Genomic DNA, 461373 nt, shown 5'->3' on the forward strand with positions numbered 1-461373 from the left:
TATTCTGCAAAGGCAGAAGCTAAGGCAAAGGCGAATGATGCGGGCGAAGAAACAAAGCCCTGGATCAGGCGGTTCGGACGATTTGGCTATATGGCAAAAGGACTCGTCTATTTTCTTATCGGCGTTCTTGCGCTGCTTGCAGCTCTTGGACTGGGAGGGAAAATGACCGGAACGAGCGGCATGTTTGAAACCGTGGCAGGAAAGCCTTTCGGAGAGATTTTGCTGTGGGTGATCGGCATCGGACTGATTGGTTATGTCTTATGGGAACTTATAAAAGCTTTTCTTGATCCGGAGAGAAAAGGAAAAAAGACAAAAGGCATCCTGGTGAGAACCGGCTATGCAGTTAGTGCAGTCGTCTATGGAGCCATCGCTTATAAAGCAATAACAATTGCAATGCACGCAAGCTCAGGCGGAGGCGGATCTGAAAAAACAATCTCAGCCAAGCTGCTCCAGCAGCCCTTTGGCCAATGGATCATTGGACTGGTTGGAGCCATCATTATCGGATATGGTCTGTATGAACTCTATAACGGCTATACTGAACGATTCATGAACAAGTTCAGAGTAAGCGAAATGAATGAACACGAACGCAAGGTTGCAAGAAAGTCTGGAAAATCAGGCTTAATTGCAAGGGGAATCGTGCTTGCGATGATCGGGTATTTCTTTATTCAAACAGCCATTACAGCAAACCCGGAGCAGTCTAAAGGAATTGACGGCGCCTTGGCTGAGCTGGCCTCTAAACCATACGGCGGGTGGATGCTGGGCCTTGCTGCTGCAGGTCTGATGCTTTACGGCATTTATGAGATGATCCGCGGCCGGTATGAGCATATGAGCTTTGGGCGTTAGAAAAAAGGAGAGAGCTCTCCTTTTTTTTGTGCGGAAAAACCGTGAATGTCCCCTGATAAACTGGATAAATACACAATCAAATCACCTTTATGCGGAATAGGTTGCCATAAGGGAGTGATTTGGGTGTCTAAAAAAAATAATCATGACACAAAGGTAAAAGTGAAAGTGATTTTTCTGGATGAAAGTGAAACCGATTCACTTAGCGGAGAACTGGCAGAAGGAAATCTTTCGGATAGTCTTGAAGGCGAGTCAGCAGTAATGGAATTTACGCAAAGTTTGGCTGGTGTAATAGGAGAGGCTGTGGAAGAATCTGTCGAAGCGGCAACAAAACATGTTTCCTGTGAAAATAATAATAAGAAGTACTTTAAGGAAAAATACAAGCACAAATATAAGAGAAAGTACAAAAAGTGCTGTAAAAAACAGAACATTTCTATTGCCTATGGATCTCTTTACAATTTTGAACTTGGCAGTTTTGCGTTGGATGGAGATCCTGTCAATTTCACAATTGCAGGACCGCTTCGCCATGTAGGTGGAATTCTTGCTGATAATAGCCTGAAAATAAAAAAATCAGGTGTTTACGAAATCAATTTCCTGGCAGATGTCATGGCAAATCCAGTAATTGCTAACTTTGCGTTCTTTAGAAATAACACAATGATTGACTTGTCCAGGTTTTCACTAATGGTGACAGACACAATCCAAACAACAATCGGAAAAACAGTGCACTTGGAACTGGAAAGCGATGATGAAATTACTGTCAGAACGCTGGATTTAACTTCTCCAAACGTAGAATACGTAACACCTGCAGTCCAGATTCTAAATGCAGCGCTGACGGTCAAACTGCTCGATCAACGGTAAATCTGGTCTCCGTCATCTCATATTTTCCAAAAAACAAGGCACCTTAAGAATGTCTTGTTTTTTTATGTTCCTGAAAAAAATTAGAGAGGAGGTCTGGTCATGTTCACTTTTTTTAAGAAAAAGCCGCCGCAGAGAACGTCATCTGGCCAAAAACAGGACAGCAGCATGGAAGGCCTGCTGAAAAAGTGCAAGCTTTCTTCAGATTTCACCTCGTACCGCTATTCAGAGGAATGCCCTTACTATATTCATTACTATAAGACGCTTGTTGATGGAAAAGTGCTGCATGATCACGTTCTTCCTCATATTATCGAAGGGGAAAAAGGCGCAACGCTGTTTGATTTGCAAAAAACGGTTCCAATTGATGATTCAGAGATTATAAATGATGCAGAAAAAGCTCAAAGCAAGCTTTTGGCTGGGAATATCGGCATTCAATGTACGTCAAACATGAATGAACTGCTATTAATTCCTGCGATTACCCTTGAGAAAAGGGCAGTCAGTCTGCCTGAAGTGGAATACAGTGTTGTCGGCCCTAAAGAAGCGTTTGTAGAGTCCCTTGATGCCAATTTAAATCTGATTCGAAAGCGGCTTCCAATCCCCGAATTAATTGCTGAAGAAATTAAGGTGGGGAGACTTTCAAAAACGAGAGTGGCTGTTCTTTACATAAAAGATATTGCGGATGAGACAAACGTTCAGACCATAGTCCAGAGAATCAGTGATATTGACTATGACAATATACTGGACAGCTCGGTTATTGCCCAGATTATTTCAGATAACCATCATTCTGTCTTTCCGCAGCTGATTGATACGGAAAGGCCTGACCGGGTGGCAGGTGTTCTCACTGAGGGGAAAATTACGATCCTTGTCGACGGGTCTCCGCATGCGCTGACAGGTCCGACAACGCTGATTGAATTTTTCTCGGCATTTGAGGACTATTTCTTATCCTATCCGATTGCTTCTGTCTTCAGGCTGGTGCGGCTGTTTGCCGTTTTTTTCTCGGTTATTTCAACAGCCATGTATGTTGGTGTGCTGACCTATCACTATGAAATGATTCCGCAAAATCTGCTGAATCCACTTGTCGCTTCAAGAAGCGGCGTGCCGTTTCCACCTATTTGGGAAGCCATTATTCTTGAACTGACCATTGAGCTGCTGAGGGAAGCGGGAGCAAGGCTGCCGACGAAAATCGGCCAGACCATCGGTATCGTAGGCGGGATCGTTATTGGTACTGCAGCTGTTCAGGCAGGTCTGACAAGCAATGTGCTGCTCATTATTGTTGCGCTTGCCGCGCTTGCCTCCTTTACCACACCTGTTTATCAAATGGGCAACGTCATCCGTTTGATCCGTTTTCCATTCATCTTTTCAGCGCAGCTGTTTGGCCTGATGGGAATCGCCTTTTGCTTCGCCTATTTTCTGGGCCACCTGCTGAAGCTTTCTTCTCTTGGGCGTCCTTACCTTGCACCTGTTTATCCGCTCAGAATGAAGGATTTGAAAGATTCCCTCTTCAGGCTGCCGATTTATATGCAGACTACAAGGCCGCTGCAGATGAGGACAGCTTCACCTGTGCGGTTTGAAACGAAAAAACATAAGGAAAAAAAGCCCGACATTGAAGATTAAGGAGGTGCTGTGATGTTTCCGCTGCCGAAAGAGGAAAAAAAAGTCTCAAACTACTTTGTCTTTTATTTAATTCATGCCATGCAGGTGGGGGTTGGAATATTAGGCTTTGAACGCTACATTGCAAAGTCAGCGGGTCACAGCTCCTGGCTTGCCATTATCTTGTCGGGTGTCACAATTCTCGCACTCATCTGGATTTCCTATCAGATCCTGAACAGGGGGAAAAATGATATAACCGCCATCCATCATGATCTCTTCGGTAAATGGATCGGAGGGTTGTTCAGCCTTTATTTTGTTGCCTATTATACGATGTTTGTCATTGTGCTGATCCGTACATACGTGGAGGTCATTCAAGTCTGGGTGTTTCCGGATGTTTATCACTGGGTCTTTGCCGGAATTATTATATTGATTGCCTATTCGTACGTGACAGGAGGATTCCGGATTGTAACAGGCATTGCCTTTCTCGGCGTTATTTATGGATTTCCTTTGCTTTTTGTGAAGTATTTCCCGATTCGGGAAGCTTACTGGGGGAGCCTGCTGCCGGTCATTGATTTATCGTTTAAGGAACTTCTTAGCGCCACGAAAACGATGACACTGAATTTCCTTGGCTTTGAGGTCCTGTTTATGTTTTATCCCTTTTTAAAAGATCCTCCCAAGTCTCAAAAATGGGCCCATTTTGGCGTCCTGTTCAGCATTTTCATTTATTTGGTCACTGCTCTGGTATCTTTCGCTTATTTCGATCAGGATCAGCTTAAAACAACGATTTGGGCTACATTGACTCTTTGGAAAATAGTCGATTTGACTGTCATTGAACGGTTTGAATACGTGGGAATTTCCATTTGGTTCTTTATTGTCCTTCCGAATATATGCATCGGACTCTGGAGTGCAAGCAGAGGGATGAACCGTGTATTGCCTTTCGTCAAACAAAGATCTGCCCTGATTTTCATTTGCGCTTTAGTGTTTGCTGCCTCCTATTTCCTGAAAGACAGAGGCCAGATCGACTGGCTGAATAACAAGATGTCCCAGTTTGGATTTTACACCATATATGGTTACATACCGATTCTCTTTATTCTGCAGTTGATCATCATGAAAGTGAGGAAGCAAATTTGAATGCATTAAAAGCGGCAGGCCTTGTTTTTCTCATACTCATCACCGGGGGCTGCGTGCCTGCTTCAAAAGTGCTCGAGGACGTGCAGCTTATACAGGCGGTAGGGTACGATTATATCGGTGAAGATGAATTTCAGGTAACAGACGGTGCAACCTATACTCCGCCTGGCGTTCAGTCAGAGCCCGAAAATGTTGTCCTTACCGCGGTTGGGAAAACAAGCAAAAGCATCAGGCAGAAAATCCAGGCCCAGTCCACAAGGCCGGTGGAAGTCGGACGGGTGGGCATCATTATTTTTAATCAGGAAATAACGAAATACGGAATTGGACCTATTGTTGATAACCTTCAGCGCGATCCGAATATCGGCAGAGACATCAGTCTTTGTGTTTCTGAAGGCAAGGCATTTGAGATTCTTTCTTCCGATATCCAGCAGGAAGAATCTGTATCTCAATACGTGACAGATATTGTCTCGCAGAATATGGACCGCACCATCCCGAGCATGAACCTGCATCATTTCCTTTTTCAATACAGGGGAGATGGCTTCGATCCTTTCCTGCCGTTAATAAAAAATAAAAACCAGGCCGTAGAGGTAATTGGAGTCGCGCTTTTAAAGGATGACAAGTTCGCAGGCACACTGGATCTGCAGGAAAGCTATATGATGAAAATCCTATATGAGAAAGCAAACAAGGGAATTATCGAAGTCGATTCACAGAAAAAGAACCCGGTCAGCATTCAGAATCTCTCTTCAAAAGCTAAGTTTCATCCGCGAAAAGAGCTGACTGGATACACGATGTCCGTGTCAGTCAAAATGGACGGCCGGGTGATGGAAGCCGGAGGGCTTGATTTAACAAGACAGCCAAACATAAAAAAACTTGAAAAGAAAACGGAAAAAATGCTGGAGGAAGAAATGCTTTCTCTGCTAAAAAAACTGCAGGAGCTTGATGTCGACCCTCTTGGAATAAAAGAACAGTTTCGCCAGGAGGGGTACAGGGACTGGAAGAAGCTTGGGCAAAAGGTTCAATTTGACGTGCATGCAGACGTGCGGCTGATCCAGGCAGGAATCATGGAATGAGCGAATAGAATCTATTTCCCGATAGAGAATAGAAAGGTAAAAAAAAGGAGGACGAAACATGACTCAGCAAATAAATGGAGATCCAAACGAAAATATGCAGACAGGCATGGTGCCGCCGCAGCAAAACCACGGCGGACATGAAATGTTTGATGTATCAGAAATATTGTCGGGAGCGGTGAATGCTTTAAATCTTTATGCCCTTTTAAAACCGCATGTTAAAGACCCGGAATTGCTTGATTTGATGAACAGGCAGGAGCAATTTATGATGACTGAATATAACACGATTGTAGAATGCTTTCAGACGGGAGTTAAGCCTTCTGTTTCGACACAAGTCTATAACATGAAACAGGGCAATGACTTTGTTTACGGCCTGAAACAAACTCCCCCAGTGAAGCCAATCGGGATGCCGGGTGAAATTACGGATCAGGTAATTACAAGTTTATTGCTGAACATGGTGAAATCAAATGCTTCTCTTAAAGGAATGGCGACTACAGAAGTAACCAATCCGACAGTAAGACGTGTACTTGCAGATACCATTCCAAACTGTATTGAGATGGCCTATGAAATTTCGATCTATCAGAACAAGCATCACTATTACCAGGTGCCGCAGCTACCGGAAGGGGACATGCAGCAGATGGTAAATGCATATGCTCCTGTTCAGATGAAACAGCATTAAAAATGGATGTAGGCAAAGATTGTTTAGAACCATTAAGGGGCAAGAAGAGGATGCTTGAGGGTACTTATCGGCTAAATTAGAACCACCAAGGAATGGAAGAAGCATGCTTAAGGGTACTTATCGGCTTGATTAGAACCACCAAGGAAAGGAAGAAGCATGCTTGAGGGTACTTATCGGCTTTATTAGAACCATCAAGGAAAGGAAGAAGCATGCTTGAGGGAACTTATCGGCTTGATTAGAACCACCAAGGGACAGGAGGAGCATGCTTGGGGGTATTTATCTGCTTGATTAGAACCACCAAGGAAAGGAAGAAGCTTCTTGAGGGTACTTATCTGCTTGATTAGAACCACCAAGGGACAGGAGGAGCATGCTTGGGGGTACTTATCGGCTTGATTAGAACCATCAAGGAAAGGAAGAAGCAAGCTTGAAGGTACTTATCGGCTAAATTAGAACCACCAAGGAAGCGAAGAAGCATGCTTAAGGGTATTTATCGGCTTTATTAGAACCATCAAGGAAAAAAAGGAGAATGCTTGAGGGAACTTATCCGCTGGATTAAAACCTTCAAGGGCTAGAAGAGGCTTGGTAGAGGGTAACTATCCGTAAGAACTCAATCGCACAATAAAAGGGTGAATGTGACCGTGCTCACATTCACCCTTTTTGCTGTATGCTTAAGGCTTCAATACAACCTTCACACACTCATCTTCATGATCATTAAAGATTTTATAAGCTTCACTGGCTTTGCTTAAAGGCACTTTGTGTGAAACGATTTCTGCCGGGTCAAGCTTTCCTGAGGCAATCATATCAAAAAGCATTGGCATGTAATGGATAACCGGTGCCTGTCCCATTTTTAGATTGATATTGCGTTCAAAGATATTTCCCAGAGGGAACATGTTGTATTTTGATCCATAAACACCGGTAAGCTGAATGGTGCCGAACTTTCTGACGGCATTCATGGCAATTTCAAACGGACTAAGCGTTCCTCCCTGAAGCTTCAGTTTTTGGCCGATTTCTTCAAGGGCTGACTTTTTGCCGTCCATTCCGACACAGTCAATCACAGCATCTGCGCCTCCGCTTGTCAGTTCTTTTATGTGGGAGCCCGTGTCTTTAAAATCATCAAAATTAAGTATTTCAACATTGTTCATTCGTTTTGCCTTCTCAAGCCTGTACGGCAGATTATCTACAGCAATAACCCGTTTGGCGCCTTTCATCCAGGCAAACTTCTGTGCCATTAGTCCAACCGGGCCGCATCCGAGGACAACAACCGTATCGTCAGCTTTCACGCCGGCATTTTCGATGCTCCAGTAGGCTGTAGGAAGGACATCAGACATAAACAGGAGAGCTTCATCCTCAAGTTCAACCGATTCAGGAATAACAAACGGCATAAAATTTCCGAAAGGAACTCTCAAATACTCCGCCTGACCTCCGGGATGATTTCCATAACGTTCGGTAAATCCAAAATACCCGCCTGTATCAATTTCAGGATTTTCATTGGAATTATCACACTGGCTCTCGAGATCATGTTTACAGTAGTAGCATTCTCCGCAGGAAATGTTAAAAGGGATAACCACGCGGTCACCCTTTTTAACTTTTGTTACTTCTGGTCCGACCTCTTCGACAATTCCCATCGGCTCATGCCCGACCACATAGTCTTTTTCAGCAGGCAGTGCCCCCTGGTAGATATGCAGATCGGAGCCGCAGATGGCAGTCGATGTAATGCGGACAATGATATCATCATTTTTCTGAAGCACCGCATCCGGGACCTCTTTCACTTCCATGTCTTTTGCACCCTGAAACGTCACAGCTTTCATCATTACAGCCTCCCAAATTGTGATAGTGGTGTTATACCCTTCTTTCCTCTAAATAATGGACTTATTGGAAAAATGAGACTTTGGTAGGGGGCGCTTTTGTATGAAAAACATAAATAACCCGGTGGACTTAAAATCCACCGGGTTTAATCCTGTCGTTATTGTTTTACATCAAATCGGTCAGCATCCATTACTTTTACCCAAGCAGCAACAAAGTCATTTACAAATTTCTCTTTGTTGTCGTCTTGTGCATACACTTCCGCAAGTGCACGGAGAATGGAGTTGGAGCCGAAGACAAGGTCAAAGCGGGAGGCGGTGCGCACCACTTCGCCTGTTTTGCGGTCACGGCCTTCATATTGGTTAAAGCCGGCCGGTTTCCATTCGATGCCCATGTCTAAAAGATTGACGAAGAAGTCATTAGTTAATTGACCGACGCGGTCTGTGAACACGCCATGCTTTGTGCCGCCATGGTTTGTCCCAAGAACACGCATGCCGCCAAGAAGAACGGTCATCTCCGGTGCTGTCAGACCAAGAAGCTGTGCTTTATCAACAAGCATTTCTTCAGGGCTGATGGAGTATTCCGCTTTTTGATAGTTGCGGAATCCATCCGATACCGGCTCGAGCACTTCAAAACCTTCAACGTCTGTTTGTTCTGCAGTGGCATCTCCGCGGCCAGGTGTAAACGGAACGACCACATCAAAGCCTGCATCCTTCGCTGCCTTTTCAATGGCGGCACTTCCGCCAAGAACAATCAGGTCGGCAAGGCTGACTTTTTTGTCAAGCTGGCTTTGGAGGCTTTCATAGGCATCAAGAGCTCTTGCCAGTTCGGCAGGCTCATTTGCTTCCCAGTCTTTTTGAGGAGCGAGGCGCACGCGGGCACCATTTGCTCCGCCGCGCATATCGGAACCGCGGTATGTGCTGGCAGAAGCCCAAGCCGTTTTAATAAGCTCACTCACGGAAAGACCGGAGTCTAAGATTTTTTCTTTTAAGTCTAGAATTTCAGCGTCAGACAATGTGTAATCAGCTGCCGGAACCGGATCCTGCCAAATAAGATCTTCCTGCGGCACTTCAGGACCCCAGTAGCGAACTTTTGGTCCCATGTCACGGTGAAGCAGCTTGAACCATGCACGTGAAAATGCATCTTCAAACTCTGCCGGATTTTCATAAAAACGGCGTGAAATTTTCTCGTAGTCCGGATCAGTACGGAGTGCCATATCTGCTGTTGTCATCATCGTTTTCACTTTGATGGATGCATCTTCCGCATCAGGTGCCATGTGATCTTCTGGAAGGTCCACTGCCTCCCACTGATAGGCACCGGCTGGGCTCTTGGTCAGCTTCCACTCATAGCCTAGCAGCTGCTCGAAATAACCGTTGTCCCATTTCGTCGGATTAGCTGTCCAGGCGCCTTCAACTCCGCTTGAAATTGTATCGCGGCCTTTTCCTTTGCCGTGTTCACTCAGCCAGCCGAGGCCTTGCGTTTCAAGTGTTGCTGCTTCAGGATCATCTCCGACAAGAGACGGATCACCTGCGCCGTGAGCTTTACCGAATGTATGACCGCCGGCAATCAGGGCGACGGTTTCTTCGTCATTCATACCCATGCGGTAGAATGTATCGCGGATGTCACGGGCACTTCCCTGTGGATCCGGCTTGCCGTTCGGGCCTTCAGGGTTTACATAGATAAGTCCCATCTGAACGGCTGCAAGAGGATTTTCCAGCTCCCGGTCTCCTGAATAGCGGTTATCTGCGAGCCATTCCTTTTCATTTCCCCAGTATACGTCTTCTTCAGGATGCCAGATGTCCTCACGGCCGGCACCAAATCCAAAGGTTTTCAGTCCCATAGACTCAAGGGCTACGTTTCCAGTCAGAACAAGCAGATCTGCCCAGGAAATTTTGTTCCCGTACTTCTGTTTAATTGGCCACAGAAGGCGGCGGGCTTTGTCCAGGTTTACGTTATCAGGCCAGCTGTTCAGCGGTGCGAAACGCTGGGAGCCGAAAGCACCGCCTCCGCGGCCGTCAGCTGTCCGGTATGTACCGGCTGCATGCCAGGACATGCGGATGAAGAAAGGACCGTAGTGACCGTAATCAGCCGGCCACCAGTCCTGGCTGTCTGTCATCAGATTATGAAGATCTTGCTTTAAAGCATCATAGTCGAGTTTCGAGTACTCTTCTTTATAATTAAAGTCCTCTCCGAACGGATTAGATTTTTTATCATGCTGGCGAAGGATGCCAAGGTTCAGCATATTCGGCCACCAGTCTTTGTTTGTTGTACCGTGCGGACTTCTCGAAGTCGTGATCGCACTGTCTGCGTGACCTCCCTGAGCACCAGTGAAAGGGCACTGGCCTGCAGCTGTGTGGCTTTTTTGATCCTGGCTGTTGTTTGTTTCCATTTACATTTCCCTCCCGATAAAGTCATTTAAAAGTACTTACTTTTAATGATTGTGACTATTCAGATGAATATAATCATTATCAGTTTATAATTATACTAAATAAAAAAATAATAAGAAAGCAATATGACTCTAAAGAAGCGAACTATTTTTCATTCAAATGGATAAGACGTTGCTTTTTTAATTTTAAGAATTAATTGACAATTATCTTTCCTGCTATGTTAATATAAAAATGGTAATATTACAAATTTATGACAAATAGAGGGGGAGAGAAAGGCATGAAAAAATATTTGCTCGTTGTTATGATGCTTGCCGTTGCTATGGTTGCAGCTGCCTGCGGAGGAAGTGAGGGTACCAGCGGATCGGGAGGGTCAGGAGATTCAAAACCTAAAACACTCCGTATTTTGACCGGGGGAACAGGCGGTACATATTATCCTCTCGGCGGATCTTTCGGTGATATTATCTCTGACAGCACAGACTACAAAGCTACGGTTCAATCTTCCGGGGCTTCTGTTGAAAACATGCAGACATTAAAAAGCGGCGACGCTGAAATGGCATTCTCTCAAACGGACATTGCCACTTATGCTCTAACAGGCGAAAGCATGTTCAAAGACAACAAAATTGACAACGTTCTTGGCATTGGAACACTTTACAATGAGACAGTTCAGCTGATCACAACAGATAAAAGCGGTATCAAATCTGTTGAAGATTTAAAAGGCAAAAAAGTTTCAGTAGGAGCAATCGGATCTGGAGCTTATCTTAACGCCGTTCAAATTCTTGAAGTACACGGCTTGACGGTAGAGGATATTCAGGCGCAGAACCTCTCATTTGATGAGTCTACTGAAGGCATTCAGGGCGGAAGCATCGATGCGGCGTTCGTTACGGCAGGAACTCCGACTGCTGCAGTTGAAACCCTTTCAGCTCAAAACAAAGTAGTCGTTGTACCGCTTGAAGAAGATAAAGTGAAAGCGCTGATCGAAAAATATCCTTTCTACTCTGAGGATGTTGTTCCAAGCGGCACATATAAAATTGGTGAAGACGTGAACACAGTAGCTGTCAAGGCGATGCTTGTTGTACAGGATGAGCTTGATGAGGAGCTCGTTTACGAGATCACAAAATCCATTTTTGAGAACACAGACAAAATTGCCCATGCAAAAGGAACGCTGATCAAAGCAGAAACAGCGCTTGACGGTATTGGCGATTTGAAACTGCATCCTGGTGCAGAGAAATACTTTAAAGAAAAAGGCGTATCGAAATAAGAGGATGTGAGATAGGCCGCAGATTTCTGCGGTCTATCACTTCATTATGGAGGAATAAGGGATGAAAAGAGTGCTTATATCCGTCCTGGTCTCAATCATCGTGCTCATTTTCATCAGCTTGTTTCCTTTTTTTAAGGCCGTTGTCTTTCAATATGAAGATACTGGCCGTCTGCTCGCATATCTTATGATGGAAGATGAGGATCACTTTCAGATGAAATACACCCATTCTATTCATCTGACCGATGTTATTGAGACTTACAAAGTATCTGAAGGGGAAATCAGACAAACTGAACTTTCCTATGAAACGTTTGCGGTCGGCATGCCCTCAGGACCAGAAGGCAATGAAACATTCGAGAGAAAAGACGGAAAATACATTCTGTCAAATATGGACAGAAGGTTTCCGTTCATCGATCTTGCCACAGGACAAGTTGTCGCAAACCACAGAGTCATCCTGAATGGGAAGGAATATGAACTGAACGATTACATAAGACCGGGAACATGGGTCAGAATCAGCTGCAGCAAAATGAGTCTTTTTCAGCTTTTGAAAGGAGTGAAAATCAATGAGTGAGGAAAACAAAACGTTATCAGCAGAAGAACAGCAGGCGATTCTGGAAAAGTATGACCCGGAATCTGCGACCAGAAAGCTCACAGGCATCGTAGCCTGGATTGTCTTTTTTGGGCTGCTTGCTTTTTCACTCTTCCAGCTATACACAGCCATTGTTTCTGTCTTTACCGCGCAAATCCAGCGCTCTGTTCATTTAGGCTTTGCTTTATCACTAATTTTTCTCTTATTCCCGATGACGAAATCTAAAAAAAGAACGGGAAGGTGGCAGGTCAGTCCCCTTGATATTGTTCTTTCGCTCCTGAGCATTGCGGTCGGTGCGTATTGGCCATTATTTATGGGGGATATCGCCATGAGGGTCGGCATCCTGACATCTACCGATTTTGCCATCGGCCTGATCGCCATTCTGCTCGTCCTTGAAGCGACAAGACGTGCTGTTGGACTGCCGATTACGATCATTGCCGTCATTTTTATGCTTTACGGATTGTTCGGACAGTATATGCCGGGTTTCTTGCAGCATGGGGGACTGAGCCTTGAGCGCCTTGTGCAGACCATGTTTTTTACAACCGAAGGGATTCTTGGAACGCCACTTGGTGTGTCTGCCACCTTTATCTTCTTATTTCTTCTGTTTGGTTCATTTTTAATCCAGACAGGTGTCGGCCAGTATTTTAACGATTTATCTGCAGCAATTGCAGGCAAGCGCGTAGGCGGACCTGCGAAAGTGGCGATTTTCTCAAGCGCCCTGCAGGGGACGATCAGCGGAAGTTCTGTTGCGAACGTTGTAACATCGGGTTCATTTACTATTCCGATGATGAAAAAGCTTGGCTACAAAAAAGAGTTTGCCGGAGCAGTTGAAGCCGCCGCATCTACTGGCGGACAGCTGATGCCGCCAATTATGGGAGCAGCTGCGTTCCTGATGGTCGAATTTATCGGCAACGGTATTACTTACTGGGACATTGCAAAAGCGGCAGCCATACCAGCAGTTCTTTACTTCACCGGCGTCTGGATCATGACCCACTTTGAAGCGAAAAGACTCGGTCTTAGAGGATTAAAAGACGAGGAAATGCCAAACCGGAAGGAAGTCGCAAAGAAAATCTACCTGTTGCTTCCGATCGTGGCCATCATTGTTTTCTTAATGATTGGAGTACCCGTTATGCATGCGGCGCTTTATTCCATTCTCATAGCTATTGCAGCAGGGATGTTCAACAAAGATACCCGAATGGGACCAAAAGCGATTGTGCTGGCACTTGTAGATGGAGCAAGATCTGCGCTTTCTGTTGCCGCTGCAACTGCTGCAGCAGGAATTATCGTCGGGATCGTCACGAAAACGGGACTTGGACTAACACTTGCCAACGGCCTCATTGATTTGGCAGGCGGCGCTATTATTCCAACCCTTTTCCTGACGATGATTGCAGCCCTTATACTTGGGATGGGTTCACCAACAACAGCAAACTATGTCATCACATCAACGATTGCGGCCCCGGCTATTATCTTCCTGGGCTATCCGGACCTGTCAGCTCATCTATTTGTATTCTACTTCGGAATCATTGCTGATATTACGCCGCCGGTTGCACTAGCTGCAATCGCTGCAGCAGGAGTATCAGGGGGAGAACCGATTCGTACCGGAGTACAATCTGCAAAACTGGCCATCGCAGCATTCATCATTCCGTACATTTTCGTTCTCCAGCCGCAGATGCTGCTAATTGATACAACGCTACCTGAAATTGCGTGGGTAGTCTTCACGGCTGTATCAGGAATGATCGCGATCGGAGCCGGGATGATCGGTTTCTGGATGAGAAAACTGCACTGGATTGAAAGACTGCTTGCAATTGCAGCAGGTCTGCTTCTGATTTATCCGGAAGGTGTGTCTGATACAATCGGATTAATTATTTTTGGCGGATTGTTTGCTGTGCAGATGTTTTATAAGAAAGACAAGGATCAGAGTATAGCAGGGCAAGCGTAAATGAATTAGATATTAGATTGGTTCTAAAAAAAGGACATAGAGCAATAATAGGTGGTGCTATCTTGAACTGGTTTCTTCCAATCGGCTTATCTATCGGAACTTTCATAGGGCTGTATTTATCAACTCAATCGTTTCTACCCTCCCTAACCGGAGCACTGGCAGCATGGGCAGCCGGCTTCATCCTTTCTCTGATTTTAAGAAAACAGAAGGGTGCAGGGAAGTAATAGGGAAAATTTCTCACACTGACTGCAGCGCCACCGACCATTAAAACATACAGATTTGCAGTTGGTCATGTAAATTATTGTCTGGGAAATAAGTCGAAAGATGGAAGAGGAAAGCTAAGAGATAATATGAGGATACAAGATAAAAGAATGATATAAGACTGAGCTTCTGCCATCAATCTCATAAACGAGGAGCGTGCGCAAAAAAATATTGACTTTGCGCTCGTATCCTCATATAATAAAACTTGTCAGCAACACTTACATACTGCGACTTGTTAGCTCAGTGGGAGAGCACTTCCTTGACAGGGAAGGGGTCGGGGGTTCAAGTCCCTCACAGGTCATAACGTTTGAAAGAGTTTTAAGCACTTGAAAAATGCCTTCATGGTTTCCAAATGGTTTCCCCGGTTTCTAGGGATTAAATTTGAAAAATGAAGGCATTTACCTTTTCTTTATTTTTATTCACCCAATTGTATATTAATTAATTTCCCTATTGGCACCAAAAAGCATGTCCCCAAACAGCTTTGCGGTGTCTTTTTGTATATTTGGAAGTAAATGTGAGTATATATCCAAAGTAGTTCTTGTGTTGGCATGGCCTAATCGCTCGGCTATAATTTTAGGATTAACATTAGACTTTAAGAGTAAAGAAACGTGAGTGTGTCTTTGATCATGGAATCGAATAGGCTTAACTCCAGCTTCTTTTATTAATCGGTTAAATATTTTTCTTATGTTGCCGAATAGGTAAGGTGTTCCTGTTGATGTTGGACAAACTAAGTTCATGTTAGTGTAGTGAGTTGAGTGCAATTGTTCAGAAGCAATTAATTTCCTTTGCTCTTTCAATGCTTGCACATCATTTTCATTAATGGATATACTTCTTTTACTGGATTTAGTCTTAAGAGTAGTAAACTCCCTTGTATTTCGCTCTAATTGTTTCTTCACATAAATCGTACCGTTTTTTAAGTCTACATTGTCCCAGGTGAGTCCAAGGATCTCACTTTGCCTCATTCCGCAAGTTATTGCCAAATAGAATACCATGTAGCTGCGATCTTTCTTAGCTGTATCTAAAAATTTTACAACTTCATCTACATCCCATATCTGTAAGTCTTTTTTTGTAGCAGTGGGACGATCTACAAAATCACACACATTTGAAGCGATTAGACCGAGTTTAACTGCTCTTCCCAGTGAATCTTTAATCATTGTATAGATTTTCTGTACACTTTCACTGGCTAGTCTACCGGACTTGGTTAAATCTCTAAGGAAATAATCCACTTCAAATTGATTTAATTCAGAAATTTTCCTATTTCCGAGTCCAGGTATAATGTGTACCCTTGTAAGCCTTGTATAGGCGTCTAGAGTGGTCTTCTTAACATTTGCAGTATGTTCTTTATAATCTAACCAATCCTCCATAAACGTCCCATACAGCATCTGAGAAGGCTCTACATATCTTCCTGTATTGATTTCATTAATAATGATATTCATCGCTGTTTCAGCTTCTTTTTTAGTTTTAAATCCCCTCTTCTTCTTTATTTTTCTCTTACCATCCAAATCTTTTCCCATGTCTATGGCATAATACCATGACTTTCCTTCTTTTCTTACATGCGCCAATAAAAAAGCCTCCTTTTCAAGTTTTCTTAATTCTGTTACTATCTAATTAGTAAATTAAATTAAGATATTTATAATGATAAATTAAATTAGTCCAAAAAGGAAGAAAAAGATGCAAATTGACAAATTTTATAACTCTGAATTGAAAAATAAGTTCCTTATGAATTTCCCAACTGACACTAAATCAACTTACTCAACAGTATTTAGGAAAACGGCTAAACACGAGGGATTCGTAGAAAAAGACCTTAATCAATTTTCATTAATGCAGCTTGAAAAACTTATGCAAATGTTGAACTTTAACACAATCAATGGTGCAAAAACTTATGGTCGTGTTATTTCTTCTTATTTAAACTGGTCGATTGATGAAGGATTAAGGACGGAAGTTAATCCACTGAAGGAAGTGGGTGGTGAATGGTTTGAGAAGTTCGTTAATGAGATAACTCCTTTTTTATCTGAAGAGGATATTATCCAAATTGAAAATGATCTTGTTAATTATCAAGATAAAGCAATCGTTAGACTTCTTTTTGAAGGTATTAATGGATATGAACACTCCGAGATACTTAATCTTAGATCAGGGGATATAAATAAAAACACGATGCATCTAAACGATAATAAGTTTACTAAAAGGAGCATCCAAGTTTCTGATAGAGCAATTGATATTGCACTAAAAGCAGCTAAAGAAGAAATTTATTTAAACAGAAATGGGCAAAGTAGTGGAAGAAGATCAGAAGCTCCATTAGTTAGTAATGATTATGTTATTAAGTCTACATTAAGCAGAGGTACAATAAATACTAACGCTGCGAACAAGCACTTAATCTATAGAAGAATATCAACAATTAGTGAACTTTTTGAACTGCCTTACTTGTCTCCAAAGAACATTGAAAAGTCTGGAAGAATTAAGATGGCAAATGATCTACTACTTTCTGAAGGTAACCTCGACAAACCACAACTTGATAAAATTATAGAACAGTTTGCCATTACTTCAACTATCCTTAACGGCAAGGAATATCACATGTATAGCGCACTTACAACTTATATAAACACTGAAAACATACAATTACTCTACCCTAAATAAGGTGGAGTTTTTTTATGGATAAATTTAATTAAAAAATTGTTGACTCTTTGGAAACATGGCAATATAATGAAATTAACCCTTAGGATATCAGAGGGGATTAAAAACGGTAAACGGATAAATTAAATTAGTCTTAATCCTTTTTTTATGGTTAATGAGTAAATTTAATTAACTCGTTTCTAAAAACTCTTAATGAGTAAATTTAATTAAGTTAGGGGGTGGGATGATGAATGAACTGTTAAACAAACCGGTACTCGATGTTGAAGATATTCAAGCTATTCTTGATTGTGGTAAGCGTCAAACATATGAGTTAGTACACTCTGGAGTATTTCCACATGTCAGAGTAGGTAGACGTATTAAAGTTTCGACACCAGTATTCCTGAAATGGTTAAACGGCGACATGTAATACATACAAACTTATTAACTACTAACATACATACCTATCAATTTAAGGGAGGCTTCACTAAATGAATGCAGCATCAACAGACATCGAGAAGCAAATCTTAATGAATCAGATGCAAATACTCATTCGCACAGAATACATCCTCAGAACGAACCAGGAAGACTTGTATGCAGAGTTTCTTGTCAATTTAGTTAATGAACCTGAATTTATGGAATTTACACATGTAATTAAGGAAGACATTAAAGCTTTTGGTATCTCAGATGAGGAAATTCAACATGAAATCGCAGCTATGGTGCCAGCAATATAACCAATAGAGGAGAATGTGAAATGAATAAGGTTGTCAATTTAATGAGTGTTAAAGCTGAGAAAGAACAAGGTGTAAAAGAGTTACAAAGTTTTATTCAGGCTGCAGTTGAAATGAATTTGGATCAAGTTACTTTTACTATTGCGAAAGATAAAAAATCATCGGATCAAATTATCAACACTTATACTGACTTCCTTATTTCACAAGCATTCTCAAATTACAGTCAACAAGAACTAGTTTTATTGATTAGTAGTGGGGTACTGTTTCAGGCAAGAGAGCAACTGAAGGATGCATTTATAGAAGGATTAACGAAGCAAGCAGTAATTTAATTAAATAAAACATACAAAGGGAGATTTTATAATGACAAAAATTCATGATTACAAAAAGGCAATTGAGCAAAAACAGAAGCGTCTTAAAACTAAGGAAAAACACAGTATTACTGCACTGGAGAAAAAGTTAAATAAAGCATTGCAAAATTATGGTACGACAGAAAAAGTAATCAAGGGTGTTAATGAATTTATGGATAACTATAAAGAACTGTCAAATGCATATGTTCAGTTGAAAAATGAATTTGAAGCGTTGGCGGAAATTACAATTGAATCACAAAAAACTTTAATTAGAAACAGCAACCTGAAAGCTCTTACTGAGCACTTTATTTTGAAGAATGAACTAGAAGATGAATACATTGAATTTCTGAGAAATGTAAGTGATAAAGAAACAGACGAAGGACTTAAAGAAGCAGCAGCTAATCAAGTTGACTTTTACCGAATTGAGCATAGCGGAGAAGTAGATTTTTTTATCGATGATGAGTATGGACTGATGTTAGAAGAACGTGAATCGGAGGAATGTGAATGAGTCAATTAGTTTTTATCGAAAATGGAAATGCAGTAACGGATAGTTTGACGATAGCTGAGGTATTCGGAAAAGAACACGATAAAGTTATGAGAGACATTGTCACGCAGATTAACAAATTGATTGAAGCTGGAGAATTAGATTTTTCAACCGCCAACTTTGTCGGCTCAACTTACATATCCAGAGGAAAGAATTATGAAAAGTTCAACCTGAGTGAAGATGCTTTTACATTAATTGCAATGTCATATACAACTGTTGAAGCAATGAAATTTAAAGTTAAGTTCATCCAAGAGTTCAAAAGAATGAGGGAAACAATTAAAACTGTTAGTACACCATCATACATGATTGATGATCCCATTAGTCGTGCCCAAAAATGGATACAGGAATTAAAGGAGAAACAAGCTGTTGAACAACAATTGCAACTTGCAGCTCCAATGATAGAAAAGTATCAGCAATTTCTCAATTCTGACGGATTAATGGATATGAAGAATGTAGCTAAAATTGTGGGGTGGGGAAGAAACAATCTGTTCTCATTCTTACGGGAAGAGAAAGTGTTTATGAAAGATAATACACCTTACCAGACATACATGAATAGAGAATATTTCAAACTTAAAGCTAAACCAACTCCAGTAGGATGTAAGCAAGTAACATTGGTTACTCCGAAAGGGGCAGATTACATAGCAGGATTGGTAAATAAAATGAACCAGTGTTCCTAGGCACCGGCTCATAAAAACATATGTAAAACATTCAATTACATAATAACATATCAGGGGGATGTAAGTGAGTTCCCCTTTTCCAAAGTAAATTAAATAACTCTATAAAATAACAGTTTTATACAGATTTACAAACACAAATTATACACAGGAAGGTGTGGATAAATGATGACAAAAGAAGATTTATTTTTCTGTTACGACTTTTCATTAAAGAACAAAATGAGGGATAAAGGTATCAAATACATAACTACAGCAATTTCGAATGACCAACGTAGATTCTGGTTATATTTCAGAACAGAACAGGTTACACAAACAATTAAAGAACACGTTAATCAGTAATAACTAATTAAACAGTTAAACAAAGGGGAATGATTATGGCAACAAAAGACTTTAAGATACAGATACCAACACAGCTTGTCAGAAGTGACAAATTTACTGCAGCAGAATTTATATTAACAGCAAAATTACTACAGGCTTATTACTCGCAGCCTGGAAAAGATAAGCCTTTAGAATTTGCAATAGATCACAAAGCGTTCATGCACTACTTGTTCTTCAAGGGTAATAACACGTTCAAGAAAGCGCTAAATGGATTACATAATAAGAAGATAATTGAAAATAAAATTGAAGTTCTCCCGAGAAAGGGCGGCCTTTACATTAAGCTAAACAAAGTGGTAATTCCTGAATTTAATAAACAAAGAGGATATTTTACTCAGCTACCTTACTATGTATTGAGTAGAGAGGTCATTGAAGCCGTAGGACACGTTGGAGTGAGGTTGCTTTATTACTACAAAAGCTACATTAACGCTAAAGAACCTTTAAAACAATTTTGTTTTGTTGCAGAAGCTACTGCAGCAGGTCACTTAAACATAACTGAAAAGACTGTAATAAAATACAACAAGTATTTAAAAACAAGAAAGTTTATAAAAGTTGAACAACACAAATTGAAAGAAAATGAATGTGAATACGACTCCAACGGTAAATTGGTCTTTACAAAATTTAATAATCATTATTTTTTGAGGCTGGATAAGATAAAGGAATATTGTGAAGAACAAAGTTCATCTTTAGTTCAAATCAACTAGGTGTAAAATTTCAGAGATAATTGGAAAAATTTCAGAGATACATAGGAAAAAATTCAGAGATAATTTACCCTCAATTCAGAGATAATTAGAAAATTATCTGAGATAAATTACACACTAATAAGAGTAACAATAATATTCAATATCATATACATAATCAGATTCAATTTAATATACATAATCAGATTCAGTATTTACAAATCGCAAAACAAGTTTGCAATTTGGTAAGTGGATAATCAGCAATTTACGAATTTAAAAGTTGTAAATGTGAAGGTTTTTTTATTTTACTTTAAAAAGGTAAATAAACGAACACTATATTATATTTTATTCAATATAGTGTTCGTATTTAAGCAGTTAAACAAATATAAAAGGGGAAATGTTAATGTTAAATTTATCAAAGCAAGTGTACATACAGTCAATTGAAGCTGCAGATATTTATAGTCACATGGTCAGAGGTAGTAAAGTTAAAAGCGAATATGATGGGATGATCCCCATGTCTTTAGAGTTAATAAAACTAAAGAAACAAGGACTGATTTTTAAGAGTGGTAAGAAAGAAGAAAAGCAGCTTACTGATGATTTAATTAACGTTAAATTTAAACAAAAAGTCCTGTCTGGTAAGCAATTTATAAAGAAACTAAGTAATAAAGTGGCAGAGCTAGAAGATGGAGATTATAAAGATAAGTTGTCCTCGTTTATTCAGACGATTAAATCAGAATGTCAATCTGAAAATGGTAAGTGTAAATGGCAAGAAGTGAAAAGTGATGCTTTAAGGCTAGAGCTATATACAAAAGGATTTACAATTACGAAGGTTGATGAAGAAACTGGAGAAATTCTTTCTCAAATTGATTATGTGGTATATAAGCGAAGCAGTAGCAAATCAAGAAAAGGTGAATGCCTATTCATCAGAAAAGGTCTATACGATGGGATGATTAACTGGAGCCGGATGGGATTAGATTTCAAAGCTAATATGGAAATTGATTTTGCTTCACTACTTGCATACGAATCCTTAGTAGGTTCAAGCTTAGAGAAAACAGTCAAGATCAATCCAAAGAATATTCTCATTGTAAAAGATGTTGAAAGTGTCTTCTACAGATTAGCTAATGTAGTTGAAACTAAGGGTAAGTTTTTGGACAGTGTCACTAAGCAGACTAAAATTGTTAATTCATTATTTGATGGAGAATCACTTTTACAAGCTGATTATTTTGATGAAGGACAGTCAATGATGCTTCTTAGAAATCACATGTTTAAGAGTGCAGCATTCAGTTGCGACATTCAAAAATACCTTCAGGATTATGCTGAGAATAACAATATCAACTTCAATACCTGGAGAATTGACAGCATGTTCGAAGGCGAGAAAATACTGGCCAAGAATGTACATCTAATCTGTACACCCAGTAGCCTCAAAGCACTCAAATTTAGTCATGTGTTTGAAGGAGACCATAAGGAAAGGCAAATGTTTAACCATTGGAAAAATGCTGTTAAAGCGGATAATTGTGTTTTTGGGGTTTGTAAACATGAAAAGAAATCTAAGAGAGGATTAGACGAAGAAGGAAAAGTCCTTCAACAAACCTCATATCAAATGATTAACTCATTGAAAATGTACAAATCCAATATCTTTGAGTTAGCTAAGTTTGAGTTAGATTACATAGAAAAATTAAAGAACAATGATGAAGCTTTTATTAACCACCTTATAGCTGAAGCGAATGATATGAACAGCAATATGATGTTTGTGGACTTATACAAGCAAAACAAACTAATTGTTAATACTAAGATATTCAGAGACTTCAGAACCAAGGAAATTAATAATCATTTAACTCACATTAAAAAAGGTAAACTTCGGTTAAGGGGTGACTATTGTGTCATGCTTGGTAACCCACTGGAGTTTTTAAAACACAGCATTGGTCAGTTTGATGAAACGGATCTAAAATCACTATCATTAAAAGGAAACGAAATTTATACATCATTATTCGAGTTTGATAAAGAAGTTGTTGGCTTCCGAAATCCGCATACTTCCCCATCAAATGTGTTAGTGGCTAAGAATACATACCTTAAAGACATTGAAACTTATTTTAACCTTACTGATAACATTGTTTGTGTAAATGCGGTTGAATTTGAACTTCAGGACATTTTATCTGGATGCGACTACGACTCTGATACACTTGTCCTGTTTGACAATGAAAAATTGTTAGAAGTAGCTAAAAGATGTTTCGGTAAATATCCAGTATGTATCAATAATGTAAAAGGCAAAAAGAAAGAATACAAATTGAACAAGGAACATATGAGTGAAATCGACTCTGCATTGAGTTTAAGCACAAAGTACATAGGTCGTGTGGTTAACTTGGGGCAAGAATCAATGTCATATTATTGGGATCAATGGAGCAATGGTAAGAAGGAACATGAATTAAAAGGTCTCATGAAAAAAGTGTCAGTTATGACGATACTTTCAGGGATTGCTATAGACATGTCTAAAAAATTCTTTGACATTAATATTGACGAAGAAATACGAAATGTTGAAAAGTACATTAAACAGTATTCAAAAATGATTGATAAGACAGATGAGGAAACGGCAATCAGCAAAAATGTGGCAGCAAAACCTTTATTTTGGAAGTACATTAGTCAAAGTGAAAACATTAAGGATAAAGTGACATTCTATAATACTCCAATGGACTATTTGTACAAAGCAATGAAAACGGATTATGCAAATCATCGTGAAAATGTGGAGTTTGTAAGTTTGTTAAATAAAAAAGATATATCGAATGGAAATAGGTCTCAAGAAGGCAAGATTTTAACTTATGTTAAAGAGATGAGTACGAAAATTAAGAAAGCATTTGCGGAACAACCTAAAGAGGAAAGAATTACATACATTGACAACCAGATCAAGTATTACAACTATAAGGTACAAAAATTAACCGTTAAAGAAGATACAATGTATGCAATGTTGGTACATATGATTAAGAATAAAGATAAGCAAGCTATAAAACTCATGAACATTTTGTATGCAACTCAAAGAGAAACATTCTTAAAATCTTTTAAAAAAGTGCAATAAAGTAACAAAGTTAAATACAAATAATCCCACAACCGTTGATAATACTAGGTTTGTGGGATTGTGTAAAGATTCCCTTATAGTAGGGGAGTTACAGTGCAGAGGATATCCAATTTGTTGCCGCAGGAAAGCCTATAGGGTGAGTAATGCTAACTCTCTTGCTATTATTATGAATCTTACTAATATGTATTGTGGGATTACTCTAAATGGGTAATCCTTATTTTTATTTAAAAAAAACAATAGATAATATAATGATACGTTAGTTGAATACAGAAGTCAATAATTAATTTTGAGGTGAGGACATGAAAAAGAAGAAAAGTCGCATTGAATATAAAGTTAAAGACGGGATTGTGTATGATCTAAAGAGAGTTTTTTATTAATTTTTTAAAAATATACATAGTTACTCAATTTTAATTATAAGTCAATGAAAGAAATTTGTAAAGTGAAGTTTATTTGCTGTGTTGGGTTTCATCCACCCTTTGTTAGTAGTGCGGACTGTAGTTAGGGGTAACTGCAGTCTTTTTTTATTGCTAACAACGATGGAATCGAACAGAGTACATAAGCGATTATGTGCTACTAACAAAAGAAAAGGATGAGTATGATGAGAAAGGCGGATAAGAAAAACGAGTTCAGGATTGATGGTGGATTAGTTTACATTAAACTTTTTGGTAAGTATGAAGGAAGGGAAGCAATAACTGATATTAAGTCCTTCATGAAATACAACCTGGGAGATTATTTATGGAGAAGTGACAAAAAGGGATATGTATACAGTTTCAAAGATGGAAAAGTAATTGCAATGCATAGGTTAATAACGGAGAACGAAAGTAAGCTACATACTGACCATATTAATAATACAGATGACCCGGTTGCAGACAAGTTGGACAATCGAGCATGTAACCTTAGGATAGCCAGTAACAGAGAAAATCAATGTAACTCTAGACTTCACTCGAAAAATTCAACTGGATATAAAGGGATAAGTTTAGACAAGGGTCTCTATAAGGCTCAGACTAAGTTTCAGGGGCACAAATATTATTTTGGTGGATTCAAGTCTGAAAAGTATGAAAAGGCATTGGAAATGGCAGCATACGCTTATGATATTGCAACTGAATGGATCAATGGAGAGTTTGCAAGTCATAATAATGTATTGGAAAGAGAATTGTTATCTGAGGAAGAAAAGAAGATAGTTGAAGATATAGCTTACAGTTACATACAGAAACATAAGTTATCTAGGTATCAAAAAGAAAACGAGACTGCATCTATTGGCGTAGATACAATCTCTGAACAAATTATTTAACCAAATTAATTTTAGCATTTATGAAGATGATTAACAACTGAGCATTTATTGATTAAAAGTGTAGAGAAAAAAAGAAGGAAAATAGTCACCTTTTGTCGTATTGTATATAAGTGTTAAATATGACAAAAGGTGGAGAATTATAGTGGGTAAATTTTCTGTAAGGTATTTTTTTGATCATGAGTTAAGTGTTAAAGAAATTGTTGAAGGTGAAAATGAGCAGTCAGTAATTGAGGATATCCCTACTGATGGAAATATGATGTTTGCAACTGGTTTAGAAACTTATAAATTTAATATGAGTGACGTAAAATTAATTAGAGTGACAGCCGTTAAAGATTCTGTTCCTACATCTAAGAACTACTATTCAAGGTAAGTGTCGAAAAGAAAATATTTACAAACTGGAATTTTATGTTAGAATCTCTAGTGATCTTAGGGTAGGGAGGAAGATAAAATGGTTTGTAAATGTGGGGAAACAATGAAAAGGCTTGAAAAAGTCCCTGATGGTGGAGCATATGTACAGCATTCTTATTGTAGTTGTGGATCAATGCATGAATTGAAAACAGCACAAGGAACAGTGATCTCAAGTAAATGGATTAAAACAGGTACATCAGAAGCAGCTCCTAAATAAGGGGCTGTTTTTTATTGGAGGGATATTAATGACTGATGATAAGGTTCAACACGAAGTTGATGAAATAATTAAAGAGGCAAACAGAACTAGTTTATTTTCGATCATCGTCAGTGGGATCTCAATTTTACTCGCAACGTTAGAAATATTAGCTTTGTAAATTATGTAGTATGTAGAGGAGTTGGAGAAATGAATGTAATTAGAGAACTGTATGCTGCAATTGAGGATAGTGCGGTTATAAAAGAAACACCAGAGCGAATTAGAAATGTTATTCGTTATTTGGAGCAACAGCAAATTGAAGATTTAAAGAAGCGTGTGGACAGGTTGGAAGCATTATATGGGAAGGGTGAAGAGTAATTGTTCAAGCGTAATGAGGATCTTAAGCAATCAATGATTAGATTGAAGAAGATAAATAATGAAGTGGTGGAAGCATTAGGAAAATTAAATGAACAGATTGAGGTTATGGACGGAGTGGTTTCTAAATTGAATATAAGTCCTGGGAATGTGAAAAAAGGATCTCATGAAGTTGCTTTAGATGTATATCGTGGGATAGAGCGTGGTAATTATTACGAAGCAATTTTCACTGATGATTTTGCAGCGCTAAATAGTAAAGATCAGGAATTGGTAATTGGTATGGTACTTGATGATTTCAAAATTAATTTTAAGGAATTGGTTGATAATTGCGTGAAGGAGATGGGGAGTAAATGAGTAAAAATGTAGATATTCATGAAAAACGTACAGTTGTTGAGGTAAAGAAGTCGGATAAGAAGGCTATTTTTTACTATAGTAATGGTGAAACTGAAGAATTTCAATTATTGACTGAGGATTTCTTTGATCAAGAGAAGGTCGCAATTATTAATTCAGATGAGCGTGGAGAAAAATATATTAAAGGTTATATAAAACTAAATTAAATGACAAAAAGGGATGGAAAGGGTGAATGAGATGAGTGATAAACAAGTTGAAAGTACAACTGATAAGCCTCAGAGTGACACAAAAGTAATTCTGAAACCTGAACAGTTGCGTATGGCCAACTTATTAGCAGATCCAAGTGAAACAGGAACTATTGTTGAACTTTGTAAGAAAGCTGATGTGCCAAGACGAACGTTTTATCGATGGATGGAAAAGAAATACTTTACTGATTATGTTGATAGCTTGATTGAAGTACATACTGATGCAGAGTTAGGCTCTGTATGGAAAGCATTGTCCAGGGAAGCGGTTAAGGGGAATATTCACGCAATCAAACTATTCTTCGAAATGAAGCAGCGATATAAACATACAGCTGAAGTTAATCATACATTTGATAATTTAACAGATGAAGAACGTGAAAACAGATTGAAGGAATTGTTAGAGAAAGCTAAATCTCTATAAAAGCTTTCTTTTATCGTGAATGTACTAAATTGTATATTTTCGTACATACAAAACATTGTATTTATTGGTTAATCATGGTATTATCTTACTAAGATGATAAAAACGTACATTCAATGTATGAAAAACTTAGTGAGGTGTATCGTGATGAATGAGAAAAATGTGCAGCCATTAAGAACAATTGAAGAAATTGAAGACATGAAACAGGCATTAAGACGGTTTTGTAGTGAACGTGATCGTTTCCTATTCGTTTTCGGCATCAATACTGGCTTAAGGGTGAGTGATATTCTCCCTTTAAAAGTGATCAATGTAAAAGATAAGTCTCATGTAATCATTAAAGAGAAGAAAACTAAGAAAATTAAACGATTCTTGATACCTAGCTCACTACAGAACGAAATAAACGCTTATATTAAAGGTATGAATGATGAGGATCTGCTATTTCCTAGTCGTAAAGGTGATAAGCCTATATCTACAACTCAAGCTTACAGGGCATTTGTTAAAGCTGCTGAAATGATTGATAAAGATGATGTAGGTACTCATACAATGCGTAAGACATTTGGATATCATTATTACAGAAGAACTAAGGATATAGCCTTTCTGCAAGAAATATTCAATCATTCAGCACCTTCTATAACTAAACGGTATATAGGAATTACACAAGATGAAATTGATCTAACGTTAAAGGATTTCTCACTTTGAGAGGTCTTTTTTTATGTCCAAAAGTAGGTGGAAATGGTGAATGGACTATCCAAGGAAGAACAAATTGAATTAAATCGGCTATTAGAGCTGAAATACATTAATAAAGTTAAGTCTGATTATGCTGAGTATGTTGAATATGTACATGATGGACTTTATGAACATGCTAGACATACCAGGTATTTATGTAGTGTTATTCAAAAAGCGATTGATAATAAGAAACGAATGATCTCTGGTGATATACCAATGAGAAATCAATACATAGCACTTTCGATTCCTCCCCGGCATGGAAAATCCATGACAATTACTGAGACTGTTCCATCATTTTACCTCGGTCAATTCCCTCATCATAGGGTAATCATTGGTGGTTATAATACTGAATTCGCTGCAACATTTGGTAAAAAGAACAGAGAGAAAGTTGAAATGTTTGGTGACAAGATATTCGGAAGAGGTATTAAAAAAGGATCATCATCTGCTACTGATTGGGACATAGAAGGTCATAGAGGTGGAGTAATTTCTAGAGGTATCTTATCAGGTGTAACTGGTCAAGGTGCTGATTTAATGGTTATAGATGATCCAATCAAGACTCGTGAAGAAGCAGACAGTCAAGTTGCACGTAATAAGATTTGGGGAGAGTGGATTGATTCCTTTTCTTCTCGTTTACACCCTGGTGCTATTGTAATTGTTATCATGACAAGGTGGCATGAAGATGATTTGATTGGAAGGTTTCTAAATGAAGAATACGGTGAGCCTTTACCTTGGCATGTTATCAACTTACCACTTGAAGCAGAGGATAATAATGATGTACTGGGTAGAGAAATAGGTGAACCATTATGGCCTGAAAGATATGGTCATGATTTTATTAAAATTCGTAAACAAATGTCCTCATCTTCATTTAATTCACTGTATCAAGGTAGACCTACATCACAAGAAGGTAACATGATCAAACGTGAATGGTGGCAAAAATACACTACACTACCTTTGATACAACATAAAATAATGTCTGTTGATGCTGCATTTAAAGACAGTGAAACATCTGATTATGTATCTATACAAGTATGGGGTAAAAGTGAAGTCAATGCTTATCTTATTGATAAGAATAAAGCACGAATGGATTTCCCAACCACCTTAAAGAACATCATGGATATGAAAGCTAAACATCCTGATATAAGTGGAATATTCATTGAGGATAAAGCAAATGGATCAGCAATTATTAGTATGCTTCGTAATAAAATAGGTGGAATTATTCCCGTTAATCCCCAAGGTGGTAAAGTAGCCAGGGTAAATGCAATAGCTGATTACATAAGAGCAGGAAACGTTTGGATTCCTAAAGATAAACCTTGGATTGATGAATTTATTGAAGAGTTTGCTGCATTCCCAAGAGGTAAACATGATGATGATGTGGACAGTGCCAGTCAAGCTCTAAACCGTCTATTTTATTACTCAGCTGATTTACCTGTAGCACCAAAAAGAAATGATCTTTGGATGTTTGAAAGCAATAACGATGAGTCGGGAGGCTACATGGATTGGTAACTATTTTAATAGCAATTATTATCCCTGTTACAGCATTTGTAACGGGTTATTTTACGTTAAAAGGGGTTCAGTTAGGACTTAACAACCCTTCAAATATACAGCCTTCTGATAAAGAATTAACTGTTGAGAATTACCATGAACCACATGATGAAGAAGTAAATCCTATTCAGGCAATATTTCAGGATAAACCGAAGGAAGAACAAGATAACATCATAAACGAATGGTTTCATGGTGTAGAGAAGTAGGTGATAAATAAATATGTCCAAGAAAACATACAACATGCTAGAACAAGCTGACTTTGTAGAGAAGCAATATAAAGAAGGATTAGCTTATAAGAAGGAAATGGGATTCTTCACTAAATGGAGTGAACATGAACGTTTCAAAGCTGGAGATCAATGGCCAGCAGTTACAGAGAAGACTAAGAATCTACCTCGTCCTGTACTAAATATCATTAAACAGGTAATCAATCACAAGGTAGCTTCTGTTATGACTGAAAATATTAAAATGGTGTTTTCTGCATCTGATACTGAAGAAGGTTCAAATGAATACGAAGGAGCAGAATTGTTTACTCGATATTCAGAAACTACATGGGAAAAAGTAAAACAAGATCAATTAAATGAAGTTGCATTGGAAAGTGGAGCTACAACTGGCCCTTGTATTTGGCATTATTATTGGGACACATCTAAATCAGGTGGTAATCGTCTTAAATATGTCGGGGAGATTCAAGGTGAAATCATTGATGCGGTCAACTTCTTCCCTGGAAATCCACAGTGTACAAATATTCAGGATCAACCATTTATCAATATTACGAGTCGTGATTTAGTTTCAAATGTACGTAAAATAGCAGAATCAAATGGATTGTCTAAGGAGTTTATCAGCCTAATTAAAGCTGATAGTGATACTGAAGACCAAGCATATGACTTTGCTAAGAAGGAAATGACTGAGGACTCTAAAGTAACTGTCATCACTAAGTATTGGAAAGAAAATGGTACTGTTTATTTTCAAAAAGTTGCAAGTGGTGTAGTAGTTAAACCTAAGACTAATATGAGATTTAAACTATATCCAATTGCTCTTATGCAATGGGAAAGACGTAAAAGTACAATCTTTGGTATCTCTGAAGTTGAAGGTATCATTCCGAACCAAAAAGCAATCAATTACCTTTTGGCTATGCAATTACTATCCATCCAATTGACAAGTTGGCCTAAATTGTTGGTTGATAAAAGTTTTGTGAAACAACAAATTACAAACACTCCTGGTGAAGTAATTAACGTTACAGGTACAAATGGTTCATTGAATAATGCTATTGCTTACATGAATCCTGGACAAACTTCCAATCAAGCTGCTAATTTGCTTGATTCATTCCTGAATTATACTCGTGATGTTGCAGGGGCTAATGAGAATGCATTAGGTGAACAGTCTAGTTCTCAACTCAATGCTACTGCAGTTATGTTATTGCAACAGGCTTCAGGAGTACCACTCGAATCCATTAAAAGACGTTTTTATCAAGCAATGGAAGATGTCGGCTTGATTTGGTCTGAGTTTTGGCGTGTTTATTATAATACTGATCGTGTTGTTAATCTCAAAGATGAAGACGGTGAAGAATACACTGATGTATTTAATGGTGAGCAATACAAAGATGTTGATATGAATCTGAAAATTGATATTGGCCCTTCATCATCTTACTCAGAAACACTGATGATGACTTCACTTGATAAATTATTTGATACAGACAAAATCACAATTGAAGACTATCTGCAATTTGCTCCTAAAAATGTCATTCCGTTTAAGGATCGTTTACTTAAAAAGGTACAAGAACGACAGGAACAAGAACAAATGATGATGGCTCAAGAACAAGAGCAACAGTCTATGATGCAACAACAGCAACAAGATGAACAAATTGCTCAACAAAGCCTTGAACAGCAGCAAGCAATGGAACAGGAAGAAGCTAATGCACCTCATCCATTTGATCAATTTTTATCAACTTTACCAAAACATAAGCAAGATAACTTTCGTAAATTATCCCCAGAAGAACAAGAACAAATTATGCAACAAACCATGACATCTATTAACTAGGTGTTTTTATTTTGTCCTGTCATAAGACATTAAACTGGGCATCGGGTAAACCAGCCGAAGGAGGAAACAAAATGTCAGAAGAACTAATGCAAGATCAGAGTGCTACATACCAGAGCACTGAAGCAACACCAGATGTAAACAATGAACAACCAATACAGCAAGAACTTACTCAAGAAGATCCACCTGCTACCACACAGGACGATAACTTTTTTGAAGTAAAGTACAACAAGGAAGCTGTTCGTGTGTCTTATGATGAAGCTCCTGATTACATTCAAAAAGGAATGAATTATGAGAAAGTACAGAGTAAGGCAAACGAATTTGAACAGCATTTACAAACAGTAGCACAATTGGCTGGCTATGGTTCTCATGAAGAATTATTACAAGCTCTTCAGCTAGAACAACAACAACGTGAACAACAAAAGTATTATGATGCTGGAATTGATCCTGAAACATTTAACTCTCTATTGGAGCAACATCCGGATATCCAATACGCAAGAGAAATGAAACAACAGGAAGAAGAAAAACAAAAGTTTAATGAGGAAGCTCAAGAGTTTTTTGCAGAGTTTCCGGAAGTCCAAGAAGTACCACCTGAAGTATGGAAACTTAAAGAAGAAAAGGGTTTATCACTGTTAGATTCTTATCTTCGTATTAATTACAAGTCACTCGGTCAACAGAAAGAACAAGAAGCAATACAAAAATTACAAACGAACGCCTTAAGTTCACCTGGTGCTCTTGGAGATGGTGCAGAACATAAAGTTGGATACTCCAATTTATCGTCCGCAGACAAGAAGGCTCTGAGAGAACGTGTACTTAGAGGGGAGAACGTTCAATTCTAGGAGGAAAATTAAATGCCAACAAATGTACAAGGTTATAACGCAACAGCAGGAGTAAACGGATTAACAGCAGAACAAGCAGAATTTTATCAGGACACAATGCTAGATAGACTATTACCTGAACTTTTCTTCATGAAATATGGTGAAAAGAAAGTAATGCCTAAAAACGCAGGTGCCACAACTTCTTTCAGACGTTTGAATTCACTTGCAGTTTCAACAAATGCTATTACTGAAGGTGTTACACCTGATGGAGTAGACCTAAATATCACTAAACTAAACGCTACTGTTTCGACTTACGGTAACTACACTAAGATTTCTGAGTTCATCAATCTTACTGGACTAGATCCATTACTGACTGAAACTGCTGGTCTAATGGGAGAAAATGCCGGAGAGTCAATGGATGTAATTGTTCGTGATATCGTTGCTGCTGGTACGAATGTAGTTTCTGCAGGAGCTAAAGCACGTAATGCAATCCTTGCTACTGACAAAATCAATGCATTGGATATTCTACGTGTAAGACGTACTCTGAAACGTAATAAAGTTAAACAAATTGAAGTTCCTGGTGGAGGTAAAGGTTACCTTGCTTTCATTCATACAGATGTAGCAACTGACCTTATGCAAACACAAGAGTGGAAAGATCAAAATACATATGTAGATACTAAGAATCGTGCTGAAGGTATTCTTGGTAAAATGTATGGAATTTACTTCTTAGAGGCTGACAATGCAGTTAAATTTGCTGGTGCAGGTTCAGCAGGAGCAGATGTTTACGGTACTATCTTCATCGGTAAAGGTGCTTATGGTGTTCCTGATGTAGCTGGTTCATCTAAACCAGAAATCATTGTCCACAAAGCCGGTTCATCAGGTACTGCTGATCCAATGAATCAATTTAATACTGTTGCGTGGAAGTCTGTCTTCACTGCACTTCGTCTGAATGAGCTTTGTATCGTACGTTACGAGTCTGGAGCTACAGTTTAATTATTGAGGGGGCAACCCCTCTTTTTTTATTTTAATTTCTAGGAGGCTATTAATATGGCAGAGAAAAAACAAAGTTTAAATGTTGAAGAACTGAAAGCACAAATTGAAGCAGAAGTTAGAGCTAAGATTGAGGCAGAAGCAGAAGCGAAAGTTAAAGGAGCAGAAAAAGCTAAAGCATTAGCTGAAGAAGAATTACAGAAACTTGAAAAGAATCTTGAAGCACAGGTTAAAAAAGATGAAAAGGATACTCTTCAAAAGTTAAAAGCAATGAAAAAAGTATCAATTGAAATTCCAGAAGATCCCAATAACCCTGATGATGTTGTTCCGGTTGGATGGCAAGGTGTCATCTACTCAATTCCAAGAGGGCAGCAATTTGAAGTTCCTGAAGTGATTTATCAAATTTGGAAAGAATCTCATGAAAAAACTAAAGAGATAAATAAACGTATCCGTGACAGCATCAAAAGAGAAATTAAAATCAACTAATCCATTTGAGGTGAAGTAATGAACCTTCAAGATATTATAACTGAAGTTGAAAGGGACTTAGACACTGCGGTTCCATCTGAGAAAATAATCGGATGGGCAAATAGAGCCTTAGATGATCTAACACCTATCGCTAAATTACAAAGTAAGAAAACATTAATACATTCAACCGATAACAATTACATTCTTCCCGAAGACTTATTTGAGATTGCTCATTTAACTGTAGATGGAATTCCGCACGATGAAGTCACGATGAAGGATGTAAATTCAAGAGGCTATAAAGTTTGGGGGAATATTCTTTCCCTTAATCCAAATAATTCGGATAGCCTAATTGAATTGTATTACTACAAAAAGTTAAATCATTTGAATAACTTTAGTGACATTCCTGAAATTCCTTCACAGTTTCACGATTTAATTGTCCTTTATGTAATTGGGCATGAACTATTTTCTGATGAGGAATTCGAAAGTCAAGAAGATGCATTAAGACGGTACAATCAGCGAAAATCAGAATTTGAAATGTACACAATGAAAAAAGAAGATATTAATTATCAGATTATTGATGTCTACAGATTCTAAATAAGGAGTGTTTTATATGGCAAGACAAAATACACGTCCCAGATCCTCTTTAAAAAGCATGGAAGCCTACTCCGACTTCTCAGGGGGATTAAATACAATGTCAGACCAAACGAAGATGGCTGATACAGAAGTGGCCTTGTTAATAAACATGGATATATCTCCAAGAGGAACATTGGTGAGAAGAACCGGCATGGTTAATCACAAACGAGGCGCTATTTGGGGTGATATTAAGGGGAAAACATGGGCGCAGTTAAATGAGGAGGTATAACTTTGTTCATTATTAGTTGCAAAGTTTTAAACGAGCCTAAGTTGTGTGGATTTGATACACAATTGAAAGCTACAGAATTTGTACAAACAGCAAAAGGTGACACTGTTATTGGAAAGATTTTTAAAGTTGACGGAGAAGGACATGTAGTATTTTATGAAGTTTCCTTTGATGGACAGGTAAGCCTGAAACCGAAAGAGGTGCAGTGATGGCAGCTCAATATACACCAAATTTAAATTTACTGAAACCTGGAACGGATGACAATATTGGTATTGAATCAAGTTTGAGTCAAAACTTTCAAAATGTTGATGACAAACTTGGGAATGCTTTAAAGGATCATAAAAATAAAACATGGGATTCATTAGGTGAAAGGTTAAAAACTGAAGCTGAGGCACAAGAGGAATTGGTTTCCAAAGTAAGTGTATTGGAGAATAAGCTTCCCAATGCTGTTTTAGATGATGGATTTATCCGTGCAATTGTTAACCGTGGAGCATCTTCACAGGCTCCAGAGAACACTTTACCTGCGTTCAGATGGGCTATTGATATGGGATTCTGGGGGATATATACCAGTGTTCAAATGACTTCAACAGGGGCATGGGTATGCATTCATGATACAACTGTTGATCGCACATCTAATGGCACTGGTGCTGTATCTTCCAAAACTCTTGGTGATTTAAATGCTTTAGATTTTGGAGAATGGTTTAACATTAGATACAAAGATACGAAGGTTTGTACAGTTCAATTATTCTTGCAAACATGCAGACTTGGTGGGGTTGTCCCTTACATTGAAATCAAAGGCGGTAACTATACAGATGTTCAGATTGAAGGATTGCTTAACATTATTAAGTCGTATGGCTTTGCAAATGGTTGTGCGGTTACTTCTTATAACCTGGACTATCTGAAAAAGGTTCGTCTTTATGATAAACAAATCGCACTTTGTCTGATGACTAACGAGTTTACTCAAACGGATGTAAATGAAGTTAAAGCGTTAGGGAATGCGTTCATCAGTGCTGCTAAATCTAAAATCAATGCTGCTACAATGTCTATGGCTAAAGGGTTGAGAGTTGAAGCCTTCACTGTTAACTCAAATAATGATCTTAGAGATTTAATTAAATTGGGAGTTCGTGGAGCAATGACAACAAGAATTCCATTTGGAAGGGGGTATTAGGATGATTCCAAATGCAATAGTAACTAAACAATATAGATTCGGTGATTTGACAGAACTTTATAGAAGTTCGATTGTTACAGGCTCTTCAGAATTGACTATTGAGAATGATGCAATCCGTTTTCACCGAGGAGCAGTCACAGATAAATGCTACTCTTATTGGCCGGTTTATGCACCCACAGGCAGTATTGTTGAAGTTTCTTTTGAAGCTAGGACAATAAACCTTAGTTCTAAAGGAAGTGTTTCATTTGAACAATATTCAGGGCCAGAGGTTGTTATTGGTCAATCAGGCACACCGGTTGAAAACTTTGAGATTGATGATATTTACTGGAAACCATACACCGTGACATGGGATGGCTCAACTATTCGTCCATATATGGGAATTGTCATGGGAATGAGAGATGTTGTAGGAAGCGTTTATTTTCGAAACATTATTATTACTGTCTATAACACAAACAATTACTCACCTGAAGTGAAAATGTGTATGTTGAAATACACTAAGTCCTCAAACACATGGATCATTGATGATGCACCTGGACGATTTAGTAATACAGGCTGCATTGAAGTACGTAAAGTTGGAACAGAAGATGCATTAGAAGTTAAATTCTCTCCAGTTGAATCGTGGCAAAGACCTATTGGAAACGCACATATGGAATACAATCCAGATACTGCACGGTACATTGCAAAATGTAGTTCAGTTACTCGAAATCGTACTTTTATCAATATCATAGATATGAATACAGGACAATCAGTTAAACTCAATTCACTTCCAGGTGACGCATATATCGCAGTAAATGTGATGTCTCAGTGAGGGAGGTTTATTATGGCAACGTGGGGGAGTTTAAAAAAAGAATCCGCAATACCTGAGAACCTTTATGGTAACGGGCAAGGATATTTCCGTTATTACAATGATAATAATCAATACCATACAATTGTGGCTGTAAATGGAAAGTTGCTTAAGGATGGCGGGGAAATAGTCATCCAGGGACTTGAATCGGGATTTCAGACAGATCGAATGATTGAAGCAGTACAATTTAAAGACAAGATGTTTATCGCTACGGGTACAAAACTTGTTGAGTATGATGGAACAATTGCTAAAGTTGTAGAAGCTTATAAGCCAAAACCGTTAGAAGCTCTGTATATCGGCACGAATGGACTTGCCGAGAATCCTGACTCTTATTTAGAAGATGGTACAGAGGCTTTTTTACGTTTAGAAGGTGTTGCGCCATCTTTAAATAAAGGAATTGCTAATACTCCAACAACCTTTACTGCCTTTGTATCAAAGGTAAATGCTTTGGATGTAATTGAGTATAAATTTGAATATATGGGAGAAGGATTTGACACTTTTAAGCCAGGTAAGAATTGGTCAACAGATAAAACGTGGACATTCACTCCTAAAACAGCTGGTACTTATAAGATCCAAGTCCATGCTAGAAAACAAGGCTCCACGTCAGATCCTACAGAAGACTCTCCACAAGTGTTCCAAATGCCATATACAGTAACAGCAATTGATGAAAATAAGAAAGTGGACACGTCTCAAATGCACAGTTGCAATCGAATCCTGCTGCATTGGGAACGGTTGATTGTATATGGAGACAAAAAGAATAAAGGAACAATATACATATCAGAGCTTGGTAATCCAAGATATTTTCCTGTTTTAAATACATTGGAGTTTCAAAATAATGAGCAAGAGTCCTTAACAAAATTAGTTCAATATCGTGATTTTATCGTAGCTTTTATGCCTAGCAGTATCCAGGCATTATATGGTAAGGCTCCAATTGGAAATGATCCATTTAGAAGAATGGTATTACATACAGGTATAGGTTGTATAGCTCCTGAAACAGCAAGAGTAATGGGGAATAATATTGCCTTTTTATCAAGACAAGGCATACATGTGCTGCAAAGTATGGGTATTACAGAAGACAAGATGAATGTGGCGAAAATTGATTCTGCTATTGAGAATGAGATCCCGATGGATACAGATGCATGTGCAATTGTTTTTCGTAATCAATACCATATCTGTTTTCCTCGATTAAATACAAGGTACAGACTCTATTATGAACGAGGAATGTGGACTAAAGATATATCACCACTGATGGATTTTTCACGCTTGTTTGAATGGAATGGTGAGCTTGTTGGACAGTCCCAAACAACAGGGAAAACATATAAATTCGATGATTCAGTTTATACGGATGCTGGACATGTTTACGAAGACAGAGTTGTAACAAAATCTTATAACTTTGGTGAGCCTCACAATCCCAAGAAAATGAAGGAGTTTCAATTAATCCTAGCTCGTTACAATACTGACGTTAACTTATCAGTGATTGTGAATGTAGACAACAATCCTGTATTAAATACGTTGCAATCGAAAGCGGAAGTTGTAAATGATTCTATACGGTGGATTGAAGAACATGTACCTAACGTCAGTGTTGATGCAGGTACGGTCTTTGATGTATGGAAGCTCGGGATCAGTGCTTTTGATAATGCCCAGCAGAAGAAAGTTTCAATTCCTATAACAGGTAAAGGACATACAGTAAATGTAGATATACGGCACCAAGAAGATGGGCCGAACGCTTTATTGAGCGCGGGATTCATCTTTAAAACGAAAAAGCCTTAAGGGGTGATTACATGGCAAAAATTGAACAAGGAATATTGAAACAATATCGTGCTGGAGACCGAATGTCAGCCGAAGATTATAAAAGAGATCAAGAGATTTTTAGATTGGCAGTTAATGATTTAGAAGATAAGTACCAGGTATTGAAACCAAATGAATCGTTCAAGTCAGAGGTTGAAAGTACGCTAATTTCACTTTCCACTTCCGTAAACGGAACGCTTGCTGAACTTGAGCAATTGAAGATAGATCTTGAATCAATCAAGCAAGCTACAACAACTGAAGACGATACATGGGAGGTAAGTGATCCTAACGATCCTTTAACACAACTGCAATCCTTAACAATGGCAGTAACAAACGAAAACGATTCATGGGAGGTATAAATAATGGCAGATTTAATGTTAAGAATGGCAGGACGTTCTGAATCAGGAGTAGCAAAACCAATAAAAACGGATGAAGATGGAAAAATACAAGTAGGTGGGGAACTTAAACTCTCTGGGAGTAGTCTTAAAGAAAGCTCCAAGACACAGGCTGATGCAGTTGCCGGAACTTTAACGTTCGGTGCTGCAATCAGTCACGTTGAAATCTACAACGCTGACCCAACAAACATTGGAACTTTTAACGTGAATGGGTTTAACATCAAAGTCCCTCCTGCGACTCCGTGGGAAGGTAAAGTAGAAGGCACTCCAAGAAATACGGTTACGGTGACAGGCTCAACGTCTTATATCGTTAACCGTGTAGGGTAGGTGCTGATATGGGATATGGAAAGAAAAATAGTAACCCCATCATTGTTGATATTAGTGAGGCAGTCAGTACGCAATTAGCTGAAAAACCTTCAAAAGCAGATTTTTTAAGCTATCAAACGATTCCTTACAATCCAATGCCACCCAAACAAGGATTGAAAACATCCAACCCTAAAATCGTCCGAAAAACAGACAACAATGAATTTGTCGTTATCCAAAAAACCAACAAAGGCTACCTGTTGTATACTCTTAACACAAAAAACGGGGATACTGGTGTAACTTCGGTTGGAGTTAATTGGGACTTGATAAGGCTAAAAAAGGTAGAATATTCAAGTCTATCGTATGTGTGGTGGGATGCTAATCCAACTATAGGAACATTCGCTTCAACATTTTCTGCTGCCGGCATTAATACAAGTCAAGAACAGGGCTACTTTGGTTCTGCATTGACATCAGGCAGTGCTATCTCAGACGATGGAACAGGAAATGGCTTTAGTGTAAAAACGTTAGGCGCTTCTTCAAGTGTCACATTTACAATTGAGTCTAGTTATGAAGCATTGACAAACATCCTGTTTATGGGTTCGAGCGGTTCTAGCAACAGTGTGGACATTTTGGTGAATGGCGTAGTTGTTAAGAATTTCAACCCTCAATCTTACAGACTGCCAGATCAAGGGAATTATGCTGTGCTTAATTTCGATTTGCCAAGAGCAAATTTCAGCACTGAAAAAAATCTCACTGTGGAAATAAGAAACAACGACGCAACAAGAGTGTTTTATTTCTGCTGTTTTAACTTTAACGAATTGAAGAATTACAATGGTGGCAGAGTAAATAAATTCAAAGCATTCCAGTCAGGTAAGCATTTTATTAACGGTGCCGGAGCCAACGATTACGCTATTTATGATAGTGATTTAGGGAAATGGGTGGGGTCTTTCCACGGTGGAGAGACAAGTGAATACGCAAAAGTGCCATGGAAAAACTTAGTTGATGGGTACGAGGAGACTCAAACTTTAACAGATGTAGCCACTGTACCATTAAGTTCCTGGTGTGTTTTAAATGAATTTCACCTTATGCAAAAGACTAACCTAAACAATAAAGGCAACATGACATCTGTATTTGATTTCAGCACAGATGGCAGCATGGAGATGAAGTTCGGGCTATCGAATTGCACAATTAACACCGTTAATTTTTACACAGCACTAACATGTACTCATAAGGATTTTTTACATGTGGTATTCCCTGAAATTGCATCCATAACAACTAATGCAAATAATTATTTCCGTCAAGCTATGGGTGAGATAACACAAAGAAATTCAGCAGAATTGCTTGATCTAAACATAAGATACACTACTTTTAATCGTTACAGAGGGGATTCAAGAATCAATCCATATGTGACTCAAAATGTGGATTATAGCAAGTTTTATTATGGAGTGGTTGCAGGCGATGCAAGCCCGATAAACATTCAGAGCCTAACATTCGCTAAAGGGCTTGATTTCTCGGTAAGAAAATAGACTGTAATCTTAAACTCTCGGAATTCTAGAGCTGAACTCACAAAAAGTAAGTAGTAACCAAAAGAGCCTGTAAAAAGGCTCTTATTTTTATTTAAGGAGGTTTTTAAATGATACCAGTCTACAAAAAGACAGCATCGACTTCACGTGTAGCTATGGGAAAACCTGCTGTCAAAAAACCAGTAACTCCTAAACCACCTTCCCCAACTACAGCAATTGATATTGAAAAATATCGAACGAATAATACTCAGTTAACCGACTTAAAGAAACAGTATGGCCTTGATTATTCAAGAAATTTTGCTCAACAACAAGCTCAAGCAATGGCAGATGCAAAACGCACAGGATTAAATACTCAGATGAAGCAAGTTAATGAGAATGTAAATGGTGCCAATGATGCTCTTTCTCGAAACAATTTCCAACAATACATGAATCAAGCACAAAGCCAAGTAGGAGCAGGAATTAATGGTGGTATGCAAGCTGATCAAAATATGAGGCTTGCTATGTCTAGACAAGCAGCTATGGGGAACATTTACAGGGATGCAGCTACTCAAAAATCAAATATTTCTGCAAACATGGCTAATGTTGGGAAAGAACAAGTTGCTGAAGAAAACAGGATTTACAATGAACGATTACAGGAAGCATTCCAAAATGCAATGGCTGATACTCAAGCTAGACGAAGCGAAAACATGAACTTATTAGGTGCTGCTCAACAACAACGTTCGCAAAACATCAATATGGATCAATGGCAAAAACAATTTGCTGAACAACAGAAGAACACTAAATGGAGTCAAGACTTCAGTCAGAAGAACACTGCATTTGATCAGAAGATGGCTCTTGATCAGTTTAATGAACAGAAAAAGAACGTATCATGGGATCAGAGTTTCCAACAAACACAATATGCTGACAATAAGCAGTGGCGTGAATTCCAATATAACAATATGAGTGCATCAGAAAAAGCACAGCTTGAATGGGCGAAACAACAGTATGGTGAAGATGCAGCATGGAGAGATTACGAACTGAAATACAATGGTGAACTTATGAAAGGTCAGTATCAGGCAGAACTTGATGCTTATTCAGGTTCAGCTTTGGATTTTCTGCCGTAAACGGAGGAGGGGGATCGGTAGCAAATTATTATTTAAACAACTTCAGAGTATCATCAGAATTTGGAGAAAAACGTTCAACTGGTACACATTATGCAGTTGACTTTGCTGGAAAATCTCCTGGTGGTGCTATGGGTGCTAAAATTCCATCACTTTCATCAGGTGTAGTTTCACAAGTATTTATTAACAATGAAACAGCAGGACATGGCGTAATTGTTAAAGGTGCAGATGGTTATACATATCGTTACATTCACATGAAAGATGCTCCTGCTTTGAAAGTAGGAGACAAAATATCAACGGGGCAAAATTTAGGTTTGGTAGGTAATTCAGGTCGTTCAAGTGGGCCTCATTTAGACTTGAAAATAACGGATTCTAAAGGTAATCCTGTAGACCCAATGAAGATTATTAATGGAATGTCAAAGTCACAACCTTCAGCTCCACCAGGGAAAATGAGGGGAATTTATGGTGAATCTGCTTCGGTTCCTAAAGGTGGTTCATCATATACGAATACATGGAAATTAAATAAAGAAGCATTGAAAGCACCAGGGTATCAAACGTACAAAGGACACCTCGCTCAAGCGCTTCAGACGGGACAAATACCTGACAGTTGGGTGGTCGCTTTAACTGAACTAATTGGACGTGAATCAACTTGGAATCCAAGCGTAGGGAACAAAAAGAGTTCTGCTTGGGGATATGGACAATTTTTAAGTTCCACACGTTCACAGTATGAAAAGAAAATGGGAATTAGCTACAGCAATCCAGTAAATCAAATTCTCATGACTGCTCAATATGTCAAAGATAGGTACGGCTCACCTGAAAAAGCACTTCAATTCTGGGACAAAAACAATTGGTATTAGGATGGTGAATGAATGGCTTACAATTCAGATAAATACAAGAAAATATTTGAAGATAGATATGGGAAAGGCTCGTATGATGCGGGTCTTTCTTCAGCTCGTGAAATTGGCAGGTTAAAGACACAAGGAGAATTTGCAAAAACAAAATATATTGCTGCAATGAAGAAGTCACAAAAAGAAGCTGAGAAACGAGCTGAAGAAGAAGAGTTATATGGTGGACAAAGTAAAAAATCATATGATGCAAAGTTAAAGGAAATTGGCAAAATTACTGAGAAGCAAGAGAAAGCACAAAAACAGGGTCGTGGTGGACACATGCCTGATGAAAAACAAATTAAGAAAGAACGTGACATTCAAGCGGAGTATAAACGAACAGGTGTATTTCCTTCTAATATTCAAAAGATGCTTGATAACCTTGATTTCAGTGAAGCTGATAAGAAAAATGCTGAGTATAATGCTCAATTAAAAAAGGACAAAGAGAAAAAAAAAGAAGAGACTAGTCTTATAGATTTTATTGCTAACTTGGGCAAAGACAATGATTCCAAGTCAAAAAAAAAGAAAAACTCCGTCTGGGATGACATCGCAACTCCTTTAAAGAACTTTGGAAAAGGTGTCGGGTACATGTTTGACGGAGACAAGAAAACCAATATGTACACAGCTATGGACGAAAACATCAAAGATGCTGCTAACACAGAAAGAAGCACAATCACGAAAGAATCAGGTCGTGCTTTATCTCGTATTGCCAATACAGGAACGTTGGGAGCCTTGAAAGAAGGTTCTAAACGTTTGACCGGAGAAGATAACCAAGCATTTAAGAAACGTGAGAATGAGTCGACTGCAGGTAAAGTTGCTGACTTCGCTTATGATGCTGCAGGTTATCTTATTCCTGGTTTAGGTGCATACGGTGCTGTTAGAGGTGCGGGATTAGGAGTGAAGGCGGGATCTAAAGGTTTACAGAAAGCTGGACAACTAGCAAAAGAAGGAGCAATTGTTGGGGCAGGTCTTTCTACTGGTGAAGTCGGTATCCGTGAAGCTATTAACCCACAAGATTATAACTGGAAAGATAACGCTGCGTTAATTGGGATTGGTACTGCTGCCGGAGCGATTGCAGATCCTGCTCTATACGGTGCAGGGAAAGCACTACAAGCTGGAATCGGTAAAACTTTAAAGGGAAACGTTCCAGAGTACACAGGTAAACCGAGTGAATCTACACTCAATAAATTGGCACCTCAGCCAACCGCAAGAAATGAGTTTCAATCTGATGATTTATATAATAGGCTTAGTGCTATTCGTAAACCTGAACAACCAACTCAGATGATTAATGAAACAGCAGCATCTCAAGCTCCAAGTACACCAAGACAATACGAAAACATTTCTGCAGGTAGTGGACGTGATCCTGGTCTTCGGTTGATTAATCCAGATATTGAAGGCCCGAATGCGATACCTGTAGATTTAGATAACCCTGCATCACTAGTTAGACAGCAGATTGACACGACTTCACAAGCACCTAAGAAAAAGACTTCATTCGATAAAATTATGACAGCTGTAGTTGATGACTTACGACCACTCGACAAGGCAGTCAGGGATTTAGGTGGAAAGAACATTCCGGCTAATAAAAACCCATATATTAAGGCAAGATTGGCTCGTGGTGTAGCTGGGAAAGCAGAGACTTATCTCAAAGGTGGAATTTACTCTACTGATGGACAAAAAGTTGGGGCTTCATTAGAGGAAATCATAAAACCATTTGAAAACAGCATGGATACATTTCTTCCTTATCTAACAGCCAAGCGTGCTTTAGATTATGACGCTAAAGGATTAACTGCTGGAATTAAGCCAAAGAGTTTAGAAAACGTATCTGATCGTCAATTAGCTGATGCTACAATTAAACAACTTGAAACTCCTGAGTTCGCAGGAGCGCAGCAAGAACTTGTGAAATACAGCAGAAGCCTTCTGAATGAATTAAAGGAATCCGGATATTACACTGATGAAGCCATTGAGCAGATATTTAAAGAAAATCCTAACTATGTACCAATGAACCGTGTGCAAGATCCTAGTGTAAGAGGTTTTAAACCCCTAAGTGCCTCAAATAAATTGGCCAGTCTTGCAAATCCGACTAAAAAACGAACAGGTTCTCAAAAGCAGATTGTTAATCCGATTGAAAGCATGATTAAGAATACATACATTATCAACAATATTGCAGAGCGTAATAAAGTAGGTGTATCTTTACTTGAATTGATTGAAACTGCTCCTGAGAATAATATGTGGGGACGTGTTATTGGAAAAGGAAAGCAAGACAATTCAATTGATGGATTATCAAGTGTTCTAGATGAAGCAACAGTTCAAAGTAATGATGGGCGTGCGGATGCAATTGATAATTTATTCAAAGGTGAAGGTAATAAGGTTTATGTGTATCGGAACGGTGAAAAAGTTGAAATGGAATTGCAGGAAGATTTGTATAAAGCAATGCTTACGCTAGATAACAATCAAATACATCCATTCCTTAAAATCATTTCACATCCTACGTCTTGGCTTAGACAAGGAGCAGTTTTATCTCCTGACTTTGGCCCTGTTAACATCTTTCGAGATCAATTCTCCGCTTTTGTTAACTCAAAGTACGGATTTATACCATTTGTAGACATGTTTAATGGAATGGGAAACGTTCTTAAGAAAGATGATGTTTATTGGAAATGGAAAAATGCTGGTGGAGCTAATTCAATTTTAGCAACTCTTGACCGTGAATATTTACAGAAAGATATTCGTAGTATGATTAAGCGACCGATGACTCAGAAAATTAAAGACTTCTCTAAGAAGCCAATAAGCAATACAATAAACGCTGGTCTAACTCCGCTAAGAAAAATTTCTGAAATTACTGAGGAATCAACTAGGCTTGGAGAGTTTAAAAAAGGTCTAAAAAAGGGAGCATCTACAGAAGAAGCTGCATTCTATTCTAGAGATTTAATTGACTTTAACCGTGCTGGTAATCTAGGAAGACACTACAATCAGATAACTGCATTTTTCAATGCGGCTGTACAATCATTAGATAAAACTGCCAGGACATTTAAGTCTAATCCGGTGGGAGCTACTGTTCGTGCTACTCAATTAATTACTCTTCCTTCTATTGTAGCCTACATGTATAATAAGGATGAAGAATGGTACCAAGATTTACCACAAAGAGATAAGGATTTGTATTGGCACTTTAAAACTGGAGACACCATCGTAAAACTTCCAAAGCCTTTTGAAATTGGAGTTATGTTTGGTACTGTTCCGGAAAGAGTGCTGGATTTCTTACAGACAAATGATCCTGAAGCATTCAAAGAACTTGATGTAACAATTAGAAATGCATTCACTCCGCCTTGGCTACCTACAGCATTCGCTCCTTGGATTGAAATTGCAAGAAACTCTAACTCATTTAATAAAGCACCTATTGTCCCAAGAAGAGAAGAAGGTCTACTTCCTGAAGACCAATATGGCCCTTATCAAAGTGAATTAAGTAAACGACTCGGATCTGCAATTGGTAAATCACCAAGGCAAATTGAACATGCTTTTAGGGGATATACCGGGGGATTAGGTGGTTATTTCTTACAGGGAACTGATGCAATAGCACAAGCTAGTGGGGTAGAAAAAGCTCCTAAACCAGATCGCGGAGTTGCAGATTTGCCTATCGTTAATCGCTTCATTGTGAAAAATCTTGAAGGAAATAATCAAAGTGTGAATGATTTCTACAAGATGTATGATCAGTTAAACCGTGAGAACAAATCTGCTAAGAAGAATAAGGAAATTAATCCTAATGCTGATGTATCCAGACTCTTTAATCAATTACAAGGAAATATTAGTGATCTACAATCACAGAAGCGTGAAATTATTGAATCTAAAGAAATGAATGGAAAAGAAAAGACGGAAAAAATCAAAGAATTAGACACTCTAATTACTCGACTTGCTAAGAATGGTCTGCTTAAAGCCAAAGAATGAAAGCGGTGGAATCCACTTGATGAAGAACATTAAATTGGGTCTATGGGGTATATTAGGTTTTCCAATTGGATTGGTAATTTATTTTATTTACATTCATGTTGTATCTTTAATAGATCCTATACTAACAATTTGGTTTGGAGGAGCTGTATTACTCGCTTTAATTTTTGCAGTATTTCTTATTATAAAAAACGTATCATATGTCATTTACACCATGTTTAAAAAAGATCGTGGTGTAGATGAAAAAGGATTTAAAAATTTCTAGGGAGCCTTCGGGTTCCTTTTTATTTTGTCAGAAAGGGGGCGTTATAAGTAATGGATGATTTACAGTTTATACATAATTATTTATTTGGCGGAGTGAAATTTTTAGATTTACTTATGCTTTTAATGCTTGTAGATATTATTACAGGCATCATGAGAGCTATTAAAGAGAAACGATTAAGAAGTAGAAAGGCAATGTATGGATATGCTCGAAAGGTGGGCGTATTTGCCTTGATAATTGTTGCAAACATTATCGATACAATTTTAGGACTGAATGGTCTTGTAGCTTATGGAACGGTAATGTTTTATCTGCTAAATGAAATTTTATCTATAGTAGAGAATCTTTCACAAATTGGAATGAAGATTCCTGCCATAATAACAGACAAATTACATGTTCTTCAGGATGAAAATAAAGAAGCTGCTCCGTTGATTGTCACTGAGAAGATCGAAGTAATTCAAGAAGAAAAAAAATAAGCTGCCTTCGGGTGGCTTTTTATTATGGGAGGAATTGAAATGACAAAATTAATCGCAATTGATGATGGTCATGGACTGAGCACTCCAGGAAAAGAAACAGATATTATTCCTGAGCTTGAAAGGAAAGTAAAAGAGAACGAATTTAATAAAGAGTTTGCAAAGTATCTTGAAATTGAATTGAAACGATGTGGCTTCAGAACATTTCAACTTGCTCCAACAGATTATGATGTACCGCTTAAAGCTCGTACTGACTTAGCTAACAGAGTGAAAGCAGATTTATTGATAAGCGGACATTTTAATGCAATTACAGGTAAATTTGCAACGTCTAAAGCTGAAGGATTCTCTGCTCATGTACATAGTAAAACAGGTAACGCTGCTAAATTTGCTAATATTGCACTTAAACATTTATCTGGTGGAACTCCGCAGAAGAATCGTGGATTAGTTCAACAAAACCTACATATGACTCGTGAATCACATATGCCAGCTGTTCTTTTTGAATTTGGCTTTATGGATAATCTGAGAGAGGCACGTCTAATGCTGAATGTAGCCTTTCAAAAGGAATGTGCTCAAGAAGTTGCTAAAGCTGTATGTGAGTATTTTAGTGTAGTTTACGTACATGAAACTAAGCAAGAAGCGGTCAAACCTGCAGCTAAACCAGCACCAAAGAAAGAGGAATCTGTTCGTATCCTCACAGGTGGTCTAAGTCCTGCAATGGTCGAGGAGATATCAATTTACTTTAAAGAAAAAGGTTGGTATGCCCAAGTGAAATTCACCACTGACGGTGAGAATCCTCGTGCGCTTACTGGTGGATTAAAAAGTAAAGCTCGTGCAGAGTTCGAATCTTGGCTTAAAGCTAAAAAGTGGTACTATGAAATCGTACAGAAGTGAACTTAAGGTTTAACTATTAGGTCACTTCTGTTTACATTTAACAAGCTACATAATTGATCGACTTGTTTTAAATTAATATGTTTTTTATCTCTCTCAACAGCCATCAATGCGCTTACAGACATATCTAAATAATCTGCAATGAAACCTAATGATATTCCTTTTTGTTCTCGGATTTTTCTAAGTTTGGAACCAACAATCATTTTAATCATCCTTTAACTTGGGTCTCAATTAAATAATCGGATTGTTGGATAAAAATTTCAACTTGTAATGCTCTTGATTTCATTTGATCAGGAGCATTACTTTTTTTATTACTTCAATTTTCTTGATACTATCAAGCTTAATTTGTTTAAACCATTCAGCAGATATCCTCACTGTAATCGTACAAGTCCTCAACCGTGACACCAAGAAGCCTGGATAGTTTAAATGCATCCTCTAAATTTGGTCTAGACTTTCCGGAGCACCACAATGAAATGGTGTTATTAGACACACCCATTTGCTTTCTAATCTCTTCGCGTGTATAGGGTGATAATTCTATATATGGCTTTATTTTACTTATCAACATTTTATATCCTCCATAGAGCATTTACCACTAATTTCTACATTTCTATAAATAAACCTTTCACCATAATTTTTTAATTAATCATAAATTTTTTGTGATAGCCGGTTATTAGACAATCCATAAACTTAATAACTTAAATTACGTCCCTTTATTCGGAACTAAATTCGCTAAACTGGCCTCCATGATCTGAACAATAATGTACCGACAGCACAAATCAATCTTCGTATTAGTTTTCGCAGGGTGAAATCATAAACGAACCAATAAAGTATGATTTTACTGCAGCTAAAGCCTATTATTCAGTTCGTTTTCCAAGGGACTATCTTACAGATATTAAGATAAAGAGGTGGTGCTCATGTTTATAGAAATTGCATCGAGTGCAGCGATGGGTTCATTCTTACTTTACTTAAAATTTAAAAATGAAAATGCAAATAATGATGCAGAAAAATTCCAAAGAATTGCTGCAAATTCCGGTTTGAAGATTAAGGAAGGAACACAAACAAGAACTATACAATTGCTCAGAAAAACTAAAAAAGCTTGGGGAACAGAATTGGCCTACAGAATACCGTTAGGTTTGTCCTTAGATGATTTTGAAAAGGAAAAGTCTCGTTTTCAGGATGGATTAAATAACAAACGTGGAGAGCTGGAGTTTAATTTTAAGAAATTGAAGAATTTAAAACTTGATCGGACAATTATAAGCCAGTTGAAGAAAATCCTTAGTAAAAACAAAGGCGCAAGAAAAGAAATCGAGTTTTCTTATGATGGAGTTTTATTAGTTAAAATCTACAATGAGCCATTAACAAACAAGTTTTTATACAGTGACGTTGACAGGTGTATAGGATGGGAAGTTCCTGTAGGAATAAGTAGGAATGGTCAAATTAAACATGATTTTGATAAAAAGGCACACATCATCGTTGCAGGCACCACCGATTTCGGCAAATCAAATTGGGTAAATAATGCTATTGCAACACTGATTAAAAACAATCCAAGCGAGGTAGAATTTACACTCATTGATCTAAAGGGCGGTTTGGAATTCAGTCCCTATAACTCGTTAAAACAGTTAAAGACACCGGTAGCCACGAATGAAGATGAGGCTCTAGAAGCACTGCAATCAGCTGTTGATCAGATGGAGATAACAATGGAAAAGTTGAAGAAAAAAGGTTTTAAAAATGTAAAGGATGCTGGATTTAAGAAGAGACATTTTGTGATTATTGATGAAGCTGCAGACATTGCTGACAATAAAGAATGTCAAGAGTTGTTGAAAGATATAGCACGGAAAGGTAGAGCTGCAGGCCTCAGACTCATTTACACAACCCAATATCCTACAACTGAGACAATTAGCTCTCAAGTGAAGAGAAACTGCATAGGACGATTGTGCTTCGTTTTAGATACTTCAACTGCAAGTGGAGTTGTATTAGACCAAGGAGGCGCTGAGAAACTGCCTCTAATTCAAGGAAGAGCATTATACAAAGATGTTAAGTTAATTGAAGTTCAAACTCCATTTATCAGTGATGAAGAGATAAGGGAGGTAATTAGGCCTCAAATTAACATACGAGCTAGAAAGGGTGTCAGGGTTGAAGAAAATGCTATTAAAGGAGACACGGGAAACAGCGATACTCTTGTCATTGAGCAAGCTTGATTATTTAAACAGATCACAATTGCAAATACTTCATAATCTCGGTGGAGATAGGAATGCCCAAAAAATACTGAAGGACATGAATGATAAAATAAGTAGCTTTCGTGATGGGGAAAGTGTTTATTATTTAAATGCTAAAGGGAGATCAATTGTAGGTGGTAAGGCAAGGAATAAAACGTTACAGGCACGTCATTATTTGATGAGAAATTACATTTACATTGCGTTCGATAAGCCGGATTCCTGGAAGTCGGAACAAAGATTGAAAACGCAAAAAACTAAAATTGCTGTAGTAGCTGATGCAATTTTTTATGAGGAACAAAGAATGCATATAGTTGAGGCTGACCATATTCAAAAGATGATAAAGAATGAGAGGAAGATTGAAAAGTATCGAAAGCTAATTGAATTGAATGTTTTCGGTCATGTGCCTAAGTTTGTTTGGATAACTACCACAGAGTACAGAAGAGAAAAATTAAAGAGGCTATGTGAAGGATTGGATGCTTTAATATTTACCGTTTCAGAATTCAGTTAACAGGAGAGGATTGATTAAAATGGCCAAAACACAATCAATGTCTGTAAAAGAGTTCATGTCAGGTGAATGGAAGGTGAGCAAAAAAGAAAAGATAGCATTTGCTTCATTAGCAAGTATGTCTCTTTATCCCTTGTTCATATCTAAGCCAGCTTCAGCAGGTGCAATTAGTGGAGTTATTACTGAAAAGACGGTAAATGCATTTGATCCAATTGTTGATTTAGTTCAAGGCTTATCTTATCCCATTGGAATAATTGTAATGATGTGTGGGGGGATCATTTGGATGATTGGGAATAAAGAAAAAGGTTTAAGCTTAATTACTAATGCTGGTATGGGCTACATTATTGTGCAGATGGTTCCACTGGGGATGAAATTATTAGTTGAAGTAGCAAAAACTTTTTAGCCACCTTAGGGTGGTTTTTTACTTTTTGAAGCCAAAAAAACCTACCGAAGATTAAATATCGGTAGGTTTATCCGTGTCTTCAACTAATTCAATTACTTCTTCAATTTTACAATCTAAGTATTCACATATTTGAATAATTACGTTTAATGATACCAATTCGCCTTTAGTCATTTTGGCTAGAGTAGCAGAGGAAATCTTAAGATCTCTTTTTAAATCGACTTTCATTTTGTCACGTTTAATTAATGTGATTTCCATTGGTTTAAAGCTTGGCTTGAATTTTATTTTTAACACCTGCCCTTAAATATTGTATAAGTTTATTTTACCACAGATAAACAAGAAGTTTAACAATCTAAATTTTTTATTTAATTATGTTGACAATTAGTTTTGTTTATCATATTATAAGTTTAGAAAGTTAAATGAAAAGTTTAGAAAGTGGTGATGGAGATGAAGCAAGTCAAAATTCAGATCGAACTTGCTGGCCAATTTGAAGAAGTAAATGCTTACCTAGTCGATGATCAAAACGCTGTATATTACTCAGACGATACAGTATGGCTAGTAGGTGTTAGTAAGCAAGGATACACTTACAAGCAAAATACGGCTCATGTGCAGCTTGCTAAAGGTCAATTTTCAGATCCTGATTTGGTTATTCGATTCATCATTAACTTCTGTAAAAATTGTACCTTGTGGAATTTTATCTTGAACCATCACGACAGACAAGAAGATGTTGCTTACGATATTACAAATTATCAGTGAGGTTAGGTTCAAGATGAACCTTGCAAAATTACAAAACAAAGGGAGAGATTTTATAATGAAAACTCAAACAAAAGTAAACTACATAGGCGCTGCTGAAATTACGGCTGATTTTGATTTTAAATTTGAACTACCTGCAAATATATCTGAGCAAGATGCAGTTAACATGACGATGGATTATACAAGTAAGCTACAACTTTCTTTAGAGTTAGGGATTGAAAACTACATTAGAGAAAACTTTCCACAAGTGGTGTTGCCGAATGGAATCAGCGTGAGGGCAGAGAATATTGAGGAAGACGAGGACATGTGAAAACATGTCTTTTTTAAAAGCCTTAAAAATTTGTTCTACTATTAAGAGCTGTAGAGTATATTGTATAAGGTATGCATAAAATTTTTAACTGATTTTTGGTTTCGTGGTTTCACAAATGGTTTCCCAATAGCGATAAATAGAAAATTATACAGGTTATTAGAGGTAAAATACAAAGTCCAAGATCCTTGATATATAAGGGATTGAGGCTAATAGTTATACTTGCAGGATACTGAAGGATAATTATAAAACTTCCTTGACAGGGAAGGGGTCGGGGGTTCAAGTCCCTCACAGGTCATTACTTTTAAAGGGTTTCCCGGAATGGGGAGCTCTTTTTTGTTAATAACAATACGAAAAAGCACCCGGCATTAATAGAATGCATCGGGTGCTTTTTACTGTAAAGAATACACATAGAGATAAATATATAAAGCATGCAAGTACGATCCGACTTTCGAACCGCCAAACCGCCTATTGGAAATTTTTTCTGATAAGGGGTGTAAAAGTCATGAAGAAGGGTAATAGATGGATGGTTCATTTTTACTGATTTTGTTCCATTTTCTATTTATTTTCCATTTCATCTTTTTTCCCATTTTCATCAAAGGTATAATTTAAAAGTCTTTCTAAAGACCTGGAATTATTCCTTAATGATAGAAAAAATTGATAGGAGAGTGATAAATATGAAGAGTACTAAGAGGACTTGTCTTATGCTGCTTTCAGCTCTTTTCGTCTTTTTTGCGCTTGCAGCATGCGGAGGCGGGGAACAGGCTTCCGGCGGAGAAGATAAGAAAGAGAATGCTAAAAAAGAAGAAGCGGCTACTGAGAAAGAAAAAGAGGATGAAGTTGAAATAGCCGGCAGCCTTGAGGATATTGTAAAAGAAGAACCTGGAAAATATTCAGGGAATGCTTACAATAAAGCGGTTATACATAAAGCTTTAGATGAAAAGTCGTTTGCAGATAAAGACAGCTTTCAAATCTATGGGGAGCTGCTCAATCTAGTGAACGAAGGGGAAAACTACAAACCTTATTATGATTTTTATGAAGAATTCAATCCGAGCATAGAGACCTCTTTAAGCAATATGCCTGGAGGAATGACGCTTGAAAACGGTGAGATTGGACTTAATACGAATATCTCAATCCTGCTTGATGCAAGCGGCAGTATGGCCCAGAAAATTGGCGGCCAAACGAAAATGGATCTGGCAAAAAAAGCTGTAAATGACTTTGTTGCTTCCATGCCTGAAGGAGCAAACGTGTCACTCAGAGTTTATGGTCAGGAAGGCAGCAACAGCGACAGTGATAAGAAGCTTTCGTGCGACAGCACAGAAGTGGTCTATGATTTGAAGCCTTATAATGAAGCAGAATTTAAAGATTCACTTGGAAAGTTCAAGCCAACGGGCTGGACGCCAATCGCTAAAGCCATTTCAGAATCTAAAGCAGACTTTGAGAAATCAGATAAGCAGGGACAAAATATTATTTATGTAGTAAGCGACGGGATTGAAACATGTGACGGAGATCCTGCCAAAGAAGCAAAAGAGCTGCATGATTCAAACATTGAAGCCGTTGTAAATATCATTGGTTTCGATGTAGACAGCAACGGTCAAAAACAGCTCATGTCTGTAGCTCAGGCAGGCGGCGGACAGTATGAAACGGTTGATACGGCTGAAGATTTCCAGGAGTTATGGGAAGATGAACGCCAGCGTCTGTGGAACGAATGGTGGGACTGGGGCAACAAAAACTGGAATAAAGTATGGGAAGAGCAAAGCGAAAAACAAAATGAGCTCTATGAGAAAAAAAGAGATTTGACGAACATGATTTACGAGGAGAAAACAAGGCTGAATGAAGCAGCTTTCTACCTTCAGGAAAAAGAGCAAATTGAATATGACGTTCGCCAGGAGGTCACGAGCTTAGTCGACCAGCGCCATGAAATCCTGAAAGACTACGCTGAAGATACGCACGAAACAATGCTTGATACAGTTAAGACCGAAGGCGAAGACCTGAAGGATTCCATTCAGGAGAAAAAAGAGGAAATGACGGATAAATACAAGAAAAATTAGGATTTTCTTTTCAAAAATTTGTGCAAAATCAGACAGGGTGATATATAGCCTTGTCTTTTTTTTCTTCTTATATAGAAAAGCGCTGCAAAGCAGTACCTCAAAAGGCCACTATTAAAGCACGAGGCATGCCTACAGTCCGAACGGTGAGTTTAACAATCTAAATTCACGGTCTAACAATCCAAATCAAGCATCTAACAGTCCAACCAAGCTTTTTAACAATCCAAACCAAAAATCGTTTTCAAATGCTTTACAAATACTTATCACGTTTTCCCTGGTAACACCCGCTTACTGGAAATATAATAGATGTATGCTTCCTACTAACCAATTGCGAGGGGATATTCGTGGAAAACAGGGAACTTCTGCTGGCCATTACAGAATTAAAATCCAGTATGGACAAACGGTTTGATGCACTTGAAAAACAAGTAGATTCTAGACTTGATAAGGCAGAGGAACAGCTGTACAAGCTTTCAAGGGCCATACATTCTGGCGGAGATGACCACGAAGAGGATATTCATAAACTTGGTGAAGAAGTAAGAGATTTGAGATTGTCAGCAAAGTATTTGCTGTCTAAGATCAGTGAACATGACGTTGAACTATACAAAGCGATGAATATGCTGAAAAACACCTCTGATGAGTAGTCGGAGGTGTTTTTTTTTGCGGCGGACCATGCAGGCAACTCAGGATTATTGAATGATTCTTTTCAAACAGCACTAATTGGCCTGACATTTTCTTAAAAATGGTGTTTCCAACTATGTCAAAAAATGGCGAAAATGCATTAAATATAGGATGAATTTAAAGGATTTACTGGTGAAAGGGGCTGTGTTTATTAAATGGCTACAATCAACTGTAAGGGAATCAAGAAAGAAGCAAAGAAAATCAGGGTAACGAAATTTGAAGAAAAAGATGTGGAGGTTAAAAACAAATCAGATTTAAGCATGATTGGTAAAGGAAGGCAAGGCGCGGTTTTTCGTATAAATGACCAGATGTGCATGAAGGTGTACGGAGAAATGGAGGACTGTGAGAGAGAGTTTTATGCTTTGTCCCTTGGAAAAAACACCAGTCTTCTTCCGAAGGTTTACTGTAAAGGTGATAACTTTGTCGTCATGGAAATGGTTTATGGTGTGGATTTAAGAGAATACCTTCAAGTGAATCCGCTTACAAGAGAGCTTTCTCATAAGCTGATTGATATGCTTTCCGTTTTTAAGGAAATTGGATACGAACGCATAGACCATCATAAAAGGCAGATTTATCTTCAAGAGGATGGGAGCCTGAAAGTGATTGATGTGGGAAGAACGGTCTGGAGGAATCGAACATATCCGTATCCGAGAAAGCTATTGCTGAGTCTCGGTGAAGAGTATAAAAACACCTTCCTCTCGCATGTACAGGAAGATGCTCCGGAGCTTTATCACGAATGGAACCATTACATGGAAATGGAGCAGCTTTCAAGAAAACTGTATGAAGTCATTTCTTCTGAAAAATCGCCGGACTCAAAATCACTGAAAAAGAAAGTGAAAAAGCTGTTGACCACACGGGATGCAGAGCTGCATGCTGCTAAACTTGAGAGTCTTGTCAGAAAAGTGGTCAAAGAAGAAAGAGACAGGGAGCTTTTAAAGGAACAGGAGAGAACGCAGGATAGAAAATACTCCTTATAGCAATGGAAAGGAGCAGGCTATGAAAATATTGGTGATATGGAGACTGCTCACTGTAGGCGGCGTAAACGCCGGCTGGAGAAACCGGGCGATCTATTTTAAAAAGTACGGAATTGAGACGGATTTTCTTTACAGCAAAGACCTTGGCGGCATGCATATGGTTCAAGATGTTGCAAAAGTATATTTGACCAATGATAAAAAGGAAATTAACCATATTCTTACACAAAATCAGTACGATGTTGTGATTGTTGTGGATACAAGCAAAGCATATACGTGGCTTAAGGATGCAAAGTACAAGGGTCCTGTCATTATTGAAGCAAGAACACCGGAATTAACAAAGCTCTCAAGAAATCTCAGCGGAAGCAATCAAATAACTCCATCTTTCTATATCGTGCCTTCACATTATCAAAAACGGGTCCTTTCGACACTTATTGATCCTGAAGCTCGAATTGAAGTCATATACAACGGGCTCGACCCGAATGTATTCGTTCCTGCACAGCCTGAAATTCCAACTGGAGTCCCCGGCATATGCAGGGGGAAAAAAATTATTGCCTATATAGGCCGGCTTGATGTGAGGAAAAATTGGAGACTCATGCTCAAAATTGCGAAAGTAATCAGTAAAGAGCGGGATGACCTTGAATTTTGGGTGATAGGAGGCGACAAAAGTGTGGACCGGGAGTTATTTGCCGAAGAATTAAAGAAGCAGAAATTAGAAGATGCGGTAAAGTGGCACCCTGTTATTCCCTATCATCAAATGCCTGTAATGTATGCAAAAATTAAGGAATCCGGGGGATGTACCCTGGCGACTACCCTATCAGAATCATTCGGGAATACCTTTATTGAATCAATGGCCTGCGGGGTACCTGCAGTTGCTCCAAGAACAGCCTCCATTCCTGAAATCGTGTTGCACGGAAAATCAGGCTATCTCTACAGGGAAAATCATGTAAGAGGTGCAATAAACATGATTTATCGGGTAGTTGATGAAAAAGATAACTACCAGCACTTGTCCGATTTTGCGGTTAAAAGGGTAATGGAGCATTTTCAACTTAGCCATTGCGCAGAGCGGTATATTGAATTGTTTCAAGAAATAAAGAGGGATGAAGGACCATGAGCGTCTATAAAAAATTATTCGAAAGCAAGACAGAGAACGCTCACCTTATCCAGCTAGAAAACGGTCATGATTATGTGGTCAAGTTCTATAAGCCAACTGAAAATAAAGCACTCATCAACGAGTGGATCGGTTATTGTCTTGCACGATTTATGGGTCTTCCTGTACCTAAAGCAGAACAAATTCAGTTACCGGAAACATTTTTTAATCAGCTTCCAAACCGGAAAGGGATTATTTATACCCCGCATCAATTTGCTGTCCACTATGTTCCGGACTGTGTAAATGGACATGAAACTACTGTGGGAAAAATAGTCAATGGGGAAGACCTTGCAAAAATCATTTTGTTTGATTATTGGCTTTGCAATCTTGACAGGACACGGAAAAACATTCTTCTGAAAGAAAAAAGTGACAGAGTCTTTTTCTTATATAGTATTGACCAGGCAGAGATCTTCGGTTCAAATGCCTGGACGTGTGACAGCCTGCAAACCCTCCCTGATACTCTTCTCAAAAGTGCTACTCATAAAATAATGGCATCCTTTATTCCGAATGAACAAACGTTTAAAGAGCAGCTGGAAATCATCCAGACCATTCCGACACAGTTTCTTGAAGAATTGTTCTCATTCATACCGGCAGATTGGCCGCTGACTGAGCTTGAAAAGGAAGCAGCTCTGCAGGTTCTGAATATCAGGCGGTTTCAAGTTTTGCCTAAATTGATTCCATTATTCATAAAAAACATTTACAGAAATGCCAAGTAATGCACTTCTGCTTTGTATCTCCTGTATGAACTTGAACAATATTTATAGAGAAGGGAACAGTATGAAAATGTGACCTTCAAATCTTTGAGCCTCGCTGAGCGGGGCTTTTATTATTCTGTCTGAAGAAGAGAAATTTTAAGAGGGTTATTTCCCCAATCCAAAATTCTGATACCTTATATGAAATTTTCTAACTTATGCAGGAGGGCACTTTTTCTTACAATGAGGACAGATAGAAAACATCATAGAAATCGGGGTGGTGAGCAGATGGAAGCGAAGATTGTACGGGCAGAGGAGCAAGTGATTGCGCCCAGTACAAAAAAAGGAAGATTAAAACGGGATCTAAAGAGGATGAATTCCCAAAAATATTTGCAGATTATGGCACTGCTCGGTATGGTTTGGATGTTCATTTTCAACTACGTGCCGATGTATGGACTGATTATAGCTTTTAAGGAGTTCAGCATTATCAGCACAATCAGAGAGGCACCGTGGGTTGGACTTAGGCAGTTTAAAGAATTTCTGCAGGATGAGAATTTCTGGACTGTACTTAAGAACACTCTTGGCATCAGCTTGATTAAGCTGCTTATCGGATTTCCGCTGCCGATCATTTTTGCCTTGATGCTGAATGAATTGACTTCACTGAAGTTTAAGAAAATGGTTCAGACGATAACGTATTTGCCTCATTTTCTTTCATGGGTTGTTCTCGGCGGTATTTTAACAACATGGTTATCTGATATCGGCATTATTAATGACATTTTACTTAATCTCGGAATTATCAATGAACGCATCAGCTTTCTTGCTGAACCGCAGTACTTCTGGGGCATTGTGATTATCTCGGATATCTGGAAAGAAATCGGCTGGTCTGCAATCATCTATCTTGCAGCAATAGCGGGCGTATCTACTGAACTCTATGAGTCTTCAACAATTGATGGAGCAAATCGTTTTCAGAAAATGTGGCATGTCACACTGCCTTCGATCCGTCCAACGATTACAATTCTTTTCATCCTGGCAGTCAGCGGTGTGCTGAATTCAAACTTTGACCAGATCTTGGTTCTCCGTAATGCATTAAATGAAAGCGCTAGCAACGTTATTGATATCTATGTGTATCAAATGGGTGTTCAAAATGCGCGATATTCTTATGCAACGGCAGTCGGTCTTTTAAAAGCAATTATTGCCTTTATTCTGCTTTACACGGCTAACAGAATTACGAAAAAGCTTGACGGCACTTCATTATTCTAAGGAGGGGAGATCACGTGCTGAAACTGTTTAAATTAAACCGCAGAACAAAAAGTGAATACATCTTCGATAACATCAACATCATTATTATGTTCTTGATCTGCGGAATAACGCTTTACCCAATCTGGTATGTTATCGTCAACTCCCTGAATGAAGGTGCAGATGCAGCTAATGGCGGCATTTACTGGTGGCCTAGGGAGTTTACGCTTCAAAACTATGAAGCTGTTTTTGCCAACTCAGGTATTCTGACATCATTCGGAGTCACGATTGCGAAAACGGTTATTGGAACCATCACACACGTTTTCTTCACAGCGATGGTAGCTTATGCGATTTCAAGAAGAGATTTATATGGAAGAAAACTGTACATGATGATTGGTATTGTCACAATGTTTTTCAGCGGGGGACTGATTCCTTACTTCCTTCTGATTCGTGACCTGGGCTTATTTGATAACTTCCTGGTTTATATCATTCCGACCATGTTTAACTTTTTCCATCTTATTATCTTTGTATCGTTCTTCAGAGAGCTGCCGCCATCATTGGAAGAGGCAGCAAAAATTGACGGAGCCAATGACTTTATGATTTTTATCAAGATTATTGTGCCGCTGTCGATGCCGGTTATTGCTACAATCGCTTTATTCCAGGGTGTTTATCAATGGAATGATTATTTCGCAGGGGTCATCTTCGTCAATAACCCTGATCTTCAGCCGATACAAACCTATTTGTATAAGGTTGTTGCAGAATCCAGTTCCAACCAGATGATGATGAATGCTCCAGGCAGCATCACGACAAAAACGGTAACGTCACAATCGATCAAGCTTGCAACCATGGTCATCACGACACTGCCGATTGTTCTTGTGTACCCGTTCCTTCAGAAGTACTTTGTAAAAGGGATGCTTATCGGCTCTGTAAAGGGCTGATGCATATAGAAAGAAAGTCTATTATAATTAGGTACTAGAGAGGGGTTTACTATGAAAAAGTTTAAGAGTCTGTCCATTTTCCTTATAGCGGTTCTTCTTCTTTCCATGCTAGCTGCATGTAATAATGAAACCGCTTCATCAGGGGAGAAAGAAAACAAAAAGCCTGTTTCAGCAGATGAGCCTGCATGGAAAGCAGATACATCGCCGATTACATTTGACTGGTATGTCAACTTTTCCTGGTTCGCATCAAAATGGGGAGAGGACGCCGTTTCAAAGTATGTAACAGATAAAACAGGCGTTTCAATCAACTACATTTCTCCTGCCGGAAACGAAGCAGAGAAAATGAATACAATGATTGCTTCAGGCAAGCTTCCTGATTTTATCACCCTTGGCTGGTGGGAAGATGCTGTTAAGAAAATGCAGGAAGGCGAACTTGTTCTTCCACTAAATGAACTTGCTGAAGAATATGATCCATACTTCTTTAAAGTAGCAGATAACGCAAAGCTTGAGTGGTACAAACAGGAGAACGGAAATGTATACGCTTACCCGAATGCATCATCTTCTCCAAAGGATTTTGAGAAATACAAAGACTTAAAGCCTTCTAACCAAACATTCTTAGTAAGAAAAGATATGTACGAAGCACTTGGAAGTCCTGATATGAGCACACCTGAAGGGTTTGTTTCAGCTCTTCAAGCTGCAAAAGAAAAATTCCCTGAAGTAAACGGCGCACCGCTTATTCCGCTTGGCCTTCATGAATTTACAGATGTAGGTAATACATCACTTGAAGCTTATCTTCAAAACTTCCTTGCCATTCCAATGGAAAAAGACGGCAAGCTGTATGACCGCACAGAAGATAAAGAATATGTAAAATGGCTGAAAACATTCAGAGAAGCTAATGAAGAAGGATTGCTTGCAAAAGATATTTTTGTAGACAAACGTCCGCAAATGGAAGAGAAAATTGCTCAAGGCCGCTACTTCGCTATGCTCTATCAGCGCAGTGACATGGCTGCTCAGCAGCAGGCTCTTTATGCGAAAGATCCAAATTCTGTCTATATTGCTGTTGATGGTCCTGCCAACGCTGCAGGTGATCAACCGACACTTGCAGGGGACAGCATTTCCGGCTGGACAGTTACTCTTATCTCCAAAGATGTAAAAGACAAAGACCGTGCAATTGCTTTCATGAGCTACCTGATCAGTGAAGAAGGACAAAAAGATTTCTTCTTCGGTGAGAAAGGCGTGACGTACGATGAGACAGACGGAAAACCTCAGTTCAAACCGGAAGTTCTTGACCTTCTAACAAAGGACAGAACAGCTTTCGACCAGCAATACGGCGCTTCTTATAAACACTGGATGCTGATGGATACGAATATGAGTCTTCCTTGGAACCCGCCTACTGCGGAGCCGTTCAAGCAATTGGAAGACTGGACAAAAGGCAAAACAGTCAGCTTTGCAGCTTATGACGGCCTGAATCCGACAGGTACTTCTGCAGAAGCCATTGCAAGTACGAAAATCAGCCAGGAATGGGGAAAAACACTTCCGAAGCTGCTTCTTGCAAAATCAGACAAAGAGTTTGATAAGGTGATGAAAGCTTACTTGAAAAAACGTGAAGATTACGGCTATGACAAAGTAGAAGAGTACCAGAAGAAAATGTTTGAAAAGAATAATGAAAAACTGAATGCTGGAGAAAAGTAAGAAAAAGGGCTGCTTCGGCAGCCTTTTTTTTCCCTATTATCCGGGGAAGAAATCCCTTATACTAAAAAGAACGTCAAAAGAACAGCAGGTGTCACCATGGCAGGAAATATAAAAACAAAGATCTTCGAAATGTTCCTCAAACTCTCATTGCAGCAAAAATTCATCGCCTTATATATTTTCATCATTATGATTCCAGTCGTTGCATTTACCCTGATTTATACGAGGCAAGTGGATGAAAGTGCGATAAAGGACATTACAACAAAAAATGAATATCTCCTTGAAGTAGAAAAAGTTCATATCGAAAACAATATCGAATCGATGAGGAGAACGGCACAGATGGTCGTCTCTGATAATGAATTTATTGATTTTGTGAAATCAAGAGATGAAACAAATGTGGACGAACTGCTGAACTTTAAAATGAATGCGTTCTCAAATGTATCAAGGCTTCAGGTGAATAATCCAACCATTGAAAACATTCACCTTTACACAAACAATCCCTTCGTAAACGAAATGTGGCCGATCCTTTTCAGTGAGGAGCGGATTGCCGATAAGCCATGGAAGCAGGAAGCCATCGACCGAAACGGCATGGAAATGTGGTGGTATGAACAGCAGGATTACGATATCCTCGGACGCTATCCATACCGGGCGAATGCCAAGATTTCAGTCTTGCGGGAGCTGGATTACCCGAAGGATGAACATTTGGGCATCATTGAAATCAGCATGCTTCAAAAGAACTTTTTCCCGAAAATGTTCAGTACGGTTGACGCAGGTGATTCTGCGATGATGGTCATTGACCAGAACAGCAATTATATTGTCAATCCTGAAAACCGCTTTTTAAAAGAAAATGAGATTCGTATAGATACACTTACAAGCCACTTTGAAAAGGAAAAGAAGAAAGAATCCTTCTCTTTTTACTATGAAGACCAAGGGCTTCCGATTCTTGCTGGAGCTGTCTATATTGAAGCGATCGATTCCTATATGCTGAGCCTGGTCTCTCTTGAAACCATTTTTGCAGATACAGAAAACACCGGGAATCTCGTCCTTGGGGGCATTGTGTTCCTCGTGCTGATTCTCTCGTTTTTAACATACAAAATGATCTCGTATTTGCTGAAAGAGATGTACAGGCTGATGAGCACGATGAAAAAAGCTGAAGCGGGTGACTTCGGTGTGAAAGTTGAAGTGGATGAATACAGCGAAATCGGACAGCTTGCCTACCATTTCAGAAGCATGCTGGCAAAAATTAACCGCCTGATTGCTGAAGCTGTGCATAAAAATGCCGTAACAAAAGAAGCAGAGCTTAAAGCTCTTAAGACACAAATCGATTCTCATTTTCTATTTAATACACTTGAAAACATCAAGATGATGGCGGAAATAAAAGGAGATTACGAGACGTCCGATGCCGTAACCTCCCTCGGTTCCATGATGCGCTACAATCTTAAATGGAAAAATGATTTTGTGCTGCTTCAGGAAGAACTGACGCATATCAAACATTATATTGACATTATGAATCTGCGGCTTGAGAACAGACTGACGCTCAAAGTCGATGTGCCGGACAAGCTTCTGGCATCAGAAGTGCTGAAGATGTCTCTTCAGCCAATCGTAGAAAATTCAGTCAAGCATGGTCTGATTCCATTGCTTGCTGAAAAGCAGGGCGTTATCAAATTAAGTGCAGAAAGAACGGACAGCGGAATATTGATCGAGATAGAAGATAACGGGACCGGGATGAATGATAGAGAGAAAGACGGCCTGTCTGAAAAAATTACAGCAGGACAGCATACCGAAACGCTTCACGGGTCTGGAATCGGGCTTGTAAACGTAAATGAGCGGCTGCTCCTGCATTATGGAACGGATTATGGACTTCAAATAGAAAGCGAAGAGGGAGCTTTTACAAAAGTTTCATTCCTAGTACCAGACTTGCAGACAAAGGGGGACTTACAGCATGTACAATCTGTTAATAGCGGATGATGAATCAAATATCAGGCTTGGCATTAAAGCCATGATTGAACGGGAATTCCCGGGCGAAATGAATATTTTCCTAGCGGGAGACGGGCTTATGGCACTGGATATCATGAACAGGGAACAAATCGATCTTCTCATCACAGATATAAAAATGCCCCGCATGAACGGAATTGAACTGATCCGCACCCTGCAGGACGCGGACGAAAAACCGATCCTGATCATTTTAAGCGGTTATGATGATTTTGAATATACAAAGGCAGCTATTAAATGCAAAGTAAAGGATTACCTTTTAAAACCAGTGAACAGAAACGAGCTGTTCCAGACCGTCCGCAGTTCAATGGAAGATCTGGAAAAGACAAAAACACTCGTTCAGCAGGAACTTGAAGAGGAACAGCTAAGACAAATTCAGTACATCCTGCTGAATCCGCTTCTGTCAAAAGAACGAATTAAAGAAATTTGCGGGGAATCAAAGCTTGAAGCTAAAAGCGGTCACTATTTCATTGCCGTTATGAATCAGGGGAGAAACCTCTTCGAAAAAGCAGAGCAGGTATTGAAAAAAGAAATCCTGTTCCTGGACCAGAAAGACCGGACCGTCATTCTGACAGAAGATCAAACTGTTCTCGATTTGCTTAAACAGCACATCCCTGAAGCAGAAATAGGCTGCAGCGTGCAGAAAACCGATTTTTCTGAAATCAGAGAGGCCTATCTGGAAGCTGCTGAGGCAAGTAAATATTCGTTTGTCCACCCGAGACACTCATTTATCGATTACAAGACGGTTACATCTAAACCTGCAGCAGACATGCTTCCCATTGAGGAAATCAAGAAAATCAAAAACATGCTCGGAACAATCAGAGAACAGGAAATTAAGTCTCTGCTGCTTAAAGTACTTGATCATGAAAGAATCACAGCCTATTCGATCGACTATCTCGAAAGCATCCATCATGAAATAAACAGAATCATCTATGAACCTTTTTTTGAGCGGTTTGGAGAAGAATCAAAAGCCGCATTTAAGAAGCTTTCCCATATGGAGGATCTCTACAGCTTCCGCGATTTCTATCATTACTTTCATGAAACACAGGAACTGATCCTGAGGCTACATGAATATATGAAGCAGCTGAAGTCGATCTCAACTGAACAGACCTATATGGAACAGGCACTTGCATTTATCGGCGAAAACTATCAAAAAGACCTGAATCTTGCCGTTGTTTCCAATCACATATCCCTGAACTACTCCTATTTCAGCCATGTGTTCAAGGAAAATACCGGTCAAAATTTTGTCGATTACCTGAAAAAGGTCCGCATTGAAAACAGCAAGAGACTGCTTCAAGATCCTGACTTGAAAATCTTTGAAGTCAGTGACAGGGTCGGCTACAAAAACCCGAAGCAATTTGCCCGCGTATTCCGTGAGCTTGAAGGCATATCACCGAAGGAATTCAGGGAGGCGGCCGGCATTTCAGCCGCGAAGGAACAGACATAATCTTATTTTCCAGGAAATCATCGGGAGGCAGATAAAATGATTACATATCCATTGTTAAAATCAAATGCCGTAATAGGAGTAACCGCCCCGTCGTCTGGTGTTCCGCAGGAATTGCACGGACTGCTGAAGCAGGCCTCTGAAAAAATGGAATCCAGGGGATATACCATTATTACAGGTGAAACAGCCTGGACGCAGGAAAAAGCAAAATCCGCACACGCAGCAAAACGATCAGAGGAATTAAATCAAATGATGCAGGATGATCGAATTGACTTCATTCTCCCTCCTTGGGGCGGCGAGCTTGCGATGGAAATGCTGGAAGGTGTCGATTACGATGCCATAAAGGAAAAATGGATTTTGGGATACTCCGATGTCAGCGTACTTACACTTGCTATTACTCTTAAAACGGGGATGGCAACAGCTCACGGAACGAACCTGATTGATTTAAGAGGTGAATCGTCCGACCCAACCTCTGCCATGTGGGAAACCGTCCTGAAAACAGAAAGAGGAGGGAAAGTGACTCAAATCTCCTCAGAAAAGTACCAAGAAAAGTGGCAGCACGAGAACCCGACACCCCATGTGTATCATCTGACAGAACCAACTGTCTGGAAAACAGTGTCCGGTCAAGATGAACAGGTCAAGGGACGCCTGCTCGGAGGCTGCATTGATGTGATTAAACATCTGGCAGGCACACCGCTTGGGGATGTTGAGGCTTTTTCCAAAAAGCATATCGCCGGCGATCCGATCATCTGGTATTTTGAAAACTGCGCGCTTTCTGCAACGGATTTGCGCATATCGCTTGTCCAGCTGAAAATGGCCGGCTGGTTTGAAAATTGCTCAGGAATCCTTTTTGGAAGAAGCCCGGCCAACCATCCGGTAGAGGGGTATACGGCAGAGGATGTCTATGAGGATCTCGCATCTGAACTTGGAGTACCTGTCATCTACGATATTGACTGCGGACACCAGCCTCCGCAGCTGACCCTGATAAACGGTGCTTTTGCGGACGTGACAGTGGAGAATGGAAAAGGGATTGTTGTTCAGGAGTTTAGATGATGGAAGTAAACGTTTTTTACGAAACCATTAAAAACGAAATCCTCGCTATTTACGGGGGAAGTTATAAAAACCTGAGAAACAAGACGATGCTCTTAGGGGAACTTGACGAGGGAAGATGGCACACTGCTCTGCAGCCTCCCCTTACTGTCAGTGAAATCGCCCGTTTCGAGGAGCAAATGCAGACTGTCTTTCCATTTCAGTACAAAGAATGTTTATTCTTCACAAACGGCTGCTGGTTCTTTGACCTTTTGAGAATTGCAGGTAAAGCGCCTGACACTTACCGGGGAATGAGTGAGGAAGAAGAGTCTTTTTCACCTTTCCCTCTGGAAGATTTGCAGCAGCTTTATAAACGAAAACGGACCCCTCCAGACCACTTTATCTTTGCCGACTCGTTTGTCAAGCAGGCTTATTACGCAATTGACAGCACCGGAGATGTGCATGAGGTGTCTTACAAAACGAAAAGAACGATTCGAAGCTTTTATTCGCTTGAACAATTGCTCCGATCCGTTGTGGAAGAAGGAAAAGAGCAGATTGAGAATGATCTTTACTATGAATTTACTTGATTCTTTTATTGGGAGAAAAGCACACCTTTAGGGGGTGTGCTTTTTTTACAGAAGCGAAAGCCTCTTCAAAAAATAAGCTGCCTTATTCGGCAGCTTTAAAAACTTCTATTTTTTCACCTTTTTTCACTAGGATCACAGATTCTTCCTCTTTGGCACGGTAAAGGACTGTCCCTTTATCGAGGTAATTCGATAAGAAATTCTGCGATGGTTTAACACTCGCATCCACTTTATTTGAAATCCTCCCAAGCTCTTTTCCAAGCGAATACTCTTCAGACAAACCCTCTGCATGATAATCTTTCCCATCTGCCATAAGCAGAGCTGCGTAGGACTGTTTGTTCTCCTGCTGGCTGCACCCGGCAAGTACAATACAAATACATGCGGCAAAAAGAATCTTCTTCATTTTTTCCTCCTTCTGGAAACGGTGTTGCTGAAGTAGACGGAGAAAAATGCGTTTCGTTTCACATGTCACACAAAAAAAGAGCATCAGCTTTCTTGATGCTCTTTTCAGGTCTTAATAAATTTCTTTAATTCCCGCCAGCCTGATTGAAAAGACATTCTTATCTTCGTCTTCAAGTGACAGGGTCTGATCGCTCAGGTCGAGATTGCGGACGCGGCCTTTCAGTGTCTGAACGGCACCGTCGATGTAGTAGTTAACAGTTACAAGTTTATTGCGCCTCAATGCTTTTAAAATCATGTGAATGTCTCCTTCCGTTTTCGTGTTTATTTAAAGGGATTAATTTAAAATGTAATCGTTTTCTATGAATATATTCCTATTATACTACAGGTTTTTGAAAGCGATTACATAAAGTTTGAACACTTTGTGAAAAAAAACACATTGAACAGGTTCTCTGCACGTGATACCTTTAATTAAAAGACTCCAGAAAAGGGGACGCACAGCATGGGAAGAGGTTTGGAAGGCAAAAAAGTTGTCATTGCAGGATCTAGAAAAACAGACGAAATCAGTACGCTGATTGAAAAACAGGGGGGCACTCCGCTTGTCCGCTCTCTGCAGGGAACCGTTTTTCTGGCTGAAGAGCAGGTGGAACCGGATTTGCGCAAGTACATAAATGAGGGAGCGGACTGGACCATCCTGACGACAGGGATTGGAACAGAAACTCTGGTGAAGCTGTCCCGTCAGCTGGGGGAGGAAGAAGCATTCTTAAAACAGCTCCGTGAGTCGAACATTGCTTCCAGAGGATACAAAACCTTTGCGTCGCTTAAAAAGCTTGGATTGGCTCCATTAAAAAAGGATGATGACGGAACAACCAGAGGCCTTATCCGCGCTTTGGAAAAGGAAGACTTTTCCGGAAAAAGAGTCATGGTGCAGCTGCACGGTGAGACAGCACCTGCACTCATAAGGTTTCTTGAAGAAAAAGGCGCATCTGTCCACCAGGTGCTCCCGTACCGCCACATTTCACCTGATGAAAAAGCAGTCAGCCTGCTATGCGATGAACTGAAAGCAGGAGAAATTGATGCGGTATGCTTTACCGCTGCCATCCAGGTTCGCGAGTTTTTCCAATATGTGAAAAAGCATGATTTAACGGCGGATGTACTTGAAGCGTTCAAAACGCGTACACTTCCAGTAGCCGTCGGGAAAATTACAGCTGAAGCCCTCACAGAAGAGGGGGTAGATAATCCTCTTGCTCCTGATCTTGAACGAATGGGTGCAATGATCATCGAACTTGCCAATTATTATGAAAAAAACAATTGACATAAGCCTTCCGACTGCGCATAATATATAAAAATCAATGAACGCTGAAGCGGGACTAGTATGCGGGACTTTGTGCAAAAGAGAGCGGGGTTTATAAGCTGAGAGACCCCGCAGCAGCAAAGCCGCAGAACCTGCCTGCCGAGTCCTGTGCCAAACACACAGGCGCCATCAGCCTGGCGTTATCAGGCAAAGCGGGATGCCACGTGCATCCAACCAAGGTGGTACCACGGAGAGCAAAGCCCTTTTCGTCCTTATTTTACAGGACGGGGAGGGCTTTTTTTATTCCAAGGTTTTTGTTCTTAGCATCATAAAATTTCTTTCAGGCAGTTGATAAAGTGTCATAATGCGGCGTGATATAACCCTTTGTACAAAGAGGGAGTAGCTGAAGGGGTCATAAGCCGTTGAGAAATGACCCTTCGTACAAAGAGGGAGTAGCTGAAGGGGTCATAAGCCGTTGAGAAATGACCCTTCGTACAAAGAGGGAGTAGCTAAAGGGTTATAAGCCGTTGAGGAATGACCCTTCGTACAAAGAGGGAATAGCTGAAAGGTCATAAGCCGTTGAGAAATGACCCTTCGTACAAAGAGGGAGTAGCTAAAAGGTCATAAGCCAGGGAGATATAACCCTTCGTACCAAAAAGAAGGTGCTGAAAGGTCATAAGCCAGGGAGATATAACCCTTCGTACCAAAAAGAAGGAGCTGAAAGGTCATAAGCCAGGGAGATATAACCCTTCGTACCAAAAAGAAGGAGCTGAAAGGTCATAAGCCAGGGAGATATAACCCTTCATACAAAAAAGCGGCAGCTAAAAGGTCGTAACCCGGCGGCACTTTTGCCCAAAAAAATCTTCCATCCATCTACTAAACTAAAGGAGGCCAACCCTCATGAAAAAACGGATTGTTGTTAAAATCGGGAGCAGTTCTCTTACGAACAGGAAAGGAGAAATCGATCAGGAAAAGTTCACCGATCATATTGCAGCGCTTGCGCGGCTGAGACAAGCAGGGCATGAAGTGCTGCTCGTTTCATCGGGTGCTGTTGCGGCAGGTTTCCGCAAGCTTGGTTATCCGGCCAGACCCCTTACGCTTAAAGGCAGGCAGGCCGCGGCTGCTGTCGGCCAGAGCCTGCTGATTCAGGCGTATATGGTTCAGCTTGGGGCATATGGCTTTGTTCCTGCCCAGATCTTGCTGACCCGGACGGATTTTTCATCAAAAGAGCGTTACAGAAATGCTTTTGCAACAATTCGCGAACTGCTAGACAGAGGCATCATCCCGATTATCAATGAAAATGATACGGTTTCTGTTGAGGAGCTGACGTTTGGTGATAATGACATGCTGTCTGCACTTGTCAGCGGGCTTGTTCAGGCCGATGAGCTCGTTATTTTAACGGATATCAACGGACTGTATGACAAAAATCCGCGCGATCACACAGATGCGAAAAGGTATGACCGTTTGACCGGCATTACGGATGAAATGATGCTTGGAGCAGAAGGAGCGGGGTCTTCAGTCGGAACCGGCGGGATGAAATCCAAGCTTTCTGCGGCGAAAACTGCCATTGAGCTTGGGGTATCTGTTTTTATCGGAACGGGAAGAGGCGACGATAAGTTCATTCGCATTCTAAGTGGTGAAGGCGATGGAACCTACATAGAAGCCCGCTCTTTCCTTAAAAGCAGCAAACAGTGGATTGCCCTTCATTCTTTAGTCAAAGGGAAAATTTTTATTGATGAAGGAGCAGAGTCTGCTCTCATTATGAAGGGGAAAAGTTTATTGCCTGCAGGTGTTTGCGACATTTCGGGAACATTTGAATCCGGTGACGTTGTGGAAGTTCACGGGCCGAACGGAGTGCTTGGAAAAGGAGAGGTTTACTGTTCCTCTGAAACATTAAAGCAGGTAATGGGAAAACGGACAAAAGAAGCAGGAGCTGTGCTTGCATCCATCGAAGTGATACACCGCGACCGATGGGTCAAAGCGTGAAACGGAGGGATAACCATGAGTGAGGTTATGAGGAAAGGGAAAGTTGCCAAGGCGGTCAGCTATGACATGATGCAGGTGCCGACAGAAGAAAAAAACCGTGCACTGGAACAAATAGCAGGGCAGCTTGAAGCAGAGCGTGATTTTTTAATAAAAGAGAATCAAAAAGATATTGAGGCCGGAAAAAAGGCGGGCATGACAGATTCCATCCTTGACCGCATGCTGCTGACTGAACAAAGAATCGATGATATGGCTATTGCGATTCGCCAGTTAATCAGTCTGGAGGATCCTGTAGGAGAGGTCCTCGAGACGATCCAAAAAGAAAATGGGCTGCTTATCCAGAAAAAACGCGTGCCGCTCGGCGTAATCGGAATGATTTATGAAGCGCGGCCAAATGTGACGATTGACGCTGCAACTCTGTCGCTGAAAACAGGAAATGCCGTCATTTTAAGGGGAAGCTCTTCGTCCATCCATTCAAATAAAGCGCTCGTCAGCGTGATCCACCGCGCACTTGAGCAGTCATCGATCCCTCATGAAGCGGTTCAGCTGATTGAAGACACGAGCAGAGAAACCGCCAAACAGCTTTTCACGTTAAATGAATACTTGGATGTACTGATTCCGCGGGGCGGAAAAAACCTGATAGATACTGTAGTCAGAGAGTCAACCGTTCCAGTACTGGAAACTGGTGCAGGAAACTGCCATATTTATATTGATGAATCTGCTGATCCTCAGATGGCAGAGAAAATTGTGATCAATGCTAAAACACAGCGTCCATCTGTCTGTAACGCAGCGGAATCACTGTTGATTCATGAAAAGTGGCTTCATCAATACGGAGCAGATTTACTCAGCAAATTGAATGAGCTGTCTGTAAAGATTGTGGGAGATGAAAAAATCTGTTCTCATTTACGTGATGCCGAACTTGCGTTAGAAGAAGACTGGGCTGCAGAATACCTTTCATTAAAAGTAAGTATAAAATCAGTAGAGAGTACTGATGAAGCAATTCAGCACATAAACCGTTATGGAACAAAGCATTCAGAGGCTATTGTTACCGAAAATAAAAATGATGCATTGAAATTTCAGAATCTGGTCGATGCTGCAGCAGTCTATCATAATGCATCCACTCGTTTTACTGACGGCTTCGAATTCGGATACGGTGCCGAAATCGGCATCAGTACGCAAAAATTGCATGCAAGAGGACCTATGGGGCTTAGTGCCCTTTCCACAATAAAATATATTATTACAGGTAGGGGTCAGATTAGAGAATAAGAAAAAAGGAAGCTGCAAACCGGCGCAGCCTCCTTTTATATGCTTTAAAGAAAATCTTCAGCTTTTTACTAGAAAAAGAGGGTAGTTGACGGAGGGAAGAAGTTTCTCAAAAAGCCTGAACCTTCGAGTGATTGAAGGAATGCTTCGAAGTCATCACTGTTAAGGGATGATAAATCACTGATTACTTCTATTTCCGGAACGGAGATAGTTGCAGGAAATAGACCAGGAGCACTTGGTGCAAGTCTCACGATACAGCCTTCATCTTCAAACGCAAGCTGACCTGCAAATGTACCTCCAGATGTAATAATTGTAACATTCTGACCGTCTAATCTTTCCAGCTCATCTTCCCAAAATTTACATGGCTTATTATCTTTTGACAATTTTAACTCTCCTTTGCATTGAAAAATAATTTATAAAATGGGTTAAAAATAAAACGGGTAACCTCATTTCGTTCTTACAATATATACATTTTTAATCATTTAGGAACGGCAAACGACCAAAAAACTCCTCAGAGACCTGGACAATTACCGGTAATTGTTCAGTTCTTCTGCTGCCACAAATGCCACGTATTCATTAATGGACAGTGAGGAGAGATCAGTAACATTTTCAATTTCTCTTAGAGATATTGCTGAAGGAAGCAAACCTGGGGCATTGGGGGCTAAGCGAATAATTTCACGATTTTGCGTGAATGTTAATGAACCAGCAAATGTACCACCAGAGGTAACAATGGCTACATTTCTGTTCCGCAATCTAAGCAGTTCACTTCTTAAACCTTTTCTGCTTTCGTCTTTAGACAATAAAAGCACACTCCTTTACATAAAGAATATAAAAAGAAAAGAAAAGGTATAAATGTAAAATAATACCTTTTTCCTTTTGCTATATTATATAGAATCAGACAAGATCAGTTACGGTCAATCGCCTGTTGTTGAAAAAACAGTGAAAATGCTGATAGACTGCTGTTTAGCATGGTATTAAAGGGAGTATGTTCTTAAAGTGAGGGATATGACTCTAAGGAAATGGGTACCGTTAATGTCATCTTTGCCTCAAGAAACATACATATGTGATGAAGGTTAAAATCAGCGGTTTAAAGGCGGTATGTATCTATGAAGGGAGTCATACTTGCAGGCGGATCAGGGTCTCGATTGGACCCATTTACAAAAGTCATGAATAAACACCTGCTGCCAGTAGGAAGGTACCCAATGATTTATTGGACTATAAAAAAGCTGAGCAATGCAGGTATAAAAGACATTATGATTGTCACAAATAAGGAGCACATCGGTTCTTTTAAGAGCATGCTCGGCAATGGAGATATATTAAATGTTTCTCTTCAGTATGAAGTTCAGAAAAAGGATGGAGGCGGTGCAGCTGATGCTCTCCTGTGCTCCTGCCGCTTTGTTCAAAATGAAAAGTTTGTCGTGCTGCTGGGAGATAATATTTTCGAAGATTCGTTAGTTTCTTTTGTAAACGAATATAAAAAACAGTCATCAGGGGCTAGAGTTTTTCTGAAAAAAGTCAAGGATCCGGAACGTTATGGTGTAGCGGTTCTGAATCAGGATGGCAGTCAAATAGAATCTATCCATGAAAAACCGCAATGCGCGCTATCTCCCTATTGTGTAACCGGAATTTATATGTATGATTCTCTTGTTTTCAACTATATTAAAAAACTGCGTCCCTCTGATCGCAATGAACTTGAAATTACCGACGTCAACAAGATGTATCTAGCAAACAGCCGGCTTTATTTTGATATATTAGAAGGATGGTGGGTTGACGCAGGCACGCATGAATCCCTTTTTCAGGCAAACCAGCTTGTAAATGGCATGACAGATTGGGAGGCTGATCTATGACAAAGCATGTCTTGATTTCAGGGGGCGCGGGCTTTATCGGGGCGAACTTCATCACCTATCTCTTAAAAAATAGCGATTATTCAATTACAAATGCAGATTTTCTGACGTATGCCGCCAGTTCAAAGAATATTCATTCCTTTAACGCCTCAGGACGCTATCGATTTATTCAATATGATATTAGCAGCCTGGAAAAGGAATCTCTGATCTTTGATCAAAAATATGATGCCATCATTAATTTTGCTGCAGAAACACATGTAGATCGAAGTATTTCGGATGCGTCTCCTTTTATTTCTACAAATATTAACGGAACATTTCATCTCCTTCAGGCTGTCCTGACCGGAAAAGCAAATAAAATGATCCAAATTTCTACGGATGAAGTCTATGGCTCTCTTTCCCGCAGTGAACCTCCTTTCACAGAGCAGTCCGCTCTTTTACCCAATAATCCCTATTCAGCAACTAAAGCAAGTGCCGATCTGCTTGTCCGCTCCTACTATCAAACTCACAGCCTGCCAGTGATTATAACTAGATGCAGCAACAATTACGGCCCTATGCAGCACCTTGAAAAGTTTATTCCCAAAGTTATTACGCATGCCCTAACGGATAAAAAAATTCCTCTGTACGGCGATGGACTAAATATCCGTGACTGGATCTATGTGGAGGACCACTGCAGGGCTATTTACTCGGTGCTTGAAAAAGGAATATCGGGAGAAGTCTACAATATTGGCGGAAATACCGAAAAAACAAATAGAGAAGTCATAGAAGAAATATTAAAACAGACTGGCAAAGACATTAACCTGATTGAGTATGTCGAGGACCGTAAAGGCCATGATCGCAGATACGCCATAGATTCATCTAAAATAGAAAAAGATCTTGGATGGTCACCTTCAATTTCCTTTCATGAAGGTATCAAAAGAACAATAGAATGGTATAGACAAAGGCTCGGTTGAAAGCAGGTGATGTCTTGAATGTACTGATAACAGGTGCAGGCGGTCAATTGGGAAGAGAGCTCTCAAGACAGCTGCAGCAAAACCAGCAGGTAACAGCTCTTACAAAAAGTGATTTAGACGTAGCAAATAAAGAGGAAGTCCAGAAAGTCATCGGTCAAAAAAACCTGAAATGATTATACACGCAGCGGCATTTACGGATGTTGACCAGTGTGAAGCAAATCGCAGAAAAGCCTTTGAGGTAAACTGGCGGGGGACTGCAGCCGTAGCCAGAGCTGCAGAAGCTGTCCAGGCACGATTGATTTATATCAGCACAGATTATGTATTCGACGGCAAAAAAAAAGCTCCTTATACAGAAGCTGATACTCCTTTTCCGCTTTCAGTTTATGGTTTGAGCAAGCTGTATGGGGAGAAGTGTGTTCTTGACTATAAAAGAGGCACAGTTATTCGTACATCTTGGCTATTTGGTCATAAGGGAAAAAACTTCTTAAAAGCCATTCTCAGGCAGGCCAAAGGAGGTAATGTTCTCAGAGTCGTAGAGGATCAAATAGGCTCTCCAACCTATGTAAAAGATCTGGCGGAAATCATCTTGAAACTGGATCAGAAGACGACCGGCATCTATCACGTTTCAAATACAGGTGCCTGCTCCTGGTATGAATTCGCCAAAGCCATTGTTCGCGAAGCAGGCCTCAATTCCGGGAAGGTGTTTCCGGTTTCAACAGATCTTTATGGATCGATTGCCAAAAGGCCTGCATATTCAGTCATGGCTCATCATGCACTGGAAAGAGCAGGGTTTGCCCCGCTGCGTCCCTGGCAAGAAGCTCTAAAAGACTTTTTTAATAAGGAGAATTCGGATGATTGACGGGGTGAAAACAAAGAAACTCGTAAAGCACCTGGATGACCGGGGATTTTTTGCCGAGCTCATAAGAGAAGATGAACCGGAATTTCTTTCAAAGTTCGGGCAGGCATCTTGGTCAATGAGCTATCCTTCTGTGATTAAAGCCTATCATTATCATGAGAAACAAGATGATCTGTGGTTTTTTCCTTCAGGCAATGCGCAAGTTGTTCTATATGATCTCAGGGAGCACTCCCCGACTAAAGGACAAACGGATGTCTATTATATGGGCGAAAACAATCCGATTATGCTCCTGATTCCAAAAAGTGTTGCCCACGGCTACAGGGTTCTTGGAGAGAAACCGGCCGTCATCATTTATTTTACAACTGAACCCTACAATCCCCTTGAACCCGATGAAAAACGAATTCCGTGGAATGATCCTGTTATTGGGTTTAACTGGGAAACAGAGAACAGATAAAGAGCCTTTTAAAATGGAACGTAATGACGTTCCGGATTAAAAGGCTTTTCTCTATCCGCAGTTCGTGCGATTTTGCTGAGATCCTGGATATTCCACTTCTCTTTAAATTGCTTTTCGCTGTTTTTTACTGTTTTTATCTGAAGTGTCCGGTTTGTTTTAAAGCTGCTGTTTCCGTAATGATGAATGAATACATCATTAGCCACCCAGAGTTTTTTTCCATAAATTCTCGCCCTAAGTGAAAAATCTGTATCTTCAAAATACCCTGGGGAAAAACGTTCGTCAAATCCTCCGATCGCCTCTACTAATGAGTGTTTGAAAATCATGCAGAGGCCGCTTAAATGACTGGCCTGAAATCCTTGCTGGTTGTTTTTTTGAGAGAACTCGTTTGCGAAATTGTGCATTTGCTCCATTGAATGATAGGGGACTTGCCGGACGGCTTGATGAGGCAGGACCAAATTCGATCTTGGTCCTGCAATACCTGCTTGAGGCTGATGATCTAAACACCATTTCAAGCGTTTTAGCCATTCCTTTGTCACGACAGTATCATTGTTTAAAAGGACGATATATTCCCCTGCCGCTTTATTCAATCCTTGATTGCAGCCTGCAGGAAATCCTTTGTTTTCATTATTTTTAATCAAAATAATGCCAGAAAGGGATTCCAGATAAGCAATGGTCCCGTCTGAAGAAGCATTGTCAACTACAATGATCTCGATTTTCTCAGGTGTATGTTCCATCAGACTGGCAAGACACTTTTTCGTGTAAGAAAGGCCGTTGTGAGTGAGAATGATAATGGATGTTAATCCTGAGTTATTCATTCGGATTCCCCTCACTGTCGGTATTTATTTTTTTAATGACTCGGGCAGGAGCTCCATAGACAAGACTGTGGTCCGGTATATCCCGGACCACAACTGATCCTGCTCCTATAATGCATCCGGTTCCAATTGTTATTCCAGGTATGATGCTGACACCGGTCCCAATATCTGTACGACTGCCTACTGTCACAGTTCCTGCAAGGTTAGAACCGGGGCCGATATTTACAAAATCTCTGATTTTGCAGTCATGATCAACACTAGCCAATGTGTTGATAATACAGCCTTTTCCAATACTAGCATCTGCATTAATGACAGCCCCTGCATTAATAAAACTCCCTTCACCTATTAAAGAAGAAGGACTGATAATCGAACGGTCATGGATGATGACAGGCAATTTCCTGAGATGATTAATCAGCTCCTGCATCTTTTTTTCCCGGATGAAAACATCCCCAATAGCTGCATGCCACGAATCAATTTTAAGATCAAATGCAGCTCTTGTAGCTTCTTCATCTTTTAATACTTTGTAGGAAGTGAAAAATGGTGAGTCAGGAAAAAATTTTGTGAAAAAAGTGACCGAGGAAAAAGTACTTTTACTCATAAGTGCTTCAAGCACTGTTTTACTGTGGCCGCCCGTTCCGATGATTCCCCATCTCATGCTTTCAAATCCTTGAATATTTGCATCATTTCCATGTGACTGATTGTTTTGACTTTGTCAGAACGATAATCAGTAAGACTTGTTTTTTTAAATGCCCCGTTTTTAGGCAGGATATGAGAAATGGCAAACATTTCGTCATTTTCATAGACATTCTGCAACTCATGTTCAGAAGCCAGTTCTTCATAAAGCTTTTCGCCTTTTCTTGCTCCGATAATGGCGATTTCCGGTTCAGTGATCTGATGATCTTTTGCATATTGTTTCAGACCGACAACTAAATCAGACAGCTTCAGTGCTTTCATCTTCAGAATATAGGTTTCTCCGCCATCAGAATATGCGCATGCTTTAATCGTAAGCTGCACTGCTTCTTGAATGGACATAAAAAACCGAGTCATGCCAAGGTCTGTTATGGTCAATGGCTGGCTGTTCATCAGCTGATCAAATAAGAGCGGGATAACGGAACCTCGAGAACCGAGAACATTTCCAAACCTTACTGAGCTGAAAGTTGTTCCATGGTTGTTAAGTTTCATATTTGCCTGATGAAACAGCTTTTCAGACAGAAGCTTTGTTGCCCCCATCGTATTTGTAGGGTTAACCGCTTTATCTGTACTAATATTGATAACTTTTTTAACATGGTTTTTTAAAGCAGCTTCTATGAGATTTATGCAGCCTAAAAGATTGGTCTTGATCGCCTCATCTGGATTATCTTCACAGGCAGGCACCTGCTTTAACGCAGCAGTATGAAAGATAAAATCAACATCCGTGCATATATATTCCACCCGGCGGTAATCACGAATGTCGCCGATTAGGTAATAAATATTTGAATAATCTCTTAATGCTTGTTTCATCAAATATTGTTTACTGTCGTCTTTGCTGAAAACAATAATTTTCGCTGGAGAATAGTTTACTAGTTCCCTGACAATCTGGCTGCCGATTGAACCTGTACCTCCGGTAACGAGGATCACTTTATCTTTATAGAAGGTGTGCAGATTTGAATGAACAGTTGAAGGGTGATTCTGGTTAATATTAAAAACCTCCTTTATAAAGAAATTGAATTAGGTACGTCAGTAGTATCATATGTTTTCCGGTTCAAAATGGAGTTAGGAAATGCATACATTTTTCCATCCGAAATCTATTAGTCTGTCCCTATTGATAGGACAGAATTGCAATGATAGACGGCAAGAATCATTCCATCTGTCCGTATTAGGTCAAGACAAATTCTTCCGGGACAAGCCCGGAAAACATGACAGAAAAGCGATCAAATCTGGAAATGGCATCTGATTTTTAAAAAGGACTGGCCTATTTTTACTCTTTTCTTCTGATGCTTGCAAATAGGAATATACTGGTATTAGAAAAAGGTTTGAGGATGCATCACCTATTTTTCATTGAGTAGGCTCTTGGTACAGGCGAAAAGAAGGTTGGAAAATATGATAAAAGAGACGGAAAAGAAGCTTTTATTACAAGATTGCCTTACTTAAAAAAGGAGAATGCAGGAATGATTCCTTTATCGAAGCCCGATATTACATCTTTAGAAAAGAAATACGTGATGGATGTGTTGGATTCAGGAAAATTGAGCTTGGGAGATAAAGTCAAAGAATTTGAAGGCAAGTTTAAGGATCTGCTGAACGTTTCTTTTGCTGTGGCTATGAACAGCGGTACAAGTGCGTTACATGCAGCAGTAAAAGCGCTTGGGCTTACTGAAGGAGATGAGGTCATTACTTCCCCTTACAGTTTTATAGCATCAAGCAATTGTTTACTGTACGAAGGTGTAATGCCTGTGTTTGTTGACGTACATCCAGATACAGCCGTTATGAATGAAAAGCTGATTGAAGCAGCTGTGACGGAGAAAACGAAAGCAATCCTTGTTGTTCATATTTTTGGGCATCCGTGCAATATGGATAAGATTATGGAAATCGCTTTGAAGTATGACTTAAAAGTGATTGAAGATGCCTGCGAAGCCCTGGGTGCGACTTGGAAAGGCAAGCTTGCCGGAACGTTTGGGGATGCTGGCATATTTGCTTTTTATCCAAATAAACAGATCACAACTGCAGAGGGCGGAATGCTTGTTACACAAAAGAAAGATTTGTATGAGGTTTGTGCAAGTCTTCGCAATCAGGGGAGAAACATCAGTAATGAGTGGCTTATTCACGAGAGGCTTGGCTACAATTACAGGCTGTCAGATGTACATGCGGCTATTGGAATTGGCCAGATGGAAAGACTTCAGGAAATCTTAGCGAAAAGAAAGAAAGCTGCTGACCATTACCGCAGCTTAATTGATCATCATCAAGTGCCTGTTGCTTATCTCACTGAGCATCCTGACGCTGAAATCAGCTGGTTTGTGTACCCGGTTCTTGTCCCTGAGACAGCTGACCGTGATGAGGTAATGAAAGAGCTTTTGGAAAAAGGTATCCAGACTAAGCCTTATTTCCCTTCCATCCACTTGCAGGCTTTTTATAAATCTCTCTTTCAAACAAAAGAAGGAGACTTTCCATGCGCTGAAATGCTTGGAAAGCGCTCTTTGGCTTTGCCGTTTTTTAATGATTTAAAAGAAGAGGAACAAGAATTTGTTATCGCTGCTCTTAAGGAGCTTCTAACGAAGGAGCAAGGATAATGCTGAATCTGCAAAATGGAGCATTTATTATTGCGGAAATTGGGGTTAATCATAACGGATCTTTGGATATGGCGAAAAAACTGGTGGATGAAGCTGTCCGTGCAGGGGCAGATGCTGTGAAATTTCAAATGTTTCAGGCAGACGAATTGACAACAAGAACCGCCGGACTAGCAGACTATCAAAAAAAGACAATGGAAGCAACTCAGCATGAAATGCTCAAAAAACTGGAGCTTTCTTACGCAGATTTTATTGAACTGAAGAAATACTGCGACAATAAAAATGTTTTTTTCATGGCAACACCGTTTGACGTGAAAAGCGTGGATATATTGGACGAAATCGGAATGAAGGTTTTCAAAGTAGGGAGCGGAGACCTGACTAATTTCCCCCTGCTGAAGCAAATCTCCAAAAAGAAGAAACCGATTATTCTTTCAACTGGCATGGCTCTGCTGGAGGAAATCGACAGAACCATCAGCTACCTGCAATCTCTGAATGAAAAACAGGAAATCTGTATTCTTCACTGTACGTCAAGCTATCCGGCACCTGAAGAAGAGCTCAATTTGCATGTGATTAAAGACTATATTAACCGCTATCCATTTACAATTGGCTATTCGGATCATTCATCCGGCATCCATATACCTGTAGCTGCTATAGCGCTTGGAGCAAAAATTATTGAAAAACACCTTACTCTGGATCAGACACTGCCGGGACCGGATCATGCTGCTTCAATGCCGGCAGAAGAGTTCAAAGAGATGGTGCGGCAGATACGGTTAACAGAGACGGCCCTCGGATCTCCACACAAGCAATTGACAAACCTTGAAACACAAGTTAAACCTCTTGTCAGAAGAGGTCTTTATCTGAAGTGTGACCTGCCGGCCGGTACTGTGGTGACTGAACTGGATCTGGTTGCCCTGCGTCCATTGGAAGGCATAGAAGCTAATGAGTACGAGAATGTTTTAGGCAAAATTTTAAAGACTTTTAAAAAACAGCATCAGCCGTTATCCTGGGATGATTTTTTATGAATAAAAAACATATTGTCTGTCTGACAGGAACCCGTGCAGACTATGGAATCTATCGGAACCTTCTTCTTTCTCTCGATAAAAGCGAAGATTTTTCCTTATCGCTTATCGTAACGGGCATGCATGTCATCCAAGAATATGGAAATACCATTGAGGCTATTAAACAAGATAACCTTCAAATTGCAGCTTCACCTGCCATTTTATTAAAAGGTGACAGCGAACTTGCCATGTCTCAATCTTTAGGTCTCGGCATCCTTTATTTTTCAACTATCTTAGATGAAATAAGACCGGATTATCTGCTCGTTTTGGGTGATCGGGGTGAAATGCTTGCGGGTGCAATATCCGCTCATTATTTAAACATCCCCATCGTTCACTTTCATGGAGGGGAGTTCAGCGGTTCAGCCGATGACTCTATTCGCCATGCTATATCAAAGCTTGCACATCTTCATTTTGTTTCATCTGATAAATCCCGCACCAACCTATTGAACCTCGGAGAAGAAAAATGGAGGATACAAGTGATTGGAAGCTTGAGAAAGACTGAAATTAATGAAGTGAAAAACATGAATAAGTCACAGATGCAGGAGCTCAAAAAGAAATATTCTATTGATTCTAAAAGTAAGCTTTTCTTAGTAGTTTTCCATCCGGATTCAAGGGATTCAGTGCCAGTAGCCATACAAATTGACACGCTGATTTCTTCGCTTGATTCGTTCAAACATCAGCAAATGATTTTCATTGGAGCAAACAGTGATGCAGGCGGAGAATTGTTCAATCAGAAATTCCGGCAATTCTGCAGTCAGCATGCGGAACAGTCAGCCTTCTTTTCGTCCGTTCCTCAAAAAGACTATTTGTTCTTACTAAGCCAAGCGGATGTATTAATAGGAAATTCAAGCAGCGGGTTAATAGAAGCGCCTTTTTTTCACCTTCCTTTCGTATTGCTTGGAAATCGGCAGAATGGGAGAGAGAAAGGAAGCAACGTAATCGAAATCCCCTATGATGAAAAAGCAGTGGTGAATGCTGTCAGCAGCCTGCTGCATTCAAAGAAAATCGAATCCAGCAACCCATATGACGTGACAAACTGCCCGGAATCTCATGTACTTGCCGTGTTAAATAAATCAATAGATCAGTGGCGGCTTTTGAATAAGAAGGCAGGTGAATAAAGGATGTATAAAAATAAACGAATCTTAGCCTTGATACCTGCAAGGGGAGGAAGCAAAGGAATTCCCTATAAAAATATTAAAATACTTTGTAAAAAACCGCTTATCTCCTGGACAATCGGTTTGCTTAAAGAAATTCCCGAAATTGACAAAGCGGTTGTCTCTACCGATGACTTGAATATTTCAATCGTTTCTCAATTTTTCGGAGCAGATGTGATAGAGCGTCCGGGAGATATTTCGGCTGACTATTCACAGCCGGTTGATGCAGTCTTGCATACATTAACTGTTTTAAAAGAACGAAATGAAACCTATGATATTATTCTTTATCTTCAGCCGACATCTCCCCTTAGATCGAAAGAAGATATTTATGCTTGCCTGGATCTTCTTATAGATAATAAAGAAAGGTATACGTCGGCTGCAACCTTCACAGAAGCAGATACCAACCCGGTTCAGGCATGGAAAATGGAAGGCTCCACCCCAACAACCTATTTAGAGGGCGCGAATCCGTTTCTCCCACGCCAAAAGCTGCCTAGAGCCTATCAGCTCGCAGGTTCAGTCTATGCATTTTTTACGGATACCCTCAAGGATAAGAGCGTACACTTTTTAGGTGATCGTCCAGGAGGGATCATCATTCCGAACGAAAGAGCAGTGGATATTGATGATGAGGCGGATTTTTGTGTGGCAGAGCACTTATTGGAACGGAGAATATTTGGAAGTGATTTGTAAAACGTATAAGGTGAAAGCTCTGGGAGGTAATATCAGATGTTCGGAGAACTGGAAGTAAATGATTACCACATTATTAAATATTCTATGCTTTATGAGTTTTTTGATTATTTTTCTTCAATTAAACTATTAGGATTGCCGCTTGCACAATGTTTATCCAGGCTTTATCTTTTGCCTCATCTTCAGCCATTTGTTGATGAAAATGTAAAAAATTTTAAACTGATTGAAGCATTCCGCAAACAGCATGATTTTAAATCAATGGGAGAAATCAATCAAAAGCTGCTCTCCTTTGAAAAGATTGCTCCGGTCAAACTGGCTAAAAATAAAACATCTATCCTGCTGGCAGATGATTATTTCCTTTTTGCTGCTGATCAATTAAGCGAATATGATATTACACTTTACGGAGTCCACGAAACAGAGTTCCCAAAGCCAGCACCTAAAAAGTTTCAACGCTGTATTTTTCGAAATGAATTGCTTAATATCAGCAAGCAAACTGTAGCCAGACATCAGACTGCTTTAAAAAAGCAAGTAGATGCAAAACTGAAACAGCGTCCGAATCATTTTTATTTCAGCACACCGGCATTTCAGAAGTGGATTGGAAATGCGTGCATTACAATTATTAAATGGACAGTGATATTAGATCAGCTCATCCTGAAAGCGAAGCCAGCTGTCATCATAAACCCATCTGAAGCCAGCATTTTCGGAACCATTCTTGGGCTGCTGTCCAAAAAGTATCAAATTCCATTTGTTAACATGCCCCTTACCACGATTGGCGATCTTAACTTTATCCCTTCAAGAGCTGATTATTATTTTGCCTGGGGAAAGGATCAAAAAGAATGGTTTATTAAAAGGCTGGTGCCTGAAGAACATGTTTTTGACACAGGCAACGTAAAATTCTTTTATGACAGAAAGGACATGGCGGGTTCTAAAGAAACGTTCATGAATGACAGAAAGATTCCCAATCAATTTCTTTTAGTGGGTTATACGACTCAGCCGTATCTTAATACAAATGAACAAGTCGAGCAATGGATTTCCTCTGCAGCAAACCAAACTGCAATGAAAATCATCGTAAAAAAACACCGGAATGATAAATATGATTATCCCTTGTTGAAAAAGCAAAAGAATGTATTGATTCTTGAAGAGGGATATCCGTTATATGAATTTCTCCACCATATAGATATTTTAATGACGATTGCTTCCACAACAGCGTTTGAGGGAGCACTGTTGGATAAACCTCTGCTGATTCTGCAGCCTAAAATGCCCTATCATTATGTTCTGAATCATAACAGAAATGTAGCATATTTTTCTGAAAAGCTGGCAGGAGAAACCATTAAAAATGAAATGGATTTCTTAAGTGCACTCAATAAAATAAATACTGATCCAGGATATTTGCCGGTCTTGAAAAAACGGGCAGGTGCTTTTAAACAGAATACTCTTGTTGATCCAAAAACGACCCCTGCGGCAGTGAAAAAGAAACTTGCAGAAATTATGAACAAACACAATGGATAGAGGAGAGGCGATGACGGGTAATGTTTGGCGAAAACGAAGTAAATGATTATCACTTGCTGAAATATTCCTTATTGGATGATTTTTTTAAGTATTTCTCTTCCATTATTATTTTTGGTGTACCTCTATCTCATTGCTTAGCAGGCCAGTTCTTGCTTCCTCATCTTCAGCCATTTGTTGATTCAAATTTATCTAACCGCAATCTACTCGCCATTCTGCGAAAACAAAACCGGTTTTTGGAAATGAGTGATATTCATCAAAAGCTGGGTAAAAACGCTAATGTGAACACTGTAAACTTAAAAACCAACAGAAAGGCCATTTTGCTATCAGATGAATACAGTTCTTTTGCTTATGAGCAGCTGCGTGAATACGATGTGACCCTTTATGGAGTTATTTCTAAGCCGCTGCCGGCAGAAAAACCTCCTAACTTCAAGCATTACTATTTTAGAAATGTCTTAATGAAAGTGAATAATCAAGTACTAAATAAGCAGCAGAGACTGCTTGGAAGTCAGATTGAAGAGGCTCTGAAGCTTCTGCCCGCTCACTATTATTTAAGCAGTCAGCACTTTAGACAGTGGTTGTTAAAAGCATATAAAGGGGTTATAAAATGGGTCTACATGCTTGACCAGCTTATCCTTAAAACAAAACCCTCCGTTATTATTTGTCCATCCGAAGCGAGTATTTTTGGAACAATTCTTGGTCTGTTAGCCAAAAAATACACGATTCCATTTATAAATATGCCGCTGCTTTTAATAGGAGATCAGCCGCTTATTCCATCTAGAGCAGACTATTATTTTGTATGGGGGGATAACCAGAAGAAATTTTTACAAAGCAGGAATATCAGTGAAACCAAAATTATTAAAACAGGAAACGTTAAATTTTATTATGAAAGAAAGCCTGCCGATCTTACAAAAGAAGAATTCATGAATACATGGGAAATACCAGAGAATCACAAGATTATTGGCTTTACTACTCAGCCTTTTCCAAATACAAATGACCAGATTGAGCGATGGATAGACAGTGTGCCCAAAAGCTTTCCTGTATCTTTCATTGTCAAAAAGCACAGGGCTGATCAGCATGAGTATTCAATCATTCAAAATAATGAAAATGTAAAATTTGTTCCTGCAGATTATCCGCTTTATGAATTTCTGCATCATCTGGACGCATTAATGACCATTTCGTCTAATACAGCTGTTGAGGCTGCACTTCTGAACAAACCTTTGCTCATTCTTCAGCCCAATATTCCATACCATTATAAACTTAGTCATAATAAGCTCAATTCACATTTAGTGCATGCAGAAGCAGGCGAAATCGTCAATGACGAAAATTCGCTCAAGGAGAATCTTTACCAATTGGCATCTGACCCTGAGTTTACATTGAACCTGCAGAAGAAACTGCAAGTCTTTTTGAGTCATTCCCTGTCAGCTTTCGAGGACTCACCTGCCATAGTAAAATCTAAACTGCAAGAAATCATTTCAACTTCATCCTTGTGAGAAGGAGATCTTAATCATGTTTAATGTGCTGATAGTTGGCGGCGGAAATATTGGATTCAGACATTTTGAAGGACTGCTTTCAGCAGGTTTACCACTGAATATCTATGTGATTGATCCAGACCCAGAGGCATTAAATCGAATAAAAAATAAATTTCATCAAGCTGCTGTGAATCATATATCATGTCACTCGGCAGAGTCCTTAATCGCCATTCCTGACAAGATTGATTTGTGTATCATCGCAACCAATTCCAAAGTCAGATTAGAAGCAGTCGAGCAGGTCTTAAAGAAAACTTCTGTTGCCTACCTTATATTAGAAAAGGTTTTATTTCAAAAGAAGAAGGATTATGAAATCATGTCACAGCTGCTTAAAGATTTTCATGTCCGGGGCTGCTGGGTGAACTGTCCTTTAAGAACTCTTCCAATTTATCAAGAAATAAAAAAGAAGATAACGGCAAAGGTTAACATATCTGTCGACTACAAGCATTTTGGAATCGGCTGCAACAGCATTCATCAACTTGATTTACTATCTTATCTGACAAATTCACAAGACATTATTGTGACAACAGAACAACTTGAGAGCGTTGTTGAAAGTAAGCGCAAAGGATACCTGGAAGTGACGGGCACCTTAAAAGCAAGTACGAAACATGGATCTATTCTAACCATTGCTGCCAACAGCCAATCGCCAGAAGAATACTGCATCACATTCGACTTTGGTCATGAAAGATGGACGGTGTTTCCTTTGAAGGAAACCTGCAAGGTTGAGTTAATTCATACGAATACCCATTATGAAAAAGCCATTCAATATCCAAAGCAAAGCTGCCTCACATCATTATTTGCAAAAGCTATCCTAGTATCGGGTGTGTGTTTGCTTCCGGACTATGAAACGTCCAAACAGCTGCACTTAGCACTGCTTGCTCCGTTGAATGATTTTTTTTCGAAAGCACTTGGATATGAGGTGGAAGAATGTCCAATCACATAAGTCACATCCTGCTGATTGGCTGCGGGGAAATGGGAGTGGAATATGCAAAAGTACTAAAGGAGATGAAGCAGCCATTTTATCCATATACTAGATCGGATAAGACTGCAGCCAGATTTAAAGAACAAACGGGTTATGCAGCATCCTCAGGAGAATTTGCAGCATTTTTAGCAAACCACTCACAGCAGAAAGCCATTGTGGCTGTACCAGTCCATCAATTAAAATCTACGGCTATGCTGCTGTTGAAAAGTGGAGTAAAAGAATTACTTCTGGAGAAGCCCGGTGCTTCGAGCCTTAAAGAATTGAACGAAATTGCATTTGCGGCCGCTAACTTTCATGCCAGGGTTTACATTGGCTACAACAGGCGGTTTTATGAATCTGTACAAAAACTGCAGTCCATGGTAACGGAAGAAAATCCGATCCGCTCGATTCACTTTGACTTTACAGAGATGTCCAAAAAAATCGAAGGCAGTGCTATTTCAGGAGAATTAAAAACGATTTGGCTCCTTGCAAATTCTTCGCATGTCATTGATCTGGCTTTTTTTCTGGCAGGAAGGCCGAAGTCCATAAAAGGATTTGTTTCAGGTCACTTAGCCTGGCATCCTGATGGAGCCATTTTTACAGGTGCGGGAGAAACAGATCAAAACATTCTTTTTAGTTACCATGCCAACTGGATGGCGCCAGGCAGATGGGGAATCGAAGTTAGAACAGTTGACAGCACCTATATTCTTCAGCCTCTTGAAAAGTTATATAGTATGAAACATGGGTCTTTTTTGAAAAAAGAAGTTCCTATTGCCTATCAGTACGATGAGACCTTAAAACCCGGCTTATATAGACAAGTGGAATCGTTTCTGACAGACAAGTCAAATCTGGTCAGTCTGGAAGAACAGTGCCGGAATGTAAAAGAGATCTATCTCTATTTGCTGAATAAGAAATAACACGAAATCTAAAATGCTTAATGTATGAGGTGCTGATATGACTGAAAAAGAGCATTCAACGCCAAAGAAAAACCACTATCCAGCGATTATTCAGGACAATCTTGAACCGCTTTACAGGCATGAAATTCTTGATCCAGTCAAGCATAAGCCTTCATTTGATAATGGAGGGGAAATGAAAGACTTTGACGCGGATGTTTTTAATAATAATGGATGGTATTCGGGAGATCTTTTATTTATGTTTGGGTGCTACCGCAAAGATTATGAACATCTTTTATTTCCTATTGCCAATGCTCTCGCTGAAAAAGGTTTCCGGATTCACCTGATCGTGTATGAGAAATCTTCTCCCAATTTAGCCATGCTCTCCAAAAAAATCAATAAAATTTATTACAATACTTTTGTAAAGGAACACAACCTTTATAAACGTGCTGCTTCATATTTTTCCGGATTCTATGAAAAAGAGCTGGCATCGTTTACAGCGATTTCAAAGTTAACGATTTCCCAAAAAAATAAACTGTATGCTTTTTACAAAAGATATGCATTTGATAAACTGCTTACGGACCAATTGATTGCTTTAATTAAGCCAAAATGTATTGCCGGAATTCATTTTATATTAACGCCTGGCTGCGTGGAATCTATTAAATCTGCATCATCTCCGATTTTCCTTTTATTATTGCAGCATGGGTTAATTTCGGCACACAAGGATAAGCCGCACGATTTTTGGGGAGCAGATCTAGTTGTACTATGGGGTCATTTTTTTCAGGAATTACTAAATAGAAAAAAAGAGATTCCAAGTTCAGTTATTCTCGGAAATCCTAAATTGGAGCATGTCCTGACAACAGTCAAAGCAAAAAAAAACAACAGGAAAGACAGCTTTCAAATTCTTTATATTTTTACAGGCTCTCCTAAAGAAGAATTCAATATAAGTAATGTGTCTCTCTTTTTAAAAAGTATCAGGCCCTTAAAGCATTTGAAGGTGCTGTATAAACTGCATCCAAACTCTAAAAAGTCAGATTGCAGGTTTTTAATTCAAAAAGGTCTTATTAAAGAGAGAGAAATTATTACACATACAGATTTATATGAACTGATTGTTCAATCTGACCTCATAATCGGGGATTATTCTACTGCAATCTTTGAGGCAGCAGCTTTAAACAGACCTGTTATTCAAATCTATCAAAATAATTATCCGGAAGAGTACGTAAGGTTTCCGTCCGTTCACTCAGCTTCAGAACTAACGTCAATCATTACGAAGATGCAAACAAACCCGCAATTCTATCAGCAATGGGTCGAAAGGAATAAAAAGCAGATCCTTGAGCTGTTTCATCAGATTGAAGGTTCAATCGATCGGATTTCAGCTTATTTGGCACAATTACTGACTGGAAATTCAAAACTTTTCTAGCAGAATTAAAAAGGAATATTAAACTTCTCCATATACCAATCATCATCATACTTCCTTTTTTTCTCATAAAGAGCCCGTTTCAGATCAATATCGCTTTTTTCAAGCATAGCCATCAGTTTATCTTCCTGGCTGAATTTGACCAATTTCCTGCATTTTTCAATCCGTTCTTTACTGAAGTGGAGATGTGCCATACGCAGAAGGTTGTAATTTACATGATTCCAGCTCAGCTTGAATGGCGGTGAGCTCTGTCTGAATACATGCAGAACTTTTACTGAAGGGACAATATAACAGCGATAGCCGAAAAGCCAGAGTTTGAGGGATATCTCTTCATCCTCCCGTCCCCAAACTTGAAATCCCCGTTCAAATCCATCAATATCTTCAAACGCAGCACGAGTGACAGCTAAGCATCCTCCTGCAAGCAAAGGAGAAGGAAATGGTCCATCTTTTCCTTCCTTTCTCCATTCAATGTCAAGTTGTTTATTCCAAGTAATGCCATAGCCTACACGTGCTGGCCGTTTTGAATCACCAATCCCGGGATTAACGGCATCCGCTGTTCCCAGCAAAAGGGGCTCAATCAGTTTTTCAAGCCAGTCATGTTCAAAGAAAACATGCGCATCGCAAAAAATAAAAATTTCCCCATTCGCAGCATCAGCTCCGGCATTACGGGCATTGGCTGCCCCGAGCCCGGAGGTCCGCACCAATTTTATGCGAGATTCTCTGGATTGACCCAGAAAGGAGCAGCATCCATCGTCTGAAAGATCATCAACGACAATGATTTCAAACGGGCAGTTTGTTTTGCTGTTTAAAGCAGATTCAATGGTGTTCTTAATATGAATTCCTTCATTTTTAACTGGCATAATAATGGAAACCAGAGGTTTTTCCAATATACTTCACACCCTTTTGGTTAGGAGAATATCTTTTTTAACCTATGCAGGAATTTCATATCGGTTCATTTAATTAGAGTTTGGCCATTTTTCTGCATGCTATTGTGTGGATAAAACCCTTATAATTTAAAAGAAGCACGAGAATAGTAAGAAAGAGTGTAAGTGGAAGGAGCTGTCAGTTGTGAATACAATAATTAAATGGAATGGAAACATGAGCTTTTCAGGAACATCGCCATCTGGACATGCAGTAAAAATGGATGGTCCAACAGAAGCGGGAGGAGAAAACTCTGCACCAAGACCAACAGAGCTATTACTTCATGCTGTTGCCGGCTGTACAGGAATTGATATCATCAGCATCCTGCAGAAAATGCGCCTCAATCCGTCGGCATTTGAAATGGACCTCACCGGCACAAGGGCAGAGGACCATCCAAAACGGTTCACAGCCATCCATATTCATTACAAACTGGAAGGCGATCTTCCTGAAGAAAAAGTGATCAGGGCCATTCAGCTTTCCAAAGATAAATACTGTTCCGTCTCCCAATCCCTCAATGCTGAAATCACAGCTGAGTACTCGATTAACGGAGTAAAGGGCAGCAAGACCATGTAAAAAAGCGAAATCCTGAAAAATGGATTTCGCTTTTTATTTTTCTTATTTTGGGCTTGGCCCGTACTTGTTAGCTCCAGGCTCGCTGTCCAAACAGTTGAAAACAAGCAGAACAATTCCGCCGACAACCGGGATAAGGCTGATAAGCAGCCACCATCCGGTTTTGCCGACATCATGAAGTCTGCGCACAGCAACACCAAGTGAAGGCAAAAGAACAATAAGAGAATAAATAATAACTAAAACAGACGGGAGTCCGATCATAAGTTCAACCATTGTTAAAAGCATGGTTACGATAAAATTGAATAAAAAGAACATCCAGTATTCCTTACGTCTTGCACGGCCTTGAAACACCGCATATTTCTTAATAACATCCAGATACCAATGCATGTGATTTCCTCCTTTCTCAGAAAAATGAACGACTTATTAAATATACCATTTTCTTCTGACATTTGAAGAAAAAAATAGCGAAATTCCACAATGGAATTCCGCTTATTTATTCAAAATGCTTTCTTCAAGCACCGCTGATTTATCACCGTATACCTTCGTAATGTGATTTTCTCCCCAGGCGCAAAGGGAATCCAGAATGCTTTGCAGGCTCCAGCCATATTCACTCAATTCATACTCGACTTTCGGCGGTACTTCCGGATGGACAATCCGGTTAATCACGCCGTCGTCTTCAAGCTCGCGCAGCTGCTGTGTGAGCATTTTTTGCGTAATGTTCGGCATCAGCTTTTTCAGCTCATTTGTCCGTCTCTTGCCGTGGGTCAAGTGACAGAGAATGACGCATTTCCACTTGCCGCCGATAATCTCAAGCGTTGCTTCAACGGGAATGTTGTATTTCTTCTCCATATAAATCCTCCTATCTAATAGGCACCAAAAAGTGCCTACCTAACTTTTTAGTTCCTACAGCACTTGAAAGTACGTACTTTTCTTTATGTTCGATATATCTCATAATAACATTTGCCGGCTGATCTTTACCATACACGTTTTAAAATAAATATCAATTACCAGGAGGAGAAATACATGAGCTTAGATAAAAAAAGAAGTATGTGGGCGCTGCTAGCTCTTGCAGTCAGTGCATTTGCTATTGGAACAACGGAGTTTATCAGTGTCGGCCTGCTGCCGATGATTGCAGAGGATTTAAATATCCCGGTCACAACCGCAGGTTTGACCGTCACCCTTTATGCGGTAGGAGTTATGTTCGGGGCACCGGTTTTAACATCATTAACCTCGAATATGTCACGTAAGACGCTGCTCCTTTGGATTATGATTGTCTTTATTCTTGGAAACAGTCTTTCAGCCGGAGCTTCAAGCATTGAAATGCTTCTTGCCGGACGCGTGATTGCGGCGCTGTCTCATGGTGTGTTCATGTCAATCGGTTCAACGATTGCAGCGGACCTAGTTCCTGAAGACCGACGTGCAAGTGCAATTTCTATCATGTTTACAGGTCTTACCGTCGCTACCGTAACAGGCGTTCCATTCGGAACCTTTATTGGCCAGCAGTTTGGATGGAGACTTGCGTTTATCGTCATTATTCTTATTGGTATACTTGCTCTCATTGCAAACAGCATTCTTGTTCCATCTAACTTAAAAAAAGGCAACCGCACAACCTTTGGCGATCAGCTGAAGCTTGTGAAAAACGGACGTCTGCTGCTTGTCTTTTTAATAACAGCCCTTGGATACGGCGGAACCTTTGTCGTCTTCACGTATCTTTCACCGCTTCTTGTTGAAGTGACTGGTTTTAAAGAAGGGACCGTTGCCGTTATTCTGCTTGTATACGGAATTGCCATTGCCATCGGAAACATGATCGGCGGAAAGCTTTCCAATAAAAATCCGATCAAAGCCCTTTTCTATATGTTTATCGCACAGGCTATTGTTCTATTTGTCCTGACACTTACAGCACCATTTAAAATTGCAGGTTTGATCACCATTTTAGTTATGGGACTGTTCGCCTTCATGAACGTTCCAGGTCTTCAGGTTTACGTCGTAATGCTTGCAGAACGCTTCGTGCCAAGCGCCGTGGACGTAGCATCGGCAATCAACATTGCTGCATTTAACGCAGGAATTGCCATCGGCGCCTTCCTCGGAGGCATCATTACAGACTCCATCGGCCTGATTCACACAGCATGGATCGGCGGTGTAATGGTCGCCGGAGCTGTCATCCTTACTGGATGGAGCCGTGCTCTTGAAAAGAAAGACCAAAACGTTCAAAGCCAAAAGATGGCTGGATAAGCAATGACGCTCAGGGCATAGGCCCTGGGCGTTTTTTAAGTAAAAAAGCACCCATTCATAAGTTGAAAGGAATATAATGGAATGGGAGGTGTTTGTATGCTGAAAGGATTGCTTTTTTTTGCAGGCGTCATCCTCATTGGAACGCTGTCAGAGAGCTTGTTAAGAAAGAAATTGGAAATTCCAAAATCAAAGGGATTCATTTACAGAGGTGTCAGCTCGGCGCACCGGTGGACAGAAAGAATCCTGCTGCTGATCTATATAATCTGTTTAATGATTTTTGATTTTTCTATTGGACTGTTTTTAGCATTTATTATTCCATTCTTTGCTTTTAGAACGTTCATGGAATGGAAGTATGAAAAAGAGAGAAAAGAGTATCTGATCACACTGCATTTTGTTACAGTCTTTCCTTTGCTTATTGCAGGAGGGTATCTGGTGAATATCCTTTAAAACGGTGGACAAGAAGAAAGTTCTTCATAATAATTGCGTTGCTACAGCGGATACCACAATTATTCCTCACGATGCATGATCTCCCGTGAACGCAATTTCATGATACTTCACTTTCTGCAGAAACAAACTGTAATTCGCTGTAAAGTGTTTGTCTTTTAATAAGGAGACACTCTCTCCGTCTTTGAATTCAATTTCAATAACAGAGGGTTCTCCTTTTTCCTTGGACAAATGAAAAACAGCGCTCTCCACTTCATCCCATGTGTATTGGTGCTGTTCGATTCCTCTGCTGAAGGAAATTCCTTCATCACTGAGCTGTTTATGCTGAATGGCTCCGATTGTAAACGGCACAATGCTGAGAAAAATAATAATCAAACCTGATATAAGGAAAGTGCGGTCTGCTTTCCTGAAAGCAGCAATTAAAGCAGCAATTGCCCACATCAGAAATCCGGCTCCATACAAAAAGTACGTTCCATTAGAAAGCTGGATAAACCACGTCAGATTTGTCGCATAAAGCACATCGGCGACCATAAATGGGAAGAGGATTGAAGAGTAAGGAATCAGGATGAGAATGAGAAAACCAATTACTCCGAATACATGTTTCTTTTCATAATTTTTGTAGTTCATAGTCACGCCCTCCTTGTCTTAAATAAGTATACGCATAAGAATCGGCATAAGTTTCAGAATATTTAAATAGAAGGAGTTTGTTATGAAAAGAACAATTCTGCTTCTGCTTTGCCTGCTGCTGACAGGCTGTTCTAATTCTGAAGAAGATGGATATAAGGAAGTAAGAAAAGCAGGATGGAACTTCATCAAACAGAATAAATGGGAAAACAGGGTAAGCGGGGACTGGGAACAGGCAAAAGTGGAAGCGTACACGGTGGATAAGGGGCAAGCACAATTTATGGACGAACAGTACATAGGCGACGAAGTCTTAAGAGTAGAGTTTGAAGACCGTGCGAATACGGCTGCAGGTGCGCCTGTTATTCTGGTTGATCAAGAAACGAAAAGAGTGATTGGGTATCTACCTGGAGAATAATAGAGGTATTCAAGGAAAAATAAAATCTGAAAATTAATATGGTGTATTAGGAAAAGACTTTTTGACAATTTTGCGAAGTCTGTTCCTTTTGGTTGTAATCATAAACTGTCACACATATAATAAAACCATCACGTTACGGTTGGGGGGGATTGACTTGGGGCTGAGAAACTGAAAATTGGAGAATTGGCTGAAATTACCGGAGTAACTAAGCGGACAATTGACTATTATACGACACTGGGATTACTTAAAGCGGAACGTTCTCCTTCAAATTACAGGTACTATGATCATTCCTCTATAGAACGAATTGCTTTTATTGAAAAATGCAAAGCAGAAGGGCATTCTCTTGAAGAGATTAAGAAAATGGTTATCAGCCGTTTTTCGGAGGAAGTGGATGTGCTTGAGCTCCGCCTTAAAATACAGGGGCTGGAACAGGATGTCACAAAAGCACTCGAACAGCTGAAAGAGTCAGATCCTGAAAAGTATGAGAGTCTCAAAAAGAATATTTCAAGTGAAAGCTTATCCTTAATTCAGTCATTGCTTCTGCTGCTGCATTAAATTTTTCAAAAAAAGAAGTTGGTATTAAAAAAGTGCTTAATGCAGATCCTTTTAGCGGTGAAACAAAAACTATTATTGGAGGTGTAGGTCTTACCCCGTGTAAGACTGCTCGTTGACAACCATAAATCTTTTATTAATTGCATTATTGATTGCACTGACTGCATTTTTCGTTGCGACGGAATTTGCCATTGTTAAGGTCCGAAGTTCAAGAATTGACCAGCTGATTGCAGAGGGCAAAAAAGGCTCGCTTGCAGCAAAAAAAGTCACAACACACCTTGATGAATACTTGTCTGCCTGTCAGCTTGGAATCACCATAACAGCACTCGGGCTTGGGTGGCTTGGAGAGCCGACAGTTGAGAAACTCCTGCACCCATTGTTTGAACGATTTGATATAAACGAAACGATGACCCATATTCTTTCGTTCGGTATTGCATTTGCGATTGTCACGTTTCTTCACGTCGTTATCGGCGAGCTTGCTCCGAAAACGGTAGCGATTCAAAAAGCCGAAGCGGTAACACTTGTATTTGCGACTCCAATCATCTGGTTTTACCGTCTCATGTTCCCATTTATCTGGTTCCTGAACGGTTCTGCAAGAATTCTGGTTGGCCTGTTCGGTTTGAAGCCTGCTTCTGAGCATGAAGAAGCGCACTCTGAAGAGGAGCTTAGAATTCTCCTATCAGAGAGCTATAAAAGCGGAGAAATCAATAAGAACGAACTGAAATATATGAATAATATCTTTGCGTTTGATGAAAGAGTCGCAAAAGAAATCATGGTTCCAAGAACGGACATTGTATCTATTTCAATAGATGACTCTTTTGAAAACATTTTTGAGATTGTCAAAAATGAAAACTACACACGTTATCCGGTTGTTGACGGGGACAAGGATAACATTAAGGGCTTTATTAATATCAAAGAACTGCTTACAGCTGCAGTCATGACCAAGCAGGAACCGCACACTTTAAAAATCGCCGACTACATTAATCCTGTCATTAATGTAATTGAAACCATCGCAATCCACGATCTTCTTGTAAAAATGCAGAAAGAGCGTACACACATGGCCGTGCTGATTGACGAATACGGAGGTACTTCAGGGCTTGTGACAGCTGAAGATATCTTAGAAGAAATCGTCGGGGAAATCAGAGATGAATTTGATGAAGATGAGGTTCCCGAGATCCGCAAGCTGAATGAAGGACACTACATCCTGGATTCGAAACTGCTGATTGAAGATGTCAATACATTGCTTGGAACAACCTTTAATACGGAAGAGTTAGATGTCGATACAATCGGCGGATGGTTCCTCACTCATCATCTTGATGCTGAAACCGGAACCGAAATCGAAGCAGAGGGCAATTTGTTTAAAGTCTTTGAGAAAGACGGAAATCAGCTTCGCTACTTGGAAGTAATTAAATCTTAATCAAAAGAACCAGTCCATTCCATTGGACTGGTTCTTTAATGTCTGGATTTATTAAAAAATATGAATTGTGCAAATTCATTCCTTTTGCCATAATTTTAGTAACAAAACGTTTAAACAGACAGGAGATTAACATGAACCCATTTAATCACGAACGATAACAACGCTTTGCATTAATCAGAGGTCCTCCTCAAATCATTGGATAAGCCATAAAAATGACAAGGAGGAAACAGAATGAAATTTGAAGAGTATATGAAAGAAGTGGAAAGACCCTTCACAGGATGGGACTTTTCCTTCATCACAGAAACCGGAAGAATGCAGAGCGGTCTGCTCTCATGGTCTTACGGCAGCATGGCGCAATCCCTTATTTCTGATTCAGCATCGATGCTTGACATGGGTACAGGAGGCGGTGAAATTTTATCAAAACTGCAGCCGTTCCCTGCATCTGTTTTTGCAACAGAAGGATATGAACCGAACATTTCGGTCGCCAAAAACAAACTTGAGCCATTGGGCGTGACCGTTGTTCCCGTTGATAACGATGCAGAACTTCCTTTTCCTGACGGGACATTTGATTTGATCCTGAACCAGCATGAATCCTTTGCCCCTGAAGAAGTCAGCCGCATCTTAAAAGAGGGAGGACTCTTCCTGACTCAGCAGGTTGGCGGTCTGGATTGTCTTAGAATAAATGAGGCTCTTGGTGTGAAGCCAAATGAGGAATATCTTCAGTGGAATCTTTCAAATGCTTTGCATGGACTAGAAGAAGCCGGATTTACTATTCTGTTTGCAAAAGAGGAGCATCCTTCTCAGCGTTTTTATGACATTGGGGCTCTCATCTATTATTTAAAGGCGATTCCTTGGCAGGTTCCGGATTTTGCCCCTGATCTTTTCAAAGAGCGGTTACTCATGATTCATAATGAGATTGCAGAAAAAGGCTATTTCGAAGTGAAGCAGCACAGGTTTGTGGTTAAAGCGGGAAAATGATCCGTCGTTGTGAAAAAATTGATGTTCATTTTTCTGGTTTTTGTTTCGTTTCCTTTTGATAAGATACTAGTACGAATAGTCTTTATAAAGGAGAAAAACCAAATGATCCACGATCAAAAAATGATTGATCACTACTACAGCATGCTGGTTGAGAAAAATTCATCGTACGAGGGGACGTTCTTTGTCGGGGTAAAAACAACGGGCATCTTTTGCAGGCCGACATGTCATGCGAAAAAGCCTTTAAAAGAAAACTGCGAGTTTTTCAAAACAGCTCAGGAAGCAGCGCTTGCCTCTTACAGGCCATGCAAAAGATGTCATCCTCTTAGTACCCCGAGCACGCTGTCGCCGGAAGTGAAAAAACTCGTGGCTGCCATTGAGGAAAATCCTCAGCGAAAGTGGACAGACAAAGATTTTGATGAGCTGTCTATTACTGCGCACACAGCCAGAAGGCAATTTAAGAAACAGTTCGGCATGACCTTCATCGAATACGCGCGTTCAAGACGCCTCGGGATGGCTTTTCAGCACATTCGAAACGGAAAACCGTTGATTTACACACAGCTGGACAGCGGCTATGAGTCAGGAAACGGCTTCCGCGATGCCTTTGCCAAAACAATGGGTGCGGTCCCTAAGAAAAATAGGGACATCCGGCTGTTTACGGCAAAATGGATCGAAACCAAGCTTGGTCCAATGGTTGCTGTTGCGGATGAAGATGTGCTGTATCTTCTTGAATTTGTCGACCGCAGGGGATTGGAAAAAGAACTTGAGAACATTAGGGCCAAACATGCTGCCGCTATCGTTCCGGGCAATAATTCGGTTCTTCAACAGATCGAACGTGAGCTGAACGATTACTTTGAGGGAAAATGTCTCACGTTTGAAACTCCTGTCTATTCTGAAGCGGGCTCTGAATTTCAGCGAAACGTTTGGAGATTGCTGAGAGAGATTCCCCCAGGCGAAACGATCAGCTACAAGGAGCTAGCCGTTCAGGCGGGCAATCCGAAAGCTTACAGAGCCGTCGCGCGGGCGAACGGCGCTAACCAGCTTTGCATTCTGATTCCATGCCATAGAGTCATTGCTTCTGACGGCGGACTTGGCGGTTACGGAGGCGGAATTCAGAGAAAAGCATGGCTTCTTGAATGGGAGAGGAAGCATTCGGGAGTTAGGTAATATTTCATTAAAGAAGCTGCATGGGCAGCTTCTTTTTTGCCGCCTGAATCTGGCTGGTTAAGTTGTAATTAGGAGGCGACTGGAAGATTTCAAGTAAAGGCAGCAATTCGGCAAGTAAAGGTGGTGCTTTTTCAAGAAAAAGAGGTATTCATTCAAGTAAAGCGGCTTAGATGGCAAGTAATCGAGAATATGCATCATAGGATGGCATGCAGCAAATGAAAACAGTATGTATTAGATGCCCAAAGGCGAATAGCAAGGCCTTATTTCTAAGAGAACACAGGATGGAAGATCAGAATTTAGGAGGTGCCTGGAAATTTTCAAATGAAGGCAGCAATTCGGCAAGTAAAGAATATCCTTTTTCAACTAAAAGAATCATTTACTCAAGTTAAACATTGAAAAGTGCAAGTAATTGACGTTGACTTCTCCCCTGTATAGCCTTAGCTTATAATTATGGAAGAAATTAACGAAACTATAATCGAAGAGAGGGCTGTGCAAGTGAACTTATCAATGAAATATGTCATTTTGTATGTAACTGATTTCGAAAAATCAATGAAATTCTACCGTGATCAACTTGGTTTGAAGGTGAAAATGCAGCAGGGAACATATGTTGAATTTGACACCGGGGCGACGACTTTATCCATGAATACACGTGAGTCTGTGCAGGAACTGATTGGACTGGACATGCCTCAGACCGATGCTCCCCAAAGCTTTGAAGTTGGATTTACCGTTGAGAATGTTGAATCAACTATTGAAAAGCTGCGAAGCGCCGGCGTGCCTGTTGTAAAGGAACCGACAGTCAAACCATGGGGACAAACCGTCGCCTATGTAACGGATCCGGACGGTCATTATATTGAAATTTGCACGGCTATGTAACAAAAAGAGCGGTCACTGACAATTCAGCGGCCGCTCTTTTTGTTCTATACCCGAGTGATTTTCCAGGGATAGGAAAGATTAAACCTATCAATCCTGTGAGGAGAAACGGTATGCTCAATGACTTTATCATCTGGTCGTCGTTTATTGTTCCATGGCTGTCACTGTTTTTCTTGGACAAGCAAACCATCAAACGGTTCATGCCGGTCGCCATCTTTGCATCGCTCCTTGTAACGGTGCAGAATGAGCTCGCCTATACATACAAGTGGTGGGTGGTCAAAGAAACCATTTTGCCGCAGATTATTACCTATTTTCCGTTCGTTTACGGAGCATTTTTGGTCGGAACGATCTGGATTCTTTATTTCACCTTTGGAAACTTTAAGCTGTATTTGCTGATCAACCTTGCAATCGATGCTTTGTTTGCTTTTCCCTTGAATGAGTGGTTTGAGAGCCTTGGCCTGTATAAGCTTGTGAACTATACAAACTGGGAGATCTATTTGACCTTTACGCTCATGGCAGTGCTGATCTATCTCTATCAGCTCTGGCAGCAGGAAGTACTGAAGGGAGGACCGGAATAGTTCTCCCTTTAGAACGTACAAATGGATTTCAAATGATACTCGAGCGCATCCATCATCTTCTGCTGCGGAAAAGAAACGGGATGCAGCAAATGATGCACGGCAAGACCATCGACTAATACATGCAGCCTGACCGCTTCTTCATCCGGATTACACTCTTCTTTCAGCAGGCCAAGATTGACGAGCAGCTGAATGATCGCGCTGATCCCTTCTTTCATTTCCACATAAACATCTTCGCTTAAAGCACGCAGCTTTTCTTCTACAAGTGTTTTGACGGAGAAAACGAGCCACACCTCCATTTCCAGTCTTCTCTCATCATCAATCGGAAGCAGTTCCGACAGGGCATCTTTCACAAGGTCGAATGGATCCCCTTGATACGTTTTGGACATTGTCCGTTCTTTCACCCGTTCAGAAACTAGGTTCATGGAATATAAAAGCAGCTCAGACTGTGTGGAAAAGTAGTGCCTCAGGGCTCCCGCAGACAGTCCGGTCGCCTTTGCAATTTTCCGAACCGTCGCCTGCTCGATGCCTTCCTCGGCAATCACTTTCCATGTGGCTTCGGCTATTTGCTGTTTTCGTTTGTCATGATCGATTATTTTTGGCATGTCTTTATTATAACACAGTTGTATTATAAAAAACATTCTGCTACTATGAAATCATACACTTGTGTTAAATAAGGGGGAGCTTACTTGATTGGCTGGCTGATTATTGCATGTGAAATTGGATTTTGGGTCTTTGTATTAGCGGGTTTGGCTGCAAGGTATCTTTTGAAAAAGAAGAAACTTGGCGCATTTTTACTGATTTGTACGCCGGTTGTTGACTTAGTGCTGCTTGCAGCAACTGTTCTTGATTTGAAAAATGGCGCAACCGCCACCATGGTGCATGGGATTGCGGCGATTTATATAGGAGTAAGCATCGCATTTGGGCACAGCATGATTAAATGGGCGGACCGGCATTTTGCCTACAGATTTGCCAATGGAGAAAAACCGCCGAAAAAAGCAAAGTACGGATCAGAACATGCAAAGCGTGAACGGGAAGGCTGGCTGCGGCATCTCCTGGCATGGGCAATCGGAGCGTTTTTCCTTGGAGCAATCATTTTCTACATTAACAACGGGCAGCAAACCGAACAGCTGTTTAGAACGTTGCAGATTTGGACGCTGGTTCTCGGTGTCGATTTTCTCATCAGCTTCAGCTACACACTTTTTCCGAAAAAGATGGAGACGAAGGGAAGAGAGATGTAAATATAATTGGCGCACATTCTTCCTTGAATGGCGCCTTTTTTGCATGATACAAATTGTCGCCGGCATAGGCATAATTAAAAGCTTTAAAAAGGGCTGATCAACTTGAAGCGAAATCCATATATTCCGCTCATTGCCGGACTGAGCCTGATTTTCTTCGTTTACGTGATCGTCACGACCATCAAGCATGTGAAAGTGTATCTTGTCTACAGTTCGGGTCTCGGGCCGTTTATTCTTGGAGGGTTAATACTTGCGGTAATATTGGTTCTAATTGTGAAGGGGAGCGGGTACCGGTAGTCTCTATATATGAAACTTTTTCTTACCGGAAACGTATATTCATTATACTTATTTCCGGAAAGGAGACTGCTCTATGGCAAACACAGGGGACATAATTTTTCAGCTTTTTACCTTTGCTATGGTATTCGGCATCCTGTCGCTTATTTTTAAATCTAGAAACACAACCAAGAAACGGATCGATAAACTTGAAAAAGAGATCATCGAGCTAAAGTCAGATAAGCTCAATGAAACAAAACGATGATTTTTTCAAAACACCTGCCCCTCGCAACAGGTGTTTTGTTCATTTCACGGAGAAAAAGAAGATGAAATTGCGGTCCAGCTTTGCGGATTCCGATAAAAAACTGCGGTGTTTTTGGTAAGTCCATCACGTTAAGTGTTTGGGAGATAGGCAGTAAGACTCATTAAAAAATGTGTCGAATTCTCAAACTGGGACTAATAGCTAATAGTTACGTTTGGTAAATAGTGTTAAAATTTTGAGAGGAAAATCTATACAGGAGGTGCAAACCTTTGTCTTTATCAGCCCAAAACGTAAAGCTGCGTGACTTGGAAGAGAAGCTTCAGCGGCTGCGCACATGCAGCAGTCAATTGTCAGATCATCAGTATGACTTTTTCAGCAGCCGGCATTTGGCGGCCGAACCGGAATTAACGTCTAATACGTGGTACGGTGAGCTGTCCAATGAGTTTAATAGAGTTCGGGAAAACGATATACAGCCGGCACATGAGGAGATTCACATGTCTCAATTTCGTGATGTATTCCAGGTGCTGGATCAAAAAATCCAGCAGATTATGACGGAGATTAACCATGTAAAAGCAGCCATTGCCTCACTTGAAGCTGAAGAGCGAAGAGAAGCATTGCTTTCGGAAAAAACCCGGTAAAGGGAGAGGAACGGATTGGGAACGGAAATAAAAATCCATTACGGTGAAATAGAAGAAGCACTGGCTGCCATGAAATCAGCTATCCATGCTCTTCAGACCGATTTTCCGGCAGGAATCGGTGCGGGAAATGAACTGGAAGCGATAAAAAAGCTGAACGAGGTAAATGAAGCCTGTCAAAAAGCGATGGAAACTTATAAAGAATTGCTGATTCTTAACGCAGACGCAACCCGGCAATCGGTCGATCAGATGAAAAAAGCAGACGAACATCTTTCCGCTGCGATCGCCGGAGGAAGGTGAGGAACGGATGACACATGTACTTGATGCTGATGCCTTTCACTCGGCCATTGAAAAAACGAAAGAAAAAATAACGTCACAGACAGCGCAAATCAAGCAGCTTGAAACAGCGATAAAGGGAATCATTGATCTCGAAGATGCCTTCAAAGGCGAAGGCGGGGAAGCGATCCGTTATTTCTATGAGAAACATCACCTCCCTGTCATGTCGAGCTACTCTGCCTTTCTCGCACACTATCAAACGGGGCTTGACAGCATGAAAAAATCGCTCCATAACCTTGAGCCATCCCGCTCAGGTTATATCCGCAGGAGTTTTCTTGACCAGCAGGTCGAACAGGACTTAACCAGAGCCAGAGAGCGGACAAACCAGCTGACGAACGAAACGAACTCCACAATTAGCAGAGTCTCGGACATTGTGAACCTGCCGAAAATAGACGACCGCTTCTTCGCAGAAATGGTAGAGAAGGCAAGAAGGCAAAAAAATGAAACGAGCGAACAGCTCTCAGAATTCGATCATCGCCAGGCTTCCCTCCTGACAAACCTTGAGAATGAACTGCAGACCGTCGTAAAAAAAGTAAACGACTTGCAAAATCTCTTCCAGCCGGCTACTGTAAAAACAGATGGACAAGTCCAGGGCGCCAGCTGTGAAAAACCGGCCAACACGAAAGTGAAAGAGGATAAAAACCTCCTCCAAATCATCGGAGATGTCTTTGTCGGAATTGCCGAAGGGATCTACCAGTTTGTCAAAGATCTTGTCGTAGGCCTCTTTGACCTGATCATCGCCATTTTCACAGATTTCCCTGGACTGGTCACGGGCATCATAAACGCCGTCATCAACATCGACGAAACCATCGGCGCCATGATAGGGGCCCTTGAAGCAGCATGGGAACGCGACGTCATCAACGGCGACGCCCGCAGCAGATCCCGGTTCTTCACCTATGGCACCCTTTCCATCGCCGCCACCTTCTTCACAGGCGGCCTCGACAAAGTCAGCAAAGCCGGCAAACTGAGCAAACTCGGAAAACTGGCTGAGGCAGAAAAACCAAAAAGCATTCCCTTCAACGTCATGGACACTGCAAAACTCAAAGACTACATGAAGGAAAACGTCATAAAAGAAGCCCACCGCTACAAAAAACAGATCAACGACTTTGTCCAGTCCAACCTGTTCAAAACCATCGTCAACATGAAAGCCCTCAGCAACCAGGCAGCGGATATCTACAGGAAAGCCAAGCATGTATTGAACCCTGAGAAAATCAATGTCCTATTGAAGAAGACCTATGAGGATGTTGTGAAGGGGCCGCTGGTTCGGACGAAGATGGGTATGGGGCGGATGGTGGATGGGTTTTTGGATACCAAAATGGGTGAAGTGTTAGATGCCAGCGGTATGCCTATTCCTTTTATGATGCGCGATATAGTTGAAAATTCCCGAGAGTCATTCGTAAAAGCTAAGGATACGATTGTTAATGCTACTGAGAGTGTTGGGAAGGTTGTAGGAGATGTAAGTGGTAAGATTGGTGAAGTATTTAAGACATCGAATAATATAAATACAAAAAAAATTGATGAATTTATTGAAGGTACTATACCTTTTGATAATGTTGTTGATGATTTTGCAAGACTTTACAGCGAAAAGATTCAAACAAATAAAACTTGGTCATGGAATAAGTCATTTCATGGCGGTGAGCATTTAACAGCTCGTCAAAAAAAGTTGATCAAAGAAAAGGCTATCGCAGATGGTCTAATTCCCAATGTTAACATTATTAAAGCAGATGGGATGAGGTATGGATACGCTGATTTTAAAAATGCTGGACTTGTCGTAGAAACGAAAATTTTACCAGAAAAACTATGGTTGAAATCTGACGATGAACAATTTGAGTGGCTTGACAATGCAATTGGTGGAAGACCAGAAGGTATGACATGGCATCACACTGAAGTTCCTGGTACAATGGAACTGGTCCCTTTTGGAATACACAATATAACTATTCATAATGGCGGCAGATCAACAGGGTTGTGGGCAGATGCCCCGAGATAGTTCACTCTAAAGTAAGGAGATAAACTATGAAAATTAAACATAACACTATAGTAAAACCTTTGCCAACTGATGAATTGATAAAAAAGCATGAGAAGTTCTGGCGGCTTAAACTTCCAGAGTCCTTTTTGAGATTTATAAAAGAGAATAATGGAGCAGAGATTGATGATGGAACATTCGAGTATAGTAACCGCGGTTATGCAGTTGAAAGGTTTTTATGTATGTTAGATGATATTGAGGATAATGCAAATGGAATTTACGACATAGATGTTGTTTTCACTCAAATTGGTGAAAGGTTAACTGATAACGAAGACTTATTAGGGGCGGAAGTATTGCCAATAGCTAGTATATTTGCTGGGGATTTTGTCTGCTTGGATTATAGAGCAGATAAGAATAATCCTAGTGTATGTATTTGGTCTCATGAAGAATCCGGTGAATTTGATCCTGTAACATATAAGGTGGCAGATAGCTTTTCTGAATTTTTGAATATCCTTGAATGAGACTAGAAACATATAAAACATTGAATATAATTATTGATTGAGCTTTCAGATATATAATTATTTTTCAGACCAATATGAAAAATTAAATTAGTAGATGACTTCTTTCCGAGGTCATCTATTTTTTTATTTCAATGTGAATTTTGTAAGTATTTTAGGGAAGCAGGGAGATGGTTCTAACGCTTCCTTAGAATATATGGACAAGCAGGCATCCAAGGCGTCTCCTGTCAAAACCGGCCAACACAGATGTGAAAGAGGATAAAAATCTCCTCCAAATCATCGGAGATGTCTTAGACCCAAAAAGGATCCAGGTGCTGTCATTCATATTATTCTTTTGAACTTTTTTCATCGTTCTGCTGTTTCGTGCCCTTACTTGTATAAGGCTTAAAACTCTTCTTTTTATTGGCGCTAGCCTGCCAGCGATTCCAGCCCTTTTTGCCTGTTCCTCCGCCTGTCCCGCCTTTGCTGCTCTTTGTTTTTGCTTTAGCTTTACCCATACGATCACTCCATTATAATTGAACGCTGACTTGCAGCGTGTTTATTTAATAGGCTGTTTTCGCTTAAATTGTTGTTAAATGTTGCCGTTCCTTCCGCTGCAATCTACATTAGGCTTTTAACATTCATTAGCAACAATATTTTCGAAAATAGCCAAGAAATCATTAAATCATGCGAATCGTTATCTTGTTCAATCGCCAAAGGCCTCGGCCAGAACAGATCCGCTCTTCTTATAAGCATAATAGTACTACACTACCACAAACACCTAGCCTTATGTAAAAACCAAAAATAGTTCCAATATTCGGTTTAAGTCTTACGATTCAACGCTTCAATCATTTTATCCGCATTTTCCCATGATTCAATCGAGGCACTTGAAGCAAAAAATTGCCCTCCGCCGCCAAACCTCCGGGCAGTGTCATCAATCGGGATGTTCCTTGAACGAATCCTAATGCGAATTTCATTCGGATATTCAATAAAGAAGACCAGATTCTAACCCGTGCCATCGAAGACAGGACATTTACAAGATTTGCCTCCTCCGCATGATCCAGCCCCATAAGCAGCCAGTTTCTCCTCTGTTAAATATATATAGGCTAACCCTTGCTAAATCAATGGATAGTGTATTCTTGTTAAAAACAAAATCTCAAGGTTAAGCGTTTGCAAAAATAAATATTCATGTTAATATACTTGTATACAAGTATACTTGTCTATCAAATGAGGTGGCATTATGGAGAACAACACAGAATATATGTATCCGGAAAAATGGATTTTAAAGGGTTCCATCGGGGATCGCATCACATCGGAGCTTAGGATGCGTATTATTTCAGGGTTAATTGAAAGCGGAACCATTCTCTCTGAAAATAAGATAGCGGCTGATTTTTCTGTAAGCCGTTCACCAGTCCGCGATGCAATGAAGACGCTTGCATCGGAAAATATGATTCGGCTGGAACGGATGGGAGCGGTAGTTGTCGGACTGTCTGAAAAGGAAATTCAGGAGATATACGATGTGCGTCTGCTGATTGAAACGTTCGTGTTCGAAAGGCTTGTTAAAGAAGATACAAAGGAGCTGGAGAGAGAGCTTCATAAAATTGTAGAAATGATGAAGGTCGCAATCAAATATCAGGATGCAGATGAATTCTCTTTTCAGGATGTCCTCTTCCACGAAACCATCATTAGGGCTTCAGGTCATTCCTATATCATGATGATTTGGAACAATTTAAAGCCTGTTATGGAAAGCTTGATTCTGCTTTCAATGCGGGCAAGGTTCAGGGAAAAATACGAAGATTTCGAAAGGATCCTCAATAATCACGAACTTTATATCAATGCGATTACAACAAAGGACCGTGAGCTCATGAAAATGTCGCTGCATCAAAACTTCGATGATGTACAGGACAAAGTGGATGACCTTTGGATGTCTCAGGAACTGCTCAATAAAGGTGTTGGAGACAGAAAAGAGTAGAATGTGTACAACATAGATATCGGTACCTCGAGTACCAGACACTAGGAGGAAGTAAGACATGCCTTTAATTATAGTAGGAATTGGAATAATAGCCTTATTGGTGCTGATCATGGGCTTAAAACTGAATACGTTTGTTTCTTTAATCATCGTATCATTCGGTGTTGCACTTGCACTTGGAATGCCTCTTGAAACGATCGTCAAAACGATTGAAGCAGGTTTAGGCGGAACACTTGGTCATCTTGCGCTTATCTTCGGTCTTGGTGCAATGCTCGGTAAATTAATCGCTGATTCGGGTGGAGCTCAGCGTATTGCTATGACTCTAGTAAACAAATTCGGTGTGAAGAATATCCAGTGGGCTGTTGTCGCTGCATCATTCATCATCGGAATAGCTCTTTTCTTTGAGGTTGGACTTGTCCTTTTAATTCCTATCGTTTTCGCCATTGCACGACAGCTGCGAGTTTCCATTCTTTATCTCGGTATTCCAATGACAGCCGCTCTGTCTGTAACCCACGGCTTCTTGCCTCCGCATCCGGGTCCGACTGTTATATCTGGTGAATACGGGGCGGATATTGGCCAGGTTCTTCTTTACGGAATCATTATTTCCATTCCAACAGTTCTTCTGGCAGGCCCTGTTTTTACAAAAATTGCGCAGAAGATTGTTCCTGAATCATTTACGAAGACCGGAAGCATTGCCTCTTTGGGAGAACAAAAAACGTTTAAGCTTGAGGATACACCAGGCTTTGGCATTAGTGTATTTACTGCTTTGCTTCCAGTAATCCTAATGTCAATTGCAACCATTATTACTCTGGTACAAAATACAGTTGGGCTTGATGACAATAGCTTCCTTGCAGCCATTCGGTTCATTGGTGAAGCTGGAACGGCCATGCTGATTTCCTTATTATTTGCCATCTATTCAATGGGAATTGCCCGCAACATTCCAATGAAACAGGTAATGGATTCTTGTACGACCGCCATTACTCACATTGGGATGATGCTTCTGATCATAGGAGGCGGCGGTGCTTTCAAACAAGTATTGATTGACGGTGGTGTCGGAACCTACGTAGCCGATCTTTTTGAAGGCACTTCCATGTCACCTATCCTGCTTGCCTGGATTATTGCAGCAATCCTTCGCATCTCGCTTGGATCAGCGACAGTGGCTGCACTAACAACAGCCGGTCTCGTTATCCCGATGCTTGGCACGACTGACGTAAACCTGGCTTTGGTTGTCCTTGCAACTGGCGCAGGAAGTCTGATTGCCTCCCATGTTAATGATGCAGGTTTCTGGATGTTCAAAGAGTACTTCGGCCTGAGCATGAAAGAAACGTTTGCTACTTGGACCTTGCTTGAAACCATTATTTCAGTAGCAGGACTTCTGTTTATTCTGTTGCTTAGCCTGTTTGTTTAATTATTTGTGTAAACGCAGTAGGAACTAAAACAAGTCAGCAAACACTTAAAGGCAGAGGGATCTTAATCCTCTGCCTTTAAGTATTTGCAATAACGCGTTATACAAGAGGAGTGGTATTGCTAAGGTAATGTGCCAAACATGTTATCGAACTGCGTTCTCTAGTCATACGCTAGCCCACAGATTTGACAAGCATTCCCGTTTACTTATTTCCTCCAAAAAGTCGTACAATTTTCCTTGTCGCGAATATTAAATTCAATCATTTTCTCAAGTAGTGAGTAATCAACTGGTTTTTTCCAAGGAATTCGAATGATCTCCTTGGTATAGTCGTATCCAGCCTTTACAATATCGTCCTCAACATGAGTAATTGTAACACTTTCAGGTGCGACAGCTAAATGCTTTTTAGACACGCTGAATCCAATTATAAAGGTGCCATGATCAGTAAACATAGGCTGGTTCCATTTCATTTCTATGTTTAAATTTGGATATTTTTTTTGTATCCAGCTAAAAACTTCTTCTGTCCTTTCCCGGTGAAAAGGATCATCAATACCTGCCGAAAAATCTTCCATATTATCCCTCCTAAAATAAAGATAATTCATTTTGAAAACACTGTTAACTGAAATTTCTCCGGCTAACTATAAATATCCTTCTGAGTTTAGACTCCATCCTGAAAATTCAGATTATCGCACCGTGCGAAAATAGACTAAAAATCACGGGTTTACCTCATTCTTTTCTCCCCCAAATCCTCAACCACCTGGTCCGCTTCCTCCCACGACGAAAGCAAGGCCCCCGCTGCCAGCTTGTGACCGCCCCCGCCGAACTTCTTCGCAATTTCGTTTACAGGGGCCGTTTTTGAACGGATTCGGACTCTGATTTTACCGTCCTCCTCTATAAAAAGAACCCAAATGCGTGCTGGTTTATACGCGACAAGGGCATGAATAAGTGGTGCTGCCTCATAGGAATCGAGACCAAGGTTCTCAAGCATTTCCTTTGTGACTCGAAGGCTCGCGATTCCCTGTTCAGTTACCTGTGCACGATAAGCAACAAGTTGTTTCCATTTAGATAAGTCAGTGCCGTTTTTCTTCATCAGACGATGAATGCGCTCAGGTTTAAATGAGAATTTTTTTATCTGTGAAACAACCCTCATCGTCCGTTCACCGGCCATTCCATTCTTAAGCATGCCTGTATCTCCCATTATCCCCGCGTATAATGCAGCAGCTGCCTCAATTGTCAGATTAAATGACTCCGGATAGGAAAAAAACAGATCTGCCAGCATCTCGCACACAGAACTATAAGAAGGGTCAACACAGGTCAAATCCCCATAGTTTTCTCCATCGGAATGATGATCGATTTTTACGAGTGTTGCACCCAACTGGAAGCGCTGGTCACTAATCCGTTTCATTTCAGCAGTATCACAAACGATGACAAGAGCATCCCTATATTCATGGTCTTGTATCACATCCATGCTGCCGATCCATTCAAGGTTCTCTGCGTCGCAGCCGACAGCAAAGATGTTCTTTTCGGGAAACGACTGCTGCAGCGTTTTTTTTAGAGCAATCTGTGAACAGACGGCGTCAAAGTCAGGGTGGATGTGACGGTGGATGATGATGGTGGGGTGAGTGGCGATGGCTTGGAGGATATCACTTTTAATACAATTCATTTTAATATCACATCACTTCCCGGTCTTATTTGTAAAAAATAGTTTGATGATAAATATTTAATTTTACTGTTATTTATTTTATACTAGAATTTTACTAGAATCTAATACGGTAAAATAAATCATTATTTGAAAAGATATGGTATAATATCAAAAAAGAACATACGTTCGCTTTAACTGTATTGGGAGATGTGTTAACTATGAGTTCATATTCAAAAATAAAGATTATTGATCTTTTTGCAGGAGCAGGAGGTTTAAGCAATGGATTTGAACAAACTGGCCGTTTTGAAGTAGCTGGAGCCATTGAGATTAACGAAGCTGCGGCAAAGACATATATTAATAACCACAAAAATGGCAAGGATATTATCATTAGGGATCCAGAAACCGGAAAAAGTGATATCAGCAAGATAGATTTTGCTAAATTAATTGCTGATAGAAAATTAGACATAAATAATTTAGTTGTTATTGGCGGGCCCCCGTGTCAAGGTTTCTCCAATGCGAACAGACAGAAAAACTATTTGATTTCTGGCAATAATCAACTGATTAAAGAATATGTTAGAGCTATTAAAGAAATTAGGCCTAAGGCATTTTTGATGGAGAATGTTAAAACTATAAATTCTAAAACACACAAATTTTTTGTAACTGAGCATATCGAAAATTCTATTTTCGAGTTCAGTTCAGAAAAACACTTAAGTGAGATATCATCTGGACACTGCCTCTGGGAATCAGACGTAATTGATATTCTCGAGACTGAACATTCCTGCTTGCTCTCTCAATTTGAACGTGTAAATTCTAAGAAAGAAATTACTCCATTTATTTCTCAAACAACCGCATTGTCCAGAATGAAAAAGATTTTGAAGAGAAGCAAATCTTCCCAATCAATTTTTCTTATTAACATTAAAGAAAAAAAGGATACGGAACTATTGCTGGATATGCTCGAAAATAGAGTCAATGAGGTTATAATACCAAGTTCTATAAAAGAAAATGCTATTTCGGCCCTGACTGGATTATTAAGAGGACCAGTGCAAGGTTCTATATTTGCATCTAATCTAGAACCTTTGATAGATCTGAATACGTATCTATTCCATATGAAAGAATTAAGAGAAGAAAAAATTGTGATAGAAGAAATACGCTGTGATTCTTCTAAAGCAGGAAAATTAATAATGAGGGCACATGTAAAATCTTATAATATTGTAGATTACCTCGTGAATACTTTTAGATATTTGGGATACAGCATAGATAAAGGAATATTGACAGCTACACATTTTGGAGTTCCCCAAAAGCGTAATAGGTTTATGATGCTTGGAGTTAAGAAAGCATTTTTAGAGAGTGATAAAGTCTTTCTTCCTGAAAAGATAGATACTGTCGACAATGCGTTTAATACTAGGGACGCTATATACGATTTGGAAGATATAGCACCAAATTATGAAGTAAGTGATGAACCAATTATTTATAATCCAAAGCCTAATAAAATGAGTGCTTTGCAGAAATATTACAGATCTACACATAATTCAAATCTATACAATCATGTTAATACTAAAAGCAGGGATTTGAGTATAAAAAGATTTGAGGCAATAAAACAATCAAATGGTAAAAACTTTCATAATTTAACGGATGAAATGAAAACGACTTACGCGAATACAGATCGAACTCAAAATACCATTTATTTGAGATTGAACTATGATGAACCTTCACCAACAGTTGTCAATGTTAGGAAGTCAATGTGGAATCATCCTAAAAATGCTGTATCTATAAGTATCAGAGAAGCTGCAAGGCTGCAATCCTTTAAAGATGATTTTGTTTTTATGGGTTCAAAAGACCAGCAGTACCAACAGGTAGGAAATGCGGTTCCTCCGCTCATGGCAAGAGCTGTTGCTGAAACAATGCTTTTGCAAATGAACGATTATCCAGTTATGTCAATTAATGATGAATTTAACAAACATTTAATAAATGTTGAAAAAGAGCTACTAAAGTCGTAGCTCTTTTTTGTTAAATACTAATGTGTAATTTGTAAATTTTTTGATATAATGACAACATACTTTATTGATAATAAGCGGGGTTTTTATTGAAATGAATGTTGTTATTACACAGCCATCTGCAGCACCGGTCATTCAGGCATTAAGATCAATAGGCTATAATCCGAATACAGCCATAGCAGATTTAGTAGACAATTCTCTTGATGCAAACGCTTCCAGTATAAAGGTGGATTTTAAATACAATCAAGCAGATTCATTGATTACTATCACCGATGACGGGCAAGGCATGAATGAAGAAATGCTTCAGCAAGCAATGAATATAGGTTCAAAAGATCCCAGAAACAAAAGGGATGCTAAAGAGCTGGGCCGCTTTGGCATGGGCTTAAAAACAGCTTCATTTTCATTGGGGAAAAGACTGAGCGTTCTCACGAAATATGAAGGGAATTATTATGAGCGATGCTGGGATCTTGACCATGTCTCAAGTACAAATGAATGGGAGCTTTTTACTGAAATTCCTCAAGACATTAAAAATCTTTTAGGCGAAATAGAAGGGGATAATGGGACAATTGTCTGCATAGATAAACTAGATCGATTTATGGGACATGGCAAATCTATTATAAAAGAGAATACATTCTATACTAAAATAGAGAGAATTAACAGGCATCTGGAATTTGTTTTTCATTCTATACTGGAAAACAGCAATGTTGCAGTTAGTTTAAACGGAAAGAAAATTACACCCTGGAATCCGTTCATGATTCAGCATGAATCGACGATTGAAGGGGAACTTCAGGTAATCAGAATTAATGATAACCGGATAAAAGTTAAATATTATATTCTTCCGCATGCTTCAAACCTCAGCGAACCTGAATATAAAAAGGCTGGCGGTTATAAAGGGTGGCGTGACCACCAAGGATTATACATTTATCGGGAAAACAGACTTCTTTATTTTGGAGATTGGATGGGCCTTTTTCCAAAAGATGCAGCTTCTCAGCTGGCGCGCATAAGGATTGATATCCCAAATTCAGCCGATGCTGAATGGCAGGTAGATATTAAAAAGTCAGGAATTAACCTGCCTGAAGAAGCAAAGAGAAGGTTAGCCGCAATCGCAGGCATCGCAAGAAAAGTTTCAAGAGATATATTTTATTTCAGGACTCAATCTTCTGGTAATGGGGGAAACTCTCTTGCAAAAGGAAGCCTTAATACATGGGAACAGTCAGGACGAGAGGATGGACCTCAATTTATCTTAAATAGAAACAATCCGCTCCTGTCTGAAATCTTAAAAAACATAGATGAGAAGAATGCAAAGCTTTTAAATTTATATTTAAAGTTCGTGCAGCTGGGTTCCCCAAGCAATATTATTGATTCTCCAAAAGCATCTGAAGAAATGCTTCAGGAAGTTTCGGATGGGGACAGGGAGTTAGTTGTGCAGCTGGCATCTACCATGTTGTCCATAGGTATTGCCAATAATGAGGAGCAACTCTTAACTACTATTATTACTCAGCCTGCTTTTGATTCTATAAACAGAATGACAGTTAAAAATATACTTTTGGAGGCTGGGTTAATTGAAAGAGCTTAACAGCAAAAGTTTGTTTGATCAAACATTCAGTACGAATTATCACCTAATGAAGAGTTTTTATTCCGATGAGAATGAGGCTGCAGAACAGGCACTGGAATTTGCGAAAAAAGCTGTTAAAGCCAAATTCAATCAAGAAGAGCACGAATTTGAAAAATGGTCATTTGAGATGCTTATAAAATATAAAGTTGGGGCAGTTATTATAAAACCTCCAGTTTTTCGTTCAGAACCTGTTGAAGGCTGGTTTCAAGGCAGTATGGTAGCAAGCTCATTTTTCTGGACTAGATACCGTGAATACTTAACCAAGATCAAGAACTGGCCAATTGAAGCCGTGCAAGCTATTGACACTACTACTAACGAAATTATGAGTTCTCTTGGCAACCCTCTATCTTCAGAATCGTTTGATAAACGAGGCTTGGTCTTAGGATACGTTCAATCAGGAAAGACTGCTAACTTTACCGGTCTCATTAATAAGGCCTACGATGTTGGATATAAATTAATTATAGTTCTTTCTGGTATTCATAATGACCTGAGAGCTCAAACTCAAATCAGACTGGATGAAGAAGTGATTGGCAGCAGATCTGATAAGTCTGGGAATCCAATTGGTGTAGCACAAATATATAAAAATACACCAGAACATATTATATCCTCTTGGACAGATGCAGAAAGAGATATAAACTCAACTTTTACTGGTGTTAGAAATCTTAATCAGCCTACATTAATGGTGGTAAAGAAAAATAAAAATGTTTTGGAGTCCCTAAGAGACCTTCTCATTTACCATAAAAATCTTCATAGCTTAGATATCCCTGTTCTAATTATTGATGATGAAGCTGATCAAGCATCAGTGGATACTTCCAATCAGGATAAAAACGAAGATCCAAAAACAATTAACAGGTTAATACGCCAAATTATTGAAGTTTTTAATCGTAAAGCTTATGTGGGTTACACAGCTACGCCTTTTGCGAACCTATTAATAGGCATGGATCAAAAAACCGCGGATGAAGGGTACGATCTTTATCCAAAGGATTTTCTTGTGGGTCTTCCAAAACCTGAAGAATACTGCGGACCTGAAGAGTTTTTTAACGTTTATGAAAACCCTGATGATTCCAGACCAAGTTTGATTCGAATTTTAGGTACAGAAGACATTGAAGCGTTCAGTGCCTTGAAAAAGAAATCAGACGCGGATAAATTCGAAGAAGTGCCTGCCCAGATGCGTGAGGCTATCATGATGTTCCTGCTTGTAATAGCCGTCCGAAACCTTAGAGGTCAGAGAAATAAACATAATTCAATGCTCATTCATACTTCCCGATTCAAAGATGTTCAATCAACAGTAAAAGAAGAAGTATCGCAAACTTTTCAAAACATCTCAAAACAGATTCAATATAACCCTGACAGCAAATTAATAGGCGAAATGAGAGAACTCTATGAAAAGGACATCTTGAAAACAAGCAGAGAATGGTCATCTGATTTAAATGAATTCACTTGGGATGAAGTTTATAATGAGCTGCGCGGAACTATTGAGTTCGTTCAGATTTTTGAGATAAATGGAAACAGCAAAGATGCTTTAGACTATCATCAATATAAAGAAGAAGGTCTGCATGTAATAGCAGTAGGCGGTGATAAGCTGTCGCGAGGACTTACATTAGAAGGGTTAAGTATTACCTATTACTTCAGAAATACTCTTATGTATGACACTTTGATGCAGATGGGAAGATGGTTTGGCTATAGAAAAGGATACATGGATTTATGCAGAATATATACATCTGACGAAATAGCATCTAACTTCGAGCATTTAGCTATTGCAATGATTGAACTTAGGAAGGAATTTGACAGACTTGCGAAGCAAGGGAAAACTCCTGCAGAGTATGCTGTAAAAATGCTTGCACATCCATTTATGACATTAACAAGCCCTTTAAAGATGAGAAATGCTCAACTTTCAACCTATATTTATGGGGGAACACTGCAGCAGACAAGATTATTCGATACAAATGCAAACTTCTATAAGAATAATATGGAAGCTACAGAAAAGCTGATTAACAACCTATCTTTAGAGGAAAAAAGATATGGTTCCGGCAGAACTAATTACTATGTTGCTTCAGGTGTTTCTTCTGATACAGTAAAAGAATACTTGGCTTCTTACAAAACATCCGCAGATGCTGAGAAGGTTGACACTGCGAAAATCTATAATTATATCGATTTAGCAAACGAAAAATCTGAACTTATTAATTGGACTGTAGCCGTTGTAGAAGGTGATCCAGCTGATAGAACAAAAGCCGGTAAATATCCTGTTAAGCTTGGCAAGCTTGAACTGGATTCAGCTGTTGCTCGCGGAGTCAAAGTTAAACCGGTAAAGAATGCTGATAAAATAGATATAAAAGCCATTGTAACACCAAGTCATGAATTCATTGATCTTGATCATCCAGAAATGAAAGAAATTAAAGACCGGGATGAAAAAAGAAGACTTCGCCCTAAACAAAATGGACTCATGCTGATTTATCCGCTAAATCCTGAAGTGGAAGTCTTCAAAAGTCTTAACGTTCCGTTCTCTGAATCGCTGGTTCCTTTGGGAATAGCATTTTCTTTTCCAGGAACAGACATTGACGATAAAGAAGTTTACCAAACAAATAAGACTGTAAAAGGAGAATAATTTGTGGTAAGCCTTAAAAATGAATTTGAACAAATGACTATGGAATTCACCAATAAAGATCAGAACGACATTTATAAACTTAAAGTTATTACTGCTGAAAAGCCATTTATATTTGCCGGAATGGACTCATCTAACTTAGGAAGACAGCTCTATATAGATCTGGGTGAAGAGCCCTGGGAAAACGATCAAGTGAATTCTCTTCCAAAGTGGAGAGGACTATCAATCGAAGTAGAGTACTTCGAGAAATTATTTTTGTTAAAAAAGCACTATTTCCTAGTTTTAAAGCAAGAAGATGAAAATGGCACTGAAATTTTTGAAGTAGTCCTGCAAAACCTTGTTGATCATCTTATGCAAGAAAACAAGGAAAGCAAACCTTTATTTTCTTCGATATATTCAGTTCTAGACAGGTGGAGGACTTTCTTTCAGCGAGGCGGATTTAAAAAACTTTCTGATGAACAGCAGCGCGGATTGTTTGGAGAGCTGTGGTTTATCAACGAATGGCTTGAAAACAATCCTGGTCAGCCGCCATTGGTTATTGAACAATGGGAAGGGCCGACCAAAGGAAGAATTGATTTTAAAAATTCAAAATGCGGTGTAGAGATTAAAACGACATTTGATAAGATTGCAAGCACGATTAAAATATCCAGTGAAAATCAGCTGAAAATATCTGAATTTAACTCAACTCTGTTTTTGTATGTTTGTTTTATTGAACAAAGCAAGACACATGGTATTTCCCTTAGAGATTTAGCTTCTGAACTCAGAGAAAAGGTAGTCAGCAGATCAGATAGAATTGGACTCATATTCAATGACTTTTTAATGGATCTGGGTTTCAGAGATGACGAGTATGGGGACAAATTCTTCTTTGTAGAGAAAACAGAAGTTTACGAGGCTTCAGAGGGCTTTCCTCGCTTATTGAAAGAAGATTTGCCGGTAGGAATTTCTAATGTGAGCTATTATGTAGATTTATCTCATTGCGGAGAATTTAAACGGGACAAGGATGAAATTGATAAATATCTTAGAGTGGATGGTTAGTAATGATTGAAAACAGACTTAGAAGTGAATTTCTTAGAGAATTTATTGAGGATATAGAAGAAAAAGCTGCCAAAACGGGCAGTTATCAAATACCCTTTCTAGAAAAAATGATTTCTTTTATGGATAGAGATGATGAACCTGAGATTTTAGTTCCTCCATTTACAGACTCTATAAAAAATATTGCTGTAAATGCGTATTCTTATAATGAAGAAAACAGCTCGCTTGATTTATTTGTAGCAGAATACAGTTTTGAACAAAATGAGGATGAACTTTTAAGCATAAATAGAAGTGCATTGACTGATATAGCAAATAAAGCGAAACGTTTCTTTACTAATGCAAAGACTTTGCTGAATTCTATAGATCAATCTATGGAAGCGTATGACTTAGCTAAACTTATTGAAAATGACAAAACACAAATTAATGAAGTAAATATATTTGTAGTAACTAATATGTACTATACGGCAAATAAAGCAGTTGAAATCACAATTCCAGCAGTAGATTCTGTTAATGTACAGATCTGGGACATAGACCGAGTTCAGCAGCTTATAACAGCTGAACAGGGTATACAATCTGATTACATTGACTTTGAAAACGAGCTTGGAGAAACATTTGAAATGATGTTTGTACCTGATCCAATTCAAGGCGGGACCAAAAACTTTGATTGCTATGTTGGGTATCTTTCTGCAGAGCTGCTCGCAAAGGCTTATGAAGCATGGGGACCGAAATTGGTAGAGCGAAATGTTAGATCGTTTCTTCAAGCAAGGGGCGGAACCAACAAAGGAATCAGAAATACTTTAAAAGATCCTATTCAGCGAAAAATGTTTGTTGCATACAACAATGGCATTTCTACTGTAGCCAAAGGAGGAACATTTGAGCAGATTGGAAATGGAATGAATGTCTACAAATTTAAGGGGCTTCATGGATGGCAAATAGTTAACGGCGGGCAAACAACAGCATCTATACATCAAGCATATAAAGATGGGATTGACCTGAAAGATGTTTATGTACAAGCGAAGTTAACAATTTTACAGGTGAATGAAAATAGGACAGCTGACCAGCATTTGCTTGAAGACGAAATGGTATCTAAAATCTCTGAATATGCTAATACCCAAAATAAAATTAATAAATCTGACCTGCTTGCAAACACAAGATTTATGGCAGAACTTGAGAAATTCTCAAGAAATATCTGGATTCCAATGTATGATGGAAGAAAGCCTGAGAGCAAGTGGTATTTCGAAAGAGCTAGAGGTCAGTACATGGTAGACATTAACCGCAGAAAACGCGGAAAAGAACAAAGTGACTTTAAAAAGCAATATCCTAAGGATAAAGTATTGGCAAAAGTAGATATAGCCAAGCATTTTATGTCATGGGAAGGATATCCGCATGTGTCAAGTAAGGGCGGAGAAGAAGCCTTTAACAAGTTTATGGAGTTCAATAAGAGTTTTTGGAAAACAGAGAGCGGGGTTCAAGCTAAGATGACTCTTTCTGTCTATCAAAAACTCATAGCTAAAACAATCATTAACAAGCATGTTACCCAAATTGTTGAAGAGATGAAATTAAAAGGGTATAAGGCTAATGTTATTTATTATTCTGCATCAATGCTCAGCTATCTCTATGGTGATCAGATAGATCTGGTAAATGTTTGGGAAGAGCAGGCACTATCAGATAAATGGGACGATATAATAAGGACGATTGCAGATAAGACGCTATTCTATTTGAAAGAATCAGCTGGAGAGAGAAATGTTACACAGTGGGCCAAGCAAGAAGCTTGCTGGGTTCAATATAAAGAAAGCTGTTCAAAAGAGCTTGGAGCATTAATTTAAAAAGTATTTGAACACTCTTCATTCATTGGGGAGTGTTTTTTTATACTTTCTTGAACAAATTTTTCTATGATATCGATTGTATCTACAAAGCTGTTCTTTATGTCGTGCTCCCAAACCCTCAAAATATTCCAATTATTATCTTTGTAATACTCGTTTACTTCCAAATCCCTTTCCATATTTCGTTTAAGCTTTTTGTCCCAATACTTCTTATTCGATTTTGGTTTATTCCCGTGCAGCGGACAGCAATGCCAGAAACATGAATCAATAAATATTACTATTTTATATTTTTTTATAGAAATGTCAGGTTTGCCAAATAATTTTGCATTTTTTCTGAATCTGATGCCCCTATTCCAGAGTGCTTTTGACACTTTATTTTCAAGTTTTGATTGTGATTTAATAGCTTTCATATTATTTGAACGCTGTTCTTTTGTAATTCTTTCAGACATACTACCACGCCTTTTATATTTTGAAAGTAAATATACCCTGTTTTTATACAGGGTACACCATAAATCAATTTGCAAAAACGGCTTAATCTTCTAATTCTCAGTTACTCTTACAGAACTCATTACAAAAATATTAAACAGCCTTATTTTGACTTTTATAAATTAATCCTCAATCCCTCTAGTATCCCTTTTAATATAAATCGCTGCGGCAATCCAAGAGGTAATCGGAATGACAATGGCAACTCCTATTCCAGCACACATAATGGTGATGATTTCGGCACTGAAGACTTTTGAATTGACGATGTCACCTAAAGAATAAGATAAATCTTTAAACCAGATCAGGAGTCCGAGGTAGCTGCCAAAAAAGGCGAAAAACAGTGTGTTTGTGTTTGTGCCCAGAATGTCTCTTCCGATGGATAAACCTGATGTGAATAATTCTTTTCTTTTGATGTCCGGATGATGCTTCACTATTTCATGCATCGGGGATGTAATCGAGATGGCAATGTCAGTAATGGCGCCGATTGTACTCATGATAATTACAGAAGCTCCAATTTTGACAAAGTCGATTCCAATGAAAAGGGAAAACATGCTTAATTCTTCTACTTCTTCTTCTCCAAAACCTTGGATCATGAACTTATCGGTCAGAATGACAATGAGAAAAAAGAGCATAGCGAGCGTAATCATTGTTGAAATAAAAGCTGCGGCTGTTTTTTGATTCACTTCATTTATGAAGAACAAGTTTACGCAGCTGATAATAGCAGATGCAGCAAGTGTTAAAAGAATTGGATCAAGATTCGGATCAGCCATGAAAAGGATGGCAAGAAAGAGGATGACAAAATTCAGGAATAAAGCCGCAAATGATCTTGCCCCTTTTCTGCCTCCAATCATAATCATTAACAGAAACAAGATGGCAGCAAAACATACTAATGTATTCATATTCTTGCCTTCTTTCTGTTAATAAAATAGAGGGAGGTATATAGACCAATTGGAATTGTGAGCACAATTCCAATCCCACCTGCCATGGCCCGGGCTAATTCCAATGATAGATTCATGGACAGTGTATATCCAAGCGGCGATGCATTTTTAAAATACAAAATCAGCATGGGAATGGATCCGCTTATGTAGGCAAAAAACAGAATATTGGTCATAGGCCCCATAATATCTTTTCCGATTTCCAGACCTGATGCTTTAAGTGCTTTTATGGATATTTGAGTGTTTTTTTCGTAAAGGCCAAAGATAGAGGAGGACATGGTGATTGCTACATCCATGACGGCTCCAAGGGATCCGACCAGTACCCCAGCAATAAACACGACCTTCGGTGGGCGTGTTAAAAACTGCATTTCTTCATATCTAAGTCCATTACCAGATGTGAGCTTTAAAACGATCATGGCTATAAACAAAGAAATAAACGTCCCTAAAAGGGTCGCAGTAATGGCTGCATATGTTTTTCCGTTAAAGCCGTTGACGAGCAGCAAAGAAATCACGGTAAACAAAATGGCGCTTATGCTGCAGACGGTCAGCAAGCCTAACCCATTTTTATTCAGGTAAACGTCTAATGCATAGGACAAGAGCAGTCCATTGACAGCGAGGCTGATGACAGAGAAAAATCCTTGTTTTTTCCCTACAAGCAGCAATGTGAAAATAAACAGCCATGATGCGATCATGATATATTTATCACGCTTTACATCTTTCACCGTACCTGTTAGGGATTTGCCAGTACTGCTGTCAATTGCAACAAACAGTTCATGTCCTGCGTGATATTTTTGATCGAAGGCCCCGGACAAGGAATATTCATTTGTCAGAGTGATCAATTTTCCTTTATCTTTTCCATTTTTCAGCTTTGCTGTAAGCTGCTGTGTGTACAGCCGGTCTTTATTATTATGCATGTCAGTCTCTTCAGATGAACCTGTCTGAGATGTCTTTATGACTTCTGCAATGGGCCGGTCATAGAATGAATGGTTATGATGCACGAACAAAAGGGAAGCTGCACAGCAAAATAGTAGTACAGTCGCCATCAACCATTTGTTAGAAAATAATCCGAGTAATCTTCTTGTAACTTTCAATACAAAACCTCCAGCCATCTCCCAAACATATTGAGAGGTGCCTCTAATCTACTGAGACACTATCCGATATTCCTCTGCAAAAAAACGGGACATGCAGAATACACGGCATGTCCCGTTTACAATGGATTAAGAATAACAGTGCAGGTTTTGTTTCGTCAATGAGAGCTTTAAAAATCAGAAAATAAGCTGAAAGCAGAGGCTTCAGCCTTGCTCTCCCTCAGAGTCTTCAGGATTCAAAACCGCCAGCATCACATGATCCTCCCACTTCCCGTTGATCAGGACGTTCTGCTTTGCCAGTCCTTCTTTATGAAAGCCGGCTTTTTCAAGGACGCGGATGGAGCCGAGGTTGTGTGGCATGACGCCTGCTTCAATACGGTGGAGTTTTAGATTGTTAAAAGCATAGTCCAAAACGAGTTTGACGGCTTCTGTTGTATAGCCCCTGCCGTTGTGCTCCTTGTCGAGAAAGTAGCCGAGGACTGCGCTTTGGAGGGAGTGGCGCATGACCTGGAAAAGGCTGATGGTACCGAGCAGCTGATTGGTTTCGTTCAGGTAGATGCCAAATTGATATTCGGCGTCTTTTTTTGCTTGGTGTTCGTAATCTTCTATCATTTTTTGCTGGGTTTCGAGTGTGTAGAAATCTTCTGCGCGAATCATGGAGTATTGCTCAAAAAAAGAACGGTTTTTTAGCTGCAGCTTCAGTCTGTCTTCCGCATCCTGTTTTGTAAAAGGTCTTATGTGAATCCGGTTGCTCCTGAGCATATGTACGTCATCTCCTTCACTCTGTATTTTAGCGCAATCAGCGTAAATAAAGAATGATTCTTGAGTATATACTATACGTGAAATTTTAAAATCGGGAGGAACCTCACTGTGACGAAGCAGCTCGCCTCATCTGAAATCGGAAACCTTTGGATGACCTATCAGCAGAAAACGATGTTTGCACGGATGCTTGAGCATTTTTTACATACGCAGGAAAATGAAAAAATTAAGCAGCAGCTCCAAAACTATTACGATCAGGAGACTGCTTTTATCCAGGAGATCAGCGGGATTTTTCAGGCTGAGAAAATCGTGATGCCTGTTGGGTATAATGAAAGCGATGTGAAGCCTGATACGCCTAGGCTGTATGATGAGTATTTTGATATTCTTTTCTTGAGAATCATGATGAAAGTGACGATTGGGCTGAATGCGCTCCACCTCAGCATGACCTACCGGAGCGACATGTCTGACCTGTTTATGAGGATGTCACAAACCTCTCAGCAGACCTATACGGATGCGACTCAGTTCTTGCTTGATGAAGGCATTTTGACGAGGCCGCCGATGATTCCTATGCCTGATAAGGTTGAGTTTGTCAAAGAGAAGAAGTACATGGCAGGATTTGATGCGTTCAGTGAGAAACGTCCGCTGAATGCGATTGAACTCTCGCTGCTCTATCAGGGAGTTGAAACCAACATTCTTGGGTTTCAGCTTTTGAAAGGTTTTGAACAGGCTTCTGATGACAAAGAGCTGAGACAATATTTTAAAGAGGGAAAAGATCTCGCTAAACAAATCATTGAATCGTTCAGTGAGACATTGCTGAAAAGCGATATTCAGCCTCCAGCTGTTGCCTGGGGAAATCCGACATTTTCACAGACGTCCCCTTACTCGGAGAAGATGATGATGTATCTGACCAATTTACTGAGCAGCTTTGGTCTGACGAGCAATGCCCTTGGCACTTCATTCAGCCTGCGGTCTGATTTGCCGGCGAAAATGACCATTATTGCAAAAGACATTTTCACCTATGCCAAAAAGGGCGGTAAGCTCATGATTAAAAATGGATGGATGGAAGAGCCTCCGCAGACTTCAAGGCAGAGCTGAATGCATGAAAAATAAAAGCACTGCAAATCGCAGTGCTTTTAACATGTCTATACTTGTTTCAGCTTACTCAAATACCTGACGCAACTCAATCTGGCCTTCCCCGTGTCCTTGCGGGTCGGGCATTCTTAAGGCCCATTTGACGGCTTCTTCCCTTGACTCCACATCAATTAAAATAAAGCCGGCCACTAAATCATTTGATTCTGTAAACGGCCCTTCTGAAATGACGGGGTTTTCTCCCGGTACCGGAAACGAAATGCGGAGGCCGTTTGAACTTGGATGCAGACCTTTAGCCGCCACCCTTACCCCTGCTTTTACTAATTCCTCGTTATATGCCGTCATGGCTTCCATGAGTTCTGAGCTTGGGAGATTTCCGGCTTCTGAATTTTTTGAGGCTTTGACAATCAGCATGAACAACATAACCTTTCCTCCTGCCATTATCCTTATGCCTTTTAGATTCGTTGAAGCTGCAGCGAATCCTTTTATAAAAATGAAGCATCTTCTTTCAAAATGAAAAAACTGCTCAGCATCCATCACACTGAGCAGTTTTTTCTGATTGTATATAGTTTTTGGAAAGTTGAAATTGATCATCTGTCATGACGTATTTATGGCTTTGTTCAAGCGCGGCGTTAGCATCATCTGTCAAAGATGAATCACGGTAGGCACAGACAGACAGGATGTTTTCATTCAGTATAAATTCGTCAGATGAGATTTCAAAGCTTTTCAGCAGGGCTGCATCAGACATGTCAGACATCCACTCCACATGTGCCCACGTGCGCAGCCGGACATTTTTATCTGAAAGACTTCTTAAGTCTCTGTCAAAATAAGCGAGAATGGAAGCGATATTGAATTTGGAACTTCCTGAATAGTAATCAAAGTTATTCACTAATCTGATCGAATTCTGTTCTTCTTCTGAAAAATGATCCTCTATATAACGACTCACTTTGTCCGAAAATTTCATGCTTTCAATCAGCAGAATCTGATCTTTATTTTTAAGGCCGGCATGAATATATGAAGCTACCTTCTGCAAGTAGATTTCTTCATCCTTAAAGTGGTAATATACATGTCCTTTGTTCAAGTCAGTCAAGGTAACGGGTCTATAAAATGTGTTCATGTTTTCACCCCTGTTCCAGTTAAGCGTAACACACTTGGCGGAAATTAGCGAACGCACGGTCGCGTCATTCTCTTTCTTTAACGAATCTTAACAAGGAAATTGCAGGTGTATGAAGAATATAGGGTGTGGGAGAAACCAGCTGAACGGAGGAATAAAATGAACCAGCCAAAAGCGTACGGGACGTTTTATAAAAACCGGAATTTAACTTTCCGGGAGTCGGCATATTTGCAGTTTGGAAGCAGTGAAACCTCGATTGGAAGTTTTCTAATGCTCAACCCGGGAGGTGCAAGCTGTGAAGATGTCAGAAACCTGCTTCATGGCGAGCGTATTTTTACGGAAATGGCACTTGATCCGACGATGCACCAGATTGTCAGGCTCATGGAAGCATTTAAACCGCTTGAACCGCTGAACGGAAGGGTGCATCTTTTCAATTTGTTTACTCTTCAGAACACAAAGGATAAAGAGGCAATTTCTCATATCGAGTACCTGGGCGGAAGGAGAATTGTGACAATTGAAGATATGGTCGCATCAATGGAAGAGTTGAAACGCCACCCCTGGATCTGCATCGGCTGGGGCGTAGGGGCGTCGGATTCACATACATTTTTAAAGCAGCTGAAAGGCAAGTGGCTTGAGCAGATTGAGCAGGCAGGAATTCCTCTCTTTGGAAAAAAGAATCCTTTTGGCGATTATTATCATCTGTGCCCGCATCTTGCTTCAAAGAAGAATTTGCTGGCAGAGGAACTGAGGGAGATGTATGTTCAAAAAGTGAAATCAGCGGCATTTACTGAAGTGACAGAATTCACCTCATCAGCCGTTAAGCCAAACCTTTATTGCGGGTATGAGATGGATTTGCATGAACCCATAAACGGGTGGAGTGTTTCAAGTCAAAATCCAGAACGGATTGTGAAAAGCTTTTCAGGACTTGCCATTCAGAAAGGGTATAAACTCAGGGCCTATTCATACAAGGCTGAAGGCCAATCATCTTCTGCTGTTTATGCCATTCCCCAGGATAAGGAGCTGACGATGCCTGCGAATATCATTGAAAAGGGTGAAATACCGATCCCCCAATGCCAGTCTGATCATTTTATGTTTGCAGTAGACGGCGACCGTACTCCGCTTTCCTATCTCCAGGCAGCGGTCGTTTATCATGAGCTCGGGGAGTTCGGAATCAGCCGTCAAACCAGCTACTGGAGTGCAGACGATATTCTGCCGCTTAATGAAAAACTATATGAACAGGCAGACAGTGTTGTGGATTATTTGTACACTCTTGGCGACTGGAATGAATTTAAAACGATTCCGCCAACGCTGAGACCGATATTTTATTATGAAAATGATCACCCAACTGTCGTCTTCTACACCAAAAACGATGTGGGAATGATCAAGCTCAGCCGCTACACCCATACTTTTGAAAAAGACAGCTATAAACAAAAGGTACATTGCGAAGAACTCGCTTTTGCGGGAATTGGGATTTTGTTTTAGGCGGCGGTAAGCAGACATATAGCACAGGAGGCGGACAACATAGCTGAAACCGTATTGGGCACAGGCAATACAGCCAAGGTCATCGCGCGTGAAGGCGGGACAGTGGCAAAAGTGTTTTACAGACACATCGCAAGTGACTTTATTGAATACGAATTTGCGATTTATGAAGAAATTGCAAAGACTCCATTACAGGTGCCAAGACTTTTTTCTTTTGAAAAGGAGGAGCATGCCCTGATCTTTGAACGCATCTACGGAGCTTCCCTGATGGCTGAAATGAAGCGCAGTCCGCTTTTTATGCCCTATCACATTAGACTGCTGGCAAAATGTCACACTGACATTCACAATTGCCGGGATCTGTTGCTGCCTGTTCTCAGAGACAGGCTTGCATTGCGAATCAGTCAAAGCAATCACTTGAACGAGAGGGAAAAAGAGAAAATACTCTCTCATTTGGACGGACTGCCTGATCATGAAAGAGTCTTATGCCACGGTGATTTTCATCCCGACAACGTTCTGATTACTAAAGAAGGACACGTCATTATCGACTGGGCGGATGCAGCCGCCGGAAGCCGGCTGGCGGACATTGCGCGGTCTTTTCTTCTTATTAACTATGGCGGTCTGACTTCGAGCCGGGTTCAAGGGGTTTTTCGCCGTATATTGGCCGGATATTATGTAAGGTGCTATAGAAAAACAGAGCCATTTGCTAAGTCAGAGCTTCAGAAATGGATTCTGCCTGTAGCAGCGGCAAGACTTTCTGAGAGTATTGGTGAGAGGGAGAAAGAAGTGCTTTTGAAGCTGATTCATGCAAGGATGAATGAATAAAAGGAGAATGGCATGGCGTACAAGATCGTGTTTTTTGACGTCGATGGAACGATTACCCATCACGAGAACGGAACTATTTCTGAACCGACAAAAAAAGCTGTAAAGATGTTGCTTAATAAGGGGATTACAGTGGTCGCAGCCACGGGCAGACCCCTGTCAATGTGCGGTGAACTTATGGAAATGGGGATCGAAACCTTTATCACGGCAAACGGCGGGTATGTGAAGCATAAAGATGAGGTCATCCATAAGGTCCCTCTGGACAAAACGATTGTGAAGGAAGTAGCGGCATTTGCAGAAAAAGAGAAGCATGCTCTTTCTTTTTATACGGAAGATTTCAAGATGAACGGCATACAAAATGCGTCCATTTTGAGTTCGTTGAAGGAAACGCTTTCGCTGACTGAATACCCAGGCGTTTTCCCTGATCCTTGTCTTGAAGAGGTGTTTTTACTGTGTTTATTTGCGGAGGAAACAGAAGCGGATCTTTATAGAGAAGCTTTTCCGCATCTGACTTTTAAGAGGTGGCATCCGTATGTGCTGAATGTCCTGGATCAGGATGTTTCAAAATCTCTTGCTATTTTAAAAACGCTGGAATACTTTGGGTGTGAGCCGGCTGATGCCGCTGCCTTCGGTGACGGTGACAATGATATCGATATGATTGAACTTGCAGGCCTCGGCATTGCAATGGGAAACGGAAGCGAAGGTGTGAAGAAAGCGGCGGATTTTGTTACAAAAAGATCTGGGGACGATGGCGTCGTTTTTGCCCTGAAGAAATTCGGGATCATTTAATATAGAAAGGCGTGGCCAATAATGTCCGCAGGAGATTTAAAGCTTTTACGCTGTGCGCTATTAAACTCATGGTCTTTGAAGTCAAGCTCCAAATGGACTCCTGAAAATCCGGCAAAAGGGCAGTGCGGAGTGACGGCTCTTGTGGTTCATGATCTTTTAGGCGGAGAAATTAGGAAAACCTGTGCAGCAGAGGGATGGCATTTCTATAACGAGATAGACTCTGCCAGAGTTGATTTCACAGCCTCTCAATTTGAGGGTGACGTGCAGTACGACGATCTCCCATCAAGCAGGGAAGAGGCGTTTGCGGATACGAATCAGCTGCAATATGATGATTTGAAGAAGAAGGTAGTGGATGAATTGGGGCGGATGGAATCGTATCCTATAATATTGGAAAACAAATTTACAGGGTAAGGAAAAGTCAGAATCGTACCCTGTAAAACTGAGAAACGAATTTATAGGGTAAGCAAACCCATTAATCGTACATCATAAAACGAATTTATAGGGTAATGAAATTTCAACTAAAACAAGAAAGGCGAAAGACAATGACCTACCACATGAGAGTAAGGGCAGGCGGCTTAATCATTGAAGATGACTCCATTCTCCTTGTTGAATTTGACGATGAAAACGGACTGCATTACAATCTGCCTGCCGGCGGGGTTGATCCCGGTGAGTCGGTAAAGGATGCTGTACGACGAGAAGTAAAAGAAGAAACGTCTGCTGATGCTGAAGTCGGGCCGCTTGCTTTTGTCTATGAGTATGCCCCGCATCTGAATGAAAATAAGTACGGGGAAACTCATTCCATCGCACTCATGTTTGAGTGCAGGCTGAAAGAAGGTTCTGTTCCGGCGATGCCAGCAAACCCTGATCCAAATCAGACGGGTGTCAGGTGGGTGAAGCTTGCTGATCTAGAAAAGGTGGTGCTCTATCCAAACCTTTGCGGACATATCAGATCCTATTTGGAAAGCAAGAGAAGTATAGAGTTGATAGAGGAGCAGTCACTGGAGGACTATGATTCTGCGATTATGACATGAAAAAAGGAGTACATACAGCGTGAAAACAGATCTACACATACGATTGGCTGAACCTGATGAGAGCAGTCACATTATAAAATTGTTAAGAGATACAGCTCATTGGATTCAAGAACAGGGAATCAATCAATGGAGCTATCTTTCGGACGGCGGAGAGGATGAAGAAATCGTCCGATGTATAGAAAACAATCAAACGTATGTCGTCGAGAAAAATGGCGAGCTTACCGCAACTTTCACTCTTTATCCTTCACAAAATGAATGGGATCAGGAGATATGGGGGCATCAAGAGGAAAACGCGGTATATCTTCACAGGCTTGCAGTTAATTCAGCCTGTATGAAACAAGGAATCGGAAATGTCATCCTGTCATGGATTCCGAAGGCTGTCAGAGCTGACTTGATCAGGCTTGATTGTGTAGCCGACAATGAAAAATTAAATGCTTTTTACAAAGAAAATGGGTTTGAGCTGACTGGAGTAACAAAAGGGCACAGCAAATTTCAAAAGCAAGTACATAAAAAGTCTCCTTTGTTATAATAGGCGATATGGATGGAAGGGAGTGCTCCTATGCTCTACATATGGACGATTGAAAAAATTATTGAATCAGAGTTAAAAGAATTAAAGATTTATATCGACTATGAATTTGACAATCAGCTGCCTGCCCCTATGAGCTACAACATTTCAACCAGGACGCTTAAATTTAATTACCTGCAGATAAACGGATACAGAGGAAAGATACGAGTAAGAGAAACCGATGAGGACTTTGTCAGACTAATTCTTTATCATACTGTCGGGTACTATCTTGATTATCAGAAAAACAAGCATGACATCCGGACGCTCGTTTATGGCGGGGATGAGGAAAAGCAGGAGCTCTTGTCCCAAATTGAGAGAAATGCCTGGGAGTATGGCAGAAGCCTTGTGCCTGAGCGTTTGCTCGACTCTTACGATAAGATGCGGGAGCTTGACAGTTTGCTTGTTAAATAAGGAGAAACGGCCATTCCTTTTGGGATGGCCGTTTCTGTTTTTAAAGCTTTAGTTTCTGTTTCTGCAGCAGTTCCTTTTCTTTCTCTCTTGAGATTCCTGCTTTCAGGTCGGAAGGTTCCCGGTTCTTTTGCCAGTGATATACATCGCGGATGGTCTCAGCAAGTGATCTGAACGTGAGACCGGCCCCGACAGCTTTTTCTATGCTGATCTCAAACGTTCCTTTCCATGGTTCCTTTTCACCTTCAAGTGGAAAGTGTTCAGGTATCCATAAAGGCATGTCTGTCCAAGGTTTTATGTTGTTTTCAAGCAGGAATGCTTCGTCGGCCCATACGAAGTCCGTCGTGCTGGATGAGACTGATTTGCAGGTTTCGAGGATCTCTGCCATCGTCTCTTTTTGACCAGTGGCGTTGTAGGTGCCTGCCCTTCCCTGAAGAATCATATTGAAGACCCACGCAGCAAGATCTCTCACATCAATCATCTGCACGGGACGGTCCGGACGGCCGGGAACGATGGCCTGCCCTCCCTGTGACACCCTCTGAACCCAATATGGAAGCCTGTCTGTGTAATCGAACGGCCCGACAAGCTGTCCGGCTCTTACATTCAGTACCCGTCCTGGCCAGTGCTTCTCAGCCTCCTCTTCACTCAGTGCCTTCAGCGCCCCATAATGTTCATACGGGGAAAGCGTACCTTTCTCACTTTCCGCAAGCTTTTCATCCGAAATCGTCTGCAGCGGATAATCTTCTTGAATACCGGCGGGAATCCAGTCCCTGTATACAGATATGCTTGAAATAAAGGTGTAATGACCGATATCTCCAAGGACCTCTGCCGTTTTTCTGTTATGATGCGGAGCAAAACCTGACGTGTCAATTACAGCATCCCACTTTCGATTTTTAAGTGCCGTCATATCTCCATTTCTGTCTCCGGTCAGCTCTTCCAGCCCGGGAAAAAGGCCTTTGTTTGTCCCGCGGTTAAACAAGGTAACCCTATAACCCCTTTTTAAAGCCTCTTCTGTAAAAGCTCTTCCGAGAAAACGTGTCCCGCCTAAAATCAAAATGTTCATTAGATTCCCTCCCGTCATGTTCATACCATTCTCTGTTTATAACGATTACCCCTTTTAAAAAGATACGGGTAAATCAAATAAAGGAATTTATGGTTTTTACAAGAAAGTATAAAAGGTTATTCTCTTACAGAAGAGGGAGGTACAGCTAATGCGTGACAGTCAATTGTTAAAAGGATTTACTGCGGACCTTCAACATTATCCTGACCATAAACTAAGTGAAATTCCATCTAACGGAAGCTGGTCACTTGGACAGATGTATCAGCACCTTATTGAGGTTTCCCTTGAGTATTTAGAGAACGCGGAAGAGTGTAAAAAAGCTGCACCCGATCCTGATTTAGAAAAGTCTGATGGAGGCAAAGCTCTGTTTGAGAGAGGCGGTTTTCCTGCCATTAAAATAAAGCTGCCTGATCTGCCTGGAAATACGCCGAGCAATAGCCGCACAAAACAGGAGCTTTTGCAGGGGCTTCTTGAAGTGGAGAAAAGAATGGAGCAGCAGGGAAAGTGTGCAGCGGAAACGAACCCTGCCTGCAAACAGCGTCATGGCGGGTTTGGCTGGCTGAATGCGGAGGAGTGGTATGAGCTTGTTGACATGCACCTTCGCCATCATCTGAGGCAGAAAAAAGAGATTGAACAGAAAATTGGACTTTAATTATTGGATTAAGGTTTACCTTCAACGCAAAAAGGACTGATACGAAGGCAGTCCTTTTTCATGGCTAACGAAGTTATGAAGAATAATAGGCTGCGGATACCATAACAAAGTTGTCCTCATCCAGCTCCAGCGCCTAAATCCTCTGTCAGAACAAATCCGACAAAAAAGTCAAAAACGGACTTTCTTGTCGGATTCTTATCTGCCTATCGGATCTGAACAAGGCGCTTCCGCTTTTGGCACTAGTACTCGATTTCGTCATAATCCTTCGGCTGCGGGACAGGCTGTCCGTTTTCAACGCGGGTAATGTCCTTTACCGTTTCCATTTCTTCCTGTGATTGCGGCTGGTTATTCTTGTTTTCTTTTTTCATAAGAGGCTCCTTTCTAGAAATAATCAATCTGTATTTACTGTTTCTTTAGGTTTGAAAAATATGCAGGGTTTATTGTTGTATTTGTCACTGAGTAACAGGAAGAGGTGTACACATGTCATCTGTAGTAACTAAGGAATTGGCCGTCATTCTTGAAGAGTCGGAAATGAAGGCACTGGAATCAAGGCTTACAGCGATACGGAATATGGAAGGCAATCCAATGGATGTTGTGATAGAAAAGGCTGGAGGCACTGCAGCATTCTCTGTAAAAAATATTCCCGGACCATCCTATAACACTGTGAGAGGTGCTTCGGTCGAAACGCTGGATGACATTCTGCGTTTTTATGAAGAACGGGAAATTTCTCCAAGGTTTGAGGTAACTCCTGCTCAGTCTTCACCAGAGCTATTCAGAAGCCTTTCAGCCAGAGGCTTTTTTCAAAGCGGTTTTCATACAGTGCTGTATGGGGAAGCAAAGATTCTTTCAACCAGACCGGTATCGGATATAAGTGTGCGCCCTCTTGAAGCCAGCGAATTTGATTTGTTCGGGGAGATTTATACAAAAGGCTTTGGCATGCCTGAATTTTTAAAGCAGCCTGTAGCACAGAACAATCTGGTTCTTCATGGTCATGAGGACTGGCGGTTTTATCTGGCAAGTATGGATGGAAAAGCTGCCGGAATCGGTGTGCTTTTTATGAAAAAACGCATCGGTACGATGGCAGCCTCAGCTGTCCTGCCTGAATTCAGGAACCGCGGAGTGCACCGTGCATTGCTTGATGCAAGGATAGATGAAGCGAAACAGCATGGCTGCTCCATCATAGCCGGACAGGCTTCATTTGGAAGCGGAAGCCAGCGCAATATGGAACGTGCAGGCATGAAGATTGCTTATACGAAAGCACTTTGGGATCAAGTGGCTGGCGTATAAAAAATAGGCATTCACACACCTTCCTCCAGCTGAATATATTGCTGGCATGACGAAATTCTGCTGCATGCAGGGAGGTTAAAATAGGTATGTTTTATCCGTATCAACAAGGACCATACGAATATTCCTATTCAGATTTCACAAGTGAAGGGTATTATGATGACAGACAGGCACCGACTTTTCCGCCGCCGTCGCAGTTCGCCCAGCAGGTGCCGCAAACCTTTTTTTCATCGTTTCTATCGACAAATCAGATTCGCTCGGCGATGTGCGGGTGTATTGGAAGATGGGGTCTGCTCGGCCTGAGATTTCAAAGTCCGTTTGGCAGGGACTTATGGTTCTTTCCAACGGAAATCAGACAAAATAGTGTTTCAGGCTACACATGGCAGGGCGGCGTAAGTCAGAGAGCGCGTTATGAGTATTCGCAAATTAGAAACTTTATTTGTACGGTTTAATCGATCAGGAGCGTTGTTCCTAAAAAAGGGATGGCGCTTTTTTTGTTGAAGTCTTAACAAACGTGATGACATCATAATAGGGAGGCATCTTATATGAAACCGGCACTGCTCTTATTCGACCTTGACGGCACACTTTCTGACCCTGGCGAAGGCATAACCAAGTCTGTTCAATACGCCCTTTTAAAGATGGGAATCAGTGAGCCGGATTTAAAAAAGCTGGAGGGATTTGTGGGACCGCCTCTGCAGAATTCATTTGTTGAGCGTTATTCATTTTCAGAACAGGAGGTTGAAAGAGCGGTCTCTTACTATAGGGAGCGCTTTATAGAAAAAGGCATGTTTGAAAACAAGGTATATGACGGCATTCCAGAACTTTTGAGCGGGCTGAAAAAAGAAGGGTATAAATTAGCCGTTGCCACTTCTAAGCCTTCTGTATTTGCTGAAGAAATTTTGAAATTCTTTCAGATTGACCGCTTCTTTGATTTTGTTGCAGGAAGCAGCCTTGACGGTAAAGGAGCTTCGAAAACCGAAATCATCCTTTCTGTCATGAATCATTTTCAAGGAGTACATAAGGAAGAAATGGTGATGATTGGGGATAGAAAGCATGACATCATCGGTGCTGTTAACACCGGTATTCGTTCGATTGGCGTGACGTACGGATATGGATCCATGGAGGAGCTTGAGGAAGCGTGCCCAAGCGTTTTGGTTTCATCTGTAGAGGAGCTTAAGAGGCTTCTTTTGAAGAATACTGTACAGTTATGAAAAGGATTAAATAATCTTTATCTATTCATGTAATATAAAAAAGCAGCAAACGTTAAATGTTCGCTGCTTTCTTCTTTCATTAAGCTCCCGCCCATACATCCTTTGCATAGCGGCCGTCTTTTTCCATTGATTCAAGCCATGAGGAAGCTTCTTCTTCCGTCGTTTGATAAAAATACATGTAGCACTCGATTAATGTTTGCTCCACATCCGGTGCCATTTTGCTTCCATCTCCGCAAATATATAAACGTCCACCATCTTTCAGCAGAGGAAGGATGACGTCTGCGTTTTCCGCCAGTCTGTGCTGCACGTATACTTTCTCACTGCCGGAATTTCTTGAAAAGGCAGTGTGAAGGGTGACAAGACCGTCTTGTTCTGCTTTTTCCAGCTCTTCTTGATATAAGAAATCATGTTCAGGGGTGCGGCATCCGAAGAAAAGGTGAGCCGCTCCAAGTGTTTCGCCGCTTTCTTTGAGACTGCGGCGGGCCTGGATAAAGCCTCTGAACGGTGCGATTCCCGTGCCGGGTCCAACCATAACGATCGGGGTGCCCGTTTGTTCAGGAAGCTGGAAATTTGATTTAGGTGTTGAGATAAAGCAGGCAATTTTATCTCCTTCTGATCGTGCTGCTAAATAGTTTGATGCGATTCCCTTGAATTCTCCATTTCCGCTCCGTGCGTCGCCTCTGACGACACTGACCGTAATGCTTGCTTCTCCTTTTCTGTAAAGGGGAGAGCTTGAAATGGAGTAGTATCTTGCCTTCAGTGCAGGTAGAAGAAGAAGGAATACTTCAAATGGAATTTCACATGCAAGGTACTTTTCCGCAAGTTCAAGCATAGTGATTCGTTTGGAGAGTATTTCTGTTTTGTATATCTCGTCCTCAAGCAGTTTTTCAAGCTCAATCACATGGGGAGGACATACAGTATGGGCAGCTAGAGCCCGGATTTGTGAACGTGTAGCCGGCTCCTGGAACTCTGAAAAATGAGAAATCAGCTCCCTGAGTTTTACAGGTACTCCGGCAGGCAGGTGAACGGCTTTTCCAAGGTCGCCTGTCAGTTTCACATAGTCTTCACCGTTCAGGCGGAATCGGCTGAGCACACGTTCAACAAGAGCATCCTGATTGACAGGGAGGACACCTAGATGGTCTCCCTCTTTATAGGTGATCCCCTCTGGCAGGCGCAACTCGATGTGTCTAGTGTTTCTTCCGCTTTCCAGATGCTGGAGTTCCCGGTTTTTGCTCACTTCCGCTGTAAAAGCATGATGGGTGCGGGCGAGCGGGGTATCGCTGACATTACTGACGACCTGCAGGGTAAGTGAACTGCTGTCCTGTTCATTTTGATTCAGTTCAATGGCCAGCCCTTTTGCCAGGTTTGGCCAGAGAACTCCGATCCATTTTTCGTAATCTCCTTCAAAATCTTCACTTGCATCGCCATGACCAGTTTCCGAAAGACGGCTGGCACCTTTTTGTTGAAGCTGCTCGTCAATAAAGTCAGGAATGCGCTGGTACGTAGTTGCCCAGTTGTGGTCTCCGCATCCGAAAACAGCATAGCTGACGCCGTTCAGAGTATCTTCCCCTGTTTCGTGCAGCCAGGTAACAAACTCATCTGCATTGTCAGGAGGATTGCCGTTATAAGACGCGGAGACAATGAGAACGGCTCCTTCTGCAGGAAGACCGCCGGCATATTCATTTAACGGTGCCGTTTTGGCATCAAAACCATGCTTGCGTCCTGTTTCAGAAAGGTCGCGGGCAATTCCTTCAGCTGTTCCCATGTTTGATCCATACAGTACAAGCAGGGGAGTACCATGAGTGAGAACAGCAGCCTGTTCGGTTTCTTTTTGAACAGGTTTTGCTTCTTCCACGGCTGACGCCGTAAAAGTCATACCCGGTTTACGGGGAGCAACTCGAATGGTGAGCCCGTCCGGTTTAAGGGTAAGGGTTTCTTTGACGTCCAGCTGATACCCCTTGTGATCGATAAAATCAAAGTGCTGCAGAATCATTCCGAGCACCAGAGTTGCTTCGTGAAGGGCAAACTGCTGCCCGATGCATGCACGCTGTCCATTTCCGAAAGGTTTAAAAGCGTGATACGGAATAGAAGACGCATCCTCGAACCGCTCAGGTTTGAAATGTTCGGCATCATCCCCCCAAACAGAAGAATCCCTGTGGAGTTCCGGAACTAAAAGAGTAAAGACGTCATCTTTTTTTACAGGGTATTTCCCGCTCAGGGTTGTATCCTGCTTTGCAAAAACGGAAAAAGCAGGTGCAGTGGGCCACAGGCGCAGCGATTCATTGAGAACCATGCGGACATATTTTAATTTTTTCACCTGTTTGTAGTCCGGAATATCGCTCCCCAGCACTTCATCTACTTCCTGCTGCGCTTTCTTTAATACATCCGGGTGGTTCATAAGAAAGTAAACGGTGAATGAGAGAAGACCGCTTGTCGTTTCATGACCCGCAATTAAAAACGTAATGATCTGATATCGGATATTTTCGTCATCCAGTGTTTCTCCGGTTTCAGGGTCAGTTCCTTTCAGCATATGGGATAGCAGATCATCCTCGCCCTGATCGCCGTTTCGTCTGCGTTCCGCAATTAAGTCATCAACCAGACCAAACATGTACTGAATGTCTTCATTGAATTGCTTTTTAGATTTAACCATCAGTTTATCCTGGATTCCGAGACGCTGCGTCTGATTCATGGCTTCGTCCAGTGCCCGCACCATGCTGTCAACAAATGGGTGGGCGTTTTCCCGGTAAAAGCTGTTAAAGCGGTAATTAAATCCGCAAAGACCAATCGTATCAAGGGTTAAGCGAGTCATATCTTCAGGAACATCTATTTCCTCCGCCGGATTTAAACGTGCCCATTTTTGAATAAGCTGAGTGGCGATGTCAATCATTTTGGCATGATAGCCTTTCATCGCCTGCTGGCTGAAGCTCGGAAGCAGGATATTGTGCGCTTTTTTCCAATTCGGTTCGGCCGTTTCGCTTGTAAACAGGCCGTCTCCTCCGAATGCTCTGACTTTTTGAAGGGCGGGGCCCACTTTTTTGTCAAAACGTGTCTCGTCGCAAATCTCTTCTGCCAGAGCTGCACTTGAAACAAATGTGCTTATGCGTCCCGGAAATTGAAATTGAAAGATCGGGCCAAGCTCTTTCGCAAGCTTCATATAGGACTGAAGCGGTTTTTCTTTTTTTATAACCGGCAGACTGCCGAGAGGTCCATAAGTCTTTGGCTGCGGAAGTTGAGCTGAGTTTGTCATTTACTAGCACCTCTTATTTAAAATTTGATAACGGAATGAACGTTCATTCCGTTTGTTGTATGAGAAACAGATCGTTTCTCATGCATGTAGTCGTACAGCGTCCCAAATACTTTCTTCAATGTCTCTTACAAGCTTTGTTTCCGGTTCAAGTTCCCCGATTCGCACCAGCCGCTGAAGTTCAAGAAAAGCTCCGTAAACAATGGCAATCAGAGCAGACGAAGGAATCTCCTTGATTTCTTTTTTTCTTTTCCTGAATCAAAGAAGGTTTTCAGAATGTCCAGAAGGCCATGAAAACACTCATGACTTGCATCGTCCAGAAAGTGAGCATTGCTGTGTGTTTTAATAAAATAGAGAGCATGTACTTCCTTTGTTGTAAATCGGATCATTGATTGGAAAATATGGTGAAATTGGTTTCTGACCGTCTCTTCGTAAGGAAATTCATGCTGAAGAGTCTCGGTAAAGATTCCAACATACTCCTGAAAAAGGCTGTTCCCAAGCACTTCTTTATTTTCAAAGTAACGGTAGATGGTGCCGGCTCCAACTCCTGCCGACGCTGCTATCATCGGAACAGTAGTAGCATCAAAGCCCCGTTCGGCAAAAAGAGCCAATGCGCCGGATAGGATGCTGTCCCGTTTTGTACCTGCAGTTGCCATAATTGATTCAGCCTTTCATGGATGAAATAAGGGAATGAATATTCATTCCACTAAAGTGTATACCCGGCAAAAAACAATCTCAATCACACGATTGACCTAATATCTGTGAAGGTTTTGTTCATATTTTTGCGGAAAAATTCGGCTGAAAGAAAGATTATGATCAAAAAAAGCGAAAACGTAAGCAGAAAGAATTGGAACGAAATGGTTAAAGGTGCTCAATTAAATAAAATACATTTTAAAATCTGGTATAAATGGCTCGTATTAATAACTTTTATGATGAAAAGTGAAAAGAATTGAGAGGAAAGAGTCACTCATTAGCGGACTGATTCTTTTTGTATGGTACAAAATGGCTTATCTAAAAAACCAGCAGTTAAAAAGATTGATGGTTTCTGTTTACCAAAATTTGATAGAAACGTATAATTTAAAGAGTAAGCGCTTTATAGATTATTGGAGGACATTAATGAACAACGTGAAAAGAAGAACAAAAACGATCGTTTTATCCATCATTATTTCACTGCTTGTTTTTCCTATTGTGCTTGGATTTGAAAGCAGAGGAAACCTGCTGATGCAGTATGGGAGAAACTTTGTCTTTTGCACCGTGTTCGGAGGACCATTCCTGCTGATAGCTGGTGTGCCTGTTCACCTGCTTGCAGGATTTATTGTGGAAAAGAGTAAGAGATTCAAACTCACTGTCAGTTTTCTGATTCATATTCTTCCGGCTGCCGCTATTGGGTTTGCTTTGTTTGGAGAAGCTGCATTTCTAATTGGAATTCCGGTCATCTCCGCAGCTGTCTTTTTCGCGGTGGACGCTCTAATCTATCGCAGAGTGAACCACCCTATCAAGATCGCAGGTGTGGTCCTTTTACCAGCGTTGATTTACGTTCTAATGTGTATTCCTCAGCTCATTCAAAAGGCAGAATTTCGAGAAATTAAAAACGAGCCTAGGCCTATGGCAGAGCTGACAGTTAATGAGCAGACAAGCTCTATCAGGCTTGGTTCGTGCTGGGACAGTGACGACAGCAGCGGGTGTCCGATTGACCGGGAACCTTATCTTCTCCCGACAGATGATGTGGGAGTGGCAGAATTTCAGGTGAATGGAGAGGCCTTTGCTGAGCTGAACTTTTTAAATACAGACCGGTCTTTTACATTAGAAGTCTATTACCTTACGGACTATGGCGTGGAGAAAATCAAGACAGATCAAAATGGATTTACACTGCCGGATGGGATAAAAGAGCAAGTGATTAAAGGCACGGCTACGATGGACAATTCTCAGAAAGTATCGTTTTCGGTTGGAATCAGGAGCGGGAACAGGTAAAGAAATATAGTAGTGATGGGGAGATTCAAATGAATCCAAGTGTATATACAAAGCGTGACGTGAACTACGTAATCCGGGCTGCAGAACCTGAAGACGCAAAAGAATTATCAGAAGTGCGGTGGAAAATTGACGGCGAAACTGAGAACCTTGACCGGGTTCAAGGGGAAGCCCATCTGAATGAGCACCGCTTCCGGCAGCTTATAATGGATGATTCGGAAAAAGCGTGCAACCTCTTTTTGGTAGCTGAAGCGGAAGGTAAAATAGCCGGCTTTTCAAGATGCGAGGGAAGCTCTCTGCAGCGGCTGGCTCACCAGGCTGAGTTTGGTGTTGGCGTCTTACAGGAGTACTGGGGGCTCGGTATTGGAAAAAACCTTCTGAAAGAATCGATTGCCTGGGCTGAAGAAGCGGGACTGAAGAAAATGACTCTAAAGGTGCTTCAAACAAATGAAAAAGCCATTAAGCTTTATGAGTCATGCGGATTTGAAGTGGAGGGTGTTTTGAGAAATGATAAATTTCTCTCAGACGGCAAATTTTATCATACGGTTGTGATGGGAAAGGTTTGGTAGCACTTACTGAAAATAAAACGGATAGACCGAAGGGGATAGGGCCGTGGACTACAGAATCGAACATCTTGATTTTGAATTAAGACTCGCAGGGAAAAGCAAGCCGGTAAAAACGAGCCGTGCATTTAAAACCATCCCGGGCTTATGGAGTGCTGCAAAAAAGGACGGATTCATGCAGCAGCTGAAGGACATGGCATGGGAGGAGCCAAAATGCACGCTGGGAAGCCTGCTTGGCGTCTGCGGAAAAGAGGCAGCCATTATGGACGACGAATTTGACTATTTTATGAGCGTCAGATATGACGGTCAAGCACCGGAAGGAACGGAGATTCTGACGATTCCGCCGAGCTCGTGGGCGGTCTTTCCGAATATTCCTGATGCCTGGAAACGTTTGTATACAGAATGGATGCCAACCTCAGGCTATGAACTTGCCAGTCTTCCATGTATTGAGTGCTATTATGGTCCGGGGCATAAGCCGAGGCATGAACTATGGGTCCCGATTGTTGTAAATGATAGACAGGGGGAATGAGCACTTTGATTAAAAGAGTAGGCACGACCTATCTTCCGGTAGGAGATCCAAAAACAGCTTCCGGGTGGTATCAGGAAAAATTGGGTGCCGTGGAGAAGTACCTCGACAATGAAAAGGCCATTTTGGATTTTGCAGGGCAAAGTTTTTTTCTTGTAAAGGCCATTCCGGGTGAGCGAACGGGATTCAATGCCTCTGACGGTCACAGGCATTTTTCAATGACCTTTGAAGTAGATGGCCTTGAAGCATTGGAAGCTTTGCGGAAAGACCTGTTATTGAAAGGGGCAGAGGCTGGCGAAATTGAAAATAGAGGACATGCAGGCCGCAATTTTATCTTTCATGATTCGGACGGAAATGCATTTGATGTTTGGAGTGAGCTGAGTCCGAGCTATAGGGGTGTATAAAATGCCTGTTATAAGAAATATTCAGCTCTATGTACCAAACCGGGAATGGAACTGGACCTTTGTAACCCAGACAAGGTGCATGGCGTTTCTGTACAGCCGCCTTTTGCCGAAGCTGAAAACGGAAGACTATAAAGGAATCCAGATTTTTTGCCTGGAAAATATGGAAGAGAAGCAGAAGATGGACGTATATGAACATCTCATGTTTGACTATTTTCCGGTATTTTTAGTGACAGACGTTCGGAGATTTTTTGAATTGAGCGATGAAGACAAAAAGCGAGAAGCGGCAGCTATTGTCCATGAGGGTATGAAGATTGCAGCAGAAACATTGGATTGGGATGGAGCGGTTTTTGATGAGATTTTCCAGCAGATCAAAGACATGAATTACCAGAATATCTATCCCCTGATGAAAAAAAGCAGTCCAAACCGGAAATATGTCTGCAGAATCATGTGTCATCATGAAGTGCACGAAATCGGCGTATACATGGAGCTTGCCAAAAGGAATGGAAGAGTGATCAAAAGTGAGAAGCTTTTTTCGTCAGACTACACGGATGAACAGTTTCTCCTGCAGGCAGAATGGTCCCTATTATGGAGGTTGAATCATAAAATTGAATTCGCTAATGATACACACGAGAAAATATGGCGGCTGACATTTCTCGAAAAAGAAAAATCTGAAGAGCTGGTTTGGAGGATGCAGCGGGAGGAGCAGTCTCAGCAATAACAGTTAAAAAATACATGCTGAAAATGAAAGGGAGTCATGAAATGAACAGCCCAATTCATAACAAAATAAATACTGTTTTTGTTCATGTCAGTGATTTGAAGAATTCCGTTGAATGGTATACCCAATTGCTTGGCCAGACGTATGACTCAGAAAAAATTGAGGACCCGGTTTACACGATACAACTTTCAGAGTATACCGGACTGACTCTTGATGCCGGACCTGCAGGCGTTACAAAAAATGATTGTTCCACAGAGCATCCCCTTTTTAATTTCCATACGGATGATATAGAAAAATCATTTGCATATGTAAAAAAGCTAGGGTACAGCATTGAAACAGAGATAGTCAGCTTTAAGGACTTTTCATTCTTTACAATCAGCGATCCGGATCAGCATATCATTATGATATGCACAGGTTAATAGAGAAATAGGAGCTGTTTCAAATGTCAAAGAAATCCCGTTCACTTCTTTCCGGTTTTTGTTTTGTGATTGCCGTTTTGCCGCTTCTGGCAGGCTTAACAAAGTGGGGAAACTCTCTATATACAGGGGTTCTTGAGATAAGCGTCTTTCTTCCGCTTCTTTTTGCCTCAGCTGGACTGCTTTTTGCCCTTATTGGAGCAGGAGGAAGGTTAAAAGGCATTCTAGTTAGTTTGAACGCTGCCGGTGTTTCTCTTGCTGCTTTTTTGGTTTTTATCGCACTGTTCGGGTTTCAGCAGCCATAAAACTATGTCTAAAACTGAAGGACAGATGAGGGGAGCGGCTCAAGCTTCTTCTTAATGAAAGGATCTTTATTGAAATGGCCAAAAAGACAAAACACCATAATGATACGGTGCTTTGTCTTTTTTTACATAAGTACAACCAATAACACGGTTACCGCATTAACAATCCCATGAATAATAACTCCAGGCCAGATAGAATGTGTCTTCTCATAAGACCATGCAAAAACGATTCCGTCAAGAAAATTGACCGGCATCGCATTTGTCACAGGGTAGTGGGCAGCGGTAAAAATCAGCGAAGAAAGCAGGATACCCGCTACGGCCCCAAGCCTTGTGCGGAGCCATCTGTATAAGAATCCCCGATAAAAAATTTCTTCGTACACAGGAGAAATGACTGCAGCGCTCACAAGCGCGAGCAGGATGGCAGAAGGCGCAATTTCTCCAGTAAGGGTATCTGTTTTACTGTTCTCATAGCTGACGCCGAAAAAACTGACGGCAGCCATTACAGCTGCACCTGCAACAAGTAAGAAGAGCACGCACAAGATAATGATTCCCCAGTCTTTTTTGCGGAAAGAACGCACTCCCACTGCAAGCCAAGTTTTATTATGTGGCCTAAGCGCTAAAAAATAGACTCCTGCTAATAGAATGAGAGCAATTGTCGCACCGGTCAGCGTACCCGCGTATAAAGAATTGCCCAGACATTGATTATATAATGACTGCAGATGGCCTTTTACAAGAATCATAACCAAACCAAATTCAAGCAGCATCAGAAGCAGAAATGTCTTTGCATCCCAAGGGTCCTTTCTCTTCCAATCTGCGTTTTTTCCATTTTCCATATTCATCTGTCTCCTTCTTAACTGTGATATACTTCCAGTATAAAAGGTGACGCTGCGTCACAATCAAGAGGTTTCGGAGGAAATAATGAAACGATGGACAACCGGTGAGGTTTCAAAAGAACATGCTGTATCTGTAAGAACTCTCCGCTATTACGATCAAATCGGCCTATTAAAGCCGAGCTGCAAGCAGGATAATGGCAGAAGGCATTATTCAGAAGAGGATCTTTTGACGCTCGAGAAGATTCTGCTCTTAAAATCGCTGGCACTGTCGCTTGATGACATCAGACTGATGATCGACAGGCTGTCGTTTCGGGATATTCTGATTGCGCATCATCAGCACCTGCAGGATCAATTGGCCACACTTGAGACAAGCATTCAAAATACGTCTTCTTTGATTAACATGTATGACCTTGAAGGCAGCCTTTCCTGGGAGCGCGTCTCAAAGCTTGTAAACTCCTCTAAGGCAGTGAAAAAAAAGTGGGTTGATTATTTTGCTGAAGATGAAAAGCAGTTCCTGAAAAAGAATCTCCCGGATCTTGGAGGCAGCGGCAAACAAACACAACTCTATCTATCCCTTTTGCGAAGGATGGAATGGTGCATCAGCAGGGGCATTCCTCCTGAAAGCGATGCAGGAATGGAAATTGGACTTCAGCTGCTGGAAGCAGCGCGGGAAACGTTTGGAGAAGATGAAGAACTTATGGAGAAATTCTGGGAGGTGCGGAAAAAGCCTTCAAAAGAGTCAGGCCTTTATCCTGTCTCAGAAGATGTGCTCCTGTTTGCAGAAAAGTGCATGGAATATGCGGCAGTCAGTGATGTAAACTCCGGGCGATGAGCGCAGAAAACACTTATCGTCCGGGTTCTTTTTACTTTCTGGCGATCAATTCGGCGATTGTCATGTTGAAAATCCCGGATATAATAGAAAGTTGATCTCTTGTGAGCTGTTTTTTCCCTCTTTCAATTGCAACAAGGGCGCTGATGGAAATACCGAGAGCGTGGGCGAGATAGCCTATCGGAATCCCTTTTTCCTCTCTCAGCTTCCTCAAAATCGATCCTTTTACCATAAATATCATTCCTTTGTACCATCCTCTCTCTATATCATCGGTCCCGAATGCTCTAATTTAAAGTTTTAATGTGTTTAGTTGATTGAAGGGCGGTCTGATTATTTTTATTTAATATCTATGAAAAGGAGATTGAAAAAATGAAAGCGAAACTAAGCTATGACAGTGAAGCAGATATGGGATATATTTATCTGAATGCAAACAAGGAAATTAGTATAGATTTAACGGAAGAGCTAGAAGTTAATGCTTTCATTTCTATTGATATAGACAAGAAAAAAACGATAGAGGGAATTGAATTATCCGCAGATGAAGCAGCGGGTTTAAGGGATCTGCTTTATAAGGGAGAAACTTATACGAAAACAGATCACCCTTATTTAAAAACTGGTCACGGATTTTCACTGCGGATCAGCGAAAAAGCAGTCAAGAGCAGGTATCGTGCTTCTGAAGTTGCGTTTTGTTTTGCGGAAGACGAGTATAAAGGGTTTATTGGAATTGATTTAGATATTCCTGAAGAGTTATCTTAAAAAATGATTTTTCATTTTAAGCACATTAAAAAAGCCGCCTGATAAGTCCGAAGATCGACTTAACAGGCGGCTGTCACTTTATTTACAGCTTATTGAATTACGGACGCTCAAGCACTCTTACAAGCATTTCATGCACAACCTCATGATCACGCACATCATGCAGCCGGTATTCCTCACCAGGAAGAGTGTACCATTCCGCAGCCCCGGCGTATGTAATAGCGAGATTCAGGACCCCGTCTTCATCGCAGGCAGTGACAAGTTCAAGCTCGCCGCTGATGACGCCGACTTCAGTCGTCATGACACCGTGGGTTGCTGTAAAAACAGTTGATTTCTTCTCCATGCTGTCACCTCCGTCATTTGTATAGATTATAGCATAAACGAGCAGCCGCTTTTGGCTGCCCGTTTTTTCAGTTAAGCATTAGTAAGAACAGCTATTCAGCATGCCCTGTAGCGCGGTTTTTTCTGAAGACTGAAGGCTCAAGCCCCATTTGTATTTCGTGCTGATCCACCATTTTGAGTATCCGCAGGCTGCACCGGCGCGGGGAGGTTGCCACGTAGATGGGTCCTGGTCACCTTTGGAGCGGTTGGTGCTGGCGCTTACAGCAATCAGCTGAGGTCCGCTTAAGTCGTTTGCAAAGTCTTCGCGTTTGTCTGTTGTCCAGCTGCTTGCACCTGAACGCCAAGCTTCTGCAAGAGGGACGATATGGTCGATATCAAGGTCTGATGGATCATAAAACGTTACACCGTCGTAGTAGCTGTACCACTTTCCTGAAGTTACAGGGCAAGTGCCGCTGTAGTAGTCAGCGTCACGCTTAAGCACAACCTGACGGGTGTCACAGCCGCTTCCTTGGCTAATCCAATGGGGAAATAAATCACGCGAGTATCCGGTCATGGAACCTTCTGTCTTGACTGTCAAAGCATTAAGCTGGGTTTGTGCCGTGGACTTTGACGGAGTGCCCGGTGGCGTAGCATGTGTTTCCGGCAAAAATAAAGTGAATGAGAGCAGCAGTGCAAAAGCAGATAATGAAGCTTTTTTCAGCATGTAAATGCCTCCTGTATGAAATTTTTATATCAATCTCATAACTTATAGTCAGTGAGATTAATAGACAGAACGAAGGGAGAAAGAGATGGGAATTTGTTTCTTTATTAGAAATCATAGTATGAAAAGAGAGATTTATACAAGTTAAGGAAATGTAAACCTCTTAACTTTTATGTTCGGATTTGCGCTGATTTTAAGTCCAAAAGGAAGAGGATGAATAGAGGTATTTATGAGATTGAGGCCATATGTCATGAAACATTTTTAATATAGGTAAGGAAAAGGCATCAAAACTCTTTAGTATGATGATTTACAATGGAAAATAAAAATGAGTCCATCGAAGCAGGTTTGTATTGAGGTTTTTGCAAATTTTGGATGGGGAGGAGGTGTCCTCTGTTTTTAAAATGTGGTTTGCATCCCTATAAAACGATGCGGCAGAAATATGGGGTACCAAACTGGAAGAATGCATCCCTGTAAAACAGCGCGGTAGAAATATAGGGTACCAAACTGAAAGAATGCAACCCTGTAAAACGGTGCGGCAGAAATATGGGATACCTAAAAGGGAAAATGCATCCCTATAAAAAAAAGAACTCCGCATCTGGAGTTCCTTTTTCGTCTTCAGCCTTCAACCGCTTCAAGCAGCAGATCAGCAATGTGTACAGCCCTGACTTTATCCGATAACCCTTCACGTTCGATGCCAAGTTTCATTTGGAGCAGGCAGCCGGGGTTGGCGGTAACGATGGTTACTGCACCTGTTGCTTTGGCGTTCTTCATTTTCGTGTCCAGGATCTGCATCGACATCTCTGACTCGACTATGTTGTAGATGCCGGCCGACCCGCAGCAGCTGTCGGCGTTTTTCATTTCGCGGTAGTCGATGTCTTTGATGGCTTTCAGCAGCCTGCGCGGTTCGCTTGATGTTTTCATAACATTCCGCAAGTGGCACGAATCCTGATAGGTGACGACCTGATGCGGCAGCTTCAGTTTCATTTTGTGAAATTCAAGTTCGGCCAGAATGCTTGTAAAGTCCTTCAGTTTGCCTGAAAAGTCTTTTGCGCGTTCTGACCATTCTGCGTCGTCCTTCAGCAGGTGGTCATAGTCGATTAAAAAGGCGCCGCAGCCTCCTGCATTTGTGATGATGTAGTCAACTTGCAGGTCTTCGAAGGCTTTGATATTCCGCTTGGCAAGGTCTTTGGCCGAGTCTTTTTCTCCGCTGTGGCCGTGCAGGGCGCCGCAGCAGGCCTGATTTTCCGGGATGACAATTTCACAGCCCGAGAGCTGGAGCAGTTTCATGGTGGCATCATTTGTTTTCATAAACATCGTGTCCATGAGACAGCCTGAGAAAAAGGCGACGCGCTTTCGTTTCTCCGGTTTAGCGGGAAGATACGAGGGACGGTTTTTCATTTCTTTTCGTGTCGGTATGTCCGGAAGCACTTTTTCCATTGATGACAGACTGTCTGGTAAAAGCTTCATCATTCCAGTGGAACGGACGGCTTTCTGAAGGCCTGATCGCTGATAAAATCCGATGAGTCCTGTCAGTGTCCGCATCCGCTCCTGATGAGGGAACAGTCCGTCAAATACCGCTTTTCGGACCGTCCGCACAGGCAGCGAGTGTTTTTTATTCTGGTTGATAATGTCCCTGGCTTCTTCAAGCAAGTGGCCGTAATTGACTCCTGACGGGCAGACCGGCTCGCATGCTCTGCACCCGAGGCACATGTTCAATGATTTTTCAACGTCTTCATCAGGCTCTATCAGGCCATCCACTACGGCTTTCATCAGGGCAATGCGTCCCCTTGGGGAATGGGATTCCTGAAAGCCGGACTCAATATAGGTCGGACAGCTCGGCAGGCAGAATCCGCAGCGCATGCAGTTCAGAAGCTCATCCTCGTTCATCCGCTCCTTAAACTGTTCCTGAATGGTTTCACGCTCTTTAACTGTTGTCATTTTGAAACCACCACCCGTTTTCTGGAGTCTTTTGCAAACATTTTACCCGGATTCATGATGTTGTTTGGATCGAAGGAATTCTTAATGGCTTTCATCGCGGCAATCCCTTCTTTACCGGCCTTCAGTTCAAGGTAAGGGGCTTTCATGACCCCGACTCCGTGTTCTCCTGTAATTGTTCCGCCGAGTTCAATTGCTTTGATGAAAATTTCTTCAAACGCTTTTTCCACACGTTCGATTTCTTCATGATCCCTTACATCGGTTAAGCAGGTGGGATGAAGGTTCCCGTCACCGGCATGGCCGAATGTACATATGTTTAAGCTGTATTTTTCAGCAATTTCGTTTGTGGCCACGACCATTTTGGCGATCTCAGAGCGGGGGACGGTTGCATCCTCGAGGATCGTTGTCGGCTTTAGCCGTGCAAGAGCGGAAAGGGCTGAGCGGCGGGCTGTCCGGAGTCCGTCTGCTTCTTCTTCAGATTCCGCGACTCTTACAGATACCGCATGTTCCTCTTCGCAAATGGCAGCCATTTTCAGCATATCTCTTTTCACGACATCAGTCGGACCGTCCTGCTCGATTAAAAGGACGGCTTTTACGTCAGTAGGCAGTCCGATTTTCGCAAAATCCTCCACCACTCTTAAGGTTGGCTGATCAAGGAATTCGAGTGTAGTCGGAATGATTTTGCCGGCGATGATCTTGGACACCGATTTCGCAGCTGCTTCCAAGTCCTGATAGAGGGCGAGCATCGTCATTTTATCCTCAGGCATCGGAATGAGCTTGAGAATGGCTTTTGTGACAATGCCAAGCGTTCCTTCCGAGCCGACGAAGAGACGGGTCAAATCATAGCCCGCCACATCTTTTGCAAGCTTTCCTCCTGTTTTGATGATATCTCCATTTGCAAGAACGACTTCAAGTCCCATCACATAATCGCGTGTGACGCCATACTTGAGGCCGCGGAGGCCGCCTGAGTTTTCATTGATATTTCCGCCGATGGTCGAAATTTTCATCGAGCTTGGGTCAGGCGGATAGAACAGTCCCTTTTCCTCAACGGCATGAATCAGATCAAGGGTGATGACACCGGGCTCTACAGTAGCAGTAAGGTTTTCTTCGTCGATTTCAAGAATACGGTTCATATGTTTAAATAGAAGGACAATTCCCCCTTCTGTCGGGCACGTTCCAGCACAAAGGTTGGTTCCTGAGCCTCTAGGGACAATCGGAATGCCGTGTTCATTGCATAGTTTTAAGATTTCAGCCGTTTCCAGAGCAGTTCTTGGAGCGATTACAGCGTCAGGAAGGGATTGAAACTGGGGGGTGGCATCGTAGGAATAGACGAGTCTGCCTGCACGGCTGTCATCATAGTTTTCTGCACCTGTAATGGCCTGAAGCTTTGCTTTTAATTGTTCGGATATCATAAAACAGTCCTCCTCTTTAAATGAACGAATAAGTACCTTTATCATAAAAAAGAGAAAGAGGATTAACTATGGTTAATCCTCCAAATATTTGCTGCTTTTTTATTCTTTTTTTGGCTGTTCATCTAAAAAGAGAAGAGAGAGATATAAGATTGTCATGTCATGTGTATGGCGGGGATTCAATCCCGTAAGTTCCTCGATCCGTTTCATCCTGTAGTGAAGGGTATTGATGTGAATATGAAGAACGTCTGCTGCAGCCTTAAAGGATTGATTTTGCAGGATGAATGTTTGAAGGGTATCGACAAGCTCTCTCTCATGTTCCATTGAACGGATTGTTCTGCTGACAAACTCCATTTTTGTTTCCTTTTTGATCTCCTTCAGCAGCATTTCCAGGCGCAGGTCATCATCAAACACAATCCCTTTTGTTTTTTTCGCCGTGTTTAAAGCCCGTTCTGCCTGCTGAAATGAAAGGGGAACGTGCTGTGGGGAAGCTGGCTGACCTATTCCAATTGACAAATCAAGCCCGTACCGGTTTTCGAGGTAATCACGTATTTGTCCGGCGAAGTGGTGTGTCCGTTCTTTTTTCTTATGACCGGCCATAAGAATGACGAACCGGTCGTTTCCCCAGCGGACAAAGACGTCAGCTGTTTCATTTGTGAAGGACTGCATCAGGTCAAGCAGCGTTTGATGGCTGATCAGTTCTTCTTTTTCGCTTGAACAGTGACCGATAAGAACCTGTCTTTCAAGCTTCAGATCGACCCCGAGCAATTCCCCCTGACTGATAAATTCCTCTGTCCAGTCTGACTTTTGAACCCAGTCAAAGACGAAAGCTTCAAGTGCACGCGCACGCCATTCAACCTGCTCGGAATAATAGCGTTCATTCATTAAAAGCTCCGTCATTCTCCTCAGGATTTCACCGTATGAGGATACTCGTTTAGGATCACCAGTAATCCCGATGACTCCTGCAATCTGGTGCTGGAAAAAGACAGGAAGATTTATGCCTGCTTTCACGCCTTCTAAGGTTGTTTGGTCTTCAGCTGTAATAATCCTTGTGGATTTCTCGCGTATGCAAATAAGTGCCCCTTCATGAAAAGTCCCAACTCTGCTTTTATCCGTGCTGGCAATGATTGTACCGGATGTATCGGCAACGATTAATTCCTCGTCAATTAAGTGATTCATTTCTGAAATGATGCTGTTAGCGAGAGCGGGTTTGATCATTAGGGTTCCTCCGGATATAAACTGGTATTAAAAAGAACAAGCAGCCGCTATTTGTGTACACAAAGCGGCATAATAAGAATCAAGTAAAGGTGAGGAGTATTTTACTCCCCGCCTCAAGTAAAAGATACAGAGTGCTGATGCTGAATGCAGCAGAGATGTAGCGGGTACTGAGCCACTCATTTTTCTAATACTTTAACATTCTTTCTTTCTTAATTCTATGCACAGCTTTACTTTGGATTTATTGGATTTTAGTTCAGTCTTTCTTTTTTCTTTTTTGTAGCCTTTTGCTTTCACTTTTAATTTATAGATTCCTTCCTTTAGATGTTTAAATTGAAAATGTCCTTCTTTGTTCGTCTTCACAGAAGCGATGCAGTCGCCTTCTGAATTGTACAGCTTCACTTTAGCCTTGCAGATAGCTTCCCCGGCTTCTTTCGTTACCTCTCCGTATATGCTTCCTTTTGGTTTCTTTACAGGAGAAAGCTTAAAGTTAAGGATTACGGACTCTCCAGAATTGAGAGAGATTGTCTTTGATTTTTTACGGTATCCTTTTGCAGATGCTGTAACTTTATACGTTCCCTGCAATACAATAAGATTTTCGTATTTGCCATCCCGATCAGTTATGGCCGCTGCAGCTAGCTTTCCATTTGGATAAAAAACGAGTACCTTGGCATGTTTTATTGGTTTCCCGGATTTTTTATCTGTGATCGTTCCTTCTAAGCGGGCAAAACTGATTGAGAGAAGGATTGTTACATCTGTCACCTCATCTGGAAGGATGACCGCTTCAACTGAACCTGTTAAATACAAGTCTGCAGAAGCTGTAATGGTGTACCTGCCGGGAACAAGGCCGTCTGCGGAAAAAGTACCGGCGGCATTCGTTAATACCGTTTTTACAACGATTCCCTGCGCATTGATAATATCCACTCTTGCCCCTGATATTGGCCTGCTGGAGATGGCGTTGAGCACAGTGCCAGTCAATGCTCCGGTTCCAGGTATTTTGTCTAATAAGAAATTTGCGTCGAGCACGCTTTCGTCATTTCCAAGCGATACTGTAATCCGTGATGAACTGAATCCTTCTTTTTCTGCAGTAAGGGTATATTCATTCGGCGATAAATTCTCAAAGAAGTAAACACCGTCTGGATTTGAAAAAGCAATGCCAATAAACTGCCCGCTGCTTGTAAAAAGTTCAATTCTTGCGCCGGGTATTGGAACTTGCGTTTCTGCATCAAGAACGTAACCTGCAATTGCACCTGTGCTCGCAGGGGTTTTACTCAGTTCAAAGTCAATTTCAGTTATGCTTCCCAGCACAATTTCCGCAGATTTTATTACGCTGATATATCCCGCTGCAGCAGCCCTGACAGAGTAATTCCCTTGAGGAAGCCCTTCTATTAAATATCTGCCGTTTTGATCAGTAAGACCTTCAGCAATTGCCGTATTTTCTGAATTTACCACTTCAATAAGCGCACCAGGTATAGGTAATCCTGTATTTTTATCCCTGACAGCGCCAATTAGAGAACCAGGATTCGATTCCAGTTCAAAATTTACGATGCGCACATCTCCAGGCTGAAGCACTGCTGATTTGCTCTCAGCTTGATAGTTGATATTCAGTGCTACAACCTGGTATGTTCCCGGGGCTAAATTTGGTACAAGGTAAGCACCGTCCTTATCTGTCTGAGTTGTTGCTGCAATAGCAGATGTTGAACTAATAATATTGATTCGCGTATTGCTGAGCGGTTCGCCGGTGGAGTTCGCAGTGACAAGCCCCTTGATGGCAGCTGTTTGCTGTTCAAGGAGAAAATCCGCCGCGACTGTTTGATTAGGGAAAATGACTGCGTTCAAAACTTGAGTCCCATATCCTCCTGCAGCTGCTGTAATAGAAATTTGCCCTTCTGTCACCCCTCCAATTTCATAAAATCCGTTTGCATCAGTTATTATAGTTGCAAAGATTGGCCCTGATGGACCTTGATATCTTAGTGTAACCGCAGCACCCTGAATGGGTGATCTTGTTTGAGCATTTAAAACTGTGCCGTTTACCGTTCCGAATGCCCCGTTCAGCTGAACGTTCAGCTGTGTCGTCTGACCGGCTGCAATAACAGCACCGGCAGCCAATCGTTCAAAGCCTGCTGCGGTGAAGACAGCCCTGTACGTTCCAGGTGTCAGACCATCAATCCGGTAAGACCCTGTGTTATCTGTCAATACACTTGCGACAAGACCATTTGTAATATCGAAAATTTGAACGGCAGCTCCCGGAATCGGCAGCGAACTCCGGTCGCTCACAACACCAGTCAAAAAGCCCGGATTCGCACTGAGCGAAAGAGTTGTTTGTGCAGTTGTATTAGCCACGAGAATGACAGATTTAGAATCAGTGCCAAAATTAGTAGCGGTCGCTGTCAGGATAACGGTGCCAGGCTGCAGGTTAGAGATGGTGAATGAACCGTCAGCAGCACTTGTTGAAATAGCCAGCACCTGGCCGTCAACGGTTGTTGCCGTTACAATAGCACCTTGAATCGGATCACCTGTTGCGGCATTAGTGACAAATCCTGCAATTGAAGCAGGTCCGGTCTGCAACAGCAGCGTAACATTTGACGTTTGATCCGGGATGACAACTGCACCAATAATTCCTGTTACAAATCCGCTGGCAGATGCCGTAATAACATAGTTGCCTGGTGCCACCTGCGGGAATGTGAAGCTTCCATTTGAGTGCGCATTCGTTGTGAAAATGAGGATGCCATTCTCATCAAACAGGGACACTGCAACAGAAGCAGTCGTAATCGGCTGAGCAAGGTTATTCAGGACAACTCCTGTTATAGAACCAAAAATGCCTGTAAGTGCAACGTTTGTTGTAGTAGTAGTATCTGACTGGACAATCGCTCCAACCTTTCGCGTTTCAAATCCTTGAGCTGTAACCGTTACAGTATAGGAGCCCGGCGGAAGGCTTCCGGCCGTGTAATTTCCGTCAGAATCGGTAACTACTGTGGCTACAACCACACCTCCGGCTCCGATAATTCGGACAGTCACAACTGCTCCTGTAATTGGATTTCCAAATGCATCTGTAACTCTGCCGGAAATGCTGCCGGGATTAGCGAAAAGAGAAAAGTTAACATTTGTCCGCTGCTCTCCCGCTGAGAGACTAATTCCAGAAAGCGCGGTCTGATAGCCTTCAGCTGAAACGACGAGTTTAAAGCTGCCTGCCGGGATGTTTCCAATCGCATACGTCCCGTCAGCTCCGGTTACGGCAAATCCAACAAGTGTCTCATTTTGGTCAAGAATTCGCACAGATGCATTGTTAATCGGTGATCCAAAGGCATCTGTCACCTGACCGGAAATGGAAGCAGGGTTTGGCTGAAGCAGAATATTTGCCTGAACCTGCTGATTTGCAGCGACTGTGGCCCCAATTGATGAACTCGCGTAATTAAATTCCGAAGCTGTAACCAGATAGTTGCCTGGCTGGATCCCGCTAAAGGTATAGGAGCCCTGCTGATCCGTGACAGTAAACGCGATCGGGGTCAGACTTTGACTTTGGAAGAGCTGCACAATGGCTCCGGGAACCGGCTGAGTGGTAACAGCATCCCTTACAAAACCCGTAATTGACCCGGGACTTGCCTGCAGGATGAAGTTCACGGTCGCGGTCTGACCAGGCAGTACATCAAATCCAGCTGATGATGACTGGAAGTTTTGCTGAAGAACAGACAGCGTGTAGCTTCCCGCTGTAAATCCAGTAATAGAGTAATTGCCGTCTGTATCTGTTTGAACTCTTCTGAGCAACCCTCCCTGAAGGCTGAATAGCTGAACAAGAGCACCTGAGATCCCTAAGCCTGCCTCATCGGTCACTCGACCTTGTACTGTACCTGGCTGAGGGGACAGCACGGCACTGACGAATTCCGTTTCACCAGGGTCAATCACAACACTTGCAATTTCAGAGCCAAAAGACGGAGCACCGCTGAAGATCACACTGTAAGCACCTGGTGCAAGACCTGTGACCTGATAAAATCCATTGCTGTCGGTCAGTGTTGTCGCAATGATTGGACCGGCAGGACCGAGAGCGCGAACGATTACACTTACACTCGGTATGGCAGCGCCGCCCGCAGCATTTGTGGCAAACCCCTGAATGATGCCGGGGTTCGGTGTCAGGTCAATGGCAAGAACGGTATCTGCGCCTGCCGTAATGGTGAAGCCTCTGAACTCACTGCCAAAATCCTGCGCGTTTATAACGGCTGTATACTGGCCCGGGGAAAGGGCAGGAACTGTGAAATTCCCCCGTGCGTCGGACACGACTGTCAAAATGAGTGTACGGTTTTCATCAAATAACTGGATGACAGCTCCTGCAATCGGTGCCAGGTCTTGTGCACTTGTTACTTGCCCTAAAAGACGTCCAGTAAGCTGGGATAATGCAAGCGAAGCAGTTGTCGTTTCCCCCGCCGTCAGGATGATGGACGTTGTGGCGTTTCCATATCCCGGGGCCTGTGCTGTCAGGAGGAAAGTACCTGCAGGCAGATTCGGGAACGTAAATACCCCTTGATCTCCGCTGAATCCTGTCGCTAGAATGACGCCATTTGATCTTGAGATAATGATCGATGCACCTGAAATGCCAAGTCCCGTGCCGCTGTCAGAAATAACTCCAGTTACTGTGGCAGGCAAATTTGTCAGTGTAACGGACGTTGAAGTCACCCCATTGGCAAAAACGATGGAGCTGACCGTATTTGAACCGAATCCCGGAGCGGAAGCATTGACCAGGTATGTTCCCGGAATCAAGTTGAATACAGAGAATGTTCCATCAGCTTGAGCAGTCAGCGCCTCGACTAATACAAGGTTTTCATTGAAGATTTTCACAAGAATATTCTGGCCTGTGACCGAATTTCCCTGTTGATCTACTACTGCTCCGTTTATGCTGCCTGTTAGTGCAGCGAGGGATGCGTTAAGCTGAACGGCTGTATCTGAAATAATCTGTGCGCCAATAACAGCTGTTCCAAAGCCTTCCGCCGTAAATACAGCGCTGTAAACACCCGGTGCAAGATTCTGAATCGTGTACCTGCCGTCTGTATTTGTAAAGCCAGAAGCGATAATGACACCGGAACTGTTGCGGACGATAATGCTTGCTCCGGCTAATCCGGATCTGGTTGCTGCGTTTGTCACAATTCCTGTAAGCGAACCAGGATTTGCCGAGAGGGCAAAATCAATGCCGGACTGGATTTCACCCGGAGTAAGTGTAAGGGCAGCTGTCGAAGAACTGAACCCTCCAGCTGAAACAATGATGTTGAATGTTCCAGGCGGCAGACCGGAAATCGTATACGTTCCGTCTCCTCCGGTAATGCCAGTGCCGATGACGGTTTCGTTCCCGTTTAATAACCGCACGGTAGCATTGCCAATCGGATTACCCTCTAAATCTCTCACCGTACCTGAAACAGCTGCCGGATTAGGAGACAGGGCAAGATTTGCCGTTGATTCCGTATTTGATGAGACCGTAACCCCGACAATGGCCCTTGCAAAATTCACGGCATCCGCTGTTACGGAATAGGTTCCTGGCTTAATGCCGGCAAACGAGTACCTGCCTAGTGAATCGGTAACAGCACTTGCAAGAGGCTGCAGTCCCTGAGAAGGAAAGAGCTGGACAAAAGCTCCTGAAAGCGGCGTTCCTGAAGCAGCATTTGTAACAATGCCTGTAATGGAACCAGGATCAGGCTGCAGCTCAATATCAAGCGTTGCTGTCTGTCCGGATACAATCGTTGTGCCGATAGTCTGCTGCTGAAAATTCGTATTGATGGCTGTTACGGTATAAGAGCCTGGCGGCAGATTTTGAATACTGTACCTTCCATTTGAATCCGTTTGGCCAACAGCCGTGAGCACACCGTTTACATCTACAATCCGTATCAGTGTATTGACTAATGGAAATCCTGAACCAGCCTCTGTTACAAACCCTTGAACGGAACCCGGATTCGGCGGAAGGGAGAGCTGTACAGAAGATGTCTGCCCCGATTCAACAACCGTTGATCCAGCTTGCGTTCCGAAACCTGGAAGTGTACCGAGAACTGTGTAGGAACCAGGAGCTAGGTTTGGAATTGTAAAGGATCCATTGGCATCTGTTGCTGAGCTTGCGACGACCGGACCGGTAGGAGAGAACTGTCTTACTACGATGCTCACTCCGCTTAGCGGCAGTCCTGTCACCTGATTAAGCACGGTTCCCTGAATGGTGCCGGGATCTGCAGGTAAATTAAAATCCAGAACCGTTTGAGCATTTGCAGAAATCTCCGTTTCCTGAACCACTGTTCCAAAATTAGCGGATGAAGCTGTAACTCTGACGATTCCCGGGATCAGGTTATTTACTAAATATTTACCGTTTTGATCCGTAACCACCGTTGCAACAAGTGCTCTTGTAGAATCAAAGACCTGAACCGAAGCACCCGGTACCGGGTTTTGAGTCTGTGCATCCCTGACTGTACCCGTAAGCGAACCCGAAACTGGAGGCAGGGAAAGGGTGACATTATTTACTGCACCAGGTCCAAGCTGAACAGATACCGAAGCAGAGCCGAATCCCGGCTGCGTTGAAGAAGCAGAGACGTTCAGTGTATTAGGCGGCAGATTTTGAATCGTAAATTGACCATTTTGATCACTGACCGCGTTGCCGACAATCAGTCCGTTTAAGTCTGTGACCGTTACAATAACGCCGGATAAAGGATCTAATGTTACGGCATTGATGACCTGCCCTGTTACAGTTGCGGGATTTGGTGAAAGAATGACAGGCAAAACCGCAGTCTCATTTGCAGCAACGACGGCACTTGCGACAGCAGTCGCATAATTCGGTGCTGTGATTTGAACAAGGTACGTGCCTGGTGCAAGATCCATGATTGTAAACGTTCCATCTGAATCTGCAAGCAGAGTTTTTACAAGAATTCCGTTGATATCAAACACCTGAACAGCGATGTTTGACCCGGTGACAGCCATTCCGGCCGTGTCTGTCAGTGAGCCGGAAATCATGCCTGTATCCGGCGGAAGGGCAATATTTGCTGTGGTCAGAGCATTAGCCTGAACGATTGCGCCTACAGTAATCGAGCCAAAACCTGCTGCTGTACCCACTACCGAGTAAGAACCTGGTGAAAGTCCTTCCAGCAAGTAATTGCCGTTTACGTCAGTTGTATCTGCTGCAATGATGACGCTTGTTCCGCCGACTGTCCTTACAACTGCAATGGCCCCAACAATCGGGTCACCTGTCGCTGCATTTGTAATTTGGCCGCTGATGGTTCCAAACAGCGAACTGAGAGAAATGTTTACATCAGTCAAAATCTGGCCTGGCGTTACGGTAACAGCTGTCAGATTTGCAGCAAAATCAGGCGCAGATGCGAGTACTGTTAAGGTTCCCTGAGGCAGGTTGCTGACAGAGTAATTTCCAAACTCATCTGTGATTGCCGTACCGAGAACCGTTTCATTCTGATCAAGAATTCTGACCGTTGCATTTGTTACAGGTGTTCCTCCGGTATCTGTGACAGACCCAGAAATCGTCGCAGGATTTGGAGAAAGCTGTATAGTGACATCTGTTGTCTGTCCTGCAAAAATAACGGCTCCGGTTCCCCGTCTGGCATAATTTGATGCTGAAGCGACGATATTGTACTCTCCAGGTGCAAGACCTGGAACGGAAAACTGCCCGTTTTGGTCAGTGGTTTCTTGTGCAATAGGAATGATCCCCTGTGAAGGAAAGACCAGGACAACAGCCCCTGCAATTGCACCGCCTGAGAACAGGTCTGTTACAGTGCCTGTCAATACTCCTGGATTTGCTGCAAGGAATACATTGACCGTTGTCGTCTGTCCCGGCAGAATCGTAAAGCCGACAGACTGATTCTGAAATGCCGGACTTGAGACGACAAGCGTATACGAATCAGCCGGGAGCCCTTCAACCGCGTAGAATCCAGCTCCATCTGTACTGACTTCATCTACAAGAGTGCCGTCACGGCGTATGACTTGGACTGCAGCTCCTGAAATCGGATCGTTTGTATCTGAACGTCGGACTGTTCCCTGAACCGTTCCCGGAGCTTGCGTGAGGCCGATTGTCACATTGGAAACTTCATTTGCAAAAACGGCGACAGATGCCGACTGTGTGCCAAAACCGGCGGATTGGGCAATGACCGTGTAGGATCCGGGTTCAAGATTCGCTGAAAGGAATGTCCCTCCAGCATCTGTAACTGCAGTCGCAATGACAGGTCCGGCCGGTGAAAATTGACGGATGGTAATGATGGCACCTGCAATCGGATCAGATGTCAGCTGATTGATAACCGTTCCTGAAATGGACCCGAGCAGCGGACTTAAAGATACGGTTACTTGCTCTGTTTCACCCGGATCAAGTATGACTGCTTGAACGTTGTCAGCAAATCCTGCCTGAGAAACAGTAAGCGTAATTGTGCCGGCAGGAAGATTCGTGAGCTGGAAGTTCCCTGATGCATCCGTTACAGCGGAAGCAATCACCTGGCCAGCGACACTGGCTGTGACCGCAGCCCCTTGGAGCGGCGTATTTGTACCCTGGCTTAATACCTGCCCGGTGATTGATGCAGGCAGCGGCGCCAGCTGAAGATCAAGAGCTGTTGTCTGATTGGCAACTACTGCTGCAGCGGCAGATGATGCCGCAAAACCAGGCGCTTGTGCAACGACTGTATAATTCCCCGGTGCAAGATCAATAATGGAGTAAGTTCCATCTGGTTCAGCGGTGATCGATTTTACGAGAAGACCATTCCCATCAAAAACTCGGACAAAGATATTGCTGCCGGTAATTGGATCACCGTTGCCGTCCCGAATAGTACCCGAAATATTCCCGGTTTCAGCAATCAGAGCAAAATTCGCTGTTGCTGTCTGGTTGCTTGAGACAAGTGCAGTTTGTGTTTGAGAAGCAAATCCAGATGCGCTGGCTGTGACCGAATAAGAACCCGGTGCCAGACCTTGAGCAAGATAATTTCCGGCTTCATCTGTATTGACTGTTTGCACAACTACATTGCTGTCGCTCTGAAGCGTTCGGATTGTCACAATGGCTCCGGCCAATGGGTCCGCTGTGGCACTATTTGTCACTGTTCCTGAGATGGATCCGGGATTTGCCGTGAGCGCAAGGTTCACTCCTGTCAGCGTCTGGCCGGCTGCAACGGAAACACCCTGGAGGCCCGTTCCGTAATTAGGGGCAGAAGCACTTACTGTATACGTTCCCGGTGCAAGATTTCCAACGGAGTAATTTCCGTTCAGATCTGTTGCGCCGGTTCCGACAACGTTCTGATTTTGGTCAAGAATGCGAATGACAGCATTCGGCAATGGATTCCCGGACTGATCTGTGATTTGTCCCGATACTGCTGCCGGAAGCGGAGAAAGAGACAGGACCACAGCTGTTGCTGCTCCAGCTGAAACTAGTGCCCCGACTGAAACGGTTCCGAAATTGGATGCAGCAGCTGTAACCGTGTATTGCCCCGGCTGAAGACTTCCGACTGTGAAGCTGCCATTTTGATCGGTGACTGTTTCAAAGACAGGAATAAAGCTGCCTGATGGATATATCTGAATCGATGCTCCGGCAATTGGCGCTGCTGTTTGAGTGCTTACCGCTGTTCCCGTAATGCTTCCCGGATTTGGATTCAACGCGGCGTTTAACGTGACGGTTTGATCAGATATGGCCGTAAATCCAAGTGACTGGTTCTGGAAATCGGCGTTTACAGCAACCAGTGAATAGCTGCCGGGAGCAAGGCTGTCAACCCTGTAAACCCCGTTTAAATCTGTTTGGGAAACGGCGACCAGCACGCCCCCTGAATCAATGATTCTAATGAGTGTATCCGTAAGAGGGGTTGCGGTCTGCGCATTGGTAATCGTCCCCTGAACAGAACCCGGATTCGGCGGAAGATTCAGCTGCACAACAGAGATTTCATTTGACTCGACAGACGCTGAAGCTGTCTGTGTGCCGAAACTCTGCTGAGATGCGATTACCGTATAGCTTCCGGGCGCAAGGTTGTATACGGCAAATTCTCCTTGGGCGTTCGTTGCTGTTGTTGCTACTGCAGGACCGGCTGCGGAAAATTGCCTGATGACCAAACTTGCATTCTGAATAGGCGCACCGGTCTGCCCGTTATAAACGGTCCCCGTAATGCTTCCCGGATTTGGCTGAAGCTGGAACAACAGTGTCGTCACAGCGTTTGATGCAATGGCTGCATCCTGAGCGGCAGAGCCGAAATTTGCTGCTGAGGCTATAACACGGTACGTTCCTGGAGCCAAATTTTGAACCTGGTAAAAACCGTTATCATTTGTCAGTACTGTAGCGGTGAGAGCACCTGTAAAATCGAACACTTGCAGTACAGCGCCGGGAATTGGCTGGTTATCCAGTGCATTTACGACCGAACCCGTCAAAGTACCGGGATTTGGCGTAAGAGACAGAGTGGTTGTTCCAATTTGGCCAGGTGAAAGCATAACAGCTTTAGAGTCTGCGCCAAAGTCCTGTGCAACAGCGGATATAATCAGAGTGGCAGGAGGGAGGTTCTGGATTGTAAAACTTCCATCGATTCCGCTTGCTGCAGATGCCAGGACAAGGCCGTTTAAATCTGTTACGGTAACCAGCGCTCCGTTAATTGCATCTCCTGTGCCTGCATTCAATACCTGCCCTGTGATTGCCGCAGGGTTTGGAGTCAGTGCGATATTTGCCTGAGTTGTCTGGTCAGAAACAACAATCGCTCCGATAACAGCAGCGGCAAAATTCGGTGCAGTGATGACAAGTGTATAGCTGCCAGGGAGCAAATCCAGAATGGAATAGGAGCCATCCGAGCCGGCCAACAAGGTTTTTACGAGTGATCCGCTTTGATCATAGACCGCAACTTGTGTTCCCATTCCAAAAATTGGACTTCCTTGCAGGTCTGTGATGATCCCTGAAATCGCTCCTGTGTTAGGGCTCAGCTGCAGGTTTGCTGAAGTTACCGTATTGCTGAACACAACAGCACCTACAGAAGCTGTTCCAAAACCTGTCTTTGAAGCAGTAACTGTATACGTTCCAGGCGCTAGACCGGCTACGGAATAGAACCCGTCTGAGTCCGTTACGTCATTAGCTACGACTACTCCCGTTCCTCCTGTAAGACGGATGATGGATATGGCGCCTGCAATCGGAACACCTGTCTGGGCATTGTTTACAAAACCTTCGATGGTTCCAGGGTTGGGAGTCAGGACAAAGTTAACATTTTCAATGAAATCTCCCGGTGCAAGAGTCACTCCGCTGATCTGACCTGCGAACGTCTCTGACGTCACAATCACGGTTTGAGAACCTGGCGGGAGGCCGCTGATGACATAATTGCCGTTCTGGTCGGTCAGTGCGCTGCCAAGCACCGTCTCATTTTGATCGAGTACTCTGACGCTAGCATTTGGGACTGGCTGCCCACCTGTACTTGTGAGCGTTCCGCTGATTGCAGCGGGATTCGGCATAAGCTCAAGATTGGCAATTGTTGTCTGATCTGCCGTTACAATGGCACCGACAGCTCTGCGTGCATAATTAGAAATATCCGCAGCGGCAATATACTCACCAGGAGCAAGGCCGATGACCGTGTAGTTTCCATTTTGGTCTGTAAGAGCATTCGCAATCGGAAAGAGACCTTGAACAGGGAAAATCTGAACCGAGGCGCCTTCAAGAGCTCTGCCTGTCTGCTGATCTGTCACTCTTCCAGAAATGGAACCAGGATTTGGATCCAGTGCTAAATTGACAATCGTTGTTGCATTTGAAGCAACATTGAATCCGACTGATGCACGCTGGAACGTCTGGGCTATGCCGGTAAGCGAGTAGTTTCCGGGTGCGAGGCCGTCAACTCTGTAGACGCCGTCACTGTCTGTTTGAACCTCCCGAACAATCGCACCATTGCTGTTTTGAATTCTGAGAAGAGCTCCGGCTATTGGTGTGCCCGTCTGAGAGTCTGTAAGCGTACCTTGAACAGATCCAGGGTTAGGAATAAGTGCAAGATTAATAGTTGAAACAGCATTTGACGAAACGAATACGGAACCTGCCTGTGTGCCGAAGTTTTCAGCAGAAGCAACAACAGTGTAAGCTCCAGGAGCCAAATTATTCACGGCAAACTCGCCGTTTTGATTCGTAAAGACAGAATCTACAGCAGGGCCTGTCGGTGAAAACTGTCTGATAACAACAGCAGCGCCTAATATCGGTTCACCTGTCTGCTGATTAACGACGGTACCTTGAATGGAACCAGGGTTTGGAGGCAGTAAAAAATTGAGAGCGGTTTGCTGATTGGCAATAACGGTTGCTTCTTGAACGGTTGAGCCAAAATTGTCTGCTGATGCAATGACGCGGTATACACCCGCAGAGAGATTTTGAACTTGATAGTTTCCAAACGCATCTGTCGCGACAGTTGCAATTAAGCCTCTAGTAAAATCAAACACTTCAACCGTTGCACCCGCAATAGGTGCAGATGTGCCTGCATTTGACACGCTTCCTGACAGGGTGCCATTCTGTGCCGCTAAAGAGACGGCTGTATTTAAAGTCTGGCCCGGTGACAGATTAACAGCCTGCGAGAAACTTGAAAAATTCTCTGCTGCAACAGACAGGTTAAGAGACTGGGGAGGCAAACTTCCAATTGATGCAAATCCGTTTGCATCCGTAACCCCAATCCCGACAACTGTTCCGTTTGGCAGTGTAATTGTGACAATGGCTCCTGATATCGGATCGCCTGATTCAGTGCTCGTGACAGTTACATTCACTGCTGCAGGGTTTGGCTGAAGGACAGGGTTTAAAGCAGTAGTTTGTTCAGAAACAACGGTGCTGCTGAATGTTCCCGTCGCATAGTTTGGTGCTGTTACGACAACCTGATACGTTCCCGGTGCAAGGCCGTTTACGATGAAAGTACCGTCAGAACCTGCAAGAACCGTTTTAACGAGCTGGCCATTCTGATTAAAGACTTGGATTTGCAGATTGTTTCCGGTAATCGGATTGCCTTGCGGATCTGTAATTGTGCCCGCAATCGTCCCAGATAACGGCGTCAGGACTATTGGAGCGTTCGCTGTGGCGTCACTGACAACCGTTGCACCTGTTGTCGCTGCCCCGTACCCATTTCGGACAGCTGTAATTGTATACGTTCCGGGTGCAAGACCGGAGACAAGGTAAGACCCGTCTGTCCCTGACGTCGAATTTGCAACAACAATTGGTGCAGCGCCAGTCCGTCTGACGACAAGATCGGCGCCGGCAATTGGCAGTCCAGTCTGCTGGTCTGTAACGGTTCCTCTGATGGAGCCTGCATTCGGCGTTAGCTGTGCGTTCAGCGTCGTTGTCTGGCCAGGGCTTAACGTGACACCTGTCAGCAGTGTTCCAAATCCTGAAGCAGAAATGACGGCCGTTTGTGTTCCTTGAGGAAGATTGCCAATTGTATAGTTCCCGTTTTGATCCGTAATACCTGTACCAAGGACGGTTTCATTCTGATCAAGAATGCGGACTGTTGCACCGCCTACTGGTGTACCGCCGTTTTGGATGATGGTTCCAACAACGGCTGCCGGATTTGGAGTCAGACCCAGGTTCACGGTTGCCTGTGCATTAGGAAACACAGTTGCCCCAGCAGTTCCACGCGCGTAATTTTCTGCACTTGCAGCGACGATATACTCTCCAGGCTCAATTCCGGCAAACGAGTACCGCCCGTTTTGATCAGTAGCTGCATTTGCAATTGGTATCAAGCTTTGAGAAGGGAAAAGCTGAACAATGGCTCCTTGCAGCGGATTTCCGCTTACAGCATCTGAAATAATGCCTGTAATAGTTCCCGGATTCGGAGCGAGAGCAGCATTTACGGTAACAGTCTCTCCTGCACCGATAATTGCCCCTATCGTTCTGCTTTGAAAATCTGCATTTATCAGGACGATTGTGTAGGTGCCCGGCGTCAGTCCCTGCCCAAGGTATACACCATTTAAATCCGTCTGCACTACGGCAGCTAAAATGCCGTTATCATTTAAAACGCGCACTTGCGTATTAGCAAGCGGATCTCCTGTCTGAGCAGATGTCACCGTGCCGGTAACTGCGCCAGGGTTTGGAGGCAGGGCAAGAGCAGTGTTCGTGACAGCATTTGATTGGACAAGGACCGTTGCCGTCTGTGTGCCAAAATTTGTGTTTGAGGCTGTAATGGCATACGTTCCCGGCTGGAGGTTCAGTACAGTGAATTGCCCGCTGCTGTCTGTCGCAGTTGACTGCACAATAGGCCCTGAAGGTGAAAATTGACGGATGACAATGGCGGCTCCAGTTATAAACGCTCCCGTCTGCTGATTAACAACCGTCCCGAAAATAGACCCAGGATTCGGAGCTAATGCGAAATCTGCGCTTGTTGTCTGATTGGATAAAACCGTTACATCCTGAACATCAGTGCCAAAATTAAAGGCTGAAGCTATTATTCTGTACTGGCCTGGTGAAAGGTTAGCAAATTGATAGAATCCGGCAGCATCAGTCGTAAGCGTGCCAACGATGGCCAATGTGCTGTCAACCACTTGAAGAACAGCTCCTGAGAGCGGATCTCCGGATTGTCCGTTCGTTACAAAACCGCTGATGGTACCAGGATTCGGCGTTAAGCTCAGAATCGATGCAGCCGTGCCTCCCGGCGTTAAAATAATGGAACGCGAGTCAGATCCGAAATCAGGTGCAACAGCTGAAATCACAAGTGATCCCGTCGGCAAATTAGGAATAATAAAGTTTCCGCCGCTGTCTGTTACTGTGCTCCCGATCGGCAAACCATTGGTGTCTGTAACCGAAACGATTGCTCCTGGTATCGGCGTACCAGTTTGAGCGCTCAGAACCTGGCCTGTAGCTGTACCTGGATTTGGCGTAAGAGATACAGATAGAGTTGTCGTTTCATTGGCTGTAACAGATGCTCCAACCATCATTGCAGCATAGTTTTCTGCCAGAATTGTCAGCTGATAGGAACCAGGAGGCAAGTTTGTGATGAGAAATGTTCCGTCTGATTGGGCAGCAAGTGTCTGCAAAAGAATGCCGCTTTGATCAAAGACCCGTATTTGAATAGGAACGTTGAGCAGGGCATTTCCCTGAATATCTGTAACCGTTCCTGAAATCGAGCCGACAAGACGGGGCAGACTGATATCCGCCTGAGTTGTCTGATCACTGACGACAATGGCTCCTACAACTGAAATGCCAAATCCGGATGCAGAACCTGTAACGGTATAGGACCCCGGCTGAAGATCCGGAACAAAGTAGTTTCCATTTTCATCAGTAGAAGTAGATGCAACTACAACAGGTACGCCTGCAATTGTCCTTACAACGGCTATGGCTCCTGTTATTGGCTGGCCGGTATCAGAAGCCGTAATGAGCCCTGCTATGCTTCCGGTATTCGCAGTTAATACAAAGTTAACATTTTCAGTCATCTGTCCCGGTGTTAAAATAACTCCTCCGAGCTGCGTGGCAAATCCAGGTGCTGAGACAATGATCTGCTGGTTGCCTTGAGGCAGATTGGTAATGCTATATTGTCCGAGTTCATTCGTAACGGCTGTAGCAAGAACTGTTTCATTTTGATCAAGGATCCGGACAGTGGCATTGATAATTGGCTGGCCAAACTCGGATGTAACCGTACCAGAGATAGAAGAAGGATTGGGTGTTAAAACAATATCCGAGCTGGAAACGGCATTGGAACGTACGGTGATTCCTGTTGAAGACGTTGCATAGTTCGTGAATGAGCCAACAAGAATATACGATCCCGGCGGCAGACTGTTAAGGGTATAACGGCCGGTTCCATCTGTGACAAGAGACGCGATCGGGTTAATGCCTATAGCCGGATAGACAAGGACGGAAGCACCTGCAAGCGGAGTAAATGTCTGGCCGTCAAAAACCTGGCCTGTTATGCCTCCTGGGTCTGCAATCAGTGCTGCGTTAATAACAGATGTCTGGTTTGGCTGGGCTGTGAAGCTGAACGATTGTGACTGAAAATCGGGATTTGTAAAGGTATTTGTATAATTTCCCGCAGCAAATCCGTTTATCTGATAGAAACCATTAATATCCGTCTGAGTTTGTGTGACTAAAATGCCCGTATCATCAAATAGGCTCACTAACGTATTAATTAAAGGCTGGCCGGTATCTGCATCTGTGATGGTACCTTGCACAGTTGACGGAAGCTGCTGCAGGGCAAAGTTGACATCTTCTGTTTCACTGGGTTCAAGTACAACAGTTGAAGCCTGGGAACTGAACGACGGGTCAAGAACGATGACAGTAAACGTTCCCTGAGGCAGATTTGGTGCTGAATAAAAACCAAATGAATCGGTTGCCGTTGAAGTGATAATTGGGCCAGTTGACGTAAACTGGCGGATAATGACACTGGCTCCCGCGACAGCATCTCCTGTTCCCGCATTCGTTACTGTTCCACGGATTTGGGAAGGATTCGGCTCAAGAGCAAAGCTTGCAGTCGACTGAGTATCTGAAAAAACGATAAAGCTGATGGTCTGACTTGTGAAACCCTGGACAGCGGCAATAGCCGTGTAATTTCCAGGAGCCAGACTTGCCGCCGTAAATTGGCCCTGAGCGTTGGTGACAACGGATACGACAGGCGCCCCGGTCTGATCAAAAATCTGAATACTTGCACCAGGAAGGGCATCTCCGTTTTCTCTGTTAACGACAGTACCTGCAGCACTTCCCGGATTTGGAGTGAGGGAAAGGAGTGTATTTGCAGTCTGTCCTGCCGTTAAAATAACAGCGACAGATGCCGTGCCAAAGTTTTGTGCATCGGCACTTGCAAGAAACGAGCCGGCAGGAAGATTTCCAATGGTAAATGTGCCGTCCTGATTTGTTGTGCCGCTGCCGATGAGAATACCTGTATTCGGATTGGTTACGGATACTATAGCTCCTTCAATTCCTGCCAAAGTCTGCTGGTTAAGAACCTGGCCTGTTAAAACAGCTGGAGATGGTAGCAGGGTGACGATGGCTTGTGTTTCCTGGTCAGCTGCCACTTGCACTCCAATAGAAGCTGCCTGAAATCCAGCGGCAGAAGCATTCAGAATATAGCTGCCCGGCAGGATGTCAAGAAAGACAAACGTTCCGTCCGGCTGCGCCACAAGCGTTTGAATGAGTACACCGTTTAAATCCAGAAGCCTTACCTGAAGATTTTCGCCCGTAATAGGATTGCCGTCCGAATCGCGAAGCTGCCCGCTGATTGAACCTCTTAACTGAACAAGAGAAATATTTGCCGTTGTCACTGTGCTGCTTACTACAGTAGCTCCCGTCGTTCCTGTTCCAAAGCCAGATAGAGAGGCAGTGACTGTATAGCTACCCGGTGCAAGACCCTGAACAAGGAAGTTTCCGTCAGAACCCGACGTGACTGTTGCGGCAATAACGCCCGAACCAGTAGCCTGGCGGACTACAACCGTTGCTCCCGGAAGCGGAGCGCCATTTGCCCCATTGGAAACAAGCCCGCTTAAAGAGCCTGGATTTGGTGTTAAGGTAAAATTGACGTTCGGCACGTTTCCGCCCGGCTGCAGGGTAATACCTGTCAGAGCGGAACCGAAATCAGGTGCCGAAGCAATGACAGTGAATGAACCTGGAGGCAGGTTTCCAATTGTATATGAGCCGTTTGCATCTGTTCCAGCCAGGCCGAGAAGTGTTTCATTTGCATCAACTACACGCACAACCGCATTAGAAACAGGTGTGCCAATAGGATCAAGCACAGTACCGCTGATTGAAGCCGGGTTTGGGTTAATGGTGATATTAACACTTGTTGCAGCGTTTGAGACAACTACAGCTCCGGCTGATTCTGTCGTATAATCCGGAGCAGACGCCGTCACGATATAATTTCCCGGAGCCAGGTTTAAAAACTGATAACTTCCGCTGTTATCCGCAAGAGTACTCTGGATAAAAACGCCCTGACCTGAATACAGCTGGACGATCGTGTTTTGAACGACTGGAGATATGGTTCCAGTAATGGACCCTGGATTTGGCACCAAATTCACATTGACTACAGTTGTTGCATCCGCAGTAACAATAGCTCCAGTAATAGACGACTGAAAATTTTGAGCGTTAACGACGACATTGTAGTTTCCGGGGGGCAGACCGGAGACCGTATAATTCCCCTGACTGTCTGTAAGGACGGACTGAATTTGCACGTTGTTTTGATCCACAACTCCGACAGAAGCTCCGGCAACAGGATTTCCGCCGCTTGAAACGGTTCCTGTGATAAAACCGGGATTTGGCGCAAGAGCAATCGTTAGATTTGCCTGACCGCCAGGAGGGATAGAAACAGACGAAATGTCTGTTTGAAAGCCTGAAGCTCCGGCTACAACTGTGTAAGTGCCGGGTGCGAGCTGCTGCACCTGGAACATGCCTTGCAAATCAGTGAAAAGTGTTGCTACAACAGCCCCATTGGCATCAAGAATCCTAACCTGTATTTGAGCACCTGAAATCGGCTGGCCAGTTTGCTGATTGGTGACTGTCCCCATAATCGTGACCGGATTTGGTGAAAGAGTAAAATTAAGAGCAGTTGTCTGATTGGATTGAATGGCAGCACCCTGACTCTGAATTTGAAAGTCCTGTGCAGCTGCTGATACAAAATAAGTACCCGGTGCAAGGTTTGCAACAAGGTAAATTCCATTCTGATTTGTAACAGTTGTTGCAACGACAGCACCACTTGCAGATGTTCTAACATTAATGACAGCTCCTGGTACCGGTGTCCCCCCGTTTGCTGTCACAGCGCCTGTTAAAGATCCCGGATCTGGAGAAAGGGAAAAATTCACAAGAGATGTCTGGAAACCAATAACTTGAACTCCCTGCACCCCTGTTTGGAAATTCTGGCCTGAAGCAGAAACCGTATAATTGCCAGGTGCGAGGTTTGGGATGGTATAGGTGCCATTACCATTCGTGTTGACTGATGCAATCAAACTATTATTTAAAAAGACATTGACGGTGGCATTGGAAATAGCCCCGCCCTGATTGTCGGTCACGGTTCCGCTGATTGCGCCGACAATTCTGCTTAGTGATGCATTTAAAGTCGTTGTCGCATTTGGCTTGATAACGGCTCCGATTGTCTGACTTGCATATCCTGAGTTGCCAAACGTGACAGAGTATGTGCCCGGCGCGAGGTTTGAGACCGTGTACTGCCCCTGTGCATTCGTTAGAACAGAAGCGACAGTGGCACCGCTTTGATTGACAACAGTCACAGATGTTCCTGAAAGAACCGCTCCGTTAGCTGCATCTGTGACTGTGCCGCTCAGCGTTCCAGGTGAAGGCTGCAGCACCACATTCTGAGTCGTTGTCTGACCTGCCCCAACCGTAAAACCAAGAATACCGGTCTGGAAATTTGCAGCTGTAACGCGCAGCTGATACGTTCCCGGCGACAGCTGGCTTACCGTGTATTGTGCGCTGGCGTTTGTCACGGTCTGGGCGATGACATTGTTTGCTGAATCAAGAACCTCTACGAGCGCACCCTGAACAGGCGTGCCGCCATTTGCCGTTACAGTCCCAGTGACGGTACCCGGAGACGGAGCAAGCGTAAAGTTTTCTGTCGTGGTCTGGCCGGAAACAATGGTCGTCCCGCGCGTTTGGGACTGGAAGTTTGGAGCGCTTGCCGAAAGTGTATATTGACCTGGTGTAATGCCGGTAACCGTATACTGACCGCTTGCATTTGTCGTGACGGTCGCAATCACGGCATTAAACTGATCAGTCAATCTGACAGTTGCTCCTGCAATTGGGGCTCCGCCTTGAGCTGTAACAGTTCCTGTAAGAGTTCCTGGAACCGGCTGAAGAATGACATTGACCACTTGTGTCTGCCCTGCCGCAACTGTCGCAGATTGCGAGAGGGTCGTAAATCCCGCTTGTATAAAGGTTAGGGAATAAGTGCCGGGAGAAAGCTGAGTGAAGCTGTAATTTCCCTGTGCATTAGTTGTCGCTGTGCCGACAAGCACGTTATTTGAATTGCGAAGCTGAACGGTCACGTTTGTAAGAGGCAATCCTGTCTGCCCTGAAGTTACCTGACCTGTAATGGAGGCTGCCGCTGTAACAGTAATGTCGTTAAAGGCAACAGCGTTAGTAAGCTGGGCACCTGTCTGATCATCAATACCTGACGCTGTGACCGTATTCAGCCTTCTCGTACCAGCTGAAGTGAAGGTACCCGTAACGCTGTAGGTTAACGTAACAGACTGGCCTGCAGCCAAATTCCCAATGTTCCAGGACAAGGTTCGGTTTGAGCTGTTAAAAACAGCAGAGCCTGCTGAAGCTGTTATATTTGTGACAGACGAAAGCTGGTCGATGTTAAAAACATCGGCCATTGTGACAGACCTTGCGAGAGCACGGCCGGTATTTGTAACCGTAACTGTTTGATTCCATGTTGCAATGCTGCCTGTTACAACAGATGCCGGACCAAATGTAATAACTTTTGAAGCTGCAAGCTTCGCGCGAATATCCACATCATTTGGTGTAACAGGATCTGTTAATGCATTTATAAACTGAAATCCTTCAGATGTCCGCAGTGAGTCTTTATTGTAGTTATTTGCATTCGCGGAAGAGAAAATAATAAATTGCAGTGCTGAATTTGCCGTAATGCCTAGAGTTTGAAAAAATTGTGAGGCCGTAAACTGATAATCTATAAAATAATCAGGATTTCCTCCAAAATTAGATCCATCGTTCGTAAGCGTGACTCTTGCCACATCGAAATTCACAATCGGAATCCTGACGTTTGGCGCACCGCGGCCGTTCGTTCCTTCCGCCGGATCGTTCCAAGAGTTGAAAACCTGCTGTGTGTTTTGAACTAAATTAATTGAGTTATCCTGGCCATTAACGTTACTCAGCCAGTTATAGATCCCTGGTGTACCTGATGTGTTAACCAAAAATCCCCATGAGAAATTAGCAAACCCCGTGTTCTGAGAATTTCTCGGATCTCCGTTTACGCGAATCCTGAAATAAATGGTTGTACCGTCATATGCGACATACGCAGCCGGAAATGTCGTGTTGCCCACGATATCCGTCGAAATTGGCGACTCATCACCAACCACATCAAAAATTGGCTGTCCATTAAGAATAATCGGCTGAAACTGTGTATTCGATGGAAATGCCATTCCATTGCTCCCCTCAAAAAATAATCACCTATACTACCTTATCGGGCAGACAAAATGTCTATACCCCTAAAAATGATAACGATTTATTCTATTCCCTTATTTGAACAAGGGTGACAGGCTGATGGCTTAAGTTGAAGAAGATGGATTAAGGAGTAATTATAAGTCAGACAAAACACGGGCTAAATAGCATGAAAATTCAAAAAAACATTGACACAATGAGACAAATTCCTTTTAATTAGAAATGTAAACGCTTTATGAAAACGTTTGCGCATCGTTGGAAGTTTACAGTCATCCAAGGGATATCGATTAATAACGGGGGTTGAGACATGACAAAATGGGTAAAGAGCATGTTGATTTTTGTTTTATTGCTGGGAGCGGTGTTTCCGGCGCTGAATCTGCCGGCAGCAAAAGCTGCTGAAAAGGATCCGGATCTCCCGGAGAACACAGTACGAATCCATTATGTTAAGGATGACAAAAACTATAAGGATCTTGGACTGTGGCTATGGGAAGACGTAGCCGAAGCACCGAAGGAATGGCCGAAAGATGCTGTCCCATTTACGGATGAGCAGTCTGATGAACACGGCCGCTACATAGATGTAAAGGTGAAAGAAGGCGCAAAGAAGCTCGGCTTTCTTGTTGTAAACCGTGTGACGGGTGAGAAAACCGGCGGCGACAAAGTGTTTACGATGCTTGAAGACTATAATCATCTTTGGATCAAAAACGCAGATGATACGGTTTACACATCATCCCAGTGGGAAAATCCAGTGGCGATTATAAGTGCTGAAATCACTTCGAGCCAAAAACTGCTTCTTGGTTTAACAAGAACGGAAGGATTAACGGAAGAAGATCTTCTTTCTTTTCTAAAAATACAAGATGAAGCAGGGGCAGAAGTACCTGTTCAAAGTGCGAAAATCACGTCTGCTTCTACAGTTGAAGTAACCGTTGGCAGTGAGCTGAATGGCGATGCCTACACGGTCACATACGGAACAAAATCCGTAACGGCCACAAGAGGCTGGAGAATGATTGATGAGCTTTATTCCTATGAAGGCGATGATCTTGGTGCATCATACAGCGGCGGACAAGCTGTTTTGAAGCTTTGGGCTCCAAAAGCAAGCAAAGTGACAGCTGTTTTTTACGATAAAAACGATGCATCTAAAGAAATCGGCAAACTCGATTTATCGATGGGCGATAAAGGGGTCTGGTCTGTTGAAGCCAAACCGGGCGACCTTGGAGTCAGCGATTTAAAAGGATACTACTATCAGTATGAGGTAACAAACGGCGGCGAAATGAAGAAAGTTCTTGATCCGTACGCAAAATCAATGGCCCCTTTTACGGTTAACACGAAAGGTGAAGCAGGACCGGACGGGGATCTTATCGGTAAAGCGGCCATCGTTGACCTTGCAGGCACAGATCCTGCGGGACTTGATTTTGCAAAGATTGACGGCTATGAAAAGAAAGAAGATGCCGTCATCTGGGAAGTTCATGTCAGAGATTTCACATCTGATCCTTCAATAGAAGGCGATTTGACGTCAGAGTGGGGAACGTATGACGCGTTTAAAGACAAGCTGGATTACATTAAATCACTTGGTGTAACGCACGTTCAGCTTCTCCCTGTCATGGCTTGGTATTACGGTGATGAAACGAACATGAGACAGCGGGAAATGGAGTATTCTGCTGCAAATAATGAGTATAACTGGGGTTATGATCCGCATAGCTATTTCTCACCGGACGGAGCTTATTCAAAAAATGCGGCAGATCCGGAGCTTAGAATTAAAGAACTGAAAGGCTTGATTGATGCCGTTCATGATGCGGGCATGGGTGTAGTGCTCGATGTTGTTTACACGCACATGGCTAAAGCAAGCATGCTGAATGATATTGTTCCAAATTACTACGCGTTCCAGGATGCAAACGGCAATTTCATCGGCGGGTTTGGCAACAACCTGGCGACAAACCATTACATGGCTGAAAAATTGATGATTGATTCAGTTAAATACTGGTTTGAAGAGTATAAGATTGACGGCATGCGTTTTGACATGATGGGGGATGCCACTTATGATTCCATCCAAAATGCGTACAATGCAGCTGCCGATATCAATAAGGATGCCCTTTTCATCGGAGAAGGCTGGAGAACATTCGGAGGACAGCTTTCAGATCCTGCGCTTGCCGATAAAGGTGCCGATCAGGACTGGATGAACAAAACGAATGATGTCGGCGTTTTCTCTGATGAGATCCGAAATGAGCTGAAATCGGGATTCGGTTCTGAAGGTGAACCGCGATTCCTAACAGGCGGCGCGAGAAGCATTGACCTCATATTGAAAAACATCAAAGGCCAGCCAACGAATACTCCGGCTGACGATCCTGGCGACATGGTTCAGTATATTGAAGCGCATGACAATCTTCCATTGTATGACGTTATCGCGCAATCCATCAAAAAAGACCCTGCAGTTCCTGAGAACAACCAGGAAATTCATGACCGTATCCGCCTTGGAAACGCGATGATCCTGACTTCGCAGGGAACAGCCTTCCTGCATGCGGGACAGGAGTATGGAAGGACAAAACAGTGGCTTGGCGAGGGAATGCCCCAGCAGAAGTTCCATGAACTCAAAGACGAGAACGGAAAATCGTTCGGCTATTTCATTCATGATTCCTACGACTCGTCTGATGCCATTAACAAATTTGACTGGACAAAAGCAACAGATGCAGGTGCGTATCCGATTAACAATACAACACGCGAATACACAGCAGGTCTCATTGAACTGAGAAAATCAACTGACGCCTTCAGGCTCGGCAGCAAAGAGCTTGTTGATTCTAACGTTACGATGATTGAAGCTCCTGAGATACAGGCATCTGATTTGATGATCGGATACAAAGCTGTCTCTTCGGACAAAAAAGAAGAGTACTCTGTGTTTGTCAATGCAGACTCAAAAGAAAGAACCCTGACCCTTTCTGAAGATCTTCGAAAAGGAACAGTTGTCGCGGATAACGACGAGGCAGGAGCAGAAAAGGTGAAGAAAGAAACTGGCTTTAAGCTGAAAAAAGATACAATCACAATCGAGCCTCTGACTGCAGTTGTTATTAAAGTAAGCGATAAAAAGACAAATGGCCCTAAAGATCCGACACCGCCGGCTCCAAAGCCAAACAAACCGGAAAAGCCTGAAGTGAAACCGGCTGAACCGAAAAAGAACGAACCAAAAAAACCTTCCGCTCCAGAGAAAACGGAAGATGAGCAGGAAGCAGCAGTTCCAGCCAAGTCTGATCATCATTCAGGCGGGAGCTCACTGCCGGCGACTGCGACCAATCACTATATGCTGATTCTGATTGGAGCTGCAGCGATTGCTGCTGGAGCAGGATCGTATTTCCTTATTCGCAGAAGAGCAGTTGCAGCATGATAAAAGACCAGACGGAAGTTCCGTCTGGTTTTATTTTTTACTGTCTTCCTGATCAATTGTACCTTCGTAGTAATCATCGCTGACCTGTTCGTGCGTCTCTGCAAGGCCTTTTTCAAGCTGGGATTTTCCTTCATAGTCAGAAACCTCAAACTGTCGTCCTGCAAGCTCTTCTGATGGCTGTTTTTTCATAGTTGACACCTCCGCATCGTTCGTTCGATATTAGATTGCTCCAGGATGGGACAAACCATTCACAGCACATAATTCACCATCAAAAGGAAACACTAATACAGTCATTTTAAAAAGCATTTTGCAGCGTATATTCTGATATGAGGTGCGGCTATGGCTGAACAATGTAAGAAGGTAAGTATTTGGTGCTTAATCAGCATGGCTTCCATCCCTTTGGTCATGACCCTTGGAAATTCCATGCTGATCCCCGTTCTTCCGGTTTTTGAAAAAGAGGTTGGCATTACCTCTTTTCAGTCAAGTATGGTCATCACAAGCTATTCCATTGCTTCCATAATCCTCATTCCGATTGCAGGGTATCTTTCAGACCGGGCAGGGAGAAAAGCAGTGATCATACCAAGTTTGATCATTGCCATGATTGGAGGACTGATTGCAGGATTTGCCTCCTGGAAACTGCCGGATCCCTACATGCTGATTATTGTCGGCAGGGTACTGCAGGGCATTGGGGCAGCGGGTGCGTCGCCAATCATTTTGCCGCTTGTCGGTGACTTGTATAAAAATGATGACGAAAAGACAAGTTCATGTCTTGGAATTATTGAAACATCAAATACATTCGGCAAAGTGCTGAGTCCGATCATCGGGTCATTTTTTGCATCCATTCTGTGGTTTGTCCCATTCTTTTCAATCTCTTTTTTCAGCCTGATTTCCATCGTTTTGGTCTTTTTTTTCGTGAAGGTGCCAAAAAAGACAGAAACACCGCCTGCTTTCAGCGAGTTCCTGTCAAAAACGAGAAAGACGTTTAAAAAAGAAGGGAAATGGCTGTATCTGGTTTTTCTGCTCGGTGCTTTTATCATGCTGATTCTGTTTTCCATCTTGTACTTTTTGTCCGATTATCTGGAAAAGGAGTACGGTGTTACCGGCATCAAAAAAGGATTCATGCTGGCTATTCCGCTGCTTGTCCTTTGCATCTCAGCGTATGTTACAGGGAAAACCATTAAAGGAAATGTAAAAGTGATGAGGACAATCACGATGCTCTGCCTGGTCATTTTATCGGTCAGTACCGCATTTGTAGGCTTTGTGAAGGATGAATGGTTTTTGCTGTTTCTCGTGACAAGCATCGCTGGCCTCGCGATTGGCGCCATGCTGCCAACCCTGGATGCGATGGTGACAGAAAACATTGAAAAAGAAGAGAGAGGAACGATTTCTTCTTTTTACAGCTCAGCAAGGTTTATAGGAGTAGCAGCCGGCCCGCCGATCATGACGGCTGTTATGAAAAATTACTTAACGATTTCCTTTATCGCAGCAGGCTGTGCAGGTATTCTGCTTTTGATCTTTGTGTTTAAAAATTTTAAAGCCAAGCCTAAACCGCTGAAACCAAAGTTTTTTTAAAAAGCATCCTTTATCAGGGTGCTTTTTCTCATGAAAAAAGAGGCTGGGAAAGGGGTTCAATTATGGCACCACTACGCTGAATGACGCCACAAATGAACATCCATCTCTGATAAAAGTGGCGCCACTAGGGTGAATGACGCCACAAATGAACATCCATCTCTGATAAAAGTGGCGCCACTAGGGTGAATGACGCCAAAATGAACATCCATTTCTGATAAAAGTGGCGCCACTACGTTGAATGACGCCAAAATGAACATCCATTTCTGATAAAAGTGGCGCCACTAGGGTGAATGACGCCACAAATGAACATCCATCTCTGATAAAAGTGGCGCCACTAGTGTGAATGACGCCACAAATGAACATCCATCCCTGCTAAAAATTACGCCACTAAGGTAAATGACGCCACAAATGAGCACCCATTCCTATTAAAACCGGCGAATCGCTCCTACTAATAGGAATTTATTATAGTCCTTTAACAAAAAAACCGAACTGGCTGCTATACCCTAGTCCGGTTTTTTCATGGCTAAAATAGTGACGTCCCAGCCTCAGATTAATGAATCAAATGAAAAAGCATCAACAGAAGAAACTTTCCCGCGCCACCAAGCCGGATGGACCGCTTGTGTCTGCTGATATTTTGCATTTTTAAGGTGGATATAAGCAGGAGGTTCCTGTTCGTCTGCTTTTTTATCGCCCTGTTCTTGTTTTTGCTTCACATATTCGTCTTTTAAATCTTCAAACCGCTTCCCGATAATGCGCGACATCGTATCATCCCGGAGATCATGGGCTGACTCTGTGATTCCGTCGTAATAAGCCCGGGAGCCGATCAACACCCCTGAGACCAGGGTGCCCTGCACATTCAGCGTGACATTCATTTCAATACCGTCATTCTCTGCAAGCGAGAGGAACATCAGCAGGACCGCATCCTCGGTTGTTGCCTGATCTTTTTTGGCATTTGCCATGTTTCGCACCTTCCTTAAAAATATTTAGGGGCAGTCTTTTTCACTTTCCATTTTTTCTTCATAAACAGACAGACAAGGGCTATGATCATCACAAAAAGCAGGCTTACATAAAATCCCGGTCTTACTTCATGATCAAGCAGGGTGCCGCTGACAGCAAACACAATCAGCACAAGGCCGGTCCAGGAGGCAATCTTCATGAGGACAGATTGCTTCAGCAGCTTAAGCGACGAGATCACAATGAAGAACCAGTTGTATAAAAGCAGAATGCCTGCTGCCGTTGTAATATACTCATAAATTTTCCCGGGCAATAGCAGTGCCGTAATAATAGAAGCAATCAGACCGATGACAGCGAGTCCAAGCGAAGGCAGGGGCAGATCTTTTAGTTTCCTGCTCTTTTTGGAAAAAAAGGCCGGTGCGTCGCCATCATCTGCCAGAATGACAAGAAGATTGGTTACGCCGAACAAAGATGCCGTCATGGCTGAAAAGCCTGCAATAATAATAGCCCCGTTAAAAACATGCGGGAAAAAGGGCAGATTATAAGCTGAAAGGGCAGTGACAAAAGGACTTTCATTTTCGTGAAACACATCTGCAGAAACGATGAGAACGGCAAGCACAAGAGATGCAACATAAACGGCCGCAAGACAGATGAGCATCACTGTTCCGGATTTTGGAGCATCTTCTTTCTTTTTCAGCTGCATGGCCATAAGTCCAATGACTTCAATTCCTCCATATGCATAAAATGCGTAGGTTAGGGAGGCCCAAAAACCCGAGATTCCTCCAGTGAAAAGAGGAGGGAGTCCGCTCCGGACAACAGGTTCCTTTGAACTTGACAGTATTCCTGCCAGTGCCGCCACAGCAAGCACGATGAACATGAGGATGGCCGCAAACTTAATCACGGCAAACAGGTTTTCCGTCTTATCAAACCCTTTTGTTCCGGTCAGCACGACAAGGATGGACAAGATAGCATAACCGGTCGCAAAGATCCAGAGAGGGATATGCGGAAACCAGAACTGCGAAAGGATCGAAAGGGCGGTGAGCTGACTGCCCATAATCAGGATGTTTGAAGCCCAGTAATTCCAGCCGCAGCTGAAGGCCGCCCACTTGCCGAACGCTTTTCCTGCATAGTAGCAGAAACTGCCTGTCTGGGGGTCGGCTGCTGTCATTTTTGCCAGTACGTTAAAAACGATGTATGTACCGAGTGCTGCCAAAAGAAAAGAAAGAACAATTGACGGCCCGGTGATTTTAACTCCGATGCCGGACCCGAGGAAATACCCTGTGCCGATCGTGCAGCCGATGCCGATCAGGGATAATTGCCACCATGCAAGATCACCTTTAGCCGGGCTTTTGTTTTTGCCTGCTGGTGTACAGCTGCTCATACAATCCCTCCTATACAGTGGTATTGTTCGAATATGGGGGGACAATTATGTATGAGGTGAAAAAACAGGAGGGGGCAATTTTAAACATTCATACATACCATGGAGTCGTGAATACATTTAAGCAGGAAGGTGATCTCTTGCTGGATATGATAATCGGCAGTTCCATCTCTGCGTTTGCCACTGCTCTCGGTGCTCTGCCCATATTGCTTTTTAACCGTCTGTCGCATAAGTTCAGGGATATGCTGCTTGCCTTCACTGCAGGCATCATGGTGACCGCGTGCAGCTTCAGTCTGATACCGGAAGCGCTTGTCAAGTCAAATGTATGGGTTGTTTTAACAGGCCTTTTGATTGGGACATTTGTGCTTGACCGCATGGAAAAATACATCCCGCACAGCCATCCCGAACGTGAAAATCTCAGTTATATGCCTAACCTTGATAAAAAGACGTTTTTAATTGTTTCCGCCCTTACGCTTCACAATATTCCGGAGGGACTTTCTGTTGGAGTGAGCTATGCCGGTGATTCCGGAGAGCTTGGAGGAATCATTGCGCTTGCAATCGGCCTGCAGAATGCCCCGGAAGGTCTGCTTGTTGCCCTGTATCTTGTGAATCAGAACATGTCTAAACTAAAAGCCTTTTTATTTGCTGCTTTAACAGGAAGCATCGAAATTGCAGCAGCGCTCCTCGGCTACTCGCTGACAAACTATATTGCTGATTTAATTCCCTACGGTTTATCGTTTGCAGCAGGTGCCATGCTCTTTATTGTCTATAAGGAACTGATTCCTGAAAGCCACGGGGATGGAAATGAACGGTATTCGACCTATGCGTTTATAGGCGGACTTGGGATGATGCTTGCGATCATCAGCATTTTCACATGAAAAAGCCAGGGATTTCCCCTGGCTTTTCCTCATGCTTCGGATTTCCTGCTTAAAGGCATTGTACAGCACCTGAATGACCCGCCCGATTTTATAATTTCACTGAAATCAACTTCAATCACGTCATATCCCCGTTTTTTCAGTTCGCCATTGACCCCTTTATTCTGAGGAAGACTGATGACTTTTTTATGGCCGATGGAAAGGACGTTTGCCCCCATAGCAAACTGCTCTTCCTCTGATACTTCAATCAGGTCAAAATGTGATTTGAGCAGCTCGTATTCTGCTTCTTCCATCCCTGCTTTATGGATAAGGGCTTCGGTAGGGGACAGGATGTTGAAAATGCAGTCCAAATGCAGGATTTCCTGCTTTATTGGGATCGGGATGATTGTATAATCAGGAATGCCTGCCTGAATATGTTCGATGGCATGCTCGGTTGTCCGTTCGCTGATGCCTATGTAAACGGTCTTTTGATGAATAATGACATCTCCGCCCTCGGTCTGGTCTTCTGTCAGATCAATATAAGAAATATCATGGTTTTTCAGCCAGTCCTTCAGAATCTGCTCTTCTCCCTGCCTGACCGGCATGCTCATGGCTGAGATGAAAATGGTATCCCCGATTGTAAAACCAATGTCTCTGGTGAAAACCTGTTCCGGGAATTCTTTTTCAGGAGGCAAATGGTGCACTTCAATGCCATTTTCCTTCAGGACATTCATAAACGCCGTATGCTGGGCAATCGCCGTTTCTACATTAATATTTTCCTTATGGTAGCGACGCTGTGTTTCATTGATCACATGATGGATTCTCATAAATTGGGGTTTGCACAGCACGACGCTTTCCATCACATCGTATTCAGTATGACAGCTTATTTTAGACGGATTCATAGATTCAGGGCTCCTTAGAAAGAATTCGTGCTTTGTAGGGCAGTCAGCGTTTCGTTTAAATGCATCAAATGCTCGCTCGCATGAAGCAGGGCAGGCGTCTCTTCCTCATGTGCCCTGGCAGCGTTCACATGCTCTTTTGCCAGAGTCAGTGCTTTAAACGCTTTTTGATATTCTTCTGGATTAAAATTCATCTGAGCGTGAATGACTGCTTCACGTGCCTGCTTGACCAATTCCTGCATCTGATTCATTTCAGATTGTTCCATGACCATTCCTCCTGCTGATTTGCTCTTTCTAGTCTGTACAGGCAAAAGAAGCCTCATACAAAAACTCAGAAAAACAGCACAATCAGAGCATGCCATCCAAAATAGAGGCCAAAGCCGATCATCGATACAGAAGACAGGATGGAAATGAGAATGAGCAGCTTAGAATGGAGAAAACGCCTCGCAAAGCTTGAAGCGAGGGCCATGGCGAAATCCCAGAGCAAAATGCCGAGGATAATCGCTGCACTATAGCCGATTAAATCCTGCACGCTTGATTCCGAAGCCGTTTTTGCAAGAACAGACCCGAAAATTCCGAGCCAGAACATCACCGTAAGCGGATTTGAAATGGACATAATAAAACCGGAAGAAAAAGAGCCAAAAAGGGAGTCTCCTGCATCTTTCCGGTTATCAATATGTATTTCCCCGGCGCCTTTTAGACCTTCAAATCCTGAATACATAAGGACAAAAAAACCAAATAACCAAAGAAACACCTGCATGAAAGAATTTTCAATCAGCTGAGACACACCTAAAAAAACAAGGAGCATGTACAAAATATCAGCTGATAAAGCTCCTATTCCAAACACCCACGCATGAAAAAATCCTTTTTTAATTCCGCGGTTCAGCTGGGCAGCATTCACGGGGCCAACAGGTGCCGCAAGCGAAACTCCAAGAAGGATGTACGTCAGAAAAACGGTCATTTAACAGCCTCCTAAACACTCTCTATATGTCATCCTATTCTTGAAAAAGTGCCTGTACGACATATTTTTAGGACAACTCAAAAAGGCCGCGAGGCGGCCCCCTGAAATCTTTCTATAAGAAGCAAGGATCATTAAAATAAACAATTTCAGATAAGAATTTGCACCCCTTTAACTGTTTATACGCATCCCTGGCTTCTTCTTCTGTACTGAATTCATACATTTTGACCGATTCTTTCAAAAAAAGGGTGATCACCCACATGAAAGATCCCTCCTGTTTGATGTCCTTATTACAAGCTATTGCATGTTCCGCCAATTATGCATGCATAGAAAAAAGGCCGCTGCTTATATTGAGTGGCCTTCCTGTTTTACCGTTTTATTTTTTTTCATACTCTGCCTTTTTTTCATCGACTTTGTTAAGTAACCGCCTTTAAAAGAACGGATTTCATAAGACATCATAAAGGCTGAAGGCTCCCTCAAGTGGATGATTTCCTGAAGCTCATCTTCACGTGATCTCTTGGATACAATGTCAAGACGATAGCGGACAGAATTCATTCCCTGTCCTTCAAAAACCGTCACGCCAAAACCGGCATTTCTTAAGTCACTGACCAGCTCCGTGTTTTTTTCGGGTATGTTTACCTGATACGTGATGTAGCCGATCGCAAGCTTCTTTTCAAGCATGCCGCCGAGCAAGAGTCCAATGCTGAACCCGAGTACATAGGCTATGATGTTATAGAAGTTTGATAGATCCTGAAAAACAATTCCCAGACTGATGATGTAGATGATCGCTTCAAGCAATCCTACGCCGGCGGCTGATTTCGTTTGATTTTTCACCAAAAGGATGGTCCTCATCGTCAAAACCGGTACGAAAATCAGCTGCAGAATAAAGATAAGCAGCGCCTGCAGCAGCATACAAAAACTCCCTCTCCTGAAGATACGGCAAGCTTACCATAATTCTCTGCCCATTTCATGTCATATCAGACATTCTTGAAATTACCAATTTTACTGTCTCTGGTCATATCAGCTGGCAATTGTATAAAATAAAAAGAATCATACCCGTATCTTTTTACCCGTCTTCATCCGTTTATAAAGCAGAGAGGCAAAAAGGAGTGAGAGCATGCAAGGCAACAGGCTGTCAACGAATCAGGAAAAGAAGCAGGAACATCCCGATATGAAGGAGCTGTACCGGAAGCTGCAGCAATACTGCCGGTTTTTGACCCAGGATAAATATGACGGTGAGGATGCAGCCCAGGAAGTGATGCTGAAGGCGTACTTGACCTATGATCAGAATGCCTTAAGCTCTGCATTGTTGAATAAAATGGCTTATCATCACTGGATAGATGTGGTCAGAAAGCGCAAGAAAGAGACTCCGTGCGAGATTCCTGAAATGAGCGGTGCGGATCATGCGGATCAGATGATTGAACGGCGGAGCTTGCTTGAGCATCTTCTGTCAAAGTGCACGCCAAAGCAGGCGGTTGTCTTTTTGCTGAAAGAAGTCTTTCACTATCAGGCGAATGAACTCGCGGAGCTTCTTGGAACATCAGAGACGTCTGTCAAATCAGCTTTATTCAGAGCGAAAAAGCGGTTATCCAAAGAAAAGGGTGAAACAGATTCGTATTGGGATGAGGTGGAGAAGGAATTGCTGGCTGATTTGATGTATACGTCACTGCAGTTTCAGGATCCTGCACCGCTACTGAAGGCATTGCCTGATATCCTCACCTTTGAAAGCACTGACAGCCCTGCACTTGTGTACATTCCGTTCAGACAGTCTTCGTCTGCTTCTCTGAAAATGGCTGTATAGCCTTATGAAGGAGGAAAAAGGATGAGTACGATCCCTTACGTTATTGAAAGTTCAGGCCGCGGAGAGCGTTCCTATGATATTTATTCCCGTCTGCTGAAAGACAGGATCATTATGATTGGGGATGAAATTAATGATCACACGGCAAACGTGACAGTGGCTCAGCTGTTATTTCTGGCAGCAGAAGACCCTGAGAAGGATATATCCATTTACATCAACAGCCCAGGAGGATCGATTACAGCAGGCTTTTCCATTTTTGATACAATGCAGTATATCAAACCTGATGTCAGAACGATCTGTACAGGTATGGCCGCATCTTTCGGGGCCTTGCTGCTTTTGGCGGGGACAAAAGGAAAACGGTTTGCTCTTCCAAACAGTGAAATCATGATCCACCAGCCGCTTGGCGGGGCAAGGGGCCAGGCGGCAGAAATTGAAATTTCAGCTCGCCGCATATTAAAGCTTCGCGAGCACATCAATAAAATCATTGCTGAACGGACAGGACAGCCGATTGAAAAAGTAGCCCGCGATTCCGACCGCGATTACTATTTGAGTGCAGCGGAAGCAAAGGAATACGGCATTATTGATGAGATTATTGGGGGGAAGTAGATCAAAAACATGTCGGCTTTTAAGCTGACATGTTTTTTCTTCTTGTAATTGTCCTTCTGTTGCCTGAAAATAGAAAGTATTCTAATTTCCGGGGTGGAACATGACAATGAAACTAGTTAAAACAAATGGCCGCAATGATGATTTTCTAAGCCTCGTTAAGCTGCTTGATCAGGATCTGCATGAACGGTACGGGGATCTGCAAAAGGAATACACTCCCCATAATCAGCTGGATGATATTCACGATGTGGTTTTGATTTATAAAGATGGCGTGGCAGCAGCCTGCGGAGCCTTTAAGGAATTCGACAGCAGCACGATTGAACTGAAGCGGATTTTTGTTGAAAAAGCGTTTCGCGGACAGGGGCTGTCAAAGGAGATTGTGCGTCAGCTCGAACAGACAGGAGCAGAAAAAGGGTATGTTGATGCAGTTCTTGAAACAGGCACAAAGCAGCACGAAGCTATTAACCTTTATAAAAGGGCTGGATACAGCGCTATACCAAACTATGGACCCTATATCGGCAAATCCGCAAGTTTGTGCATGAAAAAGTCCCTGACAAATAAGGAGAATTAATATGAAATTTGTTTTGCTTTTTGGCCCGCAGGCTGTCGGAAAAATGACGGTGGGACAGCAGCTTGAAAAAATAACGGATTTGAAGCTTTTTCATAATCATATGACGATTGACCTTGTAAGTCCTTTTTTTGATTACGGGACAGAGAAGGGGAGAAAATTAGTAGGCGAATTCAGGAAGAGAATCTTCGAGGAAGTGGCAGGGAGTGATTTGCCCGGTTTGATTTTTACATATGTATGGGCGTTTGATCAACAAGGTGATTGGGACTATGTGGAAGAGGTCTGCGCTGTTTTTGAGTCAAAAGGTGCGGACATATACTTTGCAGAACTTGAAGCGGATACTGATGCAAGACTCCTCCGCAACAAAAGTGAACACCGCCTTGCACATAAACCAACTAAGCGCAATCTTGATTGGTCAGAAAATGATTTGCTGTCAAGCATGGAAATCTACAGACTGAACTCGGACGAAGGAGAAATAAAAAGAACAAATTATACGAGGATTAATAATACGAATCTGGCGGCTGAAGAAACAGCTCTCCGAATTAAAAGCACGTTCAATCTATGATTTCTTAAATCTTCTTTAAAAAATCTTAAGAAAAAGTTTCCTTTAACGCCCCGTGCTGCTGGCTTATAATCAAACAGGAAGAGAGAAAACAGAATATGAGAAAGATGGGTGAGTGTCTGATGCCCCCAGCAGCACTGGTGTATGAAAAGCCGTCATTTAACGAAATCTACCAAATTTACTATACCGCGATTTACAGAATTGCTTTGAGAATGACAAGAGACCCGCACATGGCGGAGGATATTGTCCAGGAAACCTTTATTAAGGCATTCTTGAAGCTTGATACCATTTTTGAAAAAGAAAAACTGAAAAACTGGCTGTCCTCGATTGCCAGAAGAACGGCGATCGATCTGTTTATCAGGAAAAAGAGAAATGAGACTTCCCTCGAAGACCTTGTTCTTGCGGATGGAAGAGAGTGCGTGGAGGATACCGCTGATTATGCGTTTTTGAAAGAAAAAGCAAAAGAGGCGCTGAATGAGCTGAAAGCAGAAGAACGCGAAATTATGATGATGAAGCTGTTTCTTGGCATGAAGGATCAGGAAATAGCCGAACAGCTTTCCCTGAAACTTCCGACTGTTAAAACGAAAATACATAGAGCGAGAAAGCAGCTGAAGACTGCTCTTGCATCATGACAAAAAGGGCTTCCTATTGGATAAGCCTTTTTTGTGTTGTATGCTTTTATTTATTTTTTACAAAGCCTCAACATTTCTTTACAGAATCTTAACCGTAAACGACACCTATTTTCCGCTACTCTTAAAGTAGGTTTTTAAATGGACAGGAGGAATGAAATTGAAACGTTCAAGTCTGTATTGTAAATTAGGTGCTTTGTCATTAGCAGGTGTGATCCTATCAGCGGGATTTTTGGGCAATGTTCCTGCAGAAGCCAAATGGAAAGGAGATTCTTCAGCTGACACTCGCTTTACGGACAGCCTTCAGCTTGAGAAGATTGGAAACTTCAGTACCGGAATGACAGATAAAGACGGTGGAGTCGCTGAGATTGTTAAATACAATTCTGACAACAGAAAATTCTATGTGATTAACGGAAAGCAGCAGACAATCGATATAGTAAGCCTTGCAAAACTTGCTTCAGGGAAAAAGCAGGAGCTTAAAAAAGAGAAATCTTTGGATATGGCAGGTGCTGTAAACTCAACCACCTTTCAGTATGGAGATGTAACAAGCATTGACATCCATACGAAAAAGAACATCATTGCTGTTGCCATTCAGGAAGCGGACTACACAAAGCGGGGAAAAATTGCCGTATTGGACTATGAAGGGAATTTGCTTAAAATATTTGATGCCGGCGTTCAGCCTGATATGGTCAAAATCTCGGAAAACGGCCGCTACATCGTATCGGCTGATGAAGGCGAGCCGCGCGAAGGACTGGAAAAGGGGATTGATCCTGAGGGTTCTGTAACAATTGCAGATCTTAAATCTGGAAGTGTAAAACGGACACTATTTCATGACAAGAATGTTATTGAGGATAACGTTCATATCCGAAATCATGGAACAAAAGCAGATGCTGTAAGGGATTTTGAACCTGAATACATCGCCCTTGATGAAAATGGAAGCACTGCTTATGTGACCCTGCAGGAAAACAATGCGATTGCAGCAGTTGATCTGAAGGATGGGAGGGTCAAATATGTTAAATCACTCGGTTATAAAGACCATTCCCTGCCTGGAAACGAGCTTGATGTAGCGCGGAATGACAAAATTGAGCTTGAACGGCTTCCGGTTCTCGGGGCGTATATGCCTGACAGCGTCGCTTATATGAAGATCAAGGGTAAGGAGTATCTTGTTACCGCAAACGAAGGAGATGCTACCGAGTGGGAAGAGTTTGAAAACATCTCTGATTTCAAGGATGTAAAAAACAGCATTTCCCTCGACTCATCGCTTTTTAAAGGAATGTCAGAAGCAAAAGCAGAAGAAACATTTCAGTATATGAAGAAATCAGGCAAGTTCGACAAGCTTGAGATACTGACAGACCGCGGGACGGATGCCGTCTATACTCTTGGAGGAAGATCTTTCTCTGTCCGGAAGGCTGACACGATGGAGCTCGTTTATGACAGCGGCAGCGACTTTGAGACCGTGACCTCAGAGCGCTATCCGGATGTCTTTAACTGGTCAAATGATGATACCGCCTTTGAAAAGCGCAGTGCGAAAAAAGGACCTGAACCTGAGGATGTAAAAATCGGAAAAATCGGGAAAGACATGTATGCTTTTATCGGACTTGAGCGGATTGGGGGCGTTATGGCTTATAACGTCTCGAATCCTGCCTCTCCGGAGTTTGCCAATTACTTTAACACACGGGATTTTTCAGCAGCCATCGCGGGGGATGTTTCACCGGAAGGACTTGAGTTCATTTCGGCAAAGAACAGCCCGACAGGCAAAGCAATGGTCTTAGTTGGGATTGAAGTCAGCGGGACAGTTTCAGTGAATGAGATATGGAAAGTGAAAAATAAAAAGAATGAATAAAAACAAAAGGCTCAGGAGCGGATGCTCCTGAGCCTTTTGCCTATTTATTTTTATGCAGGAGTCTCAACTTTCTTCTTCTGCTTTTTAACAGGAACTTGTGTCATTCCCAGTTCTTTTGCTTCTTTTGATAACGATTTGATTAAGCTTATGGTCATCAGCGTCATAATGACTGAGAACGGAAGAGCAGCAATAATCATCGTGTTCTGCAGGGCCTGCAGTCCGCCGGAATAAAGAAGGACAAGGGCAATGGCAGCAAGGAAAATTCCCCAGACCACTTTGACACTGTTGCTCGGGTTTTGCGAGCCGTTTGTTGTCATCATGCCGAGCACGAATGTTCCGGAGTCAGCAGATGTGATAAAGAATGTTCCAACAAGCAGCATGGCGATAATGGAAAGAACAGTTCCCATCGGATAGTTTTCAAAGACACCGAAAAGAGATTCTTCTGTGGCAAGTGCAGAAATTTTTGCAATTCCTTCATGCTCAAGCAAAATAGCCGAACCGCCAAACGTTGAAAACCAGAGGAATCCGATTAGTGATGGAATGAGCAAGACGAACACAACGAATTCCCTGATGGTTCTTCCTTTTGAGACGCGGGCAATAAAGATGCCGACAAAAGGTGACCAAGCGATCCACCATGCCCAATAGAAAATAGTCCAGCCGTTGATCCAGCTGCGGTTTTCTTCGTCAAGGGGCGAGATGCGGAAGCTCATGTTCAGCAGGTTCTGAAGATAGGTTCCGATTGTATCTGTAAATAAATTAAGTGTAAAGAGCGTTGGTCCAAAAACAAACATTAGAATAAAAAGGGCAAATGCCAGCACCATATTGGCGTTGCTCAGAATCTTGATTCCTTTTCCAAGTCCGCTCAAGGCAGAAAGGATGAAAAGGATGGTGAAAACAGCGACAATAGCGAATTGCACCCAAATAGTAGTAGGAACACCGTATAAGAATGAAAGTCCGCCGTTTATTTGAACGGCACCAAAGCCAAGGGTCGTCGCTACTCCGATGACAGTGGCGATAACGGCAATCACATCAACGGCCTTCCCGATAGGACCGTCTGCATGGCGGCCGATTAATGGCCTCAAAGTTGCGCTTATGAGTCCGCGCTCGCCTTTGCGGAAGGTGAAATAAGCGAGTACGAGCGCAACGATTCCGTATATAGCCCAGGCGTGAACGCCCCAATGGAAAAATGTAAACCGCATTGAATTGCGGATTGCCTGATCTGTGCCTGTCTCTCCTGTAGGCGAGCTGATTGCATAATGGCTGATAGGTTCAGCTGCTCCCCAGAAAACAAGGCCTATTCCCATTCCTGCACTGAACAGCATGGCAAGCCAGGTTGGACGTGAAAACTCAGGCTTATCCTCCTGTTTCCCAAGTTTAATCCGGCCAATCGGACTTACGAGCAAATATAAACATACAAACACAAACGCGGTCACGACAATCAAATAATACCATCCAAATTTATCTGTAATCATTCCTTGCAGACTTCCAGTCACGCTCTCAAGTGTTTTAGGTGCAGCGACACCCGCAAGCACAAGAAGAGAGAGAATGGCAGTCGATACGTAAAATACTGCTGAAACTTTTTTCATATTCAATTAAAAACTCCCATCTTTGATAGATTCGCAGAGGGTTTACTTCAATTGGAAAACACAAAAACATGCAAAACCAACAATTCTCTTTTTTCATTTCTATGAAGCAATAGTAACTAACCCTTAAAGATTGCGTTAAAAAAATGCATTAACCAAATCATTTTCACTTAGCTATTATTTGCTCATGAACACTAAGCTGCCTGCATTTGCAGGCAAAAATACTGGATGGATGATTGCGCCGTGCGCGCCTGTAAACATGATGTCCGCTGCAGGAAGGGGCAAAAAAGGCACTCCAACAGTATAACGCATCTTTCCGGACTTGTCTCATTGTGACTGAAAAGTGATAAAAAGCGAGATAGATTTTTTGCATGTTTTTGTGTTTTTGAAGCAGACCTCTGAGTACAATTCCCTATGTCGGAGGGCTCTAAACCTGTTTCTTTTGAAAGACTGCCCGAAAAACCTAGATGATTCTTCCAGTGAAGATAGCTATAATAAATACTAGAATTTCTTTTGAAAGGAGAGCGGGTATGAAAAAAAGCAGTGACTGGCGATTTAAAATTGCCCACAGGGAAGCGAAAATCGGACTTGTTCTTGTTATTTTTAATTTTATCTGGTGGTTTGGCTTTGCGTACGGCCTCGGTTCGGGCGATCCTGAATCCTACAAATACGTGCTCGGTTTGCCGGAGTGGTTTTTCTACAGCTGTGTGCTTGGATTTATTGTGATGCTTGTCCTTGTTGTGCTTGTTGTTCGCTTCTTTTTTAAAGAAGTGCCGTTTGATGATGCAGAAGAGGGGGATTCGAATTGAACTGGTCTGTTATTTTTCCTCTTTTGCTGTTTTTGGTTCTGATTTTTTTCATTGGATTCTGGGCAAACCGTCATGTGAAGTCCGCTGATTCGTTCCTGCAGGAATATTTTCTTGGAGGGAGACAGCTCGGGGGATTTGTTCTTGCGATGACCATGATTGCTACATACGGAAGTGCAAGCTCCTTCATTGGCGGTCCGGGTGTTGCTTACACGAAAGGCCTCGGATGGGTGCTTTTGTCAATGGCACAGCTTGCGACAGGTTATTTTGTTCTGATGGTGCTCGGCAAAAAATTCGCCATCATGGCAAGAAAATATAAAGCGATCACGCTGATCGATTTTCTGAAAGAACGGTATAAGAGTCATGCTGTTGTCATGCTTTCTGCGGTAAGCATCATCGTCTTTTTATTTTCAGCGATGGCGGCCCAATGGGTTGGAGGGGCGCGATTGATCGAATCTCTCACGGGATTGTCCTATACGTCAGCCTTATTTATTTTCGCGGTGGCCGTGCTTGTTTACGTCATCATCGGCGGTTTCAGGGCAGTTGCGCTCACAGATGCTGTCCAGGGAGTCATCATGTTTATCGGAACGCTTGTGCTTTTGATTGCCGTGATCATAGCCGGTGGAGGTATTCCTGCTATCATGGCAGATCTAGTGGCTGAAAATCCAGATTTTGTGTCCCCGTTCGGTGCTGAGCGGGACTTGACGCCGCTTTATGTGTCCTCCTTCTGGATTCTTGTCGGGGTTGGAGTAGTGGGCCTCCCGCAAATTACGGTCCGTGCGATGTCTTACAGGGATTCAAGGTCGATGCACAAGGCCATCATTATTGGGACGGGCGTCATCGGCTTCATTATGCTCGGCATGCATCTGATTGGCGTTTTTGCACGTTCCGTTCTTCCCGGAATTGAAGTAGGAGATCAGGTAATGCCGATGCTGACGCTCGAAGTGCTTCCGCCGCTGCTTGCAGGTCTTGTACTGGCAGCGCCGATGGCAGCCATCATGTCAACGGTTGACTCCCTGCTGATTCTTGTCAGCTCGGCTGTTGTGAAAGATATTTACCTGAATTACATCAAGCCTGATGCGAGTGAAAAACAAGTGAAAACAGCGAGCTTCTGGGTGACGACTATTATAGGAGTATCTGTTGTGCTGTTTGCCCTGAGTCCTCCGGATTTGCTGATCTGGCTGAACCTGTTTTCTTTTGGAGGTCTGCAGTCTGTCTTTATCTGGCCTGTGATTTTCGGGTTGTACTGGACCCTTGGAAACAAATACGGAGCGCTTGCATCGATGATTTTCGGAATGGGGTCCTACATTCTGTTTGACAGGCTGTATCCGAATGCGCTCGGCATGCACACAGTCGTTCTGCCTATCCTCATTTCACTCTGTGCTTATGTCCTTGCGAGCTTGTTTACACAGCGGGCATCTGAGAATTAATCATATGGAAATTTGAAACCAATCAGCCCCATCATTCGTACCTATATGGAGGTTCAAGTACTTTCTGGGAATACATAAAGAATGGAACGGCAGTCAGAGTACCTGAACGGAATGATTTTTTCAGGGGGAAGTACATATGTCATTAGATGCAAAAGCGTATTCGTGCAACGGGAGAAGTGCATGGGAAGAAAATGCCCGTACAGAAAATGAAGGTTATCAGTGGATCATCAGCAAGTCGGATAAAGGCTTTGTCCGGTCCGGCGGTATCATCTGCGGAGTCGTCCTCAGCAATACCGTGATTGATTTCAGCCATGCGTATCTTGCCAAGAACGGTTATTCGGGCAACAAGTCCGCCTATGTCGCCGCCATTCAGAGGACGCTCTCCTGTCTCGGCTATTCGCCGGGTGCTGCTGACGGAATTTTCGGAAGTATGACTGAACGTGCCGTGAAGGCATTTCAGGCTGGTAAAGGTCTGTCATCTGACGGCATTGTCGGGAAAGATACGTATTACTGTCTTTCAACTGCAAGGGGTTAAGTTTGACCGCATCCGATTCATTCGTGTAAAATACAGACAATTGAAAATTTATGCTAATTTGTAAATGAATGGCCTCATGTACGGCAATGTCAAGCTGTATGGAGGCTTTTCTTTTACCGGGAAAGGATGAGAAAAGATGAGTTATATCGTGTCAATATCAGGAAGTCCCTCAGCAGAATCAAGATCTGCCGTATTATCTAGTTTCCTTCGGAAGGAAGCTGAACAAAAAGGAACAGAGGTAAAAGAGTTTTCTGTTCTTGATTTTGATCCTGCTGTATTGATTCACGGAAAATATGACGATCCTTCTATTGTACATATTGGGGAAGTATTGCGCGGGGCAAGCGGTGTTATTATTGTGTCTCCTGTTTACAAGGCTGCCTACACAGGTGCTCTGAAGGCGCTCCTCGATCTTCTTCCTCAGGATGCCTTTAAAGATAAACCTGTCTTTCCGTTAATGGTGGGAGGAAGCTTTGCTCACCTGCTTGCGATTGATTATTCGTTAAAACCTCTTTTAGCTGCTCTCAGTGCACAGACCATTCTTAAAGGCGTTTATGTACTTGATAAATTTGTTGATAAATCGGACTTGAACAATCCGGTAAAAGATGAAGAAGTTCAATCTAAGATTGAAGGACAATTAGGACAATTCCTTGAAATTGCACTGGGAATGAGCAGTGAAGCAGAATTAGGGTGAAACTAAATAAAAAACAGGGCGTCCTGACGGGCACCCTGTTTTTTTATTCTTCCAGTTCAAGTATCCTCATAGGATCAAATTCAATTTCTTTTGCTCCCTCTGGAGGTACGGCATCGAAAAGGTCATGGTCCTTCTCTGCTTCAATCACTTTGAATTCAACAAGCTTGGGCATATCATCGTTCGGCAGTTTTATCCCTTCCTCATATCTGAACTCATTGAGTATCCAGTCTGTTTCCTGATCGAACCAGTATTCAACCTTCATGCCGTCATCAAAGGTAATTTCGTACATATCTGCTTTTCTTCCGGCATATGTGGTTTCTCCCAGTTTTTTTATTTGGTCGGAATCCAGTCCATTAAAGATATCCTGTGTCATTTGGGAGATGGAGTTATCAAGTTTTTCAGATGTGTAGACATGGTCATCTTTATAATAAGTAAGGCGTGTGGTTCCATCTGAGACTTCGTAATTTCCGTTTTCGTACTCCTGCCTGTTTTTTCGGCCTGACATATAGGAAATTGTCTTTTTTCCTTCGGGTGATACTTTAACTGTATAGATGACAGGCACAGTCTCTTTTTCTTTCTCTTTGTCACTTTCTTTGTGCTCAAGAGGTTTGTCCATTTCAAGGAATTTGTCCCCAATCAGCTCGTTCAGCGTTTTTTCGATGGCTGCTTTTACCGGAGGGGTATTCCAGGCTGCAAGGCAAAGGATGAAAAGGGATGCGCATATGAGAGCTGCACGTTTGAAATAGGTGTATGGCTTCTTTTTCTTCCTGGCTGAAATCATGACAGCTTCATCTTGTAAAACGAGATCAAGGGCTTCTTCAAGCTGCAGATATTCCTCAAAAGCCTGAGAACATCCGTCACACTCTCCAATGTGTTCAAGCAAGGCATCCTGTTCTGCTTCAGAAAGCTGGTCGAATAGGAGAATCCGGTCCCGGCACGTTTCGCAGTTCATTTAGAGCACCCCCTTACTTTTAAGTGCTTCCAATAGTTTCTTGCGTCCCCTGAATACCCTTGTTTTGACCTTTGCTAGAGTAATATTGAGCAGAGAGGCGATTTCATCATACGAATGGCCCTGGTTTCGCAGAATCAGAATGTTTTTCGTTTCTTGATCAAGTGATTGAAAAACTTCTTTTACTTCGAGCATCATTTCTTTTGAGAGAAAAGCACGTTCAGGAGTTTCGCTGTCCATGGAGCCATGGCGTTTCAATTCTTCGCTTGCGTGCGAAACAGCATCCTGAGTGCGTTTAAGTTTCCGCAAGTGATCATAGGCTGTATTTTTAGAGAGGATGGTAATCCAGGCTTCCATGTTTTCAGGGAGTGTTCTCGTTGAATCCGAGAAATACCGGAAAATCTTGATGGAAGCATCCTGGATAATATCATCGGCCAGAGAGGGATTTTTTATGATTTTTCTGATCGTTCTCTCCATTCTGGGCCGGTGCGTTTCTATCAGCTTTTCAACATTCACGTTCTTCTTCCCACCCTTTTGCCTTACTGACATGACGTATTTCGTTTCATATTGTTTCGGTTATATGTAAAGAATGCAGGAAATTTATCAAACATCTGTCATTATAGCAGAGGAAAACGCCTTTATTGGTTCTTTTTTCTATAAAAAATTCAATTTTTAGGTTTAAGGTGATAGAAAACAGGGAAATTAAAATATTGCCCAATTTATTGGAGTTATTTGGCATGCCTTACAAAATCATTCATTTGGCGCTTTTTTCAAGATTGAAGTAAAATAAGAGAAGGAAATGAGCTAGAAGCAGGAGGAGAAACATCGTGCACAGAAACCAGAAATTCTACACCTATTTGCAGCAGCGTGCTCCGCAGTTAACAGAGGAATGGTATGAATCCATTGACCGGTCAGATACTGGAGGGGTTTATACATCCAATGATCCGGAAGTCATTAAAGCGCTTAAAGCGCAAAATCAGGAATTTCACCAGCGGTTTATTCAAGTCTTCTCAGAAGAAGATGTGGACTTTATGGAATTGTTCGAGGAGTGGATTGTACGCATTGCAAAGGACGGCGAGCATTTAAGCACACCGATTCAATTTGTGATCAAAGAGTTTATGCGTACACGAAGCCAGTATTTAAAAGAGGTCGCAGCATTTATTCGAATGTATCCAAATGAGTATACAAGCGAGAAAATAGAGGCAATAAAAGATCTGATCGTAAGAGCTCATGACAGAGTGATTTATCATTTTGTCGTTGAAACACAAAGAACGTCAGAACTGCAGCTTAAAGCCCAGCAGGAAATGATTTATGAACTGAGTTCACCCGTGATTAAATTGAAAGGTGAAACGGCGCTTCTTCCTCTAGTAGGAGATATAGATACAGCACGTGCAAAAATGATACTCGAAAATACACTGAAGCAGTGCACAGAAAAAGGTGTCGCTCATTTATTCATCGATCTGTCAGGAGTAGTGATGATCGATACAATGGTTGCCCACCAAATCTTCCAGCTGATTGATGCTCTGAATTTAATTGGCATTAAATCCACGCTCTCAGGCATCCGTCCGGAAATTGCCCTTACGTCGATGCAGCTTGGACTTACGTTTGAAAACGTTTCGATCAAATCAACCTTGTCAAAAGCGCTTGAAGAAGAAAATAAATAAAATGAGAGCGGACACGTCGTCCGCTCTCATTTTATTTTCTCAAGAACTGCAGCTTCAATTTTATGCAAAACCGTCGTCATTTTCCCGTCTATATCCTTTTCCGTTACACCGACTACTTTCCAGCCCTGTTTCCGTAGATAATTCCTTTTGCCGAGATCTTCTATTTTTTCTGCATCCATCAGGCAGCGGAGAGCAACTCTGTAATAGGGAAGAACCAAATCAAGCGTGTAAGGCCCGCACTTTTCTTTGACCCTGACATAGTAGCCATTGTTCCGGAGAGCTGTGTAGAGGCGCTTTTGCACCCTGTTTTCAAAGGTGATTGCCTCTTTGTTTAAATGGGGATCAGGGTTTTTGTGAAAACGGAACAGGACAATAAATAACGGCATCCATATTAAAATAAGAAAGATAAGGGTAATCTGTGTCAAACCTGTCACCTCTGTCTATACGTTCTTTTAACAGGATGTGCCCTGTATTCCGCTGTTATTCGTGGTAAAATAATGAAGATCATGCCGTTCATCATTTTAGTCTGTCAGTGTGTTTAAGCAACTCAACTCACATTAGAAAGAAGTGGAAGGATTGAAACTAAGTATACTCGATCAGTCCCCGATTTCATCCGGATCCTCAGCGGGAACAGCTCTGAGGGAATCAGCCCGTCTTGCCAGGGCAGCTGAAAAAATGGGCTATCACCGCTACTGGATAGCAGAGCATCATGACATGCCCGGTCTTGCCTGTCCTGCTCCTGAAATTATGCTGAGTTATATCGGAGCAGAAACAGAAAAAATCCGCATAGGTGCCGGTGCTGTTTTGCTCCCGCATTATAAGCCCTATAAAGTCGCAGAAACCTTTCATATGCTCTCTGTGCTTTTCCCGGGAAGGATAGATCTTGGCATCGGCAGGGCACCAGGGGGATCGGCAGAAGCAACAATGGCGTTATCAGACAATTTCCTGGAAAATGTCCGGACAATGCCGCACAAATTTAAAGAGCTGCTTCATTTTATTCACGGTGATTTTCCTGAAGAAAATTTCTATTCCAGTCTGAAAGCAGCACCGGTGCCTGCGGTCCCGCCTGAAGTGTGGCTTCTTGGGACAAGCATAAAGAGCGGAAGGCTTGCTGCGCAGACGGGAACAGCCTATGCATTTGGAGAGTTTATGAGTGACAAAGACGGGGTTGACATGCTAAAAGAATACAAAACCCGCTTTCAGCCAAAATATGAGCTGAAACAGCCGAAATCACTGCTTACTGTGAGTGCTGTATGCGCTGATTCCACTGAAAAAGCAAAAGAGCTGGCCGGGAGTCTCAGACTTTGGCGAATTCAGCAGCTGAAGGGCATCACCGGTGGCATTCCGTCGGTTGAAGAAGCAAAATCCTATACATACAGCCGGGAAGAACGTGAGATGCTGCAGAGCTCAGAAGGCAAATTAATCGCAGGCAATCCCGCAGAAGTGAAAAGGAAGCTGATTGGCATGGCGGGAAAATACGGCGTGAACGAAATCATGATTGTTACGATTACACACAGCTATGAGGACAGGCTGAGATCGTATGAACTGATTGCAAATGAAATGGGAGAGATGATGACATGAAAAAGACGGCAGTACTCATCATGGCCATGCTTTTGCTCATCCTGACAGCATGCGGAAACAAAGATCAGGAGCAAAGCGCTGACAAGCCAGTTAAAAAAGTAGATAAAAATCCAATTGTCACCATTACAATGGAAAATGACAAGCAAATCAAAGTAGAGCTGTATCCGGAAGTCGCGCCAAATACGGTTGCAAACTTTATTTCACTGATTAACGATAAGTTTTATGACGGACTGATTTTTCACCGTGTGATTCCTGAGTTTATGATTCAGGGAGGAGACCCTGACGGAAATGGAACAGGCGGTCCAGGCTATTCGATTAAAGGAGAGTTCAGTTCAAATGGCTTTGAAAACAGCCTGAAACACGAACGTGGCGTTATCTCAATGGCGCGCTCACAGCAGCCTGACAGCGGAGGTTCGCAGTTTTTTATTATGGTGGCTGACTATCCAAGCCTTGACGGCGAGTACGCCTCTTTCGGGAAAGTAACGGAAGGTATGGATGTGGTCGATGAAATTGTTTCAGTTGAAACGGAGAACGATAAGCCGCTTGAAGACCAGAAAATGAAATCTGTTACTGTTGAAACATTCGGCGAGAAATACAGCGAGCCGGAAAAAGCAAAATAAAAAGTTTACCCCCTGCCATGATGGCAGGGGGTTTTATGGCCGTATGATAAAGCTCGTGCTGCCGCCCAGTCTGTTTTTTAAGATATCTACTCCCTCAGGACTGAGGACAACTTTTCCGTCGCAGCAAACAAAATTGTCCGGATCGATTTTCCCTGTAATGAAGCATTTTTTCTGTGGCTCAAATTTTCTGATCGTGATGGAATGGTGGTCTGCAAATATTTCAACATGATCATAGCGTTTAATGCCTAAATACTTTCTCCATTTTTGAGGCAATGTGACTCTGCCTTCTGAATCCATTTTTCTTAGCACGGTCTGTGTTCTCATTGTATTCCATCCTAATATGTATTTGCACATGCCTTAAGCGCTTTCTTTCTCCATGTACGGCTCCAATGAAAATTTTATTTCATGACCATTAAACCATGCTGAATGAAACCTTAAAGTTTGCTTAAATATGTGACATACTGCCCGGAATTGATATGAAATAAAGGAAACTGGGGCTTTTGGAGCTGAAGGGGGGATGAACATGCATGAAAAAACTGATTTACCACCAGGTGAAATCAGTTTCAGATGGAACCATTTTCGTGATAAATGCAAGATCTTCTTCCGAAAGACCGTAGACGGCAATTTCAGTCCCCCAGTGACCGGAATGCAGAACAGTTTCACCGCCGCTGATCAAGTTCAGCGTAAACCATTTCAGGCGGCCGTTCGTTACGTGGCTCTCTATGAGAAAATCAGAAAGAGCAGGTGTTTTCTTTTCGGTGAAAATGCAGAGGTCCCCGTCACCTTTCATAACAGTTTTTCCTTCAAAATGCATGAGTTCATTGATTGCAGCTTTCTCATCTTTCCAGCAATGAATCTCAACCGTATCTGCCTTTGTGAGAAAATAAGATATGATTTTTTTCCAATAGGTATATGTTTCTCCGACGGGACACTGAAAGCCTGAATCATCAGGCGAATAGGAAGGAATTGCAAGCAGTACATTTCGGTTCATTTTTTTGCTCCTGTTCATTCATTTTAATCAGGGAAAGAAGGAACAGATTCCTTATTTTCTCTCCTCGTATTCTTCATATCTTGCTTCATGTTTGCTTTCATTTAAGGGAATTTCATTCTGATAGTTTCGGACGAGGCCGTTGTCAATATCATTCATAGGTGTGTACTCATTGTTAGGCAGCCTGCGGTTTTTTCTAAGCAGATTAAAAAGGAAAAACCCGACGGCAGCAACGACGCAAATCAGATAAACAGTTTCCAAGCACAGCACCTCCAAATGTTTGTGAGTTATTAGTTCTTGTTATGTGTACGTGAATCCTGCATGATTTGTAACAGACTTCAAAATTAAAGAAATTATACCAATATTTTCTTGAATAATAGTTACACCTGTCATATAATTATTACATATGAAAAAACAAATGAATGGAGACAGTTTACTTAAGGTTCTGGATGCTCTCTCCAATCCTTACCGGCTGAAAATTATAGCAGTCCTTCATAAGGACCGGCAATACGTCAGCCAGATGGCAAGGGAGCTTGGCATCAGCCGCCCGCTATTATATTTGCATCTCAAGAAGCTTGAAGAAGCGGGACTGATACAGGGAGAGCATGAAATTTCAAACGATGGGAAAGCAATGAAGTATTTTGAGCTTCTTCCCTTCAGTGTTCCGCTCGATGCCGGAATCATTGCAGAAGCATCAGAAAGCATATCTGATAAAAAGAAAGAATAATTGTGCAGAACGAAAAGGAGATATTTTATGGGGGATATTATTACTTTAGTAGGGCCATTGTTATTCTTGATCATCTTCATCATTCTTCCTTTAATCTTTATCATCCGCTATTTCAAACGGATGGAAGCAAGAGCCGAAGAGAGACTGAAACTGGAGAGAGATCACGTGGCTTTTCAGCAGAAGCAAGTAAAAGTAAACGAAGAGTTAAACCAAAGACTGACTTCCATTGAAAAAATGCTGAAGGAAGTGGAATGAAAAGGAGAGGAGCGCAATGGCTGAAAATAGCAGCATCTGGCAGGGGGAGCTTGTCAGACTCAGGCCTGTTCAGCCGTCTGACTGGGTGAAGTTTCACAAGGACGGGATGGATTCAGAGATAGCTAGACTCAATGATGCTGTCTATGGCCCAAGATCTGAAGCGGGAACAAGACGATGGACAGAAGCTGAGGCGGAAAAGGGCTGGAACGGGGATTCGGTCAGACTTTCAATTGAGAATACAGCGGGGGAATTTGCAGGCAGCATCAGCACGGATAAGTGCGATCCCCGAAACGGCACATTCAGCTATGGCATCAGTATATTCAGAGAGCACTGGAGAAAGGGATATGCGGGAGATGCCATCAGGATTGTGCTTCGGTATTTCTTTGAAGAACTGCGCTATCAAAAAGCAAATGCCCATGTATACAGTTATAATGAGGCTTCGATCAGCCTTCACAGAAATCTTGGCTTTCAAGAGGAAGGCAGAATGCGTAATATGATTTATACGCAAGGGAGCTATCATGACTTGCTGCTCTTTGGAATGACTGGAGAAGAATATAAAAAAATCTCAGAGCCGCCGGGGCTCTGAGATTTTTTATTGATTTAAGAATTTTACGCATACCGGATAAGGCACATGAACATCTGACTGCAGAAGAGACAGTTTGCCTGTTTCACGGTTTCTTTCAAACAGGATCAGGCTGCTGGTTTCCTGGTTGGATGCAATCAGGAAGTTTTCAGTTGGATCCAGTGCAAAGTCACGCGGCCAGTTTCCTTCAGTGGACGTGCGTTCAACGAATGTCAGTTTACCCGTGTCGCTGTCAGTTTTGAAAACGGCGATGCTGTCATGCCCGCGGTTGCCGGCATACACGAATTGTCCGTCAGATGAAATGTGAATCGCAGAACCCTGGCTGTTTTCTGTGAAATCCTCCGGAAGAGTCGAGATATACTCAATCTCTGTGAAGCTGCCGTCTTCGTTATAGTCAAGAACAACCACTTCATTGCTGAGCTCTGTCAGCAGATAAGCAATCTTCCCGTTCGGATGGAAAGTCAGATGTCTCGGGCCGCTTCCTCTCTTTAAGTGAAGGCTGTGAACTTCATAAAGTTCACCGTCATTTAATTCATACGTATAAAGTTTGTCAGTGCCAAGATCAATGGCAGCGACGTATTTTTCGTCCGGCGTGAAGCCGGCATAGTGGGCGTGGGGAGCGTCCTGTCTTTCTTCATTAGGCCCTGAACCTTCATGCTTGCGGATGGAAAGGGCGGATGAAAGGGTTCCGCTGATCACATCCATCTCATGTGATTCAATCGTTCCGTTATGGTAATTGGCTGATACGACAAACCGGTTGCTTGAATCGACACTTACGTGGCAAGGTGATGCTCCTTCGCGAAGCTGTCTGTTAAGCTCCGTCAGTTCCCCTGTTTTCTCATTTCTTGAGTAGGCAACCAAGCCTCCTGCTTCGCCGTCTTTTCCAATCGCATAAACGAAACGGTTATCTTTGCTTAAATTCAAGTATGTAGGACTACCGATCTCAGCTGCAACGACCGGTTCACTCAATTTCTTTGCATCTGTATCCAGTGTAAAGGAATAAATCCCTTTGCTGTCTCCCTTTGTATATGTACCAATATACCCGCTGTATTTCATCTTTTATCCTCCTCTAATTGGTATGTCCTTATTTTAGCATAAATCCCGCCAAATCAAGCTATTAACCGTATACCCATATCCTTGTCTGCTGAAAACGTCTGTTTTTGTCGAAAGGGGCGGGGGCTAACGAATCAAATAGTGTAACCTCTGAGACAAACTCTTACTAAGATATAAAGTACTGCACTGCTTTTAGAAAGGAGCAATGAATTTGGATCTATTCAGCTTGAAAAATAAAACGGCAATAGTTACCGGCGGAGGAAAGGGGCTCGGCGCACAAATGGCAAGAGTGCTTGCACTTGCGGGAGCTAATGTTGTCGTATGTTCAAGGGATTTGGAGGCATGCGAAAAGGTCAGTGGCGAACTGGTTTCTCTCGGCGCCCAGTCCCTTGCGATTGCCTGTGATGTAACAAGCCAAAAGGATATCCAGAATGTCATCGACCAGACGGTAGCTCACTTTGGAACAATTGATATCTTAATCAACAACAGCGGTACGTCATGGATGGCGCCTGCGCTTGAACTCCCCGCCGATAAATGGGACAAAGTCATGAATATCAATGTCAGGGGGGTCTTCTTATTCAGCCAGGCTGCTGCAAAAGTAATGAAACGCCAGGGCTCGGGCAAGATCATTAATATCGCCTCAGTGACTGGAATGGGGGGGACTCCCGCAGAGCTTATGGATACGATTGCCTACAGCACAAGCAAAGGCGCTGTCATCAGCTTCACGAAGGACCTTGCAGTAAAACTGGCTCCTGACAATATTCAGGTTAATGCAATTGCACCCGGATTTTTCCCGACGAAAATGACAAAAACGATTTTAGAAAAAGAAAATGCGTCCATTTTAAAAGGGGTGCCTGCCCGCCGCTTTGGTGCAGAGGGCGACCTTGACGGTGTTATTCTGCTGCTCTCGGGAAAAGCATCTGATTATATTGTGGGCCAGGTTTTAGTTGTGGACGGCGGAATAACGGCACTGGTTTAACCAAGGAGCAAGGCGCGTGCTTGAGTATTCAGGTGTATCTGACCTTAGACTGCCCGGCTTTCCACTCGGTCTAATCCAGTAAAATGAAGGGAGGAACTGTATGCTTTTTGATTTTGAACTTGTCCTGCAAAGAACAGCTCCGGTTATAGAGTATTTGGGGTTTGGAGGAATTGTTTTTCAATCCGTTTTTATTGAATGCTGATCTAGGATGCCGCATGTTCATCTCTGGTGAGTGGTGCCACAAATTAGGATTCATCGCGGAGAAAAGTGGCAGTACTCTGGTGAGTGGTGCCACAAATAAGGGTTCATCGCAGAGAAAAGTGGCACCACTCCGGGTTATAACACAAAACAGAAAAAATCCGAACTGATGAAATCTCAGTTCGGATTTTAATGTATATAAGCTTCTTTTATTGTCGTCTAAATCCAAGGTCATACAAAGCTTTTCGCATGTTAAACTTTGTTTCGATATGATTAAAATCAAGGCCGAGACTCATGATGGTCTGTGCGATTTCAGGACGAAGGCCTGTAAGCACAGTATGGATGCCGCTGATTTTGAGTGCACTGACGATTTTGAAAATCTGGTCTGCCACCATAGTATCAATAATGGGAACTCCGGATACATCCAGGATGACTTCTTCAAGATTCAGGCGTGCGCCTTCTCTAAGGGAAACTTCCATGATCAGTGCGGCCCTTCTTGTGTCAACAGCTCCAACAAGAGGAATGACGGCGATTCCTTCTGCTACAGGTACAACGGGAACAGACAGCTCTTCCAATGCTGAATAAGCCACTTCCATTAACTCATTGCTATGGTTTTCATACACACTGCCGGTCACACTGCACGCTCTGTCAATCAGCGGATCAATCATTTTGGAAACATCCAGCATGGTAATTGCATAAAAATTGTTTTTATGAAGCTCTTCTGTCAAAGTGTCCCAAACAGCCGTCCTGTATGCCCCGATTGCACGGAGACACTGGGCCAGCGGGACGTCATAATGGATGGCTCTCTTTGCTATTTTCATGCTCCACTGGTCTACTTTTCCCTCAACTTTCACATCACACAGAGCCTGTCCCAAATAACCGATCAGTTCTTCCCGGTAGGCAATTCGCTCTTCTAATGGGAATCCCGAATTCTCCAGCTGCTTAGTATGCTTGGCATCCTGCACATTCGGAATATTTAAAGTAATTTCACGTGCGTTTTCCTGAATCTTATTGCCTATATAATGCAGTTCGTCTTTCATGAAAGTTCCCCTTTTAACCGATTGAATAGATTAAGTATATAGGATTGAAAGGGAAATAGACAGGTGAGGGGGAGAGAAAATTTAATCGTGCAACCTAGCGGGAGTTATGACTCCCCTTTCTTTGAAATTCTCTCAATAATTGCTCCCAGCTCGTCAGGACGGTGAAATTCAATAGGAGATACCCCTTTTTCAAATTGAATGCTGTCCGCTTCTACGAGGAGGACATATCTACCGTTGATTTTTCCTAAATGAATGTTTTCCCCGTAGTCTGCAAGGAGTCCTTTAATAGAAGTTTCCCCAAGCTTCATCTTCAGCTCAGCTTCGGGGGTATGCTCCACAATTTGCGCAGCCGCTTCAATGACCTGATGGGTATCCAGACGCTCCTGAATCTCCCGCTTCTCGCTTGCTTCCCAGATTTCCATGTCCTGTTCGAACTGCTGGCGTTCCTGGCTGTTCTCTTCATAGGTCTCAAGGACATGCTCCTGGACCATGCTCATGACTTGAGTTTTCATAATCTCAGGCATGGATTCGCCGTATTCGACAAACTTCAGAAAGTCTTCAAAGTACCGGGCATGAGAAGCCTGATGAATTTTAAGCTCGCCGGGCTCTGTCATTCCTTCTTCAGGCATGTGGGGGTATTGGATGGATTTCATATTTTTCGTCGTGATTGCCATCTGCACATTGCGGATCAGGGTTGATTCATCCGAAATGGAAGCCACTTTAGGTTCAAAATCACATTTTAAAATAAACACAAATGAATCCTCAAAATACTTCTCAGGTGTTGCCGACAAAACAAGGAATGCTCCGCCCCTGACGGCGCTTGCATCGAGATAGGCAGATACGAACTTTTCGCCGGCTTCTTTAAAAGCTTCCTTTGTTTCCGCTGTCAGTGCACGGTGAAAGAGATTATAGTTTGGGTTAGAATCGAGTTCATAACCGGGTTCGACTACGAAGTGTCCGAGTTTTGTAGGGACCTGTTCGCTCCGGGGATGTTTCTCGACCTTCCGTTTTACTATTTTTTTCAGCTCACCGTCTAAAAAATCCTTCAGGGCGTTCTGCTCATATTCTTCCGCCGTTAATGTTTGAAAGTGCTTGTACTGTTTATTGGCATTCTCGTCTTTTCCGTCCACCTGGATCAAATAGAATGAGAGATAATTAATCTTGAATTCCACTGGAATCACCTGCTTCTTTTTTCAGTTCTTCAAGTGTAAAAGATTGGCCATGGGGAGTCAATCGGCAGGATGGAAAATGGAGAAGCGGAAGTCTGATAGAATGCAAATGTAAAGAATTTTCAAAAAAAGGTTGCCTGTTTTCGGAATACTGGATATACTTCTAATAACTAATCGCATTTCACGCCTATGGAATTAGCCTTCCTGTGATCCGTGATGACGGTTAGCACCAGTGAACATATGATTAATTCTTATTGCTGTTTTGTCTATGGAAGAGATTTCTTAACGTTGACAAAAGCCGGCTGCCTTTTTGCGCAGCCGGCTTTTTTATATCTACTAAAAGGGGATGAAGCAAATGATGAATTTTAACTTGTCTGAAGAACAGAACGCTGTAAGAAAAATGGTCCGTGATTTCGTTGATAAAGAGATTAACCCGTACATTGCCGAGTGGGATGCGGAAGGTCATTTTGAACCGTCTATTTTGAAAAAACTTGCAGATCTTGGATTGATGGGAATCTGCGTGCCGGAGCAATACGGCGGCAGTGCCATGGATTATAACACTCTAGCGATTGTGTGCGAAGAGCTTGAACGCGGGGATACAGCCTACCGTACTGCCGTTTCCGTTCACACAGGTTTAAACAGCCTGACGCTGCTGCAGTGGGGAAATGAAGAACAGAAGCAGAAATACCTTACTCCGCAGGCAAAAGGGGAAAAAGTCGGAGCGTTCGGCTTAACAGAACCAAATGCAGGGTCGGACGTTGCGGCTTTGCAGACTTCAGCTGTTTTGGAAGGCGATCATTACATACTGACTGGTCAGAAGACGTGGATTTCTCTTTGCGACTATGCTGATCACTTTCTTGTATTCGCTTACACAGATAAAAGCAAAAAGCACCACGGGATTTCGGCGTTTATCGTGGAGCGCACGATGCCTGGTTTTTCGTCCAAAGCCATTAAAGGCAAGCTTGGCATTCGCGCAGGGAACACAGGTGAAATCTTTTTTGACAACATCCGTGTGCCGAAAGAAAACCTTCTTGGACAGGAAGGAGACGGCTTTAAAATTGCCATGTCCGCTCTTGATAATGGACGGTTTACCGTTGCGGCCGGCGCCTGCGGACTCATTCAGGCGTGTATTGAACAGAGCGTCAATTACTGCCATGAGCGGAAAACATTCGGAAAAGAGATTGGCAAACACCAGCTTGTTCAGCAGATGATTGCCAAAATGGAAGCCGGGTATCATATGTCCCGCCTGCTTGTCTTCAGAGCAGGATGTCTTAAAAACGAAGGGAAACGAAACACAAGGGAAACGTCCCTCGCCAAGTGGCAATCCTGTGATTTCGCAAACGAAGCGGCGAACGATGCGGTACAGATCCACGGTGCGTACGGTTACTCCAATGAATATCCGGTTGAACGATTCCTGAGAAACTCTAAAGCACCTGTTATTTACGAGGGAACAAGAGAAATTCATACCGTGATGCAGGCGGAGTATGTGTTAGGGTACAGAGAAGATAAAACGCTTAGCCATATGCTGCCGAGCTGGCCGTTTGAGGAAGAGAGGGAGAAGGTTAATAACTGAATAATACTCTTTCAGGTAAAAGAAGCAGGCTAAAACGTTCAGCCTGCTTCTTTTTCTATTATGTTTGAATTAATCCTTTTTCTCTATCAAGATCTGAACCTCAGTTAAAATGTTCTCTACAATTTGATCGGGCTGAAGGCTGATCATGTCAGTGTGCAGCAAATCAATCAGCGGACCTGCAGCTCTGTAGTTGTTTTCAATCAGCCATTTCTGAATACGCGAATAAATGTCAATGAACGTATCTTTTCCTGCCATTCCTTTTGTAATCATCGATAAGTACATTCCTTCAGGTATTTCACTTAAAAAGGGAGAATCCTGGAGCTGTCCTGCCGGCATACCGACCTCAATATCTTTCATCAAACTCTGAAATTCCTTCTGTTTGAACAGTTGATTCACATTAATATGATGATGAATTAACAGAAGGTTTCCTGATGGAATCATCTTTTCTTTTTTCGCCAGTTCAATCAGTTCATTAAAATAATGGACATACACACTTAAATTAGCACGCTCCGTCTGCTTCCTTAAAGAAAGAATCTTCCTTGCAGGCTGCCATGCAGTCGTAATAATGGAATCAGAGGCAGAATCAGAATGGATGATTGTTAATTCCTTTTCCATATTTTCAATTCGCTGATTGATGGATGCAGCTGTTTTCTTTAATTCGTATATTTCATCCTCAATTTCATCACGCTTCTTTTTCATGACAGTCAGCTGATTTGATAGGCTGTCTTCCTCAAGCATTTTGCTTATGTCCCCAATGGAAAAATTCAGCTCTCTCAAATTTTGGATGATTCTGATCTTGGCAATATCCTTAAAGGTATAGTAGCGGTAGTTTGTCATCTTGTTCAGCCCTGCTGGTTTTAGCAGGCTGATTTGGTCGTAATAGCGTAATGTTGAAGCAACTGTGCCGCATAACCTGGCAGCCTCGCCGATTGTGTAGTAGTCTTTTTCAACCATTTTGACACCTCTTGTCTTCTCTTGCGCCTGAGAAAAGTATAACAAATCATCCTATTTTTAAAAAAGAGGTTGACCTTAAAGCTGCTTTAAGGCTGATAATCATGGTTATCAATCAACAAGGAGAAGATTTTACAGTGAAGAAAACAGCCATAATACTAGCAGCAGTTCTATTTTTTAGCACAGCAGGAGCTGCCGGTTATTTATCCATTCCATTTACAATTTCAAAAAACAATCAATTTCATAAGGAGCTGAATCAGTCTGATTATGACAGTCAGAATACAATGAACAGGTTAACTGAAATCATGGACAAAAATGAGGCGGACTCGTTGTTTATTATGGAAGGCCAGAACGTGCTTGCCGAATACGGAGAGAGTGATCAAATTTCAAATGTTGCCTCCGTCAGAAAAAGCCTCATTAGTGCTCTTTTTGGAATTGCCGAGTCAAAAGGATTAATAAATGTAGATCGAACACTGGAGGAGCTGGGGATTGATGACACGAAAAATCCGCTTTCTGAAAAGGAGAAACAAGCGACAGTAGAAGATTTGCTGAAAGCACGTTCCGGTATTTACATTACATCCTTGGGCGAATCAAAAGATATGAAAGAAAAAAGACCTGAGAGAGGCACCTACAGCCATAACGAGCACTACTACTATAACAACTGGGATTTTAATACTCTAGGCGTCATTTTTGAACAGGAGACAGGCACATCCCTAGGCGAAGCTTTCTACGAATGGATTGCCAAACCAACAGAGATGAAGAAATTCCAGCCGTCAAATGTGGTTTATCAGGAGTCAGAAGAAACTTCCATGCCAATGTACAGATTCTACATGTGCGCAGAAGACCTTACGAGGTTCGGCTCGCTTTATGCCAATAACGGGAAGTGGAGAGATAAGCAAATCATTCCTGAAAATTGGATTGATGCCAGTTTTGAAGCGTACTCTGAAATAACCGATGTCGACAGATTTACGGGGTACGGCTATTTATGGTGGCTGGAAAAGCAAAAGGATCAAATGCTGCAATGGGCGGTTGGCGCAGGGGGACAGTATGTGGTTGTAGATAGAGAAAGCAAGATCTCTCTTGCGATGATGAACAACACGGGGACGTCTCCATTGGGAGTGTTCTGGTACCGCACATTTGATGGAGGGGAAGAACCTTATTCAGATGTCAGGGACGTTTTTGAGCTCGCTAAAAACAGTATAATGAAAAGACAAAAGTAAACTGCTGCCCCTTATGCTTATGCTGAGGGGCATTTTTTATGAGATGCTGTTTTTTCAGAAGGTAACGACTGTACGTTTTTGATACAAAAGGAAGGAGATTCGCGGATTGTAAAGAAGTAAGGTTAGAGAAGCGAAATCATTTACTGAAAGAGAGGGACCTCACCATGCATTCACAGACGATGTTTATTGCGGGACATGCGCGCCTGCCTGCAGGAATGGCGGCGAAGAACGTATACGATATGCTGACCATTACGGTTGAAATTGATAAAAGATATGCGGTGATTCTTGAAGCCTCCTGCACCCTTGCAACGGAGCACGGAAGAGATTTTGTCGGACGCCTTCTCCGGGGCTACAGCCTTCAGAACGGGGTGGATGAAGTCACTGAGCATGTCAGGGAACATTACTGCGGAAAAGCCATCCATGCCATCATCGCTGCGCTGTCTGATCTGCATTTTCAATATCAGCAGCTGAAGATTGAACGGTGAGGACATGAAAACAGAAACGCTGATGAATATCCCTTTTCCGTGCATGATGACTACGGACGAGCAGGTGATTGTACAGGCCAATGCCTCTTTAAAGAAGCTGAGTGGCGGTATGGAAACTGATGGACGCCATATCAATCAAGTATTTGACGTGTGGGATGAGCTTGGCGGCGGGAAGCTGATTCAGGCTGCATGCGGCAACACCAGCTGTATTTTCATAAAAACGTCCATACAGGATTCAGCGGACTGCCTTTATATTGGCACGATTTCGACTGAGCTTGTTTCATTGATTGATGAACTGAAGGAATCAAAGCGGATTAACCGGGAACTGGATGCGATTATTGATAATTCCTATGACGGCATTTACATAACAGATAAAGATGGGGTCACTCTCAGGACGAACCGTGCCATCGAGCGGATTACAGGCATACCAAAGGAATATTACACAGGGAAAAATGTAAACGCTCTTATTGAGCGCGGGATTCTTGAAAATTCAGTGACCCATAAAGTGATGGAAAAAAGAAGAAGCGTGTCAGTGGTGCAGCTCAACCGGACAGGAAAAGAAACGCTGCTGACAGGAAACCCTGTCTTTAATGACAATGGTGAAATTGAGAGCATCGTTACAAATATCAGAGATTTATCCGAGCTGAACGATTTGCAGAACGCTCTCAGGAAAGCAACGAAACTCAATGACAGCTATAAAAAAGAAATTGAACGTCTTAAAAGAAAAAACAGCAGCGGTGACGTTATTATCGAGAGCGAAGAGCTTGCAGCCATTTATGAAACGGCTGACAGAATCGTCAACGTGGAAGCGACCGTTCTCATTCTGGGTGAGACAGGCGTCGGAAAGGATGTGCTTGCCCGCTACATTTACAGCAGAAGCGGGCGCTCAGATAGAGGGAGGTTTATTAAAGTGAACTGCGGGGCCATCCCCCCTGATCTTCTGGAATCTGAATTGTTTGGCTATGAGGGCGGAGCCTTTACTGGCGCAAATAAACAAGGGAAACCGGGTATGTTTGAACTTGCAGACGGAGGCGTCCTGTTTTTGGATGAGGTGGGCGAGCTTCCGCTGAATCTGCAGGTTAAGCTGCTTCGCGTGATTCAGGAGAAAGAGTTTCAGCGGGTCGGTGCAACGGTTTCTAAAAAAGCAGATGTCCGAATTCTTGCTGCGACAAATAAGGACTTGAAAGAAATGGTTCAAAACGGAGAGTTCCGCGAAGATTTATTTTACCGTCTCAATGTTGTTCCAATTTTCATTCCTCCTCTCAGGAACCGGAAAAACGACATACTGCCGATTGTTACTTTCTTTTTGGAAAAAGCCAATCTTAAGTACGGCAAGAGCAAACGGATGGATGCAGCGCTGAAAGATTTCTTTTACACCTACAGCTGGCCGGGAAATGTCCGGGAGCTTGCCAATTTGGTTGAGAGGCTTGTGCTGATCAGTGAAGAGGATGTGCTGACACATGAGAATCTGCCGGCCGAGTACAAAGGGGAAGGGCCGATTAAGCTATCTGAAATTGTCACGTTAAAAGAAGCTGCTGAACTCGCGGAAGAAAAAATCCTGACTCTTGCTGTCCAAAAATACCGGACAACCTATGAAATGGCAGAAGCTCTGGACAGCAGCCAGCCGACGATTGTCCGAAAACTGAAGAAGTACGGACTTGCTGTCAGGCAGCCTGTCCACTAATTTGCCTGAGGAACGGCCTGTCGCCGGCACATCCTTCATACAATTGTCGAATATTCTGCGCTCTCCCCGTGGTACAATAAAGCATATTGAAACACAAGGAGAGAATTTTATGGAACAGACACATCGCTCAGGCAAGAATTACACGGCGATTATCGTAACCCTTTCCCTTGTCGTCAATGCCATCATCCTAGGCTTGTTCTTTTTGCCGATCGGATACGGCGGCGAGGTTACATTCGATATTCATATTTTTCCGCGGATCAATGCCGTACTGAACAGCTTCACCTTTGTCTTTTTAGTCATTGCGCTCGTATCGATTATTAAGAAAAACGTCAAGCTTCATAAAGGCTTCATACTGGCAGCCTTTACGACAACTCTGCTTTTCTGCGTGTCGTATTTGACCTATCATTACCTTTCAGTTGAAACGACCCGGTTCGGCGGAGAAGGAATCATCCGCAGCGTGTACTTCTTTATTTTAATTACACACAGCTTCCTCGCAGCCATCATTGTGCCGCTTGCGCTTTTCTCACTCGTGTGGGGATGGACTGGCCAGCTTGACAAGCACCGCAAAATTGTCCGCTGGAGCATGCCGATCTGGCTTTATGTAAGCTTTACAGGTGTTGTTGTGTATTTGATGATTTCCCCGTACTATTAAGGAGCTCAGCTTTTGCTGGGCTTTTTTTGTGTTTTCAAAAGACGGAACTATTTTTAAAAGTATAATGATTTTAATAGAACTTTTTTGAAACTTTTCCAGCATGTGTTTCCTCTAACAGCTGAAAGGAGAGGAAGAAGTGGACATACATACTGTAAAAAAAGCGATGAAAGGCAATGAAAAAGCCTTTGAAAAACTGATCAAACAGGAAAGTACAAAGCTGTATAAAACCGCGTTTATATATGTGAGAAACAAAGAAGACGCACTGGATGTTCTCCAGGACACGGTCTGCAAAGCGTTTATCTCGATTGGAACGTTAAAGCAGCCCGAATATTTCAGTACGTGGCTGATGAAGATTTTAATCAGAACAGCCTTTGAGCTGCTGAGAAAGAAGAAGAAAGCCGTTGCCATGGAAAGTGCGTTCCTTGAGAACGTTTCTTTTGTGCAAAAGGAAAATGACCTGGATCTTGTCCGTGCGATAAGCGGACTTAGTGAAAACTACCAGACCGTTATTCTCTTGTTTTATTATCACGATTTACCAATCCGGACAATTTCAGACATGATGGAAAAACCCGAAAACACAGTGAAAACCTATTTGCGCAGAGCTAAAGCTGAGCTGAAAGCAGCCCTTGAAGGAGGAAAAGACCATGAACAAAAGCTGGTTTGACAGTCAGATCGATCAAATTGCCGTACCGGAAGACGACATTATGGCCGCCGTGTCCCGCGGAATACATGAAGGCAAAAAACAAAAAAAGAAGAAAATGTTCGCTTCTGCCGGAGTTTTGTCAGGATCTGCAGCTGCCATCATTCTTGGAACAGGGTTTTTCTTTGCGCCAGTCAATGGGGTGCTCGCGAGTGTTCCACTGATTGGATCACTCTATGAACCGTTCTCTTCCTTTACGATAGGAAAAGAACTTGCTTCAGCAGGACTCGTCAAGGAACTGAACGAGAAGGCTGAAAGCGGCGGAATAAGTATTACGCTGACAAGTGCTTATTATGAAGGAAATGTTGTCGGAATCACGTTTAAAGCCGAAGGGGAAAACCTGCCGGAGAAATGGAAAGAAGGCCCGAATGATCCCGCTTCCGGCTACAGCCTGTCATTATTTGACGGCAAAGAATCCAGTCAGCTGGCGGGCAGTCATTCACTCGTTGAAACAGAAAATGGATACATTGGAACGGCTGAGTATTACTTGGATGAAAAGAAGCTTCCCTCGGACTTTACTCTTCCGTTGACATTCACTTCAATTGCCGGAGAAAAAGGTGACTGGAAATTTGAAGTACCTTTAAAGCGGATTGAACCTAAGGTACTTGCCGTAAACGGAGTGTCGAAATCAGGAAGCGAATCGGTAACTATTCAAACTGTCGCAAAAGGGAAAACGACGACAGTGATTGAATACAAAACGATTCTTTCAAACGAATATGACCAACTCTCTTTTAAGATAAAGGATGCAGGAGGCAAAGAACAGTTTCCAGTGAGCAGCCAGGTGATCCGTTCTGAGAAAAAAGCTGGAATGATCGTCACAGACTGGCGCGTGTTATATACAGATGATCTTTTAAAAAATGAAGATGTGTTAACAGTTCTTCCTGTTATTGAAAGGGATGAGTCTCCGACAATGGCTAAACTGTCACCAGCGCTTGTCGTTGAAAGCAGCCGGTTTGGCTATCAGCTGCGAGTGGAACAGGTGAAAAGAGATGGAGATCAGCTCATTGTTGATTATCATCTTTCAAATGCTTCTGATGAGGAATTCAAAAAGGGCGTATTTCAGAACTTTGCAGAAGGAGTTTCCATTAAAAACAAAGAGACTCTCATGAACGGCAAAATAAGTATAGCTGCTGATAATAAGGAACTTCGCTTTCAGTCGGTCTATGCCATTCCCTCTGAAACCGATATGAAAGATTTAACACTGTCTGTGCCGTTTGGTGTACTTAGCATGAACCGGCCTTCTGAAAAAATGGAGCCGATTAAAATAGAGTTGGAATAGGACGGTTTGTACCTGATATAAAATGATGCTCCTAACATATAGTTGGGGGCATTTTTTATGGGGGCTGCTGATGGTTTATAGAGTTGGAATCGTGACTTTTAATTTGTGCTGCTAGCTCATGTTTAGAACACTCTCGGCGGGGCTTCGTACTGAGTATGTGTTGCTAAATCATTTATAGAGCATTTTTGCGAGGCCCCGTACTGAGTTAGTGTTGCTAAAACATTTATAGAACACTTTTGGCGGAGCTCCGGGTAGAATTTGTGTTGCTAACTCATGTTTAGAGCACTTTCGGAAGGGCCCAGCACTGAGTTAGTGTTGCTAACTCATGTTTAGAGCACTTTCGGAAGGGCCCAGCACTGAGTTAGTGTTGCTAACTCATGTTTAGAACACTTTAGACGGAGTGCCAAACCTTGTGACCAGGATCCACGCGCCAAGCTAAAAAAGAGGTCATCTCAGAGTCTCCAAACGAGCTTACAGTCCGAATCCAGTGTCTAACAATCCGAATCGCACCTCTAACCAGCGCGGTACCCGGTCTGACGATCCAAATTAGGCTTCTAACAGTCCAACGCAACGCCAAATACAGTCCAAATCTCAATAAAAACAGCAATCAGCCGCAGCCAAAAAAGAGCGAAGATGCCTCTTTTCTAGAAACCTTGTGACCAGGATACCTGTTCCATTAAAAAAAGAGGTCATCTCAGAGTCTCTAAACGAGCTAACAGTCCGAATCCAGTGTCTAACGATCCGAATTGCACCTCTAACAAGCGCGATACCCGGTCTAACGATCCAACTAGGCTTATAACAGTCCAACGCCAAATCCATGCCGCACCGAGTTTGTGCTGCTAACTCAAGATTAGAACACTATCGGCTGGGCCTCGCACCGAGTTTGTGCTGCTAACTCATTTATACAACACTTTCGGGCTGGCCCCGCACTGAGTTTGTGCTTCTAAATCATGTATAGAACACTTTCGGTGGGGCTCCGCACTGAGTTTGTGTTGCTAAATGATTTATAGAACACTTTCGGCGGGGCTCCGCACTGAGTTTGTGCTGGTAAATCATGTATAGAACACTTTCGGCCGAGCCCCGCACCGAGTTTGTGCTGCTAACTCAAGTTTAGAACACTATCGGCTGGGCTTCGCACTGAGTTTGTGCAGCTAACTCATGCATAGAGCACTTTCGGCTTGGCCCCGCACTGAGATTGTGCTGCTAATTCATAATAGTCTAAAGCCAGCACCAATCAGCCCTTGATGCTCCCGAAGGTTTGGCACAGCACCCTCCATCATTCATTCCTGAATCCTCTGATTCAAAAATGAATCGCAAATACCCCGTAATCTCGACAAATTCAATTCAAAAATGAATCACCTCATTCTTTAAATCCTTTAAGATTCCCGTTTTACATCTTGGCACACTTCTTGCATCTATATAAGCAACAACAAAAAAGGGGGATTTAAGGATGCAGGCAACCGTCACACCGGAAATTGAACAAATGAGGAAAATGGTTAGGAGTTTTGTTGATCAGGAGGTTGAACCGTACGCTCAGCAGATTGAGGATGAGGACAGGATTCCGGATCATCTTGTGGAGCAGGCGAAGGATCTGGGACTGTTTGGGATCAGCATTCCTGAGGAGTACGGCGGTATTGGGCTGAATGCGGTCGGAAAGGCGGTCGTGCTTGAACAGCTCGGTCATACCCACAATGGGTTTGTCAGTCTGATCAGCGCTCACACTGGCATCGGAAGCACAGGACTGGTGAAGCTCGCATCAGAGCACTTAAAACAAAAATATTTGCCGGAAATGGCAGCGGGGAAAAAGATTGCTGCTTTTGCATTATCTGAGCCGGGTGCGGGATCTGATGCGACGAATCTTTCAACTCGTGCAGAAAAAAGAGGCAATCAGTGGATCTTGAACGGAACGAAGCATTTCATTACGAATGCGCCAGTTGCGGATGTGTTCACTGTTTTTGCTCTGACGGACAAGGATAAGGGAGCAAAAGGCGGAATCACCGCGTTTTTAATCGAAAAGGATTTTCCGGGATTTTCTCTTGGAAAAAAAGATAAAAAAATGGGTCTTCGCGGGTCTCATACGGCACAGCTGATTTTTGAGGACTGTATCGTTCCTGAGGAAAATGTGATTGGTGAGGTCGGGATGGGATACATGTCGGCACTGAAAATTCTCAGTGAAGGCAGGGTTGGCCTTGCTGCTAGGGCTGTCGGGTCATGCGACAAACTGATAGCGCTTTCAGCATCTTACGCAAAAGAAAGGGTACAATTCGGAAAACCGATTGCCGACAATCAGGCGATCCAATGGATGCTTGCGGATATGGCAACCGAAACAGAGGCAGCACGGACTTTGACTTACATGGCAGCATCTATGATTGACGAAGGGAAAAAAGTAATCAAAGAAGCATCGATGGCTAAGCTTTTTGCATCCGACGTTTTTAACCGCGTTGCGGACAAAGCGGTACAGATTCACGGCGGGATGGGCTATGTTTCCGACTATCCGGTTGAGCGCTTTTACCGTGATGCGCGAATTACTAAGATTTATGAAGGAACGAACGAAATTCAGCGTCTGATCATTGCAAGACGCGTGCTTGAAGAAAATTAGGCGACTGGGGGGAATCAACATGCGCTGGACTGTGCTTGTACTGCTGTTTTTCGGAATGTTCATTAACTTTGCTGATAAATCCATTACTGGACTTGCGGCTGTGCCGATTATGAAGGAATTTAATCTTTCCTATGCCGACTGGGGTCTTGTGGGAAGCAGCTATTACTGGCTGTATCCGGTGACGGGTATTTTCGGGGCTGCCTGGGCAGACAGAGTCGGAGCGAAGAAGGTTCTCGGTTTTCTGATGCTTACGTGGGCTGTGCTGCAGATTGGCGTATTGGCCATTGCAGGTCTTCCGCTTCTTTTGCTTTACCGGTTTTTGCTCGGGGCATTTGAAGGTCCGTTCAGTCCGATTGCCTATAATCACGCCAATACGTGGTTTCCGCCGAAGCTTCGAGGCCTGGCAAATTCCGTTGTTGTTTCAGGAGCAACACTTGGAGCAATGGTCGCAGCTCCGATTTTAGTCGCCCTCATCCACATGTTCGGCTGGAGGGTTGCGTTCGCAGTTCTTGGTCTGGCAAGCATTGTGTGGTTTGTGGCGATTCAGTTTACTAGAGATGTTCCTCGTGCAGATGAGCTTGAAGAAGAGGAAAAGCCAAAAGTGAAAAAACTCGAAAAACTTGATTTGAAAGCATTTATGCTGATGCTGTCAAAACCTTCCGCCCTTTTTACGACGCTTGCTTATTTTTCAACCTATCTTCTTGTCGTCTGGTTTGCCGTCTGGCTGCCTGTTTACCTTGTGAAGGTTGTCAATATGAGCAGCATGGAGATGGGGTATGCCGTATCTGGCATCGGTCTGGTTTCAGTCGGTGTTTATATCGGAGTATCTGTTTTATCAGACAGAATGTTTAAGAAAAACAAAGATTGGAAGACCTCGCGCGTATATGTTGTCGGTTACGCCATGATTATCGGGGCAGTGCTTCTAGCTTCTACCGCTCTTGTCACAAACGCTGTCTGGGTCATCATCGCTATGTGCCTTGCTAAAGGTCTTACATACGCTATCCTGACGATAGGACCGACAATTATGATTCAGCTGCTGCCTGACAGAGGAAATCTTATGACGAGTATTCTGACGTCTTCAGGGAACCTTGCAGGAATTGTAGGTCCGCTTATTACAGGGTATATCGTTGCTGCCGGCGGAGAAAACAGTGCAGCAGGGTTTGACTGGTCCATCTTGTTTATGGCCGGACTGATCGTTTTGTTCGGAGTCTTATTTACTGCATTTGTAAGACCGCAGCAGAAAATCGATTTTGCGCCCGAGCAGCAGGCCGCAATTGGCAAGTAGGGGGTATGCATTGTGAAAAAAGGAATAGAACGGCCCTGGAACTCTTTTTACCAGCACAGGGATGTCCATCTGCCTGAGCAATCTCTCTACATGATGCTGCAGAATACAGCAGAGAGATACGGAAATCAGACGGCCATTTTGTTTGAAGGAGAAGAGACGTCCTATTTGGAGCTTAAGGACCGGGTTGACAGGCTGGCAGGAGCCTGGAGGGAACTGGGCCTTGTAAAAGGGAACCGTATTGGCCTGATGCTAGCCAATCACCCTGATTATGTTGTTTCGTACTATGCCGCACATGCACTTGGTCTTGTTGTGGTTCAGATTAATCCGATGTATACGGCCCGGGAGCTTCTTCAGATTGTGATGGACGCGGAAGTGACCGCTATCGTCGCAGATAAAGCGGGAAGAGAAACCATCAGGAAAATCAGTGATATCTTCACTTTCTCTTATACATTTGGTTCTCAGCCGGACGGGCAGGACGATTCATTTTCCAGTCTTGATCACTTGATTGAATCCGGGAAGCCTCTCCATCAGCCGGAAGAAATTGATGCAGCGGAAGATGTGGCGGTGATTCAGTACACAGGCGGGACAACCGGAAAAATGAAAGGCGCCATGCTCACTCACTACAACCTGACCGCAAATGTCTATCAAAGCTACCTGATGTATGGCGACTCTATGATTCAAGGAGAGGAAACCGTACTCATTGCAACGCCTCTCTACCATGTTTACGCGATGACAAGCGGGATGAATCTTGGCATTTTCATAGGCGGAAGGCTTCTGCTTTTCCGAAAATTTGAGATTGATGATGTTCTGGAAAAAATCAAAGTGTACAGACCGACTTTTTTTCCCGGTGTTCCAAAGATGTACATTGCGTTTGTCAATCATCCCCAAATTGAGGAAGCGAAGCTCCATTGCTTAAAGTTGTGTTCCTCAGGGTCTGCACCGCTTCCGGTGGAAATCATTCAGCGCTTTGAAAAGCTGACAGGTACAAGAATCGGAGAAGGGTTCGGTCTTTCCGAAGCTTCACCTTCCACCCACCGCAATCCGCCTTTTGGAAAACGGAAAATAGGGAGCATCGGCATTCCTGTTCCCCTGACAGACTGCATGATTGTAGATGAAGACAACAGGGAGCTCGGTCCAAAAAGCGTGGGGGAACTGCTGATTAAGGGACCCCAGATTATGAAGGGCTACTGGAAAAATGAAAGCGAAACGCATGCAGCACTTCAAAACGGCTGGCTGTATACGGGAGATCTCGCGACGATGGATGAAGAAGGCTATTTTTACATCGTCGGGCGGAAAAAGGAAATGATCATTCTTGGCGGATTCAATGTTTATCCTCAGGAAATTGAGGGTGTCCTTTATGAGCATCCGGATGTAAAAGAAGCTGCTGTAGTAGGGCTGCCTGATGAAGAACACGGGGAGAGAGTCAAAGCTTACGTTGTTCCTAAAGATGGAAGACTAATAGATGCAGAGGAATTAAAAGGATACTGCTATACAAAGCTGACGCCTTATAAAGTGCCGAAGCAGTTTGAAGTCAGGGAGAGCCTCCCGAGAAACACAGTGGGAAAACTGCTGAAGCGGCTGCTGATTAAAGAAGAGAGTTTGAAAGGGGAGAATGGAAATGAAGATTCATGAGATTGCTGTTATTGGTTCAGGAACAATGGGGTCGCAGATTGCCATGGTGTGTGCACTTTCAGGCTATCCTGTAACGCTTCAGGATGTGAGCGGAGAAAGTCTGGCAAAAGCAAAGGATTTTCTTCATCAGCAGATGGATAAGCGGGTGAAAAAGGGGAGGTATACAGCTGAAGAAACGGATGCTGCATTCAGCAGAATTTTATTTACCTCAAACCTGGCGGATGTAAGAGATGCCGACCTTGTCATTGAGGCCATTGTTGAAAAGCTGGATGTAAAAAGAGAACTGTTCAGGCAGCTGGATAAAATCACGCAGCCGCATGCCATTTTGGCTACAAACAGCTCAACGATCGTAAGCTCGAAACTTGCTGATGCGACCAGCCACCCTGAAAAAGTCTGCAACATTCACTTCTTTAACCCAGCCCTTGTCATGGAGCTTGTAGAAGTCGTGAAAGGACCGCACACGTCAGAAGAAACAGCTAATACAGCCATGGAATTTGTTAAAACGATTAAAAAGACTCCTGTTTTGTTGAAAAAAGAGATTTCAGGTTTTATAGCCAACCGCATATTAGGCAAGCTCATGGATGAAGCTGTCTTTCTGCTTGAAAACGGCTATGCCTCTCACGAAGAAATTGATCTGGTGTGTACGAAAGCGCTGAATCATCCGATTGGTCCTTTTGCCCTGATGGACCTGACCGGTATTGACGTCAATTACTTTGTCCGCATGCAGCGCTATGAAGAGAGCGGGGACGAACGGGACATGCCTGCAAAAATAGTCCGTGAAAAAGTGCAGAACGGAGAACTCGGCCGGAAGACCGGAAAAGGCTTCTATACGTATGAAAAGGCCGCTGTGGAGGGATAGGGTGAAAAAAATCAGTGTGATCGGTGCAGGAACAATGGGGCGGGGAATTGCTTATGCATGTGCTGCTGCAGGCTATGAAGTGACCATCCAGGACATATCAGAACAATCTTTGGAAACGGCGCGCTCATACATCAGCAAGCAAGCCGCAAAAGCCGGAATAAGCATAGAAAACGCAAACCTTGAATTTACGACTGACCTGAAATCAGCTGCAACGGACGCCGACTTAATCATAGAAGCCGTTCTTGAATTAATGGATCTTAAAATCAGCGTGTTTAAAGAGCTTGACCGATATGCAAAGCCTTCAGCCATTCTTGCGACGAATACATCAACCATGAGCCCGACTGAAATTGCCGCGCAGACAGGCAGACCGAATCAGTGTATTGCCCTTCATTTTTTCAACCCTGTCCCTAAAATGAAGCTGATTGAAGTCATATGCGGTCTCGAAACATCAGATGAAACGGTTGAAAGCTGCTTTCATTTCGGCGAAAAGCTTGGAAAAGAATGCGTGAGAATCAATGAATACCCGGGTTTTGCGGTCAGCCGGATGAATTGCCTGATCGGAAATGAGGCGATGACGATGCTTATGGAGGGTGTCGGATCTGCAGAAGACATCGATAAAGCCATGAAGCTTGGATTAAATCACCCTATGGGTCCTTTGGAATTAGCCGATCTAGTGGGACTTGATACAAGGCTTCGCAACATGGAATATCTGCACCGGACACTCGGTGAAAAATTCCGCCCCTGTCCGATTCTTGTGAAATACGTGAAAGCCGGATGGCTCGGAAAGAAAAGCGGACGCGGTTTTTATACTTACAGCTAGGAGGCCATGCATATGAATTTTCAATTGGATGAGGATATTCTGCTGTTAAAGCGGGGTGTCCGCGACTTTGTTCAAACAGAGGTTGAAGCGGCTGCAATGGAAATTGAAGAATCGAATGCAATCCCTGAACGGATTATTGCCATGTCAAAAGAGCTCGGACTATTTGGTTTAAGTATTCCCGAAGAATACGGCGGCCTTGGCATCGGAATGGTTGGAAAGTGTGCTCTGTACGAAGAAATCGGAGCTACACATAACGGGTACACTACGCTGATTGGCGCTCATACAGGAATCGGTACCGTTGGTATTGTGGAAATGGGAAATGAAGGGCAGAAACAAAAATATCTCCCGCAAATGGCTGCCGGAGAGCAAATCGGAGCATTTGCACTGACTGAGCCGAGCGCAGGATCCAATGCGACCAATCTGAAATCAACAGCTGTAAAAAGAGGTGATAAATACATCCTGAACGGGACGAAGCATTACATTACAAACGCGACGGAAGCAGGTGTTTTTACTGTAATGGCTGTGACGGATCCCGCCAAAGGTCCGAAGGGAATCACCTCCTTTATTGTGGAAAAAGATTTTCCCGGCTTCCAAGTAGGAGCTGTTGAAAAGAAAATGGGCCTTCGCGGGTCTCATTCGGCTGAAATCATCATGGAGGATTGCGAGGTTCCAGCAGAAAACGTTCTCGGTGAGGAAGGGCAGGGGTATGTGAATGCCCTGAAGATTCTGGCCAACGGAAGAGCGGGGCTTGCTGCAAGGAATCTTGGTTCATGTCAAAAACTGCTCGATCTTTCCATGCTTTATGCAAAGGACAGAGTGCAATTTGATGTTCCAATCTTTGAGCATCAGGCAGTTTCCCACATGATTGCGGAGATGGCCATGGAAATTGAAGCATTGCGTTCTTTTACCTACAGGGTCGCCTGGATGGTTGATGAAGGCATGAAAGTTATAAAAGAAGCAGCCATGCTGAAGCTGTTCGGGTCAGAGGTGTACAACAGAATTGCAGACAAGGCGGTTCAAGTGCACGGCGGGATCGGGTACATTGCGGATTATCCGATTGAACGTTTTTTCCGTGATGCAAGAATCACAAGAATTTATGAAGGCACGTCCGAAATTCAGAAGAACATCATTGCAGGTCAGCTGAAAAAGCAGTATCAGCAGCAATAGAAAGGGTGAGGGTATGGATTCAATTATTATTGCAAGTGCTGTCCGGACAGCGATTGGGCGCTACGGGGGAACGCTTAAGGACGTTGAGGCAAGCATGCTCGCAGCAAGGGTCATTCAGGAATCCGTTGTCCGCGCTGGGATTACGCCCGAACAGGTGGACGAAGTCATTTTAGGCGAAGTCAGGCAAACGACAATGGCTTCGAATGTTGCAAGGGTTGCAGCGCTCCGTGCGGGTATTCCTGAAACTTCACCCGCCTTTTCCATCAACCGCCTCTGCGCATCCGGCATGCAGGCCATCGCATCAGGAGTTCAGCAGATCATGTCAGGCCAAGCCGAGATTGTTATTGCCGGAGGAACCGAAAACATGAGCCAGGCTCCCATTTATTTAAGGGGATCACGCTTTGGCGGAGATGCAGCTGTACTTGTTGATTCGAACAAAGAAAATGGCCAGCAGCCTAAAGAGATCTATGGAGAGCACCTGGGCATGGGAATAACAGCTGAAAATGTAGCCGAAAAGTATGGCATTACAAGGGAAGATCAGGATGCATTTGCAATCGAAAGCCAGCAGAGAACAGCGAGAGCGGTTCATCAGCAACTTTTTGAAGAGGAGATTGCACCTGTTGAAGTGCCGACTAAAAAAGGCCCGGTTACATTCAAGACAGATGAACACCCCCGTCCGGAATCAACCTATGAAAAGCTGTCAAAGCTAAAGCCCGCTTTCCGCAAATCAGGCACGGTCACGGCAGGGAATGCGTGCGGCAGAAATGACGGGGCTTCAGCCGTTGTCCTGATGAGGGAGAGTAAAGCCAAAGAGCTTGGAATTACGCCAATGGCAAGAATCACGGATTGGGCAGCGGCAGGAGTTTCCCCGGAAATTATGGGAATCGGACCCGTCCCTGCCGTAAGAAAACTGCTCGAGAGAACGGGGAAATCCATAGAAGACATCGATTTATTCGAAGTGAATGAAGCCTTTGCTTCCCAGGCTCTGGCCGTCATAAGAGAGCTTGGACTCGATTCTTCGAAAGTGAATGTAAACGGGGGAGCGATAGCACTCGGTCATCCGCTTGGGGCTACTGGTGCAAGAATAACGGTCTCTCTGCTGCATGAAATGAAGCGTTCCGGCAAAAAGACCGGAATTTCAACACTCTGCATCGGCGGCGGACAGGGAATGGCACTGATGCTGGAGCTCGTTTAAATGAAAGCTCCGGACATGGTGCATTCCTCGTTTTTCAGCCATTTATCAATGAAAAGAGAAGAGAATCAAGGAGACGCTGTTGTTATTTCGGTTGAGACGTGCAGGGAGCATCTGCTTGATGAGGATACGGTTGGGACCGGTGTGTTTTACACACTGCTTGATATTGCAATGGGGACTGCAGCATCACTCGCAGGAGCAGCTCCCACTGCAACTATCGTTCTGAGTTCAACGATCATAGACCCGACACCTGCTCCATTTTTCACTTGTACAGCTAAGGTTATCTGCTCCAGGGACGGGATAGCATCTGCAGAAGGCTGGGTATACAGATCAGATCAGACATTGGCAGCTATTGGACACGGAGATTTTAAATTGCTGAAAACAAGGGGCTGAAATAGATGAATGCTTTTGCAAATATTGAAGTGAAAAAATCAGGGCAGTTTGCCTATTTGATCATTAACCGTCCTGAACGCAGAAATGCATTAAATAAAGAAACACTTGATGAAATGACCGAGGCTCTTCAGGAACTGGCAAAAGACGATGAAACAGGCTGCATCATCTTTACGGGGAGCGGCGAGAAATCATTTGCCGCCGGAGCTGATATTGGCCAGCTGAAAACACGGACTGCTCTGGATGTCTTTAATCCCGGGGGGATGCAGCAGGTATACGACTACATAGAGACATATGAAAAGCCGACGATTGCCATGGTCAATGGATTTGCATTAGGAGGAGGCTGCGAGCTTGCTATGGCTTGTGACATCCGCATAGCCTCTGAACAGGCAAAGTTCGGATTGCCGGAACTGAATCTCTCCATTATCCCAAGTGCCGGCGGGACGCAGCGGCTTGCAAGACTGATTGGAAAAGGGCCCGCGATGAACATGATTCTGAGAGGGAAAATCATTGATGCAAACGAAGCCTATCGCATCGGCTTAGTGTCTGAGGTGGCAGAAAGCGGACAGCTGCAGGCTAGAACAGAAGAAGCGGCAAAGGAAATTTTATCGAAAGGGCCGCTTGCTGTAAAGCTTGCCAAACTTGCTGTACATGCAGGATTTGATGCCGATCAGAGAACGGGTCTTCTGATTGAGAAGCTCGCACAGGCCGTCCTGTTTTCCACAGAGGACAAAAATGAGGGAACGGCAGCTTTCCTAGAAAAAAGAAAGCCGCAGTTTACGTCCAGATAGAAGGGGTGGCTTTTAATGGCAACGGCAATGGATGTGAAAGAAATAAGGCGGAGCTTTGAGGAAAGTCCTTTTTTTCAGCACATGGGAATCGAAATCGTGCACTTTGAGGAAAATGAAGTGAAAATTAAGCTCCAGATGAAAGAGTATGTCCTGAATGCAAACGGCACACTGCACGGCGGCGTACATGCCACCATGCTTGATTATGTACAGGGGATGCTTCTCAGATCTGTGTCCAAAACAAGGTGTGCCACCATCAATTCCAGCATCCAGTACCTGGCACCGAGCACGGGAGGAGAAATCTATGCGGAAGGAAAGATTCTTCAGCTCGGATATAAGACTGCTTTTATGGAAGGTGAAATAAGAGATTCAGAGGGAAAGCTGCTTGCAAAAGGCTCTGGAACGTTCAAGCTGATCAGGGACGGGGAAGATCATTAGGCAGCCGAAATTTATGCAAAGAAAACAGCCGGGGAGTCTAAATGACTGTTTTTCGGCTGCCGAAACAATAAGCTGATAATCCAAAGTAAGCTGATGGGAAAAAGGGAAAGAGCCGTCTTGAAAACAAATGCCAATCCTGTGAAAAAGAGAAAGAGCTCCTTTATTATCAAGGATTCTTTCTCTTTTTTTGAACATTATTGTTTTTTGATACAGCTCTTAAACTCATTCTTTTACTCTATCAAAGAGGAGAGGAAATAGAATGGTATTCATGTTTGAATATAGTAAAACAGGAATAAATTAGGTCTTATTAACTATGGGAGAACAAGGAAGTTCATTCGTATTTATGCATGTTTATGTAAATGTTATTGTAAAGTAATGATTTTTAATTTATAATTTTAAGAAAATTAGAAATAAAAACAGGGGGAATACAGGTGAAGGTATATGTCTCAGTTGACATGGAAGGAATCACTGGACTCGCTGATGAGACACATGTGAATTCATCTAAGCTCAACTATGAAAGAGGCCGGAAAATCATGACAGAGGAAGCGAATGCTGTCATAGAAGCGGCGTTTGAAGCGGGGGCGAATGAAGTCGTTGTTAATGACAGCCACTCGAAAATGAACAACCTCCTGATTGAAAACCTGCATCCTGATACACAGCTGATCACGGGTGATGTAAAGCCGTACAGCATGGTTCAGGGCCTCGACGGCAGTTTCAGCGGAGCTGTTTTCACAGGCTATCATGCACGTGCTTCAAAAAAAGGGGTCATGTCACATACAATGATTTTCGGTGTGAGAGAAATCTGGATCAATGATGTGGCCGTCGGTGAACTGGGATTTAACGCCTATGTTGCAGGCTATCACGGAGTTCCGGTCATTATGGTTGCAGGAGATGACCAGGCAGCTATGGAAGCGGAGGCTCTTATCCCAAACGTCACGACTGCCGTCGTAAAGGAGACGATTTCACGATCAGTCGTTAAATCTCTTACTCCTTCAAAAGCACAGCAGCTGATAAAAGAGAAGACGGCACTTGCCATTAAGAATAAAGAACATGTAAAACCGCTCACTCCTCCAGACCGACCGCTCATGGCCATTGAATTTGCCAACTATGGACAGGCTGAATGGGCAGCGCTCATGCCGGGAACAGAGCACAAAGAAAACACCACGATTGTCACGTTCCAGGCAAGGGACATTCTCGAAGCCTACCGCGCGATGCTTGTGATGACGGAACTGGCTATGAGAACGACATTCTGTTAGGAAGTGGGATAGCATGAATACATACTTTATAAAACGCCTGATTTCTATGATTTTGACAATCTGGCTGATTATTACTCTGACGTTTGTTCTGATGCACACAATCCCGGGTTCTCCTTTTAACGAAGAGAGAGGGACGAGCGAAGCTGTCCAGCGTAATCTTGAAGCTTTCTATCATCTTGATGAACCGCTTCCGGTTCAATATGCGATGTACATGAAGTCGCTTGTCACATTTGATTTTGGTCCTTCGATCAAAAAGTCGTCACAGACAGTTAACGAGCTTCTTGGGCGCGGTTTTCCGGTGTCGTTTGAGCTTGGAATTGTCACCTTGACAGTTGCCGTATTTTCAGGAATTGCTCTTGGCGTGATTGCTGCATTGCGGCATAACGGATTTATTGATTATCTTGCCATGACCATAGCGGTGCTTGGAATTTCTGTTCCAAACTTCATTATGGCCACACTGCTTATTCAAAACTTTGCGGTCAACTGGAACATCCTTCCTGCTGCTACGTGGTCAAGCCCGCTGCATATGATTTTGCCGACCCTTGCGCTTGCAACTGGACCAATGGCGATTATTGCCCGTCTGACGCGCTCAAGCATGCTTGAAGTGCTCACTCAGGACTACATAAGAACAGCTCGGGCCAAAGGGCTTTCACCAGTGAAAATTGTTTTCAAGCATGCCTTGAGAAATGCGCTTTTGCCGGTTGTAACTGTCCTTGGAACGCTCGCAGCAAGCATTTTGACAGGAACATTCGTTATTGAAAAAATCTTTGCGATACCGGGTATGGGAAAATATTTCATTGAAAGCATCGGAACGAGAGACTATCCCGTTATTATGGGAACGACAGTCTTTTACAGCACCATCTTGATCGTGATGCTGTTTTTAGTAGACATTGCGTACGGAATTCTTGATCCGAGAATTCAAGTGTCAAAACGGGAGGGACGATAATGGAACTGAACAAACAGCACGATCCGCATCTGTCCCGGGATATTCCTGATGCGTGGTTTGCCCCTAAAGGCAAAGACAGCAAAGCAGCAGAAGCGGTTGTAAGACCGAGTCTCTCCTACTGGCACGATGCCTGGAGAAGGCTCCGGAAAAATAAACTGGCAATGACAGGCCTTATCTTTTTAATTTTTATCACATTAATGGCGATTTTCGGCCCATTGATTTCACCTCACTCCGTCAGAACCCAGGTGCTGACAGATCAAAACCTGCCTCCGTCTGCGAAATACTGGTTCGGTACAGACGAGCTTGGCCGCGATGTTTTTACAAGAACGTGGTACGGGGCAAGAATCTCCCTTTTTGTAGCGGCCATTGCTGCTCTGATTGATTTTGCAATCGGTGTTCTGTACGGCGGGATTGCAGGCTACAAAGGCGGAAAAACAGATCATTACATGATGCGCGTGGTCGAAGTTCTGTACGGGCTTCCGTACCTTCTTGTCGTCATTCTCCTGATGGTTGTGATGGGCCCGGGTCTTTTCACCATCATCGTGGCGCTTACAGTGACAGGATGGATCGGCATGGCACGGATCGTGCGCGGACAGGTCCTGCAAATCAAAAACTATGAGTTTGTCCATGCTTCAAAATCGTTCGGCACAAAAACAAGCAGGATCATCAGGAAAAACCTGCTTCCGAATACGATGGGTCCAATCATCGTTCAAATCACGCTTACTGTCCCGTCTGCCATTTTCGCAGAAGCATTTTTAAGCTTTCTCGGTCTCGGCATTCAGGCTCCGTTTGCGAGCTGGGGCGTTATGGCAAGTGATGCCCTCTCGACAATTTTAACTGGACATTGGTGGCGCCTCTTTTTTCCTGCCCTGTGCATCTCCCTGACGATGTTTGCGTTTAACGTGCTTGGAGACGGACTGCAGGATGCGCTTGATCCAAAGCTAAGGAGGTAGCAGCATGACGAAAGTACTTGAAGTTAATGATCTCCATGTTTCGTTCCAGACGTATGGAGGCACTGTAAAAGCTGTCCGCGGAGTAACATTTGACCTCCGCAAAGGAGAGACGCTTGCCATCGTCGGAGAATCAGGCTGCGGAAAAAGCGTGACATCCCAAAGCATTATGCGCCTGATTCCCGAACCCCCAGGCAGCATTGATTCAGGCTCCATTCTCTTTAAGGGAAAGGATCTGACAAAGCTGAAGGAAAAAGACCTCAGGAAAATCAGGGGCGCAGATATCTCCATGATTTTTCAGGATCCGATGACAGCACTGAATCCCACCCTGACAATCGGCGATCAGATTATGGAAGGAATCATGCAGCATGAGAGCATGTCTAAGAGCGAAGCGAAGAAAAAAGCGCTTGAGATGATGAACCTCGTCGGCATTCCAAGTCCTGAAAGCCGTCTGAAGCAATATCCTCATCAGTTCAGCGGAGGGATGAGACAGCGGATCGTCATTGCGATGGCTCTTGTGTGCGAACCTGAGGTTCTGATTGCCGACGAGCCGACAACAGCCCTTGATGTCACCATCCAGGCCCAAATCCTCGATCTGTTCAGGGGCATTCAGAAAAAAACGGGTGTCTCCATTATCCTGATCACGCATGACTTAGGGGTTGTTGCCCAAGTCGCTGACAGAGTAGCAGTCATGTATGCAGGTAAAGTGGTGGAAGCAGGCTCAAGAAGAGAAATCTTCTATCAGCCGCAGCACCCTTACACAAAAGGGCTTCTCCGCTCGATACCGAGACTTGATATCGAAGGGGAAGAGCTAATCCCGATTGCGGGTTCGCCTCCTGATCTGTTTTCGCCTCCGCAGGGATGCCCGTTTTCCGCAAGATGCGAGCATGCAATGGAGGTTTGCGACAGGGTTTATCCATATACTTCAGCCCTGAGCAAAGAGCACCACGTAGACTGCTGGCTGCAGGACAGCCGGGCTTTAGCCGCAGCATCAATGAAATAACATATAAATCAAACAATAAGAGGGGGAAGATTATGAAAAAGTGGTTGGCAATGTTCCTGACGGCCATGCTTGTATTTGTGCTTGCAGCATGTACAGCTAATGAGAGTGCAGGAAAAGAAACAGGCAAAAAAGAAAAAGACGAAGAGAAGATTTTGCATTTAAACAACGGGGCTGAACCTACATCCTTTGATCCGGTCATCGGATTTGATGCGGTTTCCTGGAATGCTCTGAACAACCTTATGGAAGGTCTTACCCGTCTTGGCAAAGACCACGAGCCTGAAGCGGCAATTGCTGAGAAATGGGATGTGTCGGAAGATGGCAAAACATACACATTCCACATTCGCGAAGACGCTAAATGGTCAAATGGCGACGATTTGACAGCAAACGATTTCGTTTTTGCCTGGAAGCGTCTATTAAACCCTGAAACTGGATCTGGTGCAGCTTTCCTCGGTTACTTCATTGAAGGCGGAGAAGCTTATAACAGCGGAACTGGATCAGCAGATGATGTAAAAGTAAAAGCAGTTGACGAGAAGAAATTTGAAGTGACATTAATCAGCCCGCAGGCTTATTTCCTTAGCGTGATTGCAAATCCTGCCTTTTTCCCGGTAAACGAGAAAGTGGCAACAGAAAATCCTGAGTGGTTTGCAGAAGCCGATTCATTTGTAAGCAACGGACCTTTCACACTTGAGTCATGGGAGCATGATAAAGAATTTGTCATGAAGAAAAACGATCAGTACTGGGATGCAAAAAACGTGAAGCTTGACGGCGTTCACTGGGCAATTGTAGAAGATACAAACACAGAATTCCAGCTTTACCAAACTGGTGAGCTAGATACGTCTGACGTGCCTGCTGACCTTGCGGATACTCTTTTTGAAGAAGGAAAAGCAAATGTTGAAGAGCAGGCGGGAGATTACTTCTACCGCATGAACGTTACACTTGAGCCGTTCCAAAACAAAAACATCCGCAAAGCTTTTGCTATGGCGGTTGACCAAAAGCAAATCGTTGATTTTGTAACGAAGAACCAGGAAACAGCAGCTTACGGCTTTGTATCTCCTGGATTTAAAGATCCTTCAGGAAAAGATTTTCGTGAAGTCAGCGGCGACCTTGTCAAAACGGACGCAGCTGAGGCAAAAGCACTTTTAGAAAAAGGCATGAAGGAAGAAGGCTATGAAACACTTCCTGAAGTAACACTTACGTACAGCACAGATGACACACACAAAAAGATTGCAGAAGCTCTGCAGCAAATGTTCAAAGAAAATCTTGGCGTGGACGTGAAGCTTGCAAATCTTGAAGCAAACGTATTTGCAACAGACCAAAAAGCACTTAAATTCCAATTGTCACGCAGTTCGTTCCTTGCTGACTATGCAGATCCTGTGAACTTCCTTGAGAACTTCCAGACTGGCCACAGCATGAACCGCACAGGCTGGACAAACGCTGAGTACGATAAACTTATCAAGGACTCGAAAAATGAATCAGATGAAACAAAACGCTTTGAAATGCTTTACAAAGCAGAAAAGATCTTATTTGATGAGGCACCGATCATTCCAATTCATTTCTACAACCAAGTGTACCTTCAAAATGAAGATGTATCAGGCATCGTCCGTCACCCTGTCGGATACCTTGAACTGAAATGGGCAGATAAGAAGTAAGCTGTGCAAAAGGGGTGTTCACACGAACACCCCTTTTGTCTATAAAGGAGAATGAACCATGATCAAAGCTCAAGCGTTAAAAAAAGGAGACACGGTCGGAATTATTTCCCCGGCAAGTCCCCCGAATAAAGAAAACCTGAAACGCTCTCTCTCATTTCTTGAAAAAAACGGACTGTCGTACCGGTTTGGAAAGCACGCTCAGGACGAGTACGGCTATCTTGCAGGAAGAGATGAAGACAGGGCAGCAGACGTGAACAGCATGTTTGCAGATGAAAGCATCCAAGGGATCATTTGTGCATGCGGCGGATTTGGAACGGCGAGAATGGCATCTCTTCTAGACTATGAGGGTATAAAGAAGAATCCTAAAATCTTCTGGGGATACAGTGATATTACATTTTTACATACAGCCATCAGGCAAAATACCGGCCTTGTCACCTTCCACGGACCAATGCTGAGTTCTGATTTTGGAGAAGAAAAAGGCGTTTTGCCGCTGACAGAATCCTATTTTCAGCAGCTGTTTGACGGCAGCAGCATCACATATGACGAATCAATTTCTCCTCTTGAGATCATGACAGAAGGGGAGGCCGACGGTGAGCTTGTGGGAGGCAATCTTTCCCTGCTTGCAAGCTCACTTGGAACACCATTTGAGATTGATGCTGCCGGAAAACTGCTTTTGATCGAAGATATTGATGAAGAGCCTTATGCGATTGACCGGATGATGAACCAGCTTTATTCAGCGGGCAAACTGACAGAGGCAGCAGGCATTGTCGTGGCAGACTTTCATAATTGCGTTCCTCAAAAACGAAAACGCTCCATTCCGCTTGACGAAGTGGTGGCTCACTATGTTGCTCTATCAGGCAAACCTGCCATAAAAGGGTTCAAAATCGGACACTGCAGTCCCAATATTGCTGTGCCGCTCGGAACAAAAGCTGTCATGAATACGAAAACAAAAACGTTAACCATCCAAAGCGGAATCTCAGGAGTCTGATGATGATGAAAATTGAAAGAATCGAAACATTCAAAGCAGCGGTGCCTCTTATCAAGCCTTTTAAAACGGCGCTCAGAACGGTTGTCACTGCTGAAACCGTTCTTGTGAAAATTACTTGTTCAGAAGGCATAACCGGGTGGGGAGAAGCACCCCCTACCCATGTCATTACAGGGGACAGCACAAGCAGTATTGAAGGCGCCATCCATCACGTTCTCAAACCATTTTTAATCGGAAAAAATCTCGTAAACTATGAAGGTATTTTCCAGGGAATTCAAACAGTTCTTGCAGGTAATTCCAGTGCAAAAGCGGCAGTGGATATCGCTGTTCATGACTGTCTAGCAAAATACAGCAAGCTTCCTCTCTATCAATATCTCGGCGGATACAGGCAGGAGCTTGAAACCGATTTTACAGTGAGTGTAAATGATGTCCAGGAAATGGGCGAGGATGCCGTGTCGTACGTCCAAAAGGGCTTCAACGTTCTGAAAATTAAAGTGGGTCTCGGAGACAGCAGTCTCGATATTTCAAGAGTGAAGGAAATTCGCAGCAGGGTCGGCCAGGGTATTAAGATCCGCCTTGATGCCAACCAGGGATGGAAGCCGAAGGAAGCTGTGAAGGTTATACGGAAAATGGAGGATATGGGTCTTGATATTGAACTTGTGGAGCAGCCGGTTAAAGCACATGATATCGAAGGTCTTAAACAAGTGACAGATGCCGTGGAAACACCGATCATGGCGGATGAAAGCGTGTTTACTCCAAAACAGGCATTTGACGTGCTGAAAACGCGAAGTGCGGACATGATCAACATCAAGCTTATGAAAGCAGGCGGAATCTATCAGGCATCAATGATCAGCCGATTTGCAGAAGTATGCGGGGTGGAATGCATGGCCGGCAGCATGATCGAAACGAAAGTCGGCATAACCGCTGCTGCTCATTTTGCGGCAGCAAAGAAAAACATTACCCGTTTTGATTTTGACGCTCCTCTGATGCTTGCAAAAGAAATCGTAGAAGGCGGAGTCAAATATGACGGCAGACACATGACATTTTCAAAAGGAAATGGACTTGGCATTACAGATGTATGGATAAATGACGGGGAGGCCCTCTCGATATGACAGGAAAAAAAGGAAGAGTAACAGTTGCAGCAGCAACCATCTGGACAGATAAGAACTCACCGAGGGAACTGGATGAAAAAGCCGTGTCAAATCCGGCCGACCTTGATGGCTGGCTGAACGAGCTGACGCATGAAACAAGACTTGCGCTATGTGATGAAAACCGGATTCAGACGCAGGCACTTTTTGGAGAAGAGGTTCTGATCCTTGAAGAAGAAGATGGCTTCGCGCACGTCATCGTGCCGAGTCAGGCTTCTTCAAAAGATGACCGCGGATATCCGGGATGGATGCCGCTCGCCCAAATTGCCGCAGGGGAAGAGGAGAGCACCGGACCGATCGCCGTTGTGCAAAGCAAGAAGACGATGCTGTTCTCTAAAGAAAAATCCCCTTTATTTGAGCTGAGCTTCCAGACGATTCTGCCGGTTGAAAAGGAAGACACTGATTGGATCAGTGTCAATACGCCACTTGGCACCTGCCTGCTGAAAGCAGAAGATGTATCCATTTCCGGTTCGTTTGATGAGATCCCTAAAGGAAACGGTGCAGATATTGTAAAAGATGGCGAGCGATTTCTCGGCCTTCCATATCTTTGGGGGGGAATGAGCAGTTTTGGGTTTGACTGTTCAGGATTCAGCTATACGATGTGCAAAGCAAACGGGTATATCATTCCCCGCGATGCCCATGATCAGGCAGCATCAGGAGAGAAGGTTGAACTCCATCAGCTTGAGCCCGGGGATTTGCTGTTTTTTGCCTATGAAGAAGGAAAAGGCAGCCTGCATCATGTCGGGATCTATTATGGAGATGGAAAACTTCTGCACTCTCCTAACACAGGAAAAACAATAGAGATACTTGAAATGGCAGGAACGATTTACGAGAAAGAACTATGTGCAGCCAGACGCTACTTTCAGAAGACGGAGGGATAACAGTGGAGAATTTGCTTGAAGTGCGCAATCTGAAAAAACATTTTCATCTTGGCAAAGGGGCAACGCTGAAAGCGGTAGACGGAATTACCTTTTCAGTGAAAAAAGGAGAAACATTCGGGATCGTAGGTGAGTCAGGGTGCGGCAAATCAACAGCCGGAAGAACTATTCTCGGACTTTACGATCAAACAGATGGAGAAGTTATTTTTAACGGAAAAAACATCCATCAGCTCAAAGGAAAAGAGAAGTTTTCCTTTTACCGCCAAATGCAAATGATTTTTCAGGATCCGTATGCATCTCTGAATCCAAGGTCCACCGTTCTTGAGATTATTTCTGAACCGATGGAAGTTCACGGGATGTACGGCAGCAAAAAAGGGCGAACAGAAAAAGTGTATCAGCTCCTCGAGGATGTTGGCCTGAACCGGGATCATGCCAACCGCTATCCGCACGAATTCAGCGGAGGCCAACGACAGCGGATCGGAATCGCGAGAGCCCTCGCCCTTGATCCCCAGCTGATCATTGCGGACGAGCCGATTTCAGCACTGGATGTTTCCGTCCAGGCTCAAGTCGTCAATTTGATGAAACGCCTGCAAAAGGAAAAAGGACTGACATATGTATTCATCGCGCATGATTTGTCCATGGTGAAACAAATCAGCGACCGCATTGGGGTAATGTATCTTGGGCAGATGGTCGAGCTTACGGAAAGCAGCAGCCTTTATAAAAAGCCGCTTCATCCATATACACAGGCACTCCTGACGGCTATCCCGATACCGGACCCTGATGTTGAAGATAAGCGGGAGAGGATTATTCTTCAGGGAGAACTGCCGAGTCCAATGAATCCTCCAAGCGGATGTGTCTTCAGAACACGCTGCGCCTATGCGATGGAAGCATGTTCTGTCAAAAAACCGGAGTTTCGGGAAGTGGAAGAAAATCACTACGTTGCCTGCCATTTATATGATGCCGGCATAGTCGGCAGCAGCGGCTCAGAGCAGATTGCAGCTGCAAAAAAATGAACGATTTCGTAAAGAATGCAGCTGACATTTTATCGAGTTGTCCTGGACGGGCGGGTGCATGTTTCTCGTGGAACGGTGAATGGCTCGAAGCCGGAAGCAGTGATGTTTTCTCATCTGCAAGCCTGATTAAGCTGCCGATTCTTCTCACAGCATTCAGGCTGGCTGAAAAGGGAAATCTGGATTTGAATGAAAAGGTGAAGCTGCGTGATGTTGAAAAAACCGGCGGTGCCGGTGTCCTTCAGGCTTTATCAGAGGATGCCGTCTTATCAGTACAGGATCTTTTAACACTTATGATCACTGTTTCTGACAATGCCGCGACCAATTGGGTGATTGAAAAAATCGGCATGACTAAAATCAATGAAACTATTGAGGGTCTCGGCCTTGTCGATACGAAGCTTAACCGGAAAATGATGGACCTTGATGCCATCCAATCTGGAATGGATAATTTCACATCACCGGCAGATATGGTGAGATGCCTTCAGGCTATTAACGAGGGTGATTTTGTCTCTGAAGATAGCAGACAGAAGATGCTTGCCATCCTGCAAAAACAGCAGTTTACTGATAAACTTCCTTATAACATGGATAAAGACCTGATTTACGCAGGTAACAAAACAGGCGAACTCCCCGGAATTGAGCACGACTGCGCGATCATAAAGTACAGAGATACAACGGTGTATGCTGCTGTAATGATTGATCAGCTCGAACAGAAAGAATGGGGAAGAAAAACAATTAGTGAAGTTGGAAAGCTGATTTATGAGAAGCTGCTGGTCGGGAAGGGCTGATGAGTTCTGATAGGAACCGTCAAGCGGTGTGAAAATCTGATTTGATGGGACTTATCGGTGAGATTGGAACCATCAAGCGGCGGAGAATCTGATTTGATGTCACTTATCCGTGAGATAGGAACCATCAAACGGCGGGAAATCTGATTTGATGTCACTTATCGGTGAGATAGGAACCATCAAACGGCGGAGAATCTGATTTGATGGCACTTATCGGTGAGATAGGAACCATCAAGCGGCGGGAAATCTGGTTTGATGGCACTTATCGGTGAGATAGGAACCATCAAACGCAGGGAAATCTGATTTGATAGCACTTATCACGGAGTTTGGAACCATCAAGGGGTGGAAAACCTGGTTTGATGGCACTTATCGTTAGAGCACGGTACCATGATTGACTGAACTATACCAAATGAATGGTACCGGTATTGACACTATCAGTAATCAAAATGATCCCAAACAAAAAACAACCGGCAGCTGTTACCCAGCTGCCGGTTGTTTTTTATGATGAGAACTTGCCTGTCACCAAAGGAAATTCCATATAGAAAACCGTTCCGTTTTCATCACTTTCTGCTGACATTGTTCCCTTATGATTCTCAATGATTTTTTTCGAAACGGACAGTCCAAGGCCTGTGCCGCTGTCTTTTGTAGAGAAGAAAGGATCGAAAATATGGCAGATCGCAGACGGGATGATGCCGCTGCCGTTATCCTTGAAAGCAACCTGCAGACGGTCGCCGGTCACAGCCGCAGTTAGTTGTATGATGAGCGGGTCTTTCTTTTTAGCCTGAAACGAGTTTTGAAACAGGTTGAGAAAAACTTGAAGCAGTTCATCTTTATTTCCGAGTATTGCGGCTTCTCTTGCCTGTGGATCAATGACAATTTCAACATCAACCCCATACAATAGAGCTTCACTTTTTAAAATTCTACCGAGGTGAACTTCGAGAAAGTCAGTTATTTTAAACGTTTCAGACCTGATCTCTGCAGGCTTTGCGATACTTAGAAAATCGGTAATGATCTTATTGGCGCGGTCGATTTCTGGAATTAGCACAGACTGAAAAAGCGCTTTTGTATCGGGGTCGGCAGATTCCTTCAGCACCTGCAAGAATCCCCGCACCGTTGTAAGGGGGTTGCGGATTTCATGGGCAATGCCGGCTGCAATCCTTCCTGCGATTGCCTGCTTTTCTGCTTCTTTAATGGCATTCAAAAAGTAAAAGGTGCCTATGACGCGCATAATCGTTCCATCTGAGTCCCGAAGAATGCGCGTGTTCAAAATGCCGTAATTTTTATCAAGCACTTCCCGGTCTACGAACTCAATGCCAGTACGGGCAGTTTCCAGGGTCAGCAGCTGCTCATCAGGGATCTGGACGAGCTCGCGCAAATGTTTTCCTATGATTGTATCTCTGTCAACGCCGTGATCTTTGGCTGCCTGAAGATTGCATAATGTAATGATGCCCGATCCGTCGATGAAGACGATATGATGGGCAACGAGGTCAAAAATATCGGATAAGAATTCTTCTGTCTGCAAAAAAGAACCGGATTCAGATGCAGATAAATAGATTCGCTGGTTAGTGTGAGCCTGCTTCTCTTCATATGTAAGCGCCCGGATTACGGGATGGCCATCCTTCTGTGTCTTGCTGACTGAAAGTTCGTGCTCAGGATTCACATACGTAAAGGCGGCGGGCCATTCGGCAAGAAGTTCTCTTAACATCTGATTTTCTTTTTTCAGAGCTTCCATTTCATTTTCTGGTTTCATGTACCTTCCTCATTAGGAAAAAATTAGTTTAACCTATAAGACTATATAACATATTGGGTTGGTTGACAATTCCTAACAGTCCAGTTTGCGAAAATAGGCGTAAGATTTTATAACAAGGTAGTTTAATATTTTGCAGGAATAGGGAATAATCTCATAAAAGCATACTTTTTATGGGGGAATTCATTTGACAGCCATCAGAAAACCGGAAGAAACATTAGCTTGCTTCAGTGAATATGATTCTTTAAAGAGGGTGCTGGTTTGTGAACCTCACTATATGAGGATTACTGAAGTCATTAACGAAACACAAAGGCATTATGCCAATGAAAATATTAACGGGAAGCTTGCAGCAGAGCAGCACCGCCAATTTGTCCGTGTTTTGACTGAAAACGGAGCAGAAGTGATAAAGCTTCAGCCTGATGAGCGATATCCAGAGCAGGTTTTTACTAGAGATATAGGCTTTACTATCGGAAAGACGGTCTTTGTTTCCGAAATGGGCCAGGATATCAGAAAAGGTGAGGAGACGGTGCTCAGAGAATGGCTGGATGTTCAGGGATATCCAATGGTCAGCCTTAATGACCACCGGATTGAAGGCGGTGATGTGATCATAGACTGCACAACCATTTTCGCAGGGGTAAGCGGCAGAACGTGCATGAGTGCCATCGAAAAACTCCAGGCGGAAGCGCCGGCGTTCCAGGTGATACCGGTGCCTTTTAAAGAAAAATATCTCCATCTTGACTGTGTGTTTAATGTTCTTTCAGAAAAAGAGGCGCTCGTATACAAACCGGCTTTTGAAGAGAAAGAACTTGCCATGCTTAAGAAAAGATACACGCTGATCGAAATAAATGAATCCGAACAATTTACAATGGGAACAAATGTCCTTTCTATCGGAAACAGAACCGTTATCAGCCTTCCAGTCAACAAGGAAGTAAACAGCAAGCTGAGGGAAAAGGGTTTTAATGTCATCGAAGTGGACATCTCAGAAATCATAAAATCGGGCGGTTCGTTCAGATGCTGTACAATGCCCATCTTAAGAACGGTATAGTTGAAACAGCTGCTTCACGCAGCTGTTATTTTTTTTGAATTTATAGGAAAATAGTCAGTTTTAATAATGGTAAAAAAGGGTAAAAGATTTCCAGATTCAAGAAAATAAACATGAAAGAGGATTGATTTTATGAATGAACAAAGACCTGCAGGATTTTGGATACGGTTTGCCGCCGCAACGATCGATGGGCTGATAACGAACAGCGTGTTAATTTTGCCTAGTATTTTTTTATTGGTATCGGGAGTAAGAGAGGGACTCATTCCTGGAATTTTAGGGTTTCTAACCCTTGCACTATTAATAGGTACAATCCTGTATTTTGGAATGATGCCTGCAACCTCTTTTCAGGGAACACTTGGAAAAAAGATGCTGGGTCTGAAAGTCGTTAACGATACCGGCGGAAAAATTTCCATGGGTCAATCGTGGATCAGATACCTCGGATACATAGTAAGCAGTATTTTTTATATTGGCTACATCATGGCTGCATTTACGGACAGAAAACGGGCCCTGCACGATATGATGGCAGATACATATGTGGTTAAAGCGGAACCGGATTTACAGGCAGCTTCTGAAAAAAGACTTCAGGCATAATGGTCAAAAGCCGGCTGCACTCCAGCCGGTTTTTGTCGCAAAGGAAGATCAGCTGGACATTGCTTAAATGATGCTTTATAATTAACTTAAACGATTAAGTGAAAATGGTGAAACAATGAAAAAAGCAACAATGAAAGATATTGCTGCAGAAGCTGGTGTATCTGTTGCGACGGTCAGTTATGTACTAAACGGCGCGCAAAATCAGACCATTCCGTCAGAAACGAAGGAACGGGTGCTTGAAATTGCCAAAAAACTGAACTATGTCCCAAATCTTGCGGCAAGATCGCTCGTGAAACAAAAAACAGGCCTTGTCGGCATTCTATTGAACAGGGGAGCTGATGAAGGGGTATGGAAACGGTCCCATCAGGCAGAATTTCTCTTTGAACTGGAAAAACTTCTGACTAAACAAGGGTATCATGTTCTGCTTTCAAGTATCGATGTTGAAAAGCCGAATCTTGAAATTATTGCGGAACGGAAACTTGACGGGGTTATTCTTGTTGATGTAAAAGAGGACTTCTTCTACAGCATCTCAACCACCGTTCCATCAGGGGTTCCGCTGGTAATAGTCGACAGCGTCATTGATGATGATCTCTTTTATAAAGTCATCTTTGATTATCAGGATGCATTTCAGGCTGCGAGAAAGAAATCACCTGAACCTGCCGTTTTAATTATGGAAGCCTATCACAATGCAGGAATCACGGAAAGAATAATGAAGGATTCGGGTTTTCACAAGGATGATATTCATATTACTTCCGGTGAGAAAGATCTTCTTGCGTTCTTGGACAAAAAGAAGGGCCAGCCTGCAGTCATTCTCAATGAATTTCTTGCTTCTTCAATAAGCAGGCACAGAAACATAGAGAAGGACACTGTCATATGCACATCCGGCTGTCCTTCCATTCTGCCGGCAGGAGTGAACTGCGTCGAATTTAAAGAAACGAAGGCAGCCGCCGCGTTCAACGTTCTGTCCGATTTGATGAAAGACAACCGCGGTCTCCATCTGGAAAAATATACGTCTATTCAAGCAGAGTAAAATCTGCTCTTTTTCACTAAACTTAAACGTTTAAGTTATTTACTGGGGGAATCTACAATGATAACTAAAGAAGCAGTCTATCACCGTCCAAAAAACAATTTTGCTTATGCTTACGATAAAGACACTTTGCATATCCGCTTGCAGGTTAAGAAAAACGAGGCAGAAAGTGTGCGCCTTATATGGGGAGATCCATTTACATGGGACCAGGACAAAAACGGCGTGTGGAAATGGAAATCAGAAGAGCACGAAGAAATGACGCTGCTCGGAAAGACAGAACTGTTCGATATTTGGACAATTGCTTTAAAGCCTCCGCACAAACGGCTGAAATACGGATTTGAAATTATTGCAGGCGGCGAAAAGCTGATTTATACAGAGCAGGGTTTCATTGAAAAGAAACCTGAACATACCGGCGGCTACTTTACTTTCCCTTATATTAACGAAGAAGACATTTTTACTGCTCCTTCATGGGTTAAAGATACTGTATGGTATCAAATTTTTCCTGAACGGTTTGCAAATGGAGACGAAGCGCTTAATCCTGAAGGAGCTCTGCCTTGGGGGTAGCACGGAGCCGACTGCAAATAACACGTTTGGCGGAGATTTTGAAGGAGTCATTCAGAACATTGATTATCTCGTTAAGCTTGGCGTGACGGGCATCTATTTTACACCTATTTTTAAAGCCTTCTCAAATCACAAATATGACACGATTGATTATATGGAGATTGATCCGCAGTTTGGAGATAAAGAAACGTTTAAGCGCCTTGTTGACATCTGTCATGAAAATGGAATTAAAGTCATGCTTGATGCAGTATTCAATCATTGCGGCTATGAATTCCCGCCTTTTCAGGATGTTTTTGTAAATGGAGAGCATTCCAAGTATAAGGACTGGTTCCACATTAACAGCTTTCCTCTGAAAAAAGATGGAAAGGGTGCAATATGAAACGTTCGGTTTCTCTGAAAATATGCCGAAACTGAGAACGGGCAATCCGGAAGTAAGAGAATACCTTCTTGAAGTTGGCCGGTACTGGGTGAAGGAATTTGGCATCGACGGGTGGAGACTTGATGTTGCAAATGAAGTGTCCCATGATTTCTGGAGAGAATTCAGAAAAGAGATCAAGGCCATTGATCCAGAGGTCTATATCCTTGGTGAAGTTTGGCATGACGCCATGCCGTGGCTTCAGGGAGATCAGTTTGATGCGGTCATGAACTATCCTTATACAAGTGTTGCGATTGAATATTTCGCTGAAGGGAAAGTAACGGCAAGCGAGTTTATCAACCGTACATCTGAAGCTTTGCTCATGTATCCTGAGCAAATATCAGCAGTTGCCTTTAACCTGCTCGGCAGCCATGATACGCCGCGCATCGCGACCGTCTGCGGAGAGAGCACGGACAAAGTGAAGCAGCTCTTTACGTTTCTTTTATCTTCACCGGGAGCACCGTGCATCTACTACGGAGATGAAATCGGCCTGACGGGAGCAATGGATCCGGGCTGCAGAAAATGCATGGTCTGGGACGATGAGGAGCAGGATACAGATTTGCTAAGCTTTATTACGCAGCTGATTTCGCTCCGGAAAACGAATCCTGCATTCGGAAACAGAGGGCGGATTCAGTTCATGGAAGCGGCAGCAGAGGACGAGGTTGTCATGTATACAAAATCACATGAAGATCAAACCATTTTGTTTGTTCTAAATGGAACAGACCGCGATGCAGAAGCGGAGCTGCCTGAGAACGCTGCAGGCGGAAAATGTGTGCTGACAGGTGAAAAAGTGAATGGACCATCCGTTAAGCTGAAGCCGCACGGAATTGCTATGATTTCATACGCAACACAAATTTAAACGGCATAGAAAAACCGATGTTCCGTGCAGAATATCGGTTTTTTCTATATAAAGGATAAAAGAAACTGCTATACTTGAAAAAAAGACAAAAGAGGTGTCTGCGGTGAAAGATACAATGCAGCTTATAAAAGAACTCGTCTCCATACCGAGTCCGTCTGGAAATACGAATGAAGTGATTACATATGTTGAGAACTATTTATCCGCCTGCGGCATAGAAACAAGACGCAACCGCAAAGGCGGCCTGATTGCAACCATACCAGGCAAAGATCAGAGCCGTCACCGGATGCTTACTGCTCATGTCGATACACTTGGCGCTATTGTAAAAGAGATAAAAGGCAGCGGAAGACTGACAATCGACCTGATTGGCGGATTTACATACAATTCCATCGAAGGCGAATGCTGCAAAATTGAGACTTCCTCAGGAAAAATGTTCACGGGTACGATTTTAATGCATCAGACATCTGTACATGTGTATAAAGATGCCGGCAAAGCTGAACGCAATCAGGCGAATATGGAAATACGCCTTGACGAAAAAGTGAAGAATGCTGATGATGTCAGGGAGCTTGGGATAGAAGTCGGGGACTTTGTTTCATTTGACCCGCGGGTTGAAATCACAGACGGCGGTTTCATCAAATCAAGGCACTTAGACGATAAAGCGAGTGTGGCCCTGCTTTTAGAACTGATGAAAAAAGTAAAAGAAGAGCAGACCGAGCTTCCCTTTACAACCCATTTTTTAATTTCAAACAACGAGGAAATCGGGTATGGCGGCAACTCAAATATCACACCGGAGACGGTAGAATACTTGGCTGTCGATATGGGAGCCATGGGTGACGGCCAGTCAACAGATGAGTATACCGTATCCATTTGCGTGAAGGATGCAAGCGGGCCATATCATTACGGACTTAGAAAGCACTTAACGAATCTGGCTCAAAAGAACGGGATCGGCTATAAGCTTGATATCTACCCGTACTACGGCTCCGATGCCTCTGCTGCCATCCGTTCAGGCCATGACATCGTCCACGGACTAGTGGGGCCGGGCATTGACTCTTCCCATGCATATGAAAGAACTCATAAGGATTCACTTGAAAATACGGCTAAGCTTCTATACCATTACGTCCTATCTGAAATGGTTCTTTAATCCTGCTAAGACCCGGAGCTCATCCGGGTCTTTTGTCAATCCTTTTTACAATATTAAATCTTCCTTAAAAAAGTAGAAAAGTTTTCCATATTATAAATTTCTGTGATTTAATAGATTTGTATTAGCAATGAATCTAGTAACGGAGGTAGTTAAATGAAAAGAACCATCAGCAGCTTCATGGCATTTGTCATGATTTTTTCCCTGTTTTTCAGCCAGGCCGCAGGTGCAGCCGGGGCTGATGTTCCTAAAGAAGAAGCCCTTCTCAAAGCAGGAACACCTGTTGAAGGACAGTTTGAAGAAGGCGAAAATGTAAAATGGTATACTGTGGATCCTTCTGCAGCAGAAGTTAAGGATTTCACTCATCTCAGAGTGAAATTTCAATCAGAGCTTGAGATGAACATCACCGTTTATTCAAGTCTTGAAAACGCCGTTGATAACCGCGCGTTTGACAGATATATGGGATATTCCTATGCGAATGAACCGGTACAGCTTGATTTCCCGGTAGCATGGGCAGGCCCTTTCTATGTGAAAGTAGAGCATTATCCGTATGAAGAAGAGTACATAGAAGGAGAAGAAGCACCGGAAGCACCGGCTGCAGCCTATACTCTTTCTTATGACGGGGTAACACTTCCTCCTTCAGAATACATGAGTTCTGACGAGTGTCCGGCTGAGCTGAGCACGAAGGAAAGAGAAAACGGCAAGGCGATTTTGAAAGACCTTAGATCAATCCGTGAAGATGTGCTTGCAAAAACGGAAAACGGCAAGGAACTTTCCGCTATGTATTATAAAATCGCGCCATTTTTGAGCACGAAAATGGTTTTCAGCAAAACGATCCGCGATCAGGTCTACCAAGATCTTGTTCAGCTTAAAGGTCTATTTGCCGAAGTTGCTGAAAAAGGAAGCAGCAGCACGTATAAAGTGACTAAAGAGGATCAGGATGCCATTAACCGCCTCTACTCGACAGCACTTGATTCAGTTCCATCGTTCCTTCAGGATTCTATTAAGAAAACCGGCAATGCTGTCGGCATCAGCAGTTTAACAAACAAGACGGTATCATCCATTCTTCAAAAGGGGGGCTATAGTGTCCCTTCAGCAGGAAGTACTGAACACCGTGTCATCGTTAAACTCAAAGAAGGCAAAAAGCTGAGCAGCATTCAATCGAAAACAAAAGCATTCGGCATTCAGTCTGCAGCACCTTTAAAAGCAGACAAATCCATCATTCCAGATACGTATGTCATGGAAGTTGAAGGCAGCACAGGAGGCTTTAAAGCTTCTTCAAGCAGTCTGAAATCTGCAGTAAGCAGTCTTTCAAAACTGCCTGAAGTAGAATATGCAGAGCCTGTTCAGCGCTATCAGTCATTTACAGCCGACGCCCAATATCCTTACCAGTGGTCACTTAAAAACGAAGGCCGCGACGGAGGAATTCAAGGTGCAGACATCAAGTTTGAACAGCTTCAGGAATTGCTGAAAGGCAAAGACCTGAAAGATACAGTCATTGCCGTTGCCGACACAGGAGTTGATCACACGCTTGCTGATTTAAGCGGTCAAGTTCTGACAGACAAAGGCTACAATTTTATTTCTAAAAATACAGATGCCATGGATGACAACGGTCACGGTACACATGTATCCGGCATCATTGCCGCTAAAGCGGGCAACGACTATTCTATGGCCGGGATTAACGCGCATGCAAAAATCCTTCCGGTAAAAGTCCTTGACGCAGCAGGAAGCGGTGACACAGAAGGAATCGCTTTTGGCATCAGATATGCGGTAGATCAGGGAGCGCAGGTTATTAACCTGAGCCTTGGCGGAGGATACAGCCGCGTGATTGAGAGTTCGTTAAAGTATGCATATGATCGCGGGGTAACAGTAGTTGCTGCAAGCGGTAATGACGGCATGGAGGAGCTTTCTTATCCGGCTTCATCTAAATATGTTATTTCTGTCGGCGGAACAAACAGAATCGACCTGGTTTCAGACTACTCCAACTATGGAAAAGGCCTGGACCTTGTAGCACCTGGCACAGACATTCCGAGCTTAATGCCCGACGGAAACGTTACAAACATGACCGGTACGTCTATGGCAACACCGCATGTTGCAGCGGTTGCAGGTCTGCTTCTTTCACACAAGCAGGATCTGACTCCTGCTGAGATTGAAAAAATTCTCACGAAGACCGCTCAGGATATCGCTTTTGATGAGCAGGATAATCCATGGGAAAACTATGAAGAGTACCCTTATGAGGAAGAAATCCCTTACGAGGAAGAAGAAGTTATTCCTGGATATGACAGAGTATCCGGATGGGGCCGCCTTGATGCTCCTGCAGCAATCAACGGAATCGGAAAGAACTTTACTGAATGGACGCGCATCGCGGGTGAAAACCGCTTTGAAACAGCGGTAAAGCTTTCTGAAGAGGGCTTTGAAACGGCAGAGACTGCAATTATAGCAACAGGCCGCAATTTCCCGGATGCCCTGAGTGCAACACCTTTGGCGTATAAAAACGATGCACCGCTTCTTTTGACAGATACAAATCAGCTTCCAGTCATCGTGCAGGATGAATTAGTAAGACTGGAAACGGAAACGGTTATTCTTGTCGGAGGAAAAACAGCTATTTCTGCAAATGTAGAAAAACAGCTGAAAAATCTTGGCGTGAAGAAAATCAAACGCATCAGCGGCGCTGACAGATATGCCACTTCTGTCAAGATTGCAGAAGAGCTGGATGAGCCTTTCTTCGCAGCAGTTGCAACAGGAGAAAGCTTTGCAGATGCCCTTTCTATTGCACCTGTAGCTGCATCTTTGGAAATGCCGATCCTTCTTACTAAGAAGAACAGTGTGCCGTCCGTTGTCAGAAACTTTGTCGATGAGAGCGGAATTGAACTTTCTTATATTATCGGGGGAACAGGCGTGATTTCTGACAAAACGGCAAAATCATTCCCGGAGCCTGACAGAATCGGCGGTTCTGACAGATACGTGACGAACAGCAGAATCATCTCTTACTTCAGCGACACGCTGAATATGTCGGCGCCATATATCGCTACAGGAATGAACTACCCGGATGCCCTTGCAGGATCTGCCCTTGCAGCAATGAGCGGAAGTCCTGTCATCCTTACAAGCCCGTCGGGAGCCAAGCAAACGACGAAAGATACACTAGCTGATTATGCTGACACAGCTTCCATGTATTATATCATCGGCGGAGAAACAGCTTTACCTGAAGATTCTATTCTTTCATTATTTGAATAAGAGTTTATGAATCAGGCCCCGGCATTTGCCGGGGTTTCTTTATGTCAAAAAAAGTCGAAAAAAATCAGCTGAAATAATAGATTGTACCTATTACATTCAGCACTGATAGAATGTATAATCTAGTAGATTTGATACATAGGAATAGGGGGATATTATGAAAAAGGAAATATTGCTGGCCTGCGGGCTAATGCTCGCCTTGCCTGGCGCACAGGGATTTGCGGCAGAAAAAACGACAGAGAAATGGTCTGCAGCGCAGGTTCAGGCAGGCCAAATGAAGGCTTTTGGATTTGATGAAGAAGAGGGAGTGTATTATGAGGAAGAGCCTAACGATATTTTGACTAAGGCTAATCCTGTTGAGACTGGCTATTCAATCTTCGGCAAAACAGTCAATCAAGCTTCTAACAATGGAAAAGATCTCGATTATTATAAGTTTACAGTAGATGGCGAGGCGCATTATAACCTCATTGGATTCACTGAAAACGGCAAAGAAAGCACACTAAAGATCCGCTTGCTTTCGTCAGATGGAAAAGAATCAGCTAAAAGCACATTCTATGATGAAGATGAAGGATTGAGTTTTCAAAGCATTGAAGCTCAAATTCCAGCGGGAACTTACTATTTAGAAGTGTCTAATTCAAGTGCTGTCAGCCTAAACGAACAGTATTCACTTTACCAGGATGCAATGGAGAAATATCAGAGAATTTCTGGGGAAGACCGCTACGAAACAGCTGTAAATATCTCTAAGGAAGACTGGTTTGAAGGCGAAACAGATACGGCCGTTCTTGCAACCGGTACAAGCTTTCCGGATGCATTAAGTGCTACACCGCTTGCATACAGTGAAAATGCTCCGTTGCTGCTTACTAGACCGGGAGCACTTCCGGGCGCTGTTAAAAAAGAGTTAACCCGCCTGGATGTCACAAAAGTCATCATTGTCGGAGGAACAGGAGCGGTTTCTGCTAATGTTGAAAAAGAATTAAAAGGCATGGGACTGAGAGTTTCAAGAATCAGCGGTTCTGACCGCTATGCAACATCTGCTAAAATTGCAGAGAAAATCGGCACGTACGGTCCGGTCACTCTAGCAACAGGCTTAAGCTTTGCTGACGCTCTGTCAATCGCGCCAATTGCGGCACAGATGGAGATGCCGATTCTTCTGACAAGAAAAGATTCAGTGCCTGGAGCTGTTTCAACGTTTATAAAAAACTGGGAAGTTGACCGGACATATATTATCGGAGGACCCGGCGCAATTACAGACGCTTCTGTAAAAGCATTGCCTGGCAAAAAACGCATCAGCGGTGCAGACCGTTATGCAACGAACAACAAAATTATTGATACATTTATTGACGATATTGACGTTTCTATGATGTATTTTGCAACAGGTGCAGACTACCCGGATGCCCTTGCAGGTTCTGCTCTTGCTGCTAAATATTTTAGTCCTGTTGTTCTTGTAAATCCAGTAAAGTTCAACTCATCTACTTATGAGACAGTTCAAACTTACAAGGAACAAACATTTATTAACTACATCCTCGGCGGAGAGAAAGCTCTTCCTCAAAAAGCAATCGACCAGCTTTTTGAATAAAGCCATAGCATGAGAAAGACCGGTGAGCATTAGCTGCACCGGTCTTTTCCATTTAGAAGTGATTTAAAACCTCTTTATATTCATCATAACATCCTTCAGCACATCCACTGAACCTACCGGATCCTCTGAATCTTCCAGACTGTGGTCAGCCCCGTTTATGAGGACACGCTCAAGAAATGGATTTTCAGAAAGCTTCTCAAAGCGCTCCTGGTCATAGCAGGGGTCTGAATCGCCGATGATGCATAAACCTCTCTTTTTGCTTGTGTACATGCCCTCAAATACATCATCCCTTTTCAGCAAAGGCGTGAGCCAGACAATTTTCGCATCGAGGAATGCCGTTCTCCCAAGTTCAGCAGCAAGTGCGATCGTGCCGAGTGATTTTCCTATCAAATAAAAGTGTTCATAGGAGTGCGCGCTTAATACGGTATCAATGACATGCCGGACATCTCTTTTTAACGCATCATCAAGCTCTTTATCTGAAAATGATTCATAAAAAGGCGACTGGTAGGAGTAGTTAAGATGCAGGACATCCTCACCGCGGTTCAGGAAAATTCCTGTTGAATAGTGAAACAGCGGGCCCTGCGCTGTATATCCGTAGCCCGGAAACATAACAGCAAGTGTTTTTCCTTGAGAGGCTTTTCTGAGCAGGGAATAGGAAACAGTGCCGTCTTTGTAGCCTGTGATGGAATCTTTCTGGATTTGAACCATTGGATTTTATCCTCTCTTTTTTAGTATGATACTACTAATTCCACTAATTGGGTGCAGATTCCTTTCTTGAGTAAAAAAGAAGCTTATCTTTCGCCGGGAGAGGGTAATACATTTGGTGGCGCTATGATAACACTATAGAAAAAAGGTGAGCAGATGATCCGGTTTGAGAATGTGACAAAGGTATACAAAGACGGTACGAAGGCAGTAAACGCCCTGGACTTAACAATAGAAAAAGGCGAGTTTTTTGTCTTTATCGGGCCTTCCGGCTGCGGCAAGACGACGACGATGAAAATGATCAACAGGCTGATTGATGCCACAGACGGCACTGTCAGCATAGATGGCAAAAATGTTCATGATTATGACATTCACGAGCTGCGGTGGAATATAGGGTATGTTCTCCAGCAAATTGCGCTTTTTCCTCATATGACGATTGAAGAAAACATCGCGATTGTTCCTGAACTGAGGGGATGGAATGCAGAGAAAATACGGAAACGCACAGATGAACTTCTGGAAATGGTATGGCTTGATCCGGATACATACAGAACAAGAAAACCGAATGAGCTGTCCGGCGGTCAGCAGCAGAGAATCGGGGTCATCAGAGCTCTTGCTGCAGACCCGGATATTATTTTGATGGATGAGCCTTTCAGTGCACTAGACCCGATCAGCAGGGAAAAACTCCAGCAGGATATCATTGACCTGCAAAAGCGCATTCATAAGACGATTGTATTTGTGACTCATGATATGCAGGAGGCCCTTGCTCTCGGTGACCGGATTTGTGTGATGAAAGACGGGGAAGCTGTGCAAATTGACACGCCTGAAGCGCTCGTCAGACGTCCCGCCAGCGATTTTGTCAAAGAATTTATCGGAAACAGAGGACAGGCTGCTGTTTTGGAAGGATCCATTGAACCGTGGATCAGGCCTCTGCAGGAAACAGATCCGCTCAAAAAACCGATATCCTTTACGGCAGACCGGAAGGAAGCCCTCCAGAGACTGGTGACAGAAGACATGATACCTGTTGAGCGGAACGGACAGATTGTCGGGACCATAACGAGAGAGTCCGCGGTACAGTTTTTAGCCAGCCGTGCGGAAGAAAGAGGGAGAATATGACGGCATTTATTGATGTATTTAAAGAACGGCAAAGCGAGCTTTTAGCTGCTTTGCTTGAGCATATCCAGATCTCCTTTATTGCTTTGCTGCTCGCGGTCGCCATTTCCATTCCGCTGGGCATTTATCTGACAAGAAAATCAGGAGCCGCAGAAGGAGTGATTGGTGTTTCTGCCGTCCTGCAGACCATTCCGTCCCTTGCCCTTCTCGGACTGCTGATTCCTCTTGTCGGCATTGGAGTAGTGCCTGCCATTATTGCACTGGTCATCTATGCACTGCTTCCGATTCTGAGAAATACGTACACCGGCATTAAAGAAGTGGATTCTTCCTTAATTGAAGCGGCCCGTGCGATGGGGATGAACAGCATGAAACGGCTGTATAAAGTAGAACTGCCCCTTGCCATGCCGGTCATCATGGCTGGTATCCGCACGGCGATGGTACTGATCGTTGGAACCACCACACTGGCTGCCCTTATTGGTGCAGGAGGACTCGGAAAACTCATTCTGCTTGGAATCGACAGAAATGACAACATGCTGATTCTGCTCGGAGCGATTCCCGCAGCCCTGCTTGCTATTTTCTTTGATGCTGTTCTGCGGGGCGTTGAAAAAGCGGCATCGAGGCGATCAATGAAAGTCATCGGCATTGCAGGATTAATTGCCATACTGGCTGTTGCTGTGCCCCTTGCGTTTGGTGCCGGCAAGAAAGACATTGTCATTGCAGGAAAACTGGGGGCTGAACCGGAAATTCTGATCAATATGTACAAACTGCTGATCGAGCAGGAGACGGATCTTGAGGTTGAATTAAAGCCCGGTCTTGGAAAAACGACATTCGTCTTTAACGCTCTAAAATCAGGAGACATTGATATTTACCCTGAATTTACAGGAACAGCAATTACGACCTTTTTAAAAGAAGAGGCCGTCAGCACTGACCGGAAAGAAGTATACGAGCAGGCAAAAGCAGGTATGCTCAAGAAGTTTGACATGGCATATCTTGAGCCGATGTCATTCAACAATACGTATACACTCGCTGTGCCTAAAGAAGCTGCAGAACAGTACGGCCTTGAAAAAATGTCAGATCTTAAACCGGCTGCAGGGAATATAAAAGCAGGGTTCACTCTTGAGTTTTCGGACAGGGAGGATGGCTACAAAGGTATACAGAAAGTTTACGGCACCACCTTTGCGAACTTAAAAACAATGGAGCCTAAGCTCAGGTATGAAGCCATTCAGACAGGCGAAATCAATTTAATTGATGCTTATTCAACAGACAGTGAACTGAAACAATATAATCTCTTAGTCCTTGAAGACGATAAAAATCTGTTTCCTCCCTATCAGGGAGCACCGCTGCTTAGAAAAGAAACGCTCGATGAGCATCCAGAACTCGAGGAAGCCCTGAATCAATTGTCAGTAAAAATAACGGATGACGAAATGAGAGAAATGAACTATCAGGTAAATGTTGAAGGGAAAACGGCTGCAGAAGTTGCTGAGCAGTACTTAAGTAATGAAGGTTTGTTAGGGAAGTAAGGAGCAAGAGGGAGAATGTCATGATTCTCCCTCTTTTTCTGATGGATGTGTTAGACAAAAAGGATTTCTGACAGAAAAACAAGAATAAAGAAAGAAGATCATTCCGGAGGTGAAGCACAAATGAAAGCTGACGGAGTATTTGAAGGCGGAGGAGTCCGGGGCATTGCGTTTACAGGTGCTATTCAGGCAATGGAGGAAGAAAAAATTGAATGGGAGCGCCTTGCAGGGACATCTGCGGGTGCAGTCATTGCCGCCCTTTTGGCAGCAGGCTATAAAAGCTATGAAATCAGGGAGCATCTCATAGAGCTTGATTTTACAAAATTCAGGGGCAGAACCTTTTTGAATTACATCCCCATCATCGGCGGACTGCTTCAGCTCATGATTCATCTCGGTTTTTACAAAAACAGCTATCTGGAAGAATGGATAGACGGTCTCCTTTCGGCAAAAGGGATTCGCACATTTGCAGACCTGCCCCAAGATAAGCTGAAAATCATTGCCTCAGACGTATCCAATGGCGAAATACTTATCCTGCCTGATGATCTGCCCAAATACAAGATGAAACCCACCGATCTGAAAGTCTCTAAAGCGGTTATGATGAGCGCATCTATTCCCTTTTTCTTCAGGCCGGTAAAATGGAAATCATCTTCCCAGTTCACTTCCTATATATTAGATGGCGGATTGCTGAGCAATTTTCCGATCTGGCTGTTTGATTCGAAAGAAGAACCTCGCTTTCCAACCTTCGGCTTCCGTTTTATTAAAGAAGAAATCAAGGCGGGGGCTGTTATACCGACACCCGTTCATCTTTTCAAAAATATGTTCAAAACGATGCTGCAGGCACACGATCTTAGACATTTGACTGAAGAAACAAAAGGACGCACAGTCCAAATTCCTACAGGAGGAATAACAGCAACTGATTTTAATTTGAATAAAGACGAAATCGAGTTTTTGTATCAATCAGGGTATTCTTCCGCACAGCAGTTTCTGAAGAGCTTTGATTTTGAGAAATATAAAGAAATACGAAAGAAAACCAAAACCGCTGCGGGTCTGTAACTGGCCCGCTTATTTGCAGTTTATGCTGGTATCCTATTCAAATTTGACTATAATAGATGATGAAGATTCATCAACTTAACTATTAAGGAAGTGAAGGAAATGGACGCATCTCAACAACATACCCGGCTGGTTGTCGCAGGTCTTCTCCTCGGTATTTTTATGGCTGCAATTGATAATACCATTGTTGCAACTGCCCTGGGATCGATTGTCAGTGATCTTGGAGGACTTGATCAATTCGTGTGGGTGACGTCTGCCTATATGGTGACGGTGCTTGCGGGTATGCCGATTTTTGGAAAGCTTTCTGATATGTACGGACGAAAACGGTTTTTCATCATTGGACTTATCATTTTTCTTGCAGGATCTGCCCTGTGCGGGATTGCACAGAACATTACTCAGCTGAGCATCTTCAGGGCTATACAGGGAGTTGGCGGCGGTGCGCTTCTGCCAATTGCATTCACCATTGTTTTTGATATTTTCCCGCCTGAAAAACGCGGGAAAATGACAGGACTTTTAGGTGCAGTGTTCGGATCTGCATCTGTTTTCGGCCCGCTGATCGGAGCTTATTTAACAGAATACATCAGCTGGCACTGGGTTTTTTATGTGAACATTCCGATCGGCCTTTTATCTGTCATTCTTGTCGGAAAGTTTTATCATGAAAAAGCAAAGCTTGAAAGCCAGAAAATTGACTGGGCCGGTGCCCTCACGCTTGTAGCCGGCGTTGTCAGTCTTATGTTTGCTCTTGAGCTTGGAGGAAAAGAGTTTTCCTGGACTTCATGGCAGTCCTATTCCTTGTTCGGCTCTTTCGTCTTATTTTTGATTTTATTTTTAGTGGCAGAAACAAAAGCAAAAGATCCAATCATTTCCTTCTGGATGTTTAAAAGCAGGCTGTTTGCAAGTTCACAGATCCTTGCCTTTTTGTACGGGGGGTCATTTATTATTCTTACGATCTTCATTCCGATTTTCGTTCAGGCAGTATACGGAGGATCAGCAACAAGTGCCGGTTACATTCTTATGCCTCTTATGCTTGGGTCTGTTGTCGGCAGCGGGCTTGCGGGTGCTTTTATGACTAAAACAAGCTACCGCAGCATTATGTTTGTTTCCATCAGTTCCTTTATAGCCGGAATGGGGCTGCTCAGCACGATGACGCCGGACACGGGAAGGCTTCTGCTGACGCTGTTTATGATACTTTCAGGATTTGGCGTCGGATTTTCCTTTTCGCTCCTTCCAAATGCGTCCATTCATAATCTGGACCCTCGTTTCAGAGGTTCAGCGAACGCAACGAATGCCTTTTTCAGATCGCTAGGCATGACAATCGGAGTGACAATCTTCGGAGCTATTCAAACAAAAATCTTTATAAGAGAGCTTGAAAATGCCGGTTCTGCCGGCAACGGTTTTGATATGGGCAATCCTCAGGGAATTTTTCAGCCGGAAGTACGGGAGCAGATTCCTCCCGGGGTGCTTGAACCGGTTGTAAATGCGATGTCAGATTCAATTACCGCCATGTTCCTGTTTGCCCTTATTCCGCTTGGAGCTGCCCTGATCACCGTCTTTTTCATGGGTAAAACAAGACTGATCACCGGGAAGAAAGAAGAAGTATCCGCCAATTAAAAAAAGAGCTTAAATGAAGCGTGCTGCTTTGTTTAGGCTCTTTTTTATTATGGAAGGTTTTTAAAAAATTGAGCCAAAAGGCGGTCTTATCAGACATACTTCCGTATACTGAGAGTATTTATTCGCTATTATAAGGAGAATCAGAACCTGTCCATGTTCCTGTTTTGAATGGGATTGAACATACCATAGGAAGACATAGGAAAATAAAACTAGTTTGAATTTTTTGATAATATACTCTTTTTCCTCTATGATTGTAAGCAAATGACAAGAGGAGTTGGGAAAATTTGAAGAAAAAGGCGATTCCTGTTTTGCTGACAGCGAGCTTCCTTCTTGCCCCTGCAGTCAGCGCAGAAACACCATACTATGGAAAAACGTATACACAGCCCGAACAAGTAAGGCCGCTTTTTCCCGATGTTGCATTAACTGATGAAACACCGGCTTTTACTAAAGGTGAAGAAGCCTTTACCACCCAGGAGGAAATGCTTGCTTACATAGAAGAACTCAAAAAAAAATCTCCATACGTATCAGTAAAAGAGATTGGCAGATCGCAAAACGGAATGGCGATTCCTGCGCTTTACTTTACAAAGGACGGGAGCATAAAACCGAGCTACGCATCGCGTAAGCCGACGGTCTGGATTCAGAGCCAGATTCACGGAAATGAGCCTGCAAGCGGTGAATCCATTCTCGCCATCGCAAATCGTCTGACTGGCGAGCTTGGGAAAGAGCTGCTCGATGATATCAATATTATTATTGTTCCACGTGTAAATCCGGATGGTTCTTACAATTTTAAACGACAGCTTCAAAATGGCCTTGACGGCAACCGTGACCACGTCAAGCTTGAATCGCCGGAAGTGCAGGCGATTCATAGAGAATATAATAAGTACACGCCAGAAGTTGTCATTGATGCCCATGAATATACGCCATACACCCGTTCGTTCGACCGGTTTGGGGATGAGGGTCTTCTGAAGTATCATGATATCCTGCTGCTGTCAGGCAGAAATTTAAACATTCCTGAAAAAATCAGAACCATGTCAGACAGCCTCTATGTCGAACCGACGTTTGATGCACTTGAAGATCAAGGGTTTTCAGCTGACCGTTATTATACATCGGCTGTGACAAATGGTGAAATCGATATTTTAGAAGGAGGGACAGAACCGCGCATCGGAAGAAACTCCTTTGGACTGCAGCCTGCTTTTTCGTTCCTTGTGGAAAGCAGGGGCATTGATATTGGGAGAGAGGACTTCGGGCGCAGGGTTGCAGCACAGATTGCGACACATGAAAACATCTTAAGACAAACAGCAGAAAATGCCCGAAAAGTGAAAGTGATCGTTGCAGCTGAACGGGCAAAGCTAGTTAAAAAAGGCCTGCTTCCAAAAGACAATGATCCTGTTTATGTGAACAGTGAGGCATTGGAAATAGATGGACAAACTCTTGAAATGGTTGATATTGCAAGCGGAACCGTTCAGGATGTGCCTGTTAACTACTTCAGTGCAACAGAAGCTGTTCCGACATTGACACGCGAGCGTCCGACCGCATATGTCCTGCAGCCTGATCAGGGTGATGCTGCAGCAAGGCTGATGAATCAGGGGGTAAAAGGATTTAAGCTTCCGAAACAAATGAAACTCCCTGTTGAAGCCTATCAGATTACAAGCAAAGAAGAGACGGAACAGTACGAAGGAAAGCAGCTGGTCGAAGTAGAGACAGAGCTCACTAAAAAAGAGGTCGTTTTCCCGAAAGGCTCATATATCTTCCTGTCTGCTCAGCCGCAAAATAATCTGCTGTCTCTCTCCCTTGAGCCCGAGTCGATTGACAGCTATGTCACATTCGGCTATATACCGTCAGAGATTGGAGAGGAATTGCCGGTTTACCGGTTTATGTTTGATGGAAAAAAGCTGAAGTAAGGTAATAAAAAAAACAGATCCCGCTAAATAGCGGGATCTGTTTTTTATTGTTAAGCAGGAAATTATAAAGAATAAAAGGCTGTGAATAACATAACAAATTTATCCTCGTCCAGCTCCAGCGCCTAGATCCTCTGTCAGAACAAATCCGTCAAAAAAGTCAAACCCGGACTTTTCCGTCGGATTCTTATCTGCCTATCGGATCTGACCAAGGCGCTTGCGCTTTTGTTCTTATAGTACGATACTTACAATAATCGCTGACAGGATACTCACAAGTGTAGCACCGTAAAGCAGCTTCAAACCGAAACGTGCAACTACGTTTCCTTGTTTTTCATGCAGACCCTTCACCGCACCGGCAATAATTCCGATGGAAGAGAAGTTGGCAAAAGATACAAGGAACACAGAGATAATACCAAGTGTACGCTCACTGAACGTATCTGCAACATTTGCAAGGTCCATCATGGCTACAAATTCGTTTGTCACAAGCTTTGTTGCCATGATTCCGCCCGCAGCTACTGCTTCATTCATAGGAACACCCATGATAAAGGCGAATGGGGCAAAGATGTAACCGAGAATACCCTGGAATGTAATGCCGAAGACCATATCAAAAATGTTGTTGACCGCTGCAATCAGTGCAACGAAACCGATCAGCATGGCACCGACAATAACTGCTACTTTGAAGCCGTCCATGATGTATTCGCCAAGCATTTCAAAGAATGACTGCTTTTCTTCTTCCTGAATGACGAGAATATCTTCTTCATCTGAAACAGTGTAAGGATTGATGATTGAAGCAATGATAAATCCGCCGAACAGGTTGATGACGATTGCCGTTACAACATACTTTGGCTCGATCATTGTCATGTATGCTCCAACAATGGACATGGATACAGTTGACATGGCAGATGCGCAAAGCGTGTAAAGACGCTGTGATGTCAGCTGTCCAAGCTGTTTTTTAACGGTGATGAAAACTTCTGATTGACCAACGATGGCAGATGCGACAGCGTTGTAAGACTCAAGTTTTCCCATTCCGTTAACTTTGCTCAGTACAAAACCTATGCCCTTCATGACAAAAGGCAAAATCTTAAAGTACTGGAAGATCCCAATCAATGCTGAAATAAAGACGATTGGAAGAAGAACATTCAGGAAGAACGGAGCTTGTCCATCGTTCGCGAGTCCTCCAAAGACAAACATAATTCCTTCATTTGCATATTCGAGCAGCTTTCCGAAACCGTCGGCAATAGCTGTAATTAAAATGAGTCCGAATTTGGTATTCAGTAATAGGAACGTTAAAGCGATTTGAATAACAATCATTAATGCAACTGGTTTAAACTTAATCTTCTTTCTGTCGCTGCTTGCAACCCAGGCAAGACCCAGAACAATCGCAAGTCCAAGAAGGGCAATCAGGTATTTCATTTCGTTCACCTCTATGATGGAATAGTAATCGTTTTTTGAAAGAATACTGTATACGCTTTCATCAACTTTGAAAAAGAGAGTCAGCGTCATCTGATGTCTGACCTCTGACGTATTCAACTATAATAGATTTATAGGAACAAAGCAATAACAAATTTTTAATTATTTATAGGATAATCTGCTGCTCATACGCAGCAGCAATCCCTCAAACTTCGGATGGAAATATTGAACAACAAACCCAAGCGTCAGTGTTACAGCAAATGTGCCGATGCCGATTGCTCCCTGAAAAGCAAAAGCGAGAAGCAGCGCAAAGGTTTCGCTGATGATCCTTGAATTTCTTAAATTAAGACCGAAACGGGTATGGATGGCAACCATCAGTGTATCCATCGGACTTGCAGGGAACTTTGCCTGAAGATAAACCGCAACGCCAATGCCCATTGTCAAAATCCCGGCAATTAAAGCAGATGCCTGGAAGAATAATCCTGAAGGGGAATAATGTTTTAAAACGACAAGAAGCCAGAAGTCAATTAATGCACCAATTAAGAGAATGCTTCCTGCTGCCAGCAGTTCAGGTTTCTTTTTCATCAAAAATGAGTTAATAAAGATCAGCACGATGCCATTTATAAAAATACAGGTACCGACTGTGAGCCCAAATAAATTGGATTCTCCTACTGCAAGGGCGTCCCATGAGGATGCGCCGAGACCTGATTTGATAATCAGCGCCACACCGAGCGTAAGGGCCAGTAAGCCTGTGATAAAAAATAGTGTTCTTTCTTTCATGGAGTTTCCCCTCTCAAGTGGAGTTGTTTAAATAGTGGTTAGTCGTCAGACCTCTTGAATTCGTTTTCATCATATCCAATAATCTTCCCTTTGGCAAGAGAAAATGAGGTGGAAGAAGAATCCACAGGTTCGGGGGGAAATGAAAAAGCCGCAGAAACCATGTTCTGCGGCTTTTCTTCAGCTTAGCTGAGTCGTTCTTAAAAACTCTTTTGTACGCTCTTCTTTAGGATTTGAGAAGAACTCCTCCGGGTGTCCGATTTCAACAATTCTGCCTTCGTTCATATATACGATCCAGTCGGCAACCTCTCTCGCAAACTGCATCTCATGTGTGACGACAACCATAGTCATTCCTTCTTCTGCAAGCTCCTTCATCGTTGCGAGCACCTCTCCGACAAGTTCCGGATCAAGAGCGGATGTAGGTTCGTCAAACAGCATGATTTCAGGCTTCATGGCGAGTGCACAGGCAATGGCAACCCGCTGCTTTTGTCCCCCTGACAATTTGTTCGGATAGACATCTGCTTTGTCGGAAAGGCCAACTTTTTCAAGGAGAGCCCGTGCTTCCGCTTCAGCCTGGTTCTTTTTCATTTTCTTTACCATCAGCGGTGCTTCCATAATGTTTTCAATCACTGTTTTATGAGGGAACAGCTGAAAATGCTGGAACACCATGCCGACTTTCTGGCGGACTTCGTTGATGTCATGTGTGCCCTGTGTGACTTCTTCGCCGTTTATGATGATTTTTCCGTTATCTTTTTTCTCAAGAAAGTTAAGGCACCTGAGAAGGGTACTTTTACCGGATCCGCTTGATCCGATTAAACAAACAACATCGCTTTCACCAACCTTCATATCAATATCTTTTAGGACATGCAGGTCGCCGAATGATTTATTCAGCTTTTCCACTTTGATCATTTCTTTTGATTCCAAAAAGATTCCCTCCTTTAGCGGTCACTGATGGACATTTTCTTTTCAAGTCCGTTTACAACGAGTGTCAGAATTGCAACCAGTATTAAGTAGTAAACGGCAACAATCAGCAGGAATGTCATTTCATCGAAATTGTTTGAACCGAGTGTGGTCGCCACGTTAAATAATTCATTGATGGAGATAAATGCTGCCAGAGAAGAATCCTTTAAACCGATAATCATCTGGTTTCCAAGAGGAGGAAGCGCACGTCTGAACGCCTGAGGCATGATGATGCGCCTCATTGTGAGACCTCTTGTCATGCCGAGGGAACGGCCCGCTTCCATTTGACCTTTGTCGATGGACTGGATGGTGCCCCTGAAAATTTCAGCAATATAGGCACCATTGTGGAAGGCGAGAGCAAGGGATGCAGCCCAGAAATCAGGGATTAGAAACAATCCGCTGAAACCGAAGTACAGAATGAAAATCTGAACGATTAATGGTGTACCGCGGACAAGGTAAATATAAGCATCCGAGATCCAGCCGAGCACTTTCAGTTTGGATATTTTCAGCAATGCGAAAAAGAGGCCGATGACAATCCCGATTAAAATGGACACTACTGTCAACTGGAGAGTGACAAGCATCGCATCGAAAAATACGCCTCTGCTTGCTATGAGAGAATCAAAAAAATGAGAAAAGCTAGGCAATATAAACAACATCCTTTCTGTACAGGCAGTGATTATTCCGGTTTAGTTGTAATGTCTTCTCCAAAATACTCAATGCTGATTTTCTTCAGTGTTCCGTCTTTGCGCAGGTTTTCGAGTGCTTCGTTAACACGCTTTAAGAGTTCGGGGTTGTCCTGCGGAATAACAACAGCCTGTTCACTTCGTTCAATCAGCTGCTGTCCGGTAATGTCAAATCCGCCTTTTGCTGCACTTTTTCCTGTTACAAAATCGGTGATCACCGCGTCATGGCGGCCTGTACTAAGCGCTTTAAGAGCAGTGATATCGCTGTCGTACATCTTTATGTTGTCTGTATATTTCTCTGCGGTTGCAGCATATGTAGAGCCTTTGGCTACAGCGACTTCTTTTCCTTTGAGATCTTCAACTGTTTTGATGCTGCTGTCAGGACGCGTGAAAATTTGAGGTCCTGAATAGTAGTAGGGTGTGGAAAATGACACGTGCTTTGCCCGCTGGTCATTGATGGTGTGGCTTGCCACAGCGGCGTCGGCCCGGCCGGTTTTGACACCTTCAACAATCCCTTTGAATTTAATCCGTTTCTGAACGGGCTTAAGTCCAAGCTCCTTCGCAATTGCTTCTCCGACGGCAACATCAAATCCGGTCATCGTCATATCGTCCTTCACGTAGCTGAATGGTTTGAATTCACCTGATGCAGCAAATACAAATTCATCCTTGTCAATCAATTCTGTTCCGTCTGATAATTTTTCTTTCTCAGCACAGGCTGATAAAAAAACACCTGTCATCAGAAGCAGGATCATAAGATATACTTGTTTTTTCATAAGTTGCTCCAAGTCTCCTTTCTGTATGGTATGAGTGATTATGGTAAACAGGAAAAAATGCGCTAGTTGTACATACCCTTATCTTACTTACTGTAATCGCATTTTTTAGAATTTTTCAGAAAAAGAAAATGTAAACTTGCATAAAAAAAGAAGCAGCTTTATAGCTGCTTCTACTGCATAGCATTCCATTCAATTTCTCCTGCCTGCTCTTCGTAATCAATGCTTACTTTAAAGTCATGCTTTTCGTAAAAGTGCACAAGACGGTCGACGTGATCCCAGTCTCTTTTGGCGATATCCCCGGTTATAGATGGAATGTTCTGGTCTTTAGCGATTTCTTTTAAATAATTCATGCAAATTGATCCGTAGCCTTTGTTTGCAGGGCCTTTAATGTCGCCAATATGAATGGCCTGATCGTCTGAATAGGTGGCATGAATGGAAAAATCCCATTTCCCCCGATAGGCTGTTTCACAATCATTAAGCATCACTTTGCATGAATCACCGTCATTTTGTGCATAAACAACGACCCATTTGTCTTCTTTTGTCTGATCAATTCCGACAACTTTCCACCTCTTGGCGATTTCCTTGAGATTATCCTGCATTCTATAAAGCTGAAACTGCAGTTCTTCCGCGTCCACAGGTGCCTGATTTCCGCCAGTCAGTACAGATTGATACATAAATATCTCCTTCCTTTATGGTAGTCCGTACGTAAAACACAGTTATCTATTGTACTGGACTGGAGCAAAAGCATCAACCGTTTTGCTCAAATTGGAAGGAGTTGCTTAATAAAAAAACGGCGCCAGTACAGGCGCCGGATGCTAGTCTTCATGACTGTCATAAATACAGTGGTCAAAACTGTCATTGTGGATTTGATTCAGTTCCTTTACCCCGTAAATTAAAAACTGGTGGTCGTCGCCATACAAGTCAAGCTTGTTTGCTTTTTTATACTGCTCTAAAGCTGTGCGTGCTTTATCTTCTTCTGTAAAGACACCAACTACGTTTGAAGCCTCTCCACAGTCTGAGCAGCCTATATCAACTACAACATAGTACATGAAATCACCCTTTATGCTTTCATTCGTCCCTTATTTTCTCACGATGGCCGGGTGAAAACAAGGAATTGGCATAAGCGGATCAGACATCCAGTGTCTGAGGTGTTTTCTGTCCGCTGTTCATCAGGCGGATCTTGTTCGGTTTAATGGCAAGAACAATATAGTCCGGGTCATCAGGACCCTTGAACCAATTTTTCATATGCTCATTCCAGATACGGTCTTTCAGTTCCTGGTCTGTGCTGATTTCCGCTGTTCCTTCAAACTCTACATAGGAATCACCATATCCCTCACCTTCATAGCCAAGCAGGATATGTACGTTCGGATTTTTTTCAATTTCATCTGCTTTGTGCGTGTGAACATTAGTCGGGGTATAGAGCATGAGTTCATCATTGGAAAAGGTCATATAGCGGGAGTGGGGTTTATCGTCCACGACGGTGGACAATGTGCCGACTTTGTGTTTCTCAAGAACGTCCAGAACTTCTTTGTTCAGTGTCTGCTTATTCATACATACATCTCCTTTAAACGTGATAGTGTATGTATTCCTTCCTTTCCTTTATCTAAAACCTGAAAGTGAAAAGGGATGCTTTATATTGGAGTGGAAATACCCGGATTAATCATCGTCAGCTCCCTGAAGAAACGTTTTTCATCTTTTGGCAGCGAAACAAGCGCAAATTTTGAATAGGCAGGGCGGCTTGATGAAAAAGAACCTGTGTACACAATTTTCAGGCGCTTGAATGTCCAGGCCGGTGAAGATAGTGGATTCATTGAATAGTGCACTTCTTTCATGTCTCTAATAAAAATTTCTTTTCTGATGAGTCCGAATACAATTTTCAGTTTCTGATCTGCAATGACAAAATAGGAGTTAAAAAGAGCATGTGCAAGAAAGGCTGCAATTAAAAAAGGAAAAACAAGAGGTGCCGCGGGTTCACCCTGATACAGGAGAAAAAACGGGAAAAGAATTAAAAACACGATGATACATACAAGAATTGGGTTTCGCTTTACTTTAAACTTCATGACAGACCTCCTCTCATTTATTTTAGCATATTTTTCCTGGAGTTATGACGGACAAATGTCGTTCTAAGTTTCTTTTAACGGAAGTTGGAGTAAGGCGGATGCGCGGAAGGAGGCCAGGGTAAGTTAAGGGAAATGAATGAAATATAAACTGGTATAGACAACTAGTTGAATAGATGTTATAGTATGTGTGAAAACGGATGCAAGGAGCTGTAATGATGGCACAAATATGCTTATTGAACGCTGAAATTTATACTGGCGAATCCATTATTGAGAGTGGGTACGTTTTAATAGAAGATGAAAAAATAAAAGAAGTCGGGATGATGGAGGATTATCAGGAGCAGAGCGGATTTGAGCGCGTAATTGATTTAAAGCACGCTGCAAAGGCCGTGCCGGGGTTTATTGATCTCCACATCCACGGCGCACATGGCGCGGATGTGATGGATGCTACTGAAGAAGCGCTGCAAACAATGACTTCAAAGCTTCCATTTGAAGGAACAACAAGTTTTCTGGCAACTACAATGACTTCAAGTAAAGAACAAATTTCTAAAGCGCTTGTTAATACAGCCGGATACTTAAAAGAAAAAAATCAAACCGGTGCAGAGATCCTTGGCATTCACCTTGAAGGTCCATTTTTAAATCCGAAACGCGCAGGAGCTCAGGCACCCGGAAATATTATTGAACCCTCAGTTGAACTTTTTGACAGGTGGCATGAAGAGTCAGGCGGAAGTATCAAACTTGTGACACTGGCAGCGGAACGCGAAGGCGGGTATGAGCTTGCGAGCCATTTAAAGAGTTTGTCAATCGTCCCGTCAATCGGCCACAGTGATGCTGTTTATCAGGAAGTGGAGACGGCGGTTGCAAGCGGAGTTCATCATGCAACACATCTTTTCAACGGGATGAGAGGCATTCATCATCGCGATGCAGGCACTGCCGGCGCTGTTCTGATGAAGGATGAAGTGATGACGGAAATGATTGTGGACGGCATTCATATTGCACCTGAAATGGTCAAGTTTGCTTATAGAATGAAAGGCAGTGAAAGGGCCATTCTCATAACAGATGCCATGCGTGCTAAAGGGCTCGGTCCAGGCACATACGATCTTGGCGGACAGGAAGTAACAGTTGACGGGGAGCGGGCGACACTCGCCGATGGAACACTGGCGGGAAGTATTCTTACATTTAGAGATGCAGCGGTCAACATGATGTCATTCACGGGATGCTCTCTTTTGGATGCTGTCACGATGTCATCTGTTAATCCTGCTAAACAAATTGGGGTCTACGACAGAAAAGGGAGCCTTGAGAAGGGAAAAGATGCAGACATTGCCGTGCTCGATGACGAGTTAAATGTGATGATGACGATCTGCAGAGGAACGATATCTTTTACAGGGAGTGCTGACAAATGAAGCTGATTGAAGCGAAGGATTACAAGGAAATGAGCATACTTGCTTCAAGAATAATCTCAGAGCAGGTCCGGTCCAAAAAAGACTCAGTGCTTGGGCTTGCAACGGGAGGAACGGTTTTAGGCACCTATCAGCAGCTGATCCTTGACCATCAGGATAACGGAACAGACTACTCTGAAGTTAGAACTTTTAATCTGGATGAGTATGCAGGTCTCCATAAAGATGATGAAAACAGCTATCATACGTACATGAAGAAGCATTTTTTTGACAGCGTCAATGTCTCTGCTGCCAATACACATCTTCCTGACGGAGAAGCATCCGACTTAGAGAAAGAGTGCGGGGATTACGACAGGCTGATCAGCGAAAGCGGCGGCATTGACCTGCAGCTTCTGGGAATAGGTCAGAACGGGCACATTGGATTTAATGAACCGGGCAGCTCATTTGATTCAAACACCCATCTTGTGAAGCTTGCACAATCGACCCGCGAAGCGAATGCAAGGTATTTCGACAGAATCGAAGATGTACCGAAACATGCGGTTACCATGGGAATCGCTTCAATCATGAGAAGCAAAAAAATTCTTCTTCTTGCATCAGGTGTTCAAAAAGCAGCTATATTAAATGATCTTTTTCATGCGGATGTATCTGAAGATATTCCGGCGACTGTCCTTAGAAACCACCCGAATGCAGTGATTATTGCAGACCGGGAAGCCCTGTCAAAGCTTCAGCCGGATGAAAGGAAGATGTTTGCAAGATGATTCAAAAGAACTCACCCCTGCCAATCTACTATCAGCTCGAAGAAGCCATCAAAGAAGCAATTCAAAATCAGGAGCTGACACCAGGCCGGATGATTCCATCTGAGAGAGAATACGCGGAAAAGTACGGAATCAGCAGAATGACTGTCAGACAAGCTCTTTCTAACCTTGTAAATGATGGCTTTCTTTACAGACAGAGAGGGAAGGGAACGTTTGTCGCCCACCAGAAAATTGAACAGCCGCTTCAGGGGCTGACCAGTTTTTCTGAGGATATGAGGTCGCGGGGCCTTGAACCAAGTACGCGGGTCATCAGCTTCAAGGTAGTGCCTGCAAGTCATGACCTTGCTTCCGAGCTTGAGGTGGAAGCGGGAACATCCCTTTTTGAATTAAAACGGATCCGGCTTGCAGACCAGCTGCCGATGGCCTATGAAATGCTGTACATTTCAAAAGAAGTGGCACCCGATCTGACCGAAGAAATCGCTCAATCTTCTATCTATGAGTACGTGGAAAATAAACTGGGACTGAAGATTCAGCATGGACGCCAAGTTCTTGAGGCCTCTATTGCCAGAAGGACAGAAGCGGAAATGCTCCAGGTCGAAGAAGGTGCCCCGGTCCTGATGATCGAGCGGAGAAGCACGCTTGAATCAAATAAACCCCTTGAAGTCGTTAAATCTGTTTACCGGGCTGACCGCTATAAATTCACCATTGATATGGAGCGATTCTCATGAATAAACGCGCAACAGAAGAAAAAAACATCCGAACGTCTGCCATTGATGAAATGACTTCCTATGAGATGGTTAAACTTATGCACCAGGAGGACGCGGCAATATCTGCTGCAGTGGAGAAAGCACTTCCCAAAATTGCTGAAGCAGCCGATGAAATTGTAGCGCGATGGAACAAAGGCGGAAGAGTGTTTGTCATTGGAGCAGGAACCAGCGGAAGAGTGGGCATGCTTGATGCAGTGGAGCTCGGACCGACTTTTTCTGTAGAGGAAGACAGGTGGACGGCCATTGTATCTGGAGGAAATGAAGCGATGTGGATGCCGCTTGAGGAGACTGAAGACGATGAACACGCCATCAGGGAGGAATTGAAATCCCATTCACTGGCTGAGCAGGACTGTGTCATCGGCATCACAGCCAGCGGTTCAACTCCGTTTGCTGTAAGCGGCCTTGACTATGCGAAACAGGCGGGTGCCTGTGCAATATCGATCAGCAACAATGAACATTCCGTCATATCCAAGATAGCTGATGTTGCCATAGAACTTACAACTGGACCTGAAGTCATACGGGGGTCAACAAGATTAAAAGCGGGGACTTCTCAGAAAATCGCTCTGAACATGATCTCAACAAGTGTCATGATTCAGCTTGGGAAAGTATACGGAAATGAGATGGCCGACATGAAACTGATCAACCGCAAACTGAAAAAGAGGGCAGAGATGATTTTGGCGGAAACGACGGGCATTGATGAGGAAACAGCAGGACTAACCATGGAAAAAACGCAGTACAATCTTAAAGAAGCCATTTTCATGACAGTCACACATGCATCACGGGAAGAAGCAGGCCTCTATATTCATGAGGCTCAAGGGAGATTGAAACAAGCGATTCATCGCTTTTTCGATAATAAAAACAAGTAAGGGGGAATTATTATGTTGGGGTTTTTACAGAAAATAGGGAAATCACTGCAGCTGCCGATCGCCGTACTTCCGGCTGCCGGGCTTATGCTGCGCCTTGGACAGGATGACCTGCTCGGCATTCCGTTATTGGCGCAGACAGGCGATTTCATTTTTGCAAATCTGGCTCTTATCTTTGCCATTGGGGTTGCAATCGGCTTATCGAAGGATGGGCATGGTTCGGCCGCGCTTGCAGGTACAATTGGCTACCTGGTTTTAACGAAAGGGATTGAAGTCATCAATCCGGATATTAAGCTGTCCGTTCTTGGGGGGATTATAGCAGGTATTATAGCCGGTCTCTTATATAACCGTTTTTCAGAGATAAAATTGCCTGAATGGCTCGCATTCTTTGGGGGGCGCAGGTTTGTTCCCATCATTACGGCTGCCGTTATGCTTATTCTCTCTCTTGCATTCGGCTATCTTTGGGGTCCTGTGCAGGAAGGGATCAACAACGTGGGTGTCTGGTTAACCGAGGCTGGTGCCGCAGGTGTAGCCATATATGGATTCTTAAACCGAATCTTAATTCCAGTAGGACTTCATCAGTTTATTAATAGTTTGGTATGGTTTGTATTCGGCGAATATAACGGAGCGACAGGTGATCTTAACCGATTCTTCGCCGGTGATCCAAGTGCAGGATTTTTCATGTCAGGCATGTTCCCGATCATGATGTTCGGCCTTCCTGCAGCTGCAGCTGCCATGATTATGGCTGCTAAAAAAGAGCGCCGCAAAGCTGTATCAGGTTTGCTGATCGGTGTTGCGTTTACATCATTTTTAACAGGTATTACAGAACCGATCGAGTTTATGTTCATGTTCTTATCGCCATTGCTGTATGTTATCCACGCTGTCTTAACCGGTGCGTCGATGGCAATAGCACAGCTGCTTGATATTCACCTTGGCTTTACATTCTCTGCTGGAGCCATTGATTATGTATTGAACTTTAACGCTCCGGCTGCGAAAAATGCATGGCTGCTCCTTGTCATGGGAGCTGTGTATGCTGCAATCTATTTCTTCCTGTTCTACTTCCTGATCAAGAAGCTTGATCTGAAAACGCCTGGCCGCGAGGATGAGACAGATGAGGAAGCAATCAGCGAACCTGCTGCGGGCGGAGACAAATATGCTGCAATGGCAGCAAAATATATGGCCGGTCTTGGCGGCAGCGACAATCTGACAGAGATTGATAACTGTGTGACGCGCCTTCGCCTTAAAGTGAAGGACGCAGGTGCAATTGATGAAAAAGCACTCAAGCAAGCTGGTGCAAGAGGCGTAATCAAGCTGACGAAAACAGATGTACAGGTGATCGTCGGAACAGACGTTGAGTTTGTATCCAATGAGCTGAAAAAACTGAAATAAAGAAGAATGCCTGAATCATCTCCTGATTCAGGCATTTTTTATGCGGACAGAAAAACGGTCTGCTTCTGTCTTTACTATAAATGAGACAGCATGATGATTGAATCTGTCAGGCTGATCAATATTGCAGACGTGACCTGAATCAGCTATGTACACGGCCTGTACATCCTTATTTTCCGAGGCAATCTCTTTTACCGGCTTTAAAAATAAATGGTCTTGTTCTCCCATTAAAAACAGGACAGGAATTTTGTGGAAGTCTTTTTGAAGCTCTATCAAGTACGGATTCACGAAACGCGTCAGTGAAAACCATTGAATAAACTCTTTTTGGCACATCTTCTTTGCCTGGCTGATGAACATCGTGCGGGATTCTTTATGAGTTGCATAGGGCATTATGATCCAGGCAAACAAAGAGTAAAGCCACATATACGGGAGAATTCTTTTGCCGAGGTTGCCAACAACAAGCAGCATTCTCGTAAAGACGTTCAGTTTTGTGATGGCCCCGCCGAGAACCATGGAAGAAAGAAGCCTTGGCCTGATCTTCGCGATGGTTTGAATAACAATCGTGCCAAGTGAAATCCCGACAAAATGAGAAGAGGATATTTTCAGCCGGTCATGAACATCGATAACTTCTTCAGCAATGTCTGAAAAATCATCGCCCTCTTTCCACATCCCCTTTGCGGATCTTCCATGTCCGCGCAGATCAATGAGCAAGATGTTAAAATGTTTTTTAAATTCCCTTATTTGCTTGTACCAAATTGACGAGCTTCCGCCTGCACCATGTATAAAGGTAACCCACGGCTTTTTCTCGTGAAGTTTCAGGGTTCTGTAATATAAAATGTGTAACACCTGCCATCTGGTAAGATTATAGGTTCATAGGAACTTATATCTTAATATGAGCAGGGAACAAATAGTAGAAAAAGAGGTCAATTGTAAGAAAAGTGTCACAATTGAGAGGCAGGCTCATGTCGTGGAAGAACGCTGCGCGTGTTCTGCCATAATATGCACACAGACAAGTAGATTCCTACTTTAAAAAGATCTTAGAAACGGTTGCGGGTCCTTTAGGCTTTTGTTATAATGAAGTTACTTATTTTTGTTCGTAATATGATTAAAAAGGCACTCGTCTTGAAGAATATTATTTAGAGCAGGGATAGTAATACAATTGTGCGCTTGGCGCACGAGGAGGATACACACATGTTACAAGGTAAAGTTAAATGGTTTAACGCAGAAAAAGGTTTCGGTTTCATCGAAGCAGAAGGTCAAGAAGACGTATTCGTACATTTCTCTGCTATTCAAGGCGAAGGCTTCAAATCTCTAGAAGAAGGCCAAGAAGTTACTTTCGAAATCGTTGAAGGCGCTCGTGGACCACAAGCTGCTAACGTTCAAAAGTAATGACTGAAAAAGACTCCTGTTAAGGAGTCTTTTTTTGTCTGCACAATTAAAACACGGCAAGCGTGTGAATCCTACCCTCGGAAACCGTAAAACGATCTGGGAGGGTAAGCAAATGCTGGAATCGTACCCTCGGAAACCGTAAAACGATCTGGGAGGGTAAGCAAATGCTGGAATCGTACCCTCGGAAACCGTAAAACGATCTGGGAGGGTAAGCAAATGCTGGAATCGTACCCTCGGAAACCGTAAAACGCTATTGGATGGTAAGCAAGCGCCCGAATCGTACCCCGCGAACCGGTAAAAACGTTATTGAAGGGTAAGCAAGCGCCCGAATCGTACCCAGCAACACGGTAAAACGTTAATGGAGGGTAAGCAACAGGCAGAATCGTACCCAGCAACCCGGTAAAAACGCTATTGGATGGTAAGCAAGCGCCCGAATCGTACCCCGTGAACCGGTAAAAACGTTGATGGAGGGTAAGCAAAAGGCAGAATGATACCCAGTAAACCGGTAAAAACGTTAATGGAGGGTAAGTAAAGCCCCAAGGTCTCCCCCCTGCAAAACTTACTCTTCCTTTATCATTTTCAGCGGCTTATCAGCCGGCCCTTCTATCACATCACCCTTATAAGAAAACCTCGACCCGTGACACGGGCAGTCCCAAGAGCGGTCTCCGCTGTTCCATTCCACTTCGCAGCCGAGATGGGTGCAGGTCATGTCCACAAGGTGAAGCACTCCATGTTCGTCTTTATAGCCCCCTGCTTTTTTCCCGTTCACCATCACCGCACAGCCTTCATCAGCATGAAGATCATCAGGTGTCTTTGATGGACGCTTGATTTTACCTGCTATTAGGTGCTTTGCTACATCGGCATTTGCTTTCAGAAATTCTTTTACACCAGGGTCAGAGTGAAAGCGGCTCGGAGTGAAAAGGTCAAAATAGCGTGATTCTTTCTTCACAATTAAATCCCTGAGCATATGTGCAGCAAACGTGCCGTTTGTCATGCCCCATTTATGAAACCCCGTGGCTGCGTAGATATTGGGATTGCTTGATGTGAGGGGGCCAATGTACGGGATTTTATCCAATGTAAACAAGTCCTGTGCGGACCACCTGTGTGTAATCTCCTCCAAGCCAAAAATCTCTTCTCCAAAACCTTCGAGCTTTTCATAAAGTTTGTGGGTATCTTTCTCCTGGCCTGCTTTATGTCCTTCGCCTCCGATCAAGACGACATCCTGACCGCTGGAGGATGCGGATCTTAGCGAACGCTTAGGTTCATCGACACTTAGATACATGCCGCCGGGATACGGTTTTGACGTTTTTGCACTGATGACGTATGAACGATCAGCATACATTCTGGCAAAATAAAAGCCGTTTCCGTCATAAAAAGGAAAATGAGTCGCTGCAATGACATGTTCACAAGTGACCTCAAAACCTTCATTTGAAAGCAGAACAGGCTCTTCTTTTGTGCCTTTCACGTCAATTAACGCTGTGTTTTCATAAATCTGTACACCAGACTGCAGCATTTCTTCAAGAAGGGCGTGCAAATAGTTCAGCGGGTGAAACTGAGCCTGGTTTTTTACAACCAGGGCGCCTTTAATGTCTATATTCAACGAGAGCTTTTCAATAAACTCATAAGGAATGCCAATAGCATCATAAGCATCTTTTTCCTTAAGGAGTTTGTCCAGCGATTCATCTGAAACTGCATATAGAACGGCATCCTGATTGCTGAAATCACACGGGATGTTTTTTTCTTTAACGGTATTCCTTATAAAATCCAGACCTGCCTGGTTCGCTTCATAATAGTGTTTGGCCCCATCTGTGCCTGCATGCTGAATCAGCTCGTGATAAATAAGATCATGCTGAATGGTAACTTTAGCAGTCGTATGGCCGGTCGTGCCATTGAGCAGACAATCAGAATCAATCAGTGCGACCTTAAGTCCTTCTTTCGCAAGAAGATATGCTGAAGTGATGCCGGTAATGCCCCCTCCGACTACAGCAGCATCAACAGTTATGTGCTTTGAAAGCTTGGGAAAAGCGGGAAGGTTTGACGTGTCTCTCCAGTAAGGTTCAGGAAACCGGGGCAGTTTCGAGTTCGTATTTTTCATATGTAATCCTCCTCCTGAGTCATCATTAGAATATCCTCATGGTAAAAATACATGTATTTGGAAGAATGGATTGATAATTCTGAAAGCGGCAGGTTATAATAGTAGTACTTTAAGGAACGGAGGTGGATGAGAGATGAACAGTTTGAATGTGCTGCACGGTAAAGAATTATCATACCTTTATTTGTGTCGTGCTATTTTTCATGCATTTGCTGCTGACGGGATACGTCTGTCCTTTTTCAGCAACTGCATAAACACATTCAAACGTTAAGAAGATTCTCTTATCCACAAGTGATGCGGAGGGCTTATTAGCTCTCCGTTTTTTGTTTTGGCGCGTTCAGATAAACTCGCTGAAGAACCAGGATAAGCAGGAAACTGCTTATTCTGTTTTTTTTTATATTTGAAAGGGGTTCCTACTAATGACGATATGTTCGGTTCAGGGATTAACAAAATCATACGGTAGCCAGCTGATTTTTGAAAAGCTGAGCTTTGAAATAAACGAAGGCGAAAAGATTGGGTTTACAGGCAGAAATGGTACAGGGAAAACGACGATTTTTAAATGTTTGTCAGGAATTGAGCAGCCGGACGAAGGCACAATTGCTATTAAAAAAGGAAAAAAGATCGGCTATCTGGCGCAAATCCCTGTTTTCCCTGAAGGTACGACTGTGGAAGATGTGCTGAGAGAGGGGTTCTCTGAACTGACAGAGCTGTCAGCTGAGATAGCTGAACTTGAGATGAGAATGGCTGAGGAAAAAGATCCCCATCTAATAGAACGGGTGATGGAGCGTTACGGCAGCTGCAGGCAGCAATTTGAATTGCTCGGGGGCTACGAAATGGATGCGAAGGTGCAGGCTGTTGCCAGCGGACTGAAGCTTCAGGAACTCCTGAATAATGAGTTCCAGGCCATAAGCGGAGGAGAAAAAACGAAAGTTTCAATTGGCATGATCCTTTTAAAGCAGCCGGATATTCTGCTGCTTGATGAACCGACCAACCATTTGGATATTGCAGCTGTAGAATGGCTGGAGGGCTATCTCAAAGAATATAAAGGTACCGTTGTTGTAATATCGCATGACCGGGCGTTTCTGGATGAGACGGCTGGAAAAATCCTTGATCTTGAAGGCGGGGAAGTGACTGTCTACCACACTAATTATTCAGGTTTTATCGCCCAGAAACAGAAAAGGCTGCTGGCGGAATTTCAGGCCTATCAGGATCAGCAGAAAAAAATCAAAAAAATGAAAGAGGCGATTAAAAGATTGAAAGAGTGGGCAAATCAGGCTAATCCCCCGAATGAGGGCCTTCATAAGCGGGCAAGAAATATGGAGCGCGCGCTCATGAGAATGGAGAAACTGAAACGGCCTGTCCTGCAGCATAAAAAAATGAATTTGTCCTTTGAAGAGACGGACAGAAGCGGAAAAAGAGTATTGTGTCTTGAAGGCGCTTCAAAATCATTTGGAAATCGGACGATTTTAGAAGAGATTTCACTGGATATTCAGTATAAAGACAGAACCGCTATAGTCGGGGAGAATGGGTCGGGCAAATCCACTTTGCTGAAAATGATCATGGGCCAGGTCGAACCTGAAAGCGGGGCTGTGAAAATTGGCAGCAGTGTAAAGGTCGGTTACCTTTCCCAGCAGTTTGCGCTTGAGGACACCGATGCTGCAATTATTGATTTTTTCAGGGAAGATGTGCATGCATCTGAGGAAGAAGCCCGTCACATTCTTGCAGGGTTCATGTTTTACGGACCAGCCGTTTTTAAAAAAATGAAGCATACAAGCGGCGGCGAACGGATGAGAATTCAGCTTGCAAAGCTTATGCAGCAGGATTTGAACGTGCTTATTTTAGATGAGCCGACAAATCATCTGGATATAGATTCCAGGGAGGTGCTTGAAGATGCGATTGAGCAGTTTGAGGGAACAATCCTGGCCGTTTCCCATGACCGTTTTTTCCTCAACAAGCTTTTTACAAAGACATGCTGGATCCATCAGCAAAAGCTCTACTCCTTTGATGGGAACTATGCCTGGGCCCGTGAAAAAATGGAGCCAGTGATGAATCAGTCTCCAAAAGGCATTAAAGAAAGTCAGCCTTCAATTCTTAAAACGAAACAACCGCAAATAAGAATGCGGGAAAATGTTGAGGACGTACTGAACCAAATTGAACAGCTTGAACATGAGGTGTATGAGATTGAACTGAATATGAATAAACAAAGTGAACTAAATGAGCTGATCCTGCTTAACAGCCGGAAAGAAGAAATAGAAGGAGAAATTAAATGTCTGTATGAAAGACTTTAGAATGAAAAAAGATCCGCTGCCTGTGCAGCGGATCTTTTTTATTGTTGAGTAACATCAAGCGGTTACTTGAAATTTTCCACATGTTCCGGGTTATCCGAATGATTGTCTTTCAAAATGCCATTTTCTTCGATATGGCGTTTGGCTTCTTCGTCCCCAAGTAAATAAATCATCCCGTAAATTTTTCTCATCGAATCGTCATAGGCTTTGTTTTCTGCATCATGATGATATTCGCGGAATGGAACCTGCGCACGCTGAAAGGTTTGAAAGTCAGCCGAGCTGTTTTCGCTGTAATAGGACTTCAGCTGATCAATTTCAGCCGGAGTGGCATACAGTTTGAAGCTTGGACTTGATTCTGCAGGATTCTGAAGAATTTCTCCGCTTGCCACGTCAATATAGTAGGTTTGTTTTTCCTGATTCATCCAACCCATCTCCTTTTAGTGATTTGTCTTTCTTTACCACTAATCGGAGAAATGTAACCCTCTATTAACTCAGCATGACCTTGTCTGACAGTGAGCTTCCGCTTTTTATTTTTGAAAATTCGTTCAGAAGGGAGGCTACGGTCAGTTTTTTCTTTTGATCTCCCTCTGCCTGAAAGATTATTCGTCCGCCGTCCATCATGACAAGGCGATTGCCAAGGTCGACTGCCTGCTGCATATTGTGGGTGATCATCAGAGTCGTTAACTGACCTTCTGAAACGAGCTTTTCTGTCAGGTTTGTAATGAGATCGGCCCGGGAAGGATCAAGTGCAGCTGTATGCTCATCGAGCAAGAGTATTCCCGGATTCGTGAACGTGGCCATTAAAAGGGAAAGCGCCTGCCGTTCGCCTCCTGAAAGAAGCCCGACTTTTGCAGAGAGTCTGTCTTCGAGTCCAAGGCCGAGCGTCGTCAGCTTTTCCTTGAAAAATGCTTTTCTCCTCGCTGTAACGCCGGGTCTCAGTGTGCGTTTATGGACACGTGCATAAGCGATGGCGAGATTCTCTTCTATCGTGAGCGCAGGTGATGTTCCGGCCATCGGATCCTGAAAAACGCGGCCTAGGTATTTGGCGCGCTTGTGCTCGCGCAGGTTTGTCATCGATTTTTCTTCGATCAGCACGTCCCCGTAATCAGGAAAAAGCCTGCCAGATATAACGTTCAGCAAGGTGGATTTACCTGCTCCATTGCTGCCGATTACGGTTACGAAATCTCCTTTTTTAAGAGAAAGGGAAAGCCCGTTCAAAGCTTTTTTCTCATCGGGAGAACCTTCATTAAACACTTTTTCAATCTGCTTCAGCTCAAGCAATATGAACATCTCCCTTTCTCCTGAGAAGTTTTTTCCTTTTTTCTTTCTGTTTTGCCAGCAGCTGCGGCACGACGAGGGCCGCTATGACGATCGCTGCTGTGATCATCTTCATATCGCCTGTCTCAAGGAAGTCTGCTCTAAGCGCAAGCGCAATAATAATGCGGTAGAGTATGGCTCCAATGATGACAGCGAGAGTTGCCCGGATGATTGTTTTTGTTCCGACAAGGGCTTCCCCGATAATGACAGATGCAAGACCAATGATGATCATGCCGATTCCCATGCCAATATCGCTGAATCCTGAAAATTGAGCGATGAAAGCACCAGAAAAGGCAACAAGTGCATTGGATATGCCGAGACCGATAATTTTCAGAAGATCCGTATTGGCTGAAAAGCTTGAGATCATTTTTTCATTATCACCGACAGCGCGGATGGCAATGCCGATTTCTGTTTTCAGGAAATAATCGAGTGAAAGCTTTATAAGCACAATAATGGCGCACATGGCTGCGAGAACTGACCATGTTTTCGGGATAAATGCTTCAAGACCTGCTGATACAAATACAGACTGTATAAATGCGTCGATTCCAAGCTGATTCCAGCCATCAAGCAAAACAGAAAAGACCGTGCTTTCCTGAAGCAAAGGGACGTTTGATTGTCCCATGATCCGCAGATTTATCGAATATAAGGCAATCATCATCAGGATCCCCGAAAGCAGGGGATTGATTTTCCCTTTCGTGTGAAGAATTCCCGTAAGGCACCCTGCAACAAATCCGGCGACAAGGGCCGCCAGAGTTGCGATAAAAGGGTTAACGCCATTTACAATCAATGCAGCACATACCGCGGCACCTGTGACAAAGCTGCCGTCAACGGTGAGATCGGGAAAATCGAGAATCCTGAAGGAAAGATACACACCAAGAGCCATGATGGCGTAGATCAGTCCGGATTCAACAGAAGAGAATAGGGCAGTAAACATGGTGTATCCTCCTTAATCGATTAATTCAGCGTCTTTAAAGTCTTTTATGTCAACATTCATCGCTTCAGCCGCTTTTTTGCTGACCTGCAGTTTTAATTTCTGAGGGTAATCAACAGGGATATCTCCCGCTTTTTTTTCTCCTTTTAGGATATCAGCTGCCTTTAAGCCCGCTTCATATCCAATGTCCCCGTAGTCAAATCCATAAGCAGCAAAACCGCCTCTGGCTACTGAATCAAGCTCTCCGACAAACAGGGGAATGTCTTCGTCGCCTGCAACAGAAATAACAGACTCTAAAGCGGATACGACCGTATTATCAGTAATAATATAGAAAGAATCTACTTTTCCGACTAAGCTTTCAGCGGCCTGCTTGACTTCAGCTGAGGTTGAAACAGATGCTTCAACAATTTCAATATCTGTTCCCTTAGCTGCTTTTTTAACAAGATCAATTTGAGCCGCCGAGTTTTGCTCACCTGAGTTATAGATCATCCCGACCTTATTTCCGTCCACATTTTCATCTATGAATTTGACCGTATTCGGAATGGCATCAGGGTGAGTATCTGTCGTTCCGGTAATGTTTGCACCCGGTTTTTCAAAGCTTTCGACTAGGCCTGCCCCTATTGGATCCGTGACTGAAGTGAAAACAATCGGAATATCTTTAGTAGCATTGAGTGCGCTCAGAGCACTTGGTGTGGAGTTGGCGAAGATCAAGTCAACGCCATCGCCGACAAAATTGCTTGCAATGGTCTGATTATTATTCTGATCGCCGCCTGCAATCTGCACGTCATAGTCAACCTTTAGACCTTCATCTTTCAGTGCTTTTTGAAATCCTTTTAAAGCAGCATCAAGAGAAGGATGCTCGACAATTTGAGTGACACCCACCTGATAGGTCTTTTCGCCGCTGCCTCCCGACGTTTCTTTGCTTCCGCAGCCGGCAGCGATCATCATGCTTGACAGTGCGATTCCCATTCCAAGGTTTTTCCAGTTCATTTGACATACCCCCGTTTTATTTGCTTTTACGCTTTTATGCTTTTATTCATTAAATTATACCGCAATATTTAGTTTCGACAATCATTATTTTCTGATTTGAGTGAAATTTCAGCTATTTTTTCTGTTTAAAAGAAGAGATAATGAGGGAAATTACATGTATGTCAAATACATCCAGGAGGATTCCATGTCAGACACCCGGAAAATTGCCGAAGAAGTCATCTGGGCACTTGGAGGCCGTGAAAATATCACATCTGTGTCGCACTGTGCGACAAGGCTTCGCGTAATGGTGAAAAGGAAAGAAGACATTGATCAGAAAAAAGCGGAGTCCATTGATAAAGTAAAGGGAGCCTTTTTTCATTCAGGGCAATATCAGCTGATTTTCGGAACAGGGACGGTGAACCGCATTTATGAAGAGGTCATTGCGCTAGGTGTTACCGGGTCTGCAAAGGATGAACAGAAAGAGGCAGCAGCAAAAAGCGGCAATTTGTTTCAAAGATCCGTCCGTGCGTTTGGGGATGTTTTTGTTCCAATCATTCCGATTCTCGTTGCTACCGGGCTTTTTATGGGGATTAGGGGCCTTATCCTCCAGGAGCAGGTGCTTGCTTTTTTCGGCATGACACCTGAACAGATCCCGCAAAATGTCATTACGTTTTCAGAGGTGCTGACGGATACAGCCTTTGCTTTTCTTCCCGCGCTTGTTGCATGGTCTGCGTTCAGGGTTTTCGGGGGAAATCCCGTCATTGGAATGGTGCTCGGCTTAATGCTTGTAAGTCCTGCCCTTCCAAATGCCTACGATGTGGCGGCAGATAAAGCCGAGGCGCTGACATTTTTCGGTTTTATTCCGGTTCTTGGCTATCAGGGGTCGGTCCTCCCTGCATTTATCGCGGGGCTAATAGGAGCAAAACTTGAGCGTTCAATCAGGAAACATACAAGAGAATCGCTTGATTTGATTTTGACACCATTTTTAACGCTTTTATTCATGATCATTCTTTCTCTCTTTATCATAGGACCAGTTTTTCATACAGTTGAGGAATTTATCCTGAACAGCACAGTAGCCATATTAAACTGGCCGTTTGGCATAAGCGGTCTCATCATAGGTTCATTAAATCAGCTGATTGTTGTAACCGGCGTCCATCATGTGTTTAACCTGCTTGAGATCCAGCTGCTCGAGCGCTTCGGATACAATCAGTACAATGCGATCATTACGTGTTCTGTCGTTGCACAGGGGGGAGCGGCGCTTGCTGTGGGCCTGAAAACCAAGTCGAAAAAACTGAAGGCCATTGCGCTGCCATCTTCTTTTTCTGCTTTGCTCGGAATCACAGAGCCCGCGATTTTCGGCGTGAACCTCCGCTATATCAAACCGTTCGTCATGGCTCTGATTGGCGGCGGCATCGGCGGATTTGCTGCCTCTCTTGCAGGCCTTAAAGCAACAGGAATGGCGATAACGGCAATTCCGGGAGTTCTGCTGTACTTAAATGGACAGATCATCATGTATCTCGCTGTGAACTTTCTCGCAGTCGCAACGGCATTTGTCCTGACGTGGCTGTTCGGTTTTTCAGATAAGATGATTGATTTAGACGATGAAAAGGATTAAACTCCTAAAAATTCACAGATATATAACAAACGGGTAAAAACTATATTACAAAATGATGATATGAAACATTGGCCCTAAGACAATATGTATACTGATTTGTAACAGATTGGATTAGGTGGCATAGAAATGAACATAAATGAGAGAGCATTGGTACATCTATCAGGCATCTATTCAAAGCTTCTAGGGTATTTGCTGGTTCATCGAGATGCTGACGGAAATGTCGCATATGACATCAGCGAGCTGTCGGATGAACTGGGATTGTCAAAGAGGACCGCTATTCTCAGAATGCAGCAGCTTGAGCAGTTTGGCGCCATTCAGACAGAAAAGCAGGGGGTGTGCAGAATCATCACCACCCGCATTGAAAAAACACCGATAAGCCTTTGCTATCAGGCATTGCATGCTTTGAAAAGAAAACCCGGCCTGGCAGAAGATCCTTTGAAGCTGGCTGATGAAATGAATGTGGATGAAAAAGATGCAGAAATGATCCTGCACGTTCTTTCAAAATAATGAAGTGAATACCTCCGGGCTCCCGGGGGTATTTCTGCTGCCGAAAAATATTCTGTTTGAACTCGGGGCCAATCAATTGGGCATGCCGTTATAATAGGTTTATAGAGATGCTTTGACACAGGGGGATGACGCAGCATGCTGGAAGGAAAAATAATTAAATTTTACCGTGAATTCTACAACATAAAGCAAAGGGACCTTGGTGAGGCGATTTGTTCGGCCACGCACATCAGTAAAATAGAACGCGGGCTGACAGAAGTATCGAAGGAAACCATTCAATTGCTGTGCGAGCGGCTTGGAATCAGCATCGATTCAGAAATTGAAAACTACTATAAGATTAAAAAACTTCTTAATGAATGGCACGAAGCCATCATACACAAAAGCCATTCAAAAACCGAAGCTGTCAAAGAGCAGCTTGAAAACAGCCGCCTGCTTCAGATTCAGGACTTTCACCGTACATATACGCTTATTTTAACCAGGTATTATCTATCATCTTCTAAAAATGAAGAAGCAGAAGCTCTTTTAAACGAGATGCGCCTGTGGACCGGTCTGTCCCCATATGAACAAAATCTTTTGCTGCATATCCAGGGGAATTATCATTTGAGAGCCCGGCATGATTACTTTAAAGCAATTGCCGTATTAAAAGAAATTAATCTTGCAGAATATTCTAACCGTGAATATTATTACGATCTGGCGCTTGCTTACCATTCGATTCATTCAAATGTCCTTGCTTACTTTTATGCGGGCAAAGCCCTCCAGTTCTTTACAGAAAACAGAAGCCTGTCACGAATCATTGAAACGGAAATGCTTATGCTGATTCAGCTGGAGCAATCGGATGATGCTGTTTTTCAAAACAAAGAATATGAGCGCCTCATAGAGATGGCAGGAGATTACGGACTGTCTCATCAGCAGGCGCTGCTGCACCACAATTTCGGATATCATCAGCTCAGGCAGGGGGAATTTACAGCTGCAGCAGAATACTATAAAAAATCTGCCGATAAACGGCAGCCCGGAGATCCCAATTACCTTGGTTCTTTTGAAGGATATGTGAATGCTCTCTCAAAAGAGGGCCTGACAAAGAAGGAAGACCTGGCAGCCCTTGCCCAAAAGGGTCTGTCACTCGCCGAAAAAGACGACAATAAGACTTTTATTCATTTTTTTACGATGCACCTATTAAAAATAAACGGGGAAGTCGAATCCTACTATCAGTACATAGAAAACCATGCTTATCCGCACTTTAAAGAACTTGGATATGTTCTTCCGGCACAGCATTACGGTTTATTGCTGTTTGATTATTACATGGAAAAAGGCGATTTGAAAAAGGCCAATGACTTCGCTAAAGGGCTGATGGAGAAGTTCAGGAGGAACAATCAGTTTGTTTAAGCGGATTTTTTCAGGTGACTACTTGAGATCATACAAAAAGAGCCATCATCTTATGCGGATGATGGCTCTTTATTATTCTTCTGAATCTCCTTCGGCAGCATCCCGGAGCAGATCAGGCGCTGTCAAGTAGAGCAGCCCATTGCCTTCGAGCGTCTTTGGATTGCCATTTGGAACCGTGCGCTTAATCAGCTGAGCGTATACTTCAGCTTCAGTCAGCGTCCTGTCAAATTCTTTTTCTTCAAGCTCTTTAATTAAAGCAAGTGCACCTGAAACGTGTGGTGTGGCCATAGAGGTTCCGCTGAACGCAGCATATTCCCCTCCGGGTATCGTTGAAACAATCCGTTCGCCCGGTGCAACTAAATCCAGTTCGTTATTTGAATTGGAAAAGGGGGAAGACGCCCTGTTAAATCCAATTGAGCCAACCGAAATTACTTCATTGTATGAGCCGGGATAAGAATACTCGGAAGTGCCTCCGTCCTGATCTCCTTCATTTCCCGCAGCACAAACGACGGATATCTGATTTGCAACGGCTTTTTTTACAGCCTTGCGCAGCTCAGAATGATCAGACGGTCCTCCAAGTGACATGGAAATAACATCAACTTTCTGTTCTATGGCGTAAAGAATGCCTTTCACGATCCAGTCGTACTCACCGCTTCCTGTGTCTCCTGCGAGTACTTTTACAACAAGGATTTTTGCCTGCGGGGCAACTCCCACATTTTTTGATGCGGCTATTGTTCCCGCAACGTGAGTGCCGTGGCCATGGTAATCGGTCACCCGGTTTTGGTCCCCGTTGTCATCGGTCGTAAAATTACGCCCTCCTGCTATATTGCCGCGCAGATCAGGGTGGTTGATGTCACAGCCGGTATCAAGCACTGCAATGGTGATGCCCCTCCCGCGGATTCCCTTTGCCCAAAGCTCTGGGGCTTGAATCATTACCACACCTTCAGAATTGGTTTTCACATTTTTAACGATCGGGCCATATTTATGGGGGAGCAGCCTTACTTGTCCTTTCATCTCTCCCTCTCCTTTACTCGTAATGCTTTAGATATATGATGACGTGAGTAAAAGCATGATGAATGACGAGAAGAAACTCATGACTCGTTCAAAATTCCCAAATGTGCTCTGCTTATTTTAATTTGACTAATTAAGGGTATGAAAAAAAGACAGGCAAAATACACTAATTGTGAAAAGGAGGAGGTCATCATGAAGAGATTTTCCGGTTTTGCCCTTCTGAATGCGGCGGGATATGTTCTCGTCATTGTTGTTAACTATCTGGCAAATGCCCTGCCGCTCAATGGACAGACATCAGCTGAGGTGTCTGACAGTATCCCGGTTTTGTTCACGCCTGCAGGCTATGCATTTTCCATCTGGGGACTGATTTACCTGCTGCTTGGAATTTGGACGGCAAGACAATTTTTTGTGAATGAAGAAGAACGCATGAACTATGCAAAGATTGGCATTTGGTTTTTCCTGAGCTGTATCTTTAACAGCCTATGGCTTTTTGCTTTCCATTATGAACTGTTTCCGGTCTCGCTGCTTGTCATGCTGGGACTGCTGATTTCCCTGATTATCGTGTATACGCGCATTCAGCGTTTACCAGAACGGAAATGGCTCATGAGAACACCGTTTTCGATTTATCTAGGCTGGATTTCAGTTGCAACAATCGTAAACTTTTTCATTTTCTTTTATACGGCAGGCATTGAATCATTCCTTGGCTTGAATGAGCTCGCCTGGGCAGTTATTATGCTGATTGTCGGAGCCGTGCTTGCCGTCTGGTTTACATTCAAAAATGATGATGTCTATTATCCGCTTGTCTTCATCTGGGCGTATATTGCCATTTATGTTATGCAGGATCCGGCTGCCATCAAAAGAACAGTCGTTATTTCCGTAATCGTCATTGCAGCGGCTGTCCTTATAAAACTTATTCAAAAGCTTCGGAAATAAAGAAAGTGACGCTGGCACATAACGGTTTCAGCCATAAAAAAACACCGAACCAGGGTTTAGCCGGTTCGGTGTTTTTTCATATTAAAGGATTAGAAAAGGAACCTCACTTGTGGCGTCACTCGCGCTGGTGCTGCCACTTTCATCAGAAGAGGAACCTCATTTGTGGCGTCACTCTCGTTAGTGCTGCCACTTTTATCAGAAGAGGAACCTCATTTGTGGCGTCACTCTCGTTAGTGCTGACACTTTTAACAGAAGAGGAACCTCATTTGTGGCGTCACTCGCGTTAATGCTGCCACTTTTAACAGAAGAGGAACCTCATTTGTGGCGTCATTCGCGATAGTGCTGCCACTTTTATCAGAAAAGGAACCTCATTTGTGTAGTCATACCCTGAAACAGCATCAATTTTAAGAATATTTTCAAGTGAACTACCGACATGTTTTCTCCCAGCCCCTAGGATGATTCTTTTTTAAAACTTCCTTCCAGTACCTTCTGATAGCCGTAAATCAAAGCTGCATAGGAAACCGAAAGTGCAAAGAGGCAGTGCTTATTTAATTTCTTCAGCTTATATAAACCTGTTTTTTCGAAAACGTAGGTGAGAGGATAGGCCAATAGGAAATCCATGGCCGCATTAAGCAGCATAAACCTCCAAAATTTTCCGTATGTAAGGTGGAATATCCAGAGGGTTCCTGAAATGAACGGGCCGAATATAAAGCTCAGATCTCCCCATAAGCGGTTTTTCTTTCCTCCTTTAATCGTCCAAAGCTGATAAGGCCCTGCGATCATTGTTTCAACCGCCAACAACAATGAGACAAGAAAAGAGGCAGGCGAAAAGCGAAGGATGGAAGCGGGCTTTAATAAGAACAGGCTTCCCCAGGAAAGAATAAGAATGATGATTCTGATCGGTTTTGAATAGGTCACAAAAAATCCCTCCTGTTATTCATCATGCTCGAATGGGGGAGGAATTATGAAAAAACGTCCAGACAAATGCCTGAACGTTTTTTTGTTATGCTTTTTTGTCGTCATACTGCATGTAAACGGCGTGTGTGACAGTGAAGTCTTCAATCCCGTGTTTGCCGTCTGCTCCGCCAAGCCCTGATTTACGCAGGCCGGCATGATAGCCTTGAATGGCTTCGAAATTTTCACGGTTAATGAAGGTCTCGCCGAACTTCAGTTCATTTGCTGCACGCATGGCTTCGTGGACATTATCTGTATAGATGGACGATGAGAGGCCATAATCAGAATCATTTGCAAGCTCGATTGCTTCATCAAGCGTGCTGTACGTCATAATCGGAAGCACGGGTCCAAAAATTTCTTCCTGGATGATTTCTGAATCCTGGCTGACATTTGTTATGACGGTAGGTTCATAAAAGAATCCTCCGTTTATGTCAGCGCGTTTTCCGCCTGTAAGAATTTTTGCCCCGCTGTCAACAGCATTATGAACCATCTTTTCAACCGTTTCCAGGCGGTCCTTGCTGACGAGCGGTCCCATTTCAGACTCTCTGTCTGCAGGCATTCCAACCTTTGTATCTTTCATAGCTACTGTCATTTTCTCGATAAATTCTTCAGCAACATCCTCATGCACATACACACGTTCCGCATTTGTACAAGCCTGACCGGAATTTGTGATTCTCGACTGTTTGATGCTCTTAACGGCAGTCTCGAGATTTGCATGCTTCGTCACGATGGCAGGTGCCTTACCGCCAAGCTCCAGGTTCACCTTCGTGATGTTTTGGGCAGCTGCTTCCATAACCTTTGTTCCTGCTTTCACGCTGCCGGTCATGGTAATGATGCCAACCTTAGGGTGAGAGGCCATCACGTTTCCGATTGTCGAACCTTTTCCGGTAATGAAATTGTAAACGCCGGGAGGAATATCTTTCATTTCATCAATGATTTTTGTGAACTCAGCTGCGGTATTTGGTGTTTGCTGGCTTGGTTTGAGAACAATGGTGCAGCCTGTAATAAGAGCGGTTGCGACTTTCCTTGCCAAGATGAAAACAGGAAAGTTCCATGGGACGATTCCCGCAACAACGCCTATCGGCTTCCTGAACATCAGGATGTTTTCATTCGGACGGTCACTCGGAATGATTTCCCCTTCAATCCTGCGTGCCCACTCGGACATGTAGTAAAAGTAGTCAATTGCCGTATCAACCTCACCGCTTGCCTGCTGATATGGCTTTCCCTGTTCCTCCATCAGTAGTTCAATAAAGGTTTCACGCCGTTCCTTCAGCCTGTCCCCAAGAGCTCTGACGATTTTTCCTCTATCTGCTGAGGGGACTTTTTCCCATTGCTTCTGAGCTTTGAATGCCGCTTCAATCGCTTTGTTTGCATCTTCTTCTGTACCTGCAAAAATGGCTGAAATGACTTCCTCTGTCGCCGGATTTACGACTTCAATTGTTTCATCTGAAGTTGAATCCATGTATTCACCGTTAGTATATAATTTATGCCGTTTCATAGTGATCCTCCTTCAATTTCAATCTAGTAGACTGTTCCACTCATGGTTATCCCTTAAACATGAGAATCTTTTTGAATGTGCAGCGAAAAATTGGAAATTGAAACTTTTTTGTGCTAGATTCGTAGTACAATAGAAGCAGACTTCCTTTAATGGAAAATATTTTTAGGGGTGATCAACTTGTCAATTTCATTATCAAAAGGACAGCGCATTGATCTTACGAAAACAAATCCGGGTTTAACAAAAGTGATTATCGGTCTTGGGTGGGATACGAATAAATATTCAGGCGGCAGAGATTTTGATTTGGATGCGTCGGCATTTCTTGCAGATGGAAATGGAAATGTACAGAACGATCTTGATTTTATCTTTTATAACAATTTAAAGAGTCCAAATGGGGCAGTTGAACATACAGGGGATAACCGCACAGGTGAAGGAGACGGGGACGATGAACAGATGATCATTGATTTTTCCCTGATGCCTTCTCACGTTGAGAAAATCGGCATTACCGTTACCATTCATGATGCAGAAGCCCGAAGCCAGAACTTCGGCCAGGTTTCCAATGCCTTCGTGCGCGTTGTAAATGCAGACAACTCTGAAGAAGTGCTGCGCTATGACCTCGGTGAAGACTTCTCAGTCGAAACAGCAGTAGTTGTATGCGAATTGTACAAGCACGGCCAGGACTGGAAGTTTAATGCAATCGGCAGCGGCTTCTCAGGAGGACTCGCTGCATTATGCCGAAACTACGGACTTGATGTCTGATAGGAGGCTGTGAACATGAGCACAATCAATTTGATGAAAAAAACGGCCGGTATCGTTCTTGAGAAAAAAAAGCTTACAGGTGTCGTCGCAAGAGTAGGTCTTGTTCTTGATATTTCCGGTTCAATGCGGAGCCTCTACAAGGATGGAACCGTGCAAAAGGTGGTTGAGAGAATTCTTGCAGTGGCAAGCCAGTTTGATGATGACGGAATGCTTGACGTCTGGGTATACGACAATGAATTTACAAGACTTCCATCAGTCACAGAACGAGATTTCGAAAACTATGTAAACAGAGAGATTCTTTTTAACGATTCTATACATAAATTCGGGCGCAACGATGAACCGCCGGTCATGTTTGATGTCATGACAAAATATTTAAAGGAAGAGCCGAGCAGTGATCCTGCGTTTGTCGTGTTTATAAACGACGGAGGCTGTAAAAGCACAATTAAAAAACCGGTTGTGTCATCTTCTGATAAGCCGCTTTTCTGGCAGTTTGTCGGGATTGGAGATTCCAATTTTAAAGTGCTTGAAAATCTGGACACAATGGAAGGCAGGTTCATCGACAACGCAAACTTCTTCCATGTGCAGAACATCGATGCAATGACAGATGAAGAGCTTTATGACCGTTTACTGAATGAGTTTCCGGACTGGATCAGAGAAGCAAAGGACAAACGAGTATTGTGATTTTGAGGCCACAGGGCATAATCCTGTGGTCTTTTTTTTCTGTTCTGATTGAAAAATCATTCCTTTTTCCTGTTTGCTTATGTGAATCTGCATACAAACCAATCTTTTTTCATGCCCCGCTCACAAAAAACGAATCAAAAGACCCGTAAAATTGTGGGCATTTACATAATTTACAATTGAGAAAACAGGTCGGCACCTCTTGCCGTCTAGTCATAAAAGCGCTATCATGGACGTATAATCTGAAATGTAATTTCAAAAAAGTTAAGTTTAAATTGAAATTATGTTTAGATTAAAATATACTGAATAGTAAGAATTTTGTTAGGGGGCAACATCCTTTTATGGAAAAACAGCTGCGTTCATTAACGACAGAATTGAGAAATGAACAAACAATGAAGATCGACAGCGCAAGCACGCTTGAAATCCTCTCGATCATGAATAACGAGGATATGAAAATAGCGGCGGCAGTACAAGAAGTTCTTCCTGAAGTGAAGGCGGCCGTAGAGTTTGCCTATGAATCTCTTAAAAAGGGAGGCAGGATCATTTATATTGGTGCAGGCACAAGCGGCAGGCTCGGAGTCCTCGACGCTGTCGAATGCCCGCCGACCTTCAGTACATCACCGGATACAGTCATCGGGCTGATTGCCGGTGGGGAACGAGCTTTTGTTAAAGCGGTAGAAGGAGCAGAAGACAGAGAAGATTTTGGAGTAAATGATTTAAAATCCATCCAGCTCACAGCTAATGATACGGTAGTAGGCATTGCCGCAAGCGGAAGAACGCCTTATGTTTACGGAGGCCTTCAATATGCAAAAAGCATCGGGGCTAAAACAGTCGCTCTTTCATGCAACAAAGAAGCGAAAATTTCTGAAGCGGCGGAAGTCGGTATAGAAGTGATTGTTGGGCCTGAAGTTGTAACGGGTTCAACAAGAATGAAAGCGGCTACTGCCCACAAGATGGTTTTAAACATGATCTCAACAGCATCCATGATCAAAATCGGAAAAGTGTATGAAAATCTGATGGTTGATGTGAATGTGAGCAACTACAAGCTCAAAGAACGGGCCGTCAGCATCATCCAGACGTTAACTGGATCAGATTATGAAACGGCAAAAGAGACTCTTGAAAAAGCGGAGCTGAAAGTGAAGCCGTCCATTGTCATGATTAAAGCGGGAGTCGCGTATGACGAAGCATCTGATTTATTGCTTCGCGCAGACGGAGATGTCCGAAAAGCCATCTCACTTCATGAAGGGTAAGGAGCGAAAGCTATGACAACCGGTGCTCTCTCCATTATCCAAACGATGCTTTCCAAGCTGCCGCAATCTGAACAAAAGCTTGCCGAATATATTCTCAAACATCCGCACGAAGTGGTAAACAGCACCGTAAGCGAGCTCAGCACATCGGCAAAGACAAGCGGGGCAGCTGTTGTCAGGCTCTGCAAATCACTTGGACTCAGAGGGTTTCAGGATCTGAAAATGAGAATTGCCGGCGACTTGATGAAGTCTGTTGAACAAGGCTACCGTGATATTGAGCCTGGTGAATCTCTTTACAGAGTTGTTGAGAAAACGACAAGCAATACGATTCAGATTATAAGAGATACAGCGGAGATTATTGATCATGACAATCTGAAAATGGCAATCAGCATGCTCATGAAGGCGAAAAACGTTCACTTCTGCGGGGTAGGCGCATCAAACATAGTCGCGCAGGATGCCCAGCAAAAGCTGATCCGCATCAACAAAGGAGCAACTGCCTTTACAGATATGCATCTTGTTGCAACATTAATAGCAAATGCACAGCCGGACGATGTGCTTTTCGCCATTTCGTTTTCGGGTGAAACGAAGGAAATCGTCAATGTGATGAAACTTGCAAGAGAAAGAGGAGTGAAAACGATTGGGCTTACCCATTTCGGGCAGACGACTGTTTCCTCACTCAGCGATGTCTCGCTTCATACTTCTTTCTCAAATGAAGCTCCATTCAGGAGCGCCGCGACGTCATCACGGCTTGCGCAGCTTTATATGATTGATATTTTATTCCTCGGAATGGCGACCGAGCAGTATGATGAGACCGTTCGATATATTGACAATACAAGAGCGGCGATCAAATCAATGACAGAAAAAATGAAATAGGCACAACAAAAGGGGGATTACAGAATGGCTAAGGGGAATAACAGAAACTTACTCATTGCCGAGCAGCTGCTTGAGCATCTTGGAGGAGCAGAAAACGTCAGTGCTTCTACACACTGCATGACTAGGCTTAGAGTTTCTCCGTATGACAAATCAAAAGTAAATATGGATGCCATTAAAAAAACAGACGGTGTTCTCGGGGTTGTAGAGGAAGAGACGATTCAGATCATTCTTGGACCTGGAGCTGTCAACAAGGTTTCGGCCGAGTTTGAAAAGCTGCTTGCTTCAGCGGACGGATTCGACTTAAAGGATGCCGCATCGAAAAACAAGTCGGAAATCGATAAAAAGAATGCAAAGCCTTTTAAACTGTTCCTCAGAAGAATTGCAAGCATCTTTATTCCACTGATTCCGGCACTTGTCGCATCCGGGTTGATTACCGGTATTACAAAAGCAGTTGTCCAGGCAGAGTGGCTTGCAGCCGATTCACAGCTGGCCATTATTTTAACTGTTATAGGTTCAGGATTATTCGCTTACCTAGGAATATTAGTCGGTACAAACGCGGCAAAAGAATTTGGCGGTTCGCCGGCGCTTGGCGCACTCGCAGGTATTCTGGTCATTAACCCCGCAGTGGGCGATATTGCCCTGTTCGGCGAAAATCTTCTTCCTGGACGCGGCGGCTTAATCGGAGTCCTTTTCGCTGCTATCTTTATTGCTTTCGTTGAAAAGCAGGTGCGCAAATTTGTTCCGCAGTCTCTTGATATTATCATTACACCTACCATTGCACTTTTAATTACAGGGATCGTAACCTATATCGTATTCATGCCAGTTGGAGGGTTTGTATCTGATACGATCACAAAAGGACTTCTGAGCGTGCTTGATCTTGGAGGAGTAGTTGCCGGTTTTGTCCTTGGAGCTACGTTCCTTCCGCTTGTTGTAACAGGTCTTCATCAGGGTCTGACACCTGTACATCTTGAGCTGATTAATTCAATCGGCGATGATCCGCTTCTTCCGATTCTTGCTATGGGAGGCGCAGGTCAGGTAGGGGCAGCCTTTGCCATCTACTTCAAAACAAAGAAGAAAAGCCTGAAGCGCGCCATTGGCGGCGGTCTTCCATCAGGCATGCTCGGCATCGGCGAACCGCTGATCTTTGGTGTCACACTGCCTCTGGGCCGTCCTTTCCTGACAGCATGTCTTGGAGCAGGAGTAGGGGGAGCCTTCCAGGCGCACTTTGATATTGCGACAATTGCAGTCGGTGTATCCGGCCTTCCGCTGACATTCCTGGTTCACACAAACCAGATCCTTCTTTACCTTGCAGGACTCGCCATCTCTTATGCTGCAGGTTTCATCTTTACGTATCTATTCGGATTTAAAGACGAAATGGCAGCTGAGTTCAAGTGATCGGCATATCATTTTATCTTCAGGACCCGCATGCAGAACAGCAGATTCTGCATGCGGCAGCATCAGGCGTGAAGCGGGCGTTTACCTCGCTTCACATTCCTGAAGAAAAGGGAAATCTGAAGCAGAGGGCGGCAGAGCTTCTGGCACTTGCAGAAAACCATGACATTGAGATCCATGCCGACGTATCACCTTCCACACTAAAGCATCTTGACATACATAATTTTGAAGAGCTTTCTGCATTTGGTATCAGGGGAATCAGACTTGATGACGGATTCGATGAAGCTGCGATACAGTCACTGTCTGCCGTTTTTGCCCTTTCTATTAATGCGAGCACGATAACCGGGCCCGAGCTTGCATCTTTGCTGAAAAAAGGCTTGGAACCTCAAAAGACGATAGCATGGCACAATTTCTATCCGAGGAGAGAAACCGGTTTAGACGAAGAATTCTTTCATTCTCAAAATGAGCTGTTCAGAAAATACGGCATTGAGACAGCAGCCTTCATCCCCGGTACAGGGACAAAAAGAGGACCGCTGTATGATGGACTGCCAACTTTAGAGAAACATAGAAACATATCCTCCTATGCAGCCGGTGTTGAACTGCTTCAAAAGGTCGATCACGTCTATATAGGCGACCCGGGTACAGAAGACGGCCTGATAGAAAAATTGTCTCTTTATAAAAGACGGAATATTCTAACTCTAAGGGTTCATTCAGACCAGTTTACAGGCGGCTTTTATCAGTTTCGGCCAGATGCATCAAGAGATGTTTTCAGACTAAAAGATACGCGATTGGCTGAAGAGGTAAAACCATGCAATACGATTGAACGGCAAATAGGAATGATTACGATGGATAACAGCGGGTACGGCCGCTACAGGGGAGAAGTCCAGATTTGCAGGCGGGTCTTAAAAGCAGATGAAAGAGTGAATGTCATCGGAAAAGTGATAGATGAGGATTTGCCGCTTTTGAACCTTGCCCTGCCCGGACAAAAAGTGAAGATCGACGCGGTTTAAAAAAATACGGAAAACAAAGGGGAAACACATGAAAAAATGGACAGCCAGCGCACTTAGTTCGGTTCTTGCTCTATCGCTTATCGCACCATCTGCATCGTTTGCAGAAATCAAAGCCTCGCCTAAAGCTAAAACAGAGTACTCTGTTCTGTCGAAAGCAAAAAAACCTGAAGAAGCCGGTTTCTCTTCTGAAAAACTTGAAAAAGTAGACCAGCTGATTGAAAAAGAAGTCGCAGCCGGTTTTCCGGGAGCCGCTCTGATTGTCATAAAAGACGGCAAAATCGTAAAAAATGAAAGCTACGGCTACAAACAAAAATTTGACGGTCATACACCGCTTAAGAAATTTTTGAAGATGGAGAACGATACGCTGTTTGACCTCGCCTCCAATACAAAAATGTATGCTGCAAACTTTGCTCTGCAAAAACTGGCAAGCGAAGGAAAACTGGATGTTTACGACAAAGTTCAAACGTACATTCCGGAATTTAAGGATTCAGAGTCTGATGTGATCAAGGGCAAAGACACGATGCGCATTATTGATGTCCTGCATCACACAGCAGGATTTAAGCCTGACCCGCAATATCATAACCCTGCAGTATCAAAGGAACTGTATTCGCAGGAGCGGGAAAAAACAATTGCAAATATCAACAAGACGCCTCTTACATATGAACCGGGAACACAGAATATTTACAGCGATGTAGATTATATGCTTCTTGGCACGATCGTTGAAAAAATTACTGGACAAAAGCTTGATCAATACGTTGAAAACGAATTGTACAAGCCTTTGAAATTGAAGGATACAGTCTTTAATCCGCTGCAAAAAGGGTTTAAACCGAAGGAAATCTCAGCAACAGAACTTATGGGCAATACCCGCGACGGCGTCATCAGCTTCCCGAACATCAGAACATATACACTTCAGGGGGAAGTTCATGATGAAAAAGCCTTCTATTCAATGGAAGGTGTATCTGGACACGCAGGTCTGTTTTCAACAACACAGGACCTTGCCGTTCTTCTTCAAGTGATGCTGAATGGAGGAGGCTACGGAAACGAGAAGCTTTTTGACAGAGAGGTTATCGAAGAATTCGTAGAGCCTTCTGACATGAATGGCACGTACGGCCTCGGCTGGAGATTAAATGGAAACGACAGCATGGACTGGATGTTCAGCAAGTATGCAAGCGACAGCGCGTATGGTCATACAGGCTGGACAGGCACTGTCACGATTATTGATCCTGAGTATGATCTTGGCATCGTTCTTTTAACAAATAAAAAGCACTCTCCGCTCGTGAATCCGGCAGCAAACTCTAATCAATTCTTCGGAGATCTGTTTACAACAGGCAGCTATGGAAGTGTTGTAACCGCTGTTTATGAAGCTATGGAAACCAAATAAAAAATAAGGGGATGGGTAACATGGGGAAAAAGAAATGGATATCCGCCGCTCTTGCAGCGGTCCTGTCAGTATCAGCTTTAGCCGGAATCAAGCCGGCTAAAGCATCGGCAGAAACAGATGTGAAAGCCATTGTAGAAAACATGTCCGTTGATGAAAAAATCGGACAGATGCTGATGCCTGATTTCCGCAACTGGAAAAAAGAAGGGGAAAGCACTGCGACAGGCTTCACGGTTATGAACGATGAAGTCGGCGGCATTATTCAGAAATATCACCTTGGGGGAGTCATTCTTTTCGCAGAAAACGTTGTCGGGACCGAACAGACAGCACGTTTAACGGACGGCCTTCAGCAGGCAAGCCCTGGTATTCCGCTCTTCATTACAATTGATCAGGAAGGCGGGATTGTCACGCGTCTTCAGACAGGGACAAACCTTCCAGGCAATATGGCACTCGGTGCTGCAAGAAGTGAAAAATATGCCTATCAGACAGGTGAAATTGTCGGCAAAGAGCTTTCCTCTCTCGGAGTGAACGTTAACTTTGGTCCGTCGGTTGATGTGAACAATAACCCGGGGAATCCGGTAATCGGCGTCCGTTCGTTCAGTTCCAATCCGGAACTTGTTTCAAAGCTTGGCATCCAGACAATCAAAGGACTTCAAAGCCAGAACATGGCTGCAACAACAAAGCATTTCCCGGGACATGGCGATACAGCGACAGACAGCCATTATGGGCTTCCTATCGTGACGCATGACAAAGAAAGACTTCGTGCTGTGGAACTCGCTCCTTTCCAAAAAGCCATTGATGAAGGCGTTGACATGGTCATGACGGCTCATGTTCAATTCCCGGCATTTGACGATACGACGTACATCAGCAAAAAAGACGGACAGGAAATTCTTGTTCCGGCTACGCTTTCCAAGAAAGTTCTGACTGGACTGCTTCGCGAAGAAATGGGCTTTAACGGTGTCATCATTACGGATGCCCTGAATATGAAAGCCATCGCCGACAACTTCGGCCAGGAAGAAGCTGTTGTTCTTGCACTGAAATCCGGTGTGGATATCGCATTAATGCCTGCACAGGTAAATTCACTTGATATGGAGCAAAATCTTGCATCTGTCTTCAATGCTGTGAAAGAAGCGATCTCAGAAGGGGAGCTTCCGATTGAGCAGGTGAATGCATCCGTTGAGCGCATTCTTACACTGAAGGAAAAACGCGGCATCTTAACACCTGATTCAACTCCTATTGAGGAAAAAGTAGAAAATGCACTTGAAGTAGTCGGAAACAAAGATCACCTGAAAAAAGAAAAGAAAATGGCAGAAGATGCTGTCACCCTTTTGAAAAACGAAGATAAAACACTTCCTTTCAAGCCGAAAAAAGGCGAAAAAGTATTGGTGCTTGCACCATTTGCGGATCAAGTAGAAGCGATGACACGCAGTATTAAAGAATTAAAAGGCAAGAAAAAAGACGTTGAAGTCTCCGGATATGCTTTCTCCGGAAAAACATTCGGTCCTGAAACAGCAGCGATGATTGATGGGGCTGATTATGTCATTACCGGTTCCTATGTGGTGAAAAACGACCCGGCTGTAAACGACGGCGTCATTGACGACTCAGTACAGGATTCAAGCAAATGGGCAACGGCCTTCCCGAGAGCAGTCATGAAAGATGCACAGTCAAAAGGCAAAGATTTTGTCCTTATGAGCATGCGCAATCCGTATGACGCAGCAAATTTTGAAGAAGCAAAAGCTGTCATGGCCGTTTACGGCTTCAAAGGCTATTCAAACGGCGCATACAGACAGCCAAACATCCCGGCCGGAATCAGAACGATCTTCGGAGAGTCAAATCCAAAAGGCAAGCTTCCAGTCGACATTCCATCCGTCACAAATCCAGAAGAAACGCTGTATCCGTTCGGATATGGACTGGACATCCGCTCAGGCAAACAGCTTAAATAATCTGATCTAAGGGAGAGGCTGAAATGAAACGAATACTTGTGCTCATAACGGTACTGATGCTTGCAATCAGTGCATGGCCGGCTGATAAAGATGTTTCTGCCCATAAAGAGAAAAAGAAAAACAAAGTCACACCGGGTGTTGAAGTACTGCTGAAGAATGAGAAAGAACTTCTCAAGGGGAAAAAAGTCGGGCTGATTACAAATCCGACGGGAATTGATTCAAACCTGAACAGTATCGTTGACCAGCTCCATAACGATCCGGAGATTGAACTGACGGCCCTTTTCGGTCCTGAGCACGGCGTCCGCGGAGATGCTCAGGCCGGCTCGTACGTCGAGTTTTACATCGACGAAAAAACTGGACTTCCTGTATACAGCCTGTACGGTGCAACAAAAAAACCGACGCCTGAAATGCTTGAGAACGTAGAGATTCTTCTTTTTGACATCCAGGATGTCGGAACGCGCTACTACACATACATTTACACAATGGCTTATGCCATGGAAGCAGCGAAAGAAAACAACATTCCGATTGTCGTGCTCGACCGCCCGAATCCGCAGGGAGGGGACAGTGTCGACGGACCTGTCCTTGAACCGGAAGCAGCGTCCTTTATCGGACTTTATCCGATTCCGACTAAGCACGGCATGACGGTTGGAGAGCTTGCTTCTCTCTTTAATGAAGAATTCAACATCGGAGCCGATCTCACAGTCGTGAAAATGAAAGGCTGGAAACGCTCCATGGATTACGATGACACAGGACTTCCGTTTGTTCTGCCTTCTCCAAACATGCCGACTGTGTCGACAGCATTTGTCTATCCTGCAACTGGTCTGATTGAGGGAACGAACCTTTCAGAAGGACGGGGTACAACAAAACCGTTTGAACTGATTGGAGCACCGTTCATCAACAGCACAGACCTTGCTGCGGAGCTGAACGCACTCAGCCTGCCGGGCGTGAAGTTCCGGGCTGCATCATTTACACCGATGTTCTCTAAACATGCAGGCAAACTCAGCCATGGTGTAGAAGTTTATGTGACGGACAGAGAAGAATTTGATGCCGTGCCGACAGGCCTGCATATCGTCAAAACCGTCCATGACATGTATCCGGAAGACTTCGAGTTCTTATCAAACAACTTCTTCGACAAGCTGATCGGCAACACATGGACAAGACCGATGATCCTTGAAGGAGCAGCAGTCTCTGACATAACAGACAAATACAAAAAAGACCTTGATGCATTCAAAAAAGTACGAAAAGAATATTTGATCTATAAGTAAACGCAAAAAGGATGGAATCTTCGGATTTCATCTTTTTTGTTGCCCTCCAGCACTGTAAAACGGTTTGGGAGGGTAAGTAAGAGCCGGAATCGTACCCTCGGAAACCGTAAAACGATTTGCGAAGGTAAGCAAACAGGAGAAACGTACCCTCGAAAACCGTAAAACGATTTGCGGGGGTAAGCAAACAGGAGAAACGTACCCTCGAAAACCGTAAAACGATTTGCGAGGGTAAGCAAACAGGAGAAACGTACCCTCGAAAACCGTAAAACGATTTGCGGGGGTAAGCAAACTCGGAGACCGTACAACTAAAAGCATGATCATCCAATCTGGCTGCAATCCAAATAAATAACCACAGGTTGCAGGATATATATGGAATACAGAGAATGTTTTAGTTAAGTAAACAGAATTCCTTTTCAACGTTGCTGTAAAGGGAGCATTTTATGAGAAAACAGGTAAATATGAGGGCAGTGCAGCAATCATATCGCGAAAGAGAGAAAAAGAAGGCAGCAGAAAATAAGGAAATGCTCGGGGGCAGCCGCGGTTCTTTCCATCTTCTTGCTTTTTGCTTTTTTATATTTCATCAGTATCTCGTGTGGTAGCAAGAATAAAATGGAAAAGCGGTGGACATGTTGATTGAAACGAAGAGGTGTCAGGCGTCCCGGATCCGAATAGCAGACATAGAAGAAGTAAAACAGCTCTATTTAAACCCGGAAGTGCGCAAATATCTGGGAGGAGTTCGTGATGAAGAGTCGCTTGCGCCTATGATTGAAGCTGTAAAGGTCGCTGAAGGCCAGCTGCCTTATTGGGTTGTAAGGGAAAAAATGACTCAGCAGTTCATGGGTACTGTTTCTCTTGATGTGCACCATGAAGGCGTGCATACGGAAATCTCCTATCAGTTCCTGCCAAAATGGTGGGGAGCGGGGTATGCTTCTGAAATTGTCCGTGCCGTAATAACATATGCTTTTGAAGAGATGAATCTTCCGGTTATCCTTGCCGAAACGCAGACAGCCAATCTGGCATCATGCAAAATGCTTGAGAAGATTGGCATGAAGCTGGAACGTAACCTGGTGCGCTTTGGGGCACAGCAGTCGCTGTATGCTTTGGAGTCATGCAGCCAGAAAGAGAATCCGAGGATATTGTATAAATAGAGGAAGACTGCACCTGTTCCAATCATATATTAATGTATCCTTTGAGCGGAGGGGTTCGATGGATAAGAATGATGATAAGACAAAGGTGAGGGAAGATGCCTGGAACCGGACGGTTTACGGGAGTCCGACAATAGGGGGATTCATAGTCTTCGGAAGTATTGCTGCAGTTATTATTTATCAGTGGCTGTTTGGATGAAAACAAAAAGGAACCGGATTAAAACCCGGTTCCTTTTTGTTTTTTCAGGCTGTTGCCGAAACGCTGTTTTCTTCAGTTTCAGCATGGCCGCTTTCACGCTCGAGCGGAGCTTTTTTATGGTATCTTCCGAGAATTGCCGTCATGACGAAGATGGCAATGGCCGAGTAGATAATTTGCAGGGGACCGAATACAAGCAGTGCTGATCCGACAATCATCAGGTCGGTGATAAGCATGGTTCTGCCTGGGTTGAATCCGAATTTCTTCTCGAGAAAAATACAAAGAATGTTCATGCCGCCAAGTGACGATCCGTTTCTGAATAAGAAGATGAGACCGATTCCAATGGAGATTCCTCCAAGTATGGCTGCGATGACAGGATGCGGAAAATGGACAATGAATGTTTGCTGCAGAAATTCTGAGGTGATGGACAAGATGCTGACGCTGATGAACGTCCTTAGGGTAAATGCGATGCCCAGCTGTGTGACGGCAAGTGCATAAAAAGGCAAGTTAATGACAAAAAAAAGAGTTCCGAATGAGTAGGCTGAAAGGTGCTGTGCTACAATTCCCATTCCTGCCGTTCCGCCGATGACAAGCTCTGAGGATGATAGCAGATGAACGCCGAGCGACACGGCAAAACAGCCTGTGATGATGCTGATCCAGCGAATAACAATGTGCATGCTTTCCGTACGACTCCTTCTATAGATGATAAAACTCATTATACATGAAGATTCCAGGAAACCTTTTGTTATTGAAAAATGGAAATGTTATGAAAATTAATGGAGGCTGAATACGCTGAAATTCCTGTCACACAGATTTATTGTGTTTCATTTTTCATCATAATGGGTATTAGTGCTAGGTTCTTAGAACGAGAAAGATCAACGATGAAGTTCAGAAGGGCTGGTGAACAGAAGTGACAGACACGCTATTAGGTTTGAGCAAGCCGATAAAGAAATATTCAAATTTTGATGAAGCTTCTGAAAGCATACTTCAAATGATGAGCAAGTTCATTGAAATTAACACCTTGTTCATTGCGAAAAATGATCGGCAGCGTAATGAAATTGTGAAAGTTTTTAATAAGGATTCAGTACTCCTCGAGGAAGGCTCTGAGCTCCCATTCAGGGAAACATTCTGCAAGCTGAGCGTCGATCGGGGAAGAGAGGTTCTGATTATTCCGGATTTGGCAGGCAGCGGCTTGACGAAGGATCTGGATGTGACGAAAAATTTAGGCGGAGGATGTTTTATCGGCATTCCGATTTACTATGAAAACGGAGAGAATTACGGAACAATATGCGGACTGGATACAAATTCTCTTCCTTTTACAGATAAGCATGTTGAGCTATTTGAAACGATGGCAACCCTCCTTTCTTATGTACTTGAGCTTGACCGGGCGAACAAAGAAATTATTCACTTGTCAGCTCCGATTGTCCCAATCACTAAAGGAGTGGCTATTCTTCCGATCATTGGTGATATCAGCGAATACCGTGCAGAAAAGATCATACATACGGCACTTACCTCGAGTACAGATTTGTCATTAAACTACCTGATCATCGACTTATCGGGGATTCTTCAAATAAATGACGATGTGAGCGTTCATTTGCTTAACCTCGTCAGAATGCTTGAGCTGATCGGGGTGACACCTGCCCTTACAGGAATACGTCCTGATTTGGCGATGAAGGCTGTTCAGCTGAATCTTGATTTGGATAATATCCTGATTGGAGGAGATGTCGAGGGGGTTTTAAGTCATATCGGCTTTTCTCTGAACCGCAAATGAGTGTAACTTTAAAAGCATGAAGCCGCGGCTTCATGCTTTTGCTGGTTTTATATAATCAGGAAAATCGGTCGTAATGCCGTCCAAATCAAGCTGAAGAAACGCATTTGCAGATCTTCTGTCACGGATGGTGTAGGGAATGATTTTCATGTCATGTGCGTGAATGAGGGAAATCAGCTTTTTTGTCACCAGCCGTTTGTTTGGATTTACGTAGTTTGCATATTTTTTGAACTCTTCCAGCTGGGCATTTGAGATTCCCTTTGGTGTGAATTTTACGAGTACGCCAATTGGGACAGTCGGAGCGATATTATGAAACAGCTTCATTGAATTCGTATCAAACGACTGAACAATGATTTTGGGTTCACGGTTTTCAATGAGCCCCCTGCCTGCAAGCGCGTCATAGACTTTCTGCTCAATTCCGGGATAAAGGGCAGGGCTTTTGAGTTCGATCAGCAATCCGCATTTTTGAGGATACCGGTCGAGAACTTCATCAAACGTCGGGATGCGCTCCCCTGCAAAAACGGGATCAAACCAGCTGCCTGCATCTAAGGCCTGAAGTTCGCGGCTGGTCAAGTCACGTACATTGCCTTTGCCGTTTGTTGTCCGCTCGACAGAATCGTCGTGGATCACCATCAGTTTTCCGTCTTTGCTCAGCTGGAGGTCAATTTCGATAAAGTCGGCTTTCATGTCCATTGCCTTGTCAAAGGATGCCAGGGTGTTCTCTGGTGCATATCCCGAAGCTCCCCTGTGGGCAATTGTCAGCATGGATTTTGCTTGCCCGCGGTTTGAAGTCTTTTTTATGAAATAAATAACTGCCAGTATAATGACTGCAGCAGCAATCACAATCGTTTCCATAAATCTGTCCCTCCCGTTCAAGCTTGTCTTTTTATAGTACCCCAGTTCAGGAATGTTTGCCAGCTGGATGGTAAGAGTTCTCATGGAACTGTGATATACTGCAAGTAAAAAAACACAGGGGAGTTCGTATGGAAAAAATTCTGGTCGTGGAAGATGAAGTGAAAATTGCGCGTGTTCTGAAGCTTGAGCTGGAATTTGAAGGGTACAGCGTCCATTCTGTACATGACGGCCTTGAAGCGCTCGAGGAAATCCGTTCTTCTTCATGGGACTGCATCCTTCTTGATGTCATGCTGCCCGGGGTTACTGGTTTGGAAGTGCTGAGACGGCTCAGGGCACAGGATGACCAAACACCGGTTATTCTTTTGACAGCCCGTGATACCCTGCCGGATAAAGTGAGCGGACTTGATCAGGGAGCAAATGATTATATAACTAAGCCTTTTCAGATTGAAGAACTTCTTGCAAGGATCAGAGTATGCCTTCGTTCAGCGAAGCCTGCTCATGTTCAGAAAGAAGCAGAAATTCTAAAGGCGGGAAATCTTATAGTGAACATAAAAACAAGGGACGTAACACGAGGAGATGACTCAATTGAATTAACTCCGCGTGAATTTGATCTTCTTGTGTATTTGCTTTCGCATAAAAATCAGGTTTTAAACAGGGAGCAGATTCTAAACGCAGTGTGGGGGTTTGATTACTGCGGAGACACAAATGTTGTTGATGTGTACATACGGTACTTGAGAAAGAAAATTGACAGCGGCGATAATCAGCCCCTCATCCACACTTCTAGAGGGGTCGGGTATTCTATCAAGGAGCCAGCAGAATGAAAATCAGCCATAAAATCCAGCTGTTTTCAACGGTATGGATGCTGATTATTGTCCTTGGCATTCATGCGGCCATTTATTTTCTTTTTTTAACAGTCACTCTTGATCGCGAGGTTGAACGAACGGAGAAGCAGGCACATGCCGTTGCAGCAGCATTAAAGGAAGAAGACGGCAGAACGATGAATACAACGAATCTTTTAAGGGCTTATTTACCTGCAGATGGAATGATCCGAATCATTGACGAGTCGTCAAGGCAGCTTGCCACTGTTTCTAAAAAAGGAGAGTACCGTTCAGATTTTGATCCGGATTACTCAGCTTCTGAAAGTAGCGGCACTGTCAAATCTGATGGTGTCACCTTCTCAAGGGCTGCCATTCCTCTCATCTGGACGGACGGTGGAGTTGTCCAGCTTGAGGTGACAGAAAACCTTTCGCATGTTGATGAGGATATGGACCGGCTGAAGGTCGTCCTAGCCCTGGCTTCTCTTTTTGTGCTGCTGCCGATCTTTGCAGCGGGCAGCACATTAAGCAGAATCATCCTGAAACCCATTCACACGCTAATACAAACGATGGAAGAAATTCAAAAGAAAGACGTTCAAAAAAATAGAGACAAACAGCGGTTCAAAAAAAGATGAACTTCATCAAATGACCGAAACATTCAATAAAATGATCGGGCTGATTCAGACGAATTTTGAAAAACAGCAGCAGTTTGTGTCTGATGCAAGTCATGAACTGAAGACTCCTCTGACGGTCATTGAAAGCTATGCTAAACTGCTGAAACGATGGGGCACAAAAAAGCCTGAGATTATGGAAGAAGCGGTTGAAGCCATCTATTCTGAAGCAGTAAGAATGAAAGAAATGACAGCCCAGCTCCTCCTGCTTGCAGAAAATGATGCACACATGCAGGCTGAAACGAAAAGAACAGATGCAGCAGCTCTATGCAGGCAAACAGGGAAAAGCCTGGAACAGGTATATCAAAGAAGCGTGGTCTATCACTTTTTCAAGCAGGAAGTGATGGTGTCTGCAGATGAGTTAAAGCTTAAACAGCTGCTCTTTATCTTACTTGATAATGCCTTTAAATACAGCGAAGAAGAAATTGAATGCACAATCGATCAAAAGGGGGACATGATTCATTTTTGCATCAGAGACCGCGGGATCGGCATCCCCCAAAAAGATCTCCCCTTTGTTTTTGAGCGGTTTTTCAGAGTGGATAAAGCACGTGCCAGGGGAACTGGAGGAACGGGCCTTGGCCTGTCGATTGCCCGGAAAATTGTCGCTGCACATGACGGCGAGATTCGGATTGACAGTTCAGAAGGGACGGGGACAGAAGTTCATGTGTATCTCCCTGCTTTCTCATGAAATTTTAATGTTTGCGGGTTATTCTGAACATATAGGCACATAAGGGGGGAGTTCATGCCAAACAAGTGGACGGTGCTGATAACTTTCATTCTTTTAGCATGTGCAGCATCACTGGCTGTTTTGGTTTTTTTCAAGGATGAGCCTCTCACTGAAGCAGAGGCGAGATCACTTGTTAACAGCCAGTACTCTGGAACAATCACTGCACTCGAAGAGACACGGGCAGACGGAGAACATCTTTTCATTGCTGAACTTGAGGAAAAGGGAGCCCTGTACTCGGTGTCCGTCGATGCTGATGCCGGTAAAATTAAAGAACTGAAAAAAATAAAAGACGTTTATGAGAAAAGAAGTCTTCCTGTTACAACGGCAGAAGCGAAGGAAATTGCTGAGGAGCAATATCAAGGAAAGGTAGAATCATTGTCCTACGATGAACCTGAACAGGCTTACAGCATCCGGCTTGTAGCCGGCAAGGATGAAATTTCGCTGAAGATGGATGCGTCAAGCGGGAAGATACTATCTGAAGACCGGAAGACAATAGGGTCAAACAATCCGAAGGTGAAGCTGACAGAAGAACAGGCGATTGAAATTGCAAGGAAAGAAGCAAAGGGTGAGGTTGGTGATCTTGACCTTGAAGAGGAGGACGGCCGGCTTTATTACGAGGTTGAAATTGAAAATGGCGAGAATGAGACAACCGTTCAAGTTGATGCTTTTACAGGAACTGTCCTTTCCGTTTCTGTTGAAGATTAAAAGTGAACCTTTTGCCATCAAAAGGTTCTTTTTTATCGTTTACACCAGAAACTAATCAATTTCTCATCAAATTCTAATCTTTCTCTCTCTTGTTTATCATTTTTCAGAGGTAGGATAAATGTATACAAACCAAGGAGGAATTCAGATGAAAAAAACAGCAGCTATTTTAACCGGAGCATTAATTGTCGGAGGAATCGGGGTAGGTTCACAGTTTATCACGCCTGGAGATAAAGCGCAGGCAGAAAAAACAGCAGAAAAACAAAATTTGAAAATCAGCTATGAAAAAGCAAAAGAAATCGTTCTGAAGGAGAAAAAGGGCAGTATATCAGAAATGGAGCTTGAGCAGGAGGCTGACGGCTGGGTTTATGAAGCCGAAGTGAAGTCAAAAGGAATAGAATACGATTTTACCATTAACGCCGATACCGGCGAAGTGACAAAAATGCATGAGGACGACGACAGCAGCGATGACGGCAGTGTAAATCAGGATGAGGTTAAAGTGACAATGGAAGAGGCCAAAAAGGCTGCTTTAAAAGAAGTGAAAGGCAAGGTCACTGAAGCGGAGCTTGAAAGTGATGACGGCCAGGCTGTCTACAAGTTTAAGATCGTGGCAGAAGACGGCAGAGAAGCTGAAGTTGAAATTTCCGCTGAAAGCGGAGAAACGGTCAAAACGGAATGGGAAGATAAAGACTGATATAAGTATCCCTCAGGGTGCCCTCAGGGCGTTTGAGGGATTTTCTCAAATCTCCACTCTTGTCCTATATCAATCTCTATCATTCTACATATTTTGATAAGGAAAGTGAATAAGAGGTGAAATGGAGGAAGAGACATGTCAGGTGGATACGAAAACGGCTTCGCGCTTGTAGTTGTATTGTTTATTCTTTTAATCATTGTAGGAGCGTCATTCTTCAACTAAGTATAACATGACAAAGAGAAGCTGCTGATGAGTAAGATCAGCAGCTTCTTTTTATGTTTCTTGAAAGGCTGTAGCTTCGGTGCGGGGCGTATAAAGGCAATTGCTGATTTTTGGCGGAATTTGTTAAAAATGGACAAATTCCACATAGCAATCTCCTGTACGCTGAATAGGATATGCTATGAGAAAATAATTTTTCTCATAAGCCTCATGTTTGTAAGACACCTCTTCCTGCTTGCGCATGCTGACACCGGCATGCGCTTTTTTTGAGGCAATTATTCAGCTTGATCTGTATCTTTTTGTCTTGATGAAAGCTGATCGATGCTTTGTCTGATATTCCCTTTGCCGGAGTAGTTTTCGATCAGTTCTTTCATATCAATGCCGGATGATGCCTTCAGTGTTTCCTGCAGGGAGCTCATGAGATTGGTGGCATAGCCTGTGATTTTATTCGCCCCGCTGTTTTCTCCGCCGCCTCCAGTGTCCACGACAGTAATTTTGTCAATGTTGGACAGGGGCGCAGCTACTTGCTTGGCATATTCAGGAAGCATCTTCACAATCATATCGAGTACGGCTGCCTTGCCGTATTGTTCAAAGGCTTCTGCAATTTTTTCCTTAGCTTCAGCTTCTGCAAGTCCTTTGAGACGGATGATTTCAGCTTCTGTTTCCCCTTGAGCACGCTCGGCTTCAGCCTTTGCGAGACCGTCCATGCGGATTCGTTCAGCTTCTGCTCTTGCAAGTGCCTCGATGCGGTATTGATTCGCGTCGGCATCTGCAAGCTGTTTCGCTTTTTCTGCTGCAGCGGCTTGTTCTACTGAATAACGGTCAGCGTCTGCTTTTTTCTTTACTTCAGAATCGTATTGAAGCTCGCGGCGCAGGATTTCTCTTTCTTCAAGCTCGATCTGCTTCTGGCGTTCAATGATTTTGACCTGCATTTCCTGTTCAGTGACCTTCTGCCGTGCTTTTGCCGCTTCAAGGTCATAGGCTTGGTCAGCGTTTGCTTTAGCCGTATCCTGGTCTCTTCTGTACTCTGCCATTTTCAGCTGATTCATTTTTTCAGCTTCTGCAATTTCTGTTGCCCTCTCAAGCTCTGATTTTTTTGCTTCTTTTGCTGCCTCAGCACGTTTAATGCGCGTTTCTTTCTCGGCTTCCGCTGTTGCAATATCTGCGTCCCGCTTCACCTGAGCGATACGGGGCTTTCCAAGTGAATCGAGATATCCGTTTTTGTCGCGGACATCTTTAATGGTAAAGGAGACGATGACAAGACCCATTTTTGCCAGGTCCTGAGAAGCGACCCGCTGTACTTCCTGTGAAAACTTCTCCCTGTTTTTGTAGATTTCCTCTACAGTCATAGAGCCAAGAATGGAGCGCAGGTGCCCTTCGAGGACTTCACGTGCCTCCTGCTCTCTGTCTGTTTTTGATTTCCCGAGAAATTGTTCGGCAGCGGTTGCGATCTCGCCTATAGAACCTCCGATTTTAATAATCGCGGTGCCGTCCGCCATGACCGGAACCCCTTGTTCTGTATACACTTCCGGAGTTGATACATCAAGCTTGCTTGACAGGAGGCTCAGCGGTTCAGCCTGCTGAAAGACAGGCAGCACGAACGTTCCTCCTCCGCGTACAATTTTAATTTTATTGCTGTTTTCATCCATGTGGACATTTTTGCTGCCCAGATAGCTTCCCGTAACAATCAATGCTTCATCAGGTCCTGCAGTACGGTACTTGGCTACAAAAACGGCAAGCAGAGCGATTAGGACAAAAAGAGCAATTCCAGCAATGATAATAATAGTGGTTAACATAAAATACCTCCTAAAGAGTTTCTTCGAATGGCTGATAGGGTGCTACATAGACGATGCTGTTTTTGCTTTCAATCACCAGTATTTTCGTGCCTCCGGCAATTGGTGTATGATCAAAGCTTGAGGCCGTTTTTGAAATGGACCCCACACTGCTTGTAAGCAGCACTTCTCCAAAGCCGTCTGCAGGAATAGATGTAATGACCTGTCCTGTTCGTCCTTTTAAATCCGATTCATGATAAGAAAGAGACTCTTCTGCAGATGACAAAGGGACAAGGACGAAAAAATGAAGAAGAGCAACAAGGACACCGGATGCCATAACGGAAAGAAAAGCAGATAATATGGTAGAGAAGATGCCGGTTACTTCAAAGATGTATCCGCCCGCACAGAAGAATGTGATAAAAGCGAGAACAAGAGTGGGACTGAAAAAAGGGACGGCTTCGCTCATTCCTTCAAAGATGTCTCCGATAAAGACGAAGAGAAGAGTCAGAACACCGGCAATAATGAGTCCTGCAAGGTAAATGCCCTCAATAGTATGAACTGAAATGCTGATCACCCCCTGACCGTTTTAAACTGCGGAAGAAAAGGAATAGGCCTTCAATCAGTAATACGCTCAATTTTACAGAAAGTTTCATTAATTCTAAATAATGGAGCTGTGGTAAGATAAATCAAAAATCAGCAGGTGAAAAACAATGAATGAAAAACTCGCAAAAGAAATCGTATCAAGAACAATGTCCATCATTCCATATAACATAAATGTCATGGACAAAGACGGCACAATCATTGGCTCAGGAGATAAGAAAAGGCTTGGAGACATTCATACGGGTGCAATAAGTGTCATTCAAACCGGGAAAAAAGCCGTTGTATCAGAAGAAGACGGCAAAAAACGGATGAAAAAAGGAGTCAACCTCCCAATCTATTTTCATCACGAATTAATTGGAGTCATTGGCATTACAGGAGATCCGGATGTGGTCGGGCCGCTCGGAGAACTTGTGAAAATGGCGGCAGAACTGACCGTTGAGCAGGCATATTTGTCCGATCAAATACGGTGGAATGAAACGTTGAGGCAGGAAACACTGATTCAGCTGATAAAAGGAGAAATAACGGACAGGAGAGAATTTGCAGAACGGGCGCAAAGGCTGCGGATTAATCTGGACATTGAAAGGCAGGCTATTGTCTTTATTTTAAAAGAGGATATGAACTTAAAGAAACGGAACATGTTCTTAAAACAGCTTGAAGCCGCTGCAGATGAAGATGGCTTGATTGTCATTCCGGGTGCTGGTGAAATTGTGCTTCTTAAAGACAGCCGCTCTAGTCAAAGCCCCGCATTTTTACTGAAAATGGCGGAATTCTCGCAGCAATATTCGCTTAGAGGGGCAGCGGGCTACGTTTATAAGGGATTTAACGGCCCTGCCCTTTCGTATGAAAGTGCAAAGGAGGCCCTTGCTTCAGGAGGAGGGGGAGAAGGTTCATTTATCGACTATAAAGAAATGGCACTGCCTGTATTGATTCGAAGAGGATATGACAGGCAAAAAGATGCTTACTTGCAGGATATTAAGAACACTTTTGAAGAAATGGACAAAAATGGAGAGCTTTTTGACACCCTGCGATTATTTTTCAATCAGAACGGAGATATGAACCATACAGCAGAAGAGCTGTTTATTCATCGAAATACACTAAGATACAGGCTGGATAAAATAGAAGAATCGACCTCTTTGAACCCGCGGAAAATGAAAGATTTACTGACGCTTTATACGGCTGTGCTGGTTGTCTGATTGTGCAAATGCACAAGAAAGAGGCAATTGCAGGCCGTCTTTTTTTGTCTGTACGGACAATGAATTCATAAAAGTAAGCGATTACAATTAAGGGAGTGAAAAGAGAGAAGGAGGAAATCACGATGGAGATTCAAGTAAGCGCTTTCGGGGCGTTATGCGCACTCATTGCAGCCATTTTTCTAATTCTGAAAAAAGTTCCTCCCGCTTATGGAATGATGGCAGGAGCTCTTATTGGGGGGCTTCTGGGCGGAGTAAATCTGACAGGAACCGTTGAGCTGATGATCGCGGGAGCAAAAGATATTACCCCCGCGGTTCTTAGAATCCTCGCAGCGGGAGTCCTGGCAGGAGTACTGATTGAATCAGGATCTGCTTCGGTGATTGCAGATACGATTATAAAAAAAATTGGAGAAAAGCGTTCACTTCTTGCCCTGGTCTTATCGACCATGCTTCTTACTATGGTCGGCGTGTTCGTGGATGTGGCCGTCATAACAGTGGCGCCGATTGCCCTGGCCATTGCATATAAAGCGAAGCTTTCAAAGCCTGCGATACTCCTTGCCATGATCGGTGGAGGAAAAGCTGGAAATATTATGTCGCCAAATCCGAATACGATAGCAGCTTCTGATGCGTTTAATGTTCCTTTAACATCGGTCATGGCGGCAGGCGCCATTCCTGCCATTTTCGGTGTGGCCGTCACGTATGTGCTTGCTAAGAGAATGGTGAGAAAAGGCGAGCAGATCAAGTCGGAAGAAATCATTTCAAAGGATGGGAGCACCCTTCCATCATTTGCGGCAGCTGTCAGCGGTCCGGCTGCAGCAATTCTGCTTCTTTCCCTGCGGCCTGTCTTTGATATAGCAATAGACCCGATTATTGCATTGCCTGCAGGGGGGCTGATCGGTGCAGTTGCTACAAGAAATATGATGCGTTTAACAGAGTTTGCGGCATCCGGTCTGCTGAAGATGTCAGGTGTTGCGATCATGCTGATTGGAACCGGTACACTTGCAGGCATCATCGCAAATTCAGGGCTGAAAGATGTCATTGTTGCTGGACTTAATGCATCCGGTCTGCCTGCCTATATTCTGGCGCCGGCCTCCGGGATTTTAATGTCAGCAGCAACAGCCTCTACAACAGCGGGCACAGCTGTTGCAAGCAGTGTGTTTGCTCCGGCAATCATGGAGATTGGAATTCCTGCACTTGCAGGTGCGGCTATGGTTCATGCAGGTGCAACCGTTCTTGATCACCTTCCGCACGGAAGCTTCTTCCATGCAACAGGAGGCAGTGTATTTATGGGGATGAAGGAGCGAATGAAGCTTATTCCATATGAATCACTTGTCGGGCTGACGCTTGCAGTGATTTCTACCCTGATCTTTGGTGTATTTAAACTGTTTGGATAGGAGATGTTCGAGATGAAAATTGTCATCGCACCTGATTCTTTTAAAGAAAGCATGACGGCCCTTGAAGTATGCGAAGCAGCTGAAAGAGGTCTTAAAAAGACGTTTCCCGGTGCGGAAATTGTAAAAGTGCCTGTTGCAGACGGCGGAGAGGGGACGGTGCAGGCTCTTGTTGATGCCACACGCGGCAGGATGACAAAACTTTCGGTTACAGGTCCGCTCGGTCATCCGGCAGATGCGGAGTACGGCTGGCTGGGTGATGGAAAAACAGCTGTTATCGAAATGGCATCTGCCTCGGGACTGCATTTAGTGCCGCCGGAACGGAGAAACCCTCTAATAACGACAACGGCCGGAACTGGAGAGCTGATCAGGGATGCGGTCGAAAAGGGAGCAGAGCATATCATCATCGGCATCGGCGGCAGTGCAACAAATGACGGCGGAATGGGGATGGCAAGAGCCCTCGGAGCTCTCTTTCTGGATGATCAGAAAAAGGAAATCGGACATGGCGGGGGAGCATTGGCGGAGCTTGCGGAAATTGATGTTTCCGGCTTAATGCCAGAACTTTCAAAAGTGAAAATAGAAGTAGCGTGCGATGTGGACAATCCTTTAACAGGGCCAAATGGTGCATCTGCCATATTCGGCCCGCAAAAGGGGGCAACGGCTGAATCGGCTGCCATTCTTGACCGCAATCTTGCCCATTTCGCATCCCTTTTAAAACAGACAACCGGGGCAGATGTGGCGCAAACAAAGGGAGCCGGTGCTGCCGGAGGGCTGGGAGCGGGACTGATGGCCTTCTTAAACGCTGAACTGAAGAGTGGAGTGGACATTGTATTAAATACAGTGAATCTTAAACAGCACATGTCAGATGCAGACCTTGTCATAACAGGGGAAGGCAGAATTGACGGCCAGACCATCCATGGCAAGACTCCTGCAGGCGTATCAAAGCTTGCGAAGGAACATGGAATTCCAGTCATTGCTCTTGCCGGTTCAATTGGAGAAGGATATGAATCTGTTTATGAAGCGGGGATTGGAGCTGTATTTTCCATTGTGCCGGGCATAGTCACACTCGAAGAAGCACTGAGAAAAGGTCCCCAGTATGTAGAACAAACCATCGCGAATATCGGTTACCTATTAAAAAGGGATATAATGAAGATTAAACGCAATGAGAACAGCAGATGTTGATATGCTGTTCTTTTTTTTGAATTCTTTTCCCAGAACAAGAGATTCAGCAGAAGATTTTCATATTAAGAGATCATTACGATATAATGAAACTATCAAGATGCGTTCACTGTGAAACTTTTTTCGCAGCTGTCCGTATTACTAGTGAAAGAAAAAGGGAGTTGATCTTATGAGAACATCGAATCCTGCATTGAGAGCTTTTGCCAAACGGGAAGGTTCTTATTCCAGCCAGCCCATGACGCTGATGGGTGCTATTAATAAATCGTTTCTGCTGCTGTTTATTTTAATTACGGCCGCAGGAGCTGCCTGGTATTACAGTGCACAGGGGCAGGACGTATCTGCCATCATGATCGGAGGGGCGATCGGCGGATTTGTGATTGCACTGATTGTAAGCTTTGTTCCGAAAACAGCGCCGGTGCTCGCGCCCGTGTATGCGGTCCTTGAAGGAATGTTTGTAGGAGGCATCTCAGCCTATTACGCATCCCTCTACGAAGGAATCGTGATGCAGGCGGTCCTTCTGACAGCAAGCGTGTTTTTGGCCTTGCTGCTTGCCTATCGCTTCAGGCTCATTAAAGTGACACGCAACTTCAGACTGGGTGTCTTTGCCGCAACCTTTGGCATTTTAATCATGTATTTGCTGTCGTTTATTCTTGGGTTTTTCGGTGTAGCCATTCCGTTTTTGCATGATGCAAGCCCGGTTGGAATCCTCATTTCAGTTGCGATTGTGATAGTCGCATCGCTTAACCTTGTTTTGGATTTTGATTTTATTGAAAACGGGTCGAATGCAGGGCTTCCTAAGCACATGGAATGGTATGCAGGCTTTGCTCTTCTTGTGACGCTTGTCTGGCTGTACCTTGAGATCCTGCGCCTGCTTGCAAAGCTGCGACGCAACTAAACAGGAATGCCCGCTCATCTGAGCGGGCATTTTTTATTTGATTTTGATTTTTGTTTTTTCCTTTATAAAGCCTGGATAGTCGATGAACTTCATGGTCAGGGGGCCGCTGCCTGCTTTCCGGCGGTCAAATCGAACAGAGAAGCGTTTTTTGCCGTCTCCAAAGTCCTCATTGGAAGAATGGACATAGACGCTTTTTCCATTAGCATCAGTCACGTCATTAATCAGCATGCTGGACATTTCTCTGTCTTCGGTATAGGTGAACCCAACTTCATTTTCTGATACTTCTATAAGGCTGAAAAAATTGTCTTTTGGCTTTTTAACAACTTTCATTTTGACAGGATCAATGATGACCTCTGCATCATCTTTACTGACTCCCCGTATTCTGCTGAATTCCAGATACAGTTCTTTAGGTGTTTCAAAGTAATTGCTCTCCAGATAAATCACATCTTCTGTGTCGCTGACTTCTGTTCCCACCAATCCATTATGGAAAAGTGACCATGGCTCGCCTTTTTCATCTGTAAGCCTGATATCATCGAAGGCGAATAGCTCCATCGTATTCTCTTTATCGTATTCTACGTAAAGGGCTGCAGAGAGAGGAGTGATTTCAAGTTTTCTGAATGTAATCTTCTGGTTTTCTACTGAAACGGTTTTATTCATCTCAATCTCTCTCATCTTTTCCTTCACTAAATCCTGATCCAGTTTAAAATCGAATTGAAACGTATCTTCTTGAGCCATTGACAGAGGTCTTTGTGTCTTCACAACAATGTTCAGCTTGAAATCCTCATGATTCATTGGATCTGCAAAGTCATAATCAATCGACGAATGTTCGCTCTCATTATGAGAGAGCGTTTCATCGGTATGTCCGAAGCTGATCATCGCATTTTCGTTAAGATTGTTTGTTCCTGATGTTAGTTGGACATTCTTTAATCCAGCTTCGGCTTTTTCTGCCTTGTTTTGAACGGTATAAAAAATACGGAGCTTTCTCTGGTCGACAATAGCTGAGTTCAGGGTGATTTCTATGCCGCTTTTCTCATCGGACAAGCCAATTTCCTGTACAAAATCATTTTCTGCGGCGGACATTAACCCTTTATTGTACCTGATGATTTCAACCACTTGTTCCATGCCCGGGATGCTGCTGACATAGGAAGCAAACGCCGGAGAAACTCTGACTAACGTGATAAAAATAAAAATGAACAGGGAAGCGGCCAATGCGGCCCATCTTAAAGGATAAGGCCTTTTTTTCTTTTTTGCTTTTTGAAATCCGGCCGTGATGGCATCATCAAGCTCATCAAATGGAACGGAAATCATATCTGTTTTCGTCTTCATCTTTTCCAGCAGAGCCTCTTCCTTTTCAAACATGACCTTCACCCCCATTGTCTTCAAAATGTTTTCTAAGCAGGGAAAGCGCTTTTTTCAGTCTTGTTTTTACCGTGCTTTCCGGACAGTTTAACTGATCGGCTATTTCTTTTATTTTCAGATCCTGAAAATATTTCATGACGATGACATCCTGATATTTTTCACTGAGGCTGCATAGCGCCTCCTGAATTTCCACCGAATGCAGGGAATCTGCAGCCGTACCGGATGAGGCTAGCTTTTCGTCAAGCTTCACTTTCTTTTGACGCTTAAGCTGATCATGGCAGTAGTTCATCATGATTCGGATCAGATACGTTGTAAAATAAGACGGCTCCTTCACTTTTTTGAGTGATTTATACGCACGGTACGTCACTTCCTGAACAGCTTCAATCGCATCGTTTTCATTTTTAAAATACAAATAGGCGGTCCGGTAAAGCTGTTCTTTATGCTGTTTCATGACAAGCAGAAAGGCCCGGTCATCGCCCCTGATCGCTGCCTTTGCGAGAGTGGGGTCTGTCAATGGTGATTCCTCCTTGATGGGATCATATATCCTGATAATAAAAAACAAGTTTCAGCTTTATGAGAAAGCATTTGCCTCTTTACTCATTAGACTTCAAACGTCTGAAAAAGTTTTCCGTTTTCATCCTTTTTTTAAGCTTACAAGAAAAAGAATCTCAGAGATAAATATTTTTTTATTTTTTGTTTGATTAAAAGCGCTTTCATGTTAAAATGAGTTTGTCGAAACGTTTCACATTGATTTTCAAGAACAGGAATAAGGGATTTATACATATTTGCCCCATATCTTGTGAAACGTTTCAAATCACGTATAAATACGGCAGCGGCTTAAGCACGCTTCCAGAACGGGTCCTGACAATGGGCCGGAATGAACCCGGAGGTGGACAATGAGTACGATTGTTCGAGTTGGAATTATCGGGTGCGGAGGAATTGCAACCGGCAAGCATATGCCTGCTCTCGCACGCCTGAAGAATGTTCAGATGGTGGCATTCTTTGATCTTGTGGAAGAAAGAGCCATCGAAGCAAAAATGCAGTTTGGTTCAGAGATGGCTGAACACTACACAGATTATGAGGAATTGCTTGCAAATCCGGGTATTGATGTCGTTCATGTCTGCACACCGAATGATTCCCATTCAGATATTTCAATTGCAGCCCTTGAGGCAGGCAAGCATGTTATGTGTGAAAAGCCGATGGCAACTTCAGCTGCCGAAGCGAAAAGAATGCTTGAAACAGCGAGGCGCACAGGCAAAAAGCTTTCTGTTGCTTATCAGAACCGCTACCGCGCAGACAGCCTGCACCTGAAAAATCTCTGCGAAGAAGGGGAGCTTGGCGATATTTATTTTGCGAAGGCCCATGCAGTCAGAAGACGTGCAGTGCCGACATGGGGAGTGTTCCTAGATAAGGAGAAACAGGGAGGCGGACCGCTAATTGACATCGGCACCCATGCCCTGGATCTGACACTTTGGATGATGGATAATTACGAGCCGAAAATGGTTGTCGGAACAGCTTTTCATAAGCTCGGACCTAAGGAACATGCAGCAAATCTCTGGGGACCCTGGGATCCTGAAAAGTTTCAGGTGGAAGATTCGGCTTTTGCCTATATTACGATGCAAAATGGCGCCACCATCTTTCTTGAGTCAAGCTGGGCACTGAATACCGTCAATATCGGAGAAAGTAAATGCACGCTGATGGGAACAGAAGGCGGAGCGGATATGGACAGCGGCCTACGCATTAATGGGGAACGCCGCGGGAAGCTTTATACGACAAATGTCGATCTTGATGAATCCGGGGCTTCTGTTGTGGACGGAAAGCCTGAAAGTGAAGCTGATATTGAAGCAAGACTGTGGATTGAAGCCATTGTCGAAGACAAAGATCCAGTTGTAAAGCCTGAACAGGCCCTGATTGTAACGGAAATTTTGGAAGCGATTTATAAATCGTCCGAAACCGGCGAACCAGTATACTTTGAGAAAAAATAAGAGATTTCTGCAGCAGGAATCGATTTCATCTTTTTAACTACTAGGAGGAAGAGAAACATGAAAACGTTAAAAATCGGTATTATCGGATGCGGAAGCATTTCAAAACACAGACATCTGCCTGAGTGGGCTGGAAACAAATTTGCTGAGATCGTTGCTGTCTGCGACATTAACGAAGACCGTGCAAACCTTACTGCACAGCAGTACAATGCAAAAGCATTTACAGATTACAGAGAGCTTCTTGCCCTTGAAGAGATTGACGCTGTAAGCGTTTGTACTCCAAATGCCCTTCATGCGCCAATGTCAATTGATGCGCTGAATGCAGGCAAGCATGTTCTTTGCGAAAAGCCGATGGCCACTTCAAAAGAAGAAGCAGAAGCAATGATTCAAGCCGCTGAAAAAAACAACCGCAAGCTTATGATCGGACACAACCAGCGTTTTGTGCCTTCTCATGAGAAAGCAAGAGAGCTGATCAAAAACGGAGATATCGGAAAAGTGTTTTCTTTCCGCACGGCATTTGGCCACGGCGGTCCGGAAGGCTGGAGTGCTGATGGACGCGACAGCTGGTTCTTCAAAAAAGAGGATGCATTTATCGGCGCTATGGGAGACCTTGGTGTTCATAAAGCTGATTTAATGCGCTACATTCTTGGCGAAGAAGTAACAGAAGTAGCTGCTTTTGTAGATACAGTTGCTAAAGAGGGAGCGGACGTTGATGATAACGCTGTCTGCGTGGTTAAAACAGAAAGCGGCATCATGGGAACGCTTGCAGCAAGCTGGTCATACAGCAAGGAAGATAATGCGACGGTAATCTACGGTGAAAAAGGAGTGCTTCGTTTAGAAGATCACCCTCAATTCTCTTTAATCGCACAATATACGACTGGCGAAGTAGTAAACTATGAGCTTGGCAAAATTCAGTCAAATGATGAAGGCGGACAATCCTCATCTAAAGTGATCGATAAATTTGTCGACAGCATCATCGGCAATACAGAGCCTGCCGTTTCAGGGGAAGAAGGCTACAAATCTCTGAAGATCGTACTTGGCGCATTAGAGTCAAACGAAACAAAAACAATCGTAAAACTTTAATCATAAGGGGGATTATCTCATGACGAAAAAAGGGCTTCAGCTCTATACAATCAGAACGCTGCTCGAAAAGGATTTTTTCGGCACATTAAAAGAAGTTGCCGGATACGGGTATGAAGGGGTACAGTTTGCAGGCTATTACGACACGCCGGCAGACCGTCTGAAAGAGGCATTGAACGAGTATGGACTGAAGGCAGCGGGGAGTCATGTGCCTTATGAACAAGTGACAGGGGACGGGCTCAGCCAAGTCATTTCCTACAATAAAGAAATCGGCAACGATTTAATTATTGTTCCTTATTTAACAGAAGAGCAGCGCACGGACCTTGATGCATATAAACGCGTTGCGCAGGAGTTGAACAAAGCAGGGGAAGTGATTAAGCAGCAGGGACTTCAGCTTGCGTACCATAACCACGATTTTGAATTTCAATCATTTGGAGATCAGACGCCATTTGACGTCCTGCTTCAGGAAACAGACCGCAATCTGGTCAAGTTTGAGCTTGACTGCTACTGGGTTACTTATGCCGGCTATGATCCGCTTTCACTGATTAAAGAACAGCGGGACCGTGTTGCGAGTCTCCATATTAAAGATATGAAAGAAACAAACGGTGTTAAGCACAGCACAGTCATAGGCGAAGGAACCCTTGATATGAAAGGGCTGCTGACTCTTGGAAAAGACCTGGAACTGCCATGGTTCATTGCTGAGCAGGAGCACTTTGAAGGCGAGTTAATGGAAGCTGTTGCGCTTAATTCGAAAAAAATGGACGAACTATTAAAAGCATAGAAAGGAAGATCACGATGAAACTAGGAGTATTCACGGTTTTATTTTCAGATAAAAACCTCGATGAAATGCTGGATTATGTGAAAGAATCAGGTGTGGAAGCTGTTGAGATTGGAACAGGCTGCTATCCTGGAAATGCACATTGTTCTTTAGAGGAGCTTCTTGGCAACAAGGAAAAGCAAAATGAGTATTTGGAGAAAGTTACTTCACGCGGACTGACAATCAGCGCATTCAGCTGCCACGGCAATCCGATTTCACCTGACTCGGCTTTTGCTGCTGAGTCTCATGAAACACTTGTTAAAACGATCAAGCTTGCAAACGAAATGAACGTTCCGGTTGTCAACTGCTTCTCCGGTACTGCAGGTGACCACGAAAATGCTAAATATCCAAACTGGCCGGTTGCCCCTTGGCCAAACGAATATGGCGACATTCTGAAGTGGCAATGGGAGCAAAAGCTGATTCCTTACTGGAAAGAAGTCGGCGAGTTTGCTCAAAGCCTGAACGTGAAAATCGGATTAGAACTTCACGGAGGGTTCCTGGTTCACACTCCATACACGCTGCTGAAATTGCGTGAGGAAACATGTGAAGCTATTGGTGCCAACCTTGATCCAAGTCACTTGTGGTGGCAGGGAATTGATCCTGTTGGAGCGATTAAAATCCTTGGAAAAGAGGGAGCGATTCATCATTTCCACGCTAAAGATACGTATCTTGACCAGGACAACATCAATATGTATGGGCTGACAGACATGCAGCCATACGGAGAAATTCAGTCAAGAGCATGGAATTTCCGTTCAGTCGGCTGCGGACACAGCATGCAGGAGTGGTCAGATATGATCAGTGCCCTTAGAACATACGGCTATGACTATGTTGTAAGCATTGAACATGAAGATCCGATCATGTCGATTGAAGAAGGCTTCCAGCGTGCAGTATCAAACTTAAAGAGCGTACTGATTAAAGAACAGCCTGCAAATATGTGGTGGGCATAAGAATTTCTATATGGGATACACCGTACAGGCGGGTTTGACACCTGCTTGTACGGGTTATTTCCAAAAAAACCTTTCCTCTCTTTATTCACCCCAAGCACCCCGCGCAAAACTCTGTTCAAGTAATTCAGAAGAAGCCATGAAAGTAAGGTGGAGAAGAATGGCCACAATCAAAGATGTTGCAAAATTGGCCGGTGTTGCTGTTTCCACAGCATCCTATGCATTAAACAATAATTCAAGAGTCAATTCAGAAACGGCAAAACGCGTTCTGGAAGCTGCCAAAACCCTGAATTATCAGAAAAACGGGATAGCCAGGGATTTAAAGCGCAGCAAAACAGAAACAATCGGCATCATTGTCCAGGACCTGTCAGGACCTTTTTATTCAGAATTGATGAGAGGCGCACAGGATACCCTTCTCACTCACAAATACGGGCTGATTGCCTGCAGCGCCATCGGCGGAAATGTATCCACTGCGACAAAATTTTTAAGAGAACGAAGAGTAGACGGGGTCATCATTCTTGCTGAAAGCCTTCCGGATGAGCTGATTCTGCAGTCCGTCAGAGAAGATTTTCCGATTATCGTTCTTGACCGCAAGCTCGACAGTGACAGCATCATTCATGTCCTCGTCGATAATTTTTCAGGCGGATATCAGGCAACGCAGCATCTCATCGATCTTGGCCATAAAGAGCTTGCCTATATTGGGGGACCGTCGCATAACCGCGACAATCAGCTCCGTTTTGAAGGCTATAAGCAGGCTCTGAAAGACTCGGGAATTCATCTCCATCCAAGCTGGATTCTTCAGGGCCAGTATACACGCGAAGGAGGGTACTCTGCGGGCAAAATTCTCATGATGCAGGGGAACGCCCCGTCTGCTGTTTTCTGCGCAAATGACGAAATGGCGGTAGGTGCGATTAAAGCCTTTAAGGAAGCGGGTTTAAAAATACCGCATGAACTCTCTATCATTGGATTTGACGACATAGAAATCTCGCAGTATATCTCTCCGCCGCTGTCAACCGTTAAGCAGTCTAACTACGAAATTGGGTCTCTCGCGGCCCACTTGATTTACCAGGCTCTGAATGAAGGGATAGAAGGCAGGGATTATCTGCTGCCGACCGAACTTGTTCTGAGAAGCTCAACAGCCAGGAAGCAGCTTTAACAGCATAGCCGGGAGGAGAAATGATGCTCTTTTTATGATATAATTGAAGGCATCTTAAAAAGGAATGGAGTGAGATCGTTGAAAAAAGGCCCATTTTTCGTGAAAATTTGGTCAAATGGTCAAGTGCTGATTCCTTCCTATATACGAAAAAAACTAAACATACAGTCAGGTGAGCGTGTCATTGTACGAACAGACGGCAGAACGATACAGCTGATGAAAAATGACAGCAGCACATTTGAAAACGAAACCATTATAAGCAGCAAAGGAACCGTGACCATACCAAGCGAAATAAGAAATCTCTGTGATATTGATGTTGGCGAGAAGCTGAAAATAGACTGGAACGAAGCGATGCAGAAAATAACGTTCAGCCTGCCGGATCACATGTCTACATTATCAAGCTGACGCAGAAGACGTGTCTTTTGCAGAGCGCAGGAGGACTTTAGTGAAAAAAGTTACACTCTTTCTCATGACAGCCTTATTTGCATTTCTTCTGTCAGGCTGCAGGGACGAAGACGAAGGAAGAGACCGGAGGCTTGTTGCAGCAGAAGATATGTTAGAGGCAATTTTAGAAGAAGATGAAAGGGAGATGAAAGACCTTTACCTCAAAGGGGCTTATCATACACCCGAAGAATTGATTTCCCTCAAGAAAAAATGGGGAATTGACAATCTGGAACTAAAGGATTTTGATTTTCAGGAAGAAAGCTTTTACGTTTACCGCGCCTATTATGACCAGGATGACCAGACGGAGAGAAAAGCGATTGTCCTGCGCGTCAGGGAAACGGAAGATGACCGGATCATTGTTGATTTTGTTGATCAGATTACGGAAAAAAAATAAGAGTGATCTGAATAGAAACGGCGTTGAAACGGTATTAATGAAAAACCAGGCTCAGATTTTGAGCCTGGTTTTTTATATGGATATCAGCGGAACACTAACTTTTCAATCAAGCTGATAATCTCCTGACCATCCCTTGGTTCAATAGAAACGAGCTTTGTGTTGTTCAGGATATCTTCTGTATCTTTTTGAAGTTCTTTTTCATCAGTACCGGGAGGGGGAGCTTCCCAGCGCATCGGGGTCGCATACACATGAATGGTTCCGTCGCCATTTCCTCTGTAAGTAACCGATCCATCAACTAAACGGGAGCCGGATAACTGAATGACGCCTTCCGGATAGACTGCACTGTTGTCTATATTGGGATTGACAGGTTCTCCCGGGGGAATATGCCTGATATTGAGCTCATCAATCTCCTGATTCGGACCAAGCTGAGCCCACACTCTTGCGTATTCAATTTCTTCGGTGGAGTAGCTGTTCAGTGAGTCTGTCTGCCTGGAGCTGTCATCATCAGCCCCGCTCTTTTCAATGTCTTTTGGATCGCCGCTTTTTACAGAGGAGGAATCTGCTTCTTTAGGAGCAGATTCCTTCTTCTCATTTATAGGTTCATCTATAACCGCTTCCGCGTCATCATCAATGTTCGCACCTGAACCTGAAGATGAGCTGTTTTTTGTAGAGGCAGGTTCTTTGGCTATGTTTTCAGTGCACCCTCCAAGCAGCACCAGCAGTCCGAGAAATAAAAAAAGCATCGCCGTTTTTTGCATTCGTAAAATGTCTCCTTTCCATTTACAAGTTCCGGCCGCAACTATTAACTACTTAGGACTGAAGCCGGTAAAGCTGGAAGTCCATCCTCTATTATGACATAAGTTTCCTTTTAAGTTCATGTAAAACTTCAAAAATATTCCAATATTATATATTCTTGCCGAATCCAGCAAATGAACAGAAAAAAGCCGGGTGATACCTGATTGGTTTCACCCGGCTTTATATATGATTTCAATTAGAAGCATCCTGGATTCTGCTGCCAATGTTTAAGAGGCGGTCCAGCTGCTGGCTTGCCCTGACTGTGGAAGCGGAACTCAGCCCTTCACGTTTAGCGCTCTCTACCATTTTCTTCCGATATTTTTCGATTAACATGTCCATTCGGTTCAACATACCACCGCTCCTCTGCATGCGTTATTAATCTATATATCGTCCATTTTTTCCTTTTTTAAACATTTGTATTGATAGACGTCAGCTTTTTCAGTAAATTTCTGAACTCAAGGTTTAATCGTTCAAAATCTTCCTGATTGAGTCCGCTCGCTGAAAGCATATATTCTGGAACGCGGTATGCTTCTGTTTGAAGTTTTCTGCCGCGCTCTGTCAAACAGATATTTACTTTGCGTTCATCTTTTTTTGAGCGGTTGCGCTGAACAAAACCGGCTTCTTCCAGTCTTTTCAGCAGCGGTGTAAGAGTGCCGGAGTCAAGGAACAGTTCCTTTCCAAGTGCTTTTACACTGATTTCTTCCTGTTCCCAGAGAACGAGCATGACAAGGTATTGAGGATAGGTCAGCCCCAGTTCCTGCAGGATAGGTCTGTACAGTTTTGTCATTTCTCTTGAACAGGCATAGATGGAAAAGCAAAGCTGCTGCTCCAGGCTGAGAGAGTTTTCTGATGCCATGATGAATGATTCTCCTGACATTTCATATTTGACAAGAACAGTATACCCTTGTTATATTAGTTTTGCAAAAATAAATTGTGCACAATTAAATTATACAAAATCAAAGGAGAGATTCACATGCAAAAGCTATACACTGCAACAGCATCAGCCATTGGCGGCAGGGAAGGACGGGTGCAGACCTCTGACAATTTCCTGGATCTTGCAATTGAGATGCCGAAAGCGCTGGGAGGACGCGGCGGAGAAGGAACGAACCCGGAACAGCTGTTTGCCGCAGGGTATGCAGCATGTTTTGACAGTGCGCTGAACCTGGTTGCCCGTACTGAGCGTGAGAAAATTGGCCAGACAAAAGTCACTTCCCACGTTTCGATCGGCAAAGATGACTCCGGCTTTGGACTGTCGGTTGTACTTGAAGTTCATATTCCAGAGGTCTCAGAAGAACGCGCGATGGAGCTTGTTCAAAAAGCTCACGGCGTATGCCCGTATTCAAAAGCGGTCAAAGGTAATATTGAAGTGGAATTGAAAATTGTTTAAAGATAGAAAAGAGCTCACGCAGGACGTGAGCTCTTTTGCTTTATTGAATGGCGGCCTGGACATTAATCAATCCCGCACCATAATAAAATGGGTCGCCCAAAGGCAGAGCAGTGCTTTTCAGCCTGCTTCGGACTTCTGTATTAGACATGGATGGATATTTTGACAAAATAAGGGCTGCAGCACCAGCTACATGAGGCGAAGCCATTGAAGTTCCATTAAATGATGCATACTTATTTCCAGGAACCGAACTTAAAATATTTACACCCGGAGCCATCACTTCAAGTTCGCTGCCGACACTTGAAAATGAAGCTCTGGCATTTGCTGAATCAACGGCTCCAACAGCAATGGCAGAACTGTATTTGGCAGGATAGCCAATCGTATTCCGTTTGCCCTTTGCTCCGCTGTTTCCTGCAGCAGCAACAACGACTACTCCTCTGCTGTAAGCGAGGTCTACGGCCTGTTTAAGAGCTGTTGAATCCTGACTGCCGCCGAGGCTCATGTTAATAACATCCATACCATTAGCAACAGCCCACTCAATTCCCTGTGCGATTCCACTGTAGCTGCCGCTACCTGTCGAATCAAGAACCTTTACAGCATAAAGAGAAACGTCCGGTGCAGTACCAAGCACTCCAACTGTATTATTTAATGCTGCCACAGTACCTGCTACATGAGTCCCGTGACTGTCTCCATCAACAAATGGATCGGGCTCATTTGGGATAAAGCTTGCTCCGCCAGAAACATTCAGATCTTCATGGGAAGCGTCAATTCCGGAATCGAGAATGGCAACTTTTACACCGCTTCCTTTCACCCCTGACGCCTGAACAGCGTCTGCTTTAATTTGTGAGATTCCGTAAGGCACTGATTGTCCAATGGCTTTTGCTTGGAAATCCTCTTCAACAAACAGTACGTTCGGGTTTTTCTCGAGTGCTGCCGCTGCCTGATCCGGCAGGGTGGCATGAACAACATTCATATATTTATATTGATGCTTGACCTTGCCACCGAAACCGGAGATGATAGATGCCTTCATTTTAGAATCTTTAACAGTTGGTTTCATCCCGATGAGGTAATCTTTTTTTACTGTCTCCGCTCCTGCCGGCTGGATGGAAAATGCCATTGTGAAAGCTAGAATAGCAGCAAGAAGCAGACTGAAAATCTTTTTCTTTTTCATCAAATTCCCCCCTAGAATAAATAACTGAATAGATTGACTATTCTATTAATTATGCTACCATTTTAATAGAAGGTCTTGTATTGGGAAAAATGAGCCTTTTTTCACCGCTTAGTGCAGAAAAGCAGAGGGGTGTTTCCTCACAACTTTTAATATTGGGAAATAAGGTCGTATTTTTTCGATTAATTTCGGAAAATTAAGTCTATTTTCCCAATACGAAACGACAAGGAATCGTCATAATAAAGAGAGAATGACATATACAGATTAGTAGATGAGGTGCTGCCCATGGAAATCGGAAGTCGGATAAGGTTCTATCGCATACAGCAGAATATGACCCAGGAGGAACTGTCTAGAGGCATCATTTCCACTTCATACTTATCGAAAATTGAAAATAACCAGACCACAGCAAGCATCGAGGTGTTGGATTTCCTCTGCAGCAGACTTACAATCAACCTCATCGAAGAAGAAGAAATTCCGCTCATGAAGTCCCTGTTTGACTGGTACCATGATATCGTTCACCGCAGGCAGGATACTCTCAAAAAAAGATACGAAGAGCTCCGGGAGAAAATCCATTCCACAAGCGACACAACAGCCATGCTGTATTTTGTTCTTTTTGAGTTCAGATACTTGCTCACAGAAAGAGATTTTGCAGAAGCAGAAGCAAAGCTTGAGAAAATCAGCCTCTATAAAGATATCTTTGAAGAAAAAATGACGTACTATTACGAGAAATTCGTCGGGCTTCATCACTACCTTCAGAGCAAATATTCCTCAGCCCTCATGCATCTTAAAGGAGCTGAACGGTTTTTAACGAAGCATCTCCCCTTTGAAAAATGGGAAGAAGCGGATCTCTATTATTCAATCGCCCTTACCCTCAGCCAGCTGCGAAAGGCAGCCCTGGTCATTCAATATACTCACTTCGCATTAAATATCTACCAGTCAAGATATGATTTAATGAGGTGTGCTGAATGCCAGATCCTGCTTGGGATTAATTATTTGAGGTGTGAGGAGTACAGCAGGTCAGAGGAAAGCTATCAGCTTGCCCGAAAAATAGCCGAACAGCTGAATGATAAAAGTTTACTGGGCATGATCTGCCATAACATGGGGTATTTAAGTTCTATCACCAAAAAATACGAGCAGGCAATTATTCATTACAACGAGGCCTTGAAGTACAAAAATAAACATGAGGCGTTAAGCACAATTTTCTCCATTCTCTACGCGTATTACCAGCTGGACAAGAAAGAGGAGGCCGAAAAGTGGATTCTTGAAGGCCAAACCATTTTAAAGCAGAATCCTAATCAGGAATATGCTTATCATTTTAAAGTCTATGATTCTCTGCTAAAAGGCAACCTTTCAGCTGAATTTGAATTCTTTATGCTGGAAGTGGTAATTCCATACTTTATTGAACATGAAAAGCAGCAATATATTATCGAATACTCGGAGCTCATGGCCTCTTACTTCGAAGAGCGCCACAAATATAAATCAGCGGCACACTACTATCAAATCGTATGTCATGCTTTAAAAAGAGCTTATTCAAATTAGGAAAAGAGGAGAATGATTCATGAAGAAACTATTAGTTGGATTAACCACTGGCGTATTCTCTCTGGCATTTGCAGCGGGAGTTGGACTTTTCTCAGAACCGGACCATCCGAAAATTGTTTCTGAACCTGATCACCCGAAGATTGTTTCGGAGCCGGATCATCCAAAAATTGTTTAATCTTTAAACATAGGCTGTGACCAGCGAGTTTGGCTCGATACTATTTTTAGTCAAAAAAAACCGAACTAGGGTGCTAGTTTGGTTTTTTTATGTTTAAAGTCTATGAATGGATTCGTGTTTGTGTGTTTTTATACTAGTGTTGCCGCTTTTATCGGAGAAGGGTCTTAGTTTGTGGCGTCATTCGCTGTAGTGGTGCCACTTTTATCGTAGAAGGATCCTAGTATGTGGCATCATTCACTGTAGTGGTGCCACTTTTACCGGGAGTGAATCCTAGTTTGTGGCGTCATTCCATGTAGTGGTGCCACTTTTATGGTAGAAGGATCCTAGTTTGTGGCGTCATTCGCTGTAGTGGTGCCACTTTTAACTGGAGTGAAACCTAGTTTGTGGGGGCATTCGTTGGAGTGCTGCGTGGATCATTCTCTACTAACAACACTTTCCCTCATCAATTGAACCAAGTAAGTGTTCTATACCGTGAATAGCAACACTTTCCCTCATCAATTGAACCAAGTAAGTGTTCTATACCGTCAATAGCAACACTTTCCCTCATCAATTGAACCAAGTAAGTGTTCTATACCGTGAATAGCAACACTTTCCCTCATCAATCAAACCAAGTAAGTGTTCTATACCGCCAATTGCAACATTTTCCCTTAACCATTGAACCAAGTAAGTGTTCTAAACCGCTAGTAGCAACACTTTCCCTCATCAATTGAACCAAGTAAGTGTTCTATACCGTCAATAGCAGCACTTTCCCTCATCAATTGAACCAAGTAAGTGTTCTAAACCGTCAATAGCAACACTTTCCCCCATCAATTGCTCCATTCATTCTTTTGACCTGCCGATTTGCTAAATATTCTGCCAAAATGGCCGATGTATGGTGTATAAGTCTTTTTGCACACATACATACTAGGCAGATTTGGTTAAAAGGGAGGTCTGGAAATGAAGAAGTTAAAATTATGGAATGTAAAGAAGAGGTCAAACCTCACATTGAAGGGCAAGCTGCTGGGGAGTTTTTCGATTATCATGGTGCTCAGCCTGCTGATGGCTGGGTTTACGATTGCCGGTTTCACGATGGTCAACAGCCAGACGAAGAAAATTGTGCAGGAGGATATGCAGTCGCTGCTTGCTGAAGGGAAGCTGAGGGACAAAATCACGCAGCGGGTTTCTTTGATCAGGGCATACTTCATTTATGGAAAAGATGAATACAAAGATCAGTATTATGAATTGACGGAAGAAAGCAAATCTCTTCAGAAAAACCTGCTTGAACGAAGTGTGAATCCTAAAAGCAGAGAGCTTATGGAAAAGAGTTCCGAGTGGGAGAAGATGGTTGAGGAAGATGTGATTAAAAGCTTTGATTCCGGAATGAGAGTGACAGCCAATCAGACGTTGAGAGGCGATGTTCAGAATCTTGCGGATGAGCTTACAAAGGGTTTTGACGCCCTGGCTGCAGAGCGCGAAAAATCGATTGTAAGAGATGGTGACGCCATCATCAGTCAGGGAAGATTGATTAATATCCTTGGAATTGTTTTGTCACTGCTAATTATCGGAGCGGGTATTTTTCTTTCTGTCCGGATTTCAAATGCCTTGACGAAACCAATTCATTCCATCGCCAAAAGGATGGAGGATATTTCAAAAGGGCAGCTGAATCATGAGCCTATGTCCCTTGATTCGAAAGATGAAATCGGCAGTCTTGTTGCATCTGTAAATGAAATGAATGTGCAGCTGAGCGGAATTGTCCGGGACATTTCGGAAGCATCAGTTGTTGTTTCAGCGCAAAGCGGTCAGCTGCAGGCTTCTTCAAAAGAGTTAAAAGCAGGAAGCGAACAAATTGCGTCAACGATGCAGGAGCTTTCATCGGGAGCTGAAACGCAGGCATCTTCCGCTTCGGATCTTTCTGAAACGATGGGTGAACTGATGGAATCCATTTACGTAGCGAATCAGAGCGGGGAGGCTGTTGCAAAGGCATCAGCTGAAGTCCTCACTCATTCGTATGCGGGGTATGAACTTATGAATGAATCTGTGAATCAGATGAACCGCATTAATGGACTCATGGAAACAACTGTTGAAAAAGTAGAGCATCTGGATGAGCAGTCAGAGAAAATATCCACTTTGGTGGATGTCATTCAGAGCATCGCAGATCAGACAAATCTTCTTGCTCTAAACGCAGCGATTGAAGCTGCCAGAGCGGGGGATCACGGCAGAGGGTTTGCGGTTGTCGCAGATGAGGTCAGAAAACTTGCTGAACAGGTATCAAGCTCGGTTGTTGATATTAACAAGATAGTCAGCAATGTCCGTAAAGAAACGGAAGAGGTGGCTGAAAACCTGAAGGATGGATATAAGCAAATTGTCAAAGGGTCTGCATCCATCAGTCAGACAGGGGAAAGTTTTTCCGAGATAAAAGAGTACATTGAAGAGATGTCGGGAAGAATCACGACCATTCAAAAGGATTTAAACCGTATTATGAAAAGCAGCGAAGTCATGAATGATTCCATTTCGAGCATTGCATCTGTATCGGAGGAGGCTGCGGCAGGGATTGAGCAGACTGCTGCTTCTGCAGAACAGTCAAGCCAGTCCATGGAAGAGATATCAGGACATGCTGATTCACTGGCTGCCGTCTCATCAAGACTTACACAGCTTGTAAACCGGTTTAAACTATAAAAAAATGAGGTGCCGCACGGCGCCTCATTTTTTATTGCGGAAGTGGAACTGTGCGTTCAGCTGGCCTTCAAGCATTTTTTTGCGGTAATCAGGGTTAGAACGCATTTCCTTCTTGCGCATTTCTTTCAGAATTTCATTCGTCTGCACGCCGTCTTCTCGTTTGTTGGCAATGTCCATTAATCGTTCTACATCCGAAAAAGAATACTTTCGTGTGCCTCTTGAGGTCCGCTGCGGAGAAATCAGATGCCTCTCCTCGTAATAGCGGATCTGGCGCAGGGATAACCCGGTAAGCTCGCTTACAATCCCGATTGAAATCACTTTTTTATCTTTATATGAGTGGTCTTGCTGTTCCATTTTTCCACCCCGCACTTTCATTTCTTTTTCCAATTATACCTTATGGAAATGAGTTGAAGTGCACTTTTGTCAGAAAATCTAACATGAATTGTCAGGTTTATGAAAAACATTGTGAGTTTATTTAACAACAATGATGATTTATGAATCTTTTCTCATTACACTTGAATTAACAGATTGAAGGAGGAGACACCATGGATTTGAAGAAGGCAGCTGAAATTGCCAGGATGATTGTAGAACTGGATGTAAGGAGGGATGAAATGCTTGAGGATCTGCAGAATGAAATCGGAAAGGATGCGCATGAATTTCTGAGGTACATGCAAAACTCATGCCTGAAAAAGTCATCCTGATCTTCTGGCCATTCGGGAAGGAAGAAAATTCGTTAAAAAATGACTGAGCTCAAAAAGATAGTCTTCTGTAAACATAGAAGTTACATCGCTGAAGCGGTCATATCTGTGTTCATAGGCATATAAAAGCAGCAGTATCCCGGATTTGAATTCAGCAATATACAGCTGTTCGTTTTTCGGTTCAAGTGTATTCAGAAAATAGATTTGATGCCGTTCGTCACGTGTACGATAAGCAATCGGGCGGATATGCTTCATCGTCAAGCCTCCTCCATGTAAGATCCTGAGACTAGTCTTGACCGTTTACGGCTTTTTAACACATTCAGCTGAACTTTTACACTGGCTTAACCGTGGACTTACAATCAGCGGGTAAAGTGATAACTAGACAGTTTGAAAGGAGAAGTGAAAAATGAGCAAATTGTTCAGGAAAGCTCTTGAAGATCAAAGGGTTTTTTACAGCAGGAAATTGAACTCGCTCGGCATATACGACCAAGAGGTGCTTAGCAGCATGACGCTGTCTGAATTAAAAAAGGAATATCAGCATTTTTACAGCAGTGTGCCTTTTATGAAACTCACCCATAAAAAACCTGTGCAGCCGTAGAATACGGGTTTATGCTCTTCAGAGCGGGCGAAATTTGCAAAATTGATGCCATTCTTCTAATCAGCTTTCCTCATGAAATCCCCGCCAAAAGCCGAGAGGTTCTCCGGCTTTTTTTGCTGTCTGGAAAACTCGCGGTGCAGGAACAGAGGGAAAAAGAGAAGATAGCCTCGGGACACGAAATTGTGGTAAGATGATAAAAAGAAGTTACCGGAGGCATTTATGACAGTTGCAGGTATTGTACTGGCCGGCGGAATGTCGCGGCGCTTTCAGTCTGACAAGGCATGTGAACCATACAAAAACGGCACATTCCTCTCGCATTCATATACGGAATTGAAAGCGGTATCAGATACTGCGGCAGTCTCCGGGCGCAAATGGAAAGATCCCGGGATCACAAGTTTTGAAGACTGTCCTCCTTTTAAAGGACTTGGACCGCTTGCCGGAATTTACTCGGCTATGAAAATAGTAAAATCTGAATGGTACCTGGTCCTTGCTTGTGACATGCCGCTTATTGACCGGCAGACTCTCTCTGTCTTTACGGGGTTGAAAACGGCTGGACATTCAGCTGTTGTACCTGTTATAAACGGAAAAGTTCATCCGCTTTGTGCGATGTACCATTGCTCGCTGCTTCCTGTACTGCAGAAACAGCTTGAGGACAGGGAACTGAAAATGATGTCACTGCTGCATGCCGCAGAGCCGCTTATGCTCGATCAATCGCATTTTGACCGGCCTGACCAATTTGCAAATATCAATAAAAAAGAGGATCTCGTCTTACTGAATGAGTCAAAGTTCCAGCATGAAAGAAGCCTTTAAAAAACAGTGTTTTCATAGTAAAATAATCCATATGGTTTTTTGAATTTTTAGATATCTTCACAATGTTAAGGTAAGAGGGCGATGAGAATGAAGTCTTATACAAATGAAGAACTTGAACTTGCACTGAATCTTTTTAAAACGTTTGCGAGAGCATTTAAGAGTGTTTCTGAACATTCAATCCGTGACAGCAAGGAACACAGGTTTAACCCGACAGAGTTTTCAGTGCTTGAACTTCTTTATACGAAAGGACCGCAGAAGCTTCAGCAAATTGGCTCGCGTCTTTTGCTTGTCAGCGGGAATGTTACGTATGTGATTGATAAGCTGGAAAAGAATGAATTTATATACAGGGAGCAGGATCCAAAAGACAAGCGTTCTGTTTATGCCAATCTTACTGAAAAAGGAAGAACCTACCTGGATGAGATCTATCCGGTACATACATTGCGGATGGCCCGGGCTTTCTCCGGCCTGTCCATCGACGAACAGCAGCAGCTGATGGCTTTGCTGAAAAAAGCAGGCGTTCACAGTCAGCATTTGCTTTTCAGATAAAAAATCCCGAATCCGGGATTTTTTATTTTTAATCAGCGTGAAGTTTGACAGCATCCTGTGTCCATTTCCACATCAGGCAGCTCACTGCGATAAAGAACAGATGGAGCGCTGTGAACGAGGCGAAGCCGGTGTGATAAGTAATTAATCCATTTTCCAGCAGGCAATAGTGAGTGATGAGAAGGATAAGAAAAAGCAGCAGTTTAATGGCTCTGCGGCGGATTAGGACGATCAGTGTGTAAAAAAAGCAGGCAATGCTGAAAAAGACCGAGTTTGCTGCAAGATGATCACGGACGGGATTTTCAAACCATCCCGGCTGAAACAAATACATGGTAAGCGGAACGGTTGCTGCCCATGTGATTGTTAAGGATATGCTCAAATTCATAAAGTAAAGGCCGAGTTTGGCAGCGGGCTGATTGTCCTTTTTCAGCAGCCTGTACCACCAGGATGAAATGAGAAAGGCAACAGGCAGCAGCAAAGTTGTATAGTAAACTTTCCACCAGTGATGCTCATAAATCCCCAAATGCAGAAAGAACAATTCTACAGCTGACATGCCAAAACTGATCAGCAGCATCACCGGAAAGGTGAGCCTGTAAAATGCAGCTGTGACTCCAATCATCGGGACAATCATGAGCTGGCTGAAAATAGAGCCAAATGAGCTGTCTGAGAAAGGGTCACTGAAAACTTCCGGTTTATATGTATAAGAATGAAAGAAAACAAAGATGACTACTTCAAAAATAATCGCAAGCCCCGCATTTAACAGCCACAGAGGAACGAGCATGAGACGGTCTTTTCGAGCAGCTGCATAAGCAAGCGCTGCGGTTGCTGCGAGAAGGAGAAAGAACCAAAAAAAATTCGGCATAGGTCAGGCCTCATTTATATAAGAGTATGACTTATTTTTGTCATTCTCCAGGTGAATTATGTTTGGCTTAATAAATTCGGGATCATGGCGCTGTTATTCTTTTGATTTTTGCTCCTCGATGAAATGCAGGATTTGCGTTATCACTTTATCCTGCGGAGATGTAAAAAAATCTGCAAATGGACATGGCTGATCCTGCAGGCGATCGGCAACAGTGTTCATTGTATAGGAGTCGGGATTAAGGCTGTCCTTTACTTCCTCCCAATAGAGCGGTGCTGCTGCATAGGCTCCGGCAGGATTTCCCCTGAGAGAATAGGGTGAGATGATGGTCTTTCCTTCTGCATGCTGAATATAATCGACATACAGCCTGTTTCCGCGGTTTTTCTTCAGTCGTTCAATCGTAAATGCTTCAGGGAATACCTGTACAAGATAAGAAGCAATAAATTCTGTAAAGCTTCTCGTCTGCTCGTAGGAAAATGTCCCCTCCGTTATGGGGATGTGAATCTGGATGCCTTTTCCTCCTGAAAGCTTTGGAAAAGACGTAAGAGAGAATGATTCAAATAGTTTGTGCATTTCAAGAGCCGCTTTTACAGCAAGTCCAAATTCATTTCTTGAAGGCGGGTCAAGGTCAAATACGATTTCATTTGGCTGATGGGACTTTCGGGTCTGAAAGGGAACGTGAAATTCGATGGCACCCTGGTTGCCGAGCCACAATAAAGTGGAGTGGTCGTTGCAGAGAATGTACTCTATTCCTTCATGTAATGATGTTTTAATAAAATCCGGCGCGTAGTCAGGGCAGTTTTTCTGATAAAAAGCTTCATCAGAAGTACCGTGCGGATAGCGGATGACAGTCAAGTGTTTATCTTCAAGAAAAGGGAGCATGCTTTCAGAAACATCAATCAAGTAAGCAAGATAATCTTCCTTTGACCTCACCGGTTTGTTCCAAAGAGGCTTGTCAGGGTTAGTAAGCTGTATGTCTTCATGAACGGAAACAGAATGTACTTTAAGCTGTGACCATGTGCAGAGTTCATGAGAAAGGTCAAATCTGAACGTATGAAATGAAGGCTCACGCAATTGATTTTTGTACAGTCCGAGAAATTGAAGTTCCACACAGATTGCTGGAGCAATCGTAATCCATTGGGAATCTTCCGTCTCTTTATTTTGTCTGAGAATCTCCACTAGGGATTCTCTTTTTTCCCCCTCAAGCCCGTGGGAAAATACACCGGCTTCCTTAATCGTGCCGTGATCGTATGTGCCGGTTTTAAAGTATCCGTTTTTCTTGTCATATCCGAGAATAAATACAAGGCCGTATTTATAGTTTTTTATTTTGAGCCAGTTTTTTGTCCGGATGCCCGGCTCCCACCTGCTGGTTAGATCTTTCGCCACAATTCCTTCTGAGTCATGGCGTATCGCATTCTTAAACAGGGCATCTCCGTCTGAGAAAGAGGGGACATATTGTATGCGGACTTCCCCGGGTGCGGGGGTGAGCGGAAAACCGCATGCTTCAGAAAGAGATAAGAGTTTCTCCTTTCTGATTTTTAAAGGGGAAGCAGCTGTCTTTTCACCGGCGCACTCTATAAGATCAAACACCAAAAACGTACATGGATCAGTGTGTACTGCACGCTGGATATTCTCCTCCTTTTTCAGCCTGCCCCGCTTTTGAATCTTCTCAAATGATGCTTTGTGCGCACTTTGCAAAACGGTTAATTCCCCGTCAAGTGTACAAGGCATAAACGGCTGAAACTTGGAAAAGCTTGAACGGACAGCTTCTATGATTTCGGGAAAAAGAGGAGCAAGGTCTTTTCCGTTCCGGCTTGTAAAGGAAATGGCTGATTCTGAGATGGAAAGAAGGGCTCTGAATCCGTCAAATTTTATTTCAAAGCTCCATTGGCTTCCTTCAGGCTTCTTTAAAGAAAGAGATGGAAGCATTGGTTTTACATACATAGCAGACTTCCTTTGCTTTTTATTACTCTTACTATTTCTTATTAACGATTTGTTTATGAAAGGATGTTCTAATGATGAAAGCCGTATTTTTGGACCGTGATGGTGTGATAAACGAAGTGCTTACAGAGAGGGTCCGCTTTGTGAACAATCCCTCTCAGCTTTATCTGCTTGCCGGCGCTGCAGAGGGCGTGCGGATTCTGTGCGATAAAGGCTATAAAGTGTTTGTCGTCACCAATCAGGGCGGAGTTGGACTTGGGTATATGAAAGAGGCTGTCCTTAAAGATATCCACCGTAAAATGGTTGAAGAGATTGAAAAAGCGGGAGGGAAAATCGAAGAGGTCGCCTATTGTGCACATTCCCCGCATGCCGGCTGCGAATGCAGAAAGCCCGGTTCTCTCATGATTACAGATCTTGCTGAACGGCATGGCATTACAATAGAAGAAAGTTACATGATCGGTGACAGGGATGTGGATATAATGGCCGGAAAAAAAGCCGGAACCAAAACCATTCTGGTCGGCTCAACTGATCATGGCGCGGATATGAATTTTCCTTCTCTGCTTGATGCCGCGAAATGGATTGGGGGACAGCAGGAATCCCGCTGATCGCTCAGCGGGACTGTCCTTACGCTTTTTTTCTGGCTGTTTTCGTTTTTTTGCCGGCTTCCGGTTTTTTCTTTGTTTTTGCAGCTGGTTCTTTTGCTGCCGGCTTTTCTTTGGATTTGTCAATGCTTGCCTGAAGGGCGCTCATCAAGTCAACGACATTTTCACGCGGAGCATCTGCAGGTGTTTTGCCCTCATTCTTGCCGGCTTTTTTCTGGATCAGATTCAGGAGTGCTTCCCGGTAGTCATCTTTATAAGATTCTGGATTGAAAGAGGTTGTCAGCTGGTCAATGAGCATGATTGCTGTATCAAGTTCCTTTTCCCCCAGATCTGTCTTCTCCGGGACACTTGGAACGTCTGATGCTTTTCGGACTTCATCCGGGTAATGAATGGTTTCCATTACAATCGTATTCTGGTATACCCTCAAAACGGCGAGCTGCTGTTTGGAACGGATGGTCATTTCTGCAACACCGATCTTACCCGATTTCAGCAGGGCTTCGCGAAGAAGGGAATATGCCTTTGCTCCATTTTCGCCGGGGCCTATAAAATAAGAGCGATTAAAGTAGATCGGATCGATTTCATCAAGGTTGACAAAGTCGATAATTTCAACCGCTTTATCTTCAAGCTCCTGCTTGAGCTGCTTGAGTTCGTCTTCTTCAAGGATGACAAATTTTCCTTTTACGTATTCGTAGCCTTTTACAATGTCGTCATTTCCGACTGCTTCATCACAGTTCGGGCATTTCTTTTCATATTGAATGGGTGTATGGCATTTACTGTGCAAATTCCTCAGTTTCACATCTTTATCTTCAGTAGCGGCATATAATTTAACCGGTATATTGACCAGTCCAAAACTGATGGATCCTTTCCAAATGGTGTGCATATCAGATCTCCTGCTTTCCTTGATGATATATCATTAGGTTTGCCAGAATTTCTGTGATAATGTGCAGCTTCCGTTCAGCTGTTTATTGTTTATGATCTTTTTAAATGGGAATATTTCTAGAAAAGAACAGGAGGGGAAGACATGGAGCACAGTAAATCTGCGGCAAAATTAAACTCGGCTGAAATGGCAGTGGCAGGATCCGTTGATCAGACATCTGATTTCCGCATCAGCCAAATCATGAATTCTTCAAGAAGAGCGTTTGCCTCCTGGAGAGAAAAGAGTACAGGTGAACGGTTGTCATATCTGAAAAAGCTCAAACACGTACTGATTGACCATATGGAGGAATGCATTGAAGTTCTCGCAGCCGACACCGGAAAAGTAAAAATAGAAGCTGTTACAGCAGATTTAATGCCTGTCCTTGACACATTGTCCTTTCTTGAGAAAAATGCTGAAAAAAGTTTGAAGGCGAGGCGTGTTAAAACACCGATCCACTTTATAGGGAAAAAAAGCTACATTGAATATATGCCAAGAGGAGCCGCTCTCATTATTTCGCCATGGAATTATCCCCTCCAGCTCGCACTCGTGCCTGTCGTAAATGCTCTGGCGGCAGGAAATACCGTTATTTTGAAGCCTTCGGAAATAACCGCTGAAACAGGATTGTTTATTGAAAAAGCCGTCCAGCTTGCAGGTTTTCCGGATGGAGTCATTCAGGTTGTTCATGGTGGAAAGGAAACGGGGCAGGCGCTGGTTAAGGCTAAACCGGATTTTATCTTTTTTACAGGGTCTGCTGCTGCAGGCAAGAAGATTCAGGAAGAAGCCGCAAAGACCCTGATTCCCGTTACACTGGAGCTTGGCGGGAAGGACCCCTTCATCGTTTTTGAAGATGCAAATCTTGAAAGAGCAGCGAAGGCTGCTGCATGGGGTTCCTTCACAAACAGCGGGCAGGTCTGCATGAGTACAGAGAGAATTTATGTGCAGGAGGCTGTGTATGAAACATTTCTTGATCTGCTCGTATCCGAAACAGTCAAGCTGAAGCAGGGGCGGGGTGAGGATGATGATATCGGCGCGATGACACATCCGTCGCAGCTTTCAGTGATAAAGGACCACGTGGAAGATGCTGTTGAGGGTGGCGCACGACTCATTGCGGGGGCGCTTCCTGAAAACTGGGAGCTGTCAGAAGGCCTGTTCATTAAGCCGATGGTATTTGCAGACGTAAAGCAGCACATGAAAATTATGCAGGATGAAACCTTTGGGCCTGTTGCAGCCGTCATGCCGTTTCAGTCTGAAGAAGAAGCCATTGCTCTGGCCAATGATTCGGTCTACGGGCTGAATGCAAGCGTCTGGAGCAAAGATCTTAAAAAAGCCAAGCGTGTTACTTCAAGACTTGAAACTGGTAACGCCGTTATTAATGATGTGATGATGTCCATAGCCAACCAGCATCTCCCTTTCGGAGGAGTGAAACAGAGCGGAATCGGAAAGTATCACGGCAAGGACGGAATCCGCCGCTTTTGTCATGAGAAATCAGTCATGGTGGACAGGGGCAGAAAAAAGACAGAGATGCAGTGGTATCCTTACAAAAACAAGTACACGAAAGTAAAGTCGCTTTTAAAGATGCTTTACGGCAGGAAAAACAAACACTAAAAAACAGCGGAAAAGGCTCCGCTGTTTTTCTGTTACCCCTTAAACTGAATGAATAGAATAACCGCTCCCAATACCCATACGTAAACCGCAAAGCCCCTCAACGAATGATTCTTCACAAATTGAATCATCCACTTAACAGCCACATATCCTGTCAGTGCAGCACTTAGCGTTGCAACGAAAAGAGGAAAGAAGCCAATAGTCGCGGCCTCGCCTGAAAACAAATCGGATACTTGAAAAAGAATGGCTCCGAAAATAGCAGGGATTGACAGAAGAAACGAAAAATAAGCAGCTGTTTCTTTGTCAATTCCTCTCATAAGAGCCCCTACGATCGTCATTCCCGATCTTGAAATGGCAGGGAAGATGGCAAGGGCCTGAAAGGAACCGATGAAAAAGGCATCAAAAACGGTGAGGTCATCGAGTTTCTTTGCTCCTTTTTTTATGGAATCAGCAAACCATAAAAATGCTCCGGTAATAAGAAACTCCCATCCGATCGTTGCCCCTGATTTGCTGATGCCGTCAAAAAAATCGCTGATGAAAACACCTGCCGCAACCGCAGGCAAGGTTCCAACAGCAAGCAGAAGAGTTAATTTGCTGAATGGCTGTTTCAAAAGCTTCCATAGAATATCTTTGTAAAAGACAATCAGGGCGATAAATGTGCCGATATGAAGCATCGTATCGAGAAAAATCCCGCCGTCCTTCATGCCAAACAGCATTCTGCCCAAGTAAAGATGGCCAGTTGAACTGATGGGAAGAAATTCCGTCAGTCCCTGAATGACGCCCAAAATAAACGCCTGAATCCAGTCCATTTTCATCACCCCTGTAAAATAAGCGTTCATAAAAATGCCAAAATAAAAGTATTGTAAAGTTGTCCCTTTTTAATGGTATGTATAGTATGATAGCTTGTAGAACTGAAAGGCTGATTTGTGCGGCTGCTTCTGATAAAAGGAAAGGACTGCACGGATTCAAAGCCTTGAATAAAGGAGTCTGGAACTGAATATGGAACATTACATACTTGCTTTTATTGAGTACTTTAAAGACCTCTCCTATTTTGGGGTGCTTTTTGCTCTTTGTTTTGAATTTGTGCCTGCCGAGATTGTTCTGCCGCTCGCCGGATACTGGGTGTATCAGGGAGATATGCTGCTGTGGGGCACTGTGCTTGCCGGCACGATCGGCGGTACTATCGGTCCGCTTACCCTTTATGCACTTGGCCGCTATGGAGGAAGACCCTTCCTCATCAAATATGGAAAATACATGTTTATCAATGAAGAAAGTCTCGCTAAAGCGGATTTGTTTTTCGAAAAAAACGGGGCTATGGTTGCTTTTACAGCAAGGTTTCTGCCAGGAGTCCGAACGCTGATCTCCATTCCATGCGGCATGGCAAAAATGAACGTCTGGGTATTTTCCATCTATACCTTTGCAGCTATGCTGCCGATCACATTCCTGTATGTTTATCTCGGATTTAAGCTTGGGGATAAATGGGAGCAGGTGGGCGGAATGGCGAACGATTACCTTCTTCCTGCCGCTGCAGTCATCGTAGCTGCGTTTATTTTGTACAAATTCATCACAAGAAAAGCCATCAAGCCATCAGCCATTTCTCAGGATAAGAAAATCAGCTAAAAACACTTGCTGCATCCCGACATGGATTTCCTGAAACATCTTTTCCAACATTAGGAAAAGATGTTTTTTTGATAAGAGTGAAAGGAAATTGGGTATATAGAGAAAATACAGATATAGGAGGAATGTTGAATGGATGTTGCCCTTTTGCTTGAATACGGGTGGGTATTGCTTGTTTTAATTGCATTGGAGGGAATTCTTGCGGCAGACAATGCTCTTGTTATGGCCGTGATGGTTAAGCACCTACCTGATGATCAAAGGAAGAAAGCCCTGTTTTACGGACTTGCAGGAGCTTTTGTCCTGAGATTCGGCTCGCTTTTTTTAATTTCATTTTTGGTGGATGTCTGGCAGGTACAGGCAATAGGGGCTGTTTATCTGCTGTTTATTGCCATAAATCATTTAGTGAAGAAATTCGTTTTAAAAAAGGATTTGCATGGTGAAAAGGACAGAAAAGAATCAGGCTTTTGGATGACGGTCCTTAAAGTGGAACTTGCAGACATTGCGTTTGCGGTTGATTCTATCCTTGCGGCAGTCGCACTTGCAGTAACACTGCCTGCAACGGGACTGCCGGAAATTGGCGGTCTGGATGGCGGACAGTTTGCCGTCATTTTGGCCGGGGGCATCATTGGCCTGGTTATCATGAGATTTGCAGCGAGCTTTTTTGTCGCCCTGCTGCAAAAACGTCCGAGTCTTGAGACTGCTGCATTTGTCATTGTGGGCTGGGTGGGAGTGAAGCTTGCTTTGTACACGCTCGCTCACCCGGATATTAACATCATCGATAAACATTTCATTGAATCTGCAACATGGAAGCTTATCTTCTGGATTGTACTTGCAGGAATCGCTGTTGCCGGATGGTTCTTATCCAAAGATGAAAGCGCCCGGCCGGAATCAGAAGAAGAGAAACTGGTAGAAAAAGCTGAAGACCGACTTGATTGAGCACCCTTAACGGGGTGTTTTTTTATTGAAGATAAATGACATTTTGTGGATAAAATAGACGCTTTATATTAAAATTTTTACAATTAAACAACTTTTAACCTGGATTTCCACCTTTATTTGTAACCTTTTTGTAAAAAAACTAATATTACACCCTCAAATTCCGAACTCGCTTCGTAGCTGTTTAGTAAGAAAAAAGAAAGGAGAACAACCTTAATAATTCTTCATCTGTTGCTTCATCAACGCCTGAAAGGTTCATCTTTACCTCAAGGCTCTCACGATTCCAAATTTCTTCCTTTGCGCTCTCAGGGCAAATTAGCTATGATTATACGAAGTAATATGGGAGAACTGAGGTGAGAACCGGTGCTTAGCCTGTTGTTTAAACTTGGCAAAAAGAAACCAACTTTAGAAGAAACTGTCCTGCAGATCCAGGGCGGCGACACACAATTGCAGAACACATTAATTGACCAGTATAAACCTTTCGTGGCAAAAACCGTTTCTTCGGTGTGCAAAAGGTATATTGATGAAAAAGACGATGAATTCAGCATTGGTTTAATTGCCTTTAATGAGGCCATTGAAAAATATTCAACTGAAAAGGGAAGTTCCCTGCTCGCTTTTGCCGAATTGATTATAAAGAGAAAAGTCATTGACTATATTCGGAAAGAAGCAAGAAACGCACAAACAGTAAATATTGATCTTCAGGAACACGAAGAAGGCGAAGCTTCGCAGAGCAAGATAGAAGCGGAGCTGTCCGTTGAAGAGCATCAAAAGCTCATTGAACAGGAGCAGCGGAGGGAAGAGATCGTTTATTTCCATAAAGTGCTCCAGGAGTTCGGCCTTTCTTTTTCAGAGCTGATGGAGAATTCTCCAAAACATATGGATGCAAGGCAAAATGCAATAAAAGTAGCTCAAGTTCTGATTGAGCACGATGAGCTGAAGCGGATTCTGTTTGCGAAAAAACAGCTTCCAGTTAAACAGCTTGAATCGCTTGTATCTGTCAGCCGCAAAACAATAGAGAGAAACAGAAAATATATTATTGCCATGACAATTATTTTATCGGGGGATTACGTTTATCTGAAAGACTATATAAGAGGGGTGCTTCAATCATGAAAAAAGGGATCGTCGTTGACCGTAATGATGATTATGTTACATTGCTTACCCCTGATGGACAATTTTTGAAAGCAGCAAAACAAAAACGTTCATACGAGCTGGGTGAGGAAATTACTTTTTTTCAGCTTTCAGATACAAGCGAAAGAGCATCAAAATCAGTAAGTATTTTTAATCTGCGCGGAATTCGAAACGGGTTACTTGCAGTTGCAGCTCTTATTCTTATTTTTTTTACCGTGCTGCCCGTTTTGAAAGAGGACAGAGTATATGCTTATATGACGATTGATATCAATCCAAGCTTTGAGCTTCAATTAAATGAAGAACTTAAAGTCATAAGGATTGAACCCATGAATGAAGATGGGAAGGCTATGCTTGCCGAACTGAAAGACATGAATAAACGCAGTGTATCAGATGTCTTTTCAACCATTGTGGACAAAAGCAAATCTCTCGGCTATTTAACAGACGATAAAGAGATTTTTGTGACGACGGTAACAGCAGATGACAAGCATGAAGAGACAAAAAAAGAAAATGCTTGCAGATGTTGTGCGCCTGAAAGAGTCCTACAAGGAGCAAAGCCTGAATGTTCAGGCGGTAGAGACAGATGTTGAAACACGCAATAAAGCAGTGGAACAAGGGATTTCTACTGGTAAATATGTAAGACTTCAAAAAACAGAACAAGCTGATCCTGCAGAGAAAGAAGAAGCGGAAAAGCGCAATGAAGAGGAAAAGGCTGAGAAAGAGACAGAACCAGCCAAAAAGGAATCTCCTGAAACGGCACCTCCTGTTAAAGATACGCCTAAAGCGCCAAAAAAGGATAAAGAAGCGCCTGGCCTGAAAGAGGACGAAGACAAGGAAATCGACAAAAAGCCTGTTGTTCCAAAACCTCCTAAAGAAAAAGAAACGGACATGAAGATTGAGAATCAGTCAGAAAAAGAAAAGGCTGAAGGAAAACAATCAAGAAAAGAAGCAGATAAAGCGAGAAAAGAAAGAGAGAAAGAAAAAAAGCGGAATGAAGAGAAATCCCGTGATGAAGATGATGACAGCAGAGACGCCGGCAGCCGCGATGGATCTTCATACTGGAACAGCTACAATCGTGACCGGGATGATGACCGCGACGAAAATGAAGAGAACGACAACGACGACAATGACGATGATGATAATGAGGGGTCAAGATCTGATCGTGATTGAAACATAGGGTGCCGCGAAAGCAAAACAGACCGGATAGGCACCTGCTACATAGATAGAAAGAAGAAAACCGCAGGAGGCTTCCTGCGGTTTTTGCCATGTTATTCAGTTTTAGAAGCTTGTCCGCCAAGACCAGCCTGTGCTTGTGCGACTAAGCGCTTCGTGATTTCTCCTCCAACAGAACCGTTAGAGCGTGCAACTGTATCAGAACCAAGCGTAACGCCAAATTCCTGTGCAATTTCATATTTAATTTGATCCAGGGCCTGTTCAATGCCTGGAACAAGCAATTTATTGCTGCTGCGTGCCATTATATTCAACTCCTTCATAAAAGTTTGCAGCCATATGGCTGTGTTTATAGTCTTGTTTCAAACGGACAATCTATACTGGCAATTGTGCCCTGTGATAGGCGGTGAAGAGATTGAGTAAATTACATTTCTTTAAAATGCTCCTGCAGAAAAAGACGGGTTCTCTTCTGAAGATAGGATGTGATGACGGAAAGCACGGTGATCGTCAAAATATCCTTCACCTGATTCCAGCCATCTTCCGGAAGATCCTGAAAAAGGTCATGAGCCGCCTGTATTTGATCCTGAACATCCTTTTCGAGCTCATGTTCAGAAAGCGAGAATACCGTGATCGATTCCATACGTTCAAGAATTGTCCCGTAAGCTGAATAGTATCGCAATGGTGAAATCAAATCATCGCTCCGGTCTGATAATGTATTAAACAGCAGCTTCAGCAAATGCCTGATCGTATCAAAATCAAATGCTGATTTCAGGTCTCTCACAATGAGGAGGATGGCTGCTTGTTCGATTGAATATTTTTTGCCGTGTTCAGGTGATCCGATCAGTTCCTTCATATCCCTCTTTATCCAATTCTGAATCGATGTGGACTTTAAAGAAGTCAGTTCGCACAGTTTTGCAAGTGAAACAATTTCATTTGATGAAAGTCCTCTTGGCAGAGGCTTGGAACTTCTGATGAAATCAGGAAAATCAGACGGGTCGATCCCGATTTCTTTCAGTATAGATGCCGGAGCTGCATCCGTTTCACCCTGCAGAGTGAATAGCAGTCTGGCCATTTCTGAGCGTTTCAGCTGTATTTTCATGCGCATCACCTCTTTGTCATTTAAGTGTCTGTTCTTTAAACAGCCATTTTCAGATCGTGCTGCATAACATTACCAAGTGCTTAGTATTTGCGATTATTCCTCTTTATTCTTTATACTATAAATTATAATATAAGTTCAAATGAACTCAAAACCTTTGGGGGTGCAAGATGGCAAAACGTATCTTTTTGTTCCTTTTAACCAATATTCTCGTACTGACAACAATAGGAATTGTCTTATCTTTGCTTGGAGTCGGCTCCTATGTAACGGCTGAAGGTGGAATCGATCTCATCAGCCTGCTCGTATTCAGTGCCGTTGTCGGCTTCTCCGGCTCATTTATATCTTTGATCATGTCAAAGTGGATGGCTAAAATGATGATGGGCGTAAAGGTTCTGAAACCGGATCAGAATTTATCTGCATATGAGCGAAACCTTGTAGAACGCGTTCACAGACTTGCAAGAGCTGCAGGCATCAGAAAAATGCCTGAAGTGGGCATCTATCAGTCCCGCGAGGTCAATGCGTTTGCAACGGGTCCGTCTAAAAATAATTCTCTCGTTGCCGTTTCCACAGGTCTGCTTGAAGAAATGGATGACGCTGCAGTCGAGGGTGTTCTTGCCCATGAAGTTGCCCATATCTCTAATGGCGATATGGTGACGATGACTCTGCTGCAGGGTATCGTCAACACATTCGTTGTGTTCCTGGCAAGAATTGCAGCTTGGATTGCTTCCAGGTTTGTAAGAGAGGACATGGCGCCGATTGTTCATTTTATTGCTGTTTTAGTGTTCCAAATCCTGTTTTCGATTCTTGGAAGCCTTGTCGTTTTTGCTTTCTCCCGCCACAGAGAATTCTACGCGGACAAGGGAGGAGCCGATCTCGCAGGCAAGGACAAAATGGTGCACGCTCTGCGTATGCTGAAAGGATACACGCAGCGGATCAGCAGCGATCAATCTTCAGTCGCGTCATTGAAAATAAGCGGGAAACGCGGGCTTGCCCTCTTTTCAACTCATCCTGACCTTGATGAGCGAATCCGCCGTTTAGAAGCAAAATAACGAGGGTATGAATCTGAGGAGATGATGTCTCCTCTTTTTTTGTTTGTTCACCCAAAGTATGTTTTCGTCTGCACATGCTGAAAATGAAAATAGGCGCGACAGATAAATTTTGGAGAACCCCTTTTCATTCGTCCAGGTTTTCATTATGATAGAGAACATGCAGTTCACCCTAAATTTTAAGGAACGATATCCATGAACCGAACTAGAACTTTTTTTCAATCATTAACGCCTTTTCAGCTGATTGTAGCTTATTATGCCATAGCGGTCTCCGTCTCGGTTGCTTTGCTTAGCCTGCCTGTAGCCCATCAGGCGGGAGTAGAATGGACGTTTATGGACGGTCTTTTTACAGCTGTAAGTGCTGTAAGCGTAACAGGATTGAGCGTCATAACGGTAGCAGATACCCTGACAACACCCGGCATTTTCATTCTGATGTTTGTGCTGCAGTTCGGGGGGATTGGCGTCATGACGCTTGGAACATTCGTCTGGCTGATTGTCGGCAAGCGAATTGGCCTTAGAGAAAGAAGACTGATTATGGCTGATCAGAATCAGTATGCCCTTTCCGGAATCGTCAACTTGATGAAGCAGGTCCTGTTTTTAATTTTGATCATTGAATTCTGCGGAGGCATGATTCTTGGAACTTACTTTTTAAACTATTATCCCACTTGGCAGGAAGCGTATTTGCACGGTTTCTTTAATTCAGTCAGTGCAACTACAAACGGAGGCTTCGACATTACGGGATCATCGATGATTCCATATGCGGACGATTATTTTATTCAGTTTGTCATCATTCTTTTAATTACGCTTGGAGCGATTGGATTTCCAGTGCTGATTGAAGTGAAGACCTTTCTTTTCAGCAAAAAAGGCAAGTACAGGTTTTCCCTTTTCACAAAGCTGACGACTGTCACATATACCTTGCTCGTTATCGGCGGAACGATTATGATCGCACTGCTTGAGTATCAGTTTTTTTTCAGCGGGAAAAGCTGGCACGAAAGTTTTTTTTATTCCCTGTTCCAGTCAACCGCCACACGAAGCGGGGGACTTGCAACGATGGATGTCAGCCTGTTTTCTGAAGCCACGCTGCTCGTCATGTGCGCTCTGATGTTTATCGGAGCTTCCCCAAGCTCAGTAGGCGGAGGGATCAGGACAACGACATTTGCTTTAAATTTGCTTGCCCTTTATCACTTTGCCAAAGGAAACAAAACCATTAAGATCTTCAAACGGGAACTTCATGAGGATGATGTGAAAAAATCACTCGTCGTCACGCTGATGGCCTTTGTCCTTTGTTTTGGGTCCGTGTTTATTCTTTCAATTACAGAAAAATTCACGCTCATTGAAATTCTTTTTGAAGTATGTTCGGCATTCGGAACGACAGGCTTATCAATGGGAATTACAGCAGAGCTGAGCACGATCGGCAAATGCATCATAATGGTCTTGATGTTTATCGGACGGATCGGCATTGTTACGTTCATTTACATTATCGGATCAAAAGCATCAAAACCAAATTACCACTATCCGAAAGAGCGCGTTATTATCGGGTGACAAAGGATGAAGCAGACAGAGAGACTGTCTGCTTTTGCTGTTTCACAGAGTTTCGTTCAGGAAAATTCTCCCTTGTCTATGCTATACTTTAGCTAATACGTCTTGGGAGAGGTAAGATAACGTGAAAAAATGGATGGCAGTGCTTTTTTCGGTAGTAATGCTTGTGATTCTTTCGGCATGTTCAAAGGGACCGCAGCCTGAAGAGCGGTTTCAGAAATACGTCAGCCTGTGGAATGACCAGGATTTCAGCGGAATGTATGATTATTTATCTTCAGATGCTAAAAAAAGCATAACAAAGCAGGAATTTACAGAGCGATATCAGCAGATTTATAAGTCTATTGAGACGGAAAATCTGAGCATCAGCTATGAGAAGCCGGAGGAGCCAGAAGAGAGAAAAGATGAGAAAGAAGCCTCTTTGCCGTTTTCGTTGAAAATGGATACTCTGGCAGGACCTGTTGCATTCGATAATAAGGCGTCACTCGTTAAGGAAGAGACGGATGATGGAGACAACTGGTTTATCTCGTGGAATCCATCGATGATATTTCCGCAGCTGAAGGAAGGAGATGCGGTCAGAATTTCGGAAGATAAGCCGGAAAGGGGAAGCATCTTGGATAAAAACGGTAAAGGTCTGGCCATAAATGCCGTCGTTCCTGAGATCCAGGCAGTTCCTGAAAAGCTCGGAAGCGATCCTGAAGCTGCAAAAGAAGCAGCGGCAAAGCTTTTGAATCTGACAGTTGAGGACATAGATAAAAAGCTGTCAGCAAGCTGGGTTAAGCCTGATATGTCCGTGCCGGTCGCAAAGGTGGACCCTTCAGAAACTGAGCTGCTCAAAAAAGTGACATCCCTTCCCGGTTTTCAAAAGGCGGATGTATCCTCAAGGTACTACCCGCTGGGTGAGAATGCTGCCCATTTAACCGGATACATAGGCAATATTTCCGGTGAGGAACTCCAAGAGCTGAAAGGGAAAGGATATACAAGTACATCGCAGCTTGGAAAAGCAGGGCTTGAAGAAGTTTACGAAGACGATCTCCGGGGGCAAACCGGATTCAGAATTTATACAGATCCTTCAAACGAAACCATTGCAGAGCGGCCTGCCGAAGACGGCAAGGACATCACTGTAACAATCGACTCTGCTCTGCAGACAGTGCTTTACAATCAGCTGAAAGGTGATTCAGGTACGGCTGCAGCAGTTCATCCGCTGACAGGGGAAACACTTGCGCTTGTCAGCAGCCCGGCCTACAATCCGAACAGCTTTGTTTTTGGAATGTCAGGTGCAGCTTATCAGGCGCTTACAGAACAGACAGGGAATCCGCTGAGCGCCAAATTCAATAAAACATTCTCTCCGGGGTCTGTGTTTAAGCCTCTTACAGCTGCAGCGGGTTTAAAAGCAGGGACACTGAATCCCGCTGAAGTCAAAACCATTACGGGTTTAACCTGGAAGAAAGGGCCTGAGTGGGGGAATTACTCTGTCACAAGAGTAACAGACGCCTATTCAGCGGTTGACCTAAAAAGGGCTCTTGTCTCATCTGACAACATTTACTTCGCACAAGCAGCGCTGGAAATGGGTGCAGATGCTTTTAAAGACGGAGCAGCTGCTTTTGGGCTAGGGGAGCGATTTGAGTTTGACTTCCCGACTGCGGACTCATCAGTCGCGGAGTCTGATCTTGCTGCAAAGGACGTCCTGCTGGCTGACTCAGGATACGGGCAGGGCGAGGTTTTGATGAGTCCGGTTCATATCGCTGCATCCTATACGGCCTTTGTCAATAACGGCAGCATGATTATGCCTTATCTTGAGAAAAAGGATGATGCAGCTCCTGAGATTTGGAAGGAAGGCATTCTAACGCCTGAACAGAGCTCCTTAATCCTGAATCACTTAATCAGCGTCGTGGATGATCCAAGCGGTACCGGCCATGAGCCTGTCGTGCCGGGTCTGAAGCTCGCAGGAAAAACCGGCACAGCCGAACTGAAGATGGCTAAAGGTGAAATAGGTCAGGAAAACGGCTGGTTTGTGGCTGTGAATACGGATCAGCCAAAGCTGCTGATTGCGATGATGATTGAGGATGTGAAAGACAGAGGCGGAAGCCATTATGTGGTGCCAAAAGTAAAACAGGCGTTTTCCGCCTATCTTAAGCAATAATCAAAAAAGAAGCTGCCAGCGCAGCTTCTTTTTTGATACCTTTACCATCTGTAAAAGCTTTTATCTGCTTCTTAACAATTCTTAATAATCCTTTACCTTGACTTTAGATGGGCTTCATTCTGGCGTGATACGTTAGAAGCAGCATCAGAGGGAGGGAAGGCCAATGAAGCATTCTGTAAAAACAGCAGGCATTTTATTCATGATAGTTTTATTTTTATTTTTTGCATCTGTTTTTGGAGAAAGTCAAGGGCGCGCAGGTACAGATGACAGCAAGCTCACTGAAATCCATCTGCTTGGAATCAATGATTTTCATGGTCAGCTGGACACTCATTCTGTTCAATCAGGCAAAAAGGTGGGCGGAGCCGAATATCTTGCTGCTCATATTAACAAACGGAGAGAGCTGCATGAGCACTCGCTGCTCTTGCATGCGGGTGATATGACAGGAGGAAGTCCGCCGCTGTCATCCCTGTTTCTGGATGAGCCGGCCGTTGAGTTTATGAATCAGCTTAAGTTTGATGCCGGCACACCGGGAAACCATGAATTTGACAGAGGAATCGGAGAGCTTAAAAGGCTGATAAACGGAGGGTATCACAGAAGTACAGGATACTTCAAAGGTGCCGATTTTGATTATGTTTCAGCCAATGTGATTGATAAAGAGACAGGAAAACCGATTTTTCCAGCATATACAATAAAAGAAATGGACGGCGTACAGATAGGCATAATCGGTGTGGTAACGAAAGAAACCAATCAATTTCTGCTTCCTGAAAACCGGGAGCAGATTGAAATTACTGATGAGTCTGAGGCAATCAATCAGGCAGCTTCACAACTGAAAAAACTCGGAGTAGAATCAATCGTCGTTTTGGCGCATGCAGCCGCAGCTTCAGATCAAAACGGTGAACGTGCTGGAGAAGAACTTGTCGAGATGGCTCCGAAAATCACCGATGAAGTAGATGTCATATTCGGGGCTCACAGCCATAAGCGTGCAAATACCAGAATCGGAAACAAGCTGATTGTACAGAGCTATTCTTACGGGAAAGCCTTTTCTGATGTAACGCTTCTTATTGACCGCAGCCAGAAGGAAATCATCCAGAAAGAAGCGCAAATTATCCTGACCGACCATAGTCAGGCTGTACCCGATGAAGGTGCTCTCAAGCTTATTGATAAATACAAGAAGAAGGTGGGAGCAGAATACAGCAAGGAAATTGGGAGTCTTCCCCGCGATTTAACAAGAAAAAAGAATCATCAGGGCCAGTCACCTCTTGCCGCACTCCTGGCTGAATCCATGATGAAAGAAATGAATACCGATATTGCTTTCGTCCATCATGGCGGCATCAGGGAAAGCCTGAAGAGAGGGCCTGTGACAAAACAGCACCTTATTGCCGCTCTCCCTTTTAATCATTACGCTGCAGAAGTTTCTTTATCCGGGAAACAAATAAAAGAGGTTCTTGAACAGCAGTGGAGTTTAAAAGCAGAGAACTTGCTTCAAATAAAAGGATTGACCTTTGAGATCGACCGGAGTGCGCCAAAGGGAGAGAGGATAAAAGAATTAAAGACAGAAGATGGTGAAGTAATTGAAGAGAAAAAAATGTATCGTGCGGCCGCAAGCAATTATCTTGCATCAGGAGGAGATGGCTTCGAAGCATTTAAATCAGGAGTAATCATTCAAAAAGGACCGGAACTTTCAGATATACTGTCTCACTATTTGGTTAAAAGTTTTGACAAATAAAAGCCGCTCTTTCCCCAATGGCTGCACCTTTGGGGAAAAAGGGCTTATTTCTAATCCTGTCCATACCCTGCATCTTTATCAGGATGAGAAAACGGAAAGCCATCAGGCTTTTTTTTGCTTTCTAAAAGCTCACGGTTTTCAGGTGTGTTCCAGCCGATGTCGTTAGTAGGATGGACCCATTGATCGCCCGCCATGATGGAAGGATCGACATCATCGCTCCACTGATTTAAGGGAGACTGTTTGGAATCATAAAAACTGTCCCCGATTAAAACGCCGTATTCATTGATAAAGGGTTTTTTCATGGTTATGCCTGTTCCTTTAAAGGACGGGGCACTTGCCTGGTGAGGCATTGTTTCATCCATCGCAAATTCATCTTTTTCACTCATATTCATCACCTCTGTAGTAGTATTGTCTGCTTTTTGGCAGGCTATGAAAGAGACATCTACAAGGAGGAAAAGGATATGAACAAGGAATTTCCGGTTGCAGCTCTTCAGGATCAGTTTCTTGAAAAAGTGAAAAAGATGGAAAATGAACTGAGAGAACAAACAGGCGAAGAGATTGTACTTATTGCCTACAAACACAATAAACAGCAAAACTGACTCGTTTTCCCTCTAATGAAGGATTCGGATTCGCCTAACACTATAAACAGTGAGGTGCTTCTCACAGACTTTCAGGGGGGTATGAAGATGAAAAGAAAAGCCGCAAGAAATCAGGCAGTGAAAAATAATACAACACCGAAAGAAAGCATGGCCGATACTGAATTTGCTGCAGAGGCGGTATACAGCAGCGAGAATCCTGCCAAGGGTGCAAACCGCAACAGTAAAAACGGCAGCAAGGGACGGTCAGGAGGGTCATTCTCATGACAAAGAAGACACACAAAAGCAAAGAGAGCGGACAGCATAAAAAGCAGATGGATCCTGATCTGCTGAAAGAAGAGTTCGGCACTGAAATGGGCGATTATAATTCAGCAAAGTTTTTGGAGGCGGCATCATCCAAAAAGAAGACATGCAAATAAAAGAAAAACCGCTCAGGGGAGCGGTTTTTCTTTGTTATGTCAGCTGACTTTATTATGGAGTTTGTTTTCTTGTACAGCATAGGAGCTTGCCGTCCGTGTAACTGGATCATAATGAACAAGCAGGATGCTCTCGCCGGGCAGCATTTCTCCGTTTCTCAAAAATGCATCCATGTCAAACGGCACCTTATCAAGAATCGTATGCTTATAAAGATCTTTTTCAGTGAAAGCTTTTTCCTCAAATTCTTTTCCAAGCAGTGATGGCTGGGATAGAATCGCCTGATAAATCGTGCTGCGCTCTGACTTCGTCAGCATGTCGTTCCACCATGGCTTGCGCGGTTTATGTTTTTGAGAGGACAGATAGTCGTATTTCATAAATCCTTCTGCCATGTCAGCCTGTTCTTTATGAAGGACAGACAGGAACTCATAAAGACGTTTAAATAAGTCTTCAAGCTGATGCCCGATTCGGACCCATCCCTGTTCGTCCCAGTAGGTACCGAATTGCTGGAAGAAATCAAACGGGGTCTCAAACACATTCTTGATCAGAAATTCGACCGTTGCATCCATCCTGTGATCATTCCAGTACTTCTCAAGCACATCTTCAACTTGTTTAATCTTCACGATATCTTCAAAAGAAAGAACATTATTTTTCAGGATTTCATAAGGCGAGTGGTCCATGTACACATAGTCATGGTCGGCAGCGCGCAGCCGCAGCCCTGTGCCGCGCAGCATTTTCAAGAAGCCGAGCTGCAGCTCCTCAGGACGCATTTCAAATACATCATTAAATGTCTTTTTAAAGGATGTATAATCCTCCTCAGGAAGTCCGGCAATTAAATCAAGATGCTGGTCAATCTTTCCGCCTTCTTTAACCATTGTGACTGTCCTCGTAAGCTTGCTGAAATTCTGGCGTCTCATCACAAGATCATTTGTCGCATCATTTGTGGACTGCACGCCGATCTCAAAACGGAAAAGTCCTTTTGGGGCATTGTCATTTAGAAACTGAATGACTTCAGGCCGCATAATGTCGGCGGTTATTTCAAATTGAAAAACCGTTCCCGGCATATGCTCATCAATAAGAAACTGAAACATCTCCATCGCATAGCTTCTGCTGATGTTGAACGTCCTGTCAACGAACTTTATGGTTTTAGCGCCGTTTTGCATCAGGTAGCGGATGTCATCTTTCACTTTTTCACGGTCAAAATAACGGACGCCTACCTCGATGGAAGACAGACAGAACTGGCAGCTGAACGGACAGCCTCTGCTTGTTTCGATATAGGTAACCCGCTTTGAAAGGTGTGGAATGTCCTCTTCAAAACGAAAAGGAGAAGCAAGTTCAGCCAGATTGATTTTATTCCGCTGAGGATTGATCAGGACCTCGCCATGATTTCTGTAGGCAATTCCAGAGACATTCTTCATATTTTTGTCTGATTGAAGAGCAGTCAAAAATTGCTTGAACGTCTCTTCACCTTCGCCGATGACAATATAATCCGCTTCGGGTATGGATTCCATCCATTCTCTTGTGTCATACGTCACCTCGGGACCGCCGAGCACGATGATGAGGGAAGGATCGATTTTTTTCATCATTTTCATGATTTTAATGGTTTCTTCGATATTCCAAATATAGCAGCTGAAACCAACAACATCAGGTTTCATGCGAAACAGATCGGTCACGACATTCATCGCCGGATCTTTAATTGTATATTCAGCAATGGCCACATCAAAGTCAGGCTGAGCATGTGCTTTCAGGCAGCGCAGGGCAAGACTTGTGTGGATGTATTTTGCGTTCAGCGTACTCAGTACAACGTTCATTTATTAACACCACTTCTAACATAATTTTTAATCCTATCTATTCTATCACATTTTATCCATAATAAAGCGACCTAAAAACATGGAAAAACCCGCTGCACAAGCAGCGGGTCCTATTATTAGCGGTACTGCACCTTTTCTTCTCTGTTTTTGAAGAATTTGCGCAGATTTGTTGCTTTCAGCTCAATAATCGGCTGTGTAACAGTTTTAACAGCATTTGTAGACAAGATGAACGTCAGAAGAACGGACAGAAGAACAATCAGTGTGACGCTCTGATAATCTTTAAGCCATTCGAGAGCCTCGCTGTTTCTGAAGGATCTGACAATGAATCCGTGCAGCAGGTAAACGTAAAATGTCCGTGTTCCCCAATGTGTAAAGAAAAAGCGGCTTTTAGGAATCAGGGAAAGAAAACTGAATGTAAGGACAAATGTCAGTGTGTAAAACCCGAGACGGATCAGCCCGTCTTCAATGCCGACTCCGCCAAACTGGGAGTATGGTTTTGAACCAAACAGCCACTCGTAGTCAAAATCCATAAAGAAATAGGCGGCGAAAACTGCCATCAGCATGGAAATTGATGCGAGGCGCACTTTTACTCCAGTCAGTCGTTTGAAGTGTGATTTATCAAGATAGAACCCGACTAAAAACAGCGGGAAGAAGACAAACGTTCTTGACACACTCAAGTAATTGCTTGCTGAATCGACATAGCCAATTCCTACTCCAAGCGCGATGGCGACAAGAATGGCTGCTCTCTTATCAAGCTTCGTATAGGCGAACAGGAAGAGATTCCAGAAAAACAAGCTCATCAGGAACCAAAGCGACCAGTGCGGATCGAGCGGATTGACGGCAAGAGCGCTTTCGGATTCAACAAGGAAGTAATAGACAGAGTAAATTCCCTGGAAAATCAAATACGGGATAATCAGTTTTTTAAAGATTTTCTGAACATAGCCTTTTTTATTGTACCCTTTTGCAAAGAAGCCTGATATTAAGATAAAGGCAGGCATATGAAAGGTGTACACAAATTTATAAACATTCAGCATAAACTCGTTATCATCAATAAATGAGCGAATAACATGACCAAACACAACAAGAATGATCAGAATAAATTTCGCATTATCGAAATAGCTTTCACGATTTTTCACAGTATCACCCATTTTCACAGAAGTCATTAAAGGCTCCTGCAGTTAGTTTTCCCATAAGGGATATTACTACCCTTTGTACCCTTTCTTAAAAGAGTTTAAAACAGCCAAATAGCAATATAGCTGTTTTTAAAGGGATTGTAAAGAAGTTGTAAGGTGCATGTAAAAAGAACAAATTTTTGCATTCTTCCATGATTCCTCCTTTTTGCATAGGTCCTTAGCAATAAAATTGTCAAATCAGGTAAAACGGTGAAGGACTATTCAGTATTCTGTAGAATTACAGGGGAGATGAAAATTTGCCCGTCGGCAAGGAGCGGAATGATGCATGAGCAAAGTAATGAATGAATGTGAAGTGACGTCATTGCAGGAGCAGATCACGATATTGAAAGAAGAAAATAAGCGGCTTGCAGAAGAGAGCCGTCAGCAGGAATTGATTATTGAAAGTGCGATGGAAGCGATCATCATCCTTGATGAATCGTTTCATTTTATAGATTGCAACAAATCTGCCTGTCATCTTTTTCAGCTGGATAAGCAGGAAATGAGCAAAAGAAAGATGTGTGATTTTCTTTCACTTGTTCCCCACCAGCAGCTGCTGAATCAAGTGGACGAGCTTCGTGACAGGGATCAAATAGAAGATGAACTGATTATCAAGCTTGACAACGGCCAGGTGAAATTTATTGAACTGTCCATTAAGAAAAATGCACTCGGAACCCGGCATCTTGCTCTTATGAGGGATATATCCTCCAACAAAATGCTTGAGCGGGAACGGACGATCAACGAACAGCTCTTTAAAGATCTGTTTCACAGGGCGGTAGACGGCATCGTCATATTTGACGGGAGCGGCCAGTTTATTGATGCGAACGGCTCGTTTTGTCTGAATTTTGAAATAGATAAAAACAGCCTGGGCTCATTTAAGCTAGAGGATTTTGTTGAGCACCAGAATCAGTTTAAACTTGATAAGCTCTGGTCTATTTTAAATGAAGGAGGCAGGGCAAAAGGTGAAATGCCTGTGACGCTTTTGTCAGGGCGCAGAAAAGTATTTGAATTTACATCCACCTCCAATGTGCTCAGCGGGTTCAACATGGCCATTATGAGGGATATCACGGAAAAGCGGAATATGGAAATGAAACTGTTCAAAAGCGAGGAACGTTTCAGGGAAATATTTGAAAATGCAATAGATGCCATTATTATCTGGAACAATGACGGGCGGATCATCAGCGCCAATCAGTCAGCCTGCAGAACGTTTGAGCTTTCAATGGAAAACCTGATCAGCAGCAGCATTTTTGATTTTATGGATCTCAGTGAATCCAAATTCAGGACAGTCAAAAAAGAATATGTAAAATCAGGAGCTATTCGCGAGGAGCTCTTGTTTTATATGCCGAACGGCCAGTGCAAGCAGCTGGAATTCACATCTAAAATGGATGTAACGGACGGGCATCATCTGACTATTCTCCGGAACGTTAGCGACCGAAAGCAAATGGAAAAAGAATTAAGGGAAAGCGAACAGAAATTCAGGAAAATTTTCAACGGGGCAATGGACGGCATTGTACTGATCGATGACAATTACACCATTATTGACGCCAATCAGGCAGCAGGAAAAATCCTCGAGATCCCTCTTGAGGACATCCATAAGTACAATCTGCATGAGCTCATTTCCTATGATAAAATGGAAGGCAGCGCCATGTATCTCATGGACGAAATGACAGAGGAAATTCCATTTAAACTCCAGAACAACAAAGAAAAAATTCTTGAATTTTCATTAAAACGGCATATTATCGAAAACATGAACCTGGCTATTTTCAGAGACGTTACGGAGAAGAAGGAGCTTGAAGAACGGCTCCGCAAATCTGACACGCTGAGCGTTGTCGGAGAGCTTGCAGCAGGGATTGCGCACGAAATCCGAAACCCGATGACGGCTTTAAAGGGTTTTATCCAGCTGCTTGAGGCGAATGTGAAAGAAGACTTTTCCATGTATTTTAACGTGATTACATCTGAACTGAGCCGGATTGAATCCATCATTACAGAATTTCTCATACTCGCAAAGCCGCAGGCCATTTCCTATCAGGAAAAAGATGTCGTGACCATAATGAAGGAAACAATCGATCTTTTGAACGCTCAGGCTATATTGGTCAATGTGCAGATCGAGCTTTTTCATAATGGCTGCGTGCCTCATGTATACTGCGAGCCGAATCAGCTCAAGCAGGTCTTTATCAATATTTTAAAAAATGCGATTGAGGTTATGCCGTCAGGCGGTACAATCCAGGTCAATATATCCCTGAAAAACGAAGATGAACTTCATATTTCGATTATTGACGAGGGGTCAGGCATTCCTGAAGACAAAATCAAGCGCCTCGGGGAACCTTTTTATACAACGAAAGACAGGGGAACTGGACTCGGCCTAATGGTAAGCTACAAAATCATCGAAGAGCACTGCGGAAAAGTGGAGGTTGAAAGCGAAGTCGGAAAAGGCACAGCTTTTCATATCAGCCTGCCGCTTCATCAGACATCATGCTGAAAGGAAGACATCATGAACGCATATAAATCAGTCAGCACGCCAATGGGAATTCTCCGCATAACATCAGACGGAACGTATATAACGAATCTCTTTTTAATGGAAGAACACCTGCATGATTTCATGGAAAAAAATCAGGTGCAGGAGAGCAGCGAAGACCCGCTCCTCAATAAAGCAGAGAAGCAGCTGAATGAATATTTTGCAGGCACCAGAAAAGACTTCAGCCTGCCTCTGAAGCAAAAGGGAACAGCCTTTCAGGAAAAGGTGTGGCAGGCGCTCACTGAAATTCCTTATGGCACTTCCTGCACGTATCAGGCCATCGCTGTAAAGACAGGCAACCCAAAAGCTGTCCGCGCAGTCGGACAGGCCAACAGAAAAAATAATCTTCCCATCATTGTGCCATGCCACCGGGTAATCGGAGCAAACGGCCGAATGACGGGGTATGCAGGAGCGAATGTTCATTTAAAGCAAGTGCTGCTGGACCTGGAAAAAATACCATATAAAATGTAGGTTTGCTTGTCACTTTTTAGCCTTCGCGACATATCATTTGATAAGGATAAAAAAGTTGCTCAAGGGCAAATTGGAAGGGCGGGCTTAAAATGTGGAAAAGGCCGAATAAACTTGCATTTTATACGAGTCTCCTGACTGCCATGCATGTGCTGACAGAAGAACAGAAAAAGCTGATTTTAACTGATAAGAACAGATAAAGTGAAAAGGAGTTCAAGCGATGAACTCCTTTTGCATGAGGAGAATTGGGGCGGGGGGAAAATCATGAAAGATCCAAAAGACGAAAAAGGGATACATACCGATTTCAGCAGCCGGATGACATACGGGGAATATTTGAGTCTCGGACAGCTGCTTGGCAGTCAGAACCGATTATCTGGCCATCATGATGAAATGCTGTTTATCATTATCCATCAAGTCAGCGAATTATGGATGAAGCTGATTCTGCATGAGCTGCAGGCGAGCATACAGGCAATCGAAGATGGAAACCTGTCGATGGCATTTAAAATGCTTGCCCGCGTCTCAAAAATCCAGTCACAGATTATCGAATCCTGGGACGTGCTTTCTACATTAACGCCGTCTGAATATGTGCAGTTCCGCGACAAGCTTGGCCAGGCTTCAGGATTTCAGTCCCATCAGTACAGACTGATTGAATTTGCCCTCGGCTATAAAACCACGCATGTTCTGGAAATTTACAAAAAAGATGAAGGGCTGCACAGCGAGCTGTCAAAAGCCCTTAACAGCCCAAGCATTTATGATGTTTCAATTCAGGCACTCGCTAAAGCAGGGCTTCCGATTAGAGATGAGATTCTGAGCAGGGATCTTTCTCTGACCTATAAAGGCGATCCTTCAGTAGAGGCAGCCTGGCTCGAAGTATACAGGAATCCCGGCACCTACTGGGACTTGTATGAGCTTGCTGAAAAATTGATCGATATTGAGGACTGGCTTCAGCAATGGCGTTTCCGCCACATGAAAACAGTCGAACGGATCATTGGATTCAAAAAAGGAACAGGCGGATCTTCAGGCGTCACCTATTTAAAAAAAGTACTCGATCACCGTTTTTTTCCTGAACTGTGGGATATCCGGACGAAATTATGATGACATGGGCTCAAGCTGAATGCTTGGGTCTTTTTTTTGTGTGGTTGTGCTGGGGGCAGCTTTTAAGAGCACTTTTGTTTTGTTGGGGGGCAGAGTTTGTGCTGCAAACATTGTTTAAGAGCACTTTTTTCTTGCTGTGAATCAGAGTTTGTGCTGAAAACATTGTTTAAGAGCACTTTCGTCTTGTTGCGGATCAGAGTTTGTGCTGCAAACATCGTTTAAGAACACTTTATTCTTGCTGTGAATTAGAGTTTGTGTTGCAAACATTGTTTAAGAACACTTTCGCCCCTGTGCCAGTCAGAGTTCGTGTTGTAAACAACAGTTAAGAATACTTTCACCACTGTGCTAGTCAGGGTTAGTGTTGTAAAAGTCGCTTAAGAACGAAAACGTATTCGCGACAATCTGAGTTTGTGCTGCAAACATCCCATAACAGCAATTACCCCCTCCCAGGCAAAGCGCCAGTTTTTCAAAACCGAGATTGACAGAAATATCTAATTCGATTATCATCTAATTAGATAATAATCGAATTAGATGGAGGGGAACAACTATACAGCTCAGCAAACTTGTCACATTTCACAAAGTAATGGGAGATGCCACACGCATCCGCATTCTGGCTCTTTTGGCGAAAAGCCCTAAAAACGGGCAGGCGCTGGCCGGAATACTGGGTTTGACGCCGCCTACCATCACACATCATTTAGCGAAACTAAGGGAGACAGGCGTTGTCACTGAAAAACGGGTAAAAAACACCGTCTATTTTCAGGTGAACGAAAAGCTGCTGCAGCAGCTTTCACTTGGGATGATGGAAATTGTCACTGGAAAAGGGGAGCTTGAGATGAATCAGGAAAAAACGGGTGAACATGCGAGAATTCTGGGGAACTATTTAACAAAAGATGGAAAATTAAAAACCATTCCGCCGCAGCGGAAAAGAAGGCTTATTGTTTTATATCACTTGGCTAAAGAATTTGAGCCGGGAAGAAAATATCCGGAAAAAGAGATCAATGACATCATAAAAAAATACCACGAAGATTTTGCGACGATCAGGCGGGAATTTATAGTGAATCATATGATGTACCGCGAGAACAGCATCTATGAACTGAACCCTAAAGAGCTTTGGGCGAAGATTGAATAGGGGGCATTGTATGCTGACATTTGTACCGGTGCAGGACAAGCATCTCCTTGATGCAGAACTCTGTATCATGAACTCAAATCCTGCGTATAACTTAATTTCTGAAGACAGGGAAATGCTTAATAAGCAGGACATAGCAGAAGACAGGGAAGAAGGGAAAGCAGTCAGTGCCAAACGATTTTTAATCATGGACGGCGATTTTCCTGCAGGCATATTCGAATATTGCCCGCTTAATCCGAGTGATAAAAAACCATGGATTGGCTTGTTTATTCTTCACCGTTCTTATCATGGAAAAGGGTATGCCGCTGCAGCATATGAGACAGCAGAAAAGCTGCTTCTGGATGAAGGGTTCTCTGAAATGAGGCTTGGAGTCCTGACCGAAAATGAGCGGGGGAGGAAGTTTTGGATCAAGATGGGGTATTCTGCTTTTAAAGAGGGAGTGCACAAAGGCAAGCCCATCATCCACTTCACAAAACAAATCAAGTAGAGCCGGATGGCTCTACTTTTTGGCTTGTTGGAAGAGGTTTTTTATTTCCAGCAGGTAGTCTCCGGATAAAACGCCTTCCTCTGTGATAATGCCGGTTATTAGTTCATGAGGCGTTACATCAAATGCGGGATTAAATACCTGCACTCCTTCAGGTGCAACGCGGCAGCCCGCTATGTGAGTGATTTCTGCAGCATCACGCTCTTCTATTGGAATGTCTGCTCCGCTGCCTGTTGCAGGATCAAAGGTCGAAAGAGGTGCAGCTACATAGAACGGAATCTGGAAAGCATGTGCAAGAAGGGCAAGGCCGTAGGTGCCGATTTTATTGGCTGTATCTCCATTTGCAGCAATCCGGTCAGCACCGACAATGATGGCTGAGATCTGTTTTGTGCGGATCGTATGCGCAGCCATACTGTCTGTAATCAGCGTTACATCAACGCCTGCCTCCATAAGCTCCCATGCTGTCAGCCTTGATCCCTGCAGCACAGGACGTGTTTCACAGGCGTATACACGCAAAGGGATGCCTTTTTCTTTTGCCAGGTAAAAAGGCGAGAGAGCCGTTCCGTATCTTGCTGTGGCAATAGAGCCTGCATTGCATATGGTCATAACAGCGTCGCCTTCATTAAAAAGAGGCAGAGCATGCTCGCCGATTTTCCTGCACGTTTCTTCATCTTCAACCTGTATTTGTATCGCTTCATGCAGCAGAACTGTTTTTGCTTCTTCTGCAGATATGGCATGCTGCACACTGTTTTTCAAGCGGCTGAGAGCCCAGAAAAGGTTGACGGCAGTCGGCCTTGAACTGGCAAGATAATCATGATCGCGGGAAAGCCATTTTTGAAATTTCGAAATATCATCTGTTTCATAGTTTTTTGCCGCGAGCGCGAGCCCGAAAGCAGCTGCAATGCCGATTGCAGGGGCTCCGCGCACTTTAAGGGTTTTAATGGCATCCCACACATCCTCAACCGTTTCGAGGTGAAGATATTCCGTCGCAGCAGGCAGTTTCTGCTGATCAAGAAGGCGGATATAGGATTCTTTCCATTCGACAGAACGGGGTATGATCGATTGCTGGTATGTCATGGTGAATGCTCCTTATCTGACAGGTACTTGTTTGAAATAGTCTGCAATTTGTGCAGGTGTTTTGATGCTGCTGCGGTGCTTGACAAGTTTCTTTCCGAGTTCGAGCGCGCGGATTTTAGCTTCAATCTTTCTGTCATGCGGCTCTATTAAATCAAGGTCTGCAACGTGCGCCAGCCCTATGGTCCTTCTGATGATTTCCACACCTGCAAAGCCAACCGCATCTTCAAATGTTTTTTCCAGGATGAAGGAAAGATAGCCGTCGATTCCTGTGTAAACTTCAAGGCCGTCTTTCTCCCATGCTTTAGAAAACTCCTCGGCAAATACAGTCCACGCCGTTTCAATATGATCCAGGAGGACCTGCTGTTTTGCTTCCTCGCGTGAAATGGCATTCATTAATAAATTTGCCGTGAAATGCCCGTAGTCAAAACCAATTGGACCATAGTAAGCAAATTCCGGATCGATGACTTTTGTCGTTTCATCATCTGCAAAAATACTGCCCGTATGAAGATCTCCGTGAACAAGAGTCTCGGCTTCTGTTAAAAATTTATGCTTCAGCTTGGCAACTTCAAGCTTCAGTTCCGTGTCGTTCCAAATGGCTTCTGCTGCAGGTCTCAGTTCATCTTCAAAACTGTTTGATTCCACATCAAAAAAGGGATCTGTAAAAACGAAATCTTCCGTTATTTTACAGAGCTCAGGGTTTGAAAACTGCTTTACCAGATGCTTTTTTGTCTGCGGATTTAAAGCGAAATCCGAGCTGTAGAAAAGGGTTTTTCCGAGAAATTCACCAATGTGGCGCCCAAGAAGTGGGAATTCTTTGCCTCCGATCAAACCGGCGCGTGCAATCTGAAGATGGGATAGGTCCTCCATGGCTGTAATGGCAAGTGTTTCATCTGAGTAATAAATCTTCGGCACGTATTCTCCTGCCGTTTCAGACTGCTTGAGCATGGCGCTGCTTTCAATTCTTGCGCGGTCAAGCGTAAGCGGCCAGCTCTCGCCAATAACCTTTGCATATGGAAGAGCCTGTTTAATGATCAGGCCTTTATTTGTTTGATCGGTAATGCGGAAAACGAGATTTAAGTTGCCGTCTCCTATTTCCGTGCAGGAAAGCACGCTTTTTTCCTCAAATAATCCGAGCCTGAGGGCAAGTGTGACGGCAGCGCTTTCTGTTAATGGTTCATAAGATTGATAGTTTGACATGGAATTCTTCCTCCGGTTTCATATGGACTTTTACTGCCAGCAGCAAGAACATGTCGTCTGAGAAAGAGACTATGTACATGTAAAAAAGCCTCTTTCACAGGGAAAGAGGCTTGAAGGCGCAGGCTTCGCACCTCTTATCTGCCAGAAAGATGTCTTTCTGCTGGAATTAGCACCGTGCCTTGTGGAAGAAGTCTTCCGGCGCAAAAAGCTGCGCCCCATTTCGCAATGGTATTACGGTCGGTTGCTGGGCATCATAGGGCCAAATCCCTCCGCCTGCTCTTGATAAGAGATTATATTAGGTTTTGTTTTCAAATAATTCACAATTGATCACTTGTTCTGAATGTTAACAGGTTTTAAAGAAAAATGTCAATGCTTTTTTTTAGAAAGTTACAAATAAAAATGCGGAAGTCTGTCTTCAAAAACGGGAATTTGCTTTCGGATTTCTTTTACCTTTTCCAGGTCGATTTCTGCTGTAAGAACGGCTTCCTCTGTCCCTGCTTCAGCAAGAATTTCTCCCCATGGATCAATGATCATGGAATGGCCGGCAAATACATTTTTCGGATCAGCACCGGACCTGTTGCACGCCACAACATAGCACTGATTTTCAATCGCGCGGCTGATCAGCATGGTTTTCCAGTGATGAAGTCTCGGAAGCGGCCACTCTGCGACAACGAACAGGATCTCAGCTCCATTAACGGTATGAGCGCGGATCCATTCTGGAAAACGAATGTCATAGCAAATGACTCCGGCACTTTGAATTCCTTCAAGCTTAAAAAGCCCTTTTTCTGTGCCGCCATTTAGATATAAGTGTTCATCCATCAGTTTGAAAAGGTGCAATTTGCTGTATTCGTGCAAGAGTTCACCCTGTCTGTCAAACACGTACATGGTGTTCGTTACCCCTGCCTCTGTCCTTTTAGCCACAGACCCTGCTATGATATTAACCGAGCAGTTTTTTGAAAGTCCGCTCATCAGAGAGGGGGTGCGTTTTCCTTCATCATCTGCGAGCACATCAAGACGTGTCAGGTCATATCCGGTCGTCCATAACTCCGGCAGTACAATCACATCAGGTTTGTCGCTAAGCATGATGGATTTCATCTTTTCTTCCACTGCTGCAATGTTTTCGTCCGGTTTTCCGAAAGCAATGTCTGTCTGAAGGCAGGCGATTTTAAGTTTCATATGCGTCATCTCCGCTAAAAAATATTTTCCTTTACAAGCTGACTATAACAATATATGATTTTTCACTAGAATTTCAAGAATTTTCATAAGAAGGTGCAAAGATGAAAAAGTTCGAGCAATCAGCGCTATTAAATAATCTTCCAAAACAATTTTTTGCAGGTCTCGTTGCAAAAGTTAACACAAGTATTGAGGCCGGACATGATGTCATTAATCTTGGCCAGGGGAATCCGGATCAGCCGACGCCGCCTCATATTGTAAAAGCCCTGCAGGAAGCAGCAGGCAAACCGGACTATCACAAATATTCCCCGTTCAGAGGACAGCGTTTTTTGAAAACGGCGATAACAGAATTTTATCAAAGGGAATATGGCGTTACACTGGATCCTGACACAGAAGTGGCGATTCTATTTGGGGGAAAGGCAGGTCTTGTCGAAATTCCGCAGTGTCTCCTTAATCCCGGTGAGACGGTTCTTGTTCCCGACCCGGGCTATCCCGATTATTGGTCAGGCGTAGAGCTTGCGAGGGCCCGTATGGAATATATGCCTCTTTTGAAGGAAAATGAGTTTTTGCCTGACTATTCCAAGCTCTCTGAAAAAGCGAAGGCGGATGCTAAGCTCATGTTTTTAAACTATCCGAACAACCCTACAGGGGCAGTTGCAAGCCGGAGCTTTTTCGATGACACGGTTGCGTTTGCTGAAGAAAATGACATTTGCGTCGTGCATGATTTTGCCTATGGAGCAATTGGCTTTGACGGCAAAAAGCCGGTCAGCTTTCTTGAATCCGAGGGAGCAAAAGAGACTGGAATTGAAATTTATACGCTGTCTAAGACGTATAATATGGCAGGGTGGAGGATCGGGTTTGCAGTCGGCAATAAAAGCGTCATAGAGTCGATTAATCTTTTCCAGGATCACATGTTTGTCAGTGTGTTCAGCGGAATACAGGAAGCAGCAGCTGCTGCTCTTCTTGCCCCGCAGGATTGCGTCAGCGAGCTTGTCGCACGCTATGAAAGCAGGCGTGCGGCGTTTATAGACGCACTGAACGGCACCGGCTGGAAAGTGGAGGCTCCTCCGGGATCATTCTTTGCTTGGCTGCCTGTACCCGGGGGATTCACATCGGAATCATTCGCTGACTATCTGCTGGAACACGCTCATGTTTGCGTGGCGCCGGGCATTGGATTCGGGACGTTCGGTGAGGGGTATGTCCGTGCGGGACTTTTAACCTCTGAAGAGAGATTGAGAGAAGCAGCTGAAAGAATAAAATCTTTAAATCTCTTTTCACAGTCAGTTGACAGCTGAGGGAAAAGCTGTCATAATCCAAATTAATTTCAGGTTATTCAGAACATATACAATTCTTATCAAGAGCAGGTGGAGGGACTGGCCCGATGAAGCCCGGCAACCGACTTAAACGATGTTTAAGCACGGTGCTAAATCTTGCAGCAATTGCTGGCAGATAAGGATCTTACCCATTTCAGATAAGGTCTCTTCCGTCAGCGGAGGGGACCTTTTTTATTTTCTAATTCGAAAGGCAGGCATAATCATGAGCGGCGTTACAGCAACTTATCTCATCTATGATCAGAGCAGCATCCAAAAAAAAGCAGAAGGAATCGCCATAGGCCTTACGGTCGGCTCATGGACGGACCTTCCGGAGCTTACACAGCAGCAGCTGAAACAGCACAAGGGCCAAGTTGTATCAGTTGAAGAAACGGATGCTGAAGAACGCATTTCGGAGTTTCTCGGAAAAAAAGTGAAAAAAGGAATTGTAAAAATATTTTATCCTGGTCTTAATTACTCTCATGACCTTCCTGCAGTCCTTACGACGGTTTTCGGAAAGCTTTCCCTTGACGGCGAAGTGAAACTGCTTGATTTGGAGTTTACAGGAGATCTTCTTTCTTCCTTTCAGGGACCTGCATTTGGCATAAGCGGGATCAGGGAAAAGCTTGGAGTCTATAACCGGCCTCTTCTCATGAGCATTTTCAAAGGAGTCATTGGACGTGATCTCGCGTTTTTAAAAGAACAGCTCAGGCATCAGGTACTTGGCGGCGTTGACCTTGTAAAGGATGACGAAATCCTGTTTGACAATCCTCTGACTCCGTTTGAGCAAAGAATTACAGCAGGAAAAGAAGTGCTTGGCAGCGTGTATGAGGAGACCGGCCATAAAGCTATGTATGCTGTTAATTTAACTGGAAAGACCTTCAGCCTCAAAGAGAAGGCGAGACGCGCTGCAGAGCTCGGGGCGGACGCCCTGCTGTTTAATGTTTTCGCTTATGGTCTTGACGTTTTGCAGGAGCTTGCAGAAGACAGGGAGATTCATGTCCCGATCATGGCGCACCCTGCTGTAAGCGGAGCCTTGTCTTCTTCCGCCCTATACGGGATTTCGCACTCTCTGCTGCTTGGAAAGCTGCTGCGGCAATGCGGTGCGGACTTTTCCCTCTTCCCGTCGCCATACGGCAGTGTGGCACTTGAAAGGGATGCGGCACTGTCCATCGGTGCAGCGTGCAAAGAGACTTCCGGCATAAAAGAAACGTTTCCGGTTCCATCAGCTGGAATTCATCCGGGCCTTGTTCCTGTTCTTATCCAGGATTTCGGCATCGACAGCGTCATTAATGCCGGCGGAGGCGTACACGGGCATCCAAACGGCGCGCAGGCGGGCGGAAGAGCTTTCCGCTCTGCAATCGATGCTGTACTTGAAGGCATCTCATTATCTGAAAAAGCTAAAAGCGAACGCGACCTACAGCTTGCGCTTGATCTTTGGGGTCAGGTGGAGGCGGGCCGATGAGCAAACCGGTTATTATCTGTGATTTTGACGGCACCATTACAAACAATGACAATATTATCGCGCTCATGAAACGATTCGCTCCTCCTGAGTGGAACACTTTAAAAGATGATGTTTTAAGCCAGCGCATTTCAGTCCGTGAAGGCGTCGGAAGGATGTTTGAGCTGATCCCTTCAAAACTCAAGGCGGATATGATTCAGCACCTGCTGTTCACCGCACAGATCCGGGACGGATTCAGTGACTTTGTTCAGTTTGCAAAAGATCATGAAATACCGCTGTACATTGTGAGCGGAGGAATTGATTTTTTCGTTTATCCGCTGTTAAACGGGCTTGTAGAACATGACCGTGTCTACTGCAACGAATCAGATTTCAGCGGGGAATTTGTTCAAATCCTCTGGCCGAACTCATGTGATGACAGGTGCACAAATGACTGCGGATGCTGCAAGCCGAGCATCATCAGAAAGCTTGCTTCCTCTGATCAGGAGGTCATTGTAATCGGAGATTCGGTGACAGATCTTGAAGCGGCAAAGCTTGCAGATTTTGTGTTTGCCCGGGATTATCTTCTTGAAAAATGTGAAACTCTTCAGCTGCGGCATCAGGCATTTTCAACTTTTTATGACGTGATTGAAGGGCTGAAGAAAAGGCAGGAGGCGGCAGTATGAGCTTATATAAACAGCGCTGGAGTGAGCTTGCAGCTGTGAAAAGGGAACTTGCTGAACGGGACTGGTTTCCGGGAACAAGCGGAAATCTTGCGATAAAAGTTCATTCAGATCCGCTCTCATTTCTGGTCACATCAAGCGGAAAAGACAAGAGACTCCAAACAGATGAAGATTTTCTGCTTGTGGACGGTGCTGGAACACCCCTTGAAGATACAGCACAAAGACCTTCAGCAGAAACCCTTCTGCACGTAGAAATCTATAAGCGGACCAGTGCCGGCTGCAGCCTCCATGTCCACACTGTAGACAATAATGTGATCTCTGAATTGTATGGCGATGAAGGCGGAATCACCTTCAAAGGGCAGGAGATCATTAAAGCTTTCGGGCTGTGGGAGGAGGATGCCGAATGGCATATTCCGATTATTGAAAACCCTGCGGACATTCCTGCTCTTGCTGCTGACTTCGGCAGACATGTCAAAGGCAGCTCTGGTGCCGTTCTTATCCGGAACCACGGCATTACGGTTTGGGGAAAAGACGCGTTTGAAGCCAAAAAAGTGCTGGAAGCGTGCGAATTTTTATTTTCCTATCAAGTGAAACTGCTTGCTCTTAAACAGGCAAAATCGCTCGTGCGATAAATTTACCATACAGGAGGAATGAAGGATGGCGACAATCCGTTTTCAAGAAACGAATGAAAGATTAACAGATCAAAAGGAAGTTTCAGCATTTCTTAATGCGCAGGAGGTCATTTATGAGCAATGGGATATTGAGAAGCTGCCGGAGGCATTGAGAGAAAACTACAGCCTTTCTGATGAACAGAAAGAAGAAATTCTTCAGGTGTTCACAAATGAAATTGCGGATATCTCGGAACGCCGCGGCTACAAGGCACAGGACGTTATTTCTTTGTCTGAAAGCACGCCGAATCTTGAACAGCTTCTTCAAAATTTCCAGAAGGAGCACCATCATACAGATGATGAAGTCCGCTTTATTGTCAGCGGCCACGGTATTTTTATTATCCAGGCAAAAGACGGCTCATTTTTCGACGTTGAACTGAATCCCGGCGACCTGATCTCTGTTCCTCCGAACATCCGCCACTACTTTACGCTTCAGGAAGACCGCAAAGTAGTAGCAGTCCGCATTTTTGTAACGACTGAAGGATGGGTGCCTATCTACGAAAAAGAACAGCAGCAGGCTTAAACAGTCTTAATCCCCCCTTCATTTTCAGGAAGGGGGTTTCTTGTGGGCTTAATAATTAGAATTTTCTTTACTCTTGTCCTGTTCTATGGTAAATTTTCAACAATATAAGAGGGGAGGAATGTCCGCATGAAAATTCGCTACAATTTTGTAAAAAAAGAAGATGTCAGGTACTGCAAGGCGGAGAGTACTGTAAAAGAAGCTTACGAATTGCTGAAAGAATCAGGTTACCGCAGCATTCCTGTTCTGAAAGACAACGGGACAGTTTTTGCAGGTTTGATCTATAAAGTTGATTTGCTCGATTATTATGTAGAAAAGCAGGGCAAGGATGAGGATTCAATTCAATCTTTGATTGTAGATAAGGATGCATTTGTTTACGAGGAGGATTCGTTTTTTAAAACGTTTCTGACAATCAGAAGGCTTCCATTTTTAGCTGTTCTGAATGAAAAAGATGAATTTTCCGGAATTATTACACATGGTAACATTATGGATGTCCTTGAAGATTCATTCGGCATGAAAACAGGAGGATATATCCTGACTGTCGGCACTAAGGAACACAAGGGTGCCATCAAGGAACTTGTTTCTGCGATCAAAGATGTAAATATTGAAGGGCTGCTCACTCTGGATAATGGTGATACATATTTAAGACGGATCATCGTCAATCTGTCCCATGATATTTCAGAAAAAAAGCTTCATAAAATCATTAAAAAACTCGAAGAAAAAGATTTCAGAGTGACCGCGGTGGATGATGTAAACAAAAGTGATAAAGTACTGATAAAATAACTGCTGAACCGGTAAATCCGGTTCTTTTTTATTATAAAAAAAGTTGGAAATATAGGTTTTAATGTGGGGGAATATGGGAAAAGAAAGGAAAACGAGTCGGTTCATACAAGTGTGTTAACAGAATTGTCAAAAAGTCCTGTAAAAAAGCTGTCGGATTTTGCTAATCTATTTACAAGTTTAGAAGTATCTGTAATAATTTACTTGAATATTTATTCCCATTACAGATATTTTTGGATGAGGCGGAGGGAAGAAAATGTCAACTGTATCAGATAAGACCCAGCTGCTTGAGAGCATCGATACAAAAAGGAAAGAAATGATGGACTCTGCAAGGGCCGGAGGATATACGAGCAGCGAGGCCGTGAAGTGCAGCCAGGAACTGGACATGCTGTTAAACCAATACCAGCAGATTGTTTTTGAAGAAGAAAACCGGACAACCCCCCCTTTTATGCGGTTTATTCATTCTATGAAAAAATGGACAGATCGGGAAGGACTTACTATATAGAACCAAAAACGGCAGAGCTCGCAGCTCAGCCGTTTTTATTTTCGCTTTATTTAGCCGAAGGTCTCAATGAGCAGAATCATGAACAATATTCCTAGAATGAAGGAGTAGGTTGCATTCCGTTCATTTCCGTCCCCGTGGCTTTCAGGAATCAGCTCTTTATAAATAATGAACAGCATGGCCCCGGCTGCAAAGGACAGGCCGTAAGGAACGAGATTGTCCGCGAATGACGTCAAATAAAATCCCAGAAGCGAAGTTATGATCTCAACTGCGCCTGTCATAGTTGCAATGATCAGAGCTTTAAATTTGCCGATGTTCTGATTAAAAAGGAATAAGGCGACGAGAAATCCTTCAGGAGCGTTCTGCAGACCAATGGCGAAAGCAATCAGATTTCCTGTCTCTGACTGCTCTGATGCATAGCTGACACCTACAGAAAGTCCTTCCGGCAGATTATGCATCGTGATCGCAGCGATAATCAGGAACGCCTTTTCGTCAAATTGTATGCCGTATTTTGAATGCTCAAGGTCTATATGGGGGATTTTTTTTTCAAGTGTCGTCAGCACCAAAACACCGAGAAAGAGTCCGGCAAAGACCTCAAGAAACCCTCCCTGATTCAGCGCTTCAGGAAGCAGGCTCATCATGGATGCAGCCATCATGATGCCTGCGGTGAAAGCAAGCAGAATATCTCTCCACCTGTGTGTAATCGTATTTTGCAGGAACAGGATAGGAAGAGCCCCGAGTCCTGTAGCAAGGGCAGACAGTGTGCTGCCGAGTAAAACTTCTGTCATGTTACTGCTCCTTTTTTAAACGGATCTATGTTAGCCATATTATAGCTGATTTTGTCTGTGAAAAGATAGACTTTGCACCTGTTTGATGACGAAGCAGAGAAAAAATGAAGGAGAATGATTGATTTGAGGAGGGGGCGGTGTCAAATTGTGTCGCAAGGACGGCGATTCTCTCTCTTTACGATATTTGAAATTTCTGATAAGTTAAAGATAACGATATTGATCATGCACAACAGGGGGAATGGAGATGCAGTACCGGAGGCTTGGGAGATCGGGGTTAAAAGTTAGTGAAATCAGTCTTGGAAGCTGGCTTACATTTGGGAAAACAGTAGATGAGCGGGCAGCATCTGAAATTATCCATAGGGCCTATGAAGCGGGCATCAACTTTTTCGACAGTGCCAACGTATATGAACGCGGGAAAGCAGAAGTCGTCATGTCAAGGGCGCTTAAATCATTTCCGCGCGACTCTTATGTCATTACGACAAAAGCGTTTTGGCCGATGGGAGACGGGCCGAACGACAGAGGGCTTTCAAGAAAGCATATTATGGAACAGGTTCATGCGAGTCTAAAGAGAATGGACCTTGACTATGTCGATATTTTTTATTGCCACCGCTATGACCAGGAAACGCCTCTTGATGAAACGCTGAGGGCAATAGACGACTTGATCCGCCAGGGAAAAGTTCTTTATGCAGGGGTCAGCGAATGGACGGCTGCGCAAATTCAGGAAGCGCTCAGTGTATCAGACCGTTATCTTCTTGACAGAATCGTCGTCAATCAGCCGCAATATAATATGTTTCACCGGGATATTGAAGAAGAAATCATCCCTATGTGCGAAAATGCCGGTGTATCTCAAGTTGTCTGGTCACCGCTTGCTCAGGGAATCCTGACAGGAAAGTATAAAGAGGGGCTGATCCCGAAAGGCAGCCGTGCTTCAGGTGAAAACGTCAATTCATGGATGAAGCAGATCTTAAATGATATGGTGAACCGCAAAGTAGAGCTGCTCGATCAGCTCGCAAAAGAGCACGACATCACACTTGCCCAGCTTGCCCTTGCATGGACCCTGCGCCAGCATAACGTTGCAAGCACCCTTGTCGGTGCATCTCATCCTGATCAGATCGCTGAAAATGCAAAAGCATCTGATGTAGCTTTAGGCTACAGCACCCTGCAGAGGATTGAGGAAATTATTACAAGCTGACAGGATACATAGGCAAATGCAAATGAGAGTGACAGGCGATCCTGTCACTCTTTCTTTGTGTTTTAATGATGCCTCAGGCTTTTGGCTCTGTCAGAGGGAGCATAATTGTTACTTCGGTGCCTTTGTTTGGCACACTTTTAATTGATATCGTGCCTTTGTACATGGTGATGATGCGTTTGCATACGACAAGACCAAGTCCTGTTCCAGTATCCTTCATCGTAAAGAAAGGGTGGAAAAGTTTGGACTGAACTTCCTGCGGCATGCCTTTGCCTGTATCCGTTACTTTAATTTGCGCATTGCCATCGAACTTCCTGACAGCTATCGTCACTTTTCCTTCCTGCTTATCTATCGCTTCCAGAGCGTTTTTTACAAGATTCAGAAGGACTTGCTTTATGTGATCTTTTGTACAGAAAATATAAAGCGGTTCTTTATTCAGCTTTAAATCCAATTCTGTGTTGTATAAGTTGGCTTCTGATCCAAGGAGCGGAGACAATTCCAGGATGATCGCATTCAGATCATTTACAGCATGGTGATGGGCTGTTGGTTTTCCGAGGACTAAAAATTCACTTACAATTTCATTAATGCGCTGAATTTCGATGTCAATGACAGAAAAATAATATTGATCCTCTGAATCTTTGTATTTTTCCTGAAGCAGCTGGATAAACCCTTTGATTCCCGTAAGAGGATTCCGGATCTCATGTGCGGTGCTTGCAGCGAGTGTTCCGACAAGCTCGACTTTCTGTGCATCAATCTGGCTTTGTTCCAAGAGAGCACGCCTCTTCAGCAAGTAATTCTGAATGAGAATGTAAATGATGTTCATCAGACCGAAAACAATCAGCATGTACACCGCAATGTCTTTCGTATGATCAGCCGTGATGACGGTTTCAGGGAAGCCTTCAAGTTTCCAGGGGATCTGATCTAAATAAACGCGTACAGGTTCGATGCTGCCGGTCGGTTCTGAGCGGCCTGCAGTGAAAATCGTGTGATCGCTGCCATTTATGACACTTATCGTCAGTCTCGGACTGATCACGTTCATGATGTTCTGAAGATAATCGACTTTAACCGCTGCTACAAGCAGACTCCTGACTTCTCCTTCATCATCAAGTACGGGAGTGCCGATGGAAACGATATAATCACCTGTTATGTTTCCGAAATAAGCATCTGAAACTTTCGACTGTTTTGTAGCCAGGGCACTTTGGAAGAACGCGCGGTTTGATATGTTGACAGATTTCATCAGTTTTGACGTTCCGGCTGTTATTTCACCGTTCTTTTTCACATAATAAAGACCGGAAAAGCGGGGTTCCTGGCTGTGCGCTTCATTCAGAATGCGCTGGATTTTTGCTGTGTCCGTTTCTTCTTCAAGAATGAGGGACATTGTTTCAAGCCTCGCTTTTGTATCCTGTATCAGATTATCAATTTGATTTTTGTGAATGGTAATTAAAAACGCTGCCTCTTCCCTGTGTTCATCCATGATTTTATCCTTTTGATACAAATAAATGCCTGTGTTGATCAAAAGGGAGGGGATAAGCACGATTAAAAAATAGACGGCAGCTTTTCTGTAGTGTGCAGAATCTTTCAGCAAGTTAATCGCCCCAGTTTGATATTGCCGATTAGGCATACTTTCAATTATATACCATTTACATGTTTTCTACTAGGAAGGAAGAATTGGGAAAAGCGTTGTGAGAACCTTGAAACCATCTATTGAAGAAATAGGACTTTTTATGTATGATGGAAAGAAAAGGGGAGAGTTTTCATGGAAAATGCTGCTGCCTTATTAGAAGGAAACAATCCTTCTAAATTGCACGAATGAGCTCTTCTTGACAGCAGAAAACAAAGTCTGTATTATTAATAGTTAGAATTCAAGATATTTAGTTATCGAAGGATTGATGAAAAGTGGAAAATACACAAACAGATATTGAACAGTCACTAAAGCTTTTTATCGTGCTGTCACGTGCTCACCGTGCCATTAACGATCAAGTGAATAAACAGATTACAAGCTTTGGACTTAATCCGACGGAATTTGCCGTACTGGAGCTGCTGTATCACAAAGGCGACCAGCCCCTGCAGCAAATCGGCGGGAAAATCCTCCTTGCAAGCGGAAGCATCACCTATGTAGTCGATAAGCTGGAACAAAAACAGCTGCTGACTAGAAAGGCGTGCGAAAAAGACCGCCGTGTGACGTTTGCTCAAATCACCGAAAACGGAAAACAGCTGATTGAACGCATTTTTCCTGCTCATCAGGAACGGTTGAATGAGATTGTCGGCATATTATCGGAAGAGGAAAAGCAGACTGTCATTGATCTTATGAAAAAAGTCGGATATCATGCCCGCGACAGTCATGAGTGAAAATGCTGGGATAAAGTCAGATAGCCAAAGAAAAATCCGGACTGGGAGTTAATTAGTCCGGATTTTTTTCTGTTGGTATAAAAGCCTTTGTGATTGGCATTTGATGACACAGACACTCAATTGAGACGCCACGCGCCTGAGTGCTGCCACTTTAGAGGTGAAGACCGCTGGAAAAGTGGCGCCATTAAGTAGAGTGCTGCCACATTTGAGGTGAAGACCCCCGCAAAAGTGGCGCCATTCAGTAGAGTGCTACAACATAGAGTTGAAGACCCCCGCAAAAGTGGCGTCACTCACGAGAGTGCTGCCACATTTGAGTTGAAGACCCCGTATAAGTGGTGCCACGCGCCTGAGTGCTGCCACGTTTCATATGAATACCCTGTAAAAGTGGCGGAACTCGCCGCAGTGGCGCCATTTCTCCTTAACCTTGCCTGTACGTTCAATCAATTAATATTTCAAACAAAAAAACGCCTGCAGTCAGGCGCTTTTTACTAGTTTTGTTCAATTGGAAGAATCAGAATTTCAACACGGCGGTTTTTTTGCTGGCCGGCGTCTGTTGCATTGTCGGCAACGGGGTTATATTCACCAAATCCTTTGGCGGAAAAGGCTCTTGGATCAAGCTTTTCATTTTCGAGCAAGAGCTTCATGAAATTCACGGCTCTCATCACGCTCAAATGCCAGTTAGAATCATAGTCGGCATTGGAGATCGGAACATTGTCTGTATGGCCGCTCACGATAATATTTCTCGGAGGATTCATGACGAGCAGATTTGAAATTTCTTTTGCCAGTTTCTCATCTTTGCCTCGGATGGCTGATTCGCCTGAATCAAAAAAGATATCGTTCAGAATCGTAATCAGCAGACCTTCATCTGTAAGGGTCGTTTTGAGCTGGCTCTCGAGGTTGTTTGCTTTAATATATGCATTTACTTTTTCCTGAATTTCTTTAAGCTTTTTCTGTTCCATTTCTTTTTGTGCTTCCTGCTGATCCTCTTTTACTTCCTTTTTATCATCCAGCTGCTCCATATCCCCGTCCGGCACAGGGCTTGGATATTCAAGGACTCCTGTTCCGCCTGTAAATGTGCTGTTGAATGCGCGGGCAAGCATCTGGAATTTCTGCGCATCAACGGAGCTCATGGCAAACAGGACAATAAAAAGGGCAAGGAGCAGGGTCAGCAGGTCTGCATACGGCAGCAGCCAGGACTCATCAACATGCTCTTCTTCATGCTTCTTTTTTTTCTTTCTAGCCATCGAGCTTCTCTCCCTCAGCGAGCAGCCCGTCCCTTTCGTGAGCTGGAAGGTAGGTTGCGAGTTTTTGCTCAATCGCTTTTGGAGCCTGTCCTTCAAGGACTGACAGCACCCCTTCAATCATGACGTGCTTTACTTTAGCTTCCTGCTTTGATTTTCTCTTAAGTTTATTTGCGAATGGATGCCAGAGGACATAACCCGTAAAAATCCCCATTAATGTGGCAACAAACGCTGCTCCTATTGCTTTTCCGAGCTCATCTGTATTATCCATATGGGAGAGTGCGGCAATGAGGCCGACAACTGCTCCGAGCACTCCGAGAGTAGGTGCGTACGTGCCCGCCTGGGAAAAGATTGATGCGCCGGCAAGATGCCTTTCTTCCATTGCATCAATTTCCTCCGTCATGACGTCACGGATAAACTCAGCGTTCTGACCGTCTACAGCCATGCTCAGTCCATTCTTTAAAAACGGATCTTCCACATCTGCAATTTTTGCTTCAAGGGCAAGCAATCCTTCGCGCCGTGCTACTTGAGCCCATTCAGAAAACATAGGAATCAATTCCTGAATGCTGAGAGATTGCTGCTCTTTGAAAATAACTCCAAAGAGCTTTGGAACTCTTTTAATCTCGCTTGTCGGAAAAGCAGTGACAACCGTGGCAATTGTTCCTGCAATGATGATGAGCAGAGCTGCCGGATTGAGGAGTACAGCAGGACTGACCCCTTTCATGAACATGCCGACGCCGACTGCGATAATGCCTAACAATAATCCAATGAGGGACGTTTTATCCATAGAATTCACCAAATCCTTTTTCGAAACTAGTTCTTATTAGTAATATCGTCTGTTTTTCTTTAACTTTTAGGAAAGTTTCAAAAAGAGATAGAAAGGATTCAGCACTTTTTTCGCGAATAGTAAACCGTGGCAGGCAATAATTAATAGATGAAAGCGGGGACCATACATATGAAATTTCAGGATTATACATACAGCCGTCCTGTGAAAGAAGAAGTAGAAGCTTCCTTCCACGAAGCACTGGAGCTGTTCAAACAGGCGGAAACACTGGAGAAGCAGGAAGAAGCACTGGAGAAGATAGGAGAAATCAGGGGGCATGTTTCAACGGCATTCAACCTCTGTTCCATCCGTCATACGATTGATACGAATGATGAGTTCTATAAGGAAGAACAGGACTATCTGGATGAACTGGATCCTCATATTAAAGCGCTGGAAACGGAGTTTTACAAAGCTCTTACAGGTTCAAAATTCAGAAACGGCCTTGAAGAAAAGTACGGCAGACAGCTGTTCCTTCTTGCTGATGCCCAGCTGAAAACATTCTCCCCTGAAGTACTTGCAGATCTTCAGCAGGAAAATAAACTGGTGACGGAATATACAAAACTTGTTGCCTCTGCAAAAATTGATTTTGACGGCAAAGAGTATACACTCGCCCAGATTGAACCGCTTCTCGAAGCAAAGGAGAGGGACATACGGAAACGCGCTTCTGATGCCTATTTTGGATTTTTTGCAGAGAACGGTGAAAAGTTCGATGACATTTTCGATAAATTGGTTAAAGTCCGAACGTCGATTGCCAAAAAACTTGGCTTTTCCAATTTTACAGAGCTTGGGTATCAGCGCATGCAGCGTGTGGATTATAATGCTGAGATGGTGAAAAACTTCCGTGATCAGATTCAGGAATATATTGTTCCGATTGCAACGGATCTCCGCAAAAGGCAGCAAAAACGGCTTGGTTTGGACAAGCTTGAGTTTGCAGATGAAAAACTTGCATTCACAACAGGAAATGCAGCGCCAAAAGGCGATGCAGAATGGATCATTTCTAACGGCAAGAAAATGTATGAGGAATTATCACCTGAAACAAATGAGTTTTTTGATTTTATGATCGAGAAAAACCTGATGGATCTGCTGGCTCAAAAAGGCAAAGCCGGAGGAGGATACTGCACGTATATTGAAGATTACAAGTCCCCTTATATCTTTGCGAATTTTAACGGGACAAGCGGGGATATTGATGTGCTCACACATGAAGCGGGACATGCGTTTCAAGTCTATATGAGCCGTCATTTCAATCTGTCTGAATATCATTTCCCGACCTATGAAGCGTGCGAAATTCACTCAATGAGCATGGAGTTCTTCACGTGGCCATGGATGGAATCCTTCTTTAAGGATGATGCGGAAAAGTACAAGTTCAGCCACTTGAGTGCAGCTCTTCAGTTCCTTCCATATGGAGTAGCTGTAGATGAGTTCCAGCACTTTATCTATGAAAATCCTGAAGCTTCTCCTCAGGAACGCAAACTTGCCTGGAGAGAAATGGAGCGGAAGTATTTGCCGCACCGTGATTACGGAGACAACGAATTCTTAGATGGCGGAGGCTTCTGGCAGCGTCAGGGCCATATTTACAACTCGCCATTTTACTACATCGATTATACGCTTGCTCAAATCTGCGCTCTTCAGTTCTGGAAAAAAATGCACGAAGATAAAGATGCCGCATGGGCAGATTACCTTCATCTCTGCAAGCAGGGCGGAAGCAAGTCGTTCCTTGAGCTGGTGGAGGATGCGCGTTTAATTTCTCCATTTGAAGATGGCTGTGTGCAGTCTGTTACAGGAGAGATCAGCGAGTGGCTTGATCAGGTGGATGATACGAAGCTGTAATCTTTAAACCGTCAGCGGTAAGCTGGCGGTTTTTTTAGTCTAATGAATGAAGTGAATTTCAGCACAAAGGCTGAGCAAAGATGAAGACAAAAAACCTATACTTGAAAAGGTGATTGATTAACCGCCGGCAGTAACTGAAAAATTCTGCCGCATCAGTTTATTACTATTAAAGGAATAGGTGGGCCAAATGAAATTCCTGCACATTAAAATGCACGCAAAAAACCTTTTAAAGCTCAAAGAATTTTACACAGAACCACTGAGTATGAACTTAATCTCCGAAGACTCTGACTCCTTTACTGTTCAGTCAGGAAAAACGCTTTTGACGTTCACACATTCAGAGAAATCCGCATATTACCATCTCTGCTTTAGGGTAAATGAGTTCTTTTTTGACATGATGGCCGAAAGACTGCCTTTGCTTTCAAATGAACAAGGCGAAGAAATTATGGATTGGAAAGGGAAACAGGCTTACTTTTACGATTCTGAAGGCAACATACTGGAAATGGTTGTAAGGGAGGAGATCTGCGAAAAACGGAATGGCTGGTTTGATGTCTCTGAAGTAGGTATGCCATGCACCTGTGTCAAGAACATGCAGGAGGATTTAAATTTTTTGAAGGATATCCATAACGGGGAAGACCGCATGTTTTCATTCTATGGGGATCATCACGGTTCATTTGTTCTTGTGAATCAGGGGAGGCCGTGGTTCCCAACTCAAAGAGGGGCAGAAATCCACCCGCTTGAGATTGAAATAGAGGACCGGATAGAAATTGAATTCCTTCACCCGGTCTATCCATATAAGATTAAAGCAAAAAAAAGAGCTGAATTCCTGTGAATTCAGCTCTTATCAATGTTTAACCTTGTGTTACTGTCAGCGTATCATGGTCAAGCGTTAAAGTAAGTTCTGAGATTTGGCTGCCGTCAAGCAGTACATCGGCAATGGCATCTTCTACATGCTCCTGAATGACTCTGCGGAGCGGGCGGGCACCAAAGGCAGGATGGTAGCCGAGCTCTGCTATTTTTTCTTTTGCTTCATCTGTGATGTTCAGCTTAATGTGCTGTTCATTGAGCGTTTCCTGAAGCTCATCAAGCATAATGTCTACGATTTGCAGCAAATCTGTTTTTTCCAGAGACTTAAATTCGATGATGCTGTCAAAACGGTTGAGAAATTCAGGTTTAAAAAATGACCCAAGTGACTCAAGCAATGAGCTTTCGTTCAGTGCTTCGCTGTTTCCGAAGCCGACTGTAACTTTCTTATGGCCGGCTCCGGCATTGCTTGTCATAATAATGACGGTATCTTTAAAGCTTACCGTTCTGCCCTGGCTGTCTGTCAGGCGGCCATCCTCCATGGCTTGAAGGAACATATGCTGCACATCGGGATGCGCTTTTTCAATTTCATCAAGCAGGATGATGCTGTACGGGTTGCGGCGGACTTTTTCGGATAGCTGTCCTGCTTCCTCATGGCCGACATAGCCCGGAGGTGATCCGATAATTTTTGAGACAGAGTGTTTTTCCATATATTCACTCATGTCCAGGCGGATCAGTGAATCACGCGTACCGAACAGCTCGGATGCAAGGGTTTTAGTCAATTCCGTTTTTCCGACTCCTGTAGGGCCGACGAACAGGAATGAACCGATTGGACGCTGTTTTGATTTCAACCCTGCACGGCTTCTTCTGATTGCCTTTGCCACTTTCTTTACGGCTTCCTCCTGACCGATGACTTTACCGGAGAGCTTGCTTTCAAGGTTTTTCATTTGAGCCTGCTCATCTTCCTGCAGCTTGCCTACAGGAATGCCTGTTTTCTTTTCGATAATGGCCTCAATATCTTCTGCTTCCACTACTGCATGTGATGTTGTCTGCATGCTTTCAAGCTTTATCTCCTCGTCACGCAGTTTAGCTGCAAGCTCATAGTTTTCTTCTTTAGTAGCCTGTGCTTTCTTTCGTGCGATCTCAGCGAGTTTTCCGCTGATATCTTCACCGCCGCCTGACTGAAGGTTCTTTTTAGATCCCGCTTCATCAAGAAGATCGATGGCTTTATCTGGCAGGTAACGGTCCTGGATATAGCGGTGCGATAGCATAACAGTTGCTTTAATCGCATCTTCCGAATAAGAAACTTCATGGTATTTTTCGTATTTGTCCTGGATGCCTTTCAAAATCTCGATGGCTTTTTCCAGTGAAGGCTCTGTAACCATGACAGGCTGGAAGCGGCGTTCAAGTGCTGCATCCTTTTCAATCTGACGGTATTCTTTCAGAGTAGTGGCTCCGACAACCTGCAGCTCTCCGCGCGCAAGTGCCGGTTTTAAAATGTTGCCTGCGTCCATTGAGCCTTCTGCTGAACCCGCGCCTACAAGCTGGTGTATTTCATCTATAAATAGAATGATGTTTTTCTTTTGCTGAAGTTCTGAGATCAGCTGCTTCATTCTCTCTTCAAATTGCCCTCTGACCCCGGTGTTTGCTACAAGTGAAGCAACATCAAGAAGATAGACTTCCTTATTCTTAAGTTTCGCCGGAACATCGCCCTCTGCAATTTTAAGAGCAAAGCCCTCTACTACAGCCGTTTTGCCGACACCCGGCTCTCCAATCAAAACAGGGTTGTTTTTGTTTCTTCTGTTCAGTATCTCAACTAATCGTTCAACTTCCGCATCTCTGCCGATGACAGGATCAATCACGCCGGCTTTGGCCGCATGTGTCAGGTTGCGTGCCAGCTGATCAAGGATCCCGTTTGCGCCTTGTTTTTGTGCCGTTTGTTCAGCACGCGGACCGAATGGCTGTGATGGCGGAACATGATCGAATCCTCCGCTTGGAACGGCGCTTCTGTACTGAGCGTAGCAGTCAGAGCAGATCATGACTTGATGGCGCTCCTGGTTGATTTGCATAGTTAAATGAACAGATGCTTTCTTAGCTTGACAGTTTTGACATAGCATAGTGAAAACCTCCATACAGTAAATTTATGTTTGACTTTGACTATCTTTGACTTTTGGTTAGTAGAAAAATCATCTCAAGTGGATGATCTTGATTCTTATTATAGTTTGACCTATTTTGACTTTCAAGTATTTTGCTTTACCTTTTTTTTCATTTCAGGATTGAGCCATTCCTTTCCTCAAACAGTGACAATCTGTCCTTCTTTCCTGGCACCTTGTCTCATATACATATGAAAAGACCAGGGTTCGTATCGGAGGCATAACAATGAAGAAACAGTGGTTTCAGGTCGTGCAGATAGCAGCTGTATATGTTGGAACGGTAGTAGGGGCAGGATTTGCCACCGGCCGGGAGATTGTTGAATTTTTTACGCAGTATGGCGTTTATGGAATGTTTGGCATTCTTTTATGCGGTTATTTCTTTATGCATCTTGGCTCCAAAATAATGATTATTTCAAAACGGATAGGTGCAAATTCGTATCAGGACCTTAATTTTTTCCTGTTCGGAAAATCATGCGGTACAGTCGTGAATCTATTTATGCTTGTCGTTTTGTTCGGGGTTACGTCTGTCATGCTTTCAGGGGCGGGCGCTATTTTCGAAGAGCAGCTTAACCTTTCAAGCCGGTTTGGCGTTATGCTGACGATTGCGCTGACGCTGATTGCCATGTCATTTGGGTCAAAGGGTCTTTTCAGCGTGAATATCATTGTTGTGCCGATGCTGATTTTGTTCAGTGTTCTTGTGGCAGCCTCATCTTTTGATGCCCATTCGGCAAAGAGTCTCATGTCCGGTCATTCATCCTTTAAGTGGATCATCTCTGCCGTTTCGTACGCGGCGTTTAATCTTGCTATGGCGGAGGCTGTGCTTGTCCCGCTTGCAAAGGAAATTGAGGATGAACGAACGGCAAAATGGGGCGGGATTGCAGGCGGAGCCATTCTCACATTTATTTTGCTCAGCAGTCATTTTGCGCTGTCTTCATTGCGCGATGTCATCTCCTACGACATCCCGATGGCAGAAGTCATGAAGGCATCTGTGTTTTCGTTTTTTATCATTTATATTCTTGTGATCTACGGGGAAGTGTTTACATCTGTAATCGGGAACCTGTTCGGTCTCGAGCGCCATCTAGTAAGCGTCGTTCCTCTTCCTGGCATGTTGATTATTGCCTTGCTGCTGTGCGGTGCGTTTTTTATCAGCCTGATTGACTACAGCTCGCTGATTGCGGTCTTGTACCCGGTTTTCGGTTACATGAGCCTCATCTTTCTCCTCTTGCTAATGGTCAGAAAAGCTCCGCCTTCCGGGAACGAAAACAAATTTTAAATAGGCAGAATAATAAAACAATTCAAACATAATAGCTTGATTTTCGTCATATTTATGAAGAAAACAACACGTAGGATTGTTTGACTGGTGACAGTCTTCATATTATGATGGTTTATATTCAGAATTTTTTATATTTTTTCGGGAGAGGTGATTGATGGGGTAATACCTTCATGACAGGGTTTCACCATCTATTATTTAAAGATTGAACTTTTCCGGGAGGTGACTCCTTTTTCGTTTCTGCGAAAAAGGGAATTTATTTGGACATAGTCAATTTGTTCATAATTGCGGTTTTAATTGCTGCGACTGCCTTTTTTGTAGCGTCTGAGTTTGCCATTGTAAAAATCCGGAGTTCCCGTCTGAATCAGCTTATTGAAGAAGGCAACAAACAGGCCCTCTCAGCAAAGCGGGTGACGGATAATCTGGATGAGTATTTATCAGCCTGTCAGCTGGGAATCACGATTACCGCACTTGGACTTGGGTGGCTCGGGGAACCTGCGGTAGGGAAGCTTCTTCAGCCGGTTTTTGAAAAGCTGAATCTACCAAGTGCAGCTGCACACTTTTTTGCGATTGCTTTTGCTTTTGCCATTATTACCTTCCTGCACGTAGTTGTCGGAGAACTTGCTCCGAAAACAGTCGCGATCCAAAAAGCAGAAAGGGTCACCCTGGCTTTTTCAAAACCGCTTATTGCATTTTACAGGCTGATGTTTCCGGCGATCTGGCTTCTGAACGGCTCTGCCCGAATGCTCACTCAAGCCTTTGGACTTAAGCGGGTATCTGAACATGAACTCGCTCACAGCGAAGAAGAGCTCAGGATTCTTCTGTCTGAAAGCTATGAAAGCGGGGAAATCAATCAGTCGGAATATAAATATGTGAATAAAATTTTTAAGTTCGATGACCGCATTGCCAAAGAAATCATGGTGCCGCGCACACAGATTATATCGCTTGACAGTGATGAACCGCTGCAGGCACACCTTAAAATTATTAAAAGTGAAAAATATACAAGATACCCCGTTGTTGACGGAGATAAAGACCATATTATCGGGATGGTCAATATTAAAGAAATTTTCACCGATTTGTTTCAGTCAAAAAAACTTGAACAGTTCTCCCTAAGAACTTATATACGGCCTGTTATTCAGGTAACTCAGTCTGTACCTGTGCAGGAGCTGCTTTTAAAAATGCAGAGAGAGCATATTCATATGGCGATTCTTATTGACGAGTATGGAGGGACTGCAGGCCTTGTCACAGTAGAGGACATTCTCGAGGAGATCGTTGGAGAAATCCGTGATGAATTCGATGCGGATGAAGTGCCTCTCGTTCAAAAGATCAATGACGATCATTACATTATTGACGGCAAAGTCCTGATCAGTGAATTAAACGATCTTTTCGGCCTTGAGCTTGATGATTCAGATGTAGATACAATTGGCGGATGGATGCTGACTGAGAAATACGATATCCAAAAAGGAGAGCTTGTTGAACTCGGCTCTTACTCATTCAAGGTGAAAGATATGGAAAATCACCATATCCGCTATCTGGAAATGATCCGAAAAAAAAAGGAAGCTAGCGTGCCTGTCATTCAGGATGGAATCGCTGCCACCCAATAAAGATGCTGCGGCATCTTTTTTTTGTGCTAAATCACAAAGGCGGGGGCAAAATAAATAGTGAAATCTATTCAGCAAAGGAGCTGCGGGAGATGACTCAATCAAAAGGACAAAAACAGCGTCAATGGGACATCCGGAAGGAATCTCAAAATGAACACGGAAAAGTAAAATCCTTTAAAGAACTTGAACAAGAAGGAACTCAAAAAAAGCAGTAACGCAAAAAGGAATCCATTTAACGGATTCCTTTTCTTCTGTCTTAAAGCTGAAGTGACCGGTCATTTTTGCCGCATGCGAGCGCAAGTGATGCAAGCTCACGATTCAAGTGCTTTTTATTAAGGCTCAGCCAGTCTATCGTGTCAAGTCCTTCATAAATGTATTGAGAAAAAGACCAAATATCTTCTTTAATTTCCTCCCGGTTTGTTTCAGCAATCAGGATGAGCGCTTTTAAAATAGAGGCCATAACGGAAACATCCTCTTTTCCATAATGACGGATCTGATAAAAGCTTGTATACAGGTAATCATGAAAATCAGGCTTTGGCAGGATGACCCTAATTTTCCCTTCGCTGTCCCTGTGGTAGGGGGAAGGGGAATGATGTTTCCCGATTTTGATGAGGATCTGAGTAAGGTGCTCAATGCATGCAATGGCTGTTTCCGGGTCGTTTTTTCCTGGAGCGATGCCCCGCAAAGCGATTTCAGCAAGCTTCTGAATACCGAATTCAATGTCGTTTTTTGATTCATGATCGGCATTAAACGTGATGTATTTCAAGACATCTTCCGGGCGGATTTCTTTATTATCCGAAATAAGTGTCAAGAGTGGGATATCTTCATCTGCATACGCTCCCTGATCTCTGTGGAACTTTACGGCTGCTCCGTGTTTTGCGGCAAAGGAAACAAGTTCATCTACAGCGATGTCTTCAATATAGCCTTCATGTTCGCTTTTAACTTCAATCCCATCTTCGAAAGAGGGCTCTTTTTCAGTTCTTTTTTCTTCAGGTCTTTTCTTATCATCAATCGAGGCGAGTGTTTCTTTCGTGATGTTTGAAATCACGTTTCCTACTTTAATCCACTCAGTCATATGGTGAATCAGGAAGACGAACATGCCCACACATAAGAAGGCAACAAGAATTGCAAGGGTGGGTACTATAAAGTCGTTGCTCGTCTCATTTTCTCTCACCTGGTTGAGAAGCACGAGAGAATAAATATACCCTCCAACAAACACACCTAGCACCCGCTGTATTTTTGAATCGGTATTGAAATTATGCATGGTTCTTGGCGAGAAATTAGCCAAAAAGGTGGTCAGAACGACAAGGACAGATGAAAAGGTGATGGTTGTCATTGTAAGCAGCGAGGTGGAGGTTGCGCTCAAGATCGTGTGGGAGAGCTCTTTATCTGTCAGGAAGATGGAAGGGACATAGCTGAAATATCCTCGTGCAGCAAGGAATCTGTCAGCCGACATGCTGAGTATGGCAAGGATGAAGAAAAGGACGGCATAGGCAGCTGGCGTTATCCAGAAGTTTGATTTTACTTTTACAAGAGCAGGTTTGAGCGGCACGGCATTTCCTCCTTTAAAATAGATTGATGTAACAGACCGTTCGTGGTATAGTATGAACGGTAAAAAAAATGATAAAATCCGCGCATGTGCGTGCGGGAGAGGTTCTAGCACAACCCTCTATAAAAAACTAAGATCAAACAGCCAAATCTGCTGTTTTTTAGTTGAGGACTTACATGCTGGACACTTCTGAACACTCAGGGTGTCTTTTCTTATGCCGATTTTTAGGAATCGGGTTGTGAAAGAATGCTCTCTTCTACTATGAGGAGGCAAAATATAATGAAAAATGAAAAAGCGCTTGTTGTCTTCAGCGGAGGACAGGACAGCACAACTTGCCTGTTCTGGGCGAAGAAGCAGTTTAAAGAAGTGGAGGCCGTAACCTTCAATTACAACCAGCGTCACAAACTGGAAATTGATGTGGCCGAACAAATCGCAAAAGAGCTTGATGTGCGCCATCATCTGCTCGATATGTCTCTGTTAAACCAGCTGGCTCCAAATGCTCTTACAAGAGATGATATCGCCATTGAACATAAGGAAGGAGAGCTTCCGTCTACTTTTGTGCCGGGAAGAAACCTTCTCTTTTTAACATTTGCTTCAGTGCTTGCCAAACAAATTGGCGCAAAGCATATTGTGACAGGGGTATGTGAAACGGATTTCAGCGGATATCCCGATTGCCGTGATGTATTTGTAAAGTCATGCAATGTAACAATCAATCTGGCCATGGATGATCAATTTGTCATCCATACTCCGCTTATGTGGATTGATAAGGCCGAAACATGGAAGCTTGCAGATGAGCTTTCAGCCCTTGAATATGTAAGGGATAAAACACTTACATGCTACAACGGTATTATCGCAGACGGGTGCGGAGAATGTCCAGCCTGCCGCCTCCGTAAAAAAGGGCTTGACGAGTATATTTCAGCCAAAGGGGGAGAGGCTTCATGATCCAGCAAATGTATCCGCAGACACTGCATCCCTATACGTTTGAACTTAACAAAGATATGCAGCTGTCAGCAGCACACTATGTGCCTAAAGAAGAAGCGGGCAAATGCCGGCGCCTTCATGGCCACACGTACTTTATCAATGTAACGGTAGCAGGAGACGAGCTTGACGAATCAGGATTTCTCATAAATTTTGCCCATATCAAGCAGCTTGTGCATGACCGTTTTGATCATACCATCTTAAATGAACATGACGTTTTTAATGATGAAGATCCAAATAAATTCCCTACGACAGAAGTGGTAGCGCGAACAATCTGCGAAATGATTCAGCAGCATTTGGACAGTCTTTCCCACAAACCGAAATGTGTTGGAGTATTTGTCCGTGAAACCCCGACAAGCTACGTCATGTATCGTCCAAAGCTGGTGAAAAAAGGATGAAGAAGTTTCCGGTTTTGGAGATTTTCGGCCCGACTATCCAGGGAGAAGGCATGGTCATCGGCCAGAAGACGATGTTTGTCAGAACGGCGGGATGCGATTATTCCTGCAGCTGGTGTGATTCTGCTTTCACATGGGATGGTTCAGCTAAAGATGACATCAGGCAGCTCACTGCAGAACAAATCTGGAACGAGCTGTCTGAACTGGGAGGAGATCTTTTTTCCCATGTTACGATTTCCGGCGGGAACCCGGCTTTGCTCGTTCACTTATCAGAGCTGGTTGACCTGCTGCATGAGAAGGAGATAAAGGTTGCCATCGAAACGCAGGGCAGCCGTCTTCAGCCATGGTTTTCCAAAATTGATGATTTGACCATTTCACCTAAACCTCCAAGCTCGGGAATGAGCACGGATTTCGATAAACTGAAGGAAATCATCGATTATCTGGACATAGAAAACAGGCTTGGTCATGCGAGTCTTAAAGTGGTCGTTTTTGATGAAGCAGACCTTGAATTTGCTAAAAAAGTGCACATCACGTATCCAGAGCTTCCATTCTACATTCAAGTAGGCAATGATCTTGTGCAGGAAACTAGCGACGACAAGCTGATTGGACATCTGCTGTCCAGATACGAATGGCTGATTGAACGGTCAGCAAAAGAAAAAGAGCTTAACAGTGCCCGTATTCTGCCTCAGCTCCATACGCTCGTATGGGGAAATAAAAGGGGAGTTTAACATAGAAAGGACGTATAAAATGGCTGGAAGAATAGATTCAGAACTGACAGATGTAACTTTGCTCGGAAATCAGGGGACAAACTATTTGTTTGAGTACAGCCCTGAGATCCTTGAGTCATTTGATAATAAGCATGTGAACCGTGATTACTTTGTAAAGTTCAACTGCCCGGAGTTTACAAGTCTTTGCCCGAAAACAGGACAGCCTGATTTCGCGACCATTTACATCAGTTACATTCCTGACAGGAAAATGGTGGAAAGTAAATCACTGAAACTTTATTTGTTCAGCTTCAGAAATCACGGAGATTTCCATGAAGACTGCATGAATATCATTATGAATGATCTGATTGAACTTATGGATCCGCGCTATATTGAGGTCTGGGGCAAGTTTACACCGCGCGGCGGTATTTCCATCGACCCGTACACAAACTATGGAAAACCAGGGACAAAGTACGAGAAAATGGCGGAGCACCGCATGATGAACCACGATATGTATCCGGAGAAAATTGATAACCGATAAAAAAAATTACCGAGAAAATTTGCTTTTTATTTTCATACATGGTATGGTTTAAAAGAATTATTTTTGTTCGGTACGCAAGGAAAGACAAAGTTTACAACTTTTCGCCTTTTGTTATCACAAGAGCAAGGATAGTAATACAAAGTATGCTAAAGCATACGAGGAGGCAACAACAATGGAACAAGGTACAGTAAAATGGTTTAACGCAGAAAAAGGTTTCGGATTCATCGAGCGCGAAGGCGGAGAAGACGTATTCGTTCATTTCTCAGCTATTCAAGGCGAAGGTTTCAAAACTTTAGACGAAGGCCAAGCAGTTACTTTTGACGTAGAGCAAGGTCAACGCGGACCTCAAGCAACTAACGTTCAAAAAGCTTAATTGTTAAGCTGACATATAAAAACAGTCTCTTTTAAAGAGGCTGTTTTTTTTGCGCATTTTTATAGGGTAAATAAAAATCCGCCCGTTTTGCGGGCGGGGGACTTGCTGATTTATGGCTTATTTGTCTGGTGGTTTGAAACGGGTGACTTGTTTGCCTTTGGCTTTAAATTTTTCAGCCTGCTTTTAATGTAATCCTTGATCATGTCGCGTTTGCGCTTCAGGCGCTTATCACGGTTTTTCATGCGAATCACCATCCCATGCAGAAGAATTACGTGCACACTTCTATTATAACCCGGATTTGCATTGCGCGACATGGCAGTCTTGTATTTTTTATATGCGCATTGCCCCGAAAAAAACTTGCCGGTTGACCAATCGGCTGTCATGATGTAATATACTACTACAAGCTGCATTGTGCGTAATGATAATTAAGTTTTAACCTTTAAGCTGTAATAGGGAGTTTTACATCGCACCCGGAATGTCATGCCTCCATTTGCAGAGGAAGACAGGAAGGCTGCTGCAAACACCCACTTTGAGAAGTGGTGGTTTAAAACTTTCTTACGTGACTTACGGCAATTGTGGCTTCTATTTTTACCATTAAAACCAGTTCCTGTCTCAGGAACTGGTTTTTTGCTTATTTAAAGAAGTATGCAAACCTCAGCAAATCTCCTGAATCAGATGCGGCCCATTATTTTTAACTGAATTCACCTCAGAAGAGACTTCAAAAGCCTCCATTTGAGCTTCGTCAAAAGGTTTTAAAAACTGTCTTAAATAGTCCGGATCAGTATGCTTCGGGTTCAGCCAGCTTGATTCGTCCTCTTCTTTAAGGATCACAGGCATTCTGTCGTGGATTGTGCTCATTAGCCTGTTTGGCTCTGTTGTGATAACAGAGCATGAGTGGACGACTTTGCCCTCTTTCGACTTCCAGGATTCCCACAGCCCTGCCATTGCGAATGGCGCACCTGATTTCAGCTTTATCCTCATTGGGGTTTTTGTCCCTTCTTCACGCTTCCATTCATAAAATGAGTCTGCAGGAATGATGCATCTTTTTTTCATAAAGGCATTTCTGAAGCTTGGTTTCTCAGATAGCGTTTCGGCTCGTGCGTTAATGGTTTTATAGCCGATTTTTTCATCTTTTGCCCACGGCGGGATAAGACCCCACCGCAAGTAGCCCATTCTGTTTTGCTTTCCGTCGTTAATAACGGCTGCAACATGCTGCGAGGGGGCAATGTTGTAGCTTATGACGTATTGATCTTCCTCTATGGCTGCGCCAATCTGAAACCGTTCTACAAGTTCTGCGTATTCAGCAAAGAGCGTGTATCTTCCGCACATGGGGGACCGCCTCCTTTTATATGAAAATGATACCGTTATTATTCCCTCTTAGACAATAAGAAAACCGTTATCGTATAATGAAAGAAAGCATGAGCGGGAGGGGATTGCAGCTGGTCCATTTAAAAAGAGTACATTATACTGCGGGTCATCAAAACGGGGGATATCCTTATCATCTTCCTCTCTTTAAAGAATCTTTTGAATTATCCTTTGAAGCACCGGTCACTATCCTTGCGGGAGAGAACGGCACGGGTAAATCCACACTGCTTGAGTCGATTGCCCAGCATGCGGGCCTCATCAGGATTGCTTCTGAGGAGGAACAGGATATGAATGCTGAAATCAGAGCATTCACTAACCACCTTAAGATTACCTGGAGAGCAAAAACGAAAAAAGGCTTCTATCTGAAAGCAGATGATTTTCTGACATATGCGCGGAATGTGTCCAGAATGAGAGCTGAAGCAGAGAAAAGGGTTGAAGAAGTGGAGGAGGAATACCGGGGGAAATCCATTCTCGCGCGTCAGCTTGCTGCGTCACCTCACAAAAAAGCGATGGCGGAAATTCAGTCCTTATATGGAAGGGGACTTGATAACAGGTCCCACGGTGAGAGATTTTTATCTTTTTTTCAGTCCAGATTCCGGCCGAATGGCTTTTATCTTCTGGATGAGCCTGAAGGGCCGCTTTCTCCTATGAAGCAGCTGAGCTTCATCAGTATGCTGAAGGATATGACGGATGAGGGCTCTCAATTTGTTATTGCCACGCATTCGCCGATATTAATGGCATTTCCCGGTGCCATTCTTTACTCGCTTGATGAGTACCCGGTTTTAAGTGTTTCCTACGATGAACTGGAGCATGTGAAGATGACAAGAGATTTTCTGAACGCACCTGAACGGTACCTTAGACACTTATGAGACATTTGTCGAAATAGGCACTAATCATTGCCATTTTTCTAGTTCAAATGCTTTGTTTTTACCTCATTGCACCTGTAATTCCAGGTTTTTGTCGAATAGTGTTATGTATAATCACTTTTCGAGGAGGAACACAATGAGGAAAAAGCTTATGGGATTAATTGGAGCATCAGTACTTGGCGTCAGTGTCATGTTTCCGCTGAGCGGGGAAGCTGCACTTGGTGACAGAACCCTTGCAGAAGGAATGAGCCATTCAGATGTGAAAGAACTTCAGGAGCATCTTTTATCAAAGAGTGTTTATCCTTATTTTGAGGAAACAGGCTACTTTGGCCCGATAACTAGAGAAGCGGTAAAAGATTTTCAGGAGAAAAGCAGAATCAAAGTGGACGGAATTGCCGGCCCGCAAACGCTGCAGAAAATAAAAGTGCTTCGCTACGGCGATATGGGAAAACCGGTTACAGATCTTCAGCTCTTACTGAAGGAATGGGGTTTTTACTCAGGCATTGCTGACGGCATGTATGGAAACGGAACCAAAAATGCAGTGGCAAGCTTCCAGCAGAACTACGGTCTTGGAAGCGATGGAATCGCCGGACCGAAAACCTTTGCAAAACTGAAGCAGAGATCAAGCGGTGTTTCCGGAACAGTTAAAGAGCTCTCTGTTACGAGTACAGCATATACAGCATCGTGTGAAGGATGTTCAGGCGTGACGAAAATGGGTGTTGATCTGAACAAGTATCCGGAAGCAAAAGTGATTGCCGTAGACCCAAACGTTATACCAATCGGTTCAACAGTCGAAGTTGAAGGCTACGGAAAAGCAATTGCCGCTGATATCGGAGGAGCAATAGACGGAAATAAAATCGATGTTTTCATCGCCAGTCAAAGCAGTGCTGTTAACTGGGGAAGAAAAACGGTAAAGATTAAAGTGTATCAATAATTGTACATAAAAAAATCCGCTGTCTTTCAGCGGATTTTTTCTGTTTTTAACGCCAGTGTCATATAAAGCTCATCAACGTATTCTCCGTCTACCTTTAAAGCATTCGCATACTCTCCGTACTGGACAAAGCCGAGAGACCTGTATAAGGCGATGGCCCCTTTATTTTCAGCTCCCACTGCAAGGTCTGCTTTTTCAATAGCAGGGTTTTCTTTTATGCGGTCCAAAAGATACGTTAGCAGGCTTTTTCCCGCGCCGTTTCCTCTGGCAGAAGGGGATATGTACATGCTCAGGATCTGTCCTCTGTGTTTCATTTTATGAAGAGGCTCCTGCTTGAACGCGGTTATGCCGGTAAGCTCCCTGCCGGAAAACGCCCCTGCAATGAATTGAGAGCCGGATGGCCTGATTTCATCCATCAGTTCTTCAATTGATTTTTTTTTTTCAATTTCATAGGCAGAGGCAAAATGAAACGGCAGCTCCTCCAGTGCCTGCAGACGCAAACTTCTGTACTGTTCAGTGTCTTCCAGTGTCAGCAAACGGAAATCCATGGCGGTCACCTCATTTAGTCGTTACAGAGTAGTATTGGTTAAAAAGAGCTTCCTCATGAGCTCAAGCATAAAAAACAGCCTGAAAGAAAAAATTCTTCCAGGCTGCTCATTTTAAAGAGAAAAGATAGTATATCATTTTTGTGCTGTTGTAAAGCTCCAGCGCCTAACTCCTCGGCCAGAACGGATCCGGCGTAAAAAGCAACCCCGGCTTTTTACGCCGGATCCTTTTCTGTCCTTCGGAGCTGAGCAAGGCGCTTCCGCATTTCTTAGTGCAGTTGTTCTTTCACGATTTTATAATTTTTATGATTGACGACCGTACGTCTTTCAAGATCCAAATCACGGAAATTCTCCATATACGTCAAGTCTACAATCACTGAATTTTCATTAACTTTCTCTACGATTCCGCGTAAACCGTCTCTGAATTCAATCACATTGCCTACTTTAGCGATTTTCATTTCCTCTCTCCTTCTCTATACAGATCCCCCATTAGGACTATTTAACATTATTTTTACAGGTAAGTAAAGGCTTTCAGGCAAAATTGTGCAAGAATTTCGAAAAAACAGGCAGGCAGATTGGATTAACAGCAAGTGCCGAACATGTTATAGTAGTATAAAATCAGCATGGAAAGAGGCGGATCAACGTGGTTTCATCAGGACTTGTCCTAGAAGGGGGAGGCATGCGCGGTGTTTACACCGCAGGCGTGCTTGAATATTTTATGGAAAAAGAATTATATTTTCCTTATGTCATTGGAGTTTCTGCCGGGGCATGTATGGGCGCTTCTTACGTCTCCAGGCAAAGGGGAAGAAACAAAACAGTAAACATCGAGTATGTCAGCCACCCCCGCTATTTATCGCTCGGAAATTATATCAGACATAAGCAGCTGTTTGGAATGGATTTTATATTCGATGAAATCCCCAATAAGCTCGTGCCTTTTCATTATGATGCTTTCTTAAAAAGCAATCAGACATTTATAGTAGGAACAACGGATTGTGTGACGGGAGAAGCTGTCTATTATGATAAAAAAGACGCCGGAATGGACATTCTGACGCTGCTCCGGGCATCAAGCTCCCTTCCGTTTATCGCTCCCATGATTGAGTACGGGGGCAGAAAGCTGCTTGACGGAGGAATTGCCGATTCCATTCCGGTTAAAAAGTCTGAAGAGGACGGAAATGTGAGGAATGTGGTCATCCTTACGAGAAATGCAGATTACCGGAAGAAAAAAAGCAGCATGGAATGGATGGTCAGACGTTCATTTAAACAGTACCCGCTCCTTGCAGATGCGATGCTCGCCCGCTACGAAAAATACAACAGCACACTTGATTATATTGAAGAACAAGAGCAAAAAGGGAACGTATTTGTAATTAGGCCATCGCAAAAGCTTGAAGTGGACAGAATCGAGCGAAATCCTCTCAAGCTAGAAAGACTTTACAATCAGGGAATAAAGGATGCCGAAAAGCAGTTCGAACAGCTGACGGACTGGCTCAAACCCCATCACGTTCTAGTCTGAACAGTTTCATTGTTTAAACCTCCCTATACCCGGGAAAAGTACAAGCATACTACTTATAAAGGTGTTGGTTGGAATGAATGTACTTATAGCTGGAGCAAATGGAACAACAGGAAGACTTTTAATAGAACAAATTGCAAAAGAGGGCGAGCATCGGGCGATTGCCATGGTGCGCGATCCGAAACAGGAGCCGGAGCTTGAAAAGCTTGGGGCCCAAACGGTTGTCGGTGACCTTGAAGGTGACGTTTCGCACGCCGTACATCTTGCCGATGCGATTATTTTTGCAGCGGGCTCAGGGTCAAAAACAGGACCTGATAAAACAATTTCAGTTGATCAGGAAGGAGCCAAAAACCTGATTGATGAAGCTAAAAAGCATGGAATCAAACATTTTGTCATGCTCAGTTCGATGGGGACAGACAACCCGACGGCAGGACCATCAGATATGGAGCAGTATTTCATGGCAAAAGCCATAGCGGATGAGTACCTGCGAGGTTCAGATTTGTCCTATACAATCGTAAGGCCCGGCGCACTTACGGACGAACGCGGCACAGGCAAAATCGAAGCTGCGGATAAAATTAATCAAAATGAAGGAAGAAGCATTCCAAGAGAAGATGTGGCGGCTGTCCTTATTGCAGCCCTTACAAAAGATGAACTTAAAAATAAGACATTTGAAATCCTCTCAGGGGAAACGGAGATAGATGAAGCTCTGTCAAAAGTGTATGCATAAAGGCGCTGGACAAGCGCCCTCCTCCTTAGTAAACTTGCAATGATAAACGAACAGGAGGAATCAGGTTCTTATGGATAAGCAGCTCGCAAATGAAGTACTTGACTCGCTGAAGAGCGGGGAAATGAATGAATATCATGTACAAAAGGATTCATTTCTCCCTTTTCGCGAAGTTCTTGTTAAACGGGACGATTTCAAGCATTTCCGCGGCATTGCCCAGCAGGGCGGAAATGTTGTATACAAATATCTCGAGACCCCAAGAAGCTGAAAAAGCCGTCGCGCAAGACGGCTTTTTTTTGCTTATTTTGGCTGAACCCAAAATCTCTCTTTCCATTCTTCAGCACTCAGAGATCTGAGCTTCTTAACTGCGCCTCTTCTCCATGATTTGACACTTGCGGGAGTGGTATTTTCACTTGCGGCAATTTCACTGATTGTTTTTTCCTTCAGGCAATAGGATATCATCCAGATCTGCTGATGTTTGGTGAGGATGTCGCAGTTCGCCAAGATCATGGCTTCCATATCCTTTAAAGTTGATGGATCATCGGAAATCATCATGTGTTCCATCACATCTGATTCGGTCAAATCCTTGTTTTTATTTTGCTTATTCATTTCATTCAGCATAGAGCCTTTAATACTTGTATAAAGGTACGTTTCAAATGATCCCTTTTCCGGATCATATGTTTTTGAAGCTTTCCAAATGGCAATAAGGCCTGCCTGATAAAATTCATCATGGTTACGGGTAATGCACAGCTTTTTAATATTGTGGTAAATCATTGGCTTATATTGTTTCTCAAGTTCTGCAAACGTGAAATCGTCCATGGTGCATCCATTTCTGAAGGGAGCGCTCTCTCAAGGGTATTCCGCGGTATCTTCATCATAGGAAATGGCTGCCGTCCGGTAAAATGCCGATACCGGCGAAATCATGCAAGAACAGAGACGGATGTGAACCGGATTCCTCTGTGATGTGCGGGGAATGAGGAGAATGGCATGACCATTAAAGGGGAAATGCCCTAATTTCTTTGGTGTGGAACCGGATTGGATGTATTTCCAGTTTTTTGGCAATGAAGAGCGTAAATAAACCTGTTAGGCTTATATATGTGCTTCACAGATTAAAATGTTCATCCGGCAAATTTGGATGCTATACAACTGGAGGTCTACATCATATGAAAAAATTAGCGTTCTTTACTTTAATTTCAGCGATGACTGTATCCCTATTCGGCTTCGAAAAGGCACAGGCTGCAGAAGGCCATAAAGTGCAGCACGGCGATACACTTTGGCTGATTGGAAAAAAACACGGAGTTTCTGTTAAAGATATTGAGTCTTTAAATCATAAAAGCGGACATTTATTATACGTTGGGGAAGAGCTTCAGATTCCTCAATCAATTTCAGATAAAGAGAAGGATCTGCTTGCACGCATTGTTCATGCTGAAGCAAAAGGTGAACCATATGCAGGCAAAGTGGCAGTTGCAACGGTCGTTTTAAACCGGGTAGAAGATGAGCGTTTCCCGGACTCTATCACAGATGTTATCTATCAGAAGGTATCGGACATTTATGCCTTCTCTCCTGTAGAAAACGGTGCAATTAACGAGCCGGCAGATGAAGAATCAAAAGAAGCTGTCCAGGAAGCGCTCGCTTATCAGGGAATGGACAATGAGGCTGTCTACTTCTACAACCCTGTGACGGCTGAAAGTGACTGGATCCGTTCAAGAGAAATTACGCTTACAATTGGTGATCACGTCTTTGCAAAATAATGTTTCTCAACTCCTTTCCTAAGCGGAAAGGAGTTTTTTTGCTCATTCGAATAAATCCTGCCGGGGGAGGAAATATAAGGGAAAGAATGAGCATGAAACGTGGTGAGACAAATGAACGAGATGATGAAGGAAAACGGAAAACCAAAACAATCGATGGCTGAACTGATCACCTGCTTTAAATCGTCATCTGATTTTGTTCAATTTGAGCACGATGCAAAAGAGCTGAAATTCTGGATTTCCTACATTAGGACAGTAGTGGATCCGACACTTTTGCATGAAAGTATATTAGGGCCGCTGCTTAAGGAAAAATGGACGAGTCTGCTTCAGCTCAAAGAGATTGTGCCAATAGAAGAAGTCATCATAACGATCGATACAGATGTTATATCAGAAAAGCTGCTTGAAGGGTATGTCATTATTTCCATGACAGAATACGGGACGCCCTGTGCGCTTCTTAGATCAACCCTGAATAAAGCAAGGGATATTTCTCTCCCTGAAGTGGAGTTCAGTGTAGTAGGGCCAAAGGAAGCCTTTGTCGAGGCGCTCGAGTTTAATATAAATCTTATCCGCAAACGGATACAGGTGCCGCAGCTGCGTGTTAAAGAACTGCAGATAGGTGACTTGTCAAAAACCAAAACAGCGGTTCTTTATATTGATAATATTGCAGATGAAGAAAACGTCAACACGATTATACAAAGACTGAAAAACATCCATTATGATCAGATTGGCGACAGCGGATATGTGGCGCAGTTCATATCTGACAACCATAACTCGCCGTTTCCGCAGGTGCTTGATTCTGAAAGGCCTGACCGGGTTGCAGCCGTACTCGCTGAAGGGAAGGTAGCTGTAGTTGTCGACGGATCTCCTCAGGTTCTGATTGGACCGACGACGCTTATCGAATTTTTCTCATCCTTTGAAGATTATTATTTAAACTGGGTGCTTTCATCCTTCTTCAGGCTTATAAGAGTTTTTGCGGTTGCCTTCTCCATATTGGTTACACCGGTATATGTAGCAACTCTGACTTTTCATTATGAACTGATTCCAAAAGATTTGCTCAGCACACTAGTAACATCCAGGAGAGAAATTCCGCTGCCTCCTATATTGGAAGCTCTCTTTCTCGAGCTGACAATTGAACTATTGAGGGAAGCAGGGGCAAGGCTCCCTACGAAAGTCGGCCAGACAATCGGCATCGTGGGCGGGATCGTTATCGGGACGGCTTCTGTTGAAGCGGGTCTTACAAGTAATGTCCTGCTTATTATCGTTGCCCTGGCAGCCCTCGCTTCTTTTACAACACCTGTTTATAAAATGGGCAATACAATCCGGCTTCTAAGGTTTCCGTTTTTACTTTTTGCGCAGGTATACGGGCTTTTGGGCATTGTATTGTGCTTTTGTTTTCTGGCGGCCCATCTTCTCAGGCTTACATCGCTCGGCCGTCCGTTCCTGGTGCCGATTTTCCCTGCAAGAGCAAGGGATTTGAAGGATGCGATCATCAGGTTTCCATTTTCAACATTAAGCAAAAGACCGCTTGCTCTCAGAACGAAAAAACCGGACAAATTCTCATCGAAACAGGCAAAACAGAAACACGACATTGACGAGTAGACTGCACAAAGGAGGTGTCCCGGACTTGAAAAAAATTGCCGAACGCTATCAGGTTTCGCCCTATATGGTTTTCTACCTGATACACGCCCTGCAATTCGGTGTAGGTGTACTCGGGTTTCAGCGCTTTATTTCTCTTGATTCCGGGCACGACGCATGGATTGCTGTCCTAGGATCAGGGCTTGCAGTCCATATCGCAGTGTTCTTGATCTATCAGATACTTAAAGATCAAGAAGGCAACATTCTTGATGTGCAGAAAAAGCTTTTTGGGAAATGGATAGGAAATGCTCTTAATGCTGTGGTCATCATTTACTTTACCTGTCTTGCCACCAATGTACTAAGAACGTTTATTGAAGTCATCCAGGTGTGGATGTTTCCAGACTTAAATGTCTGGCTCTACAGCTTCCTCTTTCTCGTCCTCGCTTATTACATATTAAGCGGCGGATTCAGGGTGGTGGCCGGCATCGCTTTTTTTGGGGTCGTTCTTCCCAGTTATTTAATTCTGACCTATCTTTTCACACTTAAATTTGCGAATTTTAACAATCTGATGCCGATATTTGACCACTCATTAACAGATTTATTAAAAAGCACAAAAAACATGTCTCTGACTGTTATTGGATTCGAAGCGCTGTTCATGTACTATCCGTTTATAAAAAACCCCGAAAAATCAAAAAAGTGGGCTCATATAGGTATAGCAGTAACAACCCTTCTCTATTTGATCATCATGCTGTTCAGCATTATTTACTTCAGTGAAGAACAGCTGCAGAAAAATGTGTGGGCAACCCTTACAATCTGGAAAATCGTTGAAATGCCGTTTGTAGAGAGATTTGAGTATATAGGCATCGCAAACTGGAATCTTGTCATTCTTCCAAATGTCTGTCTCACGCTTTGGTGCGCAAGCAGGGGAATGAAGCAGCTGATTAAAATTAAGCAAAAATACACGATCCTTATCGTTCTTGCTGTCACCTATGCCGGGATCAACTTCATGAATAGCCGTGAGCAGATCAATACGCTGAATTCATTTCTGGGGGAAGTCGGATTTTACGTTTTTATAGCCTATATTCCAATGCTTTATTTATGCACTCTTATATACAGGAAACTAAAAAAAGGGGGCAAAAAAAGTGAAAAAGCGTAAATGGCTGATAGTCCTTATTCCGCTGTTTTTGACAGGCTGCCTTGAAAAAGAAATTCTTGATGATGTGAACATTATTACAGTCGTCGGGTATGACATGGAGAGCTCAGACAGGATGAAAGGCACGGTCATTATTCCTGTTTACACACAGGATGCCCCCGTCGAAAGCGAGATTATTGAGGATACGTCCTCTACAGAAGTGAGCAAAGACATTCTGACCCATCTCCAGCGGAAATCATCTGATCCGCTTGTGCTCGGGAAGATATCGGTCGTCATATATTCAGAAGAGGTTGCAAAAAAGGGGATTACAAATCTTGTGGACACGCTTCAAAGGGATGCCAGCGTAGGCTCAAGGGTTTATCTCACTGTCGGCAGGGAGAATGCAAATGAAATCATGAAGTCGGAGTTTGGAAACAGAGGAGCGGCACCTTATATTTCAAATTTGATTAAGCATAACATTGAAAACCGGGATGTCCCCAAAACAAATCTTCATATTTTTCTGTATGATCTGTATTCAAATGACTCCGATCCGTACTTGCCGATATTAAAGAAAAATGAAGCAGGTTCTGTTGAAATTGATGGCCTCGCCCTGTTTAAAGAAGACAAAATGATCGGTGAAATTCCTAATGAAAAATTGTTCTTCTTTAAACTGATTGCTGATAAATTTACAGAGGGATCCTATGCTTTAAAGCTTCCGGACAAGAACCAGGTAGCTATTAAAACGATTTCTTCAGACAGGAAAGTGAAGCTTGATAAAGCTGACCCTTCAAAGATTACAATAGATGTAAAAATTAACGGCTTTGTCCAGCAGTATACCGGCAAAATGATTACGCCAAAAATTAAAAACCAGATGGAAAAAGCGTTTGAGAAGGTGGTTGCTGAAGAGTCGCTTGAGCTTATTGAGCAATTTAAGGAACAGAATGTCGATCCGTTAGGACTGCACGATATAATCAAAAGCAAAGTAAGAGGATTTACTCAAAAAGACTGGAAAGAGACCTATCCTGAGCTTTCAGTGAAAATTAAGCCGTCTGTCACCATCACAGAAACAGGCGTGATCGAATAAGCGCCCTAAATACTAAAATAATTTCATGCCTTGTCTCATATCCTGTTAGCAGGGGGGAGCAGCATGAATTCTTTTTTTAAAGGAACATTGTTATTAATCGTCGCAGCCTTTTTCAGTGAATGCATCGAATTCTTCGTCAATATGATTCTTGCGAGGGAGCTTGGAGAAGAGGGCATGGGAAGGTATATGTCCATTTTGCCTGTTATCTTTTTGGTGATTGTTCTGGCAAGTCTTGAGCTTCCCATTTCAATTTCAAAATACATAGCAGAAAATAAGAAAGTCCTTCACTACAGCATGCTGCAGCATGCCCTGAAAATGACGGCTGCCGTCACATTCACCGTATTGGCAGGGACTTATATCCTCTTTACGGCCACACCGCTGCTGGATGGCTTTCATCCCGCAGTCAAATGGCTGTTTATCGGCCTCATCCCGATTGCCTCATTTTCATCCATTGCCCGGGGATACTTTATGGGTGTGCAGCAGATGGGGAAGATCGCGGTGTCCAATTTTCTGAGAAAAGCCGTCCAGTTCACCGTTCTGCTTTGCGTTTTCTCTGTATTTAACTTTAGCCAGCAGGCGCTTCTGATTGCTCTGTGTGCTTTTATAGGCAGCGAATTGATTGTCTTTCTCTACCTGACAAGCATGTTCATGATTCACATGCATGCACTCAGGCGGGGGAGCTTTACTCCAATTACAGGAACAGAAGCCCGGAAAAAACTGCTTTCTGTCTCCCTGCCGACAACAGGCTTGAGAATTTTTCATGCGATAACAAATGCCATCCAGCCTTTTCTGATTCAGACAGCCCTTGTGGCCGCCGGATTCGGGGCAGCAGCCGCAACAGAGCATTTCGGCATGCTGACTGGCGTTGCCATGTCGATTGGTTTTTTTCCGGCATTTATTGCCCATTCTCTTATGATCATGCTTATACCGACTGTTTCGGATGCTTATGCTCAAAAGGATACGAAAACATTGCGCAATCTTCTGCAGCAGTCCATGTCCTTTACTATGCTTTACGGGGTTCCGGCGGTTTTCATTATTTATCTGTTTGCTGAGCCCCTGACAAGTCTTTTCTTTTCATCTGATCAGGCAGCCTTTTATTTGAAACTGCTCTGGCCGTATTTCCTGTTTCACTTCTTCGTCATCCCCATGCAGGCTTATTTAATAGGTCTCGGGCTTGTAAAAGATGCTTTTTATCATACGCTCTGGTCGCATATCGTTTCGTTTGCGATGATTTTTTTCCTCGGTTCGAGAGAGTCGCTTCATATGACCGGCATCATACTCGGCATGAACACGGGCATTGTGCTCCTGACGTTCATGCACTATTTTACAATCTGCGAGAAAATAGGCATTACCGTGTGGCTGACAAAAAGAAGAGACAATGTTTACCGATGATTCGAAATAAACTTTCTAGTCTGCAAATAACGGAGCGGGTTGAAAAAGTCCTGTGTCCAACGTAAAATACAGAAATAACTTCATACGTTTTCCTTATATAATCATGGAGATATGGTCCATAAGTTTCTACCTGGCAGCCTTAAATTGCCGGACTATAGGGAAAGTAAGAACGGATCGTCCATTTATTGAGGCCATTGTTCAAGCTTTCTTTGTAGAGAGATGAACTGCGGTCTCTTTTTTTTTGGTAAAGAGGTCAGACATCCGACCGCCGAAATGATTCGCTAAGGAAAACGGCTGTTGATTACGAAAAATGGGGGCATACAACTTGAGCATTTTATATGGAATACTATCACTTGCAGGCATTCTGTTTCTTGGCTGGCTCCTCAGCAGCAGCCGCAAAAGCATTAACTGGAAAACGATCGGCATCGGACTATTGCTTCAGACTGTTTTTATCCTGTTTGTCCTTAAAGTAGAGGCAGGGGCCTTTATCCTTGAAAAAGCAGCTTTAGGCGTTCAGAAAATGATTGATTTCAGCTCTGAGGGAATTCAATTTGTATTCGGAGGATTCTACGGGGAAGAAACGAACATTACCTTTGTTTTTGCCATTAATGTTCTTGCAGTGATCATTTTTATTTCTGCCCTTATATCCGCACTTTATTATATGAGAATTATTCCTTTTGTCGTAAGAATCATCGGCCTTTCAATCGGCAGACTGCTTGGGACAACAAAGGTTGAGACGTTCAGCGCTGTCGGCAACTCATTTCTTGGCCTTGTCGAAGCGCCGCTTCTTGTCCGTCCTTACTTGAAGGATCTGACCCGTTCGGAGCTGTTTGCCGTCATGGTAGGCGGAACCGCATCTGCCAGCGGAGCCATTCTTGTCGGATATTCGTTAATGGGCATTGAGATGAAGTATTTGCTGATTTCGGTTTTCAGCGTTCCGTTTGTTTCTTTGATAACAGCCAAACTTCTTGAACCTGAGACAGAAGTTTCAAAAACAAATGACAATGTGATGATGGAAAAAACGAAGCATGCCAACGTATTTGAGGCCATTGCAGAAGGTGCAGTGAGCGGAGTGTCGCTAGCACTTAATATCGGGGGACTGCTGATTGCTTTTATCAGTATTCTTGCCCTTGTCAACGGGGGACTTGGACTTCTTGGAACGGACCTGTCCGAAATTTTCGGGTACGTATTTTATCCGCTTGCCCTGATGATTGGCGTTCCGTTTGATGATGCATTTAAAGCGGCTTCCATTATTGGAACAAAGCTGTCAGTCAATGAATTTGTCGCCTTTATGGATTTAAGCAAGTCGATGGAGGAGCTTTCGCCTAAAACAACAGCCATCCTGTCAATAGCGCTATGCAACTTTGCCAATCTTTCTTCAATTGGACAGCTGATTGTCGGACTGGGCTCGCTCGAACCTTCAAAACGCCCGCTCGTTTCAAAGCTCGGATTCAAGGCAATTATCGGCGGGACACTTGCAAGCTTCATCACAGCTGTGTTTGTGGGCATGTTCATGTAAAAATTGAAAAGGACAATTTCTAAAGAGGAAAAAGGTGCGTAAAGTTAGGAAGAAGTAACTCCAGGCAGGAGGTTTTAATATGGGAATCAAAACCATTAAAATTTCAGTGCTGTACCTGGCTGCCGGGCTGTTTCTCGGTTTGTACATGTCCATGGCCCATGATTATGTGCTTGCGCCGGTTCATGCACACGTGAATCTTCTCGGTTGGACGACGCTGACCATTGCGGGTATTCTGTATTATTTATTTCCTGAGCTGACGGACCACTTTCTTGCGAAATCTCATTTTTGGCTGCACAACATCGGCCTGCCATTAATGATGATCGGCCTGGTGTTTGCTGTATCGGGAAACAGCAGCCTGCTTTTCCTGACCATCGCCGGTTCCTTTGCAGTTGTCGCGGGTTTGTTATGTTTTGTATGGAATGTGCTGGTCAATTTAAAGTAGAATGGAAAAAGGAAGCAAACTGCTTCCTTTTTTTGCTGTTCAGCTTTTGTATGTGAATTCCTGAAGTTTACCTGATCCGCTGCATGAACGGCATGTCCGGGATAAGGGAAGAACAGAATGGATCTTCACCTTGCCTGACCCGCTGCAGCTTCTGCAAACAACAACTAATGCCATCAAGCGTTCACCTCGCCAAGAAAATAGATAGAAACCACTATCTATTTTGGGAATCATGAAGAGGTATTATACATTTTTCAATGAAAATGACAGCCATTCTTCGCGCAGCATGCCCATCTTAATGGCATCATAATAAACGCCATTGTAATATCGGCACTTCCTGATCCTGCCTTCTTGCCGCATGCCTGTTTTTTCTGCCACCCTGATCATTCTTGTATTTCCCGACCAAGTGGATAAGCCAATCCTTATGAGCTTGTATTTTTCAAATAAATGCCGGACCCAGAGCTTTAAGGCCTCTGTGCCTGCTCCCCTGTGCCAGTCGGACGGCTCGTAAATGACGATCCCGACCTCAAGCCAGTTAGAAGGCTGATGCTCCCAGTAGTATGTCACCATTCCAATCAGGCGTCCGTTTACTTCAATATACATTTTATTTGAATACAAATCTTTTGCTTCTCTTTTTTTCTCCTTTTCAAAATCTCTTCTTGTCATAAAGCCGACAGGGAAATAGGGAGCGTCCCATTTCTTCCACTCTGGATCTTTTTCACCGTATATAAACTCCCATAATATAGGGATATCATCATGGTTCAGCCTTCTGAGAAGGACATTTTTTCCTTGAATCATACCATTATCCCGCCTCCTTTCTTCCTTTTTTCTCCACGTTTTACTGGAATCCTTTTCCAAAGTGAAGTTTTTTTAAAAAAAAAGACCGGTTATCGGAACAATTTGCCTTAATTCATTTCCGGTGGGAATACGATTCAAATGATAATAATTATTAAATAGAAATAATAATAATTTTTAGTTGAGTTTCGGTGACATTTTGCTATAATAGAACATACACTAGTTCAAAACCTTTATATATAGGTTACTGTTGCTGCTCTGAGGGCAGCATTTGTGTTTTATACAGAGAATGATGATGATTATGATTCTCAATTAAGGAGGCTTACAATGAGCTTAAATGAAAATGCGATTGAACATGGCGGGAAATCAGTGATTAATAGAATAAAAGAAAACGGCGAACTTATAGCGGCACTTCTATCGGGATTGCTGATCCTTTGCGGATGGCTCCTGCAGACACAGCAGGGAGACACCCCATTTACAGCTGCCCTGTTTATATCGGCATTCATTATAGGAGGGTATGCAAAAGCGAAAGAAGGCATTGAAGAAACGATTGAAGACCGCAAGCTGAATGTTGAACTTCTGATGGTTTTTGCAGCCATCGGATCAGCACTTATCGGCTATTGGGTAGAGGGAGCCATTTTAATTTTTATCTTTGCGCTGAGCGGTGCACTCGAAACGTTTACAATGAACAAAAGTGAAAGAGAACTTTCTGCACTCATGGAACTTCAGCCGGAAGAAGCGTCACTGCTGAAAGACGGAAGAGAAATACGAGTGCATGTGTCAGAACTCAAAGTAGGAGACAGAATTGTTGTCAGACCTGGTGAGCGGATTGCAACAGACGGGGAAGTGGTCTCAGGAACAACAAGCATCGATCAGGCAGCGATAACCGGTGAATCCATTCCGGTCGAGAAAAAGACGGAGGATACCGTCTATGCAGGAACCGTTAACTTGAGCGGTTCCATCACAGTAGCTGTTACAAAAAACAGCGATGAAACACTTTTTAAGAAAATTATTGAGCTTGTGCAATCCGCACAGTCTGAGAAGTCACCATCCCAGCTTTTTATTGAACGATTTGAAGGCACGTATGTAAAAGGTGTTCTTGCGGCAGTTGCCCTCATGATGTTTGTGCCTCATTACCTGCTTGACTGGAGCTTCAGCGAAAGCTTTTACCGCGCCATGGTCCTGATGGTCGTTGCGTCGCCATGTGCTCTTGTTGCATCCATTACACCCGCAACACTGTCTGCCATTTCCAATGGAGCCAGAAACGGACTCCTCTTCAAAGGGGGCGTTCATTTAGAGCGCTTGAGCAAATTGAAGGTCATCGCTTTTGATAAGACAGGGACTTTGACAAAGGGAGAACCGCAAGTAACAGACGTGATGATCCTAAAAGAGATGAATGAGACAGATGTTCTGTCTGCAGCAGCTTCAATTGAAAAACAGTCAAATCATCCCCTGGCAAAAGCGATTGTCAAGCATGTTGAAAAAGAATATCCTCATGTAGAGACTGGTATGGCTGAAGTTCAGGAGCAATCAGGGTTTGGTGTGAGCGCTGTATGGAAAGGCGGTAAATGGAGTATCGGAAAGCCTGACCAGAATGAACCGCAAAACAAGCTGACTGAATTTGGACTGAAAAAGGCACAAGAAGGGAAAACAGTCGTTTATGTAAAAAATGAGGAGACTCTTGCAGCCGTACTTTGTCTTCAGGATGGCTTAAGACATGACGCTGTATCGGCTATACGGGAACTGAAAGAAGCAGGAATCCATACCGTTATGCTTACAGGAGATAATGAATCTACGGCAAAATCAATTGCTGAAGCTGCAAATGTGGATCAGTATGTGGCGGAATGTCTGCCTGATGATAAGGTGTTTGAAGTGAAAAACCTCGGAAAAACATACGGACAGACCGCCATGATCGGCGACGGCATTAATGATGCCCCAGCCCTTGCAGCGGCTAATGTCGGCATTGCAATGGGGGAAGGCACGGATGTGGCACTTGAAACAGCAGATGTCGTTCTGATGAAAAATGACCTGACAAAGCTGAAAAAAGCGATTGAGCTTTCTAAAAAAATGGACCGGATCGTGAAGCAGAACATCGTCTTCTCCATGTCTGTCATCGCCCTGCTTATTTGTTCAAATTTTCTTCAAATCCTTGATTTGCCCCTTGGCGTCATAGGACATGAAGGCAGCACAATCCTTGTTATATTAAATGGTCTCCGCCTTTTGAAGGCATGAAAAAACGGACGAATTATTTTCGTCCGTTTTTTTGCGGAAAATTACTGTTCTCCGGCCGGTTCTTCATCCGGCCGTCTGCTTACGATGACGTAAGCGGATGAAATGCAGATAAAGCCAAGAATCCAGCCAATGAGCGAGCTGTAATAAAACCAATCTGTTAATTGAATAAAGATAAATGGCGAAGCAAAACCGGCAAGACATAATAGCAGGACTATTCTGCGTTTCATCCATTTCAGCAATGCGAACATCTCCTTAACTGGGTAAGAACATACTCCACCATTCATTATACATAAAAACATGTGCTGTGAAAAATGTGCATCCATCTTTAAACAATCGATCCCCTAGAGAAAGAAAAATCCAAGTGAAATGATGACACCGCTGATAAGGAGCACAAAAACGCAGTAGCCCATAATGTCTTTTGCTTTTAAACCTGCTATGGCAAGAGCAGGAAGCGCCCAGAACGGCTGAATCATATTCGTCCATGCATCACCCCAGGCAACGGCCATCGCGGTCTTTGGCATGGATACATCGAGTGCTTTGGCAGCTTCAATCATAACGGGTGCCTGTACCGCCCATTGTCCGCCGCCGGATGGGACAAAGATATTAACAAGTCCCGCACTCCAGAATGCAAGAACCGGGAATGTCTGCTGATTTGAAATGGAGACGAAGCCTTCTGAAATGACCGCAGCGAGTCCGGATGTGACCATCATCCCCATAATGCCTGCATAAAACGGAAACTGAATGATGATTCCAGAAGTGCCTTTAATGGCTTCTGCCACAGCATTCAGGAAATTCCTCGGAGTGCCGTGGAACAAGATGCCCAAAAATAAAAACATGAAATTTACTACATCCAGGTTCAGCAGAAATCCATTCTTCATAAAATAAGAAATAAGGTAGATCAGGCCCATTATGCCAATGACCATTGAGATGATTTTGCTGTTTTCAGCCTTTTCAGCCGGAGTGTGAGAGGCAAACTCGAGCGAAGCAGCTTCAGCGCCTGTCTCATTCAAAAGAGCAGGATCAATTGATATCGTCTCCTCTTTTCCCGGCATCATCAATCTGTTAACAAGCGGGAGTGCGATAAACAATACGGCAACAATGATCAGGTTGAACGGGGCAAAAATGGTTTCGGATGTCGGAATCAGTCCAATCAGATCCTGTGCAAAATGCCCTTCTGTTGCAATCGTCAGCGGAACAGAGCCTGAAATTCCTCCATGCCAAATAACAAATCCGCTGTATGCGCTTGCTATCAAAAGACGGTAGTCAACATTTGTTACCTTTTTAGCTAGCTCCTTAGCAAAAAGTGCTCCGATGACAAGGCCGAAACCCCAGTTGATAAAGCTTGCGATCATCGATACTGCCGTTACATAGACGATGGCCTGACCGGGTGTTCTAGCCGCGGAAGCCATTGCGCTGAGCCCCTTTTTAAAGAGGGGGCTGCTTGCGAGAACGTGGCCTGTTACAAGAACGAGCACCATCTGCATGGCAAAACTGAGCAGTCCCCAAAATCCTCCTCCCCAGAATTCCACCATTTGAAGAGGGGTGGACGGCGTAAAGATAAGACCAAGGAAGAAAACGGCAAGAGTTAGAATAATGACGAATAAATACGGGTCGGGCAAGTAGCGCTGCATAAGCCTGTTCGACAGTGAAATGACTGCTTTCATTCGTTTCCCTCCAATTTTAGTTCTTGTGTGCACTAAAATGTATTCGCTTTCAATGCGCAATCTCCTTTTTTACACCAGATTCTATGATGAGGTTTTAAAATGATGATAAACTAGTTAAAGAGTATGTATGTTGATGACAAATAAATAATCATTTTCTGTATTTACACAATATAGAAAATAGTGTAATATTACACCACGAACACAAATGATTGCTTTTCTGTGAAACGTGTACAAAGGAAGGGGCATGTAAGATGAAAAAAACGATCCCGCTTGGCTATGCAGCTTCAATTATTTTTATCCTCTCAGGCATCATCTTTTTCTTTGCATCAAACTGGGGAGGCTTTGAACGAACGGAAAAGACCGCCCTTGCAGCAGGTATTATGATTCTGTTTTATGGAGGAAGCTTTCTTTTTGGAAAATGGATGAAGAGGCCGGATTTGACCAGATGGCTGCTGGTTGGCGGGGCAGTGTCCTTTGGGGCTGCCGTCGCTCTGATCGGGCAAATTTACAATTCACATGCAGACAGCTATCTCCTTTTTGTCATATGGCTGATTCCACCCCTGCTGCTTGCTGTTATTACCCGCTATCAGCCTTTTGCCATACTATCCTACGTGCTGTTTATGCTTTCTTACTGGTTTTATCTCTATCCGTCAAGCATCTTTCTTTACCGGACGGAATTTGAGCAGCTCCTCATTTATCTGGGCATCGTGGTGCTGAATGGCCTTGTCTTTTTTCTTGCAAGGTCACTGGGTCTGAAGGTGCTTGAATATTGTGCGTTTGCTGTCGTTCACCTCTTTTTGATCATCATGTCGTTTTACTATGTATTTGAAACCTACAGTCTCTGGATGAATGTCCTGTTCCTTGCCGTTCTTTTGTTGAGCTATTTTTCTTTCATGAAAAAAGCGGGGCATCAGGGCCTGACGTTTATTGGCTTCACAATGGCCGGCATCTATGTTCTGTCAAAATATATCGAGATGAGCATACGACTGTCAGATCAGCTTGGAGGACTCAGCTTTTACTTTTTCACCATTCTTCTGGCTCTTATCTTTTTAGGTGCCGGGATTTTTGCAGCAGTGAAAGCAGCTAAACAGGCATCAAGTGATTCGGCAGCGTTTAAAGTGTCTAAAAATATTCTGATTGTCATCATCACGTTCACATCTTCCATTTTACTGTCATCAAGCTTGGCGGGCTTGCTTTACCTTATATTTGAGTCCTCCTATGCTTTGGCAATCGTGAGTATGGTGTTTCTGATTTTGGCTGCAGTGCTGAAAACAGTAAATCCTGCAGCAAGATATACGCTTTACATTACAGGATTTTTGTCAGCTCTCGGGGTCCTCACCATCATGGATACAGCGGCTGTTTATCTTTTTCTTATAGCGGGAGCAGTCATCCTCTTAATTGAGAGGGAAGGTTTCCTTCAATTTCTTTCTTATTCTTTCGTGCTTGCTGTATTGCTTAATCTGTTTTCCGCTCATTTTGAGTGGACGGATCATTTCAGAGTGATTCTTGCAGCCTTGTCACTCATCCAATTTGCCCTTTTGCTGGTTCCGTTCAAGCCTCTGCGAAAGCTTGACAGTGTATTTCTGGCATATGGGTTTCTGCTGTTGTATCCTGCAGCGTTCTGGGGGACAGACTGGCGGGAAACACTTGTATATCAGATTTTGTATTTTGGACTGAATCTTGCGGCACTGGTCATTTATCAGCAAAAGGAGGAAGTGTTTAAGAGAAATGCAGCCTGGGTGTTTTTCATTCTGTTTTTGACAGGCTTATATTACGATTTTGCCTGGAAGCTTCTTCATAAATCGGTCACTTTCCTGGTTATTGGCATCGTGCTGTTTGCAGCTGTCCGTTACTTTGACCAGGAAAAGAGAGCAGGGGAATCTGCATTTTCAAAAAAGAGATGGGCGATGATTGCAGCAGTTGTCCTTCTGCAGCTGGGATTTACGGGATATCAGTCTGTTGCCAATGAGACTGCCTTAAAAGAAGGAACGTCTGTCATTCTTCAACTGGAACCGCTGGATCCGAGATCTGTGCTGCAGGGGGATTATGTTCAGCTTAGATATGAAGCCGGCCGTTTTGAAGGGGATGAAACCATGAAAAGCGGCACGGTTGTCACTGTTAAGGTGAAGAAGGACAGTACTGGGGTTTTCAGACCGGAAGGAAAGCCTGTCATTGGAAGGGCGGCCGACATGGGAGAGCCTGAACAGGACACCGTCTATCTCACCGGGAAATACAACGGCTATGACAGCGTTCATTTCGGCATAGAATCGTTTTTTGTGGAAGAAGGTACCGGTCTTGAGCTTGAACGCTCGGCGAAGTATGCAAAAGTAATCGTATCCCGCGGAGGAAATGCTTTACTGAAAGATGTAAAAAAGGATCTTTCTTCATTAAAATAGAAAACATCCATCCAGGCTTCCTGGATGGATGTTTTCTGTTTCTGTTAATTTGTTTCGTTGGCCAGTTTGACCAGCATGTGCGCAAGATAATGTCTTTCTTCATCATTTCCGACTTTCCAAAGCTGGTGGAGAAGATATTCTTCGCTGTTTTTAGGTTCTACGTTATTGGCAAGGTAACCGGCCACTTTTTCTGCGCCTTTGGCCAGCATCTCATCACTCAGTCCGAGACGTTTCCCGGCTTCAACTTTGTCGCCTAAGTACGATTTAAACTCTTCAAAGTCTCTTAGGATCGCGTCCATTTTTTCGTTGTTCATAGAATCCAGCTTGTTCTCAATCTTTTCGGTTTGAATTGACTCGTCTTTTACTTGATGATTTGACATGTTTCTTGCACCTCCTGGTAAAGTTACTTGTTACATTCCCTTATCACAGAGAGGTAAACCTTGGGAATGTGCAAAAGTGCGGAAGAATTCCTTTTTTAAAGGATTAATCATAGGTTCTTCCTTTCCAGGTATAGCCGGTTTTTTTGACAGAAGCAAACATGGACGCATAAAGGAGTAGCAGGAAGGCTGCAGCCGAAAATGGAATGGCAGGGGACAAAGCCAGTGTCTGCCTGCTGCGTAAGTCGATGTATGCTTTTTGCAGTACGATAAGCAAGTAGGGGACAAAAAAATGCAGGTTCATTTTCCCCTGAATCAGTTCTGTAATTCCATAGAGTGCTAGAAAAAAAGGAAACAGGTAGACCAATCCGTAAAACAGCGAAAAGAGAATAACAATTAAAATTGATCGCCCAAACCCCGGAAAAATGTTTTTTTTGAACCCTTCCCAAACAGCTTTATTGCTGTCATACATATAACAGGTGACATACTCCGTGACATTCGCAAGGACCGCGCGATATCCGTTTTGTTTCGTGATTTTTGCAAGAGCCACATCATCTACTATGGCGTCTTTAACCGCCTTATGTCCCCCGAACTTGCGGTATGCGTTTTTTTCAAACATGATAAAAGCTCCGTGTGCAGCGGATGCAGCTGCCATAGGTGTGTAATTGGCAAGGTAAAGGGGAAGATGAAAATAGATTAAGAGATGCTGCATGGGCACAAGCCATTTTTCCAGAATTGTTTTAACCGGAAAGCGGGGAAAACCGGAAAGCATGTTTGCTTTTTTTTGTTTCATTAAGGCGAGAGAACGTTCGATCGTATGTTTATGTACGCGAACATCTGCATCAAGAAATAAATAATAGTCGCCTGATGCCATGCTGCTGAGCTGGTGGCAGGCAAACACTTTGCCTGCCCAACCATCAGGCAGGTCTGAACCTGTCACAATTTTAAACCGGCTGTCATTCCTTGCTGCATTAGTCAGGATTTCTTTTGTCCGGTCTGTAGACTGATCATCAAGCATGATGATTTCAAGGTTTGGATAGGAAAGGTTTTTAAGGGATGCGGCAAGATCTTCTGCATTTTTTTCCTCATTGCGGAGGGGAATCAAGATTGATACTAAAGGTGCCGCACCTGTCGAACCTTTTTTTAAAGACGGCATGAAAAGTGAATTAAGTATAGTCCAGGCGAGAAGACAGGCTAGGAAAATCTCAAACAGGAGAAGCATGGAATCACATCCTTTTATACATATAAAATAAGGGCAAAAGGCAAAAGAAGGATGAAGCTCAGTGCTTATCCTTCTTGCATGTTCAGGAAATTTCTTTGTCTTGATTGATTTGAGGCTTTTTGTCTTCATGTTCTGCTATTAAATCTGCGGTCAGCTGTCCGGATAGGGTGACCATCGGCACTCCGCCGCCCGGATGGGTGGATCCTCCGACAAAATACAGATTCTCAAGCAGCGTGCTTTTGCTCGGGATTTTAAATCCTCCATTTTTCTTCCGGTCTGTAGCAACTCCGTAAATCGAGCCGCCGTTCGCTCCGTATAAACTTTGAAGGTCGTTTGGTGTAAACGTATATTCAAATTCAATATGCTCTCTCAACCCGGTCATCCCCATGCGCTCAAGCTTATCAAGGATTTGTGCCCGGTACGTTTCTTTTCTGAATTCCCAGTTCTCACCCTCCTTAAGAGGAGGAACATGAGTAAGAACAAACAAGTTTTCTTTTCCGGAAGGTGCCTGAGTCGGATCGGATTTTGCCGAAATGCCGACATAAACCGTCGGGTCATCTGCAAGCTTGCCTTCATTAAAAATCTGATGAAATTCTTTTTCGGGATCTTCCGAGAAAAAGAAATTATGATGGGCAAGATTTTCGTATGTCCGGTCTACCCCAAGAAGCATGACCAGACCTGATACGGTAGGCTCATATTTTTGGAGATCTGACGCCTTCTGGCTGCTGCCGGCTTTGTCTTTAAGAAGCGTATTGTAGGCAGGAATGGCTTCCAGATTGGATACAACAATGTCTGCATGAAGGATTCTGCCATCTGCAAGCTCGACGCCGGCTGCTCTTGAGCCCTCAGTGACAATACGTTCTGCCTTTGTGTTCAGCAGAATGTCAGCACCTAGTTCATGAAGCAGTTTGTTCATGGCCAGTGCAATGTTGTACATGCCGCCTTCAACGTAGTAGACGCCAAGCCCGAGCTGCACATGAGTCAGCTGCGAAAGAACGGCAGGGGCATGGTAAGGTGAAGAGCCTATGTACATAATCAGAAAATTGAACAGCTGTCTGATTTTCTTGTTTTTAAAATGTTTGCGTGTGACGCCGTCCATTGATTTCAGCGGTTCCATCATCAGCAGTTCCTTCACGCTGTGAAGAGAGCGGAGATCATTCAGGCCGGATAGGCTTTTGCTGTAAAAGCTCTTCATGCTGTATTCATACATTTTACTGCAATACTGCAGGTAATCAAAGAATTCGTTTGCATCTTCTTCGGAAACTTTTTTGAGTTCCTCAAGCATAACAGGCAAATCGCTTGTTAAATCAATCGTTGTCCCGTCTTCATAGAATGTTCTCCAGCCCGGCTCAATCCTTTTAATGATCAGGTAATCTGATAGATTCCGCCCGGCGCTTTTAAATAATTTTTCAAGCACCCAGGGCATTGTCAAAATAGACGGTCCTGTATCAAAGGTATAGCCGAGTCCGCCGCGCATATTAAGCTTGCCGCCGACACGTTCTCCTTTCTCCACTACTGTGACATGATAGCCGTCTGAACGGAGCCTGATAGCCGCTGACAGCCCGCCAAGCCCGCCGCCGATAATGACTGCTTTCTTATTCATCGAAAACCCTCCTTATGAAATTCTTCTAATTTGACTAAACTAATGACCAGTCTTTACAGACATCCATTCTGCCCTGAAAAGCTTGTTTTAAACCAGTTTTGCAGGAGAATGGCGGGCTGTCCGCATGGAGGCGGGACGGATCATTCCATTAGGAAAGTGTGATGTGCATGTTTACAATTGCAGCCGGTATAGCTGCCGGCCTTTACCTTCTATACAGAATTCAGACTCTTGAAAAGCAAAACAGAGATAAAGATTCTCTCCGCAGGCTTTCTATTATTATTCCTGCAAGAAATGAAGAACAGAATATCGGCAGACTGCTGCATTCGCTGGAAGGCCAATATCCAGCCGAAATCCTTGTTGTCGATGATGGTTCAGAAGACAAAACGGCCGAGATTGCGGCTGCATGCGGAGCAGAAGTCATGCATGCGGAGGAACCTCCGGAAGGTTGGCTCGGAAAATCATGGGCATGCTTTTCGGGGGCAAAGAAAGCTAAAGGAGAGTGGCTCATGTTTCTTGATGCAGATACTTTCTTTGAGGAGTTTGGCGCGGAAAAAACGGCCGCTGCCTTTCTTGATCAGGGAGCTTCCGGAATTCTGTCCATTCATCCGTATCACAGCATACAAAAGCCATACGAATCACTTTCTGCTTTTTTCCACTTGGCAGCTTTTTCGGCAATGGGCGCTTTTCGTTTCCTTCAGAGAAAAGGTGTTTCATACGGTGCGTTTGGACAGTGCATGATCTGTACAAAACAAGATTATTTTAATTGGGGCGGCCACGGCCTCATAAAAAACAAAGTCGCAGAAAATATGGAACTTGCCGTCCTTGTAAGCCGGACTGGAGCACCTGTCCGCTGCATAAGCGGAAAAGGCGCTCTTTCAATGAGAATGTATCCGGACGGTCCCGCATCTCTTGTTGCCGGCTTTTCAAAAACATTTGCAAGCGGAGCGAAGGCGACGGATTGGAAGGTTCTGCTTCCATTTGTGCTCTGGATAGCCGGATGTTTATCCTTTTTGACTGAATTCCGGCTGGGTGAGTGGCGGGAGGTATATGCTCTTCTTTATGCTGCTGCTGTTCTGCATATTTGGATGACGGTAAGAAAGATTGGTTCTTTCGGCATCATCACGGCTCTTTTTTTTCCTTTTCATGCCGTTTTTTTCATGCTCGTTTTTTTAACATCTTTCTGGAGGACCTTCATCAGCAAGTCAGCATCATGGAAAGGGAGAAAAATTATTGTAAAGGAAGATGCTAAGTGATCTTGCTGACAGGTGCAGAGGCGGTGGCCTTGAACATAGCGGCATGGGTAGGCATCCACCTTTCAGTTTCTTTGCTGACAAGCAGGATGGACGGCCGCTCCATTTGCCGGTTTAACTGGATGTGGAATGAAAAGTCCGCTGAGGAAAGCGGCAGACTTTATGAACGGCTGATGATCAAAAGATGGAAAGACAGAATGCCTGAAGCTGGCGGTTTGTTTCCGGGCGGCATGTCAAAAAAACACCTGCATGCGGCAAAAGACATGGAACGTTTCGTCCTTGAGACAAAAAGGGGAGAGCTGTCCCACTGGATGCAGCTGTTTGCCTTTCTGCTGTTTATTATTTGGAACACTCCTGGTTCAGTTCTTATCAATGGACTGTATGCAGCCTGCTTCAATTTGCCGTTTATCATGATTCAGCGGTATAACAGGATTCGTCTGAACCGGGCATTATCTAAAAGAAAGATGAAAAAAAGTCATACTCCGGCGGAGGAAGTCAAACCGCCTTCTTTAAGTTCTGATGAAATTGGCGTATGATAGAGAAGAGATATGCAGATGAAGGAGAGAGTGCGGATGAAGAAAGAAAGACTCCAAAAACTCGGCGATTGGCTTAACGAGCAGAACACAGATGCTGCGTTCATATCGTCAACAGAAAATATTTTCTACTTGACAAATTTTTACACGGATCCTCATGAGCGATTAATGGGGCTGTTTGTATTTAAAGAGGCGGAACCGTTTTTTATTTGTCCCGGCATGGAAGTCTCCCAGGCGAGAGACGCAGGTTTTGAAGGTGAAATCATCGGATATGCCGATCATGAAGATCCATGGGAAAAAGTGAAAACGGCCATTCATAAAAGAGGCCGGCAAAATATGAAGCAGGCAGCCGTGGAAAAGGAACTTCTTCCTTTTTCAAGAGCAGAAGAAATTCAGAAGATTCTTCCGGATGCAGCCTTAGTATCAGCTGAAGAGATTATGAATGAGCTTCGTCTTGTAAAGGATGAAAAGGAGCTTGCCGTTCTGAAGCAGGCAGCAGAACTTGCCGACTACGGTGTTGAAATCGGTGTTCAGTCCTTAAAAGAAGGCGTTTCTGAAATGGACGTCCTTGCTAGAATCGAATATGAGCTAAAGCGGAAAGGAATACGCGAAATGTCCTTTTCAACGATGGTTCTGTTCGGGAAAAAATCAGGCCAGCCTCACGGAAACCCTGGGCTTGCAGCCTTAAAAGAAGGAGATTTTGTCCTGTTTGATATGGGCGTTGTTCTTGATGGGTACTGCTCGGATATAACACGGACACTAGCTTACAAATCTGTCAGCAGTGAACAAAGAAAGATCTATCAGACCGTTCTTGACGCACAGCTGCAAGCACTTGATGCAAGCAGACCCGGCACAAGAATCGGAGATCTTGACCAGATTGCACGAGATGTCATTACAAATGCCGGCTACGGCGAGTATTTCCCTCACCGGCTTGGCCACGGGCTAGGCATCAGCGTTCATGAGTACCCGTCTATAAGCCATACAAGTAACGGCGTGCTTAAAGAGGGAATGGTTTATACGATTGAACCGGGCATCTATGTTCCTGAAATTGGCGGCGTCCGTATAGAAGATGATGTATGCATTACAAAAGACGGCCATGAAACGCTGACAAAATTTCCAAAAGACCTGCAAATTATTCAGTAAGACTCACAAACCGCACTGCATGTGCGGTTTGTTTATGCCGTTTGAAGGAACGGCCTGATTTTACAAAAGGGGAAGAGCGACATGAAAAAATGGATTGCACTCATGCTCGGAGCCATGCTCTCGGCTGGCTGCTCAGATGAGGCGGCAGAGCAGCCCGAAACCGGACAGCCTGCTGTTATGCAGGATGAAAAAGAAGAAGTAACAGAAGATGCCGCTGCACCTGCAGTCCAGGAAGAAAAACCGCAGGATAAACAAGAAAGCAGTTCCGAATCATTTATTGAGGCTGAAGTTATCAAAGTAATTGACGGAGATACCGTAAAAGTAATGGCAGAAGGAAGAGAAGAAACGCTTCGCCTCCTGCTTGTTGACACACCCGAAACCGTCCATCCGAATAAACCGGTTCAGCCGTTTGGCCCTGAAGCCAGCCGCTTTGCCAAAGACACGCTCTCAGGAAAAAAAGTCGAGCTTGAACTCGACGTTGGCGAGAGAGACAAGTACGGACGGCTCCTTGTTTATCTTCACGTGGACGGGAAGATGTTTAATGAAATGCTGATAGAAAAAGGCCTTGCAAGAGTGGGATATGTGTATGCTCCGAACACAAAGCATGTAGACCGGTTTTATGAGCTGCAAAAGCAGGCTCAGCAAAGCGAGATCGGAATATGGAGCATTGAAAACTATGCAGCTGAAGACGAGGGGTTCAGGGATCTCCAGGAAAAAGAGGAAGCGCCTGCAGAAAGCAAGGATGAGTCATGCGCCATCAAGGGGAATATCTCTTCTTCAGGAGAGAAAATCTACCATCTTCCAGACGGCCAGTATTATGATGTGACGGAAGAAGAGGAACTGTTCTGTTCAGAAAAAGAAGCCGCTCAGGCAGGATACAGAGCGTCAAAAAGGTAAGCAGCGGGAGTTGATTCCGCTGCTTTTTATATTGCTAACCCGCTAAGATCATTGGAATAACCGGTTTTGCACTTGGCTTGCCTATAAGATAGCCCTGTATAAAATCGATCCCTTTCTCTCTGAGAAAAGCAAACTCTTCTTCTGTTTCAACACCTTCGCCAAGCACCTGAATGCCGAGCTTTTTGCCGATGGCTATGACATTTGACACGAAAGCCTGTTTTTCTGTGTCGCTGTGGCAGTTCGAGATATAATGCCTGTCAATTTTCACATAATCTGGCTGCAGTTCATGAAGCATATCAAGTGTGGCGTATCCTGCCCCTAAATCATCGAGAGCCACTTTCATTCCATTCTCCCTGTATACGTTAAGCACTTTTTTTAAATGAACGACATCCTCTATTTTTTCCGTTTCAACGACTTCAAAGACTAGATCCTGCGGAGAAACCCCGTATTTCTTTACGATATCAAAGGTATGCTTCAGACAATACTCCGGATTATAGATGGTGGAAGGCAGAAAGTTAATAAAGCTTTTAATGCCTGCAGGAATATGAGATGCCTTCGCTTTAATCGCAGCTTCTCTTGCCTTTTTATCCAGGACTGACTGCATGTTCGTTTCGACGGCTGTTTGAAAGAGCCGGTATGGGGAGATTTCCTGATCCATCGCACGCAGCAGTGATTCATAGCCGTAAAGCCTGCCGCTTTGTGCATGGATGATAGGCTGCAGATGGCTGACGAATGTTCCGTTTTGTATAAGATGGACAGTCTCCTCGTTCAAAATATGGGCACAGACTAACTGGAGATCATGAAAAGATGTTTTTTCTTCTTTCATGCCTGAATGAATGGCGGCAAGCCATGGTTTATCTGCAAAAAAAAGAGCTAACGGCAGGATTTTCTCTTTGAGTTCATGTTTAGTTGAATAGGCCAGGTGGAAGCTTCCGTCAGCTTTGAACGTAAAACCGGATGATTCCAGGAAGCTCATATAGGCTGAGTCTGTATTTTTTAGAGTTAAGAAACCAGCCGGGCTGATTGGAAATGACTGATAACAAAACGAACAAGCATGCATGAACAAATCCCCTTTATTTCATAATAAATCCATTATACCAAAATAATAGAATGATATGAATAATAAGGCCTATGAAAATAGACTTATTGGAAGGTTAAACATTTCCATTCTGCCTCCGATAGTAAATGTAGATAAAGAATAAAGGGGTTAAAAATATGAAAAAAGCGGTCATGTTCTGGAGAAATATCAAAATTGGCTGGAAGTTCAGCTTTTCTGTTATGATGTGCATTCTTCTCTTTGCGATCTCTATGATGGTAACGTTTGCACAGCTGAGCAGAGTGGACGGGCATATTTCAGAAATGGACAAATTGAGCACCAGCGCAAGCACAATCACTGAGATGGGTTCAATTTTCCGGTCGATGGATATTGCCATTGCTGATTACATCATTAATCCTACAGATGAAAACAAAGAAAACTATCTTGAAAAGAGAAAGAAATTGCTGGATGCAGGAGACAAAAGCAAAAAAGAATTCAATGATCCGGAAGAAACGGCCCTGTATTTAAAGATGATTCAAAATGACAAAATGTTAAATGATCTTTTTTACATAACGATCATGCCGGCGGTTGAACAAAACAATTCTCAAACGTTAAGTCAGGCGAGAGAGAGAGCCAATGTACTCAGAGATGAGACCATTACAGCCCTCTATGAGCTCAGGGACTTGAAAAACAAAGAAAGAACAGATGCAGCTGAAGATTCCCGCAGCAGCATGGAACAGATTGCTTTCACTTTGCTTTTAGCCTTAGTTGTCTCTATTGTTCTCTCGGCGGCGATTACGTTCGTCGTTCAAAGAATGATCATCAGGCATTTCAACCGGGTCATCCGCTTCTCACATGAGATATCAGCCGGGAATCTAGCTGCGCAGGACCTTGAATATGGTGGAAGGGATGAAATCGGTCAGCTGACCGCTTCCCAAAATGAGCTGAAATCAAAGATGAACAACATGGTCCGCCAAATTAAAAAAGCATCTGAAGAACTTCAAGTGCGAAGCAGAGAGTTAAACAAAGCTTCCGGCGAAGTCAACGAAGGAAGCCAGCATGTATCTGCAACAATGCAGGAGCTTGCTGCAGGTTCATCCGCGCAGTCCAATGCTTCATCAGACATCGCATCTCAAATGGATGACTTCTCAAGGCAGCTCGAAAAAGCGAATGAAGAAGGCGCCTTTATGAGAAAGTCATCAAATGAAGTCATGCATTTAGTTTCACAGGGATCTGTTCAGATGAACTCATCCTCTGCCAGAATGAATGACATCATGGGTGTGATGAATACATCTGCAGCAGAAGTCATGAATCTTGATGGAAAAACAAAAGAAATTGCTGCGCTTGTTACGGTCATTGAACAAATTGCCGAACAGACAAATCTTTTATCTCTCAATGCTGCGATTGAAGCTGCGAGAGTAGGAGAGCACGGGAAGGGATTTGCCGTTGTTGCGGATGAAGTAAGAAAACTAGCTGTAGGGGTATCGGCTTCTGTATCTGATATTACAAGGATTGTTGAAGACTTCAGAAACGTTTCCAAAAATGTAGCAGCCACTTTAAACAGCGGACAGCTCCGTGTGAAAGATTCTGCTTCATCTATTAAACAAACAGGTGAATCATTTGAGATGATCACAAAGTCGATCCGAAAGCTTGATGAAAAGATAGCCAATGTGGACGATTACTTGAAAACAATTGCAGGCGGTATGGTGCTGGTCAACAGGGCGGCAGAAGAAGTTGCTGCTGTGTCTGAAGAGTCAGCAGCTGGGATTGAAGAAGTTTCCGCTTCTGTGCACCAGTCTTCTGAAAACATAAGAGAAGTAGCAGCCTCCTCCGACCGTCTGAAAGATCTGTCTGATGAACTCTCAAAGCTTGTTGGAGAATTTCAAGTATAAGCACGAAACCTGATCATAATTGGTCAGGTTTATTTATATCCCAAAAAATGAAATAAGGAAAAAAATACCGTCATCCAATCAGGACATTTTTCCGTTATCTTTTCATGAAAGCATATTCCTGCTTGAATCCGCGTCAGGTTAATAGCATCATGAAGAGAGGATGACCCTTAAAGGAGGATAAAATGAAGCCATTTTTATTGTTTTTAGTTCTGTTAGCAGCGGCAGCCGGATGCTCCCAGTCGTCTGCTCAAAATGAAAACCGGGAGTCACTTGATCAATCATGGGAAGAGATTGAAAACAAAGCAGATGGAACGACAGTCAGAATGTTTATGTGGGGCGGTGACGAGGGAATTAACCAGTACATTGACGACTGGGCTGCACCGAGGCTTAAAGAACAATATGGACTGACCCTTGAACGGGTTCCGATGGACGCCCCTGAATTTCTTCAAAAGCTCCTGAACGAGAAAAAGGCGGGAGAAAACAAAGGTTCAACAGATATTATCTGGATCAACGGCGAAAACTTTAAAAACGCCAAAAACAGTGATCTTCTGTACGGGCCATTCACAGAAAAGCTTCCGAACTTCAAAAATCATATCAACGGGGATGCCCTTGATATTCAGTATGATTTCGGTGAAAAAACAGAAGGTCTTGAAGCGCCGTGGGGCAAGGTGCAGTTTGTTTTTCACTATGACGGGGCGAAGGTGAAGGATCCTCCGGCATCACTTGAAGAACTTAAGAAATGGGCAGAGGATAATCCCGGAAAGTTCACGTACCCCGATGCAAATGACTTCACGGGAAATGCATTTTTAAGGCATGTTTTCTATGAGTCGGGAGGAGGAGCAGACCTGTTTTTAAAAGAGGGTTTTGATGAAGAACTTGCTGCCTCATCAAGCTCTGATATGTGGACGTATCTGAATGATCTGAAACCATCTCTATGGAAAAAGGGAGCTACTTACCCGAATACGCTGACAGAGCTTGACAGACTGTACAGCAGCGGGGAAGTGTGGATGACAATGGGCTACAACGAAGCAAGAGCGGAAAGCTTAATCGAAAAAGGAATTTTCCCTGAAACGACAAAATCATTCGTGCTTGATTCCGGGTCACTCGGAAACACTCATTTTCTTGGCATTCCATTTAACACTCAAAACCCGGAAGGCGCTATGACGGCCATTAACTTCTTCATGTCTCCGGAAGCTCAGCTTGCGAAGTATGACAGCACATATTGGGGAGAGGGAATGGCTGTTGATCCAGAAACATTTAACGAGGAGCAAAAGAAGAAGTTTAATGACATCGAAAGGGGACAGTCAGTGCTCCCTCAGGATGTGCTCCAAAAAGCGCTTGTTCCTGAAGTGGACGCACAATATGTGAACTGGTTAAAGGAGAATTGGCTGAATGAAGTGGCAGGTAAGAAATAGGCTGAAGCCTGCCGTCCCCGCAGTCCTGTTTACCTTGTTGATGGTTTTTGCAGGACTGTGGCTTGCTGCGGCTGAGAGCTTAACGGCGCCTGATGGAGCGAAAAGCCTGTCAGCGTATCAAGATCTTTTTACTAATGAGTCTTTCAGGGACTCATTATTTTATAGTCTGAAAATCACCCTGCTGTCGACAGTCATCTCTATTTTGGCTGGGCTATTGATTATCAGGTCTGTCTATCCGCTTTTGAAAAATAGATATCTAAAGCTTGCTGCATGGATTCCAATGCTTTTCCCCCATTTTGTATGGGGGTATATGCTGTTTTTACTTTTATCACAGAACGGGTGGATTTCATCCATTTCAACAGAACTGGGACTGATCTCTTCAACAGGCGCTTTTCCTGATTTTATGAAAGATTCAGAAGGGACCGGCATTATTCTCACGTATGTTTGGAAAGAGATTCCGTTCGTTCTTCTCATCCTTCTTCCTGTCTATCTGCAGCTGAATACGGGACGCAAAGATGCTGTGTATACTCTCGGAGGCAATGAATGGGATGCTTTTAAACTGGTGGAATGGCCGGTGCTCATCCCGAGTCTAATTGAAATCTTTATCCTTTTGTTTTCCTTTATTTTTGCAGCCTACGAAGTGCCTGCTCTGCTTGGGACGACTTACCCGAAAATGGTTTCTGTTTTAACTTATGAGTGGTTTTATTCGGGCGACTGGAGCAGAAGACCGGCTGCATTTGCGGTTATGATTCTCTCGACTGCTGTCATTCTGGCAGCTCTGGCAGCTGTTTACCTTCTATTCAATAAGCAAAGAGAAAGAATAACCAGGTCCAGTACGGTGGAAAGCGTCCGACACGGCAGCGGGTCCCGTCCTGTGATGGCCGTTCTGCTGATACTGTTTACAGCCCCGGTGTTATTCGTTATAGCAAAAAGCATGACATCCGGATGGACGGGACTGTTTCCGGAAACTTTCTCAGTAAGAGGATACGCTTTATTGATGGATGAGCCAAAACTGGCAGAAGCTTTGTCTCAGTCCATCACGATAGCCGTCTGTGTGATTGTTTTGAACCTGCTGCTTGGCATACCGGCTGCCCAGGTTCTTGCCCACCATTCTTTTAAAGGGAAATCAGCAGCAGAAACGCTGCTGCTTACACCTGTCATTGTCCCGGTTCTGGCCATCGCAATGGGACTTCATACAGTGTTTATCCAGGCAGGCTTGGCCGGGTCGCTTTCAGGTGTCATCCTGATCCACCTTCTCCCGACTCTGCCCTACACCATCAAGGTAATGCGTTCAGGATTTGAGAGAGCGGGAGTTTTGACGGGCGAACAGGCTGCTCTGCTTGGAGCCGGCAGGTTGAAAGTGTTTTACACCATTTATTTTCCTCAGCTGATTCCGTCCATACGAAGCGTTATTTTTTTGGCATCCACCATCTCCCTGAGCCAGTATTTACTTACAGCTCTAATAGGAGGCGGAAATGTACTTACACTTGCAGGTCTGTATTTTCCTTACTTCAGCAGTGCAGATGACACGGTGATTGCGAGTTTCTCTCTGCTGTTTGCCATCCTTCCGATTGGGATTTGGCTGTTGTTTGAAGGGCTGCTTCGCTTAGTAACTCCATATCAGAAAAGGTGATCGGTTTGAATCAAGGAATAGAACTATGCGCGTTAACAAAAATGTATAAGCAAAAGCCTGTTTTTGACAGGATGGACTTGACCATACACAAAGGGGAAATTGTTTCACTGGTCGGTCCTTCGGGGACGGGAAAAACGACTTTACTGCGGTGCATTGCAGGACTTGAGACGCTGGATGAGGGTGAAATTAAGATTAACGGAGAGAATGTAACCTGGAGTAAACCCCAGAAACGTCCGGTCGTCATGATGTTTCAGCAGCCGCTGCTTTTTTCGCATATGACGGTATTTGAAAATGTTGAGTACGGGTTAAAGGCAGCTAAAAAGAAAAACCGGCGGGAACAGGTCGCTGCGATGCTTGAAAAAGTGGATATGTCAGCTTATTCAGATGCTTATCCAAACGAATTATCAGGCGGCCAGCAGCAAAGGATTTCTCTAGCGAGGGCACTTATCGTGAAACCTGAGCTGATCCTTTTGGATGAGCCGTTTTCAAGTCTTGATCCAGAGCTCAGGAAAAAAATGAGGATGTGGGTCAGAAGGCTGCTTAAGGAAGAGGGCATGTCTGCATTATTTGTTACACATGATATGGAAGAAGCCATGTACATGGGGGACAGGGCAGCCGTGCTTGCTGACGGAAGGGTTCATCAGGCAGATGTCCCGGAAACCGTCTATCTGCATCCTAAAACGGAAGCTGCCGCTTCGATCTTCAGTGAAGGGATGATGACCGGCATCGGCTCCTTTGTGCACATCAGCAACCTGAGACTTGCTGTCGATAAGAAGGAGCAGTATCCATACAGCTATGCTGCTGAAATTGAAGACATTTTCATGAAGCACGGCGTCACTTTCTATACGCTTAAACTGAAAGATGCAAATGATAGAATAACCATCCATTCAGATATATTGGCAGGCATCCAGGATTCAGTCTATGTTGAAGTCGTTCATCCGGAACTCATTCAGACGTTTGATCATTCCGAAAAAGAGGAAGATGCAGGATGAAAAAGAACAGTGTATGGAAATTGCTTGTCATTGCTGCGGGAGCGGGAGTGCTGCTGTGGATTAACAGCCGTTATCTGAATCTGCAGCCTAAGACGATCAAGGACTGGATGTTATCCTTCGGGGCAGCTGCACCGCTCCTTTATATCGTTTTATATTCCGTCAGGCCGTTAATTCTTTTTCCGGCGTCTGTCATGTCCCTTGCAGGCGGCCTTGCTTTCGGCCCCTATCTGGGGACACTGTATACTCTGGCCGGCGCAACAATTGGAGCCGTTGTGGCTTATTTGGCAGCCGGCACCTTCAAGCTTGACATGTTCAGGAAATCAGATAATCAAAGAATGCAGACACTGAAAAAGCAGCTTGAGCAGAACGGATTTTTCTATGTGCTTATCCTCAGGCTGATTCCGATTGTCCATTTTGATGCCATAAGCTATGCAGCCGGCATTTCAAAAGTGAGACTTCTTCCATTCGCGGCTGCAACTTTTATAGGGGTAATCCCGGGTACATTTGCCTTCACCTTTTTAGGATCAAGCTTTGCCGAAGGGAACGTGCTGCTGCTTGCTGCTGCAGGAGCTGTATTTCTTCTTTTGATGCTCTTGCCCCTTCTTTTCAGGGAAAAAGTAAAACAGCTGCTTACCAATGAATCGAAATGAGGAAAATGTATGCTTGATACACATGCAAGAAAATATGTTCAGCCCATCATCCATCATTCTGCAAAGCGTCTCCTGCGAGCGGGACTCACGGCGAATCAGGTGACGGTTCTGGCTTTTATCATCGGTTCGTCTTCCGGCTTTTTCGTTTATATCGGACAGCCTTTCTGGGCCTTGGCCGTACTGTGGCTATCCGGATATTTGGATGCCGTTGACGGAACGATGGCGAGGCTGACGAAACCTTCAGGATTTGGAACCGTTCTTGATATTACATTTGACAGGGTGGTTGAAATAAGTGTCATCGTAGGCCTTGCGTTTGCGTTTCCTGATGCGCGTCTTGCCCTTCTGCTGTTGTCGGTTTCTATTATCCTTTCAATGACAATCTTCCTTACAGTAGGGGCCGTCAGCGAAAAACAGGGAGTGAAAACCTTTTATTATCAGGCTGGACTGGCTGAGAGGACAGAAGGATTTATTTTGTTTTCTCTTATGATTCTTTTAACTGATCACCTTATTCTAATTACCTATTTATTCTTTGCAATTGAACTGTTTACAGCCATGCAGAGGCTGAGAGAAGCGAAAACCATTTTGAAATAGGGGGATCAGACATGGAATATGACGTAATTGTAATTGGCGGAGGATCAGGGGGGCTGACGGCTGCTGCAGGCGCTGCAAGCTTTGGGGCGAAGACGGCTTTAATAGAAAAAGAGAAAGCTTTAGGGGGAGACTGCCTTCACGCTGGCTGTGTTCCTTCTAAAGCTTTTATCGCTGCAGCAAACAAAGTGTACAGCGCTAAAAAAGCAGCAGCCGCGTTCGGACTTACCTCAGGAGGCAAAGCCGATATGAAAAAAGTGATGGAGTCCGTTCAAAGGGCGATAGCTGTTATTCAGGAGCATGATGATGATGAGCGTTTTGAGAGTCTTGGAATCGATGTGATTCACGGCGAGGCCGTTTTTGTTTCAAGTCATGAGGTCAGTGTGGGAGATAACATCCTCAAAGGGAAAAAAATCATTCTTGCAACAGGCTCAAGACCGGCGATTCCGGATATTGACGGCATCCGCGATTCCGGCTATTTGACAAACCGGAATGTATTTAATCTGGAGGTTCTGCCTGAAAGTCTTGCCGTTATAGGCGGAGGACCGATCGGAGTGGAGCTTGCACAGGCTTTCTCCAGGCTTGGGACCCAAGTAACACTTATTGAAAGGTCCTCATTGCCGCTCTCAAAAGAAGATGATGAGATCAGGGAGACCGCAGCCCGCCTGCTAAGTAAGGAATTCACCATTTTAACAGAAGCAGCCATTGAATCAGTGTCTTCTTTTGAAGACAGGAAAGAGCTTGTGATACGGCAGAATGATGTTCTTAAAACGCTTGAAGTGAGCCATATTCTCGTAGCAGCCGGAAGAAAACCGAACAGTGACGGGCTGAAGCTTGAGACTATAGGGGTCGAATGCGACGAGAAAGGAGCCGTGAAAGTCAACCGTTCCATGCAGACGAGCGTTCCGCATATTTTCGCCATCGGAGATGTTAACGGAAACCAGCTTTTTACTCATGCTGCCGGCCTGGAAGGAAAAGGCGTCGTTCAAAAAGCAGTCCTTGGATTGCCGCATACCGTCAAGTATGACAGCATGCCTTGGGTTACATATACGCACCCGGAGATCTTTCATCTTGGCATGACAGAGGATGAAGCGCGGAAAAATCACAGGGATATTGGCGTATACAAGGCTCTTCTCAATGAAGTGGACAGATTTATAGCCGAAGATGAGACAGAAGGATTTGTGAAAATCATAACGGATAAACACGGCGCTATCTTAGGTACCCACGCAATAGGAGAGGGAGCGGGAGACTGGATGCAGCCTGTCGTATATGCCAGTCAGCTCGGGAAAAAAATCGGCGATCTTTCCCAGATGGTTTATCCTTATCCCAACAGGGCAGCAGCTGTTCAAAAAACGGCGGACCTGTACTGGAGAGAAAAACTTTTTTCAGGCATTGTGCCTAAACTGACAGAAAAATGGATCAAAGTAAAACGCTGAAGAAAAATTCTTCAGCGTTTCATCTTTTGCATATATCTTCTGTCAATCCAGTGCTTTATTTTCCAGGGGAAACTGCCGTATAAAGAGTATGTCCCGTATAGCAGAACCCCCTTTTTATTTCCTGCAGAAAGAATACTCAAATAGCGTTTTTTAGGTTTGAACGGCTTTAGCTTCTGCCCGAGCTGAAATCTCTTGATATTTTTAAACAAGACTGGAGCCTGCCGGACGGCATATACGCCGTTCTTTGCAAGACCGGGGTATTCCTCAAACGATACACAGTCTCCTGCACCAAAAATATAAGGAAACTGAACAGATTGAAGAGTCTTTGAGACAAGCATAAAACCGTTCTCATCGCATGCAATCCCGCTTTCCTTCAGCATGGGATGCGGAGCCGGTCCTGTAAGGATAAGCGCTGAGTCGAAAGGAATCCTGCTGGTTTCTGTGTGTATTGATTGTAATTTGGCGGATACAGCTGACTGATGGAGAAAGAGCGGGATGTTGTTTTCTTCAAGCAGGCGTGTCAATCCTTTAGAGATATTTTCAGCTGCAGAAGGTGCTATGCCGCTGTTTGAAAGAATCGTAACATTTGAAAGGAACCCGTTTTTCCTTCTGTATGCTGATACGGATAATGCAAGCTCCAACCCTGCGATTCCTGCTCCTATAATAACGGGTGAGTCTGCTTCTCTGAATTTTCTCATCTTTTCAGGAAAGGTATAGGCCGGCTTTATGGAACGGACTGCCGGATGACCTGGAAAAGGGGAATGACTTTCTGACCCGAGGTTCAGGCTGAGCAGGTCAAAAGCCAATTTTCCCCCTGTTTGCAGAAGAACCTCCTTTTTCAATGGATCAATTCTGACTGCTTCTGCTTTTAAAAACTCCGCACCTGCTCTTCTGCAGAGCGCCTCAATACTGAAAGTCAGATCTGCTTCCTCATAAAGCCCCTCTGAAAATCCGGAAAACATGCCGGAGTAAAACTGATATTCAGAAGGAGAAACACATGTGATGCGGCAATTCCATTTTTCTGATTTAGCTCTCTGAAGGAAGGAAGCGTGAACATGCCCTCCTCCAAGCAGCACCAAATGCTTCATTTGAACACCCCTTGACCGCAATGAAAAGCACACGCGCATACAGCGGCGTGTGCAATAAGTAGTTGTAATAGTAGACTGTACTTTTGTGAAAGTCTGATTGTTTCAGCCATGCCGGTACCACCTACACGACGTAAGCCCTGCCTCTCAAACGTCCTTGCGGTTCCAAGCCCGCGCCAGCTGGAGTAAGTGAATTCATGATTGGCTGAAATCTTGCCTCTAGCCATTATTTACCCGATATTCAGGTTGTGAAACACACCATAGAGAGTTTTATTTTATCTTGAGAAGCAGGTATCTGACGAAAAATCCAGCGGAGAGTCCGGGGATCAAAGAGAGCATAGGAAGCCATATCGGCCCTGGCAAAACTCCAAACAGCCGCACTTTGGGGGACAGCATTAACCCGACTGTTACAAAATAAGCACAGGATGCAAATGGCAGAAAGGACAGCTCAGGCTGATGTCCATCTGCATGTTTGTAAGCATCATACATAGCATACATGTAGATGCATGGATAAAACATGAGCCATCCAAAGTCCACCGTCTGAAAAGCAGTATCTATTTCCCCTAAAAAGCTCAGCATAATTCCTCTGTTAAAATGGCTGTACGTATTTATAATCACTTCCAGAGCAATAAAAAGGATCCCCTTCACAAGCTGTCTGTTCAGCAGCTGCCCAAACCCCGGAAATGCTATGCTCCATAACAAAACTTCAAGCTTAGTTGTTTTCACATTCTAACCTGCCTATCCCTGTCTGTCTTATGTATAGAAGAATATGATCTAATGTTATTTTCTGTAAAAAAACAGAGAACATACAGTAAATTTGAACATGAAAAGTAAAAGATGAAAAAAATGATGCCTGACAATGCTACTCCATTCATGATATCCATGTATAACATTCATGAAAGGAGGTGATGAAATGGCAGAAACAGTCATTCTTGATTCACAGCTCCGCCTTGTGTTTGATATGGGTCTAAATGAAAAGGGCGAGCCGGCAGTTAAGTACAAAAATTACAACAACATTAAGACAACAGCAACGCCTGAACAGCTGCTGCAGGCAGCAGCAGCCATTGCGGAACTGCAGACGGAAACGCTTTTGCATGTTGAACGCAATGATTCTCATCAAGTCATGGCGTAATGAAAAAACAGCTGGAGGGAAGGAGGTGGGAGGACTATGGCAAAAACACTTGAACTTCATTTTTTAAATGAAGAGGGAAAAATCGTGAAACTGATGATCGATTCTCCGAAAGAACCTGTTGTGCCCGGTGACGTGTCACTTGCAATGGATGAAATTCTTGCATCCAACGCATTTTTTTCAGCGGGGGGAAACTTCATCAGCAAAAAAGGAGGCCGCATCGTTGAGCGCAATGTAGCAGACCTGACGATATAAAGATAGAGGGCCGGATCCCATGCACGGAGGATCCGGCCCTTTCCTGTATTCAAATCATGCCGGCTGTTAACAGTTGAAAAAACGTGTTTTCAGTCTTTGTGCAATAAATGATGGAAAAGGAGGAAAACCTAATATGGAAGAATGGATTCAAGTAGTGAGTGAAGTCGGATTTCCAATCGTGGTGACGCTCTATTTGCTGCATAGAATTGAAAGTAAACTGGACACTCTGAACAGTACAATCCAGATGCTTCCAAATCAGCTGAACAGCAAGTAAGACTGTGCCGGCCCTCACCGGCGTTAGGAAGTGAACAAGTGGATGTTTATGATGACCTGAAAAAGGGGGAGCGCGGAGCTTGGCTGAGCATCGCATCCTATTTAATTCTGGCAGCGGCAAAACTCTCGATCGGCTATCTTTATTCCTCTCAGGCTCTGCTTGCAGACGGCCTGAACAACGGCACGGACGTTATTGCCTCCGCTGCCGTTCTGGTCGGGCTGAAAATCTCCCAGAAGCCGCCGGATAAGGACCACCCGTATGGACATTTCAAAGCAGAGGCCATAGCTGCGCTTGTCGCATCTTTTATTATCATGTCAGTGGGGCTTCAAGTATTGTTTGAAGGCTTTAAATCTATTATTGAGCCGAAAACAGAATCCCCAAGCCTAATTACCGCATGGGCGGCCATTATCAGTGCGGCCATCATGTACGGTGTTTACAGATATAACCGGGCTCTGGCTGCAAAAATCAACTCCAAAGCTCTCGTTGCCGCCGCCCATGACAACAGATCGGATGCGCTTGTAAGTCTGGGGGCGTTTGCCGGCATTGCAGCCTCTCAGTTTGGGATTGCGTGGTTTGATACTCTTACAGCCATTACCATTGGGTTTATCATCTGTAAAACAGCATGGGATATCTTTAAAGATACGGCCCATTCTCTGACAGACGGTTTTGATGACCAGAAGCTTCTCAGCTTTAAATCCACCGTTGAATCAACACCGGGAGTCGACCGAATAAAGGATATTAAAGCAAGGTACCTCGGAAGCAGTGTTCTTGTTGATGTCGTAATTGAGGTCCATGCCGGATTGAATGTGACTGAAAGCCATGAAATTACAGATCTCGTTGAAAGAAGGATGGAAATGGAACACAAGATTTCTCATGTCCATGTTCATATTGAACCATCCTGAAGAAGCGGCCGGATTCGGCCGCTTTTTTTTGGCATCTGCCGCAGATTTATTTCTCGACACAATCATACAAAGGGAATTCTGCTCGTGAAGCGAATGTAATATAGTATGAAACGTAAGGAGGATGAATCATGAGGGAGAAAGAGAAAGCAGCCAAAATCAAAGAACTGAGTGATGAGATTCTGCGAAAAGTGCTACATGATGGATACGCACCTGATGCTTATTCACTTAAGAACGTGGCCGAACTGCTGTCAAGATCCATTTATGATCTGTCGGAAATGTACGTGAATGATCAGTGCAACCATGAAGAAACACTTAAAGGAACACTTGCTAAGATGCAAATCGCCTTAAACACAATGGACCGCACCAAAGTTAAGACTTAACCGGGGGCACATATGCGCTCTCTTTTTTTTGGCTCTTTTGGAAACTTATTAGTACAATAGCATCAAAATGCAAACGTATGTTCCTGTTTTGTTCGAAAAATGTTATAATGGACTTGCAGGTCAATCTTTTATGGATCAGTTTCAACCCCTGGGGAAAGGGGGGATGAATGGTGACAATATTTGAGAGCTTAGTTGTGATGGTTTCATTTGCTACGCTGATTGTAGCCGTGCTTGGCTTCGGACAAAAAAAATAGACCTCGGTATGTTCCTTTGAGGCCCGTGCAAGTGCAATCTAAAAGATGCTGCTGATCCGTATAAGTGCAGTTTGACTGCTTTGGCTGTAGATGTGGCACCATCTGCAGCTTCACGTAAACATTATATCATAAAAAAAGTGAAAATCCCTGCCCGCATGCTGATTTTTAAAAAATTCAGCGCTTGCCGGAACAATGGAAAAAGGACGGTTAAATTAACCGTCCTTATCAGCTTACACTATGTAAACTTATTTTTGTTTTTTGTTAGCTTTTTGCTGATTCATTTCTTGTGCAAATTCTGTATCAGCTTGCTGATTTTGCTGGTTTTGCTGCTGTTGCTGCATATTTTGCTGCTGCTTGTTGTTTTGCTCTTGCTTCATTTTTTTCCCCTCCTTTCAAGTAGTGAAATTCACTTTCGTTCGATAGTTTGCATCAATTTGCAGCATTTTAAACCTCTTTTTATCATTTTTTTGGAAACGATCCCGGATTCCATTCTTTTAACTTGAGAAATAGTGTGGGATACAGAGGGCAAAATTTATAAAAAAACGAACAGAACCTCTTAACTATCTCTCCTTTCGTTCGATATAAGGGATGAGGGGGGAGTTCAGATCGATGTTTGTGAATGCAGATTTGCTGCTGGTTTTACTTGTCATGCTCTTATCCATAGTAAGTTATCATCTTGCTCCTATATTTGCCGCCATCCGCAAATACAATACGAAACCTTCCTTTAGAACGAATCATTGGGTGATGAGCCTGCTGCTGGGGTTCATGTTCTGGATGACGCACGTAACGGCTGTTTTCTCTGCCGGTCTTCCTGTTTCAGAAAAATGGTTCTCTTTATATTTGGTGCTCAGCTTTTGTTTATGCAGCATGATTGCCATCTTTTCAATCAGATCGGGAGACACAGAAAATCTCAACACCTCAGCGTATTTTAAAACGGGATTTGGTATGTCTGCCGGCATTGTTATGGTTGATTTTATCGGCTACATGGTCATATTCAGCGATCATTTGGAAATTAAGCCGCTGCTGATTCTTTTTGCTTTGCTCCTGTCAGTTGCCTTCAGTTTTTCGGGTGTAAGACTTTTGCTGATCGCTCTTCAAGACAGGGAAATGAATCGGAGCAGGTCCATCAGGTATCGTACAGCAGGCAGCATCATCGGAGGAATTGCACTTTCGGGAATTCCATATGTCATCATGACATCTGTCCTGGATTTTGAATTTGCAGAAGGCGGAAAATACGTGTATCTGCTTCCGTTCCTATTCGTTTTCTTTTTAAATTTTATCCTCACTTTGATTCCGGATTTATACAGCCAAACAATGATGTATGAACAGACTGAGAGAATTCATGAAAAAGAAGAGAGATTCAGGTCCCTGTTTCACCAAAGCCCTGATGCTGTTATTTCGACAGATTTAGAGGGAACCATTACATCTGTCAACAAAATAGCGGGTGTGATGACCCAGCTGAATGAATCAGAGCTGATTGGCCTGCGTTTTTTAAAGCTGATTCACAAAGAGGATCATCAAAAAGTGCTGCATTATTTTTCAGAGATCGTAAAGGGCACTCTCATCGATAATGATCTCTCTTTAAAGTTGAAGCAAAAGAACGGTGATAACCTCGATATTCTCATCACAGCCGTAAGGCAGGTAGTAAACAATGAAGTTGTAGGTGTATACGGAGTCATAAAGGATATTACGGAAAGCAAAAAAGCTCAAACCCGGATTAACTATCTCGCATATCACGATGAGCTGACCGGTTTGCCCAACAGAAGATTTTTTGTGCAAAAATTGTCTGAAGTCATCGCAAAAGAAAAGACATTTGCTGTATTAAGTCTTGATTTTGACAGGTTTAAAAGGCTCAATGATCTTTATGGCTATGCTTTTGGCGATCAGGTTTTCATTAAAATCGCGGAGCGTCTGTCTGCGGTGCTTCCCGAAAGGTCGTTTGCAGCAAGGCTTGGGGGAGATGAGTTCAGTGTCATTCTGCTGGATGTCTCACTTGAGGAAGCGAATGAACATGCACATGACATGGTTCATCACTTCAGGCTGCCGATGAAGGTCAGAGGAAATGACTGTCTTGTAACAGCGAGCATCGGGGCTTCCCACTATCCGACTCACAGCACGGATGAGGAATTGCTGCTGAAGTATGCGGACATTGCCATGTATGATGTAAAGGTAAACGGCTCTAACAGCTGGAGCATCTATACACCGGAAATGAACGATAAGATGATCGAAAAAATCAAAATTGAAAATGAACTGAGAAAGGCTATTCAATACAAGGAGCTTACAGTTTACTTCCAGCCGAAATTTAAAGAGAATCTGTCTACAATCATCGGGGCTGAAGCGCTGGTCAGGTGGAATCATAAGGAACTTGGATTTATTCCTCCTTCAACGTTTATTCCGATTGCTGAAGAAACAGGCCTGATCTTTGACCTTGAGAGATTTGTCATTGGAGAAGTTGGAAAACACGTACAGCAGTGGGAAAGAAAAAAACTATCCTTTGGAAGAATTTCAATTAATATTTCACACCTGCATCTTTATCAGGATGATTTAGTGCAGACAATCGACGATGTTCTCTCTATTTACAATATAAGGGCTTCAAGTCTTGAGCTTGAGATAACTGAAACAGCCATGATGGACAATGAGCTCGAGGCAAACATGAAACTTTCCCTGCTTAGAGACAGAGGAATTGAAATCAGCATGGATGACTTTGGAACAGGCTACAGCTCCTTAAGCTATCTTCAAAAACTGAATATCGACAGGCTGAAAATCGATCAGTCTTTTATTAAGGAAATGGAGCACCAAAATGGAAACGAAGCTATTGTCTCGATGATCATCTCTATGGCACGCCATCTTAACTTGAAGGTTATTGCTGAAGGTGTGGAGACTTTGACGCAGAAAGAACTGCTCTCAAACCTCGGCTGTCTTGAATTTCAGGGATACCTTGGCGGCAGGCCTATCCCGGCTGATGAATTTTTTGCTGAGTACCTTGCCAGCGGAAAAGCAAGCTAAAAAAAGGCGAGCATCTCGCCTTTTTTGCAGTTATCCATTATTGTCATTGATCTCCATCACTTTTAAAATTGCATCCCCGACAGAAGCTGCAGTATAGGCGGCTTCTTTCTTTACCTCCGGCAGCGCATTTTCCATAGCGAAGCTGAATGGTGTTAAGCGGAACATCGGTATATCGTTAAAAGAATCGCCGATGCAGGCAATTTCAGAAGGCGCAATATCAAGGTGCTGAATCAGCATCTGAAGCGCATTTCCTTTGCTGATATGTTTGGGCATGATGTCCAGGCACTGACTGTCGGATATGTACGTTTCGATTGTATCAGGATACCTTTCGCGGAGTTTTTTCTGAAGGGGCAGCAAGGACTCATACTCACCAAGTATGGAAATCTTTGAAGCTTTAATATCCCTGCCTATCCCTTCAGCCAATTGTTCATTTTCTGTTATAGGAGCAAACATACGGGATTCGATGCTTGTCACGGCTTCATTCCGCCGTTCTGTATAATTTGTGCTGTAATCTGCGACAATTGTAAGAAAATCTTCTGCGCGAACAACGTCAAAAACTTCCTGTGCAATCACACTCTCAAAAGTAAGAGCATGCAGCGATTCATCGCTGTCAGTGTTGATAAAGGCTCCGTTCTGACTGATCCGGTGGTATTTTTCACCGATTTTCGTTAAGATCTCCCCAATCTCCACATCCATTCTTCCAGAAGCAAGGCATATGTCTACACCTGATTTTTTCAGATGCTTTAAGGCTTCGATGTCTTTATCCGATACTTCTTTCTGATGATCCAGCAGTGTCCCGTCGAGGTCACTTACAAATAATTTAATCATGCCGGAGTTCCTCCCTTTCGGTATGTTGCTTAAAAACATAACACTTGGTTTATTTTAAAGAGACATTGCTGCGGCTGCAATTAAATGGTCTTTTGTAAGCTGTCTTCTCTTTCAGGGCTGCTCTACTCCAAGGGTTTTGATCAGGTTCTCAGGGCTGTAGTTTATTTCAAAGAACAGCGGCTTATTTTCATCTGTAAACAAGATCAGGCGGGGATCATCTTCTTTGCTGTATACGATCATTCCTTCTGATACAATGCCATTGAACCACTTATTTTCCACTTTAAAAGGCATAACAGGCTGAATGAGAACCAAGTATCCTTTTTTGGGAAGAGGGTTTATTTTGACAGTAATGCCTTTCATTGATTGAATAGCCTTCTTTAACTCATTTGAATAGTAGTCAGTAGAAGGAGCGGTCTTTACAACATCGCCAGTCTCTACATCAATTACTTTCACTTCCTTTTCTTCTGCATGTCCTTTGACTGCAGGCAGGGCTATAAGGAAGAAAATAGATAAAAAGCATATGATTTGTTTTTTCATGATGAACACCTCCTTTGTACTTTCCCCAATATCGCAGATTATTTTCTGGCAGTAATTTCATGAAGGCGGACATGAGGATAGTTTTACATGAATGGCCAATCCTAACGAATAGTCATGATATTTAAGGAGTGATGAGAATGAAAAACATACTTATCTTCGTTTTGGCTTTATCCCTTTTAGCAGGATGTAAACAGGCAGATCAGGGCCAGCGTACATTTTTGATTCCTGAAGGTTTTACTGGCTGGGTGACCGTTCACAATGAGCCTGCAGAAGGTGAAGGCAAGAGAGAATATAATGTGACCGAAGAGGGGCATGCAGAAGTGAAGGAAAAAGATATTCATGATGGATGGGCCTCAAATAAGTATTATTACGTGGATAAAGAGGGAAAACGCAAAGAGCTTTCAGAAGGAAAGATGATCCACGGCGCATCAGGCGGAGATGAGAATAAAGGAGAAGCCTTTTTTTTCGTTGGAAACAAAGAGGATTTTGAAAAAACAGAGTATACGCCGGAAGATAAATAACGGCAAGGCTCTTCGCAGTTGACTGCATATGACATTATTAGTACGATATGAAGCATTGAGAGATAAAAGGAGCTGAGGATTTCGTGGAGGAGTCCTTTACAATAAAAAAGGTACTGAATAATAATGTGCTGATTGCCGAGCACGATTCGTTTGAGGAAGTCGTGCTGATCGGCAAAGGGATTGGATTTGGCCGTAAACGCGGGGACAGGCTTGAAGAAACATCCTATGAAAAAATGTTTGTTCTTAAAAATCAGAAGGAACAAGAGCAGTTTAAAATGCTTCTGCCTTTTGTAGATGAAGATATGATTGAGGTTGTGAGCGATGTGATTCATTATATTGCAGAACAGGTAAAGCTCCCCCTTAATGAACATATTCATATCGCGCTTATTGACCATATAACCTTTGCCATTAAGCGTCTGCAAAAAGGGATGGATATTAAAAATCCGTTTTTGACCGAAACCAAAACCCTTTATCCAAATGAGTACATGATAGCAGAGGAAGTTGTTCATATGATCAATGACCGGCTTAAAGTGGACTTGCCGGTCGGGGAAATCGGGTTTATTGCTCTGCACATTCATAGTGCCATTACGAACAAACCAATCTCGGATGTGAATCAATTTTCACAGCTGATCGGACAGCTGATCGGCGTCATTGAGGATTCCATGAAGCTGAAAGTCAATCAGGACAGCGTGAATTACATGAGGCTTGTCAGGCATTTGCGGTATACGATTGAAAGAGTTTTATCCGGTGAAAGTGTTGAGGAGCCAGAAAAATTTGCTTTACTGTTGAAAAAAGAATATCCGCTGTGCTACAATACATCTTGGAAAATGATCAAAGTAATGCAGCAATTCCTGAAAAAACCGGTATATGAAGCTGAGGCTGTGTATCTTACCCTCCATTTATACCGTTTAACAAACAAAACTTAATCTGAAAAAGTACCTTACGTGTTACTGATACGATCAGGCATGAGTGAACAAGTACGTGTTGAAACCGCCAATCAGGGGAAGTATACCCTTTGAGTGCGGATGTCCTTGTTGCACCATGCCTTTTTTGCGTTCTTTTTGGGATTGAAATGTAAACGCTTGTAATTTGCTTTCATGTTTTTTTTGGTTGCTGCTTACACAAACTATTCCTCAAGGAGGTTAAAACATGTTTAAAAATTTATTTGGAGTTCTCCAAAAAATTGGTAAAGCACTTATGCTGCCGGTTGCCATCCTTCCTGCTGCAGGGATCCTGCTGGCATTTGGAAATGCGATGCAAAATCCGGAATTAACATCAAAAGTGCCATTTTTGACAAATGACATCATCCAGCTGATTGCTAAAGTAATGGAGTCTTCAGGGGACATTGTCTTTGCAAACCTTCCGCTGCTTTTTGCAGTAGGTGTTGCTATCGGACTTGCCAATGGTGATGGTGTTGCTGGTCTTGCAGCCATTATCGGATACTTAATCATGAACGCTACAATGAGTGCAGTACTTATTCAGACAGGGAAAATTCCGAGCGACGCTGTAGAGCTTGCGCAATTCTTCCAGCAGCTGCATCCTGAATATGCAAGGGTGCTTGGAATGCCTACCCTTCAGACCGGGGTCTTCGGCGGTATTATCGTTGGTGTCCTTGGTGCATACATGTACAACAAATTCTTTAACATTGAACTGCCTCAATACTTAGGTTTCTTTGCAGGTAAACGTTTTGTTCCGATTATGACCGCTGTATCAGCAGTTGTTCTTGGATTGGTTATGCTGTTTGTGTGGCCGCCGGTACAAGGAGGACTTAATGCCTTTTCAACTGGACTTCTTGAGTCGAACAAAACATTGGCAGCATTCGTATTCGGTTTAATCGAACGTTCTCTTATTCCTTTTGGTCTTCATCATATTTTCTATTCTCCGTTCTGGTATGAGTTTGGAAATTATACAACTCAGGCCGGAGAAATCGTGCGCGGAGATCAGCGTATCTTCATGGCACAGATCAAAGATGGCGCTGAACTGACAGCAGGTACATTTATGACAGGTAAATTCCCGTTCATGATGTTTGGTCTTCCTGCTGCGGCACTTGCGATCTATCATGAAGCAAAAGCTGAAAACAAAAAATTTGTTGCAGGCATCATGGGTTCAGCCGCATTAACGTCATTCCTGACGGGTATCACTGAACCGCTTGAATTTTCATTCTTATTCGTTGCACCTATCTTGTTTGCCATTCACGCAGTCTTTGCAGGTCTGTCCTTTATGACAATGCATATTCTGAACGTGAAAATCGGAATGACATTCTCGGGCGGGGTTATTGACTACTTCCTGTTCGGAATTCTTCCAAACCGTACTGACTGGTGGCTTGTAATTCCAGTGGGTCTTGTATTCTCGCTGATCTATTACTTCGGATTCCGTTTTGCTATCCGCAAATTCAATCTGAAAACACCTGGCCGCGAGGACAAACAGGAAGATGAAGATGCAAGCACAACAACGGAAGTTGCAGGCGATCTTCCATACAACATTCTTGAATCACTTGGCGGAAGCTCAAACATCAAGCATCTTGATGCGTGCATTACACGCCTACGCGTGACAGTAAATGACGTGAAAGCAGTAGACAAAAACCGTCTGAAACGTCTTGGCGCTGCAGGAGTCCTAGAAGTTGGAAACAACATCCAGGCAATCTACGGTCCTAAATCAGACAGCCTGAAATCACAGATTCAGGATGTAATGGCAGGCAAAACGCCTAGACCGGCAAAACCTGTTTCAGCAGAAAAAGAAGTAGAAGAACAGGTAGAGGACATCGTACCTGGCCCGCTTAAAAATGATGTAGATCAGTTCTCATTTGTTTCACCGATGACAGGTGAGATTCACCCGATCACAGAAGTTCCTGATCAAGTATTCTCAGGCAAAATGATGGGTGACGGAATTGCGATTACTCCTTCAAACGGAACAATTGTTTCTCCTGTTGACGGAAAAATCCTGAATGTTTTCCCTACAAAACATGCAATCGGCCTTGAATCTGAAAGCGGGAATGAAATTCTGATCCATGTCGGCATTGACACTGTAAACCTGAAAGGTGAAGGCTTTGAAGCTTTCGTAAAAGAAGGGGATACAGTTAAAAAAGGCCAGAAACTTCTTGAAGTGAACCTTGATTTCGTGAAACAAAACGCACCGTCCATCATGACGCCGATCGTCTTCACGAACTTAAACGAAGGCGAATCGATTGTGATTAAATCATCCGGCAGCGTTGAAGCTGGTCAGGAGCACATCATTTCGATTGAAAAATAAATGAACTTAAGCCGCATCACTTGTCAATCATGTGATGCGGCTGTTATGATAAGGTATTGTGTACTAGCTTTATTTAACTATAAAGGAGATTGATTAATTATGGCAGAAAAAACATTCAAAGTAACAGCAGAATCAGGTATCCACGCACGTCCGGCAACTGTGCTTGTTCAAACAGCAAGCAAGTTTGATGCTGATGTGAACTTAGCATATAACGGAAAAACAGTTAACCTAAAATCAATCATGGGCGTTATGTCTCTTGGCATCGCTAAAGATTCAGAAATCACAATTTCTGCAGCTGGTTCAGATGAAAACGATGCAATCGCAGCTCTTGAAGAAACAATGAAAAAAGAAGGTTTAGGCGAATAATGACTGAACTTAAAGGGATTGGAGCTTCAGCTGGGATCGCGATTGCAAAAGCTTACCGACTAGAAGAACCAGATCTTACAGTAACAAAGCGCGAGGTTGCAGATAAAGCTTCTGAAACCGCACGCTTTGAAGAAGCTATCCAACAATCCAAATCAGAGCTTGAACAGATCAAAGAGCATGCATTCAGAGAACTTGGTGCAGATAAAGCTGAAATTTTTGAAGCGCATATCCTGGTGCTCAGCGATCCTGAACTGCTTAATCCTGTAAAAGACAAAATCAGCAGCGAATCAGTCAACGCTGAATTTGCAATGAAAGAAACAGCAGACATGTTTGTCAGCATGTTTGAATCGATGGACAATGAATACATGAAAGAGCGTGCAGCGGATATCCGCGACGTGACAAAACGTGTAATCGGCCATCTTCTTGGAGTTGAAATTCCAAACCCAAGCATGATTTCTGAAGAAGTGATTATCATTGCCGAAGATCTGACACCATCAGATACTGCACAGCTTAACCGTCAGTATGTTCTTGGCTTTACGACAGATATCGGCGGCAGAACATCACACTCGGCGATCATGGCACGTTCCATGGAAATTCCGGCAGTAGTCGGTACAAAAAAAGCCACTTCTGACATTAAAAACGGCGACATTGTCATCGTGGATGGTATTGACGGGGATGTCGTCATCAATCCTTCTGAAGAAGTGATTGCAGGCTTTGAAAAGAAAAAAGCTCAATACGAAGTGCAAAAAGCTGAGTGGGCGAAGCTTGTTAATGAAGAAACTATTACAAAAGACGGACAGCATGTTGAGCTTGCAGCCAACATCGGAACTCCTGACGATGTTCGCGGAGTTCTTGAAAACGGCGGAGAAGCTGTCGGCCTTTACCGTACGGAATTCCTTTACATGGGCCGCGACCAGCTTCCGACAGAGGATGAGCAGTTTGAAGCATACAAAGCTGTGCTCCAGCGCATGGAAGGCAAGCCTGTTGTTGTCCGCACTCTGGACATTGGCGGAGATAAAGAGCTTCCATACTTAAATCTTCCTAAAGAAATGAATCCTTTCCTTGGTTTCCGGGCAATTCGTCTTTGTCTTGAGGAACAGGAAATCTTCCGCACTCAATTGCGTGCATTGCTTCGTGCGAGCACATTCGGAAACTTGAAAATCATGTTCCCGATGATTGCGGTTGTGGACGAGTTCAGAGAAGCTAAAGCTATTCTTCTTGAAGAAAAAGCGAAGCTTGTAAGCGAAGGCGTTCAGGTGTCAGACACAATCGAAATTGGCATGATGGTTGAAATTCCTTCAACTGCCGTGCTTGCAGATCAGTTTGCGAAAGATGTTGATTTCTTCAGCATCGGGACAAACGACCTGATCCAATACACAATGGCTGCCGACCGTATGAACGAGCGCGTTTCATACTTGTACCAGCCTTATAACCCTGCTATTCTTCGTCTTGTGACGCTTGTTATTGAAGCTGCTCACAAAGAAGGCAAATGGGTTGGCATGTGCGGAGAAATGGCAGGAGATCCTTTAGCGATTCCAGTTCTTCTTGGTCTTGGACTTGATGAGTTCTCAATGAGTGCTACTTCAATCCTTCCGGCACGTTCTTTGATTAAGAACCTTTCAAAAGAAGAAGCTGCAAGCTTTAAAGAAGAAATCCTTTCCATGAGCACAACAGAAGAAGTAGTTGAATTTGTTAAAGCGAAATTCAACGTGTGAGTTTAAAAGACCTGCTGCGGCAGGTCTTTTTTATTTGTCTTTTTCCTTCAGCTTTCCCACTAAATGAGCAAGTTGTGGTAAAATAGTCACGAATGCAGAAGAAATGGGGAAGCTTTCGTGAACCGGATAGAAAATCAAAATTTGAGAAAAAAACTCCTGCTGCAGTCCATGTGGGTCATCTTTATTTTGGACGCGCTTTTTATTTTAGTCATTGAAAGAAGCTATAAATATTTTCCGATTGTTTTGATCTTTGCCGGCATCCTCCTGTGCTACACCTTCCTTCTCAGGACTATAAAGAAGGACTCTTTTTTTGTCTGGAGTTCGCTTGGGCTTATCTATTGCTATTTATTTGCCTTAAACTACACAGATCCATATATAGTGAATTTTATTTTCTTGCTTTTTCCAGTCATTTTCAGCGCGGTGTTTCAAAATCTGAAGGTTGTCTTTATAACAGGTGCAGTCACCATCTGCAGCCAGTTTTATTTTTTTCTGAACAGTTTTGAAATCATCTCGGCTTCGTTTGAAAAAATAGATGTCATGTATTATGTGTTTTTTGCCATCATCATTGTTGTTATTCTGTCGTACTACATCAAATACATAAATTACCTCTGGGAAAAAGTGCAGCGGCAAAATGACAAGGTCTCAAGAAACCTGAAAACGACAGAGGCGAAATTCGACCTTATTTTTTCACAGAGTCATGACGCCATAGCCATTATTGATCCAGAGCGGACGGTAAAAGATATAAATCCTGCGTTTACAGCCCTTTACGGCTGGAGCAATCAGGAAATTGCGGGCTGTCTTTATCCATTTCGTTCAGCAGAAAAGTCAGGCGTCAGCTCCAGGAAAGACAGAACGAAATCCGGTAAAAGTATAGAAGTTGAAGTGACGACAACACCTCTTTATAATCCCTACGGGGAATTGATTGCCTATTGCGAAATGATACGCGATGTGACAGAAAGAAGAGAAGAAGAGCTTGCCCTTTTTCAGCATGAAAAACTGAAGGTAGCGGGTCAAATGGCTGCGGGCGTTGCTCATGAGATCCGGAATCCGCTGACGGTGATCCAGGGTTTTCTGCAAATGATGGATGAAAAGAAAGACATTATCGACCCGCACTATACGAAGATTATGCTTCAGGAACTAAAAAGGATGAACAGCATCGTAAGTGAATTTCTAATCCTTTCGAAACCTCAGGCTGTCTACAAGAAAGAAATGAATTTGAAAGAACTCATCCAGTCCATCATCCGGTTTTTTGAAACGGAGAGTGCCCTTAAAAACATCGGCATTCAGTTCAAGTGCGGGGCTGATCAGCTCCCGGTAATGGGGGATGAAAACCAGGTGAAACAGGTTCTGATCAACCTCTTGAAAAATGCGTTTGATGCAATGTCAGGCGGCGGAAATATACAGGTTGAAGCACGTGCTGAAAAGGACTGTATCCTGGTCATAATCACCGATGAGGGAGAAGGAATACCCCAGCATCTGCTCACTCAGATCCGAAAGCCTTTCTTTACAACAAAGGAAAAAGGGACCGGGCTTGGTCTTGTCATTACTGAAAAGATTATTCGCCAGCATGGCGGAACCCTTTCCATATCGAGCCAAAAAGGCACAGGTACGACGGTTACGGCCACTTTCCCTGCATCAGTTTCTGAAAATGGGTAAAAACTAACTGCATCAACCGATTGAAAGGTGATGTAAAATGGAGAAAAATGATGTCAGAGCAGGAGATAAGGTGTATGTGATCTACCGAAACCCACATGCAGCCAACGTAGCAAATATTCAGCAGGCCGAAGTTGTGGATCATCCGACAGAGCCCGGACAAAAAGCTTTGTTTATCCACGATTCATACCACTTATTAGACGAAGAAGACGCGATTTTCCCATCATATTCAGATGCGGAAGAGATGTATAATAAGCTCTTTGATTACGAGCAATATGAGTAAAACTCCGTTTATGCGGAGTTTTTTTTGTGTCTGAGAAGCCCCGGAAGCCCTTTGCAGTTTAAGGAAATATTTAAAAAGGATATGAACACCCTGAAAGACAAACCTTAGTAACATACCGTTTTAATCAGAAGGAAGTGACAGCATAGTGAAACCATTCGTGCCGCAGCTCGTCTATATCGAACCAAGGGCGCTTGAATACCCTCTTGGTGTGGAGCTGAAAGAAAAATTCGAAAAGATGGGTCTTGAAATAAGGGAAACAACTTCACATAATCAGGTGCGCAATATTCCCGGCAAGAACGATCTTCAGAAATACCGGAATGCGAAATCAACATTAGTCGTCGGAGTCCGAAAAACATTGGACTTTGATTCATCAAAGCCATCTGCCGAGTATGCTATACCTCTTGCTACAGGATGCATGGGTCATTGTCATTATTGTTACTTGCAGACGACGATGGGATCTAAGCCTTATATCAGAACGTACGTGAATACAGATGAAATCTTTCAGCGTGCTCAGGAATACATGGAAGAGCGGGCCCCGCAAATGACCCGTTTTGAAGCCTCCTGTACATCTGATATCGTCGGCATTGATCATTTGACACATTCGTTAAAAAGGGCGATTGAGTTTTTTGGAAAGACAGACATGGGCCGCCTGCGTTTTGTGACAAAATTTCACCATGTCGATCACTTACTGGATGCCGATCACAAAGGGAAGACAAGATTTCGCTTCAGTATTAATGCAGATTATGTCATCCGGAATTTTGAACCTGGAACATCGCCGCTTGATAAACGCATTGAAGCTGCGGTTAAAGTTGCAAAGGCAGGATATCCGCTCGGATTTATAGTTGCGCCAATCTATATACATGAAGGATGGCAGGAAGGCTATAAAGAGCTCTTTACAAAACTTGATGAACTGCTGCCGCCGGAAGCAAGAGACGATATTACCTTTGAGATGATTCAGCACAGGTTCACAAAGCCTGCCAAGCGTGTCATTCAGAAGAACTATCCGAAGTCGAAGCTGGAAATGAATGAAGATGACCGCCGCTATAAGTGGGGAAGATATGGAATCGGAAAGTATATTTATCAGAAAGATGAAGAAGCCGATTTAAGAGATACGCTTGAGAGCTATATCGATGACTTTTTCCCGAATGCAAAAATTGAATATTTCACTTGAAAAAACAGGGGCTTTCTCTGTTTTTTCTGGTTTTAAATCTCAAATAAGACATTCCTGTCCATATCCTGATACTATAAAAGAGAAGATAATCAGGAAGAGGTGCTGAAGATGGATTTAGGTTTTAAGGGGAAAACTGCACTTGTTGCAGCATCCAGCCAGGGACTCGGAAGAGCTGTTGCCGAGGCGCTTGCAATAGAGGGCGCTAACGTCATGATTACCAGCAGAGACCCTGAAAAATTGCACAGGGTCAAAGAAGAGATTTCCAAAAAAGCTTCCGGCAGAATTGAATACAAAGCCTGCGATCTTTCAAATGGAGAGGAAATTGTGCAGCTTGTCGAGGAGACTGCAAAACGCTTCGGAACAATAGATCTTCTTGTTAACAATGCAGGAGGCCCTCCTACAGGCACATTTGAAATGATGACAGATGAAGACTGGCAAAAGTCTTTCGATTTGAACGTCATGAGCCACGTCAGACTGATCAGAGCTGTTCTCCCCTATATGAGAGGAAAAGGCGGTAAGATTGTTAATATCGCTTCGTCTTCTGTTAAAGAACCAATCCCCGGCCTTGTGCTGTCCAATACGTTCCGCTTAGGGATTGTCGGACTGACAAAGACGCTCGCAGCCGAGCTTGCGCCCTATCAAATTTTGATTAATACTGCAGCACCAGGCCGGATTGCGACTGACCGTACAGCCTCCCTTGATCAGGCTGCAGCTGAGAGACTTGGAATAAGTGCTGAAGAAGCAGAAGAGCTAAACAAAAAGAAAATTCCTGCAGGCAGGTACGGCACGCCAGGTGAATTTGCAGCCTATGTTCTCTTTTTGCTGTCAGAAGCCAATACGTATATGACCGGACAGACCCAGCTTATTGACGGCGGTCTGGTTAAGTCCGTATAGAACGGCCGTTTGTGAAGTAAACTAAGCCTTAGATAAACTAGGTAAGGTGGCTTCCATGAATGGCGATCGTTCTCGCTGCAATAATCATCTGGCTTTTGATTCACATTTATGTGTATTTGCCTAAAAAATGCAACCCGATTGAGTCTGCTTTTATTTTTATGGCGACTTCAATTATGAATAATATGTTCTGCTCAATAATTACTGAAAACTTGAGATGGGCGGTACCGTATGAAACGCCCGAAGGATTTACCGTCTTAATTTTACAAAGAGTCTTAATTATACCTCTGCTGTTTTTGCTTATTCTTCACCTGTTTTTAACCGTCAGGAGCATTCTTGGCAAGCTGCTTCTATTAATGGCATCATTTGTCATCGTAGTCGGCATGGAGGAGCTCTGCATGTACTTTCATGTGATGAAGTATGTGGATAACAGATGGGCGGTGCCGCTTATCCATACTCCGCTGCTGTTTTTGACGGGACTGATTGCCTTAACGTTATTCAGGCCAGTTTTGAAAAGGGGAGTGACGATGAGATGAACGGGATGCAAAATGAGCTTTATATTCTTGCTACCATTGCTGTTGCTCTCCTGATCATGGCAAAGCTGCCTAAAAAATTTCCGGCAGGCGTGACAGTCCTGATTTTTACGTTCAGTGCACTTATCGGCCTGACTGCAGATCACATTTTAGCCATTCCGCCATATGACGTTTATGATGTCAATGATTCCCCGAACTTCGAAGTGTGGGATTTTATTTATTACAGCATGTATGGATTTTTCGGATACTTTTTTCTTTATATTTATCAGCACTTCCGTATAAGAGGAATTCTGACAATCCCATACATCATTCTTTGGTCGATGTTTTCGGTGTTTTATGAATGGGTGGCCGTTCAAGTCGGAATCTTTGATTTTGGCAAAGGATACAAAATGCAATATTCTTTTCCGATTTACTTGTACATCCAGACGTTCTTTATCATCTTTTTTCATTTTGTCATGAAAGAATATGATAAGCTGAAAGAAAAGTCTTCCATTATATAAAAAGAGGAAGCTGAATAAGAGAGGGAGAGATTCATGACACACATAGGATTTATCGGAACAGGAGTGATGGGCACAAGCATGGCCATGCATTTGCTGAAAGCAGGCTATCCTGTTTCCATTTATACGAGAACAAAAGAAAAAGCCGAGGATTTGCTTAAAGAGGGAGCTGTCTGGAGAGAAACAGCAGAAGAACTGGCCGGGCACTCTGATGTGATCATGACAATGGTGGGATATCCATCAGATGTAGAGGAGCTTTATTTGGGGGATCATGGCATTTTAAATGCTGCCAAAAGCGGCACTTATGTGATTGATATGACCACTTCTAAGCCGAGCCTTGCCATACACATTTATGAACTGGCGAAGCAAAAGGGAATTTACTCCATTGACGCACCTGTTTCCGGCGGCGATGTCGGTGCCCGAGAGGCCAGACTGTCCATTATGGCCGGCGGAGATAAGGAAGCATTTGAAGCATGTTTGCCAATCTTTTCTATTATTGGGAAAAATATTGTCTACCAGGGTCCTGCAGGAAGCGGACAGCATACTAAAATGTGCAATCAAATTGCCATTGCAGCCGGTATGATTGGTGTCAGCGAAGCGATTGCGTATGCGCATTCAGCAGGTCTTGATCCTGAAAATGTGCTGAAAAGCATTTCGGCAGGCGCTGCGGGAAGCTGGTCATTAAGCAATCTTGCACCAAGAATGCTGAAGGATGATTTTGAACCGGGATTTTATGTGAAACATTTTCTGAAAGATATGAGCATTGCCATTGAAGAGGCTGAACAAATGAACATGGAGGTGCCTGGCCTCGCTCTTGCCCATAAGCTTTATACGGAGCTATCAGAAAAAGGGGAAGCCGAGAGCGGTACACAGGCTTTGTACAAGTTATGGAAATCACCATCAGAAAATTGATTGGCGGGGAAGCTGCCCCAATGCACCTGCTGCTTGAAGCAGATCCCGAGGAAAAAGCCATTCAAAAGTACCTTCACAAAAGCATCGTTTTTTTGGCAGAACATCAAGAACAGACGGCTGGTGTACTGGTTCTCGTCAAACGGTCATCCACATCATTAGAAGTGATGAATCTTGCAGTCGATGAAGCATTTCGGGGAAAAGGAATCGCAAAGAAACTGCTCGCACGTGCCATAATCGAAGGGGAAACCGGCGGTTATGATTTTCTTGAGATTGGTACAGGCAATTCGAGCCTTGACCAGCTGGCCCTTTATCAAAAGTGCGGCTTCAGAATGGACGGAATCATCAGCAATTACTTCCTGGATCATTATGATAAGCCGATTTATGAAAATGGCATACCGTGTCTTGATATGGTCCGCCTGAAAATGTCTCTCACATAAAAAAGACAGCCGGATATCCCGGCTGTCTCACATTATCAAATTCTATTATTTACCGATGAACATTTGAGTCCAGTAGTTGCCTTCTTCAATGTGGCCCACACCGATGTGTGTGAAGTCAGCGTTCATGATGTTTTTGCGGTGACCTTCAGAGTTCATCCATGCTTGAACAACTTCTTCAGGAGAAGCTTGTCCTTTTGCAATGTTTTCACCTGCAGTTGTATACTCAACGCCGAACTTTTTCATCATATCAAATGGTGATCCGTAAGTTGGGCTGTTGTGGTCAAAGTAGTTCTTGCTTTGCATGTCTTTAGACTTTTCTTTCGCTACTTTGCTTAGTTCTTCGTCAAGCTGAAGCGGTTTTAGACCTTGCTTTTCACGCTCTGCATTCGTAAGTTCTACAACTTTTTTCTCGAATTCACTTACTGCAGCCTGAGTTTGCTCTTGCTTTGGAGCTTCTTCTTTTGCTTCAGGTGCCTGCTGCTGTGCAGGTGCTGGAGCTGCTTCTTGCTTAGGCGCTTGAGCTTGTTCTTGCTGAGGTGCCTGTGGTGCAGCCTGTCCTTGCTGTGCTTTAAACTGACTCAGCTGCTCTTCAACCATTTTTTGAAGCTCAGGATTGTTGATGTTTTTCAGCATATCCTGTGTTTGTTCCTGATTTAAATTGCAGTTTTGACCGGCAATTTGGTAAGCTTTAACTTGCATATTTGATTGCTGTGGCGCTGCTGCATCTGCAGTTTGTCCACCCGCATTAAATGTAAAAATAGTAGCTGCTGCTGCAACTGAAAGTGCAATAGACTTCTTCATGAAAAAATTCCTCCTAAGAGTTTTTTTTGTTGTGTTCCTTGCTACACACATATCGTAACACACGATTCTTGTAATATATCAGCCAGTGCTTTCCATTGACACTCATTCAGAATGCCAATCTATCGTCCTTACAAATTGTAAGTCTCACAAAAACCTGACAGCAAAGAATTTGCAGCGGTTTAAACAGCTGTCTGGTCCTAAAGATTTTTGGCGGATTATTTCTAGCATTATCCAGCAAAACTAACTTTTTCATTGAATTGTTTCTTGACAAAAAATTTACCCCCATTTTTGTGTAACAAGTATTACACAAGTGTTACAATAGGGTTGTAATTAGATGAATGAACCCACAATCGGATGAATCCGATTTTGAAAGGAGATAAACTGCGTTGACTGAGCAAGGCAATAGTCAGGCGGATCTGCGGAAATTAAAGAAAAAACGCTTAATCCGCATCAACGTTTTCTTTTTCTTTGTGTTTTTGCTGTTTGTAGCACTTATAATCCGGCTTGGTGTGGTGCAGATTGTCCAGGGAGAGGAATTCTCCAAGGAAGTCAGCCGCACAGAGTCCAACTATGCCAGTTTCCCTGCACCCCGGGGTAAGATGTATGACAGGAACGGAAATGTCCTTGTTGAGAACATTGGCGTAGACGCAATTACGTATACGGTTGAAAAAACAACCAAAGCAAAAGACAAGCTCGAGACTGCTGCGAAACTGGCTTCATTAATTGAAGTTCCATCCGAATTTCTGAAAGAACGGGATTTGAAGGACTACTGGGTGGCAGCGAACCCGGAAGATGCAGCAGACCTTTTAACCGAAAAGGAAAAATCGAAAAAAGGCAGTGAAACCTATAAGCTTCAGATCGACCGGGTACCCGTAAAAGAACTTGAAGCATTAAAGGCTAATCCTGCAGAACTTGAAATAGCGGCACTTTATACCCGTTTTTCATCCGGCTATGCCTATGAGCCCCAAATTGTAACAGCTACAGGCCTGACAAAAGGCGAAGAGCTGACAAAGGACGAGCTGACCCGCGTGGCTGAAAATCTTGAAGATCTGCCAGGTGTGGATATCATCACAGACTGGAAACGCTCCTATCCCAACGGCGACCTTCTGACAGGGGTTTTCGGCAGTGTGACAACTCCTAAACAGGGAATTCTTGAAGCAAGAAAATCATATTACACAGCCCGCGGCTATGCCCGCAACGAACGGGTTGGCCGAAGCAACCTTGAGTATCAGTACGAAGACTATCTGAATCCGAGAAAATCTAAAGTGCAATATGTGACGGACACAAGCGGCAATGTCATTTCCGAATCGGTCATCGACGAAGGAAGACGCGGCTATGATCTAAAACTGTCCTTTGACCTTGAGCTTCAGAAGCAGCTCGATCAAATTGTTGAACAAGAACTGAAAGTCGCCCGAGGAAAATCCGGAAATTACCTCGTGGACAGAGCCTTTGCGGTCATGATGGACCCGCATACAGGCGACGTGCTTGCCATGTCAGGGAAGAAGTACAGTTTTGAAGAGGGGAAGATGAATGACTATATCATCGGAAACTTTACATCCCAATATGAAATAGGTTCTACCATTAAAGGGGCTACTGTTCTCGCCGGATACCAGAATGGAATGTCGATGGGAACTGTTTATAATGATGCTCCTATCCTTATAAAGGATACAAAACCAAAAAAATCAGTGCGAAATATGGGACCGGTAAATGAAATCACGGCTCTAAAGAGAAGTTCTAACGTCTACATGTTCAGAATTGCATTCGATATTGCTGGAGAAAATTATGTACCTAACGCACCATTTAACGCATCTTCTGCAGATTTTCAGAAGATGAGGAATTACTATAGCCAGTTCGGATTAGGCGTTCCAACAGGTATTGACCTCCCTAATGAGGCAACAGGACAGCAGAATACACCTCCGGATGCAGGTATCCTGCTAAACATGGCAATTGGACAGTATGATACCTATACACCATTGCAGATGGCGCAATATGTTTCAGTAATTGCAAACGGAGGCTATCGAGTTGAACCTAGGATTGTGACTAGCATTCATTCACCAGATGAAAATAAGCAGCTTGGTCCAGTTGTGACTGAACATGAAGCAACCATCCTTAATAGAATAAATAACACACCTGAACAGATCAGACAGGTTCAGCGCGGTTTTGAAGCTGTCACTAAAACAGGCGGAACGGCGGCAGGTTACTTTGGAGACAACGATGTTGCAGGTAAAACAGGTACTTCGCAAACACTGTATTATGGTGAGCAAAGCAAGCGGGCCTATTGGGGAACAGAAACAAACAACCTCGCTTTTGTAGGATATTATCCTGCTTCAAACCCTGAGGTTGCTATAAGTGTCATTGTCCCTTATACAGGCAAAACCGCTGCACATCCAGTTAATAAACTTATCGCCAAGCGCGCAATCGAAGCCTATGCAAACCTTGATCCTAAACCGCAGAATCAGGATGCAGACAGTTCGGCTGATGTCTCTTCGCAGGAAGAAGCCGGGCAGGAATAACAGGCAGACTCCAGCTTTCCTTCACAGGAAGGCTTTTTTCTTTGCCTTTTTTTCTGAAATCAGAGTAGCCCATTATATAGTAGGAAAAAATAGGGTAAATCAAAGAAATGAGGGATCACATGGGATTTTACTCTCCTGAAAACATTCAGCTTATGAAGAGGTTTCCTGATCTTGCGCCTGAGCTTTATCAGTCATATACTGCATTCAGCAAAGCAGTGCTGAGTGACGGTCATTTAACGAAAAAGGACAAGGAAATCATTGCTGTGGCTGTTTCTCATGCAACGGAATGTCCTTACTGCATTGATTATCATACGAAAAAAGCAAAGAAAGAAGGGGCAAGTGCGGAAGAATTATTTGAAGCAGTCATGGTCGCGGCTGCAATTGAAGCAGGCGGCGCATATGCTCATAGAATGCAGATGCACAGGGCATACGACGGTAATGCTGCAGATGCCTTTTATAAAAGCTCGGATCTTGCAGATTTAAAAACGATGAGCGATTTGACTCCGGAAATCGGTGCTTCGGCCCATGCCTTTTTTTCTAAGGCAATGACTGCCGGCAAGCTATCTGCCAAACAAAAGCAGCTGATTGCAGTGGCGGTGGCGCACACGTCAGAATGCCCATACTGCATTGCCTCCCATACAGCAGGTGCTAAACAGGAAGGCTGCTCTAAGGAAGAACTGGCGGAAGCCGCTATGACAGCAGCACTATTAAGGTCAGGCGGTGTTGTCACACATGCGGTAAATATGCTGAAATCCTTCGAGGGTGAAAACGAAAAATCTTCACATAATTGAAGCGGACATGCCAAAACTAAGATAAGTCAAAGGAGGGAAGAACATGTCTAAAACAAACAAAAACGATGCGGATCAGAAAAACAAAAAAGGGTTTGACTCAAGCAAAACGGACTCTGAGTTCAGCAATGAGCTTGGCAGTGCCGCTTCAAACCGCGCGCACAAAGAAAAAGCAAAAAAAGAAAAAGCTTCAAAAAATGCAGGTGAATATAAAGGTTAAAAGCAAGCCGGATCTCAAGCCGGCTTGCTTTTTTGATAGCTAGAATGACAGCGATCCTTGCATAACCCGGAAAAAAATTAACTTTTTCAGGAAATCTTAAAGGAATTTTGAAAGACAGAATCGAATTTTGTTAAGTAAAATCGAACGTTCTGCAGGCGAAGGTCATCTGCTTCCTTGTTTCTTCCTTTTTCTCCTCTCAGGCTCCCGCATGACGATCATTTTGACTGCTGTTTCCCAAAAGCAGAAAGCACGGAATTGTGTTGTGATTCACATTTTAAGGGGGGGCAATGCATGAAGCAGGAAACAGAAAGCGAATATCAGGTATTGCCGCAGGCAGAGCTGTTTGCAGTGATGAACGACAGCGGCAGGTTTCAGTTTGTGTCTGCAAACAGCGAGGAGCACCTGGGCTTTAAAAGCAGTGAAATGATTGGCACCGTATTGAAGGAATATGTTCATAAAGATGATCTTTTTTTAGTGGAGAGCTATTTTTACAATGAACATCATCTTCATCCTTGCACCTTTCGTTTCATGTTAAAGAATGAAACCTATATATGGCTGGAAGCTGATATTGATTTTATAAGAGCTGCAGCTGCAGAGGAAAATCAGATTATTCTCAAGCTGAAAATTCCGAAAACAAGCCGGCATGGAGATCCGTCCAGGCGTGTGCAGCTGAATAATCCCTTTTTAAGTGAAGAATCACAGGAAATCAGCATTCATGCGACAGAGCTGCTTAAAAAAACTGCCATGTCCCCTGTTTATATCCCAGAAGGGCCAGCTTTGCTATGTCAATCAGGCCCTTATTGACCTGCTTGGAGGATCCTCAAAAGAAGATCTTCTTGGGAAAGATGTTCTTGATATCATCGATCATGATTACCATGACATTGTAAAAAATCGCATACAAAGAATGCAGCAGGGCTCCTATGTCGGCCTTATCGAACAAACGTGGAGAAGGCTTGACGGAACACCTGTAGAAGTGGAAATTAAAGCGGCCCCCGCCATTTATAAAAACAAGCCGGCGGAACTGGTCGTTCTAATTGATATTTCATCACGCAAGAAGTTCCAGAAAATTCTTCAGAAAAGCAGGGAGCGTTATCAGCTCCTGATTCAGAATTCCATTGATACCATCGCTGTTATTCATAGAGACAAATGGGTTTTTATTAATGAGTCTGGAGTAAAGCTTTTTGAAGCTTTAGACTACCCTGATATGCTCGGCAAAAACGTCTTTGCCTTATTGGAACAGGAAGATCATGAACAGGTGAGGGAAAAACTCCGCAGTATTGTCGAAGAGAAATCTGAAGTGGAAGTAACGAAGCAATCCTGGCATACATACAACGGCAGCACAATTTATACGGAAATGGTCTGCATTCCCACCACGTATTTTGGCGAACGGGCCGTTCAAGTGATCTTAAGGGATATTTCTGACCGGAAAAAGGCAGAGGAGCTCATGCTTCGCTCTGAAAAACTTTCCGTTGCAGGACAGCTTGCAGCCGGAATTGCCCATGAAATCCGCAATCCGCTGACGGCTATCAAGGGATTTCTGCAGCTTATGCATTCTGCAAACCGCCACGATCAAGGGTACTACGAAATTGTCTTTTCTGAGCTGAACCGAATTGAACTGATCCTGAGTGAACTGCTGATGCTTGCAAAACCTCAGGAAAGGGTCCTGAAAAAAACGGACTTAACTGCTCTTGTAAGTGACGTTGCAACGCTGCTTGAAACGCAGGCAATCATGAATAATGTCATCATACAAACCGTTCCCCAGGAAGAAAAACTGTTTATCCACTGTGATCAGAACCAGCTGAAACAGGTGTTCATTAATCTGATTAAAAATGCGATTGATTCCATGCCTAAAGGAGGGACCATTCAGCTTCGTTTCGAAAAAGCGGAAGGTTTCATTTTTGTGCATGTGAAAGATGAAGGGGAGGGAATACCTAAAGAAGCCCTGAAAAAAATCGGCGAACCCTTCTACACGACGAAAGAAAAAGGAACAGGCCTTGGATTGATGATCACATATAAGATCATTGAAAATCATAAAGGCAGCATGAGCATTGAGAGCACGCCTGGAATGGGCACGGTTTTTACACTGAAGCTGCCTGAAGCATAAAAGGCAAAAAGCCAGCGAAGCATGTAGCGTCCGCTGGCCAATCTTACCTGCTTTTTATATAGTGTTCAAACCGGTCCATCGCCTCCTGAAGCTGTTCAAAGCTGCAGGCATAAGAAATACGGATGTATCCTTCCCCCAAAGCAGAAAATGCACTCCCCGGCACTACAGCCACTCCCCCATCCTTTGCAAGCGAATAGGCAAAATCAAAAGAAGAGGCATTGAAATGCTTGATGCTCGGAAAAATGTAAAAGGATCCGTCCGGCTTTTCAGTCGGAAGCCCCATCTCCGTTAATCTCCTGTACACATAGTTCATTCTTTTTGAATATTCACCGTTCATAGGTGCTGCATCGTTTTTGCCTGCTGTAAGAGCCTCCAGAGCAGCCTTTTGCGAGATGGAGGACGCACAGGATATGTTATATTGATGCACCTTCAGCAAATGCTTGCTGATGGCAGCCGGCGCGAACACAAACCCGATTCGAAAGCCGGTCATGCTGTGTGATTTTGAAAGTCCGTTTATGACGATTGTCTGATCACGCAGGTAAGACGCAATCGAACGGTGTTTTCCATCAAAAACAAGTTCGCTGTATATTTCATCTGACAGAACGAAAAGATCTTTGCCTTTCAGCAGTTCGGCAATTTTCATCAGTTCTTCCTCATCAAGCGTAACGCCTGTAGGATTGGATGGATACGGCAGGACGACACAGCGCGTTTTTTCAGTCAGATGTCTGCTGATCAGTTCTGCCGTTAATTTAAACCCGTGTTCTGTTGTATCAGCGTGCACCGCTTCAGCTCCGCAAAGTGAGATGATTGGCTCATAGCCGGGATAGACCGGTCCTGGCAGAATGACTTCGCTTCCCGGAGAAAGGATGGTCCTGAATGCAATATCAATGGCCTGACTGGCTCCGGCTGTTACTATCACTTCATCTTTTCCTTGATAAGTTAGCCCATATTTTTCTTTTACAAAGGCAGCGGCAGCTTCTCTGAGTTCGGGGTAGCCCGCATTGTGGGTATACGTGGTAAAATCGCTCTCAATCGCCTCGATGGCGGCCTTTTTCACATGAGCTGGAGTTAAAAAATCCGGCTGGCCGATTGTGAGTGATATGGTATCCTCAAATTCGGAAACCATATTGAAAAACTGGCGGATGCCAGAGATCTGAATGTTTTTAACCTGCTGATTAATAAGGTGCTCCATCATGTTCATCCTTTTTCTATGTAATCTAATAACGTGTTATTATACCATCATACACAATTATTCCGTCAAATTCACCCATTCTGCGCGTGTTTAGTAACATAGTAAGAAGGGTAAAAGTCAAAAATATATTTATCTACAAAGAAAGATGTGACAGAATGATACGTACATTAGCCGTTCAATCCAGCGGGGAGGTTGTTTATGACCTGCCCCTTAAAGAACTGAGAAAACCCGAAATAAAATGGTATTGGGTCGATTTCCAGGATCCTACCGCAGATGAAACGAAACTGCTGAGCAAATTCTTCCGCTTTCATCCTCTAGCCATTGAAGACTGTGTGGAGTTTGTTCAAAGACCGAAAATTGATACATATGACACCTATTTGTTTGTTGTCATGCATGCCATTCAGCAAAAAACTCTTGAAGCTGAAGAACTCGATCTTTTTATTGCGAGGAATTACGCGGTTACTTTTCATAAAAAGTCGATAAGGGATTTGAATAATATCTGGTTTAAAATGAAAAAGGACGAAGGCTTAAAGGAAGGGGGGCCTTCCCTTTTGATGCACCAGCTGATGGACCAGCTGGTAGATGAATATTTCCCTCCTGTCTATAAGCTTGAGGACTTGCTGAATGAAATTGAGGAGAATACGAAGGATCTGACAATCAGCGAATTGATGGAAGGTGTTTTTGATATCCGCACAGATTTGTATAAGCTGAGAAGAACAATCATTCCAATGCGGGACCTGCTGTACAGGATGATCAGTTCCAGCAGTCTTAAAGCCTATATCAGAGATGAGATCTATTTTCAGGATATATACGATCACCTGCTGAAGCTTGTTGAAATGATTGATGCGAACAGGGAGCTGAGCGCAGATATCAGGGACAGCTATCTGTCCATCAGTTCAGACAGAATGAACAGAGTCATGATGACATTGACGGTCATCTCGTCCATTTTCCTTCCGCTGACATTTATTGCAGGGCTTTACGGAATGAACTTCCAGTACATGCCGGAGCTTACCGGCAAATATAATTATTTTATTGTTGTGGGCATCATGGTGCTGATTGCAGCCGGAATGATTTACTTTTTCGCGAAAATGGGCTGGTTCAGATATCATAAAGGAACAAAGCTATAACGCACATACACGCTGCCTTCGGGCAGTTTTTTTACGTTTAATTAAAAGAATGAAGAGGAAAATCATAGTATAATAAAGGAAAAGACTGAGGCGGTGGATGGTTTTGAAAAGAATTGCTGTTATTGGCCAATCGGGAGAGATACCAGCTGAAGTGCGGGCAATAAGTGAAGAAGTGGGAGCTGAAATTGCCAAGCGAAATGCCGTGCTGCTGACAGGCGGCGGAAGCGGAGTGATGGAAGCGGCGTCCAAAGGGGCAAAAGAAGCGGGAGGTCTTGTCATCGGGATTCTTGCAGGAGATGAGACTCATGTTGCCAACGATTACCTGGACGTTCCGATTACGACGGGCTTATCCTTTGATTACAGAAGTCTTGTGCTGGTTCATTCCTGTGATGCGATCATTATGATCAGGGGAGGAAATGGGACATTGGGAGAACTGTCTGCTGCCTATATGAATAAAAAGCCTGCCGTTGTCATTGAAACATCCGGAGGGTGGGCGGCGAAGCTGAAGGAAGCCGCATTTGAAGGAGCCTATCTTGACGAGCGCCGGACCGTGGAAATCCACTACGCGAACTCAGCAAAAATGGCAGTAGACAGAGCCTTCTTAAGAATCGAACATCCGCTTGATGAAATGAAAAATACAGGGATTATCGGGGATTAATAAAAGATAAAGCGGACGTGCTGTTTGGCCGTCCGCTTTTTCTGGTTATCTGCTACAAGAAAACGAAGCAATCCGCTGCGTGTCAATTCCGAAATAGACCCATCTGAATTGGCGGGGTCTCCATCTGTACCCTGCGACGGATGTTCTGCCGACAAAGGTCGGGTAAAACCAAAAGCTGTTTCCATTGTTAAGCCAAACGTACGTAAAGCGGAAAAGACATCCGCTGATGGCTCCCGGGTCTACTGCAAAAAGTGATGGACTTTGCTGGGGGATCTGGCTTGGAGGGGGGCCTGTCGGTGCCTGCGTTCCTCCGCCTCCAAATCCTGGCGGCGGACCTGGCGGCATGCCTCCTCCAGGACCAAAGCCTCCTCCAGGACCGAAGCCTCCTCCCGGAAAACCTGGAAATCCCTGACGATCGTATGGATTGTACATATTCACATTCCTCTCCTCATTAGCCTACAACTCACAGTATGCATCAGCGGGTAAGGAAGTGAATGGAAATTCTGGGCTTTGCTCAGCACAACGTAAAAAGGAACGCTTCATCTGAGCGTCCCTTTTTGCGTTGGCACATTAATATCCGAAATCCCAATCCATTTGCTCCTGCCAGACAGCGAAATGAAAGGGGGGAAGAATCATCGTTCTGCCATTCACTTTACAGCTGCACGAGTCTGAACCCGCATTCTCTTTCAGTTGCACATATATTTCTTCAGGAATATCCTCAAGAACAGTCATATCCTGATTTTCATGAAACAGCAAAACGGTTCCCACCGAAAAAACACCTTCTTTTACTAGAGATCAGTCAAAAAACACATTTAGAATTCTACCATGTTTTCGAATGAAATCCGCGGCTGAAAAGAAGATGTCATAAAATCGCCAAATCGAAATCGTTTACAGGAAGTTTAAAGGTGTTTTTTCATTTTGTACTGAATGAAGAGCATGGGATCAATAGACACGTAATGCTCAGTTATAACCGAGTAGCCCCTGTTCATGAAAAAGGTCCGGGCTGTTAATCCCGTACTGAGAGTGACCTTTTTGTGGCCCGAATCTCTTGCCGTTTTCTCCAGTGCCTCAAGAAGGGCGGATCCGGTTCCCGTCCTTTGATGGTCTTTATGAGAATATAAAAAATGAATGTCTCCGTTATGAGTCAGTGTGCCAAATCCTGTAATTTTTTTATTTATTACAGCAAGGAGAGTCGTGTTCACTGTCAGCAGGTCACCCCAATTTTCGTAGTGATCAAGTCTTTTTGGAGCAAGTGCATGTATATGATCAGATGAATAGTCTCTTCCATTAATTTCACAGACTGTATCAATATATAAGTTAATAACTTCTTCAAGATCCTTTTCTTCAAATAATCTAATCTTCATCAGCACCACCAAGTATGTTTAATTTTTCTGCACGCGCATCTTTAATTAAATCGGTTAACCAGGCAAGTTCTGCTTCTCCATGCAGTATTGATCCTCTAATTAAGTGAATAACAGCTCTCGGAAGCTTCTTATATAAGTCAAGTATTCCTTTAAGCTCTGTCACTCTCTTCTTTGTAAGCTCCACTCTCTTTTCAAGAACATCTGCGACTTCCTGAGGATTGCTGTGGAGAGTAAAAGCAACGCCCGTAAAAAGAGGATGATACAGATTTGAATCGCTCGACAGTTCGTCCAGAATCAATTTGTGAAAGAGTTTTTTCCCTGATTCGGTAATCGAATAGATCGTTTTATCAGGCCTGTTCGTATCTTTAATAATGTCAACAATTTCAATATGCTCTTTCTTGTAAAGCTGTTCCACTGCATAATACAAGGAGCCTTTCTGCAGTTTCATAAAATGGTCCATATGTCTTTGTTCCATAATCTGCTTCATTTCATAGGGATGGGCATCCTGTTCCATTAAAAGCCCTAGTATGACCAATTTCATTGACATACAGCATACCTCGCTTTACCGAAGCTGGTGGATCTTGATCAGCTTACTTAAATTATATAGTCTAGTTTGACCATTTAGCAACGATTTTACATGAAGGTTCACTAAATCGATAAAAGGGAAAGATATCGGTGGAAATGTAAATGAACCATCTATCTATTTTCTGTTCTATCCTGTAAAATAAAGTGTTTGAAAAAATAGTTCCTTTATGGAGGAATACGTGTGCTGCAAATGATGAAACCTTTATTGGTTAATATTACAATTCTTTTTTCCCTTACCTATAATGCGAATCTGTTTTTTCCGTTTCATTCAACCCAGAAGCAGGCATTAAAACAGAAAATCATTTATGGGCTGATCAGCTCATTCGGCGCTCTTCTTTGCATGGCGTATCCGATCGAAACACTCGGTGATACGAATTTTGATTTGAGAATGGTTGTTGTGATGATTGTCACCCTGTATTCCGGTTTTCTGTCAGGTGGAATTGTTCTTATTGTAACATGCTTTGCCAGATTTTTAATCGGCGGAGAATTCTATCAGATCGGGATTGCTGTTACAGTCTTTGCTTATGTTATGGCACTGCTGTTCAGGAAGGCGTTTCTTCAGTCAAGCAATAAATACATGTTTGGAAGCATCATTTTTGCCGTTTATTTTGCTGTCTATATTTTGATCATTTACTCTAAGATCAATTTTCTGGGACTTCCTTTTTACTTTGTCTATTTCCTGACCTTTTACTTTTCATGTATTTCGATGATTTATATTATTGCAAGCCTCATAAAAACAAATAAGCAGTTTGATGAAATGGTTTATATGGATAAACTTACGACAATTGGCCAAATGGCAGCAGCTATTGCCCATGAGATCCGCAATCCAATCACTACGGTCAGAGGATTTATCCAATATATCCAGCAGAATACAGCTGATGAAAATCTGAAGAAGTTTTCACCTTTGATTTTAGAAGAACTGGACCGGACAAACAAAATTATTACAGATTATCTGCTGCTGTCAAAGCCCGAAAATCGTGAAATGACGAAGATTGATATAGATGATGTGCTTATCGACAGCATTGAGCTGCTGAAACCGCTCGGGTATTATTCCAATGTCAGCCTGACTTTCAAATCTGACGGAAGAAATGCCGTATACGGGGACATCCATCTCCTTAAGCAGTCTTTAATGAATGTGATTAAAAATGCAATTGAATCCATTGAAGACAGCGGGGAAGTAGAAATAACCAAAACAACGAATGATGCAGACGGCACCATCAGCATTGCCATCAGTGATAACGGAAAAGGAATGACGGAGGAAGTAAGAAAAAAACTCGGTTTGCCGTTCTATACCACAAAATCAAAAGGCACCGGTCTTGGATCGATGATTACAAACAGGCTGATCAGGGAAATGGGCGGCACAGTCGAATACGAAAGTGAGCTTGGAAAGGGCACCTGCGTAATTATCAGCCTTCAGTTATATCAGGAAATGATTCACTGAAGAGAAGAAGGAGAAACGAATATTCGGAGAGAAAGTATAACGGAAAAGGGGGAGACTGGAGATCACATGTTTTCTTTTCTCATGCAGGCACTAGCCGTTGCCGGTGCCATTTTCTTGTTTACAACCCTGTATATTGTGATTCGAATGATTAAGAAGCAGTAAAAAACCCAGTTCAAGCTGAACTGGGTTTTTTGTATTGGACTCCCGTAGCTTACCGGGCGATTCCGCATTTCTTATTGTCCAGCTACATCGCCCAACTCCTCTGCCAGAACGGAACCGTCGGCAAAGGCAAAAAGCGCCTTCACCGCCGTTTCCTTATCTGACTCCCGTAGCTTACCGGGCGATTCCGCATTTCTATCTATATACTATGTGAAATAAAATTAGCAAGAAACAGCACTGCGATGATGTAAAGCGGCAGGGCCACTTCGTTTGTGCGTTTCATGGCAAGTTTTAAGATTGGATAAGCAATGAATCCAAAGGCCATTCCGTCTACGATGCTGTAGGTAAGGGGAATGAGTGCAATGATCAAAAAGGCCGGAAAGCTTTCCGTAAAATCTTTCAGATCGATGTTCTGGATATTCTGAATCATCAGCCCGCCGATTAAAATTAAAATAGGGGCAATTGCACTGTCTGGAATCAATTTAAGATACGGCAGAAAGAACAGTGATCCTAAAAACAGGAAGCCTGCTGTGATGGCAGTCAGTCCTGTGCGTCCGCCTGCCTGAATTCCTGCAGCTGTTTCGACCGTGCTTACTGTTGGACTAGTTCCGAATAAGCCAGCTGTAATGGCCGAAATGGCATTTGCCCTGAGCGAACCGCTGTACCTGTCTTGTCTGCTGATCATATTGACGTGTCCGTGAACAAGGCCGATGTTTTCAAACACGATGACCATCGTGAGTGAGAAAGTGGCCGTCCAGAATGCGAGATCTGCCATCTGATTAAATGACATGGCGCCAAAAACCTGAGTATACGACGCCGCAGAAAAGGAGGTCCCGCTGCTTTGAGAACTGTCAATCAAGCCAAATCCTGCAGCAATGGCTGAACCGGCAAGAATGCTGATCAGGAAGTTGCCCGGAATGTTCCTGGCAAACAGCACAATTGTAATGATTAATGTTATCAGCGTAACGAAGACATGGGGATCTGTAAAATCACCAAGTTTGACGAACGTCGTCTCGCTTCCGGTGACAATTCCGCCTTTTTGCAGACCGATAAACGTAAGGAATATCCCAATTCCGACCGTAATCGCTTCTTTCAGCGAGTCCGGTATGGAAGCGCTGATGATGCCGGAGAGCTTCGTGAATGCAACAAGTGCAAAAAGAAGACCTGAGACAAAAACGACGGCAAGACCTTCCTGCCAGGAAAGTCCCATAGAACCGCAGATGGTGTAGGTGAATAACGCATTCACCCCCATCCCTGGAACTAGAATAATCGGTGTTTTTCCAATAAAGCCCATTAGTACACAACCTGTGAAAGAGGTAAGAATGGTGGCGATAATGCCTGCTTCAATCGGAATGCCTGCGTCTGCCAAGATCGCTCCGTTAACGGCTACGATATAGACAATCGTAAAAAAGGAAATCATTCCTGCGAGCAGCTCTTTCTTGACTGTCGTGTCATGCTGTTCAAGCTGAAAGTACTTATGCAATTTTTAACCCTTCCTTAAAAAGTAACCCTCGACCCAACCCGTACAACCGGCATCAGCCGATTCACATATAGCATTATACCAAGAGGGAAGACTTTGTGCATTATCTTTATTTGTCATTTTCTGTGAGAGGCTTTTTAATCATGACTCTTATTAAACAGACAGGAGCTCGTTCACGTTAATTTTTTGTAAACGGGCAGGTGGCGGCTTCCTGTTTAAAGAAGATAACCATACAAAAAGAAAACGGAGGATGCAAAATGGCACACTTAGAAAAGCCTGAAACGATTAGCCTTCAAAAGGATAGGGCCTGGAAACTGTACTTGTCGCTCCCTATTTTGTCATGGGCGCTTTATGATTTTGCGAACACTATTTTTTCATCTAATATTACAACCATTTTCTTCCCTTTTTATCTGCAGGAAGTCATTGGCGCAAACGAAAGACTGGACCAGATTGCAAGTTCATTTATATCCTATGCCAATGCAGCAGCAAGCTTCCTGCTCGTTCTGTTTTCTCCGCTGTTCGGCGTATTAATTGACAGATCGGGTAAAAAGAAGGCATATATTATTCCTTTTACCTTAATAACCGTGCTGTGCACCATTCTTATGGGGGTTTTTGGAATGACAGAGTTTTCTTATACGCTCTTTGGACTCCCCGCTGGTTTAGTGTACGTTATTTTGCTCTTTATCATGGCGAAATTCTTTTACCATTCAAGCCTGATCTTTTATGATACGATGATTTCTGATTTAGGCACCGGCAAGCAGATTCCTTTAATATCAGGATTCGGTGTTGCGGTAGGGTATGTTGGGACTCTTGTCGGTCTCAGTGTTTATCTGTATGTTGGAGATTCAGGCTTCCACAAGGCATTTATACCGACAGCCCTTCTTTTTTTAGTCTTTTCCCTTCCGCTTTTTTTCTTTGTAAAAGAAAAGCCCTTAGCGGGTAAACCTGAAAAGACGGGATTTTTCGATGGCTACAGAGAAATTATCCGTACATTCAAAGAAATAAGAACGTATAAAGCCGTTTTTTTATTCATGATTGCCTATTTCTTTTTAAACGATGCCATCGCCACCGCAGTAGCGATGATGGCTGTTTATTCAAAGGCCATTGTAGGGTTCTCATCAGGTGAATTTATTTTGCTGTATCTTGTCTCAACGGTGGCAAGCATAGCCGGATCTTTTCTTTTTGGATATATTACAAAGGCATCAGGAACGAAAAAAAGCATCATGTATGTAGGAATCATCCTGGTCATAGCGCTGGCTTTTGCGGCATTTGCTGTTAATGCAGCCATGTTCTGGGTTGCTGGAAGTTTGTTCGGAGTTTCTCTTGGAGCTATGTGGGTCACGTCAAGAACGTTTATTGTGGAATTGACGCCGGAAAACAAGAGGGGACAGTTCTTCGGCCTTTTTGCCTTTTCCGGGAAGGTGTCATCCATTGCAGGACCGCTCCTTTACGGAACCATCACACTTGTTCTCGCTGATTACGGTGATCTTGCAAGCAGGATTGCCATTGGCTCACTGATGATTCTTGCAGGCATCGGGCTTGCTGTCCATATGTTTGTTCCTGACAATGAAGCGTAAGCCTGAGATTTCCTCAGGCTTTTTTTCATTGTCCGGTTGAGAAAGATCAAATTGTTCCGATATATAAGGTATGTGTAACTATAGAGAGGAAGAAAACGATGCAGCAGACAGAGATATTATTGGAAAGCGGCACGAATGAACTTGAAATCGTTGAATTTACTGTAGCGGGACTAAAATTCGGGATTAATGTCATTAAAGTGAAGGAAATCATCCAGCTTCAGACTATGACAAAAGTGCCTCATGCCCATCCGAATGTTGAAGGCATTACTGAGCTGAGAGGGGAAGTTCTGCCTGTAGTGAATACAGCAAAAGCACTTGGTCTTGGGGAGAATCCAAATTCTTCTGCAGACAAGCTGATTGTGACGGAATTTAATAAGCAAAAGGTCATCTTTCATGTGCATGGGGTCACTCAGATTCACCGGATTTCATGGAGCCTGATTGAAAAACCGTCCCGGCTTTACCAGGGTCTTGAAAGTCAGATTACAGGAGTCGTGAAGTGGAACGGGGAAATGATTCTTCTGCCTGACTTTGAGAAACTGATTGTTGAGATTAATCCGGAATCGGGCATTCACTTAAATCAAATAAAAAAGCTCGGAAAGCGCGAACGGTCAGATAAGAAAATCGTCATCGCAGAAGATTCGCCATTACTCAGAGGGCTATTGCATGATACTCTGCAGGAAGCGGGATTTGTAAATCTGGAATTTTTTGAAAATGGCAAAGACGCACTGGACTACCTTCAAACGCTCTGCAGCAGCGGCGGTGCATTAAAAGATGAAGTGCAGCTGGTGATTACAGACATTGAAATGCCGCAAATGGACGGCCACCATCTGACGAAGCGCATTAAGGAGCATACGGCGCTTGCGGTTCTGCCTGTTCTCATTTTTTCTTCGCTCATAACAGAGGATCTTAAACATAAAGGTAGAAAAGTCGGGGCGGACGGACAAGTAAGCAAACCTGAAATTGCTGAGCTCGTTTCCATGATTGATCAATATATTCTTTAGGGCTGCAGGATGAAGAAAGAGGCCTTTCCATATGAGGAAAGGCCTCTTTCATATATCTCTTCAATAGCTCTCGCCCAAGCGTTTAAATACAGGTTTTTTGTATGTAGGTGCAGTTTTATTGGGGCGGTTTGAAACGGTCTCCTTTATGCCGACATACTGCTGAAGCAGTGCTTTTGCTTTTGCCAGGGATAAATGTATTTTTGGATTTCGGTATGACTGATTCAGTGAACCGAGATGTGGGAGATTTTCGAAGTCATCTTTAGTGGGAGGCATATGAAAATAATATTCTCCGGCAGATATAAGAACGTCTGACTGCTGTTTGCTGTTTTTAGGGTTATTGGAAAAGTGTAGTCCTTCTTTTTTTGCTTTTCCTTCGGTTAAGAGTTTTTGAAGGGCACGTTTCTTCAGCATATATAAAAATTTCGGGTCTGGCGCCGTCTTAGCATGCCGGTTTACGATATAGATTGCTTTTGCTACATTATCTGTCGTTGGTTTAAGCGGCTGATTTCGCTGATCGTCCATTTTCTCTCTCCTTTGCACATTTATTCGCTTATTCTAAATTATACGTTTCCAGGTGTAAAATGCAAACTTAATCTAAAATCAATTACCCGTTTTCCCGGTTTTCGTTCATCAGCTGACGATCTGAAAACGAATCCATGATCTTCAGGAAATAATCCGCATAAACAGGATCCCATTGTGTGCCGCGTCCTTCTTTAATAATGGAGAGCGCTGTCTCTGACGGCATTCCGCGTCTGTATGGTCTGTCAGAAGTCATTGCGTCGTATGCGTCCGCAACGGCCATAATCCTTCCGAAAAGAGGAATATCATTTCCTGCGAGTCCTTCAGGGTATCCATGACCGTCAAACCGTTCATGATGATATTTGACGCCTGGAATGAGAGGCCGGAGCATTTCAGCAGGCTGTACACTTGAGAGAATGCTTGCACCAATAACCGGGTGTTTTTTAATTTCTTCATATTCTTCCATGGTCAAGCGTCCTTCTTTCATAAGGATGCTGTCTTTAATGCCGATTTTGCCGATGTCATGGAGAAGCGCTGATTTCCTCAAGTCATCAAGAGTTTCTTCACATAATCCTGCTTCCCTGCCAATCATAACGGAATATTCCGCTACTCTGATGGAGTGGCCAGCGGTATTAGGATCTCTTGCATCTAGTGCAGAGGCAAGTGTTGTATACAAACTTTCCAGAAGCTGATTATTGATCTGATCACGCTCTTTAAGCCCGCGTATCATTTTATTAAAACCAGCGATAACCGTTGCAAATTCATCCGAATAAACCTCATTCCGGTAATGGAATTGCCCCTGTTCAACCTCTGCCATGCCCTCCTGAAGCTTCTCAATAGGTTCAGAAATGTTTTTGAACAGCAAAAAAGAGCCAAAAACCGCAAATAGCACAGACATAATGACAATCAGCATGGACCAGCTCCAATATTCAGGCAATCCCGGAGCCACACCTTCCTTAAAACGCAGCTGTGAAGCCAGAGCAAACAGCAGCAGCGGGTATACACCAATGTAGATGGCGCTGAACATGACTTTGGACTTTAAAGAGATGGGGATTTCCCGGTCAGGCACAAGATCCGTCCCATAAAGCATAAGACCTTTATTGCGGAGGGTAATAAGCATAGGCTTCACCGCTTTGGAACATAAAAAGAATTCAATGACGCTGTGCATGCCCGCAACTAAGAACGTGACTGCAAAAGCTGGAAGAATGTATGATAGCGGGATATTCAGCAAGTTATTTTTTATTAGGCACATTCCAAGCAGAACCGCAGGAACAGAAAAGCCAAAAAGATGAGGACCTAAAATTCTGTATACGCTTAGAAGCGGAAAACGGTGTGCCTGTCTGAAAGCAGCATCAAGCGTGTCCAAAGAGGTATCTCTGTCTTTGAAAACGTTTTTGATCGGAGCAATGTGTATTCGGAAGAGAGCCCATTCACAAAGGCTCATGCAGATAACCGAACACAAGAGCAGCAGCATCAGCAGCATGACTTCTGATGCTGAAATCGTAAGTGTAGTAAAAATAAGAACGGAACCCACGCCAAATACAGCCAATAAAGACGCAGTAAAATTATGAATGATCAACTTTGTTATAAACTCTTTATATAGTGTCAATTGGGGACCCAACTTTCAGTCAATACTTCTCCAGTAATATCGGCTGTTTTTTCTGAATCTTTACCGGAACACTGAAAACTTGAAAAAAAAAGACAGCAGATGATGTCTGCTGCTGTGAAAACGACTTACGAAATATGAATCTGTTCTTTTCCTGTCCGCTGTGAAAGCTTTCTCTGGGAATACTCGAGTTCTTTGCTTAGCTTTGGCAAAGTAAGGGCATAGAAAAGGAAAACGAAAAGAATCACAGTGGCCATTCCATAGTAGAGATATTCAATGTTGCTGATAAATTTCGGAAAGACTACGGCAATAATGCCAAGGGTCAGGGACTGAGCAAACATCATCAATGGATCTGTCCATCCGCTTACTCTGCCCATCAGTTTTGGATGGACGAT

At 43.3% G+C, this 461373-nt stretch carries 454 protein-coding genes, 1 tRNA gene, 1 other RNA gene, 7 pseudogenes and 4 riboswitches (2 of these 467 running past the window's edge); of the genes and pseudogenes, 328 read left to right on the plus strand and 135 right to left on the minus strand.

Annotated elements, in window-relative coordinates:
* From JOJ89_RS05745 to JOJ89_RS05770, 6 genes are all read left to right on the plus strand, one after another.
* Window positions 1-843: the 3' portion of a DUF1206 domain-containing protein gene (locus JOJ89_RS05745; protein WP_203289816.1), read on the plus strand. Its footprint begins 6 nt before the window's first position; the window shows 843 of its 849 coding nt (coding positions 7-849); its start codon lies beyond the left edge, outside the window; the stop codon is at window positions 841-843.
* Between the two features lie 123 nt (window positions 844-966).
* Window positions 967-1698: a hypothetical protein gene (locus JOJ89_RS05750; protein WP_203289817.1), complete on the plus strand. Its 732-nt coding sequence runs from the start codon at window positions 967-969 to the stop codon at window positions 1696-1698.
* Between the two features lie 99 nt (window positions 1699-1797).
* Window positions 1798-3309 carry a spore germination protein gene (locus JOJ89_RS05755; protein ID WP_203289818.1) on the plus strand — a complete coding sequence of 504 codons (1512 nt, stop codon included), beginning with the start codon at window positions 1798-1800 and terminating at the stop codon, window positions 3307-3309.
* Window positions 3310-3321: 12 nt separating this feature from the next.
* The gene (locus tag JOJ89_RS05760) at window positions 3322-4416 is read left to right on the plus strand and encodes a GerAB/ArcD/ProY family transporter (protein ID WP_203289819.1); all 1095 of its coding nucleotides are present in this window, start codon (window positions 3322-3324) and stop codon (window positions 4414-4416) included.
* Window positions 4413-5483, plus strand: a complete 1071-nt coding sequence (locus JOJ89_RS05765; RefSeq protein WP_203289820.1) for a Ger(x)C family spore germination protein — start codon at window positions 4413-4415, stop codon at window positions 5481-5483. The genes JOJ89_RS05760 and JOJ89_RS05765 overlap by 4 nt, the downstream gene beginning before the upstream one ends.
* Window positions 5484-5541: 58 nt before the next feature.
* Window positions 5542-6159, plus strand: a complete 618-nt coding sequence (locus JOJ89_RS05770) for a spore coat protein (protein WP_203289821.1) — start codon at window positions 5542-5544, stop codon at window positions 6157-6159.
* A 668-nt stretch (window positions 6160-6827) separates the two neighbouring features.
* Here the strand turns inward: JOJ89_RS05770 and JOJ89_RS05775 are convergent.
* Window positions 6828-7967 carry a zinc-dependent alcohol dehydrogenase gene (locus JOJ89_RS05775; protein ID WP_203290265.1) on the minus strand — a complete coding sequence of 380 codons (1140 nt, stop codon included), beginning with the start codon at window positions 7965-7967 and terminating at the stop codon, window positions 6828-6830.
* A 155-nt stretch (window positions 7968-8122) separates the two neighbouring features.
* Window positions 8123-10351: a catalase/peroxidase HPI gene (gene katG, locus JOJ89_RS05780; protein WP_203289822.1), complete on the minus strand. Its 2229-nt coding sequence runs from the start codon at window positions 10349-10351 to the stop codon at window positions 8123-8125.
* A 275-nt stretch (window positions 10352-10626) separates the two neighbouring features.
* Between katG and JOJ89_RS05785 the strand changes: the two genes are divergently transcribed.
* From JOJ89_RS05785 to JOJ89_RS05800, 4 genes are all read left to right on the plus strand, one after another.
* Entirely contained in the window at window positions 10627-11607 is a 981-nt protein-coding gene (locus tag JOJ89_RS05785) for a TAXI family TRAP transporter solute-binding subunit (protein WP_203289823.1), read from the plus strand.
* 61 nt (window positions 11608-11668) lie between these two features.
* Window positions 11669-12175, plus strand: a complete 507-nt coding sequence (locus tag JOJ89_RS05790) for a DUF1850 domain-containing protein (protein WP_203289824.1) — start codon at window positions 11669-11671, stop codon at window positions 12173-12175.
* Window positions 12168-14132 carry a TRAP transporter permease gene (locus JOJ89_RS05795; protein WP_203289825.1) on the plus strand — a complete coding sequence of 655 codons (1965 nt, stop codon included), beginning with the start codon at window positions 12168-12170 and terminating at the stop codon, window positions 14130-14132. Before JOJ89_RS05790 ends, JOJ89_RS05795 begins: the two co-directional genes overlap by 8 nt.
* A gap of 490 nt (window positions 14133-14622) precedes the next feature.
* A tRNA-Val gene (locus JOJ89_RS05800) sits at window positions 14623-14694 on the plus strand.
* A gap of 133 nt (window positions 14695-14827) precedes the next feature.
* Here JOJ89_RS05800 and JOJ89_RS05805 read toward each other — a convergent pair.
* Window positions 14828-15955, minus strand: a complete 1128-nt coding sequence (locus JOJ89_RS05805) for a site-specific integrase (protein ID WP_203289826.1) — start codon at window positions 15953-15955, stop codon at window positions 14828-14830.
* A 109-nt stretch (window positions 15956-16064) separates the two neighbouring features.
* Here JOJ89_RS05805 and JOJ89_RS05810 point away from each other — a divergent pair, with 109 nt between their 5' ends.
* From JOJ89_RS05810 to JOJ89_RS05990, 39 genes and pseudogenes are all read left to right on the plus strand, one after another.
* On the plus strand, window positions 16065-17027 hold the full coding sequence (locus JOJ89_RS05810) for a phage lytic cycle repressor MrpR family protein (protein ID WP_203289827.1): 963 nt from the start codon (window positions 16065-16067) through the stop codon (window positions 17025-17027).
* A gap of 220 nt (window positions 17028-17247) precedes the next feature.
* The gene (locus JOJ89_RS05815; RefSeq protein ID WP_347401519.1) at window positions 17248-17430 is read left to right on the plus strand and encodes a helix-turn-helix domain-containing protein; all 183 of its coding nucleotides are present in this window, start codon (window positions 17248-17250) and stop codon (window positions 17428-17430) included.
* 61 nt (window positions 17431-17491) lie between these two features.
* Window positions 17492-17734, plus strand: coding sequence for a hypothetical protein (locus JOJ89_RS05820; RefSeq protein ID WP_203289828.1), 243 nt, complete (start codon window positions 17492-17494; stop codon window positions 17732-17734).
* A 20-nt stretch (window positions 17735-17754) separates the two neighbouring features.
* Window positions 17755-18060 (plus strand): hypothetical protein, encoded by a 306-nt coding sequence (locus JOJ89_RS05825; RefSeq protein ID WP_203289829.1) that lies wholly within the window; start codon window positions 17755-17757, stop codon window positions 18058-18060.
* Window positions 18061-18091: 31 nt separating this feature from the next.
* Window positions 18092-18586, plus strand: coding sequence for a hypothetical protein (locus JOJ89_RS05830; protein ID WP_203289830.1), 495 nt, complete (start codon window positions 18092-18094; stop codon window positions 18584-18586).
* The gene (locus JOJ89_RS05835; RefSeq protein ID WP_203289831.1) at window positions 18583-19299 is read left to right on the plus strand and encodes a Rha family transcriptional regulator; all 717 of its coding nucleotides are present in this window, start codon (window positions 18583-18585) and stop codon (window positions 19297-19299) included. Before JOJ89_RS05830 ends, JOJ89_RS05835 begins: the two co-directional genes overlap by 4 nt.
* A gap of 371 nt (window positions 19300-19670) precedes the next feature.
* Window positions 19671-20375 (plus strand): hypothetical protein, encoded by a 705-nt coding sequence (locus tag JOJ89_RS05840; protein WP_203289832.1) that lies wholly within the window; start codon window positions 19671-19673, stop codon window positions 20373-20375.
* Window positions 20376-20754: 379 nt separating this feature from the next.
* Complete coding sequence (locus JOJ89_RS05845) at window positions 20755-23418, plus strand: hypothetical protein (protein ID WP_242524668.1); 2664 nt, start codon at window positions 20755-20757, stop codon at window positions 23416-23418.
* Window positions 23419-24013: 595 nt separating this feature from the next.
* A complete protein-coding gene (locus tag JOJ89_RS05850) occupies window positions 24014-24709 on the plus strand; it encodes a hypothetical protein (RefSeq protein ID WP_203289834.1) in 696 nt (231 codons plus the stop codon).
* Between the two features lie 142 nt (window positions 24710-24851).
* A complete protein-coding gene (locus tag JOJ89_RS05855; protein WP_203289835.1) occupies window positions 24852-25079 on the plus strand; it encodes a hypothetical protein in 228 nt (75 codons plus the stop codon).
* Window positions 25080-25181: 102 nt separating this feature from the next.
* Window positions 25182-25334 carry a hypothetical protein gene (locus JOJ89_RS05860; RefSeq protein ID WP_203289836.1) on the plus strand — a complete coding sequence of 51 codons (153 nt, stop codon included), beginning with the start codon at window positions 25182-25184 and terminating at the stop codon, window positions 25332-25334.
* A 28-nt stretch (window positions 25335-25362) separates the two neighbouring features.
* A complete protein-coding gene (locus JOJ89_RS21235; protein ID WP_277987855.1) occupies window positions 25363-25491 on the plus strand; it encodes a hypothetical protein in 129 nt (42 codons plus the stop codon).
* A 29-nt stretch (window positions 25492-25520) separates the two neighbouring features.
* The gene (locus tag JOJ89_RS05865) at window positions 25521-25688 is read left to right on the plus strand and encodes a hypothetical protein (RefSeq protein ID WP_203289837.1); all 168 of its coding nucleotides are present in this window, start codon (window positions 25521-25523) and stop codon (window positions 25686-25688) included.
* Complete coding sequence (locus JOJ89_RS05870) at window positions 25689-26039, plus strand: hypothetical protein (protein WP_203289838.1); 351 nt, start codon at window positions 25689-25691, stop codon at window positions 26037-26039. It begins immediately after the preceding gene.
* Window positions 26036-26242, plus strand: coding sequence for a hypothetical protein (locus JOJ89_RS05875; RefSeq protein WP_203289839.1), 207 nt, complete (start codon window positions 26036-26038; stop codon window positions 26240-26242). The genes JOJ89_RS05870 and JOJ89_RS05875 overlap by 4 nt, the downstream gene beginning before the upstream one ends.
* A gap of 31 nt (window positions 26243-26273) precedes the next feature.
* Entirely contained in the window at window positions 26274-26699 is a 426-nt protein-coding gene (locus tag JOJ89_RS05880) for a phBC6A51 family helix-turn-helix protein (protein ID WP_203289840.1), read from the plus strand.
* Between the two features lie 144 nt (window positions 26700-26843).
* Complete coding sequence (locus tag JOJ89_RS05885; protein ID WP_203289841.1) at window positions 26844-27395, plus strand: tyrosine-type recombinase/integrase; 552 nt, start codon at window positions 26844-26846, stop codon at window positions 27393-27395.
* Window positions 27396-27428: 33 nt separating this feature from the next.
* The gene (gene terL / locus JOJ89_RS05890) at window positions 27429-28925 is read left to right on the plus strand and encodes a phage terminase large subunit (protein ID WP_203289842.1); all 1497 of its coding nucleotides are present in this window, start codon (window positions 27429-27431) and stop codon (window positions 28923-28925) included.
* On the plus strand, window positions 28919-29170 hold the full coding sequence (locus JOJ89_RS05895) for a hypothetical protein (RefSeq protein WP_203289843.1): 252 nt from the start codon (window positions 28919-28921) through the stop codon (window positions 29168-29170). The genes terL and JOJ89_RS05895 overlap by 7 nt, the downstream gene beginning before the upstream one ends.
* Window positions 29171-29183: 13 nt before the next feature.
* Complete coding sequence (locus JOJ89_RS05900) at window positions 29184-30998, plus strand: portal protein (RefSeq protein ID WP_203289844.1); 1815 nt, start codon at window positions 29184-29186, stop codon at window positions 30996-30998.
* A gap of 71 nt (window positions 30999-31069) precedes the next feature.
* Window positions 31070-31834, plus strand: a complete 765-nt coding sequence (locus JOJ89_RS05905; RefSeq protein ID WP_203289845.1) for a hypothetical protein — start codon at window positions 31070-31072, stop codon at window positions 31832-31834.
* Window positions 31835-31846: 12 nt separating this feature from the next.
* Entirely contained in the window at window positions 31847-32806 is a 960-nt protein-coding gene (locus JOJ89_RS05910; protein ID WP_203289846.1) for a N4-gp56 family major capsid protein, read from the plus strand.
* Window positions 32807-32860: 54 nt separating this feature from the next.
* Window positions 32861-33289, plus strand: a complete 429-nt coding sequence (locus tag JOJ89_RS05915) for a hypothetical protein (protein ID WP_203289847.1) — start codon at window positions 32861-32863, stop codon at window positions 33287-33289.
* 18 nt (window positions 33290-33307) lie between these two features.
* Window positions 33308-33862: a phage adaptor protein gene (locus JOJ89_RS05920; RefSeq protein WP_203289848.1), complete on the plus strand. Its 555-nt coding sequence runs from the start codon at window positions 33308-33310 to the stop codon at window positions 33860-33862.
* 16 nt (window positions 33863-33878) lie between these two features.
* Window positions 33879-34130, plus strand: a complete 252-nt coding sequence (locus JOJ89_RS05925) for a hypothetical protein (protein WP_203289849.1) — start codon at window positions 33879-33881, stop codon at window positions 34128-34130.
* A gap of 2 nt (window positions 34131-34132) precedes the next feature.
* Window positions 34133-34336 (plus strand): hypothetical protein, encoded by a 204-nt coding sequence (locus tag JOJ89_RS05930; RefSeq protein ID WP_203289850.1) that lies wholly within the window; start codon window positions 34133-34135, stop codon window positions 34334-34336.
* A complete protein-coding gene (locus JOJ89_RS05935) occupies window positions 34336-35295 on the plus strand; it encodes a glycerophosphodiester phosphodiesterase (protein ID WP_203289851.1) in 960 nt (319 codons plus the stop codon). The genes JOJ89_RS05930 and JOJ89_RS05935 overlap by 1 nt, the downstream gene beginning before the upstream one ends.
* 1 nt (window position 35296) lies before the next feature.
* Window positions 35297-36103 (plus strand): hypothetical protein, encoded by an 807-nt coding sequence (locus JOJ89_RS05940; RefSeq protein WP_203289852.1) that lies wholly within the window; start codon window positions 35297-35299, stop codon window positions 36101-36103.
* A 12-nt stretch (window positions 36104-36115) separates the two neighbouring features.
* Window positions 36116-37909 carry a hypothetical protein gene (locus tag JOJ89_RS05945; protein ID WP_203289853.1) on the plus strand — a complete coding sequence of 598 codons (1794 nt, stop codon included), beginning with the start codon at window positions 36116-36118 and terminating at the stop codon, window positions 37907-37909.
* A gap of 11 nt (window positions 37910-37920) precedes the next feature.
* Window positions 37921-38286 carry a hypothetical protein gene (locus JOJ89_RS05950; RefSeq protein ID WP_203289854.1) on the plus strand — a complete coding sequence of 122 codons (366 nt, stop codon included), beginning with the start codon at window positions 37921-37923 and terminating at the stop codon, window positions 38284-38286.
* 3 nt (window positions 38287-38289) lie between these two features.
* A complete protein-coding gene (locus JOJ89_RS05955) occupies window positions 38290-38649 on the plus strand; it encodes a hypothetical protein (RefSeq protein ID WP_203289855.1) in 360 nt (119 codons plus the stop codon).
* Between the two features lie 8 nt (window positions 38650-38657).
* The gene (locus tag JOJ89_RS05960) at window positions 38658-40151 is read left to right on the plus strand and encodes a hypothetical protein (protein ID WP_203289856.1); all 1494 of its coding nucleotides are present in this window, start codon (window positions 38658-38660) and stop codon (window positions 40149-40151) included.
* Between the two features lie 107 nt (window positions 40152-40258).
* A complete protein-coding gene (locus JOJ89_RS05965) occupies window positions 40259-41251 on the plus strand; it encodes a hypothetical protein (RefSeq protein WP_203289857.1) in 993 nt (330 codons plus the stop codon).
* Window positions 41252-41349: 98 nt separating this feature from the next.
* Window positions 41350-41631, plus strand: a pseudogene (locus tag JOJ89_RS21240) (M23 family metallopeptidase); the annotation flags it as partial.
* 66 nt (window positions 41632-41697) lie between these two features.
* Window positions 41698-42105 (plus strand): aggregation-promoting factor C-terminal-like domain-containing protein, encoded by a 408-nt coding sequence (locus JOJ89_RS21245; RefSeq protein ID WP_277987884.1) that lies wholly within the window; start codon window positions 41698-41700, stop codon window positions 42103-42105.
* A gap of 12 nt (window positions 42106-42117) precedes the next feature.
* A complete protein-coding gene (locus JOJ89_RS05975; RefSeq protein WP_203289859.1) occupies window positions 42118-46068 on the plus strand; it encodes an LPD38 domain-containing protein in 3951 nt (1316 codons plus the stop codon).
* A 19-nt stretch (window positions 46069-46087) separates the two neighbouring features.
* Window positions 46088-46330, plus strand: a complete 243-nt coding sequence (locus JOJ89_RS05980; protein WP_203289860.1) for a hypothetical protein — start codon at window positions 46088-46090, stop codon at window positions 46328-46330.
* Window positions 46331-46380: 50 nt separating this feature from the next.
* A complete protein-coding gene (locus JOJ89_RS05985; RefSeq protein ID WP_203289861.1) occupies window positions 46381-46800 on the plus strand; it encodes a phage holin family protein in 420 nt (139 codons plus the stop codon).
* A 39-nt stretch (window positions 46801-46839) separates the two neighbouring features.
* On the plus strand, window positions 46840-47688 hold the full coding sequence (locus JOJ89_RS05990) for an N-acetylmuramoyl-L-alanine amidase family protein (RefSeq protein WP_203289862.1): 849 nt from the start codon (window positions 46840-46842) through the stop codon (window positions 47686-47688).
* 2 nt (window positions 47689-47690) lie between these two features.
* Here JOJ89_RS05990 and JOJ89_RS05995 read toward each other — a convergent pair whose 3' ends face one another.
* Together JOJ89_RS05995 and JOJ89_RS06000 are read right to left on the minus strand one after the other, a co-directional pair.
* Entirely contained in the window at window positions 47691-47888 is a 198-nt protein-coding gene (locus JOJ89_RS05995) for a helix-turn-helix domain-containing protein (RefSeq protein WP_203289863.1), read from the minus strand.
* Window positions 47889-48043: 155 nt separating this feature from the next.
* The gene (locus JOJ89_RS06000) at window positions 48044-48271 is read right to left on the minus strand and encodes a helix-turn-helix transcriptional regulator (RefSeq protein ID WP_347401520.1); all 228 of its coding nucleotides are present in this window, start codon (window positions 48269-48271) and stop codon (window positions 48044-48046) included.
* Between the two features lie 328 nt (window positions 48272-48599).
* Here JOJ89_RS06000 and JOJ89_RS06005 point away from each other — a divergent pair, with 328 nt between their 5' ends.
* Genes JOJ89_RS06005 through JOJ89_RS06015 form a run of 3 tightly spaced genes read left to right on the plus strand, consistent with a single transcriptional unit; the run spans window position 48600 to window position 50809 of the window.
* On the plus strand, window positions 48600-49883 hold the full coding sequence (locus tag JOJ89_RS06005; RefSeq protein ID WP_203289865.1) for an FtsK/SpoIIIE domain-containing protein: 1284 nt from the start codon (window positions 48600-48602) through the stop codon (window positions 49881-49883).
* Complete coding sequence (locus tag JOJ89_RS06010) at window positions 49828-50409, plus strand: replication-relaxation family protein (protein ID WP_203290267.1); 582 nt, start codon at window positions 49828-49830, stop codon at window positions 50407-50409. The genes JOJ89_RS06005 and JOJ89_RS06010 overlap by 56 nt, the downstream gene beginning before the upstream one ends.
* 19 nt (window positions 50410-50428) lie before the next feature.
* Complete coding sequence (locus JOJ89_RS06015; RefSeq protein WP_203289866.1) at window positions 50429-50809, plus strand: TrbC/VirB2 family protein; 381 nt, start codon at window positions 50429-50431, stop codon at window positions 50807-50809.
* Window positions 50810-50860: 51 nt separating this feature from the next.
* Here the strand turns inward: JOJ89_RS06015 and JOJ89_RS06020 are convergent, their stop codons facing one another.
* The gene (locus JOJ89_RS06020; protein WP_203290268.1) at window positions 50861-51091 is read right to left on the minus strand and encodes a helix-turn-helix domain-containing protein; all 231 of its coding nucleotides are present in this window, start codon (window positions 51089-51091) and stop codon (window positions 50861-50863) included.
* A 162-nt stretch (window positions 51092-51253) separates the two neighbouring features.
* Here JOJ89_RS06020 and JOJ89_RS06025 point away from each other — a divergent pair, with 162 nt between their 5' ends.
* The 14 genes from JOJ89_RS06025 (at window position 51254) to JOJ89_RS06090 (ending at window position 66320) form a co-directional block, all read left to right on the plus strand.
* Window positions 51254-51562, plus strand: a complete 309-nt coding sequence (locus JOJ89_RS06025; RefSeq protein WP_203289867.1) for a hypothetical protein — start codon at window positions 51254-51256, stop codon at window positions 51560-51562.
* A 13-nt stretch (window positions 51563-51575) separates the two neighbouring features.
* Window positions 51576-51869, plus strand: coding sequence for a hypothetical protein (locus JOJ89_RS06030; RefSeq protein WP_203289868.1), 294 nt, complete (start codon window positions 51576-51578; stop codon window positions 51867-51869).
* Between the two features lie 674 nt (window positions 51870-52543).
* Window positions 52544-53917, plus strand: coding sequence for a VWA domain-containing protein (locus JOJ89_RS06035; protein ID WP_203289869.1), 1374 nt, complete (start codon window positions 52544-52546; stop codon window positions 53915-53917).
* 341 nt (window positions 53918-54258) lie between these two features.
* Window positions 54259-54555, plus strand: a complete 297-nt coding sequence (locus JOJ89_RS06040) for a hypothetical protein (RefSeq protein WP_051865061.1) — start codon at window positions 54259-54261, stop codon at window positions 54553-54555.
* A 192-nt stretch (window positions 54556-54747) separates the two neighbouring features.
* Window positions 54748-55569, plus strand: coding sequence for a hypothetical protein (locus JOJ89_RS06045; RefSeq protein WP_203289870.1), 822 nt, complete (start codon window positions 54748-54750; stop codon window positions 55567-55569).
* A 19-nt stretch (window positions 55570-55588) separates the two neighbouring features.
* Window positions 55589-56677 (plus strand): glycosyltransferase family 4 protein, encoded by a 1089-nt coding sequence (locus tag JOJ89_RS06050; RefSeq protein WP_203289871.1) that lies wholly within the window; start codon window positions 55589-55591, stop codon window positions 56675-56677.
* The gene (locus JOJ89_RS06055; RefSeq protein WP_203289872.1) at window positions 56674-57429 is read left to right on the plus strand and encodes a HipA family kinase; all 756 of its coding nucleotides are present in this window, start codon (window positions 56674-56676) and stop codon (window positions 57427-57429) included. The genes JOJ89_RS06050 and JOJ89_RS06055 overlap by 4 nt, the downstream gene beginning before the upstream one ends.
* 264 nt (window positions 57430-57693) lie before the next feature.
* Window positions 57694-58665, plus strand: a complete 972-nt coding sequence (locus JOJ89_RS06060; RefSeq protein ID WP_203289873.1) for an ABC transporter permease — start codon at window positions 57694-57696, stop codon at window positions 58663-58665.
* A 23-nt stretch (window positions 58666-58688) separates the two neighbouring features.
* Complete coding sequence (locus JOJ89_RS06065; protein WP_203290269.1) at window positions 58689-59579, plus strand: carbohydrate ABC transporter permease; 891 nt, start codon at window positions 58689-58691, stop codon at window positions 59577-59579.
* Between the two features lie 51 nt (window positions 59580-59630).
* Window positions 59631-61271 carry a type 2 periplasmic-binding domain-containing protein gene (locus JOJ89_RS06070; protein WP_203289874.1) on the plus strand — a complete coding sequence of 547 codons (1641 nt, stop codon included), beginning with the start codon at window positions 59631-59633 and terminating at the stop codon, window positions 61269-61271.
* Window positions 61272-61367: 96 nt separating this feature from the next.
* Window positions 61368-63236 carry a sensor histidine kinase gene (locus JOJ89_RS06075; protein ID WP_203289875.1) on the plus strand — a complete coding sequence of 623 codons (1869 nt, stop codon included), beginning with the start codon at window positions 61368-61370 and terminating at the stop codon, window positions 63234-63236.
* On the plus strand, window positions 63211-64707 hold the full coding sequence (locus JOJ89_RS06080) for a response regulator (RefSeq protein WP_203289876.1): 1497 nt from the start codon (window positions 63211-63213) through the stop codon (window positions 64705-64707). Before JOJ89_RS06075 ends, JOJ89_RS06080 begins: the two co-directional genes overlap by 26 nt.
* Window positions 64708-64743: 36 nt before the next feature.
* Window positions 64744-65757 (plus strand): S66 family peptidase, encoded by a 1014-nt coding sequence (locus JOJ89_RS06085; protein WP_203289877.1) that lies wholly within the window; start codon window positions 64744-64746, stop codon window positions 65755-65757.
* Window positions 65754-66320: an SMI1/KNR4 family protein gene (locus tag JOJ89_RS06090; protein WP_203289878.1), complete on the plus strand. Its 567-nt coding sequence runs from the start codon at window positions 65754-65756 to the stop codon at window positions 66318-66320. The genes JOJ89_RS06085 and JOJ89_RS06090 overlap by 4 nt, the downstream gene beginning before the upstream one ends.
* An 82-nt stretch (window positions 66321-66402) precedes the next feature.
* Here JOJ89_RS06090 and JOJ89_RS06095 read toward each other — a convergent pair whose 3' ends face one another.
* Both JOJ89_RS06095 and JOJ89_RS06100 read right to left on the minus strand, forming a co-directional pair.
* The gene (locus tag JOJ89_RS06095) at window positions 66403-66720 is read right to left on the minus strand and encodes a membrane lipoprotein lipid attachment site-containing protein (protein WP_203289879.1); all 318 of its coding nucleotides are present in this window, start codon (window positions 66718-66720) and stop codon (window positions 66403-66405) included.
* A 111-nt stretch (window positions 66721-66831) separates the two neighbouring features.
* Entirely contained in the window at window positions 66832-67014 is a 183-nt protein-coding gene (locus JOJ89_RS06100; protein ID WP_029282294.1) for a YolD-like family protein, read from the minus strand.
* A gap of 204 nt (window positions 67015-67218) precedes the next feature.
* Here JOJ89_RS06100 and JOJ89_RS06105 point away from each other — a divergent pair, with 204 nt between their 5' ends.
* From JOJ89_RS06105 to JOJ89_RS06115, 3 genes are all read left to right on the plus strand, one after another.
* Window positions 67219-68031: a uroporphyrinogen-III synthase gene (locus JOJ89_RS06105; protein WP_203289880.1), complete on the plus strand. Its 813-nt coding sequence runs from the start codon at window positions 67219-67221 to the stop codon at window positions 68029-68031.
* A gap of 879 nt (window positions 68032-68910) precedes the next feature.
* Window positions 68911-69996, plus strand: coding sequence for a glutamate 5-kinase (proB, locus tag JOJ89_RS06110; RefSeq protein WP_203289881.1), 1086 nt, complete (start codon window positions 68911-68913; stop codon window positions 69994-69996).
* Window positions 69997-70011: 15 nt separating this feature from the next.
* Window positions 70012-71259 carry a glutamate-5-semialdehyde dehydrogenase gene (locus JOJ89_RS06115; RefSeq protein ID WP_203289882.1) on the plus strand — a complete coding sequence of 416 codons (1248 nt, stop codon included), beginning with the start codon at window positions 70012-70014 and terminating at the stop codon, window positions 71257-71259.
* 68 nt (window positions 71260-71327) lie between these two features.
* Here JOJ89_RS06115 and JOJ89_RS06120 read toward each other — a convergent pair whose 3' ends face one another.
* Window positions 71328-71639 carry a hypothetical protein gene (locus JOJ89_RS06120; RefSeq protein WP_203289883.1) on the minus strand — a complete coding sequence of 104 codons (312 nt, stop codon included), beginning with the start codon at window positions 71637-71639 and terminating at the stop codon, window positions 71328-71330.
* A gap of 144 nt (window positions 71640-71783) precedes the next feature.
* Complete coding sequence (locus tag JOJ89_RS06125) at window positions 71784-72056, minus strand: hypothetical protein (RefSeq protein WP_203289884.1); 273 nt, start codon at window positions 72054-72056, stop codon at window positions 71784-71786.
* A gap of 306 nt (window positions 72057-72362) precedes the next feature.
* On the opposite strand from JOJ89_RS06125, the gene JOJ89_RS06130 reads away from it, so the two are divergent.
* From JOJ89_RS06130 to JOJ89_RS06145, 4 genes and pseudogenes are all read left to right on the plus strand, one after another.
* Window positions 72363-73103, plus strand: coding sequence for a sugar phosphate nucleotidyltransferase (locus JOJ89_RS06130; protein ID WP_203289885.1), 741 nt, complete (start codon window positions 72363-72365; stop codon window positions 73101-73103).
* Window positions 73100-74050, plus strand: coding sequence for a dTDP-glucose 4,6-dehydratase (gene rfbB / locus JOJ89_RS06135; protein WP_203289886.1), 951 nt, complete (start codon window positions 73100-73102; stop codon window positions 74048-74050). Before JOJ89_RS06130 ends, rfbB begins: the two co-directional genes overlap by 4 nt.
* A 47-nt stretch (window positions 74051-74097) precedes the next feature.
* Window positions 74098-74909: pseudogene (gene rfbD, locus JOJ89_RS06140) on the plus strand (dTDP-4-dehydrorhamnose reductase).
* Entirely contained in the window at window positions 74902-75360 is a 459-nt protein-coding gene (locus JOJ89_RS06145) for a dTDP-4-dehydrorhamnose 3,5-epimerase family protein (RefSeq protein ID WP_203289887.1), read from the plus strand. The pseudogene rfbD and the gene JOJ89_RS06145 overlap by 8 nt, the downstream one beginning before the upstream one ends.
* A gap of 8 nt (window positions 75361-75368) precedes the next feature.
* Here JOJ89_RS06145 and JOJ89_RS06150 read toward each other — a convergent pair whose 3' ends face one another.
* Genes JOJ89_RS06150 through JOJ89_RS06160 form a run of 3 tightly spaced genes read right to left on the minus strand, consistent with a single transcriptional unit; the run spans window position 75369 to window position 77789 of the window.
* A complete protein-coding gene (locus JOJ89_RS06150; RefSeq protein ID WP_203289888.1) occupies window positions 75369-76175 on the minus strand; it encodes a glycosyltransferase family 2 protein in 807 nt (268 codons plus the stop codon).
* Entirely contained in the window at window positions 76168-76827 is a 660-nt protein-coding gene (locus JOJ89_RS06155) for an acetyltransferase (RefSeq protein WP_203289889.1), read from the minus strand. Before JOJ89_RS06155 ends, JOJ89_RS06150 begins: the two co-directional genes overlap by 8 nt.
* Window positions 76824-77789: an SDR family NAD(P)-dependent oxidoreductase gene (locus tag JOJ89_RS06160; protein WP_242524669.1), complete on the minus strand. Its 966-nt coding sequence runs from the start codon at window positions 77787-77789 to the stop codon at window positions 76824-76826. Before JOJ89_RS06160 ends, JOJ89_RS06155 begins: the two co-directional genes overlap by 4 nt.
* A gap of 530 nt (window positions 77790-78319) precedes the next feature.
* Between JOJ89_RS06160 and JOJ89_RS06165 the strand changes: the two genes are divergently transcribed.
* The 9 genes from JOJ89_RS06165 to JOJ89_RS06205 are packed head-to-tail and all read left to right on the plus strand — an operon-like array spanning window position 78320 to window position 88637.
* Entirely contained in the window at window positions 78320-79435 is a 1116-nt protein-coding gene (locus tag JOJ89_RS06165; RefSeq protein ID WP_203289890.1) for a DegT/DnrJ/EryC1/StrS family aminotransferase, read from the plus strand.
* The gene (gene neuB, locus JOJ89_RS06170; protein WP_203289891.1) at window positions 79435-80454 is read left to right on the plus strand and encodes an N-acetylneuraminate synthase; all 1020 of its coding nucleotides are present in this window, start codon (window positions 79435-79437) and stop codon (window positions 80452-80454) included. Before JOJ89_RS06165 ends, neuB begins: the two co-directional genes overlap by 1 nt.
* Window positions 80451-81608 (plus strand): UDP-N-acetylglucosamine 2-epimerase, encoded by a 1158-nt coding sequence (gene neuC, locus JOJ89_RS06175; protein ID WP_203289892.1) that lies wholly within the window; start codon window positions 80451-80453, stop codon window positions 81606-81608. Before neuB ends, neuC begins: the two co-directional genes overlap by 4 nt.
* A gap of 3 nt (window positions 81609-81611) precedes the next feature.
* Window positions 81612-82331 carry an acylneuraminate cytidylyltransferase family protein gene (locus JOJ89_RS06180; RefSeq protein ID WP_203289893.1) on the plus strand — a complete coding sequence of 240 codons (720 nt, stop codon included), beginning with the start codon at window positions 81612-81614 and terminating at the stop codon, window positions 82329-82331.
* Window positions 82332-82367: 36 nt separating this feature from the next.
* Window positions 82368-83837: a CDP-glycerol glycerophosphotransferase family protein gene (locus tag JOJ89_RS06185; RefSeq protein WP_203289894.1), complete on the plus strand. Its 1470-nt coding sequence runs from the start codon at window positions 82368-82370 to the stop codon at window positions 83835-83837.
* A 20-nt stretch (window positions 83838-83857) separates the two neighbouring features.
* Complete coding sequence (locus JOJ89_RS06190) at window positions 83858-85327, plus strand: hypothetical protein (protein ID WP_203289895.1); 1470 nt, start codon at window positions 83858-83860, stop codon at window positions 85325-85327.
* A gap of 16 nt (window positions 85328-85343) precedes the next feature.
* Window positions 85344-86306, plus strand: a complete 963-nt coding sequence (locus JOJ89_RS06195) for an NAD-binding protein (protein WP_203289896.1) — start codon at window positions 85344-85346, stop codon at window positions 86304-86306.
* Window positions 86291-87241 (plus strand): Gfo/Idh/MocA family oxidoreductase, encoded by a 951-nt coding sequence (locus JOJ89_RS06200; RefSeq protein WP_203289897.1) that lies wholly within the window; start codon window positions 86291-86293, stop codon window positions 87239-87241. The genes JOJ89_RS06195 and JOJ89_RS06200 overlap by 16 nt, the downstream gene beginning before the upstream one ends.
* Window positions 87242-87278: 37 nt before the next feature.
* Window positions 87279-88637 (plus strand): CDP-glycerol glycerophosphotransferase family protein, encoded by a 1359-nt coding sequence (locus JOJ89_RS06205; protein ID WP_203289898.1) that lies wholly within the window; start codon window positions 87279-87281, stop codon window positions 88635-88637.
* 5 nt (window positions 88638-88642) lie between these two features.
* On the opposite strand, the gene JOJ89_RS06210 is transcribed toward JOJ89_RS06205, so the two are convergent.
* Window positions 88643-89521, minus strand: coding sequence for a glycosyltransferase (locus tag JOJ89_RS06210; RefSeq protein ID WP_242524670.1), 879 nt, complete (start codon window positions 89519-89521; stop codon window positions 88643-88645).
* A gap of 211 nt (window positions 89522-89732) precedes the next feature.
* Between JOJ89_RS06210 and JOJ89_RS06215 the strand changes: the two genes are divergently transcribed.
* Entirely contained in the window at window positions 89733-90128 is a 396-nt protein-coding gene (locus tag JOJ89_RS06215) for an OsmC family protein (protein WP_481825272.1), read from the plus strand.
* Window positions 90129-90170: 42 nt separating this feature from the next.
* On the opposite strand, the gene JOJ89_RS06220 is transcribed toward JOJ89_RS06215, so the two are convergent.
* On the minus strand, window positions 90171-90512 hold the full coding sequence (locus JOJ89_RS06220; RefSeq protein WP_203289900.1) for a DUF805 domain-containing protein: 342 nt from the start codon (window positions 90510-90512) through the stop codon (window positions 90171-90173).
* A gap of 102 nt (window positions 90513-90614) precedes the next feature.
* The gene (locus tag JOJ89_RS06225; protein ID WP_029282277.1) at window positions 90615-90974 is read right to left on the minus strand and encodes a winged helix-turn-helix transcriptional regulator; all 360 of its coding nucleotides are present in this window, start codon (window positions 90972-90974) and stop codon (window positions 90615-90617) included.
* 174 nt (window positions 90975-91148) lie between these two features.
* Here JOJ89_RS06225 and JOJ89_RS06230 point away from each other — a divergent pair, with 174 nt between their 5' ends.
* Both JOJ89_RS06230 and JOJ89_RS06235 read left to right on the plus strand, forming a co-directional pair.
* The gene (locus JOJ89_RS06230; RefSeq protein WP_203289901.1) at window positions 91149-92357 is read left to right on the plus strand and encodes an MFS transporter; all 1209 of its coding nucleotides are present in this window, start codon (window positions 91149-91151) and stop codon (window positions 92355-92357) included.
* A gap of 96 nt (window positions 92358-92453) precedes the next feature.
* Window positions 92454-92804 (plus strand): DUF4181 domain-containing protein, encoded by a 351-nt coding sequence (locus JOJ89_RS06235; protein ID WP_029282273.1) that lies wholly within the window; start codon window positions 92454-92456, stop codon window positions 92802-92804.
* A gap of 66 nt (window positions 92805-92870) precedes the next feature.
* Here JOJ89_RS06235 and JOJ89_RS06240 read toward each other — a convergent pair whose 3' ends face one another.
* Entirely contained in the window at window positions 92871-93428 is a 558-nt protein-coding gene (locus tag JOJ89_RS06240) for a hypothetical protein (protein WP_203289902.1), read from the minus strand.
* Window positions 93429-93510: 82 nt separating this feature from the next.
* On the opposite strand from JOJ89_RS06240, the gene JOJ89_RS06245 reads away from it, so the two are divergent.
* The 7 genes from JOJ89_RS06245 to JOJ89_RS06275 all read left to right on the plus strand — a co-directional run bounded on the left by JOJ89_RS06245 (window position 93511) and on the right by JOJ89_RS06275 (window position 99399).
* Window positions 93511-93840 carry a hypothetical protein gene (locus JOJ89_RS06245; protein ID WP_203289903.1) on the plus strand — a complete coding sequence of 110 codons (330 nt, stop codon included), beginning with the start codon at window positions 93511-93513 and terminating at the stop codon, window positions 93838-93840.
* Window positions 93841-94023: 183 nt separating this feature from the next.
* Window positions 94024-94395 carry a MerR family transcriptional regulator gene (locus tag JOJ89_RS06250; protein ID WP_035206464.1) on the plus strand — a complete coding sequence of 124 codons (372 nt, stop codon included), beginning with the start codon at window positions 94024-94026 and terminating at the stop codon, window positions 94393-94395.
* A 112-nt stretch (window positions 94396-94507) separates the two neighbouring features.
* On the plus strand, window positions 94508-95809 hold the full coding sequence (locus tag JOJ89_RS06255; RefSeq protein WP_029282266.1) for a hemolysin family protein: 1302 nt from the start codon (window positions 94508-94510) through the stop codon (window positions 95807-95809).
* Window positions 95810-96040: 231 nt separating this feature from the next.
* Window positions 96041-96787, plus strand: coding sequence for a class I SAM-dependent methyltransferase (locus JOJ89_RS06260; RefSeq protein ID WP_203289904.1), 747 nt, complete (start codon window positions 96041-96043; stop codon window positions 96785-96787).
* 102 nt (window positions 96788-96889) lie between these two features.
* Entirely contained in the window at window positions 96890-97951 is a 1062-nt protein-coding gene (locus JOJ89_RS06265; protein ID WP_203289905.1) for a bifunctional transcriptional activator/DNA repair enzyme AdaA, read from the plus strand.
* A 495-nt stretch (window positions 97952-98446) separates the two neighbouring features.
* Complete coding sequence (locus tag JOJ89_RS06270) at window positions 98447-98824, plus strand: VOC family protein (protein ID WP_203289906.1); 378 nt, start codon at window positions 98447-98449, stop codon at window positions 98822-98824.
* Window positions 98825-98934: 110 nt separating this feature from the next.
* Entirely contained in the window at window positions 98935-99399 is a 465-nt protein-coding gene (locus tag JOJ89_RS06275) for a hypothetical protein (protein WP_203289907.1), read from the plus strand.
* Between the two features lie 8 nt (window positions 99400-99407).
* Here the strand turns inward: JOJ89_RS06275 and JOJ89_RS06280 are convergent, their stop codons facing one another.
* A complete protein-coding gene (locus JOJ89_RS06280) occupies window positions 99408-100001 on the minus strand; it encodes a TetR/AcrR family transcriptional regulator (protein WP_029565249.1) in 594 nt (197 codons plus the stop codon).
* Between the two features lie 84 nt (window positions 100002-100085).
* On the opposite strand from JOJ89_RS06280, the gene JOJ89_RS06285 reads away from it, so the two are divergent.
* From JOJ89_RS06285 to JOJ89_RS06315, 7 genes are all read left to right on the plus strand, one after another.
* Window positions 100086-100637: a hypothetical protein gene (locus tag JOJ89_RS06285; protein ID WP_029565250.1), complete on the plus strand. Its 552-nt coding sequence runs from the start codon at window positions 100086-100088 to the stop codon at window positions 100635-100637.
* Between the two features lie 102 nt (window positions 100638-100739).
* Window positions 100740-100931 carry a hypothetical protein gene (locus JOJ89_RS06290; RefSeq protein ID WP_029565251.1) on the plus strand — a complete coding sequence of 64 codons (192 nt, stop codon included), beginning with the start codon at window positions 100740-100742 and terminating at the stop codon, window positions 100929-100931.
* Window positions 100932-101004: 73 nt separating this feature from the next.
* On the plus strand, window positions 101005-101172 hold the full coding sequence (locus JOJ89_RS06295) for a hypothetical protein (RefSeq protein WP_158001592.1): 168 nt from the start codon (window positions 101005-101007) through the stop codon (window positions 101170-101172).
* Between the two features lie 266 nt (window positions 101173-101438).
* Window positions 101439-101807 carry a YwqH-like family protein gene (locus tag JOJ89_RS06300; protein ID WP_203289908.1) on the plus strand — a complete coding sequence of 123 codons (369 nt, stop codon included), beginning with the start codon at window positions 101439-101441 and terminating at the stop codon, window positions 101805-101807.
* Window positions 101808-101822: 15 nt separating this feature from the next.
* The gene (locus JOJ89_RS06305; RefSeq protein ID WP_029565253.1) at window positions 101823-102104 is read left to right on the plus strand and encodes a YwqI/YxiC family protein; all 282 of its coding nucleotides are present in this window, start codon (window positions 101823-101825) and stop codon (window positions 102102-102104) included.
* Window positions 102105-102111: 7 nt separating this feature from the next.
* A complete protein-coding gene (locus JOJ89_RS06310) occupies window positions 102112-104127 on the plus strand; it encodes a T7SS effector LXG polymorphic toxin (RefSeq protein WP_203289909.1) in 2016 nt (671 codons plus the stop codon).
* Window positions 104128-104153: 26 nt separating this feature from the next.
* Window positions 104154-104624 (plus strand): SMI1/KNR4 family protein, encoded by a 471-nt coding sequence (locus JOJ89_RS06315; protein ID WP_203289910.1) that lies wholly within the window; start codon window positions 104154-104156, stop codon window positions 104622-104624.
* Between the two features lie 323 nt (window positions 104625-104947).
* On the opposite strand, the gene JOJ89_RS06320 is transcribed toward JOJ89_RS06315, so the two are convergent.
* Both JOJ89_RS06320 and JOJ89_RS21355 read right to left on the minus strand, forming a co-directional pair.
* On the minus strand, window positions 104948-105118 hold the full coding sequence (locus JOJ89_RS06320; protein ID WP_203289911.1) for a DUF3934 family protein: 171 nt from the start codon (window positions 105116-105118) through the stop codon (window positions 104948-104950).
* 304 nt (window positions 105119-105422) lie between these two features.
* The gene (locus JOJ89_RS21355; protein ID WP_203290272.1) at window positions 105423-105602 is read right to left on the minus strand and encodes a DHHA1 domain-containing protein; all 180 of its coding nucleotides are present in this window, start codon (window positions 105600-105602) and stop codon (window positions 105423-105425) included.
* Window positions 105603-105840: 238 nt separating this feature from the next.
* Here JOJ89_RS21355 and JOJ89_RS06330 point away from each other — a divergent pair, with 238 nt between their 5' ends.
* On the plus strand, window positions 105841-106572 hold the full coding sequence (locus JOJ89_RS06330; RefSeq protein WP_203289912.1) for a GntR family transcriptional regulator: 732 nt from the start codon (window positions 105841-105843) through the stop codon (window positions 106570-106572).
* 58 nt (window positions 106573-106630) lie between these two features.
* Window positions 106631-107977: a GntP family permease gene (locus tag JOJ89_RS06335; RefSeq protein ID WP_203289913.1), complete on the plus strand. Its 1347-nt coding sequence runs from the start codon at window positions 106631-106633 to the stop codon at window positions 107975-107977.
* Window positions 107978-108180: 203 nt separating this feature from the next.
* On the opposite strand, the gene JOJ89_RS06340 is transcribed toward JOJ89_RS06335, so the two are convergent.
* Window positions 108181-108543, minus strand: a complete 363-nt coding sequence (locus tag JOJ89_RS06340) for an iron chaperone (RefSeq protein WP_203289914.1) — start codon at window positions 108541-108543, stop codon at window positions 108181-108183.
* Window positions 108544-108692: 149 nt separating this feature from the next.
* Window positions 108693-109634: a DHH family phosphoesterase gene (locus JOJ89_RS06345; protein WP_203289915.1), complete on the minus strand. Its 942-nt coding sequence runs from the start codon at window positions 109632-109634 to the stop codon at window positions 108693-108695.
* Between the two features lie 197 nt (window positions 109635-109831).
* Here JOJ89_RS06345 and JOJ89_RS06350 point away from each other — a divergent pair, with 197 nt between their 5' ends.
* The 5 genes from JOJ89_RS06350 to JOJ89_RS06370 all read left to right on the plus strand — a co-directional run bounded on the left by JOJ89_RS06350 (window position 109832) and on the right by JOJ89_RS06370 (window position 118682).
* Window positions 109832-111610, plus strand: a complete 1779-nt coding sequence (locus JOJ89_RS06350) for a DNA cytosine methyltransferase (protein WP_203289916.1) — start codon at window positions 109832-109834, stop codon at window positions 111608-111610.
* A gap of 91 nt (window positions 111611-111701) precedes the next feature.
* Window positions 111702-113183, plus strand: coding sequence for an ATP-binding protein (locus JOJ89_RS06355; RefSeq protein ID WP_203289917.1), 1482 nt, complete (start codon window positions 111702-111704; stop codon window positions 113181-113183).
* Window positions 113170-115827, plus strand: coding sequence for a Z1 domain-containing protein (locus JOJ89_RS06360; protein ID WP_203289918.1), 2658 nt, complete (start codon window positions 113170-113172; stop codon window positions 115825-115827). The genes JOJ89_RS06355 and JOJ89_RS06360 overlap by 14 nt, the downstream gene beginning before the upstream one ends.
* A 3-nt stretch (window positions 115828-115830) precedes the next feature.
* A complete protein-coding gene (locus tag JOJ89_RS06365; RefSeq protein ID WP_203289919.1) occupies window positions 115831-116859 on the plus strand; it encodes a PD-(D/E)XK motif protein in 1029 nt (342 codons plus the stop codon).
* 2 nt (window positions 116860-116861) lie between these two features.
* Window positions 116862-118682 (plus strand): AIPR family protein, encoded by a 1821-nt coding sequence (locus JOJ89_RS06370; RefSeq protein ID WP_203289920.1) that lies wholly within the window; start codon window positions 116862-116864, stop codon window positions 118680-118682.
* On the opposite strand, the gene JOJ89_RS06375 is transcribed toward JOJ89_RS06370, so the two are convergent.
* The 4 genes from JOJ89_RS06375 to JOJ89_RS06390 form a co-directional block, all read right to left on the minus strand.
* A complete protein-coding gene (locus JOJ89_RS06375; RefSeq protein ID WP_203289921.1) occupies window positions 118679-119128 on the minus strand; it encodes a very short patch repair endonuclease in 450 nt (149 codons plus the stop codon). The two genes, JOJ89_RS06370 and JOJ89_RS06375, sit on opposite strands and share 4 nt — an antisense overlap.
* 159 nt (window positions 119129-119287) lie before the next feature.
* Window positions 119288-120061, minus strand: coding sequence for a YibE/F family protein (locus tag JOJ89_RS06380; protein WP_203289922.1), 774 nt, complete (start codon window positions 120059-120061; stop codon window positions 119288-119290).
* Window positions 120058-121140: a YibE/F family protein gene (locus tag JOJ89_RS06385; RefSeq protein WP_203290273.1), complete on the minus strand. Its 1083-nt coding sequence runs from the start codon at window positions 121138-121140 to the stop codon at window positions 120058-120060. Before JOJ89_RS06385 ends, JOJ89_RS06380 begins: the two co-directional genes overlap by 4 nt.
* Before the next feature lie 249 nt (window positions 121141-121389).
* Window positions 121390-121947 (minus strand): GNAT family N-acetyltransferase, encoded by a 558-nt coding sequence (locus JOJ89_RS06390; protein WP_203289923.1) that lies wholly within the window; start codon window positions 121945-121947, stop codon window positions 121390-121392.
* 108 nt (window positions 121948-122055) lie between these two features.
* Here JOJ89_RS06390 and JOJ89_RS06395 point away from each other — a divergent pair, with 108 nt between their 5' ends.
* Window positions 122056-123039, plus strand: a complete 984-nt coding sequence (locus tag JOJ89_RS06395) for a DUF3231 family protein (protein ID WP_203289924.1) — start codon at window positions 122056-122058, stop codon at window positions 123037-123039.
* Between the two features lie 63 nt (window positions 123040-123102).
* On the opposite strand, the gene JOJ89_RS06400 is transcribed toward JOJ89_RS06395, so the two are convergent.
* Together JOJ89_RS06400 and JOJ89_RS06405 are read right to left on the minus strand one after the other, a co-directional pair.
* A complete protein-coding gene (locus tag JOJ89_RS06400; protein ID WP_203289925.1) occupies window positions 123103-123456 on the minus strand; it encodes a YciI family protein in 354 nt (117 codons plus the stop codon).
* 103 nt (window positions 123457-123559) lie between these two features.
* Window positions 123560-124150 carry an MEDS domain-containing protein gene (locus tag JOJ89_RS06405; protein ID WP_203289926.1) on the minus strand — a complete coding sequence of 197 codons (591 nt, stop codon included), beginning with the start codon at window positions 124148-124150 and terminating at the stop codon, window positions 123560-123562.
* 156 nt (window positions 124151-124306) lie between these two features.
* Here JOJ89_RS06405 and JOJ89_RS06410 point away from each other — a divergent pair, with 156 nt between their 5' ends.
* From JOJ89_RS06410 to JOJ89_RS06440, 7 genes are all read left to right on the plus strand, one after another.
* Window positions 124307-125629, plus strand: a complete 1323-nt coding sequence (locus JOJ89_RS06410) for a hypothetical protein (protein WP_203289927.1) — start codon at window positions 124307-124309, stop codon at window positions 125627-125629.
* 54 nt (window positions 125630-125683) lie between these two features.
* Window positions 125684-126448, plus strand: coding sequence for an aminoglycoside phosphotransferase family protein (locus JOJ89_RS06415; RefSeq protein WP_203289928.1), 765 nt, complete (start codon window positions 125684-125686; stop codon window positions 126446-126448).
* A 12-nt stretch (window positions 126449-126460) separates the two neighbouring features.
* Window positions 126461-127234: a Cof-type HAD-IIB family hydrolase gene (locus JOJ89_RS06420; RefSeq protein WP_203289929.1), complete on the plus strand. Its 774-nt coding sequence runs from the start codon at window positions 126461-126463 to the stop codon at window positions 127232-127234.
* A 21-nt stretch (window positions 127235-127255) separates the two neighbouring features.
* The gene (locus JOJ89_RS06425; protein WP_203289930.1) at window positions 127256-127645 is read left to right on the plus strand and encodes a YunG family protein; all 390 of its coding nucleotides are present in this window, start codon (window positions 127256-127258) and stop codon (window positions 127643-127645) included.
* Window positions 127646-127776: 131 nt separating this feature from the next.
* Window positions 127777-128265 (plus strand): NUDIX domain-containing protein, encoded by a 489-nt coding sequence (locus JOJ89_RS06430; RefSeq protein WP_203289931.1) that lies wholly within the window; start codon window positions 127777-127779, stop codon window positions 128263-128265.
* Between the two features lie 19 nt (window positions 128266-128284).
* On the plus strand, window positions 128285-128794 hold the full coding sequence (locus JOJ89_RS06435) for a GNAT family N-acetyltransferase (protein ID WP_203289932.1): 510 nt from the start codon (window positions 128285-128287) through the stop codon (window positions 128792-128794).
* Window positions 128795-128824: 30 nt separating this feature from the next.
* Entirely contained in the window at window positions 128825-129241 is a 417-nt protein-coding gene (locus JOJ89_RS06440) for a hypothetical protein (RefSeq protein ID WP_029282191.1), read from the plus strand.
* A 40-nt stretch (window positions 129242-129281) separates the two neighbouring features.
* On the opposite strand, the gene JOJ89_RS06445 is transcribed toward JOJ89_RS06440, so the two are convergent.
* On the minus strand, window positions 129282-130301 hold the full coding sequence (locus tag JOJ89_RS06445) for an NAD-dependent epimerase/dehydratase family protein (RefSeq protein WP_203289933.1): 1020 nt from the start codon (window positions 130299-130301) through the stop codon (window positions 129282-129284).
* Between the two features lie 148 nt (window positions 130302-130449).
* Here JOJ89_RS06445 and JOJ89_RS06450 point away from each other — a divergent pair, with 148 nt between their 5' ends.
* Window positions 130450-130950 carry a DinB family protein gene (locus JOJ89_RS06450; protein WP_203289934.1) on the plus strand — a complete coding sequence of 167 codons (501 nt, stop codon included), beginning with the start codon at window positions 130450-130452 and terminating at the stop codon, window positions 130948-130950.
* A 239-nt stretch (window positions 130951-131189) separates the two neighbouring features.
* Here the strand turns inward: JOJ89_RS06450 and JOJ89_RS21250 are convergent, their stop codons facing one another.
* Window positions 131190-131318, minus strand: a complete 129-nt coding sequence (locus JOJ89_RS21250; protein ID WP_087946292.1) for a hypothetical protein — start codon at window positions 131316-131318, stop codon at window positions 131190-131192.
* 112 nt (window positions 131319-131430) lie between these two features.
* Between JOJ89_RS21250 and JOJ89_RS06455 the strand changes: the two genes are divergently transcribed.
* From JOJ89_RS06455 to JOJ89_RS06465, 3 genes are all read left to right on the plus strand, one after another.
* Complete coding sequence (locus JOJ89_RS06455) at window positions 131431-132237, plus strand: GNAT family N-acetyltransferase (protein WP_203289935.1); 807 nt, start codon at window positions 131431-131433, stop codon at window positions 132235-132237.
* 86 nt (window positions 132238-132323) lie between these two features.
* Window positions 132324-132686, plus strand: coding sequence for a hypothetical protein (locus JOJ89_RS06460; RefSeq protein ID WP_203289936.1), 363 nt, complete (start codon window positions 132324-132326; stop codon window positions 132684-132686).
* A 93-nt stretch (window positions 132687-132779) separates the two neighbouring features.
* On the plus strand, window positions 132780-133445 hold the full coding sequence (locus JOJ89_RS06465; RefSeq protein WP_203289937.1) for an HAD family hydrolase: 666 nt from the start codon (window positions 132780-132782) through the stop codon (window positions 133443-133445).
* 79 nt (window positions 133446-133524) lie between these two features.
* On the opposite strand, the gene JOJ89_RS06470 is transcribed toward JOJ89_RS06465, so the two are convergent.
* Window positions 133525-136692 carry a bifunctional cytochrome P450/NADPH--P450 reductase gene (locus JOJ89_RS06470; protein WP_203289938.1) on the minus strand — a complete coding sequence of 1056 codons (3168 nt, stop codon included), beginning with the start codon at window positions 136690-136692 and terminating at the stop codon, window positions 133525-133527.
* Window positions 136693-136770: 78 nt separating this feature from the next.
* Window positions 136771-137345 (minus strand): annotated as a pseudogene (locus tag JOJ89_RS06475) (TetR/AcrR family transcriptional regulator).
* Between the two features lie 460 nt (window positions 137346-137805).
* On the opposite strand from JOJ89_RS06475, the gene JOJ89_RS06480 reads away from it, so the two are divergent.
* The 7 genes and pseudogenes from JOJ89_RS06480 to JOJ89_RS06510 all read left to right on the plus strand — a co-directional run bounded on the left by JOJ89_RS06480 (window position 137806) and on the right by JOJ89_RS06510 (window position 141586).
* Window positions 137806-138660, plus strand: coding sequence for a hypothetical protein (locus JOJ89_RS06480; protein WP_203289939.1), 855 nt, complete (start codon window positions 137806-137808; stop codon window positions 138658-138660).
* 29 nt (window positions 138661-138689) lie between these two features.
* Window positions 138690-139226 carry a GNAT family N-acetyltransferase gene (locus JOJ89_RS06485; RefSeq protein ID WP_203289940.1) on the plus strand — a complete coding sequence of 179 codons (537 nt, stop codon included), beginning with the start codon at window positions 138690-138692 and terminating at the stop codon, window positions 139224-139226.
* A 40-nt stretch (window positions 139227-139266) separates the two neighbouring features.
* Window positions 139267-139749: pseudogene (locus JOJ89_RS06490) on the plus strand (GyrI-like domain-containing protein); the annotation flags it as partial.
* Window positions 139746-140150, plus strand: a complete 405-nt coding sequence (locus JOJ89_RS06495; protein WP_203289942.1) for a VOC family protein — start codon at window positions 139746-139748, stop codon at window positions 140148-140150. The pseudogene JOJ89_RS06490 and the gene JOJ89_RS06495, both read left to right, overlap by 4 nt.
* A gap of 1 nt (window position 140151) precedes the next feature.
* Complete coding sequence (locus JOJ89_RS06500) at window positions 140152-140868, plus strand: hypothetical protein (protein ID WP_203289943.1); 717 nt, start codon at window positions 140152-140154, stop codon at window positions 140866-140868.
* Between the two features lie 41 nt (window positions 140869-140909).
* Window positions 140910-141284 (plus strand): VOC family protein, encoded by a 375-nt coding sequence (locus tag JOJ89_RS06505; protein WP_203289944.1) that lies wholly within the window; start codon window positions 140910-140912, stop codon window positions 141282-141284.
* Between the two features lie 23 nt (window positions 141285-141307).
* The gene (locus JOJ89_RS06510) at window positions 141308-141586 is read left to right on the plus strand and encodes a hypothetical protein (RefSeq protein WP_203289945.1); all 279 of its coding nucleotides are present in this window, start codon (window positions 141308-141310) and stop codon (window positions 141584-141586) included.
* 122 nt (window positions 141587-141708) lie between these two features.
* Here the strand turns inward: JOJ89_RS06510 and JOJ89_RS06515 are convergent, their stop codons facing one another.
* Window positions 141709-142416, minus strand: a complete 708-nt coding sequence (locus tag JOJ89_RS06515) for a CPBP family intramembrane glutamic endopeptidase (protein ID WP_203289946.1) — start codon at window positions 142414-142416, stop codon at window positions 141709-141711.
* Between the two features lie 85 nt (window positions 142417-142501).
* Here JOJ89_RS06515 and JOJ89_RS06520 point away from each other — a divergent pair, with 85 nt between their 5' ends.
* On the plus strand, window positions 142502-143248 hold the full coding sequence (locus tag JOJ89_RS06520) for a MerR family transcriptional regulator (RefSeq protein ID WP_203289947.1): 747 nt from the start codon (window positions 142502-142504) through the stop codon (window positions 143246-143248).
* A gap of 31 nt (window positions 143249-143279) precedes the next feature.
* Here JOJ89_RS06520 and JOJ89_RS06525 read toward each other — a convergent pair whose 3' ends face one another.
* Window positions 143280-143486: a helix-turn-helix domain-containing protein gene (locus JOJ89_RS06525; protein WP_203289948.1), complete on the minus strand. Its 207-nt coding sequence runs from the start codon at window positions 143484-143486 to the stop codon at window positions 143280-143282.
* 128 nt (window positions 143487-143614) lie between these two features.
* Here JOJ89_RS06525 and JOJ89_RS06530 point away from each other — a divergent pair, with 128 nt between their 5' ends.
* Entirely contained in the window at window positions 143615-143998 is a 384-nt protein-coding gene (locus JOJ89_RS06530) for a DUF2283 domain-containing protein (protein ID WP_203289949.1), read from the plus strand.
* 97 nt (window positions 143999-144095) lie between these two features.
* On the opposite strand, the gene JOJ89_RS06535 is transcribed toward JOJ89_RS06530, so the two are convergent.
* The 6 genes from JOJ89_RS06535 to JOJ89_RS06560 all read right to left on the minus strand — a co-directional run bounded on the left by JOJ89_RS06535 (window position 144096) and on the right by JOJ89_RS06560 (window position 170605).
* The gene (locus JOJ89_RS06535) at window positions 144096-144338 is read right to left on the minus strand and encodes a hypothetical protein (protein WP_203289950.1); all 243 of its coding nucleotides are present in this window, start codon (window positions 144336-144338) and stop codon (window positions 144096-144098) included.
* Between the two features lie 78 nt (window positions 144339-144416).
* The gene (locus JOJ89_RS06540) at window positions 144417-145040 is read right to left on the minus strand and encodes an HNH endonuclease family protein (RefSeq protein WP_203289951.1); all 624 of its coding nucleotides are present in this window, start codon (window positions 145038-145040) and stop codon (window positions 144417-144419) included.
* Between the two features lie 612 nt (window positions 145041-145652).
* Window positions 145653-146975 carry a (Fe-S)-binding protein gene (locus JOJ89_RS06545; RefSeq protein ID WP_203289952.1) on the minus strand — a complete coding sequence of 441 codons (1323 nt, stop codon included), beginning with the start codon at window positions 146973-146975 and terminating at the stop codon, window positions 145653-145655.
* Window positions 146972-148384 carry a glycolate oxidase subunit GlcD gene (gene glcD, locus JOJ89_RS06550; RefSeq protein WP_203289953.1) on the minus strand — a complete coding sequence of 471 codons (1413 nt, stop codon included), beginning with the start codon at window positions 148382-148384 and terminating at the stop codon, window positions 146972-146974. Before glcD ends, JOJ89_RS06545 begins: the two co-directional genes overlap by 4 nt.
* A gap of 99 nt (window positions 148385-148483) precedes the next feature.
* Window positions 148484-149599 (minus strand): CdaR family transcriptional regulator, encoded by a 1116-nt coding sequence (locus tag JOJ89_RS06555; protein WP_203289954.1) that lies wholly within the window; start codon window positions 149597-149599, stop codon window positions 148484-148486.
* 192 nt (window positions 149600-149791) lie between these two features.
* Complete coding sequence (locus JOJ89_RS06560) at window positions 149792-170605, minus strand: carboxypeptidase regulatory-like domain-containing protein (protein ID WP_203289955.1); 20814 nt, start codon at window positions 170603-170605, stop codon at window positions 149792-149794.
* Window positions 170606-170931: 326 nt separating this feature from the next.
* On the opposite strand from JOJ89_RS06560, the gene JOJ89_RS06565 reads away from it, so the two are divergent.
* Window positions 170932-173994, plus strand: coding sequence for a pullulanase (locus tag JOJ89_RS06565; RefSeq protein WP_203289956.1), 3063 nt, complete (start codon window positions 170932-170934; stop codon window positions 173992-173994).
* A gap of 30 nt (window positions 173995-174024) precedes the next feature.
* Here JOJ89_RS06565 and JOJ89_RS06570 read toward each other — a convergent pair.
* Window positions 174025-174198, minus strand: a pseudogene (locus tag JOJ89_RS06570) (DUF4025 domain-containing protein); the annotation flags it as partial.
* Window positions 174199-174333: 135 nt separating this feature from the next.
* Here JOJ89_RS06570 and JOJ89_RS06575 point away from each other — a divergent pair.
* Window positions 174334-175566 (plus strand): MFS transporter, encoded by a 1233-nt coding sequence (locus JOJ89_RS06575; protein ID WP_242524672.1) that lies wholly within the window; start codon window positions 174334-174336, stop codon window positions 175564-175566.
* Window positions 175567-176111: 545 nt separating this feature from the next.
* On the opposite strand, the gene JOJ89_RS06580 is transcribed toward JOJ89_RS06575, so the two are convergent.
* Both JOJ89_RS06580 and JOJ89_RS06585 read right to left on the minus strand, forming a co-directional pair.
* A complete protein-coding gene (locus tag JOJ89_RS06580) occupies window positions 176112-176525 on the minus strand; it encodes a hypothetical protein (protein ID WP_203289958.1) in 414 nt (137 codons plus the stop codon).
* Between the two features lie 14 nt (window positions 176526-176539).
* Window positions 176540-177901, minus strand: coding sequence for an amino acid permease (locus tag JOJ89_RS06585; protein WP_203289959.1), 1362 nt, complete (start codon window positions 177899-177901; stop codon window positions 176540-176542).
* Between the two features lie 137 nt (window positions 177902-178038).
* On the opposite strand from JOJ89_RS06585, the gene JOJ89_RS06590 reads away from it, so the two are divergent.
* Window positions 178039-178776 carry a ZIP family metal transporter gene (locus JOJ89_RS06590; protein ID WP_203290275.1) on the plus strand — a complete coding sequence of 246 codons (738 nt, stop codon included), beginning with the start codon at window positions 178039-178041 and terminating at the stop codon, window positions 178774-178776.
* A 29-nt stretch (window positions 178777-178805) separates the two neighbouring features.
* Here JOJ89_RS06590 and JOJ89_RS06595 read toward each other — a convergent pair whose 3' ends face one another.
* The 4 genes from JOJ89_RS06595 to JOJ89_RS06610 all read right to left on the minus strand — a co-directional run bounded on the left by JOJ89_RS06595 (window position 178806) and on the right by JOJ89_RS06610 (window position 181518).
* The gene (locus tag JOJ89_RS06595) at window positions 178806-179654 is read right to left on the minus strand and encodes a dimethylarginine dimethylaminohydrolase family protein (RefSeq protein ID WP_203289960.1); all 849 of its coding nucleotides are present in this window, start codon (window positions 179652-179654) and stop codon (window positions 178806-178808) included.
* Window positions 179655-179668: 14 nt separating this feature from the next.
* Complete coding sequence (locus JOJ89_RS06600) at window positions 179669-179917, minus strand: hypothetical protein (protein ID WP_029282126.1); 249 nt, start codon at window positions 179915-179917, stop codon at window positions 179669-179671.
* Between the two features lie 65 nt (window positions 179918-179982).
* The gene (locus tag JOJ89_RS06605; protein WP_203289961.1) at window positions 179983-180612 is read right to left on the minus strand and encodes a LysE family transporter; all 630 of its coding nucleotides are present in this window, start codon (window positions 180610-180612) and stop codon (window positions 179983-179985) included.
* A 342-nt stretch (window positions 180613-180954) separates the two neighbouring features.
* Window positions 180955-181518 (minus strand): DUF2179 domain-containing protein, encoded by a 564-nt coding sequence (locus tag JOJ89_RS06610; protein ID WP_203290276.1) that lies wholly within the window; start codon window positions 181516-181518, stop codon window positions 180955-180957.
* 208 nt (window positions 181519-181726) lie between these two features.
* On the opposite strand from JOJ89_RS06610, the gene JOJ89_RS06615 reads away from it, so the two are divergent.
* The 6 genes from JOJ89_RS06615 (at window position 181727) to JOJ89_RS06640 (ending at window position 186612) form a co-directional block, all read left to right on the plus strand.
* Entirely contained in the window at window positions 181727-182410 is a 684-nt protein-coding gene (locus JOJ89_RS06615; protein WP_203289962.1) for a sigma-70 family RNA polymerase sigma factor, read from the plus strand.
* 21 nt (window positions 182411-182431) lie between these two features.
* Window positions 182432-183013: an ATP-dependent Clp endopeptidase proteolytic subunit ClpP gene (gene clpP, locus JOJ89_RS06620; RefSeq protein WP_029282119.1), complete on the plus strand. Its 582-nt coding sequence runs from the start codon at window positions 182432-182434 to the stop codon at window positions 183011-183013.
* 106 nt (window positions 183014-183119) lie between these two features.
* Complete coding sequence (locus JOJ89_RS06625) at window positions 183120-183581, plus strand: GNAT family N-acetyltransferase (protein WP_203289963.1); 462 nt, start codon at window positions 183120-183122, stop codon at window positions 183579-183581.
* 1 nt (window position 183582) lies between these two features.
* Window positions 183583-184143 (plus strand): DEAD/DEAH box helicase family protein, encoded by a 561-nt coding sequence (locus JOJ89_RS06630; protein WP_203289964.1) that lies wholly within the window; start codon window positions 183583-183585, stop codon window positions 184141-184143.
* 119 nt (window positions 184144-184262) lie between these two features.
* Entirely contained in the window at window positions 184263-184772 is a 510-nt protein-coding gene (locus tag JOJ89_RS06635) for an RNA polymerase sigma factor (RefSeq protein WP_203289965.1), read from the plus strand.
* A 157-nt stretch (window positions 184773-184929) separates the two neighbouring features.
* Complete coding sequence (locus tag JOJ89_RS06640; RefSeq protein WP_242524673.1) at window positions 184930-186612, plus strand: choice-of-anchor I family protein; 1683 nt, start codon at window positions 184930-184932, stop codon at window positions 186610-186612.
* Between the two features lie 50 nt (window positions 186613-186662).
* Here JOJ89_RS06640 and JOJ89_RS06645 read toward each other — a convergent pair whose 3' ends face one another.
* Complete coding sequence (locus tag JOJ89_RS06645; protein ID WP_203290277.1) at window positions 186663-188198, minus strand: glycine betaine uptake BCCT transporter; 1536 nt, start codon at window positions 188196-188198, stop codon at window positions 186663-186665.
* 527 nt (window positions 188199-188725) lie between these two features.
* Here JOJ89_RS06645 and JOJ89_RS06650 point away from each other — a divergent pair.
* The 4 genes from JOJ89_RS06650 to ssuE all read left to right on the plus strand — a co-directional run bounded on the left by JOJ89_RS06650 (window position 188726) and on the right by ssuE (window position 191657).
* Complete coding sequence (locus JOJ89_RS06650; protein ID WP_029282107.1) at window positions 188726-189004, plus strand: YhdT family protein; 279 nt, start codon at window positions 188726-188728, stop codon at window positions 189002-189004.
* Window positions 189001-190431 carry a sodium/pantothenate symporter gene (panF, locus tag JOJ89_RS06655; RefSeq protein WP_203289967.1) on the plus strand — a complete coding sequence of 477 codons (1431 nt, stop codon included), beginning with the start codon at window positions 189001-189003 and terminating at the stop codon, window positions 190429-190431. The genes JOJ89_RS06650 and panF overlap by 4 nt, the downstream gene beginning before the upstream one ends.
* Window positions 190432-190567: 136 nt before the next feature.
* A complete protein-coding gene (locus JOJ89_RS06660; protein WP_203289968.1) occupies window positions 190568-190966 on the plus strand; it encodes a peptidoglycan-binding domain-containing protein in 399 nt (132 codons plus the stop codon).
* Window positions 190967-191102: 136 nt separating this feature from the next.
* Complete coding sequence (gene ssuE, locus JOJ89_RS06665; protein WP_203289969.1) at window positions 191103-191657, plus strand: NADPH-dependent FMN reductase; 555 nt, start codon at window positions 191103-191105, stop codon at window positions 191655-191657.
* Window positions 191658-191700: 43 nt separating this feature from the next.
* Here ssuE and JOJ89_RS06670 read toward each other — a convergent pair whose 3' ends face one another.
* Window positions 191701-192609 carry an anti-sigma factor family protein gene (locus tag JOJ89_RS06670; protein ID WP_203289970.1) on the minus strand — a complete coding sequence of 303 codons (909 nt, stop codon included), beginning with the start codon at window positions 192607-192609 and terminating at the stop codon, window positions 191701-191703.
* Entirely contained in the window at window positions 192610-193122 is a 513-nt protein-coding gene (locus JOJ89_RS06675) for an RNA polymerase sigma factor (protein ID WP_029282085.1), read from the minus strand.
* A gap of 311 nt (window positions 193123-193433) precedes the next feature.
* Here JOJ89_RS06675 and JOJ89_RS06680 point away from each other — a divergent pair, with 311 nt between their 5' ends.
* Window positions 193434-194270 (plus strand): STAS domain-containing protein, encoded by an 837-nt coding sequence (locus JOJ89_RS06680; RefSeq protein ID WP_029565342.1) that lies wholly within the window; start codon window positions 193434-193436, stop codon window positions 194268-194270.
* Window positions 194271-194296: 26 nt separating this feature from the next.
* On the opposite strand, the gene JOJ89_RS06685 is transcribed toward JOJ89_RS06680, so the two are convergent.
* Entirely contained in the window at window positions 194297-194695 is a 399-nt protein-coding gene (locus JOJ89_RS06685; RefSeq protein WP_029282081.1) for a hypothetical protein, read from the minus strand.
* Window positions 194696-194846: 151 nt separating this feature from the next.
* Here JOJ89_RS06685 and JOJ89_RS06690 point away from each other — a divergent pair, with 151 nt between their 5' ends.
* Window positions 194847-195851: an LLM class flavin-dependent oxidoreductase gene (locus JOJ89_RS06690; protein ID WP_029565343.1), complete on the plus strand. Its 1005-nt coding sequence runs from the start codon at window positions 194847-194849 to the stop codon at window positions 195849-195851.
* Window positions 195848-196471 (plus strand): peptidylprolyl isomerase, encoded by a 624-nt coding sequence (locus JOJ89_RS06695; protein WP_029282078.1) that lies wholly within the window; start codon window positions 195848-195850, stop codon window positions 196469-196471. The genes JOJ89_RS06690 and JOJ89_RS06695 overlap by 4 nt, the downstream gene beginning before the upstream one ends.
* Before the next feature lie 33 nt (window positions 196472-196504).
* Here JOJ89_RS06695 and JOJ89_RS06700 read toward each other — a convergent pair whose 3' ends face one another.
* The 3 genes from JOJ89_RS06700 to JOJ89_RS06710 form a co-directional block, all read right to left on the minus strand.
* On the minus strand, window positions 196505-196795 hold the full coding sequence (locus tag JOJ89_RS06700) for an AbrB/MazE/SpoVT family DNA-binding domain-containing protein (protein WP_029282076.1): 291 nt from the start codon (window positions 196793-196795) through the stop codon (window positions 196505-196507).
* A 217-nt stretch (window positions 196796-197012) separates the two neighbouring features.
* Window positions 197013-197462: a hypothetical protein gene (locus JOJ89_RS06705; protein ID WP_203289971.1), complete on the minus strand. Its 450-nt coding sequence runs from the start codon at window positions 197460-197462 to the stop codon at window positions 197013-197015.
* A 51-nt stretch (window positions 197463-197513) separates the two neighbouring features.
* Complete coding sequence (locus tag JOJ89_RS06710; protein WP_029282071.1) at window positions 197514-197720, minus strand: hypothetical protein; 207 nt, start codon at window positions 197718-197720, stop codon at window positions 197514-197516.
* A 145-nt stretch (window positions 197721-197865) separates the two neighbouring features.
* Here JOJ89_RS06710 and JOJ89_RS06715 point away from each other — a divergent pair, with 145 nt between their 5' ends.
* Genes JOJ89_RS06715 through JOJ89_RS06725 form a run of 3 tightly spaced genes read left to right on the plus strand, consistent with a single transcriptional unit; the run spans window position 197866 to window position 199027 of the window.
* Complete coding sequence (locus JOJ89_RS06715; RefSeq protein ID WP_029282069.1) at window positions 197866-198186, plus strand: ArsR/SmtB family transcription factor; 321 nt, start codon at window positions 197866-197868, stop codon at window positions 198184-198186.
* 27 nt (window positions 198187-198213) lie between these two features.
* A complete protein-coding gene (locus JOJ89_RS06720; RefSeq protein WP_203289972.1) occupies window positions 198214-198441 on the plus strand; it encodes a hypothetical protein in 228 nt (75 codons plus the stop codon).
* A 16-nt stretch (window positions 198442-198457) separates the two neighbouring features.
* Entirely contained in the window at window positions 198458-199027 is a 570-nt protein-coding gene (locus JOJ89_RS06725) for a GNAT family N-acetyltransferase (protein ID WP_203289973.1), read from the plus strand.
* 6 nt (window positions 199028-199033) lie between these two features.
* On the opposite strand, the gene JOJ89_RS06730 is transcribed toward JOJ89_RS06725, so the two are convergent.
* Window positions 199034-200080: a lactonase family protein gene (locus JOJ89_RS06730; protein WP_203289974.1), complete on the minus strand. Its 1047-nt coding sequence runs from the start codon at window positions 200078-200080 to the stop codon at window positions 199034-199036.
* A 202-nt stretch (window positions 200081-200282) separates the two neighbouring features.
* Between JOJ89_RS06730 and JOJ89_RS06735 the strand changes: the two genes are divergently transcribed.
* Window positions 200283-201056 (plus strand): SDR family oxidoreductase, encoded by a 774-nt coding sequence (locus tag JOJ89_RS06735; RefSeq protein WP_203289975.1) that lies wholly within the window; start codon window positions 200283-200285, stop codon window positions 201054-201056.
* A gap of 407 nt (window positions 201057-201463) precedes the next feature.
* On the opposite strand, the gene JOJ89_RS06740 is transcribed toward JOJ89_RS06735, so the two are convergent.
* Complete coding sequence (locus tag JOJ89_RS06740; protein ID WP_029282059.1) at window positions 201464-202294, minus strand: STAS domain-containing protein; 831 nt, start codon at window positions 202292-202294, stop codon at window positions 201464-201466.
* A gap of 104 nt (window positions 202295-202398) precedes the next feature.
* On the minus strand, window positions 202399-203466 hold the full coding sequence (locus tag JOJ89_RS06745) for a DUF3900 domain-containing protein (protein WP_203289976.1): 1068 nt from the start codon (window positions 203464-203466) through the stop codon (window positions 202399-202401).
* Window positions 203467-203821: 355 nt separating this feature from the next.
* Between JOJ89_RS06745 and JOJ89_RS06750 the strand changes: the two genes are divergently transcribed.
* Window positions 203822-205036 carry an acyl-CoA dehydrogenase family protein gene (locus tag JOJ89_RS06750; protein ID WP_203290278.1) on the plus strand — a complete coding sequence of 405 codons (1215 nt, stop codon included), beginning with the start codon at window positions 203822-203824 and terminating at the stop codon, window positions 205034-205036.
* 69 nt (window positions 205037-205105) lie between these two features.
* On the opposite strand, the gene JOJ89_RS06755 is transcribed toward JOJ89_RS06750, so the two are convergent.
* Window positions 205106-205990, minus strand: coding sequence for a MerR family transcriptional regulator (locus JOJ89_RS06755; protein ID WP_203289977.1), 885 nt, complete (start codon window positions 205988-205990; stop codon window positions 205106-205108).
* 101 nt (window positions 205991-206091) lie between these two features.
* Between JOJ89_RS06755 and JOJ89_RS06760 the strand changes: the two genes are divergently transcribed.
* From JOJ89_RS06760 to JOJ89_RS06885, 26 genes are all read left to right on the plus strand, one after another.
* The gene (locus JOJ89_RS06760) at window positions 206092-207207 is read left to right on the plus strand and encodes a serine hydrolase domain-containing protein (RefSeq protein ID WP_203289978.1); all 1116 of its coding nucleotides are present in this window, start codon (window positions 206092-206094) and stop codon (window positions 207205-207207) included.
* Between the two features lie 164 nt (window positions 207208-207371).
* Window positions 207372-207692, plus strand: a complete 321-nt coding sequence (locus tag JOJ89_RS06765; protein WP_029282048.1) for a DUF3870 domain-containing protein — start codon at window positions 207372-207374, stop codon at window positions 207690-207692.
* Window positions 207693-207696: 4 nt separating this feature from the next.
* The gene (locus JOJ89_RS06770; protein WP_203289979.1) at window positions 207697-209376 is read left to right on the plus strand and encodes a sigma-54 interaction domain-containing protein; all 1680 of its coding nucleotides are present in this window, start codon (window positions 207697-207699) and stop codon (window positions 209374-209376) included.
* Between the two features lie 109 nt (window positions 209377-209485).
* Entirely contained in the window at window positions 209486-210028 is a 543-nt protein-coding gene (locus tag JOJ89_RS06775; RefSeq protein WP_029282044.1) for a DUF420 domain-containing protein, read from the plus strand.
* A 163-nt stretch (window positions 210029-210191) separates the two neighbouring features.
* On the plus strand, window positions 210192-210692 hold the full coding sequence (locus JOJ89_RS06780; RefSeq protein ID WP_242524704.1) for a sigma-70 family RNA polymerase sigma factor: 501 nt from the start codon (window positions 210192-210194) through the stop codon (window positions 210690-210692).
* Window positions 210673-212007 carry a DUF4179 domain-containing protein gene (locus JOJ89_RS06785; RefSeq protein WP_203289980.1) on the plus strand — a complete coding sequence of 445 codons (1335 nt, stop codon included), beginning with the start codon at window positions 210673-210675 and terminating at the stop codon, window positions 212005-212007. Before JOJ89_RS06780 ends, JOJ89_RS06785 begins: the two co-directional genes overlap by 20 nt.
* A 1450-nt stretch (window positions 212008-213457) precedes the next feature.
* Window positions 213458-214606 (plus strand): acyl-CoA dehydrogenase family protein, encoded by a 1149-nt coding sequence (locus tag JOJ89_RS06790; RefSeq protein WP_029282039.1) that lies wholly within the window; start codon window positions 213458-213460, stop codon window positions 214604-214606.
* A 19-nt stretch (window positions 214607-214625) separates the two neighbouring features.
* The gene (locus JOJ89_RS06795) at window positions 214626-215891 is read left to right on the plus strand and encodes an MFS transporter (protein WP_051827020.1); all 1266 of its coding nucleotides are present in this window, start codon (window positions 214626-214628) and stop codon (window positions 215889-215891) included.
* Between the two features lie 12 nt (window positions 215892-215903).
* The gene (locus tag JOJ89_RS06800; protein ID WP_242524674.1) at window positions 215904-217523 is read left to right on the plus strand and encodes a long-chain-fatty-acid--CoA ligase; all 1620 of its coding nucleotides are present in this window, start codon (window positions 215904-215906) and stop codon (window positions 217521-217523) included.
* Window positions 217510-218382: a 3-hydroxyacyl-CoA dehydrogenase family protein gene (locus tag JOJ89_RS06805; protein ID WP_481825266.1), complete on the plus strand. Its 873-nt coding sequence runs from the start codon at window positions 217510-217512 to the stop codon at window positions 218380-218382. Before JOJ89_RS06800 ends, JOJ89_RS06805 begins: the two co-directional genes overlap by 14 nt.
* Window position 218383: 1 nt before the next feature.
* Window positions 218384-219202, plus strand: coding sequence for a 3-hydroxyacyl-CoA dehydrogenase family protein (locus JOJ89_RS06810; RefSeq protein ID WP_203289982.1), 819 nt, complete (start codon window positions 218384-218386; stop codon window positions 219200-219202).
* Window positions 219203-219214: 12 nt separating this feature from the next.
* A complete protein-coding gene (locus tag JOJ89_RS06815) occupies window positions 219215-220369 on the plus strand; it encodes an acyl-CoA dehydrogenase family protein (protein WP_203289983.1) in 1155 nt (384 codons plus the stop codon).
* Between the two features lie 13 nt (window positions 220370-220382).
* Window positions 220383-221564, plus strand: a complete 1182-nt coding sequence (locus JOJ89_RS06820) for a thiolase family protein (protein WP_203289984.1) — start codon at window positions 220383-220385, stop codon at window positions 221562-221564.
* Complete coding sequence (locus JOJ89_RS06825) at window positions 221565-221954, plus strand: PaaI family thioesterase (RefSeq protein WP_203289985.1); 390 nt, start codon at window positions 221565-221567, stop codon at window positions 221952-221954.
* Window positions 221955-221959: 5 nt separating this feature from the next.
* The gene (locus JOJ89_RS06830; protein ID WP_203289986.1) at window positions 221960-222742 is read left to right on the plus strand and encodes an enoyl-CoA hydratase/isomerase family protein; all 783 of its coding nucleotides are present in this window, start codon (window positions 221960-221962) and stop codon (window positions 222740-222742) included.
* A gap of 15 nt (window positions 222743-222757) precedes the next feature.
* Entirely contained in the window at window positions 222758-223177 is a 420-nt protein-coding gene (locus tag JOJ89_RS06835) for a PaaI family thioesterase (RefSeq protein ID WP_242524675.1), read from the plus strand.
* Window positions 223178-223608: 431 nt separating this feature from the next.
* Window positions 223609-224433, plus strand: a complete 825-nt coding sequence (locus tag JOJ89_RS06840) for a M55 family metallopeptidase (RefSeq protein ID WP_029565359.1) — start codon at window positions 223609-223611, stop codon at window positions 224431-224433.
* Between the two features lie 13 nt (window positions 224434-224446).
* Window positions 224447-225379 (plus strand): ABC transporter permease, encoded by a 933-nt coding sequence (locus tag JOJ89_RS06845; RefSeq protein WP_203289987.1) that lies wholly within the window; start codon window positions 224447-224449, stop codon window positions 225377-225379.
* Window positions 225379-226332: an ABC transporter permease gene (locus JOJ89_RS06850; protein ID WP_029282015.1), complete on the plus strand. Its 954-nt coding sequence runs from the start codon at window positions 225379-225381 to the stop codon at window positions 226330-226332. Before JOJ89_RS06845 ends, JOJ89_RS06850 begins: the two co-directional genes overlap by 1 nt.
* 4 nt (window positions 226333-226336) lie before the next feature.
* Window positions 226337-227332 carry an ABC transporter ATP-binding protein gene (locus JOJ89_RS06855; protein WP_203289988.1) on the plus strand — a complete coding sequence of 332 codons (996 nt, stop codon included), beginning with the start codon at window positions 226337-226339 and terminating at the stop codon, window positions 227330-227332.
* Between the two features lie 32 nt (window positions 227333-227364).
* Window positions 227365-228981, plus strand: coding sequence for a peptide ABC transporter substrate-binding protein (locus JOJ89_RS06860; RefSeq protein ID WP_203289989.1), 1617 nt, complete (start codon window positions 227365-227367; stop codon window positions 228979-228981).
* Between the two features lie 58 nt (window positions 228982-229039).
* Window positions 229040-229969: a S66 peptidase family protein gene (locus JOJ89_RS06865; RefSeq protein ID WP_203289990.1), complete on the plus strand. Its 930-nt coding sequence runs from the start codon at window positions 229040-229042 to the stop codon at window positions 229967-229969.
* Window positions 229970-229974: 5 nt separating this feature from the next.
* Window positions 229975-231078, plus strand: coding sequence for a dipeptide epimerase (locus JOJ89_RS06870; RefSeq protein WP_203290282.1), 1104 nt, complete (start codon window positions 229975-229977; stop codon window positions 231076-231078).
* The gene (locus tag JOJ89_RS06875; protein WP_029565365.1) at window positions 231075-231995 is read left to right on the plus strand and encodes a C40 family peptidase; all 921 of its coding nucleotides are present in this window, start codon (window positions 231075-231077) and stop codon (window positions 231993-231995) included. The genes JOJ89_RS06870 and JOJ89_RS06875 overlap by 4 nt, the downstream gene beginning before the upstream one ends.
* Window positions 231992-233005 carry an ABC transporter ATP-binding protein gene (locus JOJ89_RS06880; protein ID WP_029282003.1) on the plus strand — a complete coding sequence of 338 codons (1014 nt, stop codon included), beginning with the start codon at window positions 231992-231994 and terminating at the stop codon, window positions 233003-233005. The genes JOJ89_RS06875 and JOJ89_RS06880 overlap by 4 nt, the downstream gene beginning before the upstream one ends.
* Window positions 233002-233787 carry a serine hydrolase gene (locus JOJ89_RS06885; protein WP_051865101.1) on the plus strand — a complete coding sequence of 262 codons (786 nt, stop codon included), beginning with the start codon at window positions 233002-233004 and terminating at the stop codon, window positions 233785-233787. The genes JOJ89_RS06880 and JOJ89_RS06885 overlap by 4 nt, the downstream gene beginning before the upstream one ends.
* 496 nt (window positions 233788-234283) lie before the next feature.
* Here the strand turns inward: JOJ89_RS06885 and JOJ89_RS06890 are convergent, their stop codons facing one another.
* On the minus strand, window positions 234284-235534 hold the full coding sequence (locus JOJ89_RS06890) for an ATP-binding protein (protein WP_203289991.1): 1251 nt from the start codon (window positions 235532-235534) through the stop codon (window positions 234284-234286).
* A gap of 178 nt (window positions 235535-235712) precedes the next feature.
* On the opposite strand from JOJ89_RS06890, the gene JOJ89_RS06895 reads away from it, so the two are divergent.
* The 7 genes and pseudogenes from JOJ89_RS06895 to JOJ89_RS06925 all read left to right on the plus strand — a co-directional run bounded on the left by JOJ89_RS06895 (window position 235713) and on the right by JOJ89_RS06925 (window position 245968).
* Window positions 235713-236576 carry a dimethylarginine dimethylaminohydrolase family protein gene (locus tag JOJ89_RS06895; RefSeq protein ID WP_481825273.1) on the plus strand — a complete coding sequence of 288 codons (864 nt, stop codon included), beginning with the start codon at window positions 235713-235715 and terminating at the stop codon, window positions 236574-236576.
* A gap of 129 nt (window positions 236577-236705) precedes the next feature.
* Window positions 236706-237164 carry an RDD family protein gene (locus JOJ89_RS06900; RefSeq protein WP_203289992.1) on the plus strand — a complete coding sequence of 153 codons (459 nt, stop codon included), beginning with the start codon at window positions 236706-236708 and terminating at the stop codon, window positions 237162-237164.
* A 115-nt stretch (window positions 237165-237279) separates the two neighbouring features.
* The gene (locus tag JOJ89_RS06905) at window positions 237280-238194 is read left to right on the plus strand and encodes a LacI family DNA-binding transcriptional regulator (protein ID WP_203289993.1); all 915 of its coding nucleotides are present in this window, start codon (window positions 237280-237282) and stop codon (window positions 238192-238194) included.
* Between the two features lie 60 nt (window positions 238195-238254).
* Window positions 238255-240026 (plus strand): annotated as a pseudogene (locus JOJ89_RS06910) (glycoside hydrolase family 13 protein).
* A 115-nt stretch (window positions 240027-240141) separates the two neighbouring features.
* Window positions 240142-241164, plus strand: coding sequence for a M42 family metallopeptidase (locus JOJ89_RS06915; RefSeq protein ID WP_203290284.1), 1023 nt, complete (start codon window positions 240142-240144; stop codon window positions 241162-241164).
* A gap of 153 nt (window positions 241165-241317) precedes the next feature.
* Window positions 241318-244395, plus strand: a complete 3078-nt coding sequence (locus JOJ89_RS06920; protein WP_203289994.1) for a cell wall-binding repeat-containing protein — start codon at window positions 241318-241320, stop codon at window positions 244393-244395.
* Window positions 244396-244549: 154 nt separating this feature from the next.
* Window positions 244550-245968, plus strand: coding sequence for a cell wall-binding repeat-containing protein (locus tag JOJ89_RS06925; protein ID WP_203289995.1), 1419 nt, complete (start codon window positions 244550-244552; stop codon window positions 245966-245968).
* Between the two features lie 63 nt (window positions 245969-246031).
* Here the strand turns inward: JOJ89_RS06925 and JOJ89_RS06930 are convergent, their stop codons facing one another.
* Complete coding sequence (locus JOJ89_RS06930) at window positions 246032-246676, minus strand: alpha/beta hydrolase (RefSeq protein ID WP_203289996.1); 645 nt, start codon at window positions 246674-246676, stop codon at window positions 246032-246034.
* Window positions 246677-246829: 153 nt separating this feature from the next.
* On the opposite strand from JOJ89_RS06930, the gene JOJ89_RS06935 reads away from it, so the two are divergent.
* From JOJ89_RS06935 to JOJ89_RS06955, 5 genes are all read left to right on the plus strand, one after another.
* On the plus strand, window positions 246830-247783 hold the full coding sequence (locus tag JOJ89_RS06935; RefSeq protein WP_203289997.1) for an ABC transporter ATP-binding protein: 954 nt from the start codon (window positions 246830-246832) through the stop codon (window positions 247781-247783).
* Window positions 247780-249300: an ABC transporter permease/substrate-binding protein gene (gene opuFB, locus JOJ89_RS06940; protein WP_203289998.1), complete on the plus strand. Its 1521-nt coding sequence runs from the start codon at window positions 247780-247782 to the stop codon at window positions 249298-249300. The genes JOJ89_RS06935 and opuFB overlap by 4 nt, the downstream gene beginning before the upstream one ends.
* Window positions 249301-249420: 120 nt before the next feature.
* Window positions 249421-250350, plus strand: a complete 930-nt coding sequence (locus tag JOJ89_RS06945) for a patatin-like phospholipase family protein (protein ID WP_203289999.1) — start codon at window positions 249421-249423, stop codon at window positions 250348-250350.
* 99 nt (window positions 250351-250449) lie between these two features.
* The gene (locus JOJ89_RS06950; RefSeq protein WP_203290000.1) at window positions 250450-251958 is read left to right on the plus strand and encodes an MDR family MFS transporter; all 1509 of its coding nucleotides are present in this window, start codon (window positions 250450-250452) and stop codon (window positions 251956-251958) included.
* A 284-nt stretch (window positions 251959-252242) separates the two neighbouring features.
* A complete protein-coding gene (locus JOJ89_RS06955; protein WP_203290001.1) occupies window positions 252243-253859 on the plus strand; it encodes a M14 family metallopeptidase in 1617 nt (538 codons plus the stop codon).
* A 228-nt stretch (window positions 253860-254087) separates the two neighbouring features.
* Here JOJ89_RS06955 and JOJ89_RS06960 read toward each other — a convergent pair whose 3' ends face one another.
* The 9 genes from JOJ89_RS06960 to JOJ89_RS07000 form a co-directional block, all read right to left on the minus strand.
* Window positions 254088-255269: a NupC/NupG family nucleoside CNT transporter gene (locus JOJ89_RS06960; RefSeq protein WP_029281968.1), complete on the minus strand. Its 1182-nt coding sequence runs from the start codon at window positions 255267-255269 to the stop codon at window positions 254088-254090.
* Window positions 255270-255428: 159 nt separating this feature from the next.
* The gene (locus JOJ89_RS06965) at window positions 255429-256046 is read right to left on the minus strand and encodes a YczE/YyaS/YitT family protein (RefSeq protein WP_203290002.1); all 618 of its coding nucleotides are present in this window, start codon (window positions 256044-256046) and stop codon (window positions 255429-255431) included.
* A 177-nt stretch (window positions 256047-256223) separates the two neighbouring features.
* A complete protein-coding gene (locus JOJ89_RS06970) occupies window positions 256224-256952 on the minus strand; it encodes an ATP-binding cassette domain-containing protein (RefSeq protein ID WP_203290285.1) in 729 nt (242 codons plus the stop codon).
* 29 nt (window positions 256953-256981) lie between these two features.
* Complete coding sequence (locus tag JOJ89_RS06975; RefSeq protein ID WP_029281963.1) at window positions 256982-257647, minus strand: amino acid ABC transporter permease; 666 nt, start codon at window positions 257645-257647, stop codon at window positions 256982-256984.
* A gap of 32 nt (window positions 257648-257679) precedes the next feature.
* The gene (locus tag JOJ89_RS06980; RefSeq protein ID WP_029565381.1) at window positions 257680-258459 is read right to left on the minus strand and encodes a transporter substrate-binding domain-containing protein; all 780 of its coding nucleotides are present in this window, start codon (window positions 258457-258459) and stop codon (window positions 257680-257682) included.
* Between the two features lie 170 nt (window positions 258460-258629).
* A complete protein-coding gene (locus JOJ89_RS06985; RefSeq protein ID WP_029281959.1) occupies window positions 258630-259133 on the minus strand; it encodes a GNAT family N-acetyltransferase in 504 nt (167 codons plus the stop codon).
* A gap of 141 nt (window positions 259134-259274) precedes the next feature.
* Window positions 259275-259508 carry a hypothetical protein gene (locus JOJ89_RS06990; protein WP_029281957.1) on the minus strand — a complete coding sequence of 78 codons (234 nt, stop codon included), beginning with the start codon at window positions 259506-259508 and terminating at the stop codon, window positions 259275-259277.
* 79 nt (window positions 259509-259587) lie between these two features.
* A complete protein-coding gene (locus tag JOJ89_RS06995) occupies window positions 259588-260010 on the minus strand; it encodes a pyridoxamine 5'-phosphate oxidase family protein (protein WP_029281955.1) in 423 nt (140 codons plus the stop codon).
* 80 nt (window positions 260011-260090) lie between these two features.
* Complete coding sequence (locus JOJ89_RS07000) at window positions 260091-260519, minus strand: PH domain-containing protein (protein WP_029281954.1); 429 nt, start codon at window positions 260517-260519, stop codon at window positions 260091-260093.
* Between the two features lie 215 nt (window positions 260520-260734).
* On the opposite strand from JOJ89_RS07000, the gene nagA reads away from it, so the two are divergent.
* The 5 genes from nagA to nagE are packed head-to-tail and all read left to right on the plus strand — an operon-like array spanning window position 260735 to window position 265687.
* Window positions 260735-261919 (plus strand): N-acetylglucosamine-6-phosphate deacetylase, encoded by a 1185-nt coding sequence (gene nagA, locus JOJ89_RS07005; RefSeq protein WP_029281952.1) that lies wholly within the window; start codon window positions 260735-260737, stop codon window positions 261917-261919.
* Window positions 261916-262671, plus strand: a complete 756-nt coding sequence (gene nagB, locus JOJ89_RS07010) for a glucosamine-6-phosphate deaminase (protein WP_029565383.1) — start codon at window positions 261916-261918, stop codon at window positions 262669-262671. The genes nagA and nagB overlap by 4 nt, the downstream gene beginning before the upstream one ends.
* Window positions 262668-263396 carry a GntR family transcriptional regulator gene (locus JOJ89_RS07015; protein ID WP_203290003.1) on the plus strand — a complete coding sequence of 243 codons (729 nt, stop codon included), beginning with the start codon at window positions 262668-262670 and terminating at the stop codon, window positions 263394-263396. Before nagB ends, JOJ89_RS07015 begins: the two co-directional genes overlap by 4 nt.
* Window positions 263393-264301, plus strand: coding sequence for an N-acetylmuramic acid 6-phosphate etherase (murQ, locus tag JOJ89_RS07020; RefSeq protein ID WP_203290004.1), 909 nt, complete (start codon window positions 263393-263395; stop codon window positions 264299-264301). Before JOJ89_RS07015 ends, murQ (JOJ89_RS07020) begins: the two co-directional genes overlap by 4 nt.
* Before the next feature lie 12 nt (window positions 264302-264313).
* Window positions 264314-265687, plus strand: coding sequence for an N-acetylglucosamine-specific PTS transporter subunit IIBC (nagE, locus tag JOJ89_RS07025; protein WP_029281944.1), 1374 nt, complete (start codon window positions 264314-264316; stop codon window positions 265685-265687).
* 27 nt (window positions 265688-265714) lie between these two features.
* On the opposite strand, the gene JOJ89_RS07030 is transcribed toward nagE, so the two are convergent.
* Window positions 265715-266530: an alpha/beta fold hydrolase gene (locus JOJ89_RS07030; protein ID WP_324606977.1), complete on the minus strand. Its 816-nt coding sequence runs from the start codon at window positions 266528-266530 to the stop codon at window positions 265715-265717.
* Window positions 266531-266875: 345 nt separating this feature from the next.
* On the opposite strand from JOJ89_RS07030, the gene JOJ89_RS07035 reads away from it, so the two are divergent.
* Window positions 266876-267073, plus strand: coding sequence for a cold-shock protein (locus JOJ89_RS07035; RefSeq protein ID WP_029281940.1), 198 nt, complete (start codon window positions 266876-266878; stop codon window positions 267071-267073).
* A 559-nt stretch (window positions 267074-267632) separates the two neighbouring features.
* Here JOJ89_RS07035 and JOJ89_RS07040 read toward each other — a convergent pair.
* Window positions 267633-269168, minus strand: coding sequence for an FAD-dependent oxidoreductase (locus JOJ89_RS07040; protein WP_203290005.1), 1536 nt, complete (start codon window positions 269166-269168; stop codon window positions 267633-267635).
* Between the two features lie 133 nt (window positions 269169-269301).
* On the opposite strand from JOJ89_RS07040, the gene JOJ89_RS21255 reads away from it, so the two are divergent.
* Together JOJ89_RS21255 and abc-f are read left to right on the plus strand one after the other, a co-directional pair.
* Window positions 269302-269436, plus strand: a complete 135-nt coding sequence (locus tag JOJ89_RS21255) for an RAxF-45 family protein (RefSeq protein WP_277987863.1) — start codon at window positions 269302-269304, stop codon at window positions 269434-269436.
* Window positions 269437-269584: 148 nt separating this feature from the next.
* Window positions 269585-271453 (plus strand): ribosomal protection-like ABC-F family protein, encoded by a 1869-nt coding sequence (gene abc-f / locus JOJ89_RS07045; RefSeq protein ID WP_203290006.1) that lies wholly within the window; start codon window positions 269585-269587, stop codon window positions 271451-271453.
* Window positions 271454-271515: 62 nt separating this feature from the next.
* On the opposite strand, the gene JOJ89_RS07050 is transcribed toward abc-f, so the two are convergent.
* From JOJ89_RS07050 to JOJ89_RS07065, 4 genes are all read right to left on the minus strand, one after another.
* A complete protein-coding gene (locus JOJ89_RS07050) occupies window positions 271516-271872 on the minus strand; it encodes a hydrolase (protein ID WP_203290007.1) in 357 nt (118 codons plus the stop codon).
* Between the two features lie 64 nt (window positions 271873-271936).
* Window positions 271937-272731: an ABC transporter ATP-binding protein gene (locus JOJ89_RS07055; RefSeq protein ID WP_203290286.1), complete on the minus strand. Its 795-nt coding sequence runs from the start codon at window positions 272729-272731 to the stop codon at window positions 271937-271939.
* Window positions 272724-273701: an ABC transporter permease gene (locus JOJ89_RS07060; RefSeq protein WP_029565389.1), complete on the minus strand. Its 978-nt coding sequence runs from the start codon at window positions 273699-273701 to the stop codon at window positions 272724-272726. Before JOJ89_RS07060 ends, JOJ89_RS07055 begins: the two co-directional genes overlap by 8 nt.
* A gap of 12 nt (window positions 273702-273713) precedes the next feature.
* On the minus strand, window positions 273714-274646 hold the full coding sequence (locus tag JOJ89_RS07065; RefSeq protein ID WP_234703382.1) for an ABC transporter substrate-binding protein: 933 nt from the start codon (window positions 274644-274646) through the stop codon (window positions 273714-273716).
* 226 nt (window positions 274647-274872) lie between these two features.
* On the opposite strand from JOJ89_RS07065, the gene JOJ89_RS07070 reads away from it, so the two are divergent.
* The 3 genes from JOJ89_RS07070 to JOJ89_RS07080 all read left to right on the plus strand — a co-directional run bounded on the left by JOJ89_RS07070 (window position 274873) and on the right by JOJ89_RS07080 (window position 278169).
* Window positions 274873-276282 (plus strand): sucrose-specific PTS transporter subunit IIBC, encoded by a 1410-nt coding sequence (locus tag JOJ89_RS07070; RefSeq protein ID WP_203290287.1) that lies wholly within the window; start codon window positions 274873-274875, stop codon window positions 276280-276282.
* Window positions 276283-276408: 126 nt separating this feature from the next.
* On the plus strand, window positions 276409-276789 hold the full coding sequence (locus tag JOJ89_RS07075; protein WP_029281924.1) for a hypothetical protein: 381 nt from the start codon (window positions 276409-276411) through the stop codon (window positions 276787-276789).
* A gap of 135 nt (window positions 276790-276924) precedes the next feature.
* A complete protein-coding gene (locus JOJ89_RS07080) occupies window positions 276925-278169 on the plus strand; it encodes a helix-turn-helix domain-containing protein (protein WP_029281922.1) in 1245 nt (414 codons plus the stop codon).
* Window positions 278170-278241: 72 nt separating this feature from the next.
* Here the strand turns inward: JOJ89_RS07080 and JOJ89_RS07085 are convergent, their stop codons facing one another.
* Window positions 278242-279183: a S8 family peptidase gene (locus tag JOJ89_RS07085; protein ID WP_203290008.1), complete on the minus strand. Its 942-nt coding sequence runs from the start codon at window positions 279181-279183 to the stop codon at window positions 278242-278244.
* 189 nt (window positions 279184-279372) lie between these two features.
* On the opposite strand from JOJ89_RS07085, the gene JOJ89_RS07090 reads away from it, so the two are divergent.
* Complete coding sequence (locus JOJ89_RS07090) at window positions 279373-280113, plus strand: TspO/MBR family protein (RefSeq protein WP_203290009.1); 741 nt, start codon at window positions 279373-279375, stop codon at window positions 280111-280113.
* Between the two features lie 450 nt (window positions 280114-280563).
* Here JOJ89_RS07090 and JOJ89_RS07095 read toward each other — a convergent pair whose 3' ends face one another.
* Window positions 280564-281031, minus strand: a complete 468-nt coding sequence (locus JOJ89_RS07095) for a hypothetical protein (RefSeq protein WP_029565392.1) — start codon at window positions 281029-281031, stop codon at window positions 280564-280566.
* 85 nt (window positions 281032-281116) lie between these two features.
* Window positions 281117-282565 carry an aldehyde dehydrogenase gene (gene aldA / locus JOJ89_RS07100; RefSeq protein WP_203290010.1) on the minus strand — a complete coding sequence of 483 codons (1449 nt, stop codon included), beginning with the start codon at window positions 282563-282565 and terminating at the stop codon, window positions 281117-281119.
* A gap of 177 nt (window positions 282566-282742) precedes the next feature.
* Here aldA and JOJ89_RS07105 point away from each other — a divergent pair, with 177 nt between their 5' ends.
* The 11 genes from JOJ89_RS07105 to JOJ89_RS07155 all read left to right on the plus strand — a co-directional run bounded on the left by JOJ89_RS07105 (window position 282743) and on the right by JOJ89_RS07155 (window position 294451).
* Complete coding sequence (locus tag JOJ89_RS07105) at window positions 282743-283321, plus strand: TerD family protein (protein ID WP_029281912.1); 579 nt, start codon at window positions 282743-282745, stop codon at window positions 283319-283321.
* Window positions 283322-283336: 15 nt separating this feature from the next.
* On the plus strand, window positions 283337-284002 hold the full coding sequence (locus JOJ89_RS07110) for a vWA domain-containing protein (protein WP_029281910.1): 666 nt from the start codon (window positions 283337-283339) through the stop codon (window positions 284000-284002).
* Window positions 284003-284340: 338 nt separating this feature from the next.
* Window positions 284341-285249, plus strand: coding sequence for an N-acetylmuramic acid 6-phosphate etherase (gene murQ, locus JOJ89_RS07115; protein ID WP_203290011.1), 909 nt, complete (start codon window positions 284341-284343; stop codon window positions 285247-285249).
* 12 nt (window positions 285250-285261) lie between these two features.
* Window positions 285262-286119 carry a MurR/RpiR family transcriptional regulator gene (locus JOJ89_RS07120; RefSeq protein WP_029281906.1) on the plus strand — a complete coding sequence of 286 codons (858 nt, stop codon included), beginning with the start codon at window positions 285262-285264 and terminating at the stop codon, window positions 286117-286119.
* Window positions 286120-286143: 24 nt separating this feature from the next.
* Window positions 286144-287514 carry a PTS transporter subunit EIIC gene (locus tag JOJ89_RS07125; protein ID WP_029281904.1) on the plus strand — a complete coding sequence of 457 codons (1371 nt, stop codon included), beginning with the start codon at window positions 286144-286146 and terminating at the stop codon, window positions 287512-287514.
* Complete coding sequence (locus tag JOJ89_RS07130; protein ID WP_029565395.1) at window positions 287511-288521, plus strand: MupG family TIM beta-alpha barrel fold protein; 1011 nt, start codon at window positions 287511-287513, stop codon at window positions 288519-288521. Before JOJ89_RS07125 ends, JOJ89_RS07130 begins: the two co-directional genes overlap by 4 nt.
* Before the next feature lie 28 nt (window positions 288522-288549).
* The gene (gene pbp4b, locus JOJ89_RS07135) at window positions 288550-289902 is read left to right on the plus strand and encodes a penicillin binding protein PBP4B (RefSeq protein ID WP_203290012.1); all 1353 of its coding nucleotides are present in this window, start codon (window positions 288550-288552) and stop codon (window positions 289900-289902) included.
* A gap of 20 nt (window positions 289903-289922) precedes the next feature.
* Entirely contained in the window at window positions 289923-291842 is a 1920-nt protein-coding gene (locus tag JOJ89_RS07140) for a glycoside hydrolase family 3 protein (RefSeq protein WP_203290013.1), read from the plus strand.
* 23 nt (window positions 291843-291865) lie between these two features.
* Window positions 291866-293107 (plus strand): exo-beta-N-acetylmuramidase NamZ family protein, encoded by a 1242-nt coding sequence (locus tag JOJ89_RS07145; protein WP_203290014.1) that lies wholly within the window; start codon window positions 291866-291868, stop codon window positions 293105-293107.
* Between the two features lie 626 nt (window positions 293108-293733).
* Window positions 293734-294255: a GNAT family N-acetyltransferase gene (locus JOJ89_RS07150; RefSeq protein ID WP_242524677.1), complete on the plus strand. Its 522-nt coding sequence runs from the start codon at window positions 293734-293736 to the stop codon at window positions 294253-294255.
* A gap of 58 nt (window positions 294256-294313) precedes the next feature.
* Entirely contained in the window at window positions 294314-294451 is a 138-nt protein-coding gene (locus JOJ89_RS07155; RefSeq protein ID WP_161781192.1) for a hypothetical protein, read from the plus strand.
* Window positions 294452-294495: 44 nt separating this feature from the next.
* Here JOJ89_RS07155 and JOJ89_RS07160 read toward each other — a convergent pair whose 3' ends face one another.
* Window positions 294496-295125 (minus strand): YitT family protein, encoded by a 630-nt coding sequence (locus JOJ89_RS07160; protein WP_029281890.1) that lies wholly within the window; start codon window positions 295123-295125, stop codon window positions 294496-294498.
* 233 nt (window positions 295126-295358) lie between these two features.
* Here JOJ89_RS07160 and JOJ89_RS07165 point away from each other — a divergent pair, with 233 nt between their 5' ends.
* Window positions 295359-296219 (plus strand): STAS domain-containing protein, encoded by an 861-nt coding sequence (locus JOJ89_RS07165; RefSeq protein WP_081870114.1) that lies wholly within the window; start codon window positions 295359-295361, stop codon window positions 296217-296219.
* A 30-nt stretch (window positions 296220-296249) separates the two neighbouring features.
* On the opposite strand, the gene JOJ89_RS07170 is transcribed toward JOJ89_RS07165, so the two are convergent.
* A complete protein-coding gene (locus JOJ89_RS07170) occupies window positions 296250-297071 on the minus strand; it encodes a glycerophosphodiester phosphodiesterase (protein WP_203290015.1) in 822 nt (273 codons plus the stop codon).
* Between the two features lie 128 nt (window positions 297072-297199).
* On the opposite strand from JOJ89_RS07170, the gene JOJ89_RS07175 reads away from it, so the two are divergent.
* The 5 genes and pseudogenes from JOJ89_RS07175 (at window position 297200) to JOJ89_RS07195 (ending at window position 300902) form a co-directional block, all read left to right on the plus strand.
* Entirely contained in the window at window positions 297200-297892 is a 693-nt protein-coding gene (locus tag JOJ89_RS07175) for a response regulator transcription factor (protein ID WP_203290016.1), read from the plus strand.
* A pseudogene (locus JOJ89_RS07180) lies at window positions 297889-299245 on the plus strand (sensor histidine kinase). Before JOJ89_RS07175 ends, JOJ89_RS07180 begins: the two are co-directional and overlap by 4 nt.
* Window positions 299246-299299: 54 nt before the next feature.
* The gene (locus tag JOJ89_RS07185) at window positions 299300-299989 is read left to right on the plus strand and encodes a PepSY domain-containing protein (RefSeq protein WP_203290017.1); all 690 of its coding nucleotides are present in this window, start codon (window positions 299300-299302) and stop codon (window positions 299987-299989) included.
* 145 nt (window positions 299990-300134) lie between these two features.
* On the plus strand, window positions 300135-300680 hold the full coding sequence (locus JOJ89_RS07190) for a PepSY domain-containing protein (protein ID WP_203290018.1): 546 nt from the start codon (window positions 300135-300137) through the stop codon (window positions 300678-300680).
* A gap of 135 nt (window positions 300681-300815) precedes the next feature.
* Window positions 300816-300902, plus strand: coding sequence for a YjcZ family sporulation protein (locus JOJ89_RS07195; RefSeq protein WP_035206476.1), 87 nt, complete (start codon window positions 300816-300818; stop codon window positions 300900-300902).
* Window positions 300903-301174: 272 nt separating this feature from the next.
* Here the strand turns inward: JOJ89_RS07195 and JOJ89_RS07200 are convergent, their stop codons facing one another.
* On the minus strand, window positions 301175-302695 hold the full coding sequence (locus JOJ89_RS07200; protein WP_029281876.1) for a flotillin lipid rafts scaffold protein FloT: 1521 nt from the start codon (window positions 302693-302695) through the stop codon (window positions 301175-301177).
* Between the two features lie 10 nt (window positions 302696-302705).
* A complete protein-coding gene (locus JOJ89_RS07205) occupies window positions 302706-303242 on the minus strand; it encodes an NfeD family protein (RefSeq protein WP_029565406.1) in 537 nt (178 codons plus the stop codon).
* 139 nt (window positions 303243-303381) lie between these two features.
* Between JOJ89_RS07205 and JOJ89_RS07210 the strand changes: the two genes are divergently transcribed.
* From JOJ89_RS07210 to JOJ89_RS07225, 4 genes are all read left to right on the plus strand, one after another.
* Window positions 303382-304464 (plus strand): CdaR family transcriptional regulator, encoded by a 1083-nt coding sequence (locus JOJ89_RS07210; protein ID WP_203290019.1) that lies wholly within the window; start codon window positions 303382-303384, stop codon window positions 304462-304464.
* A gap of 122 nt (window positions 304465-304586) precedes the next feature.
* Window positions 304587-305855 carry a GntP family permease gene (locus JOJ89_RS07215; RefSeq protein ID WP_203290020.1) on the plus strand — a complete coding sequence of 423 codons (1269 nt, stop codon included), beginning with the start codon at window positions 304587-304589 and terminating at the stop codon, window positions 305853-305855.
* 12 nt (window positions 305856-305867) lie between these two features.
* Window positions 305868-307034, plus strand: coding sequence for a glycerate kinase (locus JOJ89_RS07220; RefSeq protein ID WP_203290021.1), 1167 nt, complete (start codon window positions 305868-305870; stop codon window positions 307032-307034).
* Window positions 307035-307200: 166 nt separating this feature from the next.
* Complete coding sequence (locus JOJ89_RS07225; RefSeq protein WP_029565409.1) at window positions 307201-307926, plus strand: Bax inhibitor-1/YccA family protein; 726 nt, start codon at window positions 307201-307203, stop codon at window positions 307924-307926.
* 33 nt (window positions 307927-307959) lie between these two features.
* Here JOJ89_RS07225 and JOJ89_RS07230 read toward each other — a convergent pair whose 3' ends face one another.
* Entirely contained in the window at window positions 307960-309285 is a 1326-nt protein-coding gene (locus JOJ89_RS07230) for a DUF4179 domain-containing protein (RefSeq protein ID WP_203290022.1), read from the minus strand.
* Window positions 309278-309799 (minus strand): RNA polymerase sigma factor, encoded by a 522-nt coding sequence (locus JOJ89_RS07235; RefSeq protein ID WP_029281862.1) that lies wholly within the window; start codon window positions 309797-309799, stop codon window positions 309278-309280. Before JOJ89_RS07235 ends, JOJ89_RS07230 begins: the two co-directional genes overlap by 8 nt.
* A 382-nt stretch (window positions 309800-310181) precedes the next feature.
* On the opposite strand from JOJ89_RS07235, the gene JOJ89_RS07240 reads away from it, so the two are divergent.
* The 7 genes from JOJ89_RS07240 to JOJ89_RS07270 all read left to right on the plus strand — a co-directional run bounded on the left by JOJ89_RS07240 (window position 310182) and on the right by JOJ89_RS07270 (window position 316099).
* Complete coding sequence (locus JOJ89_RS07240) at window positions 310182-311270, plus strand: Gfo/Idh/MocA family protein (RefSeq protein ID WP_029281858.1); 1089 nt, start codon at window positions 310182-310184, stop codon at window positions 311268-311270.
* 57 nt (window positions 311271-311327) lie between these two features.
* Entirely contained in the window at window positions 311328-312350 is a 1023-nt protein-coding gene (locus tag JOJ89_RS07245; protein ID WP_029281856.1) for a Gfo/Idh/MocA family protein, read from the plus strand.
* Between the two features lie 19 nt (window positions 312351-312369).
* Complete coding sequence (locus JOJ89_RS07250) at window positions 312370-313128, plus strand: sugar phosphate isomerase/epimerase family protein (protein WP_029281854.1); 759 nt, start codon at window positions 312370-312372, stop codon at window positions 313126-313128.
* 14 nt (window positions 313129-313142) lie between these two features.
* On the plus strand, window positions 313143-314111 hold the full coding sequence (locus JOJ89_RS07255; RefSeq protein WP_203290023.1) for a sugar phosphate isomerase/epimerase family protein: 969 nt from the start codon (window positions 313143-313145) through the stop codon (window positions 314109-314111).
* 157 nt (window positions 314112-314268) lie between these two features.
* Window positions 314269-315264, plus strand: coding sequence for a LacI family DNA-binding transcriptional regulator (locus JOJ89_RS07260; protein ID WP_203290024.1), 996 nt, complete (start codon window positions 314269-314271; stop codon window positions 315262-315264).
* Window positions 315265-315342: 78 nt separating this feature from the next.
* Entirely contained in the window at window positions 315343-315666 is a 324-nt protein-coding gene (locus JOJ89_RS07265; protein ID WP_203290025.1) for an AbrB/MazE/SpoVT family DNA-binding domain-containing protein, read from the plus strand.
* Window positions 315667-315706: 40 nt separating this feature from the next.
* A complete protein-coding gene (locus JOJ89_RS07270) occupies window positions 315707-316099 on the plus strand; it encodes a hypothetical protein (protein WP_051865115.1) in 393 nt (130 codons plus the stop codon).
* Between the two features lie 83 nt (window positions 316100-316182).
* Here the strand turns inward: JOJ89_RS07270 and JOJ89_RS07275 are convergent, their stop codons facing one another.
* From JOJ89_RS07275 to JOJ89_RS07285, 3 genes are all read right to left on the minus strand, one after another.
* Window positions 316183-316857: a hypothetical protein gene (locus tag JOJ89_RS07275; RefSeq protein WP_203290026.1), complete on the minus strand. Its 675-nt coding sequence runs from the start codon at window positions 316855-316857 to the stop codon at window positions 316183-316185.
* Window positions 316858-317086: 229 nt separating this feature from the next.
* Window positions 317087-317245: an aspartyl-phosphate phosphatase Spo0E family protein gene (locus JOJ89_RS07280; RefSeq protein WP_161781193.1), complete on the minus strand. Its 159-nt coding sequence runs from the start codon at window positions 317243-317245 to the stop codon at window positions 317087-317089.
* 55 nt (window positions 317246-317300) lie between these two features.
* Window positions 317301-317750, minus strand: coding sequence for a MarR family winged helix-turn-helix transcriptional regulator (locus tag JOJ89_RS07285; RefSeq protein WP_029281845.1), 450 nt, complete (start codon window positions 317748-317750; stop codon window positions 317301-317303).
* 117 nt (window positions 317751-317867) lie between these two features.
* On the opposite strand from JOJ89_RS07285, the gene JOJ89_RS07290 reads away from it, so the two are divergent.
* Window positions 317868-318281 carry an organic hydroperoxide resistance protein gene (locus tag JOJ89_RS07290; RefSeq protein ID WP_029281844.1) on the plus strand — a complete coding sequence of 138 codons (414 nt, stop codon included), beginning with the start codon at window positions 317868-317870 and terminating at the stop codon, window positions 318279-318281.
* A gap of 40 nt (window positions 318282-318321) precedes the next feature.
* Here the strand turns inward: JOJ89_RS07290 and JOJ89_RS07295 are convergent, their stop codons facing one another.
* Complete coding sequence (locus tag JOJ89_RS07295) at window positions 318322-319449, minus strand: S8 family peptidase (RefSeq protein WP_029565418.1); 1128 nt, start codon at window positions 319447-319449, stop codon at window positions 318322-318324.
* Between the two features lie 282 nt (window positions 319450-319731).
* Between JOJ89_RS07295 and JOJ89_RS07300 the strand changes: the two genes are divergently transcribed.
* The 3 genes from JOJ89_RS07300 to JOJ89_RS07310 all read left to right on the plus strand — a co-directional run bounded on the left by JOJ89_RS07300 (window position 319732) and on the right by JOJ89_RS07310 (window position 323815).
* Window positions 319732-320985 carry a helix-turn-helix domain-containing protein gene (locus JOJ89_RS07300; RefSeq protein ID WP_203290027.1) on the plus strand — a complete coding sequence of 418 codons (1254 nt, stop codon included), beginning with the start codon at window positions 319732-319734 and terminating at the stop codon, window positions 320983-320985.
* Window positions 320986-321004: 19 nt separating this feature from the next.
* Window positions 321005-321160, plus strand: coding sequence for a hypothetical protein (locus tag JOJ89_RS07305; protein ID WP_158001601.1), 156 nt, complete (start codon window positions 321005-321007; stop codon window positions 321158-321160).
* A gap of 936 nt (window positions 321161-322096) precedes the next feature.
* Window positions 322097-323815, plus strand: coding sequence for a methyl-accepting chemotaxis protein (locus tag JOJ89_RS07310; protein ID WP_203290028.1), 1719 nt, complete (start codon window positions 322097-322099; stop codon window positions 323813-323815).
* Between the two features lie 24 nt (window positions 323816-323839).
* Here the strand turns inward: JOJ89_RS07310 and JOJ89_RS07315 are convergent, their stop codons facing one another.
* Window positions 323840-324169 (minus strand): MerR family transcriptional regulator, encoded by a 330-nt coding sequence (locus tag JOJ89_RS07315; RefSeq protein ID WP_029281840.1) that lies wholly within the window; start codon window positions 324167-324169, stop codon window positions 323840-323842.
* A 191-nt stretch (window positions 324170-324360) separates the two neighbouring features.
* Here JOJ89_RS07315 and JOJ89_RS07320 point away from each other — a divergent pair, with 191 nt between their 5' ends.
* Window positions 324361-324516 carry a hypothetical protein gene (locus JOJ89_RS07320; protein WP_168713756.1) on the plus strand — a complete coding sequence of 52 codons (156 nt, stop codon included), beginning with the start codon at window positions 324361-324363 and terminating at the stop codon, window positions 324514-324516.
* Here the strand turns inward: JOJ89_RS07320 and JOJ89_RS07325 are convergent.
* Entirely contained in the window at window positions 324508-324768 is a 261-nt protein-coding gene (locus JOJ89_RS07325; RefSeq protein ID WP_203290029.1) for a hypothetical protein, read from the minus strand. The genes JOJ89_RS07320 and JOJ89_RS07325 overlap by 9 nt on opposite strands.
* Before the next feature lie 151 nt (window positions 324769-324919).
* Between JOJ89_RS07325 and JOJ89_RS07330 the strand changes: the two genes are divergently transcribed.
* The 3 genes from JOJ89_RS07330 to JOJ89_RS07340 all read left to right on the plus strand — a co-directional run bounded on the left by JOJ89_RS07330 (window position 324920) and on the right by JOJ89_RS07340 (window position 326467).
* On the plus strand, window positions 324920-325111 hold the full coding sequence (locus JOJ89_RS07330; protein ID WP_029281836.1) for a hypothetical protein: 192 nt from the start codon (window positions 324920-324922) through the stop codon (window positions 325109-325111).
* Between the two features lie 219 nt (window positions 325112-325330).
* A complete protein-coding gene (gene mobA / locus JOJ89_RS07335) occupies window positions 325331-325921 on the plus strand; it encodes a molybdenum cofactor guanylyltransferase (protein WP_051827036.1) in 591 nt (196 codons plus the stop codon).
* Between the two features lie 87 nt (window positions 325922-326008).
* Window positions 326009-326467 carry a MarR family winged helix-turn-helix transcriptional regulator gene (locus JOJ89_RS07340; protein WP_481825267.1) on the plus strand — a complete coding sequence of 153 codons (459 nt, stop codon included), beginning with the start codon at window positions 326009-326011 and terminating at the stop codon, window positions 326465-326467.
* Between the two features lie 28 nt (window positions 326468-326495).
* Here JOJ89_RS07340 and JOJ89_RS07345 read toward each other — a convergent pair whose 3' ends face one another.
* Entirely contained in the window at window positions 326496-327326 is an 831-nt protein-coding gene (locus JOJ89_RS07345; RefSeq protein ID WP_203290031.1) for a hypothetical protein, read from the minus strand.
* Between the two features lie 93 nt (window positions 327327-327419).
* Window positions 327420-329267, minus strand: coding sequence for a DNA ligase D (locus JOJ89_RS07350; RefSeq protein ID WP_203290032.1), 1848 nt, complete (start codon window positions 329265-329267; stop codon window positions 327420-327422).
* Between the two features lie 71 nt (window positions 329268-329338).
* Between JOJ89_RS07350 and JOJ89_RS07355 the strand changes: the two genes are divergently transcribed.
* Window positions 329339-329869 carry a D-glycero-alpha-D-manno-heptose-1,7-bisphosphate 7-phosphatase gene (locus tag JOJ89_RS07355; RefSeq protein WP_029281825.1) on the plus strand — a complete coding sequence of 177 codons (531 nt, stop codon included), beginning with the start codon at window positions 329339-329341 and terminating at the stop codon, window positions 329867-329869.
* Between the two features lie 19 nt (window positions 329870-329888).
* On the opposite strand, the gene ku is transcribed toward JOJ89_RS07355, so the two are convergent.
* Window positions 329889-330746: a non-homologous end joining protein Ku gene (ku, locus tag JOJ89_RS07360; RefSeq protein WP_029281822.1), complete on the minus strand. Its 858-nt coding sequence runs from the start codon at window positions 330744-330746 to the stop codon at window positions 329889-329891.
* Between the two features lie 141 nt (window positions 330747-330887).
* Here ku and JOJ89_RS07365 point away from each other — a divergent pair, with 141 nt between their 5' ends.
* Window positions 330888-332387, plus strand: coding sequence for an aldehyde dehydrogenase family protein (locus JOJ89_RS07365; RefSeq protein WP_203290033.1), 1500 nt, complete (start codon window positions 330888-330890; stop codon window positions 332385-332387).
* A 32-nt stretch (window positions 332388-332419) separates the two neighbouring features.
* Here JOJ89_RS07365 and JOJ89_RS07370 read toward each other — a convergent pair whose 3' ends face one another.
* Window positions 332420-333193, minus strand: a complete 774-nt coding sequence (locus tag JOJ89_RS07370; RefSeq protein ID WP_029281819.1) for an undecaprenyl-diphosphate phosphatase — start codon at window positions 333191-333193, stop codon at window positions 332420-332422.
* 190 nt (window positions 333194-333383) lie between these two features.
* Here JOJ89_RS07370 and JOJ89_RS07375 point away from each other — a divergent pair, with 190 nt between their 5' ends.
* The 5 genes from JOJ89_RS07375 (at window position 333384) to JOJ89_RS07395 (ending at window position 337229) form a co-directional block, all read left to right on the plus strand.
* Window positions 333384-334004, plus strand: a complete 621-nt coding sequence (locus JOJ89_RS07375) for a DedA family protein (RefSeq protein ID WP_029281816.1) — start codon at window positions 333384-333386, stop codon at window positions 334002-334004.
* Window positions 334005-334133: 129 nt separating this feature from the next.
* Window positions 334134-334937 (plus strand): TerC family protein, encoded by an 804-nt coding sequence (locus JOJ89_RS07380; RefSeq protein WP_203290034.1) that lies wholly within the window; start codon window positions 334134-334136, stop codon window positions 334935-334937.
* A gap of 360 nt (window positions 334938-335297) precedes the next feature.
* Complete coding sequence (gene sigI, locus JOJ89_RS07385; protein ID WP_203290035.1) at window positions 335298-336044, plus strand: RNA polymerase sigma factor SigI; 747 nt, start codon at window positions 335298-335300, stop codon at window positions 336042-336044.
* Entirely contained in the window at window positions 336041-336649 is a 609-nt protein-coding gene (locus tag JOJ89_RS07390) for an anti-sigma factor domain-containing protein (protein WP_203290036.1), read from the plus strand. The genes sigI and JOJ89_RS07390 overlap by 4 nt, the downstream gene beginning before the upstream one ends.
* Window positions 336549-337229, plus strand: coding sequence for a hypothetical protein (locus JOJ89_RS07395; protein WP_203290037.1), 681 nt, complete (start codon window positions 336549-336551; stop codon window positions 337227-337229). Before JOJ89_RS07390 ends, JOJ89_RS07395 begins: the two co-directional genes overlap by 101 nt.
* 98 nt (window positions 337230-337327) lie before the next feature.
* On the opposite strand, the gene JOJ89_RS07400 is transcribed toward JOJ89_RS07395, so the two are convergent.
* On the minus strand, window positions 337328-337534 hold the full coding sequence (locus tag JOJ89_RS07400; protein ID WP_029281808.1) for an alpha/beta-type small acid-soluble spore protein: 207 nt from the start codon (window positions 337532-337534) through the stop codon (window positions 337328-337330).
* A 119-nt stretch (window positions 337535-337653) separates the two neighbouring features.
* Complete coding sequence (locus JOJ89_RS07405; protein WP_051865117.1) at window positions 337654-338328, minus strand: DUF1836 domain-containing protein; 675 nt, start codon at window positions 338326-338328, stop codon at window positions 337654-337656.
* Between the two features lie 167 nt (window positions 338329-338495).
* Between JOJ89_RS07405 and htpX the strand changes: the two genes are divergently transcribed.
* The 4 genes from htpX to JOJ89_RS07425 all read left to right on the plus strand — a co-directional run bounded on the left by htpX (window position 338496) and on the right by JOJ89_RS07425 (window position 344776).
* Entirely contained in the window at window positions 338496-339374 is an 879-nt protein-coding gene (htpX, locus tag JOJ89_RS07410) for a protease HtpX (RefSeq protein WP_203290038.1), read from the plus strand.
* Between the two features lie 192 nt (window positions 339375-339566).
* Window positions 339567-340913 carry a TrkH family potassium uptake protein gene (locus JOJ89_RS07415; RefSeq protein WP_029281802.1) on the plus strand — a complete coding sequence of 449 codons (1347 nt, stop codon included), beginning with the start codon at window positions 339567-339569 and terminating at the stop codon, window positions 340911-340913.
* 121 nt (window positions 340914-341034) lie between these two features.
* Complete coding sequence (locus JOJ89_RS07420; protein ID WP_203290039.1) at window positions 341035-343050, plus strand: penicillin-binding transpeptidase domain-containing protein; 2016 nt, start codon at window positions 341035-341037, stop codon at window positions 343048-343050.
* 163 nt (window positions 343051-343213) lie between these two features.
* Window positions 343214-344776 carry a bifunctional metallophosphatase/5'-nucleotidase gene (locus JOJ89_RS07425; RefSeq protein ID WP_203290040.1) on the plus strand — a complete coding sequence of 521 codons (1563 nt, stop codon included), beginning with the start codon at window positions 343214-343216 and terminating at the stop codon, window positions 344774-344776.
* A gap of 50 nt (window positions 344777-344826) precedes the next feature.
* On the opposite strand, the gene JOJ89_RS07430 is transcribed toward JOJ89_RS07425, so the two are convergent.
* Window positions 344827-345162, minus strand: coding sequence for a DUF3905 domain-containing protein (locus tag JOJ89_RS07430; RefSeq protein ID WP_029281797.1), 336 nt, complete (start codon window positions 345160-345162; stop codon window positions 344827-344829).
* A 75-nt stretch (window positions 345163-345237) separates the two neighbouring features.
* Here JOJ89_RS07430 and JOJ89_RS07435 point away from each other — a divergent pair, with 75 nt between their 5' ends.
* From JOJ89_RS07435 to JOJ89_RS07445, 3 genes are all read left to right on the plus strand, one after another.
* Complete coding sequence (locus tag JOJ89_RS07435) at window positions 345238-345375, plus strand: hypothetical protein (protein WP_168713757.1); 138 nt, start codon at window positions 345238-345240, stop codon at window positions 345373-345375.
* Window positions 345376-345462: 87 nt separating this feature from the next.
* Window positions 345463-345639 carry a hypothetical protein gene (locus JOJ89_RS07440; protein WP_029281795.1) on the plus strand — a complete coding sequence of 59 codons (177 nt, stop codon included), beginning with the start codon at window positions 345463-345465 and terminating at the stop codon, window positions 345637-345639.
* The gene (locus tag JOJ89_RS07445) at window positions 345636-345791 is read left to right on the plus strand and encodes a hypothetical protein (RefSeq protein ID WP_168713758.1); all 156 of its coding nucleotides are present in this window, start codon (window positions 345636-345638) and stop codon (window positions 345789-345791) included. Before JOJ89_RS07440 ends, JOJ89_RS07445 begins: the two co-directional genes overlap by 4 nt.
* A gap of 39 nt (window positions 345792-345830) precedes the next feature.
* Here JOJ89_RS07445 and JOJ89_RS07450 read toward each other — a convergent pair whose 3' ends face one another.
* Entirely contained in the window at window positions 345831-347597 is a 1767-nt protein-coding gene (locus tag JOJ89_RS07450; protein ID WP_203290041.1) for a B12-binding domain-containing radical SAM protein, read from the minus strand.
* Between the two features lie 116 nt (window positions 347598-347713).
* Complete coding sequence (locus JOJ89_RS07455) at window positions 347714-348760, minus strand: acyltransferase family protein (RefSeq protein ID WP_051865119.1); 1047 nt, start codon at window positions 348758-348760, stop codon at window positions 347714-347716.
* Between the two features lie 295 nt (window positions 348761-349055).
* On the opposite strand from JOJ89_RS07455, the gene JOJ89_RS07460 reads away from it, so the two are divergent.
* From JOJ89_RS07460 to JOJ89_RS07480, 5 genes are all read left to right on the plus strand, one after another.
* Window positions 349056-351245 (plus strand): PAS domain-containing sensor histidine kinase, encoded by a 2190-nt coding sequence (locus tag JOJ89_RS07460; protein WP_029281789.1) that lies wholly within the window; start codon window positions 349056-349058, stop codon window positions 351243-351245.
* A 12-nt stretch (window positions 351246-351257) separates the two neighbouring features.
* Window positions 351258-351752 carry a methylated-DNA--[protein]-cysteine S-methyltransferase gene (locus JOJ89_RS07465; RefSeq protein WP_029281787.1) on the plus strand — a complete coding sequence of 165 codons (495 nt, stop codon included), beginning with the start codon at window positions 351258-351260 and terminating at the stop codon, window positions 351750-351752.
* A 261-nt stretch (window positions 351753-352013) separates the two neighbouring features.
* A complete protein-coding gene (gene kynA / locus JOJ89_RS07470) occupies window positions 352014-352844 on the plus strand; it encodes a tryptophan 2,3-dioxygenase (RefSeq protein ID WP_029565434.1) in 831 nt (276 codons plus the stop codon).
* A gap of 547 nt (window positions 352845-353391) precedes the next feature.
* Entirely contained in the window at window positions 353392-353973 is a 582-nt protein-coding gene (locus tag JOJ89_RS07475; protein WP_029281783.1) for a DUF2087 domain-containing protein, read from the plus strand.
* A 10-nt stretch (window positions 353974-353983) separates the two neighbouring features.
* Window positions 353984-354457 carry a GNAT family N-acetyltransferase gene (locus JOJ89_RS07480; RefSeq protein WP_203290042.1) on the plus strand — a complete coding sequence of 158 codons (474 nt, stop codon included), beginning with the start codon at window positions 353984-353986 and terminating at the stop codon, window positions 354455-354457.
* Between the two features lie 12 nt (window positions 354458-354469).
* Here the strand turns inward: JOJ89_RS07480 and mtnA are convergent, their stop codons facing one another.
* The 3 genes from mtnA to JOJ89_RS07495 all read right to left on the minus strand — a co-directional run bounded on the left by mtnA (window position 354470) and on the right by JOJ89_RS07495 (window position 357904).
* A complete protein-coding gene (mtnA, locus tag JOJ89_RS07485; RefSeq protein ID WP_203290043.1) occupies window positions 354470-355531 on the minus strand; it encodes an S-methyl-5-thioribose-1-phosphate isomerase in 1062 nt (353 codons plus the stop codon).
* Between the two features lie 12 nt (window positions 355532-355543).
* A complete protein-coding gene (gene mtnK / locus JOJ89_RS07490) occupies window positions 355544-356728 on the minus strand; it encodes an S-methyl-5-thioribose kinase (protein ID WP_203290044.1) in 1185 nt (394 codons plus the stop codon).
* Between the two features lie 131 nt (window positions 356729-356859).
* Window positions 356860-357017, minus strand: a riboswitch (SAM riboswitch).
* 98 nt (window positions 357018-357115) lie between these two features.
* Window positions 357116-357904 (minus strand): carbon-nitrogen family hydrolase, encoded by a 789-nt coding sequence (locus tag JOJ89_RS07495; RefSeq protein ID WP_203290045.1) that lies wholly within the window; start codon window positions 357902-357904, stop codon window positions 357116-357118.
* A gap of 101 nt (window positions 357905-358005) precedes the next feature.
* On the opposite strand from JOJ89_RS07495, the gene JOJ89_RS07500 reads away from it, so the two are divergent.
* The 7 genes from JOJ89_RS07500 to JOJ89_RS07530 all read left to right on the plus strand — a co-directional run bounded on the left by JOJ89_RS07500 (window position 358006) and on the right by JOJ89_RS07530 (window position 363805).
* Window positions 358006-359196, plus strand: a complete 1191-nt coding sequence (locus JOJ89_RS07500; RefSeq protein ID WP_203290046.1) for a pyridoxal phosphate-dependent aminotransferase — start codon at window positions 358006-358008, stop codon at window positions 359194-359196.
* Between the two features lie 53 nt (window positions 359197-359249).
* Window positions 359250-359357, plus strand: a riboswitch (SAM riboswitch).
* An 80-nt stretch (window positions 359358-359437) separates the two neighbouring features.
* Window positions 359438-360676, plus strand: coding sequence for a 2,3-diketo-5-methylthiopentyl-1-phosphate enolase (gene mtnW, locus JOJ89_RS07505; RefSeq protein WP_029281771.1), 1239 nt, complete (start codon window positions 359438-359440; stop codon window positions 360674-360676).
* Window positions 360673-361335, plus strand: a complete 663-nt coding sequence (locus JOJ89_RS07510) for a 2-hydroxy-3-keto-5-methylthiopentenyl-1-phosphate phosphatase (RefSeq protein ID WP_203290047.1) — start codon at window positions 360673-360675, stop codon at window positions 361333-361335. The genes mtnW and JOJ89_RS07510 overlap by 4 nt, the downstream gene beginning before the upstream one ends.
* Window positions 361332-361964, plus strand: coding sequence for a methylthioribulose 1-phosphate dehydratase (locus JOJ89_RS07515; RefSeq protein ID WP_029281766.1), 633 nt, complete (start codon window positions 361332-361334; stop codon window positions 361962-361964). Before JOJ89_RS07510 ends, JOJ89_RS07515 begins: the two co-directional genes overlap by 4 nt.
* 25 nt (window positions 361965-361989) lie before the next feature.
* The gene (locus tag JOJ89_RS07520) at window positions 361990-362523 is read left to right on the plus strand and encodes a 1,2-dihydroxy-3-keto-5-methylthiopentene dioxygenase (protein WP_029281764.1); all 534 of its coding nucleotides are present in this window, start codon (window positions 361990-361992) and stop codon (window positions 362521-362523) included.
* A gap of 126 nt (window positions 362524-362649) precedes the next feature.
* Window positions 362650-363303, plus strand: a complete 654-nt coding sequence (gene cbpA, locus JOJ89_RS07525) for a cyclic di-AMP binding protein CbpA (protein WP_029281762.1) — start codon at window positions 362650-362652, stop codon at window positions 363301-363303.
* 253 nt (window positions 363304-363556) lie between these two features.
* Window positions 363557-363805, plus strand: a complete 249-nt coding sequence (locus JOJ89_RS07530) for an aspartyl-phosphate phosphatase Spo0E family protein (protein WP_035206479.1) — start codon at window positions 363557-363559, stop codon at window positions 363803-363805.
* Window positions 363806-363855: 50 nt separating this feature from the next.
* Here the strand turns inward: JOJ89_RS07530 and JOJ89_RS07535 are convergent, their stop codons facing one another.
* Window positions 363856-364590, minus strand: coding sequence for a ZIP family metal transporter (locus JOJ89_RS07535; RefSeq protein ID WP_029565440.1), 735 nt, complete (start codon window positions 364588-364590; stop codon window positions 363856-363858).
* 244 nt (window positions 364591-364834) lie between these two features.
* Between JOJ89_RS07535 and JOJ89_RS07540 the strand changes: the two genes are divergently transcribed.
* The gene (locus JOJ89_RS07540; protein ID WP_029565441.1) at window positions 364835-365782 is read left to right on the plus strand and encodes an aldo/keto reductase family protein; all 948 of its coding nucleotides are present in this window, start codon (window positions 364835-364837) and stop codon (window positions 365780-365782) included.
* 73 nt (window positions 365783-365855) lie between these two features.
* Here JOJ89_RS07540 and JOJ89_RS07545 read toward each other — a convergent pair whose 3' ends face one another.
* A complete protein-coding gene (locus JOJ89_RS07545) occupies window positions 365856-367364 on the minus strand; it encodes an ATP-binding protein (protein ID WP_051827042.1) in 1509 nt (502 codons plus the stop codon).
* A gap of 311 nt (window positions 367365-367675) precedes the next feature.
* Between JOJ89_RS07545 and JOJ89_RS07550 the strand changes: the two genes are divergently transcribed.
* Complete coding sequence (locus JOJ89_RS07550) at window positions 367676-368128, plus strand: MarR family winged helix-turn-helix transcriptional regulator (protein WP_029281751.1); 453 nt, start codon at window positions 367676-367678, stop codon at window positions 368126-368128.
* A 488-nt stretch (window positions 368129-368616) separates the two neighbouring features.
* Here the strand turns inward: JOJ89_RS07550 and motB are convergent, their stop codons facing one another.
* Both motB and motA read right to left on the minus strand, forming a co-directional pair.
* Complete coding sequence (gene motB / locus JOJ89_RS07555) at window positions 368617-369372, minus strand: flagellar motor protein MotB (RefSeq protein WP_029565442.1); 756 nt, start codon at window positions 369370-369372, stop codon at window positions 368617-368619.
* Complete coding sequence (gene motA / locus JOJ89_RS07560) at window positions 369365-370156, minus strand: flagellar motor stator protein MotA (RefSeq protein ID WP_029281746.1); 792 nt, start codon at window positions 370154-370156, stop codon at window positions 369365-369367. The genes motB and motA overlap by 8 nt, the downstream gene beginning before the upstream one ends.
* Window positions 370157-370324: 168 nt before the next feature.
* On the opposite strand from motA, the gene JOJ89_RS07565 reads away from it, so the two are divergent.
* Together JOJ89_RS07565 and JOJ89_RS07570 are read left to right on the plus strand one after the other, a co-directional pair.
* A complete protein-coding gene (locus JOJ89_RS07565) occupies window positions 370325-372019 on the plus strand; it encodes a M3 family oligoendopeptidase (protein ID WP_203290048.1) in 1695 nt (564 codons plus the stop codon).
* A 391-nt stretch (window positions 372020-372410) separates the two neighbouring features.
* Window positions 372411-372848, plus strand: a complete 438-nt coding sequence (locus JOJ89_RS07570; protein ID WP_203290049.1) for a hypothetical protein — start codon at window positions 372411-372413, stop codon at window positions 372846-372848.
* 19 nt (window positions 372849-372867) lie between these two features.
* Here JOJ89_RS07570 and JOJ89_RS07575 read toward each other — a convergent pair whose 3' ends face one another.
* Window positions 372868-374937 carry an ATP-dependent Clp protease ATP-binding subunit gene (locus tag JOJ89_RS07575; protein ID WP_203290050.1) on the minus strand — a complete coding sequence of 690 codons (2070 nt, stop codon included), beginning with the start codon at window positions 374935-374937 and terminating at the stop codon, window positions 372868-372870.
* A gap of 262 nt (window positions 374938-375199) precedes the next feature.
* Here JOJ89_RS07575 and JOJ89_RS07580 point away from each other — a divergent pair, with 262 nt between their 5' ends.
* From JOJ89_RS07580 to JOJ89_RS21125, 3 genes are all read left to right on the plus strand, one after another.
* A complete protein-coding gene (locus JOJ89_RS07580; RefSeq protein WP_203290051.1) occupies window positions 375200-376246 on the plus strand; it encodes a YkvI family membrane protein in 1047 nt (348 codons plus the stop codon).
* Between the two features lie 257 nt (window positions 376247-376503).
* On the plus strand, window positions 376504-377847 hold the full coding sequence (locus tag JOJ89_RS07585) for a hemolysin family protein (RefSeq protein WP_029281738.1): 1344 nt from the start codon (window positions 376504-376506) through the stop codon (window positions 377845-377847).
* An 89-nt stretch (window positions 377848-377936) separates the two neighbouring features.
* Window positions 377937-378059 carry a DUF6254 family protein gene (locus tag JOJ89_RS21125; RefSeq protein ID WP_234703361.1) on the plus strand — a complete coding sequence of 41 codons (123 nt, stop codon included), beginning with the start codon at window positions 377937-377939 and terminating at the stop codon, window positions 378057-378059.
* A gap of 41 nt (window positions 378060-378100) precedes the next feature.
* On the opposite strand, the gene JOJ89_RS07590 is transcribed toward JOJ89_RS21125, so the two are convergent.
* Window positions 378101-379396, minus strand: a complete 1296-nt coding sequence (locus JOJ89_RS07590) for a DUF2254 domain-containing protein (protein ID WP_203290052.1) — start codon at window positions 379394-379396, stop codon at window positions 378101-378103.
* Window positions 379397-379488: 92 nt separating this feature from the next.
* Window positions 379489-379533, plus strand: a riboswitch (PreQ1 riboswitch).
* Window positions 379534-379654: 121 nt separating this feature from the next.
* Between JOJ89_RS07590 and queC the strand changes: the two genes are divergently transcribed.
* The 5 genes from queC (at window position 379655) to JOJ89_RS07615 (ending at window position 382384) form a co-directional block, all read left to right on the plus strand.
* Window positions 379655-380335: a 7-cyano-7-deazaguanine synthase QueC gene (gene queC / locus JOJ89_RS07595; protein WP_139015483.1), complete on the plus strand. Its 681-nt coding sequence runs from the start codon at window positions 379655-379657 to the stop codon at window positions 380333-380335.
* Window positions 380332-380769: a 6-carboxytetrahydropterin synthase QueD gene (gene queD, locus JOJ89_RS07600; protein ID WP_029281732.1), complete on the plus strand. Its 438-nt coding sequence runs from the start codon at window positions 380332-380334 to the stop codon at window positions 380767-380769. Before queC ends, queD begins: the two co-directional genes overlap by 4 nt.
* On the plus strand, window positions 380766-381494 hold the full coding sequence (gene queE, locus JOJ89_RS07605) for a 7-carboxy-7-deazaguanine synthase QueE (protein ID WP_029281731.1): 729 nt from the start codon (window positions 380766-380768) through the stop codon (window positions 381492-381494). Before queD ends, queE begins: the two co-directional genes overlap by 4 nt.
* Before the next feature lie 19 nt (window positions 381495-381513).
* Window positions 381514-382011 (plus strand): preQ(1) synthase, encoded by a 498-nt coding sequence (gene queF, locus JOJ89_RS07610; RefSeq protein ID WP_029281729.1) that lies wholly within the window; start codon window positions 381514-381516, stop codon window positions 382009-382011.
* A 172-nt stretch (window positions 382012-382183) separates the two neighbouring features.
* Window positions 382184-382384, plus strand: coding sequence for a cold-shock protein (locus tag JOJ89_RS07615; RefSeq protein WP_029281727.1), 201 nt, complete (start codon window positions 382184-382186; stop codon window positions 382382-382384).
* A gap of 110 nt (window positions 382385-382494) precedes the next feature.
* Here JOJ89_RS07615 and JOJ89_RS21260 read toward each other — a convergent pair whose 3' ends face one another.
* Window positions 382495-382626: a hypothetical protein gene (locus JOJ89_RS21260; RefSeq protein WP_267881634.1), complete on the minus strand. Its 132-nt coding sequence runs from the start codon at window positions 382624-382626 to the stop codon at window positions 382495-382497.
* Between the two features lie 156 nt (window positions 382627-382782).
* On the opposite strand from JOJ89_RS21260, the gene ssrS reads away from it, so the two are divergent.
* Window positions 382783-382970: non-coding RNA, 6S RNA (ssrS, locus tag JOJ89_RS07620), on the plus strand.
* A gap of 68 nt (window positions 382971-383038) precedes the next feature.
* On the opposite strand, the gene JOJ89_RS07625 is transcribed toward ssrS, so the two are convergent.
* Complete coding sequence (locus JOJ89_RS07625) at window positions 383039-383713, minus strand: SOS response-associated peptidase (protein ID WP_029281725.1); 675 nt, start codon at window positions 383711-383713, stop codon at window positions 383039-383041.
* Between the two features lie 104 nt (window positions 383714-383817).
* On the opposite strand from JOJ89_RS07625, the gene JOJ89_RS07630 reads away from it, so the two are divergent.
* Both JOJ89_RS07630 and JOJ89_RS07635 read left to right on the plus strand, forming a co-directional pair.
* A complete protein-coding gene (locus tag JOJ89_RS07630) occupies window positions 383818-384618 on the plus strand; it encodes an AAA family ATPase (RefSeq protein WP_235728194.1) in 801 nt (266 codons plus the stop codon).
* Between the two features lie 133 nt (window positions 384619-384751).
* Entirely contained in the window at window positions 384752-385549 is a 798-nt protein-coding gene (locus tag JOJ89_RS07635; protein WP_029565450.1) for a peptidoglycan-binding protein, read from the plus strand.
* Between the two features lie 26 nt (window positions 385550-385575).
* Here the strand turns inward: JOJ89_RS07635 and JOJ89_RS07640 are convergent, their stop codons facing one another.
* Both JOJ89_RS07640 and JOJ89_RS07645 read right to left on the minus strand, forming a co-directional pair.
* Window positions 385576-386094, minus strand: a complete 519-nt coding sequence (locus JOJ89_RS07640) for a GNAT family N-acetyltransferase (protein WP_029281720.1) — start codon at window positions 386092-386094, stop codon at window positions 385576-385578.
* Between the two features lie 266 nt (window positions 386095-386360).
* Complete coding sequence (locus JOJ89_RS07645; RefSeq protein WP_029281718.1) at window positions 386361-386549, minus strand: YkvS family protein; 189 nt, start codon at window positions 386547-386549, stop codon at window positions 386361-386363.
* Window positions 386550-386734: 185 nt separating this feature from the next.
* Here JOJ89_RS07645 and JOJ89_RS07650 point away from each other — a divergent pair, with 185 nt between their 5' ends.
* The 3 genes from JOJ89_RS07650 (at window position 386735) to JOJ89_RS07660 (ending at window position 388590) form a co-directional block, all read left to right on the plus strand.
* The gene (locus JOJ89_RS07650; protein ID WP_029281716.1) at window positions 386735-387601 is read left to right on the plus strand and encodes a patatin-like phospholipase family protein; all 867 of its coding nucleotides are present in this window, start codon (window positions 386735-386737) and stop codon (window positions 387599-387601) included.
* Window positions 387602-387674: 73 nt separating this feature from the next.
* Window positions 387675-388325, plus strand: coding sequence for an SDR family oxidoreductase (locus JOJ89_RS07655; protein ID WP_029281714.1), 651 nt, complete (start codon window positions 387675-387677; stop codon window positions 388323-388325).
* A 70-nt stretch (window positions 388326-388395) separates the two neighbouring features.
* Window positions 388396-388590 (plus strand): hypothetical protein, encoded by a 195-nt coding sequence (locus tag JOJ89_RS07660; RefSeq protein ID WP_029281712.1) that lies wholly within the window; start codon window positions 388396-388398, stop codon window positions 388588-388590.
* 32 nt (window positions 388591-388622) lie between these two features.
* Here the strand turns inward: JOJ89_RS07660 and JOJ89_RS07665 are convergent, their stop codons facing one another.
* On the minus strand, window positions 388623-389141 hold the full coding sequence (locus JOJ89_RS07665; RefSeq protein ID WP_051827046.1) for a sigma-70 family RNA polymerase sigma factor: 519 nt from the start codon (window positions 389139-389141) through the stop codon (window positions 388623-388625).
* A gap of 344 nt (window positions 389142-389485) precedes the next feature.
* Here JOJ89_RS07665 and JOJ89_RS07670 point away from each other — a divergent pair, with 344 nt between their 5' ends.
* The 7 genes from JOJ89_RS07670 to JOJ89_RS07700 all read left to right on the plus strand — a co-directional run bounded on the left by JOJ89_RS07670 (window position 389486) and on the right by JOJ89_RS07700 (window position 397214).
* Window positions 389486-390073 carry a cell wall hydrolase gene (locus JOJ89_RS07670; RefSeq protein WP_203290053.1) on the plus strand — a complete coding sequence of 196 codons (588 nt, stop codon included), beginning with the start codon at window positions 389486-389488 and terminating at the stop codon, window positions 390071-390073.
* Between the two features lie 120 nt (window positions 390074-390193).
* Window positions 390194-391669, plus strand: coding sequence for a spore germination protein (locus JOJ89_RS07675; RefSeq protein ID WP_051827163.1), 1476 nt, complete (start codon window positions 390194-390196; stop codon window positions 391667-391669).
* Window positions 391670-391694: 25 nt separating this feature from the next.
* Window positions 391695-392801 carry a spore germination protein gene (locus tag JOJ89_RS07680; protein ID WP_029565454.1) on the plus strand — a complete coding sequence of 369 codons (1107 nt, stop codon included), beginning with the start codon at window positions 391695-391697 and terminating at the stop codon, window positions 392799-392801.
* On the plus strand, window positions 392788-393861 hold the full coding sequence (locus JOJ89_RS07685; protein ID WP_029565455.1) for a Ger(x)C family spore germination protein: 1074 nt from the start codon (window positions 392788-392790) through the stop codon (window positions 393859-393861). The genes JOJ89_RS07680 and JOJ89_RS07685 overlap by 14 nt, the downstream gene beginning before the upstream one ends.
* A 63-nt stretch (window positions 393862-393924) precedes the next feature.
* The gene (locus tag JOJ89_RS07690; protein WP_203290054.1) at window positions 393925-395253 is read left to right on the plus strand and encodes a polysaccharide biosynthesis protein; all 1329 of its coding nucleotides are present in this window, start codon (window positions 393925-393927) and stop codon (window positions 395251-395253) included.
* Between the two features lie 73 nt (window positions 395254-395326).
* Window positions 395327-395428, plus strand: a riboswitch (purine riboswitch).
* A gap of 150 nt (window positions 395429-395578) precedes the next feature.
* Window positions 395579-396772, plus strand: a complete 1194-nt coding sequence (locus JOJ89_RS07695) for a NupC/NupG family nucleoside CNT transporter (RefSeq protein WP_203290055.1) — start codon at window positions 395579-395581, stop codon at window positions 396770-396772.
* Between the two features lie 79 nt (window positions 396773-396851).
* Window positions 396852-397214, plus strand: a complete 363-nt coding sequence (locus JOJ89_RS07700; protein ID WP_029281698.1) for a hypothetical protein — start codon at window positions 396852-396854, stop codon at window positions 397212-397214.
* Window positions 397215-397454: 240 nt separating this feature from the next.
* On the opposite strand, the gene JOJ89_RS07705 is transcribed toward JOJ89_RS07700, so the two are convergent.
* Complete coding sequence (locus JOJ89_RS07705; RefSeq protein WP_029281696.1) at window positions 397455-398009, minus strand: GNAT family N-acetyltransferase; 555 nt, start codon at window positions 398007-398009, stop codon at window positions 397455-397457.
* Window positions 398010-398333: 324 nt separating this feature from the next.
* Here JOJ89_RS07705 and JOJ89_RS07710 point away from each other — a divergent pair, with 324 nt between their 5' ends.
* On the plus strand, window positions 398334-400238 hold the full coding sequence (locus JOJ89_RS07710) for a heavy metal translocating P-type ATPase (RefSeq protein WP_029565459.1): 1905 nt from the start codon (window positions 398334-398336) through the stop codon (window positions 400236-400238).
* A 41-nt stretch (window positions 400239-400279) separates the two neighbouring features.
* Here the strand turns inward: JOJ89_RS07710 and JOJ89_RS07715 are convergent, their stop codons facing one another.
* Window positions 400280-400477 (minus strand): hypothetical protein, encoded by a 198-nt coding sequence (locus JOJ89_RS07715; RefSeq protein WP_051827047.1) that lies wholly within the window; start codon window positions 400475-400477, stop codon window positions 400280-400282.
* A gap of 102 nt (window positions 400478-400579) precedes the next feature.
* The gene (locus JOJ89_RS07720) at window positions 400580-401902 is read right to left on the minus strand and encodes a short-chain fatty acid transporter (protein ID WP_029281691.1); all 1323 of its coding nucleotides are present in this window, start codon (window positions 401900-401902) and stop codon (window positions 400580-400582) included.
* 251 nt (window positions 401903-402153) lie between these two features.
* Between JOJ89_RS07720 and JOJ89_RS07725 the strand changes: the two genes are divergently transcribed.
* Entirely contained in the window at window positions 402154-404298 is a 2145-nt protein-coding gene (locus JOJ89_RS07725; RefSeq protein ID WP_203290056.1) for a GDYXXLXY domain-containing protein, read from the plus strand.
* Between the two features lie 44 nt (window positions 404299-404342).
* On the opposite strand, the gene JOJ89_RS07730 is transcribed toward JOJ89_RS07725, so the two are convergent.
* The 3 genes from JOJ89_RS07730 to JOJ89_RS07740 form a co-directional block, all read right to left on the minus strand.
* A complete protein-coding gene (locus tag JOJ89_RS07730) occupies window positions 404343-404678 on the minus strand; it encodes a DUF3243 domain-containing protein (RefSeq protein WP_029281687.1) in 336 nt (111 codons plus the stop codon).
* A 103-nt stretch (window positions 404679-404781) separates the two neighbouring features.
* The gene (locus JOJ89_RS07735; protein ID WP_029565461.1) at window positions 404782-405897 is read right to left on the minus strand and encodes a glycosyltransferase family 2 protein; all 1116 of its coding nucleotides are present in this window, start codon (window positions 405895-405897) and stop codon (window positions 404782-404784) included.
* An 82-nt stretch (window positions 405898-405979) separates the two neighbouring features.
* The gene (locus JOJ89_RS07740; protein WP_029565462.1) at window positions 405980-407500 is read right to left on the minus strand and encodes a phytoene desaturase family protein; all 1521 of its coding nucleotides are present in this window, start codon (window positions 407498-407500) and stop codon (window positions 405980-405982) included.
* 167 nt (window positions 407501-407667) lie between these two features.
* On the opposite strand from JOJ89_RS07740, the gene JOJ89_RS07745 reads away from it, so the two are divergent.
* The 4 genes from JOJ89_RS07745 (at window position 407668) to JOJ89_RS07760 (ending at window position 411323) form a co-directional block, all read left to right on the plus strand.
* The gene (locus JOJ89_RS07745; RefSeq protein WP_051827049.1) at window positions 407668-408753 is read left to right on the plus strand and encodes a glycosyltransferase family 2 protein; all 1086 of its coding nucleotides are present in this window, start codon (window positions 407668-407670) and stop codon (window positions 408751-408753) included.
* The gene (locus tag JOJ89_RS07750) at window positions 408750-409286 is read left to right on the plus strand and encodes a glycosyl-4,4'-diaponeurosporenoate acyltransferase CrtO family protein (protein ID WP_203290057.1); all 537 of its coding nucleotides are present in this window, start codon (window positions 408750-408752) and stop codon (window positions 409284-409286) included. Before JOJ89_RS07745 ends, JOJ89_RS07750 begins: the two co-directional genes overlap by 4 nt.
* A 36-nt stretch (window positions 409287-409322) precedes the next feature.
* Window positions 409323-410426 carry a M24 family metallopeptidase gene (locus JOJ89_RS07755; protein ID WP_029565465.1) on the plus strand — a complete coding sequence of 368 codons (1104 nt, stop codon included), beginning with the start codon at window positions 409323-409325 and terminating at the stop codon, window positions 410424-410426.
* 81 nt (window positions 410427-410507) lie between these two features.
* Window positions 410508-411323 (plus strand): thermonuclease family protein, encoded by an 816-nt coding sequence (locus JOJ89_RS07760; RefSeq protein WP_203290058.1) that lies wholly within the window; start codon window positions 410508-410510, stop codon window positions 411321-411323.
* A gap of 34 nt (window positions 411324-411357) precedes the next feature.
* Here JOJ89_RS07760 and JOJ89_RS07765 read toward each other — a convergent pair whose 3' ends face one another.
* Complete coding sequence (locus JOJ89_RS07765; RefSeq protein ID WP_029565467.1) at window positions 411358-412383, minus strand: EAL domain-containing protein; 1026 nt, start codon at window positions 412381-412383, stop codon at window positions 411358-411360.
* A 155-nt stretch (window positions 412384-412538) separates the two neighbouring features.
* Between JOJ89_RS07765 and JOJ89_RS07770 the strand changes: the two genes are divergently transcribed.
* The 7 genes from JOJ89_RS07770 (at window position 412539) to JOJ89_RS07800 (ending at window position 420965) form a co-directional block, all read left to right on the plus strand.
* Window positions 412539-414251, plus strand: a complete 1713-nt coding sequence (locus JOJ89_RS07770) for a methyl-accepting chemotaxis protein (RefSeq protein ID WP_029281672.1) — start codon at window positions 412539-412541, stop codon at window positions 414249-414251.
* Between the two features lie 182 nt (window positions 414252-414433).
* On the plus strand, window positions 414434-415666 hold the full coding sequence (locus JOJ89_RS07775) for an ABC transporter substrate-binding protein (protein WP_203290059.1): 1233 nt from the start codon (window positions 414434-414436) through the stop codon (window positions 415664-415666).
* Window positions 415644-417299 (plus strand): ABC transporter permease subunit, encoded by a 1656-nt coding sequence (locus tag JOJ89_RS07780; RefSeq protein WP_081414054.1) that lies wholly within the window; start codon window positions 415644-415646, stop codon window positions 417297-417299. Before JOJ89_RS07775 ends, JOJ89_RS07780 begins: the two co-directional genes overlap by 23 nt.
* A 5-nt stretch (window positions 417300-417304) precedes the next feature.
* On the plus strand, window positions 417305-418291 hold the full coding sequence (locus JOJ89_RS07785) for an ABC transporter ATP-binding protein (protein WP_051827054.1): 987 nt from the start codon (window positions 417305-417307) through the stop codon (window positions 418289-418291).
* Window positions 418288-418941: a TVP38/TMEM64 family protein gene (locus JOJ89_RS07790; protein ID WP_029281666.1), complete on the plus strand. Its 654-nt coding sequence runs from the start codon at window positions 418288-418290 to the stop codon at window positions 418939-418941. Before JOJ89_RS07785 ends, JOJ89_RS07790 begins: the two co-directional genes overlap by 4 nt.
* Window positions 418942-418950: 9 nt before the next feature.
* On the plus strand, window positions 418951-419532 hold the full coding sequence (locus JOJ89_RS07795) for a CDP-alcohol phosphatidyltransferase family protein (protein ID WP_029281664.1): 582 nt from the start codon (window positions 418951-418953) through the stop codon (window positions 419530-419532).
* 11 nt (window positions 419533-419543) lie between these two features.
* Complete coding sequence (locus tag JOJ89_RS07800; RefSeq protein WP_203290060.1) at window positions 419544-420965, plus strand: dihydrolipoyl dehydrogenase family protein; 1422 nt, start codon at window positions 419544-419546, stop codon at window positions 420963-420965.
* Window positions 420966-420976: 11 nt separating this feature from the next.
* On the opposite strand, the gene JOJ89_RS07805 is transcribed toward JOJ89_RS07800, so the two are convergent.
* Both JOJ89_RS07805 and JOJ89_RS07810 read right to left on the minus strand, forming a co-directional pair.
* Window positions 420977-422053: an FAD-dependent oxidoreductase gene (locus tag JOJ89_RS07805; protein WP_029281661.1), complete on the minus strand. Its 1077-nt coding sequence runs from the start codon at window positions 422051-422053 to the stop codon at window positions 420977-420979.
* A gap of 267 nt (window positions 422054-422320) precedes the next feature.
* On the minus strand, window positions 422321-422776 hold the full coding sequence (locus JOJ89_RS07810; protein ID WP_029281659.1) for a membrane protein: 456 nt from the start codon (window positions 422774-422776) through the stop codon (window positions 422321-422323).
* A 187-nt stretch (window positions 422777-422963) separates the two neighbouring features.
* Here JOJ89_RS07810 and JOJ89_RS07815 point away from each other — a divergent pair, with 187 nt between their 5' ends.
* The 6 genes from JOJ89_RS07815 (at window position 422964) to JOJ89_RS21360 (ending at window position 425244) form a co-directional block, all read left to right on the plus strand.
* Window positions 422964-423182 carry a DUF1659 domain-containing protein gene (locus JOJ89_RS07815; RefSeq protein ID WP_029281657.1) on the plus strand — a complete coding sequence of 73 codons (219 nt, stop codon included), beginning with the start codon at window positions 422964-422966 and terminating at the stop codon, window positions 423180-423182.
* A gap of 36 nt (window positions 423183-423218) precedes the next feature.
* Window positions 423219-423434, plus strand: a complete 216-nt coding sequence (locus JOJ89_RS07820) for a DUF2922 domain-containing protein (protein ID WP_029281655.1) — start codon at window positions 423219-423221, stop codon at window positions 423432-423434.
* A 133-nt stretch (window positions 423435-423567) separates the two neighbouring features.
* Entirely contained in the window at window positions 423568-423708 is a 141-nt protein-coding gene (locus JOJ89_RS07825) for a YvrJ family protein (RefSeq protein ID WP_029281653.1), read from the plus strand.
* Window positions 423709-423746: 38 nt separating this feature from the next.
* Window positions 423747-424610 (plus strand): cation diffusion facilitator family transporter, encoded by an 864-nt coding sequence (locus tag JOJ89_RS07830; protein ID WP_029565471.1) that lies wholly within the window; start codon window positions 423747-423749, stop codon window positions 424608-424610.
* Window positions 424611-424738: 128 nt separating this feature from the next.
* Window positions 424739-424990: a hypothetical protein gene (locus JOJ89_RS07835; protein WP_051827056.1), complete on the plus strand. Its 252-nt coding sequence runs from the start codon at window positions 424739-424741 to the stop codon at window positions 424988-424990.
* Between the two features lie 167 nt (window positions 424991-425157).
* Window positions 425158-425244, plus strand: coding sequence for a putative holin-like toxin (locus JOJ89_RS21360; protein ID WP_369733073.1), 87 nt, complete (start codon window positions 425158-425160; stop codon window positions 425242-425244).
* A 245-nt stretch (window positions 425245-425489) separates the two neighbouring features.
* On the opposite strand, the gene JOJ89_RS21265 is transcribed toward JOJ89_RS21360, so the two are convergent.
* Window positions 425490-425621 (minus strand): hypothetical protein, encoded by a 132-nt coding sequence (locus JOJ89_RS21265; RefSeq protein WP_267881635.1) that lies wholly within the window; start codon window positions 425619-425621, stop codon window positions 425490-425492.
* Window positions 425622-425853: 232 nt separating this feature from the next.
* Between JOJ89_RS21265 and JOJ89_RS07840 the strand changes: the two genes are divergently transcribed.
* Window positions 425854-428250 (plus strand): putative bifunctional diguanylate cyclase/phosphodiesterase, encoded by a 2397-nt coding sequence (locus JOJ89_RS07840; RefSeq protein ID WP_029281647.1) that lies wholly within the window; start codon window positions 425854-425856, stop codon window positions 428248-428250.
* A gap of 30 nt (window positions 428251-428280) precedes the next feature.
* Here JOJ89_RS07840 and JOJ89_RS07845 read toward each other — a convergent pair whose 3' ends face one another.
* Together JOJ89_RS07845 and JOJ89_RS07850 are read right to left on the minus strand one after the other, a co-directional pair.
* On the minus strand, window positions 428281-429078 hold the full coding sequence (locus JOJ89_RS07845; RefSeq protein WP_029281645.1) for a Cof-type HAD-IIB family hydrolase: 798 nt from the start codon (window positions 429076-429078) through the stop codon (window positions 428281-428283).
* Window positions 429079-429189: 111 nt separating this feature from the next.
* Window positions 429190-429615: a hypothetical protein gene (locus tag JOJ89_RS07850; protein WP_029281644.1), complete on the minus strand. Its 426-nt coding sequence runs from the start codon at window positions 429613-429615 to the stop codon at window positions 429190-429192.
* 137 nt (window positions 429616-429752) lie between these two features.
* Between JOJ89_RS07850 and JOJ89_RS07855 the strand changes: the two genes are divergently transcribed.
* From JOJ89_RS07855 to JOJ89_RS07915, 13 genes are all read left to right on the plus strand, one after another.
* Window positions 429753-430136, plus strand: coding sequence for a DUF6843 domain-containing protein (locus JOJ89_RS07855; protein ID WP_029281642.1), 384 nt, complete (start codon window positions 429753-429755; stop codon window positions 430134-430136).
* Between the two features lie 83 nt (window positions 430137-430219).
* Entirely contained in the window at window positions 430220-431062 is an 843-nt protein-coding gene (glcT, locus tag JOJ89_RS07860) for a glucose PTS transporter transcription antiterminator GlcT (RefSeq protein WP_029281640.1), read from the plus strand.
* 223 nt (window positions 431063-431285) lie between these two features.
* Window positions 431286-433385 (plus strand): glucose-specific PTS transporter subunit IIBC, encoded by a 2100-nt coding sequence (gene ptsG / locus JOJ89_RS07865; RefSeq protein WP_029281638.1) that lies wholly within the window; start codon window positions 431286-431288, stop codon window positions 433383-433385.
* A gap of 99 nt (window positions 433386-433484) precedes the next feature.
* Window positions 433485-433751, plus strand: a complete 267-nt coding sequence (locus JOJ89_RS07870; protein ID WP_029281636.1) for a phosphocarrier protein HPr — start codon at window positions 433485-433487, stop codon at window positions 433749-433751.
* On the plus strand, window positions 433751-435466 hold the full coding sequence (gene ptsP / locus JOJ89_RS07875; RefSeq protein WP_029281634.1) for a phosphoenolpyruvate--protein phosphotransferase: 1716 nt from the start codon (window positions 433751-433753) through the stop codon (window positions 435464-435466). The genes JOJ89_RS07870 and ptsP overlap by 1 nt, the downstream gene beginning before the upstream one ends.
* A gap of 117 nt (window positions 435467-435583) precedes the next feature.
* Entirely contained in the window at window positions 435584-437122 is a 1539-nt protein-coding gene (locus JOJ89_RS07880) for an ATP-binding protein (RefSeq protein ID WP_029281632.1), read from the plus strand.
* Window positions 437123-437159: 37 nt separating this feature from the next.
* On the plus strand, window positions 437160-437402 hold the full coding sequence (locus JOJ89_RS07885) for a transcriptional regulator SplA domain-containing protein (protein ID WP_029281630.1): 243 nt from the start codon (window positions 437160-437162) through the stop codon (window positions 437400-437402).
* A 142-nt stretch (window positions 437403-437544) separates the two neighbouring features.
* Window positions 437545-438573: a spore photoproduct lyase gene (splB, locus tag JOJ89_RS07890; protein ID WP_029281628.1), complete on the plus strand. Its 1029-nt coding sequence runs from the start codon at window positions 437545-437547 to the stop codon at window positions 438571-438573.
* Window positions 438574-438681: 108 nt separating this feature from the next.
* Window positions 438682-439467 carry an SDR family oxidoreductase gene (locus JOJ89_RS07895; RefSeq protein ID WP_203290061.1) on the plus strand — a complete coding sequence of 262 codons (786 nt, stop codon included), beginning with the start codon at window positions 438682-438684 and terminating at the stop codon, window positions 439465-439467.
* 59 nt (window positions 439468-439526) lie between these two features.
* Window positions 439527-440000 carry a hypothetical protein gene (locus JOJ89_RS07900; protein ID WP_203290062.1) on the plus strand — a complete coding sequence of 158 codons (474 nt, stop codon included), beginning with the start codon at window positions 439527-439529 and terminating at the stop codon, window positions 439998-440000.
* Complete coding sequence (locus JOJ89_RS07905; RefSeq protein WP_203290063.1) at window positions 439997-440497, plus strand: hypothetical protein; 501 nt, start codon at window positions 439997-439999, stop codon at window positions 440495-440497. Before JOJ89_RS07900 ends, JOJ89_RS07905 begins: the two co-directional genes overlap by 4 nt.
* A 33-nt stretch (window positions 440498-440530) precedes the next feature.
* A complete protein-coding gene (locus JOJ89_RS07910) occupies window positions 440531-441406 on the plus strand; it encodes an NAD(P)-dependent oxidoreductase (RefSeq protein WP_203290064.1) in 876 nt (291 codons plus the stop codon).
* Window positions 441382-441843 (plus strand): GNAT family N-acetyltransferase, encoded by a 462-nt coding sequence (locus JOJ89_RS07915; RefSeq protein ID WP_029565477.1) that lies wholly within the window; start codon window positions 441382-441384, stop codon window positions 441841-441843. Before JOJ89_RS07910 ends, JOJ89_RS07915 begins: the two co-directional genes overlap by 25 nt.
* A gap of 45 nt (window positions 441844-441888) precedes the next feature.
* Here JOJ89_RS07915 and JOJ89_RS07920 read toward each other — a convergent pair whose 3' ends face one another.
* Window positions 441889-442644, minus strand: coding sequence for a CAP domain-containing protein (locus JOJ89_RS07920; RefSeq protein WP_029281616.1), 756 nt, complete (start codon window positions 442642-442644; stop codon window positions 441889-441891).
* Window positions 442645-443030: 386 nt separating this feature from the next.
* Here JOJ89_RS07920 and JOJ89_RS07925 point away from each other — a divergent pair, with 386 nt between their 5' ends.
* From JOJ89_RS07925 to JOJ89_RS07945, 5 genes are all read left to right on the plus strand, one after another.
* Window positions 443031-445157 (plus strand): peptidoglycan D,D-transpeptidase FtsI family protein, encoded by a 2127-nt coding sequence (locus JOJ89_RS07925; RefSeq protein ID WP_203290065.1) that lies wholly within the window; start codon window positions 443031-443033, stop codon window positions 445155-445157.
* A 119-nt stretch (window positions 445158-445276) separates the two neighbouring features.
* Complete coding sequence (locus JOJ89_RS07930; RefSeq protein ID WP_203290066.1) at window positions 445277-445948, plus strand: carboxymuconolactone decarboxylase family protein; 672 nt, start codon at window positions 445277-445279, stop codon at window positions 445946-445948.
* Between the two features lie 43 nt (window positions 445949-445991).
* On the plus strand, window positions 445992-446165 hold the full coding sequence (locus JOJ89_RS07935) for a hypothetical protein (RefSeq protein WP_168713759.1): 174 nt from the start codon (window positions 445992-445994) through the stop codon (window positions 446163-446165).
* Between the two features lie 291 nt (window positions 446166-446456).
* The gene (locus JOJ89_RS21365) at window positions 446457-446969 is read left to right on the plus strand and encodes a PAS domain-containing protein (RefSeq protein ID WP_203290067.1); all 513 of its coding nucleotides are present in this window, start codon (window positions 446457-446459) and stop codon (window positions 446967-446969) included.
* The gene (locus JOJ89_RS07945) at window positions 446881-448269 is read left to right on the plus strand and encodes a PAS domain S-box protein (RefSeq protein ID WP_203290068.1); all 1389 of its coding nucleotides are present in this window, start codon (window positions 446881-446883) and stop codon (window positions 448267-448269) included. Before JOJ89_RS21365 ends, JOJ89_RS07945 begins: the two co-directional genes overlap by 89 nt.
* Window positions 448270-448312: 43 nt before the next feature.
* On the opposite strand, the gene JOJ89_RS07950 is transcribed toward JOJ89_RS07945, so the two are convergent.
* Window positions 448313-449461 carry an aminotransferase A gene (locus JOJ89_RS07950; protein ID WP_203290289.1) on the minus strand — a complete coding sequence of 383 codons (1149 nt, stop codon included), beginning with the start codon at window positions 449459-449461 and terminating at the stop codon, window positions 448313-448315.
* 155 nt (window positions 449462-449616) lie between these two features.
* Between JOJ89_RS07950 and corA the strand changes: the two genes are divergently transcribed.
* Both corA and JOJ89_RS07960 read left to right on the plus strand, forming a co-directional pair.
* Window positions 449617-450588 (plus strand): magnesium/cobalt transporter CorA, encoded by a 972-nt coding sequence (corA, locus tag JOJ89_RS07955; protein WP_203290069.1) that lies wholly within the window; start codon window positions 449617-449619, stop codon window positions 450586-450588.
* Between the two features lie 97 nt (window positions 450589-450685).
* Window positions 450686-451246: a TIGR00725 family protein gene (locus JOJ89_RS07960; RefSeq protein WP_234703364.1), complete on the plus strand. Its 561-nt coding sequence runs from the start codon at window positions 450686-450688 to the stop codon at window positions 451244-451246.
* A 45-nt stretch (window positions 451247-451291) separates the two neighbouring features.
* Here JOJ89_RS07960 and JOJ89_RS07965 read toward each other — a convergent pair whose 3' ends face one another.
* The 4 genes from JOJ89_RS07965 to JOJ89_RS07980 form a co-directional block, all read right to left on the minus strand.
* The gene (locus JOJ89_RS07965; protein WP_035318995.1) at window positions 451292-451678 is read right to left on the minus strand and encodes a hypothetical protein; all 387 of its coding nucleotides are present in this window, start codon (window positions 451676-451678) and stop codon (window positions 451292-451294) included.
* Between the two features lie 138 nt (window positions 451679-451816).
* Window positions 451817-452014, minus strand: a complete 198-nt coding sequence (locus tag JOJ89_RS07970; protein ID WP_029281600.1) for a hypothetical protein — start codon at window positions 452012-452014, stop codon at window positions 451817-451819.
* 131 nt (window positions 452015-452145) lie between these two features.
* Window positions 452146-452610, minus strand: a complete 465-nt coding sequence (locus JOJ89_RS07975) for a GNAT family N-acetyltransferase (protein ID WP_203290070.1) — start codon at window positions 452608-452610, stop codon at window positions 452146-452148.
* Entirely contained in the window at window positions 452600-453157 is a 558-nt protein-coding gene (locus JOJ89_RS07980; protein WP_029281597.1) for a PadR family transcriptional regulator, read from the minus strand. The genes JOJ89_RS07975 and JOJ89_RS07980 overlap by 11 nt, the downstream gene beginning before the upstream one ends.
* A gap of 228 nt (window positions 453158-453385) precedes the next feature.
* Between JOJ89_RS07980 and JOJ89_RS07985 the strand changes: the two genes are divergently transcribed.
* A complete protein-coding gene (locus JOJ89_RS07985) occupies window positions 453386-454636 on the plus strand; it encodes an ATP-binding protein (protein WP_203290290.1) in 1251 nt (416 codons plus the stop codon).
* A 358-nt stretch (window positions 454637-454994) separates the two neighbouring features.
* On the opposite strand, the gene JOJ89_RS07990 is transcribed toward JOJ89_RS07985, so the two are convergent.
* Window positions 454995-456278 (minus strand): NCS2 family permease, encoded by a 1284-nt coding sequence (locus JOJ89_RS07990; RefSeq protein WP_029281593.1) that lies wholly within the window; start codon window positions 456276-456278, stop codon window positions 454995-454997.
* A 254-nt stretch (window positions 456279-456532) separates the two neighbouring features.
* Between JOJ89_RS07990 and JOJ89_RS07995 the strand changes: the two genes are divergently transcribed.
* Both JOJ89_RS07995 and JOJ89_RS08000 read left to right on the plus strand, forming a co-directional pair.
* Window positions 456533-457852, plus strand: coding sequence for an MFS transporter (locus JOJ89_RS07995; protein ID WP_203290071.1), 1320 nt, complete (start codon window positions 456533-456535; stop codon window positions 457850-457852).
* A 98-nt stretch (window positions 457853-457950) separates the two neighbouring features.
* On the plus strand, window positions 457951-458853 hold the full coding sequence (locus JOJ89_RS08000) for a chemotaxis protein (protein WP_203290072.1): 903 nt from the start codon (window positions 457951-457953) through the stop codon (window positions 458851-458853).
* Window positions 458854-458913: 60 nt separating this feature from the next.
* On the opposite strand, the gene JOJ89_RS08005 is transcribed toward JOJ89_RS08000, so the two are convergent.
* The 3 genes from JOJ89_RS08005 to JOJ89_RS08015 form a co-directional block, all read right to left on the minus strand.
* Window positions 458914-459375 (minus strand): YkyB family protein, encoded by a 462-nt coding sequence (locus tag JOJ89_RS08005; protein ID WP_203290073.1) that lies wholly within the window; start codon window positions 459373-459375, stop codon window positions 458914-458916.
* 82 nt (window positions 459376-459457) lie between these two features.
* The gene (locus tag JOJ89_RS08010; protein WP_081414059.1) at window positions 459458-460951 is read right to left on the minus strand and encodes an HD domain-containing phosphohydrolase; all 1494 of its coding nucleotides are present in this window, start codon (window positions 460949-460951) and stop codon (window positions 459458-459460) included.
* A gap of 155 nt (window positions 460952-461106) precedes the next feature.
* Window positions 461107-461373, minus strand: partial view of an MFS transporter gene (locus tag JOJ89_RS08015; protein ID WP_203290074.1) — the 3' portion only. It continues 1023 nt past the right edge of the window; only the last 267 of its 1290 coding nucleotides appear in the window; its start codon lies beyond the right edge, outside the window; it ends in the stop codon at window positions 461107-461109.

The sequence above is a fragment of the Metabacillus sp. cB07 genome (genome assembly GCF_016839225.1).
Taxonomy (GTDB): Bacteria; Bacillota; Bacilli; order Bacillales; family Bacillaceae; genus Bacillus_P; species Bacillus_P indicus.

Bases quoted from the DNA above. Each gene is read 5' to 3' on its own strand.
- JOJ89_RS07290 (WP_029281844.1), top strand. From the start codon at position 317,868: ATGCAAAAGCTATACACTGCAACAGCATCAGCCATTGGCGGCAGGGAA.
- JOJ89_RS07850 (WP_029281644.1), bottom strand. From the start codon at position 429,615: ATGAAAAAACAAATCATATGCTTTTTATCTATTTTCTTCCTTATAGCC.
- JOJ89_RS05865 (WP_203289837.1), top strand. From the start codon at position 25,521: ATGAATGTAATTAGAGAACTGTATGCTGCAATTGAGGATAGTGCGGTT.
- JOJ89_RS07210 (WP_203290019.1), top strand. From the start codon at position 303,382: ATGAATGAAAAACTCGCAAAAGAAATCGTATCAAGAACAATGTCCATC.
- JOJ89_RS07340 (WP_481825267.1), top strand. From the start codon at position 326,009: ATGAAGTCTTATACAAATGAAGAACTTGAACTTGCACTGAATCTTTTT.
- nagA (WP_029281952.1), top strand. From the start codon at position 260,735: ATGGCACAAATATGCTTATTGAACGCTGAAATTTATACTGGCGAATCC.
- JOJ89_RS07950 (WP_203290289.1), bottom strand. From the start codon at position 449,461: ATGGAGCACCTTATTAATCAGCAGGTTAAAAACATTCAGATCTCTGGC.
- JOJ89_RS06870 (WP_203290282.1), top strand. From the start codon at position 229,975: ATGAAAATTGAAAGAATCGAAACATTCAAAGCAGCGGTGCCTCTTATC.
- JOJ89_RS07780 (WP_081414054.1), top strand. From the start codon at position 415,644: ATGAAGTGGCAGGTAAGAAATAGGCTGAAGCCTGCCGTCCCCGCAGTC.
- JOJ89_RS06805 (WP_481825266.1), top strand. From the start codon at position 217,510: ATGAAGATTCATGAGATTGCTGTTATTGGTTCAGGAACAATGGGGTCG.
- JOJ89_RS05980 (WP_203289860.1), top strand. From the start codon at position 46,088: ATGAAGAACATTAAATTGGGTCTATGGGGTATATTAGGTTTTCCAATT.
- JOJ89_RS07515 (WP_029281766.1), top strand. From the start codon at position 361,332: ATGAGCTTATATAAACAGCGCTGGAGTGAGCTTGCAGCTGTGAAAAGG.
- JOJ89_RS07195 (WP_035206476.1), top strand. From the start codon at position 300,816: ATGTCAGGTGGATACGAAAACGGCTTCGCGCTTGTAGTTGTATTGTTT.
- queD (WP_029281732.1), top strand. From the start codon at position 380,332: ATGATCCAGCAAATGTATCCGCAGACACTGCATCCCTATACGTTTGAA.
- JOJ89_RS07085 (WP_203290008.1), bottom strand. From the start codon at position 279,183: ATGAAAGGACAAGTAAGGCTGCTCCCCCATAAATATGGCCCGATCGTT.
- JOJ89_RS07375 (WP_029281816.1), top strand. From the start codon at position 333,384: ATGGAACATTACATACTTGCTTTTATTGAGTACTTTAAAGACCTCTCC.
- JOJ89_RS06775 (WP_029282044.1), top strand. From the start codon at position 209,486: ATGGAACAGACACATCGCTCAGGCAAGAATTACACGGCGATTATCGTA.
- JOJ89_RS07745 (WP_051827049.1), top strand. From the start codon at position 407,668: ATGTTTACAATTGCAGCCGGTATAGCTGCCGGCCTTTACCTTCTATAC.
- motA (WP_029281746.1), bottom strand. From the start codon at position 370,156: ATGGATAAAACGTCCCTCATTGGATTATTGTTAGGCATTATCGCAGTC.
- JOJ89_RS06470 (WP_203289938.1), bottom strand. From the start codon at position 136,692: ATGACAAACTCAGCTCAACTTCCGCAGCCAAAGACTTATGGACCTCTC.
- JOJ89_RS05920 (WP_203289848.1), top strand. From the start codon at position 33,308: ATGAACCTTCAAGATATTATAACTGAAGTTGAAAGGGACTTAGACACT.
- JOJ89_RS07080 (WP_029281922.1), top strand. From the start codon at position 276,925: ATGCTGGAAGGAAAAATAATTAAATTTTACCGTGAATTCTACAACATA.
- JOJ89_RS07740 (WP_029565462.1), bottom strand. From the start codon at position 407,500: ATGAATAAGAAAGCAGTCATTATCGGCGGCGGGCTTGGCGGGCTGTCA.
- JOJ89_RS06915 (WP_203290284.1), top strand. From the start codon at position 240,142: ATGCAGCTTATAAAAGAACTCGTCTCCATACCGAGTCCGTCTGGAAAT.
- cbpA (WP_029281762.1), top strand. From the start codon at position 362,650: ATGAAAATTCGCTACAATTTTGTAAAAAAAGAAGATGTCAGGTACTGC.
- JOJ89_RS06695 (WP_029282078.1), top strand. From the start codon at position 195,848: ATGAAAAAGACGGCAGTACTCATCATGGCCATGCTTTTGCTCATCCTG.
- JOJ89_RS06245 (WP_203289903.1), top strand. From the start codon at position 93,511: ATGAAAAGAACAATTCTGCTTCTGCTTTGCCTGCTGCTGACAGGCTGT.
- JOJ89_RS06820 (WP_203289984.1), top strand. From the start codon at position 220,383: ATGGATTCAATTATTATTGCAAGTGCTGTCCGGACAGCGATTGGGCGC.
- JOJ89_RS07460 (WP_029281789.1), top strand. From the start codon at position 349,056: ATGAGCAAAGTAATGAATGAATGTGAAGTGACGTCATTGCAGGAGCAG.
- JOJ89_RS07985 (WP_203290290.1), top strand. From the start codon at position 453,386: ATGATGAAACCTTTATTGGTTAATATTACAATTCTTTTTTCCCTTACC.
- JOJ89_RS07895 (WP_203290061.1), top strand. From the start codon at position 438,682: ATGGATTTAGGTTTTAAGGGGAAAACTGCACTTGTTGCAGCATCCAGC.
- JOJ89_RS05905 (WP_203289845.1), top strand. From the start codon at position 31,070: ATGTCAGAAGAACTAATGCAAGATCAGAGTGCTACATACCAGAGCACT.
- JOJ89_RS07075 (WP_029281924.1), top strand. From the start codon at position 276,409: ATGAACATAAATGAGAGAGCATTGGTACATCTATCAGGCATCTATTCA.
- JOJ89_RS06890 (WP_203289991.1), bottom strand. From the start codon at position 235,534: ATGAAACCAGAAAATGAAATGGAAGCTCTGAAAAAAGAAAATCAGATG.
- JOJ89_RS07765 (WP_029565467.1), bottom strand. From the start codon at position 412,383: ATGCATGCTTGTTCGTTTTGTTATCAGTCATTTCCAATCAGCCCGGCT.
- JOJ89_RS06100 (WP_029282294.1), bottom strand. From the start codon at position 67,014: ATGATTTTAAAAGCATTGAGGCGCAATAAACTTGTAACTGTTAACTAC.
- JOJ89_RS06740 (WP_029282059.1), bottom strand. From the start codon at position 202,294: ATGAAAGACGAACTGCATTATATAGGCAATAAGATTCAGGAAAACGCA.
- JOJ89_RS05775 (WP_203290265.1), bottom strand. From the start codon at position 7,967: ATGAAAGCTGTGACGTTTCAGGGTGCAAAAGACATGGAAGTGAAAGAG.
- JOJ89_RS06960 (WP_029281968.1), bottom strand. From the start codon at position 255,269: ATGAAATACCTGATTGCCCTTCTTGGACTTGCGATTGTTCTGGGTCTT.
- JOJ89_RS06420 (WP_203289929.1), top strand. From the start codon at position 126,461: ATGGCGTACAAGATCGTGTTTTTTGACGTCGATGGAACGATTACCCAT.
- JOJ89_RS07280 (WP_161781193.1), bottom strand. From the start codon at position 317,245: ATGTTGAACCGAATGGACATGTTAATCGAAAAATATCGGAAGAAAATG.
- JOJ89_RS06165 (WP_203289890.1), top strand. From the start codon at position 78,320: ATGATTCCTTTATCGAAGCCCGATATTACATCTTTAGAAAAGAAATAC.
- JOJ89_RS07315 (WP_029281840.1), bottom strand. From the start codon at position 324,169: ATGGAACAGCAAGACCACTCATATAAAGATAAAAAAGTGATTTCAATC.
- JOJ89_RS07145 (WP_203290014.1), top strand. From the start codon at position 291,866: ATGAAACGAATACTTGTGCTCATAACGGTACTGATGCTTGCAATCAGT.
- JOJ89_RS05915 (WP_203289847.1), top strand. From the start codon at position 32,861: ATGGCAGAGAAAAAACAAAGTTTAAATGTTGAAGAACTGAAAGCACAA.
- JOJ89_RS07040 (WP_203290005.1), bottom strand. From the start codon at position 269,168: ATGAAAAATACGAACTCGAAACTGCCCCGGTTTCCTGAACCTTACTGG.
- JOJ89_RS07965 (WP_035318995.1), bottom strand. From the start codon at position 451,678: ATGTACAATCCATACGATCGTCAGGGATTTCCAGGTTTTCCGGGAGGA.
- JOJ89_RS05940 (WP_203289852.1), top strand. From the start codon at position 35,297: ATGATTCCAAATGCAATAGTAACTAAACAATATAGATTCGGTGATTTG.
- JOJ89_RS06425 (WP_203289930.1), top strand. From the start codon at position 127,256: ATGTCCGCAGGAGATTTAAAGCTTTTACGCTGTGCGCTATTAAACTCA.
- ku (WP_029281822.1), bottom strand. From the start codon at position 330,746: ATGCACACCATTTGGAAAGGATCCATCAGTTTTGGACTGGTCAATATA.
- JOJ89_RS07635 (WP_029565450.1), top strand. From the start codon at position 384,752: ATGAGGAAAAAGCTTATGGGATTAATTGGAGCATCAGTACTTGGCGTC.
- JOJ89_RS07175 (WP_203290016.1), top strand. From the start codon at position 297,200: ATGGAAAAAATTCTGGTCGTGGAAGATGAAGTGAAAATTGCGCGTGTT.
- JOJ89_RS06190 (WP_203289895.1), top strand. From the start codon at position 83,858: ATGTTTGGCGAAAACGAAGTAAATGATTATCACTTGCTGAAATATTCC.
- JOJ89_RS06400 (WP_203289925.1), bottom strand. From the start codon at position 123,456: ATGTTGTTCATGCTGATTGTCAAAGCCTCAAAAAATTCAGAAGCCGGA.
- JOJ89_RS06715 (WP_029282069.1), top strand. From the start codon at position 197,866: ATGAAAAAACAAATGAATGGAGACAGTTTACTTAAGGTTCTGGATGCT.
- JOJ89_RS07240 (WP_029281858.1), top strand. From the start codon at position 310,182: ATGAGTACGATTGTTCGAGTTGGAATTATCGGGTGCGGAGGAATTGCA.
- JOJ89_RS06045 (WP_203289870.1), top strand. From the start codon at position 54,748: ATGGCTACAATCAACTGTAAGGGAATCAAGAAAGAAGCAAAGAAAATC.
- JOJ89_RS07570 (WP_203290049.1), top strand. From the start codon at position 372,411: ATGATGGCCGAAAGACTGCCTTTGCTTTCAAATGAACAAGGCGAAGAA.
- JOJ89_RS07480 (WP_203290042.1), top strand. From the start codon at position 353,984: ATGCTGACATTTGTACCGGTGCAGGACAAGCATCTCCTTGATGCAGAA.
- JOJ89_RS06340 (WP_203289914.1), bottom strand. From the start codon at position 108,543: ATGGAAGATTTTTCGGCAGGTATTGATGATCCTTTTCACCGGGAAAGG.
- JOJ89_RS05835 (WP_203289831.1), top strand. From the start codon at position 18,583: ATGAGTCAATTAGTTTTTATCGAAAATGGAAATGCAGTAACGGATAGT.
- JOJ89_RS07405 (WP_051865117.1), bottom strand. From the start codon at position 338,328: ATGAAAATACAGCTGAAACGCTCAGAAATGGCCAGACTGCTATTCACT.
- JOJ89_RS06645 (WP_203290277.1), bottom strand. From the start codon at position 188,198: ATGAAAAAAGTTTCAGCAGTATTTTACGTATCGACTGCCATTCTCTCT.
- JOJ89_RS07770 (WP_029281672.1), top strand. From the start codon at position 412,539: ATGAAAAAAGCGGTCATGTTCTGGAGAAATATCAAAATTGGCTGGAAG.
- JOJ89_RS07000 (WP_029281954.1), bottom strand. From the start codon at position 260,519: ATGAAGTTTAAAGTAAAGCGAAACCCAATTCTTGTATGTATCATCGTG.
- JOJ89_RS06495 (WP_203289942.1), top strand. From the start codon at position 139,746: ATGAGCACTTTGATTAAAAGAGTAGGCACGACCTATCTTCCGGTAGGA.
- JOJ89_RS05760 (WP_203289819.1), top strand. From the start codon at position 3,322: ATGTTTCCGCTGCCGAAAGAGGAAAAAAAAGTCTCAAACTACTTTGTC.
- JOJ89_RS07050 (WP_203290007.1), bottom strand. From the start codon at position 271,872: ATGAATCAGGAAAAACAAACCTACTATATTGACGTGGCAAGCGGAGAA.
- JOJ89_RS07855 (WP_029281642.1), top strand. From the start codon at position 429,753: ATGAAAAACATACTTATCTTCGTTTTGGCTTTATCCCTTTTAGCAGGA.
- JOJ89_RS06650 (WP_029282107.1), top strand. From the start codon at position 188,726: ATGAAAAAAAGCAGTGACTGGCGATTTAAAATTGCCCACAGGGAAGCG.
- JOJ89_RS06790 (WP_029282039.1), top strand. From the start codon at position 213,458: ATGCAGGCAACCGTCACACCGGAAATTGAACAAATGAGGAAAATGGTT.
- JOJ89_RS07320 (WP_168713756.1), top strand. From the start codon at position 324,361: ATGGATTTGAAGAAGGCAGCTGAAATTGCCAGGATGATTGTAGAACTG.
- JOJ89_RS06560 (WP_203289955.1), bottom strand. From the start codon at position 170,605: ATGGCATTTCCATCGAATACACAGTTTCAGCCGATTATTCTTAATGGA.
- JOJ89_RS07640 (WP_029281720.1), bottom strand. From the start codon at position 386,094: ATGGATTTCCGTTTGCTGACACTGGAAGACACTGAACAGTACAGAAGT.
- JOJ89_RS06615 (WP_203289962.1), top strand. From the start codon at position 181,727: ATGCAAGGCAACAGGCTGTCAACGAATCAGGAAAAGAAGCAGGAACAT.
- JOJ89_RS06310 (WP_203289909.1), top strand. From the start codon at position 102,112: ATGACACATGTACTTGATGCTGATGCCTTTCACTCGGCCATTGAAAAA.
- JOJ89_RS05755 (WP_203289818.1), top strand. From the start codon at position 1,798: ATGTTCACTTTTTTTAAGAAAAAGCCGCCGCAGAGAACGTCATCTGGC.
- ptsP (WP_029281634.1), top strand. From the start codon at position 433,751: ATGACTGAACTTAAAGGGATTGGAGCTTCAGCTGGGATCGCGATTGCA.
- JOJ89_RS07960 (WP_234703364.1), top strand. From the start codon at position 450,686: ATGGTTTTGAAAAGAATTGCTGTTATTGGCCAATCGGGAGAGATACCA.
- JOJ89_RS07160 (WP_029281890.1), bottom strand. From the start codon at position 295,125: ATGCACATTGTTATTCGCTGGATCAGCATCATCACAGGCTGTTTTGCC.
- JOJ89_RS06015 (WP_203289866.1), top strand. From the start codon at position 50,429: ATGGCCAAAACACAATCAATGTCTGTAAAAGAGTTCATGTCAGGTGAA.
- JOJ89_RS06265 (WP_203289905.1), top strand. From the start codon at position 96,890: ATGATCCACGATCAAAAAATGATTGATCACTACTACAGCATGCTGGTT.
- JOJ89_RS06155 (WP_203289889.1), bottom strand. From the start codon at position 76,827: ATGAGATGGGGAATCATCGGAACGGGCGGCCACAGTAAAACAGTGCTT.
- proB (WP_203289881.1), top strand. From the start codon at position 68,911: ATGAAAAAACGGATTGTTGTTAAAATCGGGAGCAGTTCTCTTACGAAC.
- JOJ89_RS06520 (WP_203289947.1), top strand. From the start codon at position 142,502: ATGAAACGATGGACAACCGGTGAGGTTTCAAAAGAACATGCTGTATCT.
- JOJ89_RS21265 (WP_267881635.1), bottom strand. From the start codon at position 425,621: ATGAAGCAAGAGCAAAACAACAAGCAGCAGCAAAATATGCAGCAACAG.
- JOJ89_RS06530 (WP_203289949.1), top strand. From the start codon at position 143,615: ATGAAAGCGAAACTAAGCTATGACAGTGAAGCAGATATGGGATATATT.
- JOJ89_RS07395 (WP_203290037.1), top strand. From the start codon at position 336,549: ATGAAGAGACAAAAAAAGAAAATGCTTGCAGATGTTGTGCGCCTGAAA.
- JOJ89_RS07665 (WP_051827046.1), bottom strand. From the start codon at position 389,141: ATGGACGATTTCACGTTTGCAGAACTTGAGAAACAATATAAGCCAATG.
- JOJ89_RS07725 (WP_203290056.1), top strand. From the start codon at position 402,154: ATGAAAAAAACGATCCCGCTTGGCTATGCAGCTTCAATTATTTTTATC.
- JOJ89_RS06795 (WP_051827020.1), top strand. From the start codon at position 214,626: ATGCGCTGGACTGTGCTTGTACTGCTGTTTTTCGGAATGTTCATTAAC.
- katG (WP_203289822.1), bottom strand. From the start codon at position 10,351: ATGGAAACAAACAACAGCCAGGATCAAAAAAGCCACACAGCTGCAGGC.
- JOJ89_RS07760 (WP_203290058.1), top strand. From the start codon at position 410,508: ATGAAAAAATGGATTGCACTCATGCTCGGAGCCATGCTCTCGGCTGGC.
- JOJ89_RS07820 (WP_029281655.1), top strand. From the start codon at position 423,219: ATGGCAAAAACACTTGAACTTCATTTTTTAAATGAAGAGGGAAAAATC.
- JOJ89_RS05995 (WP_203289863.1), bottom strand. From the start codon at position 47,888: ATGATTGTTGGTTCCAAACTTAGAAAAATCCGAGAACAAAAAGGAATA.
- JOJ89_RS06215 (WP_481825272.1), top strand. From the start codon at position 89,733: ATGAGCTTTTCAGGAACATCGCCATCTGGACATGCAGTAAAAATGGAT.
- JOJ89_RS06885 (WP_051865101.1), top strand. From the start codon at position 233,002: ATGAACGATTTCGTAAAGAATGCAGCTGACATTTTATCGAGTTGTCCT.
- JOJ89_RS06330 (WP_203289912.1), top strand. From the start codon at position 105,841: ATGGAGAACAACACAGAATATATGTATCCGGAAAAATGGATTTTAAAG.
- JOJ89_RS07825 (WP_029281653.1), top strand. From the start codon at position 423,568: ATGGAAGAATGGATTCAAGTAGTGAGTGAAGTCGGATTTCCAATCGTG.
- JOJ89_RS06985 (WP_029281959.1), bottom strand. From the start codon at position 259,133: ATGTATCAATCTGTACTGACTGGCGGAAATCAGGCACCTGTGGACGCG.
- JOJ89_RS06430 (WP_203289931.1), top strand. From the start codon at position 127,777: ATGACCTACCACATGAGAGTAAGGGCAGGCGGCTTAATCATTGAAGAT.
- JOJ89_RS07345 (WP_203290031.1), bottom strand. From the start codon at position 327,326: ATGCCGAATTTTTTTTGGTTCTTTCTCCTTCTCGCAGCAACCGCAGCG.
- JOJ89_RS06205 (WP_203289898.1), top strand. From the start codon at position 87,279: ATGACTGAAAAAGAGCATTCAACGCCAAAGAAAAACCACTATCCAGCG.
- JOJ89_RS07700 (WP_029281698.1), top strand. From the start codon at position 396,852: ATGGGAATCAAAACCATTAAAATTTCAGTGCTGTACCTGGCTGCCGGG.
- JOJ89_RS06085 (WP_203289877.1), top strand. From the start codon at position 64,744: ATGATTACATATCCATTGTTAAAATCAAATGCCGTAATAGGAGTAACC.
- JOJ89_RS06830 (WP_203289986.1), top strand. From the start codon at position 221,960: ATGAATGCTTTTGCAAATATTGAAGTGAAAAAATCAGGGCAGTTTGCC.
- JOJ89_RS07905 (WP_203290063.1), top strand. From the start codon at position 439,997: ATGAACGGGATGCAAAATGAGCTTTATATTCTTGCTACCATTGCTGTT.
- clpP (WP_029282119.1), top strand. From the start codon at position 182,432: ATGAGTACGATCCCTTACGTTATTGAAAGTTCAGGCCGCGGAGAGCGT.
- JOJ89_RS07790 (WP_029281666.1), top strand. From the start codon at position 418,288: ATGAAAAAGAACAGTGTATGGAAATTGCTTGTCATTGCTGCGGGAGCG.
- JOJ89_RS05990 (WP_203289862.1), top strand. From the start codon at position 46,840: ATGACAAAATTAATCGCAATTGATGATGGTCATGGACTGAGCACTCCA.
- JOJ89_RS05770 (WP_203289821.1), top strand. From the start codon at position 5,542: ATGACTCAGCAAATAAATGGAGATCCAAACGAAAATATGCAGACAGGC.
- JOJ89_RS07125 (WP_029281904.1), top strand. From the start codon at position 286,144: ATGGCTAAGGGGAATAACAGAAACTTACTCATTGCCGAGCAGCTGCTT.
- JOJ89_RS05830 (WP_203289830.1), top strand. From the start codon at position 18,092: ATGACAAAAATTCATGATTACAAAAAGGCAATTGAGCAAAAACAGAAG.
- JOJ89_RS06660 (WP_203289968.1), top strand. From the start codon at position 190,568: ATGTCATTAGATGCAAAAGCGTATTCGTGCAACGGGAGAAGTGCATGG.
- neuB (WP_203289891.1), top strand. From the start codon at position 79,435: ATGCTGAATCTGCAAAATGGAGCATTTATTATTGCGGAAATTGGGGTT.
- JOJ89_RS07690 (WP_203290054.1), top strand. From the start codon at position 393,925: ATGAATTCTTTTTTTAAAGGAACATTGTTATTAATCGTCGCAGCCTTT.
- JOJ89_RS07250 (WP_029281854.1), top strand. From the start codon at position 312,370: ATGACGAAAAAAGGGCTTCAGCTCTATACAATCAGAACGCTGCTCGAA.
- JOJ89_RS06545 (WP_203289952.1), bottom strand. From the start codon at position 146,975: ATGACAACAGTTAAAGAGCGTGAAACCATTCAGGAACAGTTTAAGGAG.
- JOJ89_RS07065 (WP_234703382.1), bottom strand. From the start codon at position 274,646: ATGATGATCGCTGCCGGCTGCGGAAGCAAAGAAACGTCGGGAGGCAGC.
- nagE (WP_029281944.1), top strand. From the start codon at position 264,314: ATGTTGGGGTTTTTACAGAAAATAGGGAAATCACTGCAGCTGCCGATC.
- JOJ89_RS08000 (WP_203290072.1), top strand. From the start codon at position 457,951: ATGCAGCAGACAGAGATATTATTGGAAAGCGGCACGAATGAACTTGAA.
- JOJ89_RS05885 (WP_203289841.1), top strand. From the start codon at position 26,844: ATGAATGAGAAAAATGTGCAGCCATTAAGAACAATTGAAGAAATTGAA.
- JOJ89_RS07615 (WP_029281727.1), top strand. From the start codon at position 382,184: ATGGAACAAGGTACAGTAAAATGGTTTAACGCAGAAAAAGGTTTCGGA.
- JOJ89_RS06235 (WP_029282273.1), top strand. From the start codon at position 92,454: ATGCTGAAAGGATTGCTTTTTTTTGCAGGCGTCATCCTCATTGGAACG.
- JOJ89_RS07655 (WP_029281714.1), top strand. From the start codon at position 387,675: ATGAATGTACTTATAGCTGGAGCAAATGGAACAACAGGAAGACTTTTA.
- JOJ89_RS05880 (WP_203289840.1), top strand. From the start codon at position 26,274: ATGAGTGATAAACAAGTTGAAAGTACAACTGATAAGCCTCAGAGTGAC.
- JOJ89_RS06030 (WP_203289868.1), top strand. From the start codon at position 51,576: ATGAACCTTGCAAAATTACAAAACAAAGGGAGAGATTTTATAATGAAA.
- JOJ89_RS06965 (WP_203290002.1), bottom strand. From the start codon at position 256,046: ATGAAAGAAAGAACACTATTTTTTATCACAGGCTTACTGGCCCTTACG.
- JOJ89_RS06375 (WP_203289921.1), bottom strand. From the start codon at position 119,128: ATGTCTGAAAGAATTACAAAAGAACAGCGTTCAAATAATATGAAAGCT.
- JOJ89_RS07350 (WP_203290032.1), bottom strand. From the start codon at position 329,267: ATGTATGTAAAACCAATGCTTCCATCTCTTTCTTTAAAGAAGCCTGAA.
- JOJ89_RS06350 (WP_203289916.1), top strand. From the start codon at position 109,832: ATGAGTTCATATTCAAAAATAAAGATTATTGATCTTTTTGCAGGAGCA.
- JOJ89_RS07365 (WP_203290033.1), top strand. From the start codon at position 330,888: ATGGAGCACAGTAAATCTGCGGCAAAATTAAACTCGGCTGAAATGGCA.
- JOJ89_RS05965 (WP_203289857.1), top strand. From the start codon at position 40,259: ATGATACCAGTCTACAAAAAGACAGCATCGACTTCACGTGTAGCTATG.
- JOJ89_RS07510 (WP_203290047.1), top strand. From the start codon at position 360,673: ATGAGCAAACCGGTTATTATCTGTGATTTTGACGGCACCATTACAAAC.
- JOJ89_RS07720 (WP_029281691.1), bottom strand. From the start codon at position 401,902: ATGAAAGCAGTCATTTCACTGTCGAACAGGCTTATGCAGCGCTACTTG.
- JOJ89_RS07520 (WP_029281764.1), top strand. From the start codon at position 361,990: ATGGCGACAATCCGTTTTCAAGAAACGAATGAAAGATTAACAGATCAA.
- JOJ89_RS06505 (WP_203289944.1), top strand. From the start codon at position 140,910: ATGAACAGCCCAATTCATAACAAAATAAATACTGTTTTTGTTCATGTC.
- nagB (WP_029565383.1), top strand. From the start codon at position 261,916: ATGAAGCTGATTGAAGCGAAGGATTACAAGGAAATGAGCATACTTGCT.
- JOJ89_RS07910 (WP_203290064.1), top strand. From the start codon at position 440,531: ATGACACACATAGGATTTATCGGAACAGGAGTGATGGGCACAAGCATG.
- JOJ89_RS06980 (WP_029565381.1), bottom strand. From the start codon at position 258,459: ATGAAAAAACAAGTATATCTTATGATCCTGCTTCTGATGACAGGTGTT.
- JOJ89_RS07835 (WP_051827056.1), top strand. From the start codon at position 424,739: ATGAGGGAGAAAGAGAAAGCAGCCAAAATCAAAGAACTGAGTGATGAG.
- JOJ89_RS06450 (WP_203289934.1), top strand. From the start codon at position 130,450: ATGCGTGACAGTCAATTGTTAAAAGGATTTACTGCGGACCTTCAACAT.
- JOJ89_RS06535 (WP_203289950.1), bottom strand. From the start codon at position 144,338: ATGGAGAAGAAATCAACTGTTTTTACAGCAACCCACGGTGTCATGACG.
- JOJ89_RS06970 (WP_203290285.1), bottom strand. From the start codon at position 256,952: ATGATCAAAGTGGAAAAGCTGAATAAATCATTCGGCGACCTGCATGTC.
- JOJ89_RS06355 (WP_203289917.1), top strand. From the start codon at position 111,702: ATGAATGTTGTTATTACACAGCCATCTGCAGCACCGGTCATTCAGGCA.
- JOJ89_RS07815 (WP_029281657.1), top strand. From the start codon at position 422,964: ATGGCAGAAACAGTCATTCTTGATTCACAGCTCCGCCTTGTGTTTGAT.
- JOJ89_RS06225 (WP_029282277.1), bottom strand. From the start codon at position 90,974: ATGGAGAAGAAATACAACATTCCCGTTGAAGCAACGCTTGAGATTATC.
- JOJ89_RS06900 (WP_203289992.1), top strand. From the start codon at position 236,706: ATGAATGAACAAAGACCTGCAGGATTTTGGATACGGTTTGCCGCCGCA.
- JOJ89_RS07565 (WP_203290048.1), top strand. From the start codon at position 370,325: ATGAAATTTCAGGATTATACATACAGCCGTCCTGTGAAAGAAGAAGTA.
- JOJ89_RS06525 (WP_203289948.1), bottom strand. From the start codon at position 143,486: ATGATATTTATGGTAAAAGGATCGATTTTGAGGAAGCTGAGAGAGGAA.
- JOJ89_RS07450 (WP_203290041.1), bottom strand. From the start codon at position 347,597: ATGAACGTTGTACTGAGTACGCTGAACGCAAAATACATCCACACAAGT.
- JOJ89_RS06585 (WP_203289959.1), bottom strand. From the start codon at position 177,901: ATGAGCAGCTGTACACCAGCAGGCAAAAACAAAAGCCCGGCTAAAGGT.
- motB (WP_029565442.1), bottom strand. From the start codon at position 369,372: ATGGCTAGAAAGAAAAAAAAGAAGCATGAAGAAGAGCATGTTGATGAG.
- JOJ89_RS06005 (WP_203289865.1), top strand. From the start codon at position 48,600: ATGTTTATAGAAATTGCATCGAGTGCAGCGATGGGTTCATTCTTACTT.
- JOJ89_RS06440 (WP_029282191.1), top strand. From the start codon at position 128,825: ATGCTCTACATATGGACGATTGAAAAAATTATTGAATCAGAGTTAAAA.
- neuC (WP_203289892.1), top strand. From the start codon at position 80,451: ATGAATAAAAAACATATTGTCTGTCTGACAGGAACCCGTGCAGACTAT.
- JOJ89_RS06540 (WP_203289951.1), bottom strand. From the start codon at position 145,040: ATGCTGAAAAAAGCTTCATTATCTGCTTTTGCACTGCTGCTCTCATTC.
- JOJ89_RS07070 (WP_203290287.1), top strand. From the start codon at position 274,873: ATGTCAGACACCCGGAAAATTGCCGAAGAAGTCATCTGGGCACTTGGA.
- JOJ89_RS07300 (WP_203290027.1), top strand. From the start codon at position 319,732: ATGGAAATCGGAAGTCGGATAAGGTTCTATCGCATACAGCAGAATATG.
- JOJ89_RS06575 (WP_242524672.1), top strand. From the start codon at position 174,334: ATGGCTGAACAATGTAAGAAGGTAAGTATTTGGTGCTTAATCAGCATG.
- JOJ89_RS06385 (WP_203290273.1), bottom strand. From the start codon at position 121,140: ATGGCGACTGTACTACTATTTTGCTGTGCAGCTTCCCTTTTGTTCGTG.
- JOJ89_RS06260 (WP_203289904.1), top strand. From the start codon at position 96,041: ATGAAATTTGAAGAGTATATGAAAGAAGTGGAAAGACCCTTCACAGGA.
- JOJ89_RS05985 (WP_203289861.1), top strand. From the start codon at position 46,381: ATGGATGATTTACAGTTTATACATAATTATTTATTTGGCGGAGTGAAA.
- JOJ89_RS05975 (WP_203289859.1), top strand. From the start codon at position 42,118: ATGGCTTACAATTCAGATAAATACAAGAAAATATTTGAAGATAGATAT.
- JOJ89_RS05935 (WP_203289851.1), top strand. From the start codon at position 34,336: ATGGCAGCTCAATATACACCAAATTTAAATTTACTGAAACCTGGAACG.
- JOJ89_RS05815 (WP_347401519.1), top strand. From the start codon at position 17,248: ATGATGAATGAACTGTTAAACAAACCGGTACTCGATGTTGAAGATATT.
- JOJ89_RS06845 (WP_203289987.1), top strand. From the start codon at position 224,447: ATGAATACATACTTTATAAAACGCCTGATTTCTATGATTTTGACAATC.
- ssuE (WP_203289969.1), top strand. From the start codon at position 191,103: ATGAGTTATATCGTGTCAATATCAGGAAGTCCCTCAGCAGAATCAAGA.
- JOJ89_RS07710 (WP_029565459.1), top strand. From the start codon at position 398,334: ATGAGCTTAAATGAAAATGCGATTGAACATGGCGGGAAATCAGTGATT.
- JOJ89_RS06920 (WP_203289994.1), top strand. From the start codon at position 241,318: ATGAAAAGAACCATCAGCAGCTTCATGGCATTTGTCATGATTTTTTCC.
- JOJ89_RS07465 (WP_029281787.1), top strand. From the start codon at position 351,258: ATGAACGCATATAAATCAGTCAGCACGCCAATGGGAATTCTCCGCATA.
- JOJ89_RS06905 (WP_203289993.1), top strand. From the start codon at position 237,280: ATGAAAAAAGCAACAATGAAAGATATTGCTGCAGAAGCTGGTGTATCT.
- JOJ89_RS21255 (WP_277987863.1), top strand. From the start codon at position 269,302: ATGAACAGTTTGAATGTGCTGCACGGTAAAGAATTATCATACCTTTAT.
- JOJ89_RS06035 (WP_203289869.1), top strand. From the start codon at position 52,544: ATGAAGAGTACTAAGAGGACTTGTCTTATGCTGCTTTCAGCTCTTTTC.
- JOJ89_RS21260 (WP_267881634.1), bottom strand. From the start codon at position 382,626: ATGAAAAACCGTGATAAGCGCCTGAAGCGCAAACGCGACATGATCAAG.
- JOJ89_RS06185 (WP_203289894.1), top strand. From the start codon at position 82,368: ATGTTCGGAGAACTGGAAGTAAATGATTACCACATTATTAAATATTCT.
- JOJ89_RS07800 (WP_203290060.1), top strand. From the start codon at position 419,544: ATGGAATATGACGTAATTGTAATTGGCGGAGGATCAGGGGGGCTGACG.
- JOJ89_RS07380 (WP_203290034.1), top strand. From the start codon at position 334,134: ATGGATGTTGCCCTTTTGCTTGAATACGGGTGGGTATTGCTTGTTTTA.
- JOJ89_RS07425 (WP_203290040.1), top strand. From the start codon at position 343,214: ATGAAGCATTCTGTAAAAACAGCAGGCATTTTATTCATGATAGTTTTA.
- JOJ89_RS06025 (WP_203289867.1), top strand. From the start codon at position 51,254: ATGAAGCAAGTCAAAATTCAGATCGAACTTGCTGGCCAATTTGAAGAA.
- murQ (WP_203290004.1), top strand. From the start codon at position 263,393: ATGAATAAACGCGCAACAGAAGAAAAAAACATCCGAACGTCTGCCATT.
- JOJ89_RS06635 (WP_203289965.1), top strand. From the start codon at position 184,263: ATGCCCCCAGCAGCACTGGTGTATGAAAAGCCGTCATTTAACGAAATC.
- JOJ89_RS06935 (WP_203289997.1), top strand. From the start codon at position 246,830: ATGATCCGGTTTGAGAATGTGACAAAGGTATACAAAGACGGTACGAAG.
- JOJ89_RS07400 (WP_029281808.1), bottom strand. From the start codon at position 337,534: ATGGCACGCAGCAGCAATAAATTGCTTGTTCCAGGCATTGAACAGGCC.
- JOJ89_RS05860 (WP_203289836.1), top strand. From the start codon at position 25,182: ATGAAAAGGCTTGAAAAAGTCCCTGATGGTGGAGCATATGTACAGCAT.
- JOJ89_RS06600 (WP_029282126.1), bottom strand. From the start codon at position 179,917: ATGGAACAATCTGAAATGAATCAGATGCAGGAATTGGTCAAGCAGGCA.
- mobA (WP_051827036.1), top strand. From the start codon at position 325,331: ATGACAGTTGCAGGTATTGTACTGGCCGGCGGAATGTCGCGGCGCTTT.
- JOJ89_RS06755 (WP_203289977.1), bottom strand. From the start codon at position 205,990: ATGGTTGAAAAAGACTACTACACAATCGGCGAGGCTGCCAGGTTATGC.
- JOJ89_RS07330 (WP_029281836.1), top strand. From the start codon at position 324,920: ATGAGCAAATTGTTCAGGAAAGCTCTTGAAGATCAAAGGGTTTTTTAC.
- JOJ89_RS07120 (WP_029281906.1), top strand. From the start codon at position 285,262: ATGACAACCGGTGCTCTCTCCATTATCCAAACGATGCTTTCCAAGCTG.
- JOJ89_RS06075 (WP_203289875.1), top strand. From the start codon at position 61,368: ATGGCAGGAAATATAAAAACAAAGATCTTCGAAATGTTCCTCAAACTC.
- JOJ89_RS06485 (WP_203289940.1), top strand. From the start codon at position 138,690: ATGAATCCAAGTGTATATACAAAGCGTGACGTGAACTACGTAATCCGG.
- JOJ89_RS07090 (WP_203290009.1), top strand. From the start codon at position 279,373: ATGAAGAGATTTTCCGGTTTTGCCCTTCTGAATGCGGCGGGATATGTT.
- JOJ89_RS06945 (WP_203289999.1), top strand. From the start codon at position 249,421: ATGAAAGCTGACGGAGTATTTGAAGGCGGAGGAGTCCGGGGCATTGCG.
- JOJ89_RS06730 (WP_203289974.1), bottom strand. From the start codon at position 200,080: ATGAAATACAGCGGGTATATTGGTACATATACAAAGGGAGACAGCAAA.
- JOJ89_RS05955 (WP_203289855.1), top strand. From the start codon at position 38,290: ATGGCAGATTTAATGTTAAGAATGGCAGGACGTTCTGAATCAGGAGTA.
- JOJ89_RS05825 (WP_203289829.1), top strand. From the start codon at position 17,755: ATGAATAAGGTTGTCAATTTAATGAGTGTTAAAGCTGAGAAAGAACAA.
- JOJ89_RS07995 (WP_203290071.1), top strand. From the start codon at position 456,533: ATGGCACACTTAGAAAAGCCTGAAACGATTAGCCTTCAAAAGGATAGG.
- JOJ89_RS07805 (WP_029281661.1), bottom strand. From the start codon at position 422,053: ATGAAGCATTTGGTGCTGCTTGGAGGAGGGCATGTTCACGCTTCCTTC.
- JOJ89_RS06095 (WP_203289879.1), bottom strand. From the start codon at position 66,720: ATGAAGAAGATTCTTTTTGCCGCATGTATTTGTATTGTACTTGCCGGG.
- JOJ89_RS06465 (WP_203289937.1), top strand. From the start codon at position 132,780: ATGAAACCGGCACTGCTCTTATTCGACCTTGACGGCACACTTTCTGAC.
- JOJ89_RS06990 (WP_029281957.1), bottom strand. From the start codon at position 259,508: ATGTACTATGTTGTAGTTGATATAGGCTGCTCAGACTGTGGAGAGGCT.
- JOJ89_RS07305 (WP_158001601.1), top strand. From the start codon at position 321,005: ATGAAGAAACTATTAGTTGGATTAACCACTGGCGTATTCTCTCTGGCA.
- JOJ89_RS21365 (WP_203290067.1), top strand. From the start codon at position 446,457: ATGAAGCAGGAAACAGAAAGCGAATATCAGGTATTGCCGCAGGCAGAG.
- JOJ89_RS06700 (WP_029282076.1), bottom strand. From the start codon at position 196,795: ATGAGAACACAGACCGTGCTAAGAAAAATGGATTCAGAAGGCAGAGTC.
- JOJ89_RS06760 (WP_203289978.1), top strand. From the start codon at position 206,092: ATGGTTATCAATCAACAAGGAGAAGATTTTACAGTGAAGAAAACAGCC.
- JOJ89_RS06050 (WP_203289871.1), top strand. From the start codon at position 55,589: ATGAAAATATTGGTGATATGGAGACTGCTCACTGTAGGCGGCGTAAAC.
- JOJ89_RS06565 (WP_203289956.1), top strand. From the start codon at position 170,932: ATGACAAAATGGGTAAAGAGCATGTTGATTTTTGTTTTATTGCTGGGA.
- JOJ89_RS05795 (WP_203289825.1), top strand. From the start codon at position 12,168: ATGAGTGAGGAAAACAAAACGTTATCAGCAGAAGAACAGCAGGCGATT.
- JOJ89_RS06625 (WP_203289963.1), top strand. From the start codon at position 183,120: ATGAAACTAGTTAAAACAAATGGCCGCAATGATGATTTTCTAAGCCTC.
- JOJ89_RS21235 (WP_277987855.1), top strand. From the start codon at position 25,363: ATGACTGATGATAAGGTTCAACACGAAGTTGATGAAATAATTAAAGAG.
- JOJ89_RS06705 (WP_203289971.1), bottom strand. From the start codon at position 197,462: ATGAACCGAAATGTACTGCTTGCAATTCCTTCCTATTCGCCTGATGAT.
- JOJ89_RS07140 (WP_203290013.1), top strand. From the start codon at position 289,923: ATGGGGAAAAAGAAATGGATATCCGCCGCTCTTGCAGCGGTCCTGTCA.
- JOJ89_RS06335 (WP_203289913.1), top strand. From the start codon at position 106,631: ATGCCTTTAATTATAGTAGGAATTGGAATAATAGCCTTATTGGTGCTG.
- JOJ89_RS06060 (WP_203289873.1), top strand. From the start codon at position 57,694: ATGGAAGCGAAGATTGTACGGGCAGAGGAGCAAGTGATTGCGCCCAGT.
- JOJ89_RS06580 (WP_203289958.1), bottom strand. From the start codon at position 176,525: ATGGCAAATGCCAAAAAAGATCAGGCAACAACCGAGGATGCGGTCCTG.
- JOJ89_RS06315 (WP_203289910.1), top strand. From the start codon at position 104,154: ATGAAAATTAAACATAACACTATAGTAAAACCTTTGCCAACTGATGAA.
- JOJ89_RS06070 (WP_203289874.1), top strand. From the start codon at position 59,631: ATGAAAAAGTTTAAGAGTCTGTCCATTTTCCTTATAGCGGTTCTTCTT.
- JOJ89_RS06950 (WP_203290000.1), top strand. From the start codon at position 250,450: ATGGACGCATCTCAACAACATACCCGGCTGGTTGTCGCAGGTCTTCTC.
- JOJ89_RS05840 (WP_203289832.1), top strand. From the start codon at position 19,671: ATGGCAACAAAAGACTTTAAGATACAGATACCAACACAGCTTGTCAGA.
- JOJ89_RS07845 (WP_029281645.1), bottom strand. From the start codon at position 429,078: ATGATTAAATTATTTGTAAGTGACCTCGACGGGACACTGCTGGATCAT.
- corA (WP_203290069.1), top strand. From the start codon at position 449,617: ATGATACGTACATTAGCCGTTCAATCCAGCGGGGAGGTTGTTTATGAC.
- kynA (WP_029565434.1), top strand. From the start codon at position 352,014: ATGAAAGATCCAAAAGACGAAAAAGGGATACATACCGATTTCAGCAGC.
- JOJ89_RS07795 (WP_029281664.1), top strand. From the start codon at position 418,951: ATGCTTGATACACATGCAAGAAAATATGTTCAGCCCATCATCCATCAT.
- JOJ89_RS07440 (WP_029281795.1), top strand. From the start codon at position 345,463: ATGAAAAGAAAAGCCGCAAGAAATCAGGCAGTGAAAAATAATACAACA.
- JOJ89_RS07455 (WP_051865119.1), bottom strand. From the start codon at position 348,760: ATGACTTCTGTGAAAATGGGTGATACTGTGAAAAATCGTGAAAGCTAT.
- JOJ89_RS06295 (WP_158001592.1), top strand. From the start codon at position 101,005: ATGGCAAACACAGGGGACATAATTTTTCAGCTTTTTACCTTTGCTATG.
- JOJ89_RS06735 (WP_203289975.1), top strand. From the start codon at position 200,283: ATGAATTTGGATCTATTCAGCTTGAAAAATAAAACGGCAATAGTTACC.
- JOJ89_RS07530 (WP_035206479.1), top strand. From the start codon at position 363,557: ATGTCAACTGTATCAGATAAGACCCAGCTGCTTGAGAGCATCGATACA.
- JOJ89_RS06370 (WP_203289920.1), top strand. From the start codon at position 116,862: ATGATTGAAAACAGACTTAGAAGTGAATTTCTTAGAGAATTTATTGAG.
- JOJ89_RS07870 (WP_029281636.1), top strand. From the start codon at position 433,485: ATGGCAGAAAAAACATTCAAAGTAACAGCAGAATCAGGTATCCACGCA.
- JOJ89_RS07215 (WP_203290020.1), top strand. From the start codon at position 304,587: ATGGAGATTCAAGTAAGCGCTTTCGGGGCGTTATGCGCACTCATTGCA.
- JOJ89_RS06595 (WP_203289960.1), bottom strand. From the start codon at position 179,654: ATGAATCCGTCTAAAATAAGCTGTCATACTGAATACGATGTGATGGAA.
- JOJ89_RS06925 (WP_203289995.1), top strand. From the start codon at position 244,550: ATGAAAAAGGAAATATTGCTGGCCTGCGGGCTAATGCTCGCCTTGCCT.
- JOJ89_RS06720 (WP_203289972.1), top strand. From the start codon at position 198,214: ATGGGGGATATTATTACTTTAGTAGGGCCATTGTTATTCTTGATCATC.
- JOJ89_RS06000 (WP_347401520.1), bottom strand. From the start codon at position 48,271: ATGCTCTATGGAGGATATAAAATGTTGATAAGTAAAATAAAGCCATAT.
- JOJ89_RS06230 (WP_203289901.1), top strand. From the start codon at position 91,149: ATGAGCTTAGATAAAAAAAGAAGTATGTGGGCGCTGCTAGCTCTTGCA.
- abc-f (WP_203290006.1), top strand. From the start codon at position 269,585: ATGACGATATGTTCGGTTCAGGGATTAACAAAATCATACGGTAGCCAG.
- JOJ89_RS06150 (WP_203289888.1), bottom strand. From the start codon at position 76,175: ATGAATAACTCAGGATTAACATCCATTATCATTCTCACTCACAACGGC.
- JOJ89_RS06785 (WP_203289980.1), top strand. From the start codon at position 210,673: ATGAACAAAAGCTGGTTTGACAGTCAGATCGATCAAATTGCCGTACCG.
- JOJ89_RS07260 (WP_203290024.1), top strand. From the start codon at position 314,269: ATGGCCACAATCAAAGATGTTGCAAAATTGGCCGGTGTTGCTGTTTCC.
- JOJ89_RS07575 (WP_203290050.1), bottom strand. From the start codon at position 374,937: ATGCTATGTCAAAACTGTCAAGCTAAGAAAGCATCTGTTCATTTAACT.
- JOJ89_RS06200 (WP_203289897.1), top strand. From the start codon at position 86,291: ATGTCCAATCACATAAGTCACATCCTGCTGATTGGCTGCGGGGAAATG.
- rfbB (WP_203289886.1), top strand. From the start codon at position 73,100: ATGACAAAGCATGTCTTGATTTCAGGGGGCGCGGGCTTTATCGGGGCG.
- JOJ89_RS07580 (WP_203290051.1), top strand. From the start codon at position 375,200: ATGAAGAAACAGTGGTTTCAGGTCGTGCAGATAGCAGCTGTATATGTT.
- queF (WP_029281729.1), top strand. From the start codon at position 381,514: ATGGCTGGAAGAATAGATTCAGAACTGACAGATGTAACTTTGCTCGGA.
- JOJ89_RS06855 (WP_203289988.1), top strand. From the start codon at position 226,337: ATGACGAAAGTACTTGAAGTTAATGATCTCCATGTTTCGTTCCAGACG.
- mtnW (WP_029281771.1), top strand. From the start codon at position 359,438: ATGAGCGGCGTTACAGCAACTTATCTCATCTATGATCAGAGCAGCATC.
- JOJ89_RS07670 (WP_203290053.1), top strand. From the start codon at position 389,486: ATGAAAAAATTAGCGTTCTTTACTTTAATTTCAGCGATGACTGTATCC.
- JOJ89_RS06080 (WP_203289876.1), top strand. From the start codon at position 63,211: ATGTACAATCTGTTAATAGCGGATGATGAATCAAATATCAGGCTTGGC.
- JOJ89_RS07975 (WP_203290070.1), bottom strand. From the start codon at position 452,610: ATGAAGATTAGATTATTTGAAGAAAAGGATCTTGAAGAAGTTATTAAC.
- JOJ89_RS06850 (WP_029282015.1), top strand. From the start codon at position 225,379: ATGGAACTGAACAAACAGCACGATCCGCATCTGTCCCGGGATATTCCT.
- queC (WP_139015483.1), top strand. From the start codon at position 379,655: ATGAGGAGGCAAAATATAATGAAAAATGAAAAAGCGCTTGTTGTCTTC.
- JOJ89_RS06860 (WP_203289989.1), top strand. From the start codon at position 227,365: ATGAAAAAGTGGTTGGCAATGTTCCTGACGGCCATGCTTGTATTTGTG.
- JOJ89_RS06815 (WP_203289983.1), top strand. From the start codon at position 219,215: ATGAATTTTCAATTGGATGAGGATATTCTGCTGTTAAAGCGGGGTGTC.
- JOJ89_RS07500 (WP_203290046.1), top strand. From the start codon at position 358,006: ATGAAAAAGTTCGAGCAATCAGCGCTATTAAATAATCTTCCAAAACAA.
- JOJ89_RS06180 (WP_203289893.1), top strand. From the start codon at position 81,612: ATGTATAAAAATAAACGAATCTTAGCCTTGATACCTGCAAGGGGAGGA.
- JOJ89_RS07155 (WP_161781192.1), top strand. From the start codon at position 294,314: ATGGATAAGAATGATGATAAGACAAAGGTGAGGGAAGATGCCTGGAAC.
- JOJ89_RS06605 (WP_203289961.1), bottom strand. From the start codon at position 180,612: ATGACCGTTTTTCTGACGTACATCCTTCTTGGAGTTTCGCTTGCGGCA.
- JOJ89_RS07220 (WP_203290021.1), top strand. From the start codon at position 305,868: ATGAAAATTGTCATCGCACCTGATTCTTTTAAAGAAAGCATGACGGCC.
- JOJ89_RS07730 (WP_029281687.1), bottom strand. From the start codon at position 404,678: ATGTCAAATCATCAAGTAAAAGACGAGTCAATTCAAACCGAAAAGATT.
- JOJ89_RS05820 (WP_203289828.1), top strand. From the start codon at position 17,492: ATGAATGCAGCATCAACAGACATCGAGAAGCAAATCTTAATGAATCAG.
- murQ (WP_203290011.1), top strand. From the start codon at position 284,341: ATGGAAAAACAGCTGCGTTCATTAACGACAGAATTGAGAAATGAACAA.
- JOJ89_RS06455 (WP_203289935.1), top strand. From the start codon at position 131,431: ATGTCATCTGTAGTAACTAAGGAATTGGCCGTCATTCTTGAAGAGTCG.
- JOJ89_RS06875 (WP_029565365.1), top strand. From the start codon at position 231,075: ATGACAGGAAAAAAAGGAAGAGTAACAGTTGCAGCAGCAACCATCTGG.
- JOJ89_RS07915 (WP_029565477.1), top strand. From the start codon at position 441,382: ATGGAAATCACCATCAGAAAATTGATTGGCGGGGAAGCTGCCCCAATG.
- JOJ89_RS06995 (WP_029281955.1), bottom strand. From the start codon at position 260,010: ATGAATAAGCAGACACTGAACAAAGAAGTTCTGGACGTTCTTGAGAAA.
- ptsG (WP_029281638.1), top strand. From the start codon at position 431,286: ATGTTTAAAAATTTATTTGGAGTTCTCCAAAAAATTGGTAAAGCACTT.
- JOJ89_RS07015 (WP_203290003.1), top strand. From the start codon at position 262,668: ATGATTCAAAAGAACTCACCCCTGCCAATCTACTATCAGCTCGAAGAA.
- JOJ89_RS07275 (WP_203290026.1), bottom strand. From the start codon at position 316,857: ATGCAAAAAACGGCGATGCTTTTTTTATTTCTCGGACTGCTGGTGCTG.
- mtnA (WP_203290043.1), bottom strand. From the start codon at position 355,531: ATGACATACCAGCAATCGATCATACCCCGTTCTGTCGAATGGAAAGAA.
- JOJ89_RS07735 (WP_029565461.1), bottom strand. From the start codon at position 405,897: ATGCTTCTCCTGTTTGAGATTTTCCTAGCCTGTCTTCTCGCCTGGACT.
- JOJ89_RS21245 (WP_277987884.1), top strand. From the start codon at position 41,698: ATGAGGGGAATTTATGGTGAATCTGCTTCGGTTCCTAAAGGTGGTTCA.
- opuFB (WP_203289998.1), top strand. From the start codon at position 247,780: ATGACGGCATTTATTGATGTATTTAAAGAACGGCAAAGCGAGCTTTTA.
- JOJ89_RS21125 (WP_234703361.1), top strand. From the start codon at position 377,937: ATGACTCAATCAAAAGGACAAAAACAGCGTCAATGGGACATCCGGAAG.
- mtnK (WP_203290044.1), bottom strand. From the start codon at position 356,728: ATGTCAAACTATCAATCTTATGAACCATTAACAGAAAGCGCTGCCGTC.
- JOJ89_RS07625 (WP_029281725.1), bottom strand. From the start codon at position 383,713: ATGTGCGGAAGATACACGCTCTTTGCTGAATACGCAGAACTTGTAGAA.
- JOJ89_RS07885 (WP_029281630.1), top strand. From the start codon at position 437,160: ATGGAGAAAAATGATGTCAGAGCAGGAGATAAGGTGTATGTGATCTAC.
- JOJ89_RS07255 (WP_203290023.1), top strand. From the start codon at position 313,143: ATGAAACTAGGAGTATTCACGGTTTTATTTTCAGATAAAAACCTCGAT.
- JOJ89_RS07035 (WP_029281940.1), top strand. From the start codon at position 266,876: ATGTTACAAGGTAAAGTTAAATGGTTTAACGCAGAAAAAGGTTTCGGT.
- JOJ89_RS08005 (WP_203290073.1), bottom strand. From the start codon at position 459,375: ATGGACGATCAGCGAAATCAGCCGCTTAAACCAACGACAGATAATGTA.
- JOJ89_RS07775 (WP_203290059.1), top strand. From the start codon at position 414,434: ATGAAGCCATTTTTATTGTTTTTAGTTCTGTTAGCAGCGGCAGCCGGA.
- JOJ89_RS05945 (WP_203289853.1), top strand. From the start codon at position 36,116: ATGGCAACGTGGGGGAGTTTAAAAAAAGAATCCGCAATACCTGAGAAC.
- htpX (WP_203290038.1), top strand. From the start codon at position 338,496: ATGGCAAAACGTATCTTTTTGTTCCTTTTAACCAATATTCTCGTACTG.
- JOJ89_RS21360 (WP_369733073.1), top strand. From the start codon at position 425,158: ATGGTGACAATATTTGAGAGCTTAGTTGTGATGGTTTCATTTGCTACG.
- JOJ89_RS07535 (WP_029565440.1), bottom strand. From the start codon at position 364,590: ATGACAGAAGTTTTACTCGGCAGCACACTGTCTGCCCTTGCTACAGGA.
- JOJ89_RS07980 (WP_029281597.1), bottom strand. From the start codon at position 453,157: ATGTCAATGAAATTGGTCATACTAGGGCTTTTAATGGAACAGGATGCC.
- JOJ89_RS07185 (WP_203290017.1), top strand. From the start codon at position 299,300: ATGCCAAACAAGTGGACGGTGCTGATAACTTTCATTCTTTTAGCATGT.
- JOJ89_RS06825 (WP_203289985.1), top strand. From the start codon at position 221,565: ATGAAAGCTCCGGACATGGTGCATTCCTCGTTTTTCAGCCATTTATCA.
- JOJ89_RS06750 (WP_203290278.1), top strand. From the start codon at position 203,822: ATGAATTTTAACTTGTCTGAAGAACAGAACGCTGTAAGAAAAATGGTC.
- JOJ89_RS07445 (WP_168713758.1), top strand. From the start codon at position 345,636: ATGACAAAGAAGACACACAAAAGCAAAGAGAGCGGACAGCATAAAAAG.
- JOJ89_RS07390 (WP_203290036.1), top strand. From the start codon at position 336,041: ATGAAAAAAGGGATCGTCGTTGACCGTAATGATGATTATGTTACATTG.
- JOJ89_RS06240 (WP_203289902.1), bottom strand. From the start codon at position 93,428: ATGAACTACAAAAATTATGAAAAGAAACATGTATTCGGAGTAATTGGT.
- JOJ89_RS05910 (WP_203289846.1), top strand. From the start codon at position 31,847: ATGCCAACAAATGTACAAGGTTATAACGCAACAGCAGGAGTAAACGGA.
- JOJ89_RS07285 (WP_029281845.1), bottom strand. From the start codon at position 317,750: ATGGCATCAGAAAACTCTCTCAGCCTGGAGCAGCAGCTTTGCTTTTCC.
- JOJ89_RS07435 (WP_168713757.1), top strand. From the start codon at position 345,238: ATGAACAAGGAATTTCCGGTTGCAGCTCTTCAGGATCAGTTTCTTGAA.
- JOJ89_RS07430 (WP_029281797.1), bottom strand. From the start codon at position 345,162: ATGAGTGAAAAAGATGAATTTGCGATGGATGAAACAATGCCTCACCAG.
- aldA (WP_203290010.1), bottom strand. From the start codon at position 282,565: ATGAAACGGCATAAATTATATACTAACGGTGAATACATGGATTCAACT.
- JOJ89_RS07060 (WP_029565389.1), bottom strand. From the start codon at position 273,701: ATGTTTACTGCCCTATTCTCTTCTGTTGAATCCGGACTGATCTACGCC.
- JOJ89_RS07660 (WP_029281712.1), top strand. From the start codon at position 388,396: ATGGATAAGCAGCTCGCAAATGAAGTACTTGACTCGCTGAAGAGCGGG.
- JOJ89_RS07295 (WP_029565418.1), bottom strand. From the start codon at position 319,449: ATGAAAAAGAAAAAGATTTTCAGTCTGCTTCTTGCTGCTATTCTAGCT.
- JOJ89_RS06280 (WP_029565249.1), bottom strand. From the start codon at position 100,001: ATGCCAAAAATAATCGATCATGACAAACGAAAACAGCAAATAGCCGAA.
- JOJ89_RS07935 (WP_168713759.1), top strand. From the start codon at position 445,992: ATGTCTAAAACAAACAAAAACGATGCGGATCAGAAAAACAAAAAAGGG.
- JOJ89_RS06500 (WP_203289943.1), top strand. From the start codon at position 140,152: ATGCCTGTTATAAGAAATATTCAGCTCTATGTACCAAACCGGGAATGG.
- JOJ89_RS06770 (WP_203289979.1), top strand. From the start codon at position 207,697: ATGAAAACAGAAACGCTGATGAATATCCCTTTTCCGTGCATGATGACT.
- JOJ89_RS06345 (WP_203289915.1), bottom strand. From the start codon at position 109,634: ATGAATTGTATTAAAAGTGATATCCTCCAAGCCATCGCCACTCACCCC.
- pbp4b (WP_203290012.1), top strand. From the start codon at position 288,550: ATGAAAAAATGGACAGCCAGCGCACTTAGTTCGGTTCTTGCTCTATCG.
- JOJ89_RS06765 (WP_029282048.1), top strand. From the start codon at position 207,372: ATGCATTCACAGACGATGTTTATTGCGGGACATGCGCGCCTGCCTGCA.
- JOJ89_RS07245 (WP_029281856.1), top strand. From the start codon at position 311,328: ATGAAAACGTTAAAAATCGGTATTATCGGATGCGGAAGCATTTCAAAA.
- JOJ89_RS21250 (WP_087946292.1), bottom strand. From the start codon at position 131,318: ATGAAAAAAGAAAACAAGAATAACCAGCCGCAATCACAGGAAGAAATG.
- JOJ89_RS06410 (WP_203289927.1), top strand. From the start codon at position 124,307: ATGAACCAGCCAAAAGCGTACGGGACGTTTTATAAAAACCGGAATTTA.
- JOJ89_RS06630 (WP_203289964.1), top strand. From the start codon at position 183,583: ATGAAATTTGTTTTGCTTTTTGGCCCGCAGGCTGTCGGAAAAATGACG.
- JOJ89_RS07325 (WP_203290029.1), bottom strand. From the start codon at position 324,768: ATGAAGCATATCCGCCCGATTGCTTATCGTACACGTGACGAACGGCAT.
- JOJ89_RS05960 (WP_203289856.1), top strand. From the start codon at position 38,658: ATGGGATATGGAAAGAAAAATAGTAACCCCATCATTGTTGATATTAGT.
- terL (WP_203289842.1), top strand. From the start codon at position 27,429: ATGGTGAATGGACTATCCAAGGAAGAACAAATTGAATTAAATCGGCTA.
- JOJ89_RS05845 (WP_242524668.1), top strand. From the start codon at position 20,755: ATGTTAAATTTATCAAAGCAAGTGTACATACAGTCAATTGAAGCTGCA.
- JOJ89_RS07675 (WP_051827163.1), top strand. From the start codon at position 390,194: ATGATGAAGGAAAACGGAAAACCAAAACAATCGATGGCTGAACTGATC.
- JOJ89_RS07230 (WP_203290022.1), bottom strand. From the start codon at position 309,285: ATGTTTGAAAAGGAAGAGGCTCTGCTGGAAAAGATGAAGACGAAAACA.
- JOJ89_RS06515 (WP_203289946.1), bottom strand. From the start codon at position 142,416: ATGGAAAATGGAAAAAACGCAGATTGGAAGAGAAAGGACCCTTGGGAT.
- JOJ89_RS05950 (WP_203289854.1), top strand. From the start codon at position 37,921: ATGGCAAAAATTGAACAAGGAATATTGAAACAATATCGTGCTGGAGAC.
- JOJ89_RS06105 (WP_203289880.1), top strand. From the start codon at position 67,219: ATGGGAAGAGGTTTGGAAGGCAAAAAAGTTGTCATTGCAGGATCTAGA.
- JOJ89_RS07225 (WP_029565409.1), top strand. From the start codon at position 307,201: ATGAGAACATCGAATCCTGCATTGAGAGCTTTTGCCAAACGGGAAGGT.
- JOJ89_RS06320 (WP_203289911.1), bottom strand. From the start codon at position 105,118: ATGGGTAAAGCTAAAGCAAAAACAAAGAGCAGCAAAGGCGGGACAGGC.
- JOJ89_RS05875 (WP_203289839.1), top strand. From the start codon at position 26,036: ATGAGTAAAAATGTAGATATTCATGAAAAACGTACAGTTGTTGAGGTA.
- JOJ89_RS07170 (WP_203290015.1), bottom strand. From the start codon at position 297,071: ATGGAAACGATTGTGATTGCTGCTGCAGTCATTATACTGGCAGTTATT.
- JOJ89_RS05900 (WP_203289844.1), top strand. From the start codon at position 29,184: ATGTCCAAGAAAACATACAACATGCTAGAACAAGCTGACTTTGTAGAG.
- JOJ89_RS05850 (WP_203289834.1), top strand. From the start codon at position 24,014: ATGATGAGAAAGGCGGATAAGAAAAACGAGTTCAGGATTGATGGTGGA.
- JOJ89_RS06445 (WP_203289933.1), bottom strand. From the start codon at position 130,301: ATGAACATTTTGATTTTAGGCGGGACACGTTTTCTCGGAAGAGCTTTT.
- JOJ89_RS06670 (WP_203289970.1), bottom strand. From the start codon at position 192,609: ATGAACTGCGAAACGTGCCGGGACCGGATTCTCCTATTCGACCAGCTT.
- JOJ89_RS06930 (WP_203289996.1), bottom strand. From the start codon at position 246,676: ATGGTTCAAATCCAGAAAGATTCCATCACAGGCTACAAAGACGGCACT.
- JOJ89_RS06115 (WP_203289882.1), top strand. From the start codon at position 70,012: ATGAGTGAGGTTATGAGGAAAGGGAAAGTTGCCAAGGCGGTCAGCTAT.
- JOJ89_RS06480 (WP_203289939.1), top strand. From the start codon at position 137,806: ATGAACAACGTGAAAAGAAGAACAAAAACGATCGTTTTATCCATCATT.
- JOJ89_RS07945 (WP_203290068.1), top strand. From the start codon at position 446,881: ATGCGACAGAGCTGCTTAAAAAAACTGCCATGTCCCCTGTTTATATCC.
- JOJ89_RS07920 (WP_029281616.1), bottom strand. From the start codon at position 442,644: ATGAAGAAGTCTATTGCACTTTCAGTTGCAGCAGCAGCTACTATTTTT.
- JOJ89_RS06145 (WP_203289887.1), top strand. From the start codon at position 74,902: ATGATTGACGGGGTGAAAACAAAGAAACTCGTAAAGCACCTGGATGAC.
- JOJ89_RS07190 (WP_203290018.1), top strand. From the start codon at position 300,135: ATGAAAAAAACAGCAGCTATTTTAACCGGAGCATTAATTGTCGGAGGA.
- JOJ89_RS06055 (WP_203289872.1), top strand. From the start codon at position 56,674: ATGAGCGTCTATAAAAAATTATTCGAAAGCAAGACAGAGAACGCTCAC.
- JOJ89_RS07150 (WP_242524677.1), top strand. From the start codon at position 293,734: ATGTTGATTGAAACGAAGAGGTGTCAGGCGTCCCGGATCCGAATAGCA.
- JOJ89_RS06460 (WP_203289936.1), top strand. From the start codon at position 132,324: ATGTTTTATCCGTATCAACAAGGACCATACGAATATTCCTATTCAGAT.
- JOJ89_RS06835 (WP_242524675.1), top strand. From the start codon at position 222,758: ATGGCAACGGCAATGGATGTGAAAGAAATAAGGCGGAGCTTTGAGGAA.
- JOJ89_RS07355 (WP_029281825.1), top strand. From the start codon at position 329,339: ATGATGAAAGCCGTATTTTTGGACCGTGATGGTGTGATAAACGAAGTG.
- JOJ89_RS06195 (WP_203289896.1), top strand. From the start codon at position 85,344: ATGTTTAATGTGCTGATAGTTGGCGGCGGAAATATTGGATTCAGACAT.
- JOJ89_RS05790 (WP_203289824.1), top strand. From the start codon at position 11,669: ATGAAAAGAGTGCTTATATCCGTCCTGGTCTCAATCATCGTGCTCATT.
- JOJ89_RS07495 (WP_203290045.1), bottom strand. From the start codon at position 357,904: ATGAAACTTAAAATCGCCTGCCTTCAGACAGACATTGCTTTCGGAAAA.
- JOJ89_RS06390 (WP_203289923.1), bottom strand. From the start codon at position 121,947: ATGCTCAGGAGCAACCGGATTCACATAAGACCTTTTACAAAACAGGAT.
- JOJ89_RS07645 (WP_029281718.1), bottom strand. From the start codon at position 386,549: ATGAAAATCGCTAAAGTAGGCAATGTGATTGAATTCAGAGACGGTTTA.
- glcD (WP_203289953.1), bottom strand. From the start codon at position 148,384: ATGATATCCGAACAATTAAAAGCAAAGCTTCAGGCCATTACAGGTGCA.
- JOJ89_RS06865 (WP_203289990.1), top strand. From the start codon at position 229,040: ATGATCAAAGCTCAAGCGTTAAAAAAAGGAGACACGGTCGGAATTATT.
- JOJ89_RS06725 (WP_203289973.1), top strand. From the start codon at position 198,458: ATGGCTGAAAATAGCAGCATCTGGCAGGGGGAGCTTGTCAGACTCAGG.
- JOJ89_RS07900 (WP_203290062.1), top strand. From the start codon at position 439,527: ATGGCGATCGTTCTCGCTGCAATAATCATCTGGCTTTTGATTCACATT.
- JOJ89_RS05810 (WP_203289827.1), top strand. From the start codon at position 16,065: ATGCAAATTGACAAATTTTATAACTCTGAATTGAAAAATAAGTTCCTT.
- JOJ89_RS07310 (WP_203290028.1), top strand. From the start codon at position 322,097: ATGAAGAAGTTAAAATTATGGAATGTAAAGAAGAGGTCAAACCTCACA.
- JOJ89_RS07540 (WP_029565441.1), top strand. From the start codon at position 364,835: ATGCAGTACCGGAGGCTTGGGAGATCGGGGTTAAAAGTTAGTGAAATC.
- JOJ89_RS06510 (WP_203289945.1), top strand. From the start codon at position 141,308: ATGTCAAAGAAATCCCGTTCACTTCTTTCCGGTTTTTGTTTTGTGATT.
- JOJ89_RS06275 (WP_203289907.1), top strand. From the start codon at position 98,935: ATGCTCAATGACTTTATCATCTGGTCGTCGTTTATTGTTCCATGGCTG.
- JOJ89_RS06780 (WP_242524704.1), top strand. From the start codon at position 210,192: ATGAAAGGCAATGAAAAAGCCTTTGAAAAACTGATCAAACAGGAAAGT.
- JOJ89_RS06220 (WP_203289900.1), bottom strand. From the start codon at position 90,512: ATGCATTGGTATCTGGATGTTATTAAGAAATATGCGGTGTTTCAAGGC.
- JOJ89_RS06010 (WP_203290267.1), top strand. From the start codon at position 49,828: ATGCTATTAAAGGAGACACGGGAAACAGCGATACTCTTGTCATTGAGC.
- JOJ89_RS07840 (WP_029281647.1), top strand. From the start codon at position 425,854: ATGTTTGTGAATGCAGATTTGCTGCTGGTTTTACTTGTCATGCTCTTA.
- JOJ89_RS05925 (WP_203289849.1), top strand. From the start codon at position 33,879: ATGGCAAGACAAAATACACGTCCCAGATCCTCTTTAAAAAGCATGGAA.
- JOJ89_RS07370 (WP_029281819.1), bottom strand. From the start codon at position 333,193: ATGGACTGGATTCAGGCGTTTATTTTGGGCGTCATTCAGGGACTGACG.
- queE (WP_029281731.1), top strand. From the start codon at position 380,766: ATGAAGAAGTTTCCGGTTTTGGAGATTTTCGGCCCGACTATCCAGGGA.
- JOJ89_RS07755 (WP_029565465.1), top strand. From the start codon at position 409,323: ATGAAGAAAGAAAGACTCCAAAAACTCGGCGATTGGCTTAACGAGCAG.
- JOJ89_RS06555 (WP_203289954.1), bottom strand. From the start codon at position 149,599: ATGATCAAACCCGCTCTCGCTAACAGCATCATTTCAGAAATGAATCAC.
- JOJ89_RS05785 (WP_203289823.1), top strand. From the start codon at position 10,627: ATGAAAAAATATTTGCTCGTTGTTATGATGCTTGCCGTTGCTATGGTT.
- JOJ89_RS07200 (WP_029281876.1), bottom strand. From the start codon at position 302,695: ATGTTAACCACTATTATTATCATTGCTGGAATTGCTCTTTTTGTCCTA.
- JOJ89_RS07705 (WP_029281696.1), bottom strand. From the start codon at position 398,009: ATGATTCAAGGAAAAAATGTCCTTCTCAGAAGGCTGAACCATGATGAT.
- JOJ89_RS07110 (WP_029281910.1), top strand. From the start codon at position 283,337: ATGAGCACAATCAATTTGATGAAAAAAACGGCCGGTATCGTTCTTGAG.
- JOJ89_RS07415 (WP_029281802.1), top strand. From the start codon at position 339,567: ATGAACCGAACTAGAACTTTTTTTCAATCATTAACGCCTTTTCAGCTG.
- JOJ89_RS07930 (WP_203290066.1), top strand. From the start codon at position 445,277: ATGGGATTTTACTCTCCTGAAAACATTCAGCTTATGAAGAGGTTTCCT.
- JOJ89_RS06130 (WP_203289885.1), top strand. From the start codon at position 72,363: ATGAAGGGAGTCATACTTGCAGGCGGATCAGGGTCTCGATTGGACCCA.
- JOJ89_RS06090 (WP_203289878.1), top strand. From the start codon at position 65,754: ATGATGGAAGTAAACGTTTTTTACGAAACCATTAAAAACGAAATCCTC.
- JOJ89_RS06380 (WP_203289922.1), bottom strand. From the start codon at position 120,061: ATGAATACATTAGTATGTTTTGCTGCCATCTTGTTTCTGTTAATGATT.
- JOJ89_RS06405 (WP_203289926.1), bottom strand. From the start codon at position 124,150: ATGAACACATTTTATAGACCCGTTACCTTGACTGACTTGAACAAAGGA.